The organism is Bacillus sp. FSL K6-0923 (assembly GCF_038630825.1).
Taxonomy (GTDB): domain Bacteria; phylum Bacillota; class Bacilli; order Bacillales; family Bacillaceae; genus Bacillus; species Bacillus pumilus.
Genome location: NZ_CP152044.1, coordinates 2,240,373 through 2,701,745, shown reverse-complemented (window position 1 = coordinate 2,701,745; position 461,373 = coordinate 2,240,373). Strand labels below are relative to the sequence as shown.

Genomic DNA, 461,373 nt, shown 5'->3' with positions numbered 1-461,373 from the left:
CACCAATGGCTCTAACCTTTCCTTCTCGATACAAGGTTTCCAGCGCACGCCAAGCGTCTTTATATTTGCCCTCAACCGGCCAATGGATTAAATATAGATCAAGGTAGTCAAGCTGAAGTTTTTTCAAACTTTCCTCATATGCTTTTAGAGTGGATTCATATCCTAAATCGGCATTCCACACTTTTGATGTCACAAAGAGGTCTTCGCGGCGCAGTCCTGTTTCTGCAAGACCAAGTTGTATGCCTCGTCCAACCCCTTCCTCATTGCCATAAATAGCCGCTGTATCAATACTGCGATAGCCTATTTGAATGGCTGTTTTGACGGCGTCTATTAATTCTGCGCCATCTTCAACCTTGAATACCCCAAGACCAAATCCGGGCATGTGGACTCCATTGTTTAATGTTTTTGTACTTTGTAAATGATTCATATTGAACACTCCTTAGATGGTTTGATTTTGTTCTTGTTGTTCGATTCGAAAACTAATCATCGTGAGAATGGCTGCGATAAGGACCATGATACCGCCGACCCAGCCTGTATGCACAAGCCCAAGGGTATCTGTCACGATGCCGCCTAAAAATGAGCCGATGGCGATACCAGCATTAAAGGCAGCAATATTCATAGCGGAAGCGACGTCGACTGCTCCTGGTGTGTATCTTTCTGCAAAGTCAACGACAGCTACTTGCAATCCAGGGACATTCATGAAAGCAAAAAGTCCCATCAGCATGACAGTTGCAATGCCTAGCACTGTAAATCCAGCAGTCAAGCTAAGGATAAACAAAATGATGCTCTGGATGATAAACATGTAAATGAGTGCTTTCATTGGCTGCTCATTAGCAGCCTTTCCGCCAATGACATTTCCAGCTGCGATCGTGATTCCGTATAAAAGCAGGATCAATGCCACCGCCCCTGGCGCAAGGCCTGTCACATGCTGTAAAAGAGGAGATAAATACGTAAAGACGACAAAGGTTCCTCCGTATCCTGTTGCTGTAATGACAAATAGAAGCAAGATTCTTTTTGTTTTTAATAAAACAGCTTGATCCTTAAATGATGTTTTCACGCCTTGCTTTAATTGAGATGGAACAAGAAAATAGTTAGATATTAGTGCGATTAGACCAATGATCACAATCACACCAAATGATGTCCGCCAGCCGAGCTCATGACCAAGAAATGTCCCAAATGGCACACCTGTCACAGTCGCTACTGTTAAACCAGTGAACATAAAGGCAATCGCGCTTGCCCGTTTTTCTTTCACTACAAGGCTTGCAGCAATTGTAGAACCGATGGACATAAAGATTCCATGGGATAGGGCTGAAATGACCCGTCCGATTAATAGGACTGAAAAGGTCGGAGCCATCGTGGCAAGTGTATTTCCAATCAAAAAGACGAGCATAATGAGCAAAAGCAATGTTTTCCTTTTCATCGTTGAAGTCAAAGAAGTCAAAATAGGCGCGCCGAATGTCACCCCAAGTGCATATAAAGAGACGGTCCAGCCAGCCTGACTGACGCTCACTCCAAAGTCCTCTGAAATCATCGGCAAAAGACCGACACTAATAAACTCAGTGGTTCCTATAGCAAAAGCACTAATAGCTAGTGCGAGAAGGGCAAAGTGGTTTTGTTTTTTCTTCATGAATCAGTTCACATCCTTCTGTGATGACATTTTGATAGACGAAGCCGATCGGCAAGAGTTATTATCTAACATAGATGACGAAAAAAAAAGTACGTACTTTTTTGTAATATAGGTACTAAAAAGTGCCTATTCGTATAAAGAGGAGTGAGGATTTAATGGAAAAGAAAAAATATAATATCTCCGTGGAAGCGACTCTTGAGGTCATTGGCGGGAAGTGGAAGTGCGTGATTTTATGTCATTTAACACATGGGAAAAAACGTACAAGTGAATTGAAGCGGCTCATGCCAAACATCACACAAAAAATGCTTACACAACAGCTGAGAGAGCTTGAAAGTGATGGGGTGATTAACCGAATCGTGTATGAGCAAGTACCGCCTAAAGTGGAATATGAATTAAGTGAATACGGTCAGTCGCTCGAAAGAATTCTGAATGCGCTATGTGACTGGGGAGCAGCTCATATTGAACGCGTGTACGGAGAGCCGCTTTCAGTGCTGGAAGACAGCATTTTAAATGAACAATTTAAATAAAAAAGTCCCGCTTCCTATGAGAGCGGGACTTTTTGTCTTATATGCCTTTTTTCTGGTCGCGGTATTTGCCGGGGGTCGTGCCTTCTAGTTTTTTGAAGGAACGGATGAAGTTTTGCGGGTTTTTATATTTCAGCTTTTCCGAAATTTCTTTGACGGACATATCGGTCTCCACGAGCCAGTTTTTGGCGACATGGTGTCTGTAGGATGAGAGATATTCACTAAAGGAAATATCCATTTCCTTTCTAAAGATACTGCTTAAATAATTTGGGTTGTAATGCAGGCGTGTAGCGATTTCATCCAATGTGAGATCTGAGTCGAATTCTTGATGAATGATATGAATGATCTTTTCTGAGATGTTTTTGTATTGTGATTCCTCGCGTGCACCTAGCTGGTCAATAATCGGCCGAATGATCTCATGTTTTAGCCATGCTTCGGTATCTTCAAATGTTTTAAATTCAAAAATCGTATCATACAGCATTTTATTGTCTTCGACCTCAAATAATTCAATGCCAAGCAAATGCATCAGCTCAATCAAATTGTTTAAAAAACGGGCGAGGGCGATATGGTACTCGTGCGGTCCTGCATTTTTAGAGAAAATGGATTGCAGGAGCACATGTAAATAGTGATCTGCCTTCCCTTGATCACCTGCTTTCATCGCATCAAATAAATCATGCTGCAGCTGCTTTGGAAAATGGGTTTTAAACGTTTTTCCTTGCTGGATATGTTCATATAAGATAATGGACTTTTTCTCTGCTTTGAGCCTGTATTTTAAGGCCTCTTTTCCTTCAATGTAAGCCTGTTTTGCCATCGTAAGCTCCTGAAACTGGCGGCTGATCCCGATGCTGATCGATAAACCGAGCTCTTCCTCGATACGCAGCTGAATCGTTTCTGCTAATTGGTTTAAATATTCAGTAAACTCTTCATCTGACTTTGAGTGATTTAGGATAATCGTCGTTTGATGCTGATTGACAACTGTTGGCTGCAGATGCTCCTCTTGCGGAATAATCTGCTCAATGAGTCCATTGATCGCAAATAAAAGTAAGTCAGCATCCTTTTTTTCATAAGGTGTTCCTTTTAGCGTATCAATTTGGGTCACAAGCATGGATAAGTGAGACCAGTCCTGAGGGAATCCTAAACTTTGGAACCGGTTGTTAATCTCTTCTTCTGTCAGCTTTCCGAGCAATAGCCGCACCATAAAGTATTGCTGAAGGTGCGTGACTTGTTGCTCAATACGTTCCTCTAAATCATTGTTTTGATCCTTCATTTGTTTAATACTCGACTCAATCAACTCAAATTCATTTTGAAAAGGCTGCTTTTGCAAAAAGGATTCATTGCGTGCAAAGGACTCGTATAACAAGCGGATTGGTTTATAAAAGTGTCTGGACCCAAACCATGAAAATAACAATGAAAGCGCTAACAAAACAAAGCAGATAATAAAGGTGATCCACCCAATTGATTTCGTTTGTGCCTTAAGTTCTGGAATAGAAACAAAGGATAGGTACGTCCATTCGTTATAGTCTGATTTTTGAAACGTAATTTGATAGTTTAGTTCCTCGATCTTCATGTTAAATTGACCTGATCGTTCTTCACGTGATAGGACATGCTTGACGAACTCTTGATTTTTCAGGGATTCACCAATTTGTTCTTGGCGGTTATGTAACAGCACTTTTCCGTTAGTATCAATGACAAACATACTGTCAGATTGAGAGAAGTCCGGCATATTGTCAGCAATCGTACAGCTCGGAATGCTGGCGACAGCGATCCCTTTTTTCTGGACACTGTTCATAGGGAGTTGTTTGATTAAGTTCACATTGTATTTGCAAAAGGAGGCCTTTCCTTCTTTTGTCGCAACAAGTGGATTATTCTCTTCAAGTGCCCAGCTGGAATGACTCGGAATATTGAGGTAAGAGGTGAGCGCTTCCTCTTGGTCTCCGCTTGTGACATGATAAAGCCCCGAATTGTTCATGTACCAGTCTTCCATTTTACTGACGAGTGTAATATTGGACAGATCGGTGTCAAAGGTTTGCAGGTAGTTCAGTTCCTGCTGTACTTGATTATAAAGCTGGAATTGGTCTGGATTTAAAGGTTCTGCCAGTGTTTGAAGGAGAGGCGGCGAACTGACATAGTGAGTGAGAGAATGATCAACAGTCTTTAAAATATGCTCAATATTGGATTGCGTTTGTTTAACGCTGTCCAGCTTTTCATTTGAGATATTTTCGAGTGCTGTTTTTTGTGAATGCTGATAAGAAAAAATACCGACAATGATGACAGGAATCGTACTAAGCATGAAAAAAAACGTGACGAGCTTGTAATAAAATTTATATTGCCTTCTTTTCATAAAACCCCCCATTTCAAACGGAACAATCTTTTCCTCTTTATTTATTAATCCAAAAATTTGGTAGGTTTGTCAATAATCATTTTCTGAGATTAGGATCATTTTCTCATGTTTTATGTAACGTTTTGAGTAGCTTCCCCTAAGTAAATATGATCTGATGATATGATTGTAGACGGATTTTTCATCCTTAAGATACAGTTAACACATGCATCAGCATGAGGGGAGGCTTTATCTATGAAAACAGAGGATGTCACTGCCAAGGGTGTGCCTGCGGCAGCTTTGAAAAAAGAAAGAAGAAAGCGCTTACTTAATCAAATGCTTAGTCAAAAGTTTTTGTATCTCATGATTTTGCCAGGGCTCATTTATTTTCTTGTCTTTAAATATGTGCCGATGTGGGGGCTGATCATTGCCTTTCAAGATTACCAGCCGTTTCTCGGTATTCTCGGCAGTGAGTGGGTTGGCTTCAAACACTTTATTCGATTGTTTACAGAACCAACATTTTTCATCTTATTAAAAAATACACTGATTTTATTTGCCATGAATGTTGTGATTTTCTTTCCAATTCCGATCTTATTGGCCCTGCTTTTAAACGAGGTCAGATTGGCATTGTTTAAGAAATTTGTGCAGACGATGATATACATTCCTCACTTCATGTCATGGGTGATTGTCGTGTCCTTATCCTTTGTTTTGTTAACAGTAGATGGCGGGTTAATCAATGAATTAATTGCTTTCTTTGGAGGGGAAAAGATTAACTTCCTTCTTAGTCAGGAATGGTTCAGGCCAATGTACATTTTACAAGTGATCTGGCGGGAAGCAGGGTGGTCGACGATCATTTACCTAGCGGCGATTACAGCGGTAGATCCGCAGCTATATGAAGCAGCGAAAATGGATGGAGCCGGTAGACTGAGACAAATGTGGCACATCACGCTTCCTGCCATTAAAAGTGTGATTGTCGTTCTGCTTATTTTGAAAATAGGTGACACATTAGAGCTTGGCTTTGAGCATGTCTATTTATTACTCAATGCAACGAACCGGGAAGTAGCAGAAATCTTTGATACGTATGTTTATACAGCTGGTCTTAAGCAAGGGCAATTCAGCTATAGTACAGCTGTTGGTTTATTTAAAGCAGCGGTTGGACTCATTTTGGTCATGCTGGCGAACCGTTTAGCGAAGAAATTTGGGGAAGAAGGTATTTACTAAAAAGGAGATGAAGAAAAATGACATTATCGACTAAAAAGGGATCACCACTTAAGCATGCAGAGAAATTAGCACAAACAATTATGAAAGCGCATACACCAATTGAGCTGCCTCCAGCTGGAAGATGGCATTATCATCAAGGCGTTTTTCTTTGCGGTGTGATGAAACTATATGAGTCAACAGGGAACGAGACGTATTTCAATTATGTGAAAAGCTACGCAGATTCGCTCATTGATGAGTATGGAAACCTGCTATTTCGAAGAGATGAGCTTGATGCGATCCAAGCAGGGCTCATTTTATTCCCTCTTTATGAACGAACAGGAGAGAAGCGGTATGTGCTGGCAGCAGAGAAGCTCCGCGGGCTTTATCGCACATTGAATCGCACATCTGAGGGCGGATTTTGGCATAAAGACAATTATGCTTATCAAATGTGGCTGGATGGTCTCTACATGGGAGGACCTTTTGCCTTAAAGTATGCAAAGCTGAAAGGTGAAGAGGAACTGGTGGATATGGTGATCCAGCAAGAGCATCTCATGAGAAAGCATACAAAAGATGAAAAAACAGGTTTGTATTATCACGCGTGGGACGAACGAAAAGTGATGCCATGGGCTGATCAAAAGACAGGCTGTTCTCCCGAGTTTTGGGCAAGATCATTCGGCTGGTATGTCCTTGCATTAGCAGACATGATCGAGGATCTGCCAAAGCAGCATGAGGGGCGAAAGGTGTGGAAGGAAACGCTGACAGACATGCTGGAGAGTGTAGCTAGGTATCAGGATCAAGACACAGGTCTCTGGCATCAAATCATTGATAAAGGGACTCATAGCGACAATTGGCTTGAAAGCTCTGGATCGTGTTTATTCATGTACGCCATGGCAAAAGCCATGAACGAAGGGTATGTCAGCCCCCGCTACACAGATCATGTGGTGAAAGCTTACCAAGGCTTAATTCAGCATAAGACGGCTGTGACAGAAAACGGTGATTTTACCATCAATGATATATGTATCGGAACATCCGCTGGATTTTATGATTACTACGTCGGTAGAGAAAGAAGCACAAATGACTTGCACGGGGCAGGCGCTTTTATTATGGCGTTAACTGAGCTAGAGAAGCTGCCTGTTTTTCAAAAGGCATGAAGAGGCAAAAAAGGGCTGCGGCATGGTTGATCAGCTTCATCGCTGCCTTTTGTTTGTCAGCCTGTCATGCGAAAACAAACGGTATCGATGTTCTGATTTTTTCTGATATGTCAAGGGGGATGAAGGATCAATTAGTCGAGAAGGCTTTTCAAACGGAACAAGAAACGTATAGCGTCCACATCTTTCCGGCGATTCCTGAAAAACTTCTTGTTGAAATTACCGCAAAAGAGGGGGACATCATGCTTGTCCCAGAAGAAATGTTTCGAACGTATGATGATCCTGAAAGCTTTCAGATGCTTGAAGAAATGGGCATAGATGATCAATCGGCAGGGCCATATACGACCGAGGATCAAAGGACAGGGAACACGGTCGATTATGCGGTTCAAGTTCATAAAGGCACGAAAAAGCTAAATGGCTATACCTTTCGTTTACATCGCGATATGGTCGCTTTTATTCCCGTGTATGCAGACAAGTCCAAAGAGGCGCTGTCTCTCATGAAACAGCTTCGTGAAAATCGATAGAAATAGGGGTGGGGACTGTGAAACGGGTCGTAATTTGCGGACTCAGTCAGCGTGCGTTCAATATGTTTATTAAACCGCTCACAGAGGATTTCAATGAGCAATACAGGATTACAGGGCTTTTAGATATAGATCATCATCGGTATACACTTTGTCAGGAGCGTTTTCCATCACTGCGGGGCGTCTCGTTTTTTCATGAAGAGGCATTTGATCAAATGGTGAAGGAAGCAAAGCCAGATATCGTCATTGTGGCAGGCAGGGATGATACACATGTCATCTATATTTTGCAAGCACTTGACCATGACCTCGATGTCATCACTGAAAAGCCGATGGTTACAACAGCAAAAGACGCCAAAAAAGTAATGGAAAAAGAAAAGGAAAGTAAAGGAAAAGTCACAGTCACTTTCAATTATCGCTACAATCCATTTCATCGAAAGATCAAAGAACTCATTTTAGAAGGAAAGATTGGAAGGGTCACATCTGTTGAATTGAGCTGGCTCATTGATACGTATCATGGCGCTAGTTATTTCAAAAGGTGGAACCGCACGCGGCAATTCTCTGGCGGACTATCCATTCATAAATCGACGCATCATTTTGATTTGGTCAATTGGTGGCTCAATCAAAAGCCGAAGCAAGTATTTGCCTATGGGGCGCTGAATTATTACGGAGATAAAAGTCCTTGGAATCCTTTGCAGGGAGAAGAAAACAGGTATTGCGGAACATGTCATGTGAAGGATACATGTCATTATGAAGCAAGATGGAATCCAAGAGTAGTAAGCTCAAAGGTCGAGGACGATCATATCGAATCGGGTCAGAGTCAAACGCAGCAATACGCCAATTACCGCCCAGACGCCTGTATTTTTGATGAGGAAATTAACATTGAGGATACATATGTGGCATCAGTGGCATATGACCAAGGGGCCCTCTTCAGTTACTCGATTCAATTCTCAGCACCCTACGAAGGATACCGGCTTGCTATTAATGGGACGAAGGGGCGTATTGAAACAAATGAGTTTCATGTGCCATCCAGAATTCCTTTTCAATTCCCAGAACAGACGATTTCTTATTATCCGATGTTTGGGGCAAAAGAGACAATTGAAGTCGTGAAGCAGCCAGGAGGACATGGCGGCGGAGATCCTCTGCTTTTGGCCGATTTATTTATCGGGAAAGATCCTTTAATTCACTATGATATTTCGGCAGGAGCAGAGGCTGGTGCTTATTCAATTGCACTTGGGGAAGGCATGTGGCGGTCTGTTGCAGAGAAGCGTCCAATTGACATAGAAGAGTTGCTTCATAAAGAGACGGTGTCATAAGAAAGAGAGGAGGGGAAAGAGATGGATCATGATGGTTCAATGAGCAGAATGCTGCGAATGTGTGAGTGGGTGATGAGACTCGCCTATACGAATTTGCTATGGCTGCTGTTCACCATGCTGGGGCTTGGGATCTTTGGATTGATGCCTGCGACCACTGCGTTATTTTCGGTGATGAGAAAGTGGATACAAGGGCATGAGCAAGTGGGCGTTTTCCGGACCTTTTGGAAGGTGTACCGTGAGGAGTTTGTACGCTCTAACTTGATTGGAGTGGCGCTACTGATCATAGGGACGATTATATATGTAGACCTTGCGTTTATTTATCCAACGAGCTGGTTTTTGCATGTGCTTCGTTTTGCCATTTATATCTTTGGTTTTCTCTTTGTTGTGAGCTTGTTTTATATTTTTCCGCTGCTGGCTCATTATGATTGGAAAAAACGTCTCTATCTGAAATTCTCTCTTTTGCTCGGTATCTCATATTTACAATATACACTCTGTATGCTCGTTTTCTCGGCTCTGCTGTTTGTTCTCTTTGCTTATTTGCCGGGAATTGTGCCGTTCTTTAGTGTGAGTATACTCGCCTATGGCCATATGTGGCTGGCCTATCAAGTATTCAAAAAAGTAGAGTTTGAAAGTGAGCAGCAGACTGCCGAAGTGAAGAAACGCCTGCCGTCTTTCCTTCAATCGAAGCGGGTGAATACACAGTGATGCGGTTCATTTGCTATAATGGTGTCACCGTGATTAAAAGGAGAGATGAGCGCCGTGTCAGTAAAAGAAATCTCAATAGAAGAATTAAAACAAAAGCTAGAGCAAGAAGAAGCGATTCAGCTTGTTGATGTGCGTGAGGACGAGGAAGTAGCAGAAGGAATGATTCCAGAAGCGGTCCATATTCGAATGGGAGATATCCCCGAGAAACTGGATGCATTCGATCAAACGCAGGAGTATTATATTATTTGCCGCTCTGGTAAACGTAGTGAAAATGTCTGCTATTTCCTAGAAGACCAAGGCTATCAAGCGACCAATGTCGTTGGTGGAATGCTTGCTTGGACAGGAGAAACAAAACCGAAGCTGTAAACAGAAGTCCTTTCATCTCACAGATGAAAGGCTTTTTTTGTTCATATGCCCGCCCTAATGTGCATAAAAATAGAGTAGCGAGAGAAGGGAGAGTGGCATATGTGCTAAAGGTAGCTGTATTTGATGAAGAGCACGAAAAAGATTTGCAGAGTGAAATCAATCTTTTTTTAAAAGGCATGGATGACGATCAAATCATTGACATCAAGTACAATGTAGCGGTGATCTGTGAGCAAGGAGGAGAACAGCTCTACTGTTTTTCTGCCCTCATTTTATATAAAAAATAGATGGCCACAAAAAAGGACCTGTTTGAAGGGTTCTTTTACTTTGTTTAACTAGCGTCAATATATAAACGATGCTTGTTGCAGTGAACACATTGAAAGAGGTAGCCTTGCAGATCTCCGCCGTTGACGAGCCATTGTTTTAGGTTCTCTTTCGTTAATCCTCCGCCGCTGCAAATGTCTTCAATATCTTCTGTGAGTTCTTCCTCTAAATGTTCTATCTCTTTCCATCCGACATACTGGACGATCGCGCAAAAATCTCCGCAATGGCTTAACCAATATTCCTGCTGCCAGCCGCGATAACCTGGTGTTCTATAGATCAGTTCATCTATATATTCCTCTTGCTCAACGTCGTCACAGCTTGCATCGTCTTGAAACATGCCATCGTATTTCTTAGCGGCTGAACCATCTTTAATGCACCAAGGGCAAATTCCTTTCACATCTTCAACAGAATAAAATGGACCATGATACACATATTCTCTTTCTTTCTCGCAAACAGGACATGTCGTAGGCTCTTTTTTGATTACGTTTAACGAAACTGGATCTGGGTTGTACTTGAATGTAGGCAGCGTCATATAAACCTCCATGTTGTGAATCATTTCATCCTATTATTTTAAAGGAATGTGAAAGAGCATGACAATCTTAAATTGTTTGTATAGAAAAAAGCCGTTCACATGAGGAACGGCTTTTTTCATACACGTTTATGCTTTTTTTACTCTTGGACTTCTTGGTTTATTGACTTTGTTAGCTTGTTTGATTGCTCTTCGTTCAGCATTTAATGATTTGTACAGTGACACAACCATCAATATAATGACAATGGAGAACGGCAAGGCGGCGAGTTTTGCTGTATTTTGCAAGGCTTGAAGGCCGCCTGAAAATAATAGCACTGCCGCAACAGCTGATTGGATAATGCCCCAGCTGATCTTTACACTATTCGCAGGATTTAATGAGCCATAGGTTGTCTGCATTCCCAGAACAAATGTGGCTGAATCTGCTGATGTGATAAAGAATACAGCAATTAAAATAAGTGCCAAAATTGACGTAATCATGGCAAGCGGGTATTGATTTAAAACACCAAACAGCATCGTTTCAGTCGGCATACCAGCTACATCTATAATATTTTTTTGTTGTAAATCCATAGCTGATACTCCGAAGATAGAGAACCATAGGAACACGAGGATTGAAGGAGCCACTAAGACACCAATTAAAAATTCTCGAATGGTTCTTCCGCGCGAAACTCTTGCAATGAAAATACCGACGAATGGAGACCAAGAGATCCACCATGCCCAATAAAAGATCGTCCAACCATTAATCCATTCTCTCTTTTCTGGATCATTTGGTGATAATCTAAAGCTCATTTGTACAATATTCGATAAGTATTGTCCGATCGAATCTGTAAATGAATTTAAAATAAAAACAGTTGGTCCAGCAAAGAGTAAAAAGATCATGAGTATAGCAGCAAATATCATATTAGCATTACTTAAATATTTAATACCTTTACCAATTCCGCTCCAAGCAGAGATCAAGAACAGAACAGTCACGATCGCAATAATAATGAGCTGAGTCAAAAAGTTATTTGGAATGCCGAATAAATAGGTTAATCCACCATTAATTTGTGCGGCACCTAGCCCTAAACTTGTTGCTACGCCAACTACTGTTGCAAACACTGCGATACAATCGATCGTTTTTCCAATCCATCCATGAATTCTGTTTCCGAATACTGGGTATAAGGTGGAACTAATTAATCCAGGCGCATCTTTTCTAAATTTAAAGTATGCGATGCATAATGCGACAATCGCATAAATGGCCCATGCATGAAGTCCCCAGTGGAAAAATGTATAACGAAGGGAATCGCGGAAGGCTTGTGCCGTTTCAGTCTCTCCTGTTGGTGATTGAATTGCATAGTGACTGATTGGTTCAGCGGCCCCATAAAAGACAAGACCAATTCCCATACCGGCACTAAATAGCATCGCAAACCAAGAAAAAAGGCCAAATTCAGGCTCTTCACCTGGTTTTCCTAACGTAATTTTTCCGATTGGACTAAAAATAAAGAATAGACAAAAGCCGACAAGTAGTGAAATCACTATCAAATAATACCAGCCAAAGTCGTTTGTAATGTAAGTTTGAATCTGATCTGTGACATTTTGTAATGTTTCTGGAGAAAAAGCTCCCCACATAACGGCAACAAATGTGATCGCAATCACAATCCAAAATACACTTGATACGTTTTTCACACCATCTCACTCTCCTGTTGTTCTACACGTTTAAGCAGAGGATTTTGTTTAATATCCCCTATCTCAACTATTTTCAAACAAAAAGAGTCGAGTTTCTCACTCGACCTCTACTTTACCGTAACATGTTTTGCTTCCATTAATCAACTATCGATATGTGAAGATGATTTTTCTTCAATTCGTTTGCGAAGCCGGTAGACGTATTCTTTTAAACAAACAGCGAAGATGGTAAACGCCAACACAATGGCGATTTTTAACGGGGTAATAGACAGTTTTAAGAAGACAGCGGCTGTCAAACTAATCACAACTGCTAGGATAATCGGAAGTGCACGTCTTATCATGAAAATCTCTCCTTTGCTTCAAGTGCAGCATTCATACCGGCAAGCCTGCCAGTTACAAGTGCTGAGGTGATATTGTATCCGCCTGTATAACCATGAATGTCTAGAATTTCTCCGCAGAAATAAAGACCGGGCATTTTTTTAGATGCCATTTTTTTTGGTTCAATTTCTTTCACAGAAACGCCGCCTCCTGTGACAAACGCTTTGTCCAAAGAGAGCGTACCGTTCGCATGAACGATAAAATGTTTGCAATCATGGGCGAATGCGCGCAGTTTGTCCTTAGCAAGACCAGAAAATGTGTCTTGCGGATCAATACCATTTCTTTCTAACAAAAACAATAAATAGCGTTCTTGCATCCAAGACTTCAGAACATTTTTAATGGCCTTTTTCGGTTCTTCTTTTAAGTCTCGATGCAGCTTTTGGAAAAGCTCCTCATCATTAAGCTTTGGATATAAGTCTATTTGCAGACGGACAGTCGGCTGTTTTTTTAATTCTTTCACCACAAATCCGCTGCATCTAAGAACAGCTGGGCCGGATAAGCCAAAGTGTGTAAAGATCATATCCATGACATGTGTGACGACGGGTTTCCCTTTTTTATTTAAAACACTGACAGCCACACTTCTTAAAGAAAGCCCTTGGAGCACTTTTTCTTTTATAAAACGCTCATCTGATGTGACCGGTACTTCTGTTGGGAAGAGCTCTGTAATCGTATGACCAGCAGCTTCTGCCCATGCGTAGCCGTCACCAGTAGAACCAGTATGAGGCACACTTTTTCCGCCAACAGCAATCACAACGGCATGACTTGAAATTTTTTCATCATTATTTGTAACAATTCCGGCTGCTTGTCCGTCTTGATACAGAACTGTTTTAATCTTCTCATTCGTTCGAATGGTCACATTGAGGTTGCGGAGCCTGTCTAAAAGGGCATCCACAACAGATTGTGCTTTGTTTGAGACAGGGAACATACGTCCATGGTCTTCTTCTTTAAGTTCAATGCCGAGGTTTTCAAAAAACGAAATAATATCCTCGTTATTGAACTCAGAAAATGCACTATATAAAAAACGGCCGTTTCCGGGAATATGCTTGATGATTTCTTCTACTGGAAGGCGATTGGTGACGTTACAGCGTCCACCGCCAGAAATGGCGAGCTTTCTGCCAAGTTTGGTTCCTTTGTCAATTAACAGAACAGTTGCACCGTGCTCTGCTGATGCAATCGCGGCCATCAGTCCAGAAGGTCCACCGCCAATGACAATGACATCATAATGTTTCATGTTACATTCCTCTTTCTGCTTTCAGTCATTCATCTATTATAACGAAAATTGGGTAAGGCTGAAATATGAATTGATTGGTTTTGTGCCTTCTGTATTGGATTTGTTACCTGTGCGTCGAAATGATGTGGTAAAATAGTTGAGTTGAATATTCATTAGAAAAATGGTGGTTAAGCGCATGTCTAATAAACTGCTTCGTGGTACGTTGGTTTTAACGATAGGGACTTATCTCTCTCGTATTCTTGGTATGATTTACTTAATTCCATTTAGCGCAATGGTTGGAGCTACTGGTGGAGCGCTATTTCAATATGGATACAATCAGTATACGATCTTTTTAAGTATTGCTACGCTTGGTTTCCCAACAGCGGTATCAAAATTTGTTTCTAAATATAATGCAATTGGCGATTATGAAACAACAAGAAAAATGTTCAGGGCGGGTATGTCGGTCATGCTTGTCACCGGGATTATCGCCTTTTCTATTTTATATTTGACCGCACCGATTTTTGCCAAGATTCAGCTTGGCGGATCGAATGAAACAGGCGGTTTGACTGTCGATCAAGTAGTATATGTAATTCGGATGGTCAGTTTAGGTCTTTTGGTTGTACCTATTATGAGTCTTGTGCGAGGGTACTTCCAAGGGCACTCTATGATGGGACCGACAGCTGTTTCTCAAGTCATTGAGCAGCTTGTCAGAATCATCTTCCTATTAACAGCAACGTTTATTATTTTAAAAGTGCTTGACGGCGGTCTTGTCATTGCTGTCGGTTATGCAACATTTGCAGCACTTATCGGCGCATTTGGCGGGTTATTCACGCTTTATTTATATTGGCTGAAGCGCAAGGATCGGCTCTTATCGATGCAGCCGAATACAGGTGCTTCCTCCGACTTATCTTATAAGCAAATGTTTACAGAGCTGTTTAGCTATGCGGCACCGTATGTGTTTGTTGGACTGGCGATTCCAATTTATTCTTATATAGATACAAACACGATTAACAGAGCCATGATTGCATCAGGACATCAGGATATTAGTACAGCGGTATTGTCTATTGTGACGTTATATTTACCGAAGCTCGTGATGATTCCTGTGTCGCTTGCAACAGCGTTTGGCTTAACCTTGATTCCAACGATTACGGAATCATTTACAGCTCGTAACTACAAGCTGCTCAATAGACAAATTGATCAGACAATGCAGGTCATCTTATTTTTCGTGCTGCCTGCTTCATTTGGTATTTCGGCATTGGCTGGACCGGTTTATTGGTTTTTCTATCCGTCTGTTCACCCTGAGATTGGGATGTCAATTTTGTTCTGGTACGCACCTGTTGCGTTATTGTTTTCTTTATTCACCATTAATGCAGCGATTTTGCAGGGAATTAACAAACAAAAATTTGCCATTGTCAGTCTGTTGTTAGGGATCATTATTAAAACGGTTCTGAACATTCCGCTAATCAGCTGGCTACAAGGAAATGGTTCTGTGCTTGCGACTGCGTTAGGCTATAGTGCGTCCATCTTGTATATGTTTATCATGATTAAGCGCCATGCAGGCTATTCGTTCCGCAGGATTTTCAAACGATTTATTCTCATTGGTATTTTAACTGCGATTATGGCTGTAGTGGCGTATGTGACATGTCAGCTTGTGAGCCAAGTGATTTCGTATGAAGGTGGAATTGTTAATGCGGGTATCGTCATTTTGATTTCAATGATCACTGGTGGCGGTGTGTATCTGTTCCTATCTTATAAGGTAGGATTACTTGAGCGTGTACTCGGCAGCCGTATGCCGAAATTTTTAAGAAAAAAGAGTTAAGAAGAGGTGGAGTTTCATGAGGCTTGATAAATTGCTTGCTAGCAGCGGCTTTGGTTCAAGAAAAGATGTAAAGAAGCTGGTCAAGGCACGGGCAGTCACCGTGAATGGAGAACTGGCGAAGCAGGTGAAAGATCATGTTGATCCATCGAATGATGAAGTGCTCGTACATGGAGAGCGTGTAGAGTATAAAGAATTCATTTACTTAATGATGAACAAACCAGATGGGGTCATCTCAGCAACAGAAGATCTGCGGGATGAAACGGTTGTCGATTTACTTGAGCCGGAGGATATCGCAAGGGAGCCATTTCCTGTGGGCAGACTGGATAAGGATACAGTCGGTCTTCTCCTCCTCACAAATGATGGACAGCTTGCACATCAATTACTTTCTCCAAAAAAGCATGTGCCAAAAATGTACGAGGTTCATTTGAAATATCCATTAGGAGATCAAGACATCAAGCGTCTTGAAGAGGGTGTTGTGATTTTAGATGATTACCGGACGAAGCCGGCGAAGGTTGAAGTAGATGCGAATGAAAGTGAAGATACACGCATCCGTTTAACAATTACTGAAGGAAAGTACCATCAAGTGAAGCTGATGGCGCAAGCAGTGGGAAATGAAGTCATCTTTTTAAAAAGACGCTCGATGGGGGCTGTCTCATTAGATGAAGATCTAGCGCCTGGGGAGTACCGTGAATTGACGGATGAAGAATTAGACAGCTTAATCAATCGACCATAGATGTGGAACAAAAGAAAAGAACCGGCGATAGGCCGGTTCTTTTTGTTATATGGACAGTTCATTATACGCTTAAGATGATATTTTTACTTTTTTTCTTGTTGTTTCCCATTTGCCCCTGCTTGGACTATGAACAAGATCGTTATAGGCAAGCACGTTTAAGTCTCTTTGAATGGTTCTAGGTGTGATCCCGAATTCATCAACCAGCTCTTGTGTCGTCACAAGACCTTTCTCTTGAATGAACATATAGACTGATTTTATTCGAGTCATCATACGGTTTGTTGAAGGTTTCAAAAAACCACTCCCTATCAATAAGATCGGATGGACTTGACTAACCACAACTTACTACACTAAAACTGCGAAATAAGGACATGCAACAATGGTAAATGTTCGTGTTTCTTAATGTTTTATTCTATTATACACGTTATTATGCATCTAGTTCCACCAAAAAGTCAACTTTACGTGTTTTTTAACTTGTCTTCATGAATCGAAATATGGTATATACCATGTTTTGAATTCGGTTACAACCCAATGGGAGTAAGGGGTTTAGAGAATGCTGTTACATTCAAACGTCCAAAAATGAAACACAGAAAATTTACAAAATAAAAATTCACTGATTTCAAAAAGACACATTCCTTGTTAGAATGTGCCTTTTTTGTTTCTGTTATCCTTCTAAGAAAAAGAGCTGAATGAAAAATAAAATGGCAAAGATAAGGACAAGAACATGTACTTCTCTCCATTTCCCTTTTGCCAGTTTCACAAGTGGATATGAAATAAATCCAAGTGAAATTCCGGTTGAAATACTAGATGTCAGCGGCATGGAAAGAATCACAAGAAAAGCAGGAAATGCTTCGTCTAGCTCATTCCAGCGAATGCGTGACACGGAGTTCATCATCAAGCACCCGACAATGATGAGAACAGGTGATGTGATGGATGGTAAAGAAGAAATAGCCTGAACGAGCGGGCCGAAAAACAATGCCACAATAAACAGTGCAGCGACCGTTAAAGACGTTAGCCCGGTTCTTCCGCCAGCAGCAACACCAGATGATGATTCAATATAAGCTGTCGTTGGGCTTGTTCCAAACATAGAACCAATCGTCGTTGCAGCAGAGTCAGCGAGCAGGGCTCTTCGTACCTTTGGCAGCTGGCCTTTTTTCATGAGTCCTGCTTGTTCAGCCACTCCGATCATTGTGCCCGTTGTATCAAAAATCGTTACTAGTAAGAAGGAAAAGACGACCGCATATAAATGATGAGAGAATACATCACCAAAGGCAGCGAATGGATTTGTAATCAGCATACCTTCTGGCAGTGCAGGGATGTCCATCAGCATTTTAGGGAAATGAAGCTGTCCTGTTACAAGGGCAATCAATGTCGTCGCTAACATGCCGATAAACAGAGCGCCATTGATTTGAAGTACCATTAAAATAACAGAGATCATTAAGCCGACAAGCGTTAAAATGACAACAGGCGAGCTTAAGTTGCCAAGCTTCACTAGATTTTCCGGGTCAGCTGCGATAATTCCAGACTGACGGAGGCCGATAAAGGCAATAAAAAGCCCGATTCCGGCTGTAATGCCGTATTTTAAATTATCTGGAATGGCTTGAATCAGTTGTTTTCTAAGGGATGTTAACGATAAAATAATAAAGAGTATACCAGCAACAAATACCGCACTGAATGCTGTTTGATAGCTGATGCCGCCACCACCGACAACTGTAAAGGTGAAATAGACATTCAGCCCCATACCTGGCGCAATCGCAATCGGATAGTTTGCAAATAATGCCATCCAGAGTGTACCGACGACAGCAGCGATAATTGTTGCAGTGAAGACTTGGTCAAAAGGAATGCCTGCTTTTGAAAGAATTCCTGGGTTAACGGCAACAATATAGACCATGGTAAAGAATGTCGTCATACCAGCGATTAATTCTCTCTTTATGTTGGTTTGGTTTTCTTTTAACTGAAACATAAAATCCTCCATTTACGAACATTATTACAAAACAATTAATATAATATTCGTTTTATGGGTGGAATGCAACCTTTTTTCAAGGAGGAATGGAAAAAATGAATTGGGAAGCTGAAGTCATACGAAAAAAAGACGATTTGATTGAGGACACACAATCTTTTTTACAAATTGAAAGTGTCCTTGATGAAGAAGGTGGAAAAGAAGGAAAGCCATTTGGTGAAAAAGTCGATCAGGCCCTTCAGTATATGCTGAAAAAAGGGGAAGACGAAGGCTTCACAGTCAAGAATGTGGATGGCTATGCAGGTCATATTGAATATGGAGAAGGCGAAGACATTGTAGGTGTGCTATGCCATGTGGACGTTGTGCCTGCTGGTGACGGCTGGACAACCCCGCCATTTTCAGCAGACATAAGAGAAAATAAAATATTTGCACGAGGCGCCATTGATGATAAAGGGCCAACCATGGCGGCTTTCTATGCACTGAAGATGTTAAAAGATACAGGGATGAAGCTGTCAAAAAGGATTCGAATGATCATTGGAACAGATGAAGAAAGTGATTGGCGCTGTGTGGACCATTATTTCAAGCATGAGGCGATGCCGCAAATTGGATTTGCGCCAGATGCTGATTTTCCGATTATTCATGCTGAAAAAGGGATCATTGATGCCATTGTGTCATTTACATATCAACATACAGAACAACATCAGCGCTATACACTCAAGCAATTCACATCGGGTATGCGGCTGAATATGGTGCCGGATGAGGCGACTGCCACTGTGACAGCGGCACAAGAACACGATGCTGAATCATTAAAAACAGCTTTTGAAGCTTATCTTGCTGATAACCAATTATTAGGAGAGGTAAAGAATGCAGCGGATGGACTGCAATTCACATTAAAAGGTGAATCAGTTCATGCCATGGAGCCGGCGCATGGCATCAATGCGGGCATTCATATGGCCAATTTCCTAAGTGGACAAGAATTAGATGAAGACGGCCTTGCGTTTACCTCTCAAATCAATGCTTTATTTGATCAGGATACAAGAGGGAAAAAGCTAGGAATTGCTTGCAAAGATGACATTAGCGGAGATTTAACTTTAAATGTTGGCACAATCCGCTATGCACAAGGCGAAGAAGCGAAGCTAGGATTAAACGTCCGCTATCCAGTGACAGCAGACGGCAAGGACGTTAAAAAAGGGATCGAAGGCATCAAAGGGGCTACCCTTCTGAAATTTGACGACAGCCCTCCGCATCACGTCTCAAAAGATCATCCGCTTGTGAAAACATTGCAGCGGGTATATGAGGAACAAACTGGAAATCCAGCTCATCTGATTGCGATTGGTGGGGGAACGTATGCGAGATCTTTAGAAGCGGGTGTTGCCTTTGGTCCTCTCTTCCCTGGCAGACCAGATTGTGCACATCAGAAGGATGAATATATCGAAATCGACGATCTACTAAGAGCAACCGCACTATATGCACAAGCCATGTATGAATTGGCAAAATAGGAAAAGAGAAGAGGGATTCACAGTGAAAAAAATGTTCTTATGCTCTTCATTCAAAGACAGCTATTCTCTCTTGTCTGATTTTACGGGTGAATCGTTAAAAGGAAAACGTGTGACATTTTTCCCAACAGCCAGTGCCGTGGAAGAAGTCACACACTATGTGGATGCAGCTAAAGAAGCCTTTCATCAACTCGGTATGCAGCTAGAAATCGTTCAGATAGCTGAGCAGTCTACCGAAGAAATCGCAAAGATGATGAAACAAAATGATGTGGTGTACGTATCAGGAGGCAATACTTTTTATTTGCTGCAGGAATTGAGAAAGCACGGTCTCGATGACGTGCTGAAAGAAGAAATCAATAAAGGTAAGCTGTACATCGGCGAATCCGCAGGGAGTATCATCATGGCGCCAAGCATTGAATATATCTCCTTGATGGATGAGCGGCAGAAGGCACCAGAGCTTTCATCCTATCAAGGCTTCAATGAGGTAAGCCGCTATCCAGTACCGCATGTGCACAATACCTATTTAGGGGATGCTGCGCAGCAAATCCTAAAGAAGTATGAGCAGACGCTCGATTTATGCCCGCTTACTGATGAACAGGCTTTACTTATCACAGGGGAGCAGACTGTGATAAACACTGCTAAATCGTCCTAACCGAAAAACGAAGAAAAAGGAACAGGGATTCATTGCCCTGTTCCTTTTTTAATCTTGAAAAACATCACTTGATAAGTATCGTTCGCCTGTATCTGCTGTCATACAGATCACAATTTGATCTGATGGCAATTGCTTGGCTGTTTCAATTGCAGCATAGCAGGCTGCACCAGATGATGGACCAACTAAAATTCCTTCAAGCCGGGCAAGCTGACGTGTGATTGTGTACGCATCTTCATCGCTTACTTGCACGATCTCATCATAGACATGCTCATTTAAAATATGGGGAATAAATCCCGGGCTCGTGCCAACGAGTTTATGTTTGCCAGGTTTCCCGCCAGATAAGACTGGAGACCCCTTCGGCTCTGCCACACGTATGGTCAAATGAGGGAATGCTTTCTTTAATTCCTCACCAGTGCCTGTAATGGTTCCGCCAGTTCCTGCTGTTGCGACAAAGGCTCCAAGTGGCTTTCCAAGTTGCTTGACAGCTTCTATGATTTCAACAGCCGTTGTGCCTCTATGTGCATCTGGATTCGCTCTATTATCAAATTGCATCGGGATAAAGCTATGAGGAATTTGAGCTGCCAGTTCCTCTGCTTTGCGAATACAGCCTGGCATTTTTTCTTCTCCTGGGGTTAAAATGACCTCCGCCCCGTAAGCCTTCAAAATATTGATTCGTTCCTTTGTCATCGTATCAGGCATCACAAGGATGGCTTGATACCCTCTAGCTGCTGCGTTCATGGCTAAACCAATCCCTGTATTCCCACTCGTCGGTTCAATAATGGTCGCTCCTTTTGTCAGCTTCCCTTGTCTTTCAGCCTCGACGATCATATTGTAAGCAGCGCGGTCCTTCACACTGCCGCTAGGATTGAACGATTCCAGCTTTAAATAAACAGCTGCTGCGTTGTCTGGCTGAAGCCTCTGTAATTGAACAAGTGGTGTATCGCCAATTAGCTCAGCTATATTTTGTGCAACCTTCATCATGTGACACCCTTTCTTCTCATTCCGCATTTCTTTAGTTATACTATCATCAATGGGGATTCGTAAAGTTTGTTAAAAAAGGACAGGTGATATTGTGAGAAAACCGTCATTATTTTATTGGAATTCATATCCCTGAACAACTTGCGCATCAAATCAAAAAAGACATTGATCAAAGAAGCGGACTGTCTTTTCAAAAATGGACAGCACCACATGATTATCATGTGACCTTGATCTTTTTAGGGGCCATTCCAGATGACCGCTTAAAGAAGATCATCGAGCTGCTTGAGATCCTCTCAAAGGAAGCTGCTGCATTTCCAATCGAGCTGAATGAGGTCGGACAGTTTGGCACAAAGGAGCGCCCGAGAGTCTTTTTTGCAAAACCTGATGAAAGTGAACCGCTCATGCAATTAAGAGAAAAGGTGAAAAAAGCCGTATTGTCAGCAGGACATCCTGTTGAAAAGAGACCGTTTCATCCGCATATGACGATTGCACGCAAATGGAACGCGGATCACTCTTTTGCAGAACAAGCGCCTTTACGCAAAGAGCCATACGTGATAGAGGTTTCTTATATGACTTTATATGAAATACGTCCGAGTGAAACCCCGCGTTATCACGCAATCAAACAATTTGCACTACATAAATGATTCTAAAAGTTGGAGTGAGCAGCAGATGGCGCAAATTATCAAAATTCAAGATTATATATCACGATATGAACAAGACCCGCATCACTACATCAATCAATTCATTCGCTTGAAAAAGCAAAGGTGGGACGAGTTAAAAAAAGCTTCTAAAGAGAAGACGCAGCATTCATTTGACCAAATCTCTGAACAAGTGCCTGAACAAGAGGAGGAAAAGAGAAAGAAATTCTCCTTAAAGAGAAAGCCGAAAGCAGCCGATATGAAGAAGGAACGGGACCTGAGTCTTTTTAACGAGCCAACAGATATAGAGCAAGGTGTCTTTACAAACGTTCCTACAGATGAAACGAAGCTCATTCATTTTTTTAAAGATCATCTATATGATGTTCAATTAAAATGGGCGAGCTCGACGATTTCCCACATTTCGACTGTTTCTCATCATATTCGGTATGATGAAAAGCTGCGCATGCTTGCTAGACAGCTTCCGGATTCATATTTTGTGATGTACAAACCGGTGCTGCTCATTCAAAAAGCAGAGATGGAATTATGTCCAGTTCTCATTACGCCGCTGGAAGTGATTTGTTTATCCTTCTTAGAGGCAGAGCCTGACAGCGTATATATCGGAACGAAGGAACGTTTTTGGGAAAAGCGGGCGAATGGGAAAGCGGTTCAGTCCGTTTTGAATCCTTGTGCAGGCCTTCTACGCTCTGGCACCGTCGTGTCAAAGATTTTACAGCAAAGCGGAGTCGATCTTCCTGTGAAAAAAATCCTGATCAGCCGTACCTCTTATATTGACTTACCGGAAGTTCCATACGGGATGGAGGTTGTCGATAAGAAGAAGGCGGAAGATTGGTTTGAAAAGCAGCGGAAAAATACCGCGCCGACAAAGCATCAGCAATTTAAGGCGACAAAGGCATTGCTTGCATATGGTGAATCAGACAGCAAAAGAAGGCAGGAATGGCTCGATTAAAGGCATAATGGATGGTCACGAAAAACGAGACCTGAGTGGAGCTAATATATGAATGAATGGTACTTTATCGTTAATCCAGCAGCAGGACATGGAAAAGGACTTCGTACATGGAGGAGCATAGAGAAAGAACTACAAAAGGTGGAGATCTCATATCGATCGTTTCTCACCCAGCATGAAGGTCATGCAGAAGTATTGGCAAGACAAATTAGCGCCATGCAAGATGACAGGCTGAAGCGCCTGATTGTCATTGGCGGTGACGGAACCATTCATGAAGTCCTGAATGGCTTAAAGGAAATGGAACATGTGCAGCTAAGCTTTGTTCCCGCCGGTCATTGGAATGATGCGGCGAAGGGGCTTGGCATCCATCGTCAAGATGTCCTTAAAGAAGTGAGAAAGCAAAAGAGAATGCTCACCAAAACATTTTCTCTCGGCTCCTTTCAAGATCACGCAGAAAGCGCACAATCCGTTCTCTTTCTCAATCATATCGGTGCTGGGTTTGATGCGCATGTGCTAAGGAAAACAGTGCATTTTAGAGGGGGGAAGTGGTTGAAACGGCTGGGGCTGGGGTTTATCATCTACCCGCTGTCATTTCTCCATTCTTTATGGTCCTTTAAGCCGTTCGACCTTGCACTGTTTATTGAAAACGAGAAAAAGGTCTTTCGCCAAGTGTGGTTTGTGATTGTTTGTAATCACCCCTATTACGGAGGCGGGCTGGAAGCAGCACCAGAAGCGAGCGCGAGACAGCCAGGCTTTCAAACGCTCGTTGTCACAGATTTGAATCCATTCAAAGCACTCTTGTTTCTAAGTGCGATGGTGTTTCGTAAGCACCTTGGAATGAAGGGGGTTACCCTGTTTCAGCACGAGGAAGCGTACTTGGAGGCAGACGGAAAAATCTTATTTCATGCAGATGGAGAAGTGATCGGTGCCACGCCTGTTTTTGTGAAGGCGAGTGATCGCTCTTTAAAATTACGTGCTTAAACCATGTCTCATGAATGTCCTAGTCATAAGGTTCTTGTCCTGATTTTCTAGTTTTGCTTGACGAGTATAAGAAGGTAACGATAAAATCTATAGGACGGCTATTGTTTAGCATCTCATTCTCAATAGCTGTCCTTTTTGTTTTTATGATCATATAAATAAAAAAAGAAACAGCCTATTGACCTTCAATCGGCTGAATTTTGTCGACTAAAAAAGCACGATTTAAAATATTTTAAGAAATGATGGGTTGAAAATTGATATGAACTGGTTGGGACAAATATTAGGTAGCGAATGGCACATCTCTCCTGCTGGAGGCGCTACGGGAGATGCGTACTTCGCAACACACAATGACCAAAAGCTATTTTTAAAACGCAATACGTCACCGTTTCTTGCGGTTTTGTCAGCTGAAGGCATTGTGCCGAAGCTTGTCTGGACAAAACGGATGGAAAATGGGGATGTCATCACTGCGCAGCACTGGCTGAGCGGCAGAGAGCTGAAGCCAAAGGACATGAATGACCGTCCTGTCGCAGAGCAGCTAAGAAAAATTCATACATCGAAAGAATTGCTTGATATGCTGAAACGATTAGAGAAGCACTCTCTAGACCCAGCATCCATTCTGAAGCATTTAAAACAGTCCATATTAAAAGAGCAAATTGATTCTCTGGACATCACACGTGCCATCCAGTACTTAGAGAAGCATGTGGAGGCAGTTCAATTTGAAGACAAGGTCGTGTGTCATTGTGACCTCAATCATAATAATTGGCTGCTGACAGATGAAAACCAGCTTTACTTGATCGATTGGGATGGGGCGATGATTGCTGACCCAGCCATTGATCTTGGACCACTTTTATACCATTATGTTGAAGAAGAGAACTGGGAAAGCTGGCTCTCAATGTATGGTGCCCCGCTGACGGACAATTTGCGGAAACGCATGGCTTGGTACGTCCTCGCTGAAACTGTATCGTTTGTCGTGTGGCATAAAAGAAAAGGGAATGAAAAAGCGCAGCAAGAAGTGCAAGCGGAGCTGAGCGCACTTTTACAGCGGTTAAACATTCATTAAGAGAGAGGAATATTCTCGACCCACTCTGACAAATGCGATTGATGCGCCTCAATATGTGCATCAATTGAACTGACAGAGGTGCCCTTTTGGCTGTAATCATAAATATCTGTTAATAATTGACGAATATCGGCATCAAGGTCTTCTTTTGCCAGCATTAATTGAATCACGCGTCCCACCTGTTCATATTCTGCAACAGTCCCGCAGCAATCCAGCTGGTGATCGGTTAAAATATCTTTGATTAATTGAAGCTGATGTTGACGGTTTAATCCCATACGTATGCTCCTTTTCTGCGTGTCATTTATGTGGTTAAACTGTGCATTCAGCGCCCAATTTATACATGCGGCAGACCAGCTCAAGCGAAGGGCTGGTCTTTTTCGTATGCGCATAAAGATGCCGTCTTGCGGGTCTTTATGTTTCATGGTATCTTGATAAAATGTAAAGAAAATAGAGGTGTATCAAATTGAGAATGCGACATAAACCATGGGCTGATGATTACTTAGCTGAAAATGCTCATATTGCCTTAGCTAACCCCGAGCAATATAAAGGGAAATGGCATGAGCTGTTTGGAAATGATCATCCAATCCATATCGAAGTTGGCACAGGAAAAGGGAGCTTTATCGCTGGAATGGGCAAGCTTCATCCTGATATCAACTATATTGGCATTGAATTATTTAAAAGTGTCATTGTGACAGCAGTAGATAAAATCAAAGAGACAGATGTTGGAAATGTAAAGCTTTTGAACATTAATGCGGAAACGCTGACAGATGTGTTTGCGGAAAATGAGATTGACCGGGTGTATTTGAATTTCTCTGACCCGTGGCCAAAAGCAAGGCATGAAAAGCGCAGATTGACGTTTAAAGCCTTTTTAGAGCGATATGAACATATTCTCCGTTCAGGCGGTGAGTTGCATTTCAAAACAGATAACCGCGGGTTATTTGAATATTCTTTAAAGAGCTTTTCTGCATATGGACTTCTTTTAACGTATGTAAGCTTAGATTTACATAAGGACGGACTAGAAGGAAATGTGATGACGGAATACGAAGAGAAATTCTCGTCTATGGGGCAACCTATCTATCGATCAGAAGTAAAATTTCCAGAATAACAAGTGACATCAAGCTGGCTGCAAAAAAATTGCAGTCAGCTTTTTTCATGAAAAGATTGATGCATGCGATTTTCAGCTGTATTTGCTACGATAGAAAAAGGAGGGATGACAGCAATGGAGACAATGAAAATAGGTGACATGGAACTGTTTTGGTTAAACGGGGGAGATACACACATGGACGGCGGTGCGATGTTTGGTGTGGTGCCAAAGCCGTTATGGTCAAAAAAATACCCGGTGAACGAGCGCAATCAAATTGAACTGCGGTGTGACCCAATCCTTATACGGTGGAATGGTCTTCATTTTTTAGTGGATTCCGGGATCGGATCAGGTAAGCTGACGGATAAACAAAAACGCAATTACGGCGTAACAGAAGAGACGAAATTGGAAGAGTCACTCGCGGCACTCGGTCTGCAAACAGCAGATATTGATTACGTTTTAATGACGCATCTTCACTTCGATCATGCAAGCGGATTAACAAAACGTGAAGGAGAAAAACTCGTGTCTGTTTTTCCGCAAGCAAAAATCATCACATCCAAAATTGAATGGGATGAAATGAGGGCGCCTAACATCCGTTCAAGAAATACATATTGGAAAGAAAACTGGGAGCCAATCGCAGATCAAGTGGTGCCATTTGAAGAAAGCATAGAAGTAATAGAAGGCATTGAGCTGCATCATACAGGCGGTCATAGCAATGGCCATAGCATCTTAACGCTCACAAGTCAGGGTGAAACAGCGATTCATTTAGCTGACATTATGCCAACGCACGCTCATAAAAATCCATTATGGGTCTTGGCTTATGATGATTATCCAATGACTTCCATTCCAGCTAAGCAAAAATGGCAGGCATTTGCAGAAGAAAAAAATGCGTGGTACTTGTTTTATCATGATGCGATTTACCGCGCTGTTAAGTGGGATGAAGATGGGCAAATCGCACATGAAGTCAAAAGAGAAACAGGAAGATAAAAGATCATCTGCATGTTTTTTCGCCTTTCACACAAAATAACGACAAAATGAACTTGTGAAAGGAAGAGTGCAGGTGAACCAATCTTATCGTGTACATGGTGATGTCATTGAAACACCATTAAGAGGGATGGAAGTCATGTCCGTCCCTTATTTAAACAAAGGGGTTGCATTTACGAAAGAAGAGCGGGAAGAGCTTGGTTTAAAAGGGTTTCTACCGCCTAAAGTTTTAACATTAGAGGATCAGGCAAAGCGTGCGTATGAGCAGTTCAAGGCACAGCCGGATGAGCTTGGGAAAAATGTGTATTTAACATCACTTCACGACAGAAACGAAGTGCTTTTTTACAAATTACTAAATGAGCACTTGGCAGAGATGCTGCCGATTGTCTATACACCGACGGTTGGAACAGCCATTCAGCGTTATAGCCACGAGTATCGAAAGCCAAGAGGGCTTTATTTATCAATTGATGACTTGGAAGGTATGGAAGAGATATTTGCCTCTTACGGTGTGGATGAATCTATTGACTTAATCGTTGCGACAGATGCAGAAGGCATTTTAGGTATTGGAGACTGGGGTGTTGGCGGTATTGCCATTTCAGTCGGGAAACTTGCTGTTTATACAGCTGCAGCAGGCATTGATCCTAGCCGCGTACTGGCCGTTGTGCTTGATGCGGGGACGAACCAAGAAAGTCTCTTGAATGATCCGCTTTATGTTGGAAATCAGCATTCTCGCGTTAGAGGAGAGCGTTATGATCAGTTCATCGATCAATATGTAGAGCTTGCCCGCGCAACCTTTCCAAATGCACTCCTGCACTGGGAAGACTTTGGGACAAAAAATGCACGAGCTATATTGGAAAAATATAAGGAACGAATTTGTACATTTAATGATGACATTCAAGGGACTGGAGCTGTTTCACTTGCTGCGGTTTTGGCATGTGCAAAAGCTTCAAAGGTTCCGCTGAAAGACCACCGAATCGTCATTTTCGGAGCGGGTACTGCAGGGATTGGCATAGCGGAGCAGATACGTGATGCGATTGTCAGAGACGGAGTCAAAGAAGAGGAATCATATGATCATTTCTGGTGTATTGATAAAACAGGATTGCTTACAGATGATTCACCTGATATTCAGCCATTTCAAAAGCCATATGCAAGACGTTCTGACGAAGTAAAGGATTATGCCCGTAATGGCCCTAAGCATTCCATTGATTTATTAGAGGTCGTCAAACAGGCAAAACCAACGATCTTAGTTGGCACCTCGACAGTAGGGGGAGCATTTACAGAGGAAATTGTAAAAGAAATGGCGTCGCACGTAGAGCGCCCAGCGATTTTACCGATGTCGAACCCAACACCTCTTTCAGAAGCAAAGCCTGAAGATCTCATTGAGTGGACAGAAGGACGCGCCCTCGTGACAACAGGAAGCCCATTTGATCCTGTCGAATATGGCGGCGTCACATATGAAATTGGGCAAGCGAATAATGCTCTAGTGTTCCCAGGGCTTGGTCTTGGAACGATTGTGTCTAAAGCACGCCTCATGACAGACAGCATGTTTGTTGCGAGTGCTGAAGCGATTGCCAGCATGGTCAATGTCGGAAAGCCGGGTGCAGCGATGCTGCCGAGTGTCGATCAGCTTCGAACCGTTTCAGCGACAGTGGCTGTCCGTGTGGCGCAAGCAGCGATTGATGAAGGAATTGCAGAGGAAACGCCTGAGGACCTTATTCAGGCTGTACAGGACGCTATGTGGCATCCTGTGTACAAAAAAATCAAAGCCATATAAAAAAGAAGCTTCGCAAGGACACACCTTTGCGAAGCTTTCTTTATCAAGTCACAGAATCAATGACATCCACAATCATGCCTGTTTTGGCATCAATCATGACTTCGTACTGTTCAAGCTCCCCAAAGGCTGAGCGAGTAATGCCAGATTTGTACACATCAATCGTTTCACCATTTACGGTATACGGTTCTGGTACAGTATAAATCCAAGAGCCATCAATCGGGCCGCGCTGTTTAAAAGCGGATTTCACAATTTTTAATGCTTTTTCAGACGAAATATACGTAGGGAAAAATACTTTCTTTGCAACAATTGCAGCGGCTACGCCAATACTCGCACCAATCAGAACATGTTTTAACTTCAACGTGCTGCACCTCCGTATTGCTGTTTTTTCCATTATACAAAACTTGTCCATTGATGTTAAGGAATCCGAATAGTTGAAAGCATATTCAAAATTTCTGGAGAGATACTTGGAAAACCGAAAGAATTCTTATAGTATAAAGTGAGTGTTATTTTTATAGGAATATATATGGTCATTACATAGAAACGAGGTAAATCGTAGAATGAATGAAGAAACGTTGTCGCTTTTCCGAAATTTAACAGAATTACAAGGCACCCCAGGTAATGAACACCATGTGCGTGCTTTTATGAAAAAGGAACTTGAGAAATATTCTGACGAACTCATTCAGGATCGTCTTGGCGGTGTGTTTGGGGTACGCAAGGGACCAGAGAACGCACCTAAAATCATGGTGGCTGGTCATATGGATGAAGTGGGATTCATGGTTTCATCCATTACGAAGAATGGGATGATACGCTTCCAAACACTCGGCGGCTGGTGGAGTCAAGTCATGCTGGCACAGCGTGTCGACGTTCATACCGATCACGGGCCAATTCCTGGTGTCGTCTCTAGTACACCGCCTCATCTTCTGACTCCAGAACAAAAAAGCAAACCTGTGAAACCATCAGACATGCTCATTGATATTGGGGCAGACAGTGAAGAAGAGGCAAAAGAACTTGGCATTCGCCCAGGACAGCAAATCGTGCCTGCAACAGTCTTTACCCCTATGGCGAATCCTAAAAAGATCCTAGCAAAAGCTTGGGATAACCGCTATGGCTGCGGACTTGCGATTGAATTATTAAAAGAAATAAAAGACGAACCACTTTCCTGTCATCTGTATTCAGGTGCAACGGTTCAGGAAGAAGTAGGGCTTAGAGGGGCAGAAGCAGCTGCGAATATGATTCAGCCAGATCTGTTCTTTGCTTTAGATGCAAGCCCTGCAAACGATGTGACAGGTGACAAAACACAATTCGGCCAGCTTGGCAAAGGTGCACTTCTGCGTATTTTTGATCGAACCATGATTACGCACCGCGGGATGAGAGACTTTGTGCTCGATACGGCTGAGTCAAACAGTATTCCATACCAATACTTCGTATCACCAGGTGGTACGGACGCTGGACGTGTGCATATTTCAAACCAAGGCGTGCCTTCTGCTGTCATTGGAGTGTGTGCTCGCTACATTCACACAAGTCATTCAGTATTGCATGTGGATGATTATGCAGCGGCAAAAGAATTAATCGTCCGTCTTGTGAAAAACTGTGATCAAAGTACAGTGGATTCTATTTATCAACAGGTGTAAATGTAATCAAAAGGCTGCCTCTTTCAAGAGAGCAGCCTTTTGTTATTGCTGTTCAAATACATAAGATAACGCCTTGATCGCTTGGTTCACGGTTTCCACAGTAATATTCGCTTTATTTGATAGTTCCTTTAACGGATGGTGCAGTTCTTTTGGACGGATCAAAATGAGAGGTTTCCCTTTAGCGATGGCAGCAGATGCATCCATTGCCGTGTTCCACTGTTTATATTTCTCACCAAAGCGGGCAATGACGACGTCTGCTTTGTTTAATAGGATCTCAGTACGGAAATTATTCAAATCAGAAGCAGCATCATCTTTGAAAATGGCATTTGGCTGCTCACCTAAAATGTCCTCACCAATGTGATCGGAGCGGTCATGATTCTCCATTGGACCAACAAATGTTACTGGCAGTTTCAATGATTGGCTTTTCTCCTTGATTTCATCGCGCCACTGGCTATGAATTTCTCCTGCTAAATAGACGGTTAGTTGCATAACAATCTCCTCCTTTTGTACAAACTTAGTAAAGGTTTGCCCTGTTTCTTTTCATGTTACACAAGAAGTGCTTGATAAAGCAAAAAAAATATGATTATGATATTCATGGTAGAGACTATTTTTCATCGTAAGAATACTACATATAATGGGAAGGACAGGCCTCTTCGTCTTTCCTATGAGAAAGCAGGAAGACGACGTTGATGACTTATTTGAAAAGAAAGGGAATCTCCCTTTCGCCAAAAGTGTACTTCATTGATGCACTCTCTTATATGGCTTTAGGTCTATTTGCTACACTAGTAGTAGGTCTGATTTTAAAAACAGCAGGCGGTCTGTTATCACTTCCGCTCATCATCAAAATGGGAACACTCGCCATGGGGCTCATGGGACCAGCGATCGGTGTAGCCGTTGCGTACCGGTTACAGGCATCTCCTTTGATCATTTTTGCAAGTGTTGTCTCAGGTGCTGCAGGAGCAGAGCTTGGTGGACCTGCTGGAAGCTTTGCCGCAGCATTAATTGGTGTGGAAATCGGTAAGCTGGTCAGTGGTGAGACAAAAATTGATATCATTTTGACACCGCTTGTCACCATCATCACTGGTTTTTCCACCGCCGCTTTGATCGGTCCTGGGATTGAAGCCATGATGACAGGGCTTGGCAGGCTCATCATGTGGGGGACTGACCAAAGTCCGCTAATCATGGGCATGCTAGTCGCAACCATTGTTGGACTTGCCCTCAGCTCACCGATTTCAAGTGCTGCGCTTGCACTCATGCTTGACTTAAGCGGTCTAGCTGCTGGTGCTGCAACAATCGGCTGCTGCGCTCAAATGGTCGGCTTTGCCGCTGCGGGCTTTAGAGAAAATCGTTTTGGCGGTCTTGCCGCTGTCGGTATTGGCACATCAAAACTGCAGCTGCCGAACATTGTGAAAAATCCCCTTATCCTTATTCCGCCAACGATAGCGGGCCTCATTCTCGCGCCAATTGGTATCATTGGCTTTGGGATGGTCAATAATGCGGCAGGGGCAGGAATGGGAACGAGCGGCCTCGTTGGACAGCTCATGACACTGACCGTTATGGGATTTCATCCATCCGTTTTTCTGGCGATCGCTCTTTTGCATATCGTTGGCCCAGCAGTGATTAGTTTGGTAGTATCAGAATGGATGAGAAAGAAAGGCTATATACAATTCGGAGATTTAACCATACAAACTGGAGGAATGAAACATGAAAAAAATTGAATCAAATGAAGAATTACAAAAAGTGATTCAAGAAGACTTAACAGTATTGCTATTTTCAGCGGACTGGTGTCCGGACTGCACCTTTATCGAACCATTCTTGCCAGAGCTTGAAGCAAACTACCCAGAATTTGAGTACTTCTATGTGGATAGAGATCAATTTATTGACACTTGCGCAGAGTGGGAAATTTACGGCATTCCAAGCTTTTTAGTATTTAAAAATGGACAAGAGATTAACCGCTTTGTCAGCAAGGATCGTAAAACGAAGGAAGAGATTGAAGCATTTTTAACAGATTCTCTTTCTAAATAATGAAAGGAGAGTCTAAATCATGGCAAAAATGACATCAAGACAGCTTGCGAACGAACTCAAAAGTCGTCTGACAAATGACAGCTGGTTACACCAGTTTGACCGAGAAAAAGATACGCTTCGTATTGAAGATAAACAAACAGGTAAAGGAATCACACTAGAGCTCCCGCCAATCATTGCAAAGTGGGAAGTAAAGCCTGATGAAACATTGGATGAGATCGTTTATTATGTGAAAGAGGCGCTAAGTGCCATGAAAGGCGAAGCGCAGCACATCTCAGGAAAAGAAAAGCAAATTTATCCGGTCATTCGATCCACATCCTTTCCGGAGACATCAAGTGATGGCATTCCGCTCGTTTTTGATGAGCATACAGCTGAAACGAGAATCTACTATGCACTTGACCTTGGAAGCTCCTACAGATTAATTGATGAAAAGATGCTTCAAAAGGAAAACTGGACAAAAGAACGAATTAGGGAAACTGCAAGCTTCAATGTCCGCTCACTTGAAACAGTGGTGAAAATGGATGAAGTGGCAGGCAACCGGTTTTATTTCTTCCGTGCAAATGACGGATATGATGCCAGCAGACTTTTAAATGAATCGATTTTACAAGAGTATGCGCAAAAAATAGAAGGACAGATGGCCATTTCTGTCCCCCATCAAGATGTATTCATCATTGCAGATGTTCGCAATGAATCAGGCTATGATATTTTAGGACAGATGTCGATGAGCTTCTTCGCCAGCGGCACGGTTCCGATTACCGCATTGTCATTTTTATATGATGAGGGCAAACTTGAACCGATCTTTATTCTTGCTAAAAGCAGACCAAAACAGCAGTAGAAGGGAATTTTGAAGAATGAACGTTTTTTATAATGCAGAAGGTGTAGGCGACACACTCCTTATTTCCTTGAAAGATGTGACGAGAGAAGAAGTAGGTCATGAGACGTTTGGAGATGTCGTAAGAATCTTCAATCAAGAAACAAAAGAAACAACAGGCTTTAATATCTTCAATGCATCTACTTACATGAAAATTGAAGAAAACGGATCTGTACCGCTTTCTGAAACACTTGTTCAAGATATCAACGAAATTTTAAACCGCAACGGTGTCAGTGAAACGTTGACTGTCGATCTATCACCAAAATTTGTTGTCGGTTATGTAAAGGAAAAAGAAAAGCATCCGAATGCAGATAAATTAAACATTTGCCAAGTGGATGTTGGCGATGAAACATTACAAATCGTGTGCGGTGCACCAAACGTTGATCAAGGGCAATATGTCGTGGTTGCGAAGGTTGGGGCAGTGATGCCAAGCGGTTTAATCATCAAAGATGCTGAGCTAAGAGGTGTTCCATCAAGCGGTATGATTTGTTCAGCAAAAGAACTAGATCTTCCAGACGCGCCTGCTGAAAAAGGGATTCTTGTTCTAGAGGGAAGCCATCAAGCTGGCGAATCCTTTCAAGCATAACCTCCCATAAACGTGCACATCAGAGCGAAGAATGTGTTATACCAAAAGTCACTAAGTACGTACTTAGTGACTTTTTTTCATCTACAGACAGTACAAATAGCAAGGAGCGGCACTTTTCTCGCTTTTCTGCATGAAAAAGCAATGGTATACTAAAAATCGCCCAAGAAAACGTAAGGGGAGTTAAAGTGAGTGATAAATGATGAGTTGGTTAGATAAATTTTTTAGTGTATTTTTAGGAGAAGAAAAGAAAGAAGAAAAAGCTGTGAGACCTGAGGAAGGTCCAGTTGCACCAAAGCAGCCAGTTTTTGAACAGCATAAAGAATATAAAAAAATTGAAGATACAAAAGTCTATTATGAATATCCAGCAGGAAACTTCCGCTTTCCGCTCGTTCCAGATGAACCTCAGCGAGACGGAGTAAAGCAGGAAAGAAGACGCCCGAAGCAAGGCCACCCAAAGGCCAAGCAGAAGACCTATGAGTCAAAACAAACGGTGCAGCCTGACATTCATAAAAAGCCATTCAAACCAGAGCAAATTCCGTCACCAATCTATGGCTATCATCAGGATATGCGTCCGAAACGAACAGAGACGAAAGAAGAATCATCTTCTGTTCAAATGAAAGCAGCAGAAACAGCGCAGCGAGTCACCCTGTTATCAGAAGAGGCAGAGCGTGAACGAAATGTCAGACAGCAAATGAACATTCCGTCAATACGGAAAGAAAATCGTATGGAAGAAACAGTTCCAGCCCCAGCAGAAGAAAGAGTGGACATGCAAACAGACGTGACCCCGCTTACTTTGCAAGAGGAACTCGCTTATCAGGATCACGTTCAATCGACGATGGAGCGTTTAAATGACGAGCCTTTCATTCAAACAGAGGAAAAAGAGCCAGTCTTTTCTGAGTCTCAAGACCATATTGAAGCTGACTTACATAATCAGCAAGCCGAAGTGTATCACGAACCGCCGGTAGAGTCTGAGCTGGTACAGGATGTTTCCAGTGAAGACGAAGAAATAAAAGCTGAGCCAGTAGAACAGTTTGTCGATCATACAAAGGAAATAGAACCGTTGACATTCGAAACAGCGGAAGACACGCATCCCGCAATTGAAATGGAAGTAGACATGCCGGCAGAAGAAGTAGAGGTACTAGACGACATCTCAGCAGAACCGGTCGAGGAAATAAAAATTGATTCCATCGAAGAAGACCATCAAGAAGAAGTGCAAGCGGCAGCATTGGAAGAAACTGAGCCAGTTGCCGAACATGATCTGCAAGAAGATCAAATGTTAGAAGAAGCGGAAATAGTAGAAGATCAAGTGATGCCAATAGAACAAGCAGCAGACGAACAGACCGCTGCTGAACGAGTAGAACCTGTCATAGAGCAGCAAAAAAAGCAAGAACAATTGCATGAAGTGATGGAAGAAAAACCGAAACAGACATCTCCTCAGACAGAGCGTGCAAGCGGACAAACCTCAACGGTTCCTTTTAACGTCATGATGTTAAAAAGTGATCAGCGTGTGCAAGGACAAAAGAAAGCAGCAGATGCCCAAGGTTATGTGTTTCCAAGCCTCGCCCTATTAGACGTACCTCCAGCTCAAAAAGAAGAGGACGGGACATGGGTGAAAGAGCGGGCAGAGCTGCTCAATGCCACGCTGAAAAATTTCAATGTCAGAGCAAGTGTCGTTCATGTCACGCAAGGCCCTTCTGTGACGAGGTTTGAAGTACATCCAGAACCAGGTGTCAAAGTGAACAAAATCACGAACCTGTCAGATGATATTAAACTCAGTTTGTCCGCAAAGGATATTCGAATTGAAGCACCAATTCCAGGAAAGAACACGATTGGGATCGAAGTGCCGAACCTTCACAGTAAAATGGTTTTCTTACGAGAGATGATCAGAAGCAGTGCGTTTAGAGACAATCCATCTCCTTTAACAGCAGCACTCGGATTAGATATCTCAGGACAGCCTGTTGTCGTTGATCTGCAAAAAATGCCGCATGGCTTAATTGCTGGAGCAACCGGTTCAGGAAAAAGTGTCTGCATCAATACCATTTTAGTGAGCTTAATGTTTAAAGCGTCACCAGATGAAGTGAAAATGCTGTTAATTGACCCTAAAATGGTCGAATTAGCGCCTTATAATCATATTCCGCATCTTGTGAGTCCTGTTATCACCGATGCCAAGACAGCGACAGCTGCGCTGAAATGGGTAGTGGATGAAATGGAAAGACGCTACGAACTGTTTGCGCACTCTGGTGTGAGAGAAATCAAACGATTCAATGAGCTTGTCAAAGAAAAACAAATGGGTGAAAAACTACCTTATCTTGTCGTGGTGATCGATGAGCTCGCTGATTTAATGATGGTCGCACCAAACGAAGTCGAAGAAAGCATTTGCCGAATCGCGCAAAAAGCAAGGGCGTGCGGCATTCACTTATTGATTGCCACACAAAGACCTTCTGTTGATGTCATTACAGGTCTGATTAAAGCCAATATTCCAACAAGAATTGCTTTCTCTGTCTCAAGTCAGGTAGATTCTAGAACGATCATCGACATGGCAGGTGCAGAAAAGCTTCTCGGAAAAGGAGACATGCTCTTCTTAGAAAATGGCTCCGGCAAGCCGACGAGGCTGCAAGGAAACTTTGTATCAGACCGCGAGATCGATCAAGTAGTGGCACATGTTAGAAAACAGCGTAAGCCAGTATTCCTTTTCGAACAGGAGGAATTAATGCTCCAAGGCTCTGCGATTACAGATGAAGACGAATTGTTTATGGATGCCTGCCGTTTTGCCATTGAGCAAAATAGCGCTAGTACATCGAGTTTGCAGAGAAGATTTAGAATTGGCTACAATCGTGCAGCCAGATTGATCGACATGATGGAACGCGAGGGCATGATCTCTGGTGCAAAAGGCAGTAAGCCAAGGGAAGTCCTTATGACACTGAGTGACTTAGAACAGCTGATCTAAACAAAATCACTTCATTTTTTTCATAAACATGGTATGATAGCACATAGGTGCAATTTTGGAATTGGACGCTTTTCGCATGCCTGTCAGAACGCTTTTTTATGTAAAATGAGCGAAAGCAGGTGTTAGAAATAGGAAAGTTGTCGGATACTAATCATAGTTAATATTGATTAGAATAGGAAGATCGGAAAAAATCTTTATTTGGAGCTGCGATCTGTGACCCGCTAGAGGCGAAAATCACAAGTTGCAAATTGAAATGAGCGTCATATACTGTAAGTCAGATAGACGTTTGTTGGAGGTACAATTATGACTGTTTATCATTTTGTTGGAATAAAAGGGACAGGTATGAGTCCACTGGCCCAAATTCTTCATGATACTGGGTATACTGTCCAAGGATCGGATATCGAAAAACATATCTTTACACAAAAAGCATTAGAAGAACGAAATATTAAAATTCTTCCTTTTGACCCAGATAATATTCAGCCAGGGATGACCGTCATTGCAGGTAATGCATTTCCTGATACACACCCTGAGATTGAACGTGCCCTTTCTGAAGGGATTCCTGTCATTCGTTACCATAAATTCCTTGGAGAATACATGGATTCATTCACAAACGTTGCGATTACTGGTGCTCATGGTAAAACGTCAACAACAGGACTGCTTGCCCATGTGATGCAATCAGCGAAACCAACTTCATACTTAATCGGTGATGGATCTGGTATGGGGAAAGAAAACAGCGAGTATTTTGTATTTGAAGCATGCGAATACCGCAGACACTTCCTCAGCTATCATCCAGACTATGCGATCATGACCAATATTGATTTTGACCATCCTGATTATTTCTCGGACATTGACGACGTGTTTGATGCGTTTCAAAACATGGCGCTTCAAGTGAAAAAAGCCATTATCGCTTGCGGTGATGATGAGCATCTGCCTAAGATTCAAGCGAAGGTACCTGTTGTGTACTACGGTTTCAATGAAGAAAATGATTTCCAAGCACGCAATGTTGTAAAAAACACGGAAGGCACTACATTTGATGTGTTCGTACGCAATACGTTTTATGATACCTTCTACATTCCTGCCTATGGAAATCATAATGTCCTTAATTCATTAGCTGTCATTGCATTATGTCACTATGAAGCCATTGATGTAGAGCTCATCAAAGGGGCACTAACGACATTTGGCGGAGTCAAACGCCGCTTTAATGAAAAAGTAGTCGGTGAGCAGGTTTTAATTGACGACTATGCCCATCACCCAACGGAGATTGAAGTCACAATTGAAGCAGCACGCCAAAAGTATCCAGACCGTGAGATTGTGGCTGTTTTCCAGCCTCATACGTTCACTCGTACACAGCAATTCTTAAGTGAATTTGCTGACAGTCTAAAGAAAGCGGACTATGTATACCTATGCGATATTTTCGGTTCAGCCCGTGAAAACATTGGGAAGCTGAGCATTGAAGATTTACGAGAAAAAATCCCGCAGGCCCAATTGATTGCAGAAGAAGACACATCTGTGCTGAAAGCGCACGAAGATGCGATTCTGATCTTTATGGGAGCAGGAGACATTCAAAAATATTTGCGTGCTTATGAAAAAGTCGCTGTATAAATACTTAAACGAAAAGTGCCGTTTTGATCGGCACTTTTTTTATTTTGAATAAAATGTGACAAAGGGGCTAATTGTGTCAACATCTGCCGCATTTTTTCGTTCGCTGTGGACAGGAATTAGCGAATAAGTGTAGAATTATTATTCAAACGGTCATTCTAGGCGATGTTTGAATGATACAACGAGAGGGTATTGAATTGAATATGCCCGCAGCAAAGGAGGTATCAGATGATTATTATTCTATATCTAAGCGTTGCACTGATCGCAATTGCTTTCCTCATTCTTGTCATCTACTTGTCCAAAACATTAAAATCCTTACAGCTGACATTAAAGAATGTCGCATCAACTTTAGAAGGTCTTGAAGGTCAGATGCAAGGGATCACCACAGAGACAGCACAGTTGCTACATAAGACGAATCAGCTTGCTGAAGATATCCAAGACAAATCGGCAAAACTCAACACAGTTGTGGATGCGGTGCAGGGAATTGGCGGCTCGATTAACCAATTTAATTCAAGCATAAAGCAGGCAGCTGGTGCGGTTTCTTCATCCGTTGAACGAAATCAAGAAAAAGTCACGGATGTGGTAAGCTGGAGTAACGCAGCACTTGAAATTTATAAAAAGTGGAAACAACGAAAACACCAAAAATAAACCATTTTCGCATAGGAGGAATAATCATGAGCAAAGACGGAATCAATAGCAAAGACTTTTTGATCGGAACACTTATTGGTGGCATTGTGGGTGCAACAACAGCTTTATTTTTAGCACCGAAGTCAGGGAAAGAGCTTCGCGATGATTTGAACACCCAAGCGAATGTTTTAAAAGAAAAAACAGATCGACTCACAACAGATGCAAAAGAAAGAGGCACTGAATATGTGACGATTGCGAAAGATAAAACGTCTGAATTGTCCCAACTGGTGGCAGAACAGTCAAACCAAATTTTAGACAAAGTGAAAGACATAAAAGAGCGTGCAGCTGGAAAAGCTAATCATGTGAAAAGTGAAGCAGAAGATGCGGCAGCTGACCTAGCAAGTGAAGCATCAGATGTAGCAGATGAAGCAAAAGTACGAGCACAAGAAGCGAAATCAGAAATTGAAGATGGCATAAAAGATGTCAAAGAAAAAGTCGAACAATCGACTAAAGGCTAACTCTTACTGCACAGAGTGAAGAAGGAGAACATCATGTCAAAACAACTCATTGAAACAGAAGAACAGTTTGATCAACTAACGAATCAAGATGGGACCTTTGTCTTTTTTAAGCACAGTTTGACATGTCCGATCAGTCAAGCGGCTTTTCAAGAGTTTGAAGCATTTGCGTCTGCACATGAAGACGTGCCAACTTATTTCTTGCAAATTCAAAACACAAGGGAGCTTTCATCCTATGTGACAGAAAAGTCGGGGGTAAAGCACGAAAGTCCCCAGGCACTCGTCTTTAGTGGTGGAAAAGTAAAATGGCATGCATCTCACTCAAGCATTACAAAAGAAGCGCTTGAACATAATGTGTAAAAGAAACGTCAGCAATTGCTGACGTTTTTTTTATAAAAAAAGGTTTACTTCAATCAAAACTATGCTATAATCTTACACATAATACTTTATCGCTTAAAAGCGTTTGGGTAATAAAGAAAATTTTCGTGACAATTCCGAAATCTTTGTTTATAATAAACCCTATCATGAGAGAATGAAATAATAAAAAGCGAGAGCGGGCAGAGGAAAGGATGACAAAAATGAGCAACAATGAACTAGAACAATTGAGACAGCAAGCAGATGAACTAAATCTCCAAATTTTAAAACTGATCAATGAAAGAGGAAACATTGTAAAAGAAATTGGAAAAGCGAAAGAAGCGCAAGGTGTCAACCGTTATGATCCTGTCAGAGAGCGCACAATGCTAAACCAAATTCTTGAAGAAAATGATGGACCATTCGAAAACTCAACGATTCAGCATATTTTCAAAGAGATTTTCAAAGCAGGTCTAGAACTTCAAGAAGATGATCACAGCAAAGCACTTCTTGTTTCTCGTAAGAAAAAACCAGAAAATACAATCGTAAATATAAATGGAGAAGCGATCGGAGATGGGAAACAGCGCTTCATCGTTGGACCATGTGCTGTTGAAAGCTACGAGCAAGTCGCAGAAGTGGCGGCAGCAGCGAAACAGCAAGGACTAAAACTTCTTCGCGGAGGAGCATTTAAACCTCGCACAAGTCCATACGACTTCCAAGGACTTGGTGTAGATGGTCTAAAAATTCTAAAGCGTGTAGCGGATGAATACGGTCTTGCTGTCATTAGTGAAATCGTCAATCCTGCTCACATTGAAGAAGCGATTGAGCATATCGATGTTATCCAAATCGGTGCACGAAACATGCAAAACTTCGAACTTTTAAAAGAAGCTGGATCTGTGAAAAAACCTGTTCTTTTAAAACGCGGTCTTGCAGCGACGATTTCAGAATTCATCAATGCAGCTGAATACATCATCGCCCAAGGAAATGATCAAATCATCCTTTGCGAGCGCGGTATCCGCACATACGAAACAGCGACAAGAAATACACTAGATATTTCTGCTGTGCCAATCTTGAAACAAGAGACACATTTACCAGTCTTCGTTGATGTGACGCACTCAACTGGACGTAGAGATCTTCTCCTTCCAACAGCGAAAGCAGCTCTTGCGATTGGAGCAGACGGTGTCATGGCAGAAGTGCATCCAGATCCATCTGTTGCTCTATCTGACTCAGCACAGCAAATGGACATTCCACAATTCGAAAAATGGTTAGATGCGTTAAGACCACTTGTTAACATTCACGCATAATCATAGATAGAAAAGCCGCCGGATGACTGCCCGGCGGTTTTTCTATGGAGTAAATAGGATAAAGATTGGGAATGAAAGGAAAAGAGCACATTGCAAGCCTCAAACGTGCTTGTTCACAATGTTTTCATTTTTAAAATTCAATACAATCTGCTAAGATCATTGTCATAGCTAACGTTCTCGACGGTTTTTCATGAAATATGATTCAATTTACAGGTAACAAGCTCATTAAAGTTTGTTTAATTTAGTTATAAAAAGAAAGGGAACGTTTTCATATGATGAAAAAACGTGTATAATTTCATAAAAGAATGTCATTTTGATGTAGATTGAAAAATTATGTGTCTCTTTTCATCGTTTTAATGACAAATAGGATATTATTTTCCTCGTATCTGACATGTCTCTATCCAATTGGTGAATGCTATAGATATGAAGTGTATTTGAAGGAGTGATTTATGTGAATAATGTTACAATATATGATGTAGCAAGAGAAGCAAATGTAAGTATGGCAACGGTATCACGAGTAGTGAATGGGAATCCGAATGTAAAACCAACAACAAGAAAAAAGGTACTTGAAGCGATTGATCGTCTTGGCTACCGTCCGAATGCTGTGGCACGAGGCCTTGCAAGTAAAAAAACAACAACGGTTGGGGTCATCATCCCTGATATTTCTAGTATCTTCTATTCGGAGCTTGCTCGCGGAATTGAAGATATCGCCACAATGTATAAGTACAACATCATTTTGAGCAACTCAGATCAAAATACCGATAAAGAGCTTCATCTATTAAATACTATGCTAGGTAAACAAGTAGATGGGATTGTCTTTATGGGCGGAAACATCACAGATGTGCTTGTTGAAGAATTTAAGCGCTCTCCTGTGCCAATTGTTCTTGCAGCATCTGTTGAAGAGCAGGCTCAAACACCATCTGTCAACATCAACTATGAGCAAGCGATTTATGATTCAGTACAACTTTTAGTTGAAAAAGGACATAAGCGAATTGCCTTCGTATCTGGCCCAATGTCAGAACCGATTAACTCTATGAGAAAGCTTGCAGGTTATAAACGTGCGCTTGAAGAAGCAGGCATCGCATTTGACGATGCGCTCGTCGCTGAAGGCGATTACTCTTATGATTCTGGAATTGAATCACTTGCTCATCTACTTGAGCAGTCTGATAAGCCGACAGCTGTTATTGCGGCTACAGATGAAATGGCGTTAGGTGTCATTCATGGAGCACAAGATAGAGGCGTATCGATTCCTGAGGATTTAGAAGTGATTGGCTTTGATAACACGAGACTTTCTCTCATGGTGCGTCCTCAGCTGACAACTGTTGTTCAGCCGACGTATGATATTGGCGCTGTCGCAATGAGACTGCTGACGAAGCTGATGAACAAAGAGCAAGTGGATGACCAAATTGTGGAACTTCCACACCGAATTGAAGAAAGACAATCAACAAAATAAAACGAAAAAGCAGGCTTACACATCAGTGAATGCCTGCTTTTCTTATGCATTTTTCTTTTCTCTTCTAACGGGCATCAGTGCTTTTTCTACAGTTTGAGCATTTTTTTCTGTGATTTCTGCTTTTCTTGGGATCGGTGGATATAAATCGTCAGGATCTCCCCATGTGGATGGCAGAGTGACGGGCGATTGTTTATGCCAAGCCTGAACCCAGTCCTGAGGCAGTTCATCAGGTGGTGTAATGCCTTTCATTTCAAGCCAAATTCGGCTCCATGCCCTTGGCACGACCCGCCAAATATCATATCCTCCTCCGCCGACAGCGATCCATTTGCCATCACAATATTGATGCGCTAACTCATGGGCAAGTTTAGGAATTTCCTCATATATTTTCATGGTGGCAGATAAATGGGTTAACGGATCATAGTAGTGTGCATCTGCACCGTTTTGCGTCAAAATCACATCTGGTTTAAAAAAAGCAGCAATTTCAGTCACTGCTGTTCGGTATGCTTCAAGGAACGATTCGTCTTCTGTAAATGCATCAAGCGGAATATTGTAGGCGTAGCCATAGCCTTTATCGTGACCTCTTTCCTGTACTTGTCCAGTTCCAGGGAACAAATAGCGTCCCGTTTCATGAATCGAGACCGTACAAATCTCAGGGTCGTCATAAAAGCTGAATTGTACACCATCTCCGTGATGGGCATCCGTATCAATATACAAAATTCTTGCACCGTATGTCTTTTGAATATATTGAATCGCCACTGAGCTGTCATTATAAATACAGAAGCCGGATGCACGTCCTTTAAACCCGTGATGAAGTCCACCGCCAAGATTCAGTGCATGCTGCGTGTGTCCCATCATGACTTGGTCAACGGCTGTGAGTGTCCCTCCAACAAGGAGAGAAGCTGCTTCATGCATACCTGCAAACATCGGTGTATCCTCCGTGCCAAGACCGTAGCGCTCACCCTCTGCTGTAGAGAGCTTTCCTTCACTAGCCCGCTGCACAGCTTGAATATAATCGGCTGTATGGACGAGCTTTAATTCATCAAGGGTCGCCATACGCGGTGCGACGATCTCATCATCTGTTAACGCCTTCATTTTTTGAAGCAGGTCATATGTTAAGTAGACACGAAGCTGATTGAAGGGATGGTCTTGGTGAAACTGGTACGTTTGAAAAGAGGGTGAAAAAACAAAGGTCGCTTCCTTCATTTGATCGTCTGCTCCATTGGCCACAGCACCTTATATCCTTTTGCGCGAATCAGCTTCGTCACATGATCTGCATGCATGGTTTGAAGGCGGAAGACGAGCACTTTAGACGATTCATTTGCATGCGGATACACAAGCACACTCAGCATTTGAATATGCTGTTCCTTTAAAATGGCCGTGATGTCTGCAAGACCTTCTGTCATTTGGTCCACTTCAACCTCTAAGTGTGACCCAGGCTGATCTGCACCTGTCAGTCTGACAAACGTACGAAGCAAATCAGTCTTTGTGATAATACCTACAAGCTTGCCTCGTCTCACCACTGGAAGGCAGCCAATTCCGTGTTCAAAAAAGACACTTGAAATCTCTTCAACGAAATCAAGCGGATGAGCAGTAATCGTCTCTAATACCATGATCTCCTCAACAGGACGCTGAATAAAGAGCTGTCTTTTTTCTGTTTCAAATATACTTGGACTGGCATTTTTAATATCTCGATCTGTCACCATCCCAATGACAGAACCTTGATCAGATACGATCGGAATATGCCGGATGTGATGTGCACTCATTTTTTTTACGGCCTCTTCAATCGTATCGGTTTTTCGCAGCGTGATCACATCACGCTCCATAATTTGTTCAATCATCATTGTTTACCAATCCCCTTTGCCAAAAAAACGAATTGAACGTTAATACATAAAGCGTTGATGGAAGCGAAGGCGATCGAAACGCTCAATCGAATCAGGACTCACATTTTTCCCGATTCTGGCCATTAAACAATTGGCTGGATGTGAGCTGATCTCTGGCTCGTCTGTTGCAAACCAAACAAGACCGCCTGCGTTCATCATTTTCTCCATCATCTTGCGGTACTCCCACACGTTTTTCTTTGTCCCCTTTAAATCCCAATGCCAGTAATATTCAGTTGTAATGACGATATAATTCTCCATTTGCTCATCCATCATGCTCACATCAAGTAAATGTTTGCCAAGTGAGCAGCCTCTAAATGGAGGAGCGACCTCAATCGCGCCAAGCTCGATTAAATTGTCCATGTTGCCCTCTGACCAGCGCTCAAGCGGATCAGGATATAAATACGTGACATAGCCGACAACAAGCTCATCCACTCTTGCAATGATAATACGTCCTTCTGGAAGATCTGCTATTTCAACAAGTGCTTGTTTCTGTTCCTCTGGCGTGCGAAATGCCGTTAGGCCTTCATGAAATGTATAGTTCGCAAGCTCTGATGCAGGTACCGGACCTTCAATAAGGATGGAACCTGTTTCACGCTCAATGATTTTTGAATAATAAGTTTTAGGATGCTCCACGTATCCACCGCCTCAAATTCTAGTGAGTCGTCTCTATTTTATCTTAAAACCTGCAAGAATTAAAACGGTTTCACTATAAGTTTTTTAAAAATTGAGAAAAAAAGTCATCTATACTATAATGGTCATTGTAAACGTATGCAAAGGGGGACTGTTTGATGAAAGTGGAAACGCTACCATCAGTAAAAGGGGACTATCATTTAAATGATTATGAGCAGGCATACAAAGAATTTTCATGGGAAGAAGCAAGAAAAAACTTCTCATGGTATGAAACAGGAAACATAAATGCAGCCTATGAAGCGATTGACAGACATGCGGACTCGTTTCGCAAGAACAAGGTGGCGCTTCATTACAAAGATTCACAGCGGGATGAAAAGTATACGTTCAGAGATATGAAAATCAACACAAATAAAGCGGGCAATCTATTCAGAGAAAAGGCGCATGTGCAAAAAGGAGATCGCGTATTTATCTTTATGCCTAGATCCCCTGAGCTCTATTTTCTTCTGCTTGGCGCAGTTAAAATTGGTGCGATCGTTGGCCCGTTATTTGAGGCATTTATGGAAGGTGCGGTCAAAGACCGTTTAGAAAATAGCGAGGCGAAGGTCATTGTGACAACGCCAGATCTGCTTGAACGAATTCCGTTTGCAGAGCTTCCGAAACTTGAATCTGTCATTATTGTCGGCGGTGAAAAGGAAGATATCGATGGCGTTCGGACCATCCATTATGAAGAAGCCTTTGACCAGGCGGCGAAGGATCTTGAAATCGAATGGATGGATGAAAAAGACGGCTTTCTGCTTCATTACACGTCAGGGTCGACAGGTACGCCAAAAGGTGTACTGCATGTCCATGGTGCAATGGTGCAGCAGGATCAGACCGGTAAATGGGTGCTTGATCTGAAAGAAGACGATGTCTACTGGTGTACAGCTGACCCGGGCTGGGTAACAGGCACAGTGTACGGCATTTTTTCACCGTGGTTAAACGGGGCAACAAATGTCATTTTAGGCGGCAGATTTAACCCTGATACGTGGTATGAAACGATTGAATCACTAGGTGTGACCGTTTGGTACAGTGCACCGACCGCCTTTAGAATGCTAATGGGGGCAGGAGATGACCTCATTCAAAAATATGATCTCAGCTCGCTTCGTCATGTGTTAAGTGTAGGTGAGCCTCTTAATCCAGAAGTCATTCGCTGGGGAGACGCTGTATTTGGCAAACGAATTCATGACACTTGGTGGATGACGGAAACCGGTGCACAGCTGATTTGTAATTATCCATGCATGGACATTAAACCAGGTTCAATGGGGAAACCGATTCCAGGTGTAGAAGCTGCGATTGTGGATAATGCCGGAAATGAACTTCCGCCATATCGGATGGGCAACCTCGCCATCAAAAAAGGCTGGCCGTCTATGATGCATACGATCTGGAACAATCCTGAAAAATATGAATCTTACTTTATGCCGGGAGATTGGTATGTTTCAGGAGATTCAGCTTATATGGACGAAGACGGATACTTTTGGTTCCAGGGACGTGTCGATGATGTGATCATGACATCAGGAGAGCGGGTTGGTCCTTTTGAGGTGGAAAGCAAACTGGTTGAACATCCGGCCATTGCAGAGGCTGGTGTCATTGGAAAACCAGATCCGGTCCGCGGTGAAATTATTAAGGCATTCATTGCGCTTAGAAGCGGATATGAGCCGACAGATGAGCTGAAAGAAGAGATTCGTACGTTTGTGAAAAAAGGACTCGCTGCACATGCGGCACCGAGAGAAATCGAGTTTAAAGACAAACTGCCTAAAACGCGAAGCGGAAAAATTATGAGACGTGTACTAAAGGCGTGGGAACTGAATTTACCGGCTGGCGACCTATCGACAATGGAAGATTAATTTTTTCATCAGTTGACTTGATATCAAAAATATGTTTAAAATGACATTAGTTGAATATGTAAAGGTTTTGACTGAGATTCAGTAGAATCATCTTTCCCTGTCCAAGAGAGCTGACGGCTGGTGCGAGTCAGTGCAAAGAGATATTCGAATTACCCTCACGAACCGCTTTTACGAAAAGGAGCATGCATGCTGTCCTGATTAGTGAAAGAACGGATCTGTCCGTTATCAGTGTAAGTGAAAAGACGTGATGTATTGTCTTTTAAGCAGGGTGGTACCGCGATATATATCGTCCCTTCGTTCATTCGAAGGGGCGTTTTTTATGTTGAATTGTAAAAAAGGAGAATGAGATATGAGTCAATTGATGGAAGAGTTATCGTTTAGAGGATTAATTCAGCAGCAAACAGATGAAGAAGGTTTAACAAAATTATTAGCAGAAGAAAAAATCAAGCTATACTCCGGTTTTGACCCAACAGCGGACAGCTTACACATTGGTCACCTATTGCCAATTTTAACATTACGCAGATTCCAGGAAGCAGGTCATCACCCGATTGCTCTTGTTGGCGGTGCAACTGGACTAATCGGTGACCCTAGCTTCAAAAAAGCAGAACGTTCACTAAACCCAGCAGAAATCGTCGAACAGTGGTCAGATAAAATCAAAGGACAGCTTTCTCAATTTCTTGATTTTGAAGCAGGCGAGAACCCAGCCGTTATCGTGAATAACTACGACTGGATCAGCCAAATGAATGTGATCACATTCCTTCGTGATATTGGGAAGAACTTCGGTGTGAACTTCATGCTGGCAAAAGATATCGTCAGCTCACGGATTGAGACAGGTATTTCGTACACAGAGTTCAGCTACGTCATCCTGCAATCTTTAGACTTTTTAAACCTTTACAGAAATGAAAACTGTAAACTGCAAATTGGCGGAAGCGACCAGTGGGGAAATATTACATCTGGACTTGAGCTGATCCGTAAGTCTGAAGCAGAAGGGGCAAAAGCATTTGGTTTAACGATGCCGCTTGTCACGAAAGCAGACGGCACGAAGTTTGGTAAAACAGAAGGCGGCGCCATTTGGTTAGATAAAGAAAAAACATCTCCATATGAGTTCTACCAATTCTGGATCAACACAGATGACCGTGACGTTGTGAAATACTTAAAATACTTTACGTTCTTATCGAAAGAAGAGATCGCATCTTACGAAGAAAAAGTGCAAACAGCACCTGAAAAACGTGAAGCACAGCGCCGTCTAGCAGAGGAAGTCACAACACTCGTACATGGCCGTGAATCACTAGAACAGGCAGTCAACATCTCAAATGCCCTATTTAAAGGTGAGATTAAATCTCTTTCAGCCGAAGAAGTCAAAGTAGGCTTTAAAGATGTTCCATCAATGGAGAAAAGCAGCACAGAAGAGTTGACACTTGTCGATGTCCTTGTGGAATCGAAGCTGTCACCATCAAAACGTCAAGCACGTGAAGACATCACAAATGGTGCAGTTTCCATCAACGGAGAGAGACAAACCGATAAAGACTACGTCCTTTCAGCGGAAGATAGAATTGAAAACCAATTTACCGTCTTAAGAAGAGGGAAAAAGAAATACTTCCTTGTGAATTACAAATAAGAACGATGTGCAGCCGGCTGTGATAACCGGCTGCTTTTTTTATTTAAAATGTGAGACGGGTGCTCAGTTAAGAGTCTATTAGACTGTTCATAGAGACTTTGTCTAGTCTTTTGGCATTGGCGCTGAGAAAGTCAAAGGTGCTTTTTCAGTAATTATTTTCTGTGAAATAAAGCAACAAACAGTGCCTTGTTCACTTTTCTGACATATTTTTCTTGTATAAAATAGAGTCGAATAAGATGAATAAGGGGGAATGAAAGTGATTCGATTTAAGAAAAAGAGTTTGCAAATTCTTGTTGCCCTTGCCTTAGTGCTAGGTTCAATGGCCTTCATCCAGCCGAAAGAAATCAAAGCGGCTGAGCATAATCCGGTAGTGATGGTGCATGGTATGGGAGGAGCGTCTTATAACTTCGCTTCGATTAAAAGTTATTTGGTTACACAAGGCTGGGATCGAAACCAATTATTTGCTATCGATTTCATAGACAAAACAGGTAATAACCGCAACAATGGTCCTCGTCTATCCAGATTCGTCAAAGATGTGCTAGACAAAACGGGTGCTAAAAAAGTAGATATTGTGGCGCATAGTATGGGCGGGGCGAACACGTTATACTATATTAAGAATCTAGACGGCGGCGATAAAATTGAAAACGTCGTCACACTTGGAGGAGCGAATGGACTCGTATCACTCAGAGCATTACCAGGCACTGATCCAAATCAAAAAATTCTTTACACATCTGTCTATAGCTCAGCAGATATGATTGTTGTCAACAGCCTCTCTCGTTTAATTGGCGCAAGAAATGTCCTGATCCACGGCGTTGGACATATCGGTCTATTAACCTCAAGCCAAGTGAAAGGGTATGTGAAAGAAGGATTGAATGGCGGAGGACAGAATACGAATTAAAACATGAAAAAGACAGCGACTTGTGCTGTCTTTTTTGATGTCATCGCCATATGGCAGAAGCTAGTTGGTGGAGGGGAATTTTTAAGGAGGCCACACGTTGACACACAGACTCAAGCAATATTTCTTCGGATACTTTCTCTATTTTCCATGCTCATTTCTCATTATCTATTTTATTTGGATGAAGTTCGTCAAATCAGTTCAAATTGGCGAGGTGCTGTCTAATTGTACATCGATTATCGGTATCTATTACATCATCACTAGTGTGTGGTTTATTTTTTTTATGCAAAAACAGGCAAAACAACAGTAAAAGCATGTACAAATGGATCACCATTACGTACACTACATGTAGTGAATAAGAATCTTCGGAGGTGAGCGTTTGTGCAAACGAGTCAAAAAGCTTTAATCATTGTAGATGTACAGAAGGCGTTCGAGCATGAAAAATGGGGAGAACGAAATAATCTAGAGGCCGAGGAAAATATCAGCCGCCTATTGAGGTTTTGGAGAGAGAAAGGCTGGAAAGTCATTCATATTCAGCATACAGCCGACAATCCAGACTCTGTGTTTCATCCGGCAAATGAAGGACATCTGTTCAAAGATATTGCCAGACCGTTAGAAGAAGAATTGGTGATCCAAAAGAAAGTGAACAGCAGCTTCATTGGTACGAACTTGGAAGAACAACTAAGATCAAACCATGTTGACACAGTCGTGATCGCAGGATTAACAACACCGCACTGCGTATCCACAACTACAAGAATGAGCGGAAACCTGGGCTTTGATACGTATCTGATTTCGGACGCAACAGCTGCCTTTGGGCTAACAGATCAAACTGGTACATATTTTGACCCAGAAACAATCCATCGGCTCTCACTTGCCACACTCCATGATGAATTTGCGACTGTGCTGACAACAGAGCAACTCATCACAAATTTGGCAAAATCATAATTGAACGTTAGAAAGCTCCTAGAAAAATTCTAGGAGCTTTTTTTATGCCAAGTCAGATGTGTCCAGTGATTTGTTTTCGTTGTTTTTTACGTGAGTATATGAGATCAATCTCAATAAATATAAAGCTGACAAAGAATGATAAAATCAATATACCGTACTCCCCTATCGATACATTCACTAGGTTGATGTTAAGGACATACTTGATAGAGAGATGTAAAACAATCCAAGAACTGATCCATTCTAAAGCATAAGTTAGCCATGTAGGGAGCTTAAGTAAATAAGCCAGCCCTTTGCCTACGAATAGAAGAATAGGTGACCAAAAAACGACGATGACACTCACGAATAATGAGAAAGAAATCAAAGAAAAAAATGAATCATACGTAATTTGCTCTCCAAAAAGAAAATTTACGCCTAAAGTGGCGATGTATAGCACACCAGCTGAAACGACGATCACAAAACAGAGAGAAAAAAAGAGCAGTAGGATAAACAGACTTGCAGCAAACCTATTTGGTGGTCCATCGATGATTTGTTTTTTTCTTAAAATTGAATAGGCGATAGCAGCTAGGGTGAAGAGTAAGAATATAATGATTGTGATACTATACATGGAACTCCTCCATTTAAGTACTATAGAAGACCATCCGATTGGATATGTCATCCATCACCATTCTATCAATATTTCCCTATATTTGTATACGGTGATTTGGAGGGGGGGATTGAAAAAAGAATCGCAAACAAAAAACCCTAGAAATCCTTGAATAATCAAGGGATCTAGGGTTTCTTTGATCTCTCTTTGGAGAGTCATGAAATTAACGAGAGTAGAACTCAACGATTAGTTGTTCGCTGATTTCAGGCGCTAATTCAGAACGCTCTGGAAGACGAGTGAAAGTTCCTTCAAGCTTTTCAGCATCGAAAGTAAGGTATTCAGGAACGAAGCTGTTCACTTCAACTGATTCTTTCACAACTGCAAGGTTTTGAGATTTCTCACGAAGAGCAATCGTTTGACCTGGTTTCACAGAGAAAGATGGGATGTCTACACGGCTTCCATCAACAAGGATGTGACCATGGTTGACTAACTGACGAGCTTGGCGGCGAGTACGAGCAAGGCCAAGACGGTATACTAGGTTGTCAAGGCGAGTTTCAAGAAGAATCATGAAGTTTTCACCTTGTTTACCAGGAATTTTAGCAGCTTTGTCAAATAGTGTACGGAATTGACGTTCGTTGACACCGTACATGTGACGAAGCTTTTGCTTCTCTTGTAATTGTAAACCGTATTCAGATAGTTTTTTGCGTTGTCCTGGACCATGTGGGCCTGGAGCGTAAGGGCGTTTTTCAAGTTCCTTACCTGTTCCGCTTAATGAAATGCCTAAACGGCGGGAAATCTTCCAACTTGGACCTGTATAGCGAGCCATAATGTGACTCCTCCTTATTTGTTTTTATTTGTGAAAAATAAAAACCGTCTGTTCTTTGTCTTTTCCGTCATTATGTTTTCATGCATCCTCGCTCCAGCAGCAGGGAGTTACAAGATGCACCTTCATATAGAAGGAACAAAATGATACAAAAAAGCCGAACAAAAAGGCTGCCATATTTCACACAAACTCTATTATAGGACGCTGGATAGGAGAAGTCAACCTATTTAGAAGCAATGGCGGTGCCTTGCGTCTGCGAAGAAAAATAAAAAAGCAGACAATATGTCTGCTTTTTGTAAGATTACGCATTTGTAGAGGCGGATAACGCATTCTGGAGTACCTCGGTAAATTGAATTAAGTAGGTTTCATCTACTTCACTGAAACGGTCTTTCACAGGGCTGTCAATGTCGAGTACTCCAATGATCTCTCCATTTACCTTGAGCGGAACGACAATTTCAGATTGTGATGCTGCATCACATGCGATATGTCCAGGAAATGCATGTACATCAGCGATGCGCTGGACTTCACCTTTTGCAAACGCAGTACCGCAAACACCTTTTCCAGATGGGATTCGCACACATGCAGGCAGTCCGTTAAACGGTCCGAGCACAAGCTCGCCGCCTTTAGCTAAATAAAACCCTGCCCAATTAACCTCTGGGAGTGAATGATACAATAGCGCCGCAGCATTTGCCAGGTTGGCAATTAGATCAGGCTCACCATCTGTAATGGCTTCGACCTGTTTAACGAGCAATTGATAGTCTTTTGATGGATCGCCAGACTGTTTTTCGACATGAAACATGAAAATCTCCTACTTTCTATCTCAAAAATGCATAACTTGCGTCTCGCATGTGGGATTTGTCGAGCAATTGTAAAAGGAACTTCCACCTTCATCTTGAAGTATGTACACATGAAGAGGGGTGAGCGGATGAAAACATCAACAACCATGCAAACAAAAGACCGTATTATTGAAGCTGCCATCAGACTTTTTAACCAAAAAGGATTTTCTGGAACCTCTGTCCGTGAGATTGCGAAGGAAGCAAACGTCAACGTTGCCCACATTTCTTATTACTTTCAAGGAAAAGGAGGGCTGCTTGAGCAGCTCGTATCCGATTTTTATGAAGGCTATATTCACATGATTGAATCACATATCCATCACATGGAAACTCGTCATGCAAAAGAATGCTTACTACATGTGGTTTTTGATATTTTATCTTATCAGCACGAGCACCGTCAATTAACCCGTTTCGTTTATCGAGAGGTAACGATTGATTCGACGCTCATTAGAGAAATTATGTCAACCTATTTAACGAAAGAAAAATATTTGTTTCAGCTCATCATTGAAAAAGGAAAAAACACCCATGTGATTTGTGAGCAGCTCTCCATCTCATCTTTTATGATTCAGCTGAAATCACTACTCATGATGCCCTATTTACAGACGCAATATTTAATGGAGGTGCTTTATCTAAATCCAAATGAGCCTTATTTCTATCAAACGTATTTTAAGGAACTGAGCCGCTCTCTTCATCATTTACTAGAACCAAAAAAGCCGGCATTAGATTCTCATTTAAAACTCATGATGTCTTCGAATTGATCATAAGCATATCCGAGATCTTCCGCTTGATGGGCATCAGACCCAAATATGAGCGGGATTTTTTTCTGTTTTGCAAGATCAATCATCCATTGATCTAAATAGATACTTCTGGCATATGTTTTACGAAGACCTGATGTATTAAAATCTAAGGACATGCCTTTTTTTGCCGTTTCTTCAAGACAAAGGGTGACCTTTTGACAAAGTGCAGGTGTCATCTCAAATGGGAAAAACTGTTTGAATTTCTGCACAAGGGTGATATGACCGATTCTATTTGGCTTATAACGACCTAAAGATGATAGAATAGAAGAATGAATTTGGTCATAGTAGCTCTGATAGACCTGTTCGATGGTGCCATAGAGGCTTATTAGCTGCTGGAAGGCATTCTCGTCAAAATCAAGGCAAATATAATCATCGCCAGCAGGAAGAAAGTGAACAGATAAAATGCTATCGTCTAGTTCTGGACCATAGCAGTCTAAAAAGGCACTTGTTTCCTCTTCATACTCTTTGATATAGTCAACCTCAAGCCCAGTTTTTACTATTAATTGGCCTGTGTATTCCAGTTTCAGCTGATCCAATTTCGTTATATACGATTCAAGTTCTTGGAGCTTCATGGCACTATCCTGCTCTGGTGTTGGATCATGGAACGATGGAGGCAGAGGGGCATGCTCGGTAAAGGTTATGGAATCAAATCCCTTTTTGATGGCTTTTTCAATATAAGAATGAAATGAATCAAGCGAGCCGTGCGGGCAAAACGGTGTATGTAGATGTGCATCTTGCTTCAGCATGTCGTCACCTCTTGTCGATATTTTGAAAAACGTCATGTTTATCAGCGAAAATAATGAAAAATCATGACCAAAAATGCTGGTTACATGGTATCATAATAACAATGAAAACGACAGCTTCCGCATACATAAAAGCAGGTCACATGGATACGTGTGATCAAATGATAGAAAGCGCTCAAATACTTTCTTGAAAAACATACATAAAACCGTGAATGGATGGTATTGGAAAACATACGATCCTGTTTATAAAAAGACAAATGCAAAGCGGACACGAAAGGGTTCTCAGGTCTACTCGGGACACTTTTACCCTGACATCACTTAGATCACAACAAGGGGGCTCATTATGGAGTTTATCATCGGTTTAATTGTCATTTTGCTTGCTTTGTTTTCAGTCGGTTATTTCCTCAGAAAAAATATATATAAAGAGATTGACCGATTGGAAGCATGGAAAATTGAAATTTTAAACAGATCAATTGTAGAAGAAATTTCAAAAATCAAACACTTAAAAATGACCGGAGAAACAGAGCAATTTTTTGAAAGATGGCGTGCAGAGTGGGACGATATCGTGACAGCCCATCTTCCAAAGGTAGAGGAGCTATTATATGACGCAGAAGAGTATTCTGATAAATATCGATTCTCCAAAGCCAAGCAGGTTCTTGCACATATTGAGGACTTGCTGAGTGCTGCTGATTCGAACATTGAAGACATTTTAAAAGAAATTGCAGACCTTGTCACAAGCGAGGAGCAAAATCGCAAGGAAATTGAAAAGGTCAAGGAGCAATATCAAACGGTTCGAAAAAATCTGCTTGCGTACAGCCATTTATATGGCACCCTTTATGACAAAATGGAGCAGGACTTAGATGAGGCCTGGGAAGGGATCAAGCAGTACGAGGAAGAAACAGAAAACGGAAACTACATGAAAGCAAGAAAAATTTTGCTTGAGCAAGACCGCAGACTCGACCAGCTTCAACTATATATCAATGATGTACCAAAGCTTATTGCAGACTGCAAACAAACCGTACCAGGTCAGCTGACGAAGCTGAAAGACGGATATCAGGAAATGTCGGAAAAAGGTTACAAGCTGGAGCACATCCAGATCACGAAAGAGCTGGAGACTTTAAACAAACAGCTTGCGAGAGCGGAAAAATTGCTCATTGATGAACTCAATTTAGAAGAGGCATCAAGCATTTTGCAAATGATCGATGATGCGATTGAGACGCTTTATGATCAGCTGGAGGCAGAAGTAGAGGCAGGTCAGGAAATCAAAAGCAGAATGCCTGAGCTCACAGAAGCATTCGAAAAGCTCGAGCAAGATCACACACAAACAAAGGCAGAAACGGCTCTTGTGAAAGAAAGCTACAAGCTGACAGCAGGAGAACTCGATCAACAGAAAGCATTCGAAAAACGTATAGAAGAAATTGAAAAGCTGATGAAACAAATCCGCGAGAAGCTTGATCGTGATCACGTGGCATATTCATTATTAATGGATGAAATCAATCAGCTGGAGACCTTCATCGAAGATGCAAAAGCATTGCATGACACATTTAAAGGTCATCTTCAATCATTAAGAAAAGAAGAATTACAAGCGAGAGAAACACTGGCTGAGCTTAAAACGATGCTGACAGATACAGTACGCCAGCTGCATAAAAGTAATATTCCAGGTGTACCTGCTGAGATGAAAGAGAGCGCTGAAAAAGCACAGGAGATGATTCATCAAGTGCACGAGCAGCTAGAAAACCTGCCACTCAACATGCCGGCAGTAAATCAGCAATTAAAAGATGCCTCTGACACAGTCAAAAATGTTGTGGATGAGACAGAAGAAATGCTCAGTAAAGTGGATCAAATTGAACGAATCATTCAATACGGCAATCGTTTTAGAAGTCAAAACCATATTCTTTCAGAACAATTAAAAGAGGCAGAACGAAGATTTTACGCCTATGATTACAACGGATCATTTGATATAGCAGCAGCGGCTGTTGAAAAAGCATCACCTGGCGCTGTACAAAAGCTGTTAGCTCAGCAAGAAAAAGAGTATCAGCATCAATAAAAAAGCTGAAGTCCATTTACAGGACTTCAGCTTTTTTCTGTTAAGATGCTTGTTTCTCCCGCTTTTGGGAAGCAGAAGAAGTGAAAAGAGAAAGAATGAACCCAATGACCACTCCGAAAATAGCAGGAACAACCCATCCAATACCAAGATCATATAAAGGTAATATCGTTTGAAAGAGATCCTCCACTGGTCCAATCGGGAGTTTCGCTGCTACTAAGCCGTCAAACAAACTGACGCAGCCTGTTAAAATCAAAGTAAGGACATATACAGGTCTTCTTTGACCAATCCATTTATCTGCCAGCGACAAAACAATGATGACAATCGCTAGCGGGTAAATGGCAGTTAAAACTGGTACAGAGAAAGCAATAATATGAGCAAGTCCAAAATTTGAAATAATAAAACTGAATAATGTCACGAGTGTAACGACCATTTTATAAGAAAGTTTAGGTAATAAATTCGAGAAATACTCTCCGCATGATGTAACGAGACCGATACTTGTCGTTAAACAAGCAACCGTAATCGCAGCACCCAACACAATATTTCCTAAACTGCCAAATAAAAATTGAGAAGACTGAGCCAAGATTTTACTGCCATCTCCAACAAAACCAATGGCGTGTGTACTTGAAGCGCCTAAATAAGCAAGAGATAGATAAACAAATGTTAATCCGCAAGCTGCAATCAGACCCGCTTTGATACAAGCAGAAGTCAGTGCCTTTTTACTTGTCACACCGCGTCCTTTAATGGCGTTGATGACAACAACCCCAAACACAATAGAAGCAAGAGCATCCATGGTTTTATAGCCCTCTAAAAATCCTTTGAAAAATGACCCATTGCTATAGGATACATCAGGTGTGCCAATGACGCCCATCGGCGTTAAAATGGCTTTGACAATAATGATAAAAATAATCGTAAATTTAATTGGTGTTAATACTTTCCCTACACGATCCACAATCTTCGTTGGATTTAGAGCAAGATAATACGTAATACCAAAAAAGACAAGTGTGAATAAAAGAAGTGAGAGCCAAGCTGGTACACCTGCTAAAAAGGGTAATGCACCAATTTCATATGAAACCGTTCCTGTCCGAGGAATAGCGAAAAGTGGCCCAATAGATAAATATAAAATGACGGTAAACGCTGTTCCAAAAGCTGGGTGAGCTTTATCAGCTAATCCTTTCGCATCTCGACCTGTCAGAGCGATTGCAATAATCCCTAGAAGAGGTAAACCGACACCTGTTAATAAAAATCCGCCCATTGCTTTCCACACATTTTGCCCAGCATATTGCCCAAGCTCTGGTGGATAAATCATATTACCGGCGCCGAAGAATAGAGCAAACAGCATAAAACCTATGATAACCGTATCTTTCGTCGACAAAGTTGCCTTCATTGCATTTAAAGCCTCCATTATTATGTTGAAATATTCTGTTAATTAGTTGCTAGGTAACCGTTCATCATTAACAATCACTAATTATAAAGGATGTACGCCTGATGTCAACATGTGTTTACGTACAAAAGTCATGAATTTTTCTATTTTAGTATATGAAGAACAATAAAAAAACATCCCCTTCTTCTTTGGAAGGGGATGTTTTAGCTTGCGATAATTATGAGACAAGCTGCTTTGGCGGGCTGGTAAACATCGAAATAAGTAAACCAACCACAGCACCGATAACAGCTGGTATGATCCAGCCAATGCCTAAATCGTAAAACGGAACAATTGATTTCAAGATGCCAGGCAAGCCGCCTAGATTAACTTCGGCAGCTAATAATCCATCAATGATGGCGAAGAAACCAGTAAAGATAAGAGATACGATATAAATGAGTCTTCTTCCGTTAATCCAGCGATCAAGGAATGACAATAAAATAATGACAATGGCTAGTGGATAGATCGATACAAGAACTGGAACAGATAGAGAGATAATTTGTGCCAGTCCAAGGTTTGCAACCAGTGTACTAAATAAAGATACGATCAGAACGACTGTGCGATAAGACAGGCTAGGGAAGAGCTTTGAAAAATATTCTCCACAAGATGAAATAAGTCCAACACTAGTCGTTAAACAAGCGAATAAAATGGCTGCGCCAAGAACAATGTTACCAGCAGAACCGAATAAAAAGTTTGCAGAAAGTGAAAGCAGTTTGCCGCCATCATTTGCTCCAACCATTCCCGTCGCATCGGGACTTGAAGCACCCACATAAGCAAGTGAAATGTATACGAGTGCCAGCCCAACAGCTGCCACGAGTCCTGCTTTAATACAAGCTGCTGCAAGAGATTTACGCTCTGTGATGCCTCTGTCCTTAACAGCTGTCACCACGACGATTCCAAATACGATAGAAGCAAGAGCATCCATTGTTTTATAGCCTTCTAAAAATCCAGTAAAGAGCGGGTTTGCTTTATAGGTTGCATCAGGAGCACCGATCATTCCCATTGGCGTAGCAATGGCTTTAATGACAATAATAGCAATTACAGTTAATAAGATCGGTGTCAAAATTTTACCAATTCGATCAACCAGCTTTGAAGGATTTAAAGCAAGCAAGTATGAAATAGTGAAAAACACTACAGTAAAGATGAATAGTGGTACCCATGAAGTGGATTGGGCACCTGAAAGAAATGGAGCTAATCCTATCTCATACGAAACCGTACCAGTTCGTGGAATAGCGAAAAATGGCCCGATAGATAAATACAAAATAACGGTAAAGATGGTCCCGAATTTTGGGTGTGCTTTATCTGCAAGGCCTTTTGCACCGGTACCTGTAAGGGCGACTGCAATCACCCCAAGAAGCGGAAGACCTACTCCTGTGAGTAAAAATCCACCGATGGCAAGCCATACATTCTCACCCGCATATTGTCCAAGAACAGGTGGGAAAATCATATTTCCTGCGCCAAAGAATAATGCAAAAAGCATTAGGCCAATGGCTAGCGTCTCCTTTATACTTAAACTATTTTTCAAAATAGTTCCTCCTTAATCAGTGTAGTGTGCCAAATTAAAATATTCTGACAATTAAAATGTTTATGTGCCAATGGCACTATGGATGATATAGTGAAAATGAAAAGTTGTCAACTGCCATTTTCAGAAAATTCTATGTCTGACTTCATTATGGTAACATATAAATGCATTTATTTTTTAAGTTTTTTGTAAGGAGTTACAATATGATCTATCTTGATAATAGTGCAACAACCAAGCCTTACCCAGAGGTTTTACAAGTATATCAGCAAGTGAGTGAACGTTTTTTTGGTAATCCGTCATCGCTTCATCAGCTAGGAATTGATGCAAGCCGGCTGCTAAATGAAACGAGAAAACAAATGCTTCACTATACAGGCTTGAAACAATATGAGATTATCTTTACTTCTGGTGCAACAGAAGCGAACAACATTGCCATTAAAGGAGCAGCTCTCGCCAAAATGAACCGGGGGAAACATATTGTGACAACAGCCGTTGAACATCCCTCTGTCATCGAATCGTTTGAACAGCTGAAGGCTTTATTTGGTTTTGATATCTCCTATATTCAAGTAAATGAGCATGGTCATGCAGATATGAATCATTTAAAAGAAGTGCTTCGCCCTGATACAGTTCTTGTCAGTATGATGCACGTTAATAACGAAACGGGTGCCATCCAGCCGATTGTAGAAGCTGCTGGCATGATTCGTGAGCATGCTGAAAATGCCCTTTTTCATGTCGATGGGGTGCAGGGGATGTGCAGAGTAGCACTTGATAAACAACTGGATGTGGATCTTTTGACGATATCTGGTCATAAAATTCATGGCTTAAAAGGCACAGGAGCGCTCTTTTTAAAAAAAGGTGTAGTGCTTGCCCCTTTTATCACAGGAGGAGAGCAGGAATTAGGCCTGCGTTCAGGTACTGAAAACCCTGCTGGTGCTGTCAGCCTAGCAAAAGCCATGAAACAATCATTCGAGCTGCTGAAAAAACATCATGATGAAATGCTCAACATAAAAATGCAGCTGCTAAAGCAGCTTGGAGAAATAGAAGGTATTGTCATCAACACACCGCTGACGCAAAGTGCGCCGCATATTGTGAATTTTTCAGTGCCAGGTATTCAGATCGAGGTCTTTCTCCATATGCTTGAAAAAGAAGGGATATATGTTTCGACAACCTCTGCCTGCTCAGCTAAGAAAAAGGAGCCAAGCCAAGTTCTCCTAGCGATGGGGAAACCGGAAGAAGTGGCAAAAAGCAGTATGAGAATCAGCTTGACGTATGGACAAGGACCAGAGCTAGCACCGCAAATCATCACATCGATCGCACAAAGTGTGAAAAAATTAAAAGGAATGAGATAACAACATGAAATATGATCATATTTTAGTCCGTTTTGGTGAAATTTCAACAAAAGGGAAAAATAGAAAGAAATTTATTGAAAAACTAAGGCAGCATATCCGGTTTGTATTGAAAGACTTTGCAGCATTAAAGTATGCATCTGATAGAGACCGCATTACGATTATGCTGAACGGAGAAGACCCTGAACCGATTTCAGAACAGCTTAAAGGTGTATTTGGCATTCAAAGCTTTAGTCTTGCGGTGAAATGTGAGACAAATCTCGATGCCATCAAAGAAGCGGCACTCACAGCTGTACAGGAAGTATATGAACAAGGAAATACATTTAAGGTCTCAACGAAACGCTCTTATAAACAATTTGAACTTGATTCAAATGAAATGAACCGCGAAATTGGCGGACATGTGCTGAGGAATACAGAAAACTTAACGGTCAATGTCAAACAGCCGGATGTGCATTTGCGTATTGAAATAAGAGAACATGCGACATATATTACATTCAAAGATGTCAAAGGTGCAGGCGGACTGCCGGTTGGTTCAAGTGGAAGAGCGATGCTCATGCTTTCAGGCGGCTTTGACAGCCCAGTTGCCGGCTATCAAGCGATGAAACGCGGTATTCAAATTGAGGCTATCCATTTCTTTAGTCCCCCGTATACAAGTGAACGTGCCAAGCAAAAGGTCATTGATCTGACAGAATGCTTAGCTGCATATGGAGGCGAAGTGAAGCTTCACATTGTCCCTTTTACAAAAATTCAAGAGCTGATTCATAAACAAGTACCTGAAAACTATACGATGACATCAACAAGAAGAATGATGCTGAAAATTGCAGATAAAATAAGAGAGAAGCGTGATGCTCTTGCGATTATTACGGGTGAAAGCCTTGGACAAGTCGCAAGTCAAACACTTGAAAGCATGTATGCCATTAACCATGTAACCAATACACCAATCATTCGCCCGCTCATTGCGGTTGATAAGAATGACATTATTGATGAAGCGAGACGAATTGGCACATACGAGACAAGCATTCAGCCTTTCGAGGACTGCTGCACAATCTTTACGCCGCCATCTCCTAAAACAAAACCAAAGCTTGAGAAAGTAGAACGATACGAAAGCTTTGCTGATTTCGAGCCAATGCTCGATGAGGCAGTGGAGCAAATCGAAACGATCATCGTCACAAAAGAGAAGAAAGCGGCAGACGAATTCGCTGATTTATTCTAATATAAAAATTTCATAATAATTACCATAAAAACAATCGCATGAAGTCATGTGTTTCTACACATTCTATATTCACAAGGAGGTGAGAACACATGGCTCAACAAAACAGACAAAGCAGTTCTAACCAATTACTAGTACCAGGCGCTGCACAAGCAATCGACCAAATGAAGTACGAAATCGCTTCTGAATTCGGAGTAAACCTTGGTGCAGAAACAACTTCTCGTGCTAACGGATCAGTTGGTGGAGAAATCACTAAGCGTCTTGTATCTTACGCTCAACAACATATGGGTGGCGGATCTTTCTAAGACACACAATTAAAAAGCTATGGCTTAGGAGCGGGATCATTCCCGCTCTTTTCTATTTGTACATAAAAATAGTTTGAATATTTACAAAAAAGAAGACGGAATGAAAAAATTATGGCATAATACTAGGAGTAGGTCCTAATCCAAGCATTTTTCAGTTATGAGTGTTAGAATAGGTAAATTGAAACATGTTTCGTTTCATAGAAAGAGGCTAAAAGGAGCTGTACCATGAAAAGAGAAGACTTAATTGCACCAGAACAATATAACTTAGTCAGTGAGATTGAAGCGTTCAGTCATGACAAGGAGAAAAAGGCCCTGCACTGGCAGGATGGAAATGGCTACGAAGCACATGTGACGTATGCATCTTTAGTGGAAGAAGCAAATAAAATTGGTCATGTATTATTAAATGCAGGCTTTAAAAAAGGCGATAAAATCATTGTGATGGTGCCGCGCATGCTAGAAGCATATAGCATTTATTTAGCGATCTTGAAAACAGGAATGGTCGTCATTCCTTGTTCAGAAATGCTGCGTGCAAAAGACTTAGATTACCGAATTGAACATGCAGAAGCAAAGGGAGCGATCGTTTACTCTTCATTCATTCAATCGTTCGACGGAACCAACCAGCCAAACGATTTTAAAACATTCTCAATCGGTGAAAACGATCATGGGTGGACAAACATTCTTGCGCAAAAGGAAGAGCAATCAAGCGAGCTGCAAATGGCTCCGACAACACGTACAGATATGGCGTTCTTATCCTATACATCTGGTACAACAGGCAACCCAAAAGGGGTTGTTCATACACATGGCTGGGCATATGCACATTTACGCACTGCTGCCAAAGCATGGCTCTCCATTAATGAAGGGGATAAAGTATGGGCGACAGCAGGACCAGGCTGGCAAAAATGGGTATGGAGCCCTCTCTTATCTGTGTTAGGAAGCGGGGCAGAAGGCTTTGTATACGGAGGGAAGTTCAATCCAAATACGTACTTAGAGCTGCTTCAAAAAAATGAAATCAATGTCCTATGCTGTACGCCGACAGAATACCGATTTATGGCGAAAGTAGATGACTTAAGTCAGTACGAGCTTCCAAAGCTACATAGTGCCGTGTCTGCGGGAGAGCCGCTCAACCGTGAAGTCATTGATACATTCAAAAAGCATTTCGATATAGAAGTACGAGACGGCTATGGCCAAACAGAAAGCACACTGCTCGTAGGGGTGCTAAAAGGAATGGACATCAAGCCTGGCAGTATGGGGAAACCCACACCTGGCAACGAAGTCGAGATCATTGATGAGGACGGCAGCGTGTGCGCTCCTGGAGAAGTTGGTGACATTGCGGTCCATCTCGAAACGCCGGCTTTATTTAAGGAATACTACAAAGATGAAGAGCGTACAAAGACGCAGCGCCGCGGGAATTACTTTATTACCGGTGACCGTGCGAAAAAGGATGAAGATGGGTACTTTTGGTTTGAAAGCCGCAGAGATGATATCATCGTCAGCTCAGGCTATACCATTGGGCCGTTTGAAGTAGAAGATGCACTGATTAAACACCCAGCAGTTAAAGAATGTGCGGTTGTGGCGAGTCCAGATGAAATCAGAGGATCCATCGTGAAGGCATATGTTGTCCTGCGTGATGAATCAGCGCAAAGTGATGAGCTGATCAAAGAGCTGCAAACTCATGTGAAAAACACAACAGCACCTTACAAATACCCAAGAGAAATTGAATTCATTGACGAACTGCCAAAAACACCGTCAGCGAAAATCCGTCGTGTCGAGCTGAGAGAAAGAGAGCTTGCACGAAAAGGATCATGATGAATAAACGAAAAGCGTTTGGATGAAAGCATCCAGCGCTTTTTTTATGGAAAAACAAATCTGGAAGCGATCATGATGTTTTATGTTAAAATGTGTAGGAATTGCTGGAAAAGGAGAATGTTAGAAGATGTTCATTGCCATCATTCATGGAATTGTGCTTGCCTTTGGCCTCATTTTACCATTAGGCGCACAAAATGTATTTGTGTTTCAGCAAGGAGCCCTTCAGCCGCGATTATATCAGGCTTTACCTGTCGTGATCACTGCTGCTCTTTGTGACACACTTTTAATTGCGTTAGCTGTCATTGGGGTTTCTGTTGTGGTGTTCACCATTCCTATGCTACAAATGTGTCTTTATCTCATTGGATTTTGTTTTTTAGTTTATATGGGATGGTCCGTATGGAACACAAGCTCATCAACAGATGCTAAAGAGAAGCAGGAATTCATGCCTGCGAGAAAACAAATTCTCTTTGCCTGTTCAGTTTCACTTTTAAATCCCCACGCCATTCTTGATACCATTGGCGTGATTGGCACAAATTCGCTTCAATATAGCGGGGCAGAAAAATGGGCATTTACACTCGCTTGTATCATCGTGTCCTGGTTATGGTTTATTGGGCTCGCTCTTTTAGGGAAGATGCTAGGGAAGTTAGATACAAACGGCAAGTGGATGAACCGTATCAATAAAGCTTCAGCGGTCATGATCTGGCTTGTCGCGTTATACATTGCGTATCAATTGATTGTATAAAGGTACATAGAGAAAATAGAGAGGAGCGTTTGGGCAGATGAGAGGCCTGCGCTTTTTTGTATTTTCTTTGCATGAGCGATACGCTCATGCTTTTTTAGGTTCTTTTTTGAAAATCGTTTGATTTAAAAGGCGGAGAGCTTGTACGATATCATCCATTTGTTCTATATCGGAGGAAGATAGGCTGTCTAATAGCACCCCTTCGATATGTTGGAAGGCTTCATTCATACAAGTACGGCCTTTGTCAGATAGCTTAATGACGTGTTTTCGTTTGTCATCACGGTCTTCTTCTTTATCAATGAATTGTTTCTCGTGTAGTTTTTTCAGTTCTCTGCTGACATTCGGAAGAGACATGTGCTGACAGTCGGCAATTTCACTTGGCGTAAGCGGCTCGCTGACAGCTAGCTGCTCTAGTATCAAGTATTGTAAGGTCGTTAAGTTAGCTGGTTTGACTTTGTACATTAGGTCATGTTTTAGTTCTGAAAAAGTAGAAGCAAATGCTACGAATTCCTTGAAGAAATGGGGATGTTTCATGTTTATCACCTCCTACGTAACATACCAAAATTATTATCAAAAAACAATTATCATTTGACAACTATCCAACAGGGGTATATCATTTAGTTATCAAATGATAATAAAAGGAGCTCATACATGAATGTACTCATTATTTATACTCACCCCCATCACAATAGTTTAAATGGTGCTTTCTTAAAAGAAATCATGAAAGGCAGTGAAGAAAATCCACTAGTTCATGAAGTGAAAATCATCGATTTATACAAAGAAGAATTTGACCCTGTGCTGATTTTTAATAAAGAGAAAAAAAGGCGTGACATGCATAAGGACCCTGACATTCGGGTGTATCAGGAGAAGATCAAATGGGCGGACAAAATCGTGTTCGTATATCCTATTTGGTGGGGAAGACCGCCAGCCATGCTGCTTGGCTTTATTGACCGCATGTTTGCTGCGAATTTTGCTTATCGTCAAACAGGCGGGCTGCTTCCAGAAGGACTGTTAAAAGGAAAAAGTGCTGTTTGTGTATCGACGATGCAAGGGCCAACCAACTACCCTCTCTTCTTTTTGCAAAATGCACACAAGGTGTTAATGAAACGAGCCCTCTTACAATATGTCGGAATCAAACCTGTGAAGTTCTTTGAGTTCGGCATGATGGAAAGCCCAAAAGGAAAACATGACGTCAAATTAAAACGAATCTATAACTATTTCAGAAAAATCAGCTCATAAAACAGTTAGTGAAGTCACTTTTCTTCTAATTGGATCCTTTTATGTTTTAAAATGACAGTGAGGGTGGGAGAACTCTTCCTCGTCATTTGAAAAGGGGGATATGGATGAAGAAAACATTGTTTAAAGATGCGGCGCTTTTAACACTTGATCCAACTTTAGGTTTTTTAGAAAAAGGAGATTTATTAATTGAAGGGACACACATTTTAGAGGTTGGACCTTTCATTGAAGCAAATGATGCTGACATTGTCGATGCGTCCGATATGGTGATCATGCCAGGGCTTGTGGATACACATCGTCATGTGTGGCAGTCAGTCATTCGAGGCATAGGCACAGATTGGTCTTTGCAGACATATTTGAGCAAAATCTATTACGGAAACTATGGTGCGATGAGACGCCCATCCGATGATCGAATCGCGAATTATTTAGGGGCATTAGAGGCATTAGATGCAGGAGTGACCACATGTTTAGACTGGACGATGATCAATTCAATGGATCATACAGAAGAGCTCATCGGAGGATTAAAGGATGCGGGCATTCGAGCTGTTTTTGCTTTCGGTTCCTCTGGAGATGCTGAGTATTGGGATAGGGAGAGCACGCTCACCAATATGGAGGACGCAGCACGCGTGAAAAAAACGCATTTTCAATCGTCAGATCAGCTTTTGACAATGGGGCTTGCGATTCGTGGACCAGAGTTTTCTTCATGGGAAACTTCAGTATTTGAAATTGAGACAGCCCGGTCTCTAGATGCTCTATGCAGTATGCATATTGGCTTTGGGAACTGGGGAGCGGAGGATCGTTCGATTGAGCGGCTTCACAAAGCAGGGTTACTTGGACCTGACCTCAACATGGTGCATATCAATGCAATCGATGCAGATCAAATGAAGATGCTGGCAGACAGCGGAAGCTCCATATCCATTACACCTGAAATTGAAATGATGATGGGTCACGGTTATCCTGTGACAGGACTTGCGATTGAACAAGGTGTTCTTCCAACGCTCGGTGTAGACGTGGTTACAGCGACAGGCGGAGATTTGTTTGCTCAAATGAAATTCGGACTTCAGGCAGAGCGCGCGCTCCAAAATCAAGCATTGCTGATGGAGGGAATCATGCCGGGGCCTGAACTTGGAATTTCTGCTCAACAAATGCTTGAGGCTGCGACGATCAATGGGGCTCGTGCATTACAGCTTGATCATAAAATTGGCTCGCTCACACCTGGAAAAGAAGCTGATTTCATCCTAATCGACCGGACAAGCATGAATCTTCTGCCGATGACAGATCCGGCTGGAGCGGTTGTACAAACGGCACACCCTTCAAATGTTGATTCTGTTTATGTGGCTGGAAAAGCAGTGAAACGAAACGGAAAACTTGTCGGTGTGAACCTAGAAGAGGTCAAACGGAAAGCTTATGCGGCAAGAGATCATATTCTATCGCACAAGTTTGAATCAACTCCATCATAAACAAACAATCCCCATAGGCAGCTGCCTATGGGGATTAGATTACAAGGATTCTTTAATGACCTTTTTATAATATTGGACAGACAGGAATCCAAAGATAGAATATAAAACCGTATAAATCGACATGACGATGAGCATTGGAGTCCACAATTCACCGCCGAATAAAAACCAGCCTGACTGTACAGCAAAGTAGCTGTGCAGCAATCCAATGATGAGCGGAATCCCAAAGTTAAACAGTTGTTTGAGTCGGATGCCTTTTAATAGGTCTTTCTCTGTAAAGCCAAGCTTACGTAAGATCGTGTAAGAGCTTTGTTCTTCTTCACTTTCATTCATCTGTTTGAAGTATAAAATACAGCCTGATGTGACAAGGAAGCTTAGACCTAGAAATCCAACCACAAACATCATCAGTCCTATTGTTTGCTTTTGCTGCTGAGCTGAAGCTAATTGAGACATGCTGTTGTCACCTAGTTTTAAAGAGGTAAACACATCATTCGCTTGTTCAAGGTTTTGATCATCTTTTATATTGACCGCATTATATTGGTTATTCTCAAGTTGCAGCTTAAGATCTTTCTGCTGGTCAAGCTGCTCAAAGACACTTTGACTGACGACGGCAACAGGCAGACCACCAGAAGTGAATTTGTAAGAGATGAGGTAATCTTTCTTCATATCAATGACCTTTAAATCAAGGGGTTTCTTGATAAGTAGTTTCACATCACCTGAGTTTTGAATCGGCATGAATTTCTTCAATATATCACTGTAGCCGCTTAAGATGACTTCGTTGCTTTCCACATGAATATTTGGTGCGTTTTTCTCACTGATCACAGCCAGTGTTAAGACGCCTGGATCATTATTCATATTTTTTATCTCTGAATCCATGATCTTCTTTGCGTCAAACTTCGCTTGAATGACCTTGAACTGTTTTGTTTCATACGCAATATGTTTGTCAGAAAGTGCACGAGTGAAGGTATCGGCTTCTTTCTCTGAGCCCATGACGAAATGGGATGGAATCTGTTGTTCAGCGGTTTTTTCTGCTGAGTAATAGGAAATGTAGCTTAAAGATAACAACCCGATGGCAAGTGCAGATACAGTTGTAATAATCGTTAAAAGCAGTGCATTTGATTTTAACCGAAACATAATAGATGAGAGAGACAGGACTTCATGAATGGCGAGATAGCCATTTTTTCTTTTACGTACGATATTGGCAATGAATGAAACAGAACCTTTATAGAAAAGAAAGGTACCAATAATGACAGAGGCTAGAATATAGATCATGGCTAACAATAACTCAAGCATGGACGTATATGAGCCGGTAAAAAGCTGAGAAGAAATATAATAGCCTGAGCTGATCAAGACAATACCTAGAACCCCAATGATAATTTCAAACACAGAGATTTTTTTCACACGCTGCTCTGTAGAAGACGTAGTTCTAAACAAAGATAAAATGGTCTGTCTATTAATAAACCATCTATTTCTTAACATGATTAATCCATAGATGATGAAAAAGACGATCAGTGTCTGCAAAAGGGCCATGCCTGAAAAGTGCAGATTGGCGATGGCGCTGACGCCGGATACTTTAAATAGCACCATCAGCATGAGTTTGGAACCGATAAATCCAGCTATGATGCCAACAGCCATGGAGAATACGTATAGAATAAAATTTTCTGCATTAAGCAGTTTGGCAATTTTTTGTTTCGTCATGCCAATGAGCTGCAGGAGGCCTATTTCTCTCCCTCTGCGTTTAATAAAAATGCTGTTCGCATATAACAGGAAGATCCCAACAATGGCGATGAGCAGTACAGAAGCGGCTTTGATCGCCGCACCGCCCTTAATGGACCCTTTTACATCATCAAGTGCTGGTGAATACTGCAAGGTGACAAAAGAAAAGTAAAGCGCCACACTAAACATGAGAGCAAACACATATAAATAGTAATTTTTAAAATTTTTCTTCAAGTTACGGAGGATGAGCTGATTAATGTTCATGCTTCACACCGCCTAAAACACCTTGCGTTTTCATAATATCCTCGAAAAACATCTTTCTCTCTAAAGCACCTTTATTCAACTGAGTATAAATCTGCCCGTCCTTGATAAAAATGACGCGTCTTGAATAGCTCGCTGCGACAGGATCATGTGTCACCATGACAATGGTCGCTTTTCTTTTTCGATTGAAATCTTGCAGCTTATTGAGTAAATCAGATGCAGATTTTGAATCAAGCGCTCCGGTAGGTTCATCTGCGAAAATAAGACTCGGCTCATGAATGAAGGCACGAACCGCTGATGTCCGCTGCTTTTGTCCGCCAGAGAGTTCGTTTGGATATTTGTCTCTTAGTTCATAGATACCCATGTCCTCAGCAAGCTGTTGAAAACGTTCAAAAGCTTCTTTTTTCGGCGTTTTGGAGATGGATAAGGGCAAGAGGATGTTCTCTTTGACCGTGAGTGTATCAAGTAAGTTATAATCCTGAAAAACAAAGCCAAGCTGCTTTTTTCTGAATTCTGCAAGCTGCTGATCCTTCATTTGTGTCATCTCAGCATCTGCGATACGAATGGATCCGCTGGACACATGATCAATAGAGGACAATACGTTCAAAAGAGTTGTTTTCCCCGAGCCCGATGGCCCCATGATGCTGACGAATTCTCCAGCTTCAATGGTCAAATCAATGCCACTCAGCACCTCTTGTTTGTTGAATTTATTTCCGTAGCTTTTATATATTTTGCGAGCTTCTAAAATGTTCATTTGTCGATCCCCTTTTCTATTTAATTGATACCTCTAGTATAAAAAGAAGCCCGCCGCACTTCCTTCGATTTGGCGAACAAAACAGACGAGCATGTGACATTGTTGTCACATGCTCGCAATATGCACAAAATCATTTTTTTTCGGAAAGATGAAGGTGAAGGTTGTGCCTTGATCTATCGTGGAGTTGACCTCGATTTTGATATGAAGAGCGTCTGCTCCTTTTTTCGTTAAATAAAGCCCCATTCCTGTTGAGGCGGTGTCATTGTGATGTCTCGTTGAGGTAAAGCCTTTTTCAAAAATACGAGACAGGTCTCTTGGATCTATTCCTCTGCCTTGATCTGTGATCGTCAGCATCACTTGCTCATTGATTTGCTTGCTTTCAATGGCAATATCAGACGAATGACTATACTTGACTGCATTTGTAAGCACCTGTCTGATCATAAAGGATAGCCATTTTGCATCACTTAATACGTGACGTGCTTCTAGCGTGAGTTCAAACCCTATCCCTTTTTGCATGCACCATGATTGGAGCGCTTTGATTTCCTTTGCTAGGATGCTTTGCAGGTCCAGCTGTTCAATAAATAAATCATTTTCGATATGACGTATTCTGCTTCGGTGCAGCTGGGCATCGAGTAATAAATGAATTCTGAGCCATTCGTACGTCATATTCGATTTCAGCGGCTGCTCTGTTAAGCGGTCAATCATTAAGTGCATCGCTGTGAGAGGTGTTTTCACTTCATGTATCCATGAGAGCAATTCATCTTTCTCTTCTTCAAGGGCGATTTGTTGTTCTACTGCCATTTTCCGGTAGCGGTCAATTTGCTCAGACGTCGCATCATGTACAAGCTGCTCAAATGGGGAAGATGGAGTAAGCCGCATTTGATGATCAATATGATCATCCCATTCTTTCAGACGCTCATAATACGCCGTTTCTTTACGGTATCGGAAAAAGAGAAAGACGCTCATGAAAAACGTAGATAATAATACAATATAAAAAAGAGACGCCATTGGAATGGTCGTATCCAAAAAAGCAACAAACAGAATGAGGAGCTGCAAACTAAGAAAGAACAGAATCCAGCTTCTTCGTTCTTTTAAAAATGCTTGCAGCATCATTGATCATCCTTTTCTTTTGCAAGATAACCTTGGCCTACTTTTGTCTCAATGTAGGTACCAAGGGAGATCTCATCTAGTTTTTTTCTAAGGCGATTGACGTTCACAGTAAGTGTATTGTCACTGACAAACCGTTCATCCTCCCACAATGCTTGAATGAGTGATTCCCGGCTGACAATATGATTTTTATGCTGAATCAATTCCTTGAGAATAAACAGTTCATTTTTCGTTAATCCCACTTCACCGTGATCATTGGTCACGGTGTTTTTTTCTAGATCAATCGTAGCGCCGCACCATACCTTTAAGCTGGCCGGTTCTGCATTATAATCATGCACTCTGCGAAGAACGGCACTGACTTTGGCAATGAGCACGTCAAAGTGAAAGGGCTTTTGTACAAAATCATCGGCACCGAGCTGCATGGACATGACCATATCAGCAGGATGGTCACGAGAGGAGAGGAAGATGATCGGTACATTTGAATGATGCCGAATCATCCGGCACCAGTGAAAACCATCGTATTTTGGAAGCTGTATATCGATAATGACGAGATCAGGCTGAACAGAAGTGAATTCCTGCATCACCTGTTGAAAATCGTGAATCCCATATACATCATAGGACCAGTTCACTAGACGTTCTTTGATTTCTTGGAAGAGGGTTGTATCGTCCTCAATCAGTAAAATTTTAAACAAAACCAGCACCACACTTTTTGTATTCGCTTGTATGTAATTGTAGCGGAAAAAAGACGCTGCCGCTAGAAGCAGACAAGAAAAAAGCAAGGGAAGGGCTCCCTTGCTTCAGTTTATTTACCTAAGAAGTGCTTTTTAAAGAATGATAGTTGATACTCGAGTGTGAGTGGGTCATTAAAATAGAATTCTTCTGCATTTGCCTCATACACACGATGTTTTTTCACAGCTGGGATGGACTTGTAGATTTCACTGTTTTGATAGGAATTGTCCATTTCGCTGTTTTTACTAATGATCATATAGTCTCCAGCAAATTCAGGAATGACCTCCTGTGAAACGGCATAGTATCCAGCTTTTAATGCTTTTTCTTTCACTTTTTCAGGCATTTTTAGTTTCATTGCTTGGTAGAGAATTTCTGTGCCGCGGCCCCATGCATCTCCAAACACGTAAAGATCTTTTGTGCCGCTTTCAAATACAGAAACTGTCGCATCCTTACCGATTTTTGCTTTAATTTCTTTTCCTGCTTCAGCTGTGCGTTCTTTAAAATCTTTTACCCATGCTTTGGCTTCTTTTTCTTTGTTTAATACTTTTCCAATTTCAATATGCTGCTGAAGGTAATCGACTTTGTTATACGTAAACAAGACGGTTGGTGCGATTTTTTTAAGTTTTTCTACATTTTTTGTATTGCTTAAGCCAATGATGACATCAGGCTTAAGCTTCATGATTTTTTCGACATTCGCATCCGACACTTCTTCCACATTTTTTAATTCCTTTTGGAAGCGAGGGTTCTTTTTTGACCAAGAGTCGACGCCGACCAGGTTCACACCAAGTGACATGACATTACCTGTGTAGGAACCAAGTACAACGACACGTTTTGGGTGCGCTGGCAGCTTCACAGGGCCATTTTCAGATTCATATGTAATTTTGTCTGATGATGTTGATTGATTTCCTTTATTTGAGGAAGAGCTGCTGCTATTGCCACATGCGCTCAATGCAAGTACAAAGATGAGCATCAGAGGGAACAATATTTTCTTCATGAATGTAGACTCCTTTGAAATCGGCACATAAGCCGGGTATTTGATTGTATGAGTGATAATGATAATTATTATCACTTGGATATCATATCATAGAAGTGCGGTCTGTTGTCAATTACATTTTGATCGTTGGTGATAAAAAATAGGAGAGGAGATTTTTGGTAGAAAAAAAGATCAAGGCAGCATGTGTCCTGATCTTTTTTCTTATTTAAACCAGCCTTTTTCTTTTGAGCGTGTAATGGCTTCAATGCGGTTTTTCACTTCTAGCTTATCTAAAATAATGGAAATGTAGTTTCGGACAGTGCCGCTTTTAATGCTGAGCTCCTTAGCAATTTCTTTTGTGTTTTTGCCGTCGGCGACGAGTTCAAGTACGGATTTCTCTCGATCTGTTAAAGGGTTTTCGTCACTATATAAGTCTTCCATTAATTCAGGGGCGTACACCTTTTTCCCTTTCATCACACTGCGAATGGCACTTGCCAGATCTTCACTTGGACTATCTTTCAGCATATAGCCGCTGACGCCAGCTTTGAGCGCCCTTTGGAAATAACCAGAGCGGGCAAAGGTCGTTAAAATGATGATTTTTACATCTGTTCCTTTGAGCTCTTCCGCTGCATCAAGTCCCGTTTTTCCTGGCATTTCAATATCCATTAAGCAAATATCAACAGGGTGTTTTTTGGCAAAATCGATGGCGTCCTGGCCGTTCGTACCTTTTCCAACAACCGTCATATCGTCTTCTAAATCAAGAAGTGAACCGAGCGCACCGAGCAGCATTTGCTGATCTTCTGCGATAAAAATGTTGATCATTTCATCCCCTCCTTGTCTTTTGCTGCTGAATCATTTGGAATGCTCATGATCAGCTTTGTTCCGTCCTTTGTCTCAATACGCAGGCGCCCATTTGCAAATTCCAATCTTTCTCTAATTCCTAAAAGGCCATGCCCCTTCATTGGAGAGAGTGGATCATCGCCTTTAAATGTCCCGTCATCCTCGACTGTGATGATAGCTTCCTTTGATTTTTGATGAATGGTGATTTTGCAAACGGTCGCATCACTATGTTTGACGACATTTGTCACGGCCTCTTTGATGCACATGCTCACAATGTTTTCGTTAAGAAGAGAGATGCGTTTTGGCGCTTCCTTTTCATCATAAATCAATTCAATCCCCGCTGCTTCGAGAATTTGCTCGATGTTCGACAGTTCATCTTTGATTCGAATGCCTTTCATGGAAGAAACAATCTTGCGGACTTCATTAAGAGACGTTCTGGCTGTCTGCTGGACGCTTTTCAGTTCGGCGCGAGCTTGTTCAGGATCTTTATAGACGAGTTTACGGGCAAGATCACTTTTTAAGCCAATGAGAGAAAGCTTTTGTCCAAGGGTGTCATGCAGATCACGTGCGATGCGCTGCCTTTCTTCAAGCTTTACAAGATCGGCGATCCGTTCATTGGCATTTTCTAATTTCTCTTCAAGGCGTTCACGTTCTTTTCGGCTTCGAATGCTGAGAGGAAGGAGAATGGCACTAATGAGTGTGATCACAACAAAAGGAATTTGTGTGAGAAACCATCCCTTTTTTAAAATCAAGCTAAAGTTCACTGCTACGGCGGCGCTCCCTAGATGAATATAGTATAAAATATAAAAAGGGACTTTTCTTTTAATGTGCCCATTGAAATAGGCGATGCAAAAAGCGAAATAAATATAGCTGTAGAGCATCACATAGCCTGTAGAAATCGCAATCAATAAAAGACCGAGTACATATAAAGCCCATCCTTTTGCGACAAAGGCAAAACGATACACTCCGAAAAAAACCACATTCAAAATAATGCCAATGACAATACCTAAAGTCGTAGGCGTTTTTAAGATAAAATAGAAGGGCAGGATGAAAAAAATGGCCCATATATAGGGAGAAATCCCATGCAATTTTTGAATTTTAAACTGTTTTTTCATCCGTGTGTCACCTTTTCCGTTTTCGTTCTTTTCCTTACTTTATCAAATTCAACATATGGTTGCATCCTGTAAATGGCAACAAGCTCCTTCTAGTGTAAGAAAGAGCTTGCACCAATTATGCATTTTTCTTCAGAATGTCTCCTTTAATGACAGGTGCGGGCATCTTCTTAGATTGCCGTGCTTCTTTAAAGGTAACGAATGCTTTCGTTTCTTCATCCCAAAGTCTAAATTTCATTGATTCGATACTTGTTTTTAAAGTGATGGTTGGAACATTTTGAAGCGGCTCACTATGATCATGTGCATGCTCCAAGTGATAATTTGGTACCCTCGGGCTTAAATGGTGGACATGGTGATAGCCGATATTGCCTGTTAACCACTGAAGAAGCTTTGGCAATTTGTAAAAAGAACTGCCTTCTACAGCTGCCTGCACATAATTCCAATGTTCATCTTCTTCAAAGTAAGAATCCTCAAATGTATGCTGCACATAAAACAGCCATACACCGATTGATCCTGAGATCAGGAAGATTGGACCTTGGACAAGCAGGAACTCCTGCCAGCCAAAAAGTAGACACGTTGCAGCTGCTAGCGCAATGATGCTCACGTTTGTGAAATACGTGTTCCAGCGCTCTTTTTTACGAGCATTTTTGACGTTGAAACGGTTTTTTAAGAGAAAAACAAAGATCGGTCCTAAAATAAACATCACAAAAGGATTACGATAAAATCTGTAGCGGAATTTCGTCCAAGCTGATGCTTCTTGATATTCTTTGACTGTCAGGAGCCAAATGTCGCCAGTACCTCGTTTGTCTAGATTACTGCTTGTGGCATGGTGAATTGAATGATCTCTTTGCCATTGAAGATAAGGGAAAAGGGTGAGTACGCCCGTTACAAAACCGAACAGGTGATTCAGTGGCTTCTGTTTGAAAAAGGATTGATGGCAGCAGTCGTGAAAAATAATAAAGACACGTACTAAAAAACCAGCTGCAATAACCGCAAAGAAGAGGGTTAAAAGGTAGGAGATGTTCAGGCTATAATAGGCAAGAAACCAAAGCCCCAAAAATGGAATGAATGTATTAAAGAGTTGAGTGATACTTTTTTTTGAATTAGCACCAGAGAATTGGCCAACTTGTTTTCTTAAAGTGGCTTGCTGCTGTGTGTTTGTTGAAGTCGTCATGAACGTTCAAGTCCTTTCCGTTTCTTTCTACTTCAAAGTATAGATGGAAAGGTGTCATGCTCATAGTAGCACCCATCATGTATTCAATATGACATTTGTCATGTTGGACGCAGGAAAGGCTGATGGTTCAAGGGTTGTAAGCTTATTTTATTTTAAATAAAAAAGTAAAGGCGCTTAGCCTTCACTTTTTATTGACGTGCTTCATGAACTTTTAACTGCTTGCCTTTAATGGTTGTGTGGCGCATGGCGTTCAGCACAAGAGGGCCTTTGCCGTTTAAAATATCGACGTATGTTTTCGTATCTTGAATGGTAATAATCCCAATGTCATCAAAGGCAACGCCTTCTATTTTGGCAATGGTCCCAACGAAATCAACAGCCCGCAGCTTCTTTTTCTTCCCGCCGTTAAAATAAAGCTTCATAATATCCTTTTCAACGCCTGCCTGTTTATTTTCCTTTTGAATCGGCGTTTCAATCTTTTCTTCAAAGCTTTCTACATGCTGCTCTGCGTCTTCCTTTGTTGGGTATGGCTGCGTCTTGAAATCAATACCTGCTTCCTCTTTTAATTCATCAATCAGAGGCTTTGCATTTCTCGTCATAAACGCAATGGTTTTTCCGCTTTTTCCCGCTCTGCCCGTTCTTCCTGTTCGGTGAATATAGCGCTCTTTTTCATAGGGAAGGTCATAATGAATCACATGTGTCATATCACTGACATCAATACCCCGGGCTGCTATATCGGTTGCGATCAAATAACGGAACTCACCGTTTTTGAATTCATCCATGACAGCGAAGCGGTCTTCTTGTCTCATGCCTCCATGAATTTTGTCACAAGGCACATCCCATTCATCCAGCTTCATTGTGAGTTCGTTCACTCGGTCCTGTGTATTACAGAAAATAATGCAGCTATCTGGATTTTCAATCACGATCGTACGCTGAAGAAGAGAGAATTTCGCTTCTTCCTCCGTTTCAATCACGGTGTGAGTGATTTGTGGTACAGACGTTTCTTCCCGTGCAATTTCAATTACTTTTGGTGAATGTAAAAACTGTTCACTTAATTTCTTCATCTCATCAGACATGGTCGCTGAAAACAGCATTGACATGCGCTTTGGCGGCAGATACTGAATAATAGAAGAGACTTGATCAATAAACCCCATGTTCAGCATTTCATCCGCTTCATCTAATACAAAAAATTTAAGGTTTTCTAAGGAAAGAGTACCTTTCTCAAGGTGATCCAAGACTCGTCCCGGTGTTCCGCACACAATGTGGTTTTTTTGTGCAAGCTCTACTTTTTGAGCTTGAAAAGGGGCTTTTCCATAAATGGCTGCGGCTTTAATTCGTTTCAATCGTCCAAGGCTTGTGAGATCCTGTTTGACCTGCATGGCGAGTTCTCGCGTTGGAACGAGGATGAGGGCTTGAGGTTTATTTTCAGCCCAATCGACCATTTCACAAATCGGCAAACCATAGGCTGCCGTCTTGCCGCTGCCTGTTTGAGATTTGACGATCAGATCCTGCTTTGAAAAAGCAACGGATAATGTCTCGTGCTGAACAGGTGTAGGTGTATGGAAGTGAAGTGCTTTTAGCGCTTGTTTTAAATCATCGCTTAATGGATATTGATCAAATTGTTGTAATGTCATCGTGTTCTCCTTTTCGTACATTCATACTTGTGACATCATACCATAATCATGACCGTGAATGAAAAGACACGAAAAAAACCCCCGTAAAGGAGCTTTCAGCGTGTAGACAAACCCTCGCATTCGGTGTCAGATTTGCGCTCCGGTACTCACGAATGTCAAATTCGCTCCGTTCCGGTGCTCACTCTTCCTAGACTTCAAAGGTTTTCTATCACGCTGAAAAGAAAACAAAAGCCCCATAAAGGAGCTTTTTGATTAAAGGAATCTGCGTTTTACTTTTTCCCAGTAGGAGTTGTCTTTTAATTTCACCGTTTTAATGACTTTTCCTGAAAGGCCGATGTCGATTTGTTTGACGTGTTTTGTGCCAAGTGCTTCGTTATCAAGCCCGATAATCGGATGGTCGTTTCCGTCCTGCACAACCTTCAGTGTTAGCTTGCGGTCACTGCTTAAGATGAAAGGAGCACCGAGTGTACGGTACGAGTTGTTGTTTAGCGAAGCGAGCTCTGTGACTTGCATACAAGGGAGCATCGGGTCAACCACTGCACCGTTTACCGATTTGTTGTAGGCTGTTGAGCCAGTCGGAGTAGAAATAATCATTCCGTCTCCTCTAAATGTTTCAAAGTGGAAATCATCTATATACACATCGATCACAAATGTCTTAATAATGCTTGAGCGGATCGACAGTTCGTTTAAGCAATGGAACTGGTTTGTACTGTCAACGCTTACATCAATGATCGGATATTTTCTCACTTCAATCTGTTCAGTGTTCATGGCATCAATCATTTTATCAAAATGTTCTAATGAAAAATCGCAGTATAAATGCGAATTCTCTGTTTTTGATACCCCTACATATAAGCAGTCATCCCGGAAGTTCGTTTTACGGACTGCTTGAAGAAATGTGCCATCTCCGCCAATTGAAGCAATAATATGGGCATCCTCTGCACGCTTGACGACTTGAAAGCCTTGATCGGTAGCGAGCTTCTCCAGAGAAGAAATGTGTCCATCCAATTCATGATCTTTTTTGTAAAAGAAAAATACATTGCGACGATTGTCTGTCATTGACGTTCTCCCCTTCGTTGTCAAAAGTAGATTTAAAGTAATAAAGGGCTTACATATGAAGCCTTGCTCACATTTTACACTTTTTTCATATGAAAGTAAAAATATTAGAAAAACCTCCGTGATAATGGCATTCATTTTGAGAAATGAGTCAATGTAAGGGATTTGAAAAGGGCAGAATTTGAGCATAATTGAATAGCTGTTTTCTCATGAAAGAGTGGTTTAGGTGTTTCGTTGTGGTGAAGCTCTAGCCTATTAGGTGCAGAGAGAGGAGAAAAAAGCCAATTTTTCGTCATGCGTATTACTTGGCAGACGATGTAAAGTTGATCGTGAATTAAGAGAGGTGCTATCATATGATGAAATGAAATGTAAAAAAACCACAATTCCTGTGAAACATTTCATGTGAATATTCGTATCAATGAAGAGAGACAAAAAGGAGGAGAAAAAGATGAATGCGAAAAGATGGGTAGCGTTAATCATTGCACTTGGAGTTTTCGGATTTTCAATTGTGATTAGTGTCACGACCGCTTTGTATGAAAGCTTCAATGACAATAAAATGAGCTATCAATTTGGGGATGAAATAGAAGAGAAGGTACTAGAGGATGGAAGCGGTGCTGGAAAAATTGCGGTTCTTGAGATTAATGGAACCATTCAAGATAATGGCGGCGCATCAAGTCTGTTAGGCGGAGAAGGTTATGATCATCGTGCATTCCTCAAGGAACTAGAAAAAGCGAAAGATGATGCTTCAGTAAAAGGTGTACTGCTGCGCGTTAACTCTCCTGGCGGCGGTGTCTATGAAAGTGCAGAAATACATAAAAAATTAGAAGAAGTGAAAAAAGCGAAGAAGCCGATTTACGTCTCCATGGGCTCAATGGCAGCGTCTGGCGGCTACTATGTATCAACTCCAGCCAAGAAAATCTTTGCTTCACCTGAAACATTAACAGGGTCTTTAGGTGTGATCATGCAAAGTTTGAACTATTCAAAGCTGGCAGATAATTTAGGTATTAAATACGAAACAATTAAGAGCGGAAAATTCAAAGACATCATGTCACCAAATCGTGATATGACAAAAGATGAGCGAGACATCATGCAAAGCATGGTTGATAACTCGTATGAAGGATTTGTCAAAGTGATCTCGGAAGGACGCGGCATGTCAAAACAAGACGTGAAGAAAATTGCTGACGGCCGGGTCTATGACGGAACACAGGCAAAATCGAACGGATTAGTTGATGAGCTTGGATATTATGAAGATGCAATCAAAGCAATGAAGAAAAATGAAAAAGGGTTAAAAGGAGCGACAGTGATCAGCTATTCTCAAAGCTTCGGCTGGAACTCTCTCTTCAATATGAGCGCAAGCAAACTCTTTAAAAGTGAAATTGATTTTCTCAATCTAAAAGAAACACTGGCTGGCTCAAATGGGTCTAAACCGATGTATCTCTATTCAAAATAAAGGAGGGATCATAGATGGATTCTACATTCGATGAAGTAACCGAAAGCCGAAGCCAAGAAGAATCGAATCCGGCTCTTGCGAAACGTGCAATGATTGAAGCACAGGCGTTTGCAGGATTTTGGATTAGGTTTTGGGCGTTTATTCTTGATTGGCTCGTCGTCTGGGGTGTCAACCATTTGACGGTTTCTCCAATCTTTAGTCTGTTTGGCTGGTCCAAAGGAGGAGGATGGTTTTCTCCATTCTCTGTCACAACGACGATTGTATTCCTGCTTTATTTCGCCATCATGACGAAAATCTTTCAACAAACGCTTGGAAAAATGGTGTTTGGGATCAAAGTGGTCTCACTTCAGCCTGAGAAGAAACTGGCATGGGATGTCATTTTCTTTAGAGAGATTGTGGGACGCTATATTAATACGCTTTTTGTACTCTATGCTGTTGTTGGGTTCACACCGAAAAAGCAAGGGGTTCATGATTACTTTGCCGATACGGTGGTCGTCCATGAACACCTATATGAAAAAACAGAAGCAAACGTATAATCAGAGGAGTTTGGCCGGGTACCGGTCAAACTCTTTTTTTATGATTGGGTATAAAATCCAGAATGAGAGCCATAATCGTAGAGGAAGCATCATTTGTTATAGAGGAAGTGAGCACAGTGCTTTACGTTTGGATCGCAGCTTTTTTGTTCCTTGGGATCTTATTGATCTTCATGAAAGTGACCATTTCACTGGATTATTCACATGCAAATGACAATGACCACCTTGCACTGAAGATCATCACTTTATATGGAATCATCAGACTCAAAAAAGACATTCCGATGGTGAGGATCAATCCAGAAGATCAAACGATTGATATACGTGAAAAGAAGATGGCGAGCGCCAAAACCCCTAGTCACGAAAAAGAATCCATACATAAAAAAGTGGGAAAGCGTGATATGAAGCAAATCCTTCATCAAATGGAGCGCATCACAAAAGAGATCGTCGATTTAAACCGGATCATGCGTAAATTCTTCATTCACATGAGGGTTGTATCGTTTCACTGGTCAACATGGATCGGTTTTCATGACGCCGCTTTAACAGGTGTAGCAGCCGGCGGGGTGTGGTCAGTCAAAGGAGCATTGCTCGCCTTTATGCAGGAGCATCTCACCTTTAAGCATAAACCGGTATATGAAGTTATTCCTGCCTTTCAACACAATGTGTCACAGACCCAGTTTACATGTATAGCTTATTTTCGTATTGGACATGCTATGCTTGCAGCCATTCGTTTACTTGTCCATTGGTTAAAAGGAAGAAAGGCGAGAAAAAGTGCCTCTCTTCAAGCAACGAAGAATGAATCATCTGTTTAAGGAGGAACCCGAAAATGGCAGATCATCCAATCCAAGGTCTTATGAAGACAGCGATGGAAAACTTAAAAGAAATGATAGATGTGAATACGATCATCGGCGATCCAGTCGAAACCCCTGATGGCAGTGTCATTCTTACTGTGTCAAAGGTTGGTTTTGGATTTGCAGCCGGCGGTAGTGAATTTAACGGGAACCAAAAGAAAGAAAAACGTTCTGATGATCAAGAACGAAAAGAACCGAGACTCCCATTTGGCGGAGGAAGCGGCGGAGGTGTGTCTATTACACCAATCGCCTTCTTAATTGTCGGAACAAATGGCGTTCGAATGCTTCATTTGGATGAACATACACATCTGCTTGATAAAATATTGGATTCTGCTCCTCAAGCAATTGAACGTCTTCAGCACATGTTTAAGAAGGATGAACGGGAGAACCGTCATAAAGAACGAAAACTAGATGACATAGACCTTTAAAAAGTTAGCTGCGCTGCAGTTAACTTTTTTTTCAAAAGCGACGATTAGGCTTTGCAGTTTTTTGCTTTCTCTACTATGATAGAACCATACATTTGATAAGGGAGGAATTATTTTGGCATCGATCACATTTAAAGGGAGTTCTGTCACGCTTGTAGGAAATGAAGTAAAAGTAGGCGAGCAGGCTCCAGATTTCACGGTATTAACGAATTCACTAGGGGAAGTTTCACTTTCAGATTTAACAGGAAAAGTGACGATCATCTCAGTGATTCCTTCTATTGATACAGGTGTGTGTGACGCACAAACAAGACGTTTCAATGAAGAGGCAGCCGGTTTAGGTCCGGTCAATATTTATACAATTAGTGCAGACCTTCCATTTGCACAAGCACGCTGGTGCGGAGCAAACGGAATTGAAAATGTCGAAACATTATCTGATCACAAAGATATGTCATTTGGTGAAGCATTCGGTGTATATATGAAAGAATTGCGTTTATTGGCGCGTGCAGTTTTCGTATTAGACACTAATGGGAAAGTGGTTTACACTGAATACGTAAGCGAAGCAACGAATCACCCAAATTATGAAAAAGCCATTGAAGCTGCAAAATCACTGTTATAAAAGCAGCATCGACAAGAGCTCCGGCTTCATACTGGGGCTCTTTTCAATGAGAACATATAGCTTTTAACAAAGCGAGGAGAGAAAAGCATTGCAGAAAGATCAAGTAAGTACGATTTTTGAGCTGCTCGATACAGCTTCTATTCGATTAAAAAAGGCACAAAGTATTTCCTATATTGAGGCATTGGCTGAAGCAGGAGAAGCCTTTTTCCAAGCAAATGATCGAGACGGTTTACTAAAGGATGTAATAGAGAAAGCAGATTTTGCCTCTTATGATCATGAGCAGATTCGTAAAGCGTTTCAGCTCGCCGTATTGAAAGGACAAAAGGATATTTCCCATCCAAATCGTCAGATGACCCCAGATACGATCGGGCTGTTTGTCAGCTATTTGGTGAATAAATTTTTAAAAGGTCAAAAAGAGCTAGTTGTCTTTGATCCAGCAGCAGGAACAGGGAACTTATTGCTTGCTGTCTTAAATAATCTGACTGCAGAAACAAAGCGCGGCTTTGCGTCTGAAATTGATGATGTCCTCATTAAAATTGCATGGGCACAGGCGAATTTGGAAGAGAAGGAAGTCGAGCTTTTCCATCAAGACAGCCTTGAGCCGCTTTTGATCTCTCCAGTAGATGTCACTGTATGCAGTCTGCCAGTTGGTTATTATCCAAATGATGAACGTGCAGCAGACTATGAATTAAAGGCAAAAGAAGGACATGCCTTTGCGCATTATTTATTTATTGAACAAAGCCTTCGTTATACAAAAGAAGGCGGCTTCTTGTTCTTCATCATTCCAAACGATTTGTTTGAAGGAAAAGAAAGCGTGCAATTAAAGGACTTTATCAAAGATCAGGCATATATGAATGCATTAATTCAGTTGCCGGTTTCCATGTTCAAAGACAAAAAGCACGCCAAAAGCTTGTTTGTGATGCAAAAGAAAAAGGAAGGGCTCGAAGCACCAAAACGGATGCTGTTTGCCAATCTGCCGTCTTTCTCACAAAAAGAATCAATGGTGGGTGTCATGAGAAAATTAGACCAATGGTTTATAGAAGAAAAAGAAACGAAAGAATAGCCAGAGTGATGTCTGGCTTTTTTATTATTCAGAAAATAACGACTTATCGATGTAAGCGGTAACAGTTCAAAGGTGCACTTGAAATGCAAAGTTTTCAATGTTTAAATGAAAAAGTCAGATATTTTTCGGACTTATCGTTAAACTATAAAAGACCCGTCATACAGGTTGAATATAGCACCGGAAAAAACGTGAAACCTTATATAACAACTGAGTAAAAGGAGCGACAAGAATGTCTAAAATTATCGCAATCAACGCAGGAAGCTCATCTCTTAAATTCCAATTGTTCGACATGCCAGAAGAAACCGTTTTAACAAAAGGTCTTGTTGAAAGAATCGGAATGGACAACAGTATCTTCACGATTTCTGTAGATGGAGAAAAGAAAACAGAAGTCACAGATATTCCAGATCATGCAGTAGCGGTTAAAATGCTGCTTGAAAAACTAATTGAATTTAACATCATCAAAGACTTTAATGAAATTGATGGCGTAGGACACCGTGTTGTTCACGGCGGAGAGAAATTCAGCGACTCTGTTCTTTTAACAGATGAAGTCATTAATGACATTGATCAGCTTTCAGAGCTAGCACCACTGCACAACCCTGCAAACGTTGTAGGAATCAAAGCATTCAAACAAATTCTGCCTGACGTACCAGCGATTGCTGTGTTCGATACAGCTTTCCACCAAACAATGCCAGAGCAGTCTTACCTATACAGCCTTCCGTACGACTACTACAAAAACTTTGGTATTCGTAAATACGGATTCCACGGGACAAGCCATAAGTTCGTAACAGAGCGTGCATCAGAGCTATTAGGCCGTCCTCTTGAAGAACTTCGTTTGATCTCTTGTCACCTTGGAAATGGTGCGAGTATCGCAGCAGTTGAAGGCGGAAGATCAATTGATACTTCAATGGGCTTCACGCCGCTTGCGGGTGTTGCGATGGGTACACGTTCAGGTAACATTGACCCTGCTCTTATTCCATTTATTATGGAGAAAACAGGACATACAGCTGAAGAAGTACTTTCTACTTTGAATAAGAAGAGTGGTCTTTTAGGTGTGTCTGGTCTATCAAGTGATCTTCGTGATATCGAAGAAGCAACAGAAGAAGGAAACGACCGTGCAGAAGTAGCTCTTGATATTTTTGCAAGCCGTATTCATAAATACATCGGTTCTTATGCAGCGAGAATGAATGGCGTAGATGCGATCATCTTCACAGCTGGAATCGGTGAAAACAGTTCAGAAGTTAGAGCACGTGTCCTTCGTGGTCTTGAATTCATGGGCGTTTACTGGGATCCTTCTCTTAACAACATGAGAGGCGAAGAAGCATTCATCAGCTACCCGCACTCTCCTGTAAAAGTAATCGTGATTCCAACGAACGAAGAAGTTATGATTGCAAGAGACGTTATGCGTTTAGCGTAACATCCTTTTGAAGCTCTTTTCCTCAGCGGAAAAGGGCTTTTTTCTATTGAAATCAGCATGCTATAATGTGAGGCAATATGAAAGGAGCGGTGCGAAAAATGAGCGTGACAGAACATAAACGTGAGGCGAAAGCGAGGCTTTATGTGAAAGTCATTACGGTCAGTGACACAAGAACGAAAGAAACAGATAAAAGCGGCCGTCTAATGATTGATTTGCTTAAAGAACAGGGACATCTCATTCTTGCATACGATATTGTAAAAGATGACATTGGAGCGATCCAAGACGCTGTACTAGAGGGAACAGGCGAACCAAAAATAGATGCCGTCTTGTTAAACGGGGGCACAGGAATTGCCGCAAGGGATGTCACCATTGAAGCGATCACCCCGCTTTTCTCGAAGGAGCTGCCTGGCTTTGGCGAAATCTTCCGCATGCTGAGCTATACAGAAGACATTGGTTCAGCCGCTATCTTGTCCCGTGCCGCGGCTGGGATCGTCAATCAAAAAGCCGTCTTTGCCACACCAGGTTCTACTGGAGCTGTTCGTTTAGCCATGACAAAACTCATCATTCCAGAGCTTCCTCACGTCTTACGAGAGCTTGAAAAGGATCAAAAATAGCCCAAAATGACTCTGCCAAGAAAATTTGGCGGAGTTTTTTTCATAAAGGGGTTGAAAAAACAATTTTTCCTTGTTACAGTGTATACATACTAAATGCATGTTTATAAATTAAAACTTATTTTTATGCAAAAAACATTCACAGAATCAAAACAAGTGAGAGGAGCTTTTCAATCATGTCACAAAATAAAAAAGTCGTATTAGCATATTCCGGAGGTCTTGATACCTCTGTTGCAGTTAAATGGTTACAAGAGCAAGGGTACGAAGTCGTAGCTTGCTGCCTAGACGTAGGTGAGGGAAAAGACTTAGCATTCGTTCAACAAAAAGCACTTCAAGTCGGAGCGGTTCAGTCTTACATGATTGACGCAAAAGAAGAGTTCGCAGAGGAATTTGCACTAACTGCCTTACAAGCACACACGATGTATGAAGGAAAATATCCGCTAGTATCTGCATTATCTCGTCCGCTTATTGCGAAAAAATTAGTGGAAGTCGCAGAAAAAGAAAATGCAGTAGCGGTTGCGCACGGATGTACTGGAAAAGGAAACGACCAAGTCCGTTTTGAAGTCTCCATTAAAGCATTGAATCCAGACCTAGAAGTTCTTGCACCAGTGCGTGAATGGAAATGGTCTCGTGATGAAGAAATCGACTATGCTCAAAAGCACGGTATTCCAATTCCAATTAACTTAGACAGCCCATATTCAATCGACCAAAACCTTTGGGGCAGAAGTAACGAGTGCGGCATTTTAGAAGATCCTTGGGCTGCACCGCCAGAAGGAGCGTATGATTTAACGACGCCACTTGAAAAAACACCTGACACACCTGAGATCATTGAAATCACGTTTGAAAAAGGAAAACCAACAGCTATTGATGGTATTCAGTATTCCTTATCTGATCTCATTCTTCATTTAAATGAAGTCGCTGGTCAGCATGGGGTTGGCAGAATCGACCACGTTGAAAACCGTCTTGTTGGCATTAAATCTCGTGAAGTGTACGAATGCCCAGGTGCTGTCACACTTCTAAAAGCGCATAAAGAGCTTGAAGACTTAACGCTAGTGAAGGAAGTTGCACACTTTAAGCCAATCGTTGAACAAAAAATGGCTGAATTAATATACAACGGATTATGGTTCTCACCACTTAAAGGAGCACTAGATGCTTTCTTACAAGAAACACAACAGAACGTAACAGGTGTTGTACGTGTGAAACTATTTAAAGGTCATGCCATTGTTGAAGGACGTAAATCACCATATTCACTTTATGATGAAAATCTAGCAACTTACACAAAAGCAGATGAATTCGATCATGATGCAGCGGTAGGATTTATTAACCTTTGGGGCTTACCAACAAAAGTAAACAGCATCGTGAATAAAAAGGAGCAGGTTAAAGCATGAAAAAGCTTTGGGGAGGCCGATTTCAAAAAACACCAGAAAAATGGGTCGATGAGTTTGGCGCGTCCATTCATTTCGACAAACAATTAGTCAAAGAAGATCTGACCGGCTCCCTTGCTCATGCAAGTATGCTGAATACATGCGGTATCCTAGATGATGAGGAGGCCGCTGCCATTAAAGATGGACTGAATACGCTCATGAAAAAGGCAGAGGCAGATGAACTCGAATTCTCAGTGGATTATGAGGACATTCATTTAAACCTTGAAAAAATGCTCATTGATGAGATTGGTCCGCTTGGCGGCAAATTGCACACAGCGAGAAGCCGGAATGATCAGGTTGCCACCGATATGCATTTATATTTGAATAACCAAGTAGAGCATATCATTGAACTGATCTCTTCCTTTCAAACAGTGCTTGTGGAAAAAGCAGAACAGCACGTTGAAACGATTTTTCCAGGATATACGCACTTGCAGCGTGCACAGCCTATTTCCTTTGCGCATCATATGCTCGCCTATTTCTGGATGCTAGAACGTGACAAAGCGCGTTTTCAAGATTCTTTGAAGCGAATTAACGTGTCTCCACTTGGATGCGGAGCGTTAGCAGGAACGACATTCCCAATTGATCGTGAATATACAGCAGAGCTGCTTGGCTTTGATCATATTTACGAAAACAGCCTTGATGGCGTAAGTGATCGGGATTTCATTTTAGAGTTTTTGTCTAATAGCAGCCTTGTGATGATGCATCTCTCACGTCTTTGTGAGGAAATCATTTTATGGTGCTCTCAAGAATTCAAATTCATTGAGCTTGATGACACTTATGCAACAGGCAGCAGCATGATGCCGCAGAAGAAAAACCCGGATATGGCTGAATTAATCCGCGGGAAAACAGGCCGTGTGTATGGCAACCTGATGGGGCTTCTCACGATTATGAAAGGCTTGCCGCTTACGTATAACAAAGACTTGCAAGAAGATAAAGAAGGCATGTTTGATACAGTGAAAACCATTGCTGGCAGCCTGCAAATCTTCACAGGCATGATTCAAACAATGACAGTGAACGAAGATGTCATGAAAAAAGCAACGAAAGAAGATTTCTCAAATGCGACCGAAGTGGCAGACTACCTTGCAAAAAAAGGCATGCCATTCCGTGAAGCACACGAAATCGTTGGCAAGCTCGTGTATACATGCATTCAAAAAGGCATCTACTTAAGTGATCTTCCGTTTGAGACATTTACAGAAGCGAGCGCTCTTTTTGAAGAAGACATTTACACCGTGCTTGATCCTTATGTTGCTGTTGAAAAAAGAACAAGCGCAGGTGGAACTGGATTTAAACAAATTCAGCTCGCTTTAGAAAAAGCAAAAGCCTGCCTAGCGTAACTGACCAAAACCATTCGTTGATACGGATGGTTTTTTGTCTTGGGAAAAGGAGATTGATCATCATTGGAGAAGTTGAAATCATACCAGTGTTAAGCTGAAGAGGGAGTGACAGCAGTTCATGAAGAGAACGCTTCAGGCTTTGTTTGACCAGCCCATCGTATCAGTTGAAACGTTAGGAGAACAGTACGACGGACGGGCTAATGATGTGTGGCTGATCTCCTTACAAGACAAAACGGAATATGTCGTGAAATCTCCTAAAATGACAAAAGTAGAAAGTGAGTTTGAATATGGGATCGACATAATCTATGGAGTAAATGCTCATATAGGACAAGAATATCTCGATCAAATCAATGAAAAGCTGGCTCTGACGAATTCCTTTCATATTCCGAAAGTTGTTCGTAAAGTGAAGAAGGCAGGGAAACATGATAATGTCATGGAAAAAATAGAAGGAATCCCTTTAACATCTTTTGAGGGGCGCTCATCACATTTCTATAAAGATTACGGGAGGAAACTAGCGCTTCTTCATTCATATCGAACAAACTCTTTCGGTGCAGTATACGGTGCAGAAACGAGACATTTGAGAGGATTTCATGCTCTTTTAAAAAAGGCTGTCTCCAAACTTGTAAGCCGCTATTATGCTGATCAGCCTGAATTTCAGTGCTATGGAGAAATGGTGCAGCAAAAGCTGGATCACCTCAATCCTCCTGATTCAGCCAGTCTTATTTTAATTGATTTAGATCCATCGCAATATATTGAAAAAGATGATCAAGTGACGAGTCTAGTGGATACGGAATATATTGTGTTTGGACCAGCTGCATTTGATTTTATTGCATTGGAATACCTTTTGACGAAAGAAGCTGCACACGATGTTCAGTTGGGCTATGAAGAGATTTGCCCGCTTCCTCACCAGCTTCATGAGGTGAGAGCATGCTATCGTTTTGTTTCGCTGCTTCTTGATATTCATGGCTCGTGGGATATCCAAAAGTGGATGAATCACCCATCATTTTTTCATTCTAAATAGAAATAACAGAAAGGGTTCATAAGTGCGCCAGATGCAGGTTTATAGTAAAGTAAAGATAAGAAACATGTGAACTTGCAACCTTTGCTTTAGGAGGAGATTGTGTGCGACACGCATTAATAACAGCGGGTTCTAAGGGACTTGGCAGGAAAGTCACCGAGTCTTTACTGAATATGGGGTATTCTGTGACAGTCAATTATCGAAGTGATGATGAAGCTGTACGGCAGATGAAAGAAGAATTGCAGGAATATGAAGAAAAGCTTCAATTTGTCCAAGGTGATGTGACAAACAAAGAAGATTTAAAGAACATGGTCGAGCTGGCAGCCGAGCGATTTGGGCGAATCGATGCCTTGATTAACAATGCTGGACCTTATATTTTTGAACGAAAAAAACTAGCGGATTATTCCGAAGATGAATGGTATCAAATGATGGAAGGCAACCTATCTGCTGTGTTCCATTTGTTCCGTATGGTTATCCCAATGATGAGAAAGCAAGGCTTCGGCCGAATTGTCACATATGGCTTCCAAGGTGCAGACCATGCGCCGGGATGGATGCACAGATCAGCCTTCGGAGCAGCAAAAGTGGGGCTCGCGTCACTGACGAAAACCATTGCGATAGAAGAAGCCGAAAACGGCATCACGGCCAATATGGTTTGTCCAGGCAAAATCGTTGGAGACATGAAAGAATCGACAATAGAAGAAGCACGCCAGATGAAAGATGACGAAACGCCGATTGGCAGATCTGGTACTGGAGAAGATATCGGGCGCATCATTTCCTTTTTATGCGATGACCGCTCTGATCTGATTACAGGAACTGTTATTGAAGCAACAGGTGGTCTTAACGTCATTCACAGGCATTAAGTTTTTCAGTTTTTTATACAGGGAATAGATGAAATGAGATCAAATTCGAAAGGTGGATATACTCACATGAAAGCTACATATCACGGACATTCAGTCGTACACATTGAAACAAACGGATACCATATTTGGATTGATCCATTTTTAAATGGAAATAAGCACACAGATATCAAACCGCAAGATGTCAAAGCGGATGCCATTTTGCTGACCCACGGGCATGGAGATCACGTCGGTGACACCATTGAAATCGCTAAAAACAATGATGCGCTCGTTATTGCGCCATTCGAGCTTGCCACTTATTTAAGCTGGCAAGGTGTGAAAACGCACCCGCTATCGATTGGGGGCGGACGTGAGTTTGAATTTGGCAAAGTGAAGCTCACTCAAGCGTTCCATGGTTCTGCTATCATTGATGAAGATGCAAAAACGATTACGTATACAGGCATGCCATCAGGTATTTTATTTACTGCAGAGGGCAAAACGATTTATCATGCCGGAGACACTGCACTCTTTTCAGATATGAAGCTGATCGGTGAGCTGAATCATATTGAGCTTGCATTCCTTCCGATCGGTGATAACTTCACGATGGGACCGGACGATGCAAGAATCGCAGCCGAATGGCTTCGGGCGAAGCAAGTCGTGCCAGTTCATTACAGCACATTCCCGCCGATTGAGCAGGACCCACATGCATTTGCAGACAGCCTGCATGGCGGCGTCGGTCATGTGTTAAACAGCGGAGAATCGATCGAGATTTAATCAACATAGCAAAAAGTCGGCACTCAAATGCCGGCTTTTTTTATTTACATGTATCGTGCTGAAAAAAGACAAATTGCTATTAAAAGCCTCCTGCCCTTATAATGAAAGTTAGATGAAAACGCTGAAAACAAAAAGGGTGAACGGGATTGGCGACAAAGCATGAACAAATTTTATCGTATATTGATTCATTAGATGTCGGAGAGAAAATTTCTGTCCGGCGTATTGCGAAAGAAATGAAAGTAAGTGAAGGCACGGCTTACCGGGCTATTAAGGATGCTGAAAATAAAGGGTTCGTGAGTACCATTGAACGAGTCGGCACCATTCGAATTGAACAGAAGAAAAAAGAAAATATTGAAAAACTGACATATGCAGAAGTGGTCAATGTGATTGACGGACAGGTGCTTGGGGGACGAGCGGGCTTACATAAAACATTAAACAAATTTGTCATCGGGGCGATGGAGCTTGATGCGATGATGCGCTATACGGCAGCTGGAAACCTGCTGATTGTCGGAAACCGGATCAATGCCCACAGACAAGCATTAGAGGCAGGGGCGGCTGTACTTGTTACAGGCGGATTCTCAACAGATGATGAAATCATTCAGCTCGCAGATGAGCTTGAACTGCCGATCTTATCGACAAGCTACGATACATTTACCGTAGCAGCTCTCATTAACCGGGCCATTTATGACCAACTCATAAAAAAAGAGATTGTACTTGTGGAAGATATTTTAACGCCGATAGAACGAACGGTGTATCTATCACCAGAGGATAAGCTTGAAAAATGGTATGAAAAAAATTATGAAACTGGCCACGGCCGCTTTCCAGTCGCAGACGACCAAATGAAGATTCACGGCATTCTCACCTCAAAGGATATCGCAGGTCATGACCGCTCCACACCGATTGAAAAGGTGATGACGAAAAACCCACTGACAGTCATTGGCAAAACCTCTGTCGCTTCTGCTGCTCAAATGATGGTATGGGAAGGCATTGAGGTGCTGCCAGTTGTAGATGATTATGCGAAACTGATTGGAATGATCAGCCGTCAGGACGTGCTGAAGGCGCTTCAAATGATTCAAAAGCAGCCGCAGGTCGGAGAAAAACTGGATGATGTCGTCTCAAGAGGGTTTAAAGAGACCGATACAGAAAAACCAAAGGCAGATGCAGTGTATCAATATGAGGTCACACCACAAATGACAAACCAGCTCGGAAACATTTCATATGGCGTGTTCACGCAAATTTTAATTGAATCCGCCAATCGCTTCTTAAAGTCTCATAAAAAAGGGGAGCTAATTGTCGAAAGTCTCTCTGTCTACTTCTTAAAACCGGTTCAAATGGAATCCACGATACAGATCAAGCCAAATATTTTAGAAGTAGGACGCAAGTTTGGAAAGCTGGAAGTGGAAGTTTATCATCAATCGAATATCGTCGGTAAAGCCATGCTGATGGTGCAGCTCATGGAGAGAGGATAATCTGCTGAAAAAGACAAAGGGCTAAAATAAACATCATTTTAGCCCTTCTCTCCTATTATGCGTGATCTTTTTCGCCTTCCTTTAAAAAGAGCGGAAGGTAATGCTTGTAGGCTTTATATCCAGCCCACGTACTGCCGATACCGACAGCAACAAAAATAAATCCAATGACAAATGCGAGTGACGAGCGGTTTAAAAATAATTGATTCACACCGAAGAGCAGGACAAAGCAGCCAAGTGCCATACTGGATTTCGCCGACCAGAATTTCTTTTCGACTGGGCGGTTCGTACGGACATTCTTTGCTTTGTAGTATAAATAAAACATGGCAGAACAAATAATAAACACAATCAAAACAAGCATGTGCCAAGCCTCCATTGTAAGTGGTTACAACCCTATTTTAAACGTAAATAGGCTTGCTTACTAGAATAAATTGTCTATTCCTCACTTTTCCGTCAGGATAGATTATGATTTAATAATAAAAAGAGTATCGGATAAGAAGGAGTTTTTATGAAAAAAGAACTGATTAGAACCATATCATTATATGACACCATCATCATTCATAGACATGTAAGACCAGATCCTGATGCGTATGGATCGCAGTGCGGCCTTACGGAAATCTTGCGTGCCACCTATCCAGAAAAAAATATTTATGCGACAGGAACCCCGGAGCCATCCCTTTCATTTTTATATGAACTTGATGAAGTACCGGATGACGTGTACAAAGATGCCCTTGTCATTGTCTGCGATACAGCCAATCAAGCAAGAATTGACGATCAGCGCTATTCAATGGGCGATAAGCTGATGAAAATTGACCATCATCCAAATGAAGATCCTTATGGTGATTTACTTTGGGTGGATACAGAGGCAAGCTCTGTGAGCGAAATGATTTATGAATTGTATTTAGAGGGGAAAGAAGAAGGATATCAGCTGAATACAAAGGCGGCTGAACTCATTTATGCCGGCATTGTAGGAGACACAGGCCGCTTCCTTTTCCCAAACACGACGAAAAAGACGCTCAAATATGCAGGAGAACTGATTGAATATCCATTTTCATCTTCAGACCTTTTCAATCAATTGTATGAGACGGATCTGAATGTCGTGAAATTAAATGGCTATATTTTTCAACATATTTCTTTGTCAGAGAATGGAGTCGCTTCTGTTTTCATTAAGCAGGATATTTTGGAATCGTTCCAAACGACAGCGCAGCAAGCCTCACAGCTTGTTGGAACACTTGGAAATATTGCAGGGATTAAGGCATGGGTCTTTTTTGTGGAAGAAAATGATCAGATTCGTGTTAGATTCCGTTCGAAAGGCGTCGTCATTAATACCATTGCGAAAAAATATCATGGCGGCGGCCACCCGCTTGCAGCTGGTGCATCTATTTATGATTGGGCCGTGGCAGATGAGATTTTGCGTGATTTAGAAGAAGTATGTAAATCATCATCATGAGAGAGGGGGGCTTCAAGTCCCCTCTCTCTTTTTTTGTCATGGAGAAAAGGGTTACTTGCATACAGGGATAAACCAGCAGCCGATGTCAGTTGAATCTTCATAGGCTTGGAGATTTTGATGCTTTAATTCTTTTTTAATTAAATGAGCCATCATTTCTGTCTCAGCATAAGCGCACATGCCGTCCTTGATCCGGCTTGCTTTGTCTCGTGCCATTTGACGATAGCTATAAACCTCCATTGTCCTCACCTCTTTCTATTGTAGATCTCGTTCTACTTTTAGTGTATAAAAATTAAGGGGGAAAAGCGATCATTGAGGGCAGAAATTCATAAAAATTCCACATGATCATTTATTCAGCAAATGAAATGCGCACTTCAAGTGAAAGCTTCGTATAAATTGTCAGCTCTGTCACTTTGGCGCGGTATGCCTTTTCCCGAATGGTATATTCTTTGTTTTCGACCGTGCGTTTTAATAATTCCTTTGTTTTATAGACACTTTCAATATCCTTTGTAATAACCTCTGAGATATCCTCCTTGACCTGATCTTCAAATTTTAGCGTGTCTGGCTCTGGGATTTTATACTGCTCACGATTGACGAGATGGACATCTACGCTTTGGATCAGCAGTCGCTTCTTATTATCCTCATTTAACTTATGCAAATCTTCCCGATAGAGTGTGATTTGTTCTTTCAGACTGTCCATATGGTGCTGCTGGCTTCTCAGCAGTGTCACCTGCTTTTCCTGAAAGGTTCCGTATGTAAAGAGGAAAATGAGCCAGCTCACAATCGCACCAAACATCATCCCCGCAAAAAAACGCTGCCAGCCTGGACGTTTGTAAAGCTCCGGCACCCTCATGATGACACATGCTCCTGTGTGAGCCACGTGATAATAAGATAACCCGTTTGCGCACCGCCCATGGCAGAGACAATTAATAAAATCTGCTTGAAAATATCACGCGTGTTCCCTTCAAAAATGCCTCGTTCAAAGCTATAAACAGCATCAAACGTTCCCCCGATGGCTGCGACAAGCGCCCAGATCTTTAATCGATTGGCAAGACTCGTAATAATGGATAAAGGCGGCTGACCAGACAAATAAGCACCAACACCGCCGATAATGGCACCACCCAAAATGACTCCAAGCGCAATAAAATAGCAACTGATAAAATTTGGAATAAAAGCTTCCTTCACATCCATTTTGTCCACCTCACTCTATTCAATATATGGTGCGTGCGGGACAAGTATGAACGGACAGAAAAGAAAGAACATTTGTTTCTCATCGCATCGCGTTTTATAATGAAAGAATGACTTTAGACGAAAGGAGTGGATTAAGCATGTCTTATGTTCATCTTCAGGTCCACAGTGGATACAGCTTATTAAGCAGTGCAGCAAAAGTAAAGGAGCTTGTGCTCAAAGCAAAAGAACTTGGCTACAAGGCGCTCGCTCTTACCGATGACCATGTGATGTATGGAACGGTTGAATTTTATAAGGAATGTAAAAAACATGGCATCAAGCCGGTCATCGGTTTAACAGCTTCTGTCTTCATAGATGAACAAGAGACAGAGGCTTATCCCTTGGTGCTCCTTGCCAAAAACAATGAAGGCTACCAAAACTTGATCAAAATCAGCAGTGTGCTGAAATCAAAATCAAAAGCTGGACTGAAAGAGAAATGGCTGAAAAGCTATCACCGCGGGCTCATTGCCATCACACCAGGCGTTTCTGGCTACATTGAAACGCTGCTTCAGCACGATCAGATAGAAGAGGCGCATGATGCGGCGAAACAATTGAAACATATTTTCGGTGAGGGACATGTGTACATCGCACTTCAGCCATTTCAGCAAGACGAATCGCTTACAGGTAAACTGAGGGATGTCTCAAAAAGTGCGGACATTCCTCTTGTTGCGACAGGAGATGTCCACTACATCAACATGGAAGACAAAACGGCCTATACGTGTTTAAAGGCGATTAAAGCAGGGCAGCAGCTGCCTGAGGTTGAGGAAGACCAAGCAGAAAAGCATTTCAGAACCTTTGAAGAAATGAAGGAATGGTATACGCAGGATACGGAGCTGCTCACAAGAACGGTGGAGATCGCAGACCGCTGTGAAGTTGATTTAAATCTTGGGCAGACAAAACTCCCATCCTATCCGACCCCTGATCAATCAACAGCAGATCAGTTTTTACGCAAAGTGTGTGCGGAAGGGATGAAGCAAAGAAAGATTGCTTCAAATGAAGCGTATGTGAAAAGACTTGAGTACGAACTGAGCATTATCCAAAAAATGAATTTCAGTGATTATTTTCTCATTGTGTGGGATTTTATGAAGTATGCCCATGACCAAGGCATTGTCACAGGACCGGGCCGAGGATCGGCAGCAGGATCACTTGTTGCCTATGTACTGTTTATTACGGATGTTGATCCGCTCCGTCACGGTTTGTTATTTGAACGTTTCTTAAATCCTGAGCGAATCAGTATGCCTGATATTGATATAGATTTCCCTGATACGAGAAGAGATGAAATCATTTCTTATGTAAAAGACAAATACGGAGACATGCATGTGGCGCAAATTGTCACGTTTGGAACACTTGCAGCAAAAGCAGCTTTAAGAGATGTAGGACGTGTGATGGGGATTGATTCAAAGGCAGCGGATCGTCTTGCAAAGCTGATTCCGTCAAAGCCAGGAACGACGCTGAAAGAAGCGCTCACTGCATCTCCTGAATTAAAAACAATGCTCCAGCAGTCCGAAGAGCTCAGGCAAGTCTTTCAAACTGCTTTAAAGGTGGAAGGCTTGCCAAGACATACCTCGACACATGCAGCTGGCGTTGTGCTGAGCGAGGAGCCTCTGACAGAGGTCGTTCCGATTCAAGACGGCCATGATGGTGTGTATTTAACGCAGTATGCGATGAATTATTTAGAAGATCTCGGACTTTTAAAGATGGATTTCTTAGGACTTAGAAACTTAACCTTAATTGAATCCATTAAAAACCAGATTGAAAGACAGGAAAACGTCCACATTAACTTTAGTGACATTTCATATGAAGATCAGAAAACATTTGAATTGTTATCAGCGGGGGATACAACTGGGATTTTCCAGCTTGAATCACAAGGAATGCGTCAGGTGCTGAGACGCTTGAAGCCCTCTAGTTTAGAAGACATTGTGGCAGTCAATGCCCTCTACCGTCCAGGTCCAATGGAGAATATCCCGCTCTTTATCGACCGAAAGCACGGCAGAGTCAAGGTCTCTTACCCGCATCCTGATTTGTATGACATTTTAAAAGACACATATGGAGTCATCGTCTATCAGGAGCAAATCATGCTGATTGCAGCGAAGATGGCAGGATTTCAGCTTGGCGAGGCAGATCTATTAAGAAGAGCAGTTTCAAAGAAGGATAAAAAGGTTCTTGATGAAGAGCGGAGCCATTTTGTTGAAGGATGCCTAAAAAAGGAGTATCCTGTTAACATTGCAAATGACGTTTATGACTTAATCGTCAAATTTGCAAACTATGGTTTTAATAGAAGCCATGCTGTTGCATATAGCATGATTGGCTTTCAGCTTGCTTACTTAAAAGCGCATTATCCGTTATATTTTATGTGCGGACTTTTAACGAGTGTGATTGGAAATGATGACAAAGTTGCTCAATATTTCTATGAGGCAAAGGAAAAAGGGATATCTGTGTTGAAGCCTTCTATTAATAAGAGTGAATTTCCATTTACGGTTGAAAAAGGGGAGATCCGCTACAGCTTAAGAGCGATCAAAAATGTCGGAGTGTCAGCTGTAAAGGATATATACAGGGCAAGACAGGAAAAGCCGTTTGAAGATTTATTTGATTTTTGCGCAAGAGTATCAGCAAAGAGTGTCAACCGAAAAACGATTGAAGCGCTCATTTTTTCAGGGGCGATGGATGAGCTTTATCCAAATCGTGCTTCGTTATTGGCATCAATAGATATTGCATTAGACCACGTGTCATTTTTAAATCCAGATGATCAGCTTGACTTTCTGGGGGATACAACCTTCTCTATTAAGCCAAAATATGCAGAGATAGAAGAATTGCCGCTTGTCGATCTTCTGCAATTTGAAAAAGAGGCACTTGGACTATATTTATCAAATCATCCTGTACAAGCGTACCGAGATCGCTTAAGAGAGAATGGTGCAGTGGAAATCATCAGACTTTCTTCCTATATAAAGCGAAAGGTCTCAATGGGTGGTCTTTTGACAAAGGTGAAATCGATTCGAACAAAAAATGGACAATCGATGGCATTTGTCACATTTGGGGATGAAACGGGAGAAATGGAAGGCGTCGTCTTTCCAGAGCAATTTAGAAAGCTGTCCCCCTTACTTGAGGAGGGCGCCATGCTTTATGTTGAAGGCAGAATAGATGTCAGAAATGACAGCAGCCAGATCATCGTGCAAGAAGCCGTTCTGCTTGAAGAGATGGGCACACAAAGAAAAGAGTCTGTCTACATTCGGGTGAAAGAAGAAAATCATACGCAGGAGCTGCTAGAGAAAGTAAAGCGGGTGATCTCGATGCACAGTGGAGAAGCAGATGTCTATTTGTATTATGAGAAGCAAAAAAAGACAGTGAGACTTCCAGATGCATACAAAGTTCATGCAGATCATGCTGTCATTTTCCAGTTAAAAGAGCTGCTTGGTGAACAAAACGTTGTGATTAAATGATGACAAATCGCCTGAATATGTTTTACAAATTCACCTATTGTGTTATCATTTTAAAGATTCTGTGTATTTAAAACTGCCAGTATGTGCTTATCAACTTAGCAATTCATTAAATCATTTTCCACTTGAAGGAGTGTTCATCACATGTCATTAAGAGAAGAAGCATTACATATGCACAAAGAGAATCAAGGCAAACTTGAATCAAAATCAAAAGTACAAGTGAAAAATGCGAAAGACTTGAGCTTGGCTTACTCACCTGGTGTTGCAGAACCATGTAAAGATATTTATGACGACACAAGCAAAGTGTATGATTATACAATGAAAGGCAATATGGTCGCTGTTGTCACAGACGGAAGCGCTGTTTTAGGGCTTGGAAATATTGGTGCAGAAGCTTCTCTTCCAGTAATGGAAGGAAAAGCTGTACTATTCAAAAGCTTCGCTGGCGTTGATGCCTTCCCAATCGCACTTGCGACAAACGATGTAGACAAAATCGTTGAAACAGTAAAGCTTCTTGAGCCAACGTTTGGCGGTGTCAACCTTGAAGATATTGCAGCTCCAAACTGCTTTATTATCGAAGAGCGCTTGAAAAAAGAGACAAACATTCCAGTGTTCCATGATGATCAGCACGGAACAGCGATTGTGACAGTAGCAGGACTTGTAAATGCGCTGAAACTGTCTGGAAAATCAATGTCCTCTATCAAAGTGGTGGCAAACGGCGCTGGAGCAGCGGGAATTGCGATTATCAAGCTTCTATATCATTTCGGTGTACGTGATATTATCATGTGTGATACAAAAGGTGCAATTTATGAAGGCCGCCCGAACGGTATGAATGCAGTGAAAAATGAAGTGGCTAAATTCACGAACCAAGACCGTAAAGAAGGTTCATTAGAAGAAGTGATTGAAGGCGCTGACGTCTTCATCGGGGTCTCAGCAGCAGGCGCTCTAACAAAAGAAATGGTTGGCAAAATGGCAAAAGATCCTGTCATCTTCGCAATGGCGAATCCTAATCCAGAGATCATGCCAGAAGATGCACATGCAGCAGGCGCAAGTGTTGTAGGAACTGGCCGTTCTGACTTCCCGAACCAAGTAAACAACGTACTGGCATTCCCAGGAATTTTCCGCGGAGCATTAGATGTACGAGCAACCCACATTAACGAAGAAATGAAAATTGCAGCCGTAGAAGCAATTGCTTCTCTTGTTTCAGATGATAAATTGTCAGCTGAATACGTCATCCCTGAACCATTTGATGCACGTGTAGCACCAGCGGTAGCAAAAGCGGTAGCAAAAGCAGCAATGGAAACTGGTGTTGCAAGAATCCAAGTCGACCCAGAAGAAGTCGCTGAAAAAACAAGAAAATTAACGATTATCGGGGAATAATCAATTGGAAAAGTGTGCACGTTCTTTCTGAAATTGGAGGAAAGACGTGCACCATTTCCTCTCATACGCGAAAATTTTTTCATCCGGAATGATATTTTTTTGTAGACGTTCACAATTCACCTATATCAACTGCTCAGCGCCCCAAACACATACTCATTTCTCATCAATTCCCCACTGAAAAAATTGAATGAAGGATGACAGCGTTTGACAAAAAAAGTACAATAGTTTCGGTACAGTTATGACATGTCCTATAATAGTGGATGTGCGTGTAAAGAAAAAACCCTTCAAAAAGGGAGGTAGTCATTTGTCAATCAAAAATATTTTCAGTAAAAAGAAAAAATATGCATCTGTACCCTCTGAACAGGCAAGTCAAGATGTGCCTGAAGGCATCATGACCAAATGTCCGCAATGTAAAAAAATAATGCTCACCAAAGAACTAGATAAAAATTTACGTGTTTGCATGAATTGCGGCAGACATTTGCAAATGAATGCAAAACAGCGTATTGACAGCCTTGTTGACGAAGGCACATTTGAAGAATTTAACGGGCATCTGATCTCAGAAAACCCGCTCGGATTCCCAGGCTACGAAGAAAAGCTTGAGAAAGACAGAGAAAAAACATCTTTGAATGAAGCCATTGTCACAGGTCAAGGTGAAATTGAAGGCAAGCGTGCTGTGATCGCTGTAATGGATGCCACATTCCGTATGGGCAGCATGGGCTCGGTTGTTGGTGAAAAGATCACACTTGCGATCGAGAAAGCAAAAGCGGACAAGGTGCCATTTATCATCTTTACTGCATCAGGCGGAGCGAGAATGCAAGAGGGGATCCTCAGTCTTATGCAGATGGCAAAAACAAGCTCAGCATTAAAACTGTTCAGCGAGGACCAAGGTTTGATTATCTCTGTGATGACGAACCCAACAACTGGTGGTGTATCAGCTAGCTTCGCGTCTCTTGGTGATTACAACTTTGCAGAACCGGGTGCTTTAATTGGGTTTGCAGGTCGTAGAATCATAGAACAAACAATTCGTGAAGACCTGCCAGAGGACTTCCAAACGGCTGAATTTTTGTTAAAGCATGGACAGCTGGATGCTGTCATTCATCGTGCAGAGATGAAAGAAACACTAGGCCGAATCTTAGCATTACACAGCACAGGAGGTGAACGAGAGTGGCTGGAGAACTAGAATTTGAAAAACCTGTCATTGAACTTCGAGCGAAAATTGATGAACTGAAAAAGTTCACACAAAACTCAGAAATGGATTTAAGTGCAGAAATTGAGCGTCTTGAAACACGTCTGAGCAAACTTGAAGCAGACATTTATACAAATTTAAAGCCGTGGGACAGAGTACAGATTGCTCGTCATGCGATGCGTCCAACAACTCTCGATTACATTCAAGAGCTGTTTGACAACTTTTTCGAGTGTCACGGTGACCGTTTTTATGGCGATGATGAAGCGATCGTTGGAGGAATTGCCACGTTTAAAGGGCTTCCTGTCACGGTGATTGGCCACCAGCGCGGTAAAGATACAAAAGAAAACTTGCGCCGTAATTTCGGAATGCCTCATCCAGAAGGCTACCGTAAAGCGCTGCGCTTGATGAAACAAGCAGATAAATTTAATCGTCCGATCATTTGCTTTATTGATACAAAAGGAGCTTATCCTGGTAAAGCAGCTGAAGAACGCGGGCAAAGTGAAGCAATTGCGAAAAACCTATTCGAAATGGCAGGACTTCGTGTACCGGTTGTCTGTATTGTCATTGGAGAAGGCGGAAGTGGCGGCGCACTAGGCTTAGGCGTAGGAAACCACCTATACATGCTAGAGAATTCAACGTATTCAGTGATTTCACCTGAAGGTGCAGCAGCACTGCTCTGGAAGGACTCATCACTTGCGAAAAAAGCTGCAGAATCAATGAAAATTACGGCTCCAGACCTAAAAGAATTAGATATTATAGATGATGTTATTAAAGAAGTGCAAGGTGGAGCACACCGAGACGTGAAACAACAAGCAGCCTACATTGAAAAAATATTAAAACAGTCACTTACATCTTTGCTCAAACTAACACCTGAAGAACTAGTCGAACAAAGATATCAAAAATACAAAGCAATCGGGAAAGTATCGGTTGAAAATCAATATATTGGGGTAAACTAAATAAACGTACAGCCTTTTTGGCTGGCGTTTATTTTTTTTCATCTTTTTTCATGAAAACCTTCCTCGTGTAAGCGCTATTTGAAAATAATTTTCATTTGTTTTCATAAAATTTGAAACGTCTGAAAACCTTGATATGGTAGGCTTTAAAGGGGATGATCTTCCTCGTTTTTGAAAGAATTGCTTTCATACTTTCTTAACTTTTGTTTAAAAACGGTTTATTTAATTGTATAATAAGTACGGTTTTAGAAATACAAATTGAAAACATCCTGTTTTGCTCATGATTGTTTTCAAGCAGTGGAAATGGTATGTTTAATTCATATATGGTCTCTGAGGTGAAAAAGATGAAGCGTATAGGAGTTTTAACGAGCGGTGGGGATTCCCCAGGAATGAATGCAGCTGTGCGCGCAGTTGTAAGGAAAGCGATTTACCATAATGTTGAAGTTTACGGTATTTATAATGGATATTCAGGTCTAATTAACGGTAAAATTGAAAAACTTGAAATAGGTTCAGTTGGCGATATTATTCATCGTGGAGGAACAAAACTTTACACGGCAAGATGCCCTGAATTCAAGACAGTTGAAGGTCGTGAAAAAGGCATTGAAAACTTAAAAAAATTCGGTATTGAAGGACTTGTTGTGATCGGCGGAGACGGTTCATTCATGGGAGCAAAGAAATTAACTGAGCTTGGTTTTCCATGTGTAGGTGTCCCGGGTACAATCGACAACGATATTCCAGGTACTGATTTCACTATTGGCTTTGATACAGCACTGAATACAGTCATTGACGCCATTGATAAAATTCGTGATACAGCCACATCTCATGAACGTACATACGTAGTGGAAGTAATGGGAAGACATGCTGGTGATATTGCCCTTTGGTCAGGTCTTGCAGGCGGAGCCGAATCTATCTTGATTCCAGAAGCAGACTATGACATGGATGAAATTATCGCGAGATTAAGAAGAGGGCACGAGCGCGGCAAGAAGCACAGTATCATCATCGTCGCAGAAGGCGTAGGCAGCGGTGTTGAATTTGGTAAGCGAATTGAAGAGGAGACAAGCCTTGAAACCCGTGTATCTGTCTTAGGACATATTCAGCGCGGAGGTTCTCCAAGTGCGTTTGACCGAGTACTCGCAAGCCGTTTAGGAGCATATGCAGTAGAACTTCTACTTGAAGGAAAAGGCGGACGCTGTGTGGGTATTCAAAGCAACGAACTCGTTCACCACGATATTTTAGATATCTTAGATAAAAAACATACAGTCGATCAAAACATGTACCGACTTTCACAAGAGCTCTCTATATAAAACGAGAAGACCTTAGGAGGAACAGTAATGAGAAAGACAAAAATCGTTTGTACAATCGGTCCAGCAAGTGAAACCATTGAAAAGCTGACTGAATTGATTGAAGCAGGAATGAATGTAGCCAGACTAAACTTCTCTCACGGAGATTTTGAAGAGCATGGTGCACGCATTGAAAACATTCGTAAAGCAGGTAAAACATTAGGCAAGGACATTGCGATCCTTCTTGATACAAAAGGTCCAGAGATTCGTACACGTACAGTCGAAAACGGCTCAATTGAGCTAGTCGCTGGTGCAGATCTTATCGTAAGTATGGAAGACATTGTTGGAAATACGGAAAAAATCAGTGTGACATATGAAGATTTGATTCATGATGTAGAAGTGGGTTCAACAATCCTTTTAGATGATGGTCTTATTGGTTTAGAAGTCAAAGAACTGAACATGGACCGCAAAGAAATCGTCACAAAGGTCATGAATACAGGCACGCTCAAAAACAAAAAAGGTGTTAACGTACCAGGTGTAAGTGTGAACCTGCCAGGTATTACAGAAAAGGATGCCAATGATATTCTGTTCGGAATTGAACAAGGCGTCGATTTCATCGCAGCTTCTTTTGTGAGACGAGCTTCTGATGTTCTTGAAATTCGTGAGCTTCTTGAAAAGAATAACGCGGCTGACATTCAAATCATCCCTAAGATTGAAAACCAAGAGGGTGTTGATAACATCGATGAAATCCTTGAGGTATCAGACGGTTTGATGGTTGCGCGTGGAGATCTTGGTGTAGAGATCCCGGCAGAAGAAGTACCGCTTGTACAAAAAATGCTGATCAAAAAATGCAATCGCTTAGGCAAACCAGTCATCACAGCGACCCAAATGCTTGACAGCATGCAGCGTAATCCTCGTCCAACCCGTGCGGAAGCAAGTGACGTGGCAAATGCCATTTTTGATGGCACAGATGCGATTATGCTTTCTGGTGAAACAGCAGCAGGAACGTATCCAGTGGAAGCTGTACAAACGATGCATAACATTGCATCACGCTCAGAAGATGCACTCAACTATAAAGCCATTCTTTCTCGCAGAAGCGAAGAAGTAGAAGTCAGCATTACAGATGCCATTGGTCAATCTGTTGCACATACAGCGATGAAGCTTGACGTTGCAGCGATTGTGACACCTACAGAAAGCGGTCATACTGCGAGAATGATTTCAAAATATAGACCAAAAGCACCAATCGTAGCGGTCACAGCAAACGAATCAGTTGCAAGAAAGCTATCTCTTGTATTCGGTGTATTTGCAAAGAGCGGATCAAAAACGACGTCTACTGATGAAATGCTTGAGAATGCAGTCGAGAAATCGATTGAAACAGGCTACGTGAGACACGGCGATTTAATCGTCATTACAGCTGGTGTGCCAGTTGGTGAAACAGGTACAACAAACTTAATGAAAGTCTATGTTGTCGGTGACATCATTGCGAAAGGTCAAGGAATTGGCCGTAAATCTGCATTTGGACCGGTTGTTATTGCACAAAGCGGAAAAGAAGCAGATGAAAAAATGTACGATGGTGCGATTCTTGTCGCAAACTGTACAGACCGTGATATGATGGGTGCTTTAGAGAAAGCATCAGCCCTGATCACTGAAGAAGGCGGCTTAACAAGCCATGCAGCAGTCGTTGGACTCAGCCTTGGCATTCCAGTGATTGTAGGTCTTGATGGTGCAACAACATTGCTAAAAGAAGGCGAAGAGATTACAGTAGATCCGGCACGCGGAGCGATCTACAAAGGCCGTGCAAGTGTCCTTTAAATCATACACACGAGGGGAGTTGTCTGACTCCTCTCTTTTTTTATGTTACACTAAAAAAGTAAAACAGCTTTCGGGTGATAGATACCCCATGAGGTGATATGGTTGAAAAAATATTTGCTACTATTATTGATTCTGTTCCCTGCAGTGGAAATCAGTTTATTTTTAATATCAAGTAAAATCATTGGCATTTTGCCAACGATGCTGATGATCGTACTCACGAGTGCACTAGGTGCTTATTTTGCAAGAAAACAAGGAATCGAAGCATTTCAAAAAGTGCAAAGAGATTTACAATATGGCAAAATGCCAGGGGTAACGATTGTCGATGGTTTTTGCATTCTAATCGGTGGTCTGCTCCTGCTCATTCCCGGCTTCTTATCAGATATCATCGGTGCGCTGCTGCTCATTCCGATGACGAGAAAGCAAATCAAGCCGCTCTTTGAACGTTGGCTCAGGAACATGTCTAATCGCAGTCGCTATACGATTATTCGCTAAAGAGACCTTGAACTGAAGGTCTCTTTTACTTTTGCATGCCGTACCGAATGTATTGATAGATATCCCTGAAAACACCTGCATTACGAAATGCTTGCCACACGACAAGGGAAGCAGGGCCAATGACGAGTCCGAGGAAACCGAGCCATTTTAACCCGACAAATAGCGCCACAAGTGTGGCTAAAGGATTAAGCCCAATGGATTTGCTCAAGACTTTTGGCTCTGAAATTTGTCTTTGAATGAGCACGACAATATACAAAATGCCGAGCCCGATGGCGAGGGAAAGGTTTCCTGTCATGGCAGAGTAAATGATCCATGGCAGAAAAACAGTGCCGCTCCCGATATAAGGAAGTAAATCGACAAACCCAATACATAAAGCAATGACAAGGGCGTGCTCGACTTTTAAGATGATCAGACCAATGATGACAAGGCCGATGGTCATTGCAACAAGCAAAAGCTGCGCCTTCATAAAACCGGTAATGGCTTTTTTGATTTCAGATAAAATGGCTCGTGTATGCTGCATCCATTTTGCGGGAAAGATACGAGAACCATATTTTTTTAATGTAAACCAATCTTTCGTGATAAAAAAAGTTGCTAGTGCAGAAAACAAAAGGGTTGCGGCTGCATCAGGCAAAAGACCTAAAAAAGCTGGGATGAGCTCGAGTGTTTTTGAAAGAAAAGTCCCTATTTTGGCGGCAGCTTCATCGCCCAGTGCTTGGATTTGTCCCAAAATCGATTCCTTTTGCCCTGCTTGAAGCGTATTAAATTGGGCGGTTACATCATGGTACAAAGGCAGGATTTTATCTGTAAAAAACCGTTCAACAATCCCAATCATTTGATCAAGGTGACCAGGCAGAACCTTTGCCAAATAAGCACTTCCTGAAATGATTTCTGCTACTAAGAGTGTGATGAAACCGGCGGCTACTAATAAAAAGAGCAGTAATACAATGATTACAACAAATCCTCTTGGCATTCCGGTGATCTCTTCTATTTTGCATACGGCAGGGTGGATGAGGCAGGATACAATAAGTGCAATCCAAAAAGGATATAGAAAAGGAAAAGAGTGATATAAAAAGATAACCGCAAATACAGCAATGCTGATCATCATCAAACTTCGTAGAAAAATGGCCATATAGGTGTGATTCACACAATCCCCTCCAACAAACAAGCATGTCCATACTTCATTTTATTCAAAAAGATTAGTAATATGAAAAGGTCGCAATAAAAAGAAAGGAAGGGGCGGCGTATGTTTACTCAAGCAAATTTATTTTTGGTTCTTTTACTCGTTATTGCACTTATTGCAAAAAACAATTCATTAATTTTAGCGGTTTCTGTGCTCATTGGGATTAAGCTGATTGGTTTGGATCAAAAAATTTTCCCAGTTCTCCAATCAAAAGGCATCAATTGGGGGGTCACCGTTATTACAATTGCTGTGCTTGTCCCTATTGCAACAGGTGATATTGGATTTAAGCAGCTTGGAGAAGCCGTGAAATCTTCTTATGCTTGGATTGCACTTGGAGCGGGTATATTAGTAGCATTAATTGCAAAAAACGGTATTGTGCTACTCGAAAATGATCCACATATCACGGCAGCGCTTGTGTTCGGGACGATTTTGGCAGTCAGCTTATTTAAAGGTGTAGCTGTCGGTCCGCTGATCGGAGCAGGAATTGCTTATTTAGCGATGCAGGCTGTGAAATTTTTCAGCGGTTGAAAAGAGAGTGGTTCATGCCACTTTCTTTTTTATTTTTTTCTTGTGTGAGCTTTTGCAAAAAAACATAATTAAATATAATAAAAGAAGCAAAATCCCTTTATTCCATGCCTTATATGGAAGACTGGAAAAAAAAATATCAAAAAAAATTATAGTTAAACATTTAACAAATGTCTGATTATTGTTTATAATGGGAATAGGCTTAATTTTGAACTCATTGATCACACAAGAGATATGAGGCTAAAAGCGCTCTAACCGTATAGGTAAATGTAAGCATTTTCTTTTCTGAACCTGCCGTCTTATTCGGATTGGATAGCGCTTTCAAAAAGCGAGAATTCTGCAACGAAGGGGAATCTTTTTAAAAAGGGGAGATTGAACATGACAGCAACAAGAGGTCTTGAAGGTATTGTGGCAACAACTTCATCCGTAAGCTCAATTATTGATGATACTCTTACTTATGTAGGGTACAATATCGATGATTTAACTGAAAAAGCTACATTCGAAGAAATTGTCTACCTGTTATGGCACTTAAAGCTGCCGAATGAGCAAGAGCTGAGTGAGTTAAAGCAGCAGCTCAACGAAAATGCTCACATTCCGCAAGAAATCATTGAGCACTTTAAATCGTATTCGCTGGATGGGGTTCATCCAATGTCTGCGATTCGTACAGCGGTATCCTTACTAGGATTACTTGATAACGAATCAGAGATTATGGACAAAGAAGCGAATTACAGAAAAGCCATTCGCTTACAGGCGAAAATTTCTGGACTAGTCGCTGCATTTTCACGTATTCGTAAGGGACTTGAGCCTGTACAGCCAAAAGAAGAATACAGCTATGCTGCAAACTTCTTGTATATGCTAAATGGCGAAGAGCCATCACCAGTAGAAATTGAGGCAATTGATAAGGCACTCATTCTGCATGCGGATCATGAATTAAACGCATCGACATTTACAGCACGTGTATGTGTTGCTACACTATCAGATATCTACTCTGGTGTAACAGCGGCTATCGGTGCGCTGAAAGGACCACTTCATGGCGGAGCCAACGAAGGCGTGATGAAGATGCTTTCAGAAATTGGTGAAGTTGAAAACGTAGATTCCTATATTCATGGTAAGCTAGAGAAGAAAGAAAAAATTATGGGCTTTGGCCACCGCGTATACCGTCAAGGTGACCCGCGTGCAAAGCATCTAAAAGAAATGAGCCAGCGTTTAACAAACCTGACTGGCGAGCCGAAATGGTATGAAATGTCTGTTCGCGCAGAGGAAATCGTGACATCAGAGAAAAATCTTCCACCAAATGTTGATTTTTATTCTGCATCTGTATATCACAGTCTTGGGATTGATCATGACTTGTTTACACCAATTTTCGTGATCAGCCGATTCTCCGGATGGATTGCTCACATTCTAGAGCAGTATGACAACAACCGTCTCATCCGTCCAAGAGCTGACTATATTGGGCCTGATCTTCAAACGTTTGTTCCGATCAGTGAAAGAGACTAATGTTTATAGAATAAGCAGGGGCTGATCTCGGGAAGGCCAATCAGCCTCTATATCAACAAAAAACGAATCACGTGAAAAACTTCTTCGCTTGCAGACATCAAGCCAAGAAGTTTCAAATATTCACTACATAACCTGGGAGGTAATATCATTGTCACAAGGCGAAAAAATTACAGTTACTGGCGGCGTATTGAATGTACCAAATAATCCAATCATCCCGTTTATCGAAGGGGACGGAATCGGTCCTGACATTTGGAAAGCAGCATCAAGAGTACTTGAAGCAGCTGTAGAAAAAGCATATAAAGGAGAAAAGCAAATCACTTGGAAAGAAGTATATGCCGGTGAGAAAGCTTACAATAAAACTGGAGAATGGCTTCCTGAGCAAACACTTGAAGACATTCGTGAATACTTAATCGCGATCAAAGGACCACTGACAACACCAATCGGCGGAGGAATCCGTTCATTAAACGTGGCACTTAGACAAGAGCTTGATCTATTCACATGCTTACGTCCAGTTCGCTGGTTCAAAGGCGTACCGTCTCCTGTGAAACGTCCAGAAGACACAGATATGGTCATCTTCCGTGAGAATACAGAAGATATCTATGCTGGCATCGAGTATGCAAAAGGATCAGACGAAGTGAAGAAGTTAATTGACTTCTTGAAAAACGAATTAGGTGTTAACAAAATCCGTTTCCCAGAAACATCAGGTATCGGAATCAAGCCAGTTTCTGAAGAAGGAACTTCTCGCCTTGTCAGAGCGGCTATCCAATATGCAATTGACCAAGGCCGTAAGTCTGTGACGCTTGTTCACAAAGGAAACATCATGAAATTTACAGAAGGTGCCTTCAAAAACTGGGGCTACGAAGTGGCTGAAAAAGAGTTTGGCGACAAGGTCTTTACATGGGCACAATATGATCGTATTGTAGAACAAGATGGAAAAGATGCGGCAAACAAAGCGCAAAGTGAAGCAGAAGCTGCTGGCAAAATTATTGTCAAAGACAGCATTGCAGATATTTTCCTTCAACAAATCCTAACTCGTCCAGCTGAGTTCGATGTTGTTGCAACAATGAACTTAAACGGAGATTACATCTCTGATGCTCTTGCAGCACAAGTTGGTGGAATTGGTATCGCACCAGGTGCGAACATCAACTACGAAACAGGACACGCTATTTTTGAAGCGACTCACGGAACAGCACCTAAATATGCTGGTCTTGATAAAGTGAACCCATCTTCTGTTCTTCTATCAGGCGTGCTTTTACTTGAGCACCTTGGCTGGCAGGAAGCAGCTGATCTAGTGATTCAATCTGTTGAAAATACAATTGCATCAAAAGTCGTCACTTACGATTTTGCTAGATTAATGGATGGCGCAACAGAAGTGAAATGTTCTGAGTTTGCTGACGAGCTCATCAAAAACTTGTCTTGATTCTTAAACTTTAAAGTTAAAGGGGAAAAAGGAAATGGCAAACAAGCGTAAAAAAGTATCTGTTATCGGAGCGGGCTTTACTGGAGCAACTACAGCATTTCTAACGGCTCAAAAAGAATTAGCGGACGTCGTATTAGTCGATATCCCGCAGCTTGAGAACCCAACAAAAGGGAAAGCACTTGATATGCTGGAAGCAAGTCCTGTTCAAGGCTTCGATGCAAACATTACAGGAACTTCTAACTACGAAGATACAGCCGGTTCTGATGTCGTGGTCATTACGGCGGGAATTGCAAGAAAGCCGGGAATGAGCCGTGACGATCTCGTGTCAACAAATGAAAAAATCATGCGCAGCGTGACACGCGAAATCGTTAAATATTCTCCAGAAGCCATCATTGTTGTATTAACAAACCCTGTTGATGCAATGACGTATGCAGTTTATAAAGAATCAGGATTACCAAAAGAAAAAGTCATTGGACAATCGGGCATTCTTGATACAGCACGTTTCCGTACGTTCGTAGCTCAAGAATTAAACCTATCTGTTAAAGACGTGACGGGCTTTGTGCTTGGCGGACATGGCGATGACATGGTTCCTCTTGTTCGTTACTCTTATGCAGGCGGTATCCCGCTTGAAACATTGATTCCTAAAGAGCGAATTGATGCAATTGTTGAAAGAACAAGAAAAGGCGGCGGCGAAATCGTCAACCTATTAGGTAACGGTAGTGCATATTATGCTCCTGCTGCTTCACTAGTCGAAATGGTTGAGGCGATCCTTAAAGATCAGCGACGCGTCATGCCAACGATTGCTTACCTTGAAGGTGAATATGGCTACGAAGGCATTTACCTAGGTGTACCAACAATCGTAGGTGGAAATGGCCTTGAGCAGATCATCGAGCTTGAGCTGACAGAAGAAGAAAGAAGTCAGCTTGACCGTTCTGTTGAATCTGTTAAGAATGTCATGAAAGTATTGTCTTAGTATGAATAAAAAAGAAGGCTTCTCTGATGAGGAGTCTTCTTTTTGTTTACAAAACAAATCTTGTCGAAATTTTAAATTGTTCTCTTGTTAAGCTTTCGTTAAAATGAAAGAGAAAGCATGACTTCTCGCTTTTCACATAAGATACAAAAAAGGATGCAGGGGAAATCACTAATTGGAGGCACAACATGAATAAAAAAATATTAGTTGTGGATGATGAAGAATCGATTGTAACACTTCTAAGCTATAACCTTGAAAGAGCGGGCTATGATGTCGTCACAGCAAGAGACGGGGAAGAAGCGCTTGAAAAAGCAGCAAGTGAACAACCTGATCTCATTGTATTAGATTTAATGCTTCCGAAGATGGACGGCATTGAAGTGTGCAAACAACTGAGAATTCAAAAAATGATGTTCCCTATTTTAATGCTGACAGCAAAGGACGATGAATTTGATAAGGTGCTAGGTCTTGAGCTTGGGGCCGATGATTACATGACAAAGCCATTCAGTCCTAGAGAAGTGGGTGCTCGGGTAAAAGCCATCTTGAGAAGAGCACAGCAATCTCAGCCTGCCCCCACGCAAGAGGAGAAGGAAGAGATGATTGCAGATCAAATCAAAATTGGTGAACTGCGTATTTTACCAGAACACTACGAGGTCTATTTCCAGGAAGAACGTCTAGAGCTGACGCCAAAAGAGTTTGAACTGCTGCTTTATTTGGCGAAGCATAAAGGACGTGTCCTCACGCGTGATTTATTGCTAAGTGCCGTTTGGAATTATGACTTTGCAGGTGACACTCGTATTGTGGATGTTCATATTAGCCACTTGCGGGACAAAATTGAAAAGAACACGAAAAAACCAACATACATTAAAACGATTCGCGGCTTAGGCTACAAATTGGAGGAGCCAAAGCCAAATGAGTAAAATTAGAACCCGTCTGTTTTCGGGACTCATTTTTCTCCTTTTTATTGTGTTTGTGGCACTGGGTCTTTTCTTGGATCACATGTTCCATGTTTTCTATGAAACAAAATTAACGGAACGAATGGAAAAGGAATCGAGCTTTCTCCTGTCTTCTATGAATGGTGATGATCTAAAGGCGAAGCAAAACAAAGAGGTCCTCAACCAGGCAAAGCAGCATTTTGATATGAATGCGTCGATTGTCGATTTAAAGGGGAATATCATACATACAACGGGTCAAGCAGAACAAAAGGCCATCATTCAAAACACACTGAACAATGAACGTCTCCAAACAAAAGGGGTCGTTATTGACGATGAGAAAGATGCGCTGTTCCATTATGCTGTCCCGATCTTAAAACAACAAAACGAACCGGCGGGTTATTTATTTCTCCATGCGTCATACGAGCCTTTAAATGAAATTGACGGCCAGCTTTGGCTTGCCTTAGCCTTTTGTCTTGGCTCGGCGATCATCATCATTGTTTTCTTCGGGTACCGCATGTCGATGAAATATGTGAAACCAATTGATTATGCGACAAAGGTAGCCAAACAGCTAGAACGCGGGAACTATGATACGAATAATTACGAAGAGCTGATGATTGAAACAAGTGAACTGAATACTTCCATGAAGCGTTTGGCGGGAAGTCTGCAAGAAATGACAAGCGCCGGTGAAATGCAGAGAGACCGGCTGCAAACGGTCATTGAAAATATTGGAGCGGGGATTATATTGATTGATAAGATGGGGTATATCCACCTCGTCAATCGAACCTTCCGCAAGCAGTTTAAGGTGCAAAAGCATATTTACATGCACAAGCTGTATCACGAAGCGTTTACCCATGAAGAGATTATCGAATTAATTGACGAAATTTTCATGACAGAAACGAAGGTGCGGAAGTTTTTACGTCTAGCCGTTGACATTGAACGCCGCTACTTCCAAGTGGATGGTGTACCCATTTTAAGTACAGACGATGAATGGAAAGGAATTGTCCTCGTGTTTCATGACGTGACAGAAACGAAGCAGCTGGAGCAGATGCGAAAAGACTTTGTCGCTAATGTGTCTCATGAGTTAAAAACACCGATTACGTCGATTAAAGGATTTTCTGAAACCCTTCTTGATGGCGCAATTGATGACAAAGAAGCACTGACAGAATTCCTTTCTATCATTTTAAAGGAGAGTGTCCGTCTAGAAACATTGATTCAAGACTTACTTGATCTTTCTAAAATTGAGCAGCAGCAATTCAAGCTGAATATTCAAGAAGCCAATGCGACAGAAATCATCCAAGAGATTCAAGTGCTGTTAAGTCAAAAGGCTACAGAAAAAGGCATTCAACTACATGTACGTGTCCCAAAAGAACCGGTCTATGTCATGGCAGATCCGCTAAGGTTAAAGCAAATCTTCCTCAATCTCGTTAATAATGCCCTTACCTATACACCAGAGGGAGGTAGTGTCACCATCACAGCAAGACCGCGAAAAGGTGCCTATGAATTTGATGTAGCAGATACAGGAATCGGCATGAAGAAAAGTGAGATTCCAAGAATATTTGAGAGATTTTATCGAATTGATAAAGATAGAAGCAGGAATTCAGGCGGTACAGGTCTTGGTCTTGCCATTGTCAAACACCTTGTGGAAGCGCATGAAGGAACAATTTCTGTCCGCAGCAAACAAGGTAAAGGAACGACTTTTACAGTGAGCCTGAAATCAACATAGAGAAAAAAGGAAAGTCACGTTAAAATTTACATGATCTTTACAATGAATTCATGTTTTGTTAAACATTCATTGATAGGATGAATAGGAACCCCTTCATCCAAGGAGCCAATTTTGGAAGGACGAAAACACTTGTTGTTTTCGTCCCTTTTTTATGCAGGCTCGACTATTTTCTTTTCAAAATAAACTTTGATAAAATGAAGATACAATGTGTGAAAGAGACGGCTGAGATGGCTCAGCCGATGGAGGATTAAAACATGACAGACAAAAAGAAATTAGTGTTAGTGGATGGAAACAGTCTCGCATATCGAGCCTTTTTTGCTTTGCCGCTATTATCAAATGATAAAGGCGTACATACAAATGCTATTTATGGGTTTGCGATGATCTTAATGAAAATGCTGGAGGACGAGAAGCCAACTCATATGCTCGTCGCATTTGATGCGGGAAAAACAACATTCCGCCATGACATTTAAAGAATATAAAGGCGGAAGACAAAAAACCCCGCCAGAGTTATCAGAACAAATGCCGTTCATCCGTGAACTATTAGATGCCTATCGAGTGCAAAGGTACGAGCTTCCTCAATATGAGGCAGATGATATTATCGGTACATTGGCTGTCGAGGCAGAAAAAGACGGCTTTGAAGTCAAAATCTTCTCTGGAGATAAAGACTTAACACAGCTCTCAACTGATCATACGACAGTGGCTATTACGAAAAAAGGCATCACAGAAGTAGAATACTATACACCTGCTCATATTGAAGAAAAATATGGTCTGCGACCAGATCAAATCATTGATATGAAAGGGCTGATGGGAGATTCATCAGATAATATCCCAGGCGTCCCAGGTGTAGGCGAAAAAACAGCCATTAAATTGTTAAAGCAGTTTGAAACAGTCGAGAACCTGCTTGAACATATTGATGAAGTGAGCGGGAAAAAGCTCAAAGAAAAGCTTGAAGAATATAAAGAGCAAGCAGTCATGAGTAAAGAGCTGGCAACCATTCTCGTAGAAGCACCTATCGATGTGTCGAGCAAAGATCTCGCCTACGAAGGTCCACACATGGATCAAGTGATTTCTCTTTATAAAGAACTAGGCTTTCAAACGCTGCTAGAGCGTCTAGGAGAAGCACCAGAAACAGATGAACAGGTTGAAGTAGATGCTTTAGAAGTGAAGAAAATGACAGCTGCAGGAGGCGACATGCTGACAGATCATGCAGCCCTTGTGGTAGAACAGCTTGGAGATAATTATCACGAAGCGGATTTGATCGGTTTTGCGATCCATAATGAAAATGGTGCGTTTTTTATGACGAAAGAAGATGCACTTCAATCAGATGCATTTAAAGAATGGGTACAGGATGAAACGAAGAAAAAATGGGTCTTTGATTCAAAAAGAGCAGTTGTCGCTCTCAGATGGCATGATGTAGACCTAAAAGGTGTCGACAATGATGTTCTGCTCGCTTCCTACGTCGTCAACCCGCAGAAATCATACGAAGACGTCGCAAGTGTAGCGAAGGAGTATGGTCTGAATATCGCTCTTTCTGATGAAAAAGTATACGGAAAAGGAGCAAAACAGGCGATTCCACCTGAAGATGAACTGAAAGAACATCTTGGACGAAAGGCAGCGGCGATCTCAGCCTTGCATGATTTAACACTAGAAGCATTAGAAAAAAATGATCAGCATGAACTATATGAAGATTTAGAGCTGCCGCTAGCACTCATCTTAGGTGAAATGGAATCTCTTGGAGTAAAGGTAGATATAAAACGCCTAGAGAAAATGGGTGAAGAATTAACGAAAAAGCTCAAAGAATATGAAGAAACCATTCACCGCTTAGCAGGAGAAACGTTTAACATCAATTCTCCTAAACAGCTTGGTGTCATCCTTTTTGAAAAATTAGGTCTCCCAGCTATTAAAAAGACAAAAACAGGCTACTCGACGTCTGCAGATGTGCTTGAAAAGCTTGAAGATAAGCATGAAATCATTCGGTCCATTCTACACTACAGACAAATTGGAAAGCTGCAATCGACCTATGTAGAAGGGTTAATGAAAGTTACGCGTAAGGATACCCATAAAGTGCATACAAGGTTTAATCAAGCACTCACGCAAACAGGAAGATTAAGCTCAACAGATCCAAATCTTCAAAACATCCCGATTCGTTTAGAAGAAGGACGGAAGATTCGTCAAGCATTCGTTCCTTCAAAAGAAGGCTGGCTCATGTTTGCAGCTGACTATTCACAAATCGAGCTGCGTGTACTCGCTCATATTTCACAAGATGAAAATTTGATCGAAGCATTTACGAGGGACATGGACATTCACACGAAAACAGCGATGGATGTGTTCCATGTCTCAGAAGAAGAAGTGACTTCCGCTATGAGAAGACAAGCCAAGGCAGTAAACTTCGGTATTGTATATGGAATCAGCGACTATGGACTTTCTCAAAACCTTGGGATCACAAGAAAAGAAGCAGCCGCATTTATCGAGCGCTATTTAACAAGCTTTAAAGGCGTGAAAACCTATATGGAAGAAATCGTCCAGGAAGCGAAACAAAAAGGCTACGTCACGACGCTTCTTAAACGCAGACGATATATCCCGGACATCACAAGCCGTAATTTTAATATCAAAAGCTTTGCAGAACGAACAGCCATGAACACACCGATCCAAGGCAGCGCAGCCGATATTATTAAAAAGGCGATGATTGATATGGCGCGAAGGCTCAAAGAAGAAAACCTGCAAACAAATCTTTTATTACAGGTGCACGATGAATTGATCTTCGAAGCGCCAAAAGAAGAAATTGCGATCCTTGAAAAGATTGTTCCTGAAGTCATGGAAAATGCACTTCAGCTTGATGTGCCACTAAAAGTTGATTTTGCTTCAGGTCCATCTTGGTACGATGCAAAATAAATCATAGAGAGAAAAAGGAGCGAGGAGCATGCCGGAATTACCAGAAGTTGAAACCGTCCGGCGCACTCTCAAGCGGTTAGTCGAAGGAAAGACGATTGAAACGGTCGATATCAAATGGCCAAACATCATCAAACGTCCTGGGGAGCCGGAAGAGTTCGCAAGAAGAATGGTAGGAGAAACCATACAAACCATTGAAAGAAGAGGGAAGTTCCTCCTCTTTCATTTAGACCATTATGTGATGGTCTCCCATTTAAGGATGGAAGGGAAATACCGTGTACATGAAGCGCATGAGCCTTATGATAAACACGTACACGTCGTCTTTACGTTTACAGATGGGACGGAGCTTCGGTACCATGATGTGCGTAAATTTGGCACGATGCACTTATTTCAGCCGGGTGAAGAGGAAAAGGAACTCCCGCTATCACAGCTAGGATATGAACCATTTGATAAACAGTTCACTCCTGAGTATTTATGGGAGCAATTGAAAAAAACAACCCGCGTGGTCAAAACAGCGCTGCTTGATCAAAAGATTGTCGTAGGACTTGGTAACATTTACGTAGATGAGGTCCTGTTTAAATCAGGGATTCATCCAGAAACGAAAGCGAATCAGCTCAGCCTGGAATCCTGCAAAGTGCTTCACAAACAGATCATCGATACGCTTCAAGTGGCGGTAGATGCGGGCGGAAGTACGATTCGTTCTTATATCAACTCACAAGGAGATATTGGCACATTTCAGCTGCAGCTTCTTGTATATGACCGGCGGGGAGAGCCTTGCCAAACATGCGGAAGTATCATTGAGAAAACAGTAGTCGGAGGGCGCGGCACGCACTTTTGTGTGACCTGCCAAAAACGTCCCCAATAAAGCTTAACCATGGGCATGCTTCCTTTTTGCGATGCATACGATAAAAAACATTCATTTTTCAGCAAGGTGTAGACTGACACACAGCCCACCTGCTCTTCATATAGTGGAGAAGAGTCTAAGAACGCCTAGAGACTCTTGATCATCGTTGCATGAACAGAAAGGAAGAGTTCAGGTATGATTTCGATTTCGCTCCTGTTTTTAGCTATTGCAGTCAGCATCGACAGCTTTTCTGTAGGTTTTACGTATGGTCTTCGCAAAATGAGAATCCCATTTAAAGCCATCGTCATTATTGCATGCTGCTCAGGGATTGTGCTGCTCATTTCTATGCTGATTGGCAGCCTGCTGACGACATTTCTCCCTGTCTCAGTGACCGATAAACTGGGGGGAGGCATTTTAATTGCCATTGGTCTTTGGGTCCTGTATCAATTTTATAAACCAGCGAAAGAGCGCGATTTGCTTCTTCATGAAAAGACATTGCTTAATGTGGAAGTCCAATCGCTTGGGCTTGTCATTCACATTTTAAGAAAGCCGACAAGTGCAGATATTGACCGATCTGGGACGATTAATGGAATAGAAGCGTTACTTCTTGGAATTGCTTTATCCATTGATGCATTTGGCGCAGGGATTGGCGCAGCGATTCTAGGCTTTTCTCCCATTGTCATGAGTATCACGGTCGCAGTGATGAGCTCACTTTTTGTATGTATCGGGCTCCGAGCCGGTCATTACTTGGCAAATTGGCGCTGGATCGATAAACTCGCATGTTTACCAGGGCTTCTGCTCATATTAATTGGGGTTTGGAAGCTGTAAAAGGAGGAAATCAATTGACGCTTGTCATTGGATTAACAGGCGGGATTGCTAGCGGAAAAAGCACAGTCTCGCAGATGATAAAAGAGCATGGCATACGGGTTGTGGACGCAGATGTGATTGCAAAAGAAGCGGTCGCCAAAGGAACACCCGCCCTTCATCATATCGTTCAAACCTTTGGTGAGGGTGTCCTCCTCCCAAATGGAGAGCTGGACCGGCAGCAGCTGGGAGCTATTATCTTCTCTAATGAAGAGAAAAGAAAGCAACTAAATGCAATCGTTCATCCAGAAGTGCGAAAGGAAATGCTCAGGCAGCGTGATGAAGGAATCGACAGCCAAGAAACATTTGTTGTCCTGGATATCCCGCTTTTATTTGAGAGTCAGCTGGAAAGTCTTGTCGATCGGATTATTGTGGTATATACAACACCAGAATTACAGCTATCACGACTCATGAATCGAAACGACCTTAGTGCGGAAGAAGCACTGAATCGGATTCACTCTCAGCACCCTCTTGAGGAAAAATGTAAGAAAGCAGACCGGGTGATTGAAAATACACAAGATCTCGCTTTTATCAGAAAGCAATTACAGAACATATTAAATGAATGGGAACATACAGATAAGTAAGAGTACATACACGTACTCTTCTTTTTTTATGCTTTATTCTAATTTCCTTTGAAAAGAACAGCCCTTTTTAGAAAATATACGTTAATATACTGGCAATTACATTCTAATGTGATATACTAATTTCATAAATAAATTTATTGAGTATAACACATAATAGAGGAGTGACCTGTTCATGAAGGTAAAAGCAGCGATCAATGGATTTGGCAGAATTGGACGCATGGTCTTCAGAAAAGCAATGCTTGATGATCAAATTCAAATTGTAGCGGTGAACGCAAGCTATCCTGCCGAAACGCTAGCACATTTAATTAAATATGACACAAATCATGGACGTTACGAATGCGATGTGACAGCAGAAGATGACGCCCTGATTGTAAATGGGAAAAGAGTGCTTTTGCTCAATAACAGAGACCCAAAGCAGCTTCCGTGGGGAGAGCTTGGGATTGATATCGTTATAGAAGCAACAGGAAAATTCAATTCAAAAGATCAAGCGATGGGCCATATAGTTGCCGGAGCGAAAAAGGTCGTACTTACAGCTCCAGGTAAAAATGAAGACGTTACAATAGTAATGGGTGTCAATGAGGATGATCTTGATCCTGAAAAGCACGTCGTTATTTCAAACGCATCTTGTACAACAAACTGTTTAGCACCAGTTGTCAAATTGTTAGATGATGAATTCGGCATCGACAACGGTTTAATGACAACGGTTCATGCGTATACAAATGATCAAAAAAATATCGATAACCCGCATAAGGATTTGCGCCGGGCAAGAGCATGTGCCCAGTCCATTATTCCAACTACGACGGGTGCCGCTAAAGCGCTTTCTTTAGTGCTACCGCACATGAAAGGGAAATTGCATGGACTTGCACTGCGCGTGCCAGTCTCCAACGTATCGATGGTTGATCTTGTCGTTGACTTGAAAAAAGATGTGACAGCAGAAGAAGTCAATGCAGCCTTCTCAAATGCATCAAAAACTTCTCTATCCGGTATTTTAGATTACACGGATGAGCCGCTTGTTTCTACAGACTTTAATACGAACCCTTATTCAGCTGTCGTAGATGGACTGACAACGATGGTGATGGGGGATAGAAAAGTAAAAGTTCTTGCATGGTATGACAATGAATGGGGTTATTCATGCAGAGTGGTGGATCTTGTGAAGTTTGTCGGGTCGCAGATGAAAGAGCTTTCTGCTGTTTGAAATGAAGAAGACGAACGTCCCTTTTCAAGAAATGAGAGAAAATCCCATTGAAAACACAGCTTGCAAAATGGGTCTAAACAAAGTATACTATTTTTCGTGAACTTCTTGTTCGCAGACTCATTCGGGTATACTTAAAGGGTTAGGACCTCTTTGGACTAACTTTCCCCCGTGGTATATGTCCGGTCCGGCTGCTTAGAACTTCACTCTTTCATTCTTGTTTAAGGGGGGTCCATGATGGAAACAATCGGACGTCACGTTATCTCCGAGTTATGGGGATGCGACTGTGATAAACTGAACGACATGGATTTTATTGAAAAAACGTTTGTAAATGCAGCTTTGAAATCAGGAGCTGAAGTAAGAGAGGTTGCTTTTCACAAATTTGCACCTCAAGGAGTAAGTGGAGTTGTCATTATTTCTGAATCTCATCTGACAATTCACAGCTTTCCTGAACATGGTTATGCGAGCATAGATGTTTATACTTGCGGCGACCTAGATCCGAATATTGCAGCAGATCATATCAGAGATGAATTAGGCGCTGAAACAAGAGAAAACATTGAAATTCCTCGAGGCATGGGACCTGTACAAGTGAAACAGGCACAAGCCAAAGCACTGTAAACATAAAAAAAGATCGCAATGGGAGCTGGCCAAAAGCATTGAAATGCCTTTGTGTTATGCTCCTTTTTATATTTGTTTGATAGAGAAAATCCAACATTCCCCAACTTGCCTATACTTTTGTTCTAGGAAAACAAAGGTTTTTTTTATAAAATAAAGAAGAGGTATTATGGCAAAGGGGATACGTATATGACTTTAGGACAAAAGTTCAAACGATTCATGTCAAACCATACAGAAACATCTGACGAGCATCCACTACCAGAACTGAAAAGCCATTACTACAAATCGACGAATGCGCAAGTTTTTCAAGCGCTGGAAGCCATGCTTTCCGGGCACGCTTCCTATCAAGTGACATCTGTTTCAGCAGAACGAGGTGAAATCAGCGCCAACATCACAATGCCGAAAAAAGCCTTTCTCGTAGCGACTGTCATTTCAATTCGTCCTTTTGAAACAGCTGTCGATTTTAATGTGACAACAGAAACAGCACTGCCAACAGATTTTGGCTATAGTGAGAAAACGGTTTTTTCCCTTTATGATGAACTAGACAAACAACTTCCAAGAATAGATCGGAGCTGATGAAATGAAATGTCCCACATGTCAGCACCTTGGTACAAGGGTGCTTGATTCAAGACCAGTAGATGAAGGGAAATCCATCCGTCGTAGAAGAGAGTGCGAAAGCTGCCAATATCGCTTTACGACGTTTGAGAAATTAGAAGAATTACCACTGATTGTGGTGAAAAAAGAAGGAATTCGTGAAGAGTTCAGCCGCGAAAAGATGCTGAGAGGACTCATTAAAGCGTGTGAAAAACGTCCAGTTGCTTTAAAGCAGCTGGAGGATGTCTGCTTTAATATCGAAAAAGAACTGCGTAATCAAGGCATGTCAGAAGTGAAAAGTGAGCTTGTAGGTGAAATGGTGATGGACGAGCTGGCAAAAATTGATGAAGTGTCTTACGTCAGGTTTGCCTCCGTTTACCGGCAGTTTAAAGATATCAATGTCTTTATTGATGAATTAAAAGATTTATTAAAGAAAGAACGCTAAAAAAGAGCTGAAGATTCTTCACGCTCTTTTTCCTGCGTAAAGCGTAAAACGTAAAAAGGGTGTACAATAGAAACAATTGCAATTCATGGGGAGGATCAGCATATGACAGAGCATTGGAAGGAAGTGCTAGCCGTCGATCCGTATGTCGTCAAAAGCGCTTCATTGCTCGGTGACATCGATAGACAGCTCATCACTCTTTTATATCAGCCGCTTATAGGCATGTCCGCTTTCAGCTTATATATGACGCTGTGGGGAGAGCTGGAACAAAATCGTATGTGGGGGAAACCCGCACCTCATCGGCAGCTCATGGTCATGCTGCAAACGAATTTGAATGATATTTTTGAGGAACGTTTAAAGCTTGAAGCGATTGGTTTACTGCGCACATATGAACAGGAAACGGAAGAAGGCAGACTGTTTACATATGAGCTTGTACCGCCGCTAAGACCAGATGAGTTTTTCCAAGATGGTATGCTGAATGTCCTGCTGTACCATCGTGTAGAGAAAGCGAAATATATGCAGCTTCGTGATTATTTCTCATATCCTGGTGTTCCGGCAGAGGCAAGGAACATCTCACGGTCGTTTGAAGAAGTCTTTCACGTATTGCAGCCAGGTGAACGCAGGATGACAGAAGAAATCAATCAGGCGTCATCACTTGATCAAGGCTATGAATATGTCACCGTTGGATCGAGTCAGCCTGCTCCGCTCTCAGACGATTCCTTTGATTTCGATCTATTGTTAGCAGGCATGTCTGATATGATGATTCCAAGAAAGGCTTTGACTAAGCAGGTGAAAGAAACCATTAAGAAGTTAGCGGTTGTATACGGCATCACCCCGCTTCAAATGCAAAATATTGTAGCAGGCGCCTGCGGTTCTGATCAAATGATCTCAACAGAAGAACTGAGAAAAGCAGCAAGAGACTGGTACCAAATTGAATACAGAGGCGAGCAGCCAAAACTCATTGATCAAAAACAGCCGAGACACTTGCGTCAAGATGCTTCAAAAGCGCCGGTATTAGATACGCCAGATGCAAAATTGATTGAAAAGCTTGATCATATTTCGCCTAGGGAGCTGCTAAAAGATATGGCTGACGGCATTGAGCCAACATATGCCGACTTAAGAATTGTCGAAGATATTATGCTTGAGCAGCAGCTTGAGCCAGGTGTCATGAACGTTTTGATCTACTATACATTACTGAAAACAGATATGAAGCTGTCGAAAACATATATGCAAAAAATTGCCGCTCATTGGGTGAGAAAGAAAATTAAAACCGTAGCGGCTGCCATGAAAATTGCCAAAGAAGAGAACAGGCAAATGACAGAGTGGGCGCAGCAGAAAAAGCAGCGCAGCACGTACGGATCAGGGAAAGTCGTCCGTGAAGAGAAGCTTCCTGACTGGATGAAAGAAACTGAAACGAAAGAACAGCCGGCAAAAGAACAAACAGACAGCCTATCGACAGAAGACCTCGAACGAGAAAAAGAAAAACTGTTAGATCAGTTTAAAAATATGAAAAAGTACAATGCACATTAAGATGAGGTGAGATGAGGATGAAACCGATCGGTCGTTCATTTGAACAGCTAAAAGGGCGCGTAGATTTTCGTGTGAGATACAATCAGATTAAAGAGAGTGTGTTATCTGATGAAAACGTAAAAGCCTTTTTACAGGAGCACCAAGAAGACATACACGAAGACATGATCAATCGCAGCTTGAACCGGCTTTTTGAATATGTGCAGCAGTCGAAGGGCTGTTCATATTGCTTAGATGAAGAAAGCGTCAATGCGATTTTAGACGGTTATCACCCGAAGCTTGTGATCAAAGGTCAGAGTATTGATATTGAATATTCCCCTTGTCCAGTCAAGCTGCGGCTCGATAGACAGAAAAAACAGCAAGAGCTCATGAAAAGCATGTACATTCCGCAAAATGTTCTTCAAGCAACGTTTGCTGATCTGAACGTTGTGGGAAGACAGGAAGTCATTCAAAAAGTAGGACAATTTCTGCAAAGCTATGATGAGACGGGCAAAGGGAAGGGCTTATATTTACACGGGAAGTTTGGAGTAGGAAAAACGTATATTCTGGCAGCCATTGCGCAGCAGTTAGCGGAGAAGGAATATCCATCTCTCCTTGTGTACGTGCCTGAATTTGTGAGAGAGTTAAAAAATTCGTTAGCCGATCATACATTAGAATCAAAATTGAACATGGTCAAATCCACCCCTATTCTAATGCTTGATGATATTGGGGCAGAGTCGATGACAAGCTGGGTTCGTGATGAACTGCTCGGAACGATTTTACAATACCGTATGGCAGAGCAGCTGCCGACTTTCTTCTCTTCTAATTTCTCACCAAGTGAACTGAAGCATCACTTTACGTACTCACAGCGCGGGGAAAAAGAAGAGGTCAAAGCCGCTCGTTTAATGGAACGGATTCTCTATTTAGCAGAGGCAGTCTTGCTCGAAGGAGAAAACCGCCGTCATTTATAAAAACGTCTATCACGTGAAGGAGGAGCAAATGAAATGAACAAAAGAAAATGGCTGCTTTTTCTCGTGATTGCAGGTCTCGCTGTTTTACTTTGGTGGCTGAACAAACAGCATCTTCAGCTGGCACCGAAAGATGTGAAGAATTGGGTGCTTCAATTTGGATTGCTGGCCCCCTTTGTTTTTCTTTTCTTATCTCTTTTTCGCCCGTTTGTTCTCGTCCCACTTACGGTCTTTTCGCTGGCAGCGGGTTTGGCCTTCGGAAGTGTTCTTGGGACGATTTATGCTCTCGTCGGTGCTACCGCCGGGGCAACAGGCTCCTTCCTGCTTGCCACAACCTTTCGCTCCAAAAAGAAGGAAACAGAATCAAGCAGCCGGAAGCTGAGAGCGGTGACATCCCGCATTCAGGAGCATGGCTTTCTTTACATTTTGTTATTGCGTATTGCCCCAATCCATTTTGACTTTGTCAGCTATGCGGCAGCAGCTTCACGTGCGAATTATCGTGCATTTACGGCAGCTACCTTTTTAGGCTTAATACCGGGTACAGTGGCATTAAATGTCCTTGGATCAAGCTTTGTCAGCGGCAATTATGCCGCTTTAGCAATCGTTTGTTTGATTTATCTGATCTTTATCTCAGTTCCACTTATTTTAAAAAGAAAGATGCCTGATTTATTTTAGGCGTCTATTTTTTATGTTCTCCCCATATATATGTAACAGATGTCGTTAGGGGGGACAAACATGCTTGAAATAATCTTTGAAGATGAATATGATACCGCCGCTTTTTTACATCTTGCTGAACACTTGGACAGTCGGCATCACATGTCAATTCAACAAGGGAAAGACCGGCTTCTCATAGAGGCGAAGGAATCAAAAGAAGGACTTGAGCCTATTGTGCGGCCATTACTGGTTCACTTTTTTTTGGAATGCAAAGAAAATGAGCGCATGCGCAGCATTCTTGAAAACACGTATTTATTTAAAGATCCTGAAGAGCAGCACCAAATTCTTTCCATCGCCCACAGCATCATGAATGGGGATTTAGATGATATTCCCGGCATTCATCAAGAACCGTCAAGAGAAGCCCTGTTAACAAAGGAGCTTGAGACGATTTCTTTACAGCAAGGTATTTTTTCAATTGGTTCATTTATGACATTCAGACTGTCAGAGTATGACAGGAGGCTGAAGAACTATGTTGAAGTCTCCATTGAAGAATACAAAATGGAACAAGAATATCAAAACTTCATTCAATCGCTTCGAGACTATGTGATGGCAAAAGAACCAAAGCTCGAAAAAGTACATGTTGTGCATCAGGATCGCCTGATGATTTGGGAATTTCGGTACGCTTCTGAGCGTGATCAAAAACAATACATAGACAGACAGTTTGTAAGAGAGCATCCAATGTATATTGATTCGCAGCTGATTGCACCACTCGTATCCATAGCGCCCCAAAAGATTGATCTGTTTACAAATGATACAGGTCACTCGATGGTACAGACCATTCAAAATATTTTTCAAGAAAGGGTCGAGGTATTCCCGGCTCATTCATTTCAAGAACACAATGTTCAATTTGTCCATGACCATTTGGAACAGAAAAGTGAAAAGCTTTCTTGATTTTCACGAAAAAACGTTTTATAATACGGTGTAACTTCATACAGAGACCGTATTGATAAGGACATGAACAAATGAACACCCGCTTAAAGAGAGGGAAGCCGCGGCTGAAAGCTTCCTAGCAGAGGACCATTTGCTTTACCACCTTTGAACATCAGCTGTGAACGTTTTAGTAATGGCTGACGGGAATTCCCGTTATCGAACCACAAGCCGTGTTTGCTTATGAAAAAGTAAGCTGCAAATACGGGAAAAAGGGTGGAACCACGATTCCGTTTTATTCAACCTCGTCCCTTTCCAGGGGGCGGGGTTTTTATATTGCCAAAAAAAGGAGTGACCAGAGATGTCAGAACAAATTCAACTTACATTTCCAGATGGAGCAGTCAAGGAGTTTGACAAAACAGCTACAACAGAAGACATCGCGGCATCAATTAGCCCAGGCCTAAAGAAAAAAGCGCTTGCCGGTAAATTGAACGGCAAAGAAATAGATCTGCGTACGCCGCTATTAGAAAGTGGAACAATTGAGATCATTACAGATAAAAGTGATGAAGCGCTCGACATTATGCGCCACAGCACAGCTCATTTGCTAGCACAGGCAATCAAACGTCTGTATGGAAAAGAGCATCACGTTCAGTTTGGCGTAGGTCCTGTGATTGAAAATGGCTTCTACTACGATGTGGACATCGATGTTGCCATCACACCGGAAGATTTACCAAAGATTGAAAAAGAAATGAAAAAAATCATTAACAGCAATCTGCCAATCGAGCGAATTGAAGTATCAAGAGAAGAAGCGAAAAAACGCTTTGAAGCGATTGGTGATCAATTAAAGCTTGAGCTGTTAGAAGCGATTCCAGAAGGTGAAGCTGTTACGATTTATGAGCAGGGTGAATTCTTTGACCTCTGCCGCGGCATTCACTTGCCATCAACAGGGAAGATCAAAGAGTTTAAGCTGTTAAGCCTTGCAGGTGCATACTGGAGAGGTGACAGCAACAATCAAATGCTTCAGCGTATTTACGGTACAGCTTTCTTCAGCAAAGATGATCTAAATGAGCATTTACGTCTGCTTGAAGAAGCGAAAGAACGCGATCATCGTAAACTAGGAAAAGAGTTGAAACTGTTTGCGAACTCTCAAAAGGTAGGTCAAGGTCTACCGCTTTGGCTGCCAAAAGGCGCAACGATCCGCCGCGTTATTGAGCGTTACATTGTTGATAAAGAAGTACGCCTTGGTTATGAGCATGTGTATACACCAGTTCTTGCAAATGTTGAATTGTATAAAACTTCAGGGCACTGGGCGCATTATCAAGAAGACATGTTCCCTGTGATGGAAATGGACAACGAAGATCTTGTTCTTCGTCCGATGAACTGTCCGCACCATATGATGATTTACAAAAACGAGCCGCATAGCTATCGCGAATTGCCAATTCGTATTGCAGAGCTTGGTACAATGCACCGTTATGAAATGTCAGGTGCTTTATCCGGCCTTCAGCGTGTTCGAGGTATGACATTAAACGATGCACATATTTTTGTTCGTCCAGATCAAATCAAAGACGAATTCATTCGTACAGTTCGCCTAATTGAAGAAGTGTATCAAGACTTTGGCTTGAATGACTACACATTCCGCTTATCTTACCGTGATCCAGAAGATACTGAGAAGTATTTCGACGATGATGCCATGTGGAATAAAGCGCAATCGATGCTAAAGGATGCAATGGACGAGCTTGGTCATGACTATTATGAGGCAGAAGGCGAAGCGGCATTTTATGGTCCGAAGCTTGACGTTCAAGTGAAGACAGCTCTTGGAAAAGAAGAGACATTGTCTACTGTACAGCTTGATTTCTTACTTCCAGAGCGCTTTGATCTCACATATATCGGAGAAGATGGCAAGCACCATCGTCCAGTCGTGATTCATAGAGGTGTTGTTTCTACAATGGAGCGTTTTGTAGCCTTCTTAATTGAAGAATACAAAGGAGCCCTTCCAACTTGGCTGGCACCTGTACAATTCCAAGTCATCCCGGTTTCACCGTCTGTCCATTTAGACTATGCGAAAAAAGTACAAGAACGTTTGCAGCTTGAAGGTCTTCGTGTAGAGCTTGACAGCCGTGATGAAAAAATCGGATACAAAATTAGAGAATCGCAAATGCAAAAGATCCCGTACATGCTCGTCGTCGGAGATCAAGAAGCAGAAAATGGCGCTGTCAATGTTAGAAAATACGGAGAGCAAGATTCAGAAACGATGGATCTTGAAGCCTTTGTGAAACATGCAGTGGCAGAAGCGAAAAAATAATCTTTTTCAAACGAAGCAGTCAGTGATCTTTCTCTTTAGATCACTGGCTTTTTCTTGGGAAAAATCCTCCACTGGTGATCCAGTCCCTTGAATGATACGTTTAGATAGTACGAAAGTATGGGTAAGTATGTACTATTGGTTCGAGTTAGATTGGGGGAATGAAAGCGATGATGCAAACAACAAACACTTTATCATCACAAGTATTGGAGCGAACAGCAGTACTTCGTGCATTGGAACACTCACTGGCGATGATTGAATTTGATGTGACAGGAGAAGTCCTATGGGTCAATGATATTTTTGCAAAAGCCATGGGATATTCAAAGCAAGAGATGATTGGTTTAAAACATAGACAGTTTTGTCCTCGTCATATTGCAGAGCACGCAAGCTATCAAATGTTTTGGAAGCGTTTGAAAGAGGGGCAAGTCTTTCAGGAAAAGGTGCAGCGGATGACGAAGAATGGTGACAGCTTATGGCTTGAAGCAACCTATACACCTGTCCGTAATGAAGAGGGAAACATAGTGGGTGTTGTGAAAGTCGCAACAGACATAACAGAGAGAGAAAACACGATGAAACAGGTCGTAGACGATTTAAAGGAGATGTCTGCAAAATTAATGGAGCGAGCAGAAGTGGGCATCCAGCATAGTCAAAGAGTCAATGTCTCCTTTGATCATATAGCAAACGAAACAGATCAAAATATGAGCTTACTAAAAGGATTAACAGAGCAGGTAGAGTCCATCAGCTCCATCGCTACAACGATTAACAGCATTTCTTCACAAACCCAGCTCCTTGCATTAAATGCGGCGATCGAAGCAGCCCACGCAGGTTCCTATGGAAATGGCTTTAGTGTAGTGGCGGCAGAAATTCGAAAGCTTGCAACTAATTCAAAAGAAGCGATCGTCAAAGTAGATCAATATGTAAAGGCGATTCATGCGGAAGTAGAGAAGGTCAGCAGCGGAACGAGCCGGGCCCAAACAACGGTGTTTACAAATCGTGATCTTGTGAAGCAGGCAAACGAGGAATTTATCAATATAGGAGAAGCAGCCCGCAGTTTAGACAAGCAAGCGCAAAGTCTAGCAGGATTTGTGTAGTTTGAGCACACAAAAAACACCCAATCTCGTCAGGAGAAGGGTGTTTTTTCATTTGTTCTATTTTAATATATCAAACAATTCATGTAAGTCTTTGATTTCATAATCTGGCGTTACATCTGTTTCATTCTTTTTACCATGTCGATTGATCCAAACGGTTTGAATACCAGCGCGAGATGCCCCAAGAATATCTGTTTTTGGATTGTCTCCAACCATGATCACATCGTCTTTTGTTAGATTTAACAGCTGAAGGCAGTGCTCAAAGATGCCAGGGTCAGGTTTGCCTTTCCCGTAATCTCCTGAAATCACAATTTCATTAAAATAAGGTGCAAGCTCAGGAACACCGGCCAGTTTTTCTTTTTGAAGACTAGGATCTCCGTTTGTTAAAAGGAGCAATTCATAGCTGCCTTTCAGGCGGTCTAAAACAGGGTACGTTTCTTCATAGACAAAGGGGCGTTTTCTCCGCTCGGCTGCAAAGAAATCAGCCAAATATTGTCCAAATGCCTCATCGTCAATTCCTGCTTCTTTTAAGCCATTGGTCCAAGCGTTCTTGCGGTACTCTGGTGCAAGGGCATTCAATTTTTGAAAGCCTTCGCTAATCGGTTCACTAAAATTGGACCACAGTCCTTCGAAAGGATTAATTCCGATCATGACAGTATAATCATATGTTTCATAGGACGAATACAGCTTTCTTGCTTCTTCACGAACAATCTGTTCAAATGTTTCTGGATTCAGTCCATATTTCTTTTCCGCTTCGCGGCATGTTTCCTGAAAAGTGGTGTGAATGCTTTTTTCATCCCAAAGCAAAGTATCATCTAAATCGAAAAATACGGCTTTCATGATCTTCTCCCTTGTTATGTATGTGTTACCTTCAATTGCAAGTGACGGCTCAAGTTTATTTTACAATAGAAGATGAGAGCAATAAAGAAAAGATTTGAGAGATATTTGAACATTGACCGCACATGATAAAATAGAAAGACAGTAAATAATACATACATCAATTGAGGTGGCAGGTTTGCTTCATTTAATTATTATGATGATCGAGCGTGTTGGGATCATCGTTATTTTAGGGTTTGTGCTTGCCCATGTGAAGGGTTTTCGCAATCTATTACTTCATAATGAAGGGGTTCGAAAAAAGGCAGTCCTTGTCTTTATTTTTGCTTCTTTTAGTATTATCAGCAATTACACAGGAATTGAAATCCAGCAGCAGATGGTCATGAATCATGAGTTTTCCTATCATCTCGGCTCATCAAGTTCGATTGCCAATACGAGAATTATGGGGATCGAAATGGGCGGATTAATAGGAGGGCCATTTGTTGGCATTGGCGCAGGGCTTTTAGCTGGGATTCATCGCTATTCATTAGGAGGAAGCACGGCACTCAGCTGTGCGATTTCTTCGATTTTAGCCGGTGTGATTGCAGGCTATGTCGGCAGCAGGTTTAAGCGGAAGAATCGAATGGTGACACCTCGCCAAGCCGCACTTTTTGGTGTGGCAATGGAATCCTTGCAGATGATCATTATCCTTCTATTTGCAAAGCCATTTGCTGATGCTTGGGGGCTTGTAAGTATCATTGCTTTGCCGATGATTTTTGTGAATGGAATTGGCAGCTTTATCTTTTTATCGATTTTACAGTCAGTCATTCGGCAAGAAGAGCAGGCAAAGGCGATGCAGACACACCGTGTATTTTCAATCGCCGATCAAACGCTGCCTTTCTTCCGCCAAGGGTTAAATGAACAGTCATGTAAAAGTGTGGCGGAGATCATTCATCGATTAACAGAAACAGATGCGGTCTCCTTAACCGATACAGAAAAGATTTTAGCGCATGTTGGAGATGGGACGGATCATCATATTCCATCGAAAAGCCTGATTACAGGACTGTCGAAACAAGTATTGATGAGCGGCAAAATTATGAAGGCGCATTCGAAAGACGAAATCAATTGTTCAGTCACCCATTGTCCGCTCCAAGCGGCGATTGTGCTGCCCCTCACCTCTAATGGTCAAACGATCGGAACGTTAAAAATGTATTTTAATTCTCCGGTCGGATTAAGCAGGGTAGAAGAGGAGCTTGCAGAAGGCTTGGCGATGCTGTTTTCCACACAGCTTGAGCTTGGAGAGGCAGAAACCCAAAGCCGCCTGCTAAAAGATGCAGAGATCAAAGCGCTTCAAGCGCAAGTGAATCCGCACTTTTTATTTAATGCCATTAATACCATCTCTGTCTTGTGCAGAACGAATGTAGAGATGGCTAGGAAACTACTGCTGCAGCTGAGTATTTATTTTCGATCCAATTTGCAAGGCGCCCGCCAGCTGCTTATTCCACTTCATAAAGAAATGCAGCATGTAGAAGCATATTTGTCACTTGAACAAGCAAGGTTTCCAAATAAATACCACGTGACCTTTCAAATTGAAAAGGAGCTTGAGCAGGTGATGATTCCGCCATTTGTGCTTCAGGTACTTGTTGAAAATGCAGTGAGACACGCTTTTCCTAAACATCAAACGAGCTGTGAAGTCATCGTATCTGCTGTGATGAAAGATGGGCATGTCAATATGAAAGTGACGGATAATGGACAAGGAATCGAGAATGACAAGATGGCTCAGCTATTAAAAGCACCTGTTGAATCCAAAGAAGGAACAGGTACCGCTCTTTTCAATTTAGATCAGCGGTTAAGAGGGATTTTTGGCAGACAAGCCGCTCTATCTATTCATAGCGGCCAAGGCACTGACATCTCATTCCGCATTCCAATGGACTATGTAAAAAAGGATGATTTTCGTTGATAAACGTATTAATCGTAGATGATGAAGTGTTAGCAAGAGACGAATTAAAATACTTATTACGCAGAACGAAAGAGGATGTTCAAATAGAGGAAGCAGAAAATATAGAATCTGCTTTTGACCGGATGGTGGATCATAAGCCGGACTTGCTCTTTTTAGACATTGATTTATCAGGTGAAAATGGATTTGATATTGCCAAAAGACTTAACCGAATGTCAGATCCGCCAGCGATTGTTTTTGCCACAGCCTTTGATCAATATGCGCTAAAGGCGTTTGAGGTCAGTGCGCTTGATTATTTAACAAAACCATTTGATGAAGAACGGCTATTGCAGACGATCCAAAAGTTTAAAAAGTGGAAGTCTGTTGAGACGCGAGACCATCAGCTGTCAGATGAGAAAATTCCCCATCAGCAAAAATTAGCCATCTCAGTCGATGACTCAATTGTCATTCTGCAAGTAGAAGAGATCATGTATGTTGGGCTTAGTGAGGGGAAAAAGGTTGTGAAAACAAAGGATCACATGTACGAGGTCACAGAACCGCTTGTGGTCATTGAAAAGAAACTCCCTGAGGCTTACTTTATGAGGGTTCATCGAAGCTATATCGTGAACACCTCTCATATGAAAGAAGTACAGCCGTGGTTTAATTCGACGTATAATCTGCATATGACAGACGGGTCGATTATTCCAGTCAGCCGTACTTACGCCAAAGAACTAAAGAAGTCGCTCCTGCTAGAATAGGACGGCTTTTTTTATTTGTATTTCAATACTCGTTTTCTGCATTTCATTCATTGAATCTGGTGAGTTTGATTGTAAACGCTTCATTCATTTATTTCATGCCTTATACTGAGGGCAGTCGAAGAAAGAGGTGAAGGGGCATGAGTGCCACTAAAGTATATGGATTTCTATCTCAAGCATTTATCTTTGCAACCGTAATGTTCGTTTCTAATCTCATTTCAATGTATTTACCAATTCCGATGCCTGCATCTGTGATTGGTCTAGTTCTATTATTTGTTTTGCTGACAACGAAAATCGTCAAACTGGAGCAAGTGGAGCAATTAGGTACATCATTGACAGGGCTCATTAGCTTTCTATTTGTTCCCTCTGGTATCTCGGTTATTCAATCACTAGGTGTCATGCAAGAAGTAGGTGTGCAAGTCGTTGGTGTCATCATCATTGCAACGATTATGTTACTTGCAGCGACAGGGCTATTCTCGCAGCTTCTCTTGCAATTATCAGAAAAACCACAGAAACGTAAAGAGACAAAGGAGAGCAAATCGACTCCTTCTCATTCTAATAAACCAGCTTCAAGTACGCATTAAAGGAGAGATGCAGGATGGGTACAAGTACGATGAGTCCTTATTTTGGTATAGTCGTCTCATTAGTCGCCTTTGGAATCGGTACATTCTTATTTAAAAAATCAAAAGGCTTCTTCTTATTTACACCACTTTTTGTGGCCATGGTGTTAGGTATTTTATTTTTAAAAATTGGCGGTTTTTCCTATGCAGATTACAATGAGGGCGGCAAGATTATTAAGTTTTTCTTAGAGCCCGCGACCATTGCTTTCGCTATCCCGCTTTATAAGCAGCGTGCATTGCTAAAAAAATATTGGTGGCAGATTTTATCCGCTATTTTTGTAGGATCACTTTGTTCCATTACAATTGTGTATGTCGTAGCAAAAGGAATTCATCTTGATGCAGCGGTAATGAAAAGTATGCTCCCGCAGGCAGCGACGACTGCGATTGCTCTTCCGATTGCAAAGGATATTGGCGGAATTGCAGATATCACAGCCTTTGCGGTCATTTTTAATGCAGTCATCGTGTATGCACTAGGTGCTTTCTTCTTAAAATGGTTTCGAATTAAAAATCCAGTGGCAAAAGGGCTTGCACTCGGTACATCAGGACATGCACTTGGCGTCTCTGTTGGGATTGAGATGGGTGAAGTGGAGGCGGCCATGGCAAGTATCGCCGTTGTGGTCGTAGGAGTTGTGACCGTCATTGTCATCCCAATCTTTATGCAATTCATTCTTTGATGGCGTCATTGTTTTGAAAAAGCCTTGCCCTATTCGTTTAATCATGCTAAGATGAAAAAGTTGTTTCAAGAGTTCGGTTACTTGACGGACGAATGAAAATTGTGTAGAATAATTAACGAATTGAATAGATATCACAAGCAGAAGCACCCGCTTCTCACCTGATTGACACGTGTTTGTAGTTGACAGGTTGACCGTACATTTATTTTTTCATGCAAATGTTCGCAGTGTGGGTGTTTTATATGCCCACACTTTTTGTTTGCCTGTAAAACATACAACGAAATGGTCAAAATGAATTGTGAACTCAATTCAAAATCTCATGGAGGTGGCTCACTATTAGCAAAGATCAATTAGTTAATGAAGGTATTCGTGCGCGTGAAGTTCGTTTGATCGGACAAAATGGCGATCAGCTGGGGATTAAAACCCGCCAGGAAGCTCTGGAAATTGCTACGAAAGCCAATCTTGACCTTGTGTTAGTTGCTGCAAATGCAAAACCACCTGTTTGCCGAATCATGGACTACGGTAAGTTCCGATTCGAACAGCAGAAGAAGGATAAAGAGGCACGTAAGAATCAAAAAATCATTAGCTTAAAAGAAGTTCGGTTGAGCCCGACAATCGATGAACATGATTTTAACACGAAGCTCCGCAATGCAATCAAATTCCTTGAAAAGGGCGATAAAGTGAAAGCTTCTATCCGCTTTAAAGGCCGTGCGATTACGCATAAAGAAATCGGACAGCGCGTGTTAGACCGTTTCTCTGAAGCTTGCGCTGAAGTAGCAACAGTAGAAACAAAACCTAAGATGGACGGACGTAGCATGTTCCTCATGCTTGCACCAAAAGTCGAAAAGTAAAGTAACAGAGGGAGGAAACATCCAATGCCAAAAATGAAAACTCACCGCGGATCTGCTAAACGTTTCAAAAAAACAGGTTCTGGTAAACTTAAACGTTCTCATGCGTACACAAGTCACTTGTTCGCTAACAAATCTACAAAGCAAAAGCGTAAATTGCGTAAGAGCGCAATCGTAAGTGCTGGAGATTTCAAACGTATTAAACAACAACTTGCAAACATCAAGTAATCTGGAATAGGAATCATAGGAGGGAATTACAATGCCAAGAGTAAAAGGCGGAACTGTGTCGCGTCAGCGTCGTAAAAAGGTTCTTAAATTAGCAAAAGGTTATTTCGGTTCAAAACATAGATTATATAAAGTAGCAAACCAACAGGTGATGAAATCTGGAAACTACGCTTTCCGTGACCGTCGTCAGAAAAAACGTGACTTCCGTAAACTATGGATCACTCGTATCAATGCTGCAGCTCGTATGAACGGTCTTTCTTACAGCCGTTTAATGCATGGCCTAAAGCTTTCTGGTATCGAAGTAAACCGCAAAATGCTTGCTGACCTTGCTGTGAATGACCTAAGTGCATTCAATCAGCTTGCTGATGCTGCAAAAGCACAACTAGACAAGTAAGTCATATGAAAGATCATTCCGTTGAGGGGTGATCTTTTTTGCTCATCATGTGAGGTGAAATGAATGAATATCGCGTTGATTGTGCTGCTGATCTTGGTAAATGGCTATGGTTTCTTTCTCATGGGAGAGGACAAGCGCCGGGCAAAAGCGCATAAATGGAGAATTTCAGAGGCGCACTTATGGAGTGCTGCCGTGCTTTTTGGGGCTGCTGGATCGTATCTAGGGATGCAGTATTTTCGTCATAAAACAAAACATCCTGTCTTTCAAATTGGCATGCCAGTGTTAATCATGGTGCAGTTGATCATATTAGGATATATCAAGTTCATCTGAAAAAGGAGCAGACGCCATCAAGACGGCGTGTCTGCTCCTTTTTTTTGTTTGATTTTTTTAATGGGCTGATCCCAATCAATTTTTGTTTGAGGATAACGTTCGATGATGTTTTCCTCCAATTTTTCAAAGTCTTCTAATGTAAATTCACTTAGCTTCTCAGGTGACTCCGTCCAAACGTAAATGGAGTGGACAAACAGAGGATGATCCTTAGAAGGAACATGCTTTTCCCCTTCAAACAAGACACCTTTATAGACGAAATTAAAATTTTTACGTGCATTTTGCTGTTCGTCCATAAAATAAAAGCCTTCTTTTAATTGTGCTTGTTTCAGCTTTCTTCTCGGGTTTGAGAAGAATTTTACCGCCATGTAGAAGATGTAGACAAGCAGTGCAACAAGAGCTAGTCTAATGAGGATTACAAACATGACAGGATGCACCTCCAATACCGTTATCTGATGTATTACGAATGAAAAGGGCAAAAGGTTTCAACTTTTTTTAAAAAAATATTTCGGAAAACGAAAAAATATTCATAAAAAGATCGTATTGAACGAAAAAGGTTTTGTATAATAAGAATGCACCATGAAGATAAAGGAGGATATATGGAATGACAAAGCTAGATCAAACATTAACTATGCTGAAAGACCTAACGGATGCAAAAGGGATTCCAGGAAATGAACGTGATGTCAAAAAAGTCATGCAGACATACATAGAATCATATGCAGATGAAGTCTCTAGTGACCGCCTTGGCAGCTTAATCGCTAAAAAGGAAGGAAACGCAAACGGACCTAAAATTATGCTCGCTGGTCACTTAGATGAAGTAGGATTCATGGTGACAAAAATTGATGACAAGGGCTACATTCGCTTCCAAACTGTCGGCGGATGGTGGTCACAGGTCATGCTCGCGCAGCGTGTGACCATTGTAACGAAAAAGGGAGACATTACAGGTGTGATTGGCTCAAAGCCGCCGCACGTCTTGTCACCTGAAGCTCGAAAAAAATCGATTGAGATTACAGATATGTTTATTGATATCGGTGCATCAAGCAAAGAACAGGCAATGGAATGGGGCGTTCTGCCTGGAGATCAAATCGTCCCTTATTTTGAGTTTACAGTGATGAATGATGAAAAAATGCTCCTTGCAAAAGCATGGGACAACCGTATCGGCTGTGCAGTAGCGATTGATGTCATGAAGAACTTACACAATACTCAGCATGAGAATATTGCTTACAGTGTTGCAACTGTACAAGAGGAAGTTGGCCTGCGCGGGGCCAAAACAGCAGCGGCTACAATCCAGCCTGATATAGGGTTTGCCATTGATGTTGGTGTAGCAGGAGACACGCCGGGCATTACTGAAAAAGAAGCAACAAGCAAACTTGGCAAAGGGCCAACGATTGTTGTATTTGATGCTTCGATGGTATCTCATAAAGGGCTTCGAGATTTTGTTGTCCAAACAGCGGATGAATTGAACATCCCTTACCAATATGACTCCATGCCTGGCGGCGGGACAGATGCTGGCGGCATCCATTTAACTGGTCATGGTGTGCCATCTCTATCGATCGGGATACCAAGCAGATATATTCATACCCATGCAGCGATGATTCACCGAGATGATTATGAAAATGCAGTGAAGCTTTTAACAGAAGTGATCAAAAGACTTGATCAAAAAACGGTTGAACAAATCACGTACGGTTCTTAAGTAAGAATGCCTTTCCTCAGTATAGGGGAAGGGCTTTTTTTATTTCTTTGAATTTCCCAGGAAATGAACGCTGTTTTATCATTACGTCAAAAGAACTGTTTTTGACAGAAGAAGAAAAAATATTCTAGTGAATAAGGCACATGTGATCTGGCTTTTATTTTTGTAAGATGAAAGCAATAAAAAGGACAGAGCCTAAAGAATGCCCTGTCAAAAGAGAGTTTATGGAAGTAGGTGAAGCTACCTCAAGAATAAACATATTATTCACATTTGTCAACTTGGTTTTAAAAGAAAGAAAAATCAATCAATTTATGTTATATTTGTAACAAATTGTTTGTGCAAAGGGGATGGTTAAATGAATGCGGTTACAATTGTCATAGCATCTATGTGTATTTTAGCGATTGCCTATCGTCTTTATGGCACATTTATGATGGTCAAGGTCTTAAAGGTGACAGACGATCATCCTACACCGGCTCACACATTAGAGGACGGGAAAGATTATGTACCAACTAATAAATGGGTCACATTTGGGCATCACTTTGCTGCGATTGCAGCTGCCGGTCCGTTAGTGGGGCCGATTTTAGCTGCACAATTCGGGTATTTACCGGGTCTCCTTTGGCTGTTAATTGGCGCAGTGATTGGCGGAGCTGTACATGATCTTGTCGTCTTATTTGCGTCGATGCGAAAAAAGGGGAAATCGTTATCAGAGGTAGCGAAGGAAGAGCTAGGACCTGTCGCAGGATTTTGTACAGGGCTTGCGATGCTGTTTATCATTACGATCACAATGGCAGGTTTGTCTATGGTGGTGCTTCATGCATTAGAACGTAACCCTTGGGGGACATTTGCAGTCGGAATCACGATTCCAATTGCGATGGGTGTTGGACTTTATTATAAAAAAACAGGCAATTTAAAACTAGCCACAACTGCGGGATTTATTTTGCTGATGGTTGGTGTATTCCTTGGGCCGAATATTCAAGGCACGGCACTTGGCGATCTTTTAACACTTGATACAAAAACGCTTGCTCTTGCTCTGCCGATCTATGCTTTTTTTGCTGCGGCATTGCCGGTATGGCTGCTGCTCGCACCGAGGGACTATTTAAGCAGCTTTATGAAAATAGGTGTTTTTATCGCCTTGATTGCTGGAATCTTTGTCGTCAATCCAACAATTCAATTCCCAGCCTTTACGGAGTTTGTGAATGGAGGAGGTCCTGTTTTAGCTGGTCCTGTCTGGCCTTTTATTTCAATTACCATTGCTTGCGGTGCCATATCTGGTTTCCACGCATTTGTTGGATCTGGGACAACGCCTAAGATGCTTGACCGCTGGAGTGATATGAAGCCTGTCGCGTTTGGCGCAATGCTAGTAGAATGTCTAGTTGGAATTATGGCGTTAATTGCCGCTACGGCTCTTCATCCAGGCGATTATTTTGCGATCAACAGTACGCCAGAAGTGTTCAGAACACTTGGGATGAGTGTCGAGAACCTTCCGCAGCTGAGTAAGGAAATTGGTCTTGATTTAGAAGGAAGAACAGGTGGAGCTGTGACATTAGCTGTAGGAATGGCGTATATCTTTACGGGAATTCCGTTCTTTGGTCATTTGGCGTCTTATTTCTTCCAATTCGTCATTATGTTTGAAGCCGTCTTTATTTTAACCGCTATTGATGCAGGGACACGTGTGGCACGCTATTTAATTCAAGACTTCTTTGGTGAAGCTTATAAACCGCTTAAACGAAATGACTGGGTCCCTGGGTCGGTGTTCGCAAGTGCGCTTGCTTGTTTTATGTGGGGGTACTTGCTGTACTCTGGAGACATCGGGTCGATTTGGGCGCTGTTTGGGGTGTCAAACCAATTAATGGCATCGGTCGGTCTCATTATCGGAGCAACCGTTGTATTAAAAATTGCAGATAAAAGGCGATATATGCTGACTTGTTTAATTCCACTTGCTTACTTATATGTGACAGTGAATTATGCGGGCTATTGGATGGTAGCAAATGTATACCTTAATCCCGAGGCATCAGGCTACAGCGTGCTGAATGCGGTGCTGTCGATCATTATGCTGATCTTAGGGTTTGTGATTATTGTGTTTGCAATTAAAAAGTGGGTCGACATTTGGCGTGATCCAGCGCTTCGGATGGAAACACCGATTACTGGCTAAATGAAAAAGCCGGTTTGCTTATGATAGCAAACCGGCTTCTTTTATTGCTGCTGATGAGGCTTTAAGCCTTGCTCTAATGTTTCAAGAATCTCGTTTTTCTCGTTTTCTGATGCTTCTTGCCATAGCACTTCGAACAACACGCCAAGACCTGGCAGCATTTTTTCCTCACCGCTTTGAATGGCATCTAAAATCGTATGCTCAAGCTGCTCTTGATTATGGCCAGTGATGTTTTGAATGACTGCGCCTCTTAAATTAAAATCCATTGCCCACACTCCTTTTTTGATGGTAATAGCCCTATTCTGTCTCAAAGACAGGTTTATTATGTAGTGTGCATGAGATATAATAAATTCATGATATTTAAAGGAGTTAAAGTCGCTTGAAATATATAGAATCAGCAAAAAACACAAACATTAAACAGTGGAAAAAGCTCCATACAAAAAAAGAACGAACGAAAACGGGGCTGTTTCTCGTGGAGGGAATCCACTTAGTAGAAGAAGCATTGAAGAGCGGGGTTGTGAAAGAATTAATGGTCACATCGCCTGATAAGCTTCCTTCTCATATCGATTCTGACATTGAGCTTTATGAACTGAGCGAAGAAGCCTTTTCCGCCATGACCGAAACGGAAACGCCTCAGCACATCGCGGCAGTTTGTACAGTTCCAGTATTTGAAGAAAAGAAGTATGAACGACTTCTTCTGTTAGATGCAGTGCAGGACCCAGGGAATTTAGGCACACTCATTCGGACAGCAGATGCCGCTGGTCTTGATGCTGTGATCTTAGGCGATGGAACAGTTGATGCATATAACGGAAAAACGCTCCGTTCCGCCCAAGGGTCACATTTCCACCTGCCAATTTTAAAGCAAAGCCTTCAGCAGATCATACCAGCATGTAAGGAGCAAGGCATTCCTGTATACGGAAGTGCGCTAAACAATGCGAAAACGTATAGAAGCGTAACGGCAGAAGGTCCGTTTGCATTGATTGTTGGCAATGAAGGAGCGGGTATAAACCAAGAGATTCTGCAAATGACAGACCACAATTTATATGTGCCAATGTATGGCCAGGCAGAATCATTAAATGTGGCTGTTGCAGCGGCTGTACTTGTTTATCATTTGCGTGGATAGTGTTGCACCGAAAAGCAGAATAAACTTCTGTATTCATTGGCACATAAGGGCTAAGTATCATTCAACTGGAATTCAATGCGTGTTATTTATCTCAAAAACGAACCTATATTGCACCCATAAAAAGAAATATCATGTTCTTTGTCAATAGAAAAAGAAGTAGCATATCACACTACTTCTTTGAACTTTCTCCATTCGATTAAAAATCTCTTTACTGCAATTACAGGATCATGTTCACGATAATCCACCATAATATAATATCCATTTTCTTCAGCATATCTTTGCTTACATTGATCTATCGTCTCTTGATCTACAACAGATCGAGTGAAAGCATCCTGAAAATGTTGTTTACCATGAACCACGATATACACATTATATTTAGGTAGGTGGAAGTCATATCTGCGTATTTTCCCATCAATTGATACAGGGTACTCTGCTTGATATTTGACTTTCATCTCCCTCAAGATATTCCCGATTGCTTTTTCACCTGTTGAACTCGTACATTCGGGGCAACTTGTTTGATTAGTTGTGCGAGTATTTATTTAGGTTTGCCATTCATGACCTTGTTCACATTTCCAATACGCTTTATACCTGTTGCCTCTTTTATAGTCAAATGGAGTACCTGTATTTCTTTCACAATCCCATTCTGATGCTATTTCAGGGCGCTTTACTGCCAAGTAATTACAATACGCACATTCAAAGTTTTTATAAAATGCGTCTTTATTTCTGTTTAACTTGGTGTAACTATTAACTGATTTCGCTTCTTTTTCTGATTGAAGTTTATTGCACTTATCACAGCGAAAAAACACTTTGCTTTTTGATCCATATGAAATATCATGAAATTCTAAGTTGTTATTATCTTGTGGATGAAAGTATTTCTTTAGATTTGGTCTCACATCAAGTAATGATTTTTTCACCAAAACCAACCTCCCTACTCCTATTATATTTGTCAATCGAAAGGAGTAAGGATCAAGGAGAGGGGAATCTTTAATATTCCACCCATTTTAATCATCAGGTTGTTCAAAGTGTGTCAGGATATACTTTGTGTTATGTTCACCTTCTAAATAATCATTCGCAGTTTCTTTAGTGATAGTAGCTTTAATAATGCTTGGTACCCTAAATTGAAGGCTTTTTTCATCTTTTAATTTTTTAAACATATCTGATGACATTTACCGCCAATTTCACCTATTGTATCTGTAGAAATTCTAAATCTATTGTAGGTTGTATTAATGGATGTAAGCAATCCTTCAACTTCCACTTCTTAAGTAAATATTTTGCTCTTTTCTTTTAAGATCTGCGTCAACATATCTAACTTATCATATGACTCTTTTCCAAACTCTACTGATTTTTCACCACGAGACTTAGTGTTCGCTTCTAATGAAAGTGCAAATTTATTATCTACCACATCTTTTAATAAATTTTTAATACTTTTTATTGTTTCTAAGGAGTATTCCTCATCAATCTCAATCGGCTCTTTAATGTCTTTTTTGTGTATATCATCAATTATCTCGAATAGGTTATTTAATGATTTTTCAGGTACTTCAAATAGATAAACTTCATTGGGCTCTGTTTTCAACCAAACTCCAAAAGATGAAGGCTGTAAGGAATCCAATCTCAAATTTATTTCATGAGTAGGGAGCTGATCCATGACTTTACTGCCAATATCATAAGGGCAATCCCATTAATGGATTTCTTTAAGTGATCCAATACTTTCAAAAAGACATTTAAACCTATATCATGGCTATTATTATCATCCTTTAAGATTAGTTTAAATCTAGAACTGTCAATAACATCTTCCTCTACCCTGTAGAGCTCTTCATCAGTTAAGTGATCATATTCTGCAAAGAAATCGGTCTCAGGAAAACTCAATGGTTCTAAGTTTGTATCATCTACTTTAATAAGATTAATTTCTGCATCTGGATTTTCAACAGTAGAATCAATAATTAAATAATTACCTATTTTTATTTTTAAAATTCATTAACAAACCTAACACAGAAATTCTTTGTTGAAGTAACTCAAGATGCTCTTTAGTTGAGATGGGACTAAAGAACCTCTTATCAACATCATCGCTTACTTCTTTAAAGTAGTAATTTAAATACAAATCATTATCGGGAGTCCTAGAAATGAAAAACAAAGGGAAGTCAAAATACTCAAATACATTAATCATTTCTGAATTTTCAAGTTCCCCATATGAAATTTTATCTTGTTTCACTTTCCTACTCCTCTCCAACAAAAACATCCATCAGGTTCACACCCTTTCATGATAAAATAATAGTGTAGTGGATAGAACTGCGTTGAATTGATACTTAAATAGCTTTTTATAAATTGAAAGATGGGTGAAGAGTTTGAAGTTAACAAATCAAAAGAGCTTCGTGTCGTTGATGAATGAGATTGATACAGAGAAACGTGAACAACGAGACCGAGGAACTTTATTTGAGATATTAGTTTCCGCATACCTTAAAAACGAGCCAATGTATGCTCGTCTGTTTGATGAAGTATGGATGTTAGGAAGTGTACCTGAAGAGTACGGAGTCCCTAAGAAGGATACTGGTGTAGATTTAGTTGCACGAAGAAGAGAAACCGGTGAATTAGTTGCTATACAGTGCAAGTATTATTCAATGGACACAACAATCCAGAAATCTCACATTGATTCTTTTTTAAACGAGGTAGGAAAGAGTTATTATGCAGAAGGAATTATTGTAACTTCAACTGATAAATGGAGTAGCAATGCAAATAACGCTTTGTTAGATCGTGATAAAAAAATTGTTCGTATAGGTTTATCCCAATTACGTGATAGCGAGATTGATTGGTCAAATTTCTCGATTGATGATCCCAAGACAGTTGAATTGAAAGCAGTAAAAAAACCACGCAAACATCAGATTCCTGCTATTGAGAAAGTAGTAAACGGATTTGAAACTGTTGACCGTGGAAAATTGATAATGGCACCTGGTACAGGAAAAACCTATACTTCACTGGTGATTGCTGAGGAAATGGCGGAAAAGAAAGATGGGACGTTTAGAGTATTATACCTTGTACCGAGTATTCAGTTACTTTCCCAATCATTAAGAGGCTGGACTGCAGACTCTAAATACCGTAAAGATATGGACACATTTGCTGTCTGTTCTGATAGAAAAGTTACTAAGAAGACATCAGGTGAAAATCAATTTGAAGATATTGCAGCTGCTGACCTAGGGTATCCAGCTACGACTGATTATCAAAAATTACTGGACCGTCAAAATGTAATCGACTTAAGTGATAATCCAAGTAAATTCTTGGTGGTTTTCTCAACTTATCAATCAATTGACGTAATTATTGAAGCACAAAAAAATGGTTTTTATGAGTTTGATTTAGTTGTATGTGATGAAGCACACCGTACTACTGGTGCTACTGAGTCCGGAACAGAAGCAAGTGCGTTTACGAAGGTTCACGATGACAACAACATTAAAACTGCTAAACGTTTATACCAAACTGCTACACCAAGAGTGTACGGTGAGGATGCGAAAAAGAAAGCAGAGGAAATGTCTGTCTTAATTTCAGACATGGGTAATTCTGAAATATATGGGGAAGAATTTTACCGGATAGGATTCGGGGATGCAATTAAAAAAGATATTTTAACTGACTACAAAGTAATGGTTCTAGCTGTAGATGAAGAAGTAATTGCTCGTAGATTTCAACAGATGCTTGCTCGTGAATCAGAATTGGAATTTGACGATGTTACTAAAATCATTGGTTGCTGGAATGGATTGGTTAAGCGGAAAGGTAACACTAACGAAACAATCGGCCAACCTATGAAGAGAGCAATCGCGTTTACAGGGACAATTAAGGACTCGAAGTTAATTACTAATATGTTTTCAAGTGTAGTTGATGAATATATAAACGAAGTAAACGACCAATCAGATATATTTAATATAGAAATTGAACACGCAGATGGTTCAATGAACGCTCTACAAAAGAATGAAAAGATTTCATGGTTAAAAGCTGGAGTCAATGACCGTACATGTAGAATCTTGTCAAACGCTAGATTTTTAACAGAAGGCGTCGATGTTCCCGATTTAGATGCTGTTATGTTTTTAAAGCCAAGAAAATCGAAAATTGATATTGCCCAAGCAGTTGGACGAGTAATGCGGAAAGCCCCTGGGAAAGATTATGGATATGTAATTTTACCTATAGGAGTTCCTTCTGGAGTAGATCCTAATACAGTTTTAGATAATAACGAAAAGTATCGAGTGGTTTGGGAAGTGTTGAATGCTTTACGATCTCTAGATGAACGTTTTGACGCAACTATAAACAAACTTGAATTAAACAAAAAAAAGCCAGACCAGGTTCAAGTTATTGGAGTTGGAGATGCTCCTGATGATGACTTAGTGATACCTTCTCCAGAAAATGAACAACTTGCATTCACACTTACTGATGATGATTGGTCAGAACTTGAACGTGCCATTTATGGAAAAATCGTTAAAAAAGTCGGTAACGTACGATATTGGGAAGATTGGTCTAAGGATGTTGCAGAAATAGCTCAACAGCATATGATGCGTATTCGAGTAATGCTGGATGATAAAAATAGCGAGGCTTTTCAAGAGTTTCAGAAGTTCGTAAATAGTTTACGCTATAACATCAACAGTACTATTTCAGATAATCAAGCAATTGAAATGTTGGCGCAGCATTTAATAACTAAGCCAGTATTTGAAGCATTATTTGAATCATATAGCTTTGTTAATAACAATCCTGTTTCACAAGCAATGGAATCAATTTTAAGTGTACTTGATAAACAAGGATTAGTAAGAGAACAGGAAAGACTACAAGAATTTTATGAAAGCGTCCGTATACGTGCTCAAGGCATTGATAATTTAAAGGCAAAACAGGACATAATCATCCAACTTTATGACAAATTCTTTAGAGTTGGATTCAAGGAAACTACAGAAAGTTTAGGTATAGTTTTTACACCTGTAGAGGTTGTAGACTTTATTATTCATTCAGTTAATGATGCTTTAAAAAAACATTTTGGAAAATCATTATCTACCGAAGGAGTACATGTTCTTGATCCTTTTACCGGAACGGGAACATTCATTACTCGTTTACTACAAAGCGGGCTGATTAATAAAAATGAATTGTTGCGTAAGTATACTCAAGAACTTCATGCAAATGAGATTGTACTTTTAAGTTATTATATAGCTGCTATCAATATAGAAGAAACATTCCATTCAATTATGGAAGGGGAATATCAGCCATTCGAAGGCATTGTTTTGACTGATACATTTGAATCTACCGAAAGAAAAAACTCTTTTGAAGATGAATTGTTTAATGAAAATAATACTCGGCTTAAAAAGCAACAGGAAAACCCTATTTTCGCAATCATAGGTAATCCTCCTTATAGAATAGGGAAAAATAATGCTAATGATGCTAATGAAAACGTTCGTTATTTAAAGTTAGAAGAAGATATCGCTAATACTTATGCAAAATTTTCTAATTCCACAGCAAAAAACACACTATATGATAGTTATATCAAATCACTCCGCTGGTCAACAGATAGATTAGGTGAAAAAGGTATTGTTGGGTTTGTTACAAATGGTTCATTTATTGATAGCAACGCCACAAGCGGTTTAAGAAAATGTTTAGCAGAGGATTTCAATTATATATATGTGTATAATCTTCGGGGTGACCAAAGAACTCAAGGCGAACAATCAAGAAAAGAAGGTGGGAAAATATTTGGATCTGGTAGCAGAGCATCTATTGCTATAACACTTTTAATTAAGGATGGATCTGAAAATCACAAAATTTATTATCACGATATTGGAAATTATCTAACTCGTGAAGAAAAACTTAAAATAATTTCTGAAAGAAAATCCATAAATAATATTGACTGGAAAGAAATTATACCAGACGAGAATTTCGATTGGATAAATCAAAGGGATGAAAATTACAGCTCGTATATTCCGTTATTTTCTAATAACGAAGATAGAATATTTAATGACCATGGAATTGGTGCTCAAACAGCACGGGATTTTTGGACGTATGGATTTTCAAAGATATCTGTTGAGCAAAAGGTTGAGAAACTCATTGACAACTATAATTCAGAAATTAGCAGGCTAGCTAACATCAATGATATAGATGAGAAGTTGGCATCTATAAATACTTCTGATAACTTTGTTAAGTGGACAAGAGGGTTGAGAAACTCATTTAAACGTGGGATTAAGTTTGATTTTGATGCTAAAAAAATACGGTATAGTCAATATCGTCCCTTCACAAAAAAATGGCTGTATTATAGTTCAGATGTAGTAGAATATCCTGCAAAATACAAAGAGAAAATGGGGACAAACAATAAGCTTATTTTTGTTACAGGAACAGGTATCAAACGAGATTTTTCAGCAATTATGGTTGATAATATCCCTAATTATCACCTAATGGATACAGGGCAAGCATTTCTCCTATATGATAATTCTAACAAGTCTACACTTTTATCAGACAACAGCAATATTAGTGATTCAATTAAAGAAAAATTGGGTTTAAATGACTTAGGTGTTTTTTACTATGTTTATGGGGTTTTACATTCACCAGAATATCGTGAACGGTATGCCAATGATTTGAAAAAATCAGTACCTCGCATTCCTATACTAAAAGATAAAAATAAATTTGTTTACGTAGGTCAAAAACTTTCTGAGCTCCATCTGAATTATGAGTCTGTCGATCCTTTCACTGACTTAGTTATCGAAGGAAAAACAAACCCTTCATATAAAGTTCAAAAGATGAAACACCCAAAACGTGGACAATTAGATACTATTGTCTTTAATAGTGACATCACCATTAAGAATATCCCTGAAAAGGCATATGATTATGTCGTAAATGGTCGCCCAGCTATTGAATGGATAATAGACCAGTATCAAGTGAAAACAGATAAGAAGTCTGGTATTGTAGATGACCCTAACTTATTCTCTGATGACGAACGCTATATATTTGATTTGCTATTACGTATAATCAACGTATCTGTTCAAACAGTGGATTTAGTGAACAGTCTACCAGCATTAGAAATAGAAGAGTAAAAAGAAATTAATTTAGCATACTTTTAGGTTTAACCCTAGAAGTATGCTTTTTATTATTTGTAATAAAACATCCTTTTTATTAGACTGCTCTGCAGACTTAATCAGATAAATAGTCTATATTGAAAACTTTCATCCTCCTTTATTCATTTCTTCGATCTCATCTAATAGAGTCAATAGTGGGTTTACAGGTTGCTGGTTCTGATTATTCATTTGCTCTAATTTTCTTTCTTCAATCATCACTTTAGCCATGTCATTAGCCAACTGTAACCGCTGAGACAATGGTATACATAGCACTACCATGTGCTGGTTTATTTGTTTATCAATAGATATCATCCGCTTTTCAAGACTTATAGTAGCTTCGTCTTCTATTCTGAATTCGTTGTGTGCTTGTTTTAAGCGTGACCAAATAAACAGAAATTGCGCCAACAGGTTCAAGCTATTAGAATCTGCTTCTGTAAAACTGTCATTATACTCCTTTAACTTCTTAAAATACTCCAACTCTTCATTAGAAAATCTTTAATCTTACAATGCCTAAAAAATTCCTCTGCTGCTTTTTCGTATGATGAATTCTGTGTATCATCAGTGATAGATTGGAAGGTCTGTTTGGCAAGTGAACTGGAGATTGATTTTCTTCGTTTGATGGGAATCACTCCTAAAATATTTATAGGAACGATTTGAGGTATGCGTGGTGCTTTTCGTGGTATTTATGAATGAACTGTACCTATTAAAAATGAGCATAAAAAACCATCACGTTTGTAAAAACGCAATGGTTTCAGTAGTTTGGTACGCCCTCGGAGGGAATCGAACCCCCATTTTAAGAACCGGAATCTTACGTGCTAAGTATTGCAACATGCGCTCATTTTCACTATAATGAAACTAATATTTTAAAAACCATGATAGAGGAAGATTGTTTCAAGGAGCAGCCTTATAGGGAGAATGCATCGTAGACTGAAAGTGCATTTAAGGAATGCTGAAACAGGAATTCACCTCTGGAGTTGTCACCGGGACCGCAAGCTTTGCGTAAAGGTGAACCGGATTCGTTTGATTCCGTTATGTCAATGAAGCTTATTCGCACATGTATTTGTGCTTAACAAGGGTGGTACCGCGACCACAACTCGTCCCTTCTTTTCTAGAGGGGACGGGTTTTTTTATTGTCTTCAAACGATCAAACAGCCGTTTATCCAGGCGGTTTTGTATATCAAAAGGAGGATTACACTCATGCAAGAAACGTTAAAACAGCTTGAATTAGAAGCGATAGCGAAGGTTGAAGCAGCTAGCTCGCTCAAAGAAGTCAATGACATTCGTGTTCAATATTTAGGGAAAAAAGGACCGATCACAGAAGTACTCCGCGGAATGGGCAAGCTCTCCGCAGAAGAAAGACCAAAAATGGGCGCACTCGCAAACGAAGTGAGAGAGCAGATTGCTGGTGCCATTGCTGAAAAAAATGAGCAGCTGGAAAAAGAAGAAGTGAAGAAGAAACTTGCGTCTCAAACGATCGATGTTACATTGCCAGCAAGCCCAATCAAAATAGGGGCAAGACATCCATTAACGATTGTTGTCGAAGATATTGAAGATTTATTTATTGGCATGGGCTATACCGTTGAGGAAGGTCCTGAGGTAGAAACGGATTATTATAACTTTGAGGCGCTGAATCTTCCAAAGGAGCATCCGGCACGTGATATGCAGGACAGCTTCTATATTACCGAGGATACACTGCTCAGAACACAAACGTCACCAGTTCAAGCACGTACACTTGAAAAATATAAAGGACAAGGTCCTGTGAAGATCATCTGCCCTGGGAAAGTATATAGACGAGACAGCGATGACGCGACTCATTCACATCAATTCATGCAGATTGAAGGGCTTGTTGTCGATCACAATATTAGCATGAGTGATCTAAAAGGTACGCTTGAGACAGTCGCAAGAAAAATGTTTGGTGAAGATCGTGAAATTAGACTGCGTCCAAGCTTTTTCCCATTCACAGAACCATCTGTTGAAGTGGATGTGTCCTGCTTTAAATGCGGAGGAAAAGGCTGTTCTGTATGTAAAGGAACAGGCTGGATTGAAATTTTAGGAGCTGGGATGGTTCATCCAAATGTTTTGAAAATGAGCGGATTTGATCCAGAAACTTACCAAGGCTTTGCTTTTGGAATGGGTGTTGAACGGATTGCAATGCTCAAATACGGCATTGATGATATTCGCCATTTCTACACAAATGATATTAGATTCACAAAGCAATTCAAGCAGGACTAAGAGGAGGAAATCAACATGTTTGTTTCATATAAATGGTTAGAAGACTATGTCGATTTAGAAGGCATTCAGCCGGATGAATTAGCAGAGAAAATCACAAGAAGCGGAATTGAAGTGGAAGCCGTTGAATATAAAGGCGAAGGCATTAAAGGAGTTGTCGTTGGACACGTCGTGGAGCGAGAACAGCACCCGAATGCCGACAAGTTAAATAAATGTCTCGTGGATATCGGAGAAGACGAACCGGTTCAAATTATTTGCGGGGCTCCGAATGTGGATAAAGGTCAATATGTGGCTGTCGCAACGGTTGGCGCAGTCCTTCCTGGGAACTTTAAAATTAAAAAAGCAAAGCTGCGCGGCGAAGAGTCTCATGGCATGATTTGTTCTCTGCAAGAATTAGGTGTCGAAAGCAAACTCGTACCAAAGGAATATGCAGAAGGTATTTTTGTTTTCCCAAATGACGTCAAACCCGGGGATGATGCCCTTCAGGCACTTCAATTAGACGATGCAGTACTTGAGCTTGGCTTAACACCAAACCGTGCGGATGCTCTGAATATGCTAGGTGTCGCCTATGAGGTTGCAGCCATCTTAGGGAAAGACACCAAACTTCCTGATACAGCACATGACACGTCTTCAGAAAAAGCAGCAGACTATATTTCGGTGAAAATTGAAGATCAAGAAGCGAATCCACTTTATGCAGCGAAGGTCATTAAAAATGTAAAGATTGGACCAGCACCGCATTGGATTCAAACAAGATTGATGAATGCAGGCATTCGCCCAATTAACAACGTCGTCGATATTACGAACTTTGTACTGCTTGAATACGGTCAACCGCTTCATGCCTTTGATTATGACCGCTTTGGTTCAAAGCAAGTGGTCGTACGTAAAGCGACTGATAGCGAAAGCATTCAAACACTTGATGAGCAAGAGCGTACACTTTCATCAAAGCATCTTGTGATCACTAACGGAACGAAAGCGCACGCTGTCGCAGGCGTCATGGGCGGTCTTGAATCAGAGGTGCGTGATGAAACGACAACAATTCTTTTAGAAGCGGCATATTTCAACGGTCAAACAGTCCGTCAAGCATCTAGAGACTTAGGGCTTCGCAGTGAATCAAGCACACGATTTGAAAAAGGACTTGATCCGCAGCGTACGAAATCTGCAGCCGAAAGAGCGGCGCAATTGATCAGCATCTATGCTGGTGGTGAAGTGCTAAGCGGGACTGTGGAGGAAAACCACCTTGAAATAAATATGAATGTCATCCACGTATCTACTGAGCGTGTGAACAAGGTGCTTGGCATGAGCATTTCAAAAGAAGATATGATTCAAATTTTCAACAAACTGGGCTTTACAGTAGGCGAATCAAATGACGTTCTTGTCGTAACGGTTCCTTCTCGCAGAATGGATATCACGATTGAAGAAGATCTCATTGAAGAAGTTGCGAGATTATACGGCTACGATAATATTCCATCTACACTACCTGCGACAGCTGGTACAGTTGGCGGTCTCACGCCATATCAAGTGAAACGCAGAAAGGTGAGACGTTTCTTAGAAGGCGCAGGTCTTTCTCAAGCGATCACGTATTCATTGACAAATCAGCATAAGTCTACTGCCTTTGCATTGAATCCAGCTTATAAAACAAGACTTTCCCTGCCAATGAGTGAGGAACGAAGTGTGCTCAGACAAAGTCTTCTGCCAAACTTACTTGATTCAGTTGCATATAACTTGGCAAGACAAGCTGATTCCTTTGGTTTTTATGAAACGGGTTCTGTGTTCTTAGCAGAAGCTGAAGGGGCAAAACCGGTGGAAAAAGAACATGTCGCTGGTGCGCTGACAGGTTTATGGCATAAAAATCTTTGGCAGGGCGAGAAAAAAGCTGTCGATTTTTATGTAGCGAAAGGAATTGCAGAAGGTCTATTTGAAAAGCTTGGTGTATCAGACCAAATCACATATGTTCAAGCAGAGCGTGAAGGTCTTCACCCAGGTCGGACAGCAGATGTTCATTTAAATGGAAAAGTCATTGGGTTTGTTGCTGCACTTCATCCAGTCGTTGAAAAGGAATTAGATTTAAAAGAAACATATGTCTTCGAGTTTGATTTAACAGATGTGATGACGTCTGAATCGAAGGATATGAAATATACAGTGATTCCGAGATTCCCTGCTGTGACAAGAGATATTGCGCTTGTTGTAGATCAGCATATCTCAAGCGGACAGCTGGAGCGTGTCATCTATGAGGCAGGCGGGGATTTACTGACTGATCTATCCGTCTTTGACGTGTATGAAGGTGAACACATGGAAGAAGGCAAGAAATCTGTTGCATTCTCTCTCCAATATTTAAATCCGGAACAAACTTTGACAGAGGAAGAAGTCACCGCAGTTCATACGAAAGTATTGAAAGCATTAGAAGATACGTATCAAGCCGTCTTGCGCGGTTAAAGAAAAAAGAGCTAAGGCCATATGGGCCTAGCTCTTTTTTATAACCATTTTTTTGCTTTTTGTGTGTTGGCAAAATGCAGTTTTGTAAATTGACGTAAAGCCTCTTCGCCGTGCAGCTTGATGAGCTTTGCAGCCGCCTTGTCTACATGAGGGCCGGCTCCTTTTGGAATGTCAAACCCTGCTGCTTTAGATAACTTATCCATTTCAATTAAAAAAGCGTACCTTGCAATAATGGAAGCCGCAGCAACTGACAAATGAATGCCTTCTGCTTTTGTGCTAAAGTACGTCCGTTCCCGAATAATTTTTTTTCCAGCAAGATGCTTGAAATAAATACCCGGTTCTGCAAATTGGTCAATTAAAATAGCTTCAGGCTGTTTCCCATCTAATTTCTCCAGCACAGAGGTGATGACTTGGTTGTGAAGGAGCGCCTTCATTTTTCCTTGGCTCATGCCCTTTTCCTGCATCGCATTATACTTTTCATTTCGGAGTACAAGAAGGCTGAACGGAATGGTTTTGATGAGATCTTTGGCAATGTTGATAATTTGCGGGTCTTTTAGGCCTTTTGAGTCTTTTACGCCAAGCTCTTTCATGAGAGCAAGCTTGCTTGAATCAACATAGGCGGCACAGACCGTTATCGGTCCAAAATAATCACCTGTTCCTACTTCATCTGAACCGATGACGGACATAGAAGCAATCCCTGACGGCGGACTATATTTTGTGACAGCAGGTGCTTTTGGACTTTTCGGATCAGCAGTTTGTAAATGGCTGAATTGACTGGCTTCAGCTTCTGCCTTTTGACCTTGAAACAGCACTTTTCCAGATCGATAGGCTGTAATCGTACAGCCAGGAACCTTTGCTTGAAAAAGGGCGCCTGGTGGTAACGTATCAGTTAAGTGGTGCGCATACGCGCTCTTCATCTTTTTAAGGTCTTCTGATGTTGCTTTTAAGACGGATTGTGGCACAGTGGATAACTCCTTTTTACCTTGATATCATTGATTTCTAAAGTGTACCATAACAGGGAAGGGCTCGTCTTTCCATTCAATGTCTAAACATGTTATGATAGAGACTAGGATTCTCGTGGAATGGAGGAGAAACGTTGTCTGACGGCGGTAAAACGAAAACAACAAAAACAACAGTTGAGATTTACGGACAGTCCTTTACGATCATCGGTCAAGAAACGAAGATGCATATGCGACACGTTGCTTCAATTGTTGATGATAAAATGAGAGAAATAAATGAAAAAAACCCATACCTTGATATAAACAAATTAGCTGTACTGACAGCAGTCAATGTCGTCCACGACTACTTGAAATTAAAAGAGCAATACGAAAAACTAGAGAATCAGCTTAGAGAAAAGGAATGAAATTACCGTGATCGATATCATCATTTTGTTTTTGCTTCTTATGGGAACGCTTGTCGGTCTAAAACGCGGGTTTATTCTTCAATTTATTAAATTGATCAGCTTTGTTGTTTCTATCTTAGTGGCTTCCATGTTTTATCAGTCACTTGCACCACAGCTTACGTGGATTCCAGCACCTAATTTTAGCGGCGGTCAAGCGCAGCTCGCTTTCTTTAGTGGGAATCTAGAAACAGCTTATTATAATACCATTGCGTTTATCATTCTGTTTATCTTGACCAAAATCCTGCTCGCCATCATTGGCGGATTGCTCACAACCATTGCAAGTATACCTGTGATTAAGCAGGTCAATAAACTGCTTGGCGGTGTTTTAGGATTTCTTGAAACCTATCTATTTGTTTTTATTCTTTTGTTTGTCGCTGCATTACTTCCAGTCGATGCACTGCAAACAATGTTGAGTAAATCCATATTAGCAGATGCGATCGTAAGCAACACCCCTTATCTGTCCGGTCTTGTCAAAGACTTATGGACGACGTATGGAGTTTAAAAACTTCTCCTTTCTTGGAGAAGTTTTTTCTCATTCCATGACAGAAAGTTGTAGGATGAAGGAAAAGTTTGTATATTTATAAAGGAAGATGCCAAAGCGGCTGGAGGATGAGAGATGAATAAAAAAGATATTATCAAACTTCTTGAAACAATTGCAGTATATATGGAGCTAAAAGGAGATAATCCTTTTAAAATTTCTGCCTTTCGTAAAGCAGCAGCGGCACTGGAACAAGATGACCGCAGCCTTTCTCAAATAGACGATCTATTAGCATTACCCGGCATTGGAAAAGGAACCTTTGCTGTGATCACTGAGTATATCGAAAAAGGACAATCAGAAACACTCGAACAATTAAAAAAAGAAGTGCCTGAAGGACTTGTCCCGCTTTTGAAATTGCCAGGACTCGGCGGGAAGAAGATCGCTAAGCTTTACCAAGAGCTTGGGGTCCATGATGCACAGTCTCTAAAAGAAGCATGCGAAACGGAAAAGGTACAAGCGCTTGCTGGCTTCGGCAAAAAAACAGAAGAAAAGATTCTCGCAGCTCTTGAGGAAGCAGGAAAGCAGCCGGAACGACTGCCAATTGGATTTGCATTAGATGTGGCAGAGCGGATTGATCATGCGCTTGAAGAGATGAAAGGTATCATCCGTTTTTCAAGAGCTGGCAGCTTAAGACGTGCTCGCGAAACCGTCAAAGATTTAGATTATATCATTGCAACAGACAATCCTGAGCAAGTCAGAGAGCAGCTCGTTGCACTTGATGATGTGAAAGATGTGATCGCAAGCGGTGATACGAAGGTATCTGTTGTGCTTGCCCTTGATTTTGAGATCAGTGTCGACTTCCGGCTTGTGACAGAAGACCAATTCGCAACTACGCTGCACCATTTCACTGGCTCAAAAGATCACAATATTCGAATGCGTCAGCTTGCAAAGGAACGCGGAGAGCGCATTAGCGAATATGGTGTGGAAACGATTGAAACTGGAGATGTAAAAACGTTTGAAGACGAAAGCGCTTTTTATGCACATTTTCAACTTCCGCTCATTCCTCCAGAAATTCGTGAAACCGGAGCAGAGATTGATACGTATAAAGAAAGTATGCAGTTTGTAGAACTGAAAGATATCAAAGGCGACCTTCATATGCACTCGACATGGAGTGACGGAGCCTTCTCTATTCGTGAAATGGCGGAAGCATGTATCGCAAAAGGCTATGAATACATGGCGATTACAGACCACTCGCAATATTTAAAAGTAGCAAACGGCTTAACAAAAGAACGTTTGCGTCTGCAAGCAAAAGAAATTGATAAGCTTAATCAGGAATTCGAGCATTTTCACATTTTCAAAGGGGTCGAAATGGATATCCTGCCGGATGGATCGTTAGATTATGATGATGACTTTTTAAAAGACATGGATTTTGTCATTGCGTCTATTCATTCTAGCTTCTCTCAGCCGGAAGAAGTCATTATGGAACGCCTTGAAAATGCCTTGCGTAATCAGCATGTCGATTTAATTGCACATCCAACAGGCCGTTTGATCGGCAGACGGGATGGCTATGCCTTAAATATAGATCAGCTCATAGAACTTGCGAAGAAAACAGGCACTGCACTTGAACTCAACAGCAATCCGTCAAGACTTGATTTGAAAACAGAGCATTTAATCAAAGCAAATGAAGCGGGTGTGAACATCATGATCAATACAGATGCGCACAACATCGCCATGCTGGAACATATGGAAGTCGGTGTAACAGCTGCAAGAAAGGGCTGGACACCAAAAGCAAATGTCGTGAATACTTTTACTCTAAACGAGATCAAAAAGTTTTTAACGCGTGACAGGTAGTCGTTAGGAGGCTGGACCATGCTGCAACAAAAAGTGTTAGCATCATTAGAATTTCATAAAGTAAAAGAAAAAGTGATGTCCTATACCGCATCCACATTAGGAAAAGAAAGAGCGCAGGATTTAACACCTCTGACGGATATAGAAACCATTCAGCATTTGCTGGAAGAGGTAGCAGAAGCGCAAGATGTGATCCGATTAAAGGGATCAGCGCCATTTGGCGGGTTAACAGATATTAGACGCGCAGTGAAACGGGCAGAAATCGGAAGTACATTAAGCCCTTCTGAGCTGATGGAAATCGCAGGACTATTATATGCGGTGAAAAATATGAAGCACTTTCTCACGTCCATGTATGATGATGGAGTAGACATACCGCGTCTTCATACATATGCTGAGACGCTCATATTACTGCCTGAAATCAGAAAAGAAATCGAAAGCTGTATTGGTGATAATGGAGAAGTACTTGATCATGCAACCCCGGCACTTCGTTCATTGCGCATTCAATTACGCTCACTAGAATCAAAGGTCCGTGATAAATTAGAAGCGATGATTCGTTCACAATCGGCTTCGAAAATGCTGTCAGACACAATTGTCACCATTCGTAATGACCGGTTTGTTATTCCAGTGAAACAAGAGTACCGCTCGAATTACGGCGGCATTGTTCATGACCAGTCTTCATCAGGGGCAACCCTTTTTATTGAGCCGCAAGTGGTCGTGGATGTAAATAACACCTTGCAGCAAACCCGTTTAAAAGAGAAGCAAGAGGTTGAAAAGATCCTGCAAATGCTGACAGAGAGTGTGTCAGAGCACATTGGGGAACTGCTTCACAATGTAAAGGAGCTGCAAACGCTAGATTTTATTTTTGCTAAAGCTAAATATGCAAAGGCAGAAAAAGCCACAAAACCTGCTGTGAATGATCAAGGAGAAATCTATTTAAAACGAGCAAGACATCCTCTATTGCCTCGGGATCAAGTTGTCGCAAATGATATTGAGCTCGGTAAAGATTTTTCAACAATCGTGATCACTGGACCAAATACAGGGGGAAAGACCGTTACCTTAAAAACGCTGGGTCTATTGACGCTGATGACACAGGCGGGCCTCCATATTCCAGTTGAAGAAGGCTCTGAAGTGGCTGTGTTCGACCAAGTTTTTGCTGATATTGGAGACGAACAATCCATCGAACAAAGCTTGAGTACGTTCTCATCTCATATGGTCAATATTGTCGATATCTTAAAGCATTTGACTTCTAACTCTCTCGTTTTATTTGATGAATTAGGGGCAGGAACAGACCCAGCTGAAGGTGCGGCACTTGCGATGAGCATATTAGATGAAGTGCATCAAACAAATGCACGTGTCATTGCAACGACTCATTACCCCGAGCTGAAGGCATATGGGTATAACCGGGAAGGCGTCACGAATGCAAGCGTGGAGTTTGATATCGAAACCTTATCACCAACGTACCGCCTGCTCATCGGTGTGCCTGGTCGAAGTAACGCATTTGAAATTTCAAAGCGTCTTGGTTTGCCAGATCACCTCATAGACCGGGCAAAAGCGGATATGCATGCAGAGCATAATGAAGTAGACCAAATGATTGCTTCATTAGAAGATAGCAAGAAACAAGCAGAAGAAGAACTGCATGAGACAGAAGTCTATAGAAAAGAAGCAGAAAAGCTTCATAAAGAATTGCAAAGACAAATTCTTGAATGGAATGAGCAAAAAGACAAACTGCTTGAAGAAGCTGAACAGAAAGCGAAAGAGAAAATTGAACAAGCATCAAAAGAAGCAGAAGATATTATTCAAGAGCTCCGTTCGATAAAAAGTGAACACCGCTCATTCAAAGAGCATGAACTCATCGATGCGCGAAAGCGTCTTGAAGAAGCTGTTCCTGAGTTTGACAGGAAAAAGAAGCCAGAGCCAGCGAAAAAAGCAGTAAGACAGCTGAAGTCAGGCGACGAAGTCAAAGTGCTCACCTTCGGACAAAAAGGAACACTGCTTGAACAAACAGGCGACAAAGAATGGAGTGTCCAAATGGGCATTCTAAAAATGAAGGTAAAAGAAAAAGACATGGAATTTATTAAATCAGCACCTGAATTTAAGCAAGAAAAAGCCATTACGGCAGTCAAAGGAAAAGATTATCATGTCTCGCTTGAACTTGATTTAAGAGGCGAGCGTTATGAAAATGCCTTAAGCAGAGTCGAAAAATATTTAGATGATGCTGTATTAGCTGGTTATCCGCGCGTGTCTATTATTCACGGTAAAGGAACTGGCGCCCTTAGAAAAGGGGTTCAGGAATTATTGAAACAGCACCGAAGTGTGAAAAATGCTCGTTTTGGCGAACAAGGTGAGGGAGGATCAGGCGTCACCATCGTCGAATTAAAGTAAAAAGGAGAAAACGCATGAAAGCCTTTTGGGAAAATGAACTTGTGGAAATTGCCGCCTATTATAGTGTGGCCGTCCTATGTCTCGTCTTATTTCTAACCATTTTTGAACTCGTCACTTCTTATAAGAACTGGGAAGAGATCCAGCGGGGGAACTTAGCTGTTGCCATGGCAACAGGCGGGAAGATCTTTGGGATTGCGAATGTGTTTCAGCATTCAATCGCACAGCACAATTCCCTTCTTCAAATGGTTGGATGGGGGGTATACGGCTTTGTGATGCTGCTTGTCAGCTATTTCATTTTTGAATTTTTAACACCGCGTTTTAAAGTAGACAAAGAGATTGAAAATGATAATAGAGCGGTCGGGTTTATTTCACTCATCATTTCAGTTGGGCTGTCTTACGTAGTCGCAGCCGGCATTTAAGGAGACGACATGGAAAAGCTAGCAAAAGTATTAATCGTAGTTGCCTGCACTTTTGCAGTCATTGGTGCCGTTTATCTGTTCCTGTGAAATGAAAAAAACAACGTTAGAAAGCTGTCAGGGAATCCCTTGGCAGCTTTTATCTCATCAAAGGCGGCGAATGACATGAAGCACATTCTGCAACAAGACGAACTGATCAAGCGCATTGATACTTGTCTTCAAATGACATCCCTTCCAAGAGACATATACGAACCGTATATGGCACGTCCATTTCAAACGTCAGGATTTTTTGATGATTTGAGTCCCTATATTCAAATCGATTCGAGTGGTTATATCCTCATTCAATATGAACGAGGAATTCAAATGCTGCATAAAAGAACAAAAGTGGCAGATGAAGTCATTTACTGGATTTTAGAAGATACCATTTTTCTCACGGTTTACATCGACATGATGAAAAAGCATCAAGTCGACAACATCCAGACGCATTTACCGAATGATCCGAGTATCCATCAACAGATCGTGGATAGAGTGAACGAATCATTTCGTGCCATCGGCGGTTTATATGAACAGTGGCATCATGAAGGAAAAAGAGCTTCTATCGAAACACCGGCGAAAAAGTAAACATGTGCAATTGAACCAAGCTCTATTAGAAAAAAGCAAACTGCCCTAAGGAAAAGTTTGCTATAATATAATAGTACGAAAGTTCAGGAAGGAGGGTTTTTATGCAGTCAGATAAACGTTGGCTTCTGCATTACCCGAATCAAATTCCCCACGAACTCACCATCCCAAACGAAACATTACAATCTTACTTATTCAGCTCCGTAGAGGCTGCACCTGAGCATACAGCCATTCATTTTCTAGGAAAGAACATCACCTATGAACAGCTGCAAGAAGACGTATTGAAACTAGCCAGTCATCTGATGAAAATTGGCGTGAAAAAAGGCGACAGAGTAGCGATCATGCTGCCGAACTGTCCTCAATCGGTCATTTCTTATTATGCTGTTTTAATAGCAGGCGGCATCGTTGTTCAAACAAACCCGCTTTATACGGAGAAAGAACTGGAATACCAAATGGAAGACAGCGGCGCCAAAGTGCTGATCACGCTTGATCTGTTGTATCCAAAGGCTTATAAAATGAAAGCGCTGACAAGTATGGAGCACTTAATCGTTACCAAACTACAAGATTATTTACCATTCCCGAAAAACATACTGTTTCCTATTGTGCAAAGAAGAAAAAATAAAATGGTCATCCAAGTCGAGAAAAATGACACCATTCATCACTTCGTGCAGATTATGAAAGAATCGGAAGGTGAACAGCAGATACCCGCACTTGCCTTTGATCCGAAAGAGGATATCGCTGTTTTGCAATATACAGGCGGAACGACCGGTTTACCAAAAGGGGTCATGCTCACACATGAAAATATTTTAGCGAATACTGAAATGTGCGCTTCCTGGATGTATAAAACAAACAGGGGGAAAGAACGCATCCTCGGCATCATTCCGTTTTTTCATGTCTACGGAATGACGACCGTCTTAAATCTTGCTGTCAAAGAAGGACATCAAATGATTCTTCTTCCACGCTTTGATGTCGCTGATACCCTCAAAACCATTGAAAAACAGAAGCCGACGCTATTTCCAGGCGCACCAACCATGTATATCGCCTTGCTGCATCATCCGAACATTGAAAAGTATGACCTGTCGTCCATCACTGCATGTCTAAGCGGCTCAGCGGCACTTCCTCTTGAAGTCAAACAAAGCTTTGAAAAATTAACCGGAGGACGCTTAGTGGAGGGGTATGGACTTTCAGAAACCTCACCTGTGACTCATTCTAACTTTTTATGGGGAGCGAACAAAACAGGCAGCATTGGCTGTCCTTGGCCTAATACAGATGCCGGTATTTATTGCGAGGAAACCGGAGGCCTGAAAGAACCATATGAGCATGGAGAAATTATTGTTAAAGGCCCTCAGATCATGAAAGGATACTGGAATCAGCCAGAGGAGACAGAGGCTGTATTACGAGATGGCTGGTTTTTCACCGGAGATATAGGGTATATGGATGAGGACGGTTTTTTCTATATCGTCGACCGGAAAAAAGATGTCATCATTGCGAGCGGCTATAATATTTACCCAAGAGAAGTCGAAGAAGCTCTTTATGAGCATGAGCTTGTACAAGAAGTCGTCGTCGCAGGTATTCCAGATCCGTACAGAGGAGAAACAGTGAAAGCATTTATTGTACCGAAAAAGAATGCCTACTTAACAGAGGACGAACTTGATCGCTTTGTCAGGACGAGAATTGCCTCATTTAAAGTACCGCGCGTGTATGAATTTAAAGAGTCACTGCCTAAAACAGCCGTCGGGAAGATTTTGCGCAGAGTATTAATTGAAGAAGAGAAAAGAAAGCACGCTTCATCATCTGAAACGCCTGCCGATCAACCGAAAACATAACGGCTGCATCATCCGGTCTACCGGCCGGATGATTTGAATGTTGACCGTCTGGTCTGTTATGCTAAAGGTGGAAAAGAAAGAAGAAGATTACTTGACAAATCGCCCGTTTCTTTTTAACATAAAGTTATGAATGAATACTCATTCAATCCAGAAAGGGACGAAGCACATTGAAGCAGAAAAGACCGAAGTACATGCAAATTATTGATGCAGCAGTTGTGGTGATTGCAGAGAATGGCTATCACCAATCACAAGTGTCAAAGATTGCGAAACAAGCAGGGGTAGCAGACGGAACCATTTATCTTTATTTCAAAAATAAAGAGGATATTTTGATTTCATTGTTCAAAGAAAAAATGGGACAATTCATCGAACGGATGGAAACAGATATTCAAAAGAAACCGTCGGCGAAAGAAAAGCTTCTACTACTCATTGAGGAGCATTTTCGTATGCTTGCGCAAAATCATCATTTGGCTCTTGTGACACAGCTTGAACTCAGGCAGTCAAACCTTGAGCTGCGGCAAAAAATCAATGAGGTGCTGAAAGGGTATTTAAATATGCTCGAATCCATTTTAGCAGAAGGAAAGAAAACAGGAGAATTTAGACAAAATCTAGATGTCCGCTTAGCGAGACAAATGGTATTTGGGACGATTGATGAAACCGCTACAACATGGGTCATGAATGATCAAAAATATGATCTTCCTGCACTCGCAGAAAACGTACGTGATCTACTCTTAAACGGAATACATCAATCTTAAAGACATTTTGAAAAAGGATGATTGACATGGAAAAGATACTCAGCTTACATCACGAAAGGCAGACAGCACTTATCACGATTCAGCATCCACCAGCAAACGCCTTATCTTCTCAGCTGCTCACCGAGCTTAATGACATGTTTGAACAGCTCGAACAAAATGAAGAAGTAAGAGCCATTGTGATCCACGGAGAAGGAAGATTTTTCTCAGCAGGTGCTGATATTAAGGAATTTACGACGTTACAGGAAGAGTCTGATTATTCAAGTCTTGCAGACAGAGGGCAGCAGGTCTTTGAGCGGATTGAACAATGTCCAAAACCGGTCATTGCTTCAATTCACGGAGCTGCATTAGGCGGGGGTCTTGAGCTTGCTATGTCTTGTGATATCCGAATCGCAACAAAAGATGCGAAGCTTGGACTGCCTGAACTAAACCTAGGTATCATTCCAGGGTTCGGCGGTACGCAGCGCCTGCCGCGCTATGTTGGTTCTGCTAAAGCGCTAGAAATGATGGGTACAGCTGAACCGATTACAGGTGAAGAAGCATTCGCCTGTGGACTTGTGTCAAAGCTGGCAGAAACAGAGGAAGAGGCGCTCGAAGCAGCCAAAACACTTGCATCAAAATTTGCAACGAAAAGTCCAAAATCACTCGAGTATGTGCTGGATTTATTGAATGCGACAAAATTGTATTCATATGATGGCGGTATGAAGCTAGAAGCCAAAAAGTTCGGTGAAATTTTCCAATCGAATGACGCCAAAGAAGGCATCCAAGCCTTTATTGAAAAACGCAAACCGAATTTTAAAGGGGAATAAGGGATTCAAACGACACAAGGGGGAGAAATGAATGAATATATTTGTTTTGATGAAGCGTACGTTTGACACGGAAGAGAAGATTTCCATTCAGTCTGGTGCAATTCAAGAAGATGGGGCAGAGTTCATTATTAATCCTTATGACGAGTACGCCATAGAAGAAGCGATCCAGCTTCGCGACGAGCACGGGGGAGAAGTGACCGTTGTGACAGTTGGCAGTGAGGATGCGGAAAAGCAGCTGAGAACAGCGCTTGCTATGGGCTGCGATCAAGCCGTTTTATTAAATGTGGAAGACGACTTAGAAGAGTGGGATCAATATTCAGCTTCTACGATTCTTTACCATTATTTAAAAGACAAAGAGGCGTCCTTGATCTTAGCAGGGAATGTGGCAATTGACGGGGGCTCTGGACAGGTTGCCCCGCGTCTTGCTGAATTACTTGGGTTTTCATATGTCACAACCATCACAAGTATTCAAATTGACGGCGGCTCTGCTTCGATTGAACGAGATGCAGAAGGTGATGTGGAAGTCATTTCTGCTGAGCTTCCGCTTGTCGTCACTGCGCAGCAAGGTCTCAATGAGCCTCGCTATCCATCATTACCTGGCATTATGAAGGCAAAGAAAAAGCCTTTAGAAGAGTTGGAACTTGATGATTTAGATCTCGATGAAGATGATGTCCCATATAAAATCAAAACAATTGAACGTTTCTTACCGGAGAAAAAAGAGGGTGGCAAGGTGCTGAGCGGTGAGCTTCAGGATCAAGTCAAAGAACTGACAGATTTACTAAGAAATGAAGCAAAGGTCATCTAAACATCCACTTTACGATATCACGAGAACAAGGGGGAACTTGAAAGATGAGTAAAAAAGTTGTTGTACTTGGAGAAAGTCGTGACGGTAAATTAAGAAATGTGACATTTGAAGCTATTGCTGCCGCTCATCAAGTGGCAGATGGCGGTGAAGTCATTGGCGTGTTAATAGGGGATGACGTCAAAGACCAAGCGAATGAACTGCTTTACTATGGAGCGGATCATGTCATGATTGTGGAGCATCCGCACCTTTCATATTATACGTCAGATGGTTTTACGCAGGCACTTCAAGCCATATTAGATCAGGTTGACCCAGATGCGGTCCTCTTTGGACATACGTCTATCGGAAAAGACTTGTCGCCGAAAATAGCTGCACGCTTGCAAACTGGTCTAATTTCAGATGCGATTGATGTAAGCGTTACCGGAGAACATCTTGTTTTCACAAGACCGATTTACTCTGGAAAAGCCTTTGAAAAAGTGATTTCAACAGATCGTCTGCTTTTGGCAACCATACGCCCAAACAACGTGGCACCTCTTGAGCGGGATGCCTCACGAAGCGGAGACATTACACCGGTTTCTGTCGATATTCAGAACCTGCGAACGATCGTGAAGGAAGTCATTAAAAAAACGTCAGAAGGTGTAGATTTATCTGAAGCAAAGGTCATTGTTGCCGGGGGACGCGGGGTCAAGAGTAAGGAAGGGTTTGAACCGCTGAATGAACTCGCTGAGACGCTGGGCGCAGCAGTCGGTGCCTCGCGTGGCGCCTGTGACGCAGACTACTGTGATTATGCCCTGCAAATTGGGCAAACAGGCAAGGTCGTCACACCTGATCTCTATATTGCATGCGGGATATCAGGGGCGATTCAGCATTTAGCCGGAATGTCTAACAGTAAAGTCATTGTGGCGATTAACAAAGACCCAGAAGCCGAGATCTTCAAAATTGCCGATTACGGAATCGTCGGTGATTTGTTCGAAGTGGTACCGCTTTTGAATGAAGAGTTAAAAAAGATGAATATCCACTCGTAACGCTCATACACTCAGAATGCCTAGGTATTCTGGGTTTTTTTGTATGTAATCAATACACAAAGGAGCGGTTGACAAGTGAAGGGGACAGTAAAAGTCAATGACGTGATCGGACGTATTTCTAAACACATCTATGGACATTTTCAAGAGCATTTAGGAAGAGGGATTTATGACGGGATTTGGGTCGGAAAAGATTCTGAGATTGATCATATTGAGGGGATTCGTACCGATGTGCTAAAAGCCCTTCAAGCACTACATATTCCGGTGCTTAGGTGGCCGGGCGGCTGCTTCGCAGACGAGTATCATTGGGCAAATGGTGTTGGAGATATGAGCGAACGAAAGCCGATGGTGAACACTCATTGGGGTGGTACCGTTGAATCCAATGCATTTGGTACGCATGAGTTTATGAAATTGTGTGAGCTGCTTGAATGTGAGCCTTATATTTGCGGAAATGTGGGAAGTGGGACTGTTCAAGAATTAGCAGACTGGGTCGAGTACATCACATTTCCAAAGGGAACACCTATGTCTGATTGGCGCATTCAAAATGGAAAACAAGAACCTTGGGACCTGACCTATGTTGGTGTAGGCAACGAAAGCTGGGGATGCGGCGGGAATATGACGCCTGAATACTATGCAGATCTATATAAACGTTATCAAACGTATGTAAGAGAGTTTGCAGGTCAGACCATATACAAAATTGCATGCGGCGCCAATTCAAATGATGTGAATTGGACAAAAGTATTAATGGAGCGGGCCGCACCTTGGATGGATGGACTCAGTTTGCATTACTACACCGTACCTGGTACGTGGGAGAAGAAAGGGTCAGCGACTGAATTTGATGAAGATGAATGGTTTATCACATTGAAAAAAGCCTATGAGATGGAACGGCTTGTCGTGGATCATGGAGAGATTATGGATCGTTATGATCCAGACAAGCGAATCGGGATGATCATTGATGAATGGGGAACATGGTATGACCCAGAACCAGGTACGAATCCAGGATTTTTGTATCAGCAAAACACACTAAGAGACGCACTTGTTTGTGCCCTTCATTTTCATATCTTTCATCGTCATTGCCAGCGGATTCATATGGCGAATATTGCCCAGACGGTCAATGTGCTGCAAGCAATGGTGTTAACGAAAGACGAAAAGATGCTTCTGACGCCTACTTATCATGTGTTTCACATGTTTCAAGTGCATCAAGAGGAGGAAGCACTTGAAGTGGAATTCGTGTCAACACCTTATGAACGAAGCGGTGAAAAAATACCTCAGGTTAGTGTGTCAGCTTCGCGTTCGTCCGATAAGATGCATATTAGCTTTTGTCACCTGAATCCGCATGAACAAAACGAAGTATCCCTTGCCATTGAAGGTTTGGATGCAAAAACGAAAGTTACGGGCCGTGTGCTGACAGCAGATCGCATGAATGCGCACAACACATTTGATGATCCTCATGCTGTCCAGCCAGCAGACTTTCAGCAATTTGCTGTAAAACCGGGTGAGTTGACCATAGATCTGCCGCCAATGTCTGTGGTGATGATCACGATCGATCTGGCTTGATCGCATATTTAGATGTTTGATGAGGAGGATGTTGGGGCATCATACATTGTAAACGAAGCGGAAAGGGAGTTATTTATATGCTTAGAACGATTCTCATGATTATCGGTGCAATTGTTGTCATTGGTGCGATTGTACGGTTTGTTTTTTAATTTATTTCATAAAAAATGATTCGTAAGCATTTCATTCGCAAGTCACATTGGTAGATGCTATACTAAAAAGCATAATTTACATTGGAGGAATGAATAATGGCAATCGTAAAAGCTACTGACGCAACATTTTCACAAGAAACTGCAGAAGGTGTTGTTCTTGCGGACTTTTGGGCACCATGGTGCGGACCTTGTAAAATGATTGCTCCAGTTCTTGAAGAACTTGATCAAGAAATGGGCGATAAAATGAAAATTGTAAAAATTGATGTAGATGATAACCAAGAAACTGCTGGTAAATACGGCGTAATGAGTATCCCAACACTTCTTGTTTTAAAAGACGGTGAAGTGGTAGAAACTTCTGTTGGTTTCAAACCAAAAGAAGCACTTGCTGAGCTTGTTAACAAACATCTATAAACCTGTCTATGCCCGAGCGGCATACTCACTGAAGCGGTTCTCGTAAAGACGAGAGCCGCTTTTCTTTCAATATGGTATAAAACAAATGTTCGTGATACACTAGAAGGAGTGAAAGAGGAAAACAAGGACGGATGAAAATATGAACAAACTGATCAAAGAAAAGCTATCGGTCTTGCCAGATCAACCAGGCTGCTATTTAATGAAAGATCGACAAAATACAGTCATTTATGTGGGGAAGGCAAAGGTCTTAAAAAATAGAGTACGCTCTTATTTCACTGGATCTCATGACGCCAAAACGCAGCGTCTTGTCAGTGAAATTGAGGACTTTGAATACATTGTCACCTCTTCTAATATCGAGGCACTCATTTTAGAGCTAAATTTAATCAAAAAATACGACCCAAAATACAATGTCATGCTCAAGGATGACAAAACGTATCCTTTTATTAAAATTACGAATGAACGACATCCTAAATTGATCGTCACCCGTCATGTGAAAAAGGACAAAGGGAAATATTTCGGACCATACCCGAATGTACAGGCAGCACGTGAAACGAAAAAGCTGCTCGACCGTTTATATCCTCTCAGAAAATGTGCCACCCTCCCTGATCGCGTCTGTTTATATTATCATCTTGGACAATGTCTCGCGCCATGTGTGTATGACATTTCTGAAGAAACGAATAAGCAGCTCGTGGACGAAATCATAAGGTTTCTAAACGGAGGACATCAGCAAATCAAAAAGGAACTTACCGAAAAGATGCAGGAAGCCGCCGAACAATTAGAGTTCGAACGCGCAAAAGAATTGAGAGATCAAATCGCATATATCGACTCTACGATGGAAAAGCAGAAAATGACGATGAGCGATTTATCAGATCGAGATGTTTTTGCATATGCCTATGACAAGGGCTGGATGTGTGTCCAAGTCTTCTTCATCAGGCAAGGAAAATTGATTGAACGAGATGTCAGCCTGTTTCCTATGTATCAAGACCCTGAGGAAGAGTTTCTCACGTTTATGGGGCAATTTTATGAAAAGAACAATCACTTTCTGCCGAAGGAAATTCTGGTGCCAGATAGCGTAGATCAAGAGATGATTGAACAATTGCTTGAGACGAACGTTCATCAGCCGAAAAAAGGAAAGAAAAAGGATTTGCTTTTACTTGCCCATCAAAATGCTAAAATCGCCTTGAAAGAAAAATTTTCGCTCATTGAGCGTGATGAAGAGCGGTCCATTGGTGCAGTGAAGCAGCTTGGAGATGCGCTGAATATTTATATGCCTTACCGGATTGAGGCATTTGATAACTCGAATATTCAAGGTGCAGACCCGGTTTCTGCCATGGTCGTCTTTCAGGACGGGAAGCCGTATAAAAAGGAATACCGAAAATACAAAATTAAAACCGTCACAGGTCCAGATGATTATGCATCGATGCGTGAAGTCATTAGAAGGCGATATACCCGCGTGTTAAAGGATGAGCTTCCGCTGCCAGATTTGATTTTAATTGACGGAGGAAAGGGACAGATCAATGCAGCGATAGATGTGCTTGAAAATGAATTGAATCTGTCTGTTCCAGTAGCAGGTCTAGTAAAAGATGAAAAGCACAGGACGTCGAATCTGATGATGGGCGATACACTGGAAATTGTTGCACTGGAGCGGAATAGCCAGGCCTTCTATTTATTGCAGCGCATTCAAGATGAAGTGCACCGGTTCGCGATTAGCTTTCACCGGCAGCTGCGAGGAAAAAATGCATTTCAATCTATTTTAGACGATGTGCCAGGTATCGGAGAAAAGCGTAAAAAACAGCTTCTTAAACATTTTGGCTCTGTCAAAAAGATGAAAGAAGCCTCTATCCAAGAATTTCAGGAGGCTGGCATCCCGAAACAAACGGCCGAGCTTTTAATGGAAGCTTTAAAAAAATAGATTGTACTTTTTCCAAAAGTCTGTTAAGATTGTGACTAAATTTAATAAATGAACGTGTTGTTTGTTGAAGATAGAGGTGCGAACTTCAAGAGTAAGCCTTCAGAGATCGATGGGATCTAGGAAGAGGGCTGAAAGGGGAGCGTCGCCGAAGTGAATAAAATCCACTCATTTTATTCGCTGGCTGTACATTGAAGAAATGTAGGGCTGTCAAGAATTTATTTCTTGGAGGGCTATCTCATTGTTTGCATCGTTTGATGATGATTATAAAGCAATGGGAGATCTGTTCTCTCATTGCTTTTTTTATTTGCAGTGAGCAGGCAGTCTCCAAAGCCGCTTCTTGCCTCTTCTCTCACACGTGATCTTTTGAAAAAGGGTGGTAGACATGGGACTAATTGTACAAAAATTTGGCGGAACGTCTGTTGGATCGACAGAAAAAATTCGCAACGCTGCAGAAAGGGTCATCGCTGAACGCGAGGCCGGACATGATGTGGTTGTGGTTGTGTCGGCAATGGGTAAATCAACGGATGTTCTAGTAGACCTAGCGAAAGAACTCACAGATCATCCGAGCAAAAGAGAAATGGATATGCTGCTCGCAACTGGAGAGCAAGTGACCATTTCCTTATTAACGATGGCGCTGCAAGCAAAAGGCTATGATGCCATTTCCTTTACAGGCTGGCAGGCTGGTATGAAAACAGAGCAAGTACATGGTAACGCAAGAATCGTCGATATTGATGAAACAAGAATAAAAGACGAATTAAGTGCTGGGAAAGTGGTTGTTGTGGCTGGCTTCCAAGGAATTGCAGATGATTTGCATATCACAACGCTTGGACGCGGTGGATCAGATACAACAGCTGTGGCACTTGCTGCTGCACTAAAAGCGGATAAATGTGATATTTACACAGATGTACCAGGTGTGTTTACGACAGATCCGCGTTATGTACCGGCCGCGCGGAAACTTGCAGGTATTTCATATGATGAGATGCTAGAGCTGGCTAATTTAGGAGCTGGTGTCTTGCATCCGAGAGCTGTCGAATTTGCGAAAAATTATCAAGTCCCGCTAGAAGTCCGTTCTAGTATTGAAAATGAATCGGGTACGTTAATTGAGGAGGAATCATCCATGGAACAAAATTTAGTCGTCAGAGGCATTGCATTTGAGGATCAGATTACACGCGTGACGGTGTGCGGTCTTTCAAGCGGTCTTACCACATTGTCGACCATCTTTACGACACTTGCGAAGCAAAATATCAATGTCGATATCATCATTCAGTCTGTCACAAGCACCAATCAGACGTCGATCTCTTTCTCTGTGAAAACGGATGATTTGTCTAAAACAGTTGAAGTGTTAGAAGAATATAAAGGAGCACTCGGCTACGAACAGATCGAGACAGAAAGCAAATTAGCCAAAGTATCCATTGTTGGATCTGGTATGGTTTCAAATCCAGGCGTAGCAGCTGAAATGTTCGCTGTGTTAGCAGAAAAAGACATCCAAGTGAAAATGGTCAGTACGTCTGAAATTAAAGTCTCGACAGTGGTTGGCCGAGACGATATGGTCAAAGCAGTTGAAGCATTGCATGATGCGTTTGATTTATCAAAGGTAGCTGCGCATTCTTAAAAAGGCGGGAGGTGTATCTCATGAAAGAGTGCACCTCTTTTTTATATTCGAAACCGCCGCAAACCCATTCACTAAGTATGCTATGATAGAAGAAGGCAAACAAAAAAAGGCGTGACCTGAAGTCTGCGCCTTTCATAAAGAGAGTTAGCTTGGGTCTCTTAAATCCCATTTAACGGTTAAAATGACTTTATCAGCACGCTTTTTCACTTGTTCATAAGATTCAGCCACGTACTCGTTGAGAAGCTGGATTTGTTCAGCAATAAAACCTGCTTCCATCTGAAAGCATGGCTCCTTTTGATAGGTGAGTCGATTTGATACAAGTGGACCTTCGAGCTCAAACTCAATTTCCTGTTTTTTCGAATGGACCATCGTGAGAGTTCCCCATCCGGCATCATGGAAAAATTCGGGGATCTTCTCCCATGACTCTTGAGGAAATTTACGAGCAAGCAGCTTACCCGCAAAATACATCATAGATGAATGATCCTGACCAAGAATATCAGGCAGCAGAACTTCGCGTATCAGCTCGTAGGCAAATCCATTGACTTCAATTTCTTTTAGCTGTTCTAAGTTAGATTCGAATTTATTCATTGTACGGCTCCCCTCTTTCAACAATTTATTATAGCTTATGTGAGCATATGATGACAGAGTTTTCCCTGAAGTCTAAGAAATTCTTATTGTAGTAAAACGAATTTTGATTTAAAACTTTTAAATTTCGGAAAATTTTAATTTATGTACGCGGTTTCTTGACGCTTTTTTGACATAGGAGTAAAATGAAATTGTCAATAAATTTGAATAAAGTGCTTACAATTGAAAGAAGCGGGGGTAAGACAATTTTCAGCAATTGCACTTTTTACTAGGGGGTAAAGTAATGTCGGGGAACAAAGAATTTTTTTATCGGAGATTGCATTCTTTGCTTGGCGTCATTCCGGTCGGTCTATTTTTAATTCAGCACTTAGTGGTGAACCACTTTGCGACGAATGGACCAGAGGCGTTTAACAAAGCTGCACACTTTATGGAACAGCTTCCATTCAGATATGCACTTGAGCTGTTCGTGATTTTCTTACCACTGATCTATCATGCTGTTTATGGGGTGTACATAGCCTTTACGGCACAAAACAACACGTCTCGCTTCAGTTACTTAAGAAACTGGTTGTTCAGACTGCAAAGGATTTCAGGTATCATCACATTGATTTTTGTGACTTGGCATGTATGGGAAACACGAATTCAAGCTCAGCTTGGAGCTGAAGTGAACTATGACATGATGGCGAATATTTTAAGCTCTCCATTTATGCTAGGCTTCTATATTGTCGGCGTTTTATCTACTATTTTCCACTTTGCTAATGGCTTGTGGTCATTTGCTGTCAGCTGGGGAATTACTGTTTCACCACGCTCACAAAGAATCTCCACATATGTGACGTTAGGTATATTTATAGCGCTTTCATATGTAGGGCTAAGAGCAATTTTCGCTTTTGTTTAAGAGGAAATAGATTAGTAGAAGAGGGAGAGGGGCTACAATGAGTAATTCTAGCATCATCGTTGTCGGAGGCGGCTTAGCTGGTCTCATGGCAACTATTAAAGCAGCAGAAGCGGGAACAGCTGTTAAACTATTTTCAATCGTACCTGTAAAACGTTCGCATTCTGTATGTGCACAGGGCGGAATCAACGGAGCGGTGAATACAAAAGGTGAAGGGGATTCACCTTATGAACATTTTGATGACACGGTGTATGGCGGAGACTTCTTAGCCAACCAGCCGCCAGTAAAGGCAATGTGTGAAGCAGCGCCGTCCATTATCCATTTACTTGATCGGATGGGTGTAATGTTTAACAGAACACCAGAGGGATTATTGGACTTCCGCCGCTTCGGGGGAACACAGCACCACCGTACAGCATTTGCTGGAGCTACAACAGGTCAGCAGCTATTATATGCACTTGATGAGCAGGTTCGCCGCTATGAAGTAGCAGGACTTGTCACGAAATATGAAGGCTGGGAATTCCTTGGCGCTGTGTTAGATGACGAGGAAGTATGCCGAGGCATTGTCGCGCAGAACTTGACGACAATGGAAATTGAATCCTTCCGTTCAGATGCAGTGATCATGGCAACAGGAGGTCCTGGAATCGTGTTCGGAAAATCAACGAACTCCATGATTAACACTGGATCTGCTGCATCCATCGTCTATCAGCAAGGGGCTCATTACGCAAATGGAGAATTCATTCAAATTCACCCAACAGCGATCCCTGGAGATGACAAGCTTCGTCTCATGAGTGAATCGGCTCGTGGTGAAGGCGGACGTGTTTGGACATATAAAGACGGGAAGCCTTGGTACTTCCTGGAAGAAAAATATCCAGCATACGGAAACCTTGTACCGCGTGATATCGCTACACGTGAAATTTTCGACGTATGTGTCGAGCAAAAGCTTGGCATCAACGGAGAGAACATGGTATATCTCGATCTTTCTCATAAAGATCCAAAAGAACTTGATATTAAACTTGGCGGTATCATTGAAATCTATGAAAAATTCATGGGTGATGACCCGCGTAAGCTTCCAATGAAAATTTTCCCTGCTGTTCATTACTCAATGGGCGGATTATGGGTTGATTATGATCAAATGACGAATATCAAAGGTCTATTTGCTGCCGGAGAATGTGATTACTCTATGCACGGCGGAAACAGACTTGGAGCAAACTCACTGCTTTCTGCCATTTACGGCGGAATGGTCGCTGGACCGAATGCTGTGAAGTACATTAGCGGTCTTGAAAAGTCTGCGGAAGACCTATCTTCTGCAACATTTGACAGCGCCGTGAAGAAAGAGCAGGAGAAATGGGACAACATCCTGAGCATGGACGGAACAGAAAATGCGTACGTGCTTCATAAAGAGCTTGGAGAATGGATGACGGATAACGTCACAGTCGTTCGCTACAATGACAAACTCTTAAAAACAGATCAGAAGATCGAAGAACTAATGGAGCGCTACAAAAAGATCAACATCAATGATACAGCTTCATGGAGCAACCAAGGCGCTGCCTTCACACGTCAGCTTGACAACATGCTTCAACTGGCAAGAGTCATTACGATCGGGGCTTACAACAGGAATGAAAGCCGAGGCGCACACTATAAACCGGACTTCCCAGAGAGAAACGATGAAGAGTTCCTAAAAACAACGATGGCTACGTTCAAAGGAAAAAATCAAAAGCCAGCATTCCACTATGAGGACGTCGATGTATCGTTAATTGCACCTCGTAAACGAGATTACTCGAAGAAAAAGGTGGAGAAATAAGATGAGTGAAAAAAACACGATTCAATTCATAATCACACGTCAAGATACAGCAGATGGAAAGCCTTATGATGAAGAATTTGAAATTCCTTACCGCCCAAATATGAACGTCATTTCCGCACTCATGGAAATTAGACGGAACCCGGTCAATAAACAAGGGGAAAAAACAACGGCAATCAACTGGGATATGAACTGTCTTGAAGAGGTGTGCGGAGCTTGTTCTATGGTCATTAATGGAAAACCGCGCCAGTCATGTACAGCCTTGATTGACAAGTTAGACCAGCCGATTCGTCTTCAGCCGATGAAGACATTCCCGGTTGTGAGAGACTTGCAGGTTGATAGAAGCCGGATGTTCAATTCCTTGAAAAAAGTGAAAGCATGGGTACCGATCGATGGCACGTATGACCTTGGTCCTGGACCAAGAATGCCTGAGAAAAAACGTCAATGGGCATACGAGCTTTCGAAATGTATGACATGTGGTGTCTGCCTTGAAGCTTGTCCAAACGTGAATGATAAGTCTTCCTTTATGGGCCCTGCACCGCTTTCGCAAGTTCGTTTATTTAACGCACATCCGACAGGTGCGATGAATAAGTCTGACCGTTTAGAAGAAATTATGGGAGACGGTGGTCTTGCGAACTGCGGGAATTCCCAAAACTGTGTGCAGTCTTGTCCGAAAGGAATCCCGCTGACAACGTCAATTGCTGCACTTAACCGAGATACAACTTTACAAGCATTCCGTAACTTCTTCGGAAGCGATCACGCAGAATAACATCACATTCAGTCCTCTTTGCCAATCATGATGAGTGTTTAAGAGGCTGGATGCAACATATAAACAAACGCCTCTTCCAATACGGGAGAGGCGTTTTGTTTCCAAATAAGGAGATGATCAAGTGAGATTGCCGTCATATATTGAAGAGCCGTTTGAAGAGTGGAGGGCATCCTTTCGATTTTATGTCGAAACCACTGTTCGTTTTTCAGAAACGGATATGTTTGGCCATATGAACAATGTCACCCCTTTTGTGTATTTTGAAGAGGCGCGCATTGCCTTTTTTCAAAAAACAGGTATTGTTGATAAACGGATGAAACGTGTGAGAGAGACCATGACAGTCGTCGCTAATCTGCAATGTGATTACATCAAGCAGGTAGAGATTGGAGAGAGGCTTCGTGTGTATGTCAAGCCGGAAAAGGTAGGCTCAAGCTCACTCATTCTTCATTACTTAGGAGAAAATGAGCAGCAGGAACCATGCTTTACAGGGTCAGTCACGATGGTGCAAATTAGTAAAGATACAGGCACATCTGTCCCATTTACTGAAGAAGAAAAAAAGACATTTCAGGCGCAGCGAAATGAGTAGCATGCTGCCTTATCAACGTGCACACTTCATTTTGTTATAATAAAAGCATCATATCAAGAAGAAACAAGAGGAGAACACATGAAGATTTTTCAATATGACACCATTGATAGTACAAATAATGAAGCGAAAAGGCTCATGCAGCAAGGAGAAAAGCCCTCATTTGCTGTCTATGCACGCCAGCAGACAGCAGGAAGAGGCAGACTCGGCAGGCCATGGGAAACGCCTGTAGGGAATGTGGCGGTAACCATGACAGTCATGCCGCCAGAAGAACTCTCCACTCAATCAACGATCGCTCCGCTGACAGCACTAGCAATCTATGATGTGCTGAAACCACTCATAAGAGCGGACGATCAGCTGGCGATCAAATGGCCGAATGATATTCTCATTAATGAAGCAAAGGTATCTGGCACATTAATAGAAGCAGACCGCAGCGCCATTTATATTGGTGTCGGTATCAATGTAGAAACAAAGCCGGAGCATGTCCCGTACAAAACCATTTGCCTATCTGAACTGACAGAGGTAAAAGCCGATCAGCTTGTGAAGGACCTTGCCACGGCTTTTGAAAAATATCATACACGCTGGAAGAATGAAGGGTTTGAAGCACTCACTGCCCTCTATAACAAACGGTTATATCGACTCAACAAGCCGCTTCGCATTTCGTTAGATCGTGAAAAACAAACATGGGAAGAAGGCATTTGCAGCGGTGTTAACCGCTTTGGTCATCTTCAGCTAAAAGATGATAAAGGACAGATCAAAGCTCATTCTGCGGGAGATATTGATGCCCCGCTTCAACATTAAAAAAAGCAGACGTCTTCTCGTCTGCTTCCAGCGTGTAGACAAACCCTCGCATTCGTTGTCAGGTCTGCGCGCCGGTGCTCACGAATGTTTCATTCGCTCCGCTACTCGTCCTTCCTAGACTGCAAAGGTTTTCTATCACGCTGAAAAGAAGACAAAGGACTAAAATAAACATCATTTTAGCCCTTTGTCAACAATATCAAAGCAGACGATGTTCTCGTCTGCTTCAGGCTTCTCTTTTTATACGAGGCTGCACAATATAATCTTGTTTCGTAAAGACAACCCCGTCTAGGATTTCTCTTGCGGTTCGAATGACTTTGACTCTGTTTTGAGACACGTCAATGTCCGTTTGCATAATTCCGGCAGGATGCCCGATTCGAAGCGTATCATGTTGTCCATCAAAAAGCTGTGCAGGAAGTGTTTGTTCCATAAAACAGCTGGCTGACACACAGACAGAGCCGGTAATGGCAAGCGCTTGGTGTGGTCTTTGCATTGATAGCATGCGTACGATGATGTCCATATCGGCTGCTCGTCTCATCACTCCATTTGTATCGACATAATCAGCAGGTTCGCTAATAATCGCAAGCTTCGGAACGGCTGGTGACTGTAATGTTGCCATGTCTTTTGGCGCAAAGTGACACATTTCAGCAGCGATGGAACGAATCTCTTCTAAATCATCCAGTAATGCGTCTGAAAATTCCTCAGGCAATTCAGTTCCTTTTAAATGAAGATCCTTCGCTCGGACAAAGGCAATGGGATTTGCGATGTCAACGATCGAGATCGGAATCTCCCCGAATTTTGTCTGAATCGTATCCATGCGGTTCCCTGTCGGAAAGGTTTTACCTGTTACAGCGCCTTCAGGTTTTTCAAATGATAGATAGATGGGAGATCCTGTCCCTTTTACTCCTGGAATTTCTACATCTCCCTCAAATTTCACTTCGCCGTTTTCAACCTCAACCTCTGCTACAATGACTTTATTGGTGTTGGTATTGAGGATACGTACAGTCGTAATGGGCTCAATTGCTTGAACAAGTCCTTTAATGATGGCATATGGTCCAACCGCTGATGAGATATTCCCGCAGTTCCCTTTAAAGTCGACATATCTCTCATTGATGCTGACTTGTGCAAACGTATAGTTCACATCCACATCTGGACGTGTGGCTTTATCAATAATGGCTACTTTACTTGTTAAAGAATTACCGCCGCCGATCCCATCGACCTGCAGCCGGTCAGGACTGCCCATAATGTCTAAAAGAAATGCCTCGAGCTCATCGTGTTCATAGGGTGCATCGTTTGCTTGAATGAATACCCCTTTGCTTGTACCGCCTCGCATAATTGTGATTGGAACTTTTCTCATTGCTCTCACCCTCAATTTTTAATGAACTGTTTATCTAATCAAAATGGTAAAGTATAATAAGAAATAAGTTAAATACATTATTTTAAGAGGAATCAATAAAATTTTTTTATAACTAGGAAAAAGGAGGGCACACAATGGATGAGAAAGACTGGCGGTTTTTAAAGGTGCTCTATGAAGAAAAGAACATCACAAAAGCGGCGGAAAAATTATTTGTCTCTCAGCCTGCCTTAAGCTATCGGTTGAAGCAGCTTGAAGAGGAGTTTGATTTGAAGCTTTTCTTTAAAAGAAAACGAGGGATTGAATTTACGTCAGAAGGCGAGTACTTGGCTGCATATGCAAATGACATGCTCAAACAGCTTCAGCAAACAAAAGATGGCATGCTCAACATGCAAAAAAAGGTCAAAGGGACAATCCGGTTAGGGGTCTCAAGCAACTTTGCTCAGTATAAGCTGCCGGAAATTTTAAGAGAATTTTCTAAGCAGTATCCACATGTTCAATTCATGGTGAATACAGGCTGGAGCACGAAAGTCATGGATTTATTAGGCACATCAAGTGTCCATTTAGGGATTTTAAGAGGGGATTACGATTGGAATGGAGAGCGGTTTTTGCTTGATAAAGAGCGGCTTTGTATCATTTCAAAATCAGAAATCCAGCTAAAGGACCTCCCAAAGCTTCCGCTCATTGACTATCATACAGATAGTTCATTAAAACGATTGATTAACAGATGGTGGCAGGAAACGTTTACCATGCCTCCGCTTGTAACGATGGAGACAGACCGCCAGGATACATCAAAAGAGATGGTCAAGCACGGTTTAGGCTACGCCATTGTTCCGGAAATTTGCCTCAGACCAAGTGATGAGCTATTTGTAAAAGGTCTTTCGTATAAAGATGGCCAGCCTGTTTTAAGAGATACATGGCTTATGTATCAGCCAGACTCTCTTCATTTATCTGTTGTGAAAGCATTCATAGAGTTTTTAAGAAGCCAGCAAGGTTGATTATAAAAAAAATTTATAGAATATACGAAAAAATCAATATTTTCATTATAAAAAGAGCTATTATATCCTTGAAATAGAAAGCGCTAACATTTAGGTCGCAAGTGCAAAGGGGCGCTTGCTGACTGCGCAAAGAAGAGGATGGAGGGATATAAAGTGCTAGCTATTTTAGGACTCTTAATGGTCGTAACTTTTACATTTCTTATTATGACAAAACGTATGCATCCGGTGGTGGCATTAACCGTTGTGCCGATCATTTTTGCATTGATCGGTGGGTTTTACAGTGGATTAGGGGATATGATGCTTGATGGACTCAAAACGGTTGCACCGTCTGCTGCTTTATTATTATTTGCCATTTTATTCTTTGGTGTCATGCTGGATGCAGGGCTGTTTGATCCACTGATTAAACTCATTTTACGTATTGTGAAAGGGGATCCTGTCAAAATTGCGTTTGGGGTAGCGATTTTGTCTATGCTTGTTGCATTAGATGGGGATGGGACGACAACGTACATGATTACTGTATCAGCTTTGCTGCCACTTTTCTTAAGAATTGGGATGAACCCGCTGATTTTAGGGACGATTTCATTATTATCATTAGGCATTATGAGCGGTATGACCCCATGGGGAGGTCCTGCTACTCGTGCAATTGCTGCACTTGGCTTGGATGCAGCTGAATTTTTTATTCCATTAATTCCAACGATGGTAGCTGGCGGTCTATTCATTCTTTTTACTGCCTATGTGCTCGGGAAAAAAGAGCGGAAACGAATTGGGATCGCAGAGATTCAGTACAAAGAAGAGATTTCGATCTCCCCTGAATTGGCAGCGTCAATTGAAGATGGCGTCGAAGACATGAAAAGACCAAACCTCATTTGGGTAAACTTCTTTTTGACAATTGCGGTGATGGCGACACTTGTTTTAGATATCGTACCGATTCCAGTTCTCTTCTTAATTGGATTTGTCATCGCGCTCATGATCAACTATCCAAAGGTTGAAGATCAGCGCGAGAGAATTTTATCGCACGCAGGAAATGCCTTAACGGTTATTACTCTTGTGTTTGCAGCTGGAATTTTCACAGGAATTTTTTCGGGAACAAAAATGGTGGAGTCCATTGCTAATTTGGTCATTTACATGATTCCGGATTCCTACAGCTCATTCTTTCCACTCATTGTCGCTTTAACAAGTATGCCATTTACATTTGTTCTTTCAAATGATGCGTATTATTTCGGTGTGCTGCCAATCTTAGCTGAAGCGGGTGCAGCATACGGGATTGATCCGGTGGAGATTGCGCGCGCTTCTATTATCGGACAGCCTGTCCACTTGCTGAGCCCTCTTGTGGCTTCAACGCTCCTTCTTGTCAGTATGCTGAACAAAGATATTGGCGATTTGCAAAGGTACGCCCTGCTATGGACCGTGTTAACTGCCCTTTTTACAACATTGATCGCTTTGTTAACAGGTGCCATTTCTATCTTTTAAATACGTGTATGAAAAGGACGATGTCTCGGGTAGGAGACTCGTCCTTTTTTTGTGCGGATAAAAGCGCACAAAATGGACGCTCATATGCGGGAATTCTCGATTTTAACGTCACCTACCTCGGGCAGCCGGCATATGATATCTCGACTATACAGAATCCCATTCTATAGAGACTAGAGCTCTCACCTTAGCAAGGAGGGTTACAATACTTGAAGGAGAAAGAGTTTCAATCCAAGCCGCTATTAACCAAAAGAGAAAGAGAAGTATTCGAATTGCTCGTCCAAGATAAAACAACAAAAGAAATTGCAAGCGAGCTTTTTATTAGCGAAAAGACTGTTCGAAATCATATTTCGAATGCCATGCAAAAGCTAGGAGTCAAAGGTCGTTCACAGGCCGTAGTCGAGCTTCTGCGTATGGGTGAGCTAGAGCTCTAAAGTCAGCCGGTTTTCCTTCCACACCAGGGAGGAACCGGTTATTTCTATATGGTTTCCATGAGTCTCTTCTTGCATTTTCTCTGAAAAACGAGGAAAATAGGAATGTACGTTTTAATCAAAGTGAGATGCTATAGTGAGGTATCAATGAAATGGAAACGAATGAGTTCGACCATGTAGCAGAGATTGAGAAATCATTGCGCCATATTGCGGCAATTATTAAGCAAAAAGGCAGAGAAATCCTGAATCAATATACGATTACACCTCCTCAATTTGTAGGGCTTCAGTGGCTTTATGAATTCGGAGATATGACAATAGGTGAGCTATCACAAAAGATGTATTTGGCTTGCAGTACAACCACCGACTTAATTGATCGAATGGAAAAAAGTGAACTTGTCGAACGAGTAAAAGATCCTTCTGACCGCCGCGTGGTTCGCATTCATTTATTGCCTGAAGGCGAGCGGATCATTCAAGAAGTGATTGTTAAACGCCAAGAATACGTCAGTGAACTTCTAGGGGCTTTCTCAGAAGAAGAAGCCATCGTTTTCAATCAATCCTTAACGAAACTACAGCAGCAAATGAAAAGAAAATGAGGCGATTTTGTTGGATCAACCAATCGGCGTCATTGATTCCGGCGTCGGCGGTTTAACCGTTGCAAAGGAAATCATGAGACAACTGCCAAAAGAAAAAATCATTTACGTAGGCGATACAAAACGGTGCCCGTATGGCCCTCGGAAAGAAGAAGAGGTTCTTCAATATACTTGGGAAATGGCACACTACTTATTAAGACATCATCATATTAAAATGCTCGTCATCGCATGTAACACAGCGACGGCTATCGCACTAGATGAAATCAAAGCAACACTTGATATTCCGGTCATTGGCGTGATTCAGCCCGGTGCCCGCACAGCCATCAAGGTGACAAACAATCAGCAGATTGGTGTCATTGGTACGGCCAATACGATTAAAAGCGAGGCATACAAAGAAGCTCTGCTATCTCTAAAAGCAGGACTAGCGGTTCAAAGTCTGGCTTGTCCGCTGCTTGTCCCATTTGTGGAAAGCGGTACATTTTTAGATCAAACAGCAGATGAAGTGGTGAAAGATTCCCTTGAACCGATGAAAGAAACAGGAATTGATACACTTATTCTTGGCTGCACGCACTATCCGATTTTAAAAGAGTCGATTCAGCGCTTTATGGGCAGTGATGTGAGCATCATTTCATCAGGGGATGAGACCGCTAGGGAAGCGAGTACAATTCTTTCCTATAAAGGGCTGTTAAACACGTCTCAAGAAGCACCTGTCCATACATTTTATACAACAGGGCAGCAGCAAAATTTTGAAAACATCGCTCGTGACTGGTTTGGCTACCTGCCAGGGAAGGTCGAAACCGTATCACTCGAACACGTCTATCAGCAATAACCCGCTTCTTCTTGAGGTGGGTTATTTTTTTATGAAAAGGGTCTAATCCGCAGAGGGAGCTCGTATACATAGTAGTACAAACTACTAGAGGAGGGTGAAGTATGCTGAAAAAAGGATCTACAGCAGCTGTGACGTGTATCGCGTCAGCCATGCTTTTGTCAGGATGCGGATTGTTTCAAACAGACCAAGCGAAAACAGAGATTGACCCGCCACAAAACGTCACATATGTGAAAGATAATAAAGAAGATAAACAAACAGCGAAAGAAGGAAAAGAAGAGAAGAAGGCAGATACAGTCATGAGAGAATTATATTTAATTGATAAAAATGGGTATGTCGTCTCTCAATCCATTCCACTGCCGAAAAATGAAGGAAGTGCCAAACAAACCCTTGAATACCTCGTGGACGGAGGACCGATTTCTAACCTTATGCCAAATGGATTCCGGGCTGTTTTGCCGGCCGACACGAGCGTCTCAGTCGACATTAAAGACGGAACGGCCGTAGTGGATTTTTCAAATGAATTCAAAAACTATAAAAAAGAAGATGAACAGCGCATCCTGCAATCGGTCACTTGGACGTTAACGCAGTTTGAATCCGTCGCCAAAGTCAAATTGAAGATGAATGGACATGAACTAAAAGAAATGCCTGTGAACGGTACGCCCATCTCAGATGATTTAAGCAGAGAAGACGGTATTAATATTCAGCATGAGGCTGCCGCTGATATGACATCGACAAAGCCAGTGACGGTGTATTACTTAGCTGAATCTGATGAACAGACGTACTATGTTCCAGTGACCAAAAGAGCGCCAAAAGATGAGGATGATCAAATTACAGCAGCCATTCATGAGCTCGTCTCTGGCCCAAGCAAAAAAAGCCATTTGCTCACAGACTTTGATCATGATGTAAAGCTGAATGATATCCCGAAAGTAAAAGATGGACATGTGACACTTGATTTCAACGAATCCATTTTTGGCAGTGCAGATGAAAAGAAAAAGGTCATTTCACAAAAAGTTCTTGATAGCATTGTGCTCACATTAACCGAGCTGCCGGACGTCAAAAGCGTATCTGTCAAGGTGAACGGCAAGGCTGAGCTTGTGAACGAAAAAGGAGCAGAGCTGACAAAGCCGGTTTCACGACCAGAACAAGTGAATACAGGTAGTTTTTAACGTCACACATTGATATAATGGAGAAAAAGAGGCATGCATATTCGCTGCCTCTTTTTTATTCCAAGCGATTAGAACGAGCTGAGGTTGTCAAAGTTAGTAGGAGAACCCCGCTGGCATACGCGCGGAATGTATATTGTAACGGAGGTAAATCATGAGATTAGATGAAAGACACTATGACGAATTAAGAAAAATTGAAATAGAGGCAGGCTACATTACGCATCCAGAAGGCTCTGTCTTAATCTCAGCGGGCAATACGAAGGTGATTTGTAACGCATCCATCGAAGACCGCGTACCTCCTTTTTTAAGAGGAGAAGGAAAAGGCTGGATTACAGCAGAATATAGCATGCTTCCAAGAGCAACTGCTCAAAGAACCATTAGAGAATCATCTAAAGGAAAAGTGACAGGACGTACAATGGAAATTCAGCGATTAATTGGACGAGCACTCCGTGCAGTCGTTGACTTAGAAAAGCTTGGAGAACGCACGATTTGGATTGACTGTGATGTCATTCAAGCAGACGGCGGCACACGCACAGCATCCATTACAGGTGCTTTTGTTGCCATGACGCTTGCGATTCAAAAGCTTCGAGCAGAAGGTGTCATCAAACAAAACCCGATCACTGATTATTTAGCGGCGATATCCGTCGGAATTGATTCTCAGCAGGGTCTTCTGTTAGATTTAAATTATGAAGAAGATTCTTCAGCTGAAGTAGATATGAATGTCATCATGACAGGCGCTGGACGCTTTGTTGAACTTCAAGGGACAGGCGAAGAAGCGACATTCTCAAGAGAGCAGCTAAACGGACTGCTTGATTTAGCCGAAAAGGGCATTAAAGAATTAATTGAAAAGCAAAAAGCAGTGACAGGAGAAGTCATCGAATAAAAAGAAGGGTTTGATCAGGATGAAAACAGCCATCATTGCAACGCACAATGCGGGCAAAGCGAAAGAATTCAAAGCCATTCTTGAGCCAAAAGGATTCACGGTCAAAACACTAGCAGACATCGGCTTTACTGAAGAAATTGAAGAAACAGGACATACCTTCGAAGAAAATGCCGTCATCAAAGCCGAGGCGATTCAAGCCAAAGCGGGTGAAATGGTCATTGCAGACGATTCCGGTTTATCGATTGATTATCTTGGCGGAAAACCTGGCGTCTATTCAGCGAGATACGCTGGAGAGCATAAAAACGATGCTGAGAATGTAGAAAAAGTGCTGAGTGAACTTCAAGGCATTGAAAAAGAAGACCGCACAGCTAGATTCAGATGTGCCCTGGCTGTCAGCATACCAGGCAAAGAAACAAAAACGGTAGAAGGATCAGTAGAAGGCTTTATCGCAGAGGAACCAATCGGCGAAAATGGCTTCGGATATGACCCGGTTTTCATCGTCAAAGACAAAGACCAGACGATGGCCGAATTATCACCAGAGGAGAAAAACAAGATCAGCCATCGAGCGGTCGCGCTTCAAAAGCTTTCATCACTGCTAGACGCAAATGAATAAGGGGGAATGAAGCCATGAAGATACTCATCATTAGTGACAGTCATGGACTCACAGATGAACTTCAAACCATTGCCAAACGGCATGCGGCTGAAGTTGACATGATGATTCACTGCGGAGATTCAGAACTCGACACGAACCACCCAGCACTCGAAGGATACAAAGTCGTCAAAGGAAATTGTGACTTTATGGGCGATTTTGAAGAAGAGCTCCTGCTCCCACTTGATGGAGGCGGAAAACTATTTCTCACTCACGGACATCTGCATGGCATCAAACAATCCTTGCTTCAAGTCTACTACCGTGCAGAAGAGCTAGGCGCAGATATTATCTGCTTTGGTCACTCGCACATCCCAGGCAGTGAGCTGCTAAGAGGAAAACTGCTCATTAACCCAGGCAGCGTGCACCTGCCAAGAGTGCGTAAAGAGCGCAGCTATGCTATACTGACACTAGATGGAAGCGAAGCGAACGTACAGTTTTTCACAGACGAAGGTGAGGCCATACAAGACCTCGAAAACACTGTCACATTGGAAGGTATTTCATAAGGGTGCAGCATTTGCCCCTTATGAAAAAACTTTCGAAAAACCGTTGACTTTAAAGAACAATAGTAATATAATAAATCTTGTCGGTGAGGTACTCACCAAAAAAACACTACATAACAACATGTCCCAGTAGCTCAGCTGGATAGAGCAACGCCCTTCTAAGGCGTCGGTCGGGAGTTCGAATCTCTCCTGGGACGTACTAAATTAAAAGCCTGAAATCCTTGATATGAAAGGATTTCAGGCTTTTTTGTTTGTTGGAACATAAGATCGATTATTGCTTCAAATTAGAGTTTTGGGAGGGGGTTGGGGGCGAACTTGTTTTTAAGTATTTCCGTTCCCTATTTTTGTATCAAAGAAGCTATCAAGATGGGTGGCTGATTTTTGATTAGCTTCTTCAATGACTACGAACGTAAATGGATCAAAATCAAAATGTATAAATTGAAAAATAGATTTATATTTGAAGGTAGCGACTAAATATATTTAAAACAGAAACAAATGAAAAGCCCATCTAATTTGGAGGGGCTTTTCATTTGTTAATTATCACTTGTCCAATTCCCATAATTTTTGACCGTCTGCTAAATACACTGCACTTGGTGTATCTTTATAAAGTGAAATTTCAATTAAGGAACTTTTTTCTTGCTTTAACCAATCGTATATATCACAGCCGTTATTAGCGGGGGGCGATAAGATGTTATTAACTTGAAATGCGACTGCGTCATACTCTGTATAATTGACATCATCATCTTCCAATCCGTTATCTGTTTCATAAAGTGTGTCAGATTCCCCAATTACTTTTAAACCGTTTTTCCATTCTAAAATCAAATCGTTATTTTTATATTTTCGTAATGCTGAAATTAATGGATCATATCCCATTCGAATTCTCCTTAATTTATGGTTTTAAAGGCTCTGATGGTACTATATGAGCACCGTTTTTGCTGTAGTGTATTAAGCCTCTAGTAGTCTCTACATACTTACTGGTATCTTTATCATAGTATTTTCCAATCACTTGGCCAAAGTCTACTCTTTCTTTGTGCTCACCTATTTTTGTACCTTTCCCAGCGAACTTATCTAGCAACTCTTGTGCTTTTTTATTATCTCCAAAGAAGATACTCTTTGTTTTACCATTAGCTATCTCCTGTTTATAGTTAGGTGCATCAGGAATATGTTTCTCTTGAGCGCCTGGTTTTACTTTTACAGGGAAACCATTTACTTCACGATAAGGACCTTTTGGTACGGAGTGTTTGCCGAATAAAGGTGTTTTAACAATCTTCTTGGCTACTTTGTCTCCTTTCATGATTTTAAATACATATTTTCCAACTTTAGCGATTTTAGCTCCGGGTATCATGTACAAGGTTGAGACTAAACGATCCATGTCAGCGACTTTGTCACCTGTTACAGGATCTCTCCCTGTGATGACTCGAATGGCATCATTTACTCCTGTAAATTCAACCGCTGTATTTAAGATGGTTTGCTCACCCGTTTTCAAGTCGGAAATCTTTGTGATGCTTTCAATATTCACTTTGTTTTGATCCGATATTCGTAATCGATATAACATTCCATCTCGAATAACTTCAACTGTTTTGGCATTTGCGAAGTCAATCTTCTCATTTGTATTATATACTTTTCCATATAAAGAAAGGGAGCTGCATAAACGACAGCTCCCAAGAGGAGGAGTTAATTTTTCTTTTTTCTGTAGTCCTTTACTAAGCTTGAAACAACTAAACCCATCACACTGAAAGCCACGAGATAAAATAAAACATTTGTTACAGGTGTATCAATTTTCCCTAAGATCATCACAAGGGCAATAATAGCGCTGGGCAAAATAATTAATAACATTTTGGATGGCGTGCTTTGCTGTGACACTTAATGACCTCCTGATTGATCCATTAAATAGATATTTTAGTTGATTTTAACATATGGGGATTGTGCGAACAACATAAGGGGGGAGCAATCTACTTTAAGAGCGGACAAACGAAACTTGCTGATTTTATGGAAATCATTTCAATTAAACCTTTTGTGTAATAAAATGTATATGATTAATACAAAGGGGTGAGATGGCGGTGAAGCATTTTTAACGCTATCATTGTGGGGATCATTGTATATGTTGCAGATCATCGTTTAAGCATGTTTCCGTTGATGCTGATTTTTGCGGTTGTGATCTATATCGTAAGCAGGATTAGCGACGCATTGATTAAGAAATACTCAAAAGATTGGAAGGACGTTTTTTAAATAACCTTCCATTTATTTTTAACTAATGTAAAAGACATTGCAAAGCGGTAAATATGCAAAAGAGAGAATATTCTTTCTCCAGCTAAAAAAATGAAGGTGTATAGTAGAAGGAGAAGATGAATCGAGTTTTAAGTAGGAATTTGTCTTATCAAATGGACAGTTAGAAAGTGATTAGCATTTTTTATTGATGGATTAAATGGGGGAAAAGTACATAATCTCAAACACTTTAGAAAAACAATGAAAGGAATGATCACTTGTACAACATCAATCCAAGTCACCTGTTATATAGAAATGGAGAGACAACAAACAGTTAAGAGAGTGATCAATTATTCGCTAAAGAGTTAGGCCATATCGAGATCACGAGCGGGCCATGTTTACAACAGGCTTGGTGACGGGATGTACCCAAGCTTTTGGGGACTAGATCAAAACGGAAAACCCGCTTGCCTTGAGACGGTTTTTCTTATCATGGAATGATGAGAAAATCATGAAACCACAGGTTCTTTTTATTGTTTTTTGATCATAATTTCAGTGTATTAATAGAAGTCATGAAGTGTATAATGAGGTTTTATACGAAAGTGGCTTCAGCCACTTTCGTACTGCAGAAACGATTTTAAGAACCAATTAGCCCCGGTGAAATTTGTTCAACTCTTGCCCAATCAAATATGGTTTCGATTTGCATTTGATTCTTGCAATTTATTTTTAGAAATCCTTCATTCTCTGTTGTGCTAATCTCAAAATGATCAATTATATTATTATTTCCTAAATGATTAATTTTTAAATCCGTTACACCAATGAATGATAATTCAACGTAGACAACATCAAAATCTCTCCAACGTTTTGGTGTATTCTTTACGGAGTCTTTTGTCATTAGTCGTAAAAATAGGGTAGGGCCATCTCTGTTTAAATCAACATTCATGATTTCTGCATTTTTAAAATGGGGGATCCCCCCGAAAATTTGAGTCATCGCTTGTGGGTTCATAAATTTTTCTTCTCTAATCATTTGGATACTCCTCGTTTGAGTTATTTATTGTTTCTTCTTTCAAAATAATAATGGTCTTCTACACCTTCAACTTTACCATTGCGGGTGTTATGTTCAGGTCTTACATTGTGGTGTGAAGGTTGGTTTCCGATGCCTCCTTCTCCAAAATCGTGACCATTTGAATGATCCTGAATAACAATCTTTTTACCATTAACTTCATACGTAAGTTCTCTCGTAAGGATTGGTTGGTTTTTTTCATTTAATATTCTTTTTCCATTTTTATCTGTTAAGGGCACCATCTTTTGACTTTCAGGATTTTGTGTTCTTGGTATATTTAATTGGCGTTTAATTTCTTTTAAACTAGCTTTTCTAGATTCATGATGGTTTTTATTTAAGTTTTTCTGTACGTCTAGTGTTGCTTTATTTTTTAATTTATTATTTACACCATTTAGTCCAAACGGCAAAAGTATACCCAGCGCCGCATTCATGCTCGCTTCCTGCTGTTCTTTGGAAATCTTGTTTCCGAACATGTCTCGGCCAGTGATCGCTTCGCTGAAGCCGTTGGTGGCGGTGAGGCCATATAATCCTTTTTGGGATGTCTTTAGGGCATCAAAGGATTTTTGTGATGTCTTGTAGATGTCGACTGCCCTGACTGCGGCTGAGGTGGCTTGGGTCGTTTTATAAACAGCTTTTCCGCCTTTGAAAATGCGCCCTGCCCAGCCGACGATAGGGATATATCCCGCTGCTGCCATGCCGCCTGCGGCGACGCGCTGTCCTGCGGTAAGTTCTTCGCCTGTGATCGGGTCAACGCCCGTTGCGGCGCGTTTTGCATCGTTCACGCCAGTTAGTTCATTCACAATATTCCCGCCATAATCAAGTGCTTTTTCATACCAAGGACGGTTAGCGAGTGCTTCTTGTTCCTTTGCGATTTCTCTAGCTTCTTCTTGTTCTTTTTTGATTTTGAGATATTCAGATGTCTGCTTTTCAATATCGCTTTTTGCCTTGTAGATTTCGCTATTTTGATACTCTTTCTTGTCAAAATTAATAGGTGAAATGGCTTTTCCGTCATTTGTCGCTTTCATCATTTCTGCGTACAATGCCATTGTAGCCTGTTGCTCCGTCTCTGACAAAGCGTATTCATCTTTTAGATTTTGATCGAGTTCTCTTAAATCTTTTACTGTCTTTTTTCGTTCATCTTCTGCATCTTCTATTTTGTCATCAAAGGTTTGGCTATCAAATACCTCTAGTGAAATGAGGTCATCGATGTCTTGAAATATGGTTTTGAGTGCCTTTTTTTGATCTTTTACGATGCTTTTAGCATTTTTTATACCCATATGGACGGCATTCTCTAAAAAGTGTTCTTCTACGAAGGTATCGCCGCCAAAGCTCGTATCATCAAGTGTACCGGAAACACCTTCATGAAATGCTTTTTGCTTATCAATAAAGCTGATAAACATGTCCACATTTCCAGCTAACTCTTTATAAAAGCTTTTAATGTTATAGGCACCCTCTCCAGTAAAATCATCACCGAGATTTGCCACACCTTGAAGTGCCCTTTTTAAATCAACCATTTGTTCGCGGAGTACCTGATAGTGTTTTGCTCTTGTATCCATGGCACTTGTTAGTGCTTTTGCATCAAGTGTTTTGCCCAGAAAGGTTCACTCCCTTCTCAAATAAGTATATTTATTTTAACAATATAAAAAAATGTAATGAATAGGAAAAAAGTAGTGAGTGTTAAAGCTCTAAATACTAGATTGGTCAACACACTGCTGAAGTAATTTGACCTTTCCATCCTGGTACAAAAAGCGTGATGCCGGAGAAGGACCAGGGTTTTATGAAATTGATGAGCATGACAACAACAAAGGCCCCTTTGAAAGTAAAAAGGATTATGTGGTGTTCAAAAACATACTCATGTTCGAAGTCAATAAATATAAGAAGTAATTGAAATCAAAGCCATCTAGGTAAACTAGGTGGCTTTTGTGTTTATTCGACAGCTTTCAGCAATTTTAAGGCAAATTTAAGATCGAATTTCATTTCAAATACATTAAATCTTTGTTACAATAAGACAGCTTTGCGCAAAAGAGACGTTCTAAGGTTCGACATTTTTTAGCATTTTCTTAAAAATTTTATGGTTTGATATGAAACTCTTTTGATGATCCATGCGTCTCTATAAGTGTCAAAAGAAAAGAGGTTATCAATATGCTATTCAAAAAGCTATCAGAAAATAAGTCTGTAAAATGGATAGGATATACGAGCTTTTACTTACTTATTTTTCTATTATTGTTCTTTATTTACGGATTCCATACAGCAAATACGGGATCATTCATTTACAACGATTTTTAATTGGAGATTAAACTATGAAACTATTACACACGATTCATGAATACCAACAAACGAAACCAACACAGCCAGCATTTGTTTCTCAACATGCTTCGATCACATATGATGAGCTTTGGCAACTATCAGACCAAATGGCTGGTGCGATCGATGCGGTCGCAACAGATAGTGCACCTGTCATTGTATACGGTCATATGGAGCCAGAGATGCTGATTTCTTTTTTAGGCAGTGTGAAATCAGGTAGACCATACATTCCGGTCGACATTTCAATCCCTGCAGAGCGTATCGTCTCAATTATTGAAAGCTCAAAAGCCAGTCTATTGATTTGTGCAAATGAGCAGAATGTACTAGATGTAGAAGAGCACATTGAAGTGAAGAGTGCGGCATCGCTTTTAGCTCTTGAAAAAGAAGCACCGCCATCATCGCAGTGGGTTCAACAGGATGATGTGTTTTACATCATTTATACGTCTGGCAGTACCGGAAAACCGAAAGGCGTTCAGGTAACAGCCGATAATTTAGAAAGCTTTACAGAGTGGATGTGTAGAGACTTCCCAATTGGTGAGGGGCGCACGTTCTTAAATCAAGCACCGTTTTCTTTTGACTTATCAGTAATGGATTTGTATCCAGCGCTTCAATCAGGCGGCACGCTGTACTGTTTAGTGAAAGATCTTGTGAATAAGCCGAAGGATATGTTTACAGCACTTGGTCAATCTGACGTTGAAGTGTGGACATCAACACCTTCCTTTGTGCAAATGTGCTTAATGGATCCTTCCTTTACAGGGGAGCTTTTACCAGAGTTGAAAGTTTTCTTGTTCTGCGGAGAGGCACTTCCTGTATCTGTAGCAAGTGCACTCCTTGAGCATTTTCCAAAGGCGCAGGTCTTTAATACGTATGGTCCGACTGAAGCAACTGTTGCGATTACATCGATTGAAGTCACGCAGGCCATTCTTGATCAGCACGATTCTTTACCAGTCGGCTATGCGAAACCAGATACAGATATCGTCATTTTAGATGAAGAAGGCAAGAGTCTTCCTGATGGTGAAAAAGGGGAAATTGTCATCGTGGGGCCAAGCGTCACGAGAGGCTACTTAGGTGAACAAGCCTTAACGGAGAAAGTATTCTTTGAATACAAAGGGCGCCCTGCATACCGCACAGGTGACGCAGGTGTGGCGCAGGATGGTTTGATTACGTGCCACGGTCGTCTGGACTATCAAATTAAACTGCACGGATACCGGATGGAGCTTGAAGAAATTGAATATCATGTGAGCGAGACAACGTATGTCAATGCTTGTGTGATTGTGCCATTCCAGCCAAACGGTCATGTGGAGTACTTGATTGCAGCCATTGTTCCAGCGGCACATTCTTTTGAAAAAGAATATCAGCTGACAAGTGCAATTAAGAAAGAAATGGCGGATTCACTGCCTGCGTACATGATTCCAAGAAAGTTTGTCTATCTTGAGCAGCTATACATGACGCCAAACGGGAAGGTTGACCGTAAAAGAATCGCGAAAGAGGTTCTTCTATGATTCCGTTTAGTTCATTCTTTTTCTTCATTCTAATTGGTGTTCTTCTTTTGCCGACGATCATTCTTGGTCTACGCGGCAAAAGAATGCAGGGCTACAACATGTTTGCAACGGTTGTGGCACTTGCGCTTATTTTCTCAAAGGATGCACATGGCGCGCTGCTTCTCTTCTTATTTACAGTGTGGCAAGTCTTGATCATCCGGTTGTACCTTTCGTACCGGTTGAAAGCGAACAGGGCGTCTGTCTTCTATATGGCAGTGGTTGCATCGATTTTGCCGCTTGTACTATCAAAGGTCTTACCGTTCTTTTTAACTCATCAGCCGCATCAACCGCCGCCAATGAACTGGTTGAGCTTTTTAGGGATCTCATACTTAACATTTAAAGGTGTTCAGTTAATTATCGAGACAAGAGACGGCTTGATTAAGAAGAAAATTCCGATTCATCGTTTGGTCTATTTCATTGTCTTTTTCCCGACGATTTCATCAGGTCCGATTGATCGTTACCGCCGGTTTGAAAAGGATATGGATACGCCGCCTGAAAAGGAAGCGTACAGTGATCTTTTATACGCGGGTATTCATAAAATTTTTATCGGCTTCTTATATAAGTTCATTATTGGTTATTTGATTCACACATATATTCTGATGAATATTCATCACATTAGCAGCAGTCACTTTGTTCAACAGTTAACGTATATGTATGCGTACAGTATGTATTTGTTCTTTGACTTTGCTGGTTATACAGCGTTCGCTGTTGGTGTGAGTTATATCATGGGCATTAAATCACCAGAAAACTTTAACAAACCGTTTATCAGCCGGAATATTAAAGACTTCTGGAATCGCTGGCACATGTCCCTGTCTTTCTGGTTCAGAGACTACGTGTTTATGAGATTTGTGTTCTTTATGACAAAAAAGAAGTGGATCAAGAACCGTATGGCTGTATCAAATATTGGGTACTTTGTCCTCTTTCTATTGATGGGTGCTTGGCATGGTCTAGCACTTCAATATATTATTTACGGACTATATCACGCAGTTGTGATGTCCGGTTACAATTTATTTGAGAAATGGAATAAAAAACACAAGTGGTGGCCGGATAACAAGGTCACAATGGTTGTGTCGATCATTATTACATTCCATGTGATTTGTTTCGGATTTTACATTTTTTCAGGAAAACCATTTCATCATTAATGATTAAGGGAGTAGAAAATTATGGAATTTAAAAATCAAGTATACGGTATTATTGCAGAGGTTTGTCAGGACGACGTTGTGAAAGAAAATCCAGAGATTGCAATTTTTGACGAAGGTCTTTTAGATTCATTTGGTACAGTAGAATTACTTATGGCTATCGAAAGTCAACTTGGAATTACTGTTCCGATTACAGAGTTTGATCGTGATGTGTGGGATACACCGAATCACATTGCTGAGCAGCTGGCAGAGATGAAGTAATGAAAAAGCGTTTTTTTGGGCCGCTTATTTTAGCGGCTGTTCTATTCATTGGTGTTCTTCTTGTACCAAATGCATGGCTCTCACATCTGATCCCAAAAGACAAATTACAAAAGTCAGCCACAGAATTAGATCCGGGGATGTTCCAAGGGCTTTATTTACAAGATGAAATGCTAAAAGATCCAACTTATTTGCCGATCTATGGATCTTCTGAACTATCACGTTTTGATCCATATCACCCTTCAAATTTCTTTCATGAGAATCCTCAAGGGTTTACACCTTATCTTATTGGAAAAGGTGGATCGCAATCATTAATTCATGCGATGAACTTTGCAGCGCATATGGATGAACTAAAAGGGAAGAAGCTTGTATTTATCGTGTCTCCGCAGTGGTTTGTAAAGTGGGGATCAGACGAGAATCACTTTGCACCGAACTATTCAGCGCTTCAAGCGCTTAATCTCGCTTATAATAAAGAAATTGATCCAGCTGTGAAAAAAGAACTGATCAAGAGAATCATGACGTTTAAAGCAGTAAAGAACGATATGGTCATCACAGAGCTTTTTAAAGCAGAGCTTTCTGAGAACAAATTCGCTTATGGCGCGATTTCTCCTATTGCCAAAATGTATTATGGCATGCTTCAAAAGAAAGACATGTACTATACCATTGGATCGGGACATGAACGTAAGCTTCAACCATCTCCTTCAGTCAAAGGAAAAACATGGACTGAGCTTGAAAAAGAAGCGAGCGTTTTTGGTGCGAAAAGAGCAGGGGACAACCCGTTTTATATTAATCAAAAACTGTTTGACCGCAAGCTGAAACCGATCATGAAAAAGATGAAGGATTCCCGTGAAGATCACTCTTATGCGGAATCACCAGAGTACAAAGATTTTCAAATCATGCTGGATATTTTAAAACAGGCAGGGGCGAAGCCTTTGTTTGTGACGATTCCTGTTAACGGGAAATGGTATGATTATACTGGTTTCCCAAAAGAGGGGCGCACAGAGTATTATGAGAAAATCAATCGTCAAATTCGCGATAATGGGTATGAAGTTGCAGATTTGACTAAGCATGAGTACGATCCTTATTTCTTTAAAGATACGATTCATGTGTCTTATAAAGGATGGGTGTACATCGATAAGGCAATCGAAAAGTTTTACAAAGAGCAGTAGAATGCAGCAGCTTTCTGCTGCTTTTTGTTTTGTCGAAATGGCAGATATCTTGTATAACGAATGGAAAAGGGCTATGCTGTAGATGGAGGCGATATGATGAATCGTTCTGAGAAAAAAGAACTATTGAAGCGTTCGAAAAAGCATTTTAATGATCATGCCTTTTGGGAAAAGTTAAAAAAGACGGCACAAAAAGCTGGTGTCTCTCTTGTCTATGCTGTGCTATTACTTTACTATACATTGCAAAAACCTGAAGTACCTGTCAAAGCAAAAACCCTTATTATTGGGGCGCTCGGATACTTTATCCTTCCAATTGACCTTATTCCCGATACATTGATTGGTGTCGGCTATACAGATGATTTAGGCGCGATCACATTTGCTCTGATTCAAGTAGCGGTCTACATTGATGATGATGTGAAAGGAAAAGCGAAGGACAGGCTGTCAAAATGGTTCGGTGAAAAAACCGATACGTCTCTGATTGATCAAAAACTTGAAGATGGCGGGATGCCGTCTGCATAAAGAAAAGCCTCCACAGTTGGAGGCTTTTTTTCATTATCCTAAAAATTTCACGCAAACTGGATGAGGGACTGAGATGTCTGATTGTAAGACAGTGAGTCGTCCTGTTTCTTTGTCGCGTTTGTATAACACTAAGTTGCTAGATTCTTGGTTTGAACCAACGACGAATTCTTCAGTTGGATCAAGCACAAAGTCTCTAGGCCAGTTTCCTTCAGATGAAGCAATCTCGACAAGACTTAATTGGCCGCCAGTGTCTGCTTTAAAAATCGCAATGCTGTCGTGGCCGCGATTTCCTGCATAAACAAATTGGCCGTCTGAAGAGACGTGAATGGCACTGCCTTGATTGTTCTCTGTAAAGTCGCTTGGAATGGTTGCAATCGTTTGGATCTCTTCGAAATGACCATCTTCAAAGTAACGAAGCACAATCACCTCTGAGCTTAGCTCTGTCATCACATATGCCACAGGTTTCGTTGGATGGAATGTGATATGACGAGGACCGGTGCCTGGTTTTGTTTCAAATGTATGAGCAAGCTCGAGTTTGCCGTTTTCTTTCTTATACGTATAAATGCCATCTGTCCCAAGGTCAACAGCGACTGCAAATTGTTCATCTGGTGTCAGACCCATAAAGTGAGTGTGCGGTTTTTCCTGACGATCTTCGTTAGGGCCAGTACCTTCATGCTGCGCCTGGGACAGCGTGCGGATCACTGAGCCATTTTCAGCATCGATTTCATACATCTCTGCTGTTCCTTTATGATAGTTAGCTGTAAAAGCTGTTTTTGTTTGACTGTCCACGCTGACGTGACAAGGAGAAGCGCCTTCGGCAAGTTCTTGGTTGATGAAACGAAGTGTGCCGGTTTCTGCATCGATTTGATAAGCAGCCACGCCGCCCTGTGATCCTTCTTTTACCACAGCATACACAAATTTTTGAGAATCTGAGACGGTTAAATATGTAGGATTTTCAAGTTCAGCAGCTACTTCTACTTTCTCAATCTGCTGCTTGTCCGTATTTAATGTAAAAGTATAAATGCCTTTACTGTCTCCCTTTGTATACGTTCCGATATAACCTCTGATGTTAGCCATGTATTGCCCTCCTTCTATAAGATGCTCTCATTCTATCATAAATTCATAGGAAAACGCTTTAGAAAGGCATACCGAAAGAAAATCAAAAGCGTTGGAATCTACCAGTATTCATTCAAAACAATGTGAAAAAATATGACAAACGGTTTCTCAAATGAAAAGTGTTCAGGTAAAGTAAATAAATTGAAGAAAAAATACAAAAAATTTTAAGTTTTTTCATTCCTTGTCTAGCAAAGGTGTAAGCGTATACATTTAATTTTGATTAGTCTAAATTGTCTAATAATTTTAAAAATGCTGTTGACACTGTATGGAAAGCGGCGTAAGATGGGTTCAACAAAAGCTAAACAAACACGAAAGAGCAAGCGTGAGACACTTCAATATAAAGTGTCTGAAAATTCAACTACTTTTTGTTTGAAAGAGAGGGTGCTCACTGAAAATGGAAGACCAAAAGGAACAGTGGATCTTTTTAAACGATGAACTCGTGAAAAAAGAGGATGCGAAAATTTCAGTTTATGATCATGGCTTCTTATACGGTGACGGTGTGTTCGAAGGGATACGCGTGTATAACGGAAATATCTTTCGAATGAAAGAACATTTAGACCGCCTGTATGATTCCGCCAGATCGATTATGCTGAACATTCCATATTCACTTGAGGAACTCACGGAAAAAATGATTCATACAGTTGAAAGGAACGGACTGAAGGATGCCTATATCCGCCTTGTTGTCTCAAGAGGAGCTGGTGATCTTGGTTTAGATCCAAACAACTGCGGGAGAGCCAACACAGTGATCATTGTAGAGCCGCTGGCCATCTTTCCAAAGCACCTATATGAAACAGGTATTGATATTGTGACGGTACCGACGAGACGAAATCGTCCCGATGTACTAAGTCCAAAAGTGAAATCATTAAATTATTTGAATAACATCCTTGTCCGAATCGAAGCCCATATGGCCGGTGTGAGTGAAGCGCTGATGCTGAACGATCAAGGGTACGTGGCAGAAGGTTCTGCAGACAATGTGTTTATTTATAAAAAAGGTAAGCTCTATACACCGCCAGGTTATATCGGCGCTCTTGAAGGCATCACAAGAAATGCCATCATGGAGATTGCAGAGGACTTAGGCTACGAAGTGAAAGAAGAACCATTCACAAGGCACGATGTGTATACAGCAGAAGAAGTCTTTCTAACAGGAACTGCAGCTGAAGTGATCGCCGTTGTAAAAGTTGACGGCCGTACAATCGGTGAAGGGAAGCCTGGGATTCACACTAACAAACTTCTTGAACAATTCCGCAAGCGAGTGGTTGAAGAAGGAGAAAAAGTCGTTTTTACAGATGAAAACATTCACGCAAGCTAAATAGATATCGATAAACGTTGAAGAGGACTAGTAGCTTTAGAGTCAGTATCTACAGAGAGCCGGTGGTAGCTGGAAACCGGTGTTACTTTCTAAAGTGAACTCACCTCTGAGTGTCTGCTTGAAATGATAGTAGGGCAGACCGAGTGACATTGCTCACTCGTTACCAAAATGGATGAAAGATGTCCATGAGACGGCAGCTGAATTTGCCGTGAACAAGGGTGGTACCGCGAAAAACAAAGCTTTTTCGCCCCTTTGACCTAGTGAAAAGTAGTGTCATTGTGGGGTGAGAAGGCTTTTTTATATGGTCTAAAATCTCAATCTTGAATAGAAAAGGGTGAAAAGACTTGACTGAAGCAAGACAAAGAGGAGGAAATCAAATGGGGACAAATGTACAAGTGGAGACGGAAACATCTAAAGCACCACAAACGATGAACGGTGCACTCATGCTAATTGAAGCACTTAAAAGAGAAAAAGTAGAAGTCATTTTCGGATATCCAGGCGGAGCGGTTTTACCGATCTACGATAAAATTTATGATTCTGGGTTATTCCATGTCCTGCCAAGACATGAACAGGGAGCGATTCATGCAGCGGAAGGATACGCTAGAGTATCTGGTAAACCTGGTGTTGTCATTGCAACATCAGGACCTGGAGCGACAAACCTAGTCACAGGAATTGCAGATGCAATGATTGATTCACTTCCTCTTGTTGTCTTCACAGGACAGGTGGCAACCTCAGTCATTGGATCAGACGCTTTCCAGGAAGCAGACGTGCTCGGCATCACAATGCCTATCACAAAGCACAGCTATCAGGTGAGAAATCCAGAGGAATTACCGGGCGTCATTAAAGAAGCGTTCCACATTGCAACGACAGGAAGACCTGGTCCAGTCTTGATTGATATTCCAAAAGATGTGGCAGGCATTGAAGGAACGTTTGAATACGATCAGCCAATTGATTTACCTGGTTATCAGCCAAAAGTGGAGCCGAACTATTTGCAGATTCGCAAATTAGTAGAAGCTGTCAGCAGAGCGAAGAAACCAGTCATTCTAGCAGGAGCTGGCGTTCTTCATGGCAAAGCATCTGAAGAATTAAGGCAGTATGTAGAGCAGCAGCAAATCCCAGTCGCTCATACACTGCTAGGACTTGGCGGCTTCCCGGCAAAGCATCCTCTGTTCCTAGGAATGGCTGGTATGCATGGCACATATGCGGCGAACATGGCTCTACATCAATGTGACTTGCTCATTTCAATCGGTGCGAGATTCGATGACAGGGTAACTGGCAATCTCAATCACTTTGCGAAACATGCAAAAGTAGCACATATTGATATCGACCCAGCAGAAATTGGCAAAAACATTCATACGCATATCCCGGTTGTTGGAGACAGTAAGTTAGTCCTTGAAGAGCTGATTAAGCAAGACGGGAAGCAAGGAGAGTCAGACGAGTGGAAAAACCAACTAGATCAGTGGAAGGAAGAATATCCACTCTGGTACGTTGAAAACGAAGCAGAGGGCTTTAAACCTCAAAAGCTGATTGAATACATTCATCAATTCACAAAAGGTGAAGCCATTGTGGCAACAGATGTTGGACAGCATCAAATGTGGGCAGCACAGTTCTATCCATTTGAAAATGCAGATAAATGGGTCACATCTGGCGGCCTTGGGACGATGGGCTTCGGTTTACCGGCAGCCATTGGCGCTCAGTTAGCTGATCAAGAGGCAACGGTTGTTGCGATTTTAGGAGACGGAGGTTTCCAAATGACCCTGCAAGAACTTGCCGTTATCCGTGAGCTGAACCTTCCAGTGAAAGTGATTGTTCTAAATAATCACAGCCTTGGAATGGTAAGACAATGGCAAGAAATTTTCTACGAAGAACGCTACTCATATTCTAAATTTTCAGAGCAGCCGGACTTCGTTAAATTATCTGAAGCTTATGGCATTAAAGGAATCAGAATCTCATCAGACGAAGAGGCGAAAGAAAAGCTTGAAGAAGCGCTAACCTCTAGAGAGCCTGTTTTCATCGATGTCAATGTAGCGAGAGATGAAAAAGTATTCCCGATGGTAGCACCGGGGAAAGGACTTCATGAGATGGTGGGGGTGAAACCTTGAAAAGAATTATTGTGTTGACTGTATTAAATCGATCAGGCGTACTGAACCGAATCACTGGCCTTTTTACTAAACGACACTACAACATTGAAAGCATTACGGTCGGCCATTCTGAGATTCAAGATGTATCACGCATCACGTTCGTCGTCCATGTAGACCAAGAGAAAGACATCGAACAGCTGACAAAACAGCTGAACAAACAAATTGATGTTCTCAAAGTAACAGACATTACAAACCAATCAATCGTCCAGCGAGAGCTGGCTTTGATAAAAGTCGTTTCTGCACCAGCATCTAGAATGGAGATCACAGGGGTCATTGAACCGTTTAGAGCTTCTATTGTAGATGTGAGCAGAGAGAGTGTCGTCATTCAGGTGACAGGTGAGTCTTCAAAAATTGAAGCACTCATTGAATTACTTAAGCCATACGGCATTAAAGAAGTCGCCAGAACTGGCACCACGGCCTTTGCGAGAGATAATCAGCAAAAGCCGCAACAAAATAAAACAATTTCAATTGTCTAAACAAAAGGAGAGAGTCAAATGGTAAAAGTATATTATAACGGTGATATTCAAGAAAACGTATTAAACGGTCAAAAGGTTGCCGTCATTGGATATGGATCACAAGGTCATGCACATGCATTGAACTTAAAAGAAAGCGGCGTAGATGTCATCGTCGGCGTGAGAAAAGGTGGATCTTATACAAAAGCACAAGAAGACGGCCATCAAGTATTCACAGTAAAAGAAGCGGCAGCACAAGCAGATGTCGTGATGGTATTACTACCAGATGAGCAGCAAAAGAAAGTATATGACGAAGAAATCAAAGATCAATTAGAAGCTGGCAACTCACTTGTTTTCGCACACGGATTCAACGTTCACTTCCATCAAATTGTTCCTCCAAGTGACGTAGATGTGTATCTTGTAGCGCCAAAAGGTCCAGGACATCTTGTGAGAAGAACATATGAGCAAGGCGCTGGTGTACCTGCACTATTTGCTATCTATCAAGATGTATCTGGTCAAGCGAAAGACAAAGCGCTTGCTTATGCAAAAGCAATCGGCGGAGCAAGAGCGGGCGTTCTTGAAACAACATTTAAAGAAGAAACGGAAACGGATCTATTCGGTGAGCAGGCAGTCCTTTGCGGAGGTCTTACTTCACTAGTAAAAGCAGGATTTGAAACATTAACAGAAGCTGGTTATCAGCCAGAGCTAGCATACTTCGAGTGTCTGCATGAATTAAAACTGATCGTTGACCTTATGTACGAAGAAGGATTAGAAGGCATGAGATATTCAATCTCTGATACAGCACAATGGGGAGACTTCGTATCAGGACCACGCGTTGTGGATGCAAACGTAAAAGAATCGATGAAAGCAGTCTTGACTGATATCCAAAACGGAACATTTGCAAAAGAATGGATTGTTGAAAACCAAGTGAATCGTCCACGTTTCAATGCGATCAATGCTAATGAAAATGAGCATCAAATTGAAGTTGTTGGAAGAAAGCTTCGTGAAATGATGCCTTTCGTCAAACAAGGAAAGAAAAAGGAAGCGGTGAGCGTCGGTGCGAAAAATTAATTTTTTTGACACAACACTTCGAGATGGAGAGCAATCACCCGGAGTGAACTTAAATGCACAAGAAAAGCTAATCATTGCAAAGCAGCTTGAGCGCCTTGGGGTTAATATCATTGAAGCGGGTTTTCCCGCTTCATCCCGAGGGGATTTCTTAGGCGTACAAGAAATAGCAAGAACGATTAAAAACTGTTCTGTTGCTGGTCTTGCACGATGTGTGAAAGGTGATATTGATGCTGCATGGGAAGCATTAAAAGATGGAGTGGAGTCAAGGCTTCATGTCTTTATTGCCACTTCTGACATTCACCTGAAGCATAAACTAAAGAAAACACGTGAAGAAGTCGTAGAACAAGCTGTCTCCATGGTGAAATATGCGAAAGAACGTTTTCCAGTTGTTCAATGGTCAGCAGAAGATGCGTGCCGTACAGATCTTGCTTTCTTGGCAGAAATTGTAGAAAAGGTCATTGACGCTGGAGCAAGTGTCATTAACTTGCCAGATACAGTTGGGTACCTAGCGCCAAAAGAATACGGTAATATCTTTAAATATATGAAGGAACACGTTCCAAATATCGACCGTGTCAACTTGTCCGCTCACTGTCACGATGATCTAGGGATGGCTGTAGCAAACTCACTTGCAGCCATTGAAAATGGAGCAGATCAAATTGAAACGGCTGTCAACGGAATTGGCGAGCGCGCTGGAAATGCTGCTTTAGAAGAAATTGCAGTCGCTCTTCACATTCGAAAAGACTTCTATCAGGTCGAATCAACGATTCAATTGAATGAAATTAAGCGTACAAGTGATGTAGTGAGCAAATACTCAGGCATGATTGTGCCGCGTAATAAAGCAGTCGTTGGAAACAACGCATTTGCACATGAATCAGGTATTCACCAAGATGGTTTCCTCAAAGAAAAAACAACCTATGAAATTATTTCTCCAGAGCTTGTCGGCGTGACAACAGATGTGCTTGTCCTCGGGAAACACTCCGGAAGACATGCGTTTAAAGACCGCATGAAAACACTAGGATTTAAACTAACAGAAGAAGAAATCAATAAGTTCTTCGAAACCTTTAAGAACTTGACGGAGAAGAAAAAAGAAATCACAGATGATGATTTGATCTCTATTATATTAGAAGAAAAAGTAGCAGACCGAAAAATTGGCTACGAATTTGAAAGTCTTCAAGTGCATTATGGAACAGAACAAATGCCAACAGCAACAGTTTCTCTGAAAAACCAAGAAACGCAAGAAGTCATTCAAGAAGCAGCTACAGGCGCAGGCAGTGTAGAAGCTGTGTACAACACGCTGGAGCGCTGTATGGAGGAAAGAATTCATTTGCTAGACTACCGTATTCAATCAAATGGAAAAGGCAGAGATGCACTAGCCGAAGTATATGTCACTGTTTCAATAGAAGGAAAAGAAACAGCAGGACGCGGTGTAGCGCAAGATGTGCTGGAAGCATCGGCGAAAGCCTACGTCAATGCAGTAAACAGGCATTTAATCTTTAAATCAAATCTCATTGAAATTGAGAAACATCACGCGATCTCATAGGAAAGGAGGTAGGTCCTCATGAAAAAGAAAATTGCACTTTTGCCCGGCGATGGAATCGGACCGGAAGTTGTGACATCAGCTGTCGCTGTCCTCAAAGAGACAGCGGCTCAATTTAGGCACGAATTCGAATTCGAAACGGCGCTCATTGGCGGTATCGCAATAGATGAAAAAAACAATCCGCTCCCAAAAGAAACGGTTGATGTATGCAAGAGCGCTGATGCGATTTTATTAGGAGCAGTCGGCGGACCCAAATGGGATCAAAATCCACCAGAGCTTCGTCCGGAAAAAGGCTTACTCGCCATTCGTAAACAATTGGACTTATTTGCTAACATTCGTCCTGTCAAAGTGTTCGATAGCTTAAGCGAGGCGTCACCGTTAAAACAGGATCACATTAACGGAGTCGATTTTGTCATCGTTCGTGAATTAACAGGCGGTCTCTATTTTGGTGAACCAAGTGAGCGCTATACAGATGAAGAAGGAAAAGAAGCTGCGGTTGATACGCTTCTTTATACAAAGGAAGAGATTGTCCGTGTACTAAAAGAAGCATTCGACATGGCGTTAACGAGACGGAAAAAAGTAACGTCTGTGGATAAAGCGAACGTTCTGGCTTCTAGTAAGCTATGGCGGGATGCGGTAGAAGAAGTGGCTTCTCAATATCCAGACGTTGAATTTGAGCACATGCTCGTTGATAATGCCGCCATGCAGCTGATTTATAAGCCTGCACAATTTGATGTCATTGTGACAGAGAATATGTTTGGTGACATTTTAAGTGATGAGGCTTCAATGATTACTGGATCACTCGGTATGCTGCCATCTGCTAGTCTATCAAGCACCGGCCTTCATTTATATGAACCGATTCATGGATCAGCACCCGATATTGCGGGGCAAAACGTCGCAAACCCTCTGGCAACTATTTTATCGGCAGCAAGCTTGCTTAGAACTTCCTTTGCGTTAGAAGAAGAAGCGGCTGCCATAGAAGAAGCTGTAGAAACTGTTCTTGCCTCAGGCAAAAGAACAAAGGATTTATCGGCAAAAGAGGGAACGTATCAAACAACTGAAGACATCACTCACGCAGTTGTAGACGCACTTAAGCAGCGTGTGAAAACAATTGTATAAATAGAATCTTGTGGAATTAGGTAGAGGGAGGAAAAGGGTTATGCCTCGAACAATCATCGAAAAAATATGGGATCAGCACGTTGTCAAAAGCGGCGAGGGGAAACCAGACCTTTTATATATTGATCTGCACTTGGTGCATGAAGTGACATCGCCTCAAGCGTTTGAAGGATTAAGACAAAAAGGGCGCAAGGTGAGAAGACCTCAAAATACGTTTGCGACGATGGATCACAACATCCCGACTGTGAATCGATTTGTGATCAAAGATGAGATTGCTAAAAAACAAGTGAGTGCTCTAGAGCGTAACTGTGCTGAATTTGGTGTCCGCCTAGCTGACCTACACAGTGTAGACCAAGGAATTGTCCATGTCGTTGGACCAGAGCTTGGTTTGACACTTCCGGGAAAAACAATCGTTTGCGGAGATAGTCATACATCCACTCATGGCGCATTTGGCGCACTTGCTTTTGGAATCGGTACAAGTGAGGTCGAACACGTACTTTCCACACAAACACTTTGGCAGCAGCGTCCGAAAACATTAGAAATTAGAGTAGACGGAAAGCTGCAAAAAGGGGTAACGGCCAAAGATGTCATTTTAGCAGTCATTGGTGCGCATGGCGTGAAGTTTGGATCAGGTTATGTCATTGAATACACTGGGGAAGTATTCAGAAACATGACGATGGATGAACGTATGACCGTTTGTAATATGTCGATTGAAGCAGGCGCAAGAGCAGGATTGATTGCACCTGATGAAGTCACCTTTGAATATTGCCGCGGACGCAAATATGCACCGCAGGGAGAAGACTTCGAAGCAGCGATTAAAGAATGGGAAGAACTTAAAACAGATCCGGGTGCAACCTATGATAAAACGATTGTTTTAGATGGGAATGAGATTTCACCAATGGTCACATGGGGAATTAACCCAGGAATGGTGCTGCCTGTAGATGCATCCATCCCAGGACCTGAAGATTTTGCGCAAGAAGATGATCAAAAAGAAGCGATTCGTGCGTACGAATACATGGGTGTTCATCCTCATCAGCGTATTGAAGATATTACGATTGAGCATGTGTTTATTGGCTCATGCACGAACTCAAGAATGACTGATTTACGCCAAGCAGCTTCTATGATAGAAGGACAAAAGGTAGCCGATCATGTCAGAGCGATTGTCGTGCCTGGCTCTCAAAGCGTCAAATTGCAGGCAGAAGAAGAAGGTCTTCATGAAATCTTCCTTGAAGCAGGATTTGAATGGAGAGAATCTGGCTGCAGTATGTGTCTCAGCATGAATAACGATGTGGTACCAGAAGGAGAACGCTGCGCATCTACATCAAACCGTAACTTTGAGGGGCGTCAAGGAAAAGGTGCGAGAACGCATCTTGTCAGCCCGGCAATGGCTGCAATGGCTGCAATACATGGCCGATTTGTCGATGTCAGGAAGTTTAATCAAGAGAAAACAGTCGTGTAAGGAGTTGTCATAGATGGAGCCTTTAGTCACACACAAAGGAAAAGCCGCTGTGCTTAACCGTATCAACGTAGATACAGATCAAATTATTCCGAAGCAATTTTTGAAAAGAATTGAACGAACAGGATATGGCCGGTTTGCCTTTTTCGACTGGCGGTACTTAGCCGATGGCAGCCCTAATCCTGATTTCGAACTGAATCAGCCGATTTATGAAGGAGCATCCATTTTGATCGCAGGAGAAAACTTTGGCTGCGGATCATCAAGGGAACATGCCCCTTGGGCACTTGATGATTATGGTTTCAAAATTGTCATCGCACCATCATTCGCAGATATTTTTCACCAAAACTGCTTTAAAAATGGGATGCTTCCGATTCGTCTTGATTATGATGTGTGGAAAACATTCGTTGCGTCATATGAGAACAAAGGGTATGAGATGACAGTTGATCTTGAAAAACAGCAAATAGAAGATCACGAAGGGAATATCACTCCTTTTGATGTGGATCCTCACTGGAGAGAAATGCTCCTGAATGGCTATGATGAGATCTCATTAACTTTACTACTAGAAGATGACATTCAAGCATTTGAAGATAAGCGCAGCAGCTGGCTGCGTGCGTAAACAACAAGAAGCCGTCCGCCCGAGGTGTGACGGCTTCTTTTTTGCATGAAAACCTCTCGTTACTTGTGTTTACTAACCTTCGTTGGTAAACTGATAAAAAATATGCGCCCGAAAGGAACGTAAGCATGAAACATGACAAGAAGAAAGATAATGTCATTTTGTTTCCTGGTCTGAAAGAAAGACTGATTGAAAAAGGAATGGCAGCATTAAAAGATAAACAGTATCAAGAGGCGCTTCACTTGTTTTCAGAAGCAAAATCTTATGATGACGATGAAGAATCCGATATTCATCTCGGTATGGCGATTTGTTTTCTGGAGCTGGGCGAGCTGCAGGATGCAAAGCGTGTGTGTGAAAAGATGCTGCATGAGGGATATGGTCATTACTTCACCGTGCTTCAAGTGTATATGACAATCTTGATTCAGCTGAAAGAATATGAAGAAGTGAAGCAGACAATTGAGGCGGTACTTGAGGAAAACCATCTTCCAGCAGAAAGCGCAGAGCATTTTTACAAGCTGCTCGAATTTAGTAGAAAAATGATCGAATCGCCTGAACAGATTTTAGATGAAGATGAAGAGGATGGCGGTGAAATCAATATAGATGATATGCTCGAGCGGCCAGAGGAGCAGGTGCAGTTCATCCATTCGCTGAAAGACCGAAACATCACGCCGCACATGGGTCTATTAAATACGATCCTACAAAAGCCTGATGGAAACCCTTTGGTGAAATCATTGATCCTGCAGCTTCTGTCAGATCATGATGTGGCAAAGCCGGTTCATGTGACGAAGTTCGGTGATTCGTTAACCCTTATTCCTTCTGAGGCTGTAAAGCCAGAGCAGATGCCGCTGCTTCAGCAAGTCCTTCGTAAGCTCGATGACACACTCGGCAATGAGAACCCAACCCTTTACCAAGGCGTGGAAGAGTTATGGCGCCGGCACTTATTTGTCCTATATCCATTTCTTCCTAAATACACAGATCCGAATCTCTGGGCAGCAGCACTTCATAAAGTCGGCTATGAAATGCATGGGATCGAGATTGACCTCGAAGAATTGCATCTATTGTATGAATTTGATGAACGAGAGCTGAGAGAAGCTTACACAATGCTGAAAGATATTGAAGAAATTTCTTATTTGTAATTTGTCGATTTAGTTGAAAGACGGACTTGTTATGTTATAATATAATGGTTGTATTTGTGCATATATCGTGCAGTTGTCGATTCCAATGGTTGAAAGACGATATGTATAATCAAGTCAAATGTTGTATACATAATACCGCTTCTTTAGCGGCGTGCGTGGTTTTTAATTGGACGAAGTCTTTATGATGCTTTAGAATGTAACAACGCACAATCTGAATAGATTTTTGGAGGGAAACACACATGTCAGTAAAATGGGAAAAACAAGAAGGTAACGAAGGCGTCTTAACTGTAGAAGTTGATGCTGAAACATTTAACAAAGCACTTGATGATGCGTTTAAGAAAGTTGTTAAGCAAGTATCGATCCCTGGATTCCGTAAAGGGAAAGTACCACGTGGTCTTTTCGAACAGCGTTTTGGTGTAGAATCTCTTTATCAAGATGCATTAGATATTCTTCTTCCAGTTGAGTATCCAAAAGCAATCGACGAAGCTGGTATTGAGCCAGTTGATCGCCCTGAAATCGATGTTGAGAAAATCGAAAAAGGCGAAAGCTTAATCTTCACTGCAAAAGTAACAGTGAAGCCTGAAGTGAAACTTGGTGACTACAAAGGTCTTAACGTAGAAAAAGACGACGCTACTGTCACTGATGAAGATGTACAAGAAGAGTTAAAAGGCATGCAAAACCGTCAAGCTGAGCTTGTTGTCAAAGAAGAAGGCGCAATTGAAAACGGCGATACAGTTGTTCTTGATTTCGAAGGATTCGTTGATGGAGAAGCATTCGAAGGCGGAAAAGCTGAGAACTACTCTCTTGAAGTAGGTTCTGGTTCATTCATCCCTGGTTTCGAAGAGCAGTTAGTTGGTCTTGAAGCAGGCGCTGAAAAAGACGTAGAAGTCACTTTCCCAGAAGAATACCACGCTGAAGACCTTGCAGGTAAACCAGCTGTATTCAAAGTGAAAATTCACGAAATCAAAGCAAAAGAACTTCCAGCACTTGACGATGAGTTCGCGAAAGATGTTGATGAAGAAGTAGAAACTCTTGCTGAACTAACTGAAAAAACAAAGAAACGTCTTGAAGAAGCGAAAGAAAACGAAGCAGAAGGTAAACTTCGTGAAGAGCTAGTTGAGAAAGCTTCTGAAAATGCGGAAGTTGACATCCCACAAGCGATGGTTGACACAGAGCTAGACCGTATGATGAAAGAATTCGAACAACGCCTTCAAATGCAAGGAATGAACCTTGAGCTTTACTTCCAATTCTCAGGACAAGATGAAAATGCGCTGAAAGAGCAAATGAAAGAAGATGCTGCTAAACGCGTGAAATCTAACCTAACACTTGAAGCAATTGCTGCTGCAGAAAACTTACAAGTGTCTGATGAAGAAGTAGAAGAAGAGCTTTCAAAAATGGCTGAAGCATACAACATGCCAATTGAAAATATCAAACAAGCGATCGGATCTACTGACGCAATGAAAGAAGATCTAAAAGTTCGTAAAGCAATTGATTTTCTTGTAGAAAACCGTTAATATGGTGCATAATAATAAAACAGGGCGCGAGTGACTCGTGCCTTGTTTTGTACAATTTTTGACTTATCATCGCTTCTTTTGGAAACGATAGTGTAAGTCACATCTTTCTGTTATACATATCTCAATGTGCAGTGTTAGAAACACATCATTACCGTCTTTTAGGAAAGTATGGTAAAATGCATACATACTGGACCCAGAAAGGTAGCTGACTGTTAGCTACAGGCAAGTGAAGAAGAATAAGGGGTGAAAGAATGTTTAAATTCAACGAGGAAAAAGGTCAATTAAAATGCTCGTTTTGCGGAAAAACGCAAGATCAAGTGCGTAAACTGGTCGCAGGACCTGGCGTATATATATGTGATGAATGTATCGAGCTTTGCACGGAAATAGTTGAAGAAGAGCTCGGCACTGAGGAAGAAGTTGAATTCAAGGATGTTCCGAAGCCTCATGAAATTCGGGAGATTCTTGATGAATATGTCATCGGTCAAGAAAATGCGAAGAAATCCTTAGCTGTAGCGGTTTATAATCACTACAAACGGATCAATTCCAACAGCAAGATTGATGACGTTGAGCTTTCGAAAAGTAATATCTCTATGATTGGGCCAACAGGAAGCGGTAAAACATTACTTGCTCAAACGCTTGCTCGTATTTTAAATGTGCCATTTGCGATTGCAGATGCAACATCACTAACTGAAGCAGGTTATGTTGGTGAAGACGTAGAGAATATTTTACTAAAGCTGATCCAAGCAGCCGATTATGATGTAGAAAAAGCGGAAAAAGGCATTATCTACATCGATGAAATCGATAAAGTAGCAAGAAAATCAGAAAACCCTTCTATCACTCGTGATGTATCTGGGGAAGGTGTTCAGCAAGCACTACTGAAAATTCTTGAAGGAACTGTCGCTAGTGTACCGCCTCAAGGTGGACGTAAGCATCCTCATCAAGAATTCATTCAAATCGATACGACAAATATCCTCTTTATTTGTGGTGGAGCCTTTGACGGCATTGAGCAAATCATTAAACGCCGCCTAGGTCAAAAAGTTATTGGATTCGGTGCAGAAAATAAAATCGAAGATCTTGAAAAAGAAGTTCTTTTATCAAAAGTACTCCCAGAAGACTTGCTTCGCTTCGGTTTAATCCCAGAATTCATCGGCCGCTTGCCGGTTATTGCAAGCCTAGAGCCATTAGATGAAGAAGCGCTTGTAGAGATCTTGACGAAGCCTAAAAATGCACTCGTTAAGCAGTATACAAAAATGCTTGAGCTTGATGATGTAGAGCTGGAATTTGAAGAAGATGCTCTTAGCGAAATTGCGAAAAAAGCAATTGAGCGTAAAACAGGAGCTCGTGGTCTACGTTCAATTATTGAAGGCATCATGCTTGATGTGATGTTTGACCTTCCATCACGTGACGATATTGAAAAATGTGTCATCACTGGTGCAACGGTTGCTGATGGCGAGTCGCCGCGTCTTGTGTTAAAGGACGGCACAGTCGTCAATAAAGATACGAAAACATCTGCATAAGAGTAATCTCACTCCTGAATCTTTTTGATTCAGGAGTTTTTTATTTATCGTGTAAGTTGTGTTTATTCCGTCCAGCTCTAGGAAATACTAGCAGACAGAAACCAATACATACGATAGATGAAGGAGGGAGCACCGATTGAGCTGGACAGGAATCGTATTATTCATACAACTGTTCTTTGGTATCGTCATCGGGCTGTACTTTTGGAACTTACTGCGAAATCAGCGCACACAGAAGGTGACGATAGACAAGGAGTCAAAGAAAGAAATGGAAGCACTCAGAAAGATGCGGTCAATCAAGCTGAGTGAACCTTTATCAGAGAGAGTCCGGCCAAAGGGGTTTCAAGATATTGTGGGGCAGGAAGACGGCATTCGTGCACTAAAAGCGGCACTATGCGGGCCGAACCCACAGCATGTTATCGTCTACGGACCACCGGGAGTCGGTAAAACAGCCGCTGCCCGTCTTGTGATGGAAGAAGCGAAGCGTCACGCTGATTCTCCGTTTAAAAAAGATGCGGTCTTTGTAGAGCTCGATGCCACAACCGCGAGATTCGATGAACGAGGCATTGCAGATCCGCTTATTGGTTCTGTGCATGACCCCATTTACCAAGGGGCTGGAGCCATGGGGCAGGCAGGCATTCCGCAGCCAAAACAAGGAGCCGTCACACATGCTCATGGCGGTGTTTTATTTATCGATGAAATTGGCGAGCTGCATCCGATCCAAATGAACAAAATGCTCAAAGTGTTGGAAGATCGGAAAGTCTTTTTAGACAGTGCCTACTACAGTGAAGAAAATACCCAAATCCCGAATCATATTCATGATATTTTCCAAAATGGACTTCCGGCCGATTTTCGATTGATTGGTGCCACGACAAGAACACCTGACGAAATTCCACCAGCGATCCGGTCAAGATGTCTGGAGATTTTCTTTAAAGACCTTGACCAGCATGAACTGAAAATCGTCGCTGCAAAGGCTGTCCAAAAAATTCAAAAGGAATTAAGTGACGAAGGGCTCAACCTGTTAACCTCCTATGTGAAAAATGGACGTGAAGCGGTCAACATGGTGCAGATTGCCGCGGGTATGGCGGTCACAGAAAACCGGAAAGACATTACGATTGAAGATGTCGAATGGGTCATTCATTCAAGCCAGCTGACACCAAGATATGAACAAAAAGTACCGGAAAAGCCAAAAGTCGGAGTAGTCAATGGACTGGCTGTGTATGGACCAAACAGCGGTGCCCTGCTTGAGATTGAAGTGAATATCTGTAAGGCGCTTGAAAAAGGCAGTATCAATATTACAGGGATTGCAGAAGAAGAAAGCATTGGCAATCAATCGAAATCCATTAGACGAAAAAGTATGGCCAAAGGGTCAGTTGAAAATGTATTAACGGTGCTTCGAAATTTAGGCATTCGGACAAATGAATATGACATCCATATTAATTTTCCAGGCGGTGCCCCAATTGATGGACCGTCTGCTGGAATTGCCATGGCGACCGCAATCTTCTCAGCCATACATCAAATTCCGATTGATCATCTGACAGCCATGACGGGTGAAATCGGATTGCAAGGTCAGGTGAAGCCGATCGGTGGTGTGATACCGAAGATTAAGGCAGCGAAGCAGGCTGGTGCCACAACTGTCATTATTCCTTATGACAACCAGCAGTCGATCTTAAAAGAGATTGAAGGGGTCACTATTGTGCCTGTGAAGCACTTCCAAGAGGTGCTGGATCAGTGTCTGGTCAACCCGCCAGACGAGAAGAAAGATGGACTAGAAGACGAAATGAAAAGAAAATCTGTTTAATCCCCATCATATATGGGGATTTTTTAGTGAAATAGATCTTTTTTTCTTTTTCAAGATAAAAAGAAAGGGTATACTACGGTAAGATCAACATTTCTCAAGTCTTTTACATTGTACAAGACTGAAACAGGTATATTATAATGATTCATACTAGTGACGGAGGTGTCAATCAACATGGCAGATGAAATCAAAAAGAATGTTCCGCTCCTTCCATTGCGAGGTTTGCTTGTTTATCCAACAATGGTCTTGCATTTGGACGTTGGACGCGAAAAGTCTGTTCAAGCATTGGAACAGGCGATGATGAACGATCATATGATTTTTCTAGCAACACAGCGGGAAATTTCAATAGATGAACCAGGTGAAGAGGAAATTTTCAAAGTCGGCACCTACACAAAAATTAAACAAATGCTGAAGCTGCCAAATGGAACGATTCGTGTACTCGTTGAAGGCTTAAATCGAGCGCAGATCGAATCATATGTGGAGCTTGAGGACTATACGTCTGTCGACATTAAAGAATTGGCAGAAGAAGAATTAAAGGACGCAGAAGCAGAAGCACTCATGCGTACATTGTTAGATCACTTTGATCAATACATAAAAATTTCTAAGAAAATCTCAGCTGAAACATATGCAACAGTGACGGATATTGAAGAACCTGGGAGAATGGCAGATATCGTTGCTTCCCACCTGCCGCTCAAATTAAAGGACAAACAAGAAGTGCTGGAAACAGTGGATGTCAAAAAACGGCTGAACCGGGTCATCAGCTTAATTCACAATGAAAAAGAAGTACTCGAGATTGAAAAGAAAATCGGGCAGCGCGTGAAACGTTCAATGGAGCGTACGCAAAAAGAATATTATTTACGTGAACAAATGAAAGCTATTCAAAAAGAGCTTGGAGACAAAGAAGGGAAAACTGGGGAAGTCAGTTCTTTAATGTCTAAAATCGAAGAGTCGAGCATGCCAGATTCTGTTCGTGAAACGGCGCTCAAAGAATTGAATCGTTATGAAAAAATTCCTTCAAGCTCTGCTGAGAGCTCTGTGATTCGAAATTATATTGATTGGCTGATCGGCCTCCCGTGGGGCATCTATACAGAAGATCGTCTCGATTTAAAGCTTGCAAGTGAAATTTTAGATGATGAGCATCACGGGCTGGAAAAGGTCAAAGAACGGGTGCTTGAATATCTTGCTGTACAGAAGCTGACCAATTCACTAAAAGGACCGATTCTTTGTTTAGCAGGACCTCCTGGAGTAGGGAAAACGTCACTTGCTAAATCGATTGCCAAATCACTTGACCGAAAGTTTATTCGTGTTTCCCTTGGCGGTGTGCGCGATGAGTCTGAGATTCGTGGACATAGAAGAACGTATGTAGGTGCGATGCCAGGCCGTATTATTCGCGGAATGAGCAAGGCAGGAACGATGAATCCAGTCTTCCTTTTAGATGAAATCGATAAGATGTCCTCTGATTTTAGAGGTGATCCATCTTCTGCGATGCTCGAAGTCTTAGACCCAGAGCAAAATCATAACTTTAGCGATCACTATATTGAAGAAACATTTGATTTGTCTCAAGTGTTATTTATTGCTACTGCCAACAATTTAGCAACCATTCCAGGTCCACTTCGTGATAGAATGGAGATTATCACGATTGCAGGGTATACAGAGGTTGAAAAAGCAGAAATTGTGAAAGATCATCTTCTGCCGAAGCAGCTAAAGGAGCACGGATTAAAGAAAGGGAACTTGCAGCTTCGTGAAGCAGCGATTTATGATACGATTCGCTATTACACAAGAGAAGCGGGTGTTCGTGGATTAGAGCGTCAGCTTGCGGCGATATGCCGTAAAGTAGCAAGAGCAATTGTGGCTGAAGACCGCAAACGTATCACGGTGACGGAAAAGAACTTATCTGAATTTCTTGGAAAAAGACTTTACCGTTATGGTCAGGCTGAAACGACAGACCAAGTGGGAGTTGTCACAGGACTTGCGTATACCACTGTTGGCGGAGATACCTTGTCAATTGAGGTATCACTTTCTCCGGGTAAAGGCAAGCTGTTGTTAACAGGTAAGCTTGGTGATGTCATGAGAGAATCTGCACAGGCGGCATTCAGTTATATTCGTTCGAAGGCAGATGAACTGAACATTGATCCTAATTTTAATGAAAAGCATGATATTCATATCCATGTTCCAGAGGGTGCGGTTCCTAAGGACGGGCCATCAGCTGGTATCACCATTGCGACGGCTCTTGTATCAGCCCTCACAGGACGACCTGTGTCAAAAGAGGTAGGTATGACAGGAGAGATTACGTTAAGAGGAAGAGTGCTTCCAATTGGCGGACTAAAAGAAAAAGCATTAGGCGCACATCGTGCAGGACTGAAAACCATTATTCTTCCAAAGGACAATGAGAAGGATATTGATGATATTCCTGAAAGTGTGAGAGAAGGACTAACCTTTATTCCGGTCTCGCATTTAGATGAGGTGCTTGAGAAAGCGTTGGTAGGAGAGGGAAGATGAAAGTAACAAAATCAGATATCGTCATTAGTGCGGTAAAACCAGAGCAGTACCCAAGCGGGGGACTGCCTGAAATCGCTCTTGCTGGACGATCAAATGTTGGGAAGTCCTCGTTCATCAACTCATTGATTAATCGTAAAAATTTAGCGCGTACGTCTTCTAAACCAGGTAAGACTCAAACGCTTAATTTCTACATCATCAATGATATGCTCCATTTTGTGGACGTTCCAGGCTACGGCTTTGCTAAAGTGTCAAAAACAGAGCGTGAAGCCTGGGGTAGAATGATCGAAACGTATATTACAATGCGTGAAGAATTAAAAGCAGTCGTCCAAATTGTGGACCTGCGTCATAAGCCATCAGTAGATGATGTGAACATGTATGAATTCCTGAAATATTACGGAGTTCCTGTGATCGTCATCGCAACAAAGGCGGACAAAATTCCAAAAGGCAAATGGGAAAAACATGCGAAAGTCGTCAAACAGACGCTTGATATTGCCCCATCTGATGAACTAGTCCTATTCTCTTCTGAAACAAAAAAGGGAAAAGACGAAGCCTGGAATGCCATTCTTGCGAAGATTAATAACTAAAAAAAGGCATCTGTCATGAGCAGATGCCTTTTTATTGTATAAGTTATTTCCTTTTTAAAAATAATAAGAGGAGACTGACAGCAATCAGTACATACGGCCAGTACAATTCAAAACCGGAAGTAGGGATCGAAAAGGAACTTAGCTGCTTTGTAATTTGCTGAAAGAAATAAAGGAACAGACCGAGTGCAATGAGAACAACACTTTCAATACGATATTCTTTTTTCTGAGATGATTTCACAAAAAGAGCAAGTCCAACGATGAATACGATCATCGTAAATGTGTCTGGCCAGTAGTCCAATTTTGGCTGGAGAATAAAGTGTAGCGAAAGACCCGTCATCAGCATACCGATAAACACATGAGCGCTTTCTTGCTCCTTCTTTCCTTGATATAAGAAAGCAAGGCCAAAAAGCAGTACGAGTGTATACCATTTCTCTTGATCCTTCCAAATGTCAAATTGACCTCCTGAGAGAATGGCATATAGCGCTACAGCCAGCAAAGTGAGCGGCAGCAAAATGGATTTCTTCTTCAAAGATGTCACCTTCTTTTAAGCAGATCATTTGTCCGCACGCGCCAAATCTGGTAAATTGCTTGAAGTGATGATATGGCATAATGGGTGTCGAACATTTTTCTACTATATCACAACATTTTTGAAATCTGTTCACAATTTTCATCCAGCTAAAAATGAATATATGTTATAATCATTATAAATAATAAATTCTATATTGTAATTATTATAAATTAGACAGGGCGTTGGGGGTGCAAGCTGAAGTTATGCATATTCTTGTTGTGGGTTTAGATTATAAAACAGCCCCTGTTGAGATACGGGAACAGCTGAGCTTTGAACCGAGCGAGCTCGGAACAGCGATGTCCAAGCTTAAAGAAGAAAAAAGCATTCTAGAGAATATCGTCATCTCAACATGTAATCGAACAGAGATCTACGCAGTGGTAGATCAGCTTCATACTGGACGGTTTTATATAAAAAGATTTTTAGCTGATTGGTTCGGTTTAGAAAAGGAAGATGTCTCGCCTTATTTGAAGTTCTATGAAAATGATGGAGCGGTCGAGCATTTATTCCGTGTGGCCTGTGGACTTGATTCCATGGTGATTGGCGAAACACAAATACTTGGTCAAGTGCGCTCTAGCTTTAAAGTAGCTCAAGAGGAGAAGACCATTGGTACCGTTTTCAATTATTTATTCAAACAGGCGGTCACCGTTGCAAAACGCTCTCATGCGGAAACAGACATTGCGTCTAATGCCGTGTCTGTCAGCTATGCAGCTGTCGAGCTTGCGAAAAAAATATTTGGACGTCTTTCTGATAAACATGTCCTGATTCTTGGTGCGGGTAAAATGGGCGAACTAGCGGCTCAAAACCTTCAAGGTCAAGGGATTGGTCAAGTAACGGTTATCAATCGAACATATGAGAAAGCAAAAGAATTGGCAGGCCGTTTTTCAGGAGAGCCTAAAAGCTTAAACCAATTGGAAAAAACATTATCTGAAGCGGACATTTTAATTAGCTCCACTGGTGCGAAACAATTTGTCATTACAAAAGAAATGGTCGAAGGTGCGAATAAAAAGCGGAAAGGCAGACCACTATTTATGGTGGATATTGCTGTGCCCCGTGATTTAGATCCAGCCATTTCTGAAGTAGAAGGTGCTTTTTTGTATGACATTGATGACCTTGAGGGCATCGTGGCAGCTAACTTAAAAGAACGCCGTGCGGTGGCTGAGCAGGTTGAGCTCCTCATTGAAGCAGAAATTGTGGAATTTAAGCAATGGCTGAATACGCTTGGTGTGGTTCCTGTCATTTCTGCACTTAGAGAAAAGGCGCTGACGATTCAAGCGGATACGATGCAGAGTATTGAGCGAAAGCTTCCGAATCTCACACACCGTGAAATGAAGCTATTAAATAAACATACGAAAAGCATTATCAATCAAATGCTGAAAGATCCTATCTTAAAGGCAAAAGAAATTGCCGCAGAGCCGAATGCAGAGGAAAAACTTTTACTCTTCAAAGAAATCTTTGATTTACAGGTTGAAGATGAAGAGCAAAAGGTGGAGCCGATGCAGGTGGAGCAAGGGTCATTTCAGCTGTTTAAACCAAATATGGCACAAGGCCTTGCTACAGTTGCTAGTGAGTGATTAAGCGATGATGGAATCCATTGTAGCGAGACTAGGCGAAGCGACGACCTTGATCTATGCACTAAGTGTCTTGTTCTATTTCATAGATTTTCTTCAACACAACCGGAAGGCTGGAAAAATAGCTTTCTGGTTGCTTTCTATTGTCTGGCTGCTGCAAACAGTCTACATGTTCTATATTATGATGGAAACAGACCGATTCCCTGTGTTGAATGTAGCAGAGGGGTTATATTTTTATACGTGGGTGCTTGTGACACTTTCACTTGTTCTCACAAAGGTCTTGCGTGTTGAATTTATCGTCTTTTTTACAAACGTCATCGGTTTTTCCTTGATGGCAATTCACACCTTTACACCATCTGATCTTCACTCAGCAGAACTAACGGGGAAGCTGACGAGTGAGTTGCTTGTGATTCATATTACGATGGCGATTTTATCATACGGTGCCTTTTCACTTTCATTTGCTTTCTCTCTTCTCTATCTCTTTCAATATCGTTTGCTGAAAAAGAAAAAATGGGGGAAATGGCTTCTAAGAATTGAAGATTTATCGAAGCTTGATCATATGGCATACGTATTAAACATTATTGGCGTGCCGATGCTCTTACTTAGTTTGATTCTTGGCATCATTTGGGCATATATTTCGTATGATACGTTGTACTGGACAGATGCCAAGGTGCTTGGTTCGTTTATTATGCTGTTTTTATATGGTGTTTACTTATATATCAGATTGGTGAGAAATATGCAGGGCAAAGTCGTGGCACTGTGGAATGTCGGTTCATTCCTTGTGCTGATGATCAATTATTTTCTGCTTGGTAGCTTATCAACCTTTCATTGGTTTCAATAAATAATGATGAGTCTTAAGGGCATTGTCGGGAGGAAGACGAATTGCGTACAATTAAAGTAGGTTCTAGAAGAAGTAAGCTTGCAATTACACAAACAAAATGGGTCATTCAAAAGCTGTCTGAACTAAACCCTTCTTATTCTTTTGAAATAAAAGAGATTGTGACAAAGGGTGATAAAATTTTAGATGTAACCTTATCAAAGGTTGGCGGAAAAGGACTGTTTGTCAAAGAAATTGAACAGGCGATGCTGAATCACGACATCGATATGGCCGTTCACAGTATGAAGGATATGCCGGCTGCTCTTCCTGAAGGGTTAGTCATTGGCTGTATTCCTGAGCGTGAAGATGTAAGGGACGCTCTTATTTCGAAGGATCATCTGCGTCTTCACGAGCTGCCGAATGGTGCTATTGTGGGAACAAGCAGCTTACGGCGCAGTGCCCAGCTTCTTCAAGAAAGACCAGATCTGAACATTAAATGGATTCGAGGAAACATTGATACACGATTGGAAAAGCTGAAAAATGAAGAATATGATGCCATTATTCTAGCGGCTGCCGGTCTGTCCAGAATGGGCTGGAGCAAAGAGGTCGTGTCTGAATTTTTATCTCCTGAGACTTGCCTGCCCGCAGTTGGCCAAGGCGCTTTGTCAATTGAGTGCCGCGGAGATGATGAAGAGCTATTGCAGCTCCTTGCTCAATTTACGAATGAATACACAAAGAAAACGGTTCTCGCTGAACGAGCCTTCCTCAAACAAATGGATGGCAGCTGCCAGGTGCCGATCGCTGGCTATGCAACGATGAATGAGCGTGATGAAATTGAACTGACGGGTCTTGTGGCATCTGCTGATGGACACACGATTATTCGAGAAACTGTATCAGGCACTGACCCTGAGGCAATTGGAACAGCATGTGCGAAGCAGATGGCTGATAAGGGAGCAAAGGATTTAATCGACAAGGTGAAAAAGGATCTGTCCTCCCAATGACCATAGGCCAATCGCTTCACGGACAGACGGTGCTTGTCACTCGAAATGAACGTCAAGCGGGGGTGTTTCAGCAGAAGATTGAAGAGCTGAACGGCCATGCTGTTTTAACCTCTCTTATTCGGTTTGAGCCTACGCTCACAAATGAAAAAGCGCAGGCCTTTTTAAAGGACTTAGAAAATAGCCAATGGCTTGTTTTCACGAGTGTGAATGGTGCGTCTTTTTTTCTGAGCTACATAGAGGACCATCATTTACATAAAAGTTTATCCCATTTGAAAGTAGCTGCGGTAGGTGAGAAAACCTCTGCCTATCTTGAGCAGCACGGCTTGAAGGTGGACGTAGTACCAGAACGATTCATAGCGGAAGAGCTCGCAGATGCGCTGCTTGACCATGTGCATCCGGGAGAGCGTGTGTTTGTAGCAAAAGGACACCTGTCTCGAGATGTCGTGAAGAAAATGCTTGTGCCACTTGGCATAGAAGTAAAAGAATGGATTTTATATGAAACGGTTAAGGATGAGGAAGGGATTGCCGCTCTTAAAACGGCAATGACGAAGCAATCATTTGATTTTATTACATTTACGAGCTCATCGACTGTCCATTCATTTATGCATGCCATGGAGGCAGATGCAGCGAAGCTGGCTGCTTCTGACACCTGTTTTGTGACGATCGGTCCTCTGACAAAAGAGGCACTGCTTCAATACGGGATTTCTTCTGAAACCCCAGATACTTATACGATAGACGGAATGCTTGAATTGATGTGCCGTTTATCTGAAAGGAAGTTGAATCAATGATGAAATTTAACAGACACCGCAGACTGCGGACAAGCGCAGGAATGAGAGAATTAGTCAGAGAAACCTTTTTAAGACCATCTGATTTCATTTATCCGATCTTTTTTGTAGAGGGCGAAAATGTCCGAAAAGAAGTCCCTTCAATGCCGGGTGTTTATCACATTTCAGTGGACCTTGTAAAAGAAGAAGTCCAAGAGCTTGTCGATCTAGGCATCAAATCAATTATCGTATTTGGTGTTCCAGATCATAAAGACCATGTGGGCAGTGAAGCATATCACGACCATGGCATTGTGCAAAGAGCAACGCTTGAGATCAAAAAGCATTTCCCAGAGCTTGTGGTCATTGCAGACACTTGCTTATGCCAATATACAGATCATGGACATTGCGGAATCGTTGAAGATGGTGAAATTTTAAATGATGAATCTCTTCAGCTATTAGCGAAAACTGCTGTTAGTCAAGCGAGCGCAGGTGCAGATATCATTGCGCCTTCAAATATGATGGATGGATTTGTGGTTGCCATTCGTGAGGCGCTTGATGAAGCTGGCTTTATTCATGTACCTGTCATGTCATATGCTGTGAAATATGCAAGTGCGTTTTACGGTCCGTTTCGTGATGCGGCGCATAGCACACCGCAGTTTGGAGATCGTAAAACATACCAAATGGACCCTGCAAACCGTTTAGAAGCATTAAGAGAAGCGCAATCTGACGTAGAAGAGGGAGCTGACTTCCTCATTGTGAAACCATCCCTTTCTTATTTAGATATTATGCGTGATGTCAAAAATGAATTTACACTCCCTGTTGTTGCTTACAATGTGAGCGGAGAATATGCAATGGTCAAAGCCGCTGCTCAAAATGGGTGGATTTCTGAAAAAGAGCTTGTTCTTGAAATGCTGACAAGCATGAAACGTGCAGGAGCAGAACTTATTATTACGTATCATGCAAAAGATGCAGCAAAATGGCTCTCAGAATAAAGAACGGATAGACAGGAGGACGTTGAAATGGGACGTAGCTATGAAAAATCAAAGCAAGCATTTGAAGAAGCGCAGCATTTAATGCCTGGTGGTGTCAACAGCCCTGTACGTGCATTTAAATCAGTGAACACAGATCCGATTTTTATGGAACGAGGCAAAGGCGCCAAGATCTATGATATTGATGGAAATGAATACATCGATTATGTCTTATCATGGGGACCGCTTATTTTAGGGCATACGAATGACCGTGTGGTTCAAAGCATTCAGCGAGTTGCAGAAAAGGGGACAAGCTTTGGTGCTTCGACATTAGTTGAAAATGAATTAGCTAAGCTTGTATCAGAGCGGGTTCCTTCTATCGAAGTCATTCGTATGGTCAGCTCTGGTACAGAGGCAACCATGAGTGCGCTTCGTCTAGCTCGAGGCTTTACAGGCAGAAATAAAATTGTGAAATTTGAAGGCTGCTATCATGGCCATGGTGATTCTTTGCTCATTAAAGCAGGTTCAGGTGTTGCAACGCTAGGGCTTCCAGATAGCCCAGGGGTACCTGAAGGGACTGCAAGTAATACGATCACAGTGCCATACAATGATTTAGAAAGCATTCAAGTTGCTTTTCAGGAATTTGGAGACGATATTGCAGGTGTCATTGTCGAGCCGGTTGCAGGAAATATGGGCGTTGTCCCTCCGCAAGACGGTTTCTTACAAGGGCTGAGAGATATCACGGAGCAATACGGAGCTTTACTCATTTTTGATGAGGTCATGACAGGCTTCCGTGTGGATTATCACTGCGCACAAGGCTACTTTGGCATCACACCTGATCTGACGTGTCTTGGTAAAGTGATTGGTGGCGGTCTCCCAGTCGGTGCTTATGGCGGAAGAGCGGATATTATGAGACAAATTGCGCCAAGCGGCCCAATTTATCAAGCAGGAACGTTATCTGGTAACCCACTTGCGATGACAGCAGGCCTGGAAACCTTAAAACAGCTGACACCTGAGTCTTATGAAGAGTTTAGACGAAAAGGAGACCGGCTGGAAGAAGGCATTTCAAATGCAGCAAAAGCACACGGAATTCCATTAACGTTTAACCGTGCAGGTTCGATGATTGGATTCTTCTTTACAGATGAAGAAGTGGTCAATTATGACAAAGCTAAAAATGCTGATCTCGCTTTATTTGCTGAATTTTATAAGGAAATGGCCGATCACGGCATCTTCCTTCCACCTTCTCAATTCGAAGGACTGTTCCTATCAACAGCCCACACAGATGAAGACATCGAATATACGATTGAGACAGTGGAAAAAGTATTTCAAAAACTACGTTAATAAACGAAAGCCGATATGGAGATATATCGGCTTTTTTGTGTTGCTGAAAACCAATCATATTTTCACCGCCGCTCACATACATCTGTATTGACATCTAATTTTATTTTGAAGGATTAGATGAAAGGAGGACACCGACTTGTCTCAAAATAATCGATTACAGTTTTCAGTAGAAGAATCCATCTATTTCAAAAGCGGACAGGAAGTCAGTGAGCTGCTGTCTATTTCTCTCGATCCTGACATTCTCGTTCAAGAAGTGAATGATTATGTTTCGATTAGAGGTTCACTCGAGCTAACAGGAGAATACAACATAAATCAAGAGGAGCTATTGGGTGAATTGAGTTCCTATGCATCATACAGAGAAGCTGATGAGGTGAAGGTCAGAGAAGATGGGACGGCGGAGCTTCTGCATCAATTCCCAGTCGATATCACGATTCCTAAAAACAAAATCAGTCATTTAAATGATGTGTTTGTGTTTATTGATGCGTTTGATTACCAGCTGACAGAAAATCGTTTGCTCACCATTCAAGCTGATCTAGCGATTGAGGGTCTTTTAGACGAGGAAACGCCTCAAGCGCCTGTAGAGGAGCCGTATGAATTTGTTCATCGTTCTGAAGAAGAATATGGCGACGTGACCTACGATTATCAGCTGCAGCCAGAAGATGAAGAGCAAGAAGAGCTACAAGACTATGAACATGAGATTGAAGAGGATCAGGCTGTATTACAGCATGACACGCGCGCCGAAGAAGAGGAACAGGAAGAAGAAATTGAGATAGAACTGGTGAGTAGGGAAGAAGAAACCGAAGAACTAAAAGAACAGGAGGAAACGGGGAGCCAAGAAGAAGTGGCGCTTGGTTATCGCTCCTTACCTGAAGCTCAGGTGCAAGAACCACCATTTTTTGAACCGCCTAAGCTCTTAGATGAAGAAGAACGGCAGGACACGTTTTTTGAAGTAGAAGTGAGAAAAGATCCGGAAATAACCGAAGAGCAGGAAGAAACGGTTCAGCCATATCCTGTATTTGAATCACCCGCTTATCACGTGGAAGAGGAAGAGGCGCGGGACGACACGTACCAGCTTGGACGGTTATATGAACGAGAAGCACCAAAAGTATATGAGTCAGCTCAAGAAGAAGAGGCATTTGAAGAAGACGTGAGAGAAACGTCGGGCAGTGAGAACTCTCTTTATTTAACAAAGCTGTTTGCTAAGCAGGAGGAGGAAGATTTTTCTCGCATGAAAATATGTATAGTTCAGCAAGAAGATACGGTCGATCGTATTTGTGAGCGATACCAGTTGAATGTGCAGCAGCTTCTTCGCACAAATTCATTATCGGTGGATGCGGAGCTTGAAGAAGGGCAGATTCTTTATATTCCTGAATATCAAAAAAGCAATGCATAACAAGAGATGACCGATCGAGAAAATGTGGTGAGTGAACGTGGATGAGATCCAATCTGTCCTATACGAATACGGGCTTGAGGCGGAATACGTTGAACCTGTCAGTCCTGCTGTCGTCAAAGTATATACAAAGCAGGGCGTGTTTGCCTTAAAGCGAGTAAAAGCCAGTCGACATATGCAGTTTACAGAGCAAATGCTTGAACTAGAATCAAAGGGCTATCGCTCTTTTGTGCCGATTTATCGGACGAAGAGCGGTTCTTTTTTCTCAAGTCATCGTGAAAGTCAGTACGCATACTATCTCATGCCTTGGCTGACGAATGAAAAGAGAGAAGAGCAGGACGATAAACATGAATATTTGTTTCAAGAGATTGCAAGACTTCATCAGCGGACTGAAGTGATGATGGATATCACAGAGCAAGAGATCGAAGCGCACTACACACAAATCAAGACCAAATGGGAAACAGAGAAAGACATGTATGAACGATTCATAGAGCGGGCAGAGCAGACTTGGTATATGTCGCCATTTGAACTGACTGCTGCGATGTATTTTTCAGAGGCGATGTCTGCCAGCGAATTTGCCCTCGAACGATTAGAAGATTGGCATGAAGAAATGAAAGATAAAGAAACAACACGTGTTGTCTTAAATCATGGGCAGCTGTCGATTCATCACTTTTTGTATAATGATGTAGGCACAGGACATTTCACCAATTTTGAGCGGTCTAAAAAAGCCGCCCCCATTTATGATCTTCTGACCTTTTACTTTCGGACATTCAAAACCTATCCCACGTCTTGTCCTGAATGCACTTCCTTGTTTTATACGTACCAAAAAGGAAATCCTCTTCGGGAGGAAGAGCTTCATCTGTTCCTTAGTTACCTTGCTTATCCGCAAGGTCTGTTTGATACAGTTAAAACCTATGAAGCAGGCGGGCAGGATGAGATGGAAAGCTGTCAACAGCTGTTAAGAGCGTATTGGCAGATGAAAAATTCAGAGCCGACCGTCATGAAGATACACGAGATTGAGCAGGCTAGACGGCTTGAAGAAGAACAAAGTGCCTCGTCATCAGCGGAATGACGAGGTTATTTTGTGTTCATATTGGCTGGTACATAAGCGCGAGTGTTTAAAACCAATCAAGGTGAAAGGCGCAGGCGAGAAAAATGAGAATACCTAAGATGAGGACGTCAAATGTTGTGGGGAAAATGATCGTACGAAACCCTTGAAATATCGCAATCGGGAGAACGACCTGGGAGGCCACTGCCCGAATTTGTCTCAGCCAGGGGGGAAGTGTGTAAGGATTGATCTTTTTCAAAGCAAACGCCCTCCTTCTTCATTTTGTTATTATCATATGGGCAAAGAGGCAAAGGGTGCTTGCCTAATTTGTATAAAGAAGAAGAAAAGCGGAAAAGATGATTGACGAAAACAAAAGGCATTTAGTAATATAAATAAAAGATGAGTATGTGCTGATGAACGTGATATATCGTAAGCATGGATCAGGAAGAGTACGAGCAAGACCCTAAAGAGAGGGAGACCATGTGCTGAAAGGTTTCCTAGGATGTACTTGTTTGGAAGGTCGCCTGTGAGCTTAATTTCTTGAATGAACAAGTAGAGAAATTCGGGAGAACCCCGTTATCCTTTAGAGTGTATGGGACACGTCTATGTGTTCCATGAAAAAAGGTGGTACCGCGAAAAAGCTTTTTCGTCCTTTTATAAGGATGAAAAGGCTTTTTTTATGTTTCATCAGCCGAAAAAATGTGGAGGTTACATAAATGGAAACAAATAATCAAGAAATGCCAACAAAGTACGACCCAAATGCGATAGAAAAAGACCGCTATACGTACTGGCTTGAAGGGAAATTCTTCGAAGCGCAAAATGACAAAACGAAAGATCCATATACAGTCGTCATTCCTCCACCAAACGTGACAGGAAAACTGCACCTTGGGCATGCATGGGATTCGACCCTTCAAGACATCGTGACACGTATGAAACGGATGCAGGGCTATGACGTTCTATGGCTTCCAGGAATGGATCATGCCGGTATTGCGACGCAAGCAAAGGTCGAGGCAAAGCTTCGCGAAGAAGGCGTAAGCCGTTATGACCTTGGCCGGGAGAAATTTGTGGAAGAAACGTGGAAATGGAAAGAAGAATATGCGGACTTTATTCGCAGCCAGTGGGCGAAAATGGGACTTGGTCTTGATTACTCGCGTGAACGTTTTACATTAGATGAGGGTCTGAATAAAGCGGTACGCCAAGTGTTTGTCCAGTTGTATGAAAAAGGGCTGATCTATCGCGGAGAGTATATCATTAACTGGGACCCAGCGACGAAAACGGCACTTTCTGATATTGAAGTCATTTATAAAGATGTTCAAGGCGCGTTTTATCACTTAAGATACCCACTTTCAGATGGCACGGGTTCAATTGAAATTGCGACGACAAGACCTGAAACAATGCTCGGAGATACAGCCGTTGCTGTGCATCCTGATGACGAACGTTATCAGCATTTGATTGGAAAAACAGTGGTCTTGCCAATTACAGGACGCGAGATTCCAATCGTTGCTGATGACTATGTCGATATGGAGTTTGGTTCAGGAGCTGTGAAAATTACACCTGCTCATGACCCGAATGACTTTGAGCTTGGAAACCGCCATAACTTAGAGCGTATTCTTGTCATGAATGAAGATGGCACAATGAATGCAAATGCACTGCAATACAAAGGAATGGACCGCTTTGAATGCCGTAAACAGCTTGTTAAAGACTTGCAAGAAGAGAGGATTTTATTCAAAATTGAGGACCATATGCATTCAGTTGGTCATAGTGAGCGAAGCGGAGCTGTCGTTGAACCTTATTTATCAACACAATGGTTTGTAAAAATGCAGCCGCTGGCAGACGAAGCCATCAACCTTCAAAATGGAGATGACCAAGTTCAATTTGTTCCAGACCGCTTTGAAAAGACGTATTTACACTGGATGGAAAATATCCGTGACTGGTGTATTTCTCGTCAGCTATGGTGGGGACACCGCATTCCAGCTTGGTATCATAAAGAGACGAAAGAAGTATATGTTGGACTGGAAGCACCAAAAGATTTAGAGAACTGGGAACAGGATAACGATGTGCTTGATACATGGTTTAGTTCAGCGCTTTGGCCTTTCTCTACAATGGGCTGGCCGGATGCAGATAGTGAAGACTTCAAGCGCTACTATCCAACAAACCTGCTTGTTACAGGCTATGACATCATTTTCTTCTGGGTCTCTCGCATGATCTTCCAAGGTCTTGAATTCACTGGAGAAAAACCGTTCAAAGATGTTCTTATTCATGGGCTGATCCGTGACGAGCAAGGACGTAAAATGAGTAAGTCGCTAGGAAACGGAATTGATCCAATGGAGGTCATCGACAAGTACGGTGCAGATTCATTAAGATATTTCTTAGCAACTGGAAGCTCACCAGGTCAGGATCTTCGCTTTAGCTTTGAAAAGGTTGAATCCACTTGGAACTTTGCGAACAAAATTTGGAACGCATCGCGTTTTGCTTTAATGAACATGGATGGCTTAACGTATGATGAGCTTGATTTGACTGGAGAAAAATCAGTGGCTGACCAATGGATTTTAACCCGCTTAAATGAAACGATTGAAAGTGTTACACAGCTAGCTGACAAGTATGAATTTGGTGAAGTGGGCAGACATTTATACAACTTCATTTGGGATGACTTCTGTGATTGGTACATTGAGATGGCGAAGCTTCCGCTTTATGGAGAAGATGAAGCAGCGAAGAAAACGACTCGTTCCATCCTTGCGTACGTATTAGATCAGACGATGAGACTTCTTCATCCGTTCATGCCATTCTTAACAGAAGAAATCTGGCAGCATCTTCCGCACGAAGGTGAATCGATTACTGTAGCGGCTTGGCCTGAGGTGAAACCGGAGCTTTCAAACGAACAAGCGTCTGCTGATATGAAACTGCTTGTGGAGCTCATCCGTTCTGTTCGTAACATCCGCAGTGAAGTGAATACGCCAATGAGCAAACAGGTAGAGCTTTACATTAAAGCCTCTACATCTGATGTGCAGGAACGCTTAGAGAAAAACCGTTCATATATCGAGCGCTTTACGAACCCAAGTGTACTTGAAATTGGCACAGACGTCCCAGCTAGTGATAAAGCGATGACGGCTGTTATTTCTGGAGCAGAGCTCATTCTGCCGCTTGAAGGCTTGATCAACTTAGATGAGGAAATCGCTCGTCTGCAAAAAGAACTGGATAAGCTGACAAAAGAAGTTGAGCGCGTCCAGAAAAAGCTAGGCAACGAAGGCTTTATGAAAAAAGCACCTGAAAGTGTCGTAGAAGAAGAGCGTGCGAAAGAACGTGACTATGTCGCAAAACGCGAAGCTGTTCAAAAGCGCATTGAAGAGCTGAAAGCATAAGGTTGAAAAGACGGCTCCTAACAAAATGGAGTCGTCTTTTTTGAAAATTTCGGATGAAATGAGAGATGACATTGTTTACAACCTATCATGAAGCCATTGAGTGGATTCACAGTAGATTGGCCTTTGGTGTAAAACCTGGTCTTGAAAGAATGAAGTGGCTGATGAACAAACTAAGCCATCCGGAACAACGCATAAAAGCAGTACATGTTGCAGGTACAAACGGAAAAGGTTCAACGATTGCGTTTACTCGTTCCGTTTTACAGGCAGCAGGCTATTCAGTCGGCACCTTCACCTCCCCGTTTATTTTAACTTTCAATGAACGAATCAGCGTGAATGGAGCACCTATACAGGATGAAGAATGGCTGAGTTTGGTCAATAAAATCAAGCCTTTTGTTGATGAGTTAGATCAAACAGAGCTTGGTGCAGCAACAGAGTTTGAAATCATTACCGCATGTGCATTTACTTATTTTGCCGATGTGCAGCAAGTAGACTTTGTCCTACTAGAGACAGGCCTTGGCGGAAGACTTGATTCAACAAATGTTGCCGTCCCTATCTTAACAGCGATTACGTCGATCGGTCATGATCATATGGCGATTTTAGGTGACACACTTGAACAAATTGCATCTGAAAAAGCGGGCATTATCAAAGAGGGTATTCCGATGATTACTGCTGTTCATCAACCGGAAGCACTTGCGGTCATTCAAAACATCGCAAAAGAAAAGAAGGCGGAATGTATTTCATTACAGGATATTTGTACCTTCAGTCATCAGCAGCCAACAGAAACAGGCGAACAGTTTACGTTAAGCACACCAAAAAGGCAGTATCCGCAGCTTGAAACAGGGTTAATCGGAACGCATCAACGGCAAAATGCTTCCCTTGCTGTTCTACTCATTGAATGGCTGGAGCAAGAAGGTTATATTAGCGTGGCAAAAGAGCAGATATATGAAGGTATTCGGTATGCAGTTTGGGCTGGAAGATTTGAAAAGGTTAAAGATCATCCACCAGTTTATTTAGACGGCGCTCATAATGAAGAAGGGATCGACCGTTTAATTGAAACGGTACAAGCTCATTTTTCTAGTAAACAAGTGCATGTCTGTTTTAGTGCTTTAAAAGATAAGCCGTACAAGCAAATGATTCAAAAACTTGAAGCCGTTAGTTCCTCTATCCATTTTGTTTCATTTGATTTTCCAAGAGCTGAATCAGCGGAAAAGCTTTATGCGTGCAGTCAGTTAGAGGCAAAATCGTATGACGATGACCCTCGTGCAGTGCTTGAGTTCATTCAGAAAAAAAGTGATGATCCTTTAGCGGTGATCCTTGTGACAGGCTCCCTTTATTTTATTTCAGATATACGAAATCGTATGATCGGGTAACGAAAAGACGCAAATGGCTTTGATGCCCCCTGCGTCTTTTTCTTTTTATATGTAAAAGAGGGGGAAAATCATATTTTCATTATATGCTGTAGTGGATAGGGTCATGGTAAAATCCGGTCTATCTTATTCCCGGAAGGAGTTCCACATATGATTGAGATTTTTTTGTTTCTTGCAGGTATCACGATGGGTTCGTTCTTTCATCTCGTAGGCGAAAGGCTGCCGGTGAAGCGGTCTATTCTCTTCCCACGTTCTCACTGCACAGCCTGTAAACAGCCGCTATCCCTGCACGACATGATCCCGCTCGTTTCTTATGCTGTATGGAAGGGATCTTGTAAACATTGCGGCATTCGTCTATCTTGGCTATACCCAATGGTTGAACTGCTGTCAGGCGGTCTTTTTTTATTTGTTTATAGCATCACAGGTTTTTCGTTTGAAGGTCTTTTTCTTGTGATTCTTTGTAGTTTATTCGTGATTGCTGTCGTGAGTGATCTTCTCTATATGAGGGTGCCGAACGAGCTGTTTCTCTTCTTTTTCCCTCTTTTCGTCATATACCGCACGCTGGAACCGCTTCTGATCTGGTGGGAAGGGGCGGCTTCTCTCATTTTTTGCATTCTTTTGTTTTCTAGTCTAGATTATTTTAAGCCAAATAGTATGGGCGGAGCTGATATGAAGCTGTTCAGTGTGCTTGCGTTTTGCTTTGGCTTCAAGCCGTTCCTTCTCATGCTTTTTCTCTCATGTATTGCTGGAATGGTTTATGCAAAGGTCTTTTCCTTTCGATTAAACGAGCCATTCCCTTTTGTTCCTTCGATCGCTTTTTCATTTCTGATGTATCTCTGTGGTGCCCCTGTCTTGTTTCTATTTGGCTAGTCGAAGGGGTGAAAAAATTGGCGAACACTTTTTTGCCCTGCCGACAAAAGTCTTGTTCTTTTTTTTTCCTGCTATGTTAAAGTGTGAAACAGAAAGAAGGACGGGTTAAATTCGCACTGATTCATTGGACAGAAAGGTCTTTCTTACAAACATGTCAGAAAGCGGGGAATGACAGTGAAAAAGAGGCAGGCAAAAAAACAAGGGCTAAAGGTCAATATTAATGGCAAGGAAGAAATCGTACATGAAGATGATCATCAGCCGCCAAAACAGCAAGAAGATCAAGTGACGTTTTCGAATTGGGAAGAAAAGAGACATTCGGAACAGGAGACAGCAGCTTCTCAGGAAGATTCGTCTAAACCGAAAGAAGAAGATTTCCAGTGGGATGATGCTGCTGATCATATTTATCATTCTGATCCAAAAGTCGTCACACCTTATCAAAAGAAAAAAAGCTCCTTTGATCAGAAGTTCGGTAAAAATCGCGGTCCCTTTAAGAGAGTGATGACAACGATTGTGTTTGCGGTCGTTCTTGGGACAGGCCTTGGGGTGTTTGCGCTTAGTTTAAGTCAAGATGGTACATCAAATCCTTCAGGTGGAGATATCAGTGTCTCGGCATCTGGTTCTGGAAATCAATCATCGATGAAAGCCGGCGGGGATGAGCCGAATGCAGGTACTACAGATGAATCAAAAGAGAACAAAGATGAAAAAAGTACCTCTGGCAGTTTATCAACCTTTGTTGTACAGGCTGGGAAATTCTCTTCTGAAAAAGGAGCAGATGACTTAGTTGGCAGTTTAAAGGATGCAGGGTATGCAGGGAAAAAGGTTTCCATGGATGATGGATATTATGTCATTGCCGGGCTTGCGACAGAGCAGGGGATGACAAGCGCTGTAGGGAAAAAATTGATTGATCAGCACTTTGAGGCATGGGGAGGAAAGGAGCTCTCATTTCAAGTACCAGATGAGCTGACTAGTTTAATAGAAAAGGCATCTGTACTATCATCCAAAGTGATTGCAGGCGATGAAGTAGATCAAAAAGAAGTCACGCAGCTAATTTCTGAGCTTGAAAGTGCCAAAACAGAGGACGCACCGGCTAAAAGCGGTTTGCTGAAAGCTGTGCAGCTATTAAATGACCCAACTGCTGAAAACGGCTGGAAATCTCAGCAGGCATTGCTTGATCAATTAAATACGTAAAATCATTTTTTAAGAAACGAAACTAGTCAAAAAATGACTAGTTTTTTTCTTTTGCATCCAACATAATGATGAAGGTACATGAAAAATGAATTTTCGTAAATTGTCGGTAAGATGTACATTTGCTAGGATGAATGGGTATCTTACTTCTTAGGCTAAACCCTGAAAGGATGAACAAACATGAACCAATTGATTCTCGCATCGCAATCACCTAGAAGAAAAGAATTGCTTGATCTAGCAGGGTTTTCTTATGACATTCAAGCAAGTCATTTAAAAGAAGAAATAATTCGAAACCTTTCCCCTGCTGAGAACGTCCAATGGTTGGCAGAACAAAAAGCAAATGATATTCAAAGATTAAATCCCAAAGCTGTGGTCATTGGTGCAGATACAATTGTTGCAATTCACGGCAAATGTCTTGGGAAACCAAAAGACAAGAAAGAAGCGGCTTTTATGCTTCAATTATTATCAGGAAAGACACATCAAGTCTTGACGGGTGTCACGGTTCAGTCAGAGAATAGAAAAGAAACATTTTATGAACAGACAGAAGTGACATTTTGGACGCTGACTCAAAATGAAATAGACCGCTATATCGATACGGGCGAACCCCTTGATAAAGCGGGAAGCTATGGCATTCAAGGGAAAGGCGCACTGTTTGTTCAAAAAATAGATGGTGATTATTTTTCCGTTGTCGGTCTACCTATTGCGAAAACAGTCAGAGTGCTTGAAACCTTTGGAATCACCCCTTTTTGAAGACAGGAAGGAATTCTAAAAGGAGTGGTCATCCTGAACGATTTCCCTATGCTGCTAAAGCATTTCCCTCATGATGAAAAACCGAGAGAACGATTTATCAAATACGGGCCCAGCAGTTTGTCAAATCATGAACTTGTTGCGATCCTTCTAAGAACTGGCACGAAAAAAGAATCAGTTCTCCAAATTTCCGCAAGACTTTTGCAAACATTTGGCGGTCTTCGCTCTGTAAAAGAAGCCTCAATTGAAGAAATGTCGAAGATTCGAGGAGTTGGAAAGGCGAAGGCGATTTCTCTTTTAGCTGCTTTAGAACTCGGCACTAGATTACACCATCAAACGACGGATAACCGCTATGTGATCCGCACACCAGAAGACGGAGCGAACTTTGTGATGGAAGATATGAGGTTTTTGACACAGGAAAATTTCGTTTGTCTTTATCTTAATACAAAAAATCAAGTTCTTCATAAACATACCGTGTTTATTGGAAGCCTGAATTCATCGATCGTTCACCCGCGTGAAATTTTCAAAGAGGCCTTTAAACGTTCGGCCGCTTCATTTATATGTGTGCACAACCATCCATCTGGAGATCCGACGCCCAGCAGGGAAGATATTGAAGTGACACAGCGACTTTTTGAATGTGGAAAGCTGATTGGAATACAGCTGCTTGATCATCTAGTCATAGGTGATCAAAAATTTGTGAGTTTGAAGGAAAAAGGGTATTTGTAACACTTTTTTTTTCAATGTTTTACGATATAATAGAGTTTATGAGTTTTTCCCTAAAGGGAATTTTGGTTTAAGAAAGGAAGATACATACATATGTTTGGAATTGGTACAAAAGACCTTGGAATAGATCTTGGAACAGCGAATACGCTTGTTTTTATTAAAGGAAAAGGCATTGTTGTAAGAGAACCTTCGGTCGTAGCCTTGGAAACTGATACGAAGTCTATAGTGGCAGTCGGAAATGATGCTAGAAATATGATTGGTCGTACACCTGGTAATGTTGTGGCACTACGCCCGATGAAAGACGGAGTCATTGCAGATTACGAGACGACAGCAACAATGATGAAATATTACATTAATCAAGCATTAAAAGGCAAAGGGCTTTTTGCTCGTAAACCTTACGTGATGGTATGTGTACCTTCTGGTATTACAGCTGTAGAAGAGCGTGCAGTCATTGATGCAACAAGACAAGCTGGTGCACGTGACGCATACCCGATTGAAGAGCCTTTTGCTGCGGCGATCGGTGCTAACCTGCCTGTATGGGAGCCAACAGGAAGTATGGTTGTAGACATTGGCGGGGGTACAACAGAGGTAGCCATTATTTCTCTTGGTGGCATTGTGACATCACAATCAATCCGCGTGGCAGGAGATGAAATGGATGATGCGATCAGCAGCTACATCCGTAAAACGTATAACCTCATGATCGGTGATCGTACGTCAGAAGCGATTAAAATGGAAATCGGTTCTGCGCAGCCTGATGTACATGACGAAATGGATATTCGCGGCCGTGACCTTTTAACAGGTCTGCCAAAAACGATCTCGATTACAGCAGATGAGATTGCAAAAGCGCTTCGCGATACAGTGGAAACAATTGTTGATGCGGTGAAAATGACACTTGAAAAAACTCCGCCTGAGCTGGCAGCAGATATTATGGACCGCGGAATCGTTTTAACTGGCGGCGGTGCATTGCTTCGTAATCTTGACAAAGTCATTAGTGATGAAACGAAGATGCCAGTCATTATTGCGGAAGACCCGCTTGACTGTGTGGCAATCGGAACAGGCAAAGCACTAGAGCATATTCATTTGTTCAAAGGAAAATCAAAAGATAATCGATAATCGGGCGTAAATAAAGAGGTGTAAGACATGCCGCAGTTTTTTATGAATAAAAGATTAATGTTGCTCCTTGTCTGTGTCATCGTACTGGTGGCCATGATTGGTTTTTCAGTGAAAAGCGGCAGAGGTGCTTCATGGCCGGAAAAATTAGTGGGGGATACGACAGGCTTTTTTCAAGGTGTCTTTCATAAACCATCACAATTTATTGCCGGTATTTATGGAAATGTTCAAGATTTAAAGAACACATACGATGAAAACGAACGTCTTCGAAAAAAACTTGATGGACAAACCCAATATGAGGCGAAACTTCAAGAACTAGAAGATGAGAACAAAAAGCTTCGCAAGCAGCTCGGATATGTGAACTCTATTCGTGATTATACGCCAATTCTATCAACGGTTATCGCGAGAAACCCGTCCCTTTGGGATAGCTTTGTGATGATTGATAAAGGAAAAAAACAAGGCGTTGACAAAGATATGGCGGTCACAAATGAGAGTGGTGCGTTAATTGGGAAGATTGAAAGTGATAAGCTCAACAATTTTACTTCGACTGTAAGGTTGCTAAGCTCTACTGACCAAAATAATAGAATTTCAACGAAAATTTTTGCGAAAAAGGGCAAAGAAGAACTCAACGGAATTATTAACGGCTATGACAGTAAGAAAAAAATGCTGACAATGAATATTCTGAAATCTGATGCAGATGGAGATGTCAAAAAAGGAGATCTTGTTGAAACATCTGGAGCAGGGGGCGTATTCCCTCAAGGCTTGACGATTGGTAAGGTAAGTGAAATCGAGCCAGATCATTACGGCCTGACAAAAATCATTTATGTAGAACCAGCGGCTGAACTCAACAATTTAGACCGTGTGATTGTGGTGAATCGCAGCTCAAGTACGGGAGATGCATCTGAATTGACGAAGGAGGAAGGCTCGTGAGACGTGTCCTTCTTGCTTTCGTCATGTTGTTTATCTTCGTATTTGACAGTATTTTTGTCGATCTAGTGAAGCTCCCATTTGTTTCAGACAATCAAATTTTAGCTCCTCATTTCATCTTACTCGCACTTGTATTTATGACGGCTTTTGTGAATCAAAAATATGGTGTGATTTTCGGTTTTATCTTTGGACTTTTATATGATATTTCGTATACAGGCATACTTGGTGTTCATATGTTTGGCTTTGGAGCGCTTTGCTATTTGCTAGCGAAAGCCTTTAAAGTTTTGCAAACGAATATGTTAGTGGTCGTCTTTCTGTCGATTATTGCTGTTTCCGTGATGGAGTTTTATGTGTACGGCGTTCAAGCGACGATTCAACCAGGGATTATGCCGTTTAATACGTATGTCATCGAACGCTTTATTCCAACGATTCTTTTAAACACTGCTGCGTCTCTCATACTTGTTGTGCCGCTTAGGCTCTTTTTCATCAATATGAAACAAGGACTGATCGACGAATAAAAGCAGGAGTTTGTCCAATTACGGCGAAATGAGTATGTTGTTGAGGTGAGCATCTTGAAAACTCAAAAACAGCAATATGTGACGATAAAAGGTACAAAAAACGGATTAACATTACAGTTAAATGATGACTGTTCGTTTGATGACCTTCTTTCTGGCTTGCGAGAGGTTCTTTTACTTGAGCAATATACAGATGGAAGGGAAGGTCATAAGGTTAATGTGCATATTAAGCTTGGTTTTCGGTATTTAACAGAGGATCAGGAAATGCGTTTGACTGAAGCAGTCTCTGAAAATGAACATCTCGTCATTCACTCTATTGAAAGTGACGTCATGTCTACTGAAGAGGCGAGACGATTAAAAGCAGAGGCCGAAATTACCTCTGTAGCGAAAATTGTACGCTCTGGACAGGTACTGTATGTTGAAGGAGATCTCTTATTAATAGGAGATGTCAATCCTGGCGGAACGATTCGTGCAGGGGGAAATATTTTTGTGCTCGGCGCTTTAAAAGGTGTGGCACACGCTGGATGTAATGGGAATAAACAAGCTGTCATTGCGGCATCTCGTATGATTCCAACACAGCTTCGCATCGCACAAGTGTTTAACCGTGCACCAGATCAAAAAGAAGATGGAAATGAAATGGAATGTGCTTATTTAGATATAGATGGCAACATGATCATTGAACGCCTGCAGCAATTGGCTCATATAAGACCTAATCTGACAAGGCTTGAGGGAGGAATGTGAAATTGGGCGAGGCTATTGTGATTACCTCAGGAAAAGGCGGCGTTGGCAAAACAACAACATCTGCAAACTTAGGCACAGCACTAGCAATTCAAGGGAAAAAAGTGTGTCTAGTTGATACCGATATTGGCCTTCGGAATTTAGATGTCGTGATGGGGCTTGAGAACCGCATTATTTATGATCTAGTCGATGTAGTAGAAGGAAGATGTAAAATTCATCAAGCGCTTGTAAAAGATAAGCGTTTCGAGGATCTTTTATATCTTTTACCCGCTGCTCAAACAAGCGATAAAACGGCTGTAGAGCCAGAGCAGATCAAAGAATTAATTCAATCATTGAAACAAGACTTTGATTATGTCGTCATTGATTGCCCTGCTGGAATTGAGCAAGGCTTTAAAAATGCAGTATCTGGTGCAGATAAGGCAATTGTCGTGACGACGCCTGAGATCTCAGCTGTAAGAGATGCCGACCGTATCATCGGCTTGTTAGAACAAGAAGATATCGAACCACCTCGTTTGATCGTCAACCGTATTCGTACACACATGGCGAAAAGTGGCGATTCAATGGATGTGGATGAAGTTGTCCATCACTTATCGATTGATCTTCTTGGCATTGTTGCTGATGATGATGACGTGATTAAGGCTTCAAACAATGGGGAACCGATTGTCATGGATGCTAAAAATAAAGTCTCGATTGCGTATCGTAATATTGCCCGCCGCGTACTAGGCGAATCTGTTCCACTTCAATCATTTGAAGATGAAAACAAAGGAATGTTTGCTAAGCTGAAAGCATTTTTTGGTGTAAGAGCTTAATAAACAGTCAGGTAAGATGAGACCGATTCGATCAGAATCGGTCTTTTTGTTGCATATCAGATGAGGTCGCCACATAAAATGTACAAACTGTTTGTATGTAAAGGGTGATCTCATGAAAAGTGTGGACGAGTACCGAAAGAAAATCGCGCAGCGCCGCAAAACGAAGCAGTCAGCTGCTCCATCTAAGAAGACGACTTTCAAGAAAAAAGAGGATATCCCTCCATGGGTCATGCTGACAGAGGAAGAAAAGCATTCAGGGTCGTCTTCCTTTGAATCGTCGTCTCATCAGCCGAAGAAATATCAGCATCCGCTATTTAACCCCAATGCCTTTGTGCTGAAATGTTTATTATCTGCATCCCTTGTGTTGATTACAGCCATTTCGTTTAAAGGTCAGGCAGGGCCGTTTCAGCAGCTGAAGCCGATCATTACGCAGACCTTTGAGCAAGATTTTCAATTTGCTGCTGCTAATCGCTGGTTTGAGAAAACAGTTGGAAACCCCCTTGCCTTTTTAACGGGCAAAAAGGAAGACCAAAAAGATGTACAAGCGAATCAAGAACTGGCCGTACCTGCTTCTGGAAAAGTGCAGGAATCCTTTACGCAAAACGGAGCAGGTGTCAAAGTCGAAACATCGGCTGAAGCGATTGACAGCATGAAGGAAGGCTATGTAGTAGAAGTGAAAAAGAAAAGTGACACAGGTCTGACAGTGGTCGTGCAGCATGCAGATAACAGCTATAGCTGGTACGGTCAATTAAAGAAAGCCGATGTGGCCTTATACGATTTTGTCGATAAGGGTGAGAAAATTGGCCAGATCTCACTCGATGATCAAGGAAAGGGCACATATTACTTTGCCATTAAGCAGAATGAACAGTTTATCGACCCTATTCAGGTGATGACCTTTGAATAGATGGCTGGTCATGCTGACGAAAATTCACATTCATCCGCTGCTGTGGATTGTGATGGCGTTTGCGATTCTCTCTGGTCAAATCAAGCCGCTGCTTTGTCTGCTCATTATCGTCTTTGTCCATGAGCTTGGACATGCAGCGGCTGCTTGCTATTATCATTGGCGCATTCGGCGGATTTTTCTACTCCCGTTTGGCGGAGCGGTAGAAGTAGAAGAGCATGGGAACCGCCCGCTAAAGGAAGAGCTGGCGGTCATTTTATGCGGGCCGCTTCAGCATGTACCGCTCCAGCTTATGGCATGGTTTTTCATGGAAGCTTCTTTTATTTCACACGACATTTTTACGATGTTCACTTTTTATAATATGGCAATTTTCCTTGTGAATCTTTTGCCGATTTGGCCGCTAGATGGCGGAAAATTATTCTTTTTGCTCTTATCAGCATATTACCCTTTCCAACGAGCACATGCCCTTACCATAAAAGGCTCCCTTGTCTTTTTCAGTCTATTGACAGTCGGATTACTTTTGTTTGCGCCGCTTCAATTCAACGGCTGGGTGCTACTCACCTTTTTAGCCTATTCACTCGTGATGGAGCACCGGCAGCGGCATTATGTCAGGGTCCGCTTTTTACTAGAACGCTATTACGGTAAAAAAGAGCAAAAGGTAGAAAAGCTGATTCCGCTGAGAGCGAGCGCTGAGGAAAAAGTATATGAAGTCATGGCGCGATTCCAAAGAGGCTGTAAGCATCCGATTATTATTGAAAGAGATGGCGTGAAAATGAGCCAGCTTGACGAAAATGAACTGCTTCATGCATATTTTTCAGATCGAAGAACTACCTCCTCCATGGAAGAGCTTCTTTTGTCGTACTAGTGATGAAAATACGTTGACATTCTGCGTCTAATTTGATATATTTTTTAATGTTATGGATATGTAGCACCCGTGCTACAACCGCGCGAAGCAGGTGTAAAGAGCCTAAGGCCCCCTGTATTCGGCGAGTCTGAGTTTATTAGGAGGTGCAGAGATGTACGCAATTATCGAAACTGGTGGTAAACAAGTAAAAGTTGAAGAAGGTCAAACTGTTTATGTTGAAAAACTAGCTGCTGAAGCAGGTGAAACAGTAACTTTTGAAAACGTATTGTTTGTCGGCGGAGACACTGTCAAAGTGGGTAACCCTTCAGTTGCTGGAGCAACAGTAACGGCTAAAGTTGAAAAACAAGGTCGCGGTAAGAAAATTACTGTGTTCAAGTACAAACCGAAGAAAAACAACCACAAGAAACAAGGTCATCGTCAACCTTACACTAAAGTTGTTATCGAAAAAATCAACGCTTAAGGCGTGTGAGTGATATGATCAAAGCAACCATTACTCGGTCGGCAGCAGATGAAAGCATTACGTCTTTTCAGATGACTGGACATGCCGAGTTTGCTGAAAAAGGTCAGGATCTCGTTTGTGCAGGAGTATCTGCTGTTGTTTTCGGCTCAGTCAATTCAATTATTGCACTGACAGGATTGGACCCTCTGCTCGATATTGGTGAGGAAGGCGGCTATTTCTCTTTTGAATTGCCAGCTGATACAGATCCAGTATCCTTTGAAAAAGCCCAGTTGCTTTTAGAAGGCATGGTCGTTTCCTTAGAAACAATTGAACGAGATTATCACGATTATGTGAGAATATCTACAAAAAAATAGGAGGTGAACTTCATGCTTAGATTAGATCTTCAATTTTTCGCATCTAAAAAAGGGGTAGGTTCTACAAAGAACGGACGTGACTCTGAGTCTAAACGTTTAGGCGCTAAACGTGCTGATGGTCAATTCGTAACTGGTGGTTCTATCCTTTATCGTCAACGTGGAACGAAAATCTATCCAGGTGAAAACGTTGGACGCGGAGGCGACGACACTCTTTTCGCTAAAATCGACGGAACAGTTAAATTCGAACGTTTCGGTCGTGACCGTAAAAAAGTGAGCGTATATCCTGCGGCACAATAATTGCTAAAAACTCCGGTCATTGACTGGAGTTTTTTTCACTTTTTACAAGTAGTATCGAAGATGAAAAAGAAGATGCACTCCATCAATATCAAAGAACGTTTGCTGACTTTGCCTCATTTTCTCCTATAGATCAGAAAAAACAACCTTTCCTCACATAACTAGTGTTTTTCTATGCTGTCTTCTCTGTTATAATTCAGGGAGACATAGTGATGATAAGACTCCTAAAAGAGAGACCAAACGATTGGGAGTGCGATAATGGAAGAGATATCAAGTAAACAAAACGAAAAATTAACTCACGTTGCATTAACAAATGAATTGATCTATCTGCTCAGTCGTTCAAGACATGACTGGATGAATAAATTGCAGCTGATCAAGGGCAACTTGACATTAGAAAAATATGACCGTGTGTTTGAAATTATAGAAGAAATGGTCATTGAAGCACAGCATGAATCCAAACTCTCAAATTTAAAAATTCCCCAATTGGCCTATTACTTTCTAACATTTAATTGGGAGTCGCATTTTATCACCCTAGAATATGAAGTGCTTGGTGAAACCCGAGACTTATCAGCATATGAATCGCAGCTGCTATCGGTATCACAGGAGTTGTTTTCGATATTCGATCAATCAGTTTGCCAAAAAACTGAAAATCATTTAACGGTCACGTTCCAAACAGATCATGAAGAGAATGATGTGGTCTTATATTTTGATTTCAAAGGAAAATTAACAAGTTTGGATGCGTTAAATGCGTTTCATGACGCAAACTATCCATGTATGAGTGTAGTTCAATTTCATGTGACAAGTCATGAGTCGATGATTGAGCTTTGTTTGAGGCAAGAATGAGATATGTGATGCAGAGAAACGGAGGAAGTTATGTTTGTAGATCAGGTTAAAGTGTATGTTAAAGGCGGTGACGGCGGAAACGGTATGGTGGCGTTCCGTCGTGAAAAATATGTGCCAAAAGGCGGGCCGGCTGGCGGCGACGGTGGAAATGGCGCAGATGTGGTATTTGAAGTAGACGAAGGACTCAGAACATTGATGGACTTTCGTTATAAGCGTCATTTTAAGGCGGATCGCGGCGAGCACGGAATGAGTAAAAACCAGCATGGCCGAAATGCGGAAGAAATGATTGTCAAAGTTCCGCCCGGTACGGTTGTGACGGATGCAGAGACGGAACAAGTACTCGCTGACTTAACAGAGCATGGACAGCGGGCTGTCATTGCAAAAGGCGGACGTGGTGGACGTGGAAATTCACGTTTCGCAACACCGGCAAACCCTGCACCACAGCTTTCTGAAAATGGCGAGCCGGGTAAAGAACGTGACGTCATCTTAGAATTAAAAGTACTTGCAGATGTTGGACTTGTTGGTTTCCCAAGTGTTGGGAAGTCGACACTGCTTTCAATTGTCTCTTCAGCGAAGCCGAAAATTGCGGATTATCATTTTACAACGCTTGTGCCGAACCTAGGGGTTGTCGAAACAGATGATAATCGAAGCTTCGTCATGGCGGATCTGCCAGGACTGATCGAAGGCGCGCATGAAGGCGTTGGCTTAGGTCATCAATTTTTACGCCACATTGAGCGGACACGTGTCATTGTCCATGTCATTGATATGTCAGCACTTGAAGGACGTGACCCGTACGAAGATTATGTGACGATTAATGAAGAGCTTGAGCAGTACAATATGAGATTGACTGAGCGTCCACAAATCATTGTAGCGAACAAAATGGACATGCCAGATGCAGCTGACAATCTAGCGGCATTTAAAGAAAAATTAACGGATGACTATAAAGTGTTCCCAATTAGTGCGATTACAAGAGAAGGGCTTCGTGAGCTTTTATTTGAAATCGCTAATCAGCTTGAAACAACACCGGAATTCCCGCTTTATAATGAAGAGGAACTGTCTGATAACCGCGTGATGTACAGGTTTGATGAGGGAGATGCACCATTTGAGATCACAAGAGATCCTGACGGTACATTTGTCATAACGGGTAAAGCACTTGAGCGGCTGTTTAAGATGACAGATTTCTCAAGAGATGAGTCCGTGAAACGATTCTCTAGACAGCTGCGCGGAATGGGCGTTGATGATGCCTTGCGTGAGCGTGGTGCACAAGACGGTGACATCATTCGCCTGCTTGAATTTGAATTTGAATTTATTGATTGATCAGAAGGAGGGTCCAGTCCATGGGCTCTCCCGTTTTTAAAAGGGGAGAAAACAGGTGAAAGAAGAAACGTTCTATTTAGTAAGAGAGGATGTCCTTCCAGATGCGATGCGGAAAACGCTTGAAGTCAAAAAGCTTCTCGATCGCAAAAAAGCGGATTCAGTTGCCGATGCTGTTCAACAAGCGGATTTAAGCCGCAGTGCTTTTTATAAATACAGAGATGCTGTTTTTCCATTTTATACGATGGTGAAAGAGCAGATCATCACATTGTTTTTCCACCTTGAGGATCGGTCTGGGGCTCTGTCAAGACTGCTGCAAATTGTGGCTGACTCTGGCTGTAATGTGCTATCCATTCACCAAACGATTCCGCTACAAGGAAGAGCGAATGTCACCCTATCCATTAGCACGGCTGGTATGGCAGATGATATCAATACAGTCATGAATCAATTAAGAAAACTTGAATTTGTCGAAAAAGTTGAAATTCTAGGTTCTGGGGCATAAAAGGAGAGATCATAGCAGATGAAGCAATTAACTGTAGGTTATTTTGGACCAGAGGCAACATTTACTCATTTGGCCGTATGCTCTTGCTTTCCAGCAGATGCAGTGCAGCGTGCCTATGCAACGATTCCGCAATGTATGGATGCTGTATCAAAAGGCGAAGTCGATTTGGCGGTCGTTCCACTTGAAAATGCACTCGAAGGATCTGTGAACTTAACGATTGATTATTTAATTCATGAAGAAGCGCTGTCCATTGTTGGTGAAATGACAGCACCGATTCGACAGCATTTGCTTGTCCACCCATCAAGAGCGGAAAGCTGGGAGACATTAGATGTGATCCAATCACATCCGCATGCAATTGCCCAGTGTCATCAATTTCTGAAAAAACAGTACCCAGATATTCCGCATCGTCCAGTTGAATCAACAGGTTATGCAGCGAAGTATATCAGTGAGCATCCGGATGAGGCTGCTGGGGCGATTGCCAATGAAATTGCCGCACAAACGTATGGTTTAACAATTGCAAAAAAAGATATTCATGATTATCCGCACAATCATACACGCTTTGTTATTTTACATAAAGATTCTAAAGCATCGTTCCCGATGAATGCTGGGTTCTCATCGAAGCCAAAAACGACCATTGTCGTCAGTCTGCCAAAGGATGACCAATCTGGTGCATTGCATCGCGTGTTATCTGCCTTTTCTTGGCGGAATCTCAACTTGTCAAAAATTGAATCTCGTCCAACAAAAACGGGTCTTGGACACTATTTGTTTATTATAGATATAGAAAAAGAAATGGATGAAGTCCTTGTCCCTGGTGCGATTCAGGAATTAGAAGCGATTGGCTGTGAAGTCAAATTGCTCGGCAGCTACCAAACATATGAACTAACGAATGAAAAATAGTGTCCCTTACAGGACACTATTTCAGCGTGTAGACAAACCCTCGCATTCGGTGTCAGTCCTGCGCGCTGGTACTCACGAATGTCAAATTCGCTCCGTGCCAGTGCTCGCCCTTCCTAGACTTCAAAGGTTTTCTATCACGCTGAAAAGAAGACAAAGGGCTAAAATCAAGTATATTTTAGCCCTTTGTCAACAATCTGAAATAGTGTCCCTTACAGGACACTATTTTTTTAGTCTTTAATTAAAAAGCCAGCTTCATCAAGCGCTTGGATGGCTTGGTCAAGCTGCTTTTGACTGTAAGAAGTGAGTGTATGTAAATGCACGCCGTCTGTTAGTTCTGACAAGTAGGAGGCACCCGTGTTAGAAATGTGATGAACGAAATCAGCTACTTGCTTGCGAGTGCTGACGCGAATAGAGGCCGTGAGTTCACCGTAAACAGGGTGCTCTATGATCACATCTTTTACCGTCACCCCAAAATCTACAATTAAAGTCAGTTCCTCTTCTGTCCGAACAGGATCATGCTTGCAGGCGATGATTTGTTCAATTTCTCTTTCTGGCGTATGCTGAGATGCCATATACACATAGCCTTGACTTGTGGCAATAATGGGTTCGTTTTTTGCTTTCAATAGTGAGATATCTTGTACAATGACTTGTCGAGAGACAGCCGCCTTTTTAGCCAAAAAGCTCCCGGTGAGTGGTGTATCTGTTTCTTTCAGCCACTCTAAAATGGCGTTTCTTCTCTCTTCGCCAATGAGTTTCCTCTCTTGCTCCACGTTTTATGCTCCTTTCTTCTCCTTTTGCAATTGTTCAAATGTATGCAAAAGCTGATTGATGTCCTCTTTTGATGACTTCGATCCAAATGATAGTCGAATGAATTGAAGAGCATCACGGTCTGATACGTGCAATGCCTTCACAGCCGGGGAAGGATGATGATAACCAGAAGCACATGCGCTTCCAGTCGATATACAAATCCCATGCCGGTTACATGCTAACATTACATATTGTCCTTCAAACCCTTCAAAAAAACAACCAATAATATGAGGCAGCATAAGGCGATTCCTATTGTTGTGAAGTGTACGAACAGGAAGCTGTCTCATTTTCAGCTGCTGAAGAAAATAATCACGAAGCTGCTCATTTTGCCGCTTTTGCTCATCTAGCTTAAGCATCAATTGCTCGCTCGCAGCAGCAAAAGCACCGATACATGGAACGTTCACTGTTCCAAGGCGGAAGCCATTTTCCTGAACTGCACCTGAATATAAAGGCTTCCAAGGAACTTGAGTGCCCATATAGACAGCACCAGCGCCCTTAGGTGCATACACTTTATGGCTAGAGATGGATACAGCATCAACCCCAAGCTCCTTGATGGACACACGAATCTTTCCGAAAGTTTGCACGGCATCTGTATGAAAAAGAATGTGCCTTTCTTTTAAAATGGGTGCTAATTCAGCGAGCGGCTGGATAATTCCTGTTTCTGAATTAGCATGCTGAATAGATACTAGTCCTGTTTCAGGTAATAATGCATTTTTGAGAATGTCCTGAGTGATGATCCCATCTTGATTCGGTTCAATGATTGTGACCTTCACACCAAGACGCTCTAAGCTTTTAACCGCATGATGAACAGAAGGATGCTCTACAGAAGTTGTGATGACATGCTGCTTGTGTGCTGGCAGACCATTTGCCATCGATTGAATCGCAAGAAGATTGGATTCCGTTCCGCCGCTTGTAAAGTAGATGCCGTCTGGTTCGCCCTCAAGAATGGCAGCGATTGATTGTCTGCTGTAGGTCAGTATGTCATTTGCTCTTCCGCCTGCATCATGAAGACTGCTTGCATTCCCGTAGCAATCTTTACTTAGCTGCTGAAAAACATGCAGTGCCTCCTCCGAAACAGGTGTAGAAGCTGCGTAATCTAAATAAACCAATCCATCCATCTCCTATGTGAAAATTTTTTCTTGTATTTATTGTAGTGTTGTGTAATGATATGTGTCAAGACAGGTGTAAATGACAGGAGGGGCAATGGTGTCATCAATTAAAAAAATCATTGTGGTGGGATCAGGTATTGCAGCACTTTCCTTTGCAAAAACCATTTCAGCAAGCTGCGAAGTCATCATGATGACAAAAAAACAATTTTCCTCTAGCAATTCCATGCTTGCACAAGGGGGGATCGCTGCTGCCTTTTCAGCACAAGATTCTGTTCATCAGCATGTACAAGACACATTAGCTGCCGGCTGTGATCACAATGATGAGATGGCGGTACAAGAGATCGTCAGTCTTGGAAAGCATATGGTGGAGCAGCTCGTAGAAGAAGGCTGTCCATTTGATCAAACGGAGACGGGCGTGCCGCAATTAGGTAAAGAGGGGGCACATGCGACTCATCGCATTTTGCATGCAGGAGGAGATCAAACAGGCAAAACCCTCGTTCATTATTTGAAAAATCAGCTTGGTTCACATATTCATTTATATGAATATCACCATGTCATTGATCTACTCGTTCATGAAGGAACCTGCATAGGTGTGGTATGGAGAGATGAGAAAGGTCACGTACATACCATGACCGCAGATGCCGTTGTCTTATCGACAGGCGGCTGCGGCTCCCTATATGAAACAAACACAAATGACTCTTCTGTAACAGGAGACGGACTGATGATGGCTTATCGAGCCGGTGCACAATTAGCTGATCTCGAATTTGTTCAATTTCATCCTACCCTCTTGACGATCGCTGGAAAAGCAGTCGGTCTCGTTTCAGAGGCAGTCCGAGGAGAGGGAGCCTATTTAGAAGATGAAACAGGCAGGAGAATCATGAAAGGCATTCACCCACAAGCTGATTTAGCGCCTAGAGATATCGTCTCTAGAGCTATTTTTCATGAGCAGCAATTAGGTCATGAGCTGTATCTCAATATCAGCGAAATTGCACATTTCTCAGTTCGTTTTCCAGCAATTGCTGCAATGTGTGAGCGGGCAGGTGTCGATATAGCAAGCGGCAGGCTCCCAGTTTCCCCTGGTATGCATTTTTTAATGGGCGGAATCTGCGTGAATGAATATGGAGAAACGACGGTTCCATCTCTTTTTGCTATCGGAGAAGCGGCCTGTACAGGCTTACACGGAGCGAACCGATTGGCGAGTAATTCTCTCTTGGAAGGTCTCGTTTTAGGAAACAAAGCGGCACGGAGAATTGAACAAGTACCTAAACAGAAAAAAACAATCCCCTCTTTCTCAATTCAAGAAATATGGCCTGTGCCAGCGATTTCAGAGGATCAGTTGAGACAATGGATGACGACATATGCCGCAATTGTAAGAGACGAAAAAGGGCTGAAGACCTTACTGCAAACATTACAGCAAGTCCCTTATCAGCAAATGAATGTGAAGGATATCACAAGTGAGCAGATCGAATTAAGCAATCAATGGACATTAGCGATTTGTCTTGTGAAGTCTGCATTACTTCGTACAGAAAGCAGAGGTGGTCATTATCGAATGGATTGTCCAAATCGGAATGATGCATTATGGCGGGGTGTGCAAATTGTCCATGAAAAAGGTCACATTCACATGATGAAAAATGAAAGGATCGGTGCTAAATGGAACGTTTACAGTTAAAGCAAATGCTGACTCATTTTTTCGCAGAAGATATTGGTTTTGGAGATGTGTCAGCTGATGGCATTTTTGGAGAAAAGAAAGGAACAGCCTATATCATCGCAAAACAATCGGGTGTATTGGCTGGTTCTCAAGTCATTGACATAGGGTACCGCCTGCTGAATGAACAGATTGAGGCTGAGTTGTTTTTTGAAGAAGGTGATTGGATTCATTCAGGGGAAGTGCTGGCGAAAATAAAGGGACCAGTCAGCGACTTATTAAAAGGAGAACGGGTCATTTTAAATGTCTTGCAGCGCATGACAGGTATCGCCACTTTAACACATGAAGCAGTGGAGCGATTAGCGGACCCGTCGATTACAATTTGTGATACGAGAAAAACGACGCCCGGCTTGCGTATGTTAGAGAAATACGCTGTGAAAACAGGTGGGGGAAAGAATCATCGCTTTGGCTTATCAGATGGGGTGATGATCAAAGATAATCATATTGCCGCATGCGGCTCTATTCGTGAAGCTGTAGAGAAAGCAAGAGCATATGCCGGTCATATGGTGAAAATTGAAGTAGAAATTGAATCAGAAATGCAGCTAAAGGAAGCCATTGATGCAAAAGCCGATGTCATCATGTTTGACAACTGCTCTCCGGACGAAGTAAAACGTTTTAAACAAATGACGCCGGAGACAATTCTGACTGAGGCTTCAGGAGGCATCACGCTAGAGACATTGCCAAGTTACAGAGGGACAGGTGTCGACCTTATTTCGCTCGGTTTTCTGACACATTCTGCCCCAGCATTTGATTTTAGTATGAATATGGAATTCAGTCATAAAGGGGGAACCACTCATGTCACTGCTTGATGTACTCGCGAATCAACATGCAGCGATGATGCCAGAAGAATATAAACACCGGTCAGTTGATGAGATGGAGCAGCGTGTGGTAGACATTAAACGTGCCTTTGGATCAAAGCTTTTTATACCAGGGCATCATTATCAAAAGGATGAAGTAATCCAATTTGCTGATGCAACAGGAGATTCATTGCAGCTCGCACAAATAGCTGCAGACAATCAGGAAGCGGAGTACATTGTGTTCTGCGGTGTTCACTTCATGGCTGAAACAGCAGATATGCTGTCAAAAAAAAATCAAAAGGTTCTTTTGCCAGATATGAGAGCTGGCTGTTCAATGGCAGATATGGCGAACATGAAACAAACGGATAGAGCATGGGAGCAGCTGACTGATCTGTTTGGGGAGACGATCCTTCCACTTACGTATGTCAACTCAACAGCTGATATTAAAGCATTTGTTGGCAAGCATGGCGGAGCAACTGTGACATCATCAAACGCTAAGAAAATGCTGGAGTGGGCGCTCACACAAAAAGAGCGGATTCTGTTTCTCCCTGATCAGCATTTGGGGCGTAATACGGCCTTTGATTTAGGCATTTCACTTGAAGAAATGGCTGTCTGGGATCAAATAGAAGAAAGGCTTATCACCGATCAGCCGCTTTCCCGCATCAAGATGATTTTATGGAAAGGCCACTGCTCTGTCCATGAGAAATTTACGTTGCGGAATATTGAAGAAACGAGAAAAAGAGACCGCGACATTCAAATCCTTGTCCATCCAGAGTGCACCCATGAGGTCGTCAGGGCTTCTGATCTTGCAGGTTCAACGAAATTTATTATTGATACGATCAAGGAAGCACCAGCAGGAAGCAAATGGGCGATTGGAACAGAGATGAATTTGGTCAAGCGGATCATAGATCAGCATCCAGATAAACAAATTGAATCCCTCAATCCGGATATGTGTCCATGTTTGACGATGAATCGGATCGATCTCCCTCATTTGTTATGGTCACTAGAAAGCATAGAGAAAGGTGATCCGGTCGGTTTGATTCAAGTCAATGAAGACACAACAAAAGACGCTTTACTTGCACTGAATAAAATGCTCGCTATTAAATAATAAATCAGCCCCTCCTATCAGAAAACAAGTTTTTATCATATCGGCTTGTAAATAGGCATAAATTTATGGTGAAACATATTGTACTTCTGACATAACCGTTACGTTCACGTTTTGCATAGGAGGGGAAAACGTTGAAAATTCATATTGTGCAAAAAGGAGACTCCCTTTGGAAAATTTCAAAGAAATATGGAGTCGACTTTCAAGAATTGAAAAAACTAAATTCACAGCTCAGTAACCCAGATTTGATCATGCCGGGTATGAAGATCAAGATTCCATCAAGTGGTGTTCCTGTAAAAACAGATCATCACAAAGCAAAAGAAATGCCAAAGCCGAAAGAACATCCGTATGTAAAAGAAAAGCCAAAAGATGTCGTGCAAGTGCAAGATACGAAGCCGAAAGAAAAGCCAAACGAACCTGTACCTTATGTACCGCCAGTGCCAAAGATCGAGCATCCAGTTTTTCCGCAAGTCGATGTGAACTATTATCAGACCAATCTCTACCAGCCATTTACGCCTCCTCCCAAAAAAGAACATCATGAGAAAAAAGATCACGTTCATGAAAAGAAAGATCATGTTCATGACAAAAAGGATCATAAAGATCATGTTCATGATGGAAATAAGGAGCATAAAGATAACAAGGACCATTTCCATCATGAAAATAAGGGCTATCAAGATAACAAGGACCATTTCCATCATGAAAATAAAGGTCATTTAAAAGATGAAGTGGCAAAGGGATATGATCCGTTTATTCATATTCCGCATCAAAAGGAGGAGGGAAAAGATATGGAGCACAGCAATTACCCAAACCTTCCTAATTTCCCGCAAATGCCGAATGTAGGAGGCGCAGCGGTAGGGGGAATGGCTGAGAATAAGGAACATCATCACCATCACCAGCATCATGACGCATATGATCCTTATTATGGTCATGGGCATTACATGCCGGCAATGTATCCATATCCGCAGCAAATGGTGCCAGCATCGCCAATTTTACCAGGGTCAGGTCTTTGCTATCCTGTCCAGCCATATTATCACCATCACATGATGCCATATCCGTACCCAGCGCAGCCGTATTATCCTGCGTATCAAGCGCCAGCTTATTACGGAGAACATTATGAACATCATGCAAACGACGGGCATCACTGGCACCACCATATGCATCCAAATGCCAATGCCAATGCCAACGTCAATGCGAACGTGAATCAAGGCTTTTATCCAAATGTTTCAAATGAAGCTTATGGCAAGGAAGACTGCGGATGTGATGATGGCATGAAGCAGCATCAGCCGTGGCCAGGACATTACCCGAATCCTGTACCTTATGGCCAAATGGGAGCTTATCCAGCTCAGCCTTATATGCAGCCATATCCAGGTCAATCTGTTTTTGCAAGACCAGAGGAAGACGAAGAAGAGTAATAACAGAAGGAGCGATCTCAATCGTTCCTTTTTTTGTTTATAACTGACAGCTTGATTTTTCCCCAAACTGTACATGCTAAAACAGAGCCTGTTTCGCGCTCATGAGATTGAATTTGTACAGGGGGTTTTTCGTTTGAGACAAAAATGGCAAAAAACGATCGCATTAGTGCTTCTTCCTATTGGGTTAACGGCATGTGGTACAAATGACAATGCAGGTGTAGATACACGTCATAATCAATCAGGTCAGCCAGTCGGATATCATTCGAATAACCGAGCGGATGACAATCACCAAGATCATCAAGGGCCAGTTTCTGAACTCATGGAGGGAATGAACGGTGGGAATACAACGAATGTTGATTATCGCACCCGTCCTCAAGCAGATGATCGAACGCCTCTCGCAGGTGGAGATGGACGCTACAGTCATGGAGATATGAACTATCATAACCAAATGTCGTTCTCTGGCTACGATAAACAAGAGAACGTGCAGCGTTCAAGAAAAATTGCCAACCGCGTCAATAAAATGAACCACGTTGCAGACTCACAGGTGATGGTAACAGATGAAAACGTGTATATTGCCATTAAATCAGATGGACGTCTGACATCAGAGGGCGTATCACAAGTGGAAGAAGCAGCGACTCGTTATGCGGATGGAAGAGCTGTCCAAGTCATTAAAGACGAGGGGGCTTTCACACGCTTTAGAGATATGAGAAGAACACAATTTGAAACAGGTCAAACAGGCATGACTCGATAGGTTAGAGAATAAAAAAGGCTAAAGTTCCTCAAGAACTTTAGCCTTTTCTTAAAAATATACCTTAATGCCTATATAAAATTCGTAAAAGAAATAACAGCCAAACCCAAGTAATAAAATACCAGCAATAATGGATGTCCATTTGATCATCGTTCGATTCATCACTTTTCTTGTTAAGGATACAAGGGTGAGAAGACCGATGTCATGAAGGAGAATCCCTGCCAAAATACCGCCTGATGCCAGCATAAATTCAGATGAATCTGTTTTTGTATATGCATCTGCCAGTACAGCTCCGAATACAGAAACCCAGAACACAAGGTTTCCAGGAGAAACCGCAACAAGCAAGCCGTTTCTGTACGTTTTTGCGAAAGATTTATTGACTTTTTCGCCAGCTAAATGGATGTCTTGATCCGCATGCTTAATGGAATCGTATGCGAGAATCATTAAGAAGATAGCTCCGATCAGCCAGAGCGGGATTTGGACAAATGGCAGTGATAAAAACTGAGCAAATCCAGCATATAAAGCCAAAATAAGCAGGAGATCGATGGTCATGCCGCCTGCTCCTACAGTTAAACCATGAAAGAAGCCGTTTTTTAATCCCTGTTTTGTCATTTCAACCGTGATCGCTCCAACTGGCAGAGCAATTGAGAATCCTATGACGATAAATGTGAGAAATGTTTGCAATCGACTAGAACTTCCTTTAAAAAAGTTTGTATAAAAATTCTCCGTTTAGATTAATTATACATAATAGGAGAAAAGGATCAATGATTATTTCAGTTTTTATTTAAACGTTTGGGATGGATGATGTATATAAGGGTGTATATTAAACTCGCTGTATCTCTTTTGTAGTGGAAAGGAACTATTTTCCTAAAACTTCTTTTTTTCATGGCATCTCTATGCTACACTGTTGTGGAAATAAATAAATGTGACTAGGGGTGCCCGCGGCTGGGCTGAGAGAGAAGTATAAGCTTCTTAACCCTTTGGACCTGATCTGGCTCGTACCAGCGTGGGGAAGTTGAAGATGATACATGTGTCATTTATGGATGACATTCATGTTTATTTCTAACGACGAAACCAGGTTCTTTTCATAGAGCCTGGTTTTTTGCTGGTGCTGATTCCATCCTGTCCGGTGACAAGAAGAGAAGGAGAGAACAGCAAATGAAAGAAAAGGAAAATACTCCAACAACTCAATCGTTATTATCAAGCTTTGATGGCAGCCGAAAGGTGTATGAGAAAGGGTCAAGACCTGACATTTTAGTGCCAAAAAGAGAAATTGCCCTCACGCAAACCGTGACGCAGGCGGGAAACATTCAAAATGAACCGATTCGTGTGTACGATACAAGTGGACCTTACACCGATGAGCGTGCCCATATCGATGTGACAAAGGGGCTTAACCGTCTGAGAGCAGCATGGATCGAAGAAAGAGGGGATATAGAAAGGTATGAAGGACGTCATGTAAAACCTGAAGATAACGGATATCGCTCCAAAGAGAAAGCGTCTCATCAACATGTTCATACTGATTTTCATCATGAGCCGCTTCGCGCAAAAAAAGGTGCCTGTGTAACGCAAATGCATTATGCAAAAAAAGGTATTGTAACGCCTGAAATGGAGTTCATCGCGTTAAGAGAAGAGTTAAGCCCTGAGTTCGTGAGAGAGGAAGTAGCGAGCGGAAGAGCCGTCATTCCAGCGAATATTAACCATCCTGAAAGTGAACCGATGATTATCGGAAGGCATTTTCATGTCAAAATCAATGCGAACATTGGCAATTCAGCTGTGACATCATCCATTGATGAGGAAGTTGAAAAAATGACATGGGCGATCAGATGGGGTGCAGACACCATGATGGATCTGTCTACAGGAAAGGACATTCATACAACGAGGGAATGGATCATACGGAATTGCCCGGTCCCAGTAGGAACTGTTCCCATTTATCAGGCGCTTGAAAAAGTGAATGGCGTGGCAGAAGATTTGACGTGGGACGTGTACAGAGACACGTTAATTGAACAAGCAGAGCAAGGAGTAGACTACTTCACGATTCATGCGGGTGTGCGTTTAAGGTATATTCCGCTGACAGTCGATCGAGTGACTGGTATTGTTTCAAGAGGCGGTGCCATTATGGCAAGGTGGTGTCTTGCTCATCATCAAGAGAATTTCCTTTATACCCACTTCGAAGATATTTGTGAGATTATGAAAACGTATGATATTGCCTTTTCACTTGGAGATGGGCTTAGACCAGGATCAATAGCTGATGCCAATGATGAAGCGCAGTTTGCAGAGCTGGAAACGTTAGGTGAATTGACAGAGATCGCTTGGAAACATGATGTTCAGGTGATGATTGAAGGACCTGGACATGTTCCGATGGATAAAATCAAAGAAAATGTGGACAAGCAAATGGAGATTTGCAAAGAGGCACCATTTTATACATTAGGGCCTCTTACAACAGATATTGCTCCGGGATATGATCATATTACATCTGCCATCGGCGCAGCTATGATCGGCTGGTATGGAACAGCGATGCTATGCTATGTGACGCCAAAAGAGCATTTAGGGCTGCCGAACAAAGAAGATGTAAGAGAAGGTGTGATCGCCTATAAAATTGCTGCACATGCTGCTGATCTAGCAAAAGGACATCCTGCTGCTCAAAAGCGCGATGATGCTTTATCGAAAGCAAGATTTGAATTTAGATGGCGGGACCAATTCAACCTGTCACTTGATCCAGAAAGAGCGATGGCGTTCCATGATGAAACATTGCCTGCTGAAGGCGCTAAGACTGCCCATTTTTGCTCGATGTGCGGACCGAAGTTTTGCAGCATGAAAATTTCCCAAGATATTCGCAATCAATCAGAAGAAGTGAAAAAAGAGATGGAGAAGAAGGCGAAGGAGTTTATCAGTCAAGGAAGTCAAATATATTCATCCTAAAAAAGAACCTCGCACGCATGTTGTGCGGGGTTTTATCAGATCGCGGAAAAGGCTTTTCTTAAGAGGTGGAAAAATGCCTTTAATGCAGCCCCTATCATGTCCAGACTCGGAATGAGGGCATCTGTTAAATGAAACAAGACTGTTTGTTTTTCTGGAGATGTTCGTTTCTTTTTCCGTTTCATAAAGAAAACCTCCTTTTAAAACAATATATTTCTTTGCAAAGAAGAGGGATAGAGATGTTGTTTGAATTTAAACAAAATTTAAACTTCTTGTGTTTGAAAGGAAAGAAGGAGGGGAAACGAGTTAAGTAGAGAATGAATGAAAAGAGCCGATCTATTCGGCCAGCTAACAAGAGAGAGTGGAAGGTGATCTTATGATGAAAGTATTTAAGGTAACATTTCATATGAACAATGGGGAAGTGCTTGATTTCGAGCTAAAACGTCCAGCTACCTATGATGTGTATAAGAAAATTGAAGAAGCCAATCATTGGTTTAAGCTGAATAATGAAATCATTAACTTATTAAATGTGAATAGCATCCATGTTGAAACAGATTGACACAGAAAAGCCGCTCGGTAAGAGCGGCTTTCATTATGCAGAAAAATCATTCCGATTATTAAGCTGACCGCGGGACAGCCAGTTTTTTTTATATAAATAAGCAATCACTTCAAGCCATAGACGCGGTGCTTTTTTCGGGAAGAAAGGTTTTTGATAATAAGCGTAAGCGGCTTTTAAGTCATCCCATTGATGGCATGCTTTTGTTTGTGTGAAACGGGCAACGTCGATGACCCTGACCTGTCCTTCCTTCGTTAAGATTAGATTCCTTAGGTGGATATCAGAAGGATTCAATCCTTTCTCGCGTGCTTCTTCTAGCGCATCATCGACTTGTTCAATCATTTGTTTTTTAATAGGAATCCCTTTTGTGAGGCATTCATAGAATGTATATCCTTTAATATATTCCATTAAAATATACTGATCCCCAGATTCATAAATCTCAGGGTAGTAAGATGAACCAGAGAGTTTTTCATAAATAGCGGCTTCTTTGCGGGCAATATGCTGATAAGAAGGGAAAAAGACTTTTAAAGCCATTGTCTTGCCGTTTTTTTTGTATGAAAAGACATAGGCACTTCTTCCTTTGCCGCACAGCTCAAGCTCTGCCGGTTTAAAGGCAAGCTTATGAAGACGTTTATCCTCATGATACTGAATCGATTCGGCTAATTTTTTGACTTCTGACATTGACTTCACCTTCTTTGGTTTCAGTTTATGCGGCTGAAAAACGAATGATGAAAAAACCGAGCATTCGATAAAGCAATGGATTGTATAAAACATACCATTTACGAATGAAGGATACAACGAAAGACTCTTCCCATATATTCATGTCATCCATTTGGTTAATGTTTAGAAAAATGGGTCAAACTACATATGTCATGCATCGATCTCATGTTTTAAAGAGGTGTAAATAGTGAAAGTGAAGATGAAATGTTTCGTTACAGGACTTATCATGACAAGTGTGCTTTTTTTCGCTGCGGATATGGAAGGAAAAGAACACTTGCAAAAGCAGTCAAACTCGATCACCGTGCAGCTTGAAAAAGTCTATCTAGACGGAGATGTGAGTATTGAAAGACACCGTGCATCATTAGAAGACAAAGACACATTCTGGTCGCAGTATAAAGGCTGGACGCTAGTAGAACAGAAAGAGGATTTTGCGCTTTTTAGAAAGCAAATTGATGATATCTCTCCATTAAGCAAAGCAAATGGATATATCGGATTATCAGAGGACGGTGTCATTTCTACGTTTCATGGAAGGCCTGACGGCTGGGCGGAGCCCATTCATCTCTTTTTTCAAATTGATACGTCCCGTTTAGAAAGTCATGTGGAGGAGCAGCTTGAGCAAGGCATTCCTTTTCGAACAAAGGATGAATTTGAGCATGTGCTTGAAGTCATGAAGCCTTACCGAAATGAAATATCGTTTTAAGCGTATAACAGCTTGCTGGTGTGAAGGCCGCAAGCTGTTTTTCGTGGTGTCATCGTAAAAATGGATTGAGCGAACGTATGTTAACTTTTATTGCGGTTTTCTTCTCGATTTATGTTACAATGAAGAACAGTCAAAGAGGTGAAAACGGTGATAGAGTTTGTAAAAGGGACCATTGATTATGTGTGCCCGCAATATGTTGTCATAGAAAACGGCGGAGTAGGATATCAAGTCTATAGCCCAAACCCGTTTATCTATCAAATCAATAAACAAGAAACGATTTATACGTATCATTACATAAAGGAAGACGCTTTTTCGTTATATGGATTTCAAACACGAGAAGAAAAAGCGCTGTTCACAAAACTGTTAAATGTCACAGGGATTGGGCCGAAGGGGGCTCTAGCGATTCTTGCTTCCGGTGATCCTGGCGCTGTCATTTCAGCGATAGAACGTGAAGATGAAGCGTTCCTGATTAAGTTCCCTGGCGTTGGCAAAAAGACAGCTCGCCAAATCATTCTCGATCTAAAAGGAAAGCTAGCTGATGTCGTTCCGGAAATGATTGGCAATCTATTTAATCACGAGGACCATATTCAGGTCGAAACGCAGCAAACGGCATTAGACGAAGCGCTTGAAGCCTTAACTGTTCTCGGATACGGTGATCGTGAAATTAAAAAGGTTCTTCCATTGTTAAAAGAAGAAAAGAATCTCACAACCGATCAATATGTGAAAAAAGCTTTACAAAAAATGTTGAAATAGGGTGATGTCTCATGGATGAACGGCTCGTCTCAACTGAAGCAGACAACCATGAATCAGCCATTGAGCAAAGTCTGCGGCCTCAGACACTTAGCCAATATATCGGTCAGCAAAAAGTAAAGGATAACCTCAGCGTGTTTATTGAAGCTGCCCGTATGAGGCAGGAAACGCTCGATCACGTCCTTTTATACGGACCGCCCGGACTTGGGAAAACAACGCTTGCGTCGATTATTGCCAATGAAATGAATGTTCAGCTGCGTACGACATCTGGACCAGCAATTGAACGTCCTGGTGATTTGGCGGCGATTTTAACGTCTCTTGAGCCAGGCGATGTGTTGTTTATAGATGAAATTCATCGCTTACAGCGCTCAATTGAGGAAGTGCTTTATCCGGCAATGGAGGATTTTTGTTTAGATATCGTCATTGGCAAAGGAGATACAGCGCGCTCTGTACGGCTTGATTTACCGCCATTTACACTTGTAGGAGCCACGACCCGTGTCGGGCTTTTAACAGCGCCGCTTCGTGACAGGTTTGGGGTACATGCAAGATTGGAATACTATGAGCAAAGAGATTTGGCTCACATTGTCTCAAGAACAGCCGAGCTGTTCGAGATTGGGATCGATCTTCGCTCAGCCGAAGAGATCGCAAGACGTTCCCGCGGTACGCCGAGGGTTGCCAATCGTCTGCTCAGAAGAGTAAGAGATTTTGCGCAGGTGCTTGGGAATCATGCGATTACCGAGGACATTGCGGAAGATGCCCTTGAGCGCCTTCAAGTCGATAAGCTTGGTCTTGATCATATCGATCACAAGCTGCTTTTAAGTATGATCGAAAAATTTAGAGGCGGTCCTGTTGGGCTTGATACAATCTCAGCGACAATAGGAGAAGAATCACATACGATTGAGGATGTGTACGAACCGTATTTACTGCAAATTGGTTTCCTGCAAAGAACACCAAGAGGACGGGTCGTCACAAGAGAAGCGTATGAACATTTTCAAATGGAGGTTCCGATTCGTGACTGAATTCCCTAAAATATTGATGATTTTAGGTAGTGTCCTTTTTGCCGCAGGATTAGTATTTCAATTGGTTGGTAAGCTTCCAGGTGATATTTTTGTGAAAAAAGGAAATGTGACGTTCTTTTTCCCTGTGATCACATGCATTGTCATTAGCATCGTGCTCACGATATTACTGAATATCTTTGGACGGATGAAATAACGTTAACTAGTTAACTACAGAATAGGTGAAGGAAATGAAGTTAGAACTATTTGATTTTGATTTACCAGAAAGATTGATCGCACAAGTACCGCTTGAAAAACGAGACGCATCAAGACTGATGGTCTTAAACAAACAAACGGGTGAGATGACACACGATACTTTCTCACAAATCACCGATTATTTTCAAACGGGTGATTGTCTCGTTTTAAATAATACACGCGTTCTGCCGGCACGGTTGTTTGGAATGAAAGAGGATACAGGTGCAAAAGTTGAACTGCTTCTCTTAAAACAAGAGGAAGGCGACAAATGGGAAACACTTGTAAAACCAGCCAAACGGGTGAAAAAAGGAACAGTGATCACATTTGGTGATGGACGGCTTCAAGCAGTATGTACAGAAGAATTAGAACATGGCGGAAGAAAAGTTGAGTTTCAGTATACCGGCATTTTTTATGAAGTACTTGAATCCCTTGGTGAAATGCCGCTGCCTCCTTATATTAAAGAACAGCTTGACGATCGTGAACGCTATCAAACCGTGTATTCGAAAGAAGTCGGCTCCGCTGCTGCTCCAACTGCTGGTCTTCACTTTACAAACGAGCTGCTGGATGCGCTGAAAGCAAAGGGAGTGCACATCGCATTCATTACACTGCACGTGGGGCTTGGTACTTTTCGTCCGGTCAGTGCAGATCGTATTGAAGAACACGAAATGCACGCGGAATTTTACGAAATGAATGAAGAAACAGCGGCAGAGCTTAATCGCGTTCGCAGGGAAGGCGGGCGAATTATTTCAGTGGGGACAACGTCAACGAGAACGCTAGAAACCATTGCAAGTGCGCATGATGGCGAATTCAAAGCGTCAAGCGGCTGGACGTCAATCTTTATTTACCCAGGCTATACATTCGAGGCAATTGATGGCATGATCACGAATTTCCATCTGCCCAAATCCTCGTTAATCATGCTTGTCAGCGCATTAGCTGGGCGAGAGCATGTCTTAAAGGCGTACAATGAGGCTGTAAAAGAGGAATACCGATTCTTCAGTTTTGGCGATGCCATGCTGATTCAATAACATCATACAACAAAGACAGGAGGGCTCATTTTGTCGCAATTACCGATACGTTATGAGTTCATTAAATCATGCAAACAAACAGGTGCAAGACTGGGGCGCGTTCATACACCGCACGGCTCCTTTGACACACCTGTATTTATGCCGGTAGGTACACTGGCTACAGTCAAAACGATGGCACCTGAAGAATTAAAGGCAATGGAAGCAGGGATCATCTTAAGCAATACGTACCACCTATGGCTCCGCCCGGGGCATGACATTGTGAAAGAAGCAGGCGGTCTGCACAAATTTATGAACTGGGATCGAGCGATTTTAACCGATTCAGGCGGATTCCAAGTATTCTCTTTGAGTGAGTTTAGAAAAATTGAAGAAGAAGGCGTCCACTTCCGTAATCACTTAAATGGAGATAAGCTGTTCCTTTCTCCTGAGAAGGCTATGGACATCCAAAATGCGCTTGGCTCTGATATTATGATGGCATTTGATGAATGCCCGCCATATCCAGCAGAATACGATTACATGAAACGTTCAGTAGAGCGGACAAGCAGATGGGCAGAACGCTGTCTAGAAGCGCATCAGCGTCCAGAGGATCAAGGGCTGTTTGGAATCATCCAAGGCGGAGAATACGAAGAGCTTCGTAAACAAAGTGCAAAAGATCTCGTGTCACTTGATTTCCCAGGCTACGCCATCGGTGGCTTATCTGTTGGGGAACCAAAAGATGTGATGAACCGTGTACTTGAGTTCACAACGCCATTGTTACCAGCAGACAAACCAAGGTACTTAATGGGTGTCGGCTCGCCAGATTCCTTAATTGACGGTGCCATTCGCGGTGTAGATATGTTTGACTGCGTGCTGCCAACGCGAATTGCCAGAAACGGTACGCTCATGACAAGCGAAGGACGTCTTGTTGTGAAAAATGCAAAATATGAGCGTGATTTCAGACCAATCGATGAAAATTGTGACTGTTACACATGTAAAAACTACACACGTGCTTATATTAGACATTTAATCAAAACAAATGAAACGTTCGGAATTCGATTAACAACTTATCATAATCTTCATTTTCTGTTAAAATTAATGGAGCAAGTGAGAGAAGCTATCCGTGAGGATCGTTTAGGTGATTTTAAAGAAGAGTTTTTTGAGCGTTACGGCTTTAACGAACCGAATGCGAAAAACTTTTAACGCATAAACGAAAAGGCTTTACAATGCATTAGAAAGGGGTGAAATAGAATGGATGGTGGTATGGGTTCAATCATTATGATTGTTGTCATGTTTGCTGTGCTTTACTTCTTATTAATCCGTCCACAGCAAAAGCAACAAAAAGCTGTGCGTCAGATGCAGCAATCTTTATCAAAAGGCGATAAAATCGTCACAATCGGTGGTTTACACGGTGAAATCGACTACATTGATGAATCAAAAGTGGTCATCAAAACTAGCGAGAACAACCGTTTAACTTTCGATCGTCGTGCTATTAGAGAATTAGCTGACAAAGGCTAATCCTCCGATACATAGCCATAAAAAAAAGAGCGATATAGATCCGCTCTTTTTTTATTTGCCTCGAAGATTGACACCAATCATCCCGCCGAGCATACAAATTCCTAAAAATGCCCCATGATAGATGAACTGCTCTGGTGAAAAGGTTGCTCCAAACCCTAAATATTGAAACAAAAATACAGTGAGAGAAAAGATCAGCGAAGTGATCGCACCAATGAGCCAGCCGCGCTCCTTTGCTTTTCCTCCAGAAATGATCCCTCCTAATAAAAGTGCCACAAAGGACAAAATCATAATCATCCATTTAAACGATGATTCCTGCATACTTGTGAAGGTAAGCATGAGCGATACAAGTAAGCTTGTGACAATCATGACGATAAAAATGGCCATTAAGCCGGATAAAATCCCTTTTCCAATTTGTTTCGTTTCCTGCATGTGATTCGTCTCCTCTCCAATTGACCGAAGCTTGTCTTTTACTAAAATGTATTCAACGCGAAGAAAAAATAGACATGTTTCTCACGATAAAAGCAGAGGCTTTCTTTTCTACATAAATAAAGGGTTTTGACACAAGCTATGTGAGAGAAGGAGGGTTTACATCACATGCAGGATATCTGGATTATCTCCATGAGAACAATCATTTTATATTTTCTTATATGGTTTATTTTTCGGTTAATGGGCAAGAGAGAAATTGGCGAATTGAGCATTTTAGATCTTGTCATTTTTATGATGATCGCAGAAATTGCGGTTCTCGCTATAGAAGAAGTCGAGGATCATATGTTACATACGGTATGGCCGATTCTGCTGTTAACCTTCATTCAAATTACACTTGCCTACCTCTCATTGAAATTCCAAGGTGTCCGGCGCTTTCTTGATGGCAAACCGGTCCTGCTCATCATCAATGGGAAAATCGACGAAGGTGCGATGAGAAAACAGCGATACAATTTTGATGACCTGCTCATACAATTAAGAGAAAACAACATCGATAGCATTCAGGATGTCTCTTACGCCATTTTAGAGCCATCTGGAAAGCTCGCCGTCGTTGAAAAAGAAAACAAGCGCACACATGCTGCGCTTGAGCTGCCACTTATTGCAGATGGGGTTGTGCAGCATGATCACCTGAAGCAAATTAATCAAAATGAACAATGGTTGAAAGATGAGCTGACCAAAAGGGGCTATCATGATATAGAGCAGATTTCGTACTGCAGCTTTAATCAAAAGACTTTTTATATTGATTTGAAAGATGAAGTGATCAAAAAAAGATGAGCTAGAGCAGCTTCCCAATAAACGGGATGCGGCGCAGCTCTTCTTTCTTCACTAGACCAAGACAGATTAAGAGAATGACATACAGCGCGCACGTCACAAAAATCAGCATGACTAGCTCAATCGGGGCAGAAAAGAATCCGTTCATTTGAGATTTCAGCCAAAGGCTCACCACCCCAGTGCCGATGATCACAAGAACACATATCCCATATTCCTTCATTGGTAAATGAATAGGCAGTACTTTACCGACAGTTGCCGCATGAAGCAGCGTGACAAGGACGATGCCGATTAATATCGCAAGTGCTGCCCCCATAATGCCAAAGCCCGGCTGTGAAGCAAGAACAAAAATCATTCCTGTTTTCACAACAGCACCTATCAGACTATTCGTCATCGCCGCACCAGCCAAATTGAGTGCTTGCAAGACGGCTTGAAGCGGCCCTTGAAAATAATATAGAAGAAAAAATGGTGCCATGAATTTCACATAAATAGCCGCATGCGATGAACCATACATAAAGAGCGTTAAATCTTCTGCGTAAACGAAAAGAATAATACAGGAAATACCTCCGCTGAGTAGACAAAGACGCATTGCCTGCTTCAGCCGGTATTCGACCGTTTTGCGTTTGTTCTGCTCCATTCCTTCACTGATCGCCGGGACTAATGCCGTGGAGAGTGAATACGTAATGAAGCTTGGCAGTGTCAAAAGAGTCAGCGCAAGACCAGTCAATTCCCCGTACTGTCTTGTCGCCTCAACAGCCGCATATCCAGCAATGGCAAGACTCTGCGCGACAACTATCGGCTCTAAAAACCACGAAATATTGCCGATAAATCGGCTGCCTGTTGTTGGCAGGGCAATACTCATCAGCTGCTTAAACGTGTCCTTACCGTCATGAATCGCCTTGAAAAATCGTTTTCGAATACGAATGGTCTTTTTATAACGAAAGGCAATCAGTAAATAAGCAAGTGAAATCATCTCTCCAATGACAGATGAAATCATCGCTCCTGCTGCCGCATATTCAATTCCATAAGGAAGGAAAGCGGTTGTACATACGGCTACTAGAGAAATTCTTGCAACCTGTTCCAGCACTTGAGAAATGGCAAGCGGGCTCATTTGCTGTCTGCCTTGAAAATATCCTCTCAGCACACTAGAAATGGCGATGACTGGGACAACGGGCGTAATGGCAAGCAGTGGATAGACTGTTCTAGGATCTGTCAGCATATTTTCTGCCATGATGGGTGCAAACCATAAAAAGAGCGGCGTGAATATCAAACTGAGTGTCCCTGTTATCGCAAGAGACATGACAAGAATTCGTTTTGTTTTCTGTTTGTCTCCACGGGCTTCTGCTTCTGCGACAAGCTTGCTAATAGCGACAGGCAGTCCGAATTGTGTCAGTGTCACAGCGAGAAAAAAGGTAGGAGCAGCCATCATATAAAGCCCGACTCCTTCTTCGCCAATGAACCTTGCAATCACAATTCGATTGACAAAACCCAATATTCTCGTGATAAAACCTGCTAAAATTAAAATAATCGTGCCTTTTAAAAACGTTTGCTTCGTCAAATCAAAGATCACCTGCCTTCTCAAACGACATAGAATCATATACAATAAGATATGCGTGTATATCGTCCAAGCATGACAAGTCTCTCGATAAAAACTGAAAAGGGGGAGCATCCCATTGACACAACATCCGGCTGCAATTTACAAAGACCATTTAAAGCCTTTTCTGTTCAGTAAGCTTGAAGAATTCATCGTTTTGGGCTATAAAGATGTAGATTTAGAGGAATTATGGTCATACTTAGAGAATAAGAAGTGGAAGAAAAAACAAGAGTATCCGATTCATGAAATGGTTGCAGATATTTTATCTGTGAAAATTGGCGAATTTATGAACTATGCAACCGTTCAGTCGTTTAAAACGTCTGCTTTTTTGGACAGTGAAGATGGCAAGAATATGCTAGATGAACTGTTGAAATAAGCCATCTTAATGGATTCAGGTGTTTAAGGAGGAAATACATAATGAAAAAAGGGCGCATTCTTGCGTTTTTCTTAGTGGTTCTGTTAATCGGAACTGGCGTAGGCTTACTAACAAAGCCTGTTGCGAAAGATATGACGCTAGGGCTGGATTTACAGGGTGGATTTGAAGTCCTGTATGATGTACATCCAGTGAAAAAAGAGGACAAGATTACAAATAGTGTCCTCGTCAGTACGGTGGAGGCTTTAAACCGAAGAGCCAATGTGCTAGGTGTAAGTGAGCCGAACATCTCGATTGAAGGCAACAATCGTATCCGTGTGCAGCTTGCGGGGGTAAAAGATCAAAACAGAGCTAGGGAGATACTTTCCACTGAAGCACAGCTATCCTTCAGAGATACGAATGATAAAGAACTCCTAAACGGGGCTGACCTAGTCGAAAACAGTGCAAAACAAACATTCAGTCAAACGAATGAGCCAATTGTGACGGTTAAACTAAAGGATGCGAAAAAATTTGGTGACGTCACAAGAAAAGTAGCGGCGATGGCGCCGAATAACCAGCTTGTCATTTGGCTTGATTACCACAAAGGAGATTCCTTCAAAAAAGAAGTCTCAAAATCAAACCACAAGTATGTCTCTGCGCCGAATGTGAATCAAGAAATTAACAGCAGTGACGTGCAAATTGAAGGGAAATTTACTGTCCAAGAGGCAAAAGACCTTGCAAGTATTTTAAATGCTGGGGCATTGCCAGTGAAATTAACTGAAAAGTACTCCACATCAGTGAGTGCGCAATTCGGTGAACAGGCATTAAATGAAACTGTCTTTGCAGGGATTGTGGGAATTGCCCTCATTTTCTTATTCATGCTTTTTTATTACCGAATACCTGGTCTTATTGCTGTCATTACGTTATCAACGTATATCTATATTACCTTACAGGTGTTTGACTGGATGGGGGCTGTTCTGACACTTCCTGGAATTGCGGCACTGATTCTTGGAGTAGGGATGGCGGTTGATGCCAACATCATCACATATGAACGAATCAAAGAGGAGCTTAAGCTCGGTAAATCTGTCCGCTCTGCTTTCAGGTCAGGGAACCGCCGATCATTTGCGACCATCTTTGATGCAAACTTAACGAGTATTATTGCAGGGGGCGTCCTTTTCTTCTTCGGGACAAGTTCTGTAAAAGGGTTTGCGACGATGCTGATCCTTTCCATTTTAACAAGCTTTATTACAGCTGTATTCCTATCAAGATTCCTTCTTGGTCTGCTTGTGGAAAGCCGAGCGCTTGATCGCAAGAAAGGCTGGTTTGGTGTTCGTCAAAAAGACATCATCGATATTCATGAAACAACAGAAAATACGGAACCAAAAACACTATTTGATAAATGGGATTTTGTCAGCAAGCGAAAAGGTTTCATGATTTTCTCAGTAGCCATTACCATTGCGGGGATTATCGTCCTTTCGATTTTCAAACTCAATGCGGGTATTGACTTTGCAAGTGGTACAAGAGTAGACATTCAAAGTGACCACAAGCTGTCAACTGCTCAAATCGAGCAAGACTTTCAAAAATTAGATCTGGATACAGATAGTGTTGTGTTATCTGGCCAAAAAGAAAATCAAGCAGCGGCACGATTTGTTGGTGTGCCAAATAAAGAAAAAATTGCAGAAGTGAAAGATTACTTTAAAGATAAGTATGGAACAGAACCGAATGTCAGCACGGTGTCTCCTACTGTCGGAAAAGAACTTGCACGTAATGCTATATATGCCATCATCATTGCTTCGATTGGGATCATTATTTATGTTTCCATTCGTTTTGAATATAAAATGGCCATTGCAGCGATTGCCTCCCTTTTATATGATGCATTTTTCATTGTGGCATTCTTTAGTATCACACGATTAGAGGTAGATGTGACCTTCATTGCGGCGATCCTCACGGTGATCGGGTATTCGATCAATGACACGATCGTGACGTTCGATAGGGTTCGTGAGCAAATGAAGAAACGTAAACCAAAAACGGTAGAAGATCTATCTTACATCGTTAACTTGAGTTTACAGCAAACCTTTACACGATCTATCAATACGGTACTCACTGTCGTAATTGTTGTGATCGCACTGCTTATCTTCGGATCGGCATCGATTACAAACTTCTCCCTCGCCTTACTTGTCGGTCTGTTAACAGGGGTGTACTCATCTCTATATATCGCAGCGCAAATTTGGCTCATGTGGAAAGGCCGTGAGCTGAAAAAGCCGGCGAAGATTGATACTGAGCAAGATATTTAATTGAGAAAGGCTGCCTTTTTGGCAGTCTTTTTTCAATAGATTTCCCGAGAATAAGTCGATTCGAAAAAACATTTCGGGTATCATTGATCTTGAAATAGTCTTTTGCTATAATGACATACGTTTAGATCAGTATAGAAAGCAAGTGTCCGTTTGAGGCATTTGGCTTTATTCATTGGAGGGGCTGTTATGAAGGTTCGGGAAACTGAACTGCCAGGTATCGGTCACAAAGTCGAAATGATCACAAGAAATAATGAAAAGCTAGCCATCATTACACACGATGACGGCAGGAGAGAAATGTATCATTTTCAAGAGGACGATCATGAAGAATCTATTTCTGGTATCTTGCTAAACGATGAAGAAGCAAGACAAATTGCAGCAATCTTAGGCGGCATGGTATATAAGCCGAAAGCGCTTGAAACTGTTGAAGTAGCCATTGATGAACTGATGATTGAATGGTTTAAGATTGAAAAGAATGCACCAGCTATTCAGCAAACCATCGGAGACCTCAATGTCCGCCAAAACTATCAAGTAACAGTCATCGCTATCGTGAGGAAATCACATGAGAAAATGTTAAATCCAGGACCTGAAACGGTCATTGAAGAAGGGGATACCCTTGTTATTTCTGGAGAAAGACAAGAAATAAAGAACCTCATTAAAGAAAAACTCAGCAGCTAATTCATGCCCATGCTGATAGATTTTCTTCCGCTTTTTCTTTCTGGGTTTAAAAAGGACAATGAAAAGGGAAGAATAAAAGAAAAAGCTTGGGGGATATGTAGATGAACAAACAACAATGGACCATCATACTCGCATTTATTTTCGTATTAATTGTCTCAGTATTTGCCGTAATCAATGTGCGGCCAGTGCAAGTTGACTACTTATTTGGATCGGCTGAATGGCCGCTCATCCTTGTCATTATTGGTTCTGTGCTCATGGGCGGACTCATTGTGGCTTTTGCAGGGATTTTCCAAATTGTGAAACTAAAACGTGAACTAAAGGCTTTAAAAGCTGAGCGTGCAGCCGCACCTGCACCTGCTGTTTCGAATAAAAAGATCGACAAAGACGTTCAAAAGAAACCGAATGTGACGCCTTTAAAAGAACAGCCAGCATCATTTGATCGGAAGGAAAAATAATCTTTCAGCACAATTTCATAAAATAAAAATTGAAACCCCTCAGGCCACTCTAGTATAATAGTGTGGTTGAGGGGTGAATTTATGTTATTATCCAAAATGCGCTGGGAATATGAACATCCAAGCGAAGAAAAAGTGAAATCACTCTCTGAAAATCTGAATATTTCAGCGCTGACTGCATCGCTTCTTGTAAAAAGAGGACTCGAAGAAGTAGAAGAAGCGAGGTCTTTTTTATTTGATCAAAAAGCTGAATTTCATGATCCATTTCTATTAAAAGGAATGAAAGAAGCAGTAGAGCGCATCAACAAAGCAATCGAACAGCAGGAATCGATTGTGATCTTCGGAGACTATGATGCGGATGGTGTGACAAGTACGTCTGTGCTTTTACATACATTAAAAGAGTTGTCTGCGAAAGTAGACTTTTATATTCCAGATCGATTTAAAGAAGGCTACGGGCCTAATGAACAGGCTTTTCGATATATCAAAGAGCAAGGCGCATCGCTTGTCATCACCGTCGATACAGGCATTGCAGCTGTAAATGAAGCGCGTATTGCAAAAGAAATAGGGTTAGACTTGATCATTACAGATCACCATGAACCAAGCGAAGAGCTGCCTGAAGCACTTGCGATTGTCCATCCTAAGCAGCCAGGCTGTGAGTATCCCTTTAAAGAACTTGCCGGTGTAGGCGTAGCATTTAAAGTGGCTCATGCTCTTCTTGGTAAGCTGCCAGCTCAGCTGTTAGATCTTGCGGCAATTGGGACAATAGCGGATCTTGTGCCGCTTCATGATGAGAATAGATGGCTCGCTAAAAAAGGGCTTATGCAGCTTCGGCAGTCGAATAGACCGGGACTGAAGGCGTTATTGAAAGAAGCAGGTGCTACTCTTGAAGAAGCAAATGAGGAAACGGTCGGCTTTCAAATTGCGCCAAGGCTGAATGCTGTAGGACGAATTGAACAGGCAGATCCAGCTGTTCATCTTCTCATGACAGAGGAGAAGGATGAAGCAGAAGAACTCGCTCGTTTTGTACAAGAACTGAATAAAGAACGTCAAAAAATTGTGAGTACGATCACAGAAGAAGCCATTCAAATGGTGGAAGAGACAGGTGATGACCAGTCTGCCATTGTTGTAGCGAAAGCTGGCTGGAATCCGGGTGTTGTTGGAATTGTTGCCTCTAAATTGACGGATACATTTTCTCGTCCGGCAATTGTGCTTGGAATAGATGAAGAGACGCAAATGGCAAAAGGTTCAGCACGGAGTATTCCCGGCTTCGATCTATTTTTCCATTTAAGCAAATGCCGCGACATTCTGCCGCATTTCGGCGGGCACCCGATGGCTGCGGGCATGACACTTCGAGCGGATGATGTCCCTTTACTAAGGGAAAGATTAAATCAATATGCGAATGAAACGTTGACAGAGGAAGACTTTATTCCGATTCAGCGGGTCGATGCTGTATGCAAGGTAGACGAATTGACGGTTGAAGCGATTGAAGAAGTGGGGATGCTGTCACCATTTGGCATGCAGAATCCAAAGCCGTTCATCATGATTGAAGATGCGAGACTTGAAGAAATCCGAACCATTGGAGCAAATCAAAATCATATCAAAATGTCTCTGAAAGATGAAGACAAACTGCTTGACTGTGTCGGTTTTCATCAAGGTCAATTGAAAGAAGAAATTGTCACAGGTAGCCGGATTTCCGTCATTGGTGAAATGTCCATCAATGAATGGAATAACCGGAAGAAACCACAGCTCATGCTAAAAGATGCCCGAGTAGATGAATGGCAGCTGTTTGATTTGCGCGGCAAAAAGGATTGGGAAAAGACAATCTCCACGCTTGACCCCGAAAAATATGTGGTGGTCTGTTTTGACGAAGAAACAAAAGAGGAAGTCAGCATCCCGATTCATCATGTCCATGCAGAAAATGTTTCAACACTCGATGTTGAAGGCAAGTATGTCGTCTTTGCAGATGTCCCTGCAGATGAACAGTTGCTAAGGCAGCTGTTAGAAAATCAAAAGCCAGCTAGAGTGTATACAGTTTTCCAAAGAAAAGAAGATCATTTCATGTCCTCTTTCCCTAGCCGTGATCAATTCAAATGGTTTTATGGATTCTTGTTAAAACGAGGAAGTTTCCCTCTCAAGGAACAAGGAATGGAGCTTGCGAAACATAGAGGCTGGACAAAAGATACAATGATTTTTATGACAAAGGTGTTTTTTGAACTCGGTTTTGTTAAAATAGAGAATGGTGTGCTGTCAATAGTACGTGATGCCCCTAAAAAAGATTTAACGGCATCAGCATCCTATACAGCAAAACAACGATTGATGGAACTCGATCAAACACTAACATATTCCTCAGCCAAAGAGCTGAAGGAATGGCTGAATAGCATGATGAGCGAAGTCTCACCTGTGCTTTGACGTACGAGGAGGAAAAGGAAAAGATGGATTTAAAACAATATGTGACAGTTGTACCTGACTACCCAAAGGAAGGTGTACAATTTAAAGATATTACAACGTTAATGGATAAAGGCGAAGTGTACCGTTATGCAACGGATCAAATCGTTGAATACGCGAAGGAAAGAGACATTGATCTTATTGTTGGACCTGAAGCGCGTGGATTCATTATTGGCTGTCCTGTAGCATACGCACTTGGTGTAGGCTTTGCACCGGTTCGTAAAGAAGGAAAGCTTCCTCGTGAAGTCGTTAAAGTCGAATACGGCTTAGAATATGGGAAGGATGTATTAACGATTCATAAAGATGCGATTCGTCCTGGTCAGCGTGTATTGATTACAGATGACTTACTTGCAACTGGTGGAACAATCGAAGCGTCCATCAAGCTTGTAGAGGAATTGGGCGGCGTTGTGGCAGGAATTGCATTCTTGATTGAGCTAACGTACCTGGACGGCAGAAAGAAGCTTGACGGTTACGACATCTTGACGTTAATGCAATACTAATGGAGTTTTACGCAAAAAGCACTCGGTAAGAAGGGTGCTTTTTTCCTATCAAAAATCTTTTAGCGGACTTCTTCTCTTTACATCTATCGAATTTTTCTTGATAATAAACTACAATACAGTTTTCATTTAAAAAGGTGATTCCATGGCGAACGAACAAGTTTTAACGGCGCAGCAGGTCATTGACAAGGCAAGAGAATACCTGTCCGCTGAACATATTCAATTTATAGAGCGAGCATATGAATATGCTGAAAATGCACATAAGGAGCAATACCGGAAATCTGGTGAGCCTTATATTATCCATCCAATTCAAGTGGCGGGGATTCTTGTTGACCTTGAAATGGACCCATCAACCATTGCAGGCGGTTTCCTGCACGATGTTGTCGAGGATACAGATGTGACATTACAGGATTTAAAAGAGCATTTTAACGAAGAAGTTGCGATGCTTGTTGATGGTGTAACAAAGCTCGGGAAGATTAAATATAAATCACAAGAAGAACAGCAGGCCGAAAACCATCGAAAAATGTTTGTGGCAATGGCGCAGGATATACGCGTCATCTTGATTAAACTGGCAGACCGTCTGCACAATATGAGAACGCTCAAACACCTTCCGCAGGAAAAGCAGCGTAGAATTTCAAATGAAACCCTTGAAATCTTTGCACCGCTTGCGCACAGATTAGGGATTTCAAAGATTAAGTGGGAGCTTGAAGATACAGCGCTCCGTTACTTAAATCCGCAGCAATATTACCGGATCGTGAATCTCATGAAGCGTAAACGAGCGGAACGTGAGGAATACTTAGACGAGGTTGTCAATGAAGTAAAAGATCGTGTGTCAGAGGTAAACATCAAGGCTGAATTTTCCGGAAGACCAAAGCATATTTATAGTATTTATCGCAAAATGGTCCTGCAAAATAAGCAGTTTAATGAAATTTATGATCTGCTGGCCGTCCGTATTTTGGTTGACAGCATTAAAGACTGCTATGCCGTGCTTGGGATTATCCATACTTGCTGGAAGCCGATGCCAGGCAGGTTTAAGGATTATATTGCAATGCCAAAGCCGAACATGTACCAATCGCTTCATACAACAGTGATTGGACCAAAAGGTGACCCGCTTGAAGTTCAGATCCGTACAGTGGAAATGCATGAAATCGCAGAGTACGGAATTGCTGCGCACTGGGCATATAAAGAAGGAAAAGAGTCAGCAGAATCAACGGAGGAAGCTGTTTTCCAGAAGAAGCTCTCTTGGTTTAGAGAAATCCTTGAATTCCAAAATGAATCGACAGATGCAGAAGAATTTATGGAATCGTTAAAAATTGATCTCTTCTCTGATATGGTGTTTGTCTTTACACCAAAAGGAGATGTCATTGAACTGCCATCGGGTTCTGTTCCGATTGACTTTTCTTACCGGATTCATTCGGAAATCGGGAACAAAACGATCGGTGCGAAGGTCAACGGAAAGATGGTCACGCTCGATCATAAATTGAAAACAGGTGACATTATTGAAATTCTGACATCAAAGCACAGCTATGGGCCAAGTCAGGATTGGGTCAAACTTGCCCAAACCTCCCAAGCGAAGCACAAGATCAGACAGTTTTTCAAAAAACAGCGCCGTGAAGAAAATGTCGAAAAAGGCCGAGAACTCGTGGAGAAAGAAATCAAAAACCTTGAGTTTGATGTCAAAGACATTCTGACAGCTGAAAACCTGCAAAAAGTGGCTGACAAATTTAATTTTTCAAACGAAGAGGACATGTATGCAGCGGTTGGTTATAACGGAATTACTGCACTCCAAGTCGCCAATCGTTTAACTGAAAAAGAAAGAAAACAAAGAGATCAAGAAGAACAAGAAAAAACGGTTCAAGAAGTGACTGTAGAGCCAAAGACATATCACGGGAAGAAACGAGAAGCAGGGGTAAGAGTCAAAGGGATAGATAACCTGCTTGTCCGCTTATCTAAGTGCTGTAATCCTGTTCCAGGTGATAGCATTGTTGGTTTTATTACGAAAGGCCGAGGCGTATCTGTTCACCGTGATGACTGTCCGAACGTGAAGACAGGAGAAGCGCAGGAACGGTTAATTCCGGTTGAGTGGGAGCATGAACAGCCTGCTCGAAACCGTAAAGAATACAATGTGGAAATTGAAATATTAGGATATGACAGACGCGGCTTACTTAATGAGGTGCTTCAAGCAGTCAACGAAACCAAAACGAACATCTCGTCGGTTTCTGGTAAGTCTGATCGTAACAAAGTGGCGACGATCCATATGGCGATCTTTATCCAAAATATTAACCATTTGCACAAAGTGGTAGAACGCATTAAACAAATCAAAGACATTTACTCTGTTCGCCGATTCATGAATTAGAAAGGAAGTATATCGTCTATGAGGCTTGTTGTGCAGCGTGTGACAAGTGCATCTGTGAAGGTAGAAGAAGAGATCACAGGTGCCATCAATGAAGGATATATGGTACTCGTTGGTGTCACACACGAAGATACAGAAGAAGATGTGCTTTATTTAGCTGATAAGCTTGCACATTTACGTATTTTTGAAGATGAAAACGGGAAAATGAATCATTCGTTATTGGATGTAAAAGGAAGCGTGCTGTCTGTATCTCAGTTTACCCTTTATGGTGATACAAGAAAGGGCAGAAGGCCAAATTTTATGAAAGCAGCCAAGCCAGATGCTGCGAACGCCCTTTACGAATGTTTCAATAAAGCCCTTAGAGAAAAAGGTATTCATGTAGAAACTGGCCGCTTTGGCGCGATGATGGATGTGTCATTGACCAACTCAGGGCCTGTCACCATCTGGATGGATAGTAAAGAATAGATTCAATTTAGACTGTAGATAGACTCTTGCAGGAGTTTGTTTAGAGTCTTTTTCTTCTGCAATCAAACAAAAAAGAGGCACAGCGGCCTCTTTCTTTTAGCGGAAATATTGTTTTAATCCTTCTGTCATTCCTTCTGTGACTCGTTCTTGGTAAGAGGCGCTATAAATGATGGCTTCCTCCTGAGGATTGCTTAAATAGCCGAGTTCATATAAAAGAGAAGGACGTTTGTTTTCTCTTAACACAAAATAATCTCCGAATTTGACACCCTTATCAGGGATTTGAGAGCGTTTAGCAACTTCTGTATGAACATTTGTCGCTAATTGCTGGTCTTTTGCTGCTTGATAATAATACGCTGTACTTCCTCTGACGCTTGGGTCCATAAAACTATCATAATGAAGACTAATAAATGCATCTGCATTTCTGTAATGAGATGTCGCGACCCTCGATTGAAGGCTGATAAAAGTATCTTCACTTCTTGTTAAATAAACATTTGCTCCAGAAGCCCTTAATTTGCTTGCCAGTAAATTGGCGGTTTTGATGGTAATGTTCTTCTCAAAGGCTCCATCTGCGCCAATCGTGCCGCTGTCTTTTCCGCCATGACCTGGATCAAGAACAATCGTTTTTCCTTTTAAAGAACCAGTTCCTGACGATGAATCCTGCTGTGGTCTTGGTGCCTCGCTGCTATTTTTATTCGTTTGAACGACCCAGCTTGCCACATAACCAGTTCCGCCGTTTGATAATGTCACCTCGTACCAGTCACCTTGCGTGCGAACAATTTGATAGGCAGCGCCTTTTGTGGCTCTTTCTGCAATCTGAGCAGAGGTAGAAGCGCTTTTTCGAATGTTGGTGCCATCGTAGACAATGTACGCTTTCTTTTGGGAAGCCGAAGAAGATGAATTCTTTTCACCCGCCGAACTCGCTCCATTGCTTGTGACGATATAATAGCTTGCTGCCCAGCCTTTCACGCCTTTTGCCTCAATTTCATACCAGCCGTTCTGCTCGCGCAAAATGGTGATCTGTGTGTTGCGGGCAAGTGAAGCGACGACTTGTGCATTAGGTGCCGCCGATTGCCTTACATTTAAGCTTGATACGCCAACTGTGCCTGTCTGTTTAGAGCGAGAGGACTCGCCAGCGCTTGATTGAGAAGCTTTTTGGCCGCCTGACACATAATCAGAGTGAACCCAGCCTACTGCTTGTTTATACGAAATTTTTGTCCATTCGCCGCTTGTCTGCAGCTTTTTAGCGGAAGCGCCTTGCGGGAAAGTTCCGACGACTTGATAGGACGTCCCAGGGCCTGTCCGTATGCGAAGATCGGAGGCTGTCGATGTAATGGAACTGCTCTCTGCTGAGCTTTGATTTTGCGTCTTTGGCTTAGCAGACTTTTGGCCGCCAGATGATGTTGTAATCAGCCATGAGACGACCCAGCCTTTTTGGCCGTTAGATAGCCCGATCTGCACCCATTCTCCTTGTTTCGTGAGAATGGGATAGCTTTCTCCGCGCTCCACAACAGCTGCGATTCCATAGCTTAAGCCAGGACCTGTTCTCACATTGATTTCATCTGTAGCGACCACAGCTTGATCTGTTTGTGCTGTAGCATGTGTCATAGGCAAAGTACTTGCGATGAGAACAAAACAGGTAAGAAGCATCATGATTTGATTGTGTTTTTTTAGATTCAAAACGGTGTTTTCCCCTCCCTTGTAAAACCGATGAATGTAAATTCGTTATGTAATGGACTAATTCCTTGCAGTTTCCTAATAAAAATGAATCAATCTGTTTATACTAAATAAAAACGTGATAAAAGGATGTACAAACATGAGATTAAGCAGAAAATTAGGACGAGTGCAATATAATGGACATCGTGATATCGATCGCTGGCAGCACGACGAAATGGATCAACCAGGCTTCTTAGAAGAAACCGCATCTGAATACGGATGTACGTCAAAAGAAGAGCTGGAAAAGAAAAAGAGGCACGGCAAGGGTTGACAGAGTGGCAGCACCGACCTTATTATAATATAAATCAACACACTTGAAAATTTAAAATGTGGAACTGATGATAGAGAATAGTAGGGTAAATTGCGTGAGCAGAGAGGAATCGCCTTAGGCTGAAAGCGAATCCGCATGGCATTTATCACGAAAGAACACTCTGTAGGTTTCCTGCTGAACGCTCTAAAAATGAGTCAATAGGCGGAGAACGTGAATCTGCGTTAAGGATTTGAGCGGGAACATGGCTAGATTATGTTCCAACTAGGGTGGCACCACGGGTATAACTCTCGTCCCTACTATACACATAGTAGAGGCGGGGGTTTTTTATATGTCCACATAAAAAATGAATGATGGTCGTAGGAGGACGAAAAATGAGTTTTAATATTCCAAGAGGCACACAGGATATTTTACCTGGAGAGTCAGAACGCTGGCAGTATGTTGAACAAATTGCAAGAGATACATGTGCAGCCTTTCAATACAAAGAAATCCGCACACCGATTTTTGAGCATACAGAGCTGTTTGCACGGGGAGTAGGCGAATCAACCGATATCGTTCAAAAAGAGATGTATACATTTGAAGATAAAAAGGGACGCAGCATCACCCTTCGTCCAGAGGGAACGGCATCAACCGTACGTTCTTATGTTGAAAATAAATTATTTGCACAGCCGGCGCAGCCGACAAAGCTGTATTACATCGGACCGATGTTCCGCTATGAACGACCGCAAACGGGAAGATATCGTCAATTTTATCAGTTTGGAATTGAAGCGATCGGTTCAAAGGATCCAGCCATTGATGCAGAAGTGATATCCCTTGCGATGAGTGTTTATGAGAAAGCAGGTCTTTCTAACTTAAAGCTCGTCATTAACAGCCTTGGTGACAAAGAGAGCCGTGCAGACTACCGCGAGGCACTTGTTAAGCACTTTGAACCAAGAATCGATGAATTCTGTCATGACTGTCAAACTCGTTTACATCAAAATCCGCTTCGAATTCTTGATTGTAAAAAGGATCGTGACCACGAATTGATGGCAACAGCTCCATCCATTCAAGATTACTTAAATGATGAATCACGGACTTATTTTGAAAAGGTCAAACAATACTTAACAGATATAGGCGTTGAATATGTCGTCGATCCGAACTTAGTGCGTGGTCTTGATTACTACAATCACACAGCATTTGAGATCATGAGCAATGCTGAAGGCTTTGGTGCAATTACCACATTAGCCGGCGGAGGCCGATATGATGGACTTGTTGAAGGAATTGGCGGTCCTGAATCACCAGGAATCGGTTTTGCTATGAGTATTGAGCGCTTCCTATCAGCAATCGATGCTGAAGGGATTGATCTTCCACTGCAAGATGGCATTGATCTATACATTGCTGCACTCGGTGATGATGCGAAAGATTACGCTGTTGCATTATTAAATCGTCTGAGAAAAGAAGGCATTTCAAGTGAAATGGACTATACAGGGAAGAAATTAAAAGGACAATTTAAAGCGGCTGATCGATTAAAAGCCAAGTTTATTGCTGTCCTGGGTGAAGATGAGCTCGCGCAGCACATTGTGAATGTAAAAGATACGACAACGGGTGAACAAATTGAAGTGAAGCTTGATGAGCTGATTCAAATGATGAAGGCCCACAAGAAGGCGTAAAGAAGGAGTGGAATGTTTGTGTTTGGTAGAACTTTTTATTGTGGAGAAGTAACAGAAGACCAAATCGGTCAAACCGTTGTATTAAAAGGATGGGTTCAAAAAAGACGTGACCTTGGCGGATTAATCTTTATTGATCTGCGTGACCGTACAGGAATTGTACAAGCTGTTTTCAATCCAGACCTTTCAAAAGAGGCGCTTGAGACAGCAGAATCGATTCGTAATGAATATGTCCTTGATATTAAAGGAACGGTTGTGGCAAGAGAAGAAGCAACAATCAATCCAAATTTAAAAACAGGGAAAATTGAAATACAAGTCGAAACGGTCAGCGTGTTAAATGAAGCAAAGACTCCTCCTTTTGTGATTTCAGATCAAGCGGATGAGGTATCAGAAGATGTGCGCCTTAAATACCGTTACTTAGACCTTCGCCGTCCTGCTATGTTTGAAACGATGAAAATGCGACATGAAGTCACTAGAGCATTCCGCCATTTCCTAGATGATAACGGCTTCCTAGATATTGAAACACCGATTTTAACAAAAAGTACGCCAGAGGGTGCACGTGACTATCTTGTTCCAAGCCGTGTACACGAAGGAGAGTTCTATGCATTGCCTCAGTCCCCGCAATTATTTAAACAATTGCTAATGGTTTCAGGAATGGATCGTTACTATCAAATTGCGCGCTGCTTTAGGGATGAAGACTTGCGTGCTGACCGTCAGCCGGAATTCACACAAGTCGATATCGAAATGTCCTTTATGAGTCAAGAGGACATTATGACGCTTGCTGAAGAGATGATGGCAAAGGTGATGAAAGATGTCAAAGGTGTAGATCTGACATTGCCATTACCTCGTATGACATATGATGAAGCGATGAATTCTTATGGTTCTGATAAACCAGATACACGTTTTGAGATGAAGCTTGTTAACATCTCAGACACGGTAAAAGACTCTGATTTCAAAGTCTTTAGCGGAGCTGTGAAAAATGGTGGAGCTGTGAAAGCCATCAATGTCAAAGGAGCAGCAGCGAACTACTCAAGAAAAGACATTGATGCCCTTGGTGCATTTGCAGCGAACTACGGTGCAAAAGGTCTAGCTTGGCTTAAAGCAGAAGGGACAGAATTAAAAGGACCGATTGCTAAATTCTTTGACGAAACAAAGCAAGCAGAATTAAAAGAAGAGCTGCAAGTTGAAGAAGGCGACCTTCTACTTTTTGTTGCAGATAAGACGTCTGTTGTCCATGACGCACTTGGTGCCCTTCGCCTAAAACTCGGTAAAGAGCTTGGGCTCATCGATGAGTCTCTTTTCAACTTCTTATGGGTTGTTGATTGGCCGCTGCTTGAAAAAGATGAAGAAGAAGGCCGCTTCTATGCTGCCCATCATCCTTTCACAATGCCAGTGCGCGACGATCTTGAATTAATTGAGACAAGCCCAGAAGACATGAAAGCACAGGCTTACGATCTTGTCCTAAATGGCTATGAGCTTGGCGGAGGTTCGATTCGTATTTTCGAAAAGGATATTCAAGAAAAAATGTTTAGCTTACTTGGGTTTTCAAAAGAAGAGGCTTATGAACAATTCGGCTTCCTTCTAGATGCTTTTGAGCATGGTGTTCCTCCGCACGGCGGAATCGCACTTGGTCTTGACCGCTTAGTGATGCTGCTTGCCGGCCGCTCTAACTTAAGAGACACGATTGCATTTCCGAAAACAGCAAGTGCGAGCTGCGTGCTAACAGATGCACCAGGTCATGTGAGCGAGGCGCAGCTGGATGAGTTAAGTTTAGCCATTAAAACAAAAGTAAAACAGTAAAATAGACGCATGGATATAGGCATGTAAACGCTTGAAAAAGCGGCATGCCTATGATATGCTTTCTTCAATCAATAAATAAAGTCCTGATACGTACGGTGGTTACCTAGTTTTGACCGAACATTTTTTTATACGGGAGCTTGCCTTTCCTTTCTGCATAAATGCCTCTTTTGAGGACTTATAAAGTCAGGAAGAAAGCACCCACCTGCATGGTGCGGGGTTCAAAACGAAGGAAAAGCTGGCGGCGTTGTCGGGACTTTTTTGTGTTTTTTTCTTTTTCAGAAGGATGACGAAGAAGGTTGAATATGATATGATTCTTTCGATTCATTTTAAATAAAGGTGGAGTGAGGCACTTGTTACATCAGTTTTCAAGAAACGAGCTTGCCATTGGCAAGGAAGGCTTAGATATATTAAAAAACAGTACAGTTGCAGTGCTTGGTGTGGGCGGCGTTGGTTCATTTGCAGTTGAGGCACTCGCTCGTTCAGGCGTTGGCCGTATTGTTCTTGTTGATAAAGATGATATTGATATTACAAATGTAAACCGTCAGCTGCCAGCATTGCTTTCAACAGTTGGACAACCAAAGGTTGACTTAATGCAGGCGAGAATCGCTGATATTAATCCAGAATGTGAAGTTGTTGCGCTCAAGATATTTTATACAGAGGAAACCTATGAGCAATTTTTTGAATATCCACTTGATTATGTCATCGATGCGTCAGATACGATTCACTATAAAATTCATTTAATGAAAGAGTGTCTAAAACGCAACGTGAACATCATTTCGAGTATGGGAGCTGCAAACAAAACAGATCCGACCCGCTTCAAAATTGATGACATTTCAAAAACACATACCGATCCAATTGCAAAAGTCGTAAGAACGCGTCTGCGCAAAGAAGGGATTCGTAAAGGAATTGAAGTCATTTTCTCTGATGAAAGTCCGATTGTGATTCGCGAAGATGTTAGAAAAGAAGTTGGAAATGATGAAGCGAAGATTCGCAAGGCACAAATGCCGCCATCATCCAATGCCTTCGTCCCGTCTGTTGCAGGACTGATCATGGGTGGTCATGTCATTATGCAGCTTTTGAAAGATATTCCAATTACACGTGTGAAGGATAAATAAACAGCCCACCTGCTATCACGCTGAAAAGAAGACAAAGGGCTAAAATCAAGATCATTTTAGCCCTTTGTCAACAATCTGACAGCCCACCTGCTATAACGCAGGGGGCTTTTTTTATTTTTGGCGTTTTAAATTCTCATATACTTGTTTTAGTGCGCCTTCAAATTTACCTGTTTGCTTCGGTTCATAGTATTGCTTGTTTTTCAGCGGATCAGGTAAGTACTGCTGCTTCACCCAGCCGTTTTCATAATCGTGAGGGTATAAGTAATCCACACCTCTGCCGAGAGCGGTAGCTCCTTTATAGTGAGCATCCTTTAAATGAACAGGGATTTCACCAATTTTCCCTGAACGAATGTCACCTAGTGCCGCATCGATCGCCTTATATGCTGAGTTGGATTTAGGAGAAAGACACAGTTCAATGACTGCGTTGGCCAGCGGAATTCGTGCTTCCGGGAAGCCGACTCTTTCTGCTGTTTGAACAGCGCTTAACACACGAGGGCCTGCCTGCGGACTAGCTAAGCCAATATCTTCGTAAGCCATTACGAGTAATCTCCTTGAAATGCTTTCAAGGTCTCCTGCTTCAATCAGTCTGGCAAGGTAATGCAGCGCCGCATCTGCGTCAGATCCTCTAATGGATTTTTGAAAAGCCGAGAGGACATCATAATGAGCATCACCATTCTTATCATGTGAGAAGCTCTTTTTTTGTAAACATTCTTCTGCTGCGGCAAGAGTGATCATTATATGCCCAGCCCCATCTGCTTTTGTCGATAAGACAGCTAGTTCTAACGCATTTAAAGCAGAGCGTACGTCTCCGCCGCATCCATTGGCAAAATGATTCATCGCATCATCGTCCACTGTCACCTCATAACCGCCAAGTCCGCGATGTTCATCCTGTAACGCTCTTGTTAGCGCAGCTTTGATTTGCTCCGTTTCAAGCGGTTTCAGCTCAAATATTTGTGTTCGGCTTCGGATGGCGGGGTTGATCGCATGATAGGGGTTAGCCGTCGTTGCACCAATTAAAATGATCATGCCATTTTCTAAATAAGGAAGAAGGAAATCCTGCTTTCCTTTATCAAGCCTGTGAACCTCGTCTAAAATGAGGATGACCTGGCCGCTCATTTTCGCTTCAGCGGCGACAGCTTCCATATCCTTTTTGTTATGAATGACCGCATTCAACGTCCGAAACGCAATGCTTGTACTGCCAGCGATCGCCGTCGCAATCGATGTTTTGCCGATGCCCGGCGGTCCGTATAAAATCATCGAGGATAAATGTTTTGCCTCGACCATTCGTCTAATAATTTGACCTTCTCCAACGAGATGCTCCTGCCCAATGATGTCTTCAATATGACTTGGGCGCATCCGGTACGCTAAAGGTTTCATGATTATCTCTCCTAAAGCAATGTCTTGTTTGTATAGAGTACCGAAATTTCTTCAAATAGAAAAGGGATGCGTCCTCATTTTGAGCTTAGAACCCGCAAATGAAAGTTGGCTAAAAGTATGATATAATTGCTTTTGGTCTATATAAGCGTATATGAAATCAGAAAAATAATTGATGACATAGAAATAGAAAACGCAGAGGTGTTTAACTTGAAAATTTCTACTAAAGGCAGATATGGTCTGACGATCATGATCGAATTAGCCAAAAAACATGGCGAAGGCCCTACATCATTAAAATCAATTGCTCAAAACAATAATTTGTCTGAGCATTATTTAGAGCAGCTTGTATCACCACTTCGCAATGCTCGTCTTGTGAAAAGTATCCGCGGAGCATATGGCGGTTATGTGCTTGCCCATGAGCCAAGCGAGATTACAGCGGGTGATATTATTCGTGTATTAGAAGGACCGATTAGTCCTGTCGAAGTCATCGAAAACGAAGAACCAGCAAAACGTGCACTTTGGATTCGTATTCGTGATGCAGTAAAAGACGTACTAGACAATACAACTCTTGAAGACTTGGCAAGCTATAAAGGTGACGAGGATCAAGAGGCGTATATGTTCTATATTTAGATCAGAGGTGTACCGGAAATGGAACGTATCTATTTAGATCATGCAGCGACAACGCCTATGGATCAGCGGATTGTGGACAAGATGATGCCTTACTTTACAGAGATATTTGGCAATCCCTCTAGTATTCATTCATACGGGCGCGAGGCAAGAAAGTGGCTCGATGAAGCAAGGGAAGTCATTGCAGGAGAATTACACTGTAAGCCGCAGGAGATCATCCTCACAAGCGGAGGAACAGAGGCAGACAACTTGGCCATTACAGGTGTGGCGATGGCAAGGCAGCATGAAGGAAAACATATCATCACAGCAAAAACAGAGCATCATGCAGTGCTGCATACATGTGAACGCCTAGAGAAGCTAGGATTTGATGTGACATATTTAGATGTGGATGAAACGGGATTGATTCATCTTGAACAACTAAAGCAAGCACTAAGAGATGATACGATTCTTGTCACCATCATGTACGGCAACAATGAAACAGGTGTGATTCAGCCCATCAAAGACATTGGCGAGCTTTTACACCATCACACTGCTCATTTTCATACTGACGCCGTGCAGGCGTTTGGAACAATGCCGATCGATGTAGCAGACCTTCATATTGATCTTTTATCTGCTTCTGGCCATAAGCTAAATGGTCCAATGGGAACCGGCTTTTTATATGTAAACGAAGGCGTGAAACTTTCTCCGCAAATTTTCGGAGGAGAACAAGAAAGAAAACGCCGTGCTGGCACTGAGAATGTGGCAGGGATCGTGGGACTTGCAGAAGCTGTTCAATTAACGAAGCAAAATAGAAGAGAAAAAGCCATGCATTATGGTAAGCTCAAAGAAATCATGCTGCAAGTACTCGAAGAGGAATCACTTACTTTCTCTATCAATGGACACCCGAAAGAGACATTGCCTCATATTTTAAATGTTCATTTCCCGGGCGTTTCCATCGAATCGTTACTTGTGAATTTGGATATGGAAGGAATTGCTGTTTCAAGTGGATCTGCATGTACGGCTGGATCCGTCCTTCCTTCGCACGTGTTAAGCGCCATGTATGGCGAAGAAGCAGACAAGCTGACGTCCTCAGTCAGAATAAGCTTCGGTCTTGGGAATGAAGAGGATCATGTGAAGCAGGCGGCGCGCAAGATAGCAGCTGTTGTCAAACGCTTAGCCAAATAAACGTCCCTCTTTTGTTCGTGTGTGAAAAATGAAACAGCCAAGCACCTGAAGAACGAAACGCACATGCTGTTTCATTGAAAATGGAGTTGATGAAGATGACAAAAAGACCAGAAGACACAAGAGTTGTGGTCGGTATGTCCGGAGGAGTCGATTCATCAGTTGCCGCTCTTATGCTAAAAGAGCAAGGCTATGATGTAATCGGCATATTTATGAAAAACTGGGATGACACAGATGAAAATGGTGTATGTACAGCAACGGAGGATTATGAGGATGTCATCCGCGTGTGTAACCAAATTGGAATCCCTTATTATGCAGTGAATTTCGAGAAGCAATATTGGGACAAAGTGTTTCAATACTTCCTTGATGAATATAAAGCCGGCAGAACGCCAAACCCAGATGTCATGTGTAACAAAGAAATTAAGTTCAAAGCGTTCCTTGAGCATGCATTGTCACTCGGTGCGGATTATTTAGCAACAGGGCACTATGCGCGCGTCGACAGAACTGGCGATGAAGTCAAAATGCTAAGAGGTCTTGATGCCAACAAAGACCAGACGTATTTCTTAAATCAGCTGACTCAGGAACAGCTTGATAAAGTCATGTTCCCAATCGGTGATTTAGAGAAAAAAAGGGTTCGTGAATTGGCAAAAGAAGCAGAGCTCGCAACAGCAACGAAAAAAGATTCAACGGGTATTTGCTTTATTGGGGAAAGAAACTTTAAAACGTTCCTCAGTCAATATTTGCCTGCACAGCCTGGCGTGATGCAGACGATGGACGGAGAAGTCAAAGGGGAGCACGATGGACTGATGTATTACACGATCGGGCAGCGCCAAGGTCTAGGCATTGGCGGCAGCGGTGATCCTTGGTTTGTCGTTGGAAAAGACTTGGAACAAAATATCCTGTTTGTCGAACAAGGTTTCCACAATCCACTTTTATATTCTGAAAGCATTTCAGCCGTCAATATCAGCTGGACTCGTCCTCATATTGTCGGTGAAAACGGTGAATTAACATGCACAGCTAAATTCAGATACCGTCAAGAAGATCACCATGTAAAGGTCAAAATGACAGGTGAGCAAGAAGCGATGGTCATCTTTGATGAACCTGTTCGTGCTGTGACACCAGGACAAGCGGTTGTCTTTTATGATGGCGATGAATGTCTGGGCGGCGGAACAATTGACGATGTCTTTAAGGACGGCCAAAAACTGTCGTATGTGTAACATGTTTTCAAAACCTCAACGTCGCTGTTGAGGTTTTTTAATGAAAGGATGAGAGAGCGAATGAATCATAATGAAATCGGCATAGAAGCCTTAAATCAGGGGAACATCGAAAAAGCAGCGGAAGCTTTTACGAAAGCCATTGAAGAAAGCCCGAAAGACCCAGTTCCATATATTAACTTTGCGAACTTGCTGTCAAGCATCAATGAATTTGAACGTGCGTTAAATTTCTTTCAAAAAGCAATTGAGCTTGATCAAGCTGCAGCTGCAGCCTATTACGGGGCAGGAAATGTATACACATTAAAAGAAGACTTTATGAAAGCAAAAGACTATTTTGAAAAAGCACTAAAAGCGGGCATGGAAAATAGTGATTTGTTTTATATGCTGGGGCAAACGCTCATCAAATTAGAGCAACCGAAGCTTGCGATGCCTTATCTTCAGCGTGCCATCGAACTGAATGAAGATGATAATGAAGCAAGATTCCAATTTGGCATGTGCTTAGCCAATGAACAATTGCTGGAAGAAGCGGTGACAACCTTTACTGAGGTGATTGCGCGTGATCCGGAGCATGCAGATGCCTTTTATAATTTAGGGGTTGCGTATGCATACTTAGAGAAAAAAGACGAAGCACTTGAGATGTTAGGAAAAGCGATTGATGTGCAGCCTGACCATATGCTGGCACTGCATGCGCAAAAGTTGATTCAAGAAGCAGAATAGACGGAAGGAGGGAAGACCTGTGCAGGAACATCCAGATCAAATGAAGCTTGAGGACGAACCGTTTTTAAAGGGAACAGTTCAAGCCGTTATTTTCCATAATGAAAGTAATTTATACTCGGTGTTAAAGGTGAAAGTCATTGAAACATCGGAAAACTTAGAGGAAAAAACAGCATCTGTCACAGGCTACTTCCCAGCACTTCATGAGGAAGAAACTTACACCTTCTATGGCAAAGTCACAAGCCACCCGAAGTTTGGTGAACAGTTTCAGGCAACTCATTTTCAAAAAGAAGTACCGACAACAAAGCAAGGAATTATTCATTATCTCTCAAGTGATTTATTTGAGGGGATAGGCAAAAAGACAGCGGAAGAAATTGTAGGACAGCTTGGCAGTCAGACGCTTCATAAAATTATGCGTGACCCAGCGGTTTTGTATGACGTTCCGCGCTTATCAAAAAAGAAGGCAGATAAGCTGGCCGCAGCGCTTCAGGAGCATCAAGGATTGGAACAAATTATGATCAGCCTCAATCAATTCGGCTTTGGTCCGCAGCTCAGCATGAAGATTTATCAAGTGTACGAGAGTGAGACGCTGCAGAAGATTGAAGAAAACCCGTATCAGCTTGTCAAGGATGTCGAAGGGATCGGTTTTATTAAGGCAGATGAACTTGGCGCTAGAACTGGCATCTCAGGAAGTGACCCAGAGCGGATCCGTGCAGCCTTGCTTTATACAGTGGAGACAGCCAGTCTTCAGGACGGTCACACGTACATACAAACAAAGGATTTGATCGTCGAAACCCGCAAGCTACTCAATCAGACAGGCAATGAGTACAAAGTGACGGAAATGGACGTCGCCAATCAGATCATTGCACTTGGCGAAGGGAAAGAGATGATCATTGAAGATGAGCGCTGCTATCATCCGTCCTTATTTTATGCCGAGCAAAGTGTCGCCAAACGTATACAAAAAATCGTCTCCCAAACGGAATATGCAGATCAATTTCCTGAATCAGAATTCCTTCTAGCCCTTGGTGAGCTCGAGGAACGGCTGGGCGTCCAGTATGCGCCGACACAAAAGGAAGCGATTCAAAAGGCACTCATGTCCCCAATGCTGCTTTTAACAGGCGGACCTGGGACTGGGAAAACAACTGTCATTAAAGGCATTGTTGAGCTTTACAGCGACCTTCACGGTGTATCTCTTGATCCGAGTGATTACAAAAAAGATGAATCCTTTCCATTTGTGCTTGCGGCGCCAACTGGACGAGCAGCTAAACGAATGACAGAATCAACAGGGCTTCCAGCTGTGACGATTCACCGGCTGCTTGGTTGGAACGGATCAGAGGGCTTCTCGCATGATGAAGAACAGCCGATTGAAGGAAAGCTTGTCATCATTGATGAATCAAGTATGCTAGATATTTGGCTTGCGAATCACTTGTTTAAAGCCATTCCTGACCATATCCAAGTGATCATGGTGGGAGATGAACATCAGCTTCCGTCTGTCGGACCAGGCCAAGTGTTAAGAGACTTGATTGCATCACAAGCCGTACCAGCTGTTACCCTCACAGATATTTACCGGCAGGCAGACGGCTCCAGCATTGTTGAACTTGCACATGATATGAAAAATGGCGTCCTGCCAAAAGATATTACCGCACGTTCAAAAGACCGATCCTTCATAAAATGCTCAGCTGATCAAATGAAAGAAGTCATTGAGAAAGTCGTCAGCAATGCTGCTCAAAAAGGCTATTCAGCTAAAGACATTCAGGTGCTTGCGCCCATGTATAAAGGAAAAGCAGGCATTAATGAGCTCAATAAAATGCTGCAGCACATTTTGAATCCTAAAAAACCAAAGGGCAGAGAAATCCCGTTTGGTGATGTGGTGTACCGGACCGGAGATAAAGTGCTTCAGCTTGTGAATCAGCCGGAGAACAATATTTTTAACGGTGATATTGGAGAAATTGTCTCGATTTTTTATGCGAAAGAAAACACGGAAAAAGAAGATATGGCTGTGATCTCCTTTGATGGGAATGAAATCACTTTTACTAAAAAGGATTTTCATCAATTTACACATGCCTATTGCTGCTCCATCCATAAATCACAAGGTAGTGAATTTCCCATTGTTGTACTGCCAGTCTTGAGAAGCTACTACAGAATGCTTCGGCGAAATCTGCTGTACACAGCCATTACACGAAGTAAAAAGTTTTTAATCCTGTGCGGCGAGGAATCAGCACTGGAGTGGGGCGTGAAAAACAATGAGGATTCGCTCAGACAAACGTCCTTAACGATGCGGCTCGTGCAAACAGGAGAGGTCATGGATGCGGAGCTTGCAGCACTTCAAAAAGAACTGCCGTTTAGCGTACATGATGCAAATATCGGTATGGAGGGAATCACTCCATTTGATTTTATGCATGAATAAAAGGCTTCCAGATGGAAGCCTTTTTTAGCATGAAAAGAAATTCGCATATTTCGTTCATGGAAGCCATTTCTTCGTATGAGTCTTGAAGCAAACGCACACGATAAGACTGTTCCGCAAAAGGTGGTTGAGCACATTTTGAGAACATGTCGAGAGCTTGAAGGAATGTCAATCTATGCTGGTGAAACGTCTCATTCACTTGGTTCCATAAAAGATATTTGCTTATTAGCCGGAGGCAGCTGCGGAGGATATGTGTTAGATGGGAAAAAGAAAGACTGTGCACTCGTTCCATTCTCGGCTGGGGATCAGCTGACAGACAAAGGCTTATATGTGAGCTGCTATGAGGGAGTAGGCATGGATTCCTCCGCCCCATCCCTCTTATTTTCGAAATTAAAAAAGAAAATGATGCAGTCGCCTGACGGTGAAAATTTAGGCATTTTGGAAGATGTATACTTTTGCACAAATTCGGGCACAATCGTAGCATATGAACTCTCGGACGGCTTCTTTACAGAGCTATCAGGGATTCGAAAACAGCTTCAGGCTGCCGGAACCTTGATCAACGTTCAAAAGGAAGCACTTGTTCTAAACCGAACGTAAAGAGGTGCTGATTATGCTCATTTGCCCAAATTGCAAATGTAAAGACATCGGAAAAATTGGGGTCAATCAATATTATTGCTGGGGCTGTTTTATTGAATTGACGCTGTCAAAAGGCAAAATATCTACACACCAAGTGGAAGAAGACGGAACACTAAGCAGCTTAGATGATCTGTTTAGTGATGATGAACGTTCAATTCAACTATAAGTGTTAAGGGGGAATTTCGAATGGGTAAAATGACTTCTTCACTATTAACGCTTGGTGCAGGCGCACTCGCATATCACTTTGCAAGCCGATATGATATGCCATCAAAGCGGGATATGAAAAAGCTAAGAAAACGCGTTATGAGAATGATGTAAACAAAAAGACATCCGCTAAGTGCCAAAAGCGGATGTCCTTTTTTATGCCTGCCTATATTCTAATCGGCGCGCCAGTAATGATAGGCTGAAATTGACGACAAAATACATCATTGCCGCTAATAGGAAAATGGGCATTAAGTAAGATTGGCTCTGACCGTTTAATATTTGAGCGTGATGCAGTAGTTCTGGAAGAGCAATGACAACAGCTAGTGACGTATCTTTTAAAAGAGAGATGAATTGACTGACAATTGGCGGCACCATTCGGCGTAAAGCCTGCGGCATAATAATCATTTTTAACGTTTGGATATAAGTTAAACCAGAAGATCTGGCTGCTTCAATCTGCCCCTTATCAATTGATTTTAAACCGCTTCGAATGATTTCTGACAGCATTGCTGATTCAAATACGGTTAAAGCTGCGATAGCCGAGGCTGTAATGCTCAGCTTAATGCCAATTTCGGGCAGTGCAAAATAGGTGAAAAAGATGATCAATAAGAGCGGCAAGTTTCGAATGGTTTCGACGACGACTGCAAGTATCTTTGATAAAACCGGAATTTGAGCGAACCGCAACGTGCCAATGACTAATCCAATGAGAAAGCTCAAAATGATGGAGATAAAAGCCACTTTTAAGGTGACAGCAAATCCTTCAAGTAAAAAGGCGAGATGATCAGGCTGGTAGGCACCAAGAAAATCCATAATGTGTCCTCCTTTCAGTGGCTTCTTGCTAATCTTTTTTCCAAATAACCAACGCCTAAACTGAGCGGAATCGTTAATAGCAGATAGAACATGGCAACAAAGATGTAGACATCAAATGTCACAAATGTTCTAGAAGCGATGAGGTCTCCTTGATACATGAGGTCAAACCCTGCAATGACTCCTAAAATAGAGGAGTTTTTGACAAGGTTAATAAATTGATTCCCAAGAGGGGGAATGACAATTTTAATCGCTTGCGGCAGAATGATATACCGCATTGTCCCGCTATAGGATAGACCTGAAGCACGGGCTGCTTCCATTTGTCCAAGCGGTACAGCTTGTATCCCTGCGCGAATGGCTTCAGCAATAAAGGCAGAGGTATAAATGGCAAGAGCAATAGTGCCAGCGGTGAAGCCATCTGCTACAATACCTAGCACGGGTAACCCAAAGAAGAAGACAAATGTAATCAATAATAACGGAATATTCCGAATAAATTCCACGTAAGCCGTTCCTAACCAGTTGAGCGGCCTGAGTGGCGCAATCCTCATAATGGCAATGAGTGTACCGATCAAAAAGCTTCCAATCAAAGCAATGACACTTGCGCCAATGGTATATTTAAAGCCTTCTACATAAAGATTGAAGTTTTCAGTGAGAATGGAAAACCGCAGCAATCAGTTCACTTCCTTCCTGATCAACAGGGGAGCCAATGAGCGGCTCACCCTGAGAAAATCATTCTTAACAAGTCAACCCATTATTCTTTGATCCATTTTTGATGAATCTTGTCATACTCCCCATTGTCTTTTAATGTCTTTAGGGCTTTATTAATGGCCGTTGTTAATTCCTTATCCGCTTTCTTGACAGCAATGCCATAAGGCTCATCTGTAAAGGTGCCGCCGACGACTTCGTAATTTGAATCCTCATCTGCCATACCAAATAAGATCGCATTATCAGTTGTCAGCACTTGCCCTTGGTTTGATTTTAAAGCTGTAAAAGCTTCCTGATAGTTCTCAAATTCTAATACAGACGCTTCAGGTGCTTTTTCGCGGATATTTTGAGAAGAAGTAGACCCTTTCACTGCAAGCACTTTCGTCCCTTTCTTCAAATCATCAATTGATTGAATGTCGCTTCCTTTTTTCACAAGCAGTGATTGTCCTGCTTCAAAATATACATCTGAGAAATTGACTTCTTTTTTACGCTCTTCGGTAATCGTCATGGTTGCGACGATTGCATGAATATCTCCTTTTTGCAGTAGAGGAATTCTCGTTTTTGATGTCACTTCTTTGAATTCTGCTTTTCCTTCATCACCGAGCATTTCCTTTGCGATGGCTTTTGCAATATCGATATCAAACCCCTCAATATCTCCGCTGCTAGGATTTTTTAGACCGAAGAGACGTGTATCATTCTTGACCCCGAATATGATTTTTTTGTCTTTCTGAATGGTTTCTAAAGAGCTTCCTTTTTTTGCATCAGTCGAGCCTTTTTCAGCAGATCCGCAAGCTGCTAATGCGGCAATACAGCAAGTCATAAAGAGTAGTAGGCCAAAGCGTTTCATTTTTTTCATTAAAATCATTCCCCCTAGTGATTTAAAATACGGCTTAGAAAGAGCTGAGCGCGTTTCTCACGCGGTTTCTCATAAAATGCAGCCGGTGTTGATTCTTCAAGAACTCTGCCTTCATCAATAAAGACAATACGGTCAGCCACTTCTCTTGCAAATCCCATCTCATGTGTGACGACAACCATGGTCATTCCTTCTCGTGCGAGCTGCTTCATCACATCTAGTACCTCACCGATCATCTCTGGGTCAAGAGCTGATGTCGGTTCGTCGAACAGCATGACCTCCGGTTTCATCGCAAGCCCTCTTGCAATGGCAACACGCTGCTGCTGTCCGCCTGAGAGTTTTGAAGGGTAGGCGTCAGCTTTATCAGGAATACCGACTTTATGTAAATAAAATTCGGCTGTTTCCCTCGCTTCTTCCTTGCTCACCTTTTTCACCTTCATTGGCGCAAGCATAATGTTTTCAAGCACCGTCTTATGCGGATAGAGATGAAAATGCTGAAATACCATCCCGATATTTTGCCTGACAAGATTGATATTGGTTTTCGGATGCTGAACAGGCACTTCGTTGACAAGCACCTTTCCCTCATCAATGCTTTCAAGACGATTGATGCATCTGAGCATCGTGCTTTTACCTGATCCTGAAGGACCGATGATCACGACGACCTCACCTTTTTGAATATGTAGGTTAATGTCTTTCAGTACATGGAACTGGCCATAATGCTTATTGACTTCTTCGAATGTGATCATGAAGAACCTCCTCTTGTACATGGTGGAATTCAGTGGAGACATTTTAGTAACTTTGGATGGTGCTGTATGTTTCATGTGTATTCATTTTTAACAAAGTTAGGACAAATTTTATTTACATGGATAATTACAGAAGATGGTTAAACAATAAGAAAAGAGGTGAAAAAGGTGAAGAAACGTCCGATCCAATTTCTGATATATGCTGCAGGGGTTCTGCTTGTCCTTGCATCCTTGCTCATTTTATTGCAGCTCGACGAGTTATGGATGCCTATTTTTTTGTTGTTAAAGGCAGTTCTGATTCCGCTGCTCATTGCTATTTTTATTTCTTATCTGCTTTATCCGATAGTGGAAAAACTGCACTCGAGGGGCTTACCAAGGACTCTAAGTCTCTTATTGATTTATGTCCTGTTTTTTGGAGGGATTGGGCTTGCGGTTTATAAAGGGGCGCCTGTCATGATCAAGCAGTTAAATGAGCTGTCAGAACAAATTCCTGTGCTTGCGGAAACGTATAATGGCGCTTTATCACATATTCATCATCATACAAGCCATTGGCCAGACGGACTTCACGACCGCTTGGACCGCTTAATTGTTCAATCGGAGACATATGCAGCGAACGGCGCGGAGCGGATGATTCTTAGCTGTAAAGTAATACTTGATTACGCATTAGTTGCAGCGCTCATCCCTTTTCTTGTTTTTTATATGGTGAAGGATATGAATACGATGAAGCGGGCTGCATGGTATTTGACGCCGCCCTCATTTCGGAAGAGGGGACATGCGTTTGTAAAGGCAGTTGATGAATCACTTGGTAATTATATTAGAGGACAGCTGCTTGTCTGTTCATTCATTGGGGGTGCAGCAGCCATTGTGCTCTGGCTGTTTCATATCCCGTACCCGCTTGTCCTTGGTATGCTAATTGGCGCAACGAATGTTATTCCGTATTTTGGACCGATTATTGGCGCGATTCCCGCTGTTTTTATTGCGTTTACCATCTCAGTGAAATCGGTTATTATTGTGCTGATTACAGTTGCCGTGCTGCAATTTTTAGAAAGTAACGTCCTCAGCCCGATTATCGTAGGGAGAAGTCTTCATATGCATCCTGTCGTCATTATGCTAGTCTTGCTTGCTGGTGGAGAGTTATTTGGTTTAATAGGCATGATTTTAGCCGTACCAACTGCCGCTATAATCAGGGTGATCATTGTGCAATATATCCTTATGAGGCGAAGCGTTCATTGACAAGAGGAGTCGAGTTGTCTATAATAATTTCGATTCATACTACATACTGAATTCAATGACGGACCCGAGTACGTTAAAAAGCTGTTTCAGAGAGAGGCTTTATTTTGCTGAGAAAAGCCTTATCAGACCTTTAACGGAAGCTAGTCCCGAGTGCAGATAAACACTGCCGCTCTCTTCCGGCGTTATCGGATGTGAAGGTGATAGACGAATTTGTCTATAATCAGGGTGGTACCGCGAGAACATCTCGTCCCTGTGTAAGTCGTTTTGTGCTTGCATAGGGCGGGATGTTTTTTCGTTTGTGTGGAGATTGATGAATGAAAAGGGAGGATTTTTGAATGAAAACTTTAACTTCAGCTCAAGTACGCCAAATGTTTTTAGACTTTTTTAAAGAAAAAGGACATGCTGTAGAACCGAGTGCATCACTCGTACCGCATGATGATCCGACACTTTTGTGGATCAACAGCGGCGTGGCAACATTAAAGAAATACTTTGATGGCCGCGTCGTACCTGACAATCCACGTATTTGCAACGCGCAAAAATCAATTCGTACAAATGATATTGAAAACGTAGGGAAAACAGCACGTCATCATACGTTCTTTGAAATGCTCGGCAACTTCTCGATTGGAGATTATTTTAAAGAAGAAGCGATCGAATGGGCGTGGGAATTCCTCACAAGTGACGAATGGATTGGCTTTGACCCGAATTTGTTATCTGTTACTGTCCATCCAGAGGACGAAGAAGCGTATGTTCTATGGAGAGATAAAATCGGTGTACCTGAAGAACGTATTATTCGCCTTGAAGGGAACTTCTGGGATATTGGAGAGGGCCCAAGTGGACCGAATACAGAAATTTTCTATGACCGCGGTGAATCATACGGTAACGATATGAACGATCCAGAATTATATCCTGGCGGAGAAAATGAGCGATATCTAGAAGTGTGGAACCTAGTGTTCTCTGAATTTAACCATAATCCAGATGGGTCATACACGCCGCTTCCGAAGAAAAACATAGATACAGGGATGGGTCTTGAACGAATGGTATCTGTCATTCAAAACGTGCCTACGAACTTTGATACTGATCTATTCATGCCAATTATTCGTGCCGTTGAAACCATTTCTGGAGAAAGCTATGGCGAGACAAAGGAAAAAGATACAGCATTCAAAGTCATTGCTGACCACATTAGAACGGTTGCCTTTGCTGTAAGTGATGGAGCGCTTCCTTCCAATGAAGGGCGCGGGTATGTGCTAAGACGTTTGCTTCGCCGTGCCGTGCGTTATGCAAAAACCATTCACATCCATCGCCCGTTTATGTTTGACCTAGTTCCAGTAGTGGCGGAAATCATGAAGGATTTCTACCCAGATGTACAAGCGAAAGAAGAATTTATTGCAAAAGTCATCAAGAATGAAGAAGAACGCTTCCATGAAACACTGAACGAAGGCTTAGCTATTTTGTCAGAAGTCATCAAAAAAGAAAGAGACAAAGGCAGCACACAGATTTCAGGTGAAGATGTATTTAAGCTGTATGACACGTATGGATTCCCTGTCGAGCTCACAGAAGAATACGCAGAAGATGAAAACATGACAGTGGATCGAGAAGGCTTCCAGGCTGAGATGGAAAAGCAACGTGAACGTGCAAGAAATGCGAGACAAGATGTCGGCAGTATGCAGGTTCAAGGCGGTGCTCTAGGAGATATTAAAGTAGAAAGCACATTTGTTGGCTACGAAAATCTAACGGCAGATGCCCATATTGTCGAATTGCTTCAAAATGGTGAAATTGTCACAGAAGCACATGAAGGCGATACAGTACAAATTTTGTTAGATGAAACACCTTTCTATGCGGAAAGCGGCGGACAAGTGGCTGATAAAGGGACATTGAAAAGCGCTGAAGTGATTATCGACATCAAAGACGTGAAAAAGGCGCCAAATGGTCAGCATGTTCATGAGGGTATCGTCGTAAGCGGTACAGCCAAAAAAGGACTTGAAGTCACTGCGGAAGTGGAATCAGCTCTTCGAAAAGGCATTGTGAAAAACCACACAGCGACACATCTTTTGCACCAGGCGCTAAAAGACGTTTTGGGCAGCCATGTGAACCAAGCAGGATCATTGGTGAATGAAAATAGACTTCGCTTTGACTTCTCTCACTTTGGACAAGTCACAAAAGAGGAATTGTCTCAGATAGAAAAAATTGTGAACGAAAAGATCTGGGAAGGCATCTCTGTTGCTATTGACCTGAAGCCGATTGCGGAAGCAAAAGAAATGGGTGCAATGGCGCTCTTCGGCGAGAAGTATGGCGATATTGTCCGAGTTGTCCAAGTAGGCGATTACAGCATCGAGCTATGCGGCGGCTGTCACGTTCAAAATACTGCGGAAATCGGGTTGTTTAAAATTGCCTCTGAATCGGGTATTGGTGCTGGAACACGCCGGATTGAGGCGGTGACTGGTAAAGGGGCATACGAAGAATTAAATGACCAGCTGGCGATTTTAGAGCAGGCAGCGAGTGAGCTGAAGTCAAATACGAAGGATGTACCAAAACGTATCGCTTCATTGCAGGCAGATTTAAAAGAGGTTCAAAGAGAAAACGAATCTCTTCTTGCAAAATTAAGCCAGGCTGAAGCAGGCTCTATTTTAGAGAAAGTGACAGAAATCGGCGGAGTGAAAGTGTTAACTGAAAAAGTAAACGCGAAAGACATGAACCATTTAAGAACAATGGTTGATGACTTAAAAGCCAAATTAGGCTCAGCTGTCATTGTGCTCGGAGCCGTTCAAAACGGAAAAGTAAACATTTCAGCAGGAGTGACAAAAGACGTCATCGAAAAAGGTCTGCATGCAGGGAAACTTGTGAAACAGGCAGCTGAAATCTGCGGCGGAGGCGGAGGCGGACGCCCAGACATGGCACAAGCAGGCGGAAAACAACCAGAAAAGCTAGAAGAAGCACTGGCAACTGTCGAAGAATCTGTTAAATCCGTTTTATAATCAGGCGATGTAGTGTAGAATAATGGTATTAGATGAGCGTTTAGAAAAAAGCTTGCTAGTAGAATGTTGGAAGAGAGGTGCAAGAAGCAGTGAGTTCATTTGATAAGACAATGAAGTTTAACTTCTCTGATGATTCAGCTGAAACCAATGTGAATGAAGTGCTCATTACAGTACATGACGCACTCCAAGAAAAAGGATACAACCCGATCAATCAAATTGTCGGATACTTGCTGTCAGGCGACCCTGCTTATATTCCAAGACATCAGGATGCTCGCAACCTAATTCGTAAAATAGAACGAGACGAATTAATTGAGGAATTGGTTAAATCGTACTTAGAGACACATAAAGAGGCGTAAAACATGAGAATTTTAGGCTTAGATTTAGGCACGAAAACCCTTGGTGTTGCGATCAGTGATGAAATGGGCTGGACAGCGCAGGGGATTGAAACAATTAAAATTGATGAAGCAGGCGGAGACTTCGGTCTCAGCCGCCTGTCTGAAATCGTCTCGCAATATGGAACGGATAAAATTGTACTTGGTTTTCCAAAAAATATGAATGGTACGGTCGGTCCTAGAGGTGAAGCCAGCCAATCATTTGCGAAAGTGCTAGAAAACACGTACAATGTTCCTGTTGTGCTTTGGGACGAGCGCCTGTCGACAATGGCAGCGGAAAAAATGCTCATCTCTGCAGATGTGAGCAGACAAAAGCGTAAAAAAGTCATTGATAAAATGGCGGCTGTTATGATCCTGCAAGGGTACTTAGACAGCTTAAATTAAAATGAGGTGAATCAAATGGAACACGGAGAAAAGCAAATTACAATCGTTGATGATAATGGAAATGAACAGCTTTGCGAAGTACTATTTACTTTTGAAAGCGACCATTTTAACAAATCATATGTTCTTTACTACCCAATTTCTGAGCAAGACAATGAAGAAATTGAAATTCATGCATCAAGCTTTACACCGAATGAAAACGGTGAAGATGGCGAGCTAGAGCCTATTGAAACGGATGAAGAGTGGGACATGATTGAAGAAACGTTAAATACGTTCTTAGATCAAGAAGAAGACGAAGAATAGAACGAATAAAAGGCCTGTGAACGGATCTTCGTGATCTTTCTTCACAGGTCTTTTTTTATGGTCTGTATGTTAACTTTATTTCATTTAATGTTGACATAATAGGCTGTACCTTTTACTCTATTTTTAACAATGAATTGAGTGAGGGGTATGGAAATTGAAAATTCAAGATATGATGCAAATGGCGCTAATGACTGCGGTGATCGGGATGTTAGGATTGATCCCGCCGATTTTACTTACATTTACACCTGTACCCATCACATTGCAAACGGCAGGTCTTTTGCTTGCTGGTGGGCTGTTAAAGCCAAAACAGGCACTGATCAGTTTACTTCTGTTTCTCTTGGTTGTGGCATCAGGCGCACCTCTTTTGTCAGGTGGCAGAGGCGGAATAGGGGTCTTTTTTGGACCAAGCGGTGGATTTTTACTTGCTTATCCAGTGGCTGCCCTCATGATTAGTTTGTGGATCAACCGTCTAAAAAAAGTGACCACTTTGCACCTTTTTATGATCTTTACGGTATGCAGTATCGGAATTTTGTATCTATGCGGCATTCCTTTTCAAGCGATGATGATGGATATCAAGGTCACTCAGGCTGCTCTCCTTAGTCTGATTTATATTCCAGGTGATCTCATCAAAGCGGGCATATGTGCTGTTCTCACGGTGAAAATCATTGCGGCTATGTCATATCGAAAAAGGGATGTGCATAAAGGGAGGCGTGCAGTTTGAACAGAATAACGGAAAGCTATGCATCACATGCAGAAATGAACCCAGATCATATCGCCATCATTGATGGACAAGAAAGGATCACTTATCAAGATTGGTATGAGCGTGTCCGGCTATCAGCGCAATGGTTACAACAAACGGCTCATGAGCAAAAAAGAGTTGCCTTTTTATTATCAAATGGTGCTTCTTTTCTCCAAATATTTGCTGGCGCTGCTTGTGCAGGGTGGACAGCTATCCCGCTTGACCCGAGATGGAGTCGTGAGGAATGTGCTAAAAAGCTTTTGTTAAGTGAGGCAGCTCTCGTCATTATCGAGGATCGATATTTAAATAGATTTGAAAAGTACAGCGAAGATTTGCAGGTTCTTTCTTTATCTGAATGCAAGGAAAAAATGAGCCTCATCACACAAGGTCCATCTAACAAATGCGACAGCGAGATCGACCCTATCTTTTATATGGGATTTACGTCAGGATCAACTGGTTCACCTAAAGCATTTATCAGGCGCCAGCAGTCATGGATCAAAAGCTTTCAAACAACAGCCGATACATTTGGAATCACTCATCAAGATCATGTTCTTATAGCTGGTACACTCTTATCCTCTCACTTTTTATATGGTGCCATCAGTACATTATACTTTGGCGGCACAGTGACGATTTTAGAAAAATTTACGCCAGTGAAAGCGAAAAAATCCTTACAGGCAGGAGACATTACTGTGATGTATACTGTCCCTACGATGACAGAATCGTTGCTGGAAATAGACGCTTTTGAGAGAGACAATCCGCTTCTTGTCATATCATCTGGAGCAGATTGGGGCACTCCTTCAAAGAAACAACTCGTGACCAACTTTCCGCATGTGACATTTTTTGATTTTTACGGCACATCAGAGTTAAGCTTTGTTTCCTACTTATCTTCAAATGACTTTTTGCAAAAGCCTTCATCTGTCGGACGGCCTTTTTCTCCCATTCAAATTGAAGTGAGGCGAGCTGATCAAACAGTCTGCCAGCCAAATGAGACAGGAAGAATTTATGTGAAGAGCCCGATGTCTTTTGCAGGCTACTTACATGAGGAGAAACAGCCGAAGGAGTGGCTGACAGTTTATGATATGGGCTGGCTGGATGAAGACGGCTATTTGCATATGAGCGGCCGTGAAAATGGCATGATCGTCTATGGAGGGCTGAATATTTTCCCAGAGGAAATTGAGCGTGTGCTAAATGAACTGCCAGAAGTGAAGCGATCGGTTGTAGTTGGCGTTCCTGACCCATATTGGGGTGAAATCCCTGTTGCTATTATTGAACAAGGACAGCACACAAAGAGGATTCGGCAAGTTGTCAAAGAAAAACTGGCGGCCTACAAGGTGCCTAAAAAATGGCTTGTCATGGATCAAATAATTGAAACATCCGGAGGAAAAATAGCACGTGCCAGTATGAAAAAGTGGACGGAGGAACAATTGTCATGCAAGCAGTAATTGTACAAGCAAAACGGACACCCTTCGGTGATAAAAATGGGATGCTGAAGGATTATCGTCCAGAGCAATTAGCCGCGCCTCTTATTCAGTATTTGTCTAAAGGGATGACGCCGGACGACATCATATTAGGAAATGTTGTAGGAGGCGGCGGGAATATGGCCCGTCTGTCCTCATTAGAAGCAGGGCTTTCTTTCTTGGTACCTGGGATGACGGTTGATAGGCAGTGTGCCTCAGGTCTAGAAGCAATCCGAACAGCTTGCGCCATGGTTCAATCAGGAGAAGGCTCAATGTATATCGCTGGCGGGACTGAGAGCATTTCGAGATCACCAATGAAAGAAAGAGCCCGCTTTTCACCGGAATGGATAGGAGATCCGGCTATGGGAGAAGCAGCAGAGCTGACCGCTACGAGATTCTCTGTGACAAGAAAAGAACAAGATGACTATGCGCAATTAAGCTGGGAAAGAAGTATAGATGCAATCAAACGTGGTACATATTCAGAAGAGATCGTTTCAATTGACGGACTGAGTATAGATGAAGCGGCCGCTAAAATAAGACCGATGGCAAAACTGATCCAGCGGGCAAAGCCTGTATTTTCACCGGGGAATGGATCAGTAACTGCCGCCAATAGCTGCAAAGAAGCAGATGGTGCAGCAGCGGTCGTTGTGATGGAAAAAGCGCTAGCGGAGGCAAATGGGTTTCAGCCAATGCTGCGATATGCCGGAAGTGCTGTGACGGCGATGCATCCCAATTTTCCAGCTGCTGCACCGATTGATGCGATGAAGAAACTTCTACATCAAGAGAAAATCAAGGCAGAGGATGTTGCACTGTTTGAAATCAATGAAGCTTTTGCTCTGAAAATAGCGCTGATTGCTCGTACGCTGGATATTCCTTATGACCGAATCAATAAAAGAGGCGGTGCACTTTGTCTTGGTCATCCATATAGCGCATCAGGGGCTGCGATGATGGTGAGACTGTTTTACGAAGCGCGCACCTTACCGAATGGAAGCTATGTCATGGCTGCTATTGGGAGTGGCGGCGGCGTTGGTTTAGCCGTATTATGTCAAGTTCTGTCATGACATGCATGAGCAAGTAATTGCCGAACTCCGTCGAATCATGTACTATAAAAGCTAGATGTGAGGAGGGCCATGCATGTTTTCAGAACAAAAGAAACGACCATTTTTCAAAAGAAAAATGGGGATCGTCCTGTTATCTGTCCTTGCTGTCATCATCATTGCAGCATTATCAGGCTTTTTATATGTTAAATCAGCACTTGGACCGGTCGATCAAAAAAGCAAACAAACGATTAATATTCATATTCCTAATGGGACATCTGTCCGTGAGATTGCGGGCATTTTAAAAGAAAATGGGCTCATTTCGAATGACACGATTTTCACTTATTATGCAAAATACAAAAATGCGTCCGGCTTTAAAGCGGGATACTTTCATTTGAAACAAACGATGGACGCAGACACGCTCATTCAAAAGCTGACATCTGGAGGGACAGACTACGCCTTTCAGCTTGTGATTCCAGAAGGAAAACAGCTGTCTGATATTGCGGCAGTGATTGCAAACCAGACGAATTTTTCAGCGAAAGAAGTGCAAGCGAAGCTGGATGATCCTGCGTTTATTCAAACGCTAATGAAAAAATATCCGAAAACGGTGACATCACAGGTAAATGGCAAACAGGTGAAACATCCGTTAGAAGGTTATTTATTCCCTGCGACGTATCCATTTTATCGTGAGGATGAATCACTCGAAACGATCATTGAAACGATGATTAAACAAACAGATCAATACGTGAGAACGTATGAAAAAGACATGAAAAAGAGAAACATGTCCATACATGATGTGTTAACGATGGCATCACTGATTGAAATGGAAGCAACGGAAAAGACGGATCGCGCAAAAATCTCCAGTGTTTTTTATAACCGGTTGAAAAAGGAAATGCCGCTTCAAACCGATCCAACTGTTCTTTATGCACTGGGTGAACATAAATCCCGTGTTTATTACAAAGATCTCAAGGTGAAATCTCCTTATAATACGTATAACAACAAGGGCCTGCCGCCTGGACCTATTGCAAATGCTGGCGAATCTTCATGGAAAGCCGCACTGCATCCAGATAAAACGGATTATGTGTACTTCCTTGCGAAGAAAAATGGAGAAGTCGTCTTTACAAAAACGTTAAATGAGCACAACAAAGCGAAAGCCAAATACATCACAGGCAGTAATTAATGTACATGTGAATCGAAAAAGACTGTAGACAATTCAAGATTGCCTGCAGTTTTTTTCGTTGGAATATCCATTTTATAGGTTCGCAATGTCCACTTCTTTGTGGTAAAATATATCGGGTTGTTTTACTTAGATGAACGAAAGATTGACGAGAAAGAGAGCTGCAACAGGCAGGACTCTTCTTTTTCAGGTCATGAAGGAGCTAGACAAATAATGACTATCGAAGATGATCAAATGAATGATTATATTGAACATTTAATTCACCCAAGTCCTGATGCAATCGCTCAATTAGAGGCATATGCAAAAGAGCATCATGTGCCAATTATGGAAAAGGTGAGCATTGAACTTTTACTGCAGCTGCTGTCGATGAAAAAGCCGAAGAAAATTCTTGAGGTTGGAACAGCAATAGGCTACTCCGCCATTCGAATGGCGACAGCTCTACCAGATGCTGAAATTTTTACGATTGAGCGAAATGCAAAACGCTATGAAGAAGCGACACGGAACATTGAGGAATTAAAGTTAAAAGAAAGAATACACGTGTTCTTTGGTGATGCCATAGAATCGGCTAAAACAGTCCAAACGATGGCGCCCTATGATGTGATCTTTATTGATGCCGCAAAAGGGCAGTACAAACGTTTTTTTGAGCTGTTTGAACCGATGCTTGCTCATGACGGAATGATTATTACAGACAACGTATTATTTAAAGGTTTAGTGGCAACGAACTATGAAGAAGAAATAGAAGATAAAAGAAAAAAACAATTAATTGGAAAAATTGATCGATACAATCAATGGCTTATGTCAAACCCCGATTTCCAAACGTGTATTATTCCAGTTGGAGACGGGATCGCCATTAGTACTAAAAGAGGTGACCAATCATGAAAAAACCAGAATTGCTTGTGACGCCAAGCAAGGTGTCAGATGTACTGCCATTAATTGAGGCGGGAGCTGATGCATTCTTAATAGGCGAACAAACATACGGTATTCGTCTTGCAGGCGAGTTTTCAAGAGAAGATGTGAAACAGACGGTTGAGCTTGCACATAAGCATCACAAAAAAGTGTATGTGGCGATGAATGCGATTTTTCATAATGATCGTGTGCAGCTGCTTGGAGATTACTTAACCTTTCTCGATGCATTAAACGTAGATGGCGTCGTCTTTGGAGACCCAGCTGTGATCATGGCCGCTAAAGAAACAGGGGTAAGCCTGAATCTCCACTGGAGTACAGAAACGACTGGGACAAACTATTACACTTGTAACTACTGGGGCAGAAAAGGCGCAACGCGTGCTGTTCTTGCCAAAGAACTGAACATGGACAGTGTCATCGACATCAAAGAAAATGCCGAGGTGGAAATCGAAATTCAAGTCCATGGCATGACATGTATGTTCCAATCAAAACGTACGCTCATTGGCAACTACTTTGAATACCAGGGCAAACAAATGGACGTCGAAGGCAGAAATATGGAGGAAGGACTATTCCTTCATGACCAAGAGCGTCAAAACAAATACCCTATTTTCGAGGATGCAAACGGCACTCATATTATGAGTCCAAATGATGTGTGTATGATTGACGAATTAGAGGAATTTGTTGATGCAGGCATCGACTCATTTAAAATTGACGGAATTTTAAAGTCACTTTTTTATATGACAGAGGTGACGTCTTTATATAGAAAAGCAATTGATTTATTAGCGACTGACAAAGACGCGTATGAAGATCAGAAAGAGGACTGGGTGAAGCGGATTGAAGAGATTCAGCCAGTGAATCGTTCAATTGATACAGGGTTCTTCTTTAAAGAAACGGTTTATTAATATAAGAGGAGGCAGAGGAAATGGCACTATTGAAAGATGGTATTTCTGAAATGATTGACGGGAAACGTGTCATTACAAAAAAACCAGAACTGCTTGCACCAGCAGGAAACTTGGAAAAGCTGAAAATTGCTGTACATTACGGAGCAGACGCTGTCTTTATAGGCGGAAAAGAATTTGGACTTCGTTCAAATGCCGATAACTTTTCAATTGAAGAAATGGCTGAAGGTGTCGCATTTGCAAATAAATATGGTGCACGAATCTATGTGACAACGAATATCTTTGCCCACAACGAAAACATGGACGGGCTGGAGGAATACCTTCAAGGGATTGAAGGCGCTGGAGTAGCGGGCATTATTGTGGCTGACCCGCTGATTATTGAAACGTGTAAACGTGTCGCACCTAAGCTTGAAGTTCATTTAAGCACACAGCAATCTCTTTCGAACTGGAAAGCTGTTCAGTTTTGGAAAGAAGAAGGGCTTGAGCGTGTGGTGCTTGCTCGCGAGACAAGTGCGCTGGAAATTAGAGAAATGAAAGAAAAGGTCGATATTGAAATTGAGACGTTCATTCACGGTGCGATGTGTATTGCTTACTCTGGCCGCTGCGTGCTCAGTAACCATATGACAGCAAGAGATTCTAACCGCGGGGGCTGCTGCCAATCCTGCCGCTGGGATTATGATCTTTATAAACTAGAAGGTTCTGAGGAAGCGCCATTATTTGGAGAGGAAGACGCACCATTTGCGATGAGTCCAAAAGACTTAAAGCTTGTCGAATCCATTCCTCAAATGATTGAAATGGGAATTGACAGCTTGAAAATCGAAGGACGAATGAAATCAATTCATTACGTGGCAACTGTCGTGAGTGTGTATCGCAAAGTCATCGACGCCTATTGTGCGGACCCGGACAATTTTGTCATTGAGCAGGAATGGTTAGATGAATTAGATAAATGTGCAAACCGTGACACAGCACCAGCCTTTTTCGAAGGTGTACCGGGAACGGATGAGCAAATGTTTGGCATTCATGGAAAGAAAACGACTTTTGATTTCGCAGGTCTCGTTCTTCATTATGATGAAAAAGAACAAATCGTCACATTGCAGCAGCGTAACTTCTTTAAAGCAGGGGACGAAGTCGAATTTTTCGGGCCAGAAATTGAGAATTTCACATGCAAAATTGAGACGATTTGGGATGAAAAGGGAAATGAACTAGATGCCGCTCGTCATCCACTGCAAATCGTCAAATTCAAGCTCAATCAAAAAGTATACCCTAGCAACATGATGAGAAAGGGGAAATAACAGGCACATGAGGAGTAAACCAGTTGTCATTGGAATTGCTGGCGGCTCGGGTTCAGGTAAAACGAGCGTCACCAATTCAATTTATGAAAAATTTAAAGGACATTCCATCCTCATGCTTCAGCAAGATTTATATTACAAAAATCAAAGTCATATGCCATTTGAAGAGCGCCTGCTTACGAACTATGATCATCCGCTCGCATTCGACAATGACCTGATGTTTGAGCATTTGGAACAGCTCTTAAGGTACGAATCCATTGAAAAACCAATATATGATTTCAAGCTCAACACACGTTCAGAAGAGACTGTCCATGTTGAACCAAAGGATGTTATCATCGTTGAAGGCATCTTTGCACTAGAAGACGAACGCCTAAGAGATTTAATGGATATTAAACTGTATGTTGATACAGATGCAGATCTGCGCATCATTCGCCGCATTTTACGCGATACGAAAGAAAGAGGCCGTTCAATCGATTCTGTCATTGAACAGTATGTATCTGTTGTCAGACCGATGCATAATCAATTCATTGAACCGACTAAGCGATACGCCGATATCATCATCCCAGAAGGCGGCCAGAACCATGTGGCGATCGACTTAATGGTGACAAAAATTCAAACGATTCTTCAAAACCGAGCAGAGTAAATGGTGGAGAAGAAAAAGACCTTTACATTGTAAAGGTCTTTTCAACATCATATTAATAAACAGTCACGAAAACTTGTCCTAAGACAGATGATCCTTTATAAAGAGTGATAGTGGCTTTACCAGTTGAATGAGCGGTCACTAGTCCACTAGAGCTAACAGAAGCTACACTCTGGTTATCTGTCCAATAACGTGTAGCTGCAGAATCATAGACAGAGTAGCGCTCACCAACTCTTAAAGGTAAACTGTAATTTTGAATCGAAATCACATCTAAAGTTTGAAATCCAGAAGAACTGCTATTGACTGTGACATCCGCTGTTTCTTTGGCCGAAGCCATGCCCATTAGTGAAAAAGATAATGTAGAGATGGATAGAACAGAAACAATTGTTTTCTTCATGTTCATTTAAAACACTCCCTAGCATGTATTTGGTCTTGCATTGATAGAATTCAACAAAAACCAAATATTTCCTTGTTAATATTTGTTAATTATGTGTGAACTTTTATTAAAGCAGCATTCTCAGAAAGAATCTTAAGGGTTTGATATGATAATAAAACAATGAAGAAAAGAAGAGATGGAGAAATCACTACCACATAGCGAAAGAATGAAGTTAAAAAAGTATATTAAAAAAACGACAAACAAATCATCACAAATTTTCAAACAATTCTTGATCAAAAAGCAATTTTGTAATAATATAGCATAGACATATCGTACACTGACCATATTATGTATTGGAAGATGGAGAATGGATAAGCTATTCTTCTACATATGATCGAAATGGCGAACGAGGTACAGGAGCTTCCTGTGCCTTTCCACAGTTTGTGCGATGGAGATAGATCATCTTTGGACCACTGATAATGGTTCTGTCTGAAAAAAAGGCATAATAGTTGCATCTAAAAGGGACGCCATGTAAGATGGACTTTTACAAATATGGGACAGAAGGAATGAGGGCCTGAAAAAGTCCTCATTCTTGTATATTTCAGTCGTCACTCACGTGCAGAAAATATGTATGATGAGGATTAATAGAAGGAGTGAATGATTCATGGCACAAGAGAAAGTATTTCCAATGACAGAAGAAGGAAAACTTAAGTTAGAAGAAGAGCTTGAATATTTGAAAACGGTTAAACGTAAAGAGGTTGTAGAGCGTATTAAAATTGCGAGAAGCTTTGGAGACCTCTCTGAGAACTCGGAATATGATTCTGCTAAAGAAGAGCAAGCGTTTGTAGAAGGGCGTATCACTACGCTTGATAATATGATTCGCAATGCCAAAATTATCGAAGATGAAGGAAACTCAAATATTGTCTCACTTGGTAAAACAGTCACTTTTGTTGAATTACCAGACGGAGAAGAAGAATCTTACACAATCGTTGGAAGTGCAGAAGCTGATCCGTTTGAAGGAAAGATTTCAAACGATTCACCAATTGCAAAAAGCCTGTTAGGCAAACAAGTAGACGACAAAGTAACCGTTCAAACACCTGGCGGAGAAATGTTCGTCCAAATTGTAAAAATTTCATAATAACGTTTATACGATAAACACCTCGTCCACAATAAGGACGAGGTGTTTTTATGCGCAAAAAACGTAGAATTCAATGGACAGGTGCTATTATTTTTATGCTGTTGCTCGGTCTTCTCATGAGACTGGCAGAAATTCAACTGTTTTTCACAGAATCTTTTTCAAAGCTTGATATCAATTTAATACAAGAAAGTGTCAAACAGCGTACAGAAGAAGTGGTCATTTCAGATGGCCGCGGTGAATTTTTAGATCGAAACGGCGAGGCGCTTCTCACAAAAGAACAGCCTGCGGTGATCTTATTTCCTTTCCTGCAATATGATCTTCCTCATTTAAAACAAACCGCCTCTATTCTTGAGATGGAAGAAGATGCACTCAAAAAACAGCTGACAGAAACCAAAAAACCTCTGATTCTCAAAGATGACATCACGAAAAAAAAGCTGAAAGACATCAATGATATGAAATATTCAGGTGTGTACGGCGTATATATGAAAGAGAAGGACAAAAAAAGACTTGCCCTCCACACATTAGGCTTCACGAGTGAGAATCCAGAATTGCTCAGAAAGCGTTATCCTGACAAAAAAGAGCTTTCCATCCGTACAGAAATCGGCACTTTTGGGCTGGAAAGTACCTTTGACGAATTTTTATTACCCGAGCAAGACACAAAATTGTTATATCATGTGGACGGAAGGGGAAACCCTTTGTTTGGGATGGACGTCAAATATACAGCAGAGGCTCATTCATTTTATCCTCTTCAAGTTCAAACAACAATTGATGAAAACATGCAAGCTGAAATGGAGAAGGTACTGAAAGACCAGGGCGTCGAAAAAGGCGGGGCCGTTCTGCTCGACATTGAAAGCAGCAGTGTGCTGGCGATGGCAAGTATGCCAAACGTCACAAGCAAAAACCGGCATGAAGCAAGAAATTACATGCTGACTGCCATGGCACCAGGCTCTGTCTTTAAAACCGCTGTACTTGCCGCAGCAATCGAAAAAACCCTCGACCAGCCACAAACGATGTATGACTGTCGAAAGAATTTATATGGAGAGCCAGAAGGAACGCAGGAAGTGCTGAATCTGTCTGAGAGCTTTTCGCAGAGCTGTAATTATACCTTTGCAACACTTGCTGACAAGCTGATCCAAACAGATGATCAAATCATTGAAAAGACGGCTGCAAAGCTTGGACTCATTGATCGAGCTGGCTGGGAAGGGGATGTCTATCATAAGCAGCATTTCAAACAGTTTGATCGTGAAGAAACCGGCAATGTGTGGGGGGATAAAAGAGACAAGCATGTTAAAAAGGCTATTGCCCAAACCGCAATAGGGCAAAAAAATGTCAAAACGACTCCTTTGCAAATGGCCAATATGATGGCGTCGATTGCAAGAGGCGGAGAACGAAAAGAAGTGAAAATCGCTGAAAAAGTGCTGTATCAAAACGGAACAACGATGCTAACCTTTCAAAACAAACGACCAGAAGGGGGCAGTATTGACCGCTATACAGCACAAAAACTGCAAAAGTACTTAAGGCAGGTGGTAACGTCTGACAAAGGAACAGGAAGAAGGTTTCGAGACCTTCCATTTGATGTGGCGGGGAAATCAGGCACTGCCCAAACTGGCAGTAAAGATAAAAAGGGGAATCCGCTTTATCATAAGTGGTTTGCTGGATACTTTCCGGTGGAAAAACCAAAATATGCTCTTGTCGTTGTTCACCTTGATGAGACAAGTGGCCGGGCTAAGACAAATGATGCGTTTTATGATATTGTAAAAAAGGTCAACGAAATTGAAAAGAAACAGACATAGAACATCCCTTCATGTCATGTTAAAATAGTAACGACTTAGGGAACAGAGGCAAAGGAGTGCAGAGATTTTGAGTAGAAATTCTCGATTTGAACATCGTGATAAGCGCAGAAAGGCCAATATGGTGCTTAACATATTAATTGGTATCGTTGTGGTGCTTATTTTGGTGGTCGCAACGAGTTTATTAATTTTTAATAAACCGAAAGACACAGATGTAGCGAAAGAACCATCTAAAACAGCGCCTGCAACAAGTGAAAATAAACAAAAATCAGATGAAGATGTGAAAGATCAAAAGAAAGACACATCCGATGATTCAGATGCAAAAAAAGATGACTCATCTGATCAAGACGACGATGCGAAGAAGTCAGATGATGAAAAAGAGCCTAATAAAGATGCGTTAAAAGACGCCAAAGAAACAGATGGCGGCAAAACGAGTGACGTAGACAAAACATACGAAAGCGATGACTGGGAGCCTGTAGGAACAGAGCAATCCGGTTCACATACAGCAACCTATGATTCTAACTCAAAAGACTGGAAAGAAATGATGAAAGCCATGTCCTATGCAACGGGAATTTCAGAAGATCAAATGACAGTTCTTTGGTTAGGAAATAACGGAGGCCCTCAAGATGCAAAGGGAACCATCCGTGACAAATCAACAGGCGAACGCTACCGCGTGGAAATCACATGGGTAGATGAAAAAGGCTGGAAACCTGTAAAGGTTGAAAAATTAAAATAAACATGAAAAAAAGATAGCAGCCATGCTATCTTTTTTTTAGATATTCGCCTTAAAATGAACAACCGCTGTATACAAAATCCGGTCATCGATCACAGTCGTTTGATGACTGACAGAATGAACGGTCAGCAAGATTGCCTGATTATGTTCAATTTGTTTTTGGATCTTTTGTTCAAGTTCTTTTAAAGACGATGCTTCAAAGAATTCAATTTTATCCTTTAGAAAATCCAACTGAAAATCCATTTGATTCACCTCTCCATACTCTTCATTCATCTTAATCTCTCTCCTCTAAAAGAGCAAATATTTTTCTACCCCTCCCAGTATTTTTTAGTAGGAAAGAAACTGAACATGTGGTAGGATAGGAACTGTTCGACGGATTAAAACATACTATACGCATAGGAATAAATAGATAAAGTGGAGGGAAAGAAAATGGGACGTGAGTTTCTTTCTTTATTTGATCATTGGGCTGACTCTTATGACGACACGGTAAGTGGTCATGATGAGCAGTATGAAGAAGTGTTTCGCCGGTATCCGGTTATTTTAAAAGAAATTGTTCTGCGTGCAGGTCAAGATGTTCTTGAGTTTGGAAGCGGCACGGGGAATTTAACAGCGGCACTGCTCGCAGCTGATAAGAACGTATTTGGCGTTGAACCATCAGACGCCATGAAGAAAGCGGCTCTTCAAAAGGGAATACCCGATGTGATTCATGATGGGGATTTTTTATCATTTCCAGCGCCGCCATTTGAGCCGGATACAATCGTCAGTTCATATGCTTTCCACCATTTAACGGACGAAGAAAAAAAACAAGCCATTCACACCTATAGCAACATCCTTCACTCAGATGGTAAAATAGTCTTTGCTGATACAATGTTTCAAAATCAAGCAGCACATCAAGCTGAAATTGACAAAGCGAAAGCGTCAGGATTCGATCAGCTTGCTGAGGATTTAGAAACAGAATATTATCCATCCATCGATGTGCTAAAGCAAATCTTTGAGGAAGAAGGTTTTAGTACGTCCTTTCATCAAATGAATGATTTTGTTTGGATCGTAGAAGCGAAGAAAAGGGAATGAAAGGATGTTTTTGATTTGAAAATCGCAGTCATAGGTGCAATGGAAGAAGAAGTGACGATATTAAGAGATCAACTAAAGAATGCTACACAAGAAAACATCGCTGGGTGTGAATTCACAACAGGTGTTTATGAAGATAAAGAAGTGATTTTATTAAAATCAGGGATTGGAAAAGTGAATGCAGCGGTCAGCACAACACTTCTGCTTGACCGCTTTCAGCCGGATTATGTGATCAATACAGGATCAGCTGGCGGTTTCCATCACACATTAAATGTAGGGGATATTGTCATCTCTACTGATGTTAGACATCATGATGTGGATGTCACGATCTTTAATTACGAATACGGACAAGTACCAGGATTGCCAGCTGCTTTTGTTGCAGACGAAAAGCTTGTGAAGCTGGCAGAGGAATCGGCTTTAGAGATCGATCATATCCAAGTGGCAAAAGGAACGATTGCAACCGGAGATTCATTTATGAATGATCCGGATCGTGTAGCGTTTGTGAGAGAGAAGTTTCCAGAGCTATATGCGGTGGAAATGGAAGCCGCAGCCGTTGCACAAGTTTGCCAGCTCTTTGGAACGCCATTTGTTGTCGTTCGAGCGCTATCTGATATTGCAGGGAAAGAATCCAATGTCTCATTTGATCAATTTCTTGAACAAGCAGCGATTCACTCAACCGACCTTGTCTTGCGTATGATAAAGCAAACTCAATAAAAGAAGGGGATTCCCCCTTCTTTTCCATACAAAGGAAGGGAATCATATGGCTGTCATAAAGGATATTACAGAATTAATTGGCCGCACACCGCTTTTAAAACTGTCAGGGGTTGGCATCCCGGAAGGTGTAGAGGTATATGCAAAGCTTGAAATGATGAATCCGGGTGGAAGTATTAAAGATCGTTTAGGTGATATGCTCATAAGAGAAGCATTGGCATCTGGTAAATTGCGCCCTGGCGGAACCATCATTGAAGCAACTGCTGGAAACACAGGCATTGGGCTTGCCCTTAGTGCAAGAAAGCATCAATTGCGTACCATTTTTTGCGTACCAGAACATTTTAGTCAAGAAAAACAACAGCTCATGAAGGCGCTCGGTGCAGAGATCATTCATACACCAAGAAAAGAGGGCATGAAGGGTGCGATTGATCGAGCCCTTGAACTAGAGGCAAGCCTTGGCAATGCCTATTGCGTTTTACAATTTAAAAACCAAGTAAATCCATTGACTTACTATAAAACACTTGGTCCAGAGTTATGGTCTGATTTGCAAGGAAACATCGATATATTCGTTTCAGGAGCGGGTTCTGGCGGAACTTTTCAAGGGTGTGCTGCCTATTTAAAAGAGCAGCATCCGGCGTTAAAAACAGTTGTTGTCGAACCTGAAGGATCGATTTTAAATGGAGGAGATCCGGGTCCGCATAGAACGGAAGGAATCGGCCTTGAATTTATCCCAGATTATATGGAATCTGCTTTATTCGATGAGATATATACCGTCAGTGATGATGATGCTTTTAAAATGGTGAAAGAAGCTGCTGAAAAAGAAGGCGTTCTCATCGGGAGTTCTTCGGGTGCAGCGTTGTTTGCCGCTTTAGAAGAAGCGAAGAAGGCAGCACCTGGGACAGTCATCGTCACCATTTTTCCTGACAGCAGTGAACGGTACTTAAGTAAAGGTATTTATGAGGGAGGAAAATAAAATGAAACGAAAAACAATGATGATACACAGCGGAACAACTGGTGATGAAAAAACAGGCGCTGTGTCTGTACCTATATACCAAGTGAGCACCTATAAGCAGCCGAAAGCAGGCGAGCATACAGGATATGAATATTCAAGAACAGCGAATCCAACAAGAACAGCACTAGAAACCGTCATTCGTGACCTTGAAGGAGGAGCAAACGGCTACGCATTTGGTTCAGGAATGGCTGCCATTACGGCAGTGATGATGCTGTTTAACAGCGGAGATCATATTATCCTGACAGATGACGTATACGGCGGAACGTACCGCGTCATCACAAAGGTACTCAATCGTATTGGTATTCAAGCGACCTTTGTTGACACAAGTGATCCTGAAGCAGTGAAAAAGGCGATTTTACCTGAAACAAAAGCGGTTTACATTGAATCACCAACCAATCCTTTACTCAAAATGACTGATCTCAAAGCGATCGGCCAATTGACAAAAGAAGCCAACATCTTAATGATTGTTGATAATACATTTTTCACACCTTATTTCCAAAGGCCGATTGAATATGGGGCGGACATTGTCCTGCATAGTGCCACTAAATATTTAGGCGGCCACAGCGATGTCGTAGGCGGGCTTGTGGTAACAGCGACAGAAGAGCTTGGAGAAGAACTGCATTTTGTTCAAAATTCTACAGGTGGAATTCTTGGACCGCAGGATTCATGGCTTCTCATGAGAGGAATCAAAACGCTTGGACTAAGAATGGAAGCACATCAGCAAAATGCACAGAAAATCGCTGAGTTTTTAGAGAAACATCCAGCAGTGACACGTGTTTATTACCCAGGTCTTGATGCTCATCCTGGACATGAACTTGCAAAAACGCAAGCATCAGGCTACGGCGGCATGATCTCTTTTGATATTGGAAAAGAAGAACATGTCGATGTCTTTTTAAGTCAGCTTAAGCTGTTTACGATCGCAGAAAGCCTTGGAGCGGTTGAAAGCTTAATCTCTGTTCCTGCTCGTATGACTCATGCGTCCATTCCAAAAGACCGCCGCGAGGAGCTTGGCATCACTGATGGGTTAATTCGTATATCCGTCGGGATTGAAGATGTGGATGATTTACTGAATGATATGAAGCAGGGACTAAATGCACTAGTGAATGGATAGATTTACATGCCACTACCTTTCTTTTACTATGTTAAGCTATCAATAGACATGTTAAACAGGAAGGTGATTCAAGTGAAGAAAAAGTGGAGTGGTTTAGTGACAGATTACAAGCAGTACGCTTTTATTTTGCTTGCTGTCAGCACCTTTTTATATATTGGTACGATCATACCAAACCAACACATCGAAGCATCTCCAAAAATGCTGATGATGGGAATTGATTGTGTTTTCTTATTAGCAGCTTTTCTTTGTGTGAGACGCGCGATCTTTTTTCAAAAGAAACTGCAAGAACTAGATGAAGATTAATTCGAAAAGTCTCCTCATATACGTGAGGAGGCTTTTTTTTGATTGTATTGGACAATCGGACAAGAATCACTGTAGAAATTTAGTCAAACACACAAAATTCATCTATTTTACTAAAAACAGGTTTACAAAATGGTGCTTGCTGGATATACTAACAAAGTAATTAAAAACGTAAAGGAGGCTGAAGAATATGTTATTCGTATCTACTTGTGATCAATTCAACAACAATTTCATCATGTCATCAGCCTGTGGAAGAGCTCGTGTCCTTCCTTTACCTTATACGGTGCACACGCTTCAAAACTGTTAAAGTAAACGAGGATTTTACGTATCATCCATTGCAGGTTGGAAGACACTGTCTTTTGATCTGCATTTTTGTGCCCGCAGGTCAACTGACAAAGAAGATCTGCGGGCTATTTCGCGTGCTGCGAACTGAAGGGAGGTGAGCGTATATGACAATCCATTTATTTTTTATCACATTGACGATCCGACGAAAATACAAAGACATTGAAACGGTTCTTTATGAACAACAAGTCGAAACATTTTATGAAGAAATGAAGCAGAAACAACTAAAGTATATGAACTAAAACACGAAAAGAAAAATTGAAAAAGGAGGAGATTGACATGTTTATGATGCTTGCAATGCTTGATTGTTATACGATGGAGAAGGACCAGGTTTAGACACGCTCCACATTGATCATCTGCACATATGATATCCGTAAAAGGAGATTGTGAGGTGATCAACGAATGTCGATGTCACCATATATGAGGTTTCCGTCAGTGGGGCACGGATATACATCCATTCCGCATTCCTTAAAGCATGGATACGGTAATCCGTACCGAATGCAAAGAGAGCAAGAGGAAATGCTCAGACAATATATGTATCAGTACCGAGCTTATTGGTATTAAAGAAAAGGAGCAGGAAACGTTATCGTTTCCTGCTCCTTTTACATTAGCAAATCCAGCTTGCACCGATGATGATCAACAAAATGAACAGTACAACAAGCAATGCGAATCCGCCTGCAAAGCCGCCACCGTAACCACCGCAGCCTCCAGCATAACCTCCACCAAAGCCCATAATCTAGCACCACCTTTATCTAATCAAGATACATTCATAAAATATGCAGCTCATGCAGAAAACGAAATCAATCTAAGCACAATTAATGAAAACGCCTATGTAGATGAAAATTTTTTTAAGTTCTGCGAAACATTTTCTGAAAAGGTGCCGTCTAATCAATAACAAATAATTAGGACTAGGTCTTAAACTTTGTTAGGTGAGAGCCGATATGAAAAGTAAGAAAATTCGTAAATAGTTTTATTTACTGGTGCAAAGCAGGTGTTAACATTGATTCAAAGCTGGATTGGAAAACAAATGAGGGAACCAAAAGGCTTGTTCTCAAAATGGGTTGCCCGCTATATGGAAAAAAATCATCATAATATCAATGAATGGACGATTCAACTCTTAAATATACAAGAAAATGACCGGATTTTAGAAATTGGTACTGGAAGAGGCATGACATTATCGAAGGTAGCAGAGAAACTTGATCGCGGTAAAGTATATGGAGTGGATGCCTCTCGTCATATGATCAAATATGCAAAAAGAAAACATAAGAAGCTTGTGGAACAGGATAAAGCCGTCTTGACTCTTGGTAAAGCCGAGCATTTACCATTTGAAGATAGATCTTTCAATAAATTATTTACGGTGCAGACCATTTATTACTTGAAGGATATTGAGCAAGTCATGAAGGAAGTGTACCGTGTTCTTCAAGTGGATGGAGAAGTATTCTTATCTTTCCAACAGCAGGAACTGATGAAGGAACAAAAGCGGTCACATTCTTTTTCATCGTATAGTGAACAAGAGATTAGCCGACTATTTTCAGCGTATCACTTTAGAGAAGTTTCGGTTTATCACTATGATACATACATCTGTATCAAAGCGTTAAAATGATGAAAATATTTCCCAGGTAATGAACAAGCATTCACAAAGAGGCTCTTCGTGAGAGGAGCTTCTTTGCGTGTAATTGAATCATGTTTGAACGAATAAAAAAAGTCTCTTCACCGAAGAGACTTTTGTATATGATGTAGGCGCCAGCCAGGTGTGTAAGGAATGATAGTATATATAAGGAATTTGTTTGTCGATTAAGGATACCTGTCTGGCTTATTCCTTATATCGACATCGTTCTTCAAAAGTTTAGCTTTTTTTTCAATATTTTCTTTTTTATTTGACTGGAAAATACATTTTTCTCTTTTTTTTAATCAATTGTGCCATTTGAAGCAGGGAATTGCTTCAGAAGTAGAGAAAATTGTAGAGACTTCATTTTTAAACAAAAAGGGAGGAATGAAAAAATGTCGGGAAACAAAGGTGTCGTTTATAAAGGAGCAGGAAATGTAGCAGTTGAGGATATTGGATACCCTGATTTGATTTTAAGAGATGGCCCGGGTGTACCGAAAGCCAATGTGGGGCGCAAATGTGAGCATGGCGTCATTTTAAAAGTAGTGACGACGAATATTTGCGGAAGTGACCAGCACATGGTGAGAGGTCGTACGACTGCGCCTGCAGGACTCGTCCTTGGTCATGAAATTACAGGTGAAGTCGTTGAGGTAGGACGAGATGTGGAGTTTATTCAAAAAGGAGACCTTGTGTCCGTTCCCTTTAATATTGCTTGTGGACGATGCGTCATGTGTAAGGAACAAAAAACCCATGTGTGCTTAAATGTAAACCCGGACCGTCCCGGCTCTGCCTATGGGTATGTTGATATGGGTGGATGGGTTGGCGGCCAATCCGAGTACGTCATGGTACCATATGCAGATTTTCAGCTGCTGAAATTTCCAGACAAAGATCAAGCGATGGAAAAAATACTTGATCTGACGATGCTTTCCGATATTTTCCCGACAGGTTTTCACGGTGCGTATTCTGCTGGAGTAAAGCCTGGTTCAACTGTATATATTGCCGGTGCAGGGCCAGTAGGTCTTGCCGCAGCGCATTCCGCTCAGCTTCTTGGCGCTTCTACGGTCATTGTCGGTGATTTGAATGAACAAAGGCTGGAGCAGGCCAGAAGCTTTGGCTGCGAGACGATCAATTTACGAAAACATGATCGAATCGGAGAACAAATCACCAATATCTTAGGAGAGCCAGAAGTAGACTGTGCCGTCGATTGTGTCGGCTTTGAAGCTTCAGGTCATGGAGATCAAGGAGAAGCACCTGCAACCGTTTTAAATACAATTATGGATATTACCAAAGTTGGTGGTAAACTTGGAATCCCAGGGCTTTACGTCACAGAAGACCCAGGTGCAGTGGATGCTGATGCAAAAGTTGGATCACTGAAAGTGCGAATTGGACTCGGCTGGGCAAAAGCCCATACCTTTGTGACAGGCCAAACTCCTGTTATGCAATATCACCGCAGCCTAATGAAATCCATTTTAAGCGGACGAGCACAAATCGCCAAAGCAGTGAATGCAACCGTCATTAACCTTGATCAAGCCCCTCAAGGATACAGTGACTTTGATTCAGGTGTAGCGAAGAAATTTGTCATTGATCCGCATGGGATGATTTCTAAATAATGATTCAATGTAAAAAAATCGAAAAAACTTACGGGAGAGTATATCCTGTAAGTTTTTTTGTGTAAATAGTCTTTTAAGATTCAGAGGTTTCCATTCTAAATATAAGAAAGCTTTGTTTAGTTATTTAGAATGATCAATTTCTTCAGTAAGTGTTATAACAGTCCTTCTTTTATTTAATCTAGAGTTGATCCCTGCTAGCCGTTCATGAGTATATAATCCTCTGTTAAATCAACAAATGCCTTTAAAGCAGGGGACATCCATTTGTTTTTATGCCAAAATAGTTGAATTTTCGTTGAGAAACAAGGTTCCATCCAATTGATTTTGATGATATTGCCTTCTGAAATTTCTCTTTTCACAGAAATTTCAGGAAGTACAGCGATTCCTAAGCCTGCCATTACACATTTTTTTATGGCTTCTACATCTGCTAATTCTAGTTTACTTCGCGGTTTTGCTCCCGCCTGTGTTAATGAATGTTCAAAGGCGTAGCGATAATCACAGTCTTCCGTTAACAACAATCTTTGCTCGTTCAAATCAATTGGATATACTTTTTGTTTTTTGCTCAAAGGATTTGTTGGGCAGCATACAATGGCCATCGGTTCATCTTTTAATTCTTTTACAAGTAAATGCGAGGATACTACAGGATTCATGGATAATAAGGCGACATCAATTTGTCCTTCTAGTAATAGATTTAAAACATCTTTTTCCGCTATTCCTGGGCGGAAGATCAGTTCGACTTTTGGATACTTTGTTTGAAAGTCCGTTAAAATGTGAGGAAGCCGGTAGGTGCATTGTGTTTCAGATGCACATATTCTCAAAATGCCGCTTGGCTCATTCATCCCGCCAACAGCCTCTAATGCTTCCCCTGTTAAACCTAAAATTTTATCCGTATATTGTTGAAATTGTTTTCCAGCTTCTGTTAAGATCACCCTTTTTCCAAGCCTTTCAAATAGAGGGGTTCCTAGCTCTTCTTCCAATGCCACAATATTTGCTGTGATGCTAGATTGAGCATAACCAAGCATTTGTGCAGTTTTTGTAAAGTTTAATACTTTTGATGCTGTTTGGAACATCATTAGTTGTTTGATCTCCAACTTCAAGCCTCCCTACCTCTCTAAATCGGATGAGCCGATTGATATCATCAGAAAACCTCTATAGATTGATCATAACATTTTTAATATCATAAAAGTAAGCGCTTGCAAGTTGTGTTATTTCAAATATTCAGATTCACAAAGGGGAAATGGCTTTGTTTGAAGTAATTGTCAATTCAGTGAATGACTTTTTATGGACATATATTTTAGTGGTTATGTTATTAGGCATAGGAATCTTCTTTACGGTGAGAATGAAATTCATGCAAATTGTTTTACTAAAAGAGGTCTTTCGTTCTATTTTTGAAAAAGCTTCCAAAACAAAAGAGAATAGGAATGAAATTTCCTCTATGCAAGCTTTTTTTATTGGAGCTGCTACAAGAATTGGTACTGGAAATATGGCAGGCGTTGCGATTGCTATCACTGTTGGTGGTCCTGGAGCTATTTTCTGGATGTGGTTTGCAGCCGTTTTAGGAGGAGCCTCTGCATTTGTCGAAAGTACACTGGCTCAAATTTATAAGGTGAGAACAAATGACGGATTTAAAGGAGGTCCTGGTTACTATATTCAAAAGCAATTCGGATTGAAATGGCCAAGCAGGATTTTTGCTTTTTCTGTCATTCTTAGTTTCGGCTTAATTTTTAATGCAGTACAAACGAATACAATTACAAATGCCTTTCAGTATTCATTTGGTATAAGTCCGATTGGCATGGGTCTATTTGTCACCATTTTAACGGCTTTCATCATTTTTGGTGGAGTCAAGCGAATTGCTAACGTCACTCAAATCGTTGTTCCAGTGATGTCAGTGTTTTATATTATCTTAGCATTCTATGTGATTGTCACAAATATCACTGATGTACCCGCAGCATTAGCAAGTATTATGAAAAGTGCGTTTGGATTAGAGCAAATCGTTGGAGGCGGGATTGGTGCTGCGATAATGAACGGTGTCAAACGTGGGCTTTTTTCAAATGAAGCAGGAATGGGAAGTGCCCCAAACGCCGCTGCTGCCGCTAATGTTTCGCATCCAGTAAAACAAGGATTTGTTCAATTATTAGGTGTGTTTTTTGACACATTAGTTGTGTGCAGCTGTACAGCCTTTATTATTATGCTATCGACAGTAGAAACAACGGGTGAATTATCTGGTATCGAAATTACCCAAGCTGCGATGGCACAGCATTTTGGATCTTGGGCGAGTATCTTTTTAGCATTTGCTATATTTACTTTTGCTTTTAGTTCTATTGTAGGTGGCTACTATTATGGTGAAGCCAATATCGGTTTTATTCATAACAGTGCAACAGCGTTATTGGTGTACCGAATCATGGTATTAATGATGATGATGTTTGGCGCTGTTGCCAACTTACAAATCGTTTGGACTTTGGCGGATTTGTCAATGGCCATCATGGCAATCGTCAATTTGATTGCAATAGCTATCCTAGGAAAATATGCTTTTGCCGCTTTGGATGATTACATGCAACAAAGGCTGTTAGGCAAAAATCCTGTCTTTTATGCATCTAGCATTCCAGGTTTAAAAGAAATAGAGTGGTGGGGAGCAGAAAAACAAACGGCTCACTCAACAAATTTACATGAAGGAGTAGAAAAATGATGATGAATTTTGATTATCATTGCCAAACAAACATAATGATGGGGATTGGTCAGTCAAAAGAAATTGGATCTATAGTAGAGGATCTTGTACTCACGGGTGCCACAGTGATGATTGTGACAGATTCTGGTGTGAGAAACGCAGGGCTAGTTCAGCCTATTGAAGTGTATTTGCAGGAAGCCGGTTATTCTGTTTTTATATTTGATCAAGTATCTCCAAACCCTAGAGATAATGAATGTCTAGCTGGTGCAGAGCTCTTTAGAAAAGAACAAGCATCAGCGGTCATTGCGATTGGTGGCGGAAGTCCAATGGATACAGCGAAAGCGATTGCTTTATTAGGGCCAAATGGCGGCATTCCTGAAGATTATATATCAGGGAAGAAGGCGTATGCTAATCTATCTCCATTAATTTGTATCCCAACAACGGCTGGTACTGGTTCTGAGGTGACCCGATCATCTGTCATTACGTTCGCTGCTTCCCATAAAAAAATCACATTAAAACATGCCTTGCTTCGGCCAACCATTGCGATTTTAGATCCGGCTCTTACATTGACGGTGCCAAAAAGCATAACAGCCGCAACAGGTGTAGATGCATTGGTACATGCTATTGAAGGCTATTCATGTAAAGTAACAAACCCAATTTCGAAAGCAATGGGTGCAAGTGCAATGAAGACAATTGTGAAATACTTACCCAAGGCATACGAAAATGAATCTGATCTAGAAGCGAGATATAAAATGCAGGAAGGTAGTTTACTAGCCGGCTTATGCTTCGGTTCAGCCGATGTCGCAGCCGTTCATTGCTTAGCAGAAGCACTTGGCAGTCTTTATGATACACCTCATGGTATCGCAAACGCGGTATTTTTGCCTTATGTCATGCAATTCAATGCAGTTGAAAACAAGGTACTGCACGCAGAGCTTTCCAAAATAATGAGCTTTGCAGATAAAACGGATTCAGATGATGTGGCGATTCAAAAATTAATTGATGGCATGTATACTTTCACAAAAAATTTAGGTATTCCAGCACTAAAAGATCTATCTTATGTAAAAGAAGAGGATTTTGAAAAAATGGCTGAATTAGCAGAACAAAACGGCTCTACATCAAGCAATGTTCGTACTGTTACGAAAGCCGACTACTTAGACATTTTAAAGGCTGCTTTTGATCAATGAATTCCAAAGAAACACCCTCCTATGACACGATCACTTGGAGGGTGTTCTTTTATGTTTCATGTGGCTAGGTATCGCTTATATAAGAGTGGTATGATAGACGACAACATCTGATAGAGAAAGGATTGGATAAACGATGAACTTTCACAATAAAACGGTCGTCATCACAGGCGCAGCCAATGGAATTGGTGAAATGATCGCATGGGGCTATGCAAAAGAAGGAGCGCGAGTGGTGCTTGCAGATATAGATGAAGAGAAGGGGAAGCGCTTGGAGGAAGAGCTGAAAAAAGAATCGTTAGAAGCTTATTTTAAGAAAACAGATGTGACGCAAGATAAGGATATTCAACACTTAATGTCGTTTGCGGCGGAGCGCTGTAAAACGATTGATATTCTCATTAATAATGCTGGTGTCATGTGCACAGTATCGCCTTATGAATTAACGGTCGATGATTGGGATCGTGTGTTACAGACGAACCTAAGAGGAACTTTTTTATGTGCAAGAGAAGCAGCACGTTATATAAAAGAGAATCCAAAAGGCGGTTCTATTGTGAACATTTCATCCACCCGAGCGACCATGTCAGAGCCAAATACAGAAGCATATGCTGCATCAAAAGGCGGAATATCGGCGCTGACTCATGCCTTAGCGGCTTCTTTTAGTCCGGATCATATCACGGTGAATAGCATTTCACCTGGATGGATTGAAACGAAAGATGAGGAGAATCTTCGAGAGATTGACCACAAGCAGCATCTTTCCAATCGAGTGGGCACGCCAAAGGATATTGTGAAGGCTTGCTTTTATTTAACCGATGAGGAGAATCAATTTGTGACCGGCACAGATTTAGTCGTTGATGGCGGCATGACCAGAAAGATGATCTATGCTGATTAACTCGAAAAAAACATTGACGCTTTGATCAAGGCGCAGTACAATATGTAACAATTCAGCTGAAGATCATGATGAAATAAAGACATGGCGCTCATAGAGAAGAGTACATCATGAGCCGTCCCGCACAGAGAACTCCGTGAAGCTGAGAAGGAGCCGGGCAGCATGATGGAACCAAACCTCTTAGCTCTGCACCGGATTCCTTCGGATGGTGGTGCAGCGACATTCTCCCGTTACAGAGATGGGTTCATGATGACCTGCTAAGGTTCATCTGGCAACAGATGAATAAACTGAGGTGGCAACGCGGAGTAAATCCCGTCCTCAAGACAGAAATGTCTTGGGGGCGGGATTTTTTATGACAAATAGGGGGAAAAGTGATGAAAAAACATTGGCGGGATATGAGTTTGCTCCTTGGAGCTATCGGAATTGCGAACATAGGAGAATGGATTTATATGATTGCTCTCCATCTGCTCATTTTTCAAGAAACGGGCTCTGTGCTGGCTGTAACAGCTGTCTATATGCTGAGACCAGCTGCGGCTCTTTTGACAAACAGCTGGTCTGGTAGTTTGATTGACAGGCTGAATCAGCGGAAAGTGATGATCAGCTTAGATATCAGCCGGGCTATCTTGATCGCATGTATACCCTTTGCGTTATGTTCAGGACATCTGCTTACCCTGTATGTAATGGTGTTCCTCATTCAAATGGCACAAGCGATGTTTCATCCAGCTTCGATGGTCTATATGACAGCATTGATCCCAGCAGATAACCGAAAAAGGTTTAATGCCATTCGCTCATTATTACAATCGGGTGGATTTTTACTTGGACCCGCTGCAGCAGGTCTGCTTTTTTTAATAGGTACACCTGTTTTTTCCATTTATATAAATGCGATCTGCCTGTTGGTATCTGCTCTGTTCACGATGTGTTTACCGAATTTGTTCAAACAAGATGCTGTCCAAAATGGTTTTACCTTTTCAATGTTAAAAGAGGATGCGAAGCTTGTTCTTCGGTTTAGTTTGACATCACGCCAAATGATGGCGGTGTATTTATTATTTAGTGCCGCTATCACGGTACTTCCTACTGCCATTGACTCTCTTGAAACAGCCTTTGCAAAAGAAGTGCTGCTGCTAACTGATACACAATATGGTCTTCTTGTTAGTATAGCAGGGGCAGGCATTATCGCAGGCGCAAGTCTCAATTCGGTCATTGTGGAGAAGCTGCCTGTTTCGATCATGCTCGGGATTGGCAGTTTGTTTGTGGCATGTGGCTATCTCATTTATGCTTTTTCCAGCACATTGTTTGCAGCCGCTGTTGGATTTTTTATACTAGCATTCTTTTTAGCATTTGCGAACACAGGTTTTATGACTTTCTATCAAACGAATATCCCGGTAGAGGTGATGGGGAGGGTAGCCAGTTTTTATGCTTTGGTTGAAGCCATTCTGACGATCATGCTGACAGGGGTCTCTGGTGGACTTGCACATGTTTTATCAATCCGAACCTCCGTTGTCATCGGGTGTCTATGTATGGTTCTTGTCTGTTTAGTGCTATGTTTTGTCATCTTTCGTCCATTGAATGTCAAAAAGATAGTGCATCTTACTTAGAAAATTAAAAAAATTATGTTATGATTATTTAAGTAAGTTAATGAAATTGATGAGAAAAGGAGTCTTACACATGAAAGCACTACGCTGGCACGATCAAAAGGACATTCGACTAGAGGAAATTGATGAACCAAAAGTTGCTCCAGGAAAAGTGAAACTTAAAGTGAAATGGTGCGGCATTTGTGGTAGTGATTTACATGAATATCTAGGAGGACCTATCTTCATTCCAGTGAATGAACCTCATCCACTGACAAAAGAAAAAGCCCCTATTACACTGGGACATGAATTTTCTGGTGAGGTTGTTGAAGTAGGAGAAGACGTCAGCAATTACAAAGTAGGCGACCGAGTGGTTGTTGAGCCTATTTTTGCAACTCATGGACACCAAGGTGCTTACAACTTAGATGAAAACATGGGCTTTTTAGGACTTGCCGGAGGCGGCGGTGGATTCTCTGAATATGTATCTGTCGATGAAGAATTACTTCATTTATTACCAGACGAAATTTCATATGAGCAAGGGGCACTTGTAGAGCCTTCAGCAGTTGCTTTATATGCAGTTCGTTCTAGTAAAGTACAAGCTGGTGATACAGCGGCAGTGTTTGGCTGCGGCCCAATTGGCTTGCTTGTTATTGAAGCATTAAAAGCAGCTGGTGCTACTGATATTTACGCAGTAGAATTATCTAAAGAACGCCAAGAAAAAGCGAAAGAGCTTGGAGCGATCATTGTTGATCCTTCTCAATATGAAGATGTGGTTCAAGAAATTGCACGCCGTACAAACGGTGGCGTCGATGTTTCTTTTGAAGTGACAGGTGTACCTGTTGTATTGAAACAAGCAATCCAATCAACTAGAATTTCAGGTGAAACAGTCATTGTGAGTATTTGGGAAAAAGGCGCAGAAATTCTGCCAAATGACATTGTCATTAAAGAACGTACAGTCAAAGGAATTATCGGCTACAGAGACGTATTCCCATCTGTATTAAACTTAATGAGAAAAGGCTATTTCTCTGCTGATACGCTCGTCACAAAGAAAATCAAGTTGGACGATGTGATTGAAGAGGGTTTCCATGCATTAATCAATGAAAAAGATCAAGTGAAAATTCTAGTGAGTGCTGAATAAGTAGGATGATAAAGAGAATGGCAGAGGCCATTCTCTTTTTTTATGCACATGATTGCTCCTTTTCATAAAGAGGCATGCGGTTGAATAGTGATAAATGAAAAGATGTTTTTGATAAGGGAGATGACATCATGTTTTATCACATCAAAGAACTGCAATATGAAGCAAAGCCCTCAAAGCCTGATCCAGTTTATGCAAAAAAATTGCAGGAGGTATTAGGCGGTCAATATGGTGAGATCAGCGTCATGATGCAATATTTATTTCAAGGCTTTAATTGTCGAGCAGATCAAAAATATAGAGATTTATTGTTTGACATAGGGACAGAGGAAATTGGTCATGTGGAAATGCTTGCGACGATGATCGCTCGTTTACTTGATAAAGCACCTGTTAAAGAACAAGAACAGGCGTATGAAAGTGATCCAGCACTTGCAGCTGTTATGGGCGGAATGAATCCTCAGCATGCAATTGTTGCCGGTTTAGGAGCCATGGCAGCGGATAGTCAAGGATATCCGTGGAATGCTAAGTATATCATTGCAAGCGGAAATTTAATGGCTGATTTTAGAGCCAATTTAAATGCAGAATCACAAGGGAGACTTCAGGTCACAAGGCTCTACGAAATGACCGATGATCGAGGCGTGAAGGATATGCTTTCTTTTCTTATTGCTCGAGATACATATCATCAAAATATGTGGATTGCGGCGATTAAAGAATTAGAAGAACGAGAAGGGGATGTCGTCGTACCAACCACCTTCCCGCGCTCACTAGAAAAACAGCAAGTATCCTATGATCTGTTTAACTTCTCAAGAGGGGAAGCAAGTAAGGAAGGCAGATGGGCACATGGCCGAAGCATGGATGGAAAAGGGGAGTTTAGATATATTTCTGCACCAGTCGTGTTTGGTTCTGCACCAAAACTAAAACCCGCACCAAAGGAACTGTTTAACACACTGAAAAAAGGCGAATAAAAAAAGTCGATCAGGATTTGAGCCTGACCGGCTTTTTTAACGTCCGAGAGATCTTCCGTACACACTGACACGTTTCTCTAACAAGGCAAAAGCGAGTTCAAAGAAAATGCTCAGCAGCCAATAGATCATAGCAGAGACGAGATACGTTTCTAAAAACTGATAGCCGTCGTTCGCAATGATTCGGGAAATCCCCATGATTTCAAGTACTCCAATCGTAAACGAAAGAGAGGTGGCTTTTAATAGCTGAATGAGCTGATTGCCTAAGTTCGGCAGGGCTACCACAAATGCCTGCGGCAAAATAATGCGCATCATCGCTTGGCGTGTTGTCATCCCCACAATTTTTGCTGCTTCAAGCTGCCCTTTGTCTACCGCAAGAAGTGCACTCCGAACAACCTCTGTTAAATGGGCAGCTGAATGGAGGCTGAATGTAATAAGAGCAACAGCTAATGGGGAGACCATGTCTTGATGAAAAGTCAGCCCGAATGTACCGCTCATTTTGGTTAGAACAAAAGGAAGTCCATAAAAAAAAGCGAACAACTGAACAATAAGAGGCGTTCCTCTAAAAAAGGAGACATAGAGCGTCACAAGCTGTCTGAGTAAAGGAATGCGGAAGAGACGAATGAAAGCAAAAACAGATCCAATCATCAGACTTACAGCCATGGAAACGAGTGCAATCAATAAGGTAAAAGGAACGCCTTTTAAAATATGAGGTACTTGGTCAATCGCAAATGGAATATCGATGGTTTGCATCAAATCGCCTCCTTAACGTGACAGGCTGGTGCGGCCTTTTACAAATTTCCTTTCAAGCAGCATGGTGATCAGTTCAATACTCATGCAAATAAGCCAATACACAATCGCAATGATCACATACACCTCAAACATACCGATTCCGTAGTTATTTCCCAAAATGATCTTTACCTGTCCCATCATATCAATGAGTCCGATTGTAAAGGCAATTGCTGTGTCTTTCACAAGATCAATGGTGTAATTTCCGAGGTTCGGCAGTGCAATGAGAAAGGCCTGCGGGATAATGATCCTGATCAACGCCTGTGTATCTGTCATCCCAACAATGTAGGCGGCCTCCAGCTGATCCTTCCCGACAGATGAATACGCACTGCGAAAAACTTCAGATAAATAAGCCCCCGTATGTAAAGAAAACGTCATCATCACAAATAACACACGATCCCAGTGATTGATTTGAATCCCTGCCACAAGCAAAAGCTGAGGCAGTCCAAAATAAATCAAGAAAAGCTGAACAATTAAAGGCGTACTCCGTGTAAAAGATAAATAAATAACAGCCAATTGCTTCAGCACTGGGATTTGTTTAATACGAATACATGCAAATAGCAAGCCGATGATGGTGGCAAAAAACAATGACACGATAATCATGAGAAAAGTAAGTGGCAGGCGTTCAATCACCTGTAAAAAAATGCCCAGCCAATCTCCAGCTGTAAACGTCATGACGCTTCCTTCCTTTCTTCATTTTGATCGCCTTGCTCTGAGATGTCATCAATATCTTGAAAGAAATCAACCCCAAACCACTTTTTCGCCAGTTTAGGCAGTGTTCCATCATCAATCATCTCTTGTGTGATCCGGTCCAAATCTTTTGCAAGCTTCTTCTCGCTTGGCTGTAGGACAAGATAGATAGGCTCCTTTGACACAATGCCTCCAACTTTGACCTTTAGATTTAAATGCTTTTGAATGGTATCAAAGGTTGAAATGTTCATAAATGCTGCATCTGACCGTCCACTTTCAACGCGCTTTAAGTTAAGCTCATTTGAAGGGCTCTCAATAGTCGTCAGCGGAATATCCGGATCATGTTCTTTATTATATTGATTTAAAATCGAACGCAAGCCTCCGCTAGGGCTGACAGGAGCCAGCTTTTTAGATGTCATATCATCAAGCGATCGAATCTCCTTGTCTGATTCATTCACAATTAAACCTGTCATCGAATAGCCATACGGAACCTTAGGGTAAAGGAAACGCTTTTCACGTTCAGGATTACTAAAAAACCAATTAGCCGCCATTTCAAACTTCCCTGCGCCTACACCAATTAAATTCGATTCTTCCTCGCCAAAAATGTAATCAAAATGTACGTGAGGAAGCCTCTTTTCCAGTTCATTTAAATAATCAATATTATAGCCAATTGGTTCGTTTCGGTCATTTGTTGCTAAAAAGGGTGGATTGACCTCTGCACTTAGTGCGACTTTTACAATTTTTCTACCATCATCTGTCGTGGTTTTCACACTGCTGCAGCCCATCAGAAAAAGAAATAACAGAAAGACACCGGACATCATGAATGCTGTTCTTTGCTTCATTTGTCTTTCTCCGATTCTTGCCACATGCCGCGATGAATTCTTGATAAAAATTGTTTCGTTCGTTCATGCTGTGGCTTCAATAGGACGTCTTCCGGTGAGCCTTTTTCAACGATTTCGCCATCTGCCATAAAGATCACCGTATCCGCCACGTCCTTTGCAAAAGAAATTTCATGCGTCACAATGACCATTGTCATCCCTTGGCTCGCAATATCTTTGATCATTTCAAGAATTTCTCCTACCATCTCTGGGTCCAGTGCCGACGTAGGTTCATCAAACAAGAGCACTGAAGGATTCATCGCAAGAGCGCGGGCTATGCCAATTCGCTGCTGCTGACCACCAGATAATTCACTCGGAAATGCATCCTTTTTATAAAGCAGTCCAATCCGCGTTAAAAATTGCTCTCCGACCTTTTCTGCTTCTTTTTTAGACATGTTTTGAGACACGATCAATCCTTCTGTAATATTTTCAAGTGCTCGTTTATTCTGAAACAAGTGATAATGCTGAAACACCATGGAAGATTGCTGTCTGAGTTTTAGCAGATCTTTTTTATGATATCGTTCAAATTGAATCGTGGCTTCACCAACTGTCAGCTCTCCTTTGTCTGGAATATCAAGGCTGTTTAAGCTGCGGAGAAGTGTAGTTTTTCCTGATCCGCTCGGTCCAATAATGGCGACCACTTCACCTTCTTGTACGGTGAAATCAATGCCTTTTAACACATGGGTCTGCCCATAAGATTTATGTAGATTAGTAGCTGAAATCATAAAAGCATCACGTTCCTTTGACATATGTACTTAATATTGATAAAATTTAACACATTAAATCCTATAAGTAAAGTGTGTTTTATTTATTCCGATTGGAAAAATCAGATATGATAGATTGTGAGAAACAGAGGAGTTGGATACGTTTTGTCTAAAGCATTATTTGTTGATACAGATTTTCAAAAAACATGGCTCAATCAGCTGGAATCTCTTCGTGAAACGATCGAACAAACGGCAAAAGAACATGATGAAGGCGCTTATTTTCCTGAAAAAAATATTGAATCATTAGTAGAGATGGGCTATACGACGTTGTCTCTTCCTGCTGAATACGGAGGCGGAGGTCAATCTGTGAAGGATATGGTTCTGTTTCAAGAAACGCTCGGCAGTATGGACGGAGCGACTGCCTTATCCATTGGCTGGCACCAAGGGGTTGTAGGCGAAATCTACGAAAAGAAACAATGGAATGAGCAGCAGCTTCAATTCTTTGCGGAAGAAGTGAAAAAGGGCGCCCTTGTCAACCGTGCCGTGAGCGAGGCGCAGACAGGCAGTCCAACAAGAGGCGGGAAGCCTGGGACAACAGCCACTAGATCAGGTAATGAGTGGATCATCAATGGACGTAAAATTTTCACAACGATGTCACCAGCACTTACATACTTTTTAGTCGGCGTATGGATTGAAGAAAAAGAGGCAATGGGCTTCTTCTTAATTCATCGCGAGACAGAAGGTGTTTCAATAGAAGAAACGTGGAATGTTGTGGGGATGAGAGGAACTGAAAGTCATGATTTGATCTTAGATCAGGTGAAGGTTTCAGATGACATGCTTGTTGAGGTGCAAAAAGGGCCGCGCGGTGGTACGCTAAATCCTTGGATTGCACATATTCCATCCTGCTATTTAGGCATTGCGCAAGCAGCAAGAGATTATGCTGTTCAATATGCCATCACCCATTCACCGAACAGCATCAACGGCACAATTAGTGACCTGCCAAATGTCCAAACGCTGATTGGTGAAATCGACTTACTATTAAATCAAGCACGCCACGTCATCTACTCAACGACCACATTGTATGAAAAGCCAGAAAAAAGAGAGCTGTTAATTAATGAATTTGGTGCTGTGAAGCATACCGTCGTTAATCATAGTTTGCAAGTTGTCGATAAAGCTATGCGTTTAGTCGGTGCGAAAAGCTTAAGCCTAGATTGTCCACTGCAGCGTTACTATCGAGATATTCGTGCCGGGCTTCATAACCCGCCAATGGACGATATGACGATATCAAAAATGGCGAAACAGGCCATTCAAGAGAAAAAAGAGAGCTAATATACAGCAAAAAGTCGGATAAAAACCGGCTTTTTTTATTTGAAAGAAAAGAGGACAAGCGTACCTTATGTCCCATCGCTTAAGCATGCTACAATCATGGGAATCATGAGAAAAGGAGCGATTGTTTTGAAGAAAAAGTATATAAAATGGCTGTTTTCTGGCATCATGCTGATGGCACTTTGTATCAGCCAGCCTTCATCAACTGAAGCAAGATCATCAGCGTGGTCAGTAGATGAATTCTTTAAAAATCGGGAAGGCACGTTTGTGATTCAAGAAGTAAAAGAAAAGTCCCCATGGGTGTATAACAAAAAAAGAGCGAAAGAGCGCTTTGCACCTCAATCGACATTTAAGATAGCAAATGCCTTAATCGGACTCCAAACAGGCGCAGTGAGAGATGAATACGACATCAAATATTGGGATGGTGTAAAAAGAGAGATTGACAGCTGGAATAGAGATCATACATTAGGCTCTGGAATGAGAGATTCAGTCGTCTGGTACTATCAAGCCATGGCACGTGACATTGGAGAAGAACGTATGAATCATTGGGTGAAGGCCATTCATTATGGGAACAAAGACATATCTGGCGGAATCGATCAATTTTGGTTAAGCAGTACCCTGCGAATTTCTCCTATCGAACAAGTTCGTTTCCTCAAACAGCTATATGAAGAGACTCTTCCATTTGACCTAAAGAACATGAGAACAGTTAAACGAATGATGGTACAAGAAGAAGAGAAACACGCTACCCTATACGGAAAAACAGGCTTGGAATCAGGTATCGGCTGGTACGTAGGCTTTATCAAACATGAAAATAAAACCTACATTTTCGCCACAAATATCGAAGGCACCGGCATAGAAGCAAAAGACATCACCTATCGCATTTTGAAAAAATATCATTTGATGGAAGCATCCGTTTAGGGTGCTTTTTTATATGCTAAAAAGGGGAAATATTGATAAGTTGATGATATATGGGTTAGTTTGAAAGAATGATATATTTATAGAAATATATTGAAGTATCATTTCAAATGCATTATTATATATGGCGTAATGTTACAAATGTTACAAATATATGATAAGGAGATTAATATGAACCTAAAAAGAAAAGTAAATTGGAAAAGAAATATTGCAGCTCTTCTATCCTTTGTGATGCTTATATCAATGTTACCTTCTGACATTTTTGCAGAAGAACATGTAGAAAATACAAAACCAAGTCATAACAGCTTAGAAACATTCGACAATTCAAAAGTCCTAGAAATGGCAGGAATTGACGAAGATGAAATTGGAAAAGACGGAGAAGTTCTTTCAGAAAGAACAGAAAACAGCAAGCTTTTTTATGAAGGAGAGGGTGTATTTACACAAGAGGTTTATCCTGATCCTATTCATATTAAAGAGGCTCCAGATGCTGAGTGGGAGGACATCTCTCCAGAATTAAAGACGATCTCGAAAAAAGAAATAGAAACAGAAAATGCGAAATTAGAAACTACTTTTCAAAAGCAAATGAAACAAGGACTATATGTGACATTTGAACACAAGAAGCATCAAATTGAATTTTCAATTTTAAAATCTTCAGGGAAAAACAAATCAGAAATCAATTCCAAAGATACCTCTGCACAATTTAAAGAGAACACCAACGAGCTTACATATGAAGAGGTATTTCCAAATATAGATTTACGATCATTCACCTTTAATGAAAACATCAAAGAAGATATTGTACTCAATCAATATGATGGCTACAATTCATTTACATTTAAAATAAAGACAGATCTAACTGGGGAAATTGAGGAAGACGGTTCTATTACATTTTACGATCAGAAAAAACGGACCATTTTTCAAGTCCCGAAACCGTTTATGACTGATTCTAATTTAGATGAAAAGTCAGGTGAAGTGGCTCGCTCAGAAGATGTGAGCTTTAAATTAGAAAAAGAAGACGATGGCTATTTACTTCATGTGACAGCAGATGAAAAATGGCTCAAAGATCCTGAACGAGTTTATCCTGTGTCTATCGATCCTTCGACTTCTTTATCTGTATCAGCAGACACATTTATCATGAGTAAGTACCCAACAACAAATTATTCATCCTCTACGCAAAAATGGGACGCTAAACTTAAAAGTTATGTACTCAAAACAGGTTATTACGATAAAACAACTGGTACAAACTATGCGTTCATGAAGTTTAACTCATTCAAACCGATTCAACATATGAATGTAACGAAAGCGACGCTCAAAACATATGTTGCTCATTCATATTACGGGACGAAAGCTACTGGTCTCTGGCTGGATACAGTGAATGCAAACTATGATCATACAAAACTAACATGGAACAATAAACCAAGCTCAAAAAACATCGGTAAGGCCAATGTATATAAAGGACAATGGGCGAGTTATGATGTGACATCGACAATTAAAGCTTGGAATAGCGGAACAGCTAACTATGGATTTAAATTACATGCAAATGGAAATGGGCAAGACCATTGGAAAAAAATAATCTCATCAACAAACTCAACTAATAAACCAGTCATTGAAGTAACATATACAATTCCACAGGCAAATGCACCGACTGTAAAAGGTTTTAGTAATGGGAATGGTACAGGTTACTTAAATTTAAGTTGGAAAAAGGTGTCTGGCGCAAAAGGCTACAAAGTGTGGCTATACAACGGAAAAGAGTATGAAGCCATTTCAGTTGGAAATGTAGCATCATGGAGTACAAAAGGAAAGAATATATGGCCAACAGCGAGTGAGATAGCAACAAAAAAATATAAACTCCATTTAGATGGAAAAGGTGGCACTGAATTAGCAGTTGATCCTTCTCCAGTTTACAAAAACTCAGGTGGCAATTATGCGACAAGTAAAAATTATTGGGTAGCTGTAAGTGCGATTTTTAACCAAGGTGAAGGCGCAATGTCAGCAAAAGTAAAACCTGTCGTGCCGAATGTTGCTAGAGCAAAAGCACCTAGTACAAAAGGATTCAATAATAATAACGCAACTGGTTACTTTGATCTTTCTTGGAATTCGGTTTCCGGTGCAACCGGTTATAAAATACAAATGTTTAATGGGAAAAGCTATGAGACATTGGATCTTGGGAATCAAACATCATGGTCAACAAAAGGGAAAAAAGTATGGCCGACAGCTGCTGAGATTAAAGCAGGTAAATATGCATTGCACCTCCAAGATGGAAAAGGTGCTGAGCTTCCAATTCATCCAGGTGCGACTTACAAAAATGCTGGAGGAGATGCGGCTCAAAAACATTATTCCTTCAGAGTGATTGCCTACAATAAAGATGGGGAGGCTATTCCTTCACCGCCGGCTGGACCAACTTTACCTGATCTATCTAGACCAAAAGCTTTATCTGGATATGCTTATACCAATACAAAAGAGAGCCAAACGGGTTATATCAATCTACATTGGGATAAGGTGAAAAATGCAAAAGGATATAAAATCAATATCTATAATGGTAAGGCGTATCAAACATTTGATGTGGGTGATGTCGATCATTGGACAACACAAAACAAGAATATTTGGCCAACTCCTGCTGAAATTAAAAGTGGGAAATATGTGCTTCATACAGATAGTAAGGGCGGGGAATTAGCGCTAGACCCATCACCAGTATATGAAAATGCGAATGGAAATTATAAAGGACGTAAGAACTACTCCTTTACCCTTTCTTCCTACGATGCAAATGGAGAAACCATTCCGACACCAGCCTTTAACCCGACATTCCATGAAGGGGCCGAATTCCTTGGAACAGAGGATTACTGGTCGATTATTGATATACCAGACGGTCAGCTTAATGGTGCAACTGGGAATGTCATTGTCAGTGAAGAAGAAATGTCGATTGATGGAAGAGGACCGGGGCTTGGAATTGGTCGAACGTACAACAGTTTAGATGCAGCTGACCACCTGTTTGGTCAAGGGTGGTACGCAGATGTAGAAACGAGTATCACGCCAACAAAAGAAGGTGCCATCTATCTTGATGAAGATGCCACAACTCATGTTTTTACAAAAAAAGCAGATGGTACGTATCAACCACCAACAGGTATTTTTCTTGAATTAACGGAATCAAAAGATGAATACATGTTAAAAACGAAGGATCAAACCTTTGCGCACTTTAGTAAAAATGGTGGGAAGATCACCAAGGTTGTAGATGGACATAAAAATACAACGACATACAAATATAACGAAAACAATCAGCTCACTTCAATGGAAGATGCATCTGGCCGAAAAATATCAATCGATTATGATGAAGATGGTCATATCATTTCGGTTCAAGGACCAAAAGGGAAAAAGCTTTCATATGAGTATGATGCAGGTTTACTAACGAAAGTCATTGATTCAGATGGAACAAGTATCTCATATGAATACGATAAAGAAGGCAGATTGATTAAACAATTCTCTCAAAACAGTACAAAAGATCAGCCTGTTTTTACAGAATATCAATATGAAAATCATCGTTTAGTCAAGGCAATTAATGCAAAAAAAGAAACCTTTGAGTATGCATATGATTTGTCTAAAAAGACACTCATGCTAACGCAGCCAAACGGGCGAAAAATACAGTATACGTATAACGAAGCAGCCAATCCAATTCAAGTTGTAGATGATGCGGAAGGGCTTAAAATCACCACTAAAACGAAATATGAAGGCAACCAAATCGTAGAAGAAACTGACCCAAATGATGTAGAGAAAGGAAAAGCTACAGAAAGCTATTCGTATGACAAAAATGGCAACGTCATTCAGGCGAAAGATGCTTATGGGACAGAAACCTACGAGTATAACAAAAATAATGATGTCACTAAAGTGAAAGATACAGAAGGAGATATTACAGATATCGCCTATGATGGATTAGATGCTGTATCTGAAACGGATCAAAGTGGAAATATGTCTTCAGCAAGTATTTATGACTCGTACGGAAATTTGGTACAAACGAGTAAAGAACTTGCTGCAGGTGCGAGTATATTAAAAAATGGCAGTTTTGAAGATACGCTAACTGGCTGGAAACTTACAGCATCTAAGGATGACGGGAAATTAGCGCAAACAGCTGGGAAAAGTGGTGTGTTATCTGGCGGCCGGTTATTAGAGATCAGTTCACAATCGACAACTGAAGGAACCGAACTTGGCTATTCTTCTGCTACTCAAGAAGTGACACTAGAGCCAAATACGACGTATACACTGAGTGGAAAAATCAAGACAGAGCTAACGAAAGCAAGAGCATTTTTTAACATCGATTTAAGAGATACAAACAACAAACGAATTCAATGGATCAGTAACGGTTACAGTACATTATCAGGAAAAAACGATTGGACAAAACGCCAAGTCACGTTTACGACGCCATCTCATGCAGGCAAAGCTGTGATCTATATGGAAGTGGATCATCGAGATAAGGCTGGAAAAGGAAAAGCCTGGTTCGATGAGATTCAGCTAGAAAAAGGCGAAGTTTCATCAAGTTATAATCCAGTCAAAAATAATTCCTTTACGGATAAAACAACAAGCTGGAGCGGAACAGGTGGTTCATTAGATAATGAAGAAGGCTTTAACGATGACGTTTCGTTAAAAATGACAAGAACCTCTTCAACTCAAGCAAATGCCATCTATAAACAATCTGTACCGATTGAACAAAGTGCGAATGATCAATCTGTATATGTCACATTAACTGGGATGTCTAAGGCTGAAAATGTCAAAGCCTCAAATGAAAATGATTACTCATTTCAAGCGTTCGTTACGTATACAGATGGCACAACAGGAACGTTTAATGCGAAATTCCCAACCGGTACACAGGAGTGGAACCGAGCGGCGGTTGTCATACCAAAAACAAAACCATTGAAAAAAGTCGACGTTCAGATTGTTTTCCAAAAAAGCGCGACTGGAACGGTTTGGTTTGATGATATCCGTCTAGTAGAAGGTAGTCTTTTAACGAGAACCACTTACGACGAAAAAGGGAACTATGCAGTTAAAGAAGAGGATGAGCTTGGTTACTCATCTCAATCTGTCTTCGACGAAACAGGCAAAAAACTTTCTGAAACCGATGCGAAAGGCGAAAAAACAACATTCGAATATGACCAGGCTGACCAGCTGAAGAAAATCACTTTATCTAACGGGACATCCATTGTGAGAACGTATGATAAAGAGGGCAATGAACAGTCGAAAACCATTCGTGCAGAGTCAGATCAGACGTATCAGTTTGAATACGACCTGATGGGCAAATTGACAAAAACCATTGATCCATTAGGGAATGTGTTAAAAAGTGAATATGATGCGAATAGCAACTTAATCAAAACCATTTCTGCTAATGGACATGAAGTGTCTCTCACGTATGATGGAACAGACCGAGTGAAATCCAAGTCATACAATGGGACAGAAAAATATAACTTTAGCTATGATAAAAACGGAAACGAAACAACGGTTGTCAACAAAGAACAAAACACAACTAAAAACAGAACGTTCGACCAACAAAACCGCATCACAAAGTTAACAGAGCGTGGCAGCAGCCAAACTTGGACGTATCCAGCCGATTCAGACAAACTGAAATCCTTTGAGTGGACACACGGAAATCAAAAAGGGACGAACCAATTCAGTTACAATAAGCTTGATCAAATGACGCAGATGAAGGATTCGAATTCTACGTATTCGTTTGATTATGATGAAAATGGAAATGTTCAGTCCTTTATTACAGGTAACGGCAGTGGTGCTAGCTTTGCTTATGATGAGCGCAACTTAATCAATGATTTGCACATTGGAACAAGCCAAGGCACGACGATCTTAAACGAAGCTTACGAATATGATCAAAATGGAAACAGAATAACGGTTGATCAAGGAAGCAACGGGAAGATTCGTTATGAATATGGAAAATTAGATCAATTGATCAAAGAAACTCATCCAGATGGCACGGTTATTGAGTACACATATGATGGGTTTGGAAACAGAAAAACCGTCACGACTGAAAAAAATGGCACTAAAAAAACAATCAACGCATCATTCAACATCATGAACCAACTGACAAAGGTAAATGATGAGACTTTAACTTATGACAAAAATGGCAACCGAACGTCTGACGGACAATTCCTTTATGAATGGGATGCAGAAGATAACATAACGGCCATCAAGAAAAAAGGCGAAGACAAGCCATTTGTCACTTACAAATATGATGAGCGTGGATACAGAATTCAAAAAACAGTGAATGGAAAAGTCACCAATTATTTTTATGACGGCGATAGCCTGAATGTTTTATACGAAACAGATGGAGACAACGAAGTCACAAAAGCATACACATACGGTGAGAGTGGACAACTCCTTGCATTCACGCAAAATGGAAACAAATATTTCTATCACTACAATGCACACGGTGATGTCATTGCCATCACAAATAGTGTAGGAAAAATCGTTGCTGAGTACGAATACGATACATGGGGCGTTCCAACAAAAGTAAAAGAAAATGAAGAAGTAAAAGGAAACCCATATCGCTATGCTGGTTACCGCTTCGACGAAGAAACAGGACTTTACTATCTAATCGCTCGCTACTATGAACCAAAAAATGGCGTATTCCTATCACTTGACCCAGACCCAGGAAGTGATGGAGATTCGCTAGATCAAAACGGATATACCTATGGAAACAACAACCCAGTCATGAATGTAGACCCAGACGGCCATTGGGTATGGTTTGTTGTCAATGCAGGATTTGCGGTATATGATGGATACAAAGCACATAAATCAGGGAAAGATTGGAAAGGTGTGGCGGCTGCAACCGTATCAGGATTTTTGGGTGGTGGAAAATTAAAGGGAGCGAAAAGGGCTTATAATTTTTCGAAAAGCAGTGGGAAACGAAAAGTAAAGAGTGTTGATTGGGACCATATCAAATCAGGTCACTCTGCAAAATCTAAAAAGAAAAATAAGGGGAAATTTAGAAGTAATAAAACATTAAAAAGAACTACACGGGATACCTTGAAGACGGGAAAGGCTAGAGCTGGGAATAAACCTGGCTCAACAGTTTATGAGAAAACTTATAAAAAATATGTTGGTGTCAATGGGAAAGGAAAAAAAACAAAGAGAGTTAGAGTGGTAGTCCAAAAAGATGGTACTTTAAGGACAAGCTTTCCATATTAGGAGTTGAGATTATTGATAAGTAAAATAACTACAGAGAAAGTAATTGATTTTCCTAAAGAAGATCTAATTTATTTTAATGTTGGAAGAGATGAGAAAATATATAAGGTATTTCTTATTGATGATCAACTAATACTTCAAGTAGTCAAGGATCATATTATTATAATGAATAAATCATTAAATGAACTTGATTCTGATAGCTATATTTATTTAATACAAGAAATAAACGATACCATTGTCATTGTGTTTGAACAAGATTATATATGTAAAATAAATTTTTTAGATTTAAAACAAAATAATATGGTAGAAATATGTTCATTTTTACTAGGTGTTAATACATTTCATCTGGATGAAAACGGATTATTATGGATTGGTATGTCAGAAGAGGGGATATTTGATGAATTAAATCCTAAGGGTAAAGGAATTTACTGTATTAACTTAATTATAGGAGAAATGTTATTTGAGGAAGAATTTAAAGGGATAATGTATGAATGCTCTTCAATACAAACTCTAGGTTCAGAACTATACACTAGCTATGAAGAAGAGCAAACAATTGTTATTTCAACTTTTTCTTACGATTTAAACCCTGAAAATCAGTCATGTCAAAAAAAGAAAATGTACCACCTAGATAGAAAAGAATACAGGTACTGTGACCAACTATATGTTTCTGAGAGACAAATCTTGTTATTTAATAATATGGAAAATAAACAGTATGCTTTTAAAATAGTTGACGATGAAACGTTTATTATGAAATTATTTTTAGATGGAATTGACCCCTCACAGTGTGATCCTACTTACAAAGTAGTTGGAGAATATCTTTATATTTTGGTAGAAAATAAGCTATATAGAAGTAAATTAATGTAGTAGTAAGAATGTCATGAATTACTTTTAGTATTAAATTTAAAACCCTCTCTAGGAATTAGGGAGGGTTTTATACTGGAGGAAAAGTTGAAGAAAGTTAAATTAAACACGATTACCAAAACAATCAAAGATATCGAAAAAGAAATAACAAAAATCGCACTGAGTATAGTGAAAGAAAAGCAAAAAGATTTTAGAGAATTAGGATTAACAATCAATGCTGAATTAGGACGATTCGTATATGGAAAAAAATATAGAGGGAGAGAAATTCAAGTTTCAGATTGTTTTACAGCATGATATCCTTCATCCATATATTTTTCAGTAGATATCTTAATGGCGAAGAGTTTCATGAGAAAACCATTCAAAGCTATGATGAATAAAATCTTATTAGGAGGCTTATAAGGAGTGTATTTGAAAAATATACAATTAATGCAAGATTGTGATCGTGGGAACTTAGCCAGCCAATCCCTTTGTATGACTGAAATGTTTTTATACGAATTAGAAAAGAAATTTCAAACGAAAGATTGTGAGGCTATTGTTTTTATATGTGGGTCTTTTGAAGACTATAAATTAATTAGTACTTCAAAAGTTGAGCCTGACCTCTTATTTTTAAGAAATACATACGAGTTGGAAGTACCCTTCAGTTATGGTGGATTTGAAAATGCAACCAATAAGAAAAAAATCTTAGCTGATACTTTGGAAAAAGCGTTGCTATATCTGTGTGAATTAAAAAAATGGGATAGTCAGCTAGTCAAAGCTACATTTAAGAAAATGAAAGAGAAGGAATATAAAGCGGAGATTAAAGGGAAAACAAAACTAAGTCCCGATAAAAAAAAGAAAGCTTACCCACTTATCGAATTAGATTTAAAGCAGTTTACTCTTTATCTTGTAGTTGAAGACAAAAAAAGAAATATCTTAGATAAAAAGTTAATTGCTGAAACCGATACCTACTTAGAAGAAATCTCGTATCATATGCGAGAGCTTAAATGGCTAACGGATAATGAAGTGGTACTTTTCAAACGTGCAAATAAAACAGTTTATACAAGTATACATTTATCGTGATAAATCAAAATGAGAAAATAAAGAACGCAATATATAAGGAGTGTATTCCAAATGGGCTTTTGGGAAGAAGAACATAAGAAAAAGAGCATCATGATCAGTGATGACGGGTTAGATATTTTTGAAGAAGCGATCGAACAATTTTATGAAATGACTGAGGAACATTTAGAGAGAAAGCCAACGATGGATGAGATGCTTTTGACCATCATGACGGTCTTAAATAACGGAGGCAGTCACTATTTTGATGATTTAAATGAGAAAGAAGTAACGGATATTAAAGTAACAACTAAAAAAGCAAAAACTTTATCTAAAATTGAACCAGGCGCTATTATTGAACTCCCATTAAAAGAAGTTGGAAAATTGAGCTATGCTTTGATCATTTCGGGTGAGGGGAAAAATCAATATGATGATATTTTAATCCAATACTATGATTTATTTGTTGATGAAAGAATAGAAAAAAGTGAGTTAAAACAATTGATAAAAAAGGAAAATGGATTATTTGTTGCAAATTCAGGTTTGACAGGTTTTTTAAATGGTTCATGGAAAGTCATCACAAAACTAAAGCAAGATTTTATAATAGAAGAGGATCTTCAAAATATGAAATTCGTGGAATACCGAGATGAAAATTATTACGTAAGCGAGGGAAAAGAAGGTTCCATGGCACCTGTTATGGACTTAGAGATTGCTGATCCAAAAACGGCTAAAATGATATTTAACCCGATTGGTATGTATGGCGAATACACTATTATAAACATTCTTTCATTATATTTTAAAGGAATGTCAATGGAGGATATTATCAAATATGAAATATAGGCAGTTTACAACGAGAAGTGAGTTTTGAGAAAGGAATGGTGTAATGAATGGATGAACCCAAAATGCTAGACTGTTTAAATAAAATAAGACAAGTCTTGAAGGGGATGATCACAAGAGAACAAGTGTCTGATTGGGCTGAAATTTATGTTTCTTCAGACGATCCAGAAATAGAAGATGATCAAGTTTGGGATATGTTGATTCTTTTGAGTGGAATTGATTTGAAAGATTCACCTCATTCTTACTTACATTCTGTTGATGATTTGAATGACTGGATAGAAAAGTACCTCTAGTTCCTATTTATCAGCTTTCTATATATATTCTTATGGTTAAGCCCCAATCTAAAAGGAGTGACGCAATGTCCATGCATCCGAAAGAATTAGAAACCACCGTCCAATTACCTGCGAAAAAGCGTTATGACTACTTCATTAAAAAGATTGTTGATTTTGAAGAGGTTTGGTCATTAAGAAACGAGAAGGGATGGGTGATGTCAGAGGATGAACATCGAATACCGCAGCTTCATTTTTGGCCGACAAAGGAGCATGCCGCTTATTGTGCGATTGAACTATGGGGAAAATCTATGCCAGAAATGATTGATTTAGACGATTTTTTAGAAGAGTGGCTGCCGGGGATGATAGCAGATGGAATCAATCCGTCGATTTTCTACAACCGAAATGATTCGGTTTCAATTGAAATTCCAACATTAAAAGAAGATGTAGAGGAAGAATTAAAAAACTACTAGGTTTACAAGAGTGGAGGTAGTTGTTTGAAACGGCTTGAAGACTTATTTATTCGTTCAGAAAAAGAATTCAAATTCTATCAGAATTTAGTAGACCATGTGTTTGACACAAATAAAGAGCTACCACAACAAGTCTTCCGTAAGACATTTGATTGTTTTTTGTTTCAAGAGTTTGATTGGGCATTGAGTGATGATATTTTACCAACCATTAAAGAGTTATCAACTGTTACACAAGATAGAGAATTTTTAACTGCAGTCCTTCAACCAGATCCAGCCGAATATTATTTGAAGGAATTTGGTTATTTTAATTGGGTCAAAGCGAGTGTGAACATTTCAGGTGAGCATTATGTAAACGCACTATGGACGCACCCAAAAGGGTCTATAGCGGATGATATCATAACGAATTCAAACATAGTGGTCTGGCTATCGCATTCGTTGCAGTGGGCGATTTGGACAGATAGAGATATGGAAATTTGTATCATAGGAATGGTATCAACAAGAGATTCTGTGAAAAATAGGTTATTAAAAGAAGGGTGGAAACCAGTGGATCACCCTGTTTTAGCAAATTGGTTTGAAGGATTATTGAAGGAGCAAAAAACATTCAATGACTATTACACCCAAATGCTTTCTCATTATGCGTCATGTTACAAGCGGTGAAATGGAGTATCATTGACTGATGATAGATTTACCCAAAGATATGAAAGGAGCATAAAGTGAAACATTTGTTTATATCCGATCCAAAAGAATTTGAACATGTTCTATCGTTTGTTCATTCGCTCGTTCACAGTACAAAAACATTCCCTGATCAAGTGTTGAAAACGCCCCCCCCTCATTATTTATTCGAAGAATTCCATTGGTTGTTATCAGATGATAGCTGGGAAATGTTAAAAGGTTTAGCTTTGAATCATCATGATGACTATGTACTCATGGCTGTATTAGATGAGCAGCAGAGCATGCATGATTATTATCATGATTTTGGTTATTATCCTTGGGTGAAAATCCCGTTAAACCTCACGCCAAGTGATTACCTTGATCTCTTAACGGATTATCCGATAGAGAGTGTAAATGATAGCATAATGGATATTGCTTCACGAGTGATATGGGTTTCCCCTTCTGCGAAATGGATCATATATGGCGAAAGAGGTTATGAGATAGGAGTACTAGCGATTCATCAATTAGAACAAATGAATAAACAATTGTTAAAAACGTGGAGAACTTTAGATGAGATTGTATTAGAGTGGATTTCAGTTGTATTTCTGAATCAAAAACTTCCTGATGATTTTAAAAAGGAACTGATTCGAAATTATAAAACTAAATAATAAATTTTACATATATCTACATGATCTGATTTTGATACTGTAGAGTATTTTTAGTTTCGTCTGATGTTTTAAAATTGATGAGGTGGAGCAAGTAATGAGAATCGTATTAGCAAAAGAGGAAGATCTATTCGAAGTAAATAAATTAATAAAGAAAATCAATTTAAAAGTAGAAGAGTATCATTGGGTCACAAGTGATGTGACACTCTCAATGCTTCATGGTCGGAATCATCAATTTCATTCAGAAGTCATGCCGGATTACACGGATTTTATATTTCTGAAGGGTGAACATTTCAAAAAATTCTTACATGACTATTCTTATTCTTTTATTTTCGCTGTTTTGACGGCATTGCCTCGTCATGTAAATCATTTGAATATCAGTTCAATACCTCAAATTGAAGATAATGAACGATATTGGAACGTGAATTATACACCCGTTATCCCTCAAGCCGTGTTTGAAATCGGTTTTTTTGATTCGACAGATGTTATTTTTACGGGAGATCAGAATATCTTAAACGAATTTCGAAAAAAAGCGGACTTTATTTCATTTGAAGAATATTTACAAACTCCGTGACACGATTCGTTAGGAGAGTGAATGAGATGTTTAGTAGTTTAGAAAGATGGATCGAATGCAGCTTCCATCCTCATGGGATAGGGAACTTGAACAATGACCTTCTTGAAGAATTTGATGCAAATGCAAATTTTCTATTTATCATAAAAGTCTAAAGAAAGGGGAAAGATCCATGAAGTTCAGCAAAGATAAACAAGGCTTAATCTACGATTTAAAGCAGCGTTATCAATACTTATTAGATTCAGCTTATCCAGATGAAATCGTCTCTTTTGAAGAAGAAACTGGGATATCCTCAGATGATTTTTATTTATTTTTTTCACTTGTTGCAGGGAGCTTAAGTTATGTGGTCGATCATAAACGAATACCGAAAAAACAGTTAAACGTGCTGCGTCAGTCATTTGAAGAGCAATATCCCCAAATCAAAACGTATCAACAGATCCTTGAATCTTATCCTTTATTGAATTCCTATGTTCAATACCATGAAGAAACAAGAAAACGAATCATTGTACTTATACAATAACCTCTTGGAGGATAAACGATGACATGGTTTTTAAATGAAAAAATCCAGAAACAAATCCCCGATTTCAATATCAACCATCTAAAGCAAATCAATGAATTTCACTACTTTAAAGAGTATAATGAACATTACGACTTGATCAACTGTATTGTTCTGCACATCCCATATGAATCCCCGAATCTACAAGCAGACATTCGTCTGAAATTCACTAATGTCTCTTCTGTTCAAATCAAAGATTTGGAGTTAACAAACGATGACCATATTATATTGAACATTCAACTTTTGGATAGAGGCTGGGAATATTTGAATTACTTTGTCGAAGATTATGAAGAACAGTATTTTTCTTTTTATTGTGAAACGGTTCAAGTCATACAAGTCGTATCAAATGAATCAGCCTAGTCTCTCTACATATGTGCGAATGATGCTTCCCCATCCCAACATAGAAAGGTGCAATGACATTGAATCGAATGATGAAGTGGCTTTTATTTGCGGCGGTCATCGCTGGATTATTGGTATGCGCATTCTTTGTGTTCCGTTTCAACCAGCCTAAGCCGACGACGAATATCCATTATGCAGACACACAAAACAAACAGCAAACACTCGATATGTATATGCCAAAGGGCAAAGATGAAGACAAAAAGAAAAAGCATCCAGTCATGATCTATCTCCATGGCGGCGGCTGGACAGGCGGCGATAAGAATAGAGTCGCTTCAAAAGCTGATTATTTTACGGGTCAAGGATATGTGTTTGTTTCAATGAATTACAGGCTTCACCCTGATGCCAACTATGAGCAGATGGCAGATGATACGGCAAACGCCATTAAGTGGGTGAAGGATCATGCGTATGAATATCAAATCGATTCATCAAAAATCAATGTCATGGGTCACTCAGCGGGCGGTCATTTGACGGCGCTGGTTGCCACAGATTCGACTTACTTAAAGCGTGTGGGGCTGTCGCCAAAAACGATTAATTCCATTGTGATTTTAGACGGACCGTTAAACCTCAATCAATTTATACAAGCCATCCCATCGTACAAAAAAGTCTTTGGAAAACAAGAGGAGAATTGGACAAAGGCATCACCTGTCACTTATATGAATCAAAAGAATGTACCTCCCGTCTATTTGGTTACAGGCTGGGAAAATCCTGAGGTGTACCGATTTGCAGAAAAACTAAATCATGATAAAGGCTCTCGGTTTGTTTTTCGGGTTCATACGTTAAGCCATAGTGATCTGAATAAATGGTTTGGATCAGACAGGGCGCCAAAAGAAGCGCAAGATATGACAAAGGCTGTGATGGCTTTTGTCAAAAAACAAAATCAATAACAAAGACCGTATGCTAGGCAATTCATTTTGCCGCAGTATATGATAAAGGGTAAATGGTTTGTAATGATAGGAGTGAATGTTGTTGTCATCACGTATGGAAAATAAAGTGTTCAATTGCGAAAAAGAGCTGACGCTGAATATTATCGGCGGTAAGTGGAAAATGCTGATTTTATGGCACCTTGGCAGAGAAGGGACAAAACGTTTTGGTGAGTTAAAGTCGTTAATGCCTGGGATTACGCAAAGAATGCTTGTCAATCAGCTAAGAGAATTAGAGGAAGATCACATTGTGCACCGGGAGGTTTATCCTGTCGTTCCGCCAAAGGTTGAGTATTCTCTCACAGAATTAGGAGAAAGCTTAATGCCGATTTTAGAGGCGATGTATGATTGGGGAAAACAATATCTCGACAGCAATTTTTTAAAGGATGATAAATAGAAAGATGACCGATGTAGACAAAGAGCTAAAATCACTTTATTTTAGCTCTTTGTCTTTTTTTTAGCGTGACTTGAAAACCTTTGCAGTCTAGGAAGGCCGAGTACCGGAGCGGCATCAGAACACAGACATGACACCGAATGCGAGGGTTTGTGCGCTCGCTGACATACTGGTCGAAAAGACAGTGTCTTTTTTGTAACCATATGCGAAAAAGTATAGTATGTAAAAAAAAAGTGCGTACTTGGATTGCTTCCATCCTGTTGTTATACTCATTTCATCGTGCAAGAAGCTCTATCCACGGAGCTCTTGAAGATGAGATGAAAAAATAGGAGTGAACGTTCATGAAATTACAATTAGCATTAGATTTAGTGAATATACCAGAAGCGATTGAGCTGATTAAAGAAGTAGAAGGATCGATCGATGTAGTCGAAATTGGAACACCTGTTGTGATCAACGAAGGCTTGCGTGCCGTTAAAGAAGTGAAACAGGCATTTCCAAACTTACGTGTACTCGCCGATCTGAAAATAATGGATGCGGCCGGTTATGAAGTGCAGCAGGCATCTGAAGCTGGAGCAGATATCGTGACCATTCTTGCAGCGGCAGAAGATATGTCCATTCAAGGAGCCGTGAAAGAAGCGAAAGCAAGAGGGAAACAGATTTTAGTGGATATGATTGGTATCAAAGATATCGCTGGCCGGGCAAAAGAGCTGGATGAACTTGGTGTCGATTATATTTGTGTGCACACGGGCTATGATCTGCAAGCGGTTGGTCAAAACTCATTTGCTGACCTTATGACCATTAAACAAGTCGTCAAACAAGCGAAAACAGCCATTGCAGGCGGAATTAAGCTTGATACGTTACCTGAAGTCGTGAAATTAAATCCTGATTTAATCATTGTCGGCGGTGGTATCGCAAGCCAGGAAAATAAAGCAGAAGTGGCCGCACAAATGAAGCAGCTGATCGCACAATCATGAAAACCAGTGACTATGTGAAAGCCATTTTAAATGAGCTTTCTGAGCATTCGTCAGCCCTTCAAGACGAACAAGCAGAGCGCCTGGTCACAAGTATTTTATCTGCACAAAAAGTCTTTGTGGCAGGTGCAGGCAGGTCAGGTTTGATGGGAAAATCGTTTGCGATGAGACTCACGCATATTGGCGTCAAGGCTTATGTCATTGGAGAAACGAATACGCCTTCCTTTACAGAAGAGGATCTCTTGATTGTGGGGAGCGGCTCTGGTCGAACAGAGACCTTGCTTGTCCTTGCAAAAAAGGCAAAAGCAATTGGCGGAAAAGTGGCAGCTTTCACGCTTTCAACTGAGTCACCAATAGCTGATCTAGCAGATGAAGTCATCTTATTGTCAGGTGCACCGAAGGATCAACAGGAAGGAAGCCATCATACCATTCAGCCAATGGGCTCACTATTTGAGCAGTTGCTTCTTTTGACATACGATGCGGTCATTTTGCGGTTAATGGAAATGAAAGAGCTCGATACACATACAATGTACGGTCACCATGCAAATTTAGAATAGTCATTTTCAAAGCCTTTCCTTTTTTAAAAGGAGAGGCTTTTTCATTTCAATCAAGCCCAGAATCTTGACATAACCGATTTGATGTAACTATAATAGTTACATCGTTAAAGAAAAAGCGTAAACACGGAAGGAAGATGAAGATGAAAGTACAAATCTGGTCAGATATTGCCTGTCCTTTTTGTTATATAGGAAAAAAACAGCTGGAAACAGCACTTGAACAATTCCCAGAGAAGGAACAGGTAGAAATCGAGTTTAAAAGCTTTGAGCTTGATCCACATGCACCTGCTGAGGTCAATTATGATGTTCATGATATGCTCGTTAAAAAATATGGGATGAGCCGCAGCCAGGCCATGGCGATGAATGAGCAGGTGAAGCAGGCCGGCAAAGAGAAAGGAATCGATTTTCAATTTGATCCACTCGTGTTGACAAACACCTTTGATGCCCATCGATTGGCGCAATATGCCGGTCAAATGGGGAAAGGTGATTTCGTCATGACTGAGCTGTTTCAAGCATACTTTACAGATGGAAAGCATGTTGGTGATCGTCAAACCCTTTTAGACATTGCAGAAAAAGCAGGTCTTGATTTGCAGGAAGTACAGCAAATTTTAGGTGGCGAAGAGTTTGCCGATCATGTCCGAAAAGACGAACAAGAAGCGAGACAGCTTGGTATCAATGCTGTTCCGTTTTTCTTGATCAATGACAAGTATTCAGTGGCAGGTGCACAGCCAGCCGATACATTCCTGCGTGCACTTGAAACGGCTTGGACAGAAGAAGCAGCTCAAGCTGATAAAGCGGCTTCTAATTCATTTGAAGCGGCATGTGCAGATGGTGTATGCGCAGTGCCTACTCCTAAAGAAGAAGCGTAATAGTCAAGTTCCCTATCTTTCTAAAAGATGGGGTTTTTTTCTTGATTTAATATAAAGTCACCATTATACTTAAGGTATCTTAATTATGAAGGTGATGACAGTGATATCCAAAACAGCTATGATCCAAAAGCTAAACAACATCGAAGCGCGCATCCATCAAAAGCTCCGATTAGAGTTTGAAGAATTATTTGTAGATGAGTTAACCGACAAGCAGCATATTGTGCTGAATTTTGTTGAGCAGAAAGGAGGAAGTTCTCCTATTCAAATTGCCCAGCAATTAGGGATCACTCAAAGTGCAGTGAGTCAGCTGTTAAATACGCTAGAAAAAAAAGAATGGATTCGCCGCAGCATTAACCCGAATAACCGGAGGGAATTGCATGTTGAACTTTCAGAAAAGGCAAAAACGTACCTTGAAAATATGCGAAAGGTAGAGCTTGCGATTATTGAAAAATATTATTCAGCATTATCCTTTGATGAGATCACCACATTGACATCGATTTATGAAAAGCTTGATCAATTGATCCCGCATCAAAACGAAGAGAAAGGATGAGAATGAATGACACTCAAACAAGAAGTCCAGAGAATCGCTTCCTCTTATACTGAGAAAAAGAAGGAGGCACTGCTTGTCATCGGACTGATTCATCAAGGGGAAACACATGTCTTCCATTTCGGGGATCATCCTATACAAAAGCACGTGCAGCCAGAGGATGTCATTTTTGAGATTGGCTCGATTTCAAAAGTCTTTACGACTAGTATATTGGCAAGCATGGTGCAAAAAGGGCAGATGAGACTCGATGATTCGATTTCACTGTATTGTCCTCACATTAGAAAGAATCACCCCATTCAAATAGAGCAGTTAGCAACCCATACGTCCGGGCTTCCTCCACACCGTCTTCTTAGAGACCTGCGGCTATGCTTCCTTCCTAAAGTGAGAAGAGATATGTACTGTCAATATTCACTCGATGAATTAATGAAATTGTTAAACTCGAAAAAATGGAATCAGTCAAAAAGCTTTCCATCTCGTTATTCCAATGTCGGTATGGGTCTGCTTGGTTTGATTATGGGCTGGTCTCAACGCAAAACATATGAACAGCTATTGACGGAACATATTGCAGATGAGCTTCAACTAGCAAGCACCTTTATTACGATCAACGATGATGTAAAAGCAAACATGATCTTAGGTCATCGGGAAAGTGGGAAAGAGGTTCCGCCGCTTCACATGCATGACTATCAAGGAGCCGGCGCCATTCGCTCGACCATCACTGATTTATTGTCATTTCTCTCTGCCCATCTACATGCAGACGTGGATTCTATTTGGAAAATCACGCATGAACCAAGACGGGACATGGGCAGAAACATATCAATGGGGCTCGGCTGGATTATAGATGACACTGGACTCATTTGTCATAATGGCGCGACGTCTGGCTTCTCCAGCTTTATGGGCTTTCGCCCGCATTCAAAAGCAGGTGTGATCGTTTTATCCAACTATCGCAATCGAATCACACAAGACTCTCCCGATCGCATTGCGTATGATCTGATGGATATGGTGGAATCTAAAATAAAATGAGCCTCTTGCGGCAAGGGCTCATTTTTTTCTTGCATGCATTTGTTTGATCGTTTCTCCTGGAACCAATTCAGGTTCATAAAAGGTTTGATGAGGGAGATTCTTCTTCCCCTGCACCTTTTTAATCATCCAGTCTGCTGCATCCCGGCCCATTTGCTCCTGAGGGTGCGTCAGTGTTGTCAGCTTCACATGGGCATTTTTCTGGGCAATATATGAATTGTCCTGTCCAATAATGGAGAGATCCTCTGGAATGGACAGCCCGATGTCACTGCATACATTGGCAACCTCTAATCCGACCTCATCGTTATAGCAAACAAGGGCAGTCAGCTCGTGCTGATGCTTTAATAAGAAAGTTTTAATATCATCCCCCAAATGCTGCTTCGATTCTGTATCGAAAAAGAGGACGTGCTCAGGCAGAAAATTAAGCTTCGCTTCACCAAGCGCTTGAATATAGCCTTTCATTCGGTACTTTCCCTGTAAATCATCTGTTTTTGAAATGAGCCCAATTTGCTGATGCCCCGAGGTGATCAGCTCTTTTGTGGCTAAATAACTGGACTTCACATCATCCAAGCAGAGAAAAGGAACCTCTAACTGCTCATAATAGGCATTAATCATAATGAGCGGTACATCCTGTTCTTTAAAAGATAGGTAGTACGAGATGTTCGGATTATATAAATTACTTTTCGTTGGCTCGACAATGAGTCCGTCCACACCAAAGGACAGCATCATTTCTAGCGCTTTTTTCTCCTGTTCTACATCATTATTTGTGCTCGCCAGTAACAAAGAATAGTTCTCTTCGTTTAATCGGCTTTCAATGCCTCGAATGATGGAAGGGAAAATGTAATCGGATATGTATGTCGTGATAACCCCAATCGTTTTCATATGCGCATGTCCCGCAGGCTTTGATTGATATTGATTGGTCACAAATGTGCCTGAACCCTTCTCACTTCGCAAAAAACCTTCGCTCGACAATTCTAAGATGGCCTTTCGAACTGTATGCCTGCTCACTTGATACATCTCCTGCAGGCTTGATTCAGTTGGAATACGTTCCCCGATCCGGTAATCTCCTGTAAGTATTTTGCTTTTTATATCATCGATAATGATCTGGTACTTCTTTTTCATCGTTTCACTTCTTTCTCAGTTGATCATCTACTCGGATTGAGAAGAAATTGTATGGACATATTTTAACATGGTTGTCGAATCAAAAACAGGCGCTTTCCCTTTCTGACGTCCCAGCTTTAGAAAAGTGCAGGTTTTTGTCGTGTTGTGTATGTACAACTATATTTATTATTGACATATGTACGTACAAATATTATATTGTGAATGTGCACAGAGAATCAATGAATCTAGAAAATTAAAATTGAAACCGCTATCAATCATGGAGGTGAACGCAGAATGAATCATGAAGAGACGACCAAAGCCTTAAAAGAAGGACGGACATCTTTAGGGATTGAATTTGGTTCAACACGAATTAAAGCCACCTTAATAGATGAAGCGTTTCAGCCAATTGCCCAAGGTGCATTTGAATGGGAAAATTCTCTTCAGGAAGGTATTTGGACGTACAACTTAATTGATATCATTACAGGTCTTCAAGTAGCGTACCGAGAGATGAAAGAGCAAGTCGAGCAAAGGTATGGCGTGACCATTCAAACCATTGGCTCAATTGGGGTATCAGCGATGATGCATGGCTATGTGGCATGTGATCATACAGGAGAGGTCCTCGTTCCGTTCCGCACATGGCGGAATGCAACAACCATAGAGGCGAGTCAAAAACTGACGGATGTTTTCCAATTCCATATTCCAGAAAGATGGAGCATTGCCCATTTGTATCAAGCCATATTAGAAGAGGAAAAACATCTTTCTCGTTTAGAATATATGACCACCCTATCAGGATACATTCACTGGCTGTTAACAGGAAAGCAGGCCATTGGCATTGGGGATGCGTCAGGTATGTTCCCAATTGACGAACATACGAAAGATTACAATGAAGAAATGCTCCATCAATTTGAAGACTTGATCGCAGAAAAAGGCTATCCATGGAAGCTTCGTCATCTTCTGCCGCATGTTTATTTAGCAGGTGAGGAGGCTGGCGTGTTAACGGCAGCAGGAGCAGCCATTTTAGATCAAGGCAAACATTTGCGGCCAGGCATTCCATTTTGCCCCCCTGAAGGTGACGCCGGAACGGGAATGGTGGCAACAAACAGTGTAGAAAAACGAACAGGGAACATTTCAGTTGGGACATCTGTTTTTGCCATGATTGTGCTAGAGCAGGAGCTAAAGGGCGTATATCCAGAAGTGGATATGGTCACAACGCCGGACGGACTGCCAGTCGCAATGGTTCATGCGAACAACTGTACAAGTGACTTAAATGCTTGGATGAATATCTTCAGAGAGGCATTTGACGCATTGGGTATGCAAGTAGCATCAGAAAAGGTATACGAAGCTTTATTGCAGCAGGCGTTAGAAGCAGATCCAGATGGCGGCGGACTCTTAAGCTATGGCTATTATTCTGGTGAAAATATTACAAGACTGCCAGAAGGAAGACCTCTTTTTGTCAGATCAGCTGAAAGCCGCTTTAATCTGGCTAACTTCATGCGTACCCATCTTTTTTCTGCTTTTGGCGCAATGAAAATAGGGATGGATCGCTTAAAAGAACAAGAACATGTTGTGATTGATCGTTTATTAGCACATGGAGGGTTATTTAAAACACCGCTCGTTGGTCAAAAAATGGTGGCGGCAGCGCTTAATACACCTGTATCAGTCGTTTCCACCGCGGGAGAAGGCGGTGCGTTTGGAATGGCTGTCCTCGCTTCCTATATGATCCATCATCAAAAGCAAACATTGGCTGAATTTCTCACGCATCAAGTGTTTGCCCATACATCAGAAGAACTGATAGAACCCGATCCGCTTGATGTCAAAGGTTTTGGCGAATTTTTAAAGCGCTATCAAGACGGCCTTCCGATTGAAGAGGCGGCAGTAGCACATCTGATGCCAAAGAAAGGAATGACAACTGTATGCTAGAACGCTTAAAAGAAGAAGTATACGAAGCCAATTTAGATTTACCAAAATACGGACTTGTGAAATTCACATGGGGCAATGTCAGCGCGTGTGATCGTGACAGCGGTCTATTTGTTATTAAGCCTAGCGGGATAGCGTATGATCAATTATCAGCGAAAGACATGGTTGTGGTCGATTTTGACGGTGAAGTAGTGGAAGGGGAATACAGTCCTTCTTCAGATACAGCAACACATGCTGTCCTTTACAAACACTTTGAGGAAATTGGCGGTATTTCACATAGCCATTCCATGTGGGCAACCGTTTGGGCGCAGGCAGGTCTCGATTTACAGGCAATGGGCACAACACATGCCGATACATTTTACGGCGCTGTTCCGTGTGCTCGATTTCTGACAGAAGAAGAAATCAATCACGGTTATGAGGTAGAAACCGGCCGGCTGATCATCGAAACGTTTGAGAAAAGAAACCTAGATGTGATGGCGGTGCCGGGTGTTTTGCTTCAAGGCCACGGCCCATTTACTTGGGGGAAAGATGCAAAAAGTGCGGTCACAAACAGTGTGATTTTAGATGAAGTTGCCAAAATGAATTTGTTCGCAAAGCAATTAAATGAATACGCGGAGCCTCTTCCGCAGCGAATTTTAGATAAACATTACTTAAGAAAACACGGAGAACATGCGTATTACGGACAAAAACCTTCAAGATAAAGAAAAGAGGGATATCTATGTTAACAAGTCAACATAAAGAATGCTGGTTTATTGTCGGATCACAGCATTTATACGGAGATGAAGCACTGCAGAAAGTAAAAGCAGATGCACAAAAGATGACGGATGCCTTAAATGAGAGCGGTTTACTTCCTTATCCAGTAATCTTGCAGGAGCTAGCTGTCAGCGCGGATCAAATCACAAAGCTGATGAAAGAGGTCAATTATCGTGATGAGGTTGTCGGCGTCATGACGTGGATGCATACATTTTCACCGGCAAAAATGTGGATACGCGGGACCAATCTTTTGCAGAAGCCTCTTTTGCATCTTGTCACACAGTATTATGAAAAGATTCCGTGGGACACGATCGACATGGACTATATGAATCTTCATCAATCGGCACATGGAGACAGAGAATATGGCTATATCAATGCACGTCTAAATAAACAAAATCAAATTGTTGCCGGTCATTGGTCTAAGCCGGATGTGCAGCAGCAAATCGCTGATTGGATGGACGTGGCAGCTGCCTATCATGAAAGCTTTCAGATTAAAGTGGCTAGGTTTGGTGACAACATGCGCCACGTGGCTGTCACAGAAGGTGATAAAATCGAAGCCCAGATTCAGTTAGGGTGGACGGTTGATTACTTTGGTATAGGCGATCTCGTCAAATATGTGAATGCAGTAGAAGAAGCAGAGGTAGATGCATTATTTGCAGAGTATTTATCGCAATATGATGTGGATTATGGGACATATTCAGTCGAAGAATGGGAAAAAAGTGTGAAGGTGCAAGCGCGCTATGAAATCGCTATCAAACGCTTTTTAGATGAAGGTGGGTACAATGCCTTTACGACAAACTTTGAAGATTTACATGGAATGAAACAGCTGCCAGGACTTGCGGTACAGCGGCTAATGGCAAAGGGATATGGCTTTGCGGGGGAAGGCGATTGGAAAACGGCTGCGCTGGACCGGTTATTAAAAGTGATGAGTCATCATCAATCCACTGGTTTTATGGAGGACTACACGTATGAAATGACCTCTGGACAGGAAGCAGTGCTGCAATCTCATATGTTAGAAGTAGATCCGGCGCTCGCCCATACGAAACCTGTCATTGTCGTATCTCCGCTTGGAATCGGAAACAGGGAGGATCCAGCTCGTCTTGTGTTTGATGGCAAAGCAGGGGAAGGTGTTGTTGTTTCTATTGCTGACTTTGGGACTCATTTCAAATGGCTCATACAAGAAGTCGAAGCCTTTGAGCCGGAGGAAGCAGCACCTCATTTACCGGTTGCACGTGTGCTCTGGAAAATCAAGCCGAATTTTCAGGATGGCGTCAAAGCGTGGATTAAGCAAGGCGGGGGTCATCATACAGTCGTATCCCTCAATTTAACGGTTGATCAAATTGTTCATTTTGCAAAGCTTGTGAGTGCAGAATATGTGGTTTTATAGAAGGGTGAAAGGTCTTCTACTGATTACAGTAGAAGCACGGGATGAAATGAAAGCGGTTAATTAAGTGAGGGGGTCATCCACTTGGAGAAAAAAGTGTCAAGCAAATTTATCTTCTTTTTCGGGTCCTTTGCAGGCATCTTATTCGGATATGATATTGGGATTATTGCAGGGGCAGAAGGGCATATTCAGCAAGAATTTCAGCTCAGTCCATTATGGCTTGGAATTGTCGTCTCTTCATTAATGGGCGGGGCCATCATCGGCTCCATTTTAAGCGGTCTCTTAGGGGATAAATTTGGCCGCAGAAAGCTTATTTTGGTCTCATCTGTTATCTTTTTTGTCGGAGCGATCGGATCAGCTATCGCACCAGAAGAGATTTCATTAACCATTGCACGTATCTTTTTAGGAACAGCCGTTGGTACAGCCTCATCTTTGGTGCCGGCATACATGTCTGAAATTGCTCCTGCTAAAATTCGCGGGAAATTGTCCGGGCTCAATCAGCTCATGATCGTGAGCGGACTATTGCTGAGCTATATTGTCGCATTTGTGTTTGAACCTATTCCAGACAGCTGGCGCTGGATGCTCGGTAGTGCCGCTTTATTTGCCATCGTGCTTTATATTGGTATGCTGAAGCTTCCTGAATCTCCGAGATATTTAATTAAACACGGAATGGCTCATAAAGCACGGGAAGTATTAGGATCACTGCGCTCTTCTCATGAGGAAATCGAAGCAGAGATGCAGGAAATTTTAGAAGTCGCAAAAGAAGAACGCTCTGGTATTCGCGAGTTGTTCCAAAAGAAATTTAGAATGGCTCTTTTCATCGGGGTTGGGATGGCGACCCTTCAGCAAATTCAAGGGGCGAACTCTATTGTGTATTATGCAACGAGTATTGCTCGAAATGTAGGGCTTGCACCTCAGGTTGCTGCAGGTTTTACCGTCATTGTCGGTGTCATTTTTGTCGTCACCACCGTGATCTTTTTACAATTTGTTGACCGGTTCGACCGCCGAACGATTCTCACCGTAGGGGGAACGGGCATGGCCCTTTCTTTCTTTGCACCAGCCGCATTAGGTGCGCTTGGCGTTAGTGAAGGGATTTTAAACTGGGTGACCTTAATTTCACTTTGCTGCTTTATCTTGTGCTATGCCTTCTCATGGGCACCGATCACGTGGATCATCATCGGCGAAATTTTCCCGCTTTCTGTCAGAGGTATCGGCGCAGGTATTTCATCTGCCTTTAACTGGACGGGATCGTTAGCCGTTGGACTCGTGTTCCCTATCTTGGCAGACAAATTCAGCTTCGGGGTCATTTTCTCCTCATTTGGTGTCATCTGCTTAATCGGACTATTGTTCACCCGCTTTGTACTAGTGGAAACAAAAGGAAGAAGCCTAGAACAAATCGAAACCGATATGGCAGCACGAGTATAAAGAAAACCCTCTATCCCATGTGGATAGAGGGTTTTTTACTCAAGCGTCTGTTTTAGCTCATCTGGCAATAAATCAATCAATTGATCATAAGAAGATAAATCCAGCACTTCAAGCAGTGCATAATATTTCGCATAAACCTCACTCAACTGATCAGGATGATTCATTTCATATTGATTCAAATGCATTTGAGTCAGTTCAAGTGCAATGTCTAGCTTGTTTCGTTCGATTGGTTGTGTCGTATTGATCATATCGTTCACCTCGTGTTTGATGATGAGTGGGAAGGCTATGGGGCACATTTTCTTCTGCCACAATATATCATTTGTATAATATGTTAAAATTGCCCTTTTGTAAAGAAAGAGAAAACGAGATGAATAGCGGAATTTTTAAAAAATAGACAAGCATCTAATCACGAATGGCGTTTCTTACATACGATAGAGTGTAAGTGAAAGACAAATTGAAGGGGTGTTGAGATGAGCCGGAATCGATTAGATGATTTTTTCTTTGGACCTCGCAGAGGAAACCATGGAGGAGATGAAACGGTTGTTTTCCCCACACGTCAAATTGTCAACACAAGAACGAATGAACAAACCATCAGAAAAATTCATCCAACGCATATCACAAACGTCAACAAAAACATCAAAAGAATTGAAAACTACTATCCTGTCACTGAGTCGACTCATAATGAGTATATCGTGAAAGAATACGATTGCGGCAGTGATATCAAAAACCCTTGCTGCCGTCCAGTAAAACGCTGTAAGTGGTAATGGAGGGGGCATCCTTTTAGGGGATGCCTTTTTATTTTCAGGAGAAACCTTTTGATCAAAATCTCCTTTCAAGATAAAATTGGACGTATTAATCATTATGTTGGGGGCGATGTTCTGAATATTCGATTGTTAACACCAGATGATGCTGAAGAATATGCCGCATTGAGACTAGAAGCACTGCGATTACATCCTGAGGGCTTTGCGATGAGTTATGAAGAAGAGCAAATCGGTACAATAGAAAAATACGCAGCTCGTTTTGCTTCTGTACAATTGATGTGGACCTTTGGTGCCTTTGATCAAGGGAAGCTTGTGGGCATGGTCACGCTCATCCAAGAAAATTTGCAGAAATTAAAGCACCGAGCGAATGTAGCAGCGATGTATGTAACGGCGGGTGCCCGCGGAAAAGGAGTAGGCAAGGCCTTGATGACAGAAGTTCTTTCATTCGCCGGAGAACGACATGACATTGAGCAAATGTATTTATCAGTCGTGACGACCAATCACTCAGCCAAACGCCTGTATCGCTCTATTGGATTTGAGTCATACGCACTTGAAGAAAAAGCACTAAAATGGCCTGATCATACATATGCAGATGAGGAAAAAATGGTTTTATTTTTAGCATAATCTGGAGGGGATAAAAGTGGATCAACAGACGATGCGCATTATGTTAGCAGCAGGACCAAATAGTGAGCTGGAATCTTTTGCGCTGCGTGCAGCACTTGAAAACTTCGGTGTGAAAGTCGATATGCAATGGATCGGAAGACCAAATGACCTGATCAATGTGTTATCTGGAAAAAATAGAGGAGAAATCGATTACATTCTTCTATCGTTTCATGGGGAAGAAGGAGCATTTCTCATGCCGGAATTAGGGGAAGATGTATATGATGATGGGGAGCCTAGAGGCGCTGCTTTTGGAGTGGATGAAATCAAGCGATATGCTTCGTTAGAAGGGGTTCACGTTATTTCTACAGGCTGCACACTAGGTGAGAAAAAACTAGCAGATGCCTTTTTAGAAGCAGGTGCCATGTCCTATGTAGCGCCGGATGATTACATTGATGGGAATGCGGCATTCATCTTTGTATTGACTATGCTTTATGAGCGATTGAACAATACAAAGACGCTTAGAGCGGCTTTTGATCGAGCGAGTTCGATTGATGAAGAAACGAAATTATTTCAACTATATATGCAAAAATAATGTTAGGGCTGAGAAATCAAGCCCTTTTTCTATTCCTCTTTTAAAATGTGTCTAAAATGTGACGAGTTTGTTTTTTGAAAACTAAATGGGGTTCACGCAAAGTCTATCCTACAAACACACGTCATTAAGGCATGACGCCATCACGAGAGGGGAATTATTGTGTCAATGAAATGGAAGATTAGTCTCGTCCTATGCGGACTTGCAATCATCATCGGAATTGCTGCGTTTTTTCATAATCAGCAGGCAAGCGGGACGGAGAAGAAGAAAGTAGAACAAGATGCGAGCTATAAAGAAGTGGAAATAGTCACCCTCGTGAATGACGGGAGATACATGAGATATGCTGTCAACTATCCGGTCTTTCATCAAGAAAAGCTAGATCAAGAGATGAAAAGATTTGCTGAAACAGCGCTAGATAAATTCAAAACATCATTCAGTGAAGCAAACGATGTCGATGAAGATCATCGATACGAATTAAACATAGATTACGAGATTACTCATTATGCCAAGCAAACCGCTGCGATCAAATTCAATACTTATGAATTAAAAGGCGGAGTAAAGGGCGAACATGAATCAAAGATATTCAATTTTGATTTCAAGAAACAGCATTTTTTATCAATAGATGATCTATTTTTATCAAAGAAAGAAGATCTGCAAAAACTGTCTCAAATGACATTTGATGAATTAAAAAAAGATCGCTCTCTTGCTGAAAATGAGCATTTGCTCAAACATGGAACGTCTCCTGCAGCAGAGCATTATCAGTATTTTGCCATCAAAGATCGTTTTATAGAATTCTACTTTCCAGCAGGGCAAATCGCACCAAGCGAACAAGGACCTCAAGTGCTGGCGATTAAAAAAACGCTGCTTAAAGGACTGTTAAAGCCCGAATACATTCATAAAGAAAAGAACAAAAATGAGAAAAAAGAACCGATCTCAAAAAGAAAGCTCGTCAAACTGCCAAAACAAGCAACATTCAACCCAAATCAAAAAGCTATTGCCCTGACATTTGATGATGGACCAAATCCATCCACGACCTCAAAAATTTTAAAAGCTTTAAAAGAAAACAAAGGACATGCGACATTTTTTGTATTAGGAAACAGGGTTCAATATTACCCTGATATGCTAGGTGAAATCAGAAAGGGTGGGAATGAAATCGGAAATCATTCCTATAGCCATCCTTTACTCACAAGACTTCCATTAAAACAAGCCGTCAAACAAGTGGAAGAGACCCAGCAAATCATTGAAAAAGCGGGTGGTTTCACACCGACTCACTTTAGACCGCCATATGGAGGAACAAACGGGCAAATTAACGCGGCTGTCAACATGAAAGTCACGCTTTGGGACGTAGATCCTGAAGACTGGAAATATCGCAACAGCCAGTACGTTGCCAACTACATTCTCACACATGCATCTAGCGGAGAAACTGTTTTAATGCACGACATCTACGACACCTCGGCAAACGCAGCTGTCACGATTATCAAGGAATTAACCAAACAAGGGTATCAATTATTGACAGTGTCAGAGCTTGAGCAGTGGAAGGAAGCGCGGGCGAAGAAAGGTGAATTGAATACGTAATGATCATGCGAATCTTAGTGGATTCGCATTTTTTAAATCCAATTATGAAAATAAAGGAAATGATGTTAAAGTTGTAGAAAGGGAGGGCTTCGAATGGTATTGATGAGGTTGATCAGCCTTTATATGCTGACAGCGTTTTGTTTGGGTTTTATCGTCAACTATGTACCTGGTTTGATGCTGCCCATTTATATTCTTGCGATGATCGGGCTCATTTTATGTCTCGTTCATATTGCGCTGCATTATATTCGTCGAATCAAATATATGTTGCTTCATGAGAAACGGTAAGAATAATGGCTTACTCTAAAAAACCTCTCTCTAAAAGAGTGAGGTTTTTATTTTTTCGGTTTTTGCTGTTCTAACAGTTGTATAATTTTCTCGTTTGATTCTTTCATTTGTCTTAATAAAGAAACGATATTCCCTGTAAACCCAATGAGGACAATAAGTAAAATGATGATGATCCACATGCTGTGGCCTCCAATCTGCTCACGAAAGCTGTTTGCTTTCTTATCCATTCTCTTGTATCAAGGATACCGTATAATGAATGTATTGAAATGAACAGTTCGTGCTATTTATTGGGTAATTGATGAGAAAAGAGAATGATTGAGGGGGATTCATTTGAAAAGAGTAGACGTAGTATCAGCTATTATGAATGATGAGGCAGAAAATATTTTAATGGTCAAAAACGTAAGGGGATATTGGGGGCTTCCTGGTGGTGCTGTAGAAAAAGGCGAACAACTGCATCAAGCCGTGATCCGTGAGGTGAAAGAAGAGACAGGGTATATTTGCAAAGTAAATGAACTTCATTCGGTTCGAGAAGCATTCTTTCAAGACAAAAAGCATCATGCACTGATGATCACCTTCTTTGCTGAAATCACCGGAGGACAAATGAGTATTCTCGATCCGGATCATGATATTGAAGAAGTAAAATGGGTCAGCAAGCAAACTTTTCAAAAGCTAAACCCAAAGCTATATCACTTGCTGAAATTAAACGAAGAACCACAAGCTTTTTATCAATTTGAAGGAAATAGAATAGTTGGTTAACAAGTTGATATAGGTATGAAGGAGAGATATAGATGTTTTTATACTACGGCCCCACAGGAGCTTCAGTAGCAAATCCAGGAGAAGAATTCATGAAAAGGATTTTCTTTCAGGAGGGTGAAGAATATTGGGAACAAGGTAACGGAGAATCTTCCATTGAGATAGAAGAAGATTGGGAAAGTGAAAGTCTAGTTTTCTTTTATACGGAACCGTATGGGTTCTTGATCATGAGATATCCAAATTTTTTGGTTCCTTTTAAAAAGGGAGAAAAAATTGAAACGATCGAGCATTTGGTCGCAGGAACCCCATTGTATGTGCCGTCGTGCAGTTATGTCGATCGTAATCAAGCGTATCAAATCGTTCATCATTTTTTGACGACAAAAACAGTTCCTGACTTTGTTGAATGGGTTGAGTTGAGGGATATTGATTTTCAGAAGGATATGAAAAGTTAGGGGCGCAAGATGAAGAAAGTGAGTAAAGAAAAATTACCTAGTTTAGACGATACTATGCATTTACATGTAGGGTATTATGAACATGATTTTGATTATGAAGGCGTGTTTTATAAAAGCTTAGAAACAGGAAGATGGGTCTTGTTTTTTGATCAACAAAGTTATGGGATAACGCTTTTGAAGGAATATGAGAAATGGTATAATTTAGGGTTGTTGATTGGAGAATACCTGATTGATGATGACCAAATTGAGGAGGAAGGTCATAAGCTTTTTGAGCGTTTCTTAAAAGAAAACAACATAGTGAAATAAATGAGGATAAAACATGACATAGTTTTCTTTTGTGTATGTGGGCTATATTGTGATGTTCAAATAAAAACAGACCCAACAAGGTCTGTTTTTATTAGTAGATGGAAAAGATTCACTTCCCCTTCTCCCGCTTCCGTTTCTCCTTCTCCGCCCGGTAAAACTCATGAAACATCTTCATCAGCGCCCGCTTCTCAATCCGGGACACATAGCTTCGCGATATCCCGAGCTCCTTGGCTATTTCCCGCTGCGTTTTTTCTTTCTTTAAATCAAGGCCGAACCGGCCGACGATCACTTCTTTTTCCCGGCCGTCGAGAATGTCGATATACTCTTTTACTTTTTCAAGCTCCATGTTGAGCTGAATCGTATCAATCACATCTTCATTTTCGGATTTTAAGACATCAATTAAAGAAATTTCATTGCCTTCTTTATCCTGACCAATGGGGTCATGCAAGGAGACATCCTTTTTTGTCTTTTTGAGCGCGCGTAAATGCATCAGGATTTCATTTTCAATACACCGCGCCGCATACGTTGCCAGCTTTGTTCCTTTTCCAGAGGAATAGCTTTCGATGGCTTTAATGAGTCCGATCGTCCCGATGGAGATGAGGTCTTCTGCGTCTTCCCCGGTATTTTCAAATTTCTTGACAATATGGGCGACGAGCCGAAGGTTATGTTCAATCAGCATATTTCTCGCGTGTTCATCGCCCTCTGCCATAAGGGCTAAGTATTTTTTTTCATCATCTCCCGAAAGGGGCTGTGGAAAGGCATTGTTTTTGACATAGGACACTAAGAACACCAATTCTTTGACCATCAATCCCATCGCTGTAAATACTCCTGCCACGATTTTCACCTCCACCATGTTTAGGCCACTGCCTATATCCTCAAATGTATGTGAAGGGGGGGTTGTCTGTGTCTGTACGATGAAAAAATCATCTTTTTCGAAAAAAACGGGCTTCTGTTCGTCTTGTTTTGCTTCCCTTCTCATATGTTTGCGGTTTCTTTGCGGTGCTTGGCGGTCAAGAAGCGTGCTAAAATATGTAATATTAGACCGAAAAGGAAGGGGTTTTTTCGGAACATGGGGAAGGTTCTTTCTTCACATGTAGGTATGAAAATTAATGAATGGTATCGAATGATACGGCAGTTCAGTGTTCCAGATGCGGAAATCCTAAAAGCAGAAGTAGAAGCGGAAATTGAACGGATGGAAGAGGACCAGCATTTACTGATTTATTATCAGCTCATGTGTTTTCGGCACCAGATCATGCTTGACTATATACACCCTTCAAAATATCAACCTTTCTCAGTATCTAATCTTGTCGATAAAATCGAAAACTCCAATCATGAGTTATCTGATATGCTGCATTATTACCATGCATTTTTTCGTGGCATGCATGAGTTTAGTCAAAAAGAATATTTAGAAGCTGTCAAATATTACCGAGTGGCAGAAAAACAGCTGTCTATGGTATTTGATGATATTGAGCAGGCTGAATTTCATTTTAAAGTAGCAGAAGCCTACTATATTATGAAGCAAACGCATGTCTCGATGCATCATATTTTAAAGGCGCTGGAAATATACGATCAGCATGATGCTTATTCTATTCGCATCATTCAGTGCCTGTTTGTGATCTCAGGAAACTATCAAGATTTAAAACGAAAAGACCGAGCACTGCCTCATTTAAAAAAGGCAAAACAGCTCGCATCACAAATTGATCACCCGCGGATATACAGTTCAGCGCTTTATAATTTAGGGAAATGTTATGGGGAGCTGGGCTACCTTGAGGAAGCAGAACGCTATTTAACAGAATCGGCTAATATTGCCTGTAAAGAGCAGCTTCCCACGCTTCCGCATACGCTCTATACGCTGGCAAAACTGCTTTTTAGACAAAATGAACAAGTAGCAGCATGCCGCATATTAGAGGATGGAAAATTAGCTGCAAAGAAGCATGAAGACCAGCTGTTCTGTCATATGTTTGAGTATCTAGATGCTTTATATGTTCAAGAAATGAATGAAGAACAACTGCAAAAAACCATTGATTATTTGGAAAAACTTAGCCTATACTCTTATATAGAGGATATCTCACTAGAAATTGCGACAGCCTTAGAAGCCTCTCAACAATACCAGAAGTCCAACCAGTATTATCGGAAATTATTATGGGCTCAAAATCAAATCCAAGAAGGAGAGTGTCTGTATGAATTCTAAGCAACGTTCGACAGTTGAAGAGAGAAACCAAACGTGAAACAAAAAGCGGGCCTGATGGCCAGCTTTTTTTTATGTAAAAAAGAAGCCAGAGATGCGGACCGTGACCTTGAATGTTGAATGATTCATTAAAAAGCGGGCAATTTAATCTGTAAGAATGTTCTGTGGAGGCGGTCAAATGAGAGGGTTGCATGTCTTGATGTGTATATTAATGCTATGCACGTTTGTTCCTAATAAAATAGAAGCTCGAACATTAAAAAGAATCGACCTAGAAAAAACAGGACGAGCTTTTTGGGACATGAGACAGGAACGAAAAAAGATTGCACTGACCTTTGATGATGGACCTCATCCAGTGTACACGAATCAAGTATTAGATGTGCTGAAGGAGCATCAAGTGAATGCCAGCTTTTTTGCTATAGGCAGCCGGATTCATACATATCCAGAGATTGCGAAACGAATCGTAGGCGAGGGAAATGAGCTTGGCAACCACACGATGAATCATACGTATTTTGACCTGTTATCATCAAAGGAGATCAAGCAGGAGCTAAAAGAATCAGCGGCACATATCGCTTCACTCCAGCCAGGAGGGCCCTCATTATTTCGCCCTCCTGGCGGCCGCTTGACGATGAAATCTTTCCGCATTTTGTCAAAACAAGGATATGATGTGGTCATGTGGTCCTTTACGCAAGATCCGAAGGACTGGTCAAGACCAGGCTCACGCAAAATTGCGAGCCGGATTATTGATCACATTCAAGGCGGCGATATCATTCTTTTGCATGATGGCGGGGGAAACCGGAAGCAGACGGTCGAAGCACTGAAACAAGTGATACCTGAATTAAAGGATCGAGGCTATGAATTTGTCAAAGTGAGCGAACTGCTGCATCATGACAAAGCGTATGTACCTGTTCAACTGCACTAGGAAGTATTCGTCAAAAACAGTCATTCATTGAAACCAAAAGTCTTGTCGTTTACTATATGAAGAGGGCTTTTGGAGGTGAATGTTGTGAAGAAATATGTTGTCCTTTTCATCCTGCTTTGTGTCGCTGCTGGGTGTTCAAAGCCAGAACAAGAAAGTGTCATTGCATTTGGCGACAGCAATACAAAGGGATCAAACTGGGACTTTCGAGATTATCCAACATCTGAAAAATGGGTGAATCTCATGAAAAACGTCGAGCGCGGTCAAATTCAAGTGAAGAACGCAGGGATTGGCGGGCAGACGACTGAAGATGCGAAGCTTCGCTTTGAGCAGGATATTTTAAAGCAGAAACCAACTTACGTCCTCATCATGTTCGGTACGAATGATGCGGCGATTTTAGACGGGAAACATCCCCGAGTGACGAAAAAAAGATTTAAAGAAAATATAACCTACTTCATTTCTGAAAGTAGAAAAGCAGGTATTACCCCGATTCTCATGACGTGCGTTCCTGTTGTAGAAGGCGGAAAAAAGGGCTTGTATTATTACTCTAGGTATAAGTCATCTTATTTTGCTGAGAGAGGCGGGGCAAGAGCTTGGCAAAATTCCTATAATGACATCACGAGAGAACTAGCCAAGAATCAGCAAGTACCGCTTGTCGACAACTGGAAAGCGTTCATCCGAGAAGCAGGCGAAGATAGTGACAATGCGCTGATTCAATCAGGTTTGATCGACCCTTCTGGCAATCATATGACGCCAAAAGGGGCAAGAATCATATATAACGAAATCAAAGAGCGTGATGTCATTAAACATTTTTAAATGATGGCCATCTGCCTAAACAAGACCATCCATCCAGCATAGTCTAACAGTATATCTTCCTAGAAGGAGGTAACTGATATGTGGGGATGCCCTTATCCTTACCCTGCGTGTTCGCCTTATCCAGCTCAAGGAGCAGGAATCGGTTACGCTTTTCTTGTTGTGTTCCTTGTGGTCATTTTGGTCGTAGGTGGAGGGTTATGGTTTTGGAATGAACAGCCTTGCAAATAAGACACCTCTTCTTTGTTAAGAAGGGGTGTTTTTTACGGAAAATAGTAGTAAGCCTATAGCGCAAGTGATATAATATCAGTCACCTGAGTTTAAAAAAGGAGAGTGCTCGGGAGGCATGGTTCCTGTGATATGGAATTAAGAGGAAACAGAGAGCATATGCCCGAGCGAACGTCTTTTCATTTCTGTCTCAATTAATTCAATGAAGTCGCGATTTAAGTTCATTTCATTTGCTTTATAGTACGATTCTATAAGTAAATCATCTGACAGCTTTTTCATACTAGAAACCCATATGATGGGAAAAACACCTCCCCTGAAAAAGTTGGCATAAAACTTGAGGAAAAGACATATCATCATAGGTTGATCGAATGTCTCTGAAGTACCTTTAATCTACCATGAATGGGAAACAAGAACAATCGTTCTGTTATCCACATGGTGAAGTGGATAACTTGTGGGTAGAGTGTTTATAATTGAATGAAAGCGTGATGGAATATAGGTGGATAATGTGTGTAAAATTATCCACACCTGTTGAAGGTCCTCATCATATGTCGAAAACTTTTTCATTGTATTCGATAGACAGACAAATTGTGATTTGATTCGACACAATCGCTGAAAAACCAATGGAAGAAAGGGTGCAAATTGTGCTAAAGAAGTATTTCTTACCGGATGAATTTGTGAAAAGCATTTTCCACATTTCACCGCAAAAACTAAAAGAACGAAATGTAAAAGGAATTATTACCGATTTAGATAACACACTAGTAGAATGGGATCGTCCAAGTGCGACGCCGCGCTTAATTGAATGGTTTCAAGAAATGAAGGATCACGGGATACAAGTAACGATTGTATCGAACAATAATGAAAAAAGGGTCAAGCTTTTTTCTGAACCCGTTCATATCCCGTTTATTTATAAAGCGAAAAAGCCGATGGGAAGAGCTTTTAATAAGGCCGTCGCTGATATGCAATTGAAAAAGGAAGATGTGGTGGTCATTGGGGATCAGCTAATGACCGATGTTCTAGGCGGGAATCGTCACGGCTTCCATACGATATTGGTCGTCCCTGTTGCTGCCTCAGACGGATTTTTCACTAAATTTAACAGGCAGATTGAACGCAGAATTTTAGGAGCCTTAAAGCGTAAGGGCCACATTCAGTGGGAGGAAGAGTAATAATGGAAAAGGTTGTTTGTATTGGCTGCGGTGTAGCCATTCAGACGGAAGATAAAGATCAATTAGGATATGCGCCGGCAGCATCTCTATTGAAAGAAGATGTGATCTGTCAGCGCTGTTTTAGGTTAAAGAACTACAATGAAATACAAGATGTTTCTTTAACGGAAGACGACTTTTTAAATATATTGCACAGCATCGGAGAGACAGATTCTCTGATTGTCAAGGTCGTTGATATTTTTGACTTTAACGGAAGCTGGATAAATGGGCTGAGTCGTATTGTCGGTGGTAACCCGATTTTACTCGTCGGCAACAAAGTAGATATTTTACCGAAATCCGTGAAAAAAGATCGTTTGATTCATTGGATGAAACGGGAAGCGAAAGAAAACGGATTGAACCCGATCGATGTGTTCTTAATCAGTGCAAGCAGAGGTCAGGGCGTACCTGAGGTGATGGAAGCGATCGATCATTATCGCGAGGGAAGAAATGTCTATGTCGTCGGCTGTACGAATGTTGGGAAATCTACATTTATCAATCGAATCATCAAAGAAGTATCTGGCGAAGAGAACGTGATCACCACATCACAATATCCAGGTACAACACTTGATGCCATTGAGATCCCGCTTGATGATGGATCTGCTCTATTTGATACGCCGGGCATTATCAATCGTCATCAGATGGCGCACTATGTCAGTAAAAATGACTTGAAGATCTTAACGCCGAAAAAAGAATTGAAACCGAGAACGTTCCAATTAAATGAAGCACAAACGCTTTATTTTGGCGGACTTGCTCGATTTGATTATGTAAAAGGCGGCAGAACGTCATTTGTCTGCTATATGCCAAATGAGCTGAACATACACAGAACAAAGTTAGAGAACGCAGATGATTTATATGAAAAACATGCAGGGGAACTGCTATCACCGCCATCAAAAGAGGGGATGGGAGATTTTCCAGCACTCGTTCCGCATACCTTTACCATTGATCAGCCCAAAATGGATATCGTTTTCTCAGGCTTAGGATGGATCACGGCAAATGATGCAGGTAAGCAAATTAAAGTCTATGCGCCAAAAGGCGTGCATGTGTTTATGAGACGTTCGTTAATATAATTGTTCAGAGGGGGAGAGACCTTGAAACCTTTATACGGAGTAATCGGTAACCCTGTTGGCCATTCAATGTCTCCGGATATTCATAATGCAGCATTAAAGGATGCTGGAATTGATGGACATTATCACGGCTTTCAAGTAGAAAATGATGACCTGAAAGATGCGATTAGCGGTATGAAAGCCTTAGGAATCAGCGGCTTTAACGTCACTGTTCCGCACAAGGTAGACATCATGCAGTACCTGGACAAAATTGATGTCACAGCTGAACGCCTGCGTGCCGTCAATACGGTGCGGCTCGAAGGAGGTCAGCTCGTTGGGTACAACACAGATGGAGAGGGCTTTCTTCATTCATTGCTTGAAGCCTTGGATCAGCCATTATCAGAGCTTTCATTTCTTCTAATTGGTGCTGGAGGAGCGGCAAGAGCAATTTATACGACAATTGCTGGCTATGCACCGAAAAGCTTTGATATCACCAACCGCACCATTGAAAAAGCTGAGGCTTTAATTGAAAGTGCAGATGGGAACATCACTTCTAGTGCCATTACATTAAAGACGGCGGAAGAGCAGCTTGGGGAATATGATGTCATCATCCATACAACCTCTATTGGTATGCACCCGAATGTTGAAGAAACCCCGATTTCTTTAGCAAACGCAAAAAAAACAGCGGTCGTTTGTGATATTGTGTATAATCCAATAGAAACAAAACTGCTCAGAGAAGCAGCCGGGTTAGGTTTGAAAACAGTAGATGGTGTCGGCATGTTTGTTGGACAAGCAGCTAGAGCCTTTGAACTATGGACAGGCATCACGCCTGACGTAAGAAAAATGAAGTCAATTGTGATACAGAAATTAGGAGGAACACCATGTTAAAAGGGAAACAAAAACGTTTTTTACGTGCAAAAGCACATCATTTATCACCTATTTTTCAAGTAGGAAAAGGCGGGGTAAATGACAATATGATCAAGCAAATTTCCGAGGCGCTTGAAGTAAGAGAACTGTTAAAGGTCAGCGTATTACAAAACTGCGACGAGGACAAAACGGAAGTTGCGAAAGCACTTGTCAAAGGTGCAAAAGCTGAACTTGTTCAAACGATCGGAAATGTGATTGTCCTTTATAAAGAATCGAAGGAAAATAAACAAATTAAGCTGCCGTAAAGGTGGATGTGATATGAAAAAAATAGGGTTGTTCGGCGGTACGTTTGATCCTCCTCATAATGGGCATTTACTGATGGCAAATGAGGTGCGTTTTCAAGTAGGACTTGATGAAATTTGGTTTATCCCAAATCACAAGCCTCCTCATAAAACAGACCGGAAACGAGCAGATAGTCGTCACCGGGTGAAAATGGTGGAAGCGGCGATCCAGTCAAATCCACATTTTCGATTGGAGCTCATTGAAATGGAGCGAGAGGGTCCATCTTATACAGTAGATACGGTGGAGCTTTTAAAGAAGCGTCATCCTGAAGATGAGTTCTTTTTTATGATTGGAGCGGACATGGTCGAGTATTTGCCAAAATGGCATCGGATTGATGATTTGCTTCAGATGATTACTTTTATTGGGATGAAAAGACCGGGTTATACCGGAAATACGACATATCCTCTTTTATTTGCAGATGTTCCAGCTTTTGATGTATCATCGACATTGATTAGGCAGCGAATCATGCAGGAAAAACCTGTCGATTATTTGATACCGAAACCTGTTGAGCGTTATATAAAGGAGCATCACTTATATGAATCGTGAAGAAGCATTGAACTGTGTCAAAGAGCAGTTAACAGAGCATAGATATACACATACACTCGGGGTTATGGAGACAGCTATTTCATTAGCGGAACGGTTCGGTGCAGATGTGAAAAAAGCAGAAACCGCCGCTATTTTTCATGATTATGCGAAATTTAGACCAAAGGATGAAATGAAGGGGATTATCCAAAAGGAGCAGATGAACCCTCTATTGCTGGAATATTCGCCCGAGCTTTGGCATGCCCCGGTCGGAGCCTATTTGGTTAAAAAGGAAGTAGCTATTCACGACCAAGACATTTTAACGGCTATTGAATTTCATACATCAGGCAGACCAAACATGACATTACTTGAAAAGGTCATTTATGTCGCTGATTATATCGAACCAGGACGTCATTTCCCTGGTGTTGAAGAAGTAAGAGAGTTAGCAGAGCAAGATCTAGATAGCGCACTGATTCAATCACTAAAAAACACGATCAGCTTTTTATTGAAAAAGAACCAGCCAGTCTATCCAGATACGCTTGCGACTTACAACTCACTTGTGCATAAGAACAATTAAGGAGGAATTTGGATGGATTCATCATCAATTTTAAACGTCGCGGCAGGAGCATGCGATGATAAACGGGCGGAGGATATTATTGCCCTTAATATGCAAGGAATCTCACTTGTTGCCGATTATTTTCTCATTTGTCACGGGAACTCTGATAAACAAGTTCAGGCCATTGCAAGAGAGGTAAAACATCTTGCAGAGGAAAGTGGAATTGAAGTGAAGAAGATGGAGGGCTTTGATGAAGCAAGATGGGTATTGATTGATCTTGGTGATGTCATAGCTCATGTGTTCCACAAAGAAGAAAGAGGATACTACAACCTAGAGAAGCTATGGGGAGATGCGCCGAGAGAAACGCTTTCACTTGGCATTAACTCATGATTTATCAAGGGTTTGCAGGTGTATATGACGAGCTCATGACACATGCACCTTATGATGAATGGGTTCAGTGGATCCAGCAGAATATCAAACCGAATGCTGCCATTATTGATGTTGGCTGTGGAACTGGAGAGATTTCTCTTCGGTTAGCTGAAAAGGGTCATGCAGTCACAGGAATTGACCTCAGTGAAGAAATGCTGGCTTTCGCGCAGCAAAAAGCACAGGCGAAAAAGCAGTCCATTCAATTTTTACATCAAGATATGAGAGAGCTGACGGGTTTTGAGCAAGTCTTTCAAGCGGCGGTTATATGCTGTGATTCCTTGAATTACTTAAAAAACGAAAATGATGTCAAAAAAACCTTTAAAAACATGTTTCAGCTTTTAGAGGCAGATGGGGTTTTACTCTTTGATGTTCATACTCCTTATAAAATGGATAAGGTATTCCCAGGTTCGACTTATGCCGATCAAGATGAAGAGATCAGCTATATTTGGCAGAGTGATAAAGGGGATGACATGTATTCGGTCATTCACGATTTAAGCTTTTTTGTAAAGGACGGAGACGTGTATCAGCGTTATGATGAGACACATGAACAGCGTACATTTCCATTTGAGACGTATGCGGCGTTCCTTGAGTCCGCTGGCTTTGAACAAATAGACGTGACTGCTGATTTTACAAATGAAGCGCCCGGGGAATTCGCCGAAAGATATTTCATTTCAGCTAAGAAACCAAAAACCATCGTTTAATGGAACGATGGTTTTTTAAAATCCTTTTTTCGCTTGTTGCAGAGTTGATTAATTTCTGTGATCATCAGTAAATACACTTGGCGGGTATTGATGCGCAACTGCTTCAAGATCTTCATCGAATTTTTCATGTGTGTTTTGAAAAAGGCGGTGAAACATATCTTGAACACCTGCTTCAAGTGCTTTAATCCCTTCACCAGTGACGCCGCCTTTTACACACACTTTGTCTTGCAGTGTCGGAAGGGTATAGACTCTTTTTTCGATCAAACGGCCAAGCCCTACAAGCATATCTTCTGATAAGGAGGTGGCTTCTTCTTTAGAAATATCCGTTTCTTCAACGGCTGCTTCAATCATTTTCTGAACGAGGAAGCTGATAAAGGCAGGACCGCAGCTGACGATATCAGACGCCGCTCTTGTAATCGAATGATGAATTTCGATAGGTGTTGAAATGCAGGAAGCTAATTGTCTTAACGCTGTTTTCGTTGTGACATTACATGACGATCCAAATGTTAAAAGTGACGCTCCTGATAAAGCGCGGTTCGTAATGCTTGGAATCAGCCTGGCTGTTTGACAAGGAACGACATCCTGAAGCTGCTCAGGATGAACCGGACTTGTGATGATGACAATGGTTTGCTGCTCTGTTAAGAGAGGGCTCACTTCCTTTAACAGAGGATAAATATCAAGCGGTTTGACACAAACAAAGATAAAATCTTTATTCGTGATAGCTCCTGTAAGCTGTTTCGTAACTTCAAGCTCTGGATGGTTCTTTTTTATATTGAACGCTTTTTCAATGGTCCGGTTTGTAATGGTGATGGATGAGGGATTGACTGCCTTTGATTCAATAAATGCCTCAGTAAGTATGGTACCCATGTTTCCTGTACCGATTATCCCGATATTCAAACGTTCTCCCTCCTTAGGCGCATAGGATCTGTTATCTTCTAAACAGTATGTTGAGCAATAGAAAAATATGATTGAAAGAAGCGTGAGCACTTGAAGCGATTCATTCCATTGAAAAAATACAGTCTTTATATCGGAGCTGGGCTCATGGGCGCGATCATCATCACTTTCTTCCTTTTGGTAGGAAATAAGGGGGGCACTAGAGAGCCAAGTGTACTGAAGGGCGATCAAGACAAACCAGTCACATTAGAAGACAAACAAGAAAAGACCGATAATGAATCATCCTCCATTTTTGTGGAGGTCAAAGGGGCTGTAAAAAAGCCAGGTGTTTATACGTTTCAGCCTGATGCGCGGGTAGAAGAAGCCATTCGAAGGGCAGGAGGCTTTACTAGTAAAGCAGACACGATTGAAATTAATCAAGCAGCAAAATTAGAAGACAGTATGATGATTTATGTTCGGAAGCAGGGAGAAGCAGAGAGAGAGACACAAACAGCAGGTGCAAACGTTCCATCAGGTAATGAAAAAAGTCAAGGTGTCAATGTGAATCAGGCTGATGCGGCGGAATTGCAAACCATTAATGGAATAGGGCCAGCTAAAGCAGAAGCCATCATTACGTACAGAGAGGAACACGGAGAATTTCAACAAATTGAAGATTTGCGGAACATTTCAGGTTTTGGGGAGAAGACCATTGAACGGCTGAAAAATGAATTGACCGTTAAGTAGAATTGACGGTATAGAAGGAAGGCATGTACACTTAATACCAACCATCATTCTGGAGGGATCAGCTCGTGGAAAGAATTTCATGGAATCAATATTTTATGGCACAAAGCCATTTGCTTGCTTTACGAAGCACCTGTGAGCGGTTAGCTGTTGGGGCGACCATCGTCAGAGACAAGCGTATCATTGCGGGAGGATATAATGGTTCAATTGCTGGTGATGTCCATTGTGCAGATGTGGGATGCTATGTCATTGATCATCACTGCGTTCGCACCATCCATGCGGAAATGAATGCTATTTTACAATGTGCCAAATTTGGTGCACCTACATCCGATGCTGAAATATATGTCACACATTTTCCTTGTTTGCAGTGCTGTAAAGCCATTATTCAAGCAGGTATTCGAACCGTATACTATGCAAAGGATTATAAAAATCACCCATACGCCATTGATTTATTTGAGCAGGCAGGTGTTCAAACGGAACAAGTTGAACTTGATGAAATGATCATCGACTTAAAAAATCAAGAAAAATTAGCCTTTGTTGCAGATCTAATTGGCAAACTAAGTGAATCAGGACTTAGTGAATCAGAAATTCGCGATATGCATGAGAAGGCGAATCAATTATTTACTTCCTATGTTTAATTATTTGCCGTTTGGGGCAATTTCAGCAGCTGTTGGAATTGCTCTGGCTGCATATCATCTTCATATGTATTTCCTTCTCTTTCTTCTCATCATCTTCCTTCTCAGTCTACTGAAAAAAATTCCCAAACTCTTTCTCATGATCAGCCTATGTGGAGCTATCTATATTCTTATTTTTATGGTTCATGAGTCTTTTGAAAAAGATCAACCTGTTCAAGAAAAATTCTTTTCCGGCTCCGTTGTGATGGAAACGATTCCGAAAACAGATGGCAATCGTTTTTCGGCGACTGTGTCAACAGAAGATGAGCGGCTAGCCGCTTTCTATACCATTCAAACAGAGCGTGAAAAAGAGGCGCTAAAAGATATAGAGCCAGGTATGAGCTGTCATATGATGGGTGATGTTCGACGACCTAAACACGCAACCATTCCTAACGGGTTTCAATACGATCAATTTCTAAAATCAAAAGGCATTCGCGCTATTTTCTTACCGCAGTCAATCAAAGGCTGTACAAAAAATGATCGTCCTTCCTATTTTCTTCAAAAGATGAGGCAAAAGGGCTTAAAATTCTTAGAAGATCATGTACCGAAAAACTCTGTAGGTATTGTACAGGCTCTTATTTTTGGAGAACGAGAATTGATAGATTCTGACACACTAAGAGACTATCAAATGCTCGGCATTATTCATCTGTTAGCGATCTCAGGACTCCATGTGCAAACGCTTCTTGCCTGTTTATTTTGGTGTCTGCTTCGTGCCGGTGTGACTAGAGAGACAGCACGTCTTCTTCTATTATGCTTTCTTCCAGTTTATGCTTGTTTGACAGGTGCTGCACCATCAGTTTTAAGAGCTTGCCTTATGGCAGGAATCTATTTAGTGATGACAAGCCTGCCAAAAGAAATGAAACAGTCTTCTGCTGTCGTATTAAGCGCAGCGTTTTTATTCTTATTAGCGATTCATCCTCTATATCTATTCGATATCGGATTTCAGCTTTCATTTGTGGTGACGTTTTTTATTTTGTTATCGGCCAGAATCTTATCACAAGCGAAAAGCGCAGTGATGCAGTTATTCCTGATCTCATTTGTTGCACAGCTTGCCTCGCTTCCTGTTCTTTTATATCATTTTCAGCTATTTTCTTTGCTGAGCATCCCATTGAATATGATATTTGTGCCTTTTTATACGACAGTTGTCCTGCCTCTGTCCTTACTCTTTTTTCTTTTGTCTATCATTTATCTTCCGCTTGGGTTAGCGTTGTTCCAGCTGCTTGATTCGGTCATCCAGCTAAGTCATCAGTTGTCAGCACATATGGCAGTTTTTGATGGGTTCAACTTAATTTTTATGAAATCGACTTGGTGGCATATTCTGCTTGAAGTGAGTGCTATTGTTTTTCTGCTATTTATGATGGAGTGCAAAATGTCCGTTAAATCCTATGTCGTGCCGATTCTGTTACTCATTGGTGTCTTGAGTGCACACTATTTCACCCCGAATTTTCTCCAAAAAGGAGAGGTCACGATGCTGGATGTCGGACAAGGGGATAGTTTGTTTATTCAGCTCCCTTACCGAAAGGGACATCTACTTGTGGACACAGGTGGCAGACTTTCTTTTGATGATGAACCATGGAAAAAAAGACGTAAAGTATCTACGATCGGTGATCAAACGCTAATCCCGTTTTTCCATTCAAAAGGTATAGCAAAACTTGATGTGTTGATTCTCACGCATGCAGATCAAGACCACATGGGAGAAGCGGTTCATTTAATCAAGCGAAATAAAGTAAAGCGGCTGGCTATACCAAAAGGTTTTGCCCGAAGTCCAGAGGATGCAAAACTGTTAAGAAAAGCCGCTGAAAAAGGGATTATGATTGTTGAATTAGAAAGAGGAGATCAGCTCCAAGTTGGAGAGCACACATTTGAGGTTCTCCACCCTTCGAAACACCGGGTGACAAGTAAGAACAATGATTCACTTGTTCTAGCTTTTACTCTTGGCGGGAAACGGTTTCTGTTCACTGGAGATCTTGAACATGAAGGGGAACGAGACATTATGGAAGCCTACCCTCACCTGCGAGCAGATATCTTAAAGGTTGGGCATCATGGGAGCAAAGGGTCAACAAGTGAGGAGTGGCTTCGGCATCTAGAGCCGTCGCATGCACTCATTTCGGCTGGTGAACGCAATCGTTATCAGCATCCTCATCAGGATGTCTTGAAAAAACTCATGGATCATCAAACGAAGGTGTACCGTACAGATCGAGACGGGAGTGTCACATATGAATTTCTTGAGGAGAAAGGAACGTTTTACACGCATCCTCCATATGATATCTTACAAAATCAATAAAAAAACTGCCAAAACGGCAGTCATGTAGCATTCATGAAGTTAAGATCCAACGAGGTGTATAATGGTGGCCAAAATAAACATTGAGGCGAAAAATCCGAATGTGACGATAAAACCAACGGCTGAGTCGGTCACATCATTCCGCTTGCTTTGAACATTTTTTTCAAATTCATTCATTTTCATCCCTCCTGGCTAATTTTAGTATACTTGAACTCATTTGGAATTGCTAGAAGGTAAAGTAACCGTTTTCCATTTTCATGATCATTTTATGAATATCGTCTGTGGCAAGCTGACCCGGGAGCTTGCACCAGACGTTTACTATAAATGAGGAGGCGGTACTTTCAGCTTCCTCTTTACTAATGTCTTCGCACACTTTAGGATAGAGGAGGAAGTGAAAGAGAGGGATTCAATTTATGGTCTTTGAGGTTTGGAACAATTTAAAAAGAGGGGATATCCATCCCGTTTATTGCTTATATGGAAAAGAAACGTATTTACTACAAGAAACAGCAGCTAAATTAAGACAAACTGTAGTAGACGAGGAGACAAAGGATTTTAATTACTCCGTCTTTGATATGGAAGAGATGCCGCTTGAACAGGCTGTGACAGATGCAGAAACCTTTCCGTTCATGGGAGAAAGGCGTCTTGTTGTGATTAAGAACCCTTATTTTCTTACAGCGGAAAAGAAAAAGGAGAAGATTGAGCATGAGCTTTCTCTGTTAGAAGCGTATTTAGAAAAGCCGGCGCCTTATACCATTCTCGTCTTATTGGCACCATATGAAAAGCTGGATGAACGGAAGAAAATCACCAAATTGCTAAAAAAGAAAGCGGCTATGGTTGAGGCAAAAGAGTTAAACCCAAAAGAAACAACGGATTTCACCATTACACTGGTGAAAACAGAAGGAAAGTCGATTTCCTCTGAAGCGGCTGAGCAGCTTGTGATGCTGTGCGGAGGGAGCCTATCCTCATTGTTTCAAGAGGTCAGGAAGCTCAGTACATATATTGGAGAACGAGAAGAAATTGAATTAGCGGATGTTAATCAGCTTGTTGCAAGAAGCTTAGAGCAGAATATTTTTGAATTAATTAACCAAATTGTCAACAGACGCCGCTCTCAGGCCATGCAGATGTTTTATGATTTGCTGAAACAAAATGAGGAACCCATTAAAATATTAGCGCTTATATCCACTCAATTTCGTTTGATTTTGCAGACAAAATATTTCGCTCAGCAAGGATATGGGCAAAAACAAATTGCTTCAAATCTAAAAGTTCACCCATTCCGCGTCAAACTTGCTATGGATCGGGCAAGACTGTTTACAGAAGAAGAGCTCAAGCAGATTGTCAAAGAGCTGTCAACGATCGATTATGAAATGAAAACCGGTAAAAAGGACAAGCAGCTATTGCTAGAATTGTTTCTGCTTCGCCTATTAGGCGCTTGAACATACAAAAAAGACCTTCTAAAAAGAAGGTCTTTTTTGTAGATGTATAATTGCCAGTCTGTCCTAATGGCTGAGCCGGTCAGGACGGACGTACAGTTAAACAGTTGCCTCATTACTGAGGCGTTGCAAGCATTATGCAGAAAGTCCGTTTACTTGTTTAGCAAGTCTTGACTTGTAACGCGCAGCTGCGTTTTTGTGTACAAGACCAGTTTTAACGGCTTTGTCAATGCGTTTTGCAGCAGAAGAAAGAGCAGCTTTTGCTTGCTCAGCATCATTGTTAGCTACAGAAACTTCAACTTGTTTAATCGCAGTACGCATCGCAGACTTGATTGTCACGTTGTGTGCACGGCGTTCGTTATTCGTTTTTGTACGTTTGATCGCTGATTTAATATTTGGCATGTGTTTCACCTCCTAAGATACAACCTAAACACAATTGTCTTAAGGTTAAATCTTCACAATAGAACAAGTTGTATTCTATCAAACACACCTTTAGAATGCAATATAAATGTAAAGTATTTTTCATTGATGAAGCGCTCGAATGTTTCTTTCAAGAGATGGAAAGACTACTGTTAATTACTTGGTGGAAGGAGTCTTTTTATGGAGAAACAGAAACTTGATTTAAGTGCTTATCAAATTCGGACAGACCTGGCTGTTGAAACAAAAGAGATACTAGAACAAGAGAACGATCCGAATGTCGCCAAAAAGGACGGAATTCAAGGGATTGTCGAAAAGGAAAAAGAGGAGCACGGCATCCGTATACGCACGGTGGAGATCACGAAAGAAGGGGAGGCGCTGACCAGCAAAAAGGCAGGAACATACTTGACACTTGAGGCGCAGGGCATTCGGGAGAAAGATTCTGAGATGCAGGAAAAAGTTGTCGAAGTCTTTGCCCATCATTTTGCTCAGTTTTTAAAAGACCGAGGCATTCAGAGTGATGCGAGCTGTCTTGTAGTAGGACTAGGAAACTGGAATGTCACGCCAGATGCGCTAGGTCCGCTCACGGTTGAAAGTCTGCTTGTGACCCGGCATCTTTTTGAATTGCAGCCGGAAAATGTACAGGAAGGCTACCGCCCAGTGTCCTCTTTATCACCGGGAGTGATGGGACTGACCGGTATTGAAACAAGCGACATAATTCAAGGTGTCATCGAGAGGTCCAAACCCGATTTTGTCATTGCAATCGATGCCCTTGCTGCTCGTGCAGTGGAACGGGTGAATACGACGATTCAAATCTCTGATACAGGCATCCATCCCGGTTCAGGTGTAGGGAATAAGCGAAAAGAATTAAGCAAAGAAACGTTGGGAATCCCAGTGATTGCGATTGGCGTTCCGACAGTCGTAGATGCAGTCACCATTGCAAGTGACACAATTGATTATGTCTTAAAGCATTTTGGTAGAGAACTGAAAGATGACCGGCCGTCCCGCTCTCTTGTGCCGGCTGGTTTGACGTTTGGGAAGAAAAAAGTACTAAACGAAGAAGACTTACCAGATGAGGAAACGCGTCAATCATTCTTAGGTATCGTAGGAACTCTTCCAGAAGAAGAGAAACGGCAGCTGATCCATGAAGTGCTTGCGCCGCTAGGGCAAAATTTAATGGTGACGCCTAAGGAAGTGGATACATTCATTGATGATATGGCAAACGTGCTCGCCAATGGATTGAACACAGCGCTTCATCAAAAAATCTCTCAAGATAACAAGGGTTCTTATAATCATTAATCGGTTCTACTTTCTCTAGCTCGCTCATAGTGTAATTACTAGAAAGCGTGCTGGAGGGAGTAAATCATGAAAAAAAGACCCCGCCGTCCTCGACAGTTGGTCGTTGCGATTAATGGAACGAAAGTAGTCAAAAGCATTTTCTTATTTATAGCCTCGCTTGTTGTAGTATTTGTGATGTCAGGGGCGCTGACATCTTTAAAGCCGGAGCTGAGGCCACAAGCCTCGCTATATGGTGTAGCAGATGAGCTTTCCGGGGCTTTTTTTGCCATATTAATGGGCATGGAAAACCAATATTTCGCCTCAGCCGTCCCGAAAGATCAAAAAGGGTTTCATTTCTCTGGACTGTCACTCAAGCTTGCGACCAGTATCAATTTAGAAGACCCGCGTAGTTTTCTAGGGAGAGAACTCCCGGGCTTTGAACATTTTGATACAAAAATCATTTTAGCGGGTGAAGGAACAGATTATACCAACATGCCAATGGAATCGCCGCCGCCAAGTGAAGTCATCCAAGATGAAAAAGAAGCAAATTTGGCAGAGCTGGACAAGCTCGACAAAGATGTGCCGAAAAAGCCTGCGAAAGAGCCGGACCGGTCGACAGGAAAACGAAAAGCAGTGTACATTTACCACACACATAATACGGAATCATATTTACCATTTTTAAAAGGAGAAACGAATCCAAACAATGCACGGCACTCAAAAGTGAATGTCACCCTTGTCGGCGACATGTTCGGAAAGGCGCTTGATCAGCAAGGAATCGGGAATACGGTCGACAAAACAGAAGTTGAAAAACGGCTTCTGCAAAAAGGTTTAAAGTATCCCCAGTCTTATGATGAATCAAGACTGGTCGTAAAAGAAGCCTTAGCGAAAAATGATGATCTCGAATATTTAATCGATATCCACCGTGACTCAAGAAGAAAGAAAGACACCACTGTCGAGATCAAAGGAAAGAAATATGCGAGAATTGCGTTTGTTGTGGGGAAGAAAAATCAAAGCTATGAGAAAAACCTCAAGCTTGCGACGGAGTTCCACCATTTGATGGAGAAAAAATATAAAGGGCTCAGTGTCGGTGTGTTTGCCAAAGGCGAAATTGGTGATAATGGAATTTATAATCAAGATTTATCCGACAAAGCCCTTCTTTTAGAATTTGGCGGAGTGGATAATAATATGGAAGAATTGAAAAATGCATCCAATGCAGCAGCTGATGTCTTTAGCGACATTTTCTGGGACGCGGAAAAGGTAAACGGCAAAGCAAAGGATGAGACAAAACGCTCTTAAGGTGGTGACGGTGCATGGGATCATTTATTGGAAAAACCATTATTTTAGGACTGGTCTTGCTATTTGGCGTCTTTTTAGGAATGCAGCAGGCAAATAATGGCATGCTGCAAATGAAGGGTTACCATGACCCGCAATTAAAAGGCGCTTTCTCCATCCAAATGAACGATGATGAAGAACGAGAAGCCTCTATCTTAGGAACGGCTGTTACAGAAAAGGATCTTGCCGAAAAACAAAAGCAGCTTGAGGAAATAGAGAGCTTTAATGCCTTCTCCAAGGCAGGGAAGGCGTTGTCTGATGGCATGACACATGCAGCTCGTTCTCTTTATGATTGGGTGAATGGGAAATAAACAAATCAACACCATATGACTAAAGCCGCTAATTGATGAGCGGCTTTTCTTGATTTCGATTGAATCTTTACAGCCCTATTGATATAATCTAACCTAGCGCAACCCGCGTTTTATAGTAGGAGTGATAGATTGTGACAGATAAAGAAAAACGATTAGAACGGCAATCAAGAATTCGAAATTTCTCCATTATCGCCCATATTGACCACGGGAAATCCACATTGGCCGACCGTATTTTAGAAAAAACAGCGGCGATTACGCAGCGAGAAATGAAAGAACAATTACTTGATTCCATGGACTTAGAGCGTGAACGCGGCATAACGATTAAATTAAACTCTGTCCAGCTGAAATATAAGGCGAAGGATGGAGAAGAATATATTATGCACCTGATTGATACACCAGGGCATGTCGACTTCACCTATGAGGTATCTCGAAGCCTTGCTGCCTGTGAAGGTGCGATTCTCGTAGTAGATGCAGCACAAGGAATTGAAGCACAGACTCTTGCGAACGTTTATTTAGCTCTTGATAACAACTTAGAAATTCTTCCGATTATCAATAAAATCGATCTGCCAAGTGCAGAGCCTGAGCGTGTAAGAGGAGAAATTGAAGATGTCATCGGGTTGGATGCATCTGAAGCTGTTCTCACCTCTGCTAAGGCGGGTATTGGGATCGAAGATATTTTAGAACAAATCGTCGAAAAGGTGCCAGCACCTGCTGGAGACCCAGAAGCACCGCTTCAAGCTCTTATATTTGATTCTCTCTACGATGCGTATCGCGGCGTTATTGCGTACATACGAATTGTGGAAGGGACCGTCAAACCAGGTCAGAAAATCAAAATGATGGCGACGGGCAAAGAATTTGAAGTACTTGAAGTCGGCGTATTCACACCAAAAGCCATGCCGACAGATGAACTCACTGTTGGAGATGTTGGCTACTTAACAGCAGCGATTAAAAACGTCGGCGATACACGTGTGGGGGATACGATCACAAGTGCGGTGAACCCAGCGAAAGAAGCACTGCCAGGATACAGAAAGCTAAACCCAATGGTTTACTGCGGTCTTTATCCAATTGACACAGCGAAATATAACGATTTACGTGAAGCACTAGAAAAGCTTGAATTAAATGATTCTTCACTTCAATATGAGGCAGAGACGTCCCAAGCACTTGGCTTCGGTTTCCGCTGCGGCTTTCTTGGAATGCTTCATATGGAAATCATCCAAGAACGGATTGAACGTGAATTTAAAATCGATCTCATTACGACAGCACCAAGTGTTATTTACGATGTGTATATGACAGACGGTGAAAAAATCATCGTCGATAACCCGTCCAATCTGCCTGATCCGCAAAAGATTGAGAAAATTGAAGAACCATACGTGAAGGCAACAATGATGGTACCGAATGATTATGTAGGTTCTGTCATGGAGCTTTGCCAAGGGAAGCGCGGACATTTCATTGATATGCAATACCTTGATGCAAACCGAGTGAGCATTGTGTACGAAATTCCTTTGGCGGAGATCGTGTATGAATTCTTTGATATGCTCAAGTCCAACACAAAAGGCTATGCGTCCTTTGACTATGAGCTGATTGGCTATCGCCCATCTACTCTAGTGAAAATGGACATCATGCTGAATGGCGAAAAAATCGATGCTCTTTCCTTTATTGTTCACCGCGATTACGCCTATGAACGAGGCAAGATCATCGTAGAAAAGCTGAAAGAACTTATTCCGCGCCAGCATTTTGAAGTACCAGTTCAAGCAGCGATTGGACAAAAAATCGTGGCTCGCTCTACCATTAAAGCGATGCGTAAAAACGTACTTGCTAAATGTTATGGGGGAGACATTTCCCGGAAAAGAAAGCTTCTTGAGAAGCAAAAAGAAGGGAAAAAGCGCATGAAACAAGTGGGCTCTGTTGAAGTCCCGCAAGAAGCATTTATGGCTGTGCTGAAGATGGACGACAGCACACCGAAAAAATAACATCCTCCTCAAGGCAACCTGCTTTACAATGTCAGCCTTGGCGTTTATAGTCGAAAACAAACAAAGGTGCCGCAGCGATAAACTGCGGCTCTTTACCTGTAAAGAAGGTGTCATCAAATGAAAGCAGCATACATTCACATTCCATTTTGTGAGCACATTTGCCACTATTGTGATTTCAATAAATTTTTCATTAAAACGCAGCCAGTCGATGAATACTTAGCGGCTCTTGAAAAAGAGATGCAGCACACGATCGAGCAAAAGGGTGAGCAAGAACTAAAGACGATCTTTATTGGCGGGGGGACTCCGACATCATTGACCGTCAGCCAGCTAGACGAGCTCATGAACAGCATCCACCGTGTGTTAAAACCGTCAAAAAACCTGGTTGAATTTGCAGTGGAAGCAAACCCAGATGAATTATCACTCGAGAAGCTGCATGTGTTAAAAGAAGCCGGTGTCAATCGGTTAAGCTTTGGCGTCCAAACCTTTGAAGATGATTTGCTCAAAAAAATCGGACGAGTTCATCAAAAGAAAGATGTTCTCACATCTTTCGAGCGAGCAAGAGATGTTGGATTTGACAACATTAGCCTTGACCTCATGTTTGGCTTGCCGCATCAAGAAAAGCATCATGTGATGAATTCACTTGAGACAGCTTTCTCTTTAGGAGCAGAGCATTATTCTGTCTACTCACTGATTGTGGAGCCGAAAACGGTGTTTTACAACTTAATGCAAAAAGGAAAACTGCATTTACCGCCGCAAGAACGGGAGGCTGAAATGTATGAGCTTGTGATGGATGAAATGGAGCGCCATGGATTACATCAATACGAAATCAGTAATTACGCCAAACCTGGTTTTGAAAGCCAGCATAACCTGACCTATTGGAGCAATGAAGACTACTTCGGTTTCGGTGCAGGGGCACACGGGTATGTAGATGGCATCCGAAATGTGAACGCAGGACCAGTGAAGCATTACTTGGAACTGATAGAGCAAACTGGGTTCCCGTATAAAGAAACTCATCAAGTCACAAAAGCAGAGCAGATAGAAGAAGAATTGTTTTTAGGCCTTCGAAAAATCGAAGGGGTGAAAAGTGCCGACTTCCAAGCCAAATATGGTGCTTCACCAGAAGCTCTTTTTCCCACGGTTCTTGAAGAATTAGCAGAAAAAGGTCTCATTGTAAAAGATGACATTGGAATTCGTTTAACAAGAAAAGGAAAATTGTTAGGAAATGAAGTATTTCAAGCGTTTCTCGGTGAGTTATAATTGACATTTTAATTTGAGTTTGGTAATTTTGTTTATACAATTAGCACTCGTTGAAAGAGAGTGCTAACAGGGGTGATGATGATGTTAACAAATCGTCAGCTTTTGATTCTGCAAGTCATCATTAATGACTTTATTCGTTCGGCGCAGCCAGTTGGGTCAAGGACTCTTTCTAAAAAAGAGGACATCACATTCAGCTCTGCGACGATTAGAAACGAAATGGCTGATTTGGAGGAACTTGGTTTTATCGAAAAGACCCATTCTTCATCAGGAAGAATTCCTTCAGAAAAAGGATATCGTTATTATGTAGATCATTTGCTCTCTCCGCGAAAACTGTCGTCTAAAGAGCTTGTGCTTATCCAGTCGGCTTTTCAGGAGAAAATTTTTGAGCTGGAAAAAACAGTTCAAAAATCGGCGGAAATTTTATCAGATCTCACAAACTATACATCGATCGTGCTTGGTCCAAAGTTGAGTGAAAATCGATTAAAGCAAATTCAGCTTGTCCCCGTTCAGCCAAACAAAGCAGTAGCGATCATGATTACAGACAGCGGACATGTTGAAAACAAAACCATTACCTTCTCTGAGCATCTCGATGTCTCCGATATTGAGAAGCTGATGAATATTTTGAATAGCCGCTTAGCTGGCGTACCAATGGATCAGTTGAAGGACAGGATGTATAAAGAAGTGGTCATGCTTCTGCGCACACATTTAAAAGATTATGATCACATTTTAGATGCGCTTGGTAACACATTTACATCGACACAAAATGAATCAAAACTTTTCTTTGGCGGGAAGATTAATATGTTGAATCAGCCTGAATTTCATGACATCGACCGCATTCGCTCACTCATGATGCTGATTGAGCAAAAGAATGATGTCATGCAGCTGTTTCATCCAAATCAGCAAGGTATCACCATTAAAATCGGTTCAGAAAACAATTTGGAAGCAATGGAGAACTGCAGTTTGATCACAGCGACTTATTCGATTGATCAAAAATCACTCGGCTCCATTGCCGTCATCGGACCAACCCGCATGGATTACGGGCGAGTCGTTAGTCTTTTGCATCATGTATCAAAAGACTTGTCAAACGCACTTTCCAATTTGTATGATGAGTAGGGTGATAAAAGGCAGGGGCACAGCCCCTTCGTATTCTTGAATCTTTTGAGGGAGGTGAACACAATGTCAGAAGAAAAACAGACACCTGAGCAAGAAGCAGAGGTTGAAGCACAAGAAGAAGCAGTTCAAGCAGATACTGAGGAAGTAACACAGGATGAACAGTCTGCCTTCCAAGAGAAAATCGATGAATTGCAGCAGCTTCTAGATGAAAAAGAAAACAAGATTCTGCGTGTTCAAGCAGATTTTGAAAACTATAAACGCCGTGCTCGAACTGAAGTGGAGACCGTGCAAAAATATCGTTCTCAACATGTTGTCAGCGATCTTCTCCCAGCTCTTGACAACTTTGAAAGAGCGCTTGGAATTGATCCAGACAATGAGCAGGCGAAAAGTTTGTTAGAAGGAATGCAAATGGTTTACCGCCAGCTGGTAGAAGCGTTGAAAAATGAAGGCGTTGAACCAATTGAAGCTGTCGGCAAAGAGTTCGATCCGAACCTTCATCAAGCCGTCATGCAAGTTGAAGATGAAAACTTCGATTCAAATATCGTAGTAGAAGAATTGCAAAAGGGCTATAAACTCAAAGACCGAGTTATTCGTCCATCAATGGTAAAAGTAAATCAATAACTACATAATGGGAGGTCATCGATTATGAGTAAAATCATTGGGATTGACTTAGGAACAACAAACTCATGTGTTGCAGTACTTGAAGGCGGAGAGCCAAAAGTCATTGCAAACGCTGAAGGAGCACGTACAACACCATCTGTTGTCGCTTTTAAAAATGGAGAGCGCCAAGTTGGTGAAGTAGCGAAACGCCAATCAATTACAAACCCGAACACAATCATGTCTGTTAAAAGACATATGGGTACAGATTATAAAGTAGAAGTTGAAGGCAAGAACTACACGCCGCAGGAAATCTCTGCAATCATTCTTCAACATCTTAAATCTTACGCTGAAGGTTACCTTGGCGAAGAAGTAACAAAAGCTGTTATCACAGTTCCTGCTTACTTCAACGATGCAGAACGTCAAGCTACAAAAGATGCTGGTAAAATTGCTGGTCTTGAAGTAGAACGTATCATCAACGAACCAACAGCAGCTGCACTTGCTTATGGTTTAGATAAAACAGATGAAGATCAAACGATTCTTGTATATGACCTTGGCGGCGGTACATTTGACGTATCAGTCCTTGAGCTTGGAGACGGCGTCTTTGAAGTACGCTCAACTGCTGGGGACAACCGTCTAGGTGGAGACGATTTTGACCAAGTGATCATTGATCACTTAGTGGCTGAATTCAAAAAAGAAAATGGCATTGACCTATCAAAAGATAAAATGGCGCTTCAGCGTTTAAAAGATGCTGCTGAAAAAGCGAAAAAAGATCTTTCTGGTGTATCTTCTACACAAATCTCACTGCCATTTATCACAGCTGGAGATGCAGGTCCTCTTCACCTAGAATTAACGCTAACGCGTGCTAAATTCGAAGAGCTTTCTGCAGACCTTGTAGAGCGTACAATGACACCTGTACGTCAATCTTTGAAAGATGCTGGTTTATCTGCTAGCGAGATTGATAAAGTCATCCTTGTTGGTGGATCAACTCGTATTCCTGCAGTACAAGAAGCAATCAAAAAAGAAACAGGCAAAGAGCCTCATAAAGGTGTAAACCCTGATGAAGTGGTTGCTCTTGGTGCGGCGATCCAAGGTGGAGTCATCACAGGAGATGTCAAAGACGTTGTTCTTCTTGACGTAACACCACTTTCTTTAGGAATTGAAACAATGGGCGGCGTATTCACAAAGCTGATTGAACGTAATACAACAATTCCAACAAGTAAATCTCAAGTATTCTCAACGGCTGCTGACAACCAAACAGCGGTAGACATACATGTTCTGCAAGGTGAGCGCCCAATGGCAGCAGACAACAAAACATTAGGTCGTTTCCAATTGACTGACATTCCGCCAGCACCACGCGGTGTACCACAAATCGAAGTATCTTTTGATATCGATAAAAACGGTATTGTCAACGTACGTGCGAAAGATATGGGTACAGGCAAAGAGCAAAACATCACAATCAAATCTTCTTCAGGTCTTTCTGATGATGAGATCGAAAAAATGGTCAAAGAAGCAGAAGAAAATGCTGAAGCAGATGCGAAGAAAAAAGAAGAAATCGAAGTGCGCAATGAAGCAGATCAATTAGTGTTTACAACTGAAAAAACATTAAAAGATCTAGAAGGCAAAATCGATGATGAGCAAGTGAAAAAAGCAAACGACGCGAAAGATGCACTAAAAGCTGCGATCGAAAAAGGCGAGCTTGAAGACATCAAAGCGAAAAAAGATGAGCTGCAAACAATCGTTCAAGAACTAACGACAAAGCTCTATGAAGAAGCTGCAAAGCAAGCACAAGCTCAGCAAGAAGGCGGCGCTGAAGGTGCTCAAAAAGCAGATGACAATGTAGTGGATGCAGAATACGAAGAAGTAAACGACGATCAAGAGAAAAAATAATCACCTTTATTTTTGAAAAAGACTGCTGAAACGTACTCGTCAGAAAGTCAAAGTCAGGATCTCTTGGCTTTGACTTTTTTTCTTTCCAACGATGAAAGCAATTGAAAAAGGTCAAATCAAAATGATACAATCGTATTTATGTGAGAAAATCGGGAGTGTGAAGAGATGAGTAAGCGTGATTACTATGAAGTGCTTGGCGTGAGTAAGAGCGCCTCAAAAGACGAGATCAAAAAGGCATACCGCAAGCTTTCAAAAAAGTATCACCCTGATATTAATAAAGAAGCTGGCTCAGATGAGAAATTCAAAGAAGTAAAAGAAGCCTATGAAACCCTTTCTGACGATCAAAAACGTTCGCAGTATGATCAGTTCGGTCATACGGATCCAAACCAAGGCTTTGGCGGCGGCGGTTTTGGCGGAGGAGGAGACTTTGGCGGCTTCGGCGGCTTTGATGACATCTTCTCTAGTATTTTTGGCGGCGGAGCCAGAAGAAGAGATCCAAATGCACCGCGTCAAGGAGCAGACTTGCAATATACAATGACGCTTTCATTTGAAGAAGCAGCATTTGGAAAAGAAGCAACGATTGAAATTCCTCGTGAGGAATCATGTGAAACGTGTCATGGATCAGGGGCAAAGCCTGGAACAGATGCGAAGACTTGTTCACATTGCGGCGGCTCTGGTCAATTAAATGTTGAGCAGTCAACTCCGTTTGGTAAAGTGGTCAACCGCAGAGTATGTAACTACTGTAGCGGAACAGGAAAACAAATCGATCACAAATGTTCTACATGCGGCGGCTCTGGTAAAGTGCGTAAGCGTAAGAAAATCAATGTGACGATCCCAGCTGGTGTTGACGATGGTCAGCAGCTCAGAGTGTCTGGTCAAGGGGAGCCAGGTGTAAATGGAGGACCTCCAGGCGATTTATTTGTTGTGTTCCATGTGCGCTCGCATGAATTCTTCGAGCGTGACGGAGATGACATTTACTGCGAAATGCCGCTAACCTTTGCACAGGCTGCATTAGGTGACGAAATTGAAGTGCCGACATTACACGGTAAAGTAAAATTGAAAGTCCCTGCTGGCACGCAAACTGGCACGAAATTTAGACTCAAAGGAAAAGGTGTGAAAAATGTACGCGGATATGGTCAAGGCGATCAGCATATCGTTGTACGAGTCGTCACACCAACAAATTTAACGGACAATCAAAAAGATATTATTAGAAAATTTGCTGAAGTGAGCGGAAATAAACCGGACGAACAAGAAATGAGCTTCTTCGATAAGGTAAAACGCGCATTTAAAGGCGAGTAAGACGGATAAGGAGTTGGTAGTATTGAAGTGGTCAGAAATTAGCGTCCATACAACAAATGAAGCGGTGGAACCAATCACCAATATTTTGCATGAAGCAGGTGCGAGTGGTGTCGTGATTGAGGACCCGCTTGATTTAGTCAAGGAACGTGAAAATGTATACGGTGAGATCTACCAGCTCGATCCGAATGACTATCCTGAAGAAGGGGTCATCGTCAAAGCCTATCTTCCAATGAACAGCTTTTTAATGGAAACGGTAGATGAGATCAAAGAAGCCATCAACAATCTTCTTCTATACGATATTGACCTAGGAAGAAATACGCTGTCTATCTGTGAAGTAAATGAAGAAGAATGGGCCACCGCATGGAAGAAATACTATCACCCTGTGAAAATCTCTGAAAAATTCACCATCGTTCCAACATGGGAAGAATATACTCCGGTTCATTCTGATGAACTGATTATTGAAATGGACCCAGGAATGGCATTTGGAACAGGGACACATCCAACAACCGTTCTGTGTATTCAGGCGCTTGAGCGCTATGTGAAGGAAAACGATACGGTGATTGATGTTGGAACAGGCTCTGGGATTTTAAGTGTGGCAGCAGCGATGGTTGGTGCAAAGGACATTCAAGCCTTTGATCTCGACACCGTTGCGGTTGAAAGTGCGAAGCAAAACATCGAGCTAAATGGTGTAAGCGAACAAGTGACGGTCAAGCAAAATAACTTACTTGATGGGATTTCAGGTGAACGTGATGTGATCGTCGCCAACATTCTCGCAGAAGTGATTTTGCGCTTTACAGATCAAGCTTATGATTTATTGAAGAAAGATGGCTATTTCATTACATCGGGCATCATTGGACAAAAGAAATTACAAGTCAAAACAGCATTAGAAGAAGCAGGTTTTGACATAGTTGAAGTGCTGTCAATGGAAGATTGGGTCAGCATTATAGCGAAAAAATAAAGCGAGTAGGTGTCAGGACACGTATGCAACGATATTTTATCGACCTCACGAAAGAAGAAGTGATCGCAAAGGGATCTATCGTCATCAAAGGTGAAGATGTACATCACCTTTCCAACGTCATGCGCATGAAAGCAGGGCAGGAAATCCTTTGCTTAACGACAGACGGCTTTGAAGCGCTCAGTAAAATTGATACAATAACAAAGGAAGAAGTCATTTGTCACCTTGAAGGCTGGACAAATCAGGACAGAGAGCTTCCGGTAAGGGTAACAATTGCGAGCGGACTCCCAAAAGGAGATAAGCTTGAGTTGATTATCCAAAAAGGCACAGAGCTTGGCGCAAGTTCATTTATCCCGTTTCAAGCGGCTCGTTCTATTACAAAACTTGACCAAAAGAAGTCACATAAAAAACGAGAACGCTGGGAGAAAATTGCGAAAGAAGCAGCTGAGCAGTCCTACCGGAATATCATTCCTCATGTTTATCCAGTATCAACGTTTAAAGAGCTGACTCAATTAGCTGGTGAATTCGATAAATGTGTCGTTGCATACGAAGAATCATCGAAAGAAGGAGAGCAAAGCCGCTTTCAAACTGTGCTCCAACAGATGAAAGGCGGACAAACCTTGCTAGTGGTTTTTGGCCCTGAAGGCGGTTTGGCAGAAAAGGAGATTAAAGCGCTTGAAACGCTTGGTGCAGTCATTTGCGGGCTCGGACCACGCATTTTAAGAACGGAAACAGCTCCTCTTTACGCGCTTTCTGCTATATCTTATCAAACAGAGTTATTAAGAGGTGAATCATGATGGGAACAGTAGCGTTCCATACACTTGGCTGTAAGGTCAATCACTATGAAACAGAAGCGATCTGGCAGTTGTTTAAAGAAGCAGGCTATGAAAGAAAAGAGTACGAATCAAAAGCAGACGTATATGTCATTAATACATGTACGGTCACGAATACAGGCGATAAAAAAAGCCGTCAAGTCATTAGGAGAGCCATTCGTCATAACCCGGATGGTGTCATTTGTGTAACAGGCTGTTATGCGCAAACATCTCCAGCAGAAATCATGGCGATTCCTGGTGTTGATATTGTCGTGGGAACACAAGACAGACATAAATTGCTCGGTTACATTGAAGAATATCGCAGAGAAAGACAGCCGATTAATGGGGTTGGCAATATCATGAAGGCACGTGTGTTTGAAGAACTTGATGTTCCTGCTTTTACAGACAGAACACGTGCGTCATTAAAAATCCAAGAAGGCTGTAACAATTTCTGTACATTCTGCATTATTCCTTGGGCTCGCGGACTTCTTCGTTCTCGTGATCCAGAAGAGGTCATCAACCAAGCGCAGCAGCTTGTGGATGCCGGCTATAAAGAAATTGTATTAACAGGTATTCACACAGGCGGATACGGAGAAGACTTAAAAGATTATAACTTTGCAAAGCTTCTGAAAGAATTAGATGCACGTGTCAATGGCTTAAAACGAATTCGTATTTCATCTATCGAAGCAAGTCAAATTACAGATGAAGTGATAGAAGTGCTTGATCAGTCAGATAAGATTGTCAGACATCTTCATATCCCGCTTCAATCTGGCTCTAATACAGTGCTGAAAAGAATGCGCCGTAAATATACGATGGAATTCTTTGCAGAGCGTTTAACAAAGCTGAAAAAAGCATTGCCAGGTCTTGCTGTCACCTCTGATGTGATTGTAGGATTCCCTGGAGAAACAGAAGAAGAGTTTTTGGAAACATACAATTTTGTCAAAGACCATCAATTCTCTGAACTGCACGTATTCCCTTACAGTAAACGTACGGGTACGCCAGCTGCAAGAATGGATGATCAAGTGGATGAAAATGTAAAAAACGAACGTGTCCACCGCTTGATCGCTCTTTCTGACCAGCTTGCGAAAGAATACGCATCAGCTTATGAAGGAGATGTCCTAGAGATTATTCCGGAAGAATCCTTCAAAGAACAAGAAGGAAAGCAAAATCTTTATGTGGGCTATACAGATAACTATATGAAGGTTGTTTTTGAAGGAACAGAGGACATGATCGGCCGTTTGGTCAAAGTGAAAATCACGAAAGCGGGTTATCCTTATAACGAAGGACAATTCGTTCGTATAAGCGATGAAGTACAAACAAACAAAGTGAGAATGACCTCATAATCAATAAAACACCGGCTGCCAAAAGGGTAAGCCGGTGTTTTTATTTTGATTGATTCGGTAAAAGACATAAAATCAATGTGTGAAATGGACGGATGAATGGGAAGAAAAGCAAAGAGCTTGCCACATTAAACAGCAGGCTGAAGTGCGCAATTTGCTGAGCTGGAGCGTTTGCAAGAAGGGCGACAAATTCTGTCATCATGGCGAGAAATGGGAGACATAAAAGTACTCCAAGCACATTAAACAAAACGTGGGCATAAGCTGTTTGACGTGCTGCATAGCCGCCAGATATGGCAGCCATAACGGCTGTAATACATGTCCCGATATTGGATCCTAACACAAAGCTGATGCCTTCCTGAAGCCCAACCGTTCCTTCATTCATAAAGCCCATTAAAATGCCGATACAGACGGAGCTCGAATGAACAATTGCTGTGAAAATAGTACCCGAAAGCAGCGCCGTCCAGTCAGAATGCTGCATCATTTCGAGAAAGCGCAATGTCTCAGGCTGACTTGTCATCATACCTGCAATTTTAGAAAAGCCTTGAATACAAAAAAAGATCATCCCGAGTCCAAATATACTTTTTCCTGCATGCCGAAAAGATTTTCTGCCTAACATCATGCATATGAGGCCAGCTAGGATCAAGACCCACATGAAAACATCCATTTTAATGGCGATAAATTCTGTTGTAAACGTGGAGCCAATATTGGTACCAAGAATCATTGGAATGGATTTTTTAAAAGAGAGAATGCCTGTACTGACAAAGCCGATCACGATGACCATAAACGCCGAACTGCTTTGGAGAATCCCTGTAAATATAATGCTGACTAAGAATGCTTTTACTGGGTGATCTGTAAAGAGAAGAAGTGATTTCTCAATACGAGACGACGCAAGCGCCATTAATCCTTTTCTCAGCAAACCCATTGACCATAAAAAAATGAAAATAAGTGCACAAAAATAAATGATCGCCATCATAGAAAAGTCCTCCTCTTACCAATGAATATATGGACTTGTCTACCTGCTCATGACGAAAATATATTTCCAAATCACTTAGTTGACCTCACACTAGGCTTATATTATAATATCTAGGTACATGTTTCGCATGTATATCTTTTTTTAATGCAGTCGATTGGTGTATTCGGAGGGAGGGAAAGAGAATGTCAAAAACGGTCGTTAGAAAAAACGAATCGCTTGAAGATGCTCTTCGTCGCTTTAAACGCAGTGTATCCAAAACTGGAACATTGCAAGAAGCAAGAAAGCGTGAATTTTATGAAAAGCCTAGCGTAAAGCGCAAGAAAAAGTCTGAAGCTGCTAGAAAACGTAAATTCTAAAGAGGGTGGATTTTATGAGTCTTCTTGAGCAATTAAATTCTGATATGAAGCTTTTTATGAAAAACCGTGAGAAAGACAAGCTTGTTGTCATTCGGATGGTAAAGGCTTCACTCCAAAATGAAGCAATTAAGCTTAAGAAAGACAGTTTGACCGGCGATGAGGAACTAACCGTCCTTTCCCGCGAGATTAAGCAACGTAAAGACTCCCTCCATGAATTTTCGAAAGCTAATCGCTTAGATTTAGTAGATAAAGTTCAAAAAGAGATTGACATCTTAGACGTTTATTTACCTGAACAGTTTTCTGAAGAAGAACTGCAAACGATCGTGAAAGAGACGATCGCTGAAACAGGCGCTTCATCGAAGGCTGATATGGGTAAAGTTATGAGCGCTATTATGCCAAAAGTAAAAGGTAAAGCTGATGGAGCTGTCATTAACAGATTTGTCAGCGAGCAGCTGTCTCAATAAAAAAGTATCCTTCTATTGTTAGAAGGGTACTTTTTTTATACCCTCATCAATCTGTCATATAAAAATGAAACCTATGATACATTTGTAACGTATGTAAAGGAACGGTAAAATGGAAGATAGAGAGGAGGGATCACCAAATAGATGAAAAAAATAAAAATTTCTATTGCTCTCTTCAGCTGTTTTATAATATGCTTATTATTAGGGGTTCAATTGACCGCGAAATCAGCAGATCAGAAAGTTCATGTTATCCCAATTGAAGATACAGTAGAAAAAGGACTTTCTCAATTTATTGAGCGATCATTTGAGCAGGCAAAGTCCGAACGAGCGAAACATATCATTCTAGACATCAATACACCAGGTGGCGCAGTCGATGCGGCGCTTGAGATCGCAGATACCATTCGTGCGTCTGATATCCCTGTGACAGCGTTTGTGAATCATAGAGCGCTTTCAGCAGGGGCTTTCCTTGCGCTAAATGCCGACCAAATCTATATGACCCCAAATGGAAAGATGGGGGCTGCTGCGATCATTGACGGTGAAGGCAATGCTGCCGATCAAAAATCTGAATCGCTATGGCTTGCTGAAATGAGTGACGCTGCCGAAAAGCAGGGGCGTGATCCAAAGTATGCACTTGCAATGGCAGATGTAAATATAGACGCAAAAGAAGCTGGTGCACCAAAAGGAGAATTGCTTACCTTCAATACAGACCGTGCCCTTCAATTCGGTTATGCAGAAGGGGAAGCGAAAAATATGGATGACTTGCTTCAGAAGCTGAATTTAGCAGACGCTTCTATTCAATACGATGAAGTGAGCTTTGCTGAAAAGGTTGCGCGCTTTTTCACGCACCCAATTGTCATTCCAATCCTTTTATCCATCGCAAGCTTAGGGTTAATCGTTGAGCTCTATTCACCCGGCTTTGGGGTTCCAGGTACCATGGGAGTGACAGCGCTTCTTCTATTCTTTTATGGTCATCTTGTGGCAGGTTTTGCAGGTTATGAGACGTTGTTCCTGTTTTTAGCAGGGTTATTGCTCTTGATCCTGGAATTGTTTTTGCCGGGGGGAATCGTAGGTGTCATTGGACTGATCTGTGTGGTTGTCAGCTTATTTTTAGCAGCTGGAAGCTTTACAGAAATGGCGATTTCCATCTTGATTGCCACTGCTGTTTCAATCATAGCAGTTATTATATTGACAAAGGTGTTGGGGAAACGTATGAAATTTTTCAAAAAGTTCATTTTAACCGATTCAACCAATAAGGAAAGCGGTTATGTCTCAAATGAAACAAGAGAAGATCTTGTTGGGCAAATCGCGGTGACAGCAACCGCACTTCGTCCGTCAGGTACAATTGTATTTGGAGATGAACGCATTGATGTTGTGTCAGAAGGTGCATTCATCGATAAGGATGAAAAAGTAAAAATTGTGAAAGCGGAAGGCTCACGCATTGTCGTGAGGAAAGTATAGATAACTGATTTTATAGGAGGAATAAAATGGATCCATCTACTTTACTATTATTTGTGATTATCGCAGCAGGTCTGATCGTTCTATCGATCTTCTTCACCTTTGTACCGGTGATGCTGTGGATTTCTGCCCTAGCGGCTGGCGTAAGAGTGAGCATTTTTACACTTGTAGGAATGAGACTTCGCCGCGTTATTCCAAACCGAGTGGTCAATCCGCTCATCAAAGCACATAAAGCAGGTCTTGATGTGACGATTAACCAATTAGAAAGTCACTACCTTGCAGGTGGTAACGTTGACCGTGTTGTAAATGCATTGATCGCGGCTCAACGTGCGAATATCGAATTGAACTTTGCACGCTGTGCAGCGATCGACCTAGCAGGCCGTGACGTACTTGAAGCTGTACAAATGAGTGTAAACCCTAAAGTCATTGAAACACCATTTATCTCTGGTGTGGCAATGGACGGGATTGAAGTAAAAGCAAAAGCACGTATTACAGTTCGTGCAAACATCGAACGACTTGTCGGTGGTGCAGGGGAAGAAACAATCATTGCTCGTGTAGGTGAAGGAATTGTCTCTACAATTGGTTCATCAAATAATCATAAAAAGGTTCTAGAAAACCCAGATATGATTTCTCAAACGGTTCTTGGTAAAGGATTAGATTCAGGTACTGCGTTTGAAATTCTCTCGATTGATATCGCAGATGTGGATATCGGTAAGAACATCGGGGCAATTCTGCAAACAGACCAAGCAGAAGCAGATAAAAACATTGCACAGGCAAAAGCAGAAGAACGCCGCGCAATGGCTGTTGCCCAGGAGCAAGAAATGCGTGCAAGAGTTGAAGAAATGCGCGCGAAAGTCGTAGAAGCAGAGGCTGAAGTACCACTTGCCATGGCTGAAGCATTACGTGAAGGTAATATTGGAGTCATGGACTACATGAACATTAAGAATATCGATGCTGATACGGACATGAGAGATTCATTTGGTAAAATGACAAAAGGTCCATCTGATAATGAAAACAAATAAGCATCCTCTCACGCTTTAAGGAGGGAGCCCAATGGACATTCTATTTGAAAATCCGTTACTAATTGCGATTATCATCGGTATTATCTCTGCTGTATTTGGAAAAATCGGCAAACAAGAGGAGAAGGAACAAAACAACCGGCAACATAAGCCGGCTCCTCAGAATAAGCCTATGTCTCAAAAGAAAGCAGAACAAACGAGCCCAAACCCGGTCAAAACAGACCAGTTGGACGATTTCGGCGATGTACATGATCATGGCGGGATGAAGAAGCAAGGATCACAGTCCTTACAGGATCGTTATACCGCTACACTAGCTGAAATGGAAGAAAGAAAAAGTGAGCTGAATAAAGAGTTCCAATCTCTTGAAAGGCAGCTGACCAAGCCGAAAGCTTCTGCTGCGGAGATGAAGCCGCACATCATTGGCAAGCTTAATCAAAATACTGTTGTTCAAGGCATGCTTCTTGGAGAAGTATTTGGAGAGCCGCGCGCGAAAAAGCCGCACAGAACGATGAAACGGCCATATAACAGATAAACAAGAAAGTCCCTTTATATAAAAAGGGGCTTTTTTTATTTGACTTGAGGGAGACCTCTCGCAGTGAAAAATGATGAAATGGCTGTTTTGCGGGATTCATTAGCATGATCTGAACCGCTGAGGAATAAGATGACATAGAGGCTTTCTCATCAGTCTCACCATCTTTCAGTTTGATCTCATACACATGAGGTGGGAAGGGGTTCTTATTGAATGGGAAAAAGAAAAAATCGACTTAAAGCATGGCTGACAAGAACACTTGAAATCCCTCCAGACGTCATGATGGATCTTCCCCGTATTACGATGGTTGGTAGACTCCACATTTACATAGAGAACCATAAAGGGCTTTTGCTTTTCAGTGATCAAGAGGTAAGGCTGATGCTCAAACAAGGACAATGCATTATTTCAGGGAAAGATTTTGTGATTAAAACGATTTTGCCAGAAGAGATCTTATTAGAAGGGAAAATCGATGAGGTCCGTTATATTGATTCTTAACTGACGGAGGGGAGAAGTGTGAAGAATAAATGGTTTGCCTATTTTATTGGCAGAGTGGAAGTGGAGATCAAGGGAAGCGGCATTGAGCGGCTCATCAATGAGTGCACGAGACAGGGGATCACAATGTTTCAAGTGAGCCGCCGTCAAGACAGCGTGCGCTTATTTATTCGCTTATCAGATGTACATGCCTTCAGAAAAGTACAAAGACATCATGAGGTAACATGTTCATTTCATCAAAGGAAGGGATTTCCATTCCTTCTCCTATGGTCAAGAAAGAATATTGGGTTTACCTTTGGGATTGTGTTTTTTCTAGTGACGATATTGGCGCTTTCAAACATGGTGTGGAAAATAGATATTAAAGGAGCCAATCCAGAAACTGAACATCAGATGAGAAAGCATTTAGACGAGATTGGGGTGCAAAAAGGCCGTTTTCAGTTTCTAATGGGAACACCTGAAAAAATTCAAAAATCACTGACCGCCAATATTCAAAGCATTACATGGGTTGGCGTTGAACTAAACGGTACAACATTTCAAATGAAAGTTGTGGAAAAAAATGAGCCTGAGAAAGAGAAATATACGAGTCCTCAGCATATTGTGGCTAAGAAGAAGGCGGTCATCACAAGAATGTATGTAGAAAAAGGGGAGCCGCTTGCCGCAGTTGATGAACATGTGAAGAAAGGACAAATGCTCGTCTCAGGCCTCATCGGCAGTGAAGACAAGCAAAAAACGGTCGGTGCTAAAGCGAAAATTTATGGAGAAACGTGGTACCGTTCTGAAGTTTCTGTCCCTCTTCGAACATCTTTTGATGTCTTTACGGGTAAAATGAAGACAAAGCACAAGCTCTCCGCATTTGGAGGTTCAATGCCATTTTGGGGCTTTTCCTTTAAAAAGGATGATTTTAAGCAGCCAAAAATCGAAACAGAAGTTCACCCACTCCATTTCTTACAGTTCCAGCTCCCATTTTCCTATGAAAAAGAAACGACACGCGAAAGTGAAAAAATTAACCGGACATACACAAATAAAGAAGCGGTTCAAGCAGGGATTAAAATGGGTAAAAAAGAATTAGAAGAGAAGCTAGGTCAAACAGGAGAGGTGAAAAGTGAAAAAGTTTTGCACGAGACAACAGGGAATGGTAAAGTTAAGTTAATCATCCTTTACCAAGTAATAGAAGATATTGTTCAACCAACACCTATTGTTCAGGGAGACTAGAGAATGACAGAACATTTACTTGAAATTCAACAAAAATTAGATAGCCCAAACGAAGCGATTGCTTTATTTGGAAATCAAGATGCTTATCTGAAACTGATGGAAAACGAGCTGAATGTCTCCATTATTACGCGCGGAGAAAAAGTGTATGTTTCTGGTCAGGAAGCATCAAGAGAAACAGCGAGCCGTCTGATGACATCTCTCTTACATCTCATCCGAAAAGGAATTGAGATTTCTGAACGGGATGTCGTATATGCCATCAAAATGGCGCAAAAAGACAAGCTCAATTATTTTGAAAATATGTATGAAGATGAAATTACGAAAAATGCTAAAGGAAAGTCAATCAGGGTAAAAACCATTGGCCAGCGGGAATATGCTGCGGCGATGAAAAAAGATGACTTGGTCTTTGGAATTGGACCAGCTGGAACAGGGAAAACGTATTTGGCAGTCGTCAACGCGGTACATGCACTGAAAAATGGACATGTGAAACGAATTATCTTGACAAGACCAGCTGTTGAAGCAGGAGAAAGTCTTGGTTTTTTACCAGGTGATCTAAAGGAAAAAGTAGATCCTTATTTAAGACCACTATATGATGCCTTGCATGATGTGCTTGGCAGTGATCATACGGAACGTTTAATTGAGCGCGGTGTGATTGAAGTAGCGCCTCTTGCCTATATGAGAGGACGGACACTCGATGATGCATTTGTTATTTTAGATGAAGCGCAGAATACAACGCCCGCCCAAATGAAAATGTTTTTGACGAGACTTGGGTTTGGCTCTAAAATGGTCATTACAGGAGATATTACACAGATTGACCTGCCGAAGGGCATGCAGTCTGGTCTTGCAGCTGCAAAGGACATGCTTGCAGAGATCAAGGGCATCTCATTTATTGAGCTAGACCAGACAGATGTGGTCAGACACCCCCTTGTGGCAAAGATCATCGGAGCATACGAAAAGCAAAAATGACCTTAGTGACCCGATCGTCTACATCGGGTCATTTTGTTTCGATCGTGGTTTAAAGTAAAAAAGGAGGTACTTTCCTTGAGAAAGAATCAGAAAGACAGTAAGCGCAAAAGACTGCTGTCTAAAAAAGAACCTCAGAAAATGGAGCGCTCACGTTATTTAAATGTATTGCTATACGCTGGTTTAGCAGCCATTCTATTCGTGGTGCTCTTCTTCCATGTAAAGCCTGAATCGCTCGACTTAGATTTGTTTTCAGTGAGCGAACAGACCATCTATTCTCCATCAACCGTTGATGATCAAGAAGCGACAGAAGAAAAGAAGCAAGAAGCAACAGATCAAGTAGAGGATCAATATACACTCAAAAAAGCGTATTCTGACAATCGTGTTGACCTCATCTCCTCCCTTTTTGAAGCCATTAAAGAAGAGAAGAAAGCAGCTGATGAAAAAGAAAATCCACCATCAGATAAAGAAATGGTCAAGCGTGTCAAAGAAAAACTCACATCAGATATGCAGGAGGCTGTATCAGACCAATCTATTAAAGCACTGCTTCAGGCAAGTGACGAAAATCTCTCTTTTACTAAAGATTCCATCATCACAGTGGTGAATTCACTGATGAGTAAAGAAATCACAGCAGCGAAATTACAAGAAGAGAAAAAACAAGTGAAAACAGAGCTTGAAAATAACTCAATTCCATCCAAATACTTAAATGCAGCGAAAGAAATCGGTGAATTTGCGATCATTCCAAACTATGTATTTGATCCAGTGGCGACAGAGAAGAAAAGACAAGAAGCCGCAGATAATATTCAGCCGGTTCAGATTAAGCAAGGGCAAATCTTAGTCGAAGAAGGAGAACTTATTGACCGAGAAGTGTATCGTAAATTAGAACTGACAGGGCTCTTAAACAGCTCCAATTTGATTAAGCCTGTAAGCGGTCTTATGATATTGATAGGTCTGTTCTTAGCAGCGATTATTCATTCACTTGAATCGAGGAAAAAATCGCTTGTTCATAAGAATAAGTCGTTGCTGCTCTATTCGCTCATTTTTACCATTATTTTAGTTATCATGGAAGTATTCAGTCTCTTCCAGGAAACAAAGTATACGACAATAGGTTATGTGGTGCCAGTGGCACTTGGCACGATGCTGATCAAGCTCCTTATCAATGAGCGGCTGGCGATCTTCTCTGGTCTTGTATTTGCTCTTTGCGGCAGTATGATGTTTAATCAAGGAGTAACCGGCGTCTTTAACTATGTGATCTGCGCTTATTACCTTGTGAGCGGGATGGCGGGCATTTTATTTTTGAGAAAGCATAATGCACGTTCAAAAATATTGCAGGCAGGGCTTTGGGTCGCTTTGGTGAATGTCCTTGTGGTTCTATCCATTACGCTGATTCAAAACTCCTCACCATCAGGGCTTGAAATCGGTGTAAACCTTATGATGGCGATTGTGTCAGGGTTTGCATCATCTATTTTGGTCATTGGGTTAATGCCTGTGTTTGAGAGTATGTTCGGTATTCTTTCAACAATGAAGCTGATTGAACTATCAAACCCAAATCATCCGCTGCTTAAAAAGATTTTAACAGAGACACCAGGTACATATCATCATAGTGTCATGGTGGCAAATTTAGCGGATGCTGCATGTGAAGCAGTCGGAGCAAACGGTCTTTTAGCAAGGGTTGGCGCTTATTATCATGACATTGGCAAAACGAAAAGGCCGCAATACTTTATTGAAAACCAAATGAATATTGATAATCCGCATGACAAACTTTCCCCTCAGCTAAGTAAAAATATCATTATTGCCCATACGACAGATGGAGCTGATATGCTGAGAGAAAAGAAGTTTCCCGAAGAGCTTGTCGATATTGCTGAACAGCATCACGGCAAGTCACTGTTAAAGTTCTTTTACTATAAGGCAAAAGAGCGTGATGATCAGGTGACAGAAGAAGAATTCCGTTATCCTGGTCCAAAGCCGCAATCAAAAGAAGCAGCGATTATTTCTGTAGCGGATAGCGTGGAAGCAGCGGTACGATCGATGCATAATCCAAATCCAGAGCGGATCGAAAAGCTCGTCAAAGGCATTATTTCCGATAAAATGCAGGATGGGCAATTCAGCGAATGTGATCTGACATTTAAAGAGTTAAATATTATTAGTCAAACGATTTGTACAACATTAAAGGGGATTTTCCATTCTCGGATTGAATATCCAGATGCCCCGAAGCAGAAGGTGAAGTAAATGACATTGTTAATCGATTTAATAGATGAAACAGGACAAGTAACAAAAGAGCAGCTTGAAGAAGTGGAAAAGCTTCTTCAATTCGCTGCTGATGCCCTTGAGGTCAAAGATCAAGCGGAGGTATCAGTGACGATCGTCTCAAATGAAGAGATTCATCAAATTAATAAAGAATACCGCGGAAAAGACGCACCGACAGATGTGATCTCCTTTGCACTTGAGGAAGAAGGAGAAGGGGAAATTAAAATCATTGGTGCTGATGATATTCCGCCTGTACTCGGTGACATCATCATTAGTGTGGACCGTACAAAAGAGCAGGCAGAGGAATACGGACATTCTTTTATGAGAGAACTTGGATTTCTCACCATTCATGGGTTCCTTCATTTACTCGGGTTTGATCATATGACAGAGGAAGATGAAAAAGAAATGTTCGCCAAACAGACAAAGATCTTGGATGATTATGGCCTTTCAAGATCTTCGTAAGAAGAGAAGGCCGCTTGCCCGTTTTTTTCGGAGTTTTTATTATGCATTTAGAGGAATATGGCGAACTTTCTTGAATGAACGGAATTTTCGATTTCACACAGTCGCAGCCATCATCGTGGTGATCTGCGGCTTTTGGTTTCACATTGAACCATTCGAATGGATGATCGTATTGCTTTTGTGTGGGGGGATGTTTGCGCTTGAACTTGTCAATACAGCCATTGAACATACAGTGGACCTTATGACAGAAGAGAGACACCCGCTTGCTGAGAAAGCGAAAGACGCCGCAGCAGGCGCTGTTTGCGTTTACGCCGCGATTTCGGTTATGATTGGGTTGATCATCTTCTTACCGAAGATCATGCAATAGAACAATATTACTATTTATTAACATTTTTAGAAATGGGCGTGAAAATGTCACGTGAATTATGTAAAATATAAATGTGACAGTGGTACCATTTCTTCTGAAAGTGGGAACTAGGAATGAACAAACAAGAGTTGATTTCAGAAGCAGTTAAAGCAAGAGATTTTGCATATGTACCCTATTCGAAATTCAAAGTCGGTGCAGCATTGTTGTCGAATGATGGAAAAGTGTATGGCGGCTGCAACATTGAAAATGCAGCATATGGTATGTGTAATTGTGCGGAAAGAACAGCACTTTTTAAAGCCTATTCAGAAGGCATCACATCGTTTCAAATGCTAGCGGTAGTGGCTGATACAGACCGGCCTGTTTCGCCGTGCGGCGCATGCAGACAGGTTATTTCAGAGCTATGCGCACCTGACATGCCAGTGATTCTAACGAACTTAAAAGGACAAATATACGAAACAACAGTAAACGAACTATTGCCAGGCGCATTTTCACCGGAGGATTTAAATGACTAACGAAAGCTTCAAATCAGGATTTGTATCAATTATTGGTAGACCAAATGTAGGAAAATCAACCTTTCTTAATCGTGTGATTGGACAAAAGATCGCCATCATGAGTGATAAGCCCCAAACAACGCGAAACAAAGTGCAAGGTGTCTTAACAACAAACACGTCACAAACGATCTTTATCGATACACCAGGGATTCATAAACCTAAGCATAAGCTTGGTGATTTTATGATGAAAGTGGCTCAAAATACACTGAAGGAAGTCGACCTGATCTTGTTTATGATCAATGCAAAGGAAGGCTATGGCAAGGGTGATGAATTCATCATTGAACGACTCAAGCAAACATCTACACCAGTATTCCTAGTCGTCAATAAAATCGACCAAATTCATCCAGATGAGCTGTTCCTTTTAATTGATGAATACCGCACACGTTATCCATTTAAGGAAATTGTGCCAATTTCAGCTCTTGAAGGAAACAACATTGACACGCTTCTTCAGCAGATTGAAGGTTATCTTCCTGAGGGCCCGCAATTTTATCCAGCAGATCAAGTAACAGATCATCCAGAGCGGTTTATTATTTCTGAATTAATTCGTGAAAAAGTGCTGCATTTAACGAGAGAAGAGATCCCGCACAGCATTGCAGTTGCGATCGAATCCATTAAGCCAGATGAAAATGGCAAGATCCATGTGGCGGCGACCATTGTCGTAGAACGTGATTCACAAAAAGGGATTGTCATTGGTAAACGAGGCAGCTTATTAAAAGAAGTGGGACAAAAAGCGCGCAGAGATATTGAAGCTCTTCTCGGTTCAAAAGTGTATCTGGAGCTTTGGGTAAAGGTTCAGAAGGACTGGCGTAATAAATCCACTCACCTTCGTGACTTCGGGTTTAGAGACGACGAATATTAAAAAATCGCTGCTGTTGTCATAAAACCTGACAATGGTGCGGTTCGATTAGTAAAAATTGTTTATCATGAAATGGAGGTAGTCTGGTCAAGATAAAATTAATATGTTGGATGTAGCGTTGCTGCTTCTAATAAAGAAAGGTGGGGTTTTTATGTTGAATTTTACATGGAACGTATTTTCACAAACAGGAAGCGTTGACACGTATCTGCTTTTCAAAGAGTTAGAAAAGGAGAACCTGGAAAGACCCGATGTACTTGAAGAAGAGATAGCACGATTTGATTTTCCAATCTTATAATTCTTGACCCCCTCCAATGCTCGGAGTGTAGACAAATGCTCATTAAAAGTGAAGGAATCGTCCTTAGAACAACAGATTATGGCGAAACAAACAAAATTGTCACGCTGCTCACTAGAGAACATGGGAAAATTGGTGTGATGGCAAGAGGCGCGAAAAAATCAAACAGCCGCCTGTCAGCCATAAGCCAGCCGTTTTTATACGGAACCTTCCTGATCCAATCATCAACAGGACTTGGAACGCTCCAGCAAGGCGAAATGATTGAAAGTATGCGAACCATTCGGGAGGATTTATTCTTGACCGCATATGCCGCATATATGACAGAGTTACTCGATAAAGGCACAGAAGAAAAAAAGCCAAACCCTTATTTGTTTGAGCTCCTGCTTCAATCTCTGCGTCATCTGAATGAAGGCACAGATGCTGATATTATCTTATTTATCGTAGAGGTCAAAATGTTATCAGTGATGGGAATGAAGCCCGAACTGGATCAATGTGTCCACTGTGGTCAAAAAGAAGGGCAGTTTCATTTCTCGATTAGAGACAACGGCTTTATTTGCCAAAATTGCTTTTCTAAAGATCCGTATAAACTGCCCTTATCCCCAGCAGCTGCAAGGCTGCTCCGTTTATTTCATTATTTTGATTTATCAAGGCTCGGTCAGGTGGATGTGAAACCGCAGACGAAACAAGAAATTCGTCAAGTGCTAGATCACTACTATGAAGAGTATTCAGGCCTTTATTTGAAATCAAAAAAATTCATGAATCAGATGGAATCCATGAAAAAGCTCATGGGCGGGGAAAACAAAAGTTGACATCTTCCATGACTTTTTGTAAGATCATCTAAGATAAAATATGTTGCATTGACAGAAAGAAGTACTTGCGCAGAACCCATAAAAGCGACCTTAGGGCGGTGTGAGCTAAGGATGGAGGCGTAACGAAAGGCATTCTTGAGCAACGTAAAACAAAGCGGCTGGTTGCTACGATACCAGCAAATAGGGTGGAACCGCGGGAAAAACTCTCGTCCCTATGTTTGCAAGGAGCCTTGCGAGCATAGAGACGGGAGTTTTTGTGTTCTTTTGCGAGGTTCTAGACCCACCCGCCATACATAGCGGATGGTGTAGAAAAGATGGAGGTGCGATCATTGAATATTCAAGACATGATTTTGACGCTGCAAAAGCATTGGTCAAATGAAGGCTGCGTATTAATGCAGGCGTATGACACAGAAAAAGGTGCCGGAACGATGAGTCCATACACGTTCCTCAGAAGCATTGGTCCAGAGCCATGGAAGGTAGCGTATGTAGAGCCTTCAAGACGCCCGGCTGATGGCAGATATGGAGAAAACCCAAATAGATTGTATCAGCATCATCAATTCCAAGTAATCATTAAGCCGTCACCTGACAATATTCAAGAACTGTATCTTGAATCATTGAAAGCGCTTGGTATTGACCCGCTGAAACATGATATTCGTTTTGTCGAAGACAATTGGGAAAACCCATCTCTTGGCTGTGCAGGACTTGGCTGGGAAGTATGGCTTGATGGAATGGAAATCACCCAATTCACGTATTTCCAGCAAGTCGGCGGCTTAGAATGTAAGCCTGTTTCCGTTGAAATCACATACGGTATTGAACGTCTTGCTTCCTACATTCAGGACAAAGAAAATGTCTTCGATCTTGAATGGACTAACGGATTTACGGTCAGAGATTTATTCTTAATGGCTGAATATGAGCACTCTGTTTATACATTTGAAACATCTAATACTGACATGCTGTTTGAGCTATTTACGACTTATGAGAAGGAAGCGCATAGCCAAATGGACAAAGGGCTTGTTCACCCAGCATACGATTACGTACTGAAATGCTCTCATACGTTTAACTTGCTTGATGCAAAGGGCGCAATTTCTGTTACTGAGCGAACTGGATATATCGGAAGAGTGCGCCAGTTAGCAAGAAAAGTTGCCAAAACCTATTATGAAGAACGAGAAAAATTGGGATTCCCTATGCTAAAAGAGGAGGCGGCTTCTCATGAATAAACAAGATGTATTACTCGAAATCGGCTTAGAAGAGATGCCGGCTCGCTTCATGCCAGAAAGCACAAAGCAGCTAGGCGAAAAAGTAAAAGCGTGGTTTGAAGCGCAAAACATTTCATTTGAAGATGCTGCTCTATTTAACTCACCAAGACGTCTTGCTGTACTTGTGAAAGGTGTCGCAGAAAAACAAGAAGACATCAAAGAAGAAGCAAAAGGTCCGGCTAAAAAGATCGCGCAAGATTCGGAAGGCAATTGGACAAAAGCAGCGGAAGGTTTTGCCCGCGGACAAGGTGCTTCAACAGATGATCTCTATTTTAAAGAGATCAAAGGAGTGGATTATGTCCATGTCCAGAAGTTTCAAGAAGGAAAGCAAGTTAAAGACCTTCTGCCAGCATTAGGTGAGATCGCTGCTTCATTAAGTTTTCCAAAGAACATGAGATGGGGAAGTAAAGATTTACGCTACATCCGTCCGATTAAATGGATTGTTTGTTTATTTGGAGAGGAGATTGTACCTGTTGACATTGCTGGGGTGAAAAGCGGCCGTGAGACAAGGGGACACCGTTTCCTTGGTAAGACAGCTACCATCGACTCTCCTGCTTCTTACGAGCAAACATTGCGCGATCAATTTGTCATTGCAGATTCAGATAAAAGAAAACAATCCATTACCGAGCAGCTAAATGCTCTATCTTCTGAAAAAGACTGGGTGATTCCTGTTGATCCTGAGCTTCTAGAAGAGGTCAACAACCTTGTAGAATACCCAACGGTACTATCTGGTTCCTTTGAAGAAGAATTCCTTGCATTGCCGGAGGAAGTTTTGGTAACCACAATGAAAGAGCATCAGCGCTATTTCCCTGTGAAAAATGAGCAAGGGGAATTATTGCCTCACTTTATTACGGTGAGAAACGGAAACAGTGAGGCGCTTGAAAATGTCGCAAGAGGGAACGAAAAAGTCCTTCGTGCGCGTTTATCAGATGCTGCCTTCTTCTATAAAGAAGACGAAAAACTAGTCATTGAAGACAATATTAAGAAGCTTGATAAGGTTGTATTCCATGAGAAACTTGGCACAATTGGCGACAAGCTAAAGAGAGTGACAGACATTGCGACGCGTCTAGCGGCACATGTCGGTGCAGATGACGAAACGACAGAGCGTGTGGCAAGAGCCGCCAGTATTTCGAAGTTTGACCTTGTGACTCAAATGGTCTATGAGTTCCCAGAATTACAAGGAATCATGGGCGAGAAATATGCAAAAGCACTTGGTGAACATGAAGAAGTGGCTAAAAGCATCAACGAGCACTATATGCCGCGCTTTGCCGGTGATGAGGCGCCTTCCACTTTAATTGGTGCGATTGTGGCAGTAGCCGATAAGCTGGATTCTATTTGTTCCTTCTTCTCAATTGATGTCATTCCAACGGGCTCTCAAGATCCTTATGGATTAAGAAGACAAGCGAGCGGTATCGTTCAAATTCTGCTTGATCGTCATTGGAACATTTCATTCAAAGAGCTTTTGGCACTTGCTCAAGTAGAAGCAGCTCATGAAACTGCTCTCATTGAATTTTTAACATTCCGTTTAAAATATGTCCTCCAAGCAGAGCATATCCGTCATGATGTTGTCGATGCAGTACTGGATGTTGAAAATATTGAACCTTATGCAGTTGTGAAAAAAGCAGCTGTTCTTGAGGAGAGTGTGAAACAAGAAAGCTTCAAAGAAACAGCAGAAGCATTAGGACGCGTCATTTCAATCAGTAAAAAAGGAGAAGACGCAGAGATTCAGCCTGAGCTGTTTGAAAATGAGCACGAGCAAAAGCTCTATGAGGAGTATCAGCAAGTAGAGACAGCTGTCAATGAACATGTAGCAGCAGGGCAATACAGTGCAGCGCTTGAGGCACTTGATACGTTAAAAACACCGATTGTTCATTATTTCGATCACACAATGGTTCATGCAGATGATGAAAAGCTGAAGCGAAATCGTTTGGCACAAATGGTGAAACTAGCTAAAGTCATTCAATCATTTGCGAATATGAACAATTTAATTGTAAAATAAATACCTAAGAACGGTTGCCTTTTTTTGAAGGGCAATCGTTTTTTACTCATTTAATTCACGGTTTTTGAGTGGATTTTTGTTTCATTCGGACAAAGATGCGCTATAATATGATGAGTTATGAAAATGATATACATAAAGTAAAGATTCGCTCTCTCTATTTAAAGGTGGTGAGTACAATCGAGTTAAATAAACGGCAAGAGCAGATTTTACAGATTGTCAAAGAGAATGGTCCGATCACTGGAGAGCATATCGCCGATCGGCTGAACTTAACGAGGGCGACCCTCAGACCGGATTTAGCCATATTAACGATGTCAGGCTTTTTAGAAGCAAGACCAAGGGTCGGCTACTTTTTCACAGGAAAAACAGGCACGCAGCTTTTAGCAGATAAGCTGAAAAAACTTCAAGTGAAAGATTTTCAATCCATTCCAGTGGTGATACATGAGAATGTTTCAGTTTATGATGCGATTTGTACGATGTTTTTAGAGGATGTGGGCACATTATTCGTTGTGGACGATCACTCTATTTTAACAGGGGTGTTGTCAAGGAAGGATCTCCTTCGCGCGAGTATTGGAAAACAGGAGCTTCCATCGATTCCTGTCCATATCATTATGACAAGAATGCCGAACATCACCGTTTGCCGCAAGGAAGATTTCATTATGGATGTGGCGAAGCACTTGATTGAAAAGCAGATAGACGCACTTCCTGTTATAAAAGATACGGATAAAGGCTTTGAAGTGGTCGGCAGAATTACAAAAACAAACATGACGAAAATACTTGTTAGCTTATCGGAGAACGAAATAATCTAATTACAGAAGACTGCGAGGGGATGTTATGAGTAATCGCGTAATTTTTGTGGTATCAGATTCAGTAGGAGAAACGGCAGAGCTCGTAGTCAAAGCGGCACTTAGCCAATTTGATGGCGGCTCATCAGACCATTCAAATATTAGAAGAATCCCATATGTAGAGGATGTCGGTACGATTAAAGAAGTCATTTCACTGGCGAAAGCAGATAACGGAATCGTCTGCTTTACTCTTGTTGTGCCAGAAATGCGCCAATTCTTAATCGAAGAGGCAGAAGCAAACGGAGTTGTTTATTATGACATCATTGGACCACTGATCGACAAAATGGAGACTGCTTATGGAAATGAAGCGAAACATGAGCCGGGGCGTGTACGTCAATTAGATGAGGACTATTTTAAGAAGGTTGAAGCCATTGAGTTCGCAGTGAAGTATGATGACGGCAGAGACCCAAGAGGCATTCTAAAGGCTGATATTGTGCTCATCGGTGTATCACGTACATCTAAGACACCACTATCTCAATACTTGGCGCATAAACGGCTGAAGGTAGCGAACGTTCCAATTGTTCCTGAAGTAGATCCGCCAGAGGAGTTATTTTCAGTTGATCCAAAGAAATGCATCGGTCTGAAAATCAGTCCAGACAAACTAAATCATATTCGTAAAGAGCGTTTGAAATCTCTAGGTTTAAATGATCGCGCCATTTATGCGAACATTGAACGGATTAAAGAAGAGCTAGAGTATTTTGAAAAAGTGGTGGACCGCATTAACTGTCAAGTTGTTGATGTATCGAATAAAGCAGTTGAAGAAACGGCAAATGTTATTCATCAAATGCTGACCAAAAGAGGTTCCGAATAAACTCAGGATGCTCCTCCTGGGTTTTTCCTATGGTGGGAAACGGGTAAACAAAAACAATGGCATATTTGCTGTATTTGTATTATAATAAAAAATTGTGATAAAATGATTAATTTTAGGTTTAAGTTAAGTCAAGAACGAATAAACTAATATTGGCAGAAGTCAAGTGATTCTGAACATAACTTTTCGACAAAATGAGTTGTACTGTTGTTAGCTATATGGGGGAAAAGTATGGTCTTTTTGCTTCTCTAAAGCAGGAATAAGGTGGAGGGATGGAGAATTAGTCACCTGAAACATAAACAAGAGAGGACGATTTATGTCGATGCAGATGCTTGTCCTGTAAAAGACGAAATCCTTTCTGTCGCATCTCAATTTCAAGTACCTGTGACGTTCATTGCTTCATATGAGCATTTTCAAACCAAAAGATCTCCACTTGAAGATTGGCGGTTTGTAGATACACATAAGGAAGCAGCGGATTTAGTCATTGCGAACTCAGCTGCCGCGCATGATATTGTCGTCACCCAAGACATTGGTCTTGCCTCCTTACTGCTTCCAAGACAGGTCATTGTCCTGTCTGAAAGAGGACGGATGTACACGAACGAAACAATTGATTTTGATTTGGAACGCAGGCATGTTTCCAGTAAACAGCGAAGAAAAGGTGTATACGGAAAAGGTCCCAAAAAGCTTTTAGAAGAGGATAAAAAGCGATTTATTGCGCAACTACAAAAAATCCTGTCGAATCATGAAGGATTTTTGAATTAAAAGGCGAATAATGTACGACGGAGTGTTATTAGGATGAGCAAACGTATACCAGATGAACTTTTGGAGCAAATCCAAAAAAACGCAGACATTGTCGAAGTGATTGGAGAATACGTACAGCTTAGAAAGCAAGGTCGAAATTACTTCGGTCTTTGTCCATTCCATGGTGAAAATACTCCTTCATTCTCTGTTTCAGCAGATAAGCAAATCTTCCATTGTTTTGGCTGTGGTGCAGGAGGTAATGTATTTTCGTTCCTCAGACAAATGGAAGGCTACTCATTTATTGAAGCCGTTTCACATGTTGCTGATAAGTACCATATTGATTTGCCTGATCATGTAGCAAATGCTCAGATCAGCTCCTCACAGCAAGAGGACACTGCAGATCATAAAATGATTGAAGCGCATGAGCTTCTTAAGAAATTTTACCACCATTTGCTGGTAAATACAAAGGAAGGTCAAAACGCTCTCGATTATTTACGGGCGAGAGGCTTTACAGATGAAACAATTGCCAAGTTTGAGATCGGATATGCTCTTGACTCTTGGGATTTTGTGACCAAGTTTTTAGAAAAACGAGGGTTTGATCCTGCGATGATGGAGAAGGCCGGTCTTTTGATTCAACGTGAAAACGGAACAGGCTTTTTTGACCGCTTTAGGGATCGTGTGATGTTTCCCATTCATGATCATCATGGGACAGTCGTCGCTTTTTCCGGAAGATCGCTTGGTGATCAGCAGCCTAAATATATGAATAGTCCTGAAACGCCACTTTTTCATAAAAGTAAGCTGCTTTATCACTTTCATGACGCGCGTATGCATATTCGAAAACGCGAACGAGCGGTTCTTTTCGAAGGATTTGCTGACGTCATCTCAGCTGTCACATCAGGTGTCGGCGAAAGTGTTGCAACAATGGGTACGTCTCTAACAGAAGAGCACGTAAAACTTCTCAGACGGAACGTAGAAGAGATCATTCTTTGCTATGACTCTGATACGGCCGGTTATGAAGCCACCATGAAAGCATCAGATTTGCTTGGAAAAAGAGGATGTAAAGTTCGCGTTGCCATGATACCAGATGGACTTGATCCAGATGATTACATTCGTAAATATGGCGGCGAGAAATTTAGGAATGACATCATAGATGCAAGTGTGACATTAATGACTTTTAAGATGAACTTTTTCCGTAGGGGAAAGAATTTATCTGATGAAGGAGACCGGCTTACTTATATGAAGCAGGTACTCCGAGAAATTAGCCGGTTAAACGGTTCCTTGGAACAAGAGATTTACATGAAACAGCTTGCTGGAGAGTTCTCGATCTCACTTGATTCATTAAAGGAACAACTGGACCTGTTTGAAAAACAGCAGCGTCAAGAAGCCAAAAGCACGCAGGAAGAAAGCGGGCTTGAAAAACGGCGTGCACATCTGTCAACACAGGTACGGAGAAAGCGTCTGCGGCCAGCGTATGAAAATGCAGAGCGAATGCTGCTTGCTCATATGGTAAAAAGCGATGACGTGATCCGCAAAGTACTGGACAGAGTAGGGATTGAATTTAATATAGATTCTCACAGGGCGCTGGCCACGTACATTTATGCTTTGTATGAAGAAGGCAAAGAACCAACGCCGCAGCACCTGATGAACCGTATAGAAGATGATGTCATCAATCAGCTTCTGACGGATATATTCATGATTCAAGTTGGAGACGAACTAAGTGAAGCTGAATTAAGTGATTATGTAAAGAAAGTGTTGAATCATCGGAATTTGTCAATGATAAAGGAAAAAGAACTAGAACGTGCAGAAGCGGAGAGGCAAAAAGATTTCTTCAAAGCGGCAACACTTGCAAAAGAAATTATTCAGTTGAACCGTTCGCTGAAGTAATACGTCTAATATTTATGACAAGACTTACGGCTGGCAATGAATCCTTTACGGGAGGAGCATAAGACCGCAAGCATCTTGCCTTCATCATTATTTATTTTATTCCTATTTGCTCATCTGTTTGATAAAGAGAGAAAAGCAGGGCGGAAGCAAATCGCAAGTTACTTTAGAATTCGTTGCAAGCTTTGGAAGGAGGGATCCATAATGGCTGATAAACAAGCCCACGAAACCGAAACTGAACTAACCTTTGAACAGGTGAGAGATAAGCTCACTGAAACGGGTAAAAAACGGGGCGTTTTAACATACGAAGAAATTGCAGAGCGTATGTCTAGCTTTGAAATTGAATCAGACCAAATGGATGAATACTATGAATACTTAGGCGAACAGGGTGTAGAGCTCATTAGTGAAAACGAAGAGACAGAAGACCCAAATGTTCAGCAGCTGGCTAAAGCGGAAGAAGAATTTGACCTGAATGATTTAAGCGTACCACCAGGTGTCAAAATTAATGATCCTGTTCGTATGTACTTAAAAGAAATCGGACGCGTCAATTTGTTATCTGCTAAAGAAGAAATTACGTATGCTCAAAAGATCGAAGAAGGCGATGAGGAATCAAAAAGAAGATTAGCGGAAGCGAACCTTCGTCTCGTTGTCAGCATCGCGAAACGCTACGTCGGTCGTGGTATGCTGTTCCTAGACTTGATTCAAGAAGGAAACATGGGTCTTATGAAGGCAGTTGAGAAGTTTGATTACCGAAAAGGATACAAATTCTCAACATATGCGACTTGGTGGATTAGACAGGCGATCACGCGTGCGATTGCCGATCAGGCAAGAACAATCAGGATCCCGGTTCATATGGTGGAAACCATTAATAAATTGATCCGTGTTCAAAGACAGCTTCTGCAAGACCTAGGCAGAGAACCAACGCCAGAGGAAATTGCTGAAGACATGGATTTAACGCCAGAAAAGGTTAGAGAAATTCTTAAAATTGCGCAAGAGCCTGTATCTTTAGAAACACCTATTGGTGAAGAAGATGACTCGCACCTTGGTGATTTTATTGAAGACCAAGAGGCGACATCTCCATCTGACCATGCTGCATACGAATTGTTAAAAGAGCAGCTTGAAGATGTATTAGACACACTAACGGACCGTGAAGAAAATGTACTAAGACTACGTTTCGGACTAGATGACGGAAGAACACGTACGTTAGAAGAGGTTGGAAAGGTGTTCGGCGTCACAAGAGAGCGTATCCGCCAAATTGAAGCGAAAGCTCTGCGTAAATTAAGACACCCAAGCAGAAGTAAACGATTAAAAGACTTCTTAGAGTAGAAACTGGACGGATCTTGAAAGAGATCCGTTCTTTCTTCATCAAAAATGAAAACGCTTTTTTCAATCTGATTATATTTTACTGAATAAATAATGAATTTGCAACGTTCTTAGAGAAAAGATGTATAAAAAATACATCAAAATGTGCTGAAGGCTTCATTTCTCATCTTTGCATCATTTTTGTCTAATCTGTGAACTTGACCAAAGTTTTGTATCATAATTCGTTTACTTTTTGTAAAATTAAAGTAGAATTAGAATTGTTTGTATAGTCTTAAAGGGGTTTTCACAAAGGGGAGGATGAAAGAAATGAAACGGAATCCACTTATACCATTCTTATTGATTGCCATTTTAGGTATTGGACTCACTTTTTTCTTATCAATGAAGGGGTTGAAAGATGAAGACAAAATCGCCTCTGGAGGCGAGGAGCAAAAGCAAGAAGAAACAGCAAATGCGACGCCGGAAGAATTGTATAAACAGAACTGTATTAGCTGTCATGGGGAAAACTATGAAGGCGGTGCTGGTCCTGCATTAAAAGGTGTTGGCGACAAGCTTGAAGTAGCAGACATCAAGAAGAAAATTCAAGAAGGCGGCAATGGGATGCCAGGCGGGCTGATCCCGAATGAAAAGCTTGATGAAATGTCAGAATGGGTATCCAAAATTAAATAATGTTACGCAAAAAGCTCTTTTTGATCAGAAGAGCTTTTTTCATTTGAAAACGACTTTTAATTTATATAAGATAGACAAGAATGAACATTAAAGAAAAGTAGTGATACGTATGAATGAAATGAATTTATCAAAACGATTAAAAAGAGTCGCAGACTTTTTACCACATGAGGCTGTCTTTGCTGATATCGGCTCAGATCATGCCTATTTGCCGTGTTATGCGATCCTGCATCAAAAAGCAGTAAAAGCGATTGCTGGTGAAATTACAGAAGGTCCGCTTCAATCAGCGAAGCAGCAAGTACATAGACTTGAATTAGATGACCAGATCTCGGTCAGAAAAGGAAATGGCCTTGAAGTCATTGAAAAGGGCGAAGTGAATGCTGTAACGATTGCAGGTATGGGCGGAGCACTCATCGCAAGCATTTTAAATGACGGCAAGCATAAGCTTACAGGCCTTGAAAGGCTCATTCTTCAGCCAAATATCCATGCTCATCACATTCGTTTATGGCTCTATCAAGAGGGGTATGAATTGATAGATGAAGTTATTTTAGAAGAGGATGGCAAAATATACGAAATCATCATCGCCGAAAAAGGCGACAAAGATAAAGCCTATGAAGGGATGTCAATTGAAACAGGCATGCTGGTTGGGCCGTTTCTTACGAAAGAGCAAAATGACGTCTTCCGGCGCAAGTGGATGCAAGAGCTTCAGCATATGGAGAAGATAGAAAGTCAAATCCAGCAGGCAGCGCAAACAGAAGAGAACAACGATCGCCTTGAAGAGCTGCATGTGAAAATAAAGATTCTAAAGGAGGTTTTGACTGTTGGCTAAAACAGTAAACGGACATGAAATCACCCAATTATTTGAACAATTTTCACCAAAGGCATATGCCATGGAAGGTGACAAAATTGGTCTTCAGATCGGGACATTAAATAAAAAAGTAACCAATGTTATGATCACTTTGGATGTATTAGAGAATGTAGTAGATGAGGCGATCGAGCGAAAAGTGGATCTCATTATTGCTCACCATCCGCCGATTTTTCGTCCATTAAAACATGTAGCGACAGATCAGCCGGCTGGACGGATCATTGAGAAATGCATCAAACATGATATTGCAGTATATGTGGCACATACGAATTTAGATGTGGCTGACGGAGGAGTTAATGATTTGCTTGCTGAGGCTCTAGAGCTTGAAGAAACAAGTGTGCTAGTGCCGACATATGAAGATCCAATCAAACAGCTTGCCCTCTATGTCCCGCAGGAATTTGAAGAAGCCATCCGTACGGCTTTAGGAAATGCGGGTGCCGGCCATATTGGCAACTATAGCCATTGTGTGTTTTCAAATGAAGGGACAGGCAGTTTTTTGCCATCAGAAGATGCGGATCCGTTTATTGGTGAGACCGGTCAATTGGAATTTGTGAAAGAAGTGCGGATTGAAACCATTTTCCCAGCAAGTATTGAAAAACAAGTCATTCGTGAAATGATCAAGGCACATCCTTATGAAGAAGTCGCCTATAGTGTACACACGACAGATCTTCCTCCTATTCAAAAAGGTCTTGGCCGTATAGGGGAGCTAAGAGAGCCAATGACCCTTGGAGACTTTACACGATTTGTGAAGACAAAGCTCGATGTAAATGGTGCTCGCTTTGTAGGTGATCAGGACGCTGTTGTGAAAAAAGTAGCTGTGCTTGGCGGAGACGGAAATAAATACATTCATCAAGCGAAAAGAATGGGTGCTGATGTGTATGTGACAGGGGATCTTTATTTCCATGTCGCCCATGATGCCATGATGCTCGGGCTGAATGTAGTGGACCCAGGGCATTATGCAGAAAAGATTATGAAAGAGGGCGTAAAGGCGAAGCTTCAATCCCTATGTTCAGATAAAAAGTATGATGTACAGCTCTTTGTTTCTGAATCGAACACAAATCCATTTCAATTTATGTAAATAAAAAACGTCAGAGCTTCTATGCTCTGACGTTTTTTTATTTCTTTGTTTTCACGCGCGGTAGTATTTTCGAAAGAGGAACCGACCGTTCAATCTTCCAAGTTGATTCATCATCCGGCTCGTAGTTTTCTAAGAAACGGATCACTTCCTTTGTAATAGGTGTCGGTGTAGAAGCGCCAGCAGTAATGGCAACGGTTTTGACGCCTTGCAGCCACTCCAGCTTGAGTTCACTTAGGTCGCCAATACGATAAGCCTGCGTTCCGGCAATCTCCATTGACACTTGTGCCAGACGGTTGGAGTTATTACTTTTTGGATCTCCGACAACAATGGTAAGGTCGGCTTGGCCAGCTTGCTGAGATACAGCTTCCTGACGTACTTGTGTCGCAAGACAAATTTCTTGGTGGTACTCGACGTGAGGATATTTCTCTTTTATGAGCTCCATCAGATCGTGGACATCCCACTGAGACATCGTTGTCTGATTGGTGATAAGCAATTTATCTGATGTTAAATCGAGCGCCTCAATGTCCGCTTCTGATTCGACAAGATGCACCTTGTCAGGGGCTACTCCGACAGCTCCCTCTGGCTCAGGATGACCTTTTTTTCCGATATAAATAATGTCATATCCATCGGCTGTTTTCTCTGAAATGAGTTCATGTGTTTTCGTTACATCGGGACAGGTTGCATCAATGGCGACAAGGCCTTTTTCTTCTGCAATTTGACGAACCTCAGGTGAAACGCCGTGAGCAGTGAAAATGACTGTTCCGCTTTCAACCTGCTTTAAAATGTCCAAGCGGTTTGGGCCGTCCAGTGTGTAGATCCCATCTTCTTCGAAGGCATCTGTCACGTGTTTGTTGTGCACAATCATACCTAATATATAAATTGGGCGTGGCAAGTTTTTATCAAGTGCGGCATTTTTAGCAATGACCATTGCATCTACAACGCCATAGCAATAGCCACGCGGCGAAATTTTAATTACATTCATTTATTCGTCCTCCTGTAGGGAAGTGCTGCTAGAGAAGAACAATATAAAAAGCCGTGAAAAAACGGCTTTTTATCATTCTCTAGCTTCCATTATAGCCAAAGTAAGCGTATATATCAAAGATTGTTATACGCAGGGAACATTTCGCCATTAAAAGATCACTAGACATATAGTTTTGGAACAGAGCTGCCAGGTCTTTTTTTCGGTTTCACTTCAGGAGCAGGTGATGTGTGAGGAGCTGTTTTTTTGACGAGGATGTCTTCTGGTTCTTCGGTTTCTTCTATTTCATCATCTCCTGATGCAACCTCTTTTTGCACTTCTGTTTCCTCGCCGATTTCTTTAGGTTCTTCATCTGTACTAGTTTCATCATCATCCGCACTGCCAAGCTGGCTATATAGCTTAATCATCGCAGGCAGATTTCTGACTAAAGGACCGTATTGCTGAATCATTGGCGTAAATTGCTGCGCCATACCGAGCACCTTTTGAACATTTCCCAACATGCTTGAGAGGGTTGCAGGATTTGCGAAGCTCTGGATTCCTTGTAAACCCGCACCACCTCCAGAGACTCCTGCTCCCCCTGCGCCAGGAAGAAATTTAGCGAGCATGCCTTTCATTCCTGCTCCGCCGCCTAGTGCACGGCTTTCGCCTCCTGGAATTCCGCCTATTCCGCGTACACCGCCTCCCTGTACAGACGGGGAGCGAGGCATCATTTGCTGAAATTGATTGCCTTGCCCTTGAAAAGGCTGTTCGATAGGAGCCTGCTGCCTCCTTTGAAAAATTCCGGGCTGTCCGCCATTTCCAAGATGCCGGCGTGAGGGACGGTGCGGCTGAAAATCGCCCATAGGCCTTTGCCCTAACATACTTGTACCTCCCTTACTGCATTCTCTTTCTCTTCATAGGTTATGCAACGAAGCATCAATTGGTTTCCTTTAAGAAAAGCGGACATGGTTTTTTTGCTGAAAATCAGCTATAATGAGGAGATGAGCAAAAAGGCATTGCCTTAAGGAGTGAAAACATGAACGAAACAAAATTTACGACATATGAATTAAAGTCTTTTATTATAGATGCTATTCATGAACTGGGCTTTTATGAGCCAACTGATATTCAAAAAAGAATCATCCCTGCTGTGTTAAAGGGAGAAAGCGTGATTGGTCAATCACAAACAGGAACAGGAAAAACCCACGCGTACTTATTGCCGCTTATTCATTCAATTGATCCAAGCAAAGAGCACGTACAAGTCGTGATTACTGCACCTACAAGAGAATTAGCTAATCAAATTTTCAAAGAAGCCCAAACGATTTTAAAAAATGCTTCTCCAGAAGAAGAGATTAAAGCGAAGCTTTACATTGGCGGAACGGACAAGCAAAAATCCATTCAAAAGCTAAAAAACCAGCCGCATTTGGTTGTCGGTACACCTGGACGTATTGCTGACCTCATTCATGAGCAGGCGCTGAACGTTTACAAAGCGACATCTCTTGTCATTGATGAAGCGGATTTAATGCTGGATATGGGATTTTTAGAAGATGTGGACCGTATTGGCTCACAAATGCCAGAACAGCTGCAAATGCTTGTGTTCTCAGCAACGATTCCAGAAAAACTAAAGCCGTTCCTGAAAAAATATATGGACAATCCCAAATATGCCCATGTTGAACCAAAACGAATTACAGCTGAAAACATTCAGCATATTTTAGTTCCATCTAAACAGCGTGACAAGCTGAAATTGCTTCATGAAATGGTGACGAATGTACAGCCTTATTTAGGCATCATTTTTGCCAATACAAAAACAACCGTTGATGAAATCGCATCATTCCTACAAGAAAAAGGAATGAAGGTTGGGGTGCTGCACGGCGGATTAACACCGCGCGAACGTAAAAAAGTGATGAAGCAAATTGATGATTTAGAGTTCACTTATATAGTGGCATCAGATCTTGCAGCCCGCGGAATCGACATCAAAGGCATCAGCCATGTGATCAACTATGAACTGCCATCTGATCTTGATTTTTATGTTCACCGTGTTGGGAGAACAGCTCGAGCTGGTTCATCTGGAATTGCGATGACGATTTATGAGCTTGCTGATGAGGATGCACTTATTCAGATCGAGAAAATGGGCGTTGTGTTTGAAAACAAAACCATTGTTCATGGCGAATGGCGAGATGCAGATGACCGCTTGAAGCGTCAAAGACGTAAAAAAGCACCTAATGAAATTGAAGAAAAAGCAAAGCGTCTTGTGAGAAAACCGAAAGCCGTCAAACCTGGATATAAAAAGAAAATGACACGTGAGATGGACAAAATCAAAAGACAGGAACGTAGAAAGTCAAAGCGTAATGGAAAGTAGGGGGAAACATTGTTGAAGATTGGTTCACATGTATCCATGAGCGGAAAACATATGCTTCTTGCAGCGAGTCAAGAGGCTGCCTCTTATGGTTCGAATACGTTTATGATTTATACAGGTGCACCACAAAATACGCGCCGTAAAAAAATTGAAGATCTCAATATTGAAGCTGGACAAGTGCATATGAAAGAGCATGGTATGACAGATATCGTCGTACATGCACCGTATATTATTAATATTGGGAATACCGTCAATCCAGCGACCTTTGAGCTTGGTGTGGACTTCCTTCGCTCTGAGATTGAACGTACAGAAGCGCTAGGTGCGAGGCAGATTGTTCTCCACCCAGGTGCACATGTCGGAGCAGGACCAGAAGCAGGAATCCAAAAAATCATTGAAGGTTTAAACGAAGTCATCGTAAAAGGGCAAAAGGTTCAAATTGCACTAGAAACAATGGCTGGCAAAGGTTCAGAGTGCGGAAGAAGCTTTGAAGAGCTTGCCCAAATTATCGACGGAGTGACACATAACGAAGCACTTTCTGTCTGCTTTGATACGTGTCACACACACGATGCTGGCTATCCGATTGTGACTGACTTTGATGGGGTGTTAGAAGAATTTGATCGAATCATTGGTATTGACCGAATCAAGGTTCTTCATATTAATGACAGTAAAAACGTACAAGGCGCAAGAAAAGACCGACATGAAAATATCGGCTTTGGTGAAATTGGCTTCGATGCACTGAACAACATTGTGCATCATCCGCAGCTTCAAGATGTGCCAAAAATCTTAGAAACGCCTTATGTAGGTGAAGATAAAAAGAACAAAAAACCACCTTACAAATTCGAAATTGCGATGCTAAAAGAAAAGCAATTTGACGAAGGCTTGCTAGATAAAATTAAAGATCAGTAAAAAGCATACAACATCATGAGGTGCCGCTAAATGCGGCCCTTTTTTTCTTAACTTGTAAACTGATTAAACAGATCATTGACAGTCTGAGCTGTCTGTTTAGATGTAATCGCTTCTACTTGCTTAAGAAGCCGGCTACGCTCTGCATCATTAAAAATATTGACGTTTTTCCCATTCATGAGTTTGGCCACCTCAGCAGCTTGGTTTGACGTTAAACTGACACCATACTGTTTCGCATACCTTAACAGATCATTTGCTGTGATCTGATTGAGCCGCTGCAGGACAATTTTTTGAATTAAAATCAATTCCATTCCTCCCCTCTGTAACAATGTATGGGCGAAAACGGAAAATGTGCAAAAAATTTTATTTTACCCTGTGAAATGATAAAATAGTAAAGTGAATAAAATGTTCATTGAAAATTTAACATGTGTAGAAGGGAGAACGTATGGCAAATAGTAAACAGCATAGAAAGGAATCAGTGCCTCATTTTATATTTAGAATTTTCCTAATTCTAGTAGGCGCTACATGCGCAGCAGTCAGCATTGAATTATTTTTAGTGCCAAACAATATTATCGATGGAGGCATCATCGGCATTTCGCTTATTTTGGATTATCTCTTTACAGATAACCCATTCATCAATTTTGCGACGATTGTTGTCATTTTAAATATTCCATTTATGATATCAGGATACAAACATATTGGGAAAACGTTCCTTATTTCCACTGTGATTGGGATTGTCAGCTTAGCCGTCATAGAATCTTCACTCCATCATGTAGAGGCATTTACCAATCAGCCGATCTTAGCTACTGTATTTGGCGGACTATTACTTGGTTTTGGTGTTGGACTTGTCATCCGTAATGGAGGCTCAATGGATGGAACAGAGATCTTAGGCATTCTGCTAACGAAAAAAATTCCTTTTTCCGTCGGTGAGTTTGTCATGATCGTCAATGTGTTCATTTTTATTTGGGCAGGCTTTGTTTTCGGACCAGAGCAGGCTATGTATTCTGTCATGACATATTATTTGGCAATGAAAACAATTGATGCTGTCATTCAAGGGCTTGATGAAACAAAAGCTGTCATTATCGTATCAGATTATTATGATGAAATTTCAGATGCGATTCTTCATCGACTTGGCAGGGGAACGACAAAGCTGAGAGGGAAAGGCGGTTATACAGATGAAGAAAAAGATGTCATCTACGCCGTTGTCACAAGACTTGAAATTACAAAGCTAAAATCCATTGTATTTGAAATTGATAGTCAAGCATTTATTACAATTATGGATACGCATGAAACAAAAGGCGGTAAGTTCAAAACAGCCATTCATTAGCTTTTATTTTACTTTTTAATCTTTCTTTTATATAATGAAATGTATGTATGGACAGAGAAAATGGCAAAAGCCATTTTCTTTTTGTTGTATAAATCGTAATCATTCTTTTTATATTGATTAAAGGTGGAAAGATTCATGGCAAAGCCAATTATTGAAATGAAGGACATTTCGTACTCGTATGGACAGCGAAATGTCATAGATCACATTCATTTAACAGTAGAGGAAGGGAACTTTCTAGCACTTGTTGGACCGAATGGATCTGGTAAAACAACTTTATTAAAATGCCTGCTTGGGCTCATTAAACCACAGCAAGGCGAATTAAAACTATTTGGCACGCCTGCTTCTAAATTTAGAGACTGGGATCAAATTGGATTTGTTTCTCAAAAGGCGAATAGTTTTAATACAGGTTTCCCTGCTTCTGTTTACGAAGTCGTCGCAAGTGGATTGACGGCGAAAATAGGATTATTTAAACGAATGAGCAAGCAGGACAAATGGCAAGTTGAGGATGCCATTCGCTCAGTTGGGATACAAGATTTGAAGCATCAAAACATTGGGGAACTTTCAGGCGGTCAGCAGCAGCGTGCTTTTATTGCACGTGCGCTCGTCAGTCAGCCGAAGCTGCTCATTTTAGATGAACCAACGGTTGGTGTAGACCAGCGGACAGTAGAAAGCTTTTATCAGCTGTTAGAAACATTGAACAAAGAAAAAAGAATGTCTTTAATTCTTGTCACACACGACGTGGGCACTGTTTCTGATAAAGTCACCCATGTGGCTTGCTTAAATCAGACACTTCATTTCCACGGAGATGCAGAAACGTTTGATTCAATGGATGATCAAGCGTTATCCCAATTTTACGGACATGACATTCAAGTGATTCATCACGATCATCACCATCATGGGGGACATGAATAATGCTATTTCCATTTTTTCATTATGAATTTTTACAAAATGCGTTTATCGCAGGAATGCTGATCGGTTTTATTGCGCCCTTGCTTGGTGTATTTATCGTCGTGAGAAGGCTCTCGCTGATTGCAGATGCCCTCAGTCACGTATCACTTGCCGGTATTGCAGCTAGTTTATTCCTTGATAAAAAGTTTGGCCTCCTGACAGGGGTGAGCCCGCTGTACTTAGGGATGGCGTTTTCTGTTGCCGGTTCGTTATTTATTGAACGCCTGCGTTCTGTGTATAAGCATTATCAGGAGCTGGCGATACCTATTATTTTATCAGGCGGTATTGGGATTTCCGTCATCTTCATTTCACTAGCGAATGGCTTTAATACAGATTTGTTTAGTTATTTGTTCGGAAGTGTCAGTGCGGTGTCGAGATTAGATCTTTGGATTGTTGTTGGGATCTCACTCGTTGTTGTGTTAGTTGTCGTGCTTTTATATAAAGAATTATTTTTACTTTCTTTTGATGAAGAGCATGCAAAGGCTTCTGGTATTTCAGCGAAATGGATTCATTTTATTTTTATCTTAGTTGTCGCACTTGTCATTGCGGCGTCGATGCGTATCGTAGGTACACTGCTTGTCTCTGCGCTCATGACACTTCCTGTTGCGGCAAGTATCCGCATTGCCAAAGGATTCAAACAGGCGATTTTCCTTTCAATCTTGTTCGGTGAATTGTCTGTATTGGCGGGATTGATCTTAAGCTATTATCTAGATTTAGCACCAGGCGGAACCATTGTGATGCTGTCCATTTTGATTTTAATCGGATGTATTTTTATTGGAAAATTCAAAAGGGGGAATCATCATGAACGTACAAGAAGCGCTTGATTTATTAAAGGAAAAAGGCTACAAGTATACAAGCAAACGTGAAGACATGCTTCAACTGTTTTCTGATTCTGATAAATATTTGACTGCTAAAAATGTGCTGACGGCACTAAGTGAAGACTACCCAGGTCTTAGCTTTGATACGATTTATCGTAACCTGTCGCTATATGAAGACTTAGGTATATTAGAAACAACGGAATTGTCAGGGGAGAAGCTTTTTCGTTTTAAATGCTCATTTTCTCATCACCACCATCATTTTATTTGTCTGACATGTGGTAAAACAAAGGAGATCGATGCCTGCCCTATGGACAAGTTAGACGCCGATCTAGAGGATTATCACATTAGCGGACATAAATTCGAAATATACGGAACATGTCCTTCCTGCGAACCGAAGGAAGTTCATTCATAAAACAGCCAGCCGCAAAGCTGGCTGTTTCTTTTATCTTTTTGAAAACGTTTTACAAAGGGCGGCTGTTTCATTAAAATGAGAACAAGGTACTGAAGTAATTTGTGTCTTTTGGGGTAAAGGGAGGGTCAAAAATGGCGTATTATGTCGTGTTTGATGTAGGCGGGACGAGAACAAAACATGGTTTAATGGATCAGGATGGGGAACTTGTCACGAGCGGTGACTATGAAACGAACTGCCGGCAGCTTGAACCGTTTTTAGAAGCGATGGCGGATGTGGTCAAGCAATATCAGAGAACGTCGGATGTCAGCGGAATCGCGATTAGTCTTCCAGGCTTTGTGGACAGTGAAACAGGTTATACAGAATTTGCAGGAGCCATCATCGCCTTAAATGGTCAAAATGTAAAAACACTTTTAGAAGAGAAAACATCGCTTCGTGTGGAAGTGGAAAATGATGCGAACTGTGCAGCTCTTGCAGAAAAATATAGTGGTCATGCAAAAGAGTGTGACAGCTTTATTTGTATGACGCTTGGCACAGGTGTTGGGGGTGGTATTTTCGCTGGCGGTCAGCTTGTGCGCGGGGCTTCCTTTCGCGGCGGTGAATTTGGCATGATGCTGACAGAGACAGAAAATGGACAATTCACAACACTCAACAGCAGTGCTTCAACAGCTGGTTTAATTCGCAGCTATAAAGAAAAGCAAGGAATTCCGCAAAGTACGCAAATAGACGGTCAAGACATATTTGAAAAAGCAAAGCATGATCCGTCCATTGAAAAGCTGGTGGATCAGTGGTACAAGCGAATCGCCATTGGCATTTACAATGTAGCAACTGTCCTTAATCCAGAGAAAATTCTCATTGGCGGGGGCGTTAGTGCCAGACCAGATTTGCTATCAAACATTGAGAAACATTTACATACACTGCATGCGTGGAAGAACATTCAGGTGAAGCTGGAAACGTGCTACTACTTGAATCAGGCAGGCATGAAGGGAGCACTGTACCATTTTCTCATGAAAGAAGGGCAGTTTGTTCCATCAAAAAAGCCGATACATTAGAGTATCGGCTTTTCTGTATTAATAAGCAGTTTCCAAACGCTGCTCGTATTGTTTAATCCAGTGAGACGCTTCCTGCCAGTTGTTGACGCGTATAATCCTGTCATCAATAGGCATTTGATTATATGGGGAGTTAAAAAGAATAACCGGGATGTCAGCCTCTTTTGCAATCATGGTGGCATTCCCATGATGATCCTCGAAAAACACATCAATCTTGTGCTTTTGAACAGCTTCGAGCTTATGATGACCGCCAACCAGCTCAATGTCATCATAGTGCACGTGATGTTTGTGAAACCACTCGTAGGTGATATCCGCATGATGCTGCCTTCTTGCTGTAATATAGATCAGCCTATGTTGATGTTTCAATTGATCAAGAATCTCTTTTGCATCCTTAGCAGGCTGTGCCTGTTTATATATAAGAGGCTCGTGCTGATTCATCCAGCCCCAAAACTCTTCTTGAGAAATATTTAAAAGCTTCGTCAAATCATATTCTGTCATATCATCTAGTGTCATGGCACATTGGAACGACTCATTTAAATAGGGAACAAAGGTGTCCTGTGCCGTCACTGTGCCATCTATATCAATTCCTAAACGTAACATGCCCACACTCCTCATTTTTATACTCTTAAAGTGTAACATAATCAATTCACAATTCCAGCAAGTTTTAGCAAACATGAAACAGACATTTTTGCTCATACTAAAAAAGCTCCTTTCTATTAACCAAAAGGGGGAATTGATCATGGAAAGAGACGAAGATTTCAGAAGAGATGATCGTGAAATCGATACACACTTTAGTAATGATGATGGCTATCTAGAGGAAACAGCTGCTGAAATTGCAGAGCCATATCAGGCTTCAAGAGATCGAGTAGACAGACGAGAACGCGACCAAGTAGGTGACGATTCAGGCAGTAAGGGGATAGGCTATACAGCACTCGCGATTGCGATTATCTCGTTATTTGTCTTGCCGGTGCTATTAGGAGTAGCGGCAATCGTCGTTGGTTATATTGCAAGAAGAAAAGGAGCACATGCGCTTGGCGCATGGTCAATCGGGATCGGAATTGTTTCCGTCATCCTTGGCATTTTTATCACCCCGTTCTTTTAACAAGAACAGAAAAACGCCTGACAGTGACGTCAGGCGTTTTTTGTTATGCATTGGCTTTTGCTTTTTCAGCTTCCATTTTTGCATAATGCTCTTCAGCAATTTTATCGATTTCTTTTTTCAGTTCTTCGACCATTGTTTCTTCGGGCACTTTACGAACAATTTCACCTTTACGGAACAATAGGCCTTCGCCTCTAGCGCCGGCAATTCCGATATCAGCTTCACGCGCTTCACCTGGACCATTTACAGCACAGCCAAGAACAGCTACTTTAATCGGTGCTTTAATCGTGGAGATATATTCCTCAACTTCATTTGCAATGCTAATGAGGTCAATTTCGATTCGGCCACAAGTTGGGCAAGAGATCAGTGTTGCTGCATTTGCTGCAAGACCAAATGATTTCAACAGTTCACGTGCTACTTTTACTTCCTCAACTGGATCAGCACTTAATGAGATGCGGAGTGTGTTCCCAATTCCCATATTCAAGATAGCGCCGAGGCCAGCTGCACTTTTGACCGTACCTGCAAATAATGTACCTGATTCCGTAATCCCAAGGTGAAGAGGGTAGTCAAATGCTTTTGCAGCTTTTTCGTACGCCTCAATCGCTAGGTTGACATCAGATGCTTTCATGCTGACGATGATATCATGAAAATCTAGATCTTCTAGAATTTTAATGTGGTGCAGTGCACTTTCGACCATACCATCTGCTGTTGGATAGCCATATTTATCAAGAATTTTTTTCTCTAATGAACCAGCGTTTACCCCAATACGGATTGGAATGCCTTTTTCTTTTGCTGCTTTCACAACCGCTTCGACTTTTTCTCGTCTTCCGATGTTTCCTGGGTTGATTCGAATTTTGTCTGCACCTGCTTCAATCGCTTTCAGTGCAAGCTTGTAGTCAAAATGAATATCGACAACTAGCGGGATGTTGATCTGTTTTTTTATGTCTGCAATCGCATTTGCTGCACGCTCGTCTGGGCATGCGACACGCACGATTTGACAGCCTGCTTCTTCAAGACGCTTAATTTCAGCTACTGTCGCTTCGACATCATGTGTTTTGGTTGTTGCCATACTTTGAATGACAACCTCATTATTTCCACCTATAGTTAAAGGTCCCACTTTGACGGGACGCGTTTTAGTACGATGTGTGACTTCACTCACTTGTCAATCGCTCCTTAGTGTACAAGCAATCATTTGCCATGTACGTCTTGTTTTACAGTTCATATTGTAACAGTCTCTTTGTATGAATGACAAGGAATTAACGTTTTATCTCTTATAGACCGGAAACTTATATGTGCTGCCTGCCCGAATTTCGTTTGCTTTGACGCCTTGATTCAGCTCTTCAAAATCTTCAATGACTTCATCAAGAGGCTTACTTGTATGGACGATAGAGACGACGGTTTCACCTTGTTTCACCGTGACCTTCTTATATGCTTTTTTCTCAGGTGTTTGAAAGGCATTGGCAGGAACAGCTGGACCTTCTTCAACGGGGATGGTGCCATTTTTTAAATCAAAAAAGATAATAAAGAGGACAAACAAACTGATTAGCAAAAAAATAATACGCCGCATTTCACTCACCGCTTTTAAGAGTTTACTTCAGTCTATGCATGTCCCGAAATGATAGAACCAACATGAGGAAAAAAGCTGGAAAGGGAGGTTCTAGTTCGTTCTAGTGAGTCTTGCATTGAATTTACACTCGGCGGTGCTTTTTCAAGCTTCTGTCACGATTATGATAAAATAAAAGCAGGGGGGAGAGTTTATGAAGAAAATCAGTCAGCAAATCTATGTGAGAGCGCTAGCAGAAGAAGATGCACAATCACTACTTACACTTGAGCTTGAGAATCGCTCCTATTTTCAGCAATTTACACCTTTGGTCAAAGATGATTTTTTCACGTTACCTCGTCAAATTGAACGAATTCAGCGCAGTGTGAAAAAATGCGCACAGGATGAAGCCTACATGCACGGTATTTTCTTAAATGAAACAGATGCCTTAATTGGGACAATCTCATTAAGTTCTGTTGAAAGAGGTCCGATAGAAGGAGCTTGGCTAGGGTATGTACTTGATGAAAAGCATGGCGGGAAAGGGTATATGACAGAAGCCATTCGGTTAATCATCGATTATGCCTTTGAAGAGCTGCACCTGCATCGTATTGAAGCTGGAGTAAAGCCGAGTAATATAGGTTCCATTCGTGTGCTTGAAAAGTCAGGTTTTGAAAATGAGGGACTTAATCGTAAAAAAGTAAAGATTAATGACGTATGGGAAGATCATTATTTGTTTGCGATCATTCATCCGGATGAATCATAGGGCATGCACATACATAAAAAGCTCCTCCAAGTTGGGGGAGCTTTCGTATACTAAATTAATTTTTGGCAAGTGGTTTATGTTTAGCGGGTATTTCCTTTACGACAAGGTATAAGAAGATAAAGTTAATGACCCAATTTAATAAAAATGAATTCGCAACAGGTGTGTTTAATGCACTCATGATGGCGAAAAAGACGGTTGTTAATGTGAGTGAGTAAGCAGAGAGCTTCCATAGCATTTGGAAGGACAGCTCTTTTTGCTGCATGCGTTTAATAAATGTACCGAGCATCGCAAGGAAAGTTGCGCTAATGAACATGAGAGCCGCAGTTGATAGATATAGCAGCACGCAGATAACTGGGATAATAATCGCTTGATTCTGATTTGTAACGCGGGCAAGTTCGTCTTTTGTCAGCGTCCCACCAAGCAGCTGATACGGGATATCTGTCATTTGCCCATCAATGGCAATCACTGCTTTTTCTTTTAATAATGCGATGGCTGTTTGCTTTGATTCAAGCTCACTTGCTTTTATTTTTTCAGCTGGATCAAAAATGATCGTAATGCCGTTTTCTTCTTTTTCTATCGGTTCACTTTGATCCGCTTGAAGCTTTCCTTTTTCGATTGAGAAATCAGGTAAATCTTTTTTGATCACATGCTGAAATCCTGACATCGCATTCGAGATCTCTTGACTCATGTGGTAACCCTGAGGAACTGCTGCGATAATCGAAAGGATAAAAATGAATAAAATCGCTTTGCCAATCCCTGTAAACCGTGCTTTAGCAATATCTTTTGGTGAATAAATGCCTTTTAACAAAAGTTTAAATACGTTCAATCAATTCACTTCCTACATTCTTTTCTATTTCTCATATTGTATCAATGTCTATCTAACAAGTACAAGTATGGCCTTCATTGCTGGTTAAGATAGAGGGAATGAGGCATAATGTATACAGCAAATAAAAAGGAGGCGGCTGTGACTTGGATGTGTTGTATTGGATTCTCATTATTTGTGCATTTATCATTGCATTTGTTGGACTTGTTTATCCAATTATCCCTAGCGTGGTTTTTATGGTTCTCGGATTTATTCTATATGGTTTCTTTTTCAGCTTCGAGCCGCTGACACTGACGTTTTGGCTCATTCAAGCCGTATTTACCGCAGTATTATTTGCGGCAGATTATGTCTCGAATCTTATTGGGGTCAAGCGTTTTGGCGGCAGCCGTGCAGCTATTTGGGGAAGCACCATCGGGTTATTAGTCGGTCCTTTTGTCATTCCGATTGCAGGAATTATCATTGGTCCATTTATCGGAAGTGTTATTGCAGAGCTCCTTGTTCATCAAAAAGATGTGAAGACAAGTGTGAAAGTAGGATTAGGCTCATTAATCGGATTTATATCAGGTGTATTTGCCAAAGGATTGATCCAAGCGCTGATGCTGGGCATCTTTTTATTTTATGTCCTTCGATAAATAGAAAAAGGGCGTTTAAAACTTTTTCTAAAGGGCTAAATACAAAATAAACACTGAAATGTTTCAGATCATGAGCAATAACGTTGAAACAAGCCAATTCTTTTGATACTCTTTGAGTAGGGTGAATTGCTTGCTTATGAATTAAGGAAGCATTTCAGTACATACATTTCTAAGGAGGAATTTAACCATGGCTTTTAAACTTCCAGAATTACCATATGCTTACGATGCATTAGAACCACATATCGACAAGGAAACAATGACGATTCACCACACAAAACACCACAACACATACGTAACAAACTTAAACAAAGCAATCGAAGGTGTATCAGCTCTTGAAGATCAATCAATCGAAGAGCTAGTGGCTAACCTAAACTCTGTACCTGAAAACGTTCGTACAGCTGTACGTAACAATGGCGGAGGACATGCTAACCACTCATTATTCTGGACGCTTCTTTCACCAAACGGTGGCGGTGCACCAACTGGTGAACTTGCAGATGCAATCGAAAAAGAATTAGGCGGATTTGAAAAATTCAAATCTGATTTCGCTGCAGCAGCTGCAGGACGCTTTGGTTCTGGTTGGGCATGGCTTGTTGTGAACAATGGCAAACTTGAAATCACAAGCACACCAAACCAAGATTCTCCTTTAACTGAAGGAAAAACACCAATTCTAGGACTTGACGTTTGGGAGCATGCTTACTACCTAAACTACCAAAACCGTCGTCCTGATTACATTTCAGCTTTCTGGAATGTTGTGAACTGGGATGAAGTAGCTCGCCTTTACAGCGAAGCTAAATAAATCATTTGACTTGAAAAGACCTGCTCTTTAGAGAAGCAGGTCTTTTTATATTTTCCCTCCTTTTTTTACATATCTGCCTTTTGATGAGACAGACTATTGTGTAGAAAAGGAGAATGAAATATATGAGCAGATTAAAGAAAATGTTCGGGGACATGGATGTTACAAGAGATTTAATGCTCCTCCTCACGATTGGCGGATTATATGCACTTGCCATTGCGCTTTCAAATACGTTTGTAAACGTGTATTTATGGAAACAGTCTGGGAAATTTACGGATCTTGCGATTTACAATCTGGCTATTGTTGTGCTTCAGCCCATTACATTTTTATTCGCAGGCCGGCTCGCTAAAAAAATAGACCGGGCGTTTGTTCTTCGTTTCGGCGTTATCTTCTTAGCCGCTTTTTACTTAATTGTCTTAATAGCAGGAGAACAAGCGGCCGCGCGGCTTGTTTTATTAGGGAGTGTCCTTGGGATCGGTTATGGTTTTTACTGGCTTGCTTTTAACGTACTTACCTTTGAGATCACCGAGCCTGAAACAAGAGATTTCTTTAATGGGTTTCTCGGTGTGCTGTCATCTACAGCTGGCATGATCGGTCCTCTTATTGCAGGGATTGTCATATCTCAATTAACGGATGATACAGGCTATACGGTGATTTTCACGTTATCGCTTTTTTTGTTCTCACTTGCGGTTGTAATGAGCTTTTTCCTCAAGAGAAGGCAGTCCAAAGGGAAATTTATCATCAAGCAAATATGGAAAGAACGCCATGCCGACGAGAATTGGCGTAAGATTACAACAGCTCACTTTTTTCAAGGGCTTCGTGAAGGGGTCTTTGTCTTCTTAATTAGTGTCTTTGTGTTTATCGCAACAAACAGTGAGCTTGCTCTCGGGACATTTGGTTTAGTGAACTCAGGTGTTGCCTTTTTCGCTTATTTTTTCGCTACACGTTTGATTAAGAAAAAGTGGCGTAAGAAAGCCATCATGCTTGGCGGGCTGATTTTATACGGCGCCTTGTTCTTAATCGTCTTTCACTTGTCCTATGTATCGCTTCTCATGTATGCGGTAGCCATCGCGATAGGATATCCGCTTCTGCTTGTTCCATATGTATCCTTAACATACGATGTCATCGGCCATGCAAGGTATGCAAGGAAGGCCCGAATTGAATATATTGTGGTCAGAGAGCTGTTTTTAAATGCAGGCCGTATTTGTTCTATTGTGTTGTTCCTTCTGTCTGTCACTTTACTTGGTGATGAGCTCGGGATACCTGCATCTCTTGTTGTGCTTGGAGCGGGGCATACCCTCATTTATTTCTTTGTAAAAGATATTCATTTGAAAGAAAAAACTGCTGATATGAAAGAGGCAGACGGTCAAAAGCCAGTTTCTCAGACGAACCTTATTAAGGGAGAAAGGTAAAATTTCTTACCAATGGAACATCAAATTTCTAGATAAATAATAGAAAAACCGCTAAAATGATGATGGCACCTTTTATACACAAAAAGGGGTGCCATTTCTTTCTTGATAGAAAAGGTGATGTGATGAGAAACAAGAAAAACAAAAAAGACGCGAAGGAAGGGCGCAAAACACTTCCACTCCGGCTGAATTTACTATTTTTAGCTGCGTTTATTATTTTTACTGGTGTTGTTGTAAGACTCGGATTTGTACAAATTGTCAATGGAGAAGATTATAAAAAGCAGGCAGAAAAACAAGAGGATGTGAATGTCAGCTCATCTGCTCCGCGCGGAAAAATTTACGATCGAAACTATAATACGATTGTCAGCAATAAAGCGCTAAATGCCATTACATATACGAGAACCTCGACGACTTCACAAGAAGAGCGGCTCAAAGTGGCTACAAAATTAGCGGATATGATACATGTGAGTACGAAAAAAATCACAGATCGGGACAAAAAAGATTTCTGGATCTTAACGCACCCGAACGAAGCGAAAAAGCTTGTTCAAAAGGAATCGGAATTAAAGGGTGATGATAAGGTCGCTGATGATAAATTATATGAGCTTCAGCTGAAACGCATCACGGACAAGGAATTGAATCAACTGACGAAAAAAGACTTACAAGTGCTTGCGATTAAAAGACAAATGGATGCAGGTTATGCACTTACGCCTCAATTCATTAAAAATGATGATGTGAAGCCAAGCGAAATTGCTTACGTCTCTGAGCATTTGGACGAGCTGCCAGGTGTGGATGTCACAACAGACTGGTCACGCAGCTATCCGTATAAAGGACTGCTCCGCAGTATGCTCGGCAGCGTGTCCTCAAGTGATGAAGGACTTCCACAGTCACTTCTTGAACATTATTTATCGCTCGGCTACAGCCGAAATGACCGTGTAGGAAAAAGCTATCTAGAGTATCAATATGAAGATGTCCTGCAAGGACAAAAGGAAAAAGAACAGAGCACGACGGATAAAGAGGGTAATGTGACAAGCTCTAAAGTGCTAACAGAAGGAAAGAGTGGGAAAGACCTTGTGCTCACTATTGATATTCAGCTGCAAAAAGCGGTTGAAAAAATCATTGAAAAGAACTTGAAAAGTGCGAAACAAAGAGGCGGGACAGAGCTTCTTGATCGTGCGTTTGTTGTCATGATGGACCCTAGAAATGGAGAAGTTCTCTCTGTTGCGGGGAAACAGATTTCAAACAAAAACGGAAAATACAAATTTGATGACTACGCACTGGGAACAATGACATCATCCTATGCGATGGGCTCAGCCGTAAAAGGGGCCACTGTACTGACTGGCTATAAAACAGGCGTGATTCATATTGGAAGTACCCAGTACGATGAACCGCTGTACATCGCGCAGTCACCGCCTAAGAAATCCTATCAAAATATGGGACTCATTAATGATTTAACGGCACTTGAGCGTTCATCTAACGTGTATATGTTTAAAACAGCGATTGCCGTTGGAAAAGGGGAGTATCGTAAGAACCAGCCGCTCCCAATCGATCCGAAAGCTTTTGATACATTCCGTTATAATTTCAGTAAATTTGGTCTTGGGGTCAAAACAGGGATTGACCTGCCAAACGAAGCGACAGGCTACCGGGGAACGTCTACACAATCTGGGCTCCTGCTTGACTATGCAATTGGACAGTATGATACGTTTACACCGCTGCAAATGGCGCAATACGTTTCAACGGTTGCCAATGGCGGCTATCGTTTACGTCCGCAGCTTGTGAAAGAAGTGAGAGAGCCAGATCCGCAGCGCGGCATTGGTGCTGTAACAGAATCTGTCAAACCAGACGTATTGAATAAACTAGACATGACAAGTGATCAGATCAAGCGTGTTCAGCAAGGGTTCAAGCTTGTCATGCAGAACCCAAGAGGGACAGCCTACTCGAACTTTGGCAACAAAAAATATAACCCAGCTGGCAAAACAGGGACCGCTCAATCATTCTATGACGGCCCAATTAAAAGCAAGCGCGGCACACCGACGTATAACACCACTCTTGTTGCGTATGCACCTGCTGATAACCCAGAAGTGGCCATTTCTGTTGTTGTACCATGGGTGTATCAAGACTACAATCAGCGCTATCCAATTACAAATGATATCGGTGAACAAGTATTAGACAAATACTTTGAGCTAAAATCAAAACAGGAAAGCAATGATACACAAGCGAAGAACAAAAATAAAATTGAAAATGAAGCAGAAACAAATGACTAGACTTTCTCTAGGTAAAAACGCTCACTTTTTGTGGGCGTTTTTTTACGTTTTCTTCAAAAACTCCGAGATAAATTGACAAAATACATAAAAAACATCGCAAGATCTCTACAAAACTTCGACATTTACAAAACCTTAACATTCCATTTAAACGAAATTAATAAAGAACCTTTAATGTATTACTCGTAGGACAAATTATTCAGGGGGTATTCTTGAAATGAAAAAGAACAAATTATGGCTGCTTACTTTCCTTACGATCGCATTGTTAGCATTCGTTACAGCATGCGGAAACAGCAGCTCAAGCGGAGATTCAAAAGACAGTAAAGGAAATGCTTCAAACAAAGAAGAGGCATCAGGTTCCATTACCATCTCAGGATCATCTGCGATGCAGCCTTTAGTTCTTGCGGCAGCAGAAAAATTCATGGATAAACATCCAAAAGCCGATATTCAAGTACAAGCCGGCGGTTCAGGAACAGGACTTTCTCAAGTGTCAGAGGGATCTGTACAAATTGGTAACTCAGATGTATTCGCAGAAGAGAAAGACGGAATCGACGCAAAAGCTTTAACAGACCACAAAGTAGCAGTTGTTGGAATGGCTGCAGCTGTAAACCCTGAAGTGGGTGTCAAAGACATTACAAAGGACGAATTGAAAAAAATCTTTACTGGTAAAATCAAAAACTGGAAAGAGCTTGGTGGGAAAGATCAAAAAATCACTCTTGTGAACAGACCTGACTCTTCAGGAACTCGTGCAACATTTGTGAAGTATGCACTTGATGGTGCAACACCTGCAGAAGGAATCACAGAAGATTCTTCAAACACAGTGAAAAAACTGATTGCAGAAACACCAGGTGCGATTGGATACCTAGCATTCTCTTATTTAACAGATGACAAAATTACACCGCTTAGCATTGATGGTGTGAAACCGGAAGAAAGCAATGTAGAAAGCGGTAAATATACAATTTGGGCTTACGAGCATTCTTATACAAAAGGTGAGCCAGATGGTCTAGCAAAACAATTCTTAGATTACCTCATGAGTGATGAAGTGCAAAAAGAAATCGTCAAAGACCAAGGCTACATCTCAGTTTCTAATATGAAAGTAGAAAGAGACGCAACAGGCAAACAAACAGATAAGTAAGAGGTCTTGAATTGCTGATGAAGGAAAAGTGGAGCTTTTCACTTTTCCTTTTATGACATTCATAGGAGTGTAGAAAAAGATGAAGCAGATAGAACATACAGAAGCGAGCGATCGACTGATCAGCTCGAAGAAAAATAGGCAAATGGATGAAGTAAGAGGAAGTATTTTGGTGAGATTTTGCGCATTCTTAATGATTGCTGTCTCGATCGCCATCACCATCTTCCTTGGCATTAAGGGTTTACAATCTTTCATCGTAAATGGTGTAAGCCCAATTGAGTTCTTAACCAGTATCAATTGGAACCCAACAGCAGAAAACCCGCAGTACGGTGCATTTCCTTTTATCTTCGGATCAATCGCCGTCACGCTCCTATCGGCACTCATTGCAGCACCGCTAGGCATCGCAGGCGCAATCTTTATGACAGAAATTGCACCTGCTTGGGGACGTAAAATCCTCCAGCCAGTCATTGAATTGCTTGTGGGGATTCCATCCGTTGTTTACGGATTCATAGGTCTTACAGTATTGGTGCCGTTTATCGGACATTTCAAGTCAAGCGGCTCAGGGCATAGTGTGCTAGCAGGAACGATTGTCCTGTCTATTATGATCCTGCCAACCGTTACATCCATTGCGACTGATGCAATGGGTTCACTACCAAAAAGTTTACGTGAGGGATCGTATGCACTAGGCGCAACAAGATGGCAAACGATTAGACGTGTGCTTGTCCCGGCAGCTCTGCCAACATTAATGACAGCGGTCGTTCTTGGCATGGCTAGAGCATTTGGAGAAGCTCTTGCTGTACAGATGGTCATTGGAAACACGCGTAATTTACCAGAGAGCATTATGGATACAGCTGGTACATTAACAACCATTATTACGTTAAACATGGGTCACACAACGTATGGAAGTGTTGAGAACAATACACTTTGGTCAATGGGACTTGTCCTTCTAGTTGTATCATTTATGTTCATACTCATTATCAGATACTTGTCGTCTAGGAGGAAGATTTAATGAATAGCAAAATGACCGATCGTTTTGCCACATTTATATTTGGATTATGTGCTGCCATTATTACGGCGATTCTCGTTGGTTTGTTTTCTTATATCATTTTTAACGGTGCAAAAGAATTAAATTTCGACTTTTTGACAACCCGCTCAAGTGCGATTGGCTCTGGCGGCGGCATCAGGGATCAGCTGTTTAACTCGTTTTATATTTTGTTTATTACGATGCTGATTACAGTCCCGCTTGGCGTCGGCGGCGGAGTGTATATGGCAGAGTACGCGCCTCAAAACAAAGTCACAGATTTTATACGTACATGTATTGAAGTGCTGTCTTCACTTCCGTCTATCGTCATTGGTATGTTTGGTTTACTCATGTTTGTGAATTTAACAGGCTGGGGCTATACGATCATTGGAGGAGCTCTTGCGCTCACTGTGTTTAACCTGCCGGTGATGGTCAGGGTGACAGAAGATGCGCTGCGCTCTGTACCGAAGGATCAAAAGGAAGCATCACTTGCGCTTGGTGTAACGAAGTGGCATACAGTCAAAACGGTCCTTATTCCAGGTGCGCTTCCTTCTATAATTACCGGTGCGATTTTAGCATCAGGAAGAGTCTTTGGTGAGGCGGCTGCCCTTCTTTTTACAGCAGGTCTCTCCACACCGCGCCTAGATTTCACAAACTGGAGTCCTTTTTCTGATACGTCACCGCTGAATGTGTTTAGACCGGCAGAAACATTAGCCGTTCATATATGGAACGTCAATACACAAGGAATCATTCCAGATGCAGAAGCCATCGCAAATGGTGCATCAGCTGTACTTGTGCTTTCAGTCTTATTATTCAACTTAGCAGCTAGATGGCTGGGTTCATTTATTCATAAAAAGCTTACGTCAAAATAATGTGAGAGAGGTGTGAAGGGGATATGGTTCAAATGCTAGCAGAAAAAAAAGAGATTGCAGCGAAAAAGGCTCCACTTCAAGCGGAACAGATTTTACAGGTGCAGGATTTAAGCATTTATTATGGTGAAAAAAGAGCAGTCAATCACATTTCATTCGAGATTGAGAAGAATGCAATTACTGCATTAATCGGTCCATCCGGCTGCGGGAAGTCAACCTTTTTACGCAGTATTAACCGCATGAACGACTTAATTCCAGGTGCGAGAAGTGAAGGGGCGATCATGTACGAAGGATTAAATATTTTGGATGACCGTATTAATGTGGTGAATTTAAGAAGAGAAATCGGCATGGTCTTCCAAAAACCAAATCCATTTCCTAAATCGATCTACAATAACATTACCCATGCGTTAAAGTATGCCGGGGAGAAAAGAAAATCTGTGCTTGATGATGCGGTTGAAGAAAGCTTAACAAAGGCGGCGTTATGGGATGAGGTCAAAGATCGTTTGCACCGATCCGCTTTGTCATTGTCAGGCGGTCAGCAGCAGCGTCTTTGTATTGCACGTACACTTGCGATGAAACCTAGTGTCTTGCTATTAGATGAACCGGCTTCTGCCCTAGACCCGATCTCAAATGCGAAAATTGAAGAGCTATTAGGCGAATTGAAAAATGATTATTCAATCGTCATTGTGACACACAACATGCAGCAAGCGCTCCGTGTATCAGATCGTACGGCCTTTTTCTTAAACGGAGATCTAGTAGAATATGATGCCACAGAACGTATCTTTACACGTCCTGCGCAGCAAAAAACAGAAGACTATATCAATGGTCGATTTGGATAAGGCGGGTGGATTTGATGAATGCGGTAGCAACTGAAACAGCAAAAAAAGAAGTGTTTCGTGTGAATGATATGAATCTTTGGTATGGACAGCATCATGCATTGAAGCATATTGACTTAGCGATTAGAGAGCATGAAGTCACAGCGATTATCGGCCCGTCCGGCTGCGGAAAGTCAACGTTTATTAAAACGTTAAATCTTATGGTCAAAACAGTGCCAGGTGTGAAAATCACCGGGGATATGATGTATAAAGATGACAACATTTTAAAAGGTCGTGTCGATTTAGTCGAGCTGCGTAAAAATGTCGGCATGGTGTTTCAAAAAGGGAATCCATTTCCTCAGTCAATCTTTGATAATGTCGTATACGGACCAAGAATTCATGGAGTAAAGAGCAAGCAGCAATTGAAAGAAATCGCGGAAAAAGCGCTTCGAGATGTTGCCCTATGGGATGAAGTGAAAGATCGATTAAGTGCCCCCGCTCTAGGTCTTTCTGGCGGTCAGCAGCAGCGTCTTTGTATCGCAAGAGCCATTGCCACAAGCCCAGACATCTTATTAATGGATGAACCAACATCAGCTCTTGATCCTGTCTCCACATTAAAGATTGAAGAATTGATTATGAAATTGAAAGAGAAATATACAATTGCCATTGTGACACATAACATGCAGCAAGCGGCTCGGGTATCAGACCGAACGGCATTCTTCTTAATGGGGGAGCTTGTTGAGGTCAATGATACGAATGTGATGTTTTCTGAGCCAAACGATCAAAGAACGAATGATTATATATCTGGTCGATTTGGATAAGAAAAACCCCCTGGAGGTCAGTGCCGCCAGGGGGTTTTTCTTGTTATTTTGTTAAGGCTTTGACAATCTGTTTGAACGTCATTCCTGTTTTTAAATTGAATTTGCCTGCACGAATTTCTTTATGGTAGCCAGCGTCAATTACGTAATCATTAAAGTCTTTAGACGAGTTGATGATGCCGTCTTTTTCAAGCATGTCTGAAACATCACTTGTACTCATACCGTTTTTAATCACGAATTTGATCGATTTGCCTTTAGGCTTGTCCTCTTTTTGTTGATCACTATTAGAATCGCCGTCTTCATTTGCCTTCAGCGCTTTTTCCTTATAGTCAAGAAGCTGCTGGTACGTTTCACGGCTGACAGTGACTTCTTTTTTGGAGTCTAAATAGTTTTTCACGTCAGTGTCTGTTACTTTCTGTGCGAGGGTTTCTTTTGTTGCTGTATCAGCTGCTGCCTCGTCTTTCCCAGTGAGGAAAAAGACAATCGCAAGAACCCCAGTTGCAAGAATCATACCTGCTGCAAACGTTTGGATGCTTTTTTTCGTCATACAAGCACCCTCTCGTTGTCTTTAATGATCATGTTGACATCTTCTACAGATACATGCTCAGCGCGCGCAATGGCCTCAGGAGACATGCCATTTTGATGCTTTGAAATGATCTGTCTTGCGATGGATGGATCAATTTCAGAATGCTGGCGGACAACGATGTTTGTTTCAAGTAATTCTTCTTCAAGCACTTTCATTTTCTTTTTCAGTTTATAGATTTCTTGCATTGCAGATAGTTGAAGTGTTTCAAGTTCCTGCTCGACTTCTTTAATCGGCTCTCTTTGAAAATATGAGAATGCGATCAGTACAATACTGACAACAAGCAATCCGATAATTGCAATTTCCATGTTTCATCACCTTTTATTCATATTTTAATGCTGAAAGCCATAAAAGGCTTTCAAGATTGTTTCAGACAGTTTTCGACCCTTCTTTTTTATACCATAAAAAAGCTAGTTTCAAAAGGAATTGCTGAAGAAAATCACCTTTTTTTCATCTTTTTTCTTTTTATATGTAAAACGGGTATGAAAACCTTGCCTCGCTGTCAAAATAAATGAAAGCGGCGGGGAGAAGAGGGGTCTCATGTATACAGTACGACAAAGGATCAGGTTTTATAGGGGAGCAGACGATTTTTCATGACATAAGCATACGATATGTAAGTGAATGCACTCAAATTGAAATTGGTGAAAAAACATTCTAGCATTCCTAAGCTAGAAGTGGTATTATAGTTAGGTCTGAATGTGAATTGATTTTAGTTTGGAGGGAAAAATATGCGCGTAAATATTACTCTAGCTTGCACTGAATGCGGTGAGCGTAACTATATTACTAAAAAGAATAAGCGAAACAATCCAGATCGCGTTGAATTCAAAAAGTATTGCTCACGTGATAAAAAACAAACTGTACATCGTGAAACAAAGTAAGCAGCAGGGAATTTTCCTGCTGTTTTTTTATGATGGGAGATGATCTGTATGAAAAAGGAGCTTCGCCTTCAAACATTAGCCAAGCTTGATCAGATAAGCGCTGAAGAATTTGAGCGCAGCACGGCTTTACTTCATGAGCATTTACTGCAGCTGCCAGCATGGAAACAGGCGGAAACGATCGCTTTGACGATGTCTAGAGGAAAAGAGATACCGACAATGCCTCTGATTGAAAAAGCGTGGGAAGAAGGAAAAACAGTATGTATCCCCACCTGCTTTCCGAAAACAAAAGAGATGATATTTTATGAATATACACCCGAAACAAAGATGACATCCAGCTACTTTGGGCTATTGGAACCAGATCCTCAAGTATCAACAGCTGTACATAAAGAAGCCATTGATTTAATCATTGTGCCTGGAGTATGCTTCGATCAAAAAGGCTACCGGATTGGATTTGGGGGCGGCTATTATGACCGCTACTTAGCTGATTTTAAAGGCGTCACCATTGCACTTTGTCTGTCTTTACAGCAAATCAGGCATGTGCCATCTGAAGCACACGACATACCGGTGTCTATAATTGTCAGTGAAAAAGGTACGTTATATCAAAAGTAAAAGTCCGCTGATTGTCCAAAGAACGGGCTTTTTGTTGTTTCATAAAGTCATTTCATTTTAGCTGATAGGAGGTCCGTTTTGAAAAAATTTCGTGGAAAGAAAAGATACTTCCGCAATATGCGGGAGGAAGTCAATACTTGTGACCTAAAACTCGATCAGGATTCATGGTTTTATTTTTGGCATACGCACCTTGATTTTTTTGGAGTCGGGGAAAATAGCTTAAAAATAAGAAGAGAGCATATCAAAGCCCATATCACCTTATATCATAGGCTGTTAAAACAGCTTGAAGGCTTTGAAAAGCCATACCAAACATGGATTTGTATTCACGAACATGACCCTGGTTTGGACGCTGTATATGTACATACACCAAATCCATACGACAGTTATTTCCCGCATAAGATCGAAGTGGTAGAGCGGAATTGTAAACTGCCTCATACGTTCAAGGATTTAATCGACCTTCATCAATTTGACGTTTCTTTTGATCAATCAGAGTGTGAAGAGGTCTATTATATTCAATCAAAAGAACAAGGGATTAGAGTGTGAAAGCAGATCGCATGGTAAGCGATAAAAATGATGGTTCATGCATAAACACATCCTATTTAAGCCACGATACGAACATAGGAGGGAATATGATGAATAAAATGATTTGGAGCATTGTGTTCACATTGTTTGCATTTGTTCTCGTGCAAAATCGTTATCGGCTGATGAATTTGATCTTAGGTCAAAATCAAGTGCGTCACTTTTTTATTAAGTGGCTGATGAAAATCCCATATTTTCGGACGAAATTTATTCGCCAAGCATTCTAATCCCGCAGACGCCGGGATTTTTTTGTTCAGAAATGCGGATCAGAACGATTCTTGTTATAATAATGTAAAAAATGGAGCGCGAATGAATGAATGTCATAGATAGTTTATTTTGGCGAGTTGTTGATGAATTAAGACAAAAAGGGTACGAGATGATTCAAAGTCCGTATCCAGAAGATGAAATATTTTTCGAAGCACCACGAAACTCAGGGTATGATCTTATCCGTCTATATAGAAAAGATGTGAATTTTAAACAGGAGATTGTTCGAGATATCGAAGAGCAGACGTATCGGATGAATCAGCTGAGAGAGGCCATGCGTAAACGGTCTCTTCATCTCTTACAGCTCCAATTTACAGCTGACCACCCTGTAGATGATTGGGAGGACCTAAACGGTCAGCCGCAAAAAAAGCAAAAGGTGACGGTTACACCAGTATTATTGAATGCAGACACTCTTCAACACGACGTTAACGAGCTGCAAAAATGGCTCAATACATCGTTGACAGTGGATGTAGAAGAGGCAAAAAGAGACACAGCTGAAGATGTCATAAAGCTTAAAGTGAACGTACTTCAAGCATTCGATGATCAGGAAAAGCAGCGTGAACGAGAACGGGCCGTTTTTCAAAATGGCAGACCGATTTTCACCTACCTGCTCATCGCTGTTCAAGTGGTGATGTTTCTTTTACTTGAACTATTTGGCGGAAGTACCAATACGGCAACTTTGACAGCGTTTGGTGCTAAAAATAATGGGTTGATCTTAGAGGGAGAATGGTGGCGCCTGATTACACCAATGTTTTTGCACATTGGCTTGACGCACTTACTCTTTAATACATTTGCTCTTTGGTCTGTCGGAGCGGCTGTTGAGAGAATTTATGGTTCATGGCGATTTGTGCTCATCTATTTCATTTCCGGCATTTTTGGTTCCATAGCGAGCTTTGTCTTTAATACCGCCATCGCAGCCGGTGCATCAGGTGCGATCTTTGGATGCTTAGGTGCACTATTATATTTGGCAATCTCTAACCGTAAGCTCTTCTTTCGGACGATGGGGACAAATATTATTGTGATCATCCTCATCAATTTAGGGATCGGCTTCACCGTATCAGGTATTGATAACGCAGGGCACCTTGGTGGTCTGGTTGGCGGTTTTTTAGCTGCTTTAGCTGTCCGTCTCCCTAAACAGGTGCAGCCTGTCAAAATGTTTCTTGCTAGTATTGTTCTACTATTGATTGGTGGTTTTGGATTGTATACAGGGTTTCATTCAGATGATCAAAAGGAAGCGGCGGCAGTAAGTGAGGCAGCAAGTCTATTTGATGACAAGAACTATAACGAAGCAAGTAAACGTTTAGAGGAATATGTACATCAAAAGGATGCATCAGCTGAGGCTCTCCATATATATGCACTATCGGAAGCCCAGCTCGGCCACCTTGACAAAGCGATTGGATTTTTACAAAAGTCGCTTAAAAAAGATCCAGATGATCCAAATAAACTGTATCATTTATCGTTGTTGTTCGTAGAAAAAGGAGAGACAGCGAAAGCAGAGGATCTAATAGAAATAGGATTAGACCAAGATCCAAAAAATGATCAATTTTTAAAGCTGAAACAATATATTGAAAACACGCAAACACATTGAATGACTTGACTGAAAGCGCATTTATGAATACGCTTATCCTATCTGTTGATGAGAAGAAATGGTGGAAACAATGAAAACGTTATATGATGTACAGCAGCTGCTCATGAGATTTGGAAATTATGTGTATTTCGGAGATCGTGAAGTGGAATTAGAATTTATGGCAGATGAACTGAAGGAAATGTATACATCGGGCATTATTGACCGGACCGAATGGTCAAACGCAATGACGATTCTTCAAATGGAACTAGCCAAATTAAATCGAAAAACAATGTGAAGGTGGAGGGCATATGATCGGGGATTGGTTTGTAGGAGTTGATCTTGGCGGTACGACAATTAAGCTTGCGTTCATTAATCTATATGGTGAAATTCAGCATAAGTGGGAAATTCCTACGGATAAATCAGGGCAGACGATCACAGTCGATATTGCCAAATCAATTGACCACAAATTGGTCGAAATCAGTATGCCCAAATCAGCGCTGATTGGGATTGGAATGGGTGCACCTGGGCCTGTAGATAAAGTATCTGGGATTGTCTATAAAACAACGAATCTCGGCTGGATAAACTATCCACTCAAAGATCACCTAGAGGCAGAGACAGGACTTCCATCTGTCATCGAAAATGATGCGAATATTGCTGCACTCGGTGAAATGTGGAAGGGTGCAGGCGATGGCGCAAAAAACATCCTGATGGTCACACTTGGTACAGGTGTTGGCGGCGGTATTATTGTAAATGGTGAAGTTGTTCAAGGGGAGACAGGGGCTGGCGGAGAAATTGGCCATATTTGTGCCGTTCCATTCCAAGGAGCATCGTGTAACTGCGGAAGAACGGGCTGTATTGAAACCATTGCATCTGCGACTGGCATCGTCCGGCTAGCAAAGGATAAATTAGAAACAAAGCAGCATACATCTTCACTGGGCACACTCACCTCGCTGACTGCAAAGGATGTGTTTAAGGCCGCTGAAAGTGGAGATGACCTTGCCATGCGTGTCGTAGAAGAAGTGACGACTCATCTTGGCCTTGTCTTAGCGAATCTTGCCAGTGCGTTAAACCCAACAAAAATCGTGATTGGCGGCGGTGTTTCAAAAGCAGGTGAGATTCTTCGCAGTAAAGTAGAGCGCGTTGTTAAGCATCACGCATTTCCGCCTTGCGCTGATGATGTCGAAGTCGTGATTGCCTCTCTCGGAAACGATGCAGGAGTCATCGGCGGTGCATGGATGGCAAAAAACAAATGGTTGTCTTAAACAAAAAAGTCATCATGATGTCATTTTTATTAAAAAAAGCGATAGATGGGCATGAAATGAAATGTTTAGCATATTCATAAGTTTGTCATGAGGAGAAAGACATTGATTTTCCAGCACATACAGGATAAGATATAGTTTAGTTATTTTTGAAGAAGCACCAATAATTAGGGTGTAACCCTAGCTTGAGTGCTCGCTTAGCATAAGGAGGTTACAATGCGAAAGAAAAGATTAAAGGCGATTTCATTTTTACTGATTGCGACATTGCTCATGTGGGTCAAAACCTATGTTATCTATAAATCTAGCTTCAATATTAAAATAGAAAATTTCATGCAGGAATTTATCCTGTTTATTAATCCGCTAAGCTTTCTCTTGTTTATCTTTGGTATCGGTTTATTTATGAAAGAAAAAAATCGCAATCGATATATCATCGTCATGAGCTTTATTTTGACATTCATTTTGTTAGCTAACATTGTGTTTTATCGATTCTATAGTGATTTTCTAACCATCCCCGTCCTATTTCAAACAAACAATATGGGTGACCTCGGGTCAAGTATTACCTCTTTAATTGAACCAGTCGATTTATTGATGTTCGTTGATATCATCATTTTAATGTGGCTCTATAAAAAGCAGCCTTCCTTTAGAACGGATGTCACCATTTCACGAAAAGAACGAGCAGCGTATTATTTATTTGTGGCAGCGACTTTCTTCTTTAACCTAGGTTTGGCTGAAACAGAAAGACCAGAACTGCTCACTCGCTCATTTGACCGTGAGATGCTGGTGAAAAATATTAGCTTATATAATTTCCATATTTATGATGGAGTGCTGCAATCGAAGCAGTCTGCTCAGCGAGCCCTTGCTGACAGCAATAGCTTAACGGAAATTGAAAACTATGTAAGCGCAAATCAAACCGACCGTAATGAAAAGACGTTTGGTCAAGCTAAAGGACGAAATGTCATCCTTGTCTCACTTGAGTCTACTCAGAGCTTTGTGGTCAATGAAAAATTAAATGGGAAAGAAATCACACCATTTCTCAACAAACTAATCAAGAAAAGCTACAACTTTACTAATTTCTATCATCAAACAGGGCAAGGAAAAACATCGGACTCGGAGTTTATTGTTGATAACTCTCTCTATCCACTTGGAAGAGGGGCTGTGTTCTTCACAAATCCAAGCAATGAGTATACAGCCACACCTGAGCTGTTAAAGGATGAGGGGTACCATTCTTCTGTCATTCATGCGAATAACAAAAGTTTCTGGAACCGTGACCTGATCTACGATAGCTTTGGCTACGACAAGTTTTTTGATATTAAATCATTTGATGTAAATGAAGAAAATTCAGTTGGCTGGGGGCTGAAAGATGGTCCATTCTTCGAACAGTCAGCGGAATTGATGAAATCGATCCCGCAGCCTTTCTATACGAGATTGATTACATTAACGAACCACTTTCCGTTTGATCTAGACGAAGAAGATAAGCTGATTGATGAATATGATTCTAAGAGCAAAACGTTAAACAAGTTCTTTCCGACAGTGCGATATCAAGATGAGGCGCTGAAGATTTTCTTTGAAAAGATGAAGGAAACAGGTTTGTACGAAAATTCCATCTTTGTTTTATATGGGGATCACTATGGAATTTCAGAAAACCATAACGAAGCAATGGGACAATTTTTAAATAAAGAGATTACGCCATTTGAAGAAGTGCAGCTTCAAAAAGTGCCGTTTGTTGTACACATTCCAGGGATCACAGATCAACAGCCAAAAGAAATTGATACAGTAGGCGGACAAATCGATATCCGTCCAACTATACTCAATCTTTTAGGAGTCGATACAAGTAAACAAATCCAATTTGGTCATGATCTTTTATCAAAAGATAAGAATGACTTTACCGTGCTTCGTGATGGCAGCTTTATTACGAAGGACAGTGTTTTCACAGATGGTGTTTGCTACAATAAAAAAACGGGTGAGCCGAGAGATGATGAGACTGTTTGTCAGTCATATGAAGAAAAGGCAAAGCAAGAGCTCCAATTCTCTGATCAGATCATCTACGGGGATCTCCTTAGATTTTATGACCGGAACAGCCCGGACCATTCTCCATCCAAAAAAGAAGATGAAACGAAGCTGAAAAAGGCGTCCTAACATATGAGAAAACCTCTGTTATTTTTACATGCAGAGGTTTTCTTTTTTTGTATGCCAGCTCATATAGTATGAGAGGAGGGATGTAAATGAAGACAACGTCGTTTGGGAAAATTGAATGGCAGCTTGATGAAGAGGAAAAGGATAATGTGGCAAAGCAGCTAGGGATAGGGAGTGCGGCTTTCCATTTATCCAATCATATCAGCACTGAGTATCTCCTTTTACCGGGATATCGACTTCCGGAAGGCATCCATTCATTTTCTTCCATAGGTGAGCTGCAGAAATTTATTGCGCCATACAGGCTGCAGCAATCCGATGATTGGATCAATGGAACCTTTGAATATGATAGTGTTCAATTAGAAAAAGAGCTTGGCCGATTGAAAGCCGCATTTCCTTTTCTTCAGATCAGTGTCATAGGTCATTCAGTGCTTGATACACCTATTTATGAAATCCGAACAGAGCCTGTTCAGCATTTGCATTCTATTCATTTGAATGCCTCTTTTCATGCAAATGAGTGGATCACGACGTCTGTTTTAATAAAATGGCTGAAATCGCTGTGTTTGGCTGCATCTGACCCGGTGCAAGCAAGACATCATGAAGCCGTTCATATTCTGCGAACTACAGCTCTCTCCATCGTACCAATGGTGAATCCAGATGGCGTGGATCTCGTACGAAATGGACCAGAGTCACTAGGGCTCAGCAGTGAAGAATTCACAGCGCTACATGGAGGATATGCTGATTATCAAGAATGGAAAGCAAATATAAGAGGGGTGGATCTGAACAATCAATTTCCTGCTTATTGGGAGATCGAATACTACCGTTATGAGCCTAAGGAACCGTCCAATCGCGGTTTTCCTGGATATCAGCCGCTAACAGAGCCAGAAGCGAAAGCGATGGCAAATCTAGCGTTACGAAAACGCTTTGACAGGCTTGTTGCTCTTCATACACAAGGAGAAGAGATATACTGGGGTTTTCTTGGTCATGAACCAGCCATCTCAAAAGAAACGGTCAAACGATTTGAGCAAGTAAGCAGCTATCAGCCAGTTCAATATCTTGACAGCTATGCAGGCTATCGCGATTGGTTTATTTATCAATGTCACAATGAGGGCTATACAGTCGAGCTTGGTCTAGGAAAAAATCCTCTTTCCATGAATCAATTTGACACCATCTATGAGAAAACAAAGCGGTTGTTATGGGAAGCATGTAAGTGTTAAAAAGCACCTGTCAGGTGCTTTTTACATTTGACATGAAGCAATTTCTTATTGTCAATAAAAATAATAGTAGGGTCATTGACGAAGGCCTCTCTTGTGAGCTATTGTGAAAGATATGGATGTAAAAAAAAGGATATGTTTTAGGGAGATGTCGATTATTGAGTGCTCAAAGCCTGTGGAAAAGGAATTTCACTTACTTATTTATTTCTAAAATGTTCAAAATAACCGCTGATAGTTTATCTTTCAACACCATCTTGTGGCTTTTAGTACTAGGCGGAAAAGGGGCAATTGGAACAGCCTTTTTTATTGCGGTCAGCTTTGTTCCGCAAGCCATTGTTGGCCCGCTCATTACCCCAATGATGAAGCCGCATCAACTGAAATTTTGGATGTGTTTTGCTGATTTAACTAGAGGAGCGATAATCCTTGTGATTGTGGTCAGTTACTTTTATGGTTTCACGCCATTAGCACTTGTTATTGGCTGTATGCTGCTTCATTCAGCAACTGGTGGCTCCTACGAACCGGCGTCTGTATCAATTATTCCAAAGCTTGTCCATGAGGACCTCATACAAAAAGCGAATGCAACTATTCAATCAGCAAGTCATGTAGTCAGGCTTGTGACGGTTACGGTTTGTGGTGTCATGATTGCATTTGTGGGGGTAGGATATACAATGCTTGTGATTATTCCTCTTTATCTCTTGTCCGCTTTACTCGTATTCATCATTACATATGAAACAGAAATCATCATCGATAAAGCCAAAAAAGGGTTATCATACGGCAAAAGATTGATTCGGGGATTTTCACTTGTGAGAAGGCATCATATTTTGTTCCCATTGGCGATTTTTTGTGTCTGCTCGAACTTTGCTGCCGCACCATGGGAAGCATTGTCGGTTATTTATTTAACAGAGGATTTACATAGTGGACCAGTGATCTATTCATTTATTAAAGTCACAACGGCACTAGGTGCATTCTTGATGGGATTTGTTTTGACAAAGGTAAAAGTGAACCGGTATGGGCTGCTGTTTATAGGTGCCGGGATCGTTGACGGAATCTCGTTTTTCATCACAGGTATGAACGCATTTTTACCACTTGTATTTATATCAGCTTTTGCTTTAGGTGCCGCCATCAGTGCAGTCAACGTGCCTGAACATACAATGATTCAATTGTCAGTAAAAGCAGAGGATCAGCCGCAAGTGTATGCAATTATCAATATGATTTCCTTCTTCATGATTCCGTTAGGCGCACTCATTGGCGGCTATATGGCAACACGATTTGGGTCTGGATATGTCATTGCGGCTGGCGGCATCATTGAAGCTGTGTCTGGGATATGCCTGCTGCTATTCACAAAGATTGGGAAGGTAAAGAGGGCGGATTTGACGATAGAAAGAGACAAACCTTCTTTAAATGCAACGTGAGCATGGCATGATGGAATGCGAATAGGTTACAATGAGGACGAGAAAACATGAGGATTCAATGGAAAGGGGCACTAAACATGGCCATAGCAGATGTCACGATCATTCCAATAGGCACCGAAACACCAAGTGTCAGTGCTTATGTAGCAGATGTACAAAGAATTTTAGAAGGCTTTCAAAAAGAAGGGAAAATTAATTATCAATTAACACCAATGAATACGTTAATTGAAGGTGAATTATCCGTTTTATTTGAAGTCATTCAGCGCATTCATGAAGCACCTTTTGAAAAGGGACTGCACCGCGTAGCGACCAATATCCGCATTGATGACAGGCGGGATCAAACCACAACGCTTACAAGTAAAATAGAAAGCGTGAATAAGCACTTGAATCAATGAAAAAAGCCTGCTATATGCAGGCTTTTAATGTGCAGTTGGATAACCGCTATAGATGATGGTCATGACAGTAAACCAGCCAAAAACCAAAAAGGTTGCGCCAGCAAAAGCGATGGCAAGTACGTTCACTTTTTTAAGTGAGCGATAGATCCCGAGTGCAGCTAAAATCGTGACTAGACCAAAAATAATGACGAGCATCATGTGAAAGTCCCCCTTTGTCATCAATCCCCTTGATTTCCTTTCTTTTCATTTTAACCGTTTTCATAAAGCTTGTCGAGTAGATTCCAGTTGACGATTGTTTGAATTTTTATTGTGTAGCCTTCATAATAAAAAAGAATGAATAAAGTAGGTGATGAAAATGAATTGGAGAAGAATGCCACTAGGCTATGTACAAGCGAATGCGTATATTTGGAAAAATGAGCACGGAGAATGTTTAATCTTTGATCCAGGCGGTGAAGCACAAAAGCTGATTTCCTATGTAAAAGAAAAACAGCTCACACCGCTTGCTGTCTTACTGACACATGCTCATTTTGATCATATCGGTGCCGCAGATGAGGTGCGGGCAGAGTGGGGAGTGCCACTCTATGTACATGAGAATGAAAAAGAATGGCTCACGAATGCTGAATTAAACGGTTCAGCTCGATTGATTGGGAATGGAATTACGGTCAAAGAAGCTGAAAAATTAATCACGTCAGAAGGAACTCTTCAAATTGGATCGTTTACATTAGAGATGTTCCACACTCCTGGGCATTCTCCAGGCAGTGTATCTTACTATTCGGCGGAAGAAGGATTTGTGATTTCTGGTGACACGCTATTTGAAGGCGGCATCGGGAGAACAGATTTAGTAGGGGGCAGTCAAGAAGTGCTGCTTCAATCAATTCATAACAAATTGTTGTCATTACCAGAATCAACTCTTGTTTTAAGTGGACATGGCGGAGAAACGACTGTACTCACGGAGCAGGAACAAAATCCATTTATCAATGGTTTTTCTCTTTAAACGTATGAAAAAAAGCATCTCTTTTATAGAGATGCTTTTTTTCAATTAATGTCCGGTACCGGGAACCATGATGAAAATCGAATAATATGTAAATCCGGCAAAGAAAATCGTCAAGTACGCTCCGAAAATGTAAATATACATTCTTTCGGATAGATTCAAGTAGGATAAAAATACAAAAAGAACGGTTTGACCGAAGAACAGCAACGATGCATCTTTCATATGCCCTAAATAGAACATGACAGCAAAAATACCCGTCCAAAAGCCAAGCACGCGGAACATGCGATTCATTTCTTTCCCTCCCCTTAAAAAACCCCTTTGATTCATATTATAGCTGATCATCACTTGTTATGTAAACATTTACATTTTTGACAACGTGTGAACATTTATTTTGCAGGTAGAAAAAAATTTTTTTGAAAAAGTGATCAAAATGTGTTTATGCCGAAATACATGAGGGTACTTACTCCATAAGAGAAAAGGTTAACGACCTAAGGAGGAAGACTAATGAGTGACATTACTTTTTATTCATACCCGAGCTGCACGTCTTGCCGCAAAACAAAACATTGGCTAAAGGCGAATCAAATTGATTTTAAAGAGCGTCACCTTTTCAGAGAAACGCCAACCCTAGAAGAATTAAAAAAGATCCTTTCCTTAACAACAGAAGGAATGGATGAAATTTTAGCCACACGAAGCCAAGCTTTTAAAAGCTTAAATTTAAATATTAATGATTTAAAAGTAAACGAGGTTCTTCAACTTCTCATTGAAAAACCAAAACTGCTCCGAAGACCGATTATCATTGATGGAAATAAGTTAGTAGTAGGCTATAATCCCGGAGAACTCATGAAATTATCAAAAAAGAAAGCGATTCATCAATCAGTTTCCTAATAAAAACGAAGATCAGCTGAAACATGCTTCAGCCGTCTTCGTTTTTGTGCTGAACTGGGCTAGCTGGGTTCGAACCAACGATCACGGAGTCAAAGTCCATTGCCTTACCACTTGGCTATAGCCCAATATCAAACGTGTAATGATATTGTTCACCATCTACGGTCATTTATACATAAAAGTTGTATGTCGCGAGTTTTAAGTGAAAAAGGAGCGGAAGAAGTAAATGAAGAATGAAAAATCTAAGCAATTATATGAATTTATCCTAAAAGAAGCCCCTGTCATGACCGAAGAATGGCTAAAGACAAGAACAGAAGAAGGCTCATTATATTCTAAACATGCTTCAGAGGAAACGGAAAAGAAGCTGAAGGAACAGAATACAGCGTTTATTCAAACCATTGCAGCAACACTTGTGACACTGTCAGACAAAGCAGAAAACCATTTGAAAAAATGGTCTGTTGATATTGCTCGTGATCGAGCAGTGCACGAGGTGCCGTTATATGAAATCATAGGACAATTTAAGATCTTCCGCTACATTTTCTGTTCGAGAATTGAGACATTCACCCAAGAAACAGAGCTTGAAGTGACCCTGCAAGATGTGTGTCAGTGGAATCAGCACTTTCACGCCACATTTGATGATATGATTGAGCGTTTATCAGAAGAATATGACCGCGTGACACTCAGTCAGCTGAATGCACAAAGAGAGATGATTCAAGAACTGAGTGCCCCTGTTATTCCGGTGTCAAAGGAAATCGGGATTTTGCCGCTGATCGGAGAAATCGATACGTACCGAGCCAAAATCATTCTGGAATCCGTACTAGAACAGGCTTCAAGACTTCGTTTAACGCATTTATTCATTGATATATCGGGCGTACCGATCGTTGATACGATGGTTGCTTATCAGCTGTTTAAAGTGGTCGATAGTTCGAAGCTACTAGGAATTGAGACGATTATATCAGGCATTCGCCCAGAGATCGCTCAAACTGTAGTGAAACTCGGCATTGATTTCTCAAAAGTAAATACAGAACACAGCCTTGCAAAAGCGTTAGAAAAAAGAGGATTTCGTATCTTTGAAGAGCAGCAGCAAGAAGCAACATGAACAAAAAACCTGTACTTGTAAAAGTACCGGGTCCGTTGACAAGGAGAAACAATATAATTAGCATATTCATTAGATGGCCAATTCGCATACAGGTTTGGTCTCTTTTTTTACCCATAAATGCTGATTTAATAGGATTTGTCTTTTACAGTTCGTTTAACATACCTATTTTATGATGCATAATCATGATGAGTCAATGTCCAATCTGTATGCTAAAATACCTGCTGGAATTTTTGTTAATTCATCAACCAAAATAAGGAGTCTTTATTTAAGATGATGAATTGGAGCTAAATAAAGCCGGAAAATCAAAGCTCAGATAATGTGAATTGGGTCATTTCCGAACAGACATGAAAGGTTATTCTTTATCTTCCGTAATAAGTAACCTGTTGAGGAGGACATACATTTGGAAACACCGAAATTGTTTGCAACAATTTTGAGCAAACCAGAAATAGTTAATCATCTTATTGAATACTATGACTTTGAAGTGATTGAGCCTAATTCAGATACAGAAAAATTTCATTTTAAGGTGGATGAACAAGCTGCGATTATTGCTCAAGACGTGTCGGGTGGAATTTTTTCATTAATTGGTTCTGGTGAAGTTGAAAAGCGCCCAGTTCTCTATATTGATTCAGAAGGAAAGGCTGGAAAGGTTGGAAAAAGTTTTAATGGTTTTATTTCACTCATGTTGGCTTGTCCGTACTGGCGTGATTTATTAAAGTTCTCTGGAAATGGACAAATGACAGAAATGATGAAAGCACAACCATTTTTAGAATCGGAAATAGTTGAGGATTACCTTGGGCTAGTAGATATTAAAGATAAAGTTATGACCGAACTTTTAATTGAAGAATTGTCCCATCCGGTAGACACATTATATGAGTCAATGATTTCTCAACCTCAAATTTCTGTTTTCTCACTCGAAGGGGATAAGTATGATTCACTATTTAACTCATTCGTTGTAACGGATCATCCACAATGGAAGAACAAAATAAAATAGTGATGATCCTATGTAAATTAGTATAAAAAAGAGGTGCCAATAGCATCTCTTTTTTTAATGTTATTTAGTTATTTTCCCCTCTGAACGGAACCCGTTGTTGTAAAAATCAATTTTTTTATATGCGCTTCTATTATTTATAGATGGAATACATCTCATATTGAACATGTTCACACCTTTTCAGTCATGAAAATGAAGAAATACGCTTTTGTCAGGAATGTTCTACCACCTTACAATAGGGTCACTGAAAGGAGTGAAACAATTGTATGGGATTGAATATTTGGGACAAGAGCTGCTAGAAGAAGCATGCCGTATGAGGGCATCTGATGTGCATATTGTCCCAAAAGAAAAGGAAGCGTCTGTATCTTTCCGAGTAGACTCAGATTTAATTCAGCAGCGAACCATTGATAAAAAAAGCGGCGAGCGGCTCATTGCCCATTTTAAATTTTTATCGTCCATGGATATCGGAGAAAAACGGAGACCGCAAAATGGGTCGCTAGCTGTGATGCTGAGAAGAGGCCAGGTGTTTATTCGAATGTCTACCTTACCAACTGTAAATGATGAAAGTTTAGTGATTAGAATATTGCCGCAGGATCATGTTCCGAAAATAAAACATCTGTCACTATTTCCGAAAGCCTCTACTCGATTATTGTCGTTTTTGAATCATTCGCATGGGCTCATTTTATTTACCGGTCCAACCAATTCAGGCAAAACAACGACCCTCTATTCATTGATCCAGTTCGCAAAAAAGAATTTTAACCGAAATATAATTACACTTGAAGATCCGGTGGAAACAAGAAATGAAGAAGTGTTACAGGTTCAAGTAAATGAAAAAGCCGGTATCACATATGCCGCAGGATTACGCGCTATTTTAAGACATGATCCAGATATGATTGTGCTAGGAGAAATAAGAGATGCTGAAACGGCCCGAACGGCAATTAGAGCAGCACTGACAGGCCATTTAGTGATGAGTACACTACATGCGAAAAATGCAAAAGGAGCCCTTTATCGTATGCTTGAATTTGGTGTCACGATGAATGAACTCGAACAAACGATGGTTGCGATTGCTGCGCAGCGATTAATCGAGCTCACCTGTCCTTTTTGCGGAGAAACATGCCAGCTTTACTGTAAATTAAATCGTCCGGTCAGACGAACAAATGTATTTGAACTGCTGTTCGGAAAGGAGCTCGGTGAGTGTATCAAGGAGGCTAAAGGAGAATATGCTCACTCGTCATATGAAACACTGCAAAGATTAATTCGTAAAGGAGTGGCACTAGGCTATTTATCGAAAAACACCTATCATCGCTGGGTTTATGAAGAAGCAAGCCTATAAAGCGTGGTCTAAAAAGGATCAAGCGGAATGTCTATCAAAACTTGCTCAATTGATTCAGGCTGGATATACACTGGTTGAGGCATTAACGATGATGAATATTCAGTTGTCGAATAAACAGCAGCAACAATTAGCACCGGGCATTCAGTGGCTGCTTGAAGGGGAGCCTTTGTATGTGGTGCTAGAAAGACTTCATTTTCAGCGGGAAGTCATCGCCATTTTAAGTTTTTCCGAAAAGCATGGCAGTCTAGCAACAGCACTTGTACAAAGCGCACGGTTTTTAGAGAAAAAAATTAAACAGGTAGACACGTTTAAACGCATATTACGTTACCCAATTTTCCTCATCTTTACGGTTTTGATCGTGCTCATACTTGTTCAGCAAATGATCATTCCTCAATTTTCTCTCTTGTACTCTTCGATGGATACCCGAATGTCATGGCTGATTCAAGGTATGTTTGGAATCTTTCAATTGCTTCATGTATCTCTCCTCCTCATCGGCTGTGTGTGTATTTGTCTGACTGGATACTATGCCTTCTTTTTTAGGAAAAAATCTACCCTTGAGAAGCTGAGGGTCATAAGCAGGTTTCCTTTTTTATATAAAGGAATGCAGCTGATGCATACGTACCTTTTCTCTCTACAGTTAAGCGGACTGCTTCAGGCTGGGTTATCGATGTACGAGAGCTTGCTAGCTTTTAAGCAGCAAAGCTACTTACCCTTTCTTCAAGAAATATCAGAACAGATGATTGAAGAGTTAAGAAAAGGAGAGAGCATGGCATATCAAGTGAGCCTGTCTCCTTTTTTTGAAAAACATTTTGCCGCCGTCATCGAACATGGTGAAGCGAGCGGGATGCTTGCAAGAGAAATGTACACGTACAGCCAATTTCTATTAGAGAATGCAGAGCTGAAAATTGAAAAATGGATGTCGTGGCTGCAGCCGGTTATCTATGGTCTGACGGCAATTCTAATACTCATTGTGTATTTATCTATTCTTTTACCAATGTATCAACTGATGGAGCAAGTGTAAGAAGGAGGACAAAAACATGAATGATAAAGGATTTACTCTGTTAGAAATGTTAATTGTCATGCTTGTGATTTCAATTCTTTTACTGATTACCATTCCGAATATCACTCGTCACCACCAAACGATTCAAGCAAAGGGCTGTGAAGGGCTTAAATCAATGGTGAGCACACAGGTGATGGCATATGAATTAGAGCACGATGGCAAGACACCATCTTTAGCTGAATTAGAAAAAGAAGGTTATGTCAAAAAGGGATTAACGTGTCCTAATGGAAAAGCGATTGTCATTCAAAACGGCCATGTGAAGCATGAATAAATTAGTTTTTCATGAAAAGGGTTTTACCCTCATAGAACAGCTAATGATCTTACTGGTTCTATCGATACTATTGTCGATCATAGGAGTGAAAATCCCAAATGTAATAGAAGACGCTGAAGCCAAAAGACAAGTGAACATCATGAAACAAGATTTTCAATTGGCTGCTTATACTGCATTTGTCAAAAAAACACGTGTGTATGTTGAATTCCATCCACCACATGTATCGTATCAGGTAATCGATCAAAAGGATGGCGAAATCATTGCTTCTTTTCTGCAGCAAAAGGGAAGCATTAAGGCTTCTACATTTCCACAAGGTATCTATTTTAATGTAAACGGACATCCGAGCAGCGGCGGGTCTCTCATTATTCAATTTGGCAGTCAAACGTATAAGCTCACGATCTATTTAGGAAGCGGGCGAATCCATGTTCAAAAGCAATAGAGGGTTTAGTACGATTGAAACGCTGTTTGCTTGTCATATCTTCCTATTTGCAGCTCTTGTGCTCATGCCAGCTTATGAAAAAATCATGATAGGGAAAAATGAAATAAGAGCCAAACTTGAAGCTTACCAAATTTTGCATGAACAGATGAATGAATTGTTCATAGATGGTACAAAAACTTCTGTCAAAAAGAAGCGAGGCGACATCACATATGTATTCAATTGGAGTAAAGAGAAGGGATGTGTATCATACACGATACATAAAAAGCAGACCATATGCTTTCACCATGTTGCTGAACGGTGAACGAGGTTTTACCCTTGTCCAGGCTTTGTGGCAATTGCAGCTCTTTTTGTTCCTTTCAATTGGCTGTGTACTGATCTTTTCTACAGCTGAGAAAGCTCGTCCTTTTGAAGAGGTCAACCGATTTTCACAAATGGAGTGGAGACAGACTGTGCTGCAATTAGATGAGGAATTAAGCCGAGCAACGGCTATTCGATCGGCGCAAGGAGGGAAAGCGTTAGAGTATGTGTCTGATCAAGGGCGAGTCGTAACGATTGAGCCATATCAAGAGATGCTTCGAAAGAGAATGGATCAAGCAGGCCATCTCCCTTTATTGCAAAAGGTGAAAGAATTTCGCGTAAGAACAAATCAGCACAAAGCTATCCTTAAAGTCACAGATGAATCTGGTAAGGTGTATGAAGCCGTTTTTTTCATATATAAAGGGGTGGTACCTACATCGTGAAAAGGGAAGGAGGATTTATCTATCCGCAAGTACTGGCTGCGATTCTATTTTTTCTCTTGATTCTAGGGGCGATGACGATGGGGTTTCAAAGAGAGCTGAGAAGTGCAGAGCTGACGATTTCATTTTATAAAAAACAGCAGCTTTTCAGGGTGGGTGCGAATGAAGCTGCCAGTACATTACATCGGTTGTGTGAAAAGCAGCATACCCCTATTGACACTGAAGAAGGACGAGTGACATTAAAGCAGGTGACATGCGATCAAAAGAAAAAGCATATCCACATGTTAGTCAGTGTGAAAACAAAGGATGGTTTATCAGATGAGCGGGAACTCGTGCTAAATTGGAAGACCCGTGAAATCATGAAATGGGCAAACAGTGAATAGCCAGTGTATAAAATGATCCTCTTCCTGGTAACACTTGAAGAAAGAAGAGGTGAATGTGCTTGAAAACAAATGACTATGTAAAATATATGACACAGGAAATCATTAAATATATGAATACACCACGTGACGAACGGAAGGAACATAAACAAGAGAAAATGGAAACGAAACCGCCATTTTCACAGCGTTTATTTGGGGTTCTGCCGTTTGGGTTTTCAATGATGCTAAAAAAACGTAAGCGACATCGACAAAAGTAAAAAGCCGCCAGCAGGCGGTTTTTTTATGCCTCTTTAGCTGTATTCTTCCACAACAATCACTTTATTGACCTTGTTTGAGTAGGGATTATAAGAAATAGTGACATATACCCCAAATTCTTTGGTGTGGTCTTTTAATGTAATATGATACTGTTTCACAGATTCCTTCTCGCGATGACGGTCCCATACTTTTTGTTTGAATAAGACTTGCGTTAGAGGATATCGCTTCTTTGCTTCTTTGACTGCCCGTGTTTCCCATTGATCTGCGGCGGCAGTGAAACCTCTCGCATCCGCAGGGTTGGTGTCTTGTATCATAGGAATCAACAGTAAACAGAGCATGATTATCATCTTTCCATATTTCACTTCACATCACCTCACCTGCTATTATTTTGACCAAATGCTGCACTTTTATGTAAATTTTTAAGAAGTACAAATGTCACACAAAAAAATATTGAATACGGCGAAAGAATGAGAAAATGGAAGAATTTTCTCGTAATCATTCTTGTTTAAGAACAAAATGGACTAATTTGACGTTTTGGGTTTTATAGGTATTTCCTTATACTGTATGTAATCGTTCTTATTAAAGAACAATCGTTCAAGGAGTTGGAGAATGAATGAAACAGTCGCTCTTTGTACTTTTTTGTGCCATTTGTTTGATTTTCACGTCTCTATTGATCTCAACAACGAACGCTTCTTTTAACGATGTTGAGCACTCAAACTTTGTCATGAAAACATGCGAAAATTTTGAACAGACGGATCAGCATTGTCAGCCTGCCAAATGGGATAGAAGTCATTTGGAACTCATCGATCAAACAATGATCAAAGGAACAGTCTGTGCGCCTCAAAGCTTGAGCATGACATTAAAAAATAGTGGACAATCTATTGCACACTCTGAATGGAAATGGGAATTACATAAAGTGAAAAGTGAGCAGAAGCCGTTACAAGATGGTCATATTCTTGAAAAAGGTTCTATAAAATCCCTTCTTTCACAAGAAACAGTGACTGTCACGACAGATAAAGCAAAAACGAATGGAATTTATGCGTTTAAAATTTATTATCCTATAGGTTTTGGTGGGTCTGAAAAAGCATTTATATGGTCTAAACATATGCAGCTCGTAAAGTGTCAAGAAAAGGTATCTTAAATAGAGCTGTCTTTTTTAATGATAGGCGAAGGGGAGAAGAGGTCATGAAAAAATGGATGAAGATGTCTGGAAGTATTCTTTATGTGGTGGTATTCACGGTGATGATTGCATGCATTATTGTCGTATTGTCATCAAGAACTACAGGAGGAGATCCTCAAATTTTCGGTTTTCAATTCAAGCAAGTATTATCTGGATCAATGGAACCAGAATTTCCAACTGGCTCACTCATTGTCGTAAAAGAAGTGACTTCACCGGAGTCGCTTAAAAAAGGAGATATTATCACGTTTCAAACAAAACAGGACCAGTCTTATGTGACCCACCGAATTGTTGGGGTGAAAGGAAAGGGAGCAAATAAAGCCTTTGAGACGAAAGGTGACAACAATATGTATCGGGACGGCACGCTAGTAAAAGCGGATCAGGTAGCTGCGCAGTATACGGGTGTGAACATTCCTTATGCAGGAAAGCTTCTTTCGTATGCTGGGACTTCGGCTGGAACCGCGTTGCTGCTCATTATACCAGGTGTGATGCTGCTCGTTTATTCAACTCTTCATTTTGTGGGCGCTGCAAAACACCGAAGACGCACAGCTGATTTACATATGTCAGAGGAACAAGCTTAAATTTTCGTTTGTAACCTAATTAGGTTTCAATAAAACAATTTATTAGGGGGTTCATTCATGGTAAAGAAAAGATCAATTCGTTTAGGTGTATTATCAGGGGCTTTAGGCCTGGCATTAATCGGTGGGGGGACATGGGCGGCGTTTAACGATGTTGAAACGGCAAACGCGGTCTACTCGACAGGAGAGCTGGATTTATCTGCAAAAGAGAACTCCGGCGCCATCAACCTTTCAAACTTAAAACCTGGTGATCGGATCAAAAAAGAATTTAATTTTGAAAATAAAGGATCGCTTGCGATCAATCAAGTGCTGATGAGTCTTGATTACAGCCAGTTTCAAGACGGAGCTTCCGCAAAAAATGGCGGTAAGAATACAGCTGAAGAATTTCTTAGCCAGTTTCAGGTAAGTGTTCTGACGGTCGGAGCTGAAGGTGGAAATGGTTATCCGAAAAATATTATCTTAGACGCTGCAAACCTGCTTGACTTGCATCAACTAACGGCAAAACAGGATCAGACCGCATTTGAAAAGCTTCGTCATGCCGTCGATGAGAAGTTTTTACATGAAAGCGGGAAGATTAATGTAGCAACTGTTGATGGAACAGTGGCTCCAGAGTATGACGGCATACCAAAGAACCCGTTTGATTACGATAAAATGGAAATGATCATTGAATTTGTCAATGACCAGACGAAGGATAAAGCTGGTCACTATATCCAAAATAAATACCAAGGCGATGCGATTCAAATTGATCTTTCCTTCGAAGCGACTCAGTGGAATGGTTTAACGATCAATCCCAAAAAGCATACGGATGAAAAAGGCTACGTGAAAGAAAACGAAAAAGCACACAGCGAAGATAAAAAATAAAGCCAGTCTTTAGACTGATATCAAGTTCTGCATAGCAATTGGAGGAGTATGCGCTAAAATGTGCGCTTTACTCCTCTTCTTGCTTTTTTCTCCAGATTTGATAATCTAAAAATTCACGAAATTGCTTTTTCGAAACCCCTGATGTCATTGCATCTCGAACTAGTTTTTCCCATTCACTATCTAATTGACCATCGTATTCGGTTTCATCTTTTTCGTGTAACAGTGTATGAACCGAGACGTCCAGAACAGCGGAGACTTTTTCAAGAAATTGAATGGAGGGGTTTGTTTGCAAGTTTCTTTCTATTGAGCTTAAATAAGACTTCGCTACCCCAGCCTTTTCGGCCAGTTCTGATAGTGAGTAGCCTTTTTCATTGCGGTATTGTTTAATACGCTGGCCAATCAATGTCATCACCTTCCTTTCGATATTATAGCACATTCAGAAAGGTTTGATAGAATGACTTCTTACCAGAGGGTGAGACTCAGAGGACTTTTCACTTGATTTGAGGAATTGACGGACTTCTTCCACTGTTAGCCCTGCTTTACGAGCTTCAAGTAATAATTGAACCCATTCACTGTCTAATATGTTCGTTTTCTTTTCCATACAAATACCCTCCTAAAATACTGAATCATGTATTTCAGGCACTTAACGCATGAAATGGAAAGACACAGGTGGTAAGACCTCGTAGTTTGCTTGCGTCATTTTTCCGCCCAATACAAACAGACAAACGTTGCTTTTGGCTGATCGAAAATTGTACGTCACATGAAAGGGAGGGGACCTATGGATCAACCTCCTCTTTTTTGCTGTAAGTAAAAAAGTCCGCCATTTTCAATCGTAAGACTGATTTTTGGTTCGTATAAAGTTTTGAGTGCTTGTCTTTCTATTTCATATTCTACAGACGTGTCTGAAGTCCCTTCATAAAATTGGTTTAAAAGTTCAGTGTCTTCTTTCCATTTTTGAACAGCTCTTACCGCCCAATCATCTGGTTCCTCATGGGCGTAATGCTCCATTAAACTGTAGAGCCGTCTGATTCCGCTTTCTGGCTTGATCATTGTACTCATCGTAAAGCAGTAATCGGGAATTTGAGATGACAGCTCACGGGTTTCTAGCTTTTCTTGAAATTGTTCAACGACTTCTCCTCGTATGAGATGAAGTCCTAGTGATAAAAGCTTATCCTTCTTTCGATCTGCGAGATAAGAAATTTTCACATTGAGACCAAGCCAAGGCTCGAGTGCGATCTGGTTGGTCATGAGTGGAGTGACTCGTTCATAGAGACGGATAAATCGGCCCTGCTGTTTGACGGCTTCAAAAATCTGAAATAAACGAGGGGAGCCGAAGTGGATAAATTCACCT

The 461,373-nt window shown here is 41.5% G+C and carries 475 protein-coding genes, 3 tRNA genes, 1 other RNA gene, 4 pseudogenes, 2 riboswitches and 7 other annotated features (2 of these 492 running past the window's edge); of the genes and pseudogenes, 378 read left to right on the top strand and 105 right to left on the bottom strand.

Annotated elements, in window-relative coordinates:
* A protein-coding gene (locus MHI16_RS13790) for an aldo/keto reductase (protein ID WP_058015015.1) crosses the window boundary here: on the bottom strand, window positions 1-427 show its 5' portion. The gene continues 413 nt to the left of window position 1, outside the view; only the first 427 of its 840 coding nucleotides appear in the window; the start codon lies at window positions 425-427; its stop codon lies off the left edge, out of view.
* A 12-nt stretch (window positions 428-439) separates the two neighbouring features.
* Window positions 440-1,627, bottom strand: coding sequence for an MFS transporter (locus tag MHI16_RS13785; protein WP_058015016.1), 1,188 nt, complete (start codon window positions 1,625-1,627; stop codon window positions 440-442).
* Window positions 1,628-1,782: 155 nt separating this feature from the next.
* Here MHI16_RS13785 and MHI16_RS13780 point away from each other — a divergent pair, with 155 nt between their 5' ends.
* Window positions 1,783-2,154, top strand: coding sequence for a winged helix-turn-helix transcriptional regulator (locus MHI16_RS13780; RefSeq protein WP_003217763.1), 372 nt, complete (start codon window positions 1,783-1,785; stop codon window positions 2,152-2,154).
* A gap of 37 nt (window positions 2,155-2,191) precedes the next feature.
* Here the strand turns inward: MHI16_RS13780 and MHI16_RS13775 are convergent, their stop codons facing one another.
* Entirely contained in the window at window positions 2,192-4,492 is a 2,301-nt protein-coding gene (locus MHI16_RS13775) for a helix-turn-helix domain-containing protein (protein ID WP_268466421.1), read from the bottom strand.
* A 231-nt stretch (window positions 4,493-4,723) separates the two neighbouring features.
* Here MHI16_RS13775 and MHI16_RS13770 point away from each other — a divergent pair, with 231 nt between their 5' ends.
* The 7 genes from MHI16_RS13770 to MHI16_RS13740 all read left to right on the top strand — a co-directional run bounded on the left by MHI16_RS13770 (window position 4,724) and on the right by MHI16_RS13740 (window position 10,005).
* Window positions 4,724-5,689 carry a sugar ABC transporter permease gene (locus MHI16_RS13770; RefSeq protein ID WP_058015018.1) on the top strand — a complete coding sequence of 322 codons (966 nt, stop codon included), beginning with the start codon at window positions 4,724-4,726 and terminating at the stop codon, window positions 5,687-5,689.
* A 17-nt stretch (window positions 5,690-5,706) separates the two neighbouring features.
* Window positions 5,707-6,819 (top strand): glycoside hydrolase family 105 protein, encoded by a 1,113-nt coding sequence (locus tag MHI16_RS13765; protein ID WP_058015019.1) that lies wholly within the window; start codon window positions 5,707-5,709, stop codon window positions 6,817-6,819.
* Entirely contained in the window at window positions 6,816-7,340 is a 525-nt protein-coding gene (locus tag MHI16_RS13760; RefSeq protein WP_058015020.1) for a hypothetical protein, read from the top strand. Before MHI16_RS13765 ends, MHI16_RS13760 begins: the two co-directional genes overlap by 4 nt.
* A 17-nt stretch (window positions 7,341-7,357) precedes the next feature.
* Window positions 7,358-8,650, top strand: coding sequence for a Gfo/Idh/MocA family oxidoreductase (locus MHI16_RS13755; RefSeq protein WP_058015021.1), 1,293 nt, complete (start codon window positions 7,358-7,360; stop codon window positions 8,648-8,650).
* Between the two features lie 21 nt (window positions 8,651-8,671).
* Window positions 8,672-9,355 (top strand): YesL family protein, encoded by a 684-nt coding sequence (locus MHI16_RS13750; RefSeq protein WP_058015022.1) that lies wholly within the window; start codon window positions 8,672-8,674, stop codon window positions 9,353-9,355.
* A gap of 54 nt (window positions 9,356-9,409) precedes the next feature.
* Window positions 9,410-9,721 carry a rhodanese-like domain-containing protein gene (locus MHI16_RS13745; RefSeq protein ID WP_003217560.1) on the top strand — a complete coding sequence of 104 codons (312 nt, stop codon included), beginning with the start codon at window positions 9,410-9,412 and terminating at the stop codon, window positions 9,719-9,721.
* Between the two features lie 101 nt (window positions 9,722-9,822).
* Entirely contained in the window at window positions 9,823-10,005 is a 183-nt protein-coding gene (locus tag MHI16_RS13740) for a sporulation protein Cse60 (protein ID WP_003217582.1), read from the top strand.
* Between the two features lie 44 nt (window positions 10,006-10,049).
* Here the strand turns inward: MHI16_RS13740 and MHI16_RS13735 are convergent, their stop codons facing one another.
* The 4 genes from MHI16_RS13735 to MHI16_RS13720 all read right to left on the bottom strand — a co-directional run bounded on the left by MHI16_RS13735 (window position 10,050) and on the right by MHI16_RS13720 (window position 13,839).
* The gene (locus MHI16_RS13735; RefSeq protein WP_058015023.1) at window positions 10,050-10,574 is read right to left on the bottom strand and encodes a CbrC family protein; all 525 of its coding nucleotides are present in this window, start codon (window positions 10,572-10,574) and stop codon (window positions 10,050-10,052) included.
* Between the two features lie 126 nt (window positions 10,575-10,700).
* Window positions 10,701-12,233: a BCCT family transporter gene (locus MHI16_RS13730; RefSeq protein ID WP_058015024.1), complete on the bottom strand. Its 1,533-nt coding sequence runs from the start codon at window positions 12,231-12,233 to the stop codon at window positions 10,701-10,703.
* A 140-nt stretch (window positions 12,234-12,373) separates the two neighbouring features.
* Window positions 12,374-12,571: a hypothetical protein gene (locus tag MHI16_RS13725; protein ID WP_058015025.1), complete on the bottom strand. Its 198-nt coding sequence runs from the start codon at window positions 12,569-12,571 to the stop codon at window positions 12,374-12,376.
* Window positions 12,568-13,839 carry an NAD(P)/FAD-dependent oxidoreductase gene (locus tag MHI16_RS13720; RefSeq protein WP_058015026.1) on the bottom strand — a complete coding sequence of 424 codons (1,272 nt, stop codon included), beginning with the start codon at window positions 13,837-13,839 and terminating at the stop codon, window positions 12,568-12,570. The genes MHI16_RS13725 and MHI16_RS13720 overlap by 4 nt, the downstream gene beginning before the upstream one ends.
* A 175-nt stretch (window positions 13,840-14,014) precedes the next feature.
* On the opposite strand from MHI16_RS13720, the gene MHI16_RS13715 reads away from it, so the two are divergent.
* Window positions 14,015-15,637, top strand: a complete 1,623-nt coding sequence (locus MHI16_RS13715; protein ID WP_041815845.1) for a polysaccharide biosynthesis protein — start codon at window positions 14,015-14,017, stop codon at window positions 15,635-15,637.
* Window positions 15,638-15,653: 16 nt separating this feature from the next.
* Window positions 15,654-16,370 (top strand): pseudouridine synthase, encoded by a 717-nt coding sequence (locus MHI16_RS13710; protein ID WP_058015027.1) that lies wholly within the window; start codon window positions 15,654-15,656, stop codon window positions 16,368-16,370.
* 69 nt (window positions 16,371-16,439) lie between these two features.
* Here MHI16_RS13710 and MHI16_RS13705 read toward each other — a convergent pair whose 3' ends face one another.
* Both MHI16_RS13705 and MHI16_RS13700 read right to left on the bottom strand, forming a co-directional pair.
* Window positions 16,440-16,661 (bottom strand): DeoR family transcriptional regulator, encoded by a 222-nt coding sequence (locus MHI16_RS13705; protein ID WP_008356419.1) that lies wholly within the window; start codon window positions 16,659-16,661, stop codon window positions 16,440-16,442.
* 370 nt (window positions 16,662-17,031) lie between these two features.
* The gene (locus tag MHI16_RS13700) at window positions 17,032-18,330 is read right to left on the bottom strand and encodes an NCS2 family permease (protein WP_058015028.1); all 1,299 of its coding nucleotides are present in this window, start codon (window positions 18,328-18,330) and stop codon (window positions 17,032-17,034) included.
* A gap of 95 nt (window positions 18,331-18,425) precedes the next feature.
* Here MHI16_RS13700 and pepV point away from each other — a divergent pair, with 95 nt between their 5' ends.
* Complete coding sequence (gene pepV / locus MHI16_RS13695; protein ID WP_342497990.1) at window positions 18,426-19,826, top strand: dipeptidase PepV; 1,401 nt, start codon at window positions 18,426-18,428, stop codon at window positions 19,824-19,826.
* Between the two features lie 22 nt (window positions 19,827-19,848).
* Window positions 19,849-20,475, top strand: coding sequence for a Type 1 glutamine amidotransferase-like domain-containing protein (locus MHI16_RS13690; RefSeq protein WP_180310341.1), 627 nt, complete (start codon window positions 19,849-19,851; stop codon window positions 20,473-20,475).
* 48 nt (window positions 20,476-20,523) lie between these two features.
* Here the strand turns inward: MHI16_RS13690 and cysK are convergent, their stop codons facing one another.
* Window positions 20,524-21,456 carry a cysteine synthase A gene (gene cysK / locus MHI16_RS13685; protein WP_144462530.1) on the bottom strand — a complete coding sequence of 311 codons (933 nt, stop codon included), beginning with the start codon at window positions 21,454-21,456 and terminating at the stop codon, window positions 20,524-20,526.
* A 113-nt stretch (window positions 21,457-21,569) separates the two neighbouring features.
* Between cysK and thpR the strand changes: the two genes are divergently transcribed.
* The 4 genes from thpR (at window position 21,570) to MHI16_RS13665 (ending at window position 25,093) form a co-directional block, all read left to right on the top strand.
* Window positions 21,570-22,097, top strand: coding sequence for an RNA 2',3'-cyclic phosphodiesterase (gene thpR / locus MHI16_RS13680; RefSeq protein WP_268466493.1), 528 nt, complete (start codon window positions 21,570-21,572; stop codon window positions 22,095-22,097).
* Between the two features lie 25 nt (window positions 22,098-22,122).
* Window positions 22,123-23,058 carry a hypothetical protein gene (locus MHI16_RS13675; protein WP_058015033.1) on the top strand — a complete coding sequence of 312 codons (936 nt, stop codon included), beginning with the start codon at window positions 22,123-22,125 and terminating at the stop codon, window positions 23,056-23,058.
* A 48-nt stretch (window positions 23,059-23,106) separates the two neighbouring features.
* Window positions 23,107-24,036: a YegS/Rv2252/BmrU family lipid kinase gene (locus MHI16_RS13670; protein WP_144462535.1), complete on the top strand. Its 930-nt coding sequence runs from the start codon at window positions 23,107-23,109 to the stop codon at window positions 24,034-24,036.
* 256 nt (window positions 24,037-24,292) lie between these two features.
* Window positions 24,293-25,093: a phosphotransferase family protein gene (locus MHI16_RS13665; protein WP_268466399.1), complete on the top strand. Its 801-nt coding sequence runs from the start codon at window positions 24,293-24,295 to the stop codon at window positions 25,091-25,093.
* Here the strand turns inward: MHI16_RS13665 and MHI16_RS13660 are convergent.
* The gene (locus MHI16_RS13660; RefSeq protein WP_061409164.1) at window positions 25,090-25,365 is read right to left on the bottom strand and encodes a YtzH-like family protein; all 276 of its coding nucleotides are present in this window, start codon (window positions 25,363-25,365) and stop codon (window positions 25,090-25,092) included. The two genes, MHI16_RS13665 and MHI16_RS13660, sit on opposite strands and share 4 nt — an antisense overlap.
* A 188-nt stretch (window positions 25,366-25,553) precedes the next feature.
* Between MHI16_RS13660 and trmB the strand changes: the two genes are divergently transcribed.
* The 3 genes from trmB (at window position 25,554) to MHI16_RS13645 (ending at window position 28,929) form a co-directional block, all read left to right on the top strand.
* Entirely contained in the window at window positions 25,554-26,195 is a 642-nt protein-coding gene (gene trmB / locus MHI16_RS13655) for a tRNA (guanosine(46)-N7)-methyltransferase TrmB (RefSeq protein WP_268466396.1), read from the top strand.
* 114 nt (window positions 26,196-26,309) lie between these two features.
* Complete coding sequence (locus MHI16_RS13650; RefSeq protein WP_180310348.1) at window positions 26,310-27,158, top strand: MBL fold metallo-hydrolase; 849 nt, start codon at window positions 26,310-26,312, stop codon at window positions 27,156-27,158.
* A 73-nt stretch (window positions 27,159-27,231) separates the two neighbouring features.
* Window positions 27,232-28,929, top strand: coding sequence for an NAD-dependent malic enzyme (locus MHI16_RS13645; RefSeq protein ID WP_081106464.1), 1,698 nt, complete (start codon window positions 27,232-27,234; stop codon window positions 28,927-28,929).
* A 43-nt stretch (window positions 28,930-28,972) separates the two neighbouring features.
* Here the strand turns inward: MHI16_RS13645 and MHI16_RS13640 are convergent, their stop codons facing one another.
* Window positions 28,973-29,287, bottom strand: coding sequence for a PepSY domain-containing protein (locus MHI16_RS13640; protein ID WP_342497989.1), 315 nt, complete (start codon window positions 29,285-29,287; stop codon window positions 28,973-28,975).
* Between the two features lie 199 nt (window positions 29,288-29,486).
* On the opposite strand from MHI16_RS13640, the gene MHI16_RS13635 reads away from it, so the two are divergent.
* Window positions 29,487-30,560 (top strand): M42 family metallopeptidase, encoded by a 1,074-nt coding sequence (locus tag MHI16_RS13635; RefSeq protein WP_144462542.1) that lies wholly within the window; start codon window positions 29,487-29,489, stop codon window positions 30,558-30,560.
* A 42-nt stretch (window positions 30,561-30,602) separates the two neighbouring features.
* On the opposite strand, the gene MHI16_RS13630 is transcribed toward MHI16_RS13635, so the two are convergent.
* Window positions 30,603-31,049 (bottom strand): YtoQ family protein, encoded by a 447-nt coding sequence (locus MHI16_RS13630; RefSeq protein WP_003217634.1) that lies wholly within the window; start codon window positions 31,047-31,049, stop codon window positions 30,603-30,605.
* A 200-nt stretch (window positions 31,050-31,249) separates the two neighbouring features.
* On the opposite strand from MHI16_RS13630, the gene MHI16_RS13625 reads away from it, so the two are divergent.
* The 11 genes from MHI16_RS13625 (at window position 31,250) to ccpA (ending at window position 42,835) form a co-directional block, all read left to right on the top strand.
* Complete coding sequence (locus tag MHI16_RS13625; RefSeq protein ID WP_058015041.1) at window positions 31,250-32,278, top strand: PTS sugar transporter subunit IIC; 1,029 nt, start codon at window positions 31,250-31,252, stop codon at window positions 32,276-32,278.
* Window positions 32,265-32,585, top strand: a complete 321-nt coding sequence (locus MHI16_RS13620) for a thioredoxin family protein (RefSeq protein ID WP_003217665.1) — start codon at window positions 32,265-32,267, stop codon at window positions 32,583-32,585. Before MHI16_RS13625 ends, MHI16_RS13620 begins: the two co-directional genes overlap by 14 nt.
* Window positions 32,586-32,604: 19 nt before the next feature.
* The gene (locus MHI16_RS13615; protein WP_081106463.1) at window positions 32,605-33,417 is read left to right on the top strand and encodes a DUF1444 domain-containing protein; all 813 of its coding nucleotides are present in this window, start codon (window positions 32,605-32,607) and stop codon (window positions 33,415-33,417) included.
* A gap of 16 nt (window positions 33,418-33,433) precedes the next feature.
* Window positions 33,434-34,039: a YtpR family tRNA-binding protein gene (gene ytpR, locus MHI16_RS13610; protein WP_061409145.1), complete on the top strand. Its 606-nt coding sequence runs from the start codon at window positions 33,434-33,436 to the stop codon at window positions 34,037-34,039.
* A 196-nt stretch (window positions 34,040-34,235) separates the two neighbouring features.
* Window positions 34,236-36,986, top strand: a complete 2,751-nt coding sequence (locus tag MHI16_RS13605) for a DNA translocase FtsK (protein WP_058015042.1) — start codon at window positions 34,236-34,238, stop codon at window positions 36,984-36,986.
* Window positions 36,987-37,289: 303 nt separating this feature from the next.
* Entirely contained in the window at window positions 37,290-38,588 is a 1,299-nt protein-coding gene (gene murC / locus MHI16_RS13600; protein ID WP_058015043.1) for a UDP-N-acetylmuramate--L-alanine ligase, read from the top strand.
* 225 nt (window positions 38,589-38,813) lie between these two features.
* On the top strand, window positions 38,814-39,233 hold the full coding sequence (locus tag MHI16_RS13595) for a DUF948 domain-containing protein (protein ID WP_058015044.1): 420 nt from the start codon (window positions 38,814-38,816) through the stop codon (window positions 39,231-39,233).
* A gap of 26 nt (window positions 39,234-39,259) precedes the next feature.
* Window positions 39,260-39,730: a YtxH domain-containing protein gene (locus MHI16_RS13590; protein WP_058015045.1), complete on the top strand. Its 471-nt coding sequence runs from the start codon at window positions 39,260-39,262 to the stop codon at window positions 39,728-39,730.
* A gap of 33 nt (window positions 39,731-39,763) precedes the next feature.
* Entirely contained in the window at window positions 39,764-40,087 is a 324-nt protein-coding gene (gene ytxJ, locus MHI16_RS13585) for a bacillithiol system redox-active protein YtxJ (RefSeq protein WP_003217729.1), read from the top strand.
* 218 nt (window positions 40,088-40,305) lie between these two features.
* The gene (locus MHI16_RS13580) at window positions 40,306-41,382 is read left to right on the top strand and encodes a bifunctional 3-deoxy-7-phosphoheptulonate synthase/chorismate mutase (protein ID WP_058015046.1); all 1,077 of its coding nucleotides are present in this window, start codon (window positions 40,306-40,308) and stop codon (window positions 41,380-41,382) included.
* 451 nt (window positions 41,383-41,833) lie between these two features.
* Window positions 41,834-42,835 carry a catabolite control protein A gene (gene ccpA, locus MHI16_RS13575; RefSeq protein ID WP_034665514.1) on the top strand — a complete coding sequence of 334 codons (1,002 nt, stop codon included), beginning with the start codon at window positions 41,834-41,836 and terminating at the stop codon, window positions 42,833-42,835.
* A 42-nt stretch (window positions 42,836-42,877) separates the two neighbouring features.
* Here the strand turns inward: ccpA and MHI16_RS13570 are convergent, their stop codons facing one another.
* From MHI16_RS13570 to MHI16_RS13560, 3 genes are read right to left on the bottom strand one after another with little or no spacing between them, the layout of a single operon-like run.
* Window positions 42,878-44,038, bottom strand: a complete 1,161-nt coding sequence (locus MHI16_RS13570) for an acetoin utilization protein AcuC (protein ID WP_058015047.1) — start codon at window positions 44,036-44,038, stop codon at window positions 42,878-42,880.
* Window positions 44,035-44,676 (bottom strand): CBS and ACT domain-containing protein, encoded by a 642-nt coding sequence (locus MHI16_RS13565; RefSeq protein WP_061409135.1) that lies wholly within the window; start codon window positions 44,674-44,676, stop codon window positions 44,035-44,037. Before MHI16_RS13565 ends, MHI16_RS13570 begins: the two co-directional genes overlap by 4 nt.
* Window positions 44,677-44,715: 39 nt before the next feature.
* The gene (locus tag MHI16_RS13560; RefSeq protein WP_012010911.1) at window positions 44,716-45,348 is read right to left on the bottom strand and encodes a GNAT family N-acetyltransferase; all 633 of its coding nucleotides are present in this window, start codon (window positions 45,346-45,348) and stop codon (window positions 44,716-44,718) included.
* A 155-nt stretch (window positions 45,349-45,503) separates the two neighbouring features.
* Between MHI16_RS13560 and acsA the strand changes: the two genes are divergently transcribed.
* The 5 genes from acsA (at window position 45,504) to MHI16_RS13535 (ending at window position 50,686) form a co-directional block, all read left to right on the top strand.
* Window positions 45,504-47,228, top strand: coding sequence for an acetate--CoA ligase (gene acsA / locus MHI16_RS13555; protein ID WP_058015048.1), 1,725 nt, complete (start codon window positions 45,504-45,506; stop codon window positions 47,226-47,228).
* 58 nt (window positions 47,229-47,286) lie between these two features.
* Window positions 47,287-47,525: a binding site (T-box leader), on the top strand.
* A gap of 52 nt (window positions 47,526-47,577) precedes the next feature.
* The gene (tyrS, locus tag MHI16_RS13550) at window positions 47,578-48,846 is read left to right on the top strand and encodes a tyrosine--tRNA ligase (protein ID WP_058015049.1); all 1,269 of its coding nucleotides are present in this window, start codon (window positions 47,578-47,580) and stop codon (window positions 48,844-48,846) included.
* Between the two features lie 250 nt (window positions 48,847-49,096).
* On the top strand, window positions 49,097-49,744 hold the full coding sequence (locus MHI16_RS13545; protein WP_058015050.1) for a triacylglycerol lipase: 648 nt from the start codon (window positions 49,097-49,099) through the stop codon (window positions 49,742-49,744).
* A gap of 97 nt (window positions 49,745-49,841) precedes the next feature.
* Window positions 49,842-50,051: a hypothetical protein gene (locus MHI16_RS13540; RefSeq protein WP_058015051.1), complete on the top strand. Its 210-nt coding sequence runs from the start codon at window positions 49,842-49,844 to the stop codon at window positions 50,049-50,051.
* A 71-nt stretch (window positions 50,052-50,122) separates the two neighbouring features.
* Window positions 50,123-50,686 carry a cysteine hydrolase family protein gene (locus tag MHI16_RS13535; RefSeq protein WP_058015052.1) on the top strand — a complete coding sequence of 188 codons (564 nt, stop codon included), beginning with the start codon at window positions 50,123-50,125 and terminating at the stop codon, window positions 50,684-50,686.
* Window positions 50,687-50,738: 52 nt separating this feature from the next.
* Here the strand turns inward: MHI16_RS13535 and MHI16_RS13530 are convergent, their stop codons facing one another.
* From MHI16_RS13530 to MHI16_RS13520, 3 genes are all read right to left on the bottom strand, one after another.
* Window positions 50,739-51,290, bottom strand: coding sequence for a hypothetical protein (locus MHI16_RS13530; RefSeq protein WP_058015053.1), 552 nt, complete (start codon window positions 51,288-51,290; stop codon window positions 50,739-50,741).
* Between the two features lie 202 nt (window positions 51,291-51,492).
* Entirely contained in the window at window positions 51,493-52,095 is a 603-nt protein-coding gene (gene rpsD, locus MHI16_RS13525; RefSeq protein WP_058015054.1) for a 30S ribosomal protein S4, read from the bottom strand.
* A gap of 298 nt (window positions 52,096-52,393) precedes the next feature.
* Entirely contained in the window at window positions 52,394-52,891 is a 498-nt protein-coding gene (locus MHI16_RS13520) for a GAF domain-containing protein (RefSeq protein WP_268466382.1), read from the bottom strand.
* Between the two features lie 126 nt (window positions 52,892-53,017).
* On the opposite strand from MHI16_RS13520, the gene refZ reads away from it, so the two are divergent.
* Entirely contained in the window at window positions 53,018-53,683 is a 666-nt protein-coding gene (gene refZ, locus MHI16_RS13515) for a forespore capture DNA-binding protein RefZ (protein ID WP_061409122.1), read from the top strand.
* On the opposite strand, the gene hisJ is transcribed toward refZ, so the two are convergent.
* Complete coding sequence (gene hisJ / locus MHI16_RS13510) at window positions 53,653-54,468, bottom strand: histidinol-phosphatase HisJ (protein ID WP_268466378.1); 816 nt, start codon at window positions 54,466-54,468, stop codon at window positions 53,653-53,655. The genes refZ and hisJ overlap by 31 nt on opposite strands.
* A 340-nt stretch (window positions 54,469-54,808) precedes the next feature.
* Between hisJ and ezrA the strand changes: the two genes are divergently transcribed.
* On the top strand, window positions 54,809-56,512 hold the full coding sequence (gene ezrA / locus MHI16_RS13505; protein WP_058015058.1) for a septation ring formation regulator EzrA: 1,704 nt from the start codon (window positions 54,809-54,811) through the stop codon (window positions 56,510-56,512).
* A gap of 40 nt (window positions 56,513-56,552) precedes the next feature.
* On the opposite strand, the gene brnQ (MHI16_RS13500) is transcribed toward ezrA, so the two are convergent.
* Together brnQ (MHI16_RS13500) and brnQ (MHI16_RS13495) are read right to left on the bottom strand one after the other, a co-directional pair.
* Window positions 56,553-57,896 carry a branched-chain amino acid transport system II carrier protein gene (gene brnQ / locus MHI16_RS13500; protein WP_061409116.1) on the bottom strand — a complete coding sequence of 448 codons (1,344 nt, stop codon included), beginning with the start codon at window positions 57,894-57,896 and terminating at the stop codon, window positions 56,553-56,555.
* A gap of 214 nt (window positions 57,897-58,110) precedes the next feature.
* Window positions 58,111-59,454, bottom strand: coding sequence for a branched-chain amino acid transport system II carrier protein (gene brnQ / locus MHI16_RS13495; protein ID WP_342497988.1), 1,344 nt, complete (start codon window positions 59,452-59,454; stop codon window positions 58,111-58,113).
* Window positions 59,455-59,654: 200 nt separating this feature from the next.
* Here brnQ (MHI16_RS13495) and MHI16_RS13490 point away from each other — a divergent pair, with 200 nt between their 5' ends.
* The 5 genes from MHI16_RS13490 to MHI16_RS13470 all read left to right on the top strand — a co-directional run bounded on the left by MHI16_RS13490 (window position 59,655) and on the right by MHI16_RS13470 (window position 64,857).
* Window positions 59,655-60,797 (top strand): cysteine desulfurase family protein, encoded by a 1,143-nt coding sequence (locus MHI16_RS13490; RefSeq protein ID WP_268466375.1) that lies wholly within the window; start codon window positions 59,655-59,657, stop codon window positions 60,795-60,797.
* A 4-nt stretch (window positions 60,798-60,801) separates the two neighbouring features.
* Entirely contained in the window at window positions 60,802-62,007 is a 1,206-nt protein-coding gene (gene thiI / locus MHI16_RS13485; RefSeq protein WP_268466373.1) for a tRNA uracil 4-sulfurtransferase ThiI, read from the top strand.
* A gap of 89 nt (window positions 62,008-62,096) precedes the next feature.
* Window positions 62,097-62,309, top strand: a complete 213-nt coding sequence (locus MHI16_RS13480; protein WP_024424829.1) for an alpha/beta-type small acid-soluble spore protein — start codon at window positions 62,097-62,099, stop codon at window positions 62,307-62,309.
* Window positions 62,310-62,534: 225 nt separating this feature from the next.
* A complete protein-coding gene (locus MHI16_RS13475; RefSeq protein ID WP_061409103.1) occupies window positions 62,535-64,115 on the top strand; it encodes an acyl--CoA ligase in 1,581 nt (526 codons plus the stop codon).
* A 127-nt stretch (window positions 64,116-64,242) separates the two neighbouring features.
* On the top strand, window positions 64,243-64,857 hold the full coding sequence (locus MHI16_RS13470; RefSeq protein WP_061409100.1) for a LysE/ArgO family amino acid transporter: 615 nt from the start codon (window positions 64,243-64,245) through the stop codon (window positions 64,855-64,857).
* Between the two features lie 84 nt (window positions 64,858-64,941).
* Here MHI16_RS13470 and MHI16_RS13465 read toward each other — a convergent pair whose 3' ends face one another.
* Window positions 64,942-65,388 carry a MarR family transcriptional regulator gene (locus tag MHI16_RS13465; RefSeq protein ID WP_268496744.1) on the bottom strand — a complete coding sequence of 149 codons (447 nt, stop codon included), beginning with the start codon at window positions 65,386-65,388 and terminating at the stop codon, window positions 64,942-64,944.
* Window positions 65,389-65,505: 117 nt separating this feature from the next.
* Here MHI16_RS13465 and MHI16_RS13460 point away from each other — a divergent pair, with 117 nt between their 5' ends.
* Both MHI16_RS13460 and MHI16_RS13455 read left to right on the top strand, forming a co-directional pair.
* Complete coding sequence (locus MHI16_RS13460) at window positions 65,506-66,093, top strand: NAD(P)H-dependent oxidoreductase (protein WP_058015064.1); 588 nt, start codon at window positions 65,506-65,508, stop codon at window positions 66,091-66,093.
* Window positions 66,094-66,197: 104 nt separating this feature from the next.
* Window positions 66,198-67,550 (top strand): amidohydrolase family protein, encoded by a 1,353-nt coding sequence (locus tag MHI16_RS13455; protein ID WP_144462554.1) that lies wholly within the window; start codon window positions 66,198-66,200, stop codon window positions 67,548-67,550.
* Between the two features lie 39 nt (window positions 67,551-67,589).
* Here MHI16_RS13455 and MHI16_RS13450 read toward each other — a convergent pair whose 3' ends face one another.
* The 10 genes from MHI16_RS13450 to MHI16_RS13405 form a co-directional block, all read right to left on the bottom strand.
* Window positions 67,590-69,527 (bottom strand): ABC transporter permease, encoded by a 1,938-nt coding sequence (locus MHI16_RS13450; RefSeq protein ID WP_342497987.1) that lies wholly within the window; start codon window positions 69,525-69,527, stop codon window positions 67,590-67,592.
* Window positions 69,517-70,278: an ABC transporter ATP-binding protein gene (locus tag MHI16_RS13445; RefSeq protein ID WP_012010889.1), complete on the bottom strand. Its 762-nt coding sequence runs from the start codon at window positions 70,276-70,278 to the stop codon at window positions 69,517-69,519. Before MHI16_RS13445 ends, MHI16_RS13450 begins: the two co-directional genes overlap by 11 nt.
* A 105-nt stretch (window positions 70,279-70,383) precedes the next feature.
* A complete protein-coding gene (locus tag MHI16_RS13440; protein WP_339163459.1) occupies window positions 70,384-71,388 on the bottom strand; it encodes a sensor histidine kinase in 1,005 nt (334 codons plus the stop codon).
* The gene (locus MHI16_RS13435; RefSeq protein WP_342498174.1) at window positions 71,388-72,077 is read right to left on the bottom strand and encodes a response regulator transcription factor; all 690 of its coding nucleotides are present in this window, start codon (window positions 72,075-72,077) and stop codon (window positions 71,388-71,390) included. Before MHI16_RS13435 ends, MHI16_RS13440 begins: the two co-directional genes overlap by 1 nt.
* 110 nt (window positions 72,078-72,187) lie before the next feature.
* Window positions 72,188-73,108 carry an iron-hydroxamate ABC transporter substrate-binding protein gene (locus MHI16_RS13430; RefSeq protein WP_061409084.1) on the bottom strand — a complete coding sequence of 307 codons (921 nt, stop codon included), beginning with the start codon at window positions 73,106-73,108 and terminating at the stop codon, window positions 72,188-72,190.
* Between the two features lie 201 nt (window positions 73,109-73,309).
* The gene (locus MHI16_RS13425; protein ID WP_058015072.1) at window positions 73,310-73,909 is read right to left on the bottom strand and encodes a response regulator transcription factor; all 600 of its coding nucleotides are present in this window, start codon (window positions 73,907-73,909) and stop codon (window positions 73,310-73,312) included.
* On the bottom strand, window positions 73,906-75,042 hold the full coding sequence (locus MHI16_RS13420) for a sensor histidine kinase (protein WP_058015073.1): 1,137 nt from the start codon (window positions 75,040-75,042) through the stop codon (window positions 73,906-73,908). The genes MHI16_RS13425 and MHI16_RS13420 overlap by 4 nt, the downstream gene beginning before the upstream one ends.
* A gap of 115 nt (window positions 75,043-75,157) precedes the next feature.
* The gene (locus MHI16_RS13415; RefSeq protein ID WP_058015074.1) at window positions 75,158-76,213 is read right to left on the bottom strand and encodes a fatty acid desaturase; all 1,056 of its coding nucleotides are present in this window, start codon (window positions 76,211-76,213) and stop codon (window positions 75,158-75,160) included.
* A gap of 188 nt (window positions 76,214-76,401) precedes the next feature.
* Window positions 76,402-77,844: a DEAD/DEAH box helicase gene (locus MHI16_RS13410; protein WP_058015075.1), complete on the bottom strand. Its 1,443-nt coding sequence runs from the start codon at window positions 77,842-77,844 to the stop codon at window positions 76,402-76,404.
* A 252-nt stretch (window positions 77,845-78,096) separates the two neighbouring features.
* Window positions 78,097-78,900: an NAD kinase gene (locus tag MHI16_RS13405; RefSeq protein ID WP_003216672.1), complete on the bottom strand. Its 804-nt coding sequence runs from the start codon at window positions 78,898-78,900 to the stop codon at window positions 78,097-78,099.
* 445 nt (window positions 78,901-79,345) lie between these two features.
* On the opposite strand from MHI16_RS13405, the gene sppA reads away from it, so the two are divergent.
* The 14 genes from sppA to MHI16_RS13335 all read left to right on the top strand — a co-directional run bounded on the left by sppA (window position 79,346) and on the right by MHI16_RS13335 (window position 92,712).
* Window positions 79,346-80,347 carry a signal peptide peptidase SppA gene (gene sppA, locus MHI16_RS13400; RefSeq protein ID WP_012010881.1) on the top strand — a complete coding sequence of 334 codons (1,002 nt, stop codon included), beginning with the start codon at window positions 79,346-79,348 and terminating at the stop codon, window positions 80,345-80,347.
* A 14-nt stretch (window positions 80,348-80,361) separates the two neighbouring features.
* Window positions 80,362-80,883, top strand: coding sequence for an RDD family protein (locus MHI16_RS13395; protein WP_061409079.1), 522 nt, complete (start codon window positions 80,362-80,364; stop codon window positions 80,881-80,883).
* A gap of 98 nt (window positions 80,884-80,981) precedes the next feature.
* On the top strand, window positions 80,982-81,689 hold the full coding sequence (locus tag MHI16_RS13390) for a DUF2953 domain-containing protein (RefSeq protein WP_058015137.1): 708 nt from the start codon (window positions 80,982-80,984) through the stop codon (window positions 81,687-81,689).
* A 14-nt stretch (window positions 81,690-81,703) separates the two neighbouring features.
* On the top strand, window positions 81,704-82,156 hold the full coding sequence (gene ytfJ, locus MHI16_RS13385; protein ID WP_003216488.1) for a GerW family sporulation protein: 453 nt from the start codon (window positions 81,704-81,706) through the stop codon (window positions 82,154-82,156).
* Window positions 82,157-82,268: 112 nt separating this feature from the next.
* The gene (gene tpx, locus MHI16_RS13380; RefSeq protein WP_342497986.1) at window positions 82,269-82,769 is read left to right on the top strand and encodes a thiol peroxidase; all 501 of its coding nucleotides are present in this window, start codon (window positions 82,269-82,271) and stop codon (window positions 82,767-82,769) included.
* Window positions 82,770-82,857: 88 nt separating this feature from the next.
* The gene (locus MHI16_RS13375; protein WP_342497985.1) at window positions 82,858-83,832 is read left to right on the top strand and encodes a class I SAM-dependent methyltransferase; all 975 of its coding nucleotides are present in this window, start codon (window positions 82,858-82,860) and stop codon (window positions 83,830-83,832) included.
* A 229-nt stretch (window positions 83,833-84,061) separates the two neighbouring features.
* Entirely contained in the window at window positions 84,062-85,246 is a 1,185-nt protein-coding gene (locus tag MHI16_RS13370) for an acetate kinase (RefSeq protein WP_003216471.1), read from the top strand.
* A 98-nt stretch (window positions 85,247-85,344) separates the two neighbouring features.
* Window positions 85,345-85,860, top strand: a complete 516-nt coding sequence (locus tag MHI16_RS13365) for a molybdenum cofactor biosynthesis protein B (protein ID WP_058015079.1) — start codon at window positions 85,345-85,347, stop codon at window positions 85,858-85,860.
* 173 nt (window positions 85,861-86,033) lie between these two features.
* Window positions 86,034-87,245: an argininosuccinate synthase gene (locus MHI16_RS13360; RefSeq protein ID WP_003216486.1), complete on the top strand. Its 1,212-nt coding sequence runs from the start codon at window positions 86,034-86,036 to the stop codon at window positions 87,243-87,245.
* Window positions 87,242-88,615 carry an argininosuccinate lyase gene (gene argH, locus MHI16_RS13355; protein WP_058015080.1) on the top strand — a complete coding sequence of 458 codons (1,374 nt, stop codon included), beginning with the start codon at window positions 87,242-87,244 and terminating at the stop codon, window positions 88,613-88,615. Before MHI16_RS13360 ends, argH begins: the two co-directional genes overlap by 4 nt.
* Window positions 88,616-88,733: 118 nt before the next feature.
* Complete coding sequence (locus MHI16_RS13350; RefSeq protein WP_058015081.1) at window positions 88,734-89,636, top strand: phosphotransferase; 903 nt, start codon at window positions 88,734-88,736, stop codon at window positions 89,634-89,636.
* Between the two features lie 101 nt (window positions 89,637-89,737).
* On the top strand, window positions 89,738-90,493 hold the full coding sequence (locus MHI16_RS13345) for an SDR family oxidoreductase (RefSeq protein WP_058015082.1): 756 nt from the start codon (window positions 89,738-89,740) through the stop codon (window positions 90,491-90,493).
* 66 nt (window positions 90,494-90,559) lie between these two features.
* Window positions 90,560-91,243: a metal-dependent hydrolase gene (locus MHI16_RS13340; protein ID WP_144462564.1), complete on the top strand. Its 684-nt coding sequence runs from the start codon at window positions 90,560-90,562 to the stop codon at window positions 91,241-91,243.
* A gap of 146 nt (window positions 91,244-91,389) precedes the next feature.
* Window positions 91,390-92,712, top strand: coding sequence for a CBS domain-containing protein (locus tag MHI16_RS13335; protein ID WP_058015084.1), 1,323 nt, complete (start codon window positions 91,390-91,392; stop codon window positions 92,710-92,712).
* A 55-nt stretch (window positions 92,713-92,767) separates the two neighbouring features.
* On the opposite strand, the gene MHI16_RS13330 is transcribed toward MHI16_RS13335, so the two are convergent.
* Complete coding sequence (locus MHI16_RS13330) at window positions 92,768-93,070, bottom strand: YtpI family protein (protein ID WP_003216665.1); 303 nt, start codon at window positions 93,068-93,070, stop codon at window positions 92,768-92,770.
* A 147-nt stretch (window positions 93,071-93,217) separates the two neighbouring features.
* Between MHI16_RS13330 and MHI16_RS13325 the strand changes: the two genes are divergently transcribed.
* Window positions 93,218-94,159 carry a bifunctional oligoribonuclease/PAP phosphatase NrnA gene (locus MHI16_RS13325; protein ID WP_003216520.1) on the top strand — a complete coding sequence of 314 codons (942 nt, stop codon included), beginning with the start codon at window positions 93,218-93,220 and terminating at the stop codon, window positions 94,157-94,159.
* Between the two features lie 51 nt (window positions 94,160-94,210).
* Here MHI16_RS13325 and MHI16_RS13320 read toward each other — a convergent pair whose 3' ends face one another.
* The 3 genes from MHI16_RS13320 to MHI16_RS13310 all read right to left on the bottom strand — a co-directional run bounded on the left by MHI16_RS13320 (window position 94,211) and on the right by MHI16_RS13310 (window position 95,347).
* On the bottom strand, window positions 94,211-94,396 hold the full coding sequence (locus tag MHI16_RS13320) for a hypothetical protein (protein ID WP_003216400.1): 186 nt from the start codon (window positions 94,394-94,396) through the stop codon (window positions 94,211-94,213).
* Between the two features lie 109 nt (window positions 94,397-94,505).
* Window positions 94,506-95,009, bottom strand: coding sequence for a sporulation membrane protein YtrI (gene ytrI / locus MHI16_RS13315; RefSeq protein ID WP_003216226.1), 504 nt, complete (start codon window positions 95,007-95,009; stop codon window positions 94,506-94,508).
* Window positions 95,006-95,347 carry a YtrH family sporulation protein gene (locus MHI16_RS13310; protein ID WP_034661856.1) on the bottom strand — a complete coding sequence of 114 codons (342 nt, stop codon included), beginning with the start codon at window positions 95,345-95,347 and terminating at the stop codon, window positions 95,006-95,008. The genes ytrI and MHI16_RS13310 overlap by 4 nt, the downstream gene beginning before the upstream one ends.
* Before the next feature lie 137 nt (window positions 95,348-95,484).
* On the opposite strand from MHI16_RS13310, the gene dnaE reads away from it, so the two are divergent.
* The 7 genes from dnaE to MHI16_RS13275 all read left to right on the top strand — a co-directional run bounded on the left by dnaE (window position 95,485) and on the right by MHI16_RS13275 (window position 105,917).
* The gene (dnaE, locus tag MHI16_RS13305; RefSeq protein ID WP_342497984.1) at window positions 95,485-98,820 is read left to right on the top strand and encodes a DNA polymerase III subunit alpha; all 3,336 of its coding nucleotides are present in this window, start codon (window positions 95,485-95,487) and stop codon (window positions 98,818-98,820) included.
* Window positions 98,821-98,961: 141 nt separating this feature from the next.
* The gene (locus MHI16_RS13300; RefSeq protein WP_058015087.1) at window positions 98,962-100,194 is read left to right on the top strand and encodes a malic enzyme-like NAD(P)-binding protein; all 1,233 of its coding nucleotides are present in this window, start codon (window positions 98,962-98,964) and stop codon (window positions 100,192-100,194) included.
* Between the two features lie 304 nt (window positions 100,195-100,498).
* The gene (gene accD / locus MHI16_RS13295; protein ID WP_012010866.1) at window positions 100,499-101,374 is read left to right on the top strand and encodes an acetyl-CoA carboxylase, carboxyltransferase subunit beta; all 876 of its coding nucleotides are present in this window, start codon (window positions 100,499-100,501) and stop codon (window positions 101,372-101,374) included.
* Window positions 101,359-102,336 (top strand): acetyl-CoA carboxylase carboxyl transferase subunit alpha, encoded by a 978-nt coding sequence (gene accA, locus MHI16_RS13290; protein WP_058015088.1) that lies wholly within the window; start codon window positions 101,359-101,361, stop codon window positions 102,334-102,336. Before accD ends, accA begins: the two co-directional genes overlap by 16 nt.
* 341 nt (window positions 102,337-102,677) lie before the next feature.
* Window positions 102,678-103,637 (top strand): 6-phosphofructokinase, encoded by a 960-nt coding sequence (pfkA, locus tag MHI16_RS13285; RefSeq protein ID WP_012010865.1) that lies wholly within the window; start codon window positions 102,678-102,680, stop codon window positions 103,635-103,637.
* A 27-nt stretch (window positions 103,638-103,664) separates the two neighbouring features.
* On the top strand, window positions 103,665-105,425 hold the full coding sequence (gene pyk / locus MHI16_RS13280; RefSeq protein ID WP_306011039.1) for a pyruvate kinase: 1,761 nt from the start codon (window positions 103,665-103,667) through the stop codon (window positions 105,423-105,425).
* Between the two features lie 102 nt (window positions 105,426-105,527).
* Complete coding sequence (locus MHI16_RS13275) at window positions 105,528-105,917, top strand: FxsA family protein (RefSeq protein WP_061409064.1); 390 nt, start codon at window positions 105,528-105,530, stop codon at window positions 105,915-105,917.
* A gap of 25 nt (window positions 105,918-105,942) precedes the next feature.
* Here MHI16_RS13275 and ytvI read toward each other — a convergent pair whose 3' ends face one another.
* On the bottom strand, window positions 105,943-107,061 hold the full coding sequence (gene ytvI, locus MHI16_RS13270) for a sporulation integral membrane protein YtvI (protein ID WP_342497983.1): 1,119 nt from the start codon (window positions 107,059-107,061) through the stop codon (window positions 105,943-105,945).
* A gap of 99 nt (window positions 107,062-107,160) precedes the next feature.
* Between ytvI and MHI16_RS13265 the strand changes: the two genes are divergently transcribed.
* From MHI16_RS13265 to MHI16_RS13170, 20 genes and pseudogenes are all read left to right on the top strand, one after another.
* Window positions 107,161-107,625: a DUF441 domain-containing protein gene (locus MHI16_RS13265; RefSeq protein WP_034320955.1), complete on the top strand. Its 465-nt coding sequence runs from the start codon at window positions 107,161-107,163 to the stop codon at window positions 107,623-107,625.
* A gap of 375 nt (window positions 107,626-108,000) precedes the next feature.
* Complete coding sequence (gene citZ / locus MHI16_RS13260) at window positions 108,001-109,119, top strand: citrate synthase (protein ID WP_058015092.1); 1,119 nt, start codon at window positions 108,001-108,003, stop codon at window positions 109,117-109,119.
* 148 nt (window positions 109,120-109,267) lie between these two features.
* A complete protein-coding gene (icd, locus tag MHI16_RS13255; protein ID WP_012010859.1) occupies window positions 109,268-110,539 on the top strand; it encodes an NADP-dependent isocitrate dehydrogenase in 1,272 nt (423 codons plus the stop codon).
* A 34-nt stretch (window positions 110,540-110,573) separates the two neighbouring features.
* Window positions 110,574-111,512, top strand: a complete 939-nt coding sequence (gene mdh / locus MHI16_RS13250) for a malate dehydrogenase (protein ID WP_007501693.1) — start codon at window positions 110,574-110,576, stop codon at window positions 111,510-111,512.
* A 185-nt stretch (window positions 111,513-111,697) separates the two neighbouring features.
* Window positions 111,698-112,426, top strand: coding sequence for a response regulator transcription factor (locus MHI16_RS13245; RefSeq protein ID WP_058015093.1), 729 nt, complete (start codon window positions 111,698-111,700; stop codon window positions 112,424-112,426).
* Window positions 112,419-114,164 (top strand): ATP-binding protein, encoded by a 1,746-nt coding sequence (locus tag MHI16_RS13240; protein WP_058015094.1) that lies wholly within the window; start codon window positions 112,419-112,421, stop codon window positions 114,162-114,164. Before MHI16_RS13245 ends, MHI16_RS13240 begins: the two co-directional genes overlap by 8 nt.
* Window positions 114,165-114,418: 254 nt before the next feature.
* Window positions 114,419-117,056 (top strand): annotated as a pseudogene (gene polA / locus MHI16_RS13235) (DNA polymerase I).
* A gap of 28 nt (window positions 117,057-117,084) precedes the next feature.
* Window positions 117,085-117,918, top strand: a complete 834-nt coding sequence (mutM, locus tag MHI16_RS13230; protein WP_058015095.1) for a DNA-formamidopyrimidine glycosylase — start codon at window positions 117,085-117,087, stop codon at window positions 117,916-117,918.
* A 174-nt stretch (window positions 117,919-118,092) separates the two neighbouring features.
* A complete protein-coding gene (ytaF, locus tag MHI16_RS13225; RefSeq protein WP_058015096.1) occupies window positions 118,093-118,725 on the top strand; it encodes a sporulation membrane protein YtaF in 633 nt (210 codons plus the stop codon).
* 14 nt (window positions 118,726-118,739) lie between these two features.
* A complete protein-coding gene (coaE, locus tag MHI16_RS13220) occupies window positions 118,740-119,345 on the top strand; it encodes a dephospho-CoA kinase (protein ID WP_058015097.1) in 606 nt (201 codons plus the stop codon).
* 172 nt (window positions 119,346-119,517) lie between these two features.
* On the top strand, window positions 119,518-120,540 hold the full coding sequence (locus MHI16_RS13215; protein ID WP_058015098.1) for a glyceraldehyde-3-phosphate dehydrogenase: 1,023 nt from the start codon (window positions 119,518-119,520) through the stop codon (window positions 120,538-120,540).
* A gap of 234 nt (window positions 120,541-120,774) precedes the next feature.
* Window positions 120,775-121,155 carry an adenosylmethionine decarboxylase gene (gene speD / locus MHI16_RS13210; protein WP_058015099.1) on the top strand — a complete coding sequence of 127 codons (381 nt, stop codon included), beginning with the start codon at window positions 120,775-120,777 and terminating at the stop codon, window positions 121,153-121,155.
* 186 nt (window positions 121,156-121,341) lie between these two features.
* Window positions 121,342-121,728 (top strand): hypothetical protein, encoded by a 387-nt coding sequence (locus MHI16_RS13205; protein WP_058015100.1) that lies wholly within the window; start codon window positions 121,342-121,344, stop codon window positions 121,726-121,728.
* A 4-nt stretch (window positions 121,729-121,732) separates the two neighbouring features.
* Complete coding sequence (gene nrdR / locus MHI16_RS13200; protein ID WP_003216720.1) at window positions 121,733-122,191, top strand: transcriptional regulator NrdR; 459 nt, start codon at window positions 121,733-121,735, stop codon at window positions 122,189-122,191.
* Between the two features lie 102 nt (window positions 122,192-122,293).
* On the top strand, window positions 122,294-123,718 hold the full coding sequence (locus tag MHI16_RS13195; protein WP_058015101.1) for a replication initiation and membrane attachment family protein: 1,425 nt from the start codon (window positions 122,294-122,296) through the stop codon (window positions 123,716-123,718).
* A gap of 17 nt (window positions 123,719-123,735) precedes the next feature.
* Window positions 123,736-124,665, top strand: a complete 930-nt coding sequence (dnaI, locus tag MHI16_RS13190) for a primosomal protein DnaI (RefSeq protein ID WP_058015102.1) — start codon at window positions 123,736-123,738, stop codon at window positions 124,663-124,665.
* 33 nt (window positions 124,666-124,698) lie between these two features.
* The gene (locus MHI16_RS13185) at window positions 124,699-125,337 is read left to right on the top strand and encodes a TVP38/TMEM64 family protein (RefSeq protein ID WP_058015103.1); all 639 of its coding nucleotides are present in this window, start codon (window positions 124,699-124,701) and stop codon (window positions 125,335-125,337) included.
* Between the two features lie 60 nt (window positions 125,338-125,397).
* A complete protein-coding gene (ytxC, locus tag MHI16_RS13180; RefSeq protein WP_058015104.1) occupies window positions 125,398-126,267 on the top strand; it encodes a putative sporulation protein YtxC in 870 nt (289 codons plus the stop codon).
* Window positions 126,268-126,604: 337 nt separating this feature from the next.
* Window positions 126,605-128,545: a threonine--tRNA ligase gene (thrS, locus tag MHI16_RS13175; RefSeq protein ID WP_058015105.1), complete on the top strand. Its 1,941-nt coding sequence runs from the start codon at window positions 126,605-126,607 to the stop codon at window positions 128,543-128,545.
* A gap of 167 nt (window positions 128,546-128,712) precedes the next feature.
* Window positions 128,713-129,633, top strand: coding sequence for a methyl-accepting chemotaxis protein (locus MHI16_RS13170; RefSeq protein ID WP_342497982.1), 921 nt, complete (start codon window positions 128,713-128,715; stop codon window positions 129,631-129,633).
* Window positions 129,634-129,690: 57 nt separating this feature from the next.
* Here the strand turns inward: MHI16_RS13170 and MHI16_RS13165 are convergent, their stop codons facing one another.
* Window positions 129,691-130,470 (bottom strand): HAD family hydrolase, encoded by a 780-nt coding sequence (locus MHI16_RS13165; protein ID WP_061409040.1) that lies wholly within the window; start codon window positions 130,468-130,470, stop codon window positions 129,691-129,693.
* Between the two features lie 175 nt (window positions 130,471-130,645).
* On the opposite strand from MHI16_RS13165, the gene MHI16_RS13160 reads away from it, so the two are divergent.
* The 8 genes from MHI16_RS13160 (at window position 130,646) to MHI16_RS13125 (ending at window position 136,222) form a co-directional block, all read left to right on the top strand.
* The gene (locus MHI16_RS13160) at window positions 130,646-132,403 is read left to right on the top strand and encodes a sensor histidine kinase (RefSeq protein WP_342497981.1); all 1,758 of its coding nucleotides are present in this window, start codon (window positions 130,646-130,648) and stop codon (window positions 132,401-132,403) included.
* A complete protein-coding gene (locus tag MHI16_RS13155) occupies window positions 132,400-133,137 on the top strand; it encodes a LytTR family transcriptional regulator DNA-binding domain-containing protein (protein ID WP_342497980.1) in 738 nt (245 codons plus the stop codon). Before MHI16_RS13160 ends, MHI16_RS13155 begins: the two co-directional genes overlap by 4 nt.
* 137 nt (window positions 133,138-133,274) lie before the next feature.
* Window positions 133,275-133,718 (top strand): antiholin-like murein hydrolase modulator LrgA, encoded by a 444-nt coding sequence (gene lrgA / locus MHI16_RS13150; protein ID WP_058015109.1) that lies wholly within the window; start codon window positions 133,275-133,277, stop codon window positions 133,716-133,718.
* A gap of 14 nt (window positions 133,719-133,732) precedes the next feature.
* Window positions 133,733-134,428, top strand: coding sequence for an antiholin-like protein LrgB (lrgB, locus tag MHI16_RS13145; protein WP_170966027.1), 696 nt, complete (start codon window positions 133,733-133,735; stop codon window positions 134,426-134,428).
* Window positions 134,429-134,557: 129 nt separating this feature from the next.
* Window positions 134,558-134,689: a sequence feature (ribosomal protein L20 leader region), on the top strand.
* A 71-nt stretch (window positions 134,690-134,760) separates the two neighbouring features.
* Window positions 134,761-135,276 (top strand): translation initiation factor IF-3, encoded by a 516-nt coding sequence (gene infC / locus MHI16_RS13140; protein WP_034620611.1) that lies wholly within the window; start codon window positions 134,761-134,763, stop codon window positions 135,274-135,276.
* Between the two features lie 24 nt (window positions 135,277-135,300).
* Window positions 135,301-135,501, top strand: a complete 201-nt coding sequence (gene rpmI / locus MHI16_RS13135; RefSeq protein ID WP_003216324.1) for a 50S ribosomal protein L35 — start codon at window positions 135,301-135,303, stop codon at window positions 135,499-135,501.
* A gap of 31 nt (window positions 135,502-135,532) precedes the next feature.
* Window positions 135,533-135,892 (top strand): 50S ribosomal protein L20, encoded by a 360-nt coding sequence (gene rplT, locus MHI16_RS13130; protein ID WP_003216409.1) that lies wholly within the window; start codon window positions 135,533-135,535, stop codon window positions 135,890-135,892.
* A gap of 63 nt (window positions 135,893-135,955) precedes the next feature.
* On the top strand, window positions 135,956-136,222 hold the full coding sequence (locus MHI16_RS13125; protein WP_310426524.1) for a DUF1294 domain-containing protein: 267 nt from the start codon (window positions 135,956-135,958) through the stop codon (window positions 136,220-136,222).
* 17 nt (window positions 136,223-136,239) lie between these two features.
* On the opposite strand, the gene MHI16_RS13120 is transcribed toward MHI16_RS13125, so the two are convergent.
* Window positions 136,240-136,644: a hypothetical protein gene (locus MHI16_RS13120; RefSeq protein ID WP_003216690.1), complete on the bottom strand. Its 405-nt coding sequence runs from the start codon at window positions 136,642-136,644 to the stop codon at window positions 136,240-136,242.
* A 179-nt stretch (window positions 136,645-136,823) separates the two neighbouring features.
* Between MHI16_RS13120 and MHI16_RS13115 the strand changes: the two genes are divergently transcribed.
* A complete protein-coding gene (locus tag MHI16_RS13115) occupies window positions 136,824-137,912 on the top strand; it encodes a M42 family metallopeptidase (protein ID WP_050943605.1) in 1,089 nt (362 codons plus the stop codon).
* Window positions 137,913-138,264: 352 nt separating this feature from the next.
* Window positions 138,265-140,061 (top strand): carbon starvation protein CstA, encoded by a 1,797-nt coding sequence (cstA, locus tag MHI16_RS13110; protein WP_003216709.1) that lies wholly within the window; start codon window positions 138,265-138,267, stop codon window positions 140,059-140,061.
* Between the two features lie 41 nt (window positions 140,062-140,102).
* On the opposite strand, the gene sspI is transcribed toward cstA, so the two are convergent.
* Window positions 140,103-140,324 (bottom strand): small acid-soluble spore protein SspI, encoded by a 222-nt coding sequence (gene sspI, locus MHI16_RS13105; RefSeq protein ID WP_003216243.1) that lies wholly within the window; start codon window positions 140,322-140,324, stop codon window positions 140,103-140,105.
* A 113-nt stretch (window positions 140,325-140,437) separates the two neighbouring features.
* Here sspI and MHI16_RS13100 point away from each other — a divergent pair, with 113 nt between their 5' ends.
* On the top strand, window positions 140,438-141,181 hold the full coding sequence (locus MHI16_RS13100; RefSeq protein WP_058015112.1) for an RNA methyltransferase: 744 nt from the start codon (window positions 140,438-140,440) through the stop codon (window positions 141,179-141,181).
* 164 nt (window positions 141,182-141,345) lie between these two features.
* Here MHI16_RS13100 and MHI16_RS13095 read toward each other — a convergent pair whose 3' ends face one another.
* The 5 genes from MHI16_RS13095 to MHI16_RS13075 all read right to left on the bottom strand — a co-directional run bounded on the left by MHI16_RS13095 (window position 141,346) and on the right by MHI16_RS13075 (window position 143,390).
* Window positions 141,346-141,642 carry a hypothetical protein gene (locus tag MHI16_RS13095; protein ID WP_152982320.1) on the bottom strand — a complete coding sequence of 99 codons (297 nt, stop codon included), beginning with the start codon at window positions 141,640-141,642 and terminating at the stop codon, window positions 141,346-141,348.
* Window positions 141,643-141,720: 78 nt separating this feature from the next.
* Window positions 141,721-142,095: a zinc-ribbon domain-containing protein gene (locus MHI16_RS13090; RefSeq protein WP_152982321.1), complete on the bottom strand. Its 375-nt coding sequence runs from the start codon at window positions 142,093-142,095 to the stop codon at window positions 141,721-141,723.
* 87 nt (window positions 142,096-142,182) lie between these two features.
* Window positions 142,183-142,347, bottom strand: a complete 165-nt coding sequence (locus MHI16_RS13085) for a hypothetical protein (protein ID WP_235567059.1) — start codon at window positions 142,345-142,347, stop codon at window positions 142,183-142,185.
* Between the two features lie 92 nt (window positions 142,348-142,439).
* Window positions 142,440-142,826, bottom strand: coding sequence for a hypothetical protein (locus MHI16_RS13080; protein WP_235567060.1), 387 nt, complete (start codon window positions 142,824-142,826; stop codon window positions 142,440-142,442).
* A gap of 303 nt (window positions 142,827-143,129) precedes the next feature.
* Complete coding sequence (locus tag MHI16_RS13075; RefSeq protein ID WP_235567061.1) at window positions 143,130-143,390, bottom strand: hypothetical protein; 261 nt, start codon at window positions 143,388-143,390, stop codon at window positions 143,130-143,132.
* Window positions 143,391-143,559: 169 nt separating this feature from the next.
* Between MHI16_RS13075 and MHI16_RS13070 the strand changes: the two genes are divergently transcribed.
* Window positions 143,560-148,215, top strand: coding sequence for a type ISP restriction/modification enzyme (locus MHI16_RS13070; RefSeq protein WP_058015139.1), 4,656 nt, complete (start codon window positions 143,560-143,562; stop codon window positions 148,213-148,215).
* A gap of 129 nt (window positions 148,216-148,344) precedes the next feature.
* Here the strand turns inward: MHI16_RS13070 and MHI16_RS13065 are convergent, their stop codons facing one another.
* Window positions 148,345-148,650 (bottom strand): hypothetical protein, encoded by a 306-nt coding sequence (locus tag MHI16_RS13065; protein WP_152982322.1) that lies wholly within the window; start codon window positions 148,648-148,650, stop codon window positions 148,345-148,347.
* 346 nt (window positions 148,651-148,996) lie between these two features.
* Window positions 148,997-149,071: transfer RNA gene (locus MHI16_RS13060), tRNA-Arg, on the bottom strand.
* A gap of 362 nt (window positions 149,072-149,433) precedes the next feature.
* Between MHI16_RS13060 and pheS the strand changes: the two genes are divergently transcribed.
* A complete protein-coding gene (gene pheS / locus MHI16_RS13055) occupies window positions 149,434-150,468 on the top strand; it encodes a phenylalanine--tRNA ligase subunit alpha (RefSeq protein WP_044139943.1) in 1,035 nt (344 codons plus the stop codon).
* A gap of 15 nt (window positions 150,469-150,483) precedes the next feature.
* Window positions 150,484-152,898: a phenylalanine--tRNA ligase subunit beta gene (pheT, locus tag MHI16_RS13050; protein WP_058015116.1), complete on the top strand. Its 2,415-nt coding sequence runs from the start codon at window positions 150,484-150,486 to the stop codon at window positions 152,896-152,898.
* Between the two features lie 38 nt (window positions 152,899-152,936).
* On the opposite strand, the gene rnhC is transcribed toward pheT, so the two are convergent.
* Window positions 152,937-153,860, bottom strand: coding sequence for a ribonuclease HIII (gene rnhC / locus MHI16_RS13045; RefSeq protein WP_081042328.1), 924 nt, complete (start codon window positions 153,858-153,860; stop codon window positions 152,937-152,939).
* Window positions 153,861-153,994: 134 nt separating this feature from the next.
* On the opposite strand from rnhC, the gene zapA reads away from it, so the two are divergent.
* The 15 genes from zapA to MHI16_RS12970 all read left to right on the top strand — a co-directional run bounded on the left by zapA (window position 153,995) and on the right by MHI16_RS12970 (window position 170,891).
* On the top strand, window positions 153,995-154,261 hold the full coding sequence (gene zapA, locus MHI16_RS13040; RefSeq protein WP_058015117.1) for a cell division protein ZapA: 267 nt from the start codon (window positions 153,995-153,997) through the stop codon (window positions 154,259-154,261).
* A gap of 7 nt (window positions 154,262-154,268) precedes the next feature.
* The gene (locus tag MHI16_RS13035) at window positions 154,269-154,802 is read left to right on the top strand and encodes a CvpA family protein (RefSeq protein WP_003216761.1); all 534 of its coding nucleotides are present in this window, start codon (window positions 154,269-154,271) and stop codon (window positions 154,800-154,802) included.
* 114 nt (window positions 154,803-154,916) lie between these two features.
* A complete protein-coding gene (polX, locus tag MHI16_RS13030; protein WP_061409019.1) occupies window positions 154,917-156,629 on the top strand; it encodes a DNA polymerase/3'-5' exonuclease PolX in 1,713 nt (570 codons plus the stop codon).
* Window positions 156,630-156,650: 21 nt separating this feature from the next.
* Entirely contained in the window at window positions 156,651-159,008 is a 2,358-nt protein-coding gene (locus tag MHI16_RS13025; RefSeq protein WP_169057199.1) for an endonuclease MutS2, read from the top strand.
* A 14-nt stretch (window positions 159,009-159,022) separates the two neighbouring features.
* Window positions 159,023-159,427: a DUF350 domain-containing protein gene (locus tag MHI16_RS13020; RefSeq protein WP_007501637.1), complete on the top strand. Its 405-nt coding sequence runs from the start codon at window positions 159,023-159,025 to the stop codon at window positions 159,425-159,427.
* A gap of 162 nt (window positions 159,428-159,589) precedes the next feature.
* Window positions 159,590-160,045 (top strand): immunity 63 family protein, encoded by a 456-nt coding sequence (locus tag MHI16_RS13015; RefSeq protein WP_058015119.1) that lies wholly within the window; start codon window positions 159,590-159,592, stop codon window positions 160,043-160,045.
* 101 nt (window positions 160,046-160,146) lie between these two features.
* Window positions 160,147-161,868 carry an AMP-binding protein gene (locus MHI16_RS13010; RefSeq protein ID WP_342497979.1) on the top strand — a complete coding sequence of 574 codons (1,722 nt, stop codon included), beginning with the start codon at window positions 160,147-160,149 and terminating at the stop codon, window positions 161,866-161,868.
* Window positions 161,869-162,035: 167 nt separating this feature from the next.
* Window positions 162,036-162,620, top strand: coding sequence for a TetR/AcrR family transcriptional regulator (locus MHI16_RS13005; protein ID WP_003216590.1), 585 nt, complete (start codon window positions 162,036-162,038; stop codon window positions 162,618-162,620).
* A 26-nt stretch (window positions 162,621-162,646) separates the two neighbouring features.
* Entirely contained in the window at window positions 162,647-163,426 is a 780-nt protein-coding gene (locus tag MHI16_RS13000) for an enoyl-CoA hydratase (RefSeq protein WP_058015121.1), read from the top strand.
* Window positions 163,427-163,457: 31 nt separating this feature from the next.
* Window positions 163,458-164,231 (top strand): electron transfer flavoprotein subunit beta/FixA family protein, encoded by a 774-nt coding sequence (locus tag MHI16_RS12995; RefSeq protein WP_012010823.1) that lies wholly within the window; start codon window positions 163,458-163,460, stop codon window positions 164,229-164,231.
* Between the two features lie 44 nt (window positions 164,232-164,275).
* Entirely contained in the window at window positions 164,276-165,253 is a 978-nt protein-coding gene (locus MHI16_RS12990; RefSeq protein WP_058015122.1) for an electron transfer flavoprotein subunit alpha/FixB family protein, read from the top strand.
* Window positions 165,254-165,328: 75 nt separating this feature from the next.
* Window positions 165,329-166,807, top strand: a complete 1,479-nt coding sequence (locus tag MHI16_RS12985) for an alpha-N-arabinofuranosidase (RefSeq protein WP_342497978.1) — start codon at window positions 165,329-165,331, stop codon at window positions 166,805-166,807.
* A gap of 245 nt (window positions 166,808-167,052) precedes the next feature.
* On the top strand, window positions 167,053-167,367 hold the full coding sequence (gene trxA / locus MHI16_RS12980; RefSeq protein WP_007501629.1) for a thioredoxin: 315 nt from the start codon (window positions 167,053-167,055) through the stop codon (window positions 167,365-167,367).
* A gap of 139 nt (window positions 167,368-167,506) precedes the next feature.
* Window positions 167,507-169,279, top strand: a complete 1,773-nt coding sequence (gene uvrC / locus MHI16_RS12975) for an excinuclease ABC subunit UvrC (RefSeq protein WP_058015124.1) — start codon at window positions 167,507-167,509, stop codon at window positions 169,277-169,279.
* Window positions 169,280-169,342: 63 nt separating this feature from the next.
* Window positions 169,343-169,520: riboswitch (Lysine riboswitch) on the top strand.
* A gap of 141 nt (window positions 169,521-169,661) precedes the next feature.
* A complete protein-coding gene (locus MHI16_RS12970; RefSeq protein ID WP_268466323.1) occupies window positions 169,662-170,891 on the top strand; it encodes an aspartate kinase in 1,230 nt (409 codons plus the stop codon).
* Window positions 170,892-171,035: 144 nt separating this feature from the next.
* Here MHI16_RS12970 and MHI16_RS12965 read toward each other — a convergent pair whose 3' ends face one another.
* A complete protein-coding gene (locus MHI16_RS12965; protein WP_058015126.1) occupies window positions 171,036-171,479 on the bottom strand; it encodes a YslB family protein in 444 nt (147 codons plus the stop codon).
* Between the two features lie 280 nt (window positions 171,480-171,759).
* Between MHI16_RS12965 and MHI16_RS12960 the strand changes: the two genes are divergently transcribed.
* The 5 genes from MHI16_RS12960 (at window position 171,760) to MHI16_RS12940 (ending at window position 176,313) form a co-directional block, all read left to right on the top strand.
* A complete protein-coding gene (locus tag MHI16_RS12960) occupies window positions 171,760-172,368 on the top strand; it encodes a succinate dehydrogenase cytochrome b558 subunit (RefSeq protein WP_058015127.1) in 609 nt (202 codons plus the stop codon).
* Between the two features lie 37 nt (window positions 172,369-172,405).
* Entirely contained in the window at window positions 172,406-174,166 is a 1,761-nt protein-coding gene (gene sdhA / locus MHI16_RS12955; protein WP_058015128.1) for a succinate dehydrogenase flavoprotein subunit, read from the top strand.
* A gap of 1 nt (window position 174,167) precedes the next feature.
* Window positions 174,168-174,932 (top strand): succinate dehydrogenase iron-sulfur subunit, encoded by a 765-nt coding sequence (gene sdhB / locus MHI16_RS12950; RefSeq protein WP_058015129.1) that lies wholly within the window; start codon window positions 174,168-174,170, stop codon window positions 174,930-174,932.
* A gap of 121 nt (window positions 174,933-175,053) precedes the next feature.
* Window positions 175,054-175,515 (top strand): thioesterase family protein, encoded by a 462-nt coding sequence (locus MHI16_RS12945; protein ID WP_058015130.1) that lies wholly within the window; start codon window positions 175,054-175,056, stop codon window positions 175,513-175,515.
* Between the two features lie 78 nt (window positions 175,516-175,593).
* Window positions 175,594-176,313 (top strand): biotin--[acetyl-CoA-carboxylase] ligase, encoded by a 720-nt coding sequence (locus MHI16_RS12940; RefSeq protein ID WP_058015131.1) that lies wholly within the window; start codon window positions 175,594-175,596, stop codon window positions 176,311-176,313.
* A 223-nt stretch (window positions 176,314-176,536) separates the two neighbouring features.
* Here the strand turns inward: MHI16_RS12940 and MHI16_RS12935 are convergent, their stop codons facing one another.
* On the bottom strand, window positions 176,537-177,667 hold the full coding sequence (locus MHI16_RS12935) for a PrpF domain-containing protein (RefSeq protein ID WP_058015132.1): 1,131 nt from the start codon (window positions 177,665-177,667) through the stop codon (window positions 176,537-176,539).
* Between the two features lie 134 nt (window positions 177,668-177,801).
* Between MHI16_RS12935 and MHI16_RS12930 the strand changes: the two genes are divergently transcribed.
* The 10 genes from MHI16_RS12930 to MHI16_RS12885 all read left to right on the top strand — a co-directional run bounded on the left by MHI16_RS12930 (window position 177,802) and on the right by MHI16_RS12885 (window position 185,368).
* Window positions 177,802-178,662: a LysR family transcriptional regulator gene (locus tag MHI16_RS12930; RefSeq protein WP_058015133.1), complete on the top strand. Its 861-nt coding sequence runs from the start codon at window positions 177,802-177,804 to the stop codon at window positions 178,660-178,662.
* A 153-nt stretch (window positions 178,663-178,815) separates the two neighbouring features.
* A complete protein-coding gene (locus MHI16_RS12925; protein WP_058015134.1) occupies window positions 178,816-180,132 on the top strand; it encodes a citrate:proton symporter in 1,317 nt (438 codons plus the stop codon).
* 206 nt (window positions 180,133-180,338) lie between these two features.
* Entirely contained in the window at window positions 180,339-180,563 is a 225-nt protein-coding gene (gene gerE / locus MHI16_RS12920; protein WP_003184172.1) for a spore germination transcription factor GerE, read from the top strand.
* 149 nt (window positions 180,564-180,712) lie between these two features.
* The gene (locus MHI16_RS12915) at window positions 180,713-181,153 is read left to right on the top strand and encodes a MarR family transcriptional regulator (protein WP_003216546.1); all 441 of its coding nucleotides are present in this window, start codon (window positions 180,713-180,715) and stop codon (window positions 181,151-181,153) included.
* A 7-nt stretch (window positions 181,154-181,160) separates the two neighbouring features.
* Complete coding sequence (gene racE / locus MHI16_RS12910) at window positions 181,161-181,979, top strand: glutamate racemase (protein ID WP_012010811.1); 819 nt, start codon at window positions 181,161-181,163, stop codon at window positions 181,977-181,979.
* Between the two features lie 101 nt (window positions 181,980-182,080).
* Complete coding sequence (locus MHI16_RS12905) at window positions 182,081-183,142, top strand: GerMN domain-containing protein (protein ID WP_058014503.1); 1,062 nt, start codon at window positions 182,081-182,083, stop codon at window positions 183,140-183,142.
* A 151-nt stretch (window positions 183,143-183,293) separates the two neighbouring features.
* Window positions 183,294-184,022, top strand: a complete 729-nt coding sequence (rph, locus tag MHI16_RS12900; protein WP_058014504.1) for a ribonuclease PH — start codon at window positions 183,294-183,296, stop codon at window positions 184,020-184,022.
* Between the two features lie 10 nt (window positions 184,023-184,032).
* Complete coding sequence (locus tag MHI16_RS12895; RefSeq protein WP_200964043.1) at window positions 184,033-184,635, top strand: XTP/dITP diphosphatase; 603 nt, start codon at window positions 184,033-184,035, stop codon at window positions 184,633-184,635.
* 14 nt (window positions 184,636-184,649) lie between these two features.
* Window positions 184,650-185,174 carry a metallophosphoesterase gene (locus MHI16_RS12890; RefSeq protein ID WP_058014506.1) on the top strand — a complete coding sequence of 175 codons (525 nt, stop codon included), beginning with the start codon at window positions 184,650-184,652 and terminating at the stop codon, window positions 185,172-185,174.
* Between the two features lie 120 nt (window positions 185,175-185,294).
* Window positions 185,295-185,368 (top strand) — tRNA-Arg (locus MHI16_RS12885).
* A gap of 343 nt (window positions 185,369-185,711) precedes the next feature.
* On the opposite strand, the gene MHI16_RS12880 is transcribed toward MHI16_RS12885, so the two are convergent.
* From MHI16_RS12880 to MHI16_RS12860, 5 genes and pseudogenes are all read right to left on the bottom strand, one after another.
* Window positions 185,712-186,044, bottom strand: a complete 333-nt coding sequence (locus MHI16_RS12880) for a hypothetical protein (RefSeq protein WP_058014507.1) — start codon at window positions 186,042-186,044, stop codon at window positions 185,712-185,714.
* 16 nt (window positions 186,045-186,060) lie between these two features.
* Window positions 186,061-186,630: pseudogene (locus MHI16_RS12875) on the bottom strand (polymorphic toxin type 50 domain-containing protein); the annotation flags it as partial.
* A gap of 215 nt (window positions 186,631-186,845) precedes the next feature.
* Window positions 186,846-187,034: a hypothetical protein gene (locus MHI16_RS12870; protein WP_058014508.1), complete on the bottom strand. Its 189-nt coding sequence runs from the start codon at window positions 187,032-187,034 to the stop codon at window positions 186,846-186,848.
* 976 nt (window positions 187,035-188,010) lie between these two features.
* Window positions 188,011-188,400, bottom strand: a complete 390-nt coding sequence (locus tag MHI16_RS12865) for an immunity 50 family protein (protein ID WP_047202618.1) — start codon at window positions 188,398-188,400, stop codon at window positions 188,011-188,013.
* A gap of 20 nt (window positions 188,401-188,420) precedes the next feature.
* The gene (locus MHI16_RS12860; protein ID WP_268466488.1) at window positions 188,421-190,031 is read right to left on the bottom strand and encodes a T7SS effector LXG polymorphic toxin; all 1,611 of its coding nucleotides are present in this window, start codon (window positions 190,029-190,031) and stop codon (window positions 188,421-188,423) included.
* Between the two features lie 142 nt (window positions 190,032-190,173).
* Between MHI16_RS12860 and MHI16_RS12855 the strand changes: the two are divergent.
* The 7 genes and pseudogenes from MHI16_RS12855 to MHI16_RS12825 form a co-directional block, all read left to right on the top strand.
* Window positions 190,174-190,320, top strand: a pseudogene (locus tag MHI16_RS12855) (DUF1668 domain-containing protein); the annotation flags it as partial.
* A gap of 252 nt (window positions 190,321-190,572) precedes the next feature.
* Window positions 190,573-190,722, top strand: coding sequence for a teichoic acid D-Ala incorporation-associated protein DltX (locus tag MHI16_RS12850; protein WP_223251640.1), 150 nt, complete (start codon window positions 190,573-190,575; stop codon window positions 190,720-190,722).
* Between the two features lie 14 nt (window positions 190,723-190,736).
* Window positions 190,737-192,242, top strand: coding sequence for a D-alanine--poly(phosphoribitol) ligase subunit DltA (gene dltA, locus MHI16_RS12845; protein WP_058014511.1), 1,506 nt, complete (start codon window positions 190,737-190,739; stop codon window positions 192,240-192,242).
* The gene (gene dltB / locus MHI16_RS12840; protein WP_058014512.1) at window positions 192,239-193,423 is read left to right on the top strand and encodes a D-alanyl-lipoteichoic acid biosynthesis protein DltB; all 1,185 of its coding nucleotides are present in this window, start codon (window positions 192,239-192,241) and stop codon (window positions 193,421-193,423) included. Before dltA ends, dltB begins: the two co-directional genes overlap by 4 nt.
* A gap of 21 nt (window positions 193,424-193,444) precedes the next feature.
* A complete protein-coding gene (gene dltC, locus MHI16_RS12835) occupies window positions 193,445-193,681 on the top strand; it encodes a D-alanine--poly(phosphoribitol) ligase subunit 2 (RefSeq protein ID WP_003216498.1) in 237 nt (78 codons plus the stop codon).
* On the top strand, window positions 193,681-194,847 hold the full coding sequence (gene dltD / locus MHI16_RS12830; RefSeq protein ID WP_058014513.1) for a D-alanyl-lipoteichoic acid biosynthesis protein DltD: 1,167 nt from the start codon (window positions 193,681-193,683) through the stop codon (window positions 194,845-194,847). The genes dltC and dltD overlap by 1 nt, the downstream gene beginning before the upstream one ends.
* 96 nt (window positions 194,848-194,943) lie before the next feature.
* Window positions 194,944-195,363 (top strand): YkvA family protein, encoded by a 420-nt coding sequence (locus MHI16_RS12825; protein ID WP_058014514.1) that lies wholly within the window; start codon window positions 194,944-194,946, stop codon window positions 195,361-195,363.
* Window positions 195,364-195,396: 33 nt separating this feature from the next.
* Here MHI16_RS12825 and MHI16_RS12820 read toward each other — a convergent pair whose 3' ends face one another.
* The gene (locus MHI16_RS12820) at window positions 195,397-196,440 is read right to left on the bottom strand and encodes a lactonase family protein (protein ID WP_058014515.1); all 1,044 of its coding nucleotides are present in this window, start codon (window positions 196,438-196,440) and stop codon (window positions 195,397-195,399) included.
* A 433-nt stretch (window positions 196,441-196,873) separates the two neighbouring features.
* Between MHI16_RS12820 and ilvE the strand changes: the two genes are divergently transcribed.
* From ilvE to yihA, 14 genes are all read left to right on the top strand, one after another.
* On the top strand, window positions 196,874-197,788 hold the full coding sequence (ilvE, locus tag MHI16_RS12815) for a branched-chain-amino-acid transaminase (RefSeq protein ID WP_058014516.1): 915 nt from the start codon (window positions 196,874-196,876) through the stop codon (window positions 197,786-197,788).
* 8 nt (window positions 197,789-197,796) lie between these two features.
* Window positions 197,797-198,043: a binding site (T-box leader), on the top strand.
* Between the two features lie 122 nt (window positions 198,044-198,165).
* Complete coding sequence (ilvB, locus tag MHI16_RS12810) at window positions 198,166-199,890, top strand: acetolactate synthase large subunit (protein WP_044139976.1); 1,725 nt, start codon at window positions 198,166-198,168, stop codon at window positions 199,888-199,890.
* A complete protein-coding gene (gene ilvN, locus MHI16_RS12805) occupies window positions 199,887-200,405 on the top strand; it encodes an acetolactate synthase small subunit (protein WP_003216637.1) in 519 nt (172 codons plus the stop codon). Before ilvB ends, ilvN begins: the two co-directional genes overlap by 4 nt.
* A gap of 18 nt (window positions 200,406-200,423) precedes the next feature.
* On the top strand, window positions 200,424-201,452 hold the full coding sequence (ilvC, locus tag MHI16_RS12800) for a ketol-acid reductoisomerase (RefSeq protein WP_058014517.1): 1,029 nt from the start codon (window positions 200,424-200,426) through the stop codon (window positions 201,450-201,452).
* On the top strand, window positions 201,439-202,992 hold the full coding sequence (locus MHI16_RS12795) for a 2-isopropylmalate synthase (protein ID WP_342497977.1): 1,554 nt from the start codon (window positions 201,439-201,441) through the stop codon (window positions 202,990-202,992). Before ilvC ends, MHI16_RS12795 begins: the two co-directional genes overlap by 14 nt.
* Before the next feature lie 18 nt (window positions 202,993-203,010).
* On the top strand, window positions 203,011-204,108 hold the full coding sequence (leuB, locus tag MHI16_RS12790; protein ID WP_058014519.1) for a 3-isopropylmalate dehydrogenase: 1,098 nt from the start codon (window positions 203,011-203,013) through the stop codon (window positions 204,106-204,108).
* Between the two features lie 40 nt (window positions 204,109-204,148).
* Window positions 204,149-205,564: a 3-isopropylmalate dehydratase large subunit gene (gene leuC / locus MHI16_RS12785; protein ID WP_034661700.1), complete on the top strand. Its 1,416-nt coding sequence runs from the start codon at window positions 204,149-204,151 to the stop codon at window positions 205,562-205,564.
* Between the two features lie 13 nt (window positions 205,565-205,577).
* Window positions 205,578-206,177 carry a 3-isopropylmalate dehydratase small subunit gene (leuD, locus tag MHI16_RS12780; protein WP_058014520.1) on the top strand — a complete coding sequence of 200 codons (600 nt, stop codon included), beginning with the start codon at window positions 205,578-205,580 and terminating at the stop codon, window positions 206,175-206,177.
* A 125-nt stretch (window positions 206,178-206,302) separates the two neighbouring features.
* Window positions 206,303-207,310 (top strand): DNA damage checkpoint antagonist DdcA, encoded by a 1,008-nt coding sequence (gene ddcA, locus MHI16_RS12775; protein WP_268466300.1) that lies wholly within the window; start codon window positions 206,303-206,305, stop codon window positions 207,308-207,310.
* Window positions 207,311-207,549: 239 nt separating this feature from the next.
* The gene (gene tig / locus MHI16_RS12770) at window positions 207,550-208,824 is read left to right on the top strand and encodes a trigger factor (RefSeq protein ID WP_034661695.1); all 1,275 of its coding nucleotides are present in this window, start codon (window positions 207,550-207,552) and stop codon (window positions 208,822-208,824) included.
* A gap of 251 nt (window positions 208,825-209,075) precedes the next feature.
* Window positions 209,076-210,341, top strand: coding sequence for an ATP-dependent protease ATP-binding subunit ClpX (gene clpX, locus MHI16_RS12765; protein WP_058014522.1), 1,266 nt, complete (start codon window positions 209,076-209,078; stop codon window positions 210,339-210,341).
* A gap of 136 nt (window positions 210,342-210,477) precedes the next feature.
* The gene (lonB, locus tag MHI16_RS12760; protein WP_012010784.1) at window positions 210,478-212,139 is read left to right on the top strand and encodes an ATP-dependent protease LonB; all 1,662 of its coding nucleotides are present in this window, start codon (window positions 210,478-210,480) and stop codon (window positions 212,137-212,139) included.
* Between the two features lie 171 nt (window positions 212,140-212,310).
* A complete protein-coding gene (lon, locus tag MHI16_RS12755) occupies window positions 212,311-214,635 on the top strand; it encodes an endopeptidase La (protein ID WP_058014523.1) in 2,325 nt (774 codons plus the stop codon).
* A complete protein-coding gene (gene yihA, locus MHI16_RS12750; protein ID WP_003216344.1) occupies window positions 214,632-215,219 on the top strand; it encodes a ribosome biogenesis GTP-binding protein YihA/YsxC in 588 nt (195 codons plus the stop codon). Before lon ends, yihA begins: the two co-directional genes overlap by 4 nt.
* A 43-nt stretch (window positions 215,220-215,262) precedes the next feature.
* Here yihA and MHI16_RS12745 read toward each other — a convergent pair whose 3' ends face one another.
* A complete protein-coding gene (locus tag MHI16_RS12745; protein WP_058014524.1) occupies window positions 215,263-215,748 on the bottom strand; it encodes a hypothetical protein in 486 nt (161 codons plus the stop codon).
* 242 nt (window positions 215,749-215,990) lie between these two features.
* On the opposite strand from MHI16_RS12745, the gene hemA reads away from it, so the two are divergent.
* The 8 genes from hemA to ysxE all read left to right on the top strand — a co-directional run bounded on the left by hemA (window position 215,991) and on the right by ysxE (window position 224,708).
* Window positions 215,991-217,358, top strand: coding sequence for a glutamyl-tRNA reductase (hemA, locus tag MHI16_RS12740; RefSeq protein ID WP_058014525.1), 1,368 nt, complete (start codon window positions 215,991-215,993; stop codon window positions 217,356-217,358).
* A gap of 7 nt (window positions 217,359-217,365) precedes the next feature.
* On the top strand, window positions 217,366-218,196 hold the full coding sequence (locus MHI16_RS12735) for a cytochrome c biogenesis protein (protein WP_058014526.1): 831 nt from the start codon (window positions 217,366-217,368) through the stop codon (window positions 218,194-218,196).
* Between the two features lie 41 nt (window positions 218,197-218,237).
* On the top strand, window positions 218,238-219,173 hold the full coding sequence (gene hemC / locus MHI16_RS12730) for a hydroxymethylbilane synthase (RefSeq protein ID WP_058014527.1): 936 nt from the start codon (window positions 218,238-218,240) through the stop codon (window positions 219,171-219,173).
* Entirely contained in the window at window positions 219,170-219,961 is a 792-nt protein-coding gene (locus MHI16_RS12725) for a uroporphyrinogen-III synthase (protein WP_058014528.1), read from the top strand. The genes hemC and MHI16_RS12725 overlap by 4 nt, the downstream gene beginning before the upstream one ends.
* A complete protein-coding gene (gene hemB / locus MHI16_RS12720; RefSeq protein ID WP_058014529.1) occupies window positions 219,958-220,929 on the top strand; it encodes a porphobilinogen synthase in 972 nt (323 codons plus the stop codon). The genes MHI16_RS12725 and hemB overlap by 4 nt, the downstream gene beginning before the upstream one ends.
* A 27-nt stretch (window positions 220,930-220,956) precedes the next feature.
* Window positions 220,957-222,246, top strand: a complete 1,290-nt coding sequence (gene hemL, locus MHI16_RS12715; protein WP_268466293.1) for a glutamate-1-semialdehyde 2,1-aminomutase — start codon at window positions 220,957-220,959, stop codon at window positions 222,244-222,246.
* A gap of 136 nt (window positions 222,247-222,382) precedes the next feature.
* A complete protein-coding gene (locus MHI16_RS12710; protein WP_058014530.1) occupies window positions 222,383-223,639 on the top strand; it encodes a LysM peptidoglycan-binding domain-containing protein in 1,257 nt (418 codons plus the stop codon).
* Between the two features lie 37 nt (window positions 223,640-223,676).
* Complete coding sequence (ysxE, locus tag MHI16_RS12705; protein ID WP_058014531.1) at window positions 223,677-224,708, top strand: spore coat protein YsxE; 1,032 nt, start codon at window positions 223,677-223,679, stop codon at window positions 224,706-224,708.
* Between the two features lie 46 nt (window positions 224,709-224,754).
* On the opposite strand, the gene MHI16_RS12700 is transcribed toward ysxE, so the two are convergent.
* Window positions 224,755-224,943 (bottom strand): hypothetical protein, encoded by a 189-nt coding sequence (locus MHI16_RS12700; protein WP_003216497.1) that lies wholly within the window; start codon window positions 224,941-224,943, stop codon window positions 224,755-224,757.
* 168 nt (window positions 224,944-225,111) lie between these two features.
* Window positions 225,112-225,341 (top strand) — a binding site (T-box leader).
* A 59-nt stretch (window positions 225,342-225,400) separates the two neighbouring features.
* Here MHI16_RS12700 and MHI16_RS12695 point away from each other — a divergent pair.
* From MHI16_RS12695 to pheA, 20 genes are all read left to right on the top strand, one after another.
* Entirely contained in the window at window positions 225,401-228,043 is a 2,643-nt protein-coding gene (locus MHI16_RS12695) for a valine--tRNA ligase (protein WP_058014532.1), read from the top strand.
* A gap of 65 nt (window positions 228,044-228,108) precedes the next feature.
* Entirely contained in the window at window positions 228,109-229,413 is a 1,305-nt protein-coding gene (locus tag MHI16_RS12690; protein ID WP_058014533.1) for a folylpolyglutamate synthase/dihydrofolate synthase family protein, read from the top strand.
* A 147-nt stretch (window positions 229,414-229,560) separates the two neighbouring features.
* Window positions 229,561-230,280: an A24 family peptidase gene (locus tag MHI16_RS12685; protein ID WP_058014534.1), complete on the top strand. Its 720-nt coding sequence runs from the start codon at window positions 229,561-229,563 to the stop codon at window positions 230,278-230,280.
* 168 nt (window positions 230,281-230,448) lie between these two features.
* On the top strand, window positions 230,449-231,468 hold the full coding sequence (locus MHI16_RS12680; protein ID WP_268466289.1) for an SPOR domain-containing protein: 1,020 nt from the start codon (window positions 230,449-230,451) through the stop codon (window positions 231,466-231,468).
* 177 nt (window positions 231,469-231,645) lie between these two features.
* Window positions 231,646-232,215 carry a Maf family protein gene (locus tag MHI16_RS12675; RefSeq protein ID WP_268466286.1) on the top strand — a complete coding sequence of 190 codons (570 nt, stop codon included), beginning with the start codon at window positions 231,646-231,648 and terminating at the stop codon, window positions 232,213-232,215.
* A 48-nt stretch (window positions 232,216-232,263) separates the two neighbouring features.
* On the top strand, window positions 232,264-232,938 hold the full coding sequence (radC, locus tag MHI16_RS12670) for a DNA repair protein RadC (RefSeq protein ID WP_034662037.1): 675 nt from the start codon (window positions 232,264-232,266) through the stop codon (window positions 232,936-232,938).
* 90 nt (window positions 232,939-233,028) lie between these two features.
* A complete protein-coding gene (locus MHI16_RS12665; RefSeq protein ID WP_012010766.1) occupies window positions 233,029-234,048 on the top strand; it encodes a rod shape-determining protein in 1,020 nt (339 codons plus the stop codon).
* A 27-nt stretch (window positions 234,049-234,075) separates the two neighbouring features.
* Window positions 234,076-234,975, top strand: a complete 900-nt coding sequence (gene mreC, locus MHI16_RS12660) for a rod shape-determining protein MreC (protein WP_058014537.1) — start codon at window positions 234,076-234,078, stop codon at window positions 234,973-234,975.
* Complete coding sequence (gene mreD, locus MHI16_RS12655) at window positions 234,972-235,490, top strand: rod shape-determining protein MreD (RefSeq protein ID WP_034661648.1); 519 nt, start codon at window positions 234,972-234,974, stop codon at window positions 235,488-235,490. Before mreC ends, mreD begins: the two co-directional genes overlap by 4 nt.
* Before the next feature lie 54 nt (window positions 235,491-235,544).
* On the top strand, window positions 235,545-236,228 hold the full coding sequence (gene minC, locus MHI16_RS12650) for a septum site-determining protein MinC (RefSeq protein ID WP_034661644.1): 684 nt from the start codon (window positions 235,545-235,547) through the stop codon (window positions 236,226-236,228).
* A 2-nt stretch (window positions 236,229-236,230) separates the two neighbouring features.
* Window positions 236,231-237,034 carry a septum site-determining protein MinD gene (gene minD, locus MHI16_RS12645; protein ID WP_003216504.1) on the top strand — a complete coding sequence of 268 codons (804 nt, stop codon included), beginning with the start codon at window positions 236,231-236,233 and terminating at the stop codon, window positions 237,032-237,034.
* 112 nt (window positions 237,035-237,146) lie between these two features.
* A complete protein-coding gene (locus MHI16_RS12640; RefSeq protein ID WP_061408822.1) occupies window positions 237,147-237,938 on the top strand; it encodes a M23 family metallopeptidase in 792 nt (263 codons plus the stop codon).
* Window positions 237,931-238,800 (top strand): M50 family metallopeptidase, encoded by an 870-nt coding sequence (locus MHI16_RS12635; RefSeq protein WP_061408818.1) that lies wholly within the window; start codon window positions 237,931-237,933, stop codon window positions 238,798-238,800. Before MHI16_RS12640 ends, MHI16_RS12635 begins: the two co-directional genes overlap by 8 nt.
* Window positions 238,801-238,866: 66 nt before the next feature.
* Window positions 238,867-238,939 (top strand) — a sequence feature (ribosomal protein L21 leader region).
* Between the two features lie 12 nt (window positions 238,940-238,951).
* Window positions 238,952-239,260 (top strand): 50S ribosomal protein L21, encoded by a 309-nt coding sequence (gene rplU, locus MHI16_RS12630; protein WP_003216781.1) that lies wholly within the window; start codon window positions 238,952-238,954, stop codon window positions 239,258-239,260.
* A gap of 14 nt (window positions 239,261-239,274) precedes the next feature.
* Window positions 239,275-239,613, top strand: coding sequence for a ribosomal-processing cysteine protease Prp (locus MHI16_RS12625; protein ID WP_003216478.1), 339 nt, complete (start codon window positions 239,275-239,277; stop codon window positions 239,611-239,613).
* 12 nt (window positions 239,614-239,625) lie between these two features.
* Window positions 239,626-239,910: a 50S ribosomal protein L27 gene (gene rpmA, locus MHI16_RS12620; protein WP_003216586.1), complete on the top strand. Its 285-nt coding sequence runs from the start codon at window positions 239,626-239,628 to the stop codon at window positions 239,908-239,910.
* A gap of 255 nt (window positions 239,911-240,165) precedes the next feature.
* Window positions 240,166-240,750 (top strand): sporulation initiation phosphotransferase B, encoded by a 585-nt coding sequence (locus tag MHI16_RS12615; RefSeq protein WP_058014541.1) that lies wholly within the window; start codon window positions 240,166-240,168, stop codon window positions 240,748-240,750.
* A gap of 30 nt (window positions 240,751-240,780) precedes the next feature.
* Window positions 240,781-242,067: a GTPase ObgE gene (obgE, locus tag MHI16_RS12610; RefSeq protein WP_012010757.1), complete on the top strand. Its 1,287-nt coding sequence runs from the start codon at window positions 240,781-240,783 to the stop codon at window positions 242,065-242,067.
* Between the two features lie 55 nt (window positions 242,068-242,122).
* Window positions 242,123-242,566 carry an ACT domain-containing protein gene (locus MHI16_RS12605; RefSeq protein WP_003216269.1) on the top strand — a complete coding sequence of 148 codons (444 nt, stop codon included), beginning with the start codon at window positions 242,123-242,125 and terminating at the stop codon, window positions 242,564-242,566.
* Window positions 242,567-242,584: 18 nt separating this feature from the next.
* The gene (gene pheA / locus MHI16_RS12600) at window positions 242,585-243,463 is read left to right on the top strand and encodes a prephenate dehydratase (RefSeq protein WP_058014542.1); all 879 of its coding nucleotides are present in this window, start codon (window positions 242,585-242,587) and stop codon (window positions 243,461-243,463) included.
* Window positions 243,464-243,690: 227 nt separating this feature from the next.
* Here pheA and MHI16_RS12595 read toward each other — a convergent pair whose 3' ends face one another.
* Both MHI16_RS12595 and MHI16_RS12590 read right to left on the bottom strand, forming a co-directional pair.
* Entirely contained in the window at window positions 243,691-244,233 is a 543-nt protein-coding gene (locus MHI16_RS12595; RefSeq protein WP_058014543.1) for a transcription repressor NadR, read from the bottom strand.
* Between the two features lie 3 nt (window positions 244,234-244,236).
* Window positions 244,237-245,388, bottom strand: coding sequence for an IscS subfamily cysteine desulfurase (locus tag MHI16_RS12590; protein ID WP_058014544.1), 1,152 nt, complete (start codon window positions 245,386-245,388; stop codon window positions 244,237-244,239).
* A gap of 85 nt (window positions 245,389-245,473) precedes the next feature.
* On the opposite strand from MHI16_RS12590, the gene nadB reads away from it, so the two are divergent.
* From nadB to MHI16_RS12565, 5 genes are all read left to right on the top strand, one after another.
* Window positions 245,474-247,048: an L-aspartate oxidase gene (gene nadB / locus MHI16_RS12585; RefSeq protein WP_268466276.1), complete on the top strand. Its 1,575-nt coding sequence runs from the start codon at window positions 245,474-245,476 to the stop codon at window positions 247,046-247,048.
* A complete protein-coding gene (gene nadC / locus MHI16_RS12580) occupies window positions 247,030-247,893 on the top strand; it encodes a carboxylating nicotinate-nucleotide diphosphorylase (RefSeq protein ID WP_058014545.1) in 864 nt (287 codons plus the stop codon). The genes nadB and nadC overlap by 19 nt, the downstream gene beginning before the upstream one ends.
* Window positions 247,880-248,989, top strand: coding sequence for a quinolinate synthase NadA (nadA, locus tag MHI16_RS12575; protein ID WP_058014546.1), 1,110 nt, complete (start codon window positions 247,880-247,882; stop codon window positions 248,987-248,989). The genes nadC and nadA overlap by 14 nt, the downstream gene beginning before the upstream one ends.
* Window positions 248,990-249,120: 131 nt before the next feature.
* On the top strand, window positions 249,121-250,398 hold the full coding sequence (gene safA, locus MHI16_RS12570) for a SafA/ExsA family spore coat assembly protein (RefSeq protein ID WP_058014547.1): 1,278 nt from the start codon (window positions 249,121-249,123) through the stop codon (window positions 250,396-250,398).
* Between the two features lie 133 nt (window positions 250,399-250,531).
* The gene (locus MHI16_RS12565) at window positions 250,532-251,149 is read left to right on the top strand and encodes a YhcN/YlaJ family sporulation lipoprotein (protein WP_058014548.1); all 618 of its coding nucleotides are present in this window, start codon (window positions 250,532-250,534) and stop codon (window positions 251,147-251,149) included.
* Between the two features lie 48 nt (window positions 251,150-251,197).
* Here the strand turns inward: MHI16_RS12565 and MHI16_RS12560 are convergent, their stop codons facing one another.
* Entirely contained in the window at window positions 251,198-251,830 is a 633-nt protein-coding gene (locus MHI16_RS12560; protein ID WP_044140013.1) for a LysE family transporter, read from the bottom strand.
* A gap of 237 nt (window positions 251,831-252,067) precedes the next feature.
* A riboswitch (TPP riboswitch) is annotated at window positions 252,068-252,176 on the top strand.
* Window positions 252,177-252,304: 128 nt separating this feature from the next.
* Here MHI16_RS12560 and thiC point away from each other — a divergent pair.
* Entirely contained in the window at window positions 252,305-254,065 is a 1,761-nt protein-coding gene (thiC, locus tag MHI16_RS12555; RefSeq protein WP_058014549.1) for a phosphomethylpyrimidine synthase ThiC, read from the top strand.
* 35 nt (window positions 254,066-254,100) lie between these two features.
* Here thiC and MHI16_RS12550 read toward each other — a convergent pair whose 3' ends face one another.
* The gene (locus MHI16_RS12550) at window positions 254,101-254,247 is read right to left on the bottom strand and encodes a hypothetical protein (RefSeq protein ID WP_167550609.1); all 147 of its coding nucleotides are present in this window, start codon (window positions 254,245-254,247) and stop codon (window positions 254,101-254,103) included.
* A gap of 194 nt (window positions 254,248-254,441) precedes the next feature.
* On the opposite strand from MHI16_RS12550, the gene MHI16_RS12545 reads away from it, so the two are divergent.
* Window positions 254,442-254,621 (top strand): hypothetical protein, encoded by a 180-nt coding sequence (locus tag MHI16_RS12545; protein ID WP_034620653.1) that lies wholly within the window; start codon window positions 254,442-254,444, stop codon window positions 254,619-254,621.
* A gap of 33 nt (window positions 254,622-254,654) precedes the next feature.
* Here the strand turns inward: MHI16_RS12545 and MHI16_RS12540 are convergent, their stop codons facing one another.
* Window positions 254,655-255,299, bottom strand: coding sequence for a serine/threonine protein kinase (locus tag MHI16_RS12540; protein WP_058014550.1), 645 nt, complete (start codon window positions 255,297-255,299; stop codon window positions 254,655-254,657).
* Between the two features lie 238 nt (window positions 255,300-255,537).
* Between MHI16_RS12540 and MHI16_RS12535 the strand changes: the two genes are divergently transcribed.
* The 7 genes from MHI16_RS12535 (at window position 255,538) to yajC (ending at window position 260,554) form a co-directional block, all read left to right on the top strand.
* On the top strand, window positions 255,538-256,038 hold the full coding sequence (locus MHI16_RS12535; protein WP_176372696.1) for an intercompartmental signaling factor BofC: 501 nt from the start codon (window positions 255,538-255,540) through the stop codon (window positions 256,036-256,038).
* Window positions 256,039-256,185: 147 nt separating this feature from the next.
* The gene (gene ruvA / locus MHI16_RS12530; protein ID WP_058014551.1) at window positions 256,186-256,791 is read left to right on the top strand and encodes a Holliday junction branch migration protein RuvA; all 606 of its coding nucleotides are present in this window, start codon (window positions 256,186-256,188) and stop codon (window positions 256,789-256,791) included.
* Between the two features lie 11 nt (window positions 256,792-256,802).
* Complete coding sequence (ruvB, locus tag MHI16_RS12525; protein ID WP_050943663.1) at window positions 256,803-257,807, top strand: Holliday junction branch migration DNA helicase RuvB; 1,005 nt, start codon at window positions 256,803-256,805, stop codon at window positions 257,805-257,807.
* Window positions 257,800-258,000: a DUF2905 domain-containing protein gene (locus tag MHI16_RS12520; protein WP_058014552.1), complete on the top strand. Its 201-nt coding sequence runs from the start codon at window positions 257,800-257,802 to the stop codon at window positions 257,998-258,000. Before ruvB ends, MHI16_RS12520 begins: the two co-directional genes overlap by 8 nt.
* A 34-nt stretch (window positions 258,001-258,034) precedes the next feature.
* Window positions 258,035-259,063 carry a tRNA preQ1(34) S-adenosylmethionine ribosyltransferase-isomerase QueA gene (queA, locus tag MHI16_RS12515; protein WP_058014553.1) on the top strand — a complete coding sequence of 343 codons (1,029 nt, stop codon included), beginning with the start codon at window positions 258,035-258,037 and terminating at the stop codon, window positions 259,061-259,063.
* A 30-nt stretch (window positions 259,064-259,093) separates the two neighbouring features.
* Window positions 259,094-260,239: a tRNA guanosine(34) transglycosylase Tgt gene (tgt, locus tag MHI16_RS12510; protein WP_003216540.1), complete on the top strand. Its 1,146-nt coding sequence runs from the start codon at window positions 259,094-259,096 to the stop codon at window positions 260,237-260,239.
* A 48-nt stretch (window positions 260,240-260,287) separates the two neighbouring features.
* The gene (gene yajC / locus MHI16_RS12505; RefSeq protein WP_003216659.1) at window positions 260,288-260,554 is read left to right on the top strand and encodes a preprotein translocase subunit YajC; all 267 of its coding nucleotides are present in this window, start codon (window positions 260,288-260,290) and stop codon (window positions 260,552-260,554) included.
* A gap of 51 nt (window positions 260,555-260,605) precedes the next feature.
* On the opposite strand, the gene MHI16_RS12500 is transcribed toward yajC, so the two are convergent.
* On the bottom strand, window positions 260,606-260,983 hold the full coding sequence (locus tag MHI16_RS12500; RefSeq protein ID WP_058014554.1) for a TIGR04086 family membrane protein: 378 nt from the start codon (window positions 260,981-260,983) through the stop codon (window positions 260,606-260,608).
* A gap of 165 nt (window positions 260,984-261,148) precedes the next feature.
* Between MHI16_RS12500 and MHI16_RS12495 the strand changes: the two genes are divergently transcribed.
* Window positions 261,149-261,811 (top strand): DUF421 domain-containing protein, encoded by a 663-nt coding sequence (locus MHI16_RS12495; RefSeq protein WP_058014555.1) that lies wholly within the window; start codon window positions 261,149-261,151, stop codon window positions 261,809-261,811.
* 1 nt (window position 261,812) lies between these two features.
* Here MHI16_RS12495 and spoVB read toward each other — a convergent pair whose 3' ends face one another.
* Complete coding sequence (gene spoVB / locus MHI16_RS12490; RefSeq protein WP_058014556.1) at window positions 261,813-263,363, bottom strand: stage V sporulation protein B; 1,551 nt, start codon at window positions 263,361-263,363, stop codon at window positions 261,813-261,815.
* A 115-nt stretch (window positions 263,364-263,478) separates the two neighbouring features.
* On the opposite strand from spoVB, the gene MHI16_RS12485 reads away from it, so the two are divergent.
* From MHI16_RS12485 to dtd, 8 genes are all read left to right on the top strand, one after another.
* A complete protein-coding gene (locus MHI16_RS12485) occupies window positions 263,479-263,775 on the top strand; it encodes a post-transcriptional regulator (RefSeq protein WP_003216788.1) in 297 nt (98 codons plus the stop codon).
* A gap of 41 nt (window positions 263,776-263,816) precedes the next feature.
* Entirely contained in the window at window positions 263,817-266,045 is a 2,229-nt protein-coding gene (gene secDF, locus MHI16_RS12480) for a protein translocase subunit SecDF (RefSeq protein WP_058014557.1), read from the top strand.
* A 186-nt stretch (window positions 266,046-266,231) separates the two neighbouring features.
* The gene (locus tag MHI16_RS12475) at window positions 266,232-266,720 is read left to right on the top strand and encodes a cation:proton antiporter regulatory subunit (protein ID WP_058014558.1); all 489 of its coding nucleotides are present in this window, start codon (window positions 266,232-266,234) and stop codon (window positions 266,718-266,720) included.
* 101 nt (window positions 266,721-266,821) lie between these two features.
* The gene (locus MHI16_RS12470) at window positions 266,822-267,175 is read left to right on the top strand and encodes a lipopolysaccharide assembly LapA domain-containing protein (protein WP_058014559.1); all 354 of its coding nucleotides are present in this window, start codon (window positions 266,822-266,824) and stop codon (window positions 267,173-267,175) included.
* An 81-nt stretch (window positions 267,176-267,256) separates the two neighbouring features.
* On the top strand, window positions 267,257-269,581 hold the full coding sequence (gene recJ / locus MHI16_RS12465) for a single-stranded-DNA-specific exonuclease RecJ (RefSeq protein WP_058014560.1): 2,325 nt from the start codon (window positions 267,257-267,259) through the stop codon (window positions 269,579-269,581).
* 23 nt (window positions 269,582-269,604) lie between these two features.
* Entirely contained in the window at window positions 269,605-270,117 is a 513-nt protein-coding gene (locus MHI16_RS12460) for an adenine phosphoribosyltransferase (RefSeq protein WP_003216770.1), read from the top strand.
* Between the two features lie 142 nt (window positions 270,118-270,259).
* Window positions 270,260-272,470, top strand: coding sequence for a bifunctional (p)ppGpp synthetase/guanosine-3',5'-bis(diphosphate) 3'-pyrophosphohydrolase (locus tag MHI16_RS12455; protein WP_012010732.1), 2,211 nt, complete (start codon window positions 270,260-270,262; stop codon window positions 272,468-272,470).
* An 18-nt stretch (window positions 272,471-272,488) separates the two neighbouring features.
* Window positions 272,489-272,932 carry a D-aminoacyl-tRNA deacylase gene (dtd, locus tag MHI16_RS12450; RefSeq protein ID WP_058014561.1) on the top strand — a complete coding sequence of 148 codons (444 nt, stop codon included), beginning with the start codon at window positions 272,489-272,491 and terminating at the stop codon, window positions 272,930-272,932.
* A gap of 96 nt (window positions 272,933-273,028) precedes the next feature.
* Here dtd and MHI16_RS12445 read toward each other — a convergent pair whose 3' ends face one another.
* Complete coding sequence (locus MHI16_RS12445; protein WP_058014562.1) at window positions 273,029-274,609, bottom strand: N-acetylmuramoyl-L-alanine amidase; 1,581 nt, start codon at window positions 274,607-274,609, stop codon at window positions 273,029-273,031.
* Between the two features lie 136 nt (window positions 274,610-274,745).
* On the opposite strand from MHI16_RS12445, the gene MHI16_RS12440 reads away from it, so the two are divergent.
* The 5 genes from MHI16_RS12440 (at window position 274,746) to MHI16_RS12420 (ending at window position 279,474) form a co-directional block, all read left to right on the top strand.
* Window positions 274,746-274,916: a YrzK family protein gene (locus tag MHI16_RS12440; RefSeq protein ID WP_003216250.1), complete on the top strand. Its 171-nt coding sequence runs from the start codon at window positions 274,746-274,748 to the stop codon at window positions 274,914-274,916.
* A 58-nt stretch (window positions 274,917-274,974) separates the two neighbouring features.
* Window positions 274,975-275,214 (top strand) — a binding site (T-box leader).
* A gap of 73 nt (window positions 275,215-275,287) precedes the next feature.
* Entirely contained in the window at window positions 275,288-276,562 is a 1,275-nt protein-coding gene (gene hisS, locus MHI16_RS12435) for a histidine--tRNA ligase (protein ID WP_058014563.1), read from the top strand.
* Between the two features lie 18 nt (window positions 276,563-276,580).
* The gene (aspS, locus tag MHI16_RS12430) at window positions 276,581-278,359 is read left to right on the top strand and encodes an aspartate--tRNA ligase (protein ID WP_152982318.1); all 1,779 of its coding nucleotides are present in this window, start codon (window positions 276,581-276,583) and stop codon (window positions 278,357-278,359) included.
* A gap of 77 nt (window positions 278,360-278,436) precedes the next feature.
* A non-coding RNA gene (ssrS, locus tag MHI16_RS12425) (6S RNA) lies at window positions 278,437-278,617 on the top strand.
* A 92-nt stretch (window positions 278,618-278,709) separates the two neighbouring features.
* Entirely contained in the window at window positions 278,710-279,474 is a 765-nt protein-coding gene (locus tag MHI16_RS12420) for a tRNA threonylcarbamoyladenosine dehydratase (protein ID WP_058014565.1), read from the top strand.
* Between the two features lie 111 nt (window positions 279,475-279,585).
* Here the strand turns inward: MHI16_RS12420 and MHI16_RS12415 are convergent, their stop codons facing one another.
* Window positions 279,586-280,851: a replication-associated recombination protein A gene (locus MHI16_RS12415; protein WP_058014566.1), complete on the bottom strand. Its 1,266-nt coding sequence runs from the start codon at window positions 280,849-280,851 to the stop codon at window positions 279,586-279,588.
* 207 nt (window positions 280,852-281,058) lie between these two features.
* Here MHI16_RS12415 and MHI16_RS12410 point away from each other — a divergent pair, with 207 nt between their 5' ends.
* The 8 genes from MHI16_RS12410 to MHI16_RS12375 all read left to right on the top strand — a co-directional run bounded on the left by MHI16_RS12410 (window position 281,059) and on the right by MHI16_RS12375 (window position 287,922).
* On the top strand, window positions 281,059-281,478 hold the full coding sequence (locus MHI16_RS12410) for an Rrf2 family transcriptional regulator (protein WP_058014567.1): 420 nt from the start codon (window positions 281,059-281,061) through the stop codon (window positions 281,476-281,478).
* Window positions 281,479-281,496: 18 nt separating this feature from the next.
* On the top strand, window positions 281,497-282,639 hold the full coding sequence (locus MHI16_RS12405) for a cysteine desulfurase family protein (protein ID WP_058014568.1): 1,143 nt from the start codon (window positions 281,497-281,499) through the stop codon (window positions 282,637-282,639).
* A gap of 95 nt (window positions 282,640-282,734) precedes the next feature.
* Entirely contained in the window at window positions 282,735-283,853 is a 1,119-nt protein-coding gene (gene mnmA, locus MHI16_RS12400; protein WP_003216305.1) for a tRNA 2-thiouridine(34) synthase MnmA, read from the top strand.
* A gap of 60 nt (window positions 283,854-283,913) precedes the next feature.
* Window positions 283,914-284,567, top strand: coding sequence for a tetratricopeptide repeat protein (locus MHI16_RS12395; protein WP_058014569.1), 654 nt, complete (start codon window positions 283,914-283,916; stop codon window positions 284,565-284,567).
* 19 nt (window positions 284,568-284,586) lie between these two features.
* Complete coding sequence (locus MHI16_RS12390) at window positions 284,587-286,971, top strand: ATP-dependent RecD-like DNA helicase (RefSeq protein ID WP_268466251.1); 2,385 nt, start codon at window positions 284,587-284,589, stop codon at window positions 286,969-286,971.
* A gap of 135 nt (window positions 286,972-287,106) precedes the next feature.
* Window positions 287,107-287,565 (top strand): prc-barrel domain-containing protein, encoded by a 459-nt coding sequence (locus tag MHI16_RS12385; RefSeq protein WP_235567039.1) that lies wholly within the window; start codon window positions 287,107-287,109, stop codon window positions 287,563-287,565.
* Between the two features lie 13 nt (window positions 287,566-287,578).
* Window positions 287,579-287,770, top strand: a complete 192-nt coding sequence (locus tag MHI16_RS12380) for a hypothetical protein (RefSeq protein ID WP_003216308.1) — start codon at window positions 287,579-287,581, stop codon at window positions 287,768-287,770.
* A 20-nt stretch (window positions 287,771-287,790) separates the two neighbouring features.
* Window positions 287,791-287,922 carry a YrzQ family protein gene (locus MHI16_RS12375; RefSeq protein WP_003216198.1) on the top strand — a complete coding sequence of 44 codons (132 nt, stop codon included), beginning with the start codon at window positions 287,791-287,793 and terminating at the stop codon, window positions 287,920-287,922.
* Window positions 287,923-287,964: 42 nt separating this feature from the next.
* Here the strand turns inward: MHI16_RS12375 and MHI16_RS12370 are convergent, their stop codons facing one another.
* From MHI16_RS12370 to MHI16_RS12355, 4 genes are all read right to left on the bottom strand, one after another.
* On the bottom strand, window positions 287,965-288,615 hold the full coding sequence (locus tag MHI16_RS12370; protein WP_058014571.1) for an amino acid ABC transporter permease: 651 nt from the start codon (window positions 288,613-288,615) through the stop codon (window positions 287,965-287,967).
* 14 nt (window positions 288,616-288,629) lie between these two features.
* A complete protein-coding gene (locus MHI16_RS12365; RefSeq protein ID WP_058014572.1) occupies window positions 288,630-289,283 on the bottom strand; it encodes an amino acid ABC transporter permease in 654 nt (217 codons plus the stop codon).
* An 80-nt stretch (window positions 289,284-289,363) separates the two neighbouring features.
* Complete coding sequence (locus MHI16_RS12360; protein WP_058014573.1) at window positions 289,364-290,173, bottom strand: transporter substrate-binding domain-containing protein; 810 nt, start codon at window positions 290,171-290,173, stop codon at window positions 289,364-289,366.
* A gap of 14 nt (window positions 290,174-290,187) precedes the next feature.
* Window positions 290,188-290,916 (bottom strand): amino acid ABC transporter ATP-binding protein, encoded by a 729-nt coding sequence (locus MHI16_RS12355; protein WP_058014574.1) that lies wholly within the window; start codon window positions 290,914-290,916, stop codon window positions 290,188-290,190.
* Window positions 290,917-291,081: 165 nt separating this feature from the next.
* Here MHI16_RS12355 and MHI16_RS12350 point away from each other — a divergent pair, with 165 nt between their 5' ends.
* From MHI16_RS12350 to udk, 13 genes are all read left to right on the top strand, one after another.
* A complete protein-coding gene (locus tag MHI16_RS12350) occupies window positions 291,082-292,146 on the top strand; it encodes an AI-2E family transporter (protein ID WP_058014575.1) in 1,065 nt (354 codons plus the stop codon).
* A gap of 46 nt (window positions 292,147-292,192) precedes the next feature.
* Window positions 292,193-292,401: a binding site (T-box leader), on the top strand.
* Window positions 292,402-292,481: 80 nt separating this feature from the next.
* Entirely contained in the window at window positions 292,482-295,118 is a 2,637-nt protein-coding gene (gene alaS, locus MHI16_RS12345) for an alanine--tRNA ligase (protein ID WP_058014576.1), read from the top strand.
* A gap of 89 nt (window positions 295,119-295,207) precedes the next feature.
* A complete protein-coding gene (locus tag MHI16_RS12340; protein WP_058014945.1) occupies window positions 295,208-295,474 on the top strand; it encodes an IreB family regulatory phosphoprotein in 267 nt (88 codons plus the stop codon).
* A gap of 3 nt (window positions 295,475-295,477) precedes the next feature.
* Window positions 295,478-295,894, top strand: coding sequence for a Holliday junction resolvase RuvX (gene ruvX, locus MHI16_RS12335; RefSeq protein WP_003216519.1), 417 nt, complete (start codon window positions 295,478-295,480; stop codon window positions 295,892-295,894).
* 15 nt (window positions 295,895-295,909) lie between these two features.
* Window positions 295,910-296,194: a DUF1292 domain-containing protein gene (locus MHI16_RS12330; protein ID WP_003216483.1), complete on the top strand. Its 285-nt coding sequence runs from the start codon at window positions 295,910-295,912 to the stop codon at window positions 296,192-296,194.
* 154 nt (window positions 296,195-296,348) lie between these two features.
* Window positions 296,349-296,915: a biotin transporter BioY gene (locus MHI16_RS12325; protein WP_061408756.1), complete on the top strand. Its 567-nt coding sequence runs from the start codon at window positions 296,349-296,351 to the stop codon at window positions 296,913-296,915.
* A complete protein-coding gene (locus MHI16_RS12320) occupies window positions 296,912-298,375 on the top strand; it encodes an acyl-CoA synthetase (RefSeq protein WP_268466243.1) in 1,464 nt (487 codons plus the stop codon). The genes MHI16_RS12325 and MHI16_RS12320 overlap by 4 nt, the downstream gene beginning before the upstream one ends.
* A complete protein-coding gene (locus MHI16_RS12315; protein ID WP_058014578.1) occupies window positions 298,363-299,451 on the top strand; it encodes an acetyl-CoA C-acyltransferase in 1,089 nt (362 codons plus the stop codon). Before MHI16_RS12320 ends, MHI16_RS12315 begins: the two co-directional genes overlap by 13 nt.
* A gap of 73 nt (window positions 299,452-299,524) precedes the next feature.
* Window positions 299,525-300,607: an endolytic transglycosylase MltG gene (gene mltG / locus MHI16_RS12310; RefSeq protein ID WP_061408749.1), complete on the top strand. Its 1,083-nt coding sequence runs from the start codon at window positions 299,525-299,527 to the stop codon at window positions 300,605-300,607.
* Between the two features lie 210 nt (window positions 300,608-300,817).
* Window positions 300,818-301,483 carry an O-methyltransferase gene (locus MHI16_RS12305; RefSeq protein WP_058014580.1) on the top strand — a complete coding sequence of 222 codons (666 nt, stop codon included), beginning with the start codon at window positions 300,818-300,820 and terminating at the stop codon, window positions 301,481-301,483.
* Entirely contained in the window at window positions 301,480-302,409 is a 930-nt protein-coding gene (locus tag MHI16_RS12300) for a peptidase U32 family protein (RefSeq protein ID WP_061408746.1), read from the top strand. Before MHI16_RS12305 ends, MHI16_RS12300 begins: the two co-directional genes overlap by 4 nt.
* Before the next feature lie 20 nt (window positions 302,410-302,429).
* Window positions 302,430-303,698, top strand: a complete 1,269-nt coding sequence (locus MHI16_RS12295) for a U32 family peptidase (protein WP_058014582.1) — start codon at window positions 302,430-302,432, stop codon at window positions 303,696-303,698.
* 7 nt (window positions 303,699-303,705) lie between these two features.
* Window positions 303,706-304,338, top strand: coding sequence for a uridine kinase (gene udk, locus MHI16_RS12290; protein WP_024423106.1), 633 nt, complete (start codon window positions 303,706-303,708; stop codon window positions 304,336-304,338).
* Window positions 304,339-304,390: 52 nt separating this feature from the next.
* On the opposite strand, the gene MHI16_RS12285 is transcribed toward udk, so the two are convergent.
* Window positions 304,391-304,738, bottom strand: a complete 348-nt coding sequence (locus MHI16_RS12285) for an Ig-like domain-containing protein (protein ID WP_058014583.1) — start codon at window positions 304,736-304,738, stop codon at window positions 304,391-304,393.
* Between the two features lie 637 nt (window positions 304,739-305,375).
* On the opposite strand from MHI16_RS12285, the gene greA reads away from it, so the two are divergent.
* From greA to MHI16_RS12270, 3 genes are all read left to right on the top strand, one after another.
* Window positions 305,376-305,849: a transcription elongation factor GreA gene (greA, locus tag MHI16_RS12280; protein ID WP_012010706.1), complete on the top strand. Its 474-nt coding sequence runs from the start codon at window positions 305,376-305,378 to the stop codon at window positions 305,847-305,849.
* 50 nt (window positions 305,850-305,899) lie between these two features.
* Window positions 305,900-307,642, top strand: coding sequence for a penicillin-binding protein 2 (locus MHI16_RS12275; RefSeq protein WP_342497976.1), 1,743 nt, complete (start codon window positions 305,900-305,902; stop codon window positions 307,640-307,642).
* A 67-nt stretch (window positions 307,643-307,709) separates the two neighbouring features.
* Complete coding sequence (locus tag MHI16_RS12270) at window positions 307,710-308,375, top strand: YrrS family protein (RefSeq protein WP_050943687.1); 666 nt, start codon at window positions 307,710-307,712, stop codon at window positions 308,373-308,375.
* Between the two features lie 36 nt (window positions 308,376-308,411).
* Here MHI16_RS12270 and MHI16_RS12265 read toward each other — a convergent pair whose 3' ends face one another.
* A complete protein-coding gene (locus MHI16_RS12265) occupies window positions 308,412-308,615 on the bottom strand; it encodes a YrzA family protein (RefSeq protein ID WP_034620637.1) in 204 nt (67 codons plus the stop codon).
* A gap of 186 nt (window positions 308,616-308,801) precedes the next feature.
* Between MHI16_RS12265 and MHI16_RS12260 the strand changes: the two genes are divergently transcribed.
* From MHI16_RS12260 to MHI16_RS12230, 7 genes are all read left to right on the top strand, one after another.
* A complete protein-coding gene (locus tag MHI16_RS12260; RefSeq protein WP_003216751.1) occupies window positions 308,802-309,443 on the top strand; it encodes a class I SAM-dependent methyltransferase in 642 nt (213 codons plus the stop codon).
* A gap of 15 nt (window positions 309,444-309,458) precedes the next feature.
* Window positions 309,459-310,154: a 5'-methylthioadenosine/S-adenosylhomocysteine nucleosidase gene (gene mtnN / locus MHI16_RS12255; RefSeq protein WP_050943689.1), complete on the top strand. Its 696-nt coding sequence runs from the start codon at window positions 309,459-309,461 to the stop codon at window positions 310,152-310,154.
* 46 nt (window positions 310,155-310,200) lie between these two features.
* The gene (locus tag MHI16_RS12250; RefSeq protein WP_058014587.1) at window positions 310,201-311,124 is read left to right on the top strand and encodes a cysteine synthase family protein; all 924 of its coding nucleotides are present in this window, start codon (window positions 310,201-310,203) and stop codon (window positions 311,122-311,124) included.
* Window position 311,125: 1 nt separating this feature from the next.
* Window positions 311,126-312,274: a bifunctional cystathionine gamma-lyase/homocysteine desulfhydrase gene (locus MHI16_RS12245; protein ID WP_058014588.1), complete on the top strand. Its 1,149-nt coding sequence runs from the start codon at window positions 311,126-311,128 to the stop codon at window positions 312,272-312,274.
* A gap of 72 nt (window positions 312,275-312,346) precedes the next feature.
* Complete coding sequence (locus MHI16_RS12240) at window positions 312,347-312,577, top strand: YrhC family protein (RefSeq protein ID WP_041815772.1); 231 nt, start codon at window positions 312,347-312,349, stop codon at window positions 312,575-312,577.
* 446 nt (window positions 312,578-313,023) lie between these two features.
* Window positions 313,024-313,158 carry a YrzI family small protein gene (locus MHI16_RS12235; protein WP_012010698.1) on the top strand — a complete coding sequence of 45 codons (135 nt, stop codon included), beginning with the start codon at window positions 313,024-313,026 and terminating at the stop codon, window positions 313,156-313,158.
* A 166-nt stretch (window positions 313,159-313,324) separates the two neighbouring features.
* Window positions 313,325-313,480, top strand: a complete 156-nt coding sequence (locus tag MHI16_RS12230; protein ID WP_223250656.1) for a hypothetical protein — start codon at window positions 313,325-313,327, stop codon at window positions 313,478-313,480.
* A 43-nt stretch (window positions 313,481-313,523) separates the two neighbouring features.
* Here the strand turns inward: MHI16_RS12230 and MHI16_RS12225 are convergent.
* A pseudogene (locus MHI16_RS12225) lies at window positions 313,524-313,598 on the bottom strand (YjcZ family sporulation protein); the annotation flags it as partial.
* 318 nt (window positions 313,599-313,916) lie between these two features.
* Between MHI16_RS12225 and MHI16_RS12220 the strand changes: the two are divergent.
* Both MHI16_RS12220 and fdhA read left to right on the top strand, forming a co-directional pair.
* Window positions 313,917-314,519, top strand: coding sequence for a methyltransferase domain-containing protein (locus MHI16_RS12220; RefSeq protein ID WP_058014589.1), 603 nt, complete (start codon window positions 313,917-313,919; stop codon window positions 314,517-314,519).
* A gap of 398 nt (window positions 314,520-314,917) precedes the next feature.
* On the top strand, window positions 314,918-316,132 hold the full coding sequence (gene fdhA / locus MHI16_RS12215) for a formaldehyde dehydrogenase, glutathione-independent (protein ID WP_058014590.1): 1,215 nt from the start codon (window positions 314,918-314,920) through the stop codon (window positions 316,130-316,132).
* 194 nt (window positions 316,133-316,326) lie between these two features.
* Here the strand turns inward: fdhA and MHI16_RS12210 are convergent, their stop codons facing one another.
* Window positions 316,327-317,220, bottom strand: a complete 894-nt coding sequence (locus MHI16_RS12210; protein WP_058014591.1) for a LysR family transcriptional regulator — start codon at window positions 317,218-317,220, stop codon at window positions 316,327-316,329.
* A gap of 146 nt (window positions 317,221-317,366) precedes the next feature.
* On the opposite strand from MHI16_RS12210, the gene MHI16_RS12205 reads away from it, so the two are divergent.
* The 6 genes from MHI16_RS12205 to MHI16_RS12180 all read left to right on the top strand — a co-directional run bounded on the left by MHI16_RS12205 (window position 317,367) and on the right by MHI16_RS12180 (window position 324,523).
* Window positions 317,367-318,815 carry an alanine/glycine:cation symporter family protein gene (locus MHI16_RS12205; protein WP_268466218.1) on the top strand — a complete coding sequence of 483 codons (1,449 nt, stop codon included), beginning with the start codon at window positions 317,367-317,369 and terminating at the stop codon, window positions 318,813-318,815.
* Window positions 318,815-319,978 carry an iron-containing alcohol dehydrogenase gene (locus tag MHI16_RS12200; protein WP_268466215.1) on the top strand — a complete coding sequence of 388 codons (1,164 nt, stop codon included), beginning with the start codon at window positions 318,815-318,817 and terminating at the stop codon, window positions 319,976-319,978. Before MHI16_RS12205 ends, MHI16_RS12200 begins: the two co-directional genes overlap by 1 nt.
* Window positions 319,979-320,111: 133 nt before the next feature.
* Window positions 320,112-320,861: an SDR family oxidoreductase gene (locus MHI16_RS12195; RefSeq protein ID WP_058014593.1), complete on the top strand. Its 750-nt coding sequence runs from the start codon at window positions 320,112-320,114 to the stop codon at window positions 320,859-320,861.
* Window positions 320,862-321,232: 371 nt separating this feature from the next.
* Window positions 321,233-322,453 (top strand): MFS transporter, encoded by a 1,221-nt coding sequence (locus tag MHI16_RS12190; protein ID WP_268466210.1) that lies wholly within the window; start codon window positions 321,233-321,235, stop codon window positions 322,451-322,453.
* 70 nt (window positions 322,454-322,523) lie between these two features.
* Entirely contained in the window at window positions 322,524-323,564 is a 1,041-nt protein-coding gene (locus tag MHI16_RS12185; protein ID WP_058014595.1) for a 2,3-butanediol dehydrogenase, read from the top strand.
* Between the two features lie 128 nt (window positions 323,565-323,692).
* The gene (locus MHI16_RS12180; RefSeq protein WP_061408709.1) at window positions 323,693-324,523 is read left to right on the top strand and encodes a manganese catalase family protein; all 831 of its coding nucleotides are present in this window, start codon (window positions 323,693-323,695) and stop codon (window positions 324,521-324,523) included.
* A 36-nt stretch (window positions 324,524-324,559) separates the two neighbouring features.
* Here the strand turns inward: MHI16_RS12180 and MHI16_RS12175 are convergent, their stop codons facing one another.
* Genes MHI16_RS12175 through MHI16_RS12160 form a run of 4 tightly spaced genes read right to left on the bottom strand, consistent with a single transcriptional unit; the run spans window position 324,560 to window position 327,626 of the window.
* Complete coding sequence (locus MHI16_RS12175) at window positions 324,560-325,273, bottom strand: amino acid ABC transporter permease (protein WP_144462682.1); 714 nt, start codon at window positions 325,271-325,273, stop codon at window positions 324,560-324,562.
* Window positions 325,274-325,285: 12 nt separating this feature from the next.
* The gene (locus MHI16_RS12170) at window positions 325,286-325,984 is read right to left on the bottom strand and encodes an amino acid ABC transporter permease (protein WP_061408703.1); all 699 of its coding nucleotides are present in this window, start codon (window positions 325,982-325,984) and stop codon (window positions 325,286-325,288) included.
* Window positions 325,981-326,841 (bottom strand): amino acid ABC transporter substrate-binding protein, encoded by an 861-nt coding sequence (locus tag MHI16_RS12165; protein WP_061408701.1) that lies wholly within the window; start codon window positions 326,839-326,841, stop codon window positions 325,981-325,983. The genes MHI16_RS12170 and MHI16_RS12165 overlap by 4 nt, the downstream gene beginning before the upstream one ends.
* Entirely contained in the window at window positions 326,838-327,626 is a 789-nt protein-coding gene (locus tag MHI16_RS12160; RefSeq protein ID WP_081106457.1) for an amino acid ABC transporter ATP-binding protein, read from the bottom strand. Before MHI16_RS12160 ends, MHI16_RS12165 begins: the two co-directional genes overlap by 4 nt.
* Window positions 327,627-327,746: 120 nt before the next feature.
* On the opposite strand from MHI16_RS12160, the gene MHI16_RS12155 reads away from it, so the two are divergent.
* From MHI16_RS12155 to MHI16_RS12050, 22 genes are all read left to right on the top strand, one after another.
* Window positions 327,747-328,910: an acyl-CoA dehydrogenase family protein gene (locus MHI16_RS12155; RefSeq protein WP_061408698.1), complete on the top strand. Its 1,164-nt coding sequence runs from the start codon at window positions 327,747-327,749 to the stop codon at window positions 328,908-328,910.
* A 126-nt stretch (window positions 328,911-329,036) separates the two neighbouring features.
* The gene (blaBPU, locus tag MHI16_RS12150) at window positions 329,037-329,825 is read left to right on the top strand and encodes a BPU family class D beta-lactamase (RefSeq protein WP_061410251.1); all 789 of its coding nucleotides are present in this window, start codon (window positions 329,037-329,039) and stop codon (window positions 329,823-329,825) included.
* Window positions 329,826-329,993: 168 nt separating this feature from the next.
* Entirely contained in the window at window positions 329,994-336,998 is a 7,005-nt protein-coding gene (locus MHI16_RS12145) for a DNRLRE domain-containing protein (RefSeq protein ID WP_342497975.1), read from the top strand.
* A gap of 12 nt (window positions 336,999-337,010) precedes the next feature.
* Window positions 337,011-337,859: a hypothetical protein gene (locus tag MHI16_RS12140; RefSeq protein WP_180310472.1), complete on the top strand. Its 849-nt coding sequence runs from the start codon at window positions 337,011-337,013 to the stop codon at window positions 337,857-337,859.
* A gap of 84 nt (window positions 337,860-337,943) precedes the next feature.
* Window positions 337,944-338,150: a hypothetical protein gene (locus tag MHI16_RS12135; RefSeq protein ID WP_268466186.1), complete on the top strand. Its 207-nt coding sequence runs from the start codon at window positions 337,944-337,946 to the stop codon at window positions 338,148-338,150.
* 108 nt (window positions 338,151-338,258) lie between these two features.
* Complete coding sequence (locus MHI16_RS12130) at window positions 338,259-338,915, top strand: hypothetical protein (RefSeq protein ID WP_268466183.1); 657 nt, start codon at window positions 338,259-338,261, stop codon at window positions 338,913-338,915.
* Between the two features lie 51 nt (window positions 338,916-338,966).
* A complete protein-coding gene (locus MHI16_RS12125) occupies window positions 338,967-339,725 on the top strand; it encodes a hypothetical protein (RefSeq protein ID WP_342497974.1) in 759 nt (252 codons plus the stop codon).
* A gap of 47 nt (window positions 339,726-339,772) precedes the next feature.
* Window positions 339,773-340,015 (top strand): DNA-binding protein, encoded by a 243-nt coding sequence (locus tag MHI16_RS12120; protein ID WP_268466179.1) that lies wholly within the window; start codon window positions 339,773-339,775, stop codon window positions 340,013-340,015.
* A gap of 71 nt (window positions 340,016-340,086) precedes the next feature.
* Complete coding sequence (locus tag MHI16_RS12115; protein WP_326848462.1) at window positions 340,087-340,464, top strand: DUF2750 domain-containing protein; 378 nt, start codon at window positions 340,087-340,089, stop codon at window positions 340,462-340,464.
* A 24-nt stretch (window positions 340,465-340,488) separates the two neighbouring features.
* Window positions 340,489-341,118 carry a hypothetical protein gene (locus MHI16_RS12110; protein WP_342497973.1) on the top strand — a complete coding sequence of 210 codons (630 nt, stop codon included), beginning with the start codon at window positions 340,489-340,491 and terminating at the stop codon, window positions 341,116-341,118.
* Between the two features lie 56 nt (window positions 341,119-341,174).
* The gene (locus MHI16_RS12105) at window positions 341,175-341,780 is read left to right on the top strand and encodes a hypothetical protein (RefSeq protein WP_342497972.1); all 606 of its coding nucleotides are present in this window, start codon (window positions 341,175-341,177) and stop codon (window positions 341,778-341,780) included.
* A gap of 94 nt (window positions 341,781-341,874) precedes the next feature.
* Complete coding sequence (locus MHI16_RS12100; protein WP_342497971.1) at window positions 341,875-342,351, top strand: hypothetical protein; 477 nt, start codon at window positions 341,875-341,877, stop codon at window positions 342,349-342,351.
* A gap of 26 nt (window positions 342,352-342,377) precedes the next feature.
* Entirely contained in the window at window positions 342,378-342,503 is a 126-nt protein-coding gene (locus MHI16_RS12095) for a hypothetical protein (protein ID WP_268466170.1), read from the top strand.
* A gap of 17 nt (window positions 342,504-342,520) precedes the next feature.
* Window positions 342,521-342,868, top strand: coding sequence for a YxiJ family protein (locus MHI16_RS12090; RefSeq protein ID WP_342497970.1), 348 nt, complete (start codon window positions 342,521-342,523; stop codon window positions 342,866-342,868).
* A gap of 18 nt (window positions 342,869-342,886) precedes the next feature.
* Window positions 342,887-343,264 carry a hypothetical protein gene (locus MHI16_RS12085; protein ID WP_268496833.1) on the top strand — a complete coding sequence of 126 codons (378 nt, stop codon included), beginning with the start codon at window positions 342,887-342,889 and terminating at the stop codon, window positions 343,262-343,264.
* Between the two features lie 53 nt (window positions 343,265-343,317).
* Entirely contained in the window at window positions 343,318-344,187 is an 870-nt protein-coding gene (locus MHI16_RS12080; protein ID WP_339163224.1) for an alpha/beta hydrolase, read from the top strand.
* A gap of 76 nt (window positions 344,188-344,263) precedes the next feature.
* Complete coding sequence (locus MHI16_RS12075; protein WP_029708013.1) at window positions 344,264-344,620, top strand: winged helix-turn-helix transcriptional regulator; 357 nt, start codon at window positions 344,264-344,266, stop codon at window positions 344,618-344,620.
* A 338-nt stretch (window positions 344,621-344,958) separates the two neighbouring features.
* Window positions 344,959-345,591 (top strand): 3-hexulose-6-phosphate synthase, encoded by a 633-nt coding sequence (gene hxlA / locus MHI16_RS12070; RefSeq protein WP_342497969.1) that lies wholly within the window; start codon window positions 344,959-344,961, stop codon window positions 345,589-345,591.
* Window positions 345,588-346,145 carry a 6-phospho-3-hexuloisomerase gene (gene hxlB / locus MHI16_RS12065; RefSeq protein WP_342497968.1) on the top strand — a complete coding sequence of 186 codons (558 nt, stop codon included), beginning with the start codon at window positions 345,588-345,590 and terminating at the stop codon, window positions 346,143-346,145. The genes hxlA and hxlB overlap by 4 nt, the downstream gene beginning before the upstream one ends.
* Before the next feature lie 140 nt (window positions 346,146-346,285).
* Window positions 346,286-347,011: a DsbA family oxidoreductase gene (locus tag MHI16_RS12060; RefSeq protein ID WP_342497967.1), complete on the top strand. Its 726-nt coding sequence runs from the start codon at window positions 346,286-346,288 to the stop codon at window positions 347,009-347,011.
* Window positions 347,012-347,096: 85 nt separating this feature from the next.
* Window positions 347,097-347,561: a MarR family transcriptional regulator gene (locus tag MHI16_RS12055; RefSeq protein ID WP_234034905.1), complete on the top strand. Its 465-nt coding sequence runs from the start codon at window positions 347,097-347,099 to the stop codon at window positions 347,559-347,561.
* A gap of 6 nt (window positions 347,562-347,567) precedes the next feature.
* On the top strand, window positions 347,568-348,578 hold the full coding sequence (locus MHI16_RS12050) for a serine hydrolase (RefSeq protein WP_342497966.1): 1,011 nt from the start codon (window positions 347,568-347,570) through the stop codon (window positions 348,576-348,578).
* Window positions 348,579-348,596: 18 nt separating this feature from the next.
* Here the strand turns inward: MHI16_RS12050 and MHI16_RS12045 are convergent, their stop codons facing one another.
* Window positions 348,597-349,697 (bottom strand): GntR family transcriptional regulator, encoded by a 1,101-nt coding sequence (locus tag MHI16_RS12045; RefSeq protein ID WP_342497965.1) that lies wholly within the window; start codon window positions 349,695-349,697, stop codon window positions 348,597-348,599.
* Window positions 349,698-349,970: 273 nt separating this feature from the next.
* On the opposite strand from MHI16_RS12045, the gene MHI16_RS12040 reads away from it, so the two are divergent.
* The 4 genes from MHI16_RS12040 (at window position 349,971) to MHI16_RS12025 (ending at window position 355,155) form a co-directional block, all read left to right on the top strand.
* On the top strand, window positions 349,971-351,596 hold the full coding sequence (locus MHI16_RS12040) for an FGGY-family carbohydrate kinase (protein WP_342497964.1): 1,626 nt from the start codon (window positions 349,971-349,973) through the stop codon (window positions 351,594-351,596).
* Entirely contained in the window at window positions 351,590-352,294 is a 705-nt protein-coding gene (locus MHI16_RS12035; protein WP_342497963.1) for an L-ribulose-5-phosphate 4-epimerase, read from the top strand. Before MHI16_RS12040 ends, MHI16_RS12035 begins: the two co-directional genes overlap by 7 nt.
* Before the next feature lie 17 nt (window positions 352,295-352,311).
* Window positions 352,312-353,733: an L-arabinose isomerase gene (gene araA / locus MHI16_RS12030; protein WP_058014615.1), complete on the top strand. Its 1,422-nt coding sequence runs from the start codon at window positions 352,312-352,314 to the stop codon at window positions 353,731-353,733.
* An 81-nt stretch (window positions 353,734-353,814) separates the two neighbouring features.
* Window positions 353,815-355,155 (top strand): sugar porter family MFS transporter, encoded by a 1,341-nt coding sequence (locus MHI16_RS12025; RefSeq protein WP_061408677.1) that lies wholly within the window; start codon window positions 353,815-353,817, stop codon window positions 355,153-355,155.
* Between the two features lie 35 nt (window positions 355,156-355,190).
* Here the strand turns inward: MHI16_RS12025 and MHI16_RS12020 are convergent, their stop codons facing one another.
* The gene (locus tag MHI16_RS12020; protein ID WP_061408674.1) at window positions 355,191-355,403 is read right to left on the bottom strand and encodes a hypothetical protein; all 213 of its coding nucleotides are present in this window, start codon (window positions 355,401-355,403) and stop codon (window positions 355,191-355,193) included.
* A 222-nt stretch (window positions 355,404-355,625) separates the two neighbouring features.
* On the opposite strand from MHI16_RS12020, the gene MHI16_RS12015 reads away from it, so the two are divergent.
* From MHI16_RS12015 to MHI16_RS11995, 5 genes are all read left to right on the top strand, one after another.
* Entirely contained in the window at window positions 355,626-355,919 is a 294-nt protein-coding gene (locus MHI16_RS12015; protein ID WP_044139542.1) for a CotD family spore coat protein, read from the top strand.
* A gap of 51 nt (window positions 355,920-355,970) precedes the next feature.
* Complete coding sequence (locus tag MHI16_RS12010) at window positions 355,971-356,540, top strand: GNAT family N-acetyltransferase (RefSeq protein ID WP_244270750.1); 570 nt, start codon at window positions 355,971-355,973, stop codon at window positions 356,538-356,540.
* Window positions 356,541-356,556: 16 nt separating this feature from the next.
* Window positions 356,557-357,111, top strand: a complete 555-nt coding sequence (locus MHI16_RS12005; protein ID WP_342497962.1) for a delta-aminolevulinic acid dehydratase — start codon at window positions 356,557-356,559, stop codon at window positions 357,109-357,111.
* A gap of 159 nt (window positions 357,112-357,270) precedes the next feature.
* The gene (locus MHI16_RS12000; RefSeq protein WP_061408668.1) at window positions 357,271-358,683 is read left to right on the top strand and encodes a polysaccharide deacetylase family protein; all 1,413 of its coding nucleotides are present in this window, start codon (window positions 357,271-357,273) and stop codon (window positions 358,681-358,683) included.
* 93 nt (window positions 358,684-358,776) lie between these two features.
* Window positions 358,777-358,968 carry a hypothetical protein gene (locus tag MHI16_RS11995; RefSeq protein WP_061408665.1) on the top strand — a complete coding sequence of 64 codons (192 nt, stop codon included), beginning with the start codon at window positions 358,777-358,779 and terminating at the stop codon, window positions 358,966-358,968.
* 47 nt (window positions 358,969-359,015) lie between these two features.
* Here MHI16_RS11995 and MHI16_RS11990 read toward each other — a convergent pair whose 3' ends face one another.
* Window positions 359,016-359,147 carry a hypothetical protein gene (locus tag MHI16_RS11990; RefSeq protein ID WP_260850340.1) on the bottom strand — a complete coding sequence of 44 codons (132 nt, stop codon included), beginning with the start codon at window positions 359,145-359,147 and terminating at the stop codon, window positions 359,016-359,018.
* A 151-nt stretch (window positions 359,148-359,298) separates the two neighbouring features.
* On the opposite strand from MHI16_RS11990, the gene MHI16_RS11985 reads away from it, so the two are divergent.
* The 3 genes from MHI16_RS11985 to MHI16_RS11975 are packed head-to-tail and all read left to right on the top strand — an operon-like array spanning window position 359,299 to window position 360,479.
* Complete coding sequence (locus MHI16_RS11985) at window positions 359,299-359,724, top strand: NUDIX hydrolase (protein ID WP_061408662.1); 426 nt, start codon at window positions 359,299-359,301, stop codon at window positions 359,722-359,724.
* A gap of 32 nt (window positions 359,725-359,756) precedes the next feature.
* On the top strand, window positions 359,757-360,173 hold the full coding sequence (locus MHI16_RS11980) for an Imm1 family immunity protein (RefSeq protein ID WP_144462690.1): 417 nt from the start codon (window positions 359,757-359,759) through the stop codon (window positions 360,171-360,173).
* A 9-nt stretch (window positions 360,174-360,182) separates the two neighbouring features.
* The gene (locus MHI16_RS11975; RefSeq protein WP_235567046.1) at window positions 360,183-360,479 is read left to right on the top strand and encodes a DUF3986 family protein; all 297 of its coding nucleotides are present in this window, start codon (window positions 360,183-360,185) and stop codon (window positions 360,477-360,479) included.
* Window positions 360,480-360,588: 109 nt separating this feature from the next.
* Here MHI16_RS11975 and sigK read toward each other — a convergent pair whose 3' ends face one another.
* Window positions 360,589-361,317: an RNA polymerase sporulation sigma factor SigK gene (gene sigK / locus MHI16_RS11970; RefSeq protein WP_058014952.1), complete on the bottom strand. Its 729-nt coding sequence runs from the start codon at window positions 361,315-361,317 to the stop codon at window positions 360,589-360,591.
* 231 nt (window positions 361,318-361,548) lie between these two features.
* On the opposite strand from sigK, the gene MHI16_RS11965 reads away from it, so the two are divergent.
* From MHI16_RS11965 to MHI16_RS11950, 4 genes are all read left to right on the top strand, one after another.
* Window positions 361,549-362,670, top strand: coding sequence for a Rap family tetratricopeptide repeat protein (locus MHI16_RS11965; protein ID WP_061408658.1), 1,122 nt, complete (start codon window positions 361,549-361,551; stop codon window positions 362,668-362,670).
* A gap of 175 nt (window positions 362,671-362,845) precedes the next feature.
* Entirely contained in the window at window positions 362,846-363,586 is a 741-nt protein-coding gene (locus MHI16_RS11960) for a polysaccharide deacetylase family protein (RefSeq protein WP_268466134.1), read from the top strand.
* Window positions 363,587-363,670: 84 nt separating this feature from the next.
* Window positions 363,671-364,399 (top strand): GDSL-type esterase/lipase family protein, encoded by a 729-nt coding sequence (locus tag MHI16_RS11955; RefSeq protein WP_268466131.1) that lies wholly within the window; start codon window positions 363,671-363,673, stop codon window positions 364,397-364,399.
* A gap of 78 nt (window positions 364,400-364,477) precedes the next feature.
* On the top strand, window positions 364,478-364,627 hold the full coding sequence (locus MHI16_RS11950) for a hypothetical protein (RefSeq protein ID WP_003217499.1): 150 nt from the start codon (window positions 364,478-364,480) through the stop codon (window positions 364,625-364,627).
* Between the two features lie 135 nt (window positions 364,628-364,762).
* Here the strand turns inward: MHI16_RS11950 and MHI16_RS11945 are convergent, their stop codons facing one another.
* Complete coding sequence (locus MHI16_RS11945) at window positions 364,763-364,903, bottom strand: sporulation histidine kinase inhibitor Sda (RefSeq protein ID WP_003217327.1); 141 nt, start codon at window positions 364,901-364,903, stop codon at window positions 364,763-364,765.
* A 362-nt stretch (window positions 364,904-365,265) separates the two neighbouring features.
* Here MHI16_RS11945 and MHI16_RS11940 point away from each other — a divergent pair, with 362 nt between their 5' ends.
* The 8 genes from MHI16_RS11940 to MHI16_RS11905 are packed head-to-tail and all read left to right on the top strand — an operon-like array spanning window position 365,266 to window position 370,283.
* Entirely contained in the window at window positions 365,266-365,787 is a 522-nt protein-coding gene (locus MHI16_RS11940) for a YqeG family HAD IIIA-type phosphatase (RefSeq protein ID WP_044139602.1), read from the top strand.
* 2 nt (window positions 365,788-365,789) lie between these two features.
* On the top strand, window positions 365,790-366,890 hold the full coding sequence (gene yqeH, locus MHI16_RS11935; RefSeq protein ID WP_058014626.1) for a ribosome biogenesis GTPase YqeH: 1,101 nt from the start codon (window positions 365,790-365,792) through the stop codon (window positions 366,888-366,890).
* 21 nt (window positions 366,891-366,911) lie between these two features.
* The gene (gene aroE, locus MHI16_RS11930; RefSeq protein WP_058014627.1) at window positions 366,912-367,754 is read left to right on the top strand and encodes a shikimate dehydrogenase; all 843 of its coding nucleotides are present in this window, start codon (window positions 366,912-366,914) and stop codon (window positions 367,752-367,754) included.
* A complete protein-coding gene (gene yhbY / locus MHI16_RS11925) occupies window positions 367,748-368,038 on the top strand; it encodes a ribosome assembly RNA-binding protein YhbY (protein ID WP_034661378.1) in 291 nt (96 codons plus the stop codon). Before aroE ends, yhbY begins: the two co-directional genes overlap by 7 nt.
* A 13-nt stretch (window positions 368,039-368,051) precedes the next feature.
* On the top strand, window positions 368,052-368,621 hold the full coding sequence (locus MHI16_RS11920; RefSeq protein WP_058014628.1) for a nicotinate-nucleotide adenylyltransferase: 570 nt from the start codon (window positions 368,052-368,054) through the stop codon (window positions 368,619-368,621).
* Window positions 368,611-369,174 carry a bis(5'-nucleosyl)-tetraphosphatase (symmetrical) YqeK gene (yqeK, locus tag MHI16_RS11915; protein ID WP_058014629.1) on the top strand — a complete coding sequence of 188 codons (564 nt, stop codon included), beginning with the start codon at window positions 368,611-368,613 and terminating at the stop codon, window positions 369,172-369,174. Before MHI16_RS11920 ends, yqeK begins: the two co-directional genes overlap by 11 nt.
* A gap of 12 nt (window positions 369,175-369,186) precedes the next feature.
* The gene (rsfS, locus tag MHI16_RS11910; RefSeq protein WP_003217467.1) at window positions 369,187-369,543 is read left to right on the top strand and encodes a ribosome silencing factor; all 357 of its coding nucleotides are present in this window, start codon (window positions 369,187-369,189) and stop codon (window positions 369,541-369,543) included.
* Window positions 369,540-370,283, top strand: a complete 744-nt coding sequence (locus tag MHI16_RS11905; RefSeq protein WP_058014630.1) for a class I SAM-dependent methyltransferase — start codon at window positions 369,540-369,542, stop codon at window positions 370,281-370,283. Before rsfS ends, MHI16_RS11905 begins: the two co-directional genes overlap by 4 nt.
* A gap of 48 nt (window positions 370,284-370,331) precedes the next feature.
* On the opposite strand, the gene comER is transcribed toward MHI16_RS11905, so the two are convergent.
* Entirely contained in the window at window positions 370,332-371,180 is an 849-nt protein-coding gene (gene comER / locus MHI16_RS11900; RefSeq protein ID WP_180310495.1) for a late competence protein ComER, read from the bottom strand.
* 90 nt (window positions 371,181-371,270) lie between these two features.
* On the opposite strand from comER, the gene MHI16_RS11895 reads away from it, so the two are divergent.
* The 3 genes from MHI16_RS11895 (at window position 371,271) to MHI16_RS11885 (ending at window position 374,855) form a co-directional block, all read left to right on the top strand.
* Window positions 371,271-371,900, top strand: coding sequence for a helix-hairpin-helix domain-containing protein (locus tag MHI16_RS11895; protein ID WP_342497961.1), 630 nt, complete (start codon window positions 371,271-371,273; stop codon window positions 371,898-371,900).
* Window positions 371,901-371,965: 65 nt separating this feature from the next.
* Window positions 371,966-372,535: a ComE operon protein 2 gene (locus MHI16_RS11890; protein WP_058014632.1), complete on the top strand. Its 570-nt coding sequence runs from the start codon at window positions 371,966-371,968 to the stop codon at window positions 372,533-372,535.
* Entirely contained in the window at window positions 372,528-374,855 is a 2,328-nt protein-coding gene (locus tag MHI16_RS11885; RefSeq protein WP_342498173.1) for a DNA internalization-related competence protein ComEC/Rec2, read from the top strand. The genes MHI16_RS11890 and MHI16_RS11885 overlap by 8 nt, the downstream gene beginning before the upstream one ends.
* A gap of 39 nt (window positions 374,856-374,894) precedes the next feature.
* On the opposite strand, the gene MHI16_RS11880 is transcribed toward MHI16_RS11885, so the two are convergent.
* Window positions 374,895-375,029 (bottom strand): YqzM family protein, encoded by a 135-nt coding sequence (locus MHI16_RS11880; protein WP_012010638.1) that lies wholly within the window; start codon window positions 375,027-375,029, stop codon window positions 374,895-374,897.
* Between the two features lie 236 nt (window positions 375,030-375,265).
* Between MHI16_RS11880 and holA the strand changes: the two genes are divergently transcribed.
* Window positions 375,266-376,285 carry a DNA polymerase III subunit delta gene (gene holA, locus MHI16_RS11875; RefSeq protein WP_342497960.1) on the top strand — a complete coding sequence of 340 codons (1,020 nt, stop codon included), beginning with the start codon at window positions 375,266-375,268 and terminating at the stop codon, window positions 376,283-376,285.
* Between the two features lie 132 nt (window positions 376,286-376,417).
* On the opposite strand, the gene rpsT is transcribed toward holA, so the two are convergent.
* A complete protein-coding gene (gene rpsT, locus MHI16_RS11870) occupies window positions 376,418-376,684 on the bottom strand; it encodes a 30S ribosomal protein S20 (protein WP_003217506.1) in 267 nt (88 codons plus the stop codon).
* 198 nt (window positions 376,685-376,882) lie between these two features.
* Here rpsT and gpr point away from each other — a divergent pair, with 198 nt between their 5' ends.
* The 12 genes from gpr to mtaB all read left to right on the top strand — a co-directional run bounded on the left by gpr (window position 376,883) and on the right by mtaB (window position 390,856).
* Complete coding sequence (gene gpr / locus MHI16_RS11865) at window positions 376,883-377,998, top strand: GPR endopeptidase (protein WP_342497959.1); 1,116 nt, start codon at window positions 376,883-376,885, stop codon at window positions 377,996-377,998.
* Between the two features lie 66 nt (window positions 377,999-378,064).
* Window positions 378,065-379,273 (top strand): stage II sporulation protein P, encoded by a 1,209-nt coding sequence (locus MHI16_RS11860; RefSeq protein WP_342497958.1) that lies wholly within the window; start codon window positions 378,065-378,067, stop codon window positions 379,271-379,273.
* Between the two features lie 14 nt (window positions 379,274-379,287).
* Window positions 379,288-379,620, top strand: coding sequence for a YqxA family protein (locus tag MHI16_RS11855; RefSeq protein WP_061408632.1), 333 nt, complete (start codon window positions 379,288-379,290; stop codon window positions 379,618-379,620).
* Between the two features lie 131 nt (window positions 379,621-379,751).
* On the top strand, window positions 379,752-381,590 hold the full coding sequence (gene lepA / locus MHI16_RS11850; protein WP_050943735.1) for a translation elongation factor 4: 1,839 nt from the start codon (window positions 379,752-379,754) through the stop codon (window positions 381,588-381,590).
* A 117-nt stretch (window positions 381,591-381,707) separates the two neighbouring features.
* A complete protein-coding gene (gene hemW, locus MHI16_RS11845; RefSeq protein WP_342497957.1) occupies window positions 381,708-382,847 on the top strand; it encodes a radical SAM family heme chaperone HemW in 1,140 nt (379 codons plus the stop codon).
* Window positions 382,848-382,928: 81 nt separating this feature from the next.
* Window positions 382,929-383,960: a heat-inducible transcriptional repressor HrcA gene (gene hrcA / locus MHI16_RS11840; protein ID WP_003217350.1), complete on the top strand. Its 1,032-nt coding sequence runs from the start codon at window positions 382,929-382,931 to the stop codon at window positions 383,958-383,960.
* 63 nt (window positions 383,961-384,023) lie between these two features.
* Window positions 384,024-384,581, top strand: a complete 558-nt coding sequence (gene grpE, locus MHI16_RS11835) for a nucleotide exchange factor GrpE (protein ID WP_012010630.1) — start codon at window positions 384,024-384,026, stop codon at window positions 384,579-384,581.
* 24 nt (window positions 384,582-384,605) lie between these two features.
* Complete coding sequence (gene dnaK / locus MHI16_RS11830; protein ID WP_061408626.1) at window positions 384,606-386,447, top strand: molecular chaperone DnaK; 1,842 nt, start codon at window positions 384,606-384,608, stop codon at window positions 386,445-386,447.
* Between the two features lie 165 nt (window positions 386,448-386,612).
* A complete protein-coding gene (gene dnaJ / locus MHI16_RS11825; RefSeq protein WP_012010628.1) occupies window positions 386,613-387,746 on the top strand; it encodes a molecular chaperone DnaJ in 1,134 nt (377 codons plus the stop codon).
* A 22-nt stretch (window positions 387,747-387,768) separates the two neighbouring features.
* The gene (gene prmA, locus MHI16_RS11820) at window positions 387,769-388,704 is read left to right on the top strand and encodes a 50S ribosomal protein L11 methyltransferase (RefSeq protein WP_003217481.1); all 936 of its coding nucleotides are present in this window, start codon (window positions 387,769-387,771) and stop codon (window positions 388,702-388,704) included.
* A gap of 23 nt (window positions 388,705-388,727) precedes the next feature.
* Entirely contained in the window at window positions 388,728-389,498 is a 771-nt protein-coding gene (locus tag MHI16_RS11815; RefSeq protein ID WP_058014639.1) for a 16S rRNA (uracil(1498)-N(3))-methyltransferase, read from the top strand.
* Window positions 389,498-390,856 (top strand): tRNA (N(6)-L-threonylcarbamoyladenosine(37)-C(2))-methylthiotransferase MtaB, encoded by a 1,359-nt coding sequence (gene mtaB, locus MHI16_RS11810; RefSeq protein ID WP_058014640.1) that lies wholly within the window; start codon window positions 389,498-389,500, stop codon window positions 390,854-390,856. Before MHI16_RS11815 ends, mtaB begins: the two co-directional genes overlap by 1 nt.
* A 40-nt stretch (window positions 390,857-390,896) precedes the next feature.
* On the opposite strand, the gene MHI16_RS11805 is transcribed toward mtaB, so the two are convergent.
* Window positions 390,897-391,826, bottom strand: a complete 930-nt coding sequence (locus tag MHI16_RS11805; RefSeq protein ID WP_058014641.1) for a Na/Pi symporter — start codon at window positions 391,824-391,826, stop codon at window positions 390,897-390,899.
* A 182-nt stretch (window positions 391,827-392,008) separates the two neighbouring features.
* On the opposite strand from MHI16_RS11805, the gene rpsU reads away from it, so the two are divergent.
* From rpsU to MHI16_RS11680, 25 genes are all read left to right on the top strand, one after another.
* Entirely contained in the window at window positions 392,009-392,182 is a 174-nt protein-coding gene (rpsU, locus tag MHI16_RS11800) for a 30S ribosomal protein S21 (RefSeq protein WP_003152957.1), read from the top strand.
* A gap of 14 nt (window positions 392,183-392,196) precedes the next feature.
* Entirely contained in the window at window positions 392,197-392,646 is a 450-nt protein-coding gene (locus tag MHI16_RS11795) for a GatB/YqeY domain-containing protein (protein ID WP_058014642.1), read from the top strand.
* A 141-nt stretch (window positions 392,647-392,787) separates the two neighbouring features.
* On the top strand, window positions 392,788-394,101 hold the full coding sequence (locus MHI16_RS11790) for a nodulation protein NfeD (RefSeq protein ID WP_058014643.1): 1,314 nt from the start codon (window positions 392,788-392,790) through the stop codon (window positions 394,099-394,101).
* A 26-nt stretch (window positions 394,102-394,127) separates the two neighbouring features.
* Window positions 394,128-395,120 carry a flotillin-like protein FloA gene (gene floA / locus MHI16_RS11785; protein WP_034661354.1) on the top strand — a complete coding sequence of 331 codons (993 nt, stop codon included), beginning with the start codon at window positions 394,128-394,130 and terminating at the stop codon, window positions 395,118-395,120.
* Between the two features lie 31 nt (window positions 395,121-395,151).
* Window positions 395,152-395,649 carry a hypothetical protein gene (locus tag MHI16_RS11780; protein ID WP_058014644.1) on the top strand — a complete coding sequence of 166 codons (498 nt, stop codon included), beginning with the start codon at window positions 395,152-395,154 and terminating at the stop codon, window positions 395,647-395,649.
* A 210-nt stretch (window positions 395,650-395,859) separates the two neighbouring features.
* The gene (yqfC, locus tag MHI16_RS11775) at window positions 395,860-396,141 is read left to right on the top strand and encodes a sporulation protein YqfC (protein WP_012010618.1); all 282 of its coding nucleotides are present in this window, start codon (window positions 395,860-395,862) and stop codon (window positions 396,139-396,141) included.
* Window positions 396,142-396,159: 18 nt separating this feature from the next.
* On the top strand, window positions 396,160-397,350 hold the full coding sequence (gene yqfD / locus MHI16_RS11770; protein WP_061408617.1) for a sporulation protein YqfD: 1,191 nt from the start codon (window positions 396,160-396,162) through the stop codon (window positions 397,348-397,350).
* A gap of 3 nt (window positions 397,351-397,353) precedes the next feature.
* Complete coding sequence (locus MHI16_RS11765; RefSeq protein ID WP_058014646.1) at window positions 397,354-398,313, top strand: PhoH family protein; 960 nt, start codon at window positions 397,354-397,356, stop codon at window positions 398,311-398,313.
* Window positions 398,314-398,451: 138 nt separating this feature from the next.
* A complete protein-coding gene (locus tag MHI16_RS11760; protein WP_049754949.1) occupies window positions 398,452-400,539 on the top strand; it encodes an HD family phosphohydrolase in 2,088 nt (695 codons plus the stop codon).
* Window positions 400,540-401,019 (top strand): rRNA maturation RNase YbeY, encoded by a 480-nt coding sequence (gene ybeY, locus MHI16_RS11755; RefSeq protein WP_058014647.1) that lies wholly within the window; start codon window positions 400,540-400,542, stop codon window positions 401,017-401,019.
* Window positions 400,997-401,383, top strand: a complete 387-nt coding sequence (locus tag MHI16_RS11750) for a diacylglycerol kinase family protein (RefSeq protein WP_044139413.1) — start codon at window positions 400,997-400,999, stop codon at window positions 401,381-401,383. Before ybeY ends, MHI16_RS11750 begins: the two co-directional genes overlap by 23 nt.
* A gap of 113 nt (window positions 401,384-401,496) precedes the next feature.
* Window positions 401,497-401,895 carry a cytidine deaminase gene (locus MHI16_RS11745; RefSeq protein WP_003217296.1) on the top strand — a complete coding sequence of 133 codons (399 nt, stop codon included), beginning with the start codon at window positions 401,497-401,499 and terminating at the stop codon, window positions 401,893-401,895.
* Window positions 401,888-402,793, top strand: a complete 906-nt coding sequence (gene era / locus MHI16_RS11740) for a GTPase Era (RefSeq protein ID WP_058014648.1) — start codon at window positions 401,888-401,890, stop codon at window positions 402,791-402,793. Before MHI16_RS11745 ends, era begins: the two co-directional genes overlap by 8 nt.
* A gap of 148 nt (window positions 402,794-402,941) precedes the next feature.
* Window positions 402,942-403,085, top strand: coding sequence for a YqzL family protein (locus tag MHI16_RS11735; RefSeq protein ID WP_003217288.1), 144 nt, complete (start codon window positions 402,942-402,944; stop codon window positions 403,083-403,085).
* Window positions 403,086-403,120: 35 nt separating this feature from the next.
* Window positions 403,121-403,891 (top strand): DNA repair protein RecO, encoded by a 771-nt coding sequence (recO, locus tag MHI16_RS11730; RefSeq protein ID WP_034661344.1) that lies wholly within the window; start codon window positions 403,121-403,123, stop codon window positions 403,889-403,891.
* 329 nt (window positions 403,892-404,220) lie between these two features.
* Window positions 404,221-405,108, top strand: a complete 888-nt coding sequence (glyQ, locus tag MHI16_RS11725; RefSeq protein WP_058014649.1) for a glycine--tRNA ligase subunit alpha — start codon at window positions 404,221-404,223, stop codon at window positions 405,106-405,108.
* A complete protein-coding gene (glyS, locus tag MHI16_RS11720; RefSeq protein ID WP_268466097.1) occupies window positions 405,101-407,146 on the top strand; it encodes a glycine--tRNA ligase subunit beta in 2,046 nt (681 codons plus the stop codon). Before glyQ ends, glyS begins: the two co-directional genes overlap by 8 nt.
* Window positions 407,147-407,313: 167 nt before the next feature.
* Complete coding sequence (locus MHI16_RS11715) at window positions 407,314-407,952, top strand: helix-turn-helix transcriptional regulator (RefSeq protein WP_024423017.1); 639 nt, start codon at window positions 407,314-407,316, stop codon at window positions 407,950-407,952.
* Window positions 407,953-407,977: 25 nt separating this feature from the next.
* Window positions 407,978-408,799 (top strand): pyruvate, water dikinase regulatory protein, encoded by an 822-nt coding sequence (locus MHI16_RS11710; RefSeq protein WP_008342399.1) that lies wholly within the window; start codon window positions 407,978-407,980, stop codon window positions 408,797-408,799.
* A gap of 261 nt (window positions 408,800-409,060) precedes the next feature.
* Window positions 409,061-409,558, top strand: a complete 498-nt coding sequence (locus MHI16_RS11705; protein WP_058014651.1) for a YaiI/YqxD family protein — start codon at window positions 409,061-409,063, stop codon at window positions 409,556-409,558.
* A 33-nt stretch (window positions 409,559-409,591) separates the two neighbouring features.
* A complete protein-coding gene (dnaG, locus tag MHI16_RS11700; RefSeq protein WP_058014652.1) occupies window positions 409,592-411,421 on the top strand; it encodes a DNA primase in 1,830 nt (609 codons plus the stop codon).
* A 201-nt stretch (window positions 411,422-411,622) separates the two neighbouring features.
* A complete protein-coding gene (gene rpoD, locus MHI16_RS11695) occupies window positions 411,623-412,744 on the top strand; it encodes an RNA polymerase sigma factor RpoD (protein WP_008342392.1) in 1,122 nt (373 codons plus the stop codon).
* A gap of 303 nt (window positions 412,745-413,047) precedes the next feature.
* Window positions 413,048-413,407 (top strand): cytochrome c550, encoded by a 360-nt coding sequence (gene cccA, locus MHI16_RS11690; protein WP_058014653.1) that lies wholly within the window; start codon window positions 413,048-413,050, stop codon window positions 413,405-413,407.
* Window positions 413,408-413,516: 109 nt separating this feature from the next.
* Window positions 413,517-414,233 carry a tRNA (adenine(22)-N(1))-methyltransferase TrmK gene (locus MHI16_RS11685; RefSeq protein ID WP_058014654.1) on the top strand — a complete coding sequence of 239 codons (717 nt, stop codon included), beginning with the start codon at window positions 413,517-413,519 and terminating at the stop codon, window positions 414,231-414,233.
* The gene (locus MHI16_RS11680) at window positions 414,226-415,347 is read left to right on the top strand and encodes a Nif3-like dinuclear metal center hexameric protein (RefSeq protein WP_058014655.1); all 1,122 of its coding nucleotides are present in this window, start codon (window positions 414,226-414,228) and stop codon (window positions 415,345-415,347) included. The genes MHI16_RS11685 and MHI16_RS11680 overlap by 8 nt, the downstream gene beginning before the upstream one ends.
* A 37-nt stretch (window positions 415,348-415,384) precedes the next feature.
* On the opposite strand, the gene MHI16_RS11675 is transcribed toward MHI16_RS11680, so the two are convergent.
* Window positions 415,385-416,329 carry a 4-hydroxy-3-methylbut-2-enyl diphosphate reductase gene (locus MHI16_RS11675; RefSeq protein ID WP_058014656.1) on the bottom strand — a complete coding sequence of 315 codons (945 nt, stop codon included), beginning with the start codon at window positions 416,327-416,329 and terminating at the stop codon, window positions 415,385-415,387.
* A 158-nt stretch (window positions 416,330-416,487) separates the two neighbouring features.
* Window positions 416,488-417,186, bottom strand: a complete 699-nt coding sequence (gene vrrA, locus MHI16_RS11670; protein WP_058014657.1) for a VrrA/YqfQ family protein — start codon at window positions 417,184-417,186, stop codon at window positions 416,488-416,490.
* Window positions 417,187-417,341: 155 nt separating this feature from the next.
* Between vrrA and MHI16_RS11665 the strand changes: the two genes are divergently transcribed.
* Both MHI16_RS11665 and MHI16_RS11660 read left to right on the top strand, forming a co-directional pair.
* Window positions 417,342-418,661: a DEAD/DEAH box helicase gene (locus tag MHI16_RS11665; protein WP_058014658.1), complete on the top strand. Its 1,320-nt coding sequence runs from the start codon at window positions 417,342-417,344 to the stop codon at window positions 418,659-418,661.
* A 9-nt stretch (window positions 418,662-418,670) separates the two neighbouring features.
* Entirely contained in the window at window positions 418,671-419,564 is an 894-nt protein-coding gene (locus tag MHI16_RS11660) for a deoxyribonuclease IV (protein ID WP_058014659.1), read from the top strand.
* A 47-nt stretch (window positions 419,565-419,611) separates the two neighbouring features.
* Here MHI16_RS11660 and MHI16_RS11655 read toward each other — a convergent pair whose 3' ends face one another.
* Window positions 419,612-419,866, bottom strand: coding sequence for a DUF2624 domain-containing protein (locus MHI16_RS11655; protein ID WP_044139399.1), 255 nt, complete (start codon window positions 419,864-419,866; stop codon window positions 419,612-419,614).
* A 140-nt stretch (window positions 419,867-420,006) separates the two neighbouring features.
* Here MHI16_RS11655 and MHI16_RS11650 point away from each other — a divergent pair, with 140 nt between their 5' ends.
* The 5 genes from MHI16_RS11650 (at window position 420,007) to MHI16_RS11630 (ending at window position 424,115) form a co-directional block, all read left to right on the top strand.
* A complete protein-coding gene (locus tag MHI16_RS11650) occupies window positions 420,007-420,888 on the top strand; it encodes a YitT family protein (RefSeq protein ID WP_058014660.1) in 882 nt (293 codons plus the stop codon).
* A 135-nt stretch (window positions 420,889-421,023) separates the two neighbouring features.
* Window positions 421,024-421,800, top strand: a complete 777-nt coding sequence (locus MHI16_RS11645) for a metal ABC transporter ATP-binding protein (RefSeq protein WP_058014661.1) — start codon at window positions 421,024-421,026, stop codon at window positions 421,798-421,800.
* The gene (locus MHI16_RS11640; RefSeq protein ID WP_003217436.1) at window positions 421,800-422,660 is read left to right on the top strand and encodes a metal ABC transporter permease; all 861 of its coding nucleotides are present in this window, start codon (window positions 421,800-421,802) and stop codon (window positions 422,658-422,660) included. Before MHI16_RS11645 ends, MHI16_RS11640 begins: the two co-directional genes overlap by 1 nt.
* Window positions 422,638-423,066, top strand: a complete 429-nt coding sequence (locus tag MHI16_RS11635; RefSeq protein ID WP_003217433.1) for a Fur family transcriptional regulator — start codon at window positions 422,638-422,640, stop codon at window positions 423,064-423,066. Before MHI16_RS11640 ends, MHI16_RS11635 begins: the two co-directional genes overlap by 23 nt.
* Before the next feature lie 131 nt (window positions 423,067-423,197).
* Window positions 423,198-424,115, top strand: a complete 918-nt coding sequence (locus tag MHI16_RS11630; protein WP_268466086.1) for an ROK family protein — start codon at window positions 423,198-423,200, stop codon at window positions 424,113-424,115.
* Window positions 424,116-424,133: 18 nt separating this feature from the next.
* Here MHI16_RS11630 and MHI16_RS11625 read toward each other — a convergent pair whose 3' ends face one another.
* Window positions 424,134-424,712 (bottom strand): hypothetical protein, encoded by a 579-nt coding sequence (locus MHI16_RS11625; protein WP_058014663.1) that lies wholly within the window; start codon window positions 424,710-424,712, stop codon window positions 424,134-424,136.
* 139 nt (window positions 424,713-424,851) lie between these two features.
* Here MHI16_RS11625 and MHI16_RS11620 point away from each other — a divergent pair, with 139 nt between their 5' ends.
* On the top strand, window positions 424,852-425,214 hold the full coding sequence (locus MHI16_RS11620; protein WP_058014664.1) for a cell division protein CrgA: 363 nt from the start codon (window positions 424,852-424,854) through the stop codon (window positions 425,212-425,214).
* 43 nt (window positions 425,215-425,257) lie between these two features.
* On the opposite strand, the gene ispG is transcribed toward MHI16_RS11620, so the two are convergent.
* Together ispG and MHI16_RS11610 are read right to left on the bottom strand one after the other, a co-directional pair.
* Window positions 425,258-426,370 carry a flavodoxin-dependent (E)-4-hydroxy-3-methylbut-2-enyl-diphosphate synthase gene (gene ispG, locus MHI16_RS11615; protein WP_003217392.1) on the bottom strand — a complete coding sequence of 371 codons (1,113 nt, stop codon included), beginning with the start codon at window positions 426,368-426,370 and terminating at the stop codon, window positions 425,258-425,260.
* 105 nt (window positions 426,371-426,475) lie between these two features.
* Window positions 426,476-426,778, bottom strand: coding sequence for a hypothetical protein (locus MHI16_RS11610; protein WP_034661318.1), 303 nt, complete (start codon window positions 426,776-426,778; stop codon window positions 426,476-426,478).
* A 190-nt stretch (window positions 426,779-426,968) separates the two neighbouring features.
* On the opposite strand from MHI16_RS11610, the gene MHI16_RS11605 reads away from it, so the two are divergent.
* Window positions 426,969-427,514 (top strand): GNAT family protein, encoded by a 546-nt coding sequence (locus MHI16_RS11605; protein ID WP_058014665.1) that lies wholly within the window; start codon window positions 426,969-426,971, stop codon window positions 427,512-427,514.
* A 55-nt stretch (window positions 427,515-427,569) separates the two neighbouring features.
* Here MHI16_RS11605 and MHI16_RS11600 read toward each other — a convergent pair whose 3' ends face one another.
* On the bottom strand, window positions 427,570-428,340 hold the full coding sequence (locus tag MHI16_RS11600; RefSeq protein WP_061408581.1) for a DUF1189 domain-containing protein: 771 nt from the start codon (window positions 428,338-428,340) through the stop codon (window positions 427,570-427,572).
* A 143-nt stretch (window positions 428,341-428,483) separates the two neighbouring features.
* On the opposite strand from MHI16_RS11600, the gene MHI16_RS11595 reads away from it, so the two are divergent.
* The 9 genes from MHI16_RS11595 (at window position 428,484) to pstB (MHI16_RS11555) (ending at window position 438,087) form a co-directional block, all read left to right on the top strand.
* Window positions 428,484-428,969, top strand: a complete 486-nt coding sequence (locus MHI16_RS11595) for a DUF456 domain-containing protein (protein ID WP_003217408.1) — start codon at window positions 428,484-428,486, stop codon at window positions 428,967-428,969.
* Window positions 428,970-429,156: 187 nt separating this feature from the next.
* A complete protein-coding gene (sodA, locus tag MHI16_RS11590) occupies window positions 429,157-429,765 on the top strand; it encodes a superoxide dismutase SodA (protein ID WP_003217313.1) in 609 nt (202 codons plus the stop codon).
* A 122-nt stretch (window positions 429,766-429,887) separates the two neighbouring features.
* A complete protein-coding gene (locus MHI16_RS11585; RefSeq protein ID WP_058014667.1) occupies window positions 429,888-431,174 on the top strand; it encodes an MFS transporter in 1,287 nt (428 codons plus the stop codon).
* Window positions 431,175-431,296: 122 nt separating this feature from the next.
* A complete protein-coding gene (locus MHI16_RS11580) occupies window positions 431,297-433,432 on the top strand; it encodes a penicillin-binding protein 2 (protein ID WP_058014953.1) in 2,136 nt (711 codons plus the stop codon).
* Window positions 433,433-433,646: 214 nt separating this feature from the next.
* The gene (locus MHI16_RS11575) at window positions 433,647-434,564 is read left to right on the top strand and encodes a phosphate ABC transporter substrate-binding protein (protein WP_058014668.1); all 918 of its coding nucleotides are present in this window, start codon (window positions 433,647-433,649) and stop codon (window positions 434,562-434,564) included.
* A 79-nt stretch (window positions 434,565-434,643) separates the two neighbouring features.
* Window positions 434,644-435,570, top strand: a complete 927-nt coding sequence (pstC, locus tag MHI16_RS11570) for a phosphate ABC transporter permease subunit PstC (RefSeq protein WP_003217329.1) — start codon at window positions 434,644-434,646, stop codon at window positions 435,568-435,570.
* Window positions 435,570-436,454: a phosphate ABC transporter permease PstA gene (gene pstA / locus MHI16_RS11565; RefSeq protein ID WP_003217489.1), complete on the top strand. Its 885-nt coding sequence runs from the start codon at window positions 435,570-435,572 to the stop codon at window positions 436,452-436,454. Before pstC ends, pstA begins: the two co-directional genes overlap by 1 nt.
* Window positions 436,455-436,486: 32 nt before the next feature.
* Window positions 436,487-437,290, top strand: a complete 804-nt coding sequence (pstB, locus tag MHI16_RS11560; RefSeq protein ID WP_170938397.1) for a phosphate ABC transporter ATP-binding protein PstB — start codon at window positions 436,487-436,489, stop codon at window positions 437,288-437,290.
* 14 nt (window positions 437,291-437,304) lie between these two features.
* Window positions 437,305-438,087, top strand: coding sequence for a phosphate ABC transporter ATP-binding protein PstB (gene pstB, locus MHI16_RS11555; RefSeq protein ID WP_034661307.1), 783 nt, complete (start codon window positions 437,305-437,307; stop codon window positions 438,085-438,087).
* A 43-nt stretch (window positions 438,088-438,130) separates the two neighbouring features.
* Here pstB (MHI16_RS11555) and MHI16_RS11550 read toward each other — a convergent pair whose 3' ends face one another.
* Window positions 438,131-438,631 carry an endolytic transglycosylase MltG gene (locus MHI16_RS11550; protein WP_058014669.1) on the bottom strand — a complete coding sequence of 167 codons (501 nt, stop codon included), beginning with the start codon at window positions 438,629-438,631 and terminating at the stop codon, window positions 438,131-438,133.
* On the bottom strand, window positions 438,628-438,975 hold the full coding sequence (locus MHI16_RS11545) for a hypothetical protein (RefSeq protein WP_058014670.1): 348 nt from the start codon (window positions 438,973-438,975) through the stop codon (window positions 438,628-438,630). Before MHI16_RS11545 ends, MHI16_RS11550 begins: the two co-directional genes overlap by 4 nt.
* 420 nt (window positions 438,976-439,395) lie before the next feature.
* Between MHI16_RS11545 and rpmG the strand changes: the two genes are divergently transcribed.
* The 11 genes from rpmG to MHI16_RS11490 all read left to right on the top strand — a co-directional run bounded on the left by rpmG (window position 439,396) and on the right by MHI16_RS11490 (window position 448,971).
* Window positions 439,396-439,545, top strand: a complete 150-nt coding sequence (gene rpmG / locus MHI16_RS11540; protein ID WP_012010579.1) for a 50S ribosomal protein L33 — start codon at window positions 439,396-439,398, stop codon at window positions 439,543-439,545.
* A 48-nt stretch (window positions 439,546-439,593) separates the two neighbouring features.
* Entirely contained in the window at window positions 439,594-440,154 is a 561-nt protein-coding gene (locus tag MHI16_RS11535; RefSeq protein WP_058014671.1) for a 5-formyltetrahydrofolate cyclo-ligase, read from the top strand.
* A 78-nt stretch (window positions 440,155-440,232) separates the two neighbouring features.
* Window positions 440,233-440,697, top strand: coding sequence for a hypothetical protein (locus tag MHI16_RS11530; RefSeq protein ID WP_058014672.1), 465 nt, complete (start codon window positions 440,233-440,235; stop codon window positions 440,695-440,697).
* Window positions 440,698-440,786: 89 nt separating this feature from the next.
* The gene (locus MHI16_RS11525) at window positions 440,787-440,960 is read left to right on the top strand and encodes a hypothetical protein (RefSeq protein ID WP_017367602.1); all 174 of its coding nucleotides are present in this window, start codon (window positions 440,787-440,789) and stop codon (window positions 440,958-440,960) included.
* Between the two features lie 86 nt (window positions 440,961-441,046).
* The gene (locus tag MHI16_RS11520; RefSeq protein ID WP_058014673.1) at window positions 441,047-442,585 is read left to right on the top strand and encodes a rhomboid family intramembrane serine protease; all 1,539 of its coding nucleotides are present in this window, start codon (window positions 441,047-441,049) and stop codon (window positions 442,583-442,585) included.
* A 70-nt stretch (window positions 442,586-442,655) separates the two neighbouring features.
* Window positions 442,656-442,859 (top strand): YqgQ family protein, encoded by a 204-nt coding sequence (locus MHI16_RS11515; protein WP_008342322.1) that lies wholly within the window; start codon window positions 442,656-442,658, stop codon window positions 442,857-442,859.
* Between the two features lie 13 nt (window positions 442,860-442,872).
* Window positions 442,873-443,826, top strand: a complete 954-nt coding sequence (locus tag MHI16_RS11510; RefSeq protein ID WP_058014674.1) for an ROK family glucokinase — start codon at window positions 442,873-442,875, stop codon at window positions 443,824-443,826.
* Between the two features lie 213 nt (window positions 443,827-444,039).
* Complete coding sequence (locus MHI16_RS11505) at window positions 444,040-445,959, top strand: LTA synthase family protein (RefSeq protein WP_058014675.1); 1,920 nt, start codon at window positions 444,040-444,042, stop codon at window positions 445,957-445,959.
* A gap of 86 nt (window positions 445,960-446,045) precedes the next feature.
* Window positions 446,046-447,170, top strand: a complete 1,125-nt coding sequence (locus MHI16_RS11500; protein WP_058014676.1) for a M14 family metallocarboxypeptidase — start codon at window positions 446,046-446,048, stop codon at window positions 447,168-447,170.
* Between the two features lie 155 nt (window positions 447,171-447,325).
* Window positions 447,326-448,579: an MFS transporter gene (locus MHI16_RS11495; protein WP_058014677.1), complete on the top strand. Its 1,254-nt coding sequence runs from the start codon at window positions 447,326-447,328 to the stop codon at window positions 448,577-448,579.
* A 77-nt stretch (window positions 448,580-448,656) separates the two neighbouring features.
* Window positions 448,657-448,971, top strand: coding sequence for an MTH1187 family thiamine-binding protein (locus tag MHI16_RS11490; RefSeq protein WP_034662003.1), 315 nt, complete (start codon window positions 448,657-448,659; stop codon window positions 448,969-448,971).
* Window positions 448,972-448,995: 24 nt separating this feature from the next.
* Here the strand turns inward: MHI16_RS11490 and MHI16_RS11485 are convergent, their stop codons facing one another.
* Entirely contained in the window at window positions 448,996-449,169 is a 174-nt protein-coding gene (locus MHI16_RS11485; RefSeq protein WP_003217333.1) for a DUF2759 domain-containing protein, read from the bottom strand.
* A 157-nt stretch (window positions 449,170-449,326) separates the two neighbouring features.
* On the opposite strand from MHI16_RS11485, the gene MHI16_RS11480 reads away from it, so the two are divergent.
* The gene (locus MHI16_RS11480; protein WP_003217463.1) at window positions 449,327-449,965 is read left to right on the top strand and encodes an MBL fold metallo-hydrolase; all 639 of its coding nucleotides are present in this window, start codon (window positions 449,327-449,329) and stop codon (window positions 449,963-449,965) included.
* Window positions 449,966-450,010: 45 nt separating this feature from the next.
* Here MHI16_RS11480 and MHI16_RS11475 read toward each other — a convergent pair whose 3' ends face one another.
* Window positions 450,011-450,253 carry a DUF2626 domain-containing protein gene (locus tag MHI16_RS11475; protein ID WP_003217440.1) on the bottom strand — a complete coding sequence of 81 codons (243 nt, stop codon included), beginning with the start codon at window positions 450,251-450,253 and terminating at the stop codon, window positions 450,011-450,013.
* Window positions 450,254-450,466: 213 nt separating this feature from the next.
* Here MHI16_RS11475 and MHI16_RS11470 point away from each other — a divergent pair, with 213 nt between their 5' ends.
* Complete coding sequence (locus tag MHI16_RS11470; protein WP_003217382.1) at window positions 450,467-450,847, top strand: Spx/MgsR family RNA polymerase-binding regulatory protein; 381 nt, start codon at window positions 450,467-450,469, stop codon at window positions 450,845-450,847.
* A gap of 54 nt (window positions 450,848-450,901) precedes the next feature.
* Here the strand turns inward: MHI16_RS11470 and MHI16_RS11465 are convergent.
* Window positions 450,902-450,972, bottom strand: a tRNA-Gln gene (locus MHI16_RS11465).
* A gap of 98 nt (window positions 450,973-451,070) precedes the next feature.
* Between MHI16_RS11465 and MHI16_RS11460 the strand changes: the two genes are divergently transcribed.
* The 10 genes from MHI16_RS11460 to MHI16_RS11415 all read left to right on the top strand — a co-directional run bounded on the left by MHI16_RS11460 (window position 451,071) and on the right by MHI16_RS11415 (window position 457,408).
* Window positions 451,071-451,943, top strand: a complete 873-nt coding sequence (locus MHI16_RS11460) for an STAS domain-containing protein (protein WP_058014678.1) — start codon at window positions 451,071-451,073, stop codon at window positions 451,941-451,943.
* Window positions 451,944-452,343: 400 nt separating this feature from the next.
* Complete coding sequence (locus tag MHI16_RS11455) at window positions 452,344-452,934, top strand: hypothetical protein (RefSeq protein WP_058014679.1); 591 nt, start codon at window positions 452,344-452,346, stop codon at window positions 452,932-452,934.
* Window positions 452,935-453,193: 259 nt separating this feature from the next.
* Window positions 453,194-454,264 (top strand): competence type IV pilus ATPase ComGA, encoded by a 1,071-nt coding sequence (comGA, locus tag MHI16_RS11450; RefSeq protein WP_081106456.1) that lies wholly within the window; start codon window positions 453,194-453,196, stop codon window positions 454,262-454,264.
* Window positions 454,245-455,285 (top strand): competence type IV pilus assembly protein ComGB, encoded by a 1,041-nt coding sequence (gene comGB / locus MHI16_RS11445; RefSeq protein ID WP_061408557.1) that lies wholly within the window; start codon window positions 454,245-454,247, stop codon window positions 455,283-455,285. The genes comGA and comGB overlap by 20 nt, the downstream gene beginning before the upstream one ends.
* 16 nt (window positions 455,286-455,301) lie before the next feature.
* On the top strand, window positions 455,302-455,595 hold the full coding sequence (gene comGC, locus MHI16_RS11440; protein WP_003217322.1) for a competence type IV pilus major pilin ComGC: 294 nt from the start codon (window positions 455,302-455,304) through the stop codon (window positions 455,593-455,595).
* A complete protein-coding gene (comGD, locus tag MHI16_RS11435) occupies window positions 455,588-456,034 on the top strand; it encodes a competence type IV pilus minor pilin ComGD (RefSeq protein WP_061408555.1) in 447 nt (148 codons plus the stop codon). Before comGC ends, comGD begins: the two co-directional genes overlap by 8 nt.
* The gene (comGE, locus tag MHI16_RS11430) at window positions 456,018-456,335 is read left to right on the top strand and encodes a competence type IV pilus minor pilin ComGE (protein ID WP_058014682.1); all 318 of its coding nucleotides are present in this window, start codon (window positions 456,018-456,020) and stop codon (window positions 456,333-456,335) included. The genes comGD and comGE overlap by 17 nt, the downstream gene beginning before the upstream one ends.
* Window positions 456,274-456,774 carry a competence type IV pilus minor pilin ComGF gene (gene comGF / locus MHI16_RS11425; protein WP_061408553.1) on the top strand — a complete coding sequence of 167 codons (501 nt, stop codon included), beginning with the start codon at window positions 456,274-456,276 and terminating at the stop codon, window positions 456,772-456,774. Before comGE ends, comGF begins: the two co-directional genes overlap by 62 nt.
* Window positions 456,771-457,154, top strand: coding sequence for a competence type IV pilus minor pilin ComGG (comGG, locus tag MHI16_RS11420; RefSeq protein ID WP_058014684.1), 384 nt, complete (start codon window positions 456,771-456,773; stop codon window positions 457,152-457,154). The genes comGF and comGG overlap by 4 nt, the downstream gene beginning before the upstream one ends.
* 59 nt (window positions 457,155-457,213) lie before the next feature.
* Window positions 457,214-457,408, top strand: coding sequence for a YqzE family protein (locus MHI16_RS11415; RefSeq protein WP_044140973.1), 195 nt, complete (start codon window positions 457,214-457,216; stop codon window positions 457,406-457,408).
* A 33-nt stretch (window positions 457,409-457,441) separates the two neighbouring features.
* On the opposite strand, the gene MHI16_RS11410 is transcribed toward MHI16_RS11415, so the two are convergent.
* Entirely contained in the window at window positions 457,442-457,753 is a 312-nt protein-coding gene (locus MHI16_RS11410) for a YqzG/YhdC family protein (protein ID WP_061410249.1), read from the bottom strand.
* 266 nt (window positions 457,754-458,019) lie between these two features.
* On the opposite strand from MHI16_RS11410, the gene tapA reads away from it, so the two are divergent.
* Genes tapA through MHI16_RS11395 form a run of 3 tightly spaced genes read left to right on the top strand, consistent with a single transcriptional unit; the run spans window position 458,020 to window position 460,022 of the window.
* Window positions 458,020-458,547: an amyloid fiber anchoring/assembly protein TapA gene (gene tapA / locus MHI16_RS11405; protein ID WP_058014686.1), complete on the top strand. Its 528-nt coding sequence runs from the start codon at window positions 458,020-458,022 to the stop codon at window positions 458,545-458,547.
* Window positions 458,548-458,591: 44 nt separating this feature from the next.
* Window positions 458,592-459,164 carry a signal peptidase I gene (locus tag MHI16_RS11400; RefSeq protein WP_058014687.1) on the top strand — a complete coding sequence of 191 codons (573 nt, stop codon included), beginning with the start codon at window positions 458,592-458,594 and terminating at the stop codon, window positions 459,162-459,164.
* A gap of 57 nt (window positions 459,165-459,221) precedes the next feature.
* Window positions 459,222-460,022, top strand: a complete 801-nt coding sequence (locus MHI16_RS11395) for a TasA family protein (RefSeq protein ID WP_058014688.1) — start codon at window positions 459,222-459,224, stop codon at window positions 460,020-460,022.
* Window positions 460,023-460,089: 67 nt separating this feature from the next.
* Here the strand turns inward: MHI16_RS11395 and sinR are convergent, their stop codons facing one another.
* The 3 genes from sinR to MHI16_RS11380 all read right to left on the bottom strand — a co-directional run.
* Window positions 460,090-460,425 (bottom strand): transcriptional regulator SinR, encoded by a 336-nt coding sequence (sinR, locus tag MHI16_RS11390; protein WP_012010555.1) that lies wholly within the window; start codon window positions 460,423-460,425, stop codon window positions 460,090-460,092.
* 33 nt (window positions 460,426-460,458) lie between these two features.
* Window positions 460,459-460,623, bottom strand: a complete 165-nt coding sequence (locus MHI16_RS11385) for an anti-repressor SinI family protein (RefSeq protein WP_003217357.1) — start codon at window positions 460,621-460,623, stop codon at window positions 460,459-460,461.
* Window positions 460,624-460,805: 182 nt separating this feature from the next.
* On the bottom strand, window positions 460,806-461,373 hold the 3' portion of the coding sequence (locus MHI16_RS11380) for a YqhG family protein (RefSeq protein WP_144462732.1). It continues 230 nt past the right edge of the window; the window shows 568 of its 798 coding nt (coding positions 231-798); its start codon lies beyond the right edge, outside the window; the stop codon is at window positions 460,806-460,808.

What these genes read in the sequence shown, in the direction of transcription:
- trxA (WP_007501629.1), top strand. Translation starts at nt 167,053, where the DNA reads ATGGCAATCGTAAAAGCTACTGACGCAACATTTTCACAAGAAACTGCA.
- MHI16_RS12170 (WP_061408703.1), bottom strand. Translation starts at nt 325,984, where the DNA reads ATGACGTTTACAGCTGGAGATTGGCTGGGCATTTTTTTACAGGTGATT.
- MHI16_RS11480 (WP_003217463.1), top strand. Translation starts at nt 449,327, where the DNA reads ATGAATTGGAGAAGAATGCCACTAGGCTATGTACAAGCGAATGCGTAT.
- MHI16_RS13700 (WP_058015028.1), bottom strand. Translation starts at nt 18,330, where the DNA reads ATGTTTCAGTTAAAAGAAAACCAAACCAACATAAAGAGAGAATTAATC.
- cccA (WP_058014653.1), top strand. Translation starts at nt 413,048, where the DNA reads ATGAAACGGAATCCACTTATACCATTCTTATTGATTGCCATTTTAGGT.
- MHI16_RS13720 (WP_058015026.1), bottom strand. Translation starts at nt 13,839, where the DNA reads ATGAAACATTATGATGTCATTGTCATTGGCGGTGGACCTTCTGGACTG.
- MHI16_RS11400 (WP_058014687.1), top strand. Translation starts at nt 458,592, where the DNA reads ATGAAAAAATGGATGAAGATGTCTGGAAGTATTCTTTATGTGGTGGTA.
- MHI16_RS13080 (WP_235567060.1), bottom strand. Translation starts at nt 142,826, where the DNA reads ATGGATCAGCTCCCTACTCATGAAATAAATTTGAGATTGGATTCCTTA.
- MHI16_RS13490 (WP_268466375.1), top strand. Translation starts at nt 59,655, where the DNA reads ATGATCTATCTTGATAATAGTGCAACAACCAAGCCTTACCCAGAGGTT.
- sodA (WP_003217313.1), top strand. Translation starts at nt 429,157, where the DNA reads ATGGCTTTTAAACTTCCAGAATTACCATATGCTTACGATGCATTAGAA.
- dnaG (WP_058014652.1), top strand. Translation starts at nt 409,592, where the DNA reads ATGAGCAAACGTATACCAGATGAACTTTTGGAGCAAATCCAAAAAAAC.
- MHI16_RS13725 (WP_058015025.1), bottom strand. Translation starts at nt 12,571, where the DNA reads ATGATAAGACGTGCACTTCCGATTATCCTAGCAGTTGTGATTAGTTTG.
- MHI16_RS11410 (WP_061410249.1), bottom strand. Translation starts at nt 457,753, where the DNA reads ATGATAATCATGCTCTGTTTACTGTTGATTCCTATGATACAAGACACC.
- MHI16_RS11805 (WP_058014641.1), bottom strand. Translation starts at nt 391,826, where the DNA reads ATGATGGCGATCATTTATTTTTGTGCACTTATTTTCATTTTTTTATGG.
- nrdR (WP_003216720.1), top strand. Translation starts at nt 121,733, where the DNA reads ATGAAATGTCCCACATGTCAGCACCTTGGTACAAGGGTGCTTGATTCA.
- pstA (WP_003217489.1), top strand. Translation starts at nt 435,570, where the DNA reads ATGAATAGCAAAATGACCGATCGTTTTGCCACATTTATATTTGGATTA.
- tapA (WP_058014686.1), top strand. Translation starts at nt 458,020, where the DNA reads ATGAAACAGTCGCTCTTTGTACTTTTTTGTGCCATTTGTTTGATTTTC.
- MHI16_RS13365 (WP_058015079.1), top strand. Translation starts at nt 85,345, where the DNA reads ATGAGCGTGACAGAACATAAACGTGAGGCGAAAGCGAGGCTTTATGTG.
- MHI16_RS12355 (WP_058014574.1), bottom strand. Translation starts at nt 290,916, where the DNA reads ATGATCACATTCGAAGAAGTCAATAAGCATTATGGCCAGTTCCATGTA.
- MHI16_RS11620 (WP_058014664.1), top strand. Translation starts at nt 424,852, where the DNA reads ATGGAAAGAGACGAAGATTTCAGAAGAGATGATCGTGAAATCGATACA.
- dnaJ (WP_012010628.1), top strand. Translation starts at nt 386,613, where the DNA reads ATGAGTAAGCGTGATTACTATGAAGTGCTTGGCGTGAGTAAGAGCGCC.
- gpr (WP_342497959.1), top strand. Translation starts at nt 376,883, where the DNA reads ATGGAGAAACAGAAACTTGATTTAAGTGCTTATCAAATTCGGACAGAC.
- rpsD (WP_058015054.1), bottom strand. Translation starts at nt 52,095, where the DNA reads ATGGCTCGCTATACAGGTCCAAGTTGGAAGATTTCCCGCCGTTTAGGC.
- MHI16_RS12205 (WP_268466218.1), top strand. Translation starts at nt 317,367, where the DNA reads ATGGCTTTGTTTGAAGTAATTGTCAATTCAGTGAATGACTTTTTATGG.
- MHI16_RS13735 (WP_058015023.1), bottom strand. Translation starts at nt 10,574, where the DNA reads ATGACGCTGCCTACATTCAAGTACAACCCAGATCCAGTTTCGTTAAAC.
- MHI16_RS13010 (WP_342497979.1), top strand. Translation starts at nt 160,147, where the DNA reads ATGCAGTCAGATAAACGTTGGCTTCTGCATTACCCGAATCAAATTCCC.
- MHI16_RS11735 (WP_003217288.1), top strand. Translation starts at nt 402,942, where the DNA reads ATGTTGAATTTTACATGGAACGTATTTTCACAAACAGGAAGCGTTGAC.
- MHI16_RS13710 (WP_058015027.1), top strand. Translation starts at nt 15,654, where the DNA reads ATGAGGCTTGATAAATTGCTTGCTAGCAGCGGCTTTGGTTCAAGAAAA.
- MHI16_RS11520 (WP_058014673.1), top strand. Translation starts at nt 441,047, where the DNA reads ATGAATGTCATAGATAGTTTATTTTGGCGAGTTGTTGATGAATTAAGA.
- MHI16_RS12475 (WP_058014558.1), top strand. Translation starts at nt 266,232, where the DNA reads ATGAAGGTTCGGGAAACTGAACTGCCAGGTATCGGTCACAAAGTCGAA.
- MHI16_RS12185 (WP_058014595.1), top strand. Translation starts at nt 322,524, where the DNA reads ATGAAAGCACTACGCTGGCACGATCAAAAGGACATTCGACTAGAGGAA.
- MHI16_RS12550 (WP_167550609.1), bottom strand. Translation starts at nt 254,247, where the DNA reads ATGAAACGGAAAAAGAAACGAACATCTCCAGAAAAACAAACAGTCTTG.
- MHI16_RS12470 (WP_058014559.1), top strand. Translation starts at nt 266,822, where the DNA reads ATGAACAAACAACAATGGACCATCATACTCGCATTTATTTTCGTATTA.
- MHI16_RS12095 (WP_268466170.1), top strand. Translation starts at nt 342,378, where the DNA reads ATGTTTAGTAGTTTAGAAAGATGGATCGAATGCAGCTTCCATCCTCAT.
- glyS (WP_268466097.1), top strand. Translation starts at nt 405,101, where the DNA reads ATGAATAAACAAGATGTATTACTCGAAATCGGCTTAGAAGAGATGCCG.
- dltA (WP_058014511.1), top strand. Translation starts at nt 190,737, where the DNA reads ATGAAACTATTACACACGATTCATGAATACCAACAAACGAAACCAACA.
- nadB (WP_268466276.1), top strand. Translation starts at nt 245,474, where the DNA reads ATGGTGTCATCAATTAAAAAAATCATTGTGGTGGGATCAGGTATTGCA.
- mutM (WP_058015095.1), top strand. Translation starts at nt 117,085, where the DNA reads ATGCCGGAATTACCAGAAGTTGAAACCGTCCGGCGCACTCTCAAGCGG.
- MHI16_RS11460 (WP_058014678.1), top strand. Translation starts at nt 451,071, where the DNA reads ATGAAGAATGAAAAATCTAAGCAATTATATGAATTTATCCTAAAAGAA.
- MHI16_RS12725 (WP_058014528.1), top strand. Translation starts at nt 219,170, where the DNA reads ATGACCATAGGCCAATCGCTTCACGGACAGACGGTGCTTGTCACTCGA.
- era (WP_058014648.1), top strand. Translation starts at nt 401,888, where the DNA reads ATGACTAACGAAAGCTTCAAATCAGGATTTGTATCAATTATTGGTAGA.
- leuC (WP_034661700.1), top strand. Translation starts at nt 204,149, where the DNA reads ATGCCTCGAACAATCATCGAAAAAATATGGGATCAGCACGTTGTCAAA.
- MHI16_RS12545 (WP_034620653.1), top strand. Translation starts at nt 254,442, where the DNA reads ATGAAAGTATTTAAGGTAACATTTCATATGAACAATGGGGAAGTGCTT.
- MHI16_RS12865 (WP_047202618.1), bottom strand. Translation starts at nt 188,400, where the DNA reads ATGATTAGAGAAGAAAAATTTATGAACCCACAAGCGATGACTCAAATT.
- MHI16_RS12940 (WP_058015131.1), top strand. Translation starts at nt 175,594, where the DNA reads ATGAAGATTTTTCAATATGACACCATTGATAGTACAAATAATGAAGCG.
- MHI16_RS12395 (WP_058014569.1), top strand. Translation starts at nt 283,914, where the DNA reads ATGAATCATAATGAAATCGGCATAGAAGCCTTAAATCAGGGGAACATC.
- MHI16_RS13630 (WP_003217634.1), bottom strand. Translation starts at nt 31,049, where the DNA reads ATGCAACTAACCGTCTATTTAGCAGGAGAAATTCATAGCCAGTGGCGC.
- comGE (WP_058014682.1), top strand. Translation starts at nt 456,018, where the DNA reads ATGTTCAAAAGCAATAGAGGGTTTAGTACGATTGAAACGCTGTTTGCT.
- MHI16_RS13020 (WP_007501637.1), top strand. Translation starts at nt 159,023, where the DNA reads ATGAAAGCCTTTTGGGAAAATGAACTTGTGGAAATTGCCGCCTATTAT.
- MHI16_RS11580 (WP_058014953.1), top strand. Translation starts at nt 431,297, where the DNA reads ATGAGAAACAAGAAAAACAAAAAAGACGCGAAGGAAGGGCGCAAAACA.
- MHI16_RS11905 (WP_058014630.1), top strand. Translation starts at nt 369,540, where the DNA reads ATGATTTATCAAGGGTTTGCAGGTGTATATGACGAGCTCATGACACAT.
- hemW (WP_342497957.1), top strand. Translation starts at nt 381,708, where the DNA reads ATGAAAGCAGCATACATTCACATTCCATTTTGTGAGCACATTTGCCAC.
- MHI16_RS12050 (WP_342497966.1), top strand. Translation starts at nt 347,568, where the DNA reads ATGACACTCAAACAAGAAGTCCAGAGAATCGCTTCCTCTTATACTGAG.
- MHI16_RS11675 (WP_058014656.1), bottom strand. Translation starts at nt 416,329, where the DNA reads ATGAATGTAATTAAAATTTCGCCGCGTGGCTATTGCTATGGCGTTGTA.
- MHI16_RS11965 (WP_061408658.1), top strand. Translation starts at nt 361,549, where the DNA reads ATGGGGAAGGTTCTTTCTTCACATGTAGGTATGAAAATTAATGAATGG.
- tyrS (WP_058015049.1), top strand. Translation starts at nt 47,578, where the DNA reads ATGAGTCAATTGATGGAAGAGTTATCGTTTAGAGGATTAATTCAGCAG.
- MHI16_RS11750 (WP_044139413.1), top strand. Translation starts at nt 400,997, where the DNA reads ATGGCCTTTCAAGATCTTCGTAAGAAGAGAAGGCCGCTTGCCCGTTTT.
- MHI16_RS12990 (WP_058015122.1), top strand. Translation starts at nt 164,276, where the DNA reads ATGAGTAAAAAAGTTGTTGTACTTGGAGAAAGTCGTGACGGTAAATTA.
- MHI16_RS12680 (WP_268466289.1), top strand. Translation starts at nt 230,449, where the DNA reads ATGACAGTGAAAAAGAGGCAGGCAAAAAAACAAGGGCTAAAGGTCAAT.
- yqeH (WP_058014626.1), top strand. Translation starts at nt 365,790, where the DNA reads ATGGAAAAGGTTGTTTGTATTGGCTGCGGTGTAGCCATTCAGACGGAA.
- MHI16_RS11525 (WP_017367602.1), top strand. Translation starts at nt 440,787, where the DNA reads ATGAATAAAATGATTTGGAGCATTGTGTTCACATTGTTTGCATTTGTT.
- MHI16_RS11945 (WP_003217327.1), bottom strand. Translation starts at nt 364,903, where the DNA reads ATGAAAAAGCTGTCAGATGATTTACTTATAGAATCGTACTATAAAGCA.
- MHI16_RS12145 (WP_342497975.1), top strand. Translation starts at nt 329,994, where the DNA reads ATGAACCTAAAAAGAAAAGTAAATTGGAAAAGAAATATTGCAGCTCTT.
- MHI16_RS13765 (WP_058015019.1), top strand. Translation starts at nt 5,707, where the DNA reads ATGACATTATCGACTAAAAAGGGATCACCACTTAAGCATGCAGAGAAA.
- hxlA (WP_342497969.1), top strand. Translation starts at nt 344,959, where the DNA reads ATGAAATTACAATTAGCATTAGATTTAGTGAATATACCAGAAGCGATT.
- MHI16_RS13185 (WP_058015103.1), top strand. Translation starts at nt 124,699, where the DNA reads ATGAACAAAAGAAAATGGCTGCTTTTTCTCGTGATTGCAGGTCTCGCT.
- MHI16_RS12890 (WP_058014506.1), top strand. Translation starts at nt 184,650, where the DNA reads ATGAAGATACTCATCATTAGTGACAGTCATGGACTCACAGATGAACTT.
- MHI16_RS12640 (WP_061408822.1), top strand. Translation starts at nt 237,147, where the DNA reads ATGAAAAGTGTGGACGAGTACCGAAAGAAAATCGCGCAGCGCCGCAAA.
- hisS (WP_058014563.1), top strand. Translation starts at nt 275,288, where the DNA reads ATGAGTTTTAATATTCCAAGAGGCACACAGGATATTTTACCTGGAGAG.
- leuD (WP_058014520.1), top strand. Translation starts at nt 205,578, where the DNA reads ATGGAGCCTTTAGTCACACACAAAGGAAAAGCCGCTGTGCTTAACCGT.
- MHI16_RS13195 (WP_058015101.1), top strand. Translation starts at nt 122,294, where the DNA reads ATGACAGAGCATTGGAAGGAAGTGCTAGCCGTCGATCCGTATGTCGTC.
- MHI16_RS11765 (WP_058014646.1), top strand. Translation starts at nt 397,354, where the DNA reads ATGACAGAACATTTACTTGAAATTCAACAAAAATTAGATAGCCCAAAC.
- pfkA (WP_012010865.1), top strand. Translation starts at nt 102,678, where the DNA reads ATGAAGCGTATAGGAGTTTTAACGAGCGGTGGGGATTCCCCAGGAATG.
- citZ (WP_058015092.1), top strand. Translation starts at nt 108,001, where the DNA reads ATGACAGCAACAAGAGGTCTTGAAGGTATTGTGGCAACAACTTCATCC.
- MHI16_RS12090 (WP_342497970.1), top strand. Translation starts at nt 342,521, where the DNA reads ATGAAGTTCAGCAAAGATAAACAAGGCTTAATCTACGATTTAAAGCAG.
- tig (WP_034661695.1), top strand. Translation starts at nt 207,550, where the DNA reads ATGTCAGTAAAATGGGAAAAACAAGAAGGTAACGAAGGCGTCTTAACT.
- MHI16_RS13545 (WP_058015050.1), top strand. Translation starts at nt 49,097, where the DNA reads ATGAAAGTGATTCGATTTAAGAAAAAGAGTTTGCAAATTCTTGTTGCC.
- thiI (WP_268466373.1), top strand. Translation starts at nt 60,802, where the DNA reads ATGAAATATGATCATATTTTAGTCCGTTTTGGTGAAATTTCAACAAAA.
- speD (WP_058015099.1), top strand. Translation starts at nt 120,775, where the DNA reads ATGGAAACAATCGGACGTCACGTTATCTCCGAGTTATGGGGATGCGAC.
- MHI16_RS13460 (WP_058015064.1), top strand. Translation starts at nt 65,506, where the DNA reads ATGAATGTACTCATTATTTATACTCACCCCCATCACAATAGTTTAAAT.
- MHI16_RS11640 (WP_003217436.1), top strand. Translation starts at nt 421,800, where the DNA reads ATGCTATTTCCATTTTTTCATTATGAATTTTTACAAAATGCGTTTATC.
- MHI16_RS12625 (WP_003216478.1), top strand. Translation starts at nt 239,275, where the DNA reads ATGATCAAAGCAACCATTACTCGGTCGGCAGCAGATGAAAGCATTACG.
- MHI16_RS11630 (WP_268466086.1), top strand. Translation starts at nt 423,198, where the DNA reads ATGGCGTATTATGTCGTGTTTGATGTAGGCGGGACGAGAACAAAACAT.
- MHI16_RS11885 (WP_342498173.1), top strand. Translation starts at nt 372,528, where the DNA reads ATGTTTAATTATTTGCCGTTTGGGGCAATTTCAGCAGCTGTTGGAATT.
- MHI16_RS12690 (WP_058014533.1), top strand. Translation starts at nt 228,109, where the DNA reads ATGACATTGTTTACAACCTATCATGAAGCCATTGAGTGGATTCACAGT.
- MHI16_RS11950 (WP_003217499.1), top strand. Translation starts at nt 364,478, where the DNA reads ATGTGGGGATGCCCTTATCCTTACCCTGCGTGTTCGCCTTATCCAGCT.
- ddcA (WP_268466300.1), top strand. Translation starts at nt 206,303, where the DNA reads ATGAAACATGACAAGAAGAAAGATAATGTCATTTTGTTTCCTGGTCTG.
- MHI16_RS13520 (WP_268466382.1), bottom strand. Translation starts at nt 52,891, where the DNA reads ATGTTTCATGTCGAAAAACAGTCTGGCGATCCATCAAAAGACTATCAA.
- sppA (WP_012010881.1), top strand. Translation starts at nt 79,346, where the DNA reads ATGAATGCGAAAAGATGGGTAGCGTTAATCATTGCACTTGGAGTTTTC.
- pstC (WP_003217329.1), top strand. Translation starts at nt 434,644, where the DNA reads ATGAAGCAGATAGAACATACAGAAGCGAGCGATCGACTGATCAGCTCG.
- ytxC (WP_058015104.1), top strand. Translation starts at nt 125,398, where the DNA reads ATGCTTGAAATAATCTTTGAAGATGAATATGATACCGCCGCTTTTTTA.
- rsfS (WP_003217467.1), top strand. Translation starts at nt 369,187, where the DNA reads ATGGATTCATCATCAATTTTAAACGTCGCGGCAGGAGCATGCGATGAT.
- MHI16_RS11515 (WP_008342322.1), top strand. Translation starts at nt 442,656, where the DNA reads ATGAAAACGTTATATGATGTACAGCAGCTGCTCATGAGATTTGGAAAT.
- MHI16_RS11645 (WP_058014661.1), top strand. Translation starts at nt 421,024, where the DNA reads ATGGCAAAGCCAATTATTGAAATGAAGGACATTTCGTACTCGTATGGA.
- MHI16_RS12590 (WP_058014544.1), bottom strand. Translation starts at nt 245,388, where the DNA reads ATGGATGGATTGGTTTATTTAGATTACGCAGCTTCTACACCTGTTTCG.
- MHI16_RS13775 (WP_268466421.1), bottom strand. Translation starts at nt 4,492, where the DNA reads ATGAAAAGAAGGCAATATAAATTTTATTACAAGCTCGTCACGTTTTTT.
- MHI16_RS12665 (WP_012010766.1), top strand. Translation starts at nt 233,029, where the DNA reads ATGTTTGGAATTGGTACAAAAGACCTTGGAATAGATCTTGGAACAGCG.
- yajC (WP_003216659.1), top strand. Translation starts at nt 260,288, where the DNA reads ATGGATGGTGGTATGGGTTCAATCATTATGATTGTTGTCATGTTTGCT.
- floA (WP_034661354.1), top strand. Translation starts at nt 394,128, where the DNA reads ATGGATCCATCTACTTTACTATTATTTGTGATTATCGCAGCAGGTCTG.
- MHI16_RS12080 (WP_339163224.1), top strand. Translation starts at nt 343,318, where the DNA reads ATGACATTGAATCGAATGATGAAGTGGCTTTTATTTGCGGCGGTCATC.
- MHI16_RS11880 (WP_012010638.1), bottom strand. Translation starts at nt 375,029, where the DNA reads ATGAATGAATTTGAAAAAAATGTTCAAAGCAAGCGGAATGATGTGACC.
- recO (WP_034661344.1), top strand. Translation starts at nt 403,121, where the DNA reads ATGCTCATTAAAAGTGAAGGAATCGTCCTTAGAACAACAGATTATGGC.
- dltB (WP_058014512.1), top strand. Translation starts at nt 192,239, where the DNA reads ATGATTCCGTTTAGTTCATTCTTTTTCTTCATTCTAATTGGTGTTCTT.
- MHI16_RS11960 (WP_268466134.1), top strand. Translation starts at nt 362,846, where the DNA reads ATGAGAGGGTTGCATGTCTTGATGTGTATATTAATGCTATGCACGTTT.
- MHI16_RS13605 (WP_058015042.1), top strand. Translation starts at nt 34,236, where the DNA reads ATGATGAGTTGGTTAGATAAATTTTTTAGTGTATTTTTAGGAGAAGAA.
- yhbY (WP_034661378.1), top strand. Translation starts at nt 367,748, where the DNA reads ATGTTAAAAGGGAAACAAAAACGTTTTTTACGTGCAAAAGCACATCAT.
- MHI16_RS12500 (WP_058014554.1), bottom strand. Translation starts at nt 260,983, where the DNA reads ATGCAGGAAACGAAACAAATTGGAAAAGGGATTTTATCCGGCTTAATG.
- hxlB (WP_342497968.1), top strand. Translation starts at nt 345,588, where the DNA reads ATGAAAACCAGTGACTATGTGAAAGCCATTTTAAATGAGCTTTCTGAG.
- ezrA (WP_058015058.1), top strand. Translation starts at nt 54,809, where the DNA reads ATGGAGTTTATCATCGGTTTAATTGTCATTTTGCTTGCTTTGTTTTCA.
- MHI16_RS11815 (WP_058014639.1), top strand. Translation starts at nt 388,728, where the DNA reads ATGCAACGATATTTTATCGACCTCACGAAAGAAGAAGTGATCGCAAAG.
- mltG (WP_061408749.1), top strand. Translation starts at nt 299,525, where the DNA reads ATGTTTTCAGAACAAAAGAAACGACCATTTTTCAAAAGAAAAATGGGG.
- nadA (WP_058014546.1), top strand. Translation starts at nt 247,880, where the DNA reads ATGTCACTGCTTGATGTACTCGCGAATCAACATGCAGCGATGATGCCA.
- MHI16_RS12495 (WP_058014555.1), top strand. Translation starts at nt 261,149, where the DNA reads ATGCAGGATATCTGGATTATCTCCATGAGAACAATCATTTTATATTTT.
- MHI16_RS12260 (WP_003216751.1), top strand. Translation starts at nt 308,802, where the DNA reads ATGGGACGTGAGTTTCTTTCTTTATTTGATCATTGGGCTGACTCTTAT.
- MHI16_RS13465 (WP_268496744.1), bottom strand. Translation starts at nt 65,388, where the DNA reads ATGAAACATCCCCATTTCTTCAAGGAATTCGTAGCATTTGCTTCTACT.
- MHI16_RS12540 (WP_058014550.1), bottom strand. Translation starts at nt 255,299, where the DNA reads ATGTCAGAAGTCAAAAAATTAGCCGAATCGATTCAGTATCATGAGGAT.
- MHI16_RS12160 (WP_081106457.1), bottom strand. Translation starts at nt 327,626, where the DNA reads ATGTCAAAGGAACGTGATGCTTTTATGATTTCAGCTACTAATCTACAT.
- hemL (WP_268466293.1), top strand. Translation starts at nt 220,957, where the DNA reads ATGGGACGTAGCTATGAAAAATCAAAGCAAGCATTTGAAGAAGCGCAG.
- hisJ (WP_268466378.1), bottom strand. Translation starts at nt 54,468, where the DNA reads ATGCTGAAGCAAGATGCACATCTACATACACCGTTTTGCCCGCACGGC.
- lrgA (WP_058015109.1), top strand. Translation starts at nt 133,275, where the DNA reads ATGAGTGCCACTAAAGTATATGGATTTCTATCTCAAGCATTTATCTTT.
- MHI16_RS11535 (WP_058014671.1), top strand. Translation starts at nt 439,594, where the DNA reads ATGAAAAAGGAGCTTCGCCTTCAAACATTAGCCAAGCTTGATCAGATA.
- MHI16_RS13770 (WP_058015018.1), top strand. Translation starts at nt 4,724, where the DNA reads ATGAAAACAGAGGATGTCACTGCCAAGGGTGTGCCTGCGGCAGCTTTG.
- mtaB (WP_058014640.1), top strand. Translation starts at nt 389,498, where the DNA reads ATGGGAACAGTAGCGTTCCATACACTTGGCTGTAAGGTCAATCACTAT.
- MHI16_RS11610 (WP_034661318.1), bottom strand. Translation starts at nt 426,778, where the DNA reads ATGCGGCGTATTATTTTTTTGCTAATCAGTTTGTTTGTCCTCTTTATT.
- ytfJ (WP_003216488.1), top strand. Translation starts at nt 81,704, where the DNA reads ATGGCAGATCATCCAATCCAAGGTCTTATGAAGACAGCGATGGAAAAC.
- rpsT (WP_003217506.1), bottom strand. Translation starts at nt 376,684, where the DNA reads ATGCCAAATATTAAATCAGCGATCAAACGTACAAAAACGAATAACGAA.
- araA (WP_058014615.1), top strand. Translation starts at nt 352,312, where the DNA reads ATGTTAACAAGTCAACATAAAGAATGCTGGTTTATTGTCGGATCACAG.
- MHI16_RS13590 (WP_058015045.1), top strand. Translation starts at nt 39,260, where the DNA reads ATGAGCAAAGACGGAATCAATAGCAAAGACTTTTTGATCGGAACACTT.
- MHI16_RS12535 (WP_176372696.1), top strand. Translation starts at nt 255,538, where the DNA reads ATGAAATGTTTCGTTACAGGACTTATCATGACAAGTGTGCTTTTTTTC.
- MHI16_RS12965 (WP_058015126.1), bottom strand. Translation starts at nt 171,479, where the DNA reads ATGAATAAATTCGAATCTAACTTAGAACAGCTAAAAGAAATTGAAGTC.
- MHI16_RS13670 (WP_144462535.1), top strand. Translation starts at nt 23,107, where the DNA reads ATGAATGAATGGTACTTTATCGTTAATCCAGCAGCAGGACATGGAAAA.
- MHI16_RS12935 (WP_058015132.1), bottom strand. Translation starts at nt 177,667, where the DNA reads ATGAGAAAAGTTCCAATCACAATTATGCGAGGCGGTACAAGCAAAGGG.
- MHI16_RS11920 (WP_058014628.1), top strand. Translation starts at nt 368,052, where the DNA reads ATGAAAAAAATAGGGTTGTTCGGCGGTACGTTTGATCCTCCTCATAAT.
- MHI16_RS13370 (WP_003216471.1), top strand. Translation starts at nt 84,062, where the DNA reads ATGTCTAAAATTATCGCAATCAACGCAGGAAGCTCATCTCTTAAATTC.
- MHI16_RS12120 (WP_268466179.1), top strand. Translation starts at nt 339,773, where the DNA reads ATGGATGAACCCAAAATGCTAGACTGTTTAAATAAAATAAGACAAGTC.
- MHI16_RS12825 (WP_058014514.1), top strand. Translation starts at nt 194,944, where the DNA reads ATGAATCGTTCTGAGAAAAAAGAACTATTGAAGCGTTCGAAAAAGCAT.
- rph (WP_058014504.1), top strand. Translation starts at nt 183,294, where the DNA reads ATGAGATTAGATGAAAGACACTATGACGAATTAAGAAAAATTGAAATA.
- MHI16_RS13325 (WP_003216520.1), top strand. Translation starts at nt 93,218, where the DNA reads ATGAAAAAAGAACTGATTAGAACCATATCATTATATGACACCATCATC.
- MHI16_RS11990 (WP_260850340.1), bottom strand. Translation starts at nt 359,147, where the DNA reads ATGTGGATCATCATCATTTTACTTATTGTCCTCATTGGGTTTACAGGG.
- yqeK (WP_058014629.1), top strand. Translation starts at nt 368,611, where the DNA reads ATGAATCGTGAAGAAGCATTGAACTGTGTCAAAGAGCAGTTAACAGAG.
- MHI16_RS13570 (WP_058015047.1), bottom strand. Translation starts at nt 44,038, where the DNA reads ATGAAGGAAGCGACCTTTGTTTTTTCACCCTCTTTTCAAACGTACCAG.
- MHI16_RS12685 (WP_058014534.1), top strand. Translation starts at nt 229,561, where the DNA reads ATGATTGAGATTTTTTTGTTTCTTGCAGGTATCACGATGGGTTCGTTC.
- rplT (WP_003216409.1), top strand. Translation starts at nt 135,533, where the DNA reads ATGCCAAGAGTAAAAGGCGGAACTGTGTCGCGTCAGCGTCGTAAAAAG.
- MHI16_RS11980 (WP_144462690.1), top strand. Translation starts at nt 359,757, where the DNA reads ATGTTTTTATACTACGGCCCCACAGGAGCTTCAGTAGCAAATCCAGGA.
- fdhA (WP_058014590.1), top strand. Translation starts at nt 314,918, where the DNA reads ATGTCGGGAAACAAAGGTGTCGTTTATAAAGGAGCAGGAAATGTAGCA.
- MHI16_RS13430 (WP_061409084.1), bottom strand. Translation starts at nt 73,108, where the DNA reads ATGAAGAAAATATTGTTCCCTCTGATGCTCATCTTTGTACTTGCATTG.
- MHI16_RS11585 (WP_058014667.1), top strand. Translation starts at nt 429,888, where the DNA reads ATGAGCAGATTAAAGAAAATGTTCGGGGACATGGATGTTACAAGAGAT.
- MHI16_RS12405 (WP_058014568.1), top strand. Translation starts at nt 281,497, where the DNA reads ATGGAACGTATCTATTTAGATCATGCAGCGACAACGCCTATGGATCAG.
- MHI16_RS11685 (WP_058014654.1), top strand. Translation starts at nt 413,517, where the DNA reads ATGAATGAAATGAATTTATCAAAACGATTAAAAAGAGTCGCAGACTTT.
- MHI16_RS12200 (WP_268466215.1), top strand. Translation starts at nt 318,815, where the DNA reads ATGATGAATTTTGATTATCATTGCCAAACAAACATAATGATGGGGATT.
- pstB (WP_034661307.1), top strand. Translation starts at nt 437,305, where the DNA reads ATGAATGCGGTAGCAACTGAAACAGCAAAAAAAGAAGTGTTTCGTGTG.
- MHI16_RS12300 (WP_061408746.1), top strand. Translation starts at nt 301,480, where the DNA reads ATGAAAAAACCAGAATTGCTTGTGACGCCAAGCAAGGTGTCAGATGTA.
- secDF (WP_058014557.1), top strand. Translation starts at nt 263,817, where the DNA reads ATGAAAAAAGGGCGCATTCTTGCGTTTTTCTTAGTGGTTCTGTTAATC.
- MHI16_RS13240 (WP_058015094.1), top strand. Translation starts at nt 112,419, where the DNA reads ATGAGTAAAATTAGAACCCGTCTGTTTTCGGGACTCATTTTTCTCCTT.
- MHI16_RS13665 (WP_268466399.1), top strand. Translation starts at nt 24,293, where the DNA reads ATGAACTGGTTGGGACAAATATTAGGTAGCGAATGGCACATCTCTCCT.
- MHI16_RS12235 (WP_012010698.1), top strand. Translation starts at nt 313,024, where the DNA reads ATGACAATCCATTTATTTTTTATCACATTGACGATCCGACGAAAATAC.
- MHI16_RS11605 (WP_058014665.1), top strand. Translation starts at nt 426,969, where the DNA reads ATGAAGAAAATCAGTCAGCAAATCTATGTGAGAGCGCTAGCAGAAGAA.
- MHI16_RS12930 (WP_058015133.1), top strand. Translation starts at nt 177,802, where the DNA reads ATGGATGAGAAAGACTGGCGGTTTTTAAAGGTGCTCTATGAAGAAAAG.
- MHI16_RS13425 (WP_058015072.1), bottom strand. Translation starts at nt 73,909, where the DNA reads ATGATCAACATTTTTATCGCAGAAGATCAGCAAATGCTGCTCGGTGCG.
- rpmI (WP_003216324.1), top strand. Translation starts at nt 135,301, where the DNA reads ATGCCAAAAATGAAAACTCACCGCGGATCTGCTAAACGTTTCAAAAAA.
- MHI16_RS11855 (WP_061408632.1), top strand. Translation starts at nt 379,288, where the DNA reads ATGGGATCATTTATTGGAAAAACCATTATTTTAGGACTGGTCTTGCTA.
- MHI16_RS13170 (WP_342497982.1), top strand. Translation starts at nt 128,713, where the DNA reads ATGATGCAAACAACAAACACTTTATCATCACAAGTATTGGAGCGAACA.
- MHI16_RS11545 (WP_058014670.1), bottom strand. Translation starts at nt 438,975, where the DNA reads ATGGAAATTGCAATTATCGGATTGCTTGTTGTCAGTATTGTACTGATC.
- acsA (WP_058015048.1), top strand. Translation starts at nt 45,504, where the DNA reads ATGAAAGTGGAAACGCTACCATCAGTAAAAGGGGACTATCATTTAAAT.
- MHI16_RS13785 (WP_058015016.1), bottom strand. Translation starts at nt 1,627, where the DNA reads ATGAAGAAAAAACAAAACCACTTTGCCCTTCTCGCACTAGCTATTAGT.
- MHI16_RS12315 (WP_058014578.1), top strand. Translation starts at nt 298,363, where the DNA reads ATGCAAGCAGTAATTGTACAAGCAAAACGGACACCCTTCGGTGATAAA.
- MHI16_RS13565 (WP_061409135.1), bottom strand. Translation starts at nt 44,676, where the DNA reads ATGATGATTGAACAAATTATGGAGCGTGATGTGATCACGCTGCGAAAA.
- MHI16_RS12115 (WP_326848462.1), top strand. Translation starts at nt 340,087, where the DNA reads ATGCATCCGAAAGAATTAGAAACCACCGTCCAATTACCTGCGAAAAAG.
- dltC (WP_003216498.1), top strand. Translation starts at nt 193,445, where the DNA reads ATGGAATTTAAAAATCAAGTATACGGTATTATTGCAGAGGTTTGTCAG.
- MHI16_RS13420 (WP_058015073.1), bottom strand. Translation starts at nt 75,042, where the DNA reads ATGAAAAAACAGTTTAAAATTCAAAAATTGCATGGGATTTCTCCCTAT.
- MHI16_RS11635 (WP_003217433.1), top strand. Translation starts at nt 422,638, where the DNA reads ATGAACGTACAAGAAGCGCTTGATTTATTAAAGGAAAAAGGCTACAAG.
- MHI16_RS13310 (WP_034661856.1), bottom strand. Translation starts at nt 95,347, where the DNA reads ATGGATGTGAAGGAAGCTTTTATTCCAAATTTTATCAGTTGCTATTTT.
- rpoD (WP_008342392.1), top strand. Translation starts at nt 411,623, where the DNA reads ATGGCTGATAAACAAGCCCACGAAACCGAAACTGAACTAACCTTTGAA.
- MHI16_RS12020 (WP_061408674.1), bottom strand. Translation starts at nt 355,403, where the DNA reads ATGATCAATACGACACAACCAATCGAACGAAACAAGCTAGACATTGCA.
- MHI16_RS13675 (WP_058015033.1), top strand. Translation starts at nt 22,123, where the DNA reads ATGGCGCAAATTATCAAAATTCAAGATTATATATCACGATATGAACAA.
- MHI16_RS12055 (WP_234034905.1), top strand. Translation starts at nt 347,097, where the DNA reads ATGAAGGTGATGACAGTGATATCCAAAACAGCTATGATCCAAAAGCTA.
- obgE (WP_012010757.1), top strand. Translation starts at nt 240,781, where the DNA reads ATGTTTGTAGATCAGGTTAAAGTGTATGTTAAAGGCGGTGACGGCGGA.
- MHI16_RS12285 (WP_058014583.1), bottom strand. Translation starts at nt 304,738, where the DNA reads ATGAACATGAAGAAAACAATTGTTTCTGTTCTATCCATCTCTACATTA.
- MHI16_RS12960 (WP_058015127.1), top strand. Translation starts at nt 171,760, where the DNA reads ATGTCGGGGAACAAAGAATTTTTTTATCGGAGATTGCATTCTTTGCTT.
- brnQ (WP_061409116.1), bottom strand. Translation starts at nt 57,896, where the DNA reads ATGAAGGCAACTTTGTCGACGAAAGATACGGTTATCATAGGTTTTATG.
- MHI16_RS12880 (WP_058014507.1), bottom strand. Translation starts at nt 186,044, where the DNA reads ATGGGATATGATCCATTAATTTCAGCATTACGAAAATATAAAAATAAC.
- polX (WP_061409019.1), top strand. Translation starts at nt 154,917, where the DNA reads ATGAATAAAAAAGATATTATCAAACTTCTTGAAACAATTGCAGTATAT.
- MHI16_RS11860 (WP_342497958.1), top strand. Translation starts at nt 378,065, where the DNA reads ATGAAAAAAAGACCCCGCCGTCCTCGACAGTTGGTCGTTGCGATTAAT.
- MHI16_RS13580 (WP_058015046.1), top strand. Translation starts at nt 40,306, where the DNA reads ATGAGCAACAATGAACTAGAACAATTGAGACAGCAAGCAGATGAACTA.
- ilvB (WP_044139976.1), top strand. Translation starts at nt 198,166, where the DNA reads ATGGGGACAAATGTACAAGTGGAGACGGAAACATCTAAAGCACCACAA.
- MHI16_RS11650 (WP_058014660.1), top strand. Translation starts at nt 420,007, where the DNA reads ATGGCAAATAGTAAACAGCATAGAAAGGAATCAGTGCCTCATTTTATA.
- radC (WP_034662037.1), top strand. Translation starts at nt 232,264, where the DNA reads ATGCTGCTAAAGCATTTCCCTCATGATGAAAAACCGAGAGAACGATTT.
- MHI16_RS13300 (WP_058015087.1), top strand. Translation starts at nt 98,962, where the DNA reads ATGTCATTAAGAGAAGAAGCATTACATATGCACAAAGAGAATCAAGGC.
- MHI16_RS11550 (WP_058014669.1), bottom strand. Translation starts at nt 438,631, where the DNA reads ATGACGAAAAAAAGCATCCAAACGTTTGCAGCAGGTATGATTCTTGCA.
- MHI16_RS12180 (WP_061408709.1), top strand. Translation starts at nt 323,693, where the DNA reads ATGTTTTATCACATCAAAGAACTGCAATATGAAGCAAAGCCCTCAAAG.
- sdhA (WP_058015128.1), top strand. Translation starts at nt 172,406, where the DNA reads ATGAGTAATTCTAGCATCATCGTTGTCGGAGGCGGCTTAGCTGGTCTC.
- queA (WP_058014553.1), top strand. Translation starts at nt 258,035, where the DNA reads ATGAAGTTAGAACTATTTGATTTTGATTTACCAGAAAGATTGATCGCA.
- MHI16_RS12735 (WP_058014526.1), top strand. Translation starts at nt 217,366, where the DNA reads ATGATGGAATCCATTGTAGCGAGACTAGGCGAAGCGACGACCTTGATC.
- MHI16_RS13470 (WP_061409100.1), top strand. Translation starts at nt 64,243, where the DNA reads ATGTTCATTGCCATCATTCATGGAATTGTGCTTGCCTTTGGCCTCATT.
- MHI16_RS11665 (WP_058014658.1), top strand. Translation starts at nt 417,342, where the DNA reads ATGAACGAAACAAAATTTACGACATATGAATTAAAGTCTTTTATTATA.
- cstA (WP_003216709.1), top strand. Translation starts at nt 138,265, where the DNA reads ATGAATGCGGTTACAATTGTCATAGCATCTATGTGTATTTTAGCGATT.
- MHI16_RS13320 (WP_003216400.1), bottom strand. Translation starts at nt 94,396, where the DNA reads ATGGAGGTTTATAGCTATCGTCAAATGGCACGAGACAAAGCAAGCCGG.
- MHI16_RS12295 (WP_058014582.1), top strand. Translation starts at nt 302,430, where the DNA reads ATGGCACTATTGAAAGATGGTATTTCTGAAATGATTGACGGGAAACGT.
- thiC (WP_058014549.1), top strand. Translation starts at nt 252,305, where the DNA reads ATGAAAGAAAAGGAAAATACTCCAACAACTCAATCGTTATTATCAAGC.
- sspI (WP_003216243.1), bottom strand. Translation starts at nt 140,324, where the DNA reads ATGGATTTTAATTTAAGAGGCGCAGTCATTCAAAACATCACTGGCCAT.
- ybeY (WP_058014647.1), top strand. Translation starts at nt 400,540, where the DNA reads ATGACATTGTTAATCGATTTAATAGATGAAACAGGACAAGTAACAAAA.
- MHI16_RS13330 (WP_003216665.1), bottom strand. Translation starts at nt 93,070, where the DNA reads ATGCTTGTTTTGATTGTGTTTATTATTTGTTCTGCCATGTTTTATTTA.
- dtd (WP_058014561.1), top strand. Translation starts at nt 272,489, where the DNA reads ATGAGGCTTGTTGTGCAGCGTGTGACAAGTGCATCTGTGAAGGTAGAA.
- MHI16_RS11475 (WP_003217440.1), bottom strand. Translation starts at nt 450,253, where the DNA reads ATGAATCGCATGTTCCGCGTGCTTGGCTTTTGGACGGGTATTTTTGCT.
- ruvB (WP_050943663.1), top strand. Translation starts at nt 256,803, where the DNA reads ATGGATGAACGGCTCGTCTCAACTGAAGCAGACAACCATGAATCAGCC.
- MHI16_RS12415 (WP_058014566.1), bottom strand. Translation starts at nt 280,851, where the DNA reads ATGAAACCTTTAGCGTACCGGATGCGCCCAAGTCATATTGAAGACATC.
- MHI16_RS12375 (WP_003216198.1), top strand. Translation starts at nt 287,791, where the DNA reads ATGGGTAAAATGACTTCTTCACTATTAACGCTTGGTGCAGGCGCACTC.
- mnmA (WP_003216305.1), top strand. Translation starts at nt 282,735, where the DNA reads ATGACAAAAAGACCAGAAGACACAAGAGTTGTGGTCGGTATGTCCGGA.
- MHI16_RS11385 (WP_003217357.1), bottom strand. Translation starts at nt 460,623, where the DNA reads ATGGAAAAGAAAACGAACATATTAGACAGTGAATGGGTTCAATTATTA.
- MHI16_RS12615 (WP_058014541.1), top strand. Translation starts at nt 240,166, where the DNA reads ATGGAAGAGATATCAAGTAAACAAAACGAAAAATTAACTCACGTTGCA.
- yqfC (WP_012010618.1), top strand. Translation starts at nt 395,860, where the DNA reads ATGGGAAAAAGAAAAAATCGACTTAAAGCATGGCTGACAAGAACACTT.
- hrcA (WP_003217350.1), top strand. Translation starts at nt 382,929, where the DNA reads ATGTTAACAAATCGTCAGCTTTTGATTCTGCAAGTCATCATTAATGAC.
- MHI16_RS13120 (WP_003216690.1), bottom strand. Translation starts at nt 136,644, where the DNA reads ATGTTTGTAATCCTCATTAGACTAGCTCTTGTTGCACTGCTTGTCTAC.
- MHI16_RS12455 (WP_012010732.1), top strand. Translation starts at nt 270,260, where the DNA reads ATGGCGAACGAACAAGTTTTAACGGCGCAGCAGGTCATTGACAAGGCA.
- hemA (WP_058014525.1), top strand. Translation starts at nt 215,991, where the DNA reads ATGCATATTCTTGTTGTGGGTTTAGATTATAAAACAGCCCCTGTTGAG.
- dnaK (WP_061408626.1), top strand. Translation starts at nt 384,606, where the DNA reads ATGAGTAAAATCATTGGGATTGACTTAGGAACAACAAACTCATGTGTT.
- MHI16_RS12075 (WP_029708013.1), top strand. Translation starts at nt 344,264, where the DNA reads ATGTTGTTGTCATCACGTATGGAAAATAAAGTGTTCAATTGCGAAAAA.
- ilvE (WP_058014516.1), top strand. Translation starts at nt 196,874, where the DNA reads ATGGAAGACCAAAAGGAACAGTGGATCTTTTTAAACGATGAACTCGTG.
- grpE (WP_012010630.1), top strand. Translation starts at nt 384,024, where the DNA reads ATGTCAGAAGAAAAACAGACACCTGAGCAAGAAGCAGAGGTTGAAGCA.
- rpsU (WP_003152957.1), top strand. Translation starts at nt 392,009, where the DNA reads ATGTCAAAAACGGTCGTTAGAAAAAACGAATCGCTTGAAGATGCTCTT.
- MHI16_RS11485 (WP_003217333.1), bottom strand. Translation starts at nt 449,169, where the DNA reads ATGATGCTCGTCATTATTTTTGGTCTAGTCACGATTTTAGCTGCACTC.
- MHI16_RS13480 (WP_024424829.1), top strand. Translation starts at nt 62,097, where the DNA reads ATGGCTCAACAAAACAGACAAAGCAGTTCTAACCAATTACTAGTACCA.
- MHI16_RS13620 (WP_003217665.1), top strand. Translation starts at nt 32,265, where the DNA reads ATGAAAAAAATTGAATCAAATGAAGAATTACAAAAAGTGATTCAAGAA.
- greA (WP_012010706.1), top strand. Translation starts at nt 305,376, where the DNA reads ATGGCACAAGAGAAAGTATTTCCAATGACAGAAGAAGGAAAACTTAAG.
- MHI16_RS13450 (WP_342497987.1), bottom strand. Translation starts at nt 69,527, where the DNA reads ATGAACATTAATCAGCTCATCCTCCGTAACTTGAAGAAAAATTTTAAA.
- refZ (WP_061409122.1), top strand. Translation starts at nt 53,018, where the DNA reads ATGAAAACATCAACAACCATGCAAACAAAAGACCGTATTATTGAAGCT.
- MHI16_RS12675 (WP_268466286.1), top strand. Translation starts at nt 231,646, where the DNA reads ATGAACCAATTGATTCTCGCATCGCAATCACCTAGAAGAAAAGAATTG.
- MHI16_RS13000 (WP_058015121.1), top strand. Translation starts at nt 162,647, where the DNA reads ATGGAAAAGATACTCAGCTTACATCACGAAAGGCAGACAGCACTTATC.
- vrrA (WP_058014657.1), bottom strand. Translation starts at nt 417,186, where the DNA reads ATGTTAGGGCAAAGGCCTATGGGCGATTTTCAGCCGCACCGTCCCTCA.
- MHI16_RS11575 (WP_058014668.1), top strand. Translation starts at nt 433,647, where the DNA reads ATGAAAAAGAACAAATTATGGCTGCTTACTTTCCTTACGATCGCATTG.
- MHI16_RS11625 (WP_058014663.1), bottom strand. Translation starts at nt 424,712, where the DNA reads ATGTTACGTTTAGGAATTGATATAGATGGCACAGTGACGGCACAGGAC.
- clpX (WP_058014522.1), top strand. Translation starts at nt 209,076, where the DNA reads ATGTTTAAATTCAACGAGGAAAAAGGTCAATTAAAATGCTCGTTTTGC.
- MHI16_RS12440 (WP_003216250.1), top strand. Translation starts at nt 274,746, where the DNA reads ATGAGATTAAGCAGAAAATTAGGACGAGTGCAATATAATGGACATCGT.
- ytpR (WP_061409145.1), top strand. Translation starts at nt 33,434, where the DNA reads ATGAACGTTTTTTATAATGCAGAAGGTGTAGGCGACACACTCCTTATT.
- holA (WP_342497960.1), top strand. Translation starts at nt 375,266, where the DNA reads ATGGTCTTTGAGGTTTGGAACAATTTAAAAAGAGGGGATATCCATCCC.
- sdhB (WP_058015129.1), top strand. Translation starts at nt 174,168, where the DNA reads ATGAGTGAAAAAAACACGATTCAATTCATAATCACACGTCAAGATACA.
- ruvX (WP_003216519.1), top strand. Translation starts at nt 295,478, where the DNA reads ATGAGAATTTTAGGCTTAGATTTAGGCACGAAAACCCTTGGTGTTGCG.
- MHI16_RS13635 (WP_144462542.1), top strand. Translation starts at nt 29,487, where the DNA reads ATGAATGAAGAAACGTTGTCGCTTTTCCGAAATTTAACAGAATTACAA.
- ytrI (WP_003216226.1), bottom strand. Translation starts at nt 95,009, where the DNA reads ATGAGGGTGCCGGAGCTTTACAAACGTCCAGGCTGGCAGCGTTTTTTT.
- MHI16_RS11780 (WP_058014644.1), top strand. Translation starts at nt 395,152, where the DNA reads ATGGACATTCTATTTGAAAATCCGTTACTAATTGCGATTATCATCGGT.
- pheS (WP_044139943.1), top strand. Translation starts at nt 149,434, where the DNA reads ATGCAAGAAACGTTAAAACAGCTTGAATTAGAAGCGATAGCGAAGGTT.
- udk (WP_024423106.1), top strand. Translation starts at nt 303,706, where the DNA reads ATGAGGAGTAAACCAGTTGTCATTGGAATTGCTGGCGGCTCGGGTTCA.
- MHI16_RS12970 (WP_268466323.1), top strand. Translation starts at nt 169,662, where the DNA reads ATGGGACTAATTGTACAAAAATTTGGCGGAACGTCTGTTGGATCGACA.
- MHI16_RS13350 (WP_058015081.1), top strand. Translation starts at nt 88,734, where the DNA reads ATGAAGAGAACGCTTCAGGCTTTGTTTGACCAGCCCATCGTATCAGTT.
- MHI16_RS12265 (WP_034620637.1), bottom strand. Translation starts at nt 308,615, where the DNA reads ATGGATTTTCAGTTGGATTTTCTAAAGGATAAAATTGAATTCTTTGAA.
- MHI16_RS12995 (WP_012010823.1), top strand. Translation starts at nt 163,458, where the DNA reads ATGAATATATTTGTTTTGATGAAGCGTACGTTTGACACGGAAGAGAAG.
- MHI16_RS13440 (WP_339163459.1), bottom strand. Translation starts at nt 71,388, where the DNA reads ATGCTGCAAGCATTTTTAAAAGAACGAAGAAGCTGGATTCTGTTCTTT.
- mreC (WP_058014537.1), top strand. Translation starts at nt 234,076, where the DNA reads ATGCCGCAGTTTTTTATGAATAAAAGATTAATGTTGCTCCTTGTCTGT.
- MHI16_RS12015 (WP_044139542.1), top strand. Translation starts at nt 355,626, where the DNA reads ATGAGCCGGAATCGATTAGATGATTTTTTCTTTGGACCTCGCAGAGGA.
- MHI16_RS12695 (WP_058014532.1), top strand. Translation starts at nt 225,401, where the DNA reads ATGGAAACAAATAATCAAGAAATGCCAACAAAGTACGACCCAAATGCG.
- MHI16_RS11395 (WP_058014688.1), top strand. Translation starts at nt 459,222, where the DNA reads ATGGTAAAGAAAAGATCAATTCGTTTAGGTGTATTATCAGGGGCTTTA.
- MHI16_RS13165 (WP_061409040.1), bottom strand. Translation starts at nt 130,470, where the DNA reads ATGAAAGCCGTATTTTTCGATTTAGATGATACTTTGCTTTGGGATGAA.
- argH (WP_058015080.1), top strand. Translation starts at nt 87,242, where the DNA reads ATGAAAAAGCTTTGGGGAGGCCGATTTCAAAAAACACCAGAAAAATGG.
- MHI16_RS12175 (WP_144462682.1), bottom strand. Translation starts at nt 325,273, where the DNA reads ATGCAAACCATCGATATTCCATTTGCGATTGACCAAGTACCTCATATT.
- MHI16_RS12125 (WP_342497974.1), top strand. Translation starts at nt 338,967, where the DNA reads ATGGGCTTTTGGGAAGAAGAACATAAGAAAAAGAGCATCATGATCAGT.
- MHI16_RS13445 (WP_012010889.1), bottom strand. Translation starts at nt 70,278, where the DNA reads ATGAACATTTTAGAAGCTCGCAAAATATATAAAAGCTACGGAAATAAA.
- MHI16_RS13650 (WP_180310348.1), top strand. Translation starts at nt 26,310, where the DNA reads ATGGAGACAATGAAAATAGGTGACATGGAACTGTTTTGGTTAAACGGG.
- MHI16_RS12230 (WP_223250656.1), top strand. Translation starts at nt 313,325, where the DNA reads ATGTCACCATATATGAGGTTTCCGTCAGTGGGGCACGGATATACATCC.
- MHI16_RS11505 (WP_058014675.1), top strand. Translation starts at nt 444,040, where the DNA reads ATGCGAAAGAAAAGATTAAAGGCGATTTCATTTTTACTGATTGCGACA.
- nadC (WP_058014545.1), top strand. Translation starts at nt 247,030, where the DNA reads ATGGAACGTTTACAGTTAAAGCAAATGCTGACTCATTTTTTCGCAGAA.
- MHI16_RS11500 (WP_058014676.1), top strand. Translation starts at nt 446,046, where the DNA reads ATGAAGACAACGTCGTTTGGGAAAATTGAATGGCAGCTTGATGAAGAG.
- comGC (WP_003217322.1), top strand. Translation starts at nt 455,302, where the DNA reads ATGAATGATAAAGGATTTACTCTGTTAGAAATGTTAATTGTCATGCTT.
- MHI16_RS13085 (WP_235567059.1), bottom strand. Translation starts at nt 142,347, where the DNA reads ATGTCATCAGATATGTTTAAAAAATTAAAAGATGAAAAAAGCCTTCAA.
- MHI16_RS12195 (WP_058014593.1), top strand. Translation starts at nt 320,112, where the DNA reads ATGAACTTTCACAATAAAACGGTCGTCATCACAGGCGCAGCCAATGGA.
- MHI16_RS11995 (WP_061408665.1), top strand. Translation starts at nt 358,777, where the DNA reads ATGGTATTGATGAGGTTGATCAGCCTTTATATGCTGACAGCGTTTTGT.
- MHI16_RS13595 (WP_058015044.1), top strand. Translation starts at nt 38,814, where the DNA reads ATGATTATTATTCTATATCTAAGCGTTGCACTGATCGCAATTGCTTTC.
- MHI16_RS13750 (WP_058015022.1), top strand. Translation starts at nt 8,672, where the DNA reads ATGGATCATGATGGTTCAATGAGCAGAATGCTGCGAATGTGTGAGTGG.
- pepV (WP_342497990.1), top strand. Translation starts at nt 18,426, where the DNA reads ATGAATTGGGAAGCTGAAGTCATACGAAAAAAAGACGATTTGATTGAG.
- pyk (WP_306011039.1), top strand. Translation starts at nt 103,665, where the DNA reads ATGAGAAAGACAAAAATCGTTTGTACAATCGGTCCAGCAAGTGAAACC.
- MHI16_RS12305 (WP_058014580.1), top strand. Translation starts at nt 300,818, where the DNA reads ATGACTATCGAAGATGATCAAATGAATGATTATATTGAACATTTAATT.
- MHI16_RS13215 (WP_058015098.1), top strand. Translation starts at nt 119,518, where the DNA reads ATGAAGGTAAAAGCAGCGATCAATGGATTTGGCAGAATTGGACGCATG.
- MHI16_RS12100 (WP_342497971.1), top strand. Translation starts at nt 341,875, where the DNA reads ATGAGAATCGTATTAGCAAAAGAGGAAGATCTATTCGAAGTAAATAAA.
- MHI16_RS13205 (WP_058015100.1), top strand. Translation starts at nt 121,342, where the DNA reads ATGACTTTAGGACAAAAGTTCAAACGATTCATGTCAAACCATACAGAA.
- MHI16_RS12460 (WP_003216770.1), top strand. Translation starts at nt 269,605, where the DNA reads ATGGATTTAAAACAATATGTGACAGTTGTACCTGACTACCCAAAGGAA.
- MHI16_RS13660 (WP_061409164.1), bottom strand. Translation starts at nt 25,365, where the DNA reads ATGGGATTAAACCGTCAACATCAGCTTCAATTAATCAAAGATATTTTA.
- MHI16_RS11710 (WP_008342399.1), top strand. Translation starts at nt 407,978, where the DNA reads ATGAGTAATCGCGTAATTTTTGTGGTATCAGATTCAGTAGGAGAAACG.
- ytaF (WP_058015096.1), top strand. Translation starts at nt 118,093, where the DNA reads ATGATTTCGATTTCGCTCCTGTTTTTAGCTATTGCAGTCAGCATCGAC.
- MHI16_RS12905 (WP_058014503.1), top strand. Translation starts at nt 182,081, where the DNA reads ATGCTGAAAAAAGGATCTACAGCAGCTGTGACGTGTATCGCGTCAGCC.
- MHI16_RS11975 (WP_235567046.1), top strand. Translation starts at nt 360,183, where the DNA reads ATGAAGAAAGTGAGTAAAGAAAAATTACCTAGTTTAGACGATACTATG.
- MHI16_RS12040 (WP_342497964.1), top strand. Translation starts at nt 349,971, where the DNA reads ATGAATCATGAAGAGACGACCAAAGCCTTAAAAGAAGGACGGACATCT.
- MHI16_RS13070 (WP_058015139.1), top strand. Translation starts at nt 143,560, where the DNA reads ATGAATGAGATTGATACAGAGAAACGTGAACAACGAGACCGAGGAACT.
- MHI16_RS11795 (WP_058014642.1), top strand. Translation starts at nt 392,197, where the DNA reads ATGAGTCTTCTTGAGCAATTAAATTCTGATATGAAGCTTTTTATGAAA.
- MHI16_RS13245 (WP_058015093.1), top strand. Translation starts at nt 111,698, where the DNA reads ATGAATAAAAAAATATTAGTTGTGGATGATGAAGAATCGATTGTAACA.
- MHI16_RS13115 (WP_050943605.1), top strand. Translation starts at nt 136,824, where the DNA reads ATGACAAAGCTAGATCAAACATTAACTATGCTGAAAGACCTAACGGAT.
- mdh (WP_007501693.1), top strand. Translation starts at nt 110,574, where the DNA reads ATGGCAAACAAGCGTAAAAAAGTATCTGTTATCGGAGCGGGCTTTACT.
- MHI16_RS12190 (WP_268466210.1), top strand. Translation starts at nt 321,233, where the DNA reads ATGAAAAAACATTGGCGGGATATGAGTTTGCTCCTTGGAGCTATCGGA.
- MHI16_RS13615 (WP_081106463.1), top strand. Translation starts at nt 32,605, where the DNA reads ATGGCAAAAATGACATCAAGACAGCTTGCGAACGAACTCAAAAGTCGT.
- MHI16_RS11470 (WP_003217382.1), top strand. Translation starts at nt 450,467, where the DNA reads ATGAGTGACATTACTTTTTATTCATACCCGAGCTGCACGTCTTGCCGC.
- recJ (WP_058014560.1), top strand. Translation starts at nt 267,257, where the DNA reads ATGTTATTATCCAAAATGCGCTGGGAATATGAACATCCAAGCGAAGAA.
- MHI16_RS11510 (WP_058014674.1), top strand. Translation starts at nt 442,873, where the DNA reads ATGATCGGGGATTGGTTTGTAGGAGTTGATCTTGGCGGTACGACAATT.
- ilvC (WP_058014517.1), top strand. Translation starts at nt 200,424, where the DNA reads ATGGTAAAAGTATATTATAACGGTGATATTCAAGAAAACGTATTAAAC.
- lrgB (WP_170966027.1), top strand. Translation starts at nt 133,733, where the DNA reads ATGGGTACAAGTACGATGAGTCCTTATTTTGGTATAGTCGTCTCATTA.
- hemB (WP_058014529.1), top strand. Translation starts at nt 219,958, where the DNA reads ATGATGAAATTTAACAGACACCGCAGACTGCGGACAAGCGCAGGAATG.
- rplU (WP_003216781.1), top strand. Translation starts at nt 238,952, where the DNA reads ATGTACGCAATTATCGAAACTGGTGGTAAACAAGTAAAAGTTGAAGAA.
- lon (WP_058014523.1), top strand. Translation starts at nt 212,311, where the DNA reads ATGGCAGATGAAATCAAAAAGAATGTTCCGCTCCTTCCATTGCGAGGT.
- MHI16_RS13625 (WP_058015041.1), top strand. Translation starts at nt 31,250, where the DNA reads ATGACTTATTTGAAAAGAAAGGGAATCTCCCTTTCGCCAAAAGTGTAC.
- MHI16_RS12045 (WP_342497965.1), bottom strand. Translation starts at nt 349,697, where the DNA reads ATGAAAAAGAAGTACCAGATCATTATCGATGATATAAAAAGCAAAATA.
- MHI16_RS12250 (WP_058014587.1), top strand. Translation starts at nt 310,201, where the DNA reads ATGGCTGTCATAAAGGATATTACAGAATTAATTGGCCGCACACCGCTT.
- MHI16_RS12360 (WP_058014573.1), bottom strand. Translation starts at nt 290,173, where the DNA reads ATGAAAAAAATGAAACGCTTTGGCCTACTACTCTTTATGACTTGCTGT.
- MHI16_RS13760 (WP_058015020.1), top strand. Translation starts at nt 6,816, where the DNA reads ATGAAGAGGCAAAAAAGGGCTGCGGCATGGTTGATCAGCTTCATCGCT.
- MHI16_RS13410 (WP_058015075.1), bottom strand. Translation starts at nt 77,844, where the DNA reads ATGACATTACAACAATTTGATCAATATCCATTAAGCGATGATTTAAAA.
- pstB (WP_170938397.1), top strand. Translation starts at nt 436,487, where the DNA reads ATGCTAGCAGAAAAAAAAGAGATTGCAGCGAAAAAGGCTCCACTTCAA.
- dnaI (WP_058015102.1), top strand. Translation starts at nt 123,736, where the DNA reads ATGAAACCGATCGGTCGTTCATTTGAACAGCTAAAAGGGCGCGTAGAT.
- MHI16_RS13530 (WP_058015053.1), bottom strand. Translation starts at nt 51,290, where the DNA reads ATGTATAGTATCACAATCATTATATTCTTACTCTTCACCCTAGCTGCT.
- yihA (WP_003216344.1), top strand. Translation starts at nt 214,632, where the DNA reads ATGAAAGTAACAAAATCAGATATCGTCATTAGTGCGGTAAAACCAGAG.
- dltD (WP_058014513.1), top strand. Translation starts at nt 193,681, where the DNA reads ATGAAAAAGCGTTTTTTTGGGCCGCTTATTTTAGCGGCTGTTCTATTC.
- MHI16_RS13715 (WP_041815845.1), top strand. Translation starts at nt 14,015, where the DNA reads ATGTCTAATAAACTGCTTCGTGGTACGTTGGTTTTAACGATAGGGACT.
- MHI16_RS13340 (WP_144462564.1), top strand. Translation starts at nt 90,560, where the DNA reads ATGAAAGCTACATATCACGGACATTCAGTCGTACACATTGAAACAAAC.
- MHI16_RS12245 (WP_058014588.1), top strand. Translation starts at nt 311,126, where the DNA reads ATGAAACGAAAAACAATGATGATACACAGCGGAACAACTGGTGATGAA.
- murC (WP_058015043.1), top strand. Translation starts at nt 37,290, where the DNA reads ATGACTGTTTATCATTTTGTTGGAATAAAAGGGACAGGTATGAGTCCA.
- MHI16_RS13125 (WP_310426524.1), top strand. Translation starts at nt 135,956, where the DNA reads ATGAATATCGCGTTGATTGTGCTGCTGATCTTGGTAAATGGCTATGGT.
- MHI16_RS13015 (WP_058015119.1), top strand. Translation starts at nt 159,590, where the DNA reads ATGAAGCACATTCTGCAACAAGACGAACTGATCAAGCGCATTGATACT.
- thrS (WP_058015105.1), top strand. Translation starts at nt 126,605, where the DNA reads ATGTCAGAACAAATTCAACTTACATTTCCAGATGGAGCAGTCAAGGAG.
- MHI16_RS13415 (WP_058015074.1), bottom strand. Translation starts at nt 76,213, where the DNA reads ATGACGACTTCAACAAACACACAGCAGCAAGCCACTTTAAGAAAACAA.
- MHI16_RS12275 (WP_342497976.1), top strand. Translation starts at nt 305,900, where the DNA reads ATGCGCAAAAAACGTAGAATTCAATGGACAGGTGCTATTATTTTTATG.
- MHI16_RS12330 (WP_003216483.1), top strand. Translation starts at nt 295,910, where the DNA reads ATGGAACACGGAGAAAAGCAAATTACAATCGTTGATGATAATGGAAAT.
- MHI16_RS12085 (WP_268496833.1), top strand. Translation starts at nt 342,887, where the DNA reads ATGACATGGTTTTTAAATGAAAAAATCCAGAAACAAATCCCCGATTTC.
- MHI16_RS12820 (WP_058014515.1), bottom strand. Translation starts at nt 196,440, where the DNA reads ATGGCTAACATCAGAGGTTATATCGGAACGTATACAAAGGGAGACAGT.
- MHI16_RS11790 (WP_058014643.1), top strand. Translation starts at nt 392,788, where the DNA reads ATGAAAAAAATAAAAATTTCTATTGCTCTCTTCAGCTGTTTTATAATA.
- MHI16_RS11745 (WP_003217296.1), top strand. Translation starts at nt 401,497, where the DNA reads ATGAACAAACAAGAGTTGATTTCAGAAGCAGTTAAAGCAAGAGATTTT.
- MHI16_RS12035 (WP_342497963.1), top strand. Translation starts at nt 351,590, where the DNA reads ATGCTAGAACGCTTAAAAGAAGAAGTATACGAAGCCAATTTAGATTTA.
- MHI16_RS12915 (WP_003216546.1), top strand. Translation starts at nt 180,713, where the DNA reads ATGGAAACGAATGAGTTCGACCATGTAGCAGAGATTGAGAAATCATTG.
- MHI16_RS12370 (WP_058014571.1), bottom strand. Translation starts at nt 288,615, where the DNA reads ATGGATTTTCTTGGTGCCTACCAGCCTGATCATCTCGCCTTTTTACTT.
- comGB (WP_061408557.1), top strand. Translation starts at nt 454,245, where the DNA reads ATGAAGAAGCAAGCCTATAAAGCGTGGTCTAAAAAGGATCAAGCGGAA.
- MHI16_RS12165 (WP_061408701.1), bottom strand. Translation starts at nt 326,841, where the DNA reads ATGAAGCAAAGAACAGCATTCATGATGTCCGGTGTCTTTCTGTTATTT.
- MHI16_RS13475 (WP_061409103.1), top strand. Translation starts at nt 62,535, where the DNA reads ATGAAAAGAGAAGACTTAATTGCACCAGAACAATATAACTTAGTCAGT.
- pheA (WP_058014542.1), top strand. Translation starts at nt 242,585, where the DNA reads ATGAAGCAATTAACTGTAGGTTATTTTGGACCAGAGGCAACATTTACT.
- MHI16_RS13395 (WP_061409079.1), top strand. Translation starts at nt 80,362, where the DNA reads ATGGATTCTACATTCGATGAAGTAACCGAAAGCCGAAGCCAAGAAGAA.
- alaS (WP_058014576.1), top strand. Translation starts at nt 292,482, where the DNA reads ATGAAAACTTTAACTTCAGCTCAAGTACGCCAAATGTTTTTAGACTTT.
- MHI16_RS11760 (WP_049754949.1), top strand. Translation starts at nt 398,452, where the DNA reads ATGGAGCGCTCACGTTATTTAAATGTATTGCTATACGCTGGTTTAGCA.
- uvrC (WP_058015124.1), top strand. Translation starts at nt 167,507, where the DNA reads ATGAACAAACTGATCAAAGAAAAGCTATCGGTCTTGCCAGATCAACCA.
- MHI16_RS13780 (WP_003217763.1), top strand. Translation starts at nt 1,783, where the DNA reads ATGGAAAAGAAAAAATATAATATCTCCGTGGAAGCGACTCTTGAGGTC.
- MHI16_RS13405 (WP_003216672.1), bottom strand. Translation starts at nt 78,900, where the DNA reads ATGACAGACAATCGTCGCAATGTATTTTTCTTTTACAAAAAAGATCAT.
- MHI16_RS13360 (WP_003216486.1), top strand. Translation starts at nt 86,034, where the DNA reads ATGTCACAAAATAAAAAAGTCGTATTAGCATATTCCGGAGGTCTTGAT.
- cysK (WP_144462530.1), bottom strand. Translation starts at nt 21,456, where the DNA reads ATGATGAAGGTTGCACAAAATATAGCTGAGCTAATTGGCGATACACCA.
- dnaE (WP_342497984.1), top strand. Translation starts at nt 95,485, where the DNA reads ATGTCTTATGTTCATCTTCAGGTCCACAGTGGATACAGCTTATTAAGC.
- MHI16_RS13265 (WP_034320955.1), top strand. Translation starts at nt 107,161, where the DNA reads ATGTTTACTCAAGCAAATTTATTTTTGGTTCTTTTACTCGTTATTGCA.
- rpmA (WP_003216586.1), top strand. Translation starts at nt 239,626, where the DNA reads ATGCTTAGATTAGATCTTCAATTTTTCGCATCTAAAAAAGGGGTAGGT.
- MHI16_RS12380 (WP_003216308.1), top strand. Translation starts at nt 287,579, where the DNA reads ATGCTCATTTGCCCAAATTGCAAATGTAAAGACATCGGAAAAATTGGG.
- rpmG (WP_012010579.1), top strand. Translation starts at nt 439,396, where the DNA reads ATGCGCGTAAATATTACTCTAGCTTGCACTGAATGCGGTGAGCGTAAC.
- comGD (WP_061408555.1), top strand. Translation starts at nt 455,588, where the DNA reads ATGAATAAATTAGTTTTTCATGAAAAGGGTTTTACCCTCATAGAACAG.
- ytxJ (WP_003217729.1), top strand. Translation starts at nt 39,764, where the DNA reads ATGTCAAAACAACTCATTGAAACAGAAGAACAGTTTGATCAACTAACG.
- MHI16_RS13455 (WP_144462554.1), top strand. Translation starts at nt 66,198, where the DNA reads ATGAAGAAAACATTGTTTAAAGATGCGGCGCTTTTAACACTTGATCCA.
- leuB (WP_058014519.1), top strand. Translation starts at nt 203,011, where the DNA reads ATGAAAAAGAAAATTGCACTTTTGCCCGGCGATGGAATCGGACCGGAA.
- MHI16_RS11490 (WP_034662003.1), top strand. Translation starts at nt 448,657, where the DNA reads ATGGCCATAGCAGATGTCACGATCATTCCAATAGGCACCGAAACACCA.
- MHI16_RS12060 (WP_342497967.1), top strand. Translation starts at nt 346,286, where the DNA reads ATGAAAGTACAAATCTGGTCAGATATTGCCTGTCCTTTTTGTTATATA.
- pheT (WP_058015116.1), top strand. Translation starts at nt 150,484, where the DNA reads ATGTTTGTTTCATATAAATGGTTAGAAGACTATGTCGATTTAGAAGGC.